Raw genomic sequence first — 461,373 nt, forward strand, 5'->3', positions numbered from 1 at the left:
TCAATCTGTTCGATAATCAGCTCGTTTTCCTGCAGACGGCTGCCGGCCACAACAGCTGCGATTACATCATCAATCACGACATCGCTTTCGAACAGCGCACTGAGCATGGTCTGCTGCCATAGCGGTGTGCTGTCCGGCTCCAGTTGGAAAACGGGTTCATCTTCTGCATCCAGAAACGACACAGACACGGCGCCCAGTGACTGGAACAGTTGTTCCATCTCTGGGGCTTCCGTGTCTGTGACTCTGGCCTTGATTTGTTGCCAGGGCATGTTCTTACCAGCTTACGATTTTTTGTGGCCGCTCAGCATGTGTTCCAGATAGTGAATGTTTACACCACCTTTGCGGAAGTTGTGATCACGCAGAATATCTTTGTGCAGCGCGATATTGGTACGGATGCCATCGATCAGAATTTCATCCAGTGCGTTTTGCATGCGCACCAGCGCCTCGTCACGATCAGAACCGAAGGTAATCAGTTTGCCGATCAATGAGTCGTAAAACGGAGGTACGGTATAACCACTGTAAATATGCGAGTCGACGCGCACACCATTACCGCCCGGTGCATGATACAGGTTGATCTTGCCGGGGCAGGGCATAAATGTGCTGGGGTCTTCAGCATTGATACGACATTCCAGCGCGTGGCCCTTTATCTGCACCTCTTCCTGTTTGATGGAAAGAGGCTGGCCACTGGCGATTTTTAATTGTTCTTTGACAATATCAATGCCGGTGACCATTTCAGTAACGGGATGTTCCACCTGAACACGCGTGTTCATTTCAATGAAGTAGAACTGCTCGTCCTGGTAGAGGAATTCCAGTGTGCCGGCGCCGCGATACTTCATCAGCTCGCAGGCCTTGATGCAGGTTTCTGCTACCTGCTGGCGTATTTCGTCAGGGATGCCCGGAGCAGGAGCCTCTTCAATAACTTTCTGGTGGCGACGCTGCATCGAGCAGTCGCGGTCACCCAGGTACAGCGCATTGCCCTGGCCGTCACCGAGCACCTGGATTTCCACGTGGCGCGGGTTTTCCAGAAACTTTTCCAGATAGACCGTATCGTTGCCGAAGGCTGCCTTGGCTTCCGATTGTGTAACGTGAATGGCCTTGAGCAGTGAGCCTTCGTTATGCACCACGCGCATGCCGCGACCACCACCTCCGGCAGCAGCCTTGATGATCACCGGGTAACCAATGCGACGGGCGATATCCAGCGTGCGTTCAGGATTACCGTCCAGTGGTCCGTCAGAGCCCGGGACTGTCGGTACGCCTGCTTTTTTCATGGCCTCAATGGCGGAAACCTTGTCACCCATCAATCGGATCGTCTCGGCGCGCGGACCGATAAAGGTGAAGCCACTGCGCTCAACCTGTTCAGCAAAATCTGCGTTTTCTGACAGGAATCCGTAGCCGGGGTGAATTGCCACGGCGTCGGTGACTTCCGTGGCAGCGATAATCGCTGGCACATTGAGGTAACTTTGCGAGGCGCTTGCCGGGCCGATACAGACTGATTCGTCAGCCAGTCGGACGTGCATCAGGTCGCGGTCGGCACTCGAATGGACGGCCACGGTTTTAATGCCAAGCTCTTTGCACGCTCGCAGAATTCGCAGAGCTATCTCTCCACGATTGGCGATCAGGACTTTTTCCAGCATAGCTATTGACCCTTAAACGATTGTGACCAGTGCCTGATCGAATTCAACGGGCTCGCCGTCCTGAGCCAGAATGGCTTCGACCACACCGGCGTGATCCGCCTCAATCTGGTTCATCATTTTCATCGCTTCAATAATACAGATGACATCGCCCACTTTTACGTGCTGGCCAACCTCAACAAAGGGCGGAGATGAAGGTGATGGCGCGCGATAGAAGGTACCAACCATAGGAGATTTGACAACATTGCCGCGAATTTTCTGGCTTTCTTTGCTGCCCGCGTCGGTATCAGCGGCAGCCGGAGCTGGCGCGGGTGCAGGAGCTGCTGGCTGGGGCGGCGGTGCTGCCTGGTACTGGATGGGGGCAGCGTTGACTGTGCTGCCGCGGCTGATGCGAACCGCCTCTTCACCTTCCTTGATCTCGATTTCCGCAACATCGGAAGATTCGAGCAGTTCGATGAGTTTTTTTACTTTTCTGATATCCATGATTTCTTCTCTTTTTGCCGGTAGTGGATCAACTTGATTAATGAGTGTCTGTCAGTCTTGTGAGCGCCGCCTGCAGCGCCAGGTCATAGCCCTGGGAGCCAAGCCCGACGATTGCGCCGCTGGCAATGTCCGTGAAATAGGAGTGATGCCGAAACGGTTCGCGTTTGTAGACGTTAGACAGGTGAACTTCGATAAAGGGAATGCCGGTGCCCAGCAGAGCATCGCGCAGGGCGACGCTGGTGTGCGTGAAGGCAGCCGGGTTAAAGATAATGAAATTAATGCCCTCGCGTCGCGCGTCGTGGATCCGCTCAATCAGCTCATATTCTGCATTGCTTTGCAGATGCAGCAGGTGGTGTCCAGCGGCCAGGCAGGTGCTGCTGAGGCGCGAGTTGATATCGTCCAGCGTCTCATTGCCGTATATCTCCGGCTCACGGGTGCCCAGCAGGTTCAGGTTGGGGCCGTGCAACACTAGGATTGTCGCCATATTCTTAATCCAGCTTGTGGTGCGCTATTGCGATCATTGAAGCGGGATTTTCGCAGATTTTTCTTAGATTTTCACCACTCAATTGTGGCTTTTCTCTGATCTTTTCTCGAAGGTGGTGTTAAGACCGCCGCCCCCGGTGTCGGGCGATGGGTTGAATCAGCGGTAAATCGGGATCTCGCGGGATTCTGGAGGGTAGCACAGGCCTGCCTCCGCACAGCCCTGGTAGTCCAGCTGCAGGACAATGTCTTCAGTGCTGGCAGTCAGTGTCTGCGGGAGCTGCAGCGATATACGCAGGCTGTCGTAAAAAACTGTAACGTCGCCAAAGTACTCGTCATGATGAGCGACCCCGGCGGGAAGCTCGAAGGCAAGCTCGCCCGAATCAGATTCCGGGCTGCTTACCGAAACGCTGAACTTGTCAGCATACAGGTAATATCCCGGAGCAATGGTCCAGTGAATGCTGATCTGCGAATCGCTGTCCAGGCTGGTGTAATAGCTGAAGGCCTGATCAACTGGCAGGAAGCGCGAGCCGCCGAACAGCGAACTGCCCGGCTTGGCATCAAGCCCGGCCGGCAGCATCAATGCTAGACAGCAGCCTGCAAGCAGGGCCTGGCGTCTAGTCCGAATAACGCTCGAAGATGAGGGTTGCATTGGTACCACCAAAGCCAAAGCTGTTGGACATGATGCAGTTCAGGGTGACATCGTCCATGCGCTGAGTTGCGATGTTCAGACCATCGGCCTCTGGAACAAGTTCCTGAATATTGGCCGATGCGCTGACAAATCGGTTTTCCATCATCAGCAGGCTGTAGATCGCTTCCTGCGCGCCAGTAGCGCCCAGCGAGTGGCCAGTCAGGGATTTTGTGGAGTTGATGATGGGCGATTTGCCGTCAAACACCTGTTTGATGGCTTTCAGTTCGGTCACATCACCAACTGGGGTGCTGGTGCCGTGCGTGTTCAGGTAGTCAATTGGCTGTTTGCTGGTGGCCATGGCCATGTTCATGCAGCGAATCGCGCCTTCGCCGGATGGCGCGACCATGTCATAACCGTCTGATGTCGCACCGTAACCGGTGATCTCGGCGTAAATCTTGGCGCCACGTGCCAGTGCGTGGTCAAGTGCCTCGATAACCAGCACTGCGCCACCGCCGGCGATAACAAAGCCGTCGCGACTGACGTCGAATGGGCGTGATGCCTTGGTGGGTTCATCATTGTGGCTGGTTGTCAGCGCGCCCATGGCGTCGAACAGGTTGGTCAGCGTCCAGTGTTCAGATTCGCCGCCGCCTGCGAATACCATGTCCTGCTTGCCCATCTGAATCAGTTCCATGGCATTGCCGATGCAGTGCGCGCTGGTTGCGCAGGCTGATGAGATGGAGTAGTTCACACCTTTGATCTTGAACGGTGTAGCAAGACACGCAGAGACGGTGCTACCCATAGTGCGCGGTACACGATACGGCCCGATCTTGCGCAGACCCTTGGTGCGCAGAATGTCGGCTGCCTCCACCTGGTCTGCAGACGAAGAGCCGCCCGCGCCCATGATGATGCCAGTGCGCTCATTGGATACTTCGTTTTCGGAAAGGCCGGCGTCTTTGATGGCCTGTTCCATGGCGATGTAGCCATAGGCTGCAGCATCGCCCATGAATCGCAGCACTTTGCGATCGATGTGCTCTTCAAAATTGATGTCTACCCGGCCAGAGATATGAGCGCGCAGGCCCATCTCTTCATATACCGGGTTGTAGCTGATTCCGCTGCGGCCTTGCTTCAATGACTCAAGCACGGTCTGCTTGTCATTGCCGATGCAGGAAACAATACCGATGCCAGTTACAACAACGCGTCTCATAGGTACCTCTGTGTAGCGATCGTTCAGAATTTGGCGTCAGGCGTAAACAGGCCCACTTTCAGGTTTTTGGTGGTATAGATTACCTTGCCATCAACGGCGACGGTACCATCCGCAATCCCCATGACCAGTTTACGTTCAATGATGCGGCTGAGAGAAATCTCGTATGTGACTTTTTTGGCCGTGGGCAGAATTTCACCGCTGAATTTTACCTCGCCGGCACCCAGCGCCCTGCCTTTGCCAAGGTTGCCGCGCCATCCCAGATAAAAGCCCACCAGCTGCCACATCGCATCCAGCCCCAGGCAACCTGGCATGACGGGATCTTCCGGGAAATGACAGTCAAAAAACCACAGGTCCGGGCGAATATCGAGCTCAGCAACGATAAGACCTTTGCCGAACTCGCCGCCGTGATCGTTGATCTCGACGATTCTGTCCATCATCAGCATGTTGCCGACGGGCAGTCGTGCGTTGCCGGGGCCAAACATTTGACCATAACCGCACTGCAGAAGTTCTTCGCGGTCATAGGCATTTTTGGGAGTAAATATTGGATTCCCTGTATTCTTCATAGGCGGTTTGCATCACCAGTTTGCTGCAAAGCGTGCAATATTATCGCGAGCGGGCGAAATAATCGATAATATTTTGCCCCTCCTGACGAATCACGCGGATTTGGGATAGACTTGCGGCCCAGGTTATTAAAAGGATTTGACATGATTATCCCCGTCATACTGGCCGGTGGCACCGGGTCCCGCCTGTGGCCACTGTCTCGACAACTTAATCCCAAGCAATTTGTTGATATTGCTACCCACGAAGGCGATCTGACCTTGTTTCAGGCGACACTGTCGCGATTGCAGGGTCTTGCGGACCTGGCTCCGCCGATAGTCATCTGCAACGAGGAGCACCGTTTCCTGGTCGCCGAGCAATTGAGACAGCTGGCTCAGCAGGGAGTCACTGGTGCAGACCAAGCAAGTCTGTTACTTGAGCCGGCAGGACGCAATACGGCTCCGGCATTGACGCTGGCAGCGTTGCTGGTTCAGCAGCAGAGCCATACAGATGCGGTAATGCTGGTCCTGCCCGCAGACCACCTGATTGCTGATACTGCTGCATTTCATGCCTGCGTGCTCACAGGGCAGCGACAGGCAACCAGTGGTGCCCTGGTGACCTTCGGGGTGACGCCGGGCTACCCGGAAACAGGTTACGGCTATATCCAGGCAGGTAGCCCGCTACCCGCGAGTGACGGCAATGCGTGCCAGGTGGCCCGTTTTGTGGAGAAGCCCGATGAGGCGACTGCACGCAGCTACCTGGAAGCAGGCGGCTATTACTGGAACAGCGGTATGTTCATGATGACGGCGGATACCTGGCTGGGTGAAGTGAATCGGCTGGCACCAGGGATCGCCACAGCCTGTAGCCAGGCATTTCAGGTGCTGAATCGCGATGGTGACTTTCTGCGCGTCGACGAGGCCCGTTTCAGCGAGAGCCCGTCTGACTCGATTGACTACGCCGTCATGGAGAAAACACCGCTGGCAGCCGTCGTGCCAATGCAGGCGGGCTGGAGTGATCTGGGCGCCTGGAATGCGCTGTGGGAAGCCAGCCCCGCTCGCGACGACAACGGTAATGTCAGCCATGGTGACGTGTGTCTGAAGCACGTCAGCAACAGTTATGTGTATGCCGGGTCGCGCCTGGTTGCTGCGGTCGGCATGGATCATGCAGTTATCGTGGAAACAGCAGACGCCGTGCTGGTGGCGAACAAGGATCGGGTGCAGGATGTAAAAGGCGTCGTGCAGTGGCTGACACAGCAAAAGCGCAGCGAGGCGGTGTCCCATACGCTGGTATATCGACCCTGGGGTTCTTACGAGAGTCTGAGCACTGGACCCGGATTTCAGGTGAAACGGATACGCGTCAAGCCTGGTGCGTCGCTTTCATTGCAGATGCACCATCATAGGGCAGAGCACTGGGTCGTGATCAGTGGCAGTGCAACCGTCACCTGCGATGACCAGGTTTATGTACTGGAGGCTAATGAATCAACATTCATTCCGCTGGGCAGCAAGCATCGCCTGCAGAATGAGGGAACAGATTGGGTTGAACTGATCGAAGTTCAAACCGGCAGTTATCTGGGAGAAGATGACATTGTCAGATTTGACGATGTCTACGGGCGCAGCTGATCAACAGAGGCCGCGCAATGACATGCATCATGGAGGCAACGATAGATGATTAAGAAATGTTTGTTCCCGGCCGCTGGTTATGGCACCCGCTTTTTGCCAGCCACCAAAGCGATGCCCAAGGAGATGTTGACACTGGTCAACAAGCCGCTGATCCAGTATGGCGTTGAAGAGGCTGTGGCGGCCGGTATCACGGGCATTGCGATCGTCACTGGCCGTGGCAAACGGGCGATCGAGGATCATTTTGATATCAGCTATGAACTCGAACACCAGATCAAGGGCACCTCCAAAGAAAAAGCTCTCGCGCCGATTCGACAGATCATCGACACCTGCACCTTTTCCTACACGCGTCAGATTGAAATGAAAGGTCTGGGGCATGCAATCCTGACTGGCGAGACACTGATTGGGTCTGAGCCTTTCGCCGTCATTCTAGCCGACGACTACTGTGTTGCCGAGCCGGATCCGGTGCTGCTGCAGATGGTGAAACTGTTCGAAAAATATCAGTGCAGTATCGTGGCCATCGAGGAAGTTCCGGCAGAAGAGACCTACAAGTACGGCGTGATAGATGGCGAAGAAGAGGAAGAAGGTGTATTCCGTATTCGCCAGATGGTGGAAAAGCCTGATCCCAGTGAGGCGCCTTCCAACCTTGCGATTATTGGTCGTTATATTCTGACACCCGACATTTTCGATATTTTGCGTGATACACCACCTGGTAGAAACGGTGAGTTGCAGATTACCGATGCGCTGATGACCCAGGCCAGCGAAGGTCGTGTACTGGGTTACCGGTTCAAAGGCCGTCGCTTCGATTGCGGCAGTGTTGAGGGGTTTGTTGAGGCAACCAATCACTGCTATACCAACTACTACAAAAAATAACGGCAAAGGATGCAATATCGTGCAGATTAATTGTTTCAAGGCCTATGACATAAGAGGGCGTGTGCCCGACCAGCTAAACGAAGATATCGCCTGGCGCATTGGTCGCGCCTGTGCGGAGTTTTTGTCAGTTGAAACCATGGTGGTAGGGCATGACATCCGCTTGAGCAGCCGCAGCCTGTGCGACGCCCTGACGCGCGGGCTGACAGAGGGTGGTGTTGATGTGATCGATATCGGGCAGTGCGGCACAGAGGAAGTGTACTTTGCGACCTCTCACCTGAAGGCAGGCGGCGGTATTGTGGTGACGGCCAGTCACAACCCAATGGATTACAACGGTATGAAGCTGGTGCGCGAGGAATCTCGCCCCATCAGCGGTGATACCGGACTTAACGATATCCGGCGACTCGCCGAGGCTGGCAACTTTGCCCCGGCAGCGCGCACAGGTTCGGTAACACAGCAGGATACCCGTCCTGCCTACATCGAGCATCTGCTGTCCTACATCAATGTCGGTGAGCTGCGGCCGCTTAAGCTGGTAGTCAATGCAGGCAATGGCGGTGCTGGACCCGTGGTCGATGCGCTGGCAGAAAAGCTGCCTTTTGAGCTGATTCGGGTTCATCACCAGCCTGACGGCCATTTTCCCAATGGCGTGCCCAATCCTCTGCTGGAGGAGAACCGCGCGCCGACCATCGAAGCGATTCGCGAAAATGGGGCCGATCTGGGTATTGCCTGGGACGGCGACTTTGATCGCTGCTTCTTCTTTGATGAGACGGGTTACTTTGTCGAGGGTTACTACATTGTGGGTCTGCTGGCGCAAAGCTTCCTGAGCAAACAGCCTGGGTCTGCCATCATCCACGACCCGCGTCTGACCTGGAATACCCAGGAAATCTGCGAGTCGATGGGCGGGCGCGCCATTCAGTGCAAGACCGGCCATGCCTTCATCAAGGAGCGCATGCGCAAGGAAGATGCTGTGTATGGCGGCGAAATGAGCGCGCATCATTATTTCAGGGACTTTGCCTACTGCGACAGTGGCATGATCCCGTGGCTGCTGGTCACAGAACTAATGTCCCAGACCGGCAAACCGCTGTCCGATCTGGTAGCCGAACGACAGGCCGCGTTCCCTGCCAGTGGCGAAATTAACCGGCAGGTGGAAGACGCAGCATTTCTGTTGAACCAGGTCGAGGACAGATACGGCAAAGACGCTGTGTCGATAGACCACACCGATGGTTTGAGTGTGGCCTTCGCTGACTGGCGCTTCAATTTGCGCATGTCCAACACGGAGCCGGTAGTGCGACTGAACGTGGAGTCGCGTGGTGATCCTGAGTTGATGCGACAAAAGACGCAGGAGTTGCTGGCGCTGTTTTAAGGCGTGTACAGCATCCTGTATCGATAACGGTCTTCAGACTCTATGGCCAGCCCCAGCTTGAGATAGAAATTGTAGGCAGGGTTGGCCTTGAGGACGTTCAGGCGCAACACTTTCTGTTGCTGCTGACTGGCAGAGAACAGTTTTTCCATCACGGCTGTGCCAACCCCGTTGCGTTGCCAGTCGGGGTGGATCAACAGCATTTCCAGGCGAAGATAATCAGCCTCAGATTTCAGGCTGTAGCCACCAATATCCTTGTCATTGTGGCTGATCATGGTAAAGCTGGATGCGGGAATATTCTCTTCGAAACTGTGGCGCTGAAACAGTTCGTCCCAGCCCCAGGTGTCCGCAATGTACTGCCGCATAACGGTGCGAAACAGCTGGTAGGCCCAGTCCATATCTTTGGGGTCTGCTTTTTTAAAGTGCAGGGTGATCATGGGTGCGGCCTGTTCACCCTTCAGACTTCACAGAGCTGGCTAGCTGGCGCTTCCATCCCAACTGTTTTTCAACTGCGCTGACCATGGCGCCGGCCAGATCCTTGCCACATACCTCTTCCAGGTCTGCCAGTGCTGGTGAGCTAGTGACCTCCAGTATCAATGGTCCTTTGCGGGAGCGCAGCATATCCACGCCAGCGACTTTCAGGCCTATGCTGCGTGCGGCCTTGATGGCGAGGCGGCGCTCTTCGGTGCTGATGCGGGCCACTGTCTGACGCGCCAGTTGTTTTTTGTGGCGAAACTGCCCCGGAATGCCCTGGCGCTCGACCGCACAGACAACTTTTCCGTCGACAACCAGCAGCCGCAGAGATTTGCCCTCGGATTCGCGAATGTATTCCTGAACCAGCAGATTCGCCTGAAGCGATTTAAAGGCGTTGATCAGGCTTTCGCCAGCCGTGCGTGATTCAGCCAGCACAACGCCGCGCCGCTCCGGCCCCTCGAGCAGTTTGACGATCAGCGGGGCGCCATTGACCATGTCAATGAGCTCATCGGTATCCAGCGGGCTGTCAGCGAAGCCGGTGGTCGGGATGGGCAGCCCGTTCTGTAACAGGTGCTGCAGGGAATAAAGCTTGTCGCGTGAGTGGGCAATCGCTTCTGCACTATTCAGAGAATAGATGCCGAGGCTTTCAAACTGTCGCACCAGCGCACAGCCGTAAAACGTCAGGTCCGGTCGGATGCGGGGAATGACGGCATCCAGTTTGTTCAGCAACTTGCCGCCACGATAGTGTATTTCGGGGTGCTCGGCATCCAGCTTCATGTAGCACTGTCGCACATCGTAAAGCCGGATGCGGTGGCCACGCTCTTCTCCGGCTTCCAGGATGCGCTGATTACTGGCCAGTTCAGGATTGCTGGCCAGCAGTCCAATACGCAAGCCTGATGGAGTGCGTGAATGCGCCTGGTACAGTTCCTCGATCTGCTGGCTGGCGATGCGCCCGCACAGAAAGCTGGCCGCCGGGTCTACCAGAATACGCCCGTGCATGGCCTGGCGTCCCAGCAGCATTCGGTAGCCCATGGAGTCGCGATTGGTCAGCGTAAGCTCAACTGGCCAGGATTGCCCATGCAGCTGCAGTTCAGTCTGAATGACATAGCGTTTTTCACCAATGCCACTTGAGCTTTTGACGATGCGTTTGTCCACCACTTCCGCCTCGCATCGGATAATGGTGCGCCGATTGTTCTGCAGAGGGTGTACCTCAAAGCTCACCCAGGGCTGGCCACCCTTGAAAAACGGACGAATATTAAAGGCGTGCAGCGAGGATGTCTTGGCGCCGGAGTCGACTCGCGCCTTGGTCGCCGGGATCCCAAGCGCAGGCATGGCGCACCATTCCTCGCTGCCGACTATGATCTTGTTGTGGAATACGTCTGACTTGCTCAATCCTTAACTCCGCCGCAGGCCTGCTGACGGCAGTATGCCACTAATGCGGCACTGGACGCATCCAGTTCAGACGAGCCGGCACCGGACTGCAGCGCATCGAACAAAGGCGTGCAAAGCTGTTTGCCAATCTCGACACCCCACTGATCAAATGCGTTGATATTCCAGATGACACTTTGCACAAACACTTTGTGCTCGTAGGCGGCCAGCAGGCAACCCAGGCTGAAGGCATTAAGTTTTTCCAGCACAATGGTCGTACTGGGTCGGTTGCCTGGTACCCGTTTATGGGGCGCCAGTCTGGCTGCCTCGGCGGCAGGCAGCCCCTGCTTGATTAGCTCCTGCTCGGCCTGTGCCAGCGTTCTGCCGCACATCAGCGCGCGGCTCTGACTGAAGCAGTTGGCCAGCAGGTATTGGTGCTGGGTCTGGGCCTGCTCCGACGCCTGTGTGTCTGCCTGCGCCACAGCAATAAAGTCTGCAGGGATCATCTGCGTACCCTGATGCAGCAACTGATGAAAGGAGTGCTGTCCATTGGTACCGGCACTGCCCCAGATCACCGGGCCGCTTTGCAGGGCCAATACATTGCCGGCGAGGTCAACCGACTTGCCCAGGCTTTCCATGTCCAGCTGCTGCAGATAACCGGGCAACATGGCCAGGTCCTGCGCGTAGGGCAGCACCACGTGAGATCCGGCATTCCAGTAGTTGCGGTACCAGACAGTCAGCAGGCCCATCAGTACAGGGATATTCTGCTCGAGCGGAGTGTCTGCAAAATGCTGGTCCATCAGTGCGGCTCCGCTAAGCAACTGTCGAAATGTGGCCATGCTGGTTGCCAGCGCAATCGGCAGCCCGATCGCGGACCACAGTGAAAAGCGGCCACCCACCCAGTCCCACATCGGGAAGATGTTTGACGCTGCTATGCCGAACTCAGTCGCAGCCTTGATGTTGCTGCTGACGGCGACAAAGTGACGGGATACATCGGCATCTGCATCGTCAGCCAATAGCCACTGTCTCGCGAACAGGGCGTTGTTGAGTGTCTCCAGAGTGCTGAATGATTTTGAAGCAACGATAAACAGGGTGCTGGCAGGATTCAGGGTGGCCAGACAGGCCTGCAAATGTGCCGGATCGATATTGGACACAAAGTGACAGCGTAACGATGGATGATGTTCCCGTCGGAGCGCAGCTGTGACCATGGCCGGACCGAGGTCGGACCCGCCGATACCAATGTTGACTACGTCGCTTATTTTTTTGCCCGATGAGCCGTGCCACTTTCCCGAATGGATTTGCTCGACAAAGGACTGCATCTGCCCCAGTACCTTCTCCACTTCACGGCCGGTCTCTGGCTGATTGGCTGCGCGATAACCACGCAGCGCTGTGTGCAGGGCGGCACGTCGCTCAGTGGTATTGACGGTTTCACCATCCAGCAGGGCCTGGCGTCTGGCTGGCAGTTCGTGCTGTTCTGCCAATGACAGGAGTAACTGCAGGGCCCGCGCATCGAGCAGGTTCTTGGACAGATCAACCCGCATGGGCCCGCAGGCAAATGTGAGTTTGTTCGTTCGTTCAGGGTCTTTGAGGAATAGCGAAGCCAGCTGGTCGGGGGAGCTTGCCAGAAATGCCTGGTGGCTCGACAACTGTTGGTGAATCCCGGCGGGGTTATCCTCTGGAGTATTCCGTGTCATGAATGACGAGTCTCAACGGCTGCGGATTGCCTTAACTTAGCGGATTCCCCATTGCTGATCAATTGCTTTACCACGTACAAAAAAATGTTGATCAAATTCTGATTCGTTGGTAGGATGCGCGCCCTGTAGAGATAACACTGTATCGCCGACATAGCTCAGCTGTGGTAGAGCAACTGACTTGTAATCAGTAGGTCCCGGGTTCGACTCCTGGTGTCGGCACCACTCTCCTTCCCAAGTTAACTCTTACATCCCCGCCTCTGAAACGACACCTGCCCTGCAGGGGTTATCCATCGTATGACGTTTTTGTGTCATTTTCCCCGCATTTTTCCGTGTCAAAACTGGGTCTGAAGCAGCATTTCGTGTTCTGATTTGCCTCCCATCAAAAAAAAGTTACTTCCTGTGACATATTTCTCACAAAACTGTAACTTTTCGGCTTTTAATCGTTGCTTTTGTGAATGTGTTCAGTTAAAACTGCGTCCGTTAAGCAACTTATTCCTGCTTTTAGCGGGACGAGTTGACGAGAAATAAAAACAATATGTTTAAAACGACAACCAAAAGATGATGCAAAAAAGTCACTGCTCTGAGGAGCTGGCGGGCATTTTTGTGTTTAATAAATCTATCTTTAAGGTGGGATAAGTATGAACAAGAACTACAAACTCAGCCGTGCGATCAAATTCGCGATGCTGTCGGGTGTGTATGCTGTAGGCGCTGGAGTATTCTCCACAGCTCAGGCACAACAGGCCGAAGAGCAGATCGAAGAGATCACCGTTACCGGTAGCCGTATTGTCCGTCGTGACTTTGAAGGCACCAGCCCGGTATTCACGCTGGATTCCAGCTCCATCCAGGACGCTGGTACACCACAGATCGAACAGGTTCTGAACGAGCTGCCACAGCTGGTTCCAACAATCACCACAACGTCCAACAACCCGTCTAACGGTGGTCAGGCACAAGTTGACCTGCGTGGTCTGGGCAGCAGCCGAACGCTGGTGCTGATGGATGGAATCCGACTGCAGCCTTCTAACGTCTCTGGCATCATCGACCTGAATACAGTGCCCTCTGGTCTGATTGAGAGCGTTGAGATCGTGACCGGTGGTGGTTCTGCGGTCTACGGTTCCGACGCTATTGCCGGCGTTGTGAACATCAAGCTGCGTCAGGATTTTGAAGGTGTGCAGGTTCAGTCCACTTACGCACAGACTGGCGAAAGTGATGGCACCACACAGACCATCAGCCTGACCATGGGCGGTAACTTCGACGGTGGTCGAGGTAACGCGGTCATGTACATGAGCTACGACGATCGTGAAGCCGTATTCGCGGGTGATCGTGAATTCTCAGCGGTTGCGCTGGGGCCATCCCTGAACCCACTGGGTTCTGTGGCAATCCCTGATGGCTTCTTCGTCCCAGCTGGTGCGAACGCGCCGTCCCAAGCCGCTTACAACTCGGTTTTCGGCGCCGGCCGTGTGCCGAACACTGACTACATTGGTTTCAATACTGATGGCACGTTGTTCTCACGTACTGGCACGGTTAACTACAAGGGTGATACCAGTGATCCTGGCTTTAACCCGGCCAGCTACAGCTATAACTACTCGCCAGTGAACTACCTGCAGCTGCCCCTTGAGCGTCGCCAGGTTGCGGCCTTCGGCCACTATGAGCTGGCTGACAATGTCGAAGCCTATGCCAAGATGAGCTATACGACCTACAATGCGGCGCAGGAGCTGGCAGCGACACCAATCACCTCTGGTGTTGGTTCAACCATGCCGGTCACCAACCCGTTCATCCCGCAGGATCTGCGTACCATTCTGGCATCACGCCCAAATCCGACTGCCCCCTTCACGTTGTTCAAACGTACTACGGAAGTTGGTGGACGTAATGGTGACAACAACTACGACGTATTGCAGATGATCTACGGTACCCGTGGTGACTTCCAGTTGAGCGATTACACCTGGAACTGGGATATCTGGGGCAGCTGGGGTCGTACACAGCGCACAGAGATCCAGACCGGCAACGTCTCGCGCTCTGCGCTGAACCGCGCCTATAACGCGACTGCAGCGAATCCGGATCCACTGGGCTGTGGCGGTTTGAATCCCTTCGGTCTGGGCCAGATCTCTGACGCCTGTGCCGCCGCTATCGCTGTTCAGGCACAGAACACCACTGTGCTGACCAACACCATGGCGGGTGCCACCATGACCGGTGGCGTGTTCGAGCTGCCAGCAGGTACCTTCCAGGTGGCACTGGGTGTGGAATACCGTGAAAACGTTGCGGATTTCAAACCGGACCAGTTCCTGGCCAGCGGTGACGTAGTAGGCTTCAACGCCCAGCAGCCGACAACAGGCGCCATCGATGTGAAGGAATTCTTCGTTGAATTTGATGCTCCGCTGTTGAGCGGTGCGCCCATGGCTAACTACCTGGGTCTGAACGGTGCGGCGCGTCATTCTGACTACAACCTGGCCGGTGGCGTAGACACCTACTCACTGGGTCTGGACTACGAGCCGATTGATCAGTTGAAACTGCGTGGTTCTTACAACAAGGCGATTGCAGCACCTAATGTCAGTCAGCTGTTCCGTCCGCAGAACGAAGGCTTCCCGTCCTACACCGATCCATGCTGGAACGGCAGTGCCGAGCGTACTGGTCCAAACGCTTCGCAGGTCAACGCGCTGTGTGCGGCTCAGGGCGCCCCCGCCAACTTCCCGCAGGGTAACAGCCAGGTTCGTGCTCTGACCGGCGGTAACCCGGACCTCGCGCCGGAAGAAGCCGATACCTACACATTGGGTTCCGTATGGACGCCTGATATTCAGGACGTGAATCTGCGTGTTGCAGTGGACTGGTTCCGCTACGAGATCACTGAGCGTATTGGCAGTGTTGGTGCGTCATCAATCGTGTCTCGCTGCTTTAATGCGCAGGACTCCAACCCAACGTTCAGCCCCAGCAATCAGTGGTGTTCGTTCTTCGAGCGCAGCACATCTGGTGTCGCTGAAAACGTTCGAGCAACTGACCAGAACCTGGGCAAGATGAACATCGACGGTATCGACCTGCAGGTGGATGGCGCGATGCAGTTTGGCCCTGGCGAAATCACCGCCAACCTGGCCTGGACTCACCTTCTGAAGTGGCAGCAGCAGGAAGACCCTTCAGCTCCGCTGACTGATCAGGAAGGAACGATTGGTATCATCGTTGCTGAAACGCTGCCAGAGAACAAGGCACGTCTGTCGACTGGCTACGCGCTGGGTGACTATAGTGTTCAGTGGACCATGAACTTCATTGAAGGCATGGATGTGGTTAACTCGGACGCCCCCCGTTCGCCTGTGGCCAACGGTATCGTACCAACCGTTGGTTCCTACACGTACCATCGTTTGACGGGTACCTGGAACCCCAGCAATGTGGAAGGTCTGAGTCTGACAGCAGGTATCAACAACCTGTTCGACAAGGCGCCACCGATCTATACATCTGACTCACGTGCTGGCATCCAGGCCAACACTGATCCGTCAGTGTACGACGTGCTGGGTCGTCGCTACTTTGTGACCGCTTCTTACCGCTTCTGATACTTCAGATAAGGTAGAGCTGTTGTAAAGCAGCCCCAAAAACCACCGCCCGCTTCGTGCAGGCGGTGGTTTTTTTATGCCTGATGACAGGCGTCGCGCACAAACGCTATTATCCAGCGAACAAGTGAGCGACCGATTGATGACATGATGGAGAGATTAATGAACGCCAGCCAACTGGAAACCAGACCACTGTTTGCTTCGCCGGTCGCCACGCGTTCCCTGCACCAAGCTGAGGGTCTCAACCAGGAACTTGCGCAGCTGATTTTGCAACGTGAAGCCGAACCGTACCGCAATCCGAATCCGACCCACATCCCGCAGCGTGAAGTGTTCGAAAGCAACTTCGATATGTTTCGCTGGCCAGAGCCTTGCGTGCAGACCTTGCGTGGTTTCATGATGGAGTCCATTGCTCAGGTCGTGGCACAGCTCAATGGTTATTCGGCGGAGCAGATGCGTCAGTTCAATATTCACAATCACACCTGGTTCCATGTCACCCGGTTTGGTGGCTCGTTCGTGGCGCACAACCATCCAATGGCATCCTGGTCAGCCGTTTATTGTGTGACGCCCGGGGAAGAAGTGGCGGATAGAAGAGACAGTGGTGTGTTGCGTTTTCTTGATCACAGGCCTGGATCAAACATGTTTCTGGATCCGGCCAATGCCAGGCTGCAGGTTCCCTACAACTTTGGGCACTACTCCATGCGTCTGGCAGCAGGCCAGCTGGTGATTTTTCCTTCCTACCTGGTACATGAAGTGGCGCCGTTCCTTGGCAAGGATGTACGCATTACGGTTGCCAGCAACTGCTGGTTTACACAGCGCGCCTGAAACGCAGTGCCCAGCCCAGAAGTTCGCCGGAACTTCTATGCAGCGGAGAATGCGACAGGTTTTCCAGACCTGATTGAGCAGCGGTCTGAATCAGCTTTGAAATCGCCTGCTCATCGTGAGCTGCGTCAATGTTGGCTTGAATTCGTGCTGAGTGCGCAGCCATCTCCTGTTCCAGTACTTGAAGTACATGCTCCGTGTTTGCTCGCCCGGCGCGAGGGATGGCGTTAAGAGTGGTCGCGAACTGAGTGCCAATATCGCGGGCAAAACCACAGTCAGGGTGCGTATGGCTAAAGTCGGTGATGCTGCTCAGCTGACGCTGAATGCGCTGCATAATTTCTTTTGCGCTTGGATCGCTGGCAATAAGCGAAGGGTTGCTGATCAGCCCAGATTTATCAAAGTGCTGAATCAACGCCCGAGAATCACCAAACAGATTCAACTGTTGATAGAAATAGTCGAAGAAGGCCAGTTCGTTGCGACTGACCGCAACGATATTGGCGTCCGTGTGGTGCACAATAAAAGCTGCGATGCCACCTGGCACTAATACCCGGGCCACCTGGGCGAGTGACAGATCGACACGGGTATATTCGATGGCATACTGGCTTGTGACGAGGTTCACGCTGTTATCAGCATGATCGAGGTGCTCGCTTGACTGATTGCCTCTAAGTATCAGTGCGCACTGGCCCGAGTTTATTGGCGTTTCGGCGGACTGTATGTCAGCAGCGTCGATACCTTCAATCTGCCAGTTGAAGCTGCGACTCGCCGCAAAGTCTAGCGCCAGGCGGGCAATAGCGCCGTTGCCTGTGCCAATGTCCAGAACTCTGCCGTGCTCGTCGATCTCCGTGAAGGTGCTGTGCCAGAACTCCCTGATGCTGTCTTCGTAGTTACCCTGAAACGCTCCCGGGCAGGAGTGCAGGTGGCCTCTGCGCCAGTACTGGCTCCAGGCGGATTGTGAGGATGTTGCGGGTCTGCCATTGCTTGTATTATTCACGGTCCGGTGCCAAGCTTTCTTCTTAATCAAACCGCCATCATAGCAGACCTTGCTGACAGTAGATGGCCGATAGCAACACGAATGGAAGGTATCATGCCCAGCTCTCCAGGATTTGAATGTCTCATGGCGGTGCGCGATTACGAATGTGATATGCAGGGTATCGTCAATAATGCCGTATACCAGCACTATCTCGAACATGCCCGGCATGAATTCCTCAAGACAGCCGATCTCGATTTTGCGCAGCTGACGGCGGAAGGGGTTATTGTGGTTGTTGCCAGAGCAGAAATTGACTACCTGCGCCCTTTACGCAGTGGAGACCAATTCATTGTGACTGTCAGTCCGTCACTCAGCGGGCGGGTGCGCATGGTATTTGATCAGCAGATTCGCCGCTCCGACTCTCAGGAACTGATGGTAAATGCTCGCATCATCACTACAGCAGTAAATGCGAGAGGGAGGCCGTGGATGCCGCCACAATTGCATCGATTACTCGAGGCTGTCCCGGCCAGCGTCAAGTAAGCGGGTCAAGTTGCCGGATTACGCGATCCACAAAAGCAGGCACGATCTCGCTGGCCTGGCCGTAAATATGCTCATCAAAGTGCGAGTGAGTCGGGTCAAGGTTCAATTCTACCGTGTGGGCACCTGATGACTTGGCACTTTCGTAGAAGCCTGCTGCTGGATAAACATTGCCCGAAGTGCCAATTGACAAAAACAGGTCACACTCGTCAAGCGCGCGGGTAATACGTGGCATTTCCAGCGGCATTTCACCGAACCACACGACGTGTGGTCGCAGGTTGCCGGGAACCCGGCAGCAACGGCATTCGTCGCCGACCTGCAGGTTGTCGCGATGTTCGAAAATCAGCCCACTCTCGGCGCAGCGGATCTTGAGCAGTTCACCATGCATGTGGACAAGCTCCCGGCTGCCAGCACGCTCATGCAGGTTGTCGATATTCTGCGTGACCAGCAGGAATTTGTGGTCCGGCCGCTGGCTCATCTCGTATTCCAGCCGTGCCAGTGCGGAGTGAGCAGGATTGGGTCTGATATGAGGCTGCTGCAGTTGGTGTCGCCGACCATTGTAAAACTGGTGGACGATCACGGGGTTGCTGGCAAAACCCTCAGGGGTTGCCACATCTTCGACGCGATGATTTTCCCAGAGGCCATCAGAGGCGCGGAACGTCTGGATACCGGATTCAGCAGATATACCAGCGCCTGTCAGCACCACGATGGATCGGTAAGGACTTGTCACAAATTACTCCTGCAGGTGTTGAGTCTTTATCAACAATCCGCCGCCCGCCATGACGACAGTCTATCGTAACGCTATAATGTATTGTTTTTAAAGGGAGCATGTCCATGAGTACATCTGACACCAAGACAGCAAACAGCCCAGAATTGCCGCAGACAGGCAAGCAGGCGCCAGCCTTCAGACTGCTTGATCAGCGCGGGGAGCCAGTGTCGCTGGCTGAATTTAAGGGCAAAAAGAATGTAGTGCTGTATTTCTATCCAAAGGCCATGACGCCGGGCTGCACGGTTCAGGCGTGTGGACTGCGTGACAGCCAGAGTGAGCTTGAGTCGCTGGATACCGTCGTGCTGGGCGTGTCGCCTGACCCGGTTGCCCGCTTGCAGAAGTTCATCGACAAGGAAGAACTGAACTTCACCCTGCTGTCAGATGAAGATCATGCCATCGCCGAGAAATACGGTGCCTGGGGTCTGAAGAAGTTCATGGGCCGTGAGTATATGGGAATACTGCGACAGACATACATCATCGACAAGCAGGGTAAACTGCAGCACGTTATGGACAAAGTGAAAACAAAAACTCACCATGACGATGTCATTAGCTGGATAAAAGAGAATCTGTGAGCAGCGTAGCACTTAACTTTAAAAAGTATGGTTCATGCGGCGAGCCGTTGATCATCATTCATGGCCTGTTTGGCAGCCACAGCAACTGGGCCTGGCATTGCCGCAAGTTCGCCGAACATTACACCGTCTTCGCGCTCGACATGCGCAATCACGGTGCGTCACCTCATGTGCCATCCATGGATTACGCGGCGATGGCGGACGATGTCGTACGCTTCATGTCAGAACAGGAGCTGGATCACGCACATGTGCTGGGTCATTCCATGGGTGGCAAAGTGGCGATGCAGCTGGCGCTCAGCAATCCGTCGCTGGTCGATCGACTGATTGTCGCCGATGTGGCGCCCGTGCAGTATGGCGGAGAGCGAGGCGAACACGACGAAATATTTGAGGGACTGTGTGCTCTGCAACCCGAGTCGCTGGAGAGCAGAAATCAGGCAGACCAGCAGCTGGCAGAGTGGGTAGAGGATGAAATAGTCCGGCAGTTCCTGCTGTCAAATCTGGTGCGACGTGAGGCAGGTGGTTTTCAGTGGCGAATCAACTTGTCTGTGCTTAAAGAAAGCTACCCGGCACTTAGAGACAGGCCGTCTGCAGAAGGACCTTTTGAGGGGCCTGTACTGTTTATTCGCGGTGATCTGTCTGACTACATCAAGCCCGAACACAAAGAGGCTATATTAAAGCTGTTTCCCAAGGCAACCGTAAAAACCATCATGCAGACCGGACACTGGCTGCATGCAGAGAAGCCGGAAACATTTCACCGATTGGCTGCGGATTTTCTGGGAGACTGAGTCATGACCCTGTTGAGCGTCAATGTAAACAAGATTGCGCTGCTGCGAAACTCGCGTGGTACCAACTACCCGGATCTGTTGGCTTTTGTTGAAAAAATTCTTGATGCAGGTGTTAAGGGCATTACCGTACATCCGCGACCCGATGAGAGACACATCACGCGGCAGGATGCCCACGACATCGCCGGGTTCTTAAAGGATCGCCCGGATGTGGAGTTCAACATAGAAGGCTATCCGTCCGATGGTTTCATGCGGCTGATTGAAACCATCAGACCGGCCCAGTGCACATTGGTGCCCGACGAGCCAGGGCAGCTGACCTCTGACCACGGCTGGGATGTACGAGCCAGCAAGGGGCTGCTGACTGATGTACTGCCCACACTGCGGGAATGGGGCGTGCGCAGCAGCCTGTTCCTGGACCCTGTCCCCGCGCTTGTCGAGGATGTCCGCGCTGTCGGGGCCGATCGCATTGAGCTTTACACCGAACATTATGCCCGCGTCTTTGCGAAAGGTGATAATCAACGTCTGCAGCAGACGCTGGAAATTTATCACCAGACAGCGCGTGCCGCTGTTGAGGCTGGAATAGGTGTCAATGCCGGCCACGATCTGAACCTGCAGAATCTGGCAGCTCTGCTTGCAGGTGGTCTTATTCACGAAGTGTCTATTGGTCATGCCTTGATTGTGGAGTCGCTGGAGCTGGGAATGGCCGAGGTCCTTGCGCGTTACCTGACCATCACCCGCAATGCTGTCTAAGCGGCCTGTCTACTATGGCTACTGGATAATTCTGGCGGCCTTTGTTACCCAGTTTGTTGCCATTGGCATGCAGAACTACATCATCGGCCCATTCACGGTGCCGATGATTGATGAATTTGGCTGGTCGCGTGCCGAATTTACCTCTGCGCGCTCGATAGGTCAGATGGTTGCCGCGTTTACCGGATTTTTTATAGGTGCCGGTGTCGACCGCTGGGGTGGCCGGCCTTTCATCCTGACGGGTCTGGTTGTGCTGTCGGTGTCACTGTTTGCGCTGGGCAGTGTGCAGTCGCTGGGTCAGTGGATTGTCATCAATGGTGTGGCGCTGACAGTCGGCTCGGCGATGATCGGTAACCTGGTCGTCAACGTCACGCTGGGCAAATGGTTTGTTACTCAGCGCGGGCGTGCAGTAGCACTGGCGGCGATGGGCATTTCACTCAGCGGCGTATTACTGCCGCCGATCACGACTACCCTGGTGGATACCCTGGGCTGGCGTGAGGCCTGGCATGTGCTTGGTATCGCTGCGGCGATCCTGATATTTCCTGCGGCGCTGGTCATCAGGCGCAGTCCCGAAGACTACGGCATGAATCCCGATGGCCACACTGCCGAGCAGATGGCCACCGAACTGGGCGACAAAGCCAGACTGGATTACGCCAGCTCCATGACAAGGCGTCAGGCCATGCGCACCGGGCGCTTTTACACCCTGGTCGTCGCCTTTGGCCTGTTCCAGATTTCCATTACAGTGATGCTGCTGCAGACCGTGCCTTTCATGACGGATGCCGGATATTCACGCATCGTAGCCGCCTCAATGATTTCTCTGACATCCATACCTGCATTCATCAGTAAACCCTTCTGGGGCATTCTGATTGATCGCTACAGCGCAAGACCACTGGCGGCAATTGGTGCGGGCATTACCGGCTTCTCGTTGATCATCATTGTGCTGGCGGTGCAGGTGAAAAACGACATGCTGGTTTACTGCGCGTTTTTGCTGATGGGGGTCGGCTGGGGAGGCCTGGTGCCGCTGCAGGAGGTCATCTGGGCAACCTTTTTCGGGCGGCGTTATCTGGGTTCGGTGCGCGCCACTGCCATGCCTTTCACGTTTGCGCTGACAGCACTGGGTCCAGTGATGGCGGCCGGCTACTACGATCGCGCGGGCAACTACGACAATGCTTTTCTGGCCATGGCGGTGTGCAACCTTATAGCCGCAGTGGTCCTGATGGTGATTTCCGACAAGCGCCCGCTGTATGTGCAGCCTACTGTCGATGACTCAGCTAACAGGCCTTAGTTTCGGTTGCGTCAGCTTTCAGGTTCCAGCATCGGCAATAACACGGGCCATACAATATCAACAATCATGCCTTGCGCCTCAGCGCGCGGGTGAATGCCGTCATCCTGCATTAAGTCCGCCTGGTCAGCGATGCCGTCCAGCAGGAAGGGAATAAATGTCGTCCCGTACTGGTCCGCAAGTTCCTGGTACTGGTCGTAGAAGGGCTGCGTATAGCGTGGCCCATAGTTGGGTGGAATCTGGATGCCAACCAGCATCACGCGCGCGCCTGCCTGCTGGCTCAATTCGATCATCTGCTGCAGATTGGCGCGTATGGTGGGGACTGGCAGGCCGCGCAGGCCGTCATTGCCGCCCAGTTCAAGGATCACGATATCGGGTTGCGTGCTGTCGAGAACTGCAGGCAGGCGCGCCAGGCCGCCGCTGGTGGTTTCGCCGCTGACACTGGCGTTTTGCACCTGCCAGTGCAGGCCGTCAGTGTCCACGCGCTGCTGCAGCAAAGCCACCCAGCCCTGTTCCTCATCCATGCGGTACGCAGCGCTCAGGCTGTCGCCAAATACCAGCACTACCCCAGGCTCAGACTCTGCCCACGCTGCTGACACAGTAGCCAAAACCGTGAAGAGAGCCAGAGCCGCGACCTGAGCCACGAATCGACACGAAAACGCGACCTGTCGCAACAACTTGCGGCAGGCAGAAAAAGATTTGTCAGGCATAAGTCAGTACAATACACCGTTTGTGAAAAGACATTTATAACGCTTAGAGTAAGACTTCTGCAGCATCGCTGCAATGCAGTGAGTCCGGATACTGCCGGCAGCAAAATGAACCTGGCAGCCACTCTCAACGTATTCATTACGCTTTCTAGATACGAGCGAACCGTAAAATCAGGTCAGGAGACGCCAGCGCATGACAGCCATTCTGGAAGCCAGACATCTGGCCAAACAAGTCAGTACCAGTGAGGGCCAGCTGGTTATCCTCAAGGATATCAATCTGAGCATCGAGCCGGCGGAGACAGTTGCCATTGTTGGTGCATCGGGTTCCGGCAAGTCCACTCTACTTGGGCTGATGGCAGGTCTGGACACAGCCAGCAGCGGTGACATGCTGCTGGATGGCGATAATCTCTCGGCAATGAACGAGGACGAGCGGGCCATCATTCGCGGCCAGTCAGTTGGTTTTGTGTTTCAGTCCTTTCAGCTGTTGCCCAGTCTGACAGCGCTGGAAAACGTCATGCTGCCAATTGAGCTGAAAAATGACAGCGATGCCCGAGGCAAAGCGGCAAGGCTGCTGCAGCGTGTGGGGCTGGAGTCGCGTCTGCATCACTACCCCAACCAGCTTTCCGGTGGCGAGCAGCAGCGTGTAGCCATCGCCAGGGCCTTTGCTTCCGAGGCGCGTATCCTGTTTGCTGATGAACCCACTGGCAACCTCGATACGGCGACCGGTGCCAAGGTCATTGACCTGCTGTTTTCGCTGAATGCTGAATTTTCCACCACCCTGGTTCTGGTGACTCACGATGACCGCCTCGCGGCGCGCTGCAAACGAGTGATCCGACTGGTGGCGGGCGACATCACTGAGGACAGTCGGCATGAGTGATCAGGGCAGCAAAAGCGTCAATGGCGCTGGTCTGCAGCGATTGACACTTATTCGCATCGCGCTGCGCCTGCTCTGGCGCGACTGGCGCGGCGGTGAATTAAAACTGCTGCTGTTCGCCATGATCATGGCAGTGACATCTGTCAGTGGTATCGCGCTGTTTACCGACCGGCTTGAACGGGCACTGTTGCAGGAGTCAGCCAATATGCTGGCCGCTGACCGCGTGCTGAGCGGGCGTACGCAGCCGCCCCGTGAATGGCTGCAGGAAGCGGAATCCCGAGGCCTGCAGACTGCCGAGTTTGTTGCCTTCGCATCCATGGTATTTTCCGATCAGGGCAATATGCTGGTGTCTGCCAAGGCAGTCAGCGATGCCTACCCTCTGCGTGGCGAGCTGCAGGTGGCGGATAGGCCATTCGGTCCTCCCTATGTCAGTGATCAGGGCGGCCCCGAACCGGGCGAAGTCTGGGTGGAGTCCCGCATCCTGCCGGCGCTGGGCGCTGAAGTGGGGGATAGCATATATCTGGGTGACGCAGAATTTGTGGTCAGCCGTGTTCTGGTCCAGGAGCCGGATCGACAGCAGGGCGGCATGATGGAAAACGCCGGTCCACGTCTGTTGATGCATCTGGAGGATGTGCCGGCCACCAATATTATTCAGCCTGGCAGTCGTTTGACCTATCGCTATCTGTTTGCCGGCGACCAGGCGGCACTGGAAACCTTCGCGGACTGGCTGCAGTCTCAGCCGGAGAACGGCTTCCGGCTAAGCGATGTGCGCGATGAAAGCCAGGAAGTGGCAGAGGCCCTGGGGCGCGCCGAGAGCTTCCTGATGCTGGGCAGTCTGTTTGCGGTGCTGCTAGCTGGTATCGCCATCGCATTGACGGCGCGTCGCTATAGTGAGCGGCATTTTGACTATGCCGCCATCCTGAAAACCATAGGCTGCACGGCGGGACAGATATCGGCAATTTACTTCGTTATTCTGGCTGCCTTGCTGGTGCTGGCCGTTGTCCTGGGTTCGGTGCTGGGCTGGCTGGTTCACGAAGCCATTCTGATGGCCCTGGCCTCTGTTATTCCTATCCAGCTGCCAGAGGCGTCTTTCCTGCCCTACACCATAGGCGCGGCGACGGCACTGATCTGCCTGTTCGCCTTTGCCCTGCCACCCTTGCTGGCGCTCAAGCACATCTCTCCGCTGCGAGTGTTGCGCAAAGATCTGGATGACTCCCACCTGAGTACACGCTTGCCCTATGCGCTCGGTCTGGCTGGTGCGCTCGTGTTAATTCTCTGGTACAGCCAGGACCTGCTTATCAGTGCCATTCTGGTCGCTGCCGTGGCCGGTGTGGCGGTTACTCTTGGTCTGCTCTCGCTGCTCCTGCTGCGCAGTGGCTCGGCGGTTGGCATGCGCGCTGGCAGTGCCAGTATGCTGGCCATGTCTGCGGTGCGGCGGCGACGTCGTCAGAGTGTGCTGCAGGTGCTGGTGTTCTCACTGACCATCATGAGCCTGTTAACGCTGGCGCTGCTGCGAACTGACCTAATCAGGGACTGGCAGGCACAACTGCCCGAGAATACCCCCAATCATTTCATGATGAATATCACCGAGTCCCAGGTAGATGGCATGGAGGCGTTTCTGGCACAGCGGGATATCGCGACAAATGCGTTTTACCCGATGATGACTGCCGGACTGGTCAGCGTGAACGGCGAACCGCCACGTAACCCCTGGGACGATGACGATGATGAGGGGCAGCAGAACCTGACCGAGCGCAGCGGGCAGCTCAATGAGATGTCGCCCCAGGATGGCCAGAGCGCCGACGCTCAGAGCGAAGGCGAAGAGGGGGAGCGTGAGCGGGTGATCAATCGCCAGGTGACCTATACGGATTCGCTGCCTCCGGACAACCAGATTGTCGCTGGTGAATGGTGGTCGGGTGCGGACATCGCAGGCCAGGTTTCGGTTGAAGATGATTATGCTTCACGGCTGGGTGTGTCTCTGGGCGACGAACTGGTATTCCGTGTCGGTGAAGACGAAGTGACGGTAACAGTGACCAGCATGCGCAGTGTTCGCTGGGACAATATGCAGCCGAATTTCTTCTTTATTTTTTCGCCAGGCACGCTGGACTACCTGGGCGCCACCTATCTGTCTACGCTGCTGCTGGAGGGCGAGGAAAAGTTGCAGCTAAACGAGCTGCTGCGGCAGTTTCCGACCATCGTGGTACTTGAGGTCGATGCTCTGATTGAGCAAATTCAGACAATCATTGCCCAGGTCAGCTCGGCCATTGAACTGATTGCGGTGCTGGTTTTGCTGTCCGGTGCGCTGGTGCTGCTGGCCTGTGTCAACGCCACGCTGGATGAGCGTTTTCGGGAGAATGCGATACTGCGAACCCTGGGTGCGGGCAGGCGGCTGATCTTGAATGCGCTGCTGCTGGAATTTGCCTTTATCGGGCTGTTGGCCGGTTTAATTGCTACCATAGGAGCAGAATTGAGTCTTTACTACCTGCAGACGCAGGTATTTGGCCAGGACTTCAGATTGCACTATTGGGTGTGGTTTGCCGGTCCATTGGCGGGAACCATCATTATCGCTGCACTGGGCGTCAATGCCACACGGCGAGTTGTCAATACCAGTCCCCTGGCGGTGCTGCGGCAATTGACGGTCTGACAGAACAGGAGTCGACACTATGAGACTGACAGGAACAATCAAACAGGTAACGCAGTGGCTGCTTGCCTGGGCCCTGATGAGTGCGGGCGCCATCAGCCTGGCGCAGGAAAGCGGCGTGGACGAGCTCAGCCGTGAGTGCGTGTATGGTGACTGCCAGGAAGGCTTCGGCACGCTGGAAATTCGCACGACACTGGGGACCGATCGATATGAAGGCAACTTTCAGGACGGCAAATTCCATGGTCATGGTCGCTACGAGCGGATGATCAGTCGTTTTGAGCGCGCCTACTACGAGGGAGACTGGGTGTTGGGAGTCAAGGAAGGGCGTGGCACCTATTGGGATGGTCGCGATCGTCTGTACATTGGCCAGTGGCGCAATGACCGCAGACACGGTTATGGCTCCTATTTTATTGGCATAGAAGACTGGCATCCCAACAAGCATTCCGAGCACTGGCTGCGTGAAAATGTTGAAAACTATACCGGTGATTTTGTGGATGATCTGTATCAGGGGCAGGGAACTTACCGATGGCCGGATGGTCAGAGATACGTCGGCGGTTTCTACGCCAATGAAAAACATGGACCTGGCACGTTTTACTATCCAACCGGCACTCGTCGTGATCAGGTTTGGGAATATGGCCGCTTCGTGCGATAACCTAGAATAACAGAGACGCTGTAATGGATTTGCAATCGATTCGCCGTGAGTATTTGCGCGGCAGCCTGACCCGCGAAGATCTGCTGGATGACCCAATCAAACAGTTCCAGCGATGGATGGAAGAAGCCATCAGGATGGAGCAGACGGAACCCACTGCGATGGTGGTGGCGACCACGCCACGCGACGGACAGCCCAGTCAGCGTGTGGTATTGCTGAAGGGAGTTGATGAGCGTGGTTTTACGTTCTTCACAAATTACGAGAGCCGCAAGGCCCGTGAGATCGCCGTCAATTCGCGTGTCAGTCTTCACTTCCCGTGGCTTAGTATTGAGCGTCAGGTCATCATCGGTGGCGTGGCCGAGAAGGTATCTGTGGAAGAGTCCCGCGCTTACTTCAGCAGTCGTCCTAGAGAAAGCCAGCTAGGCGCCTGGGCGTCACCACAAAGCCGTGTGCTGGAGTCTCGCGAGAGCATGCTTCAGCAATTTGATTCGATTTCCAAAAAGTTCAAGGACGGTGAAATTCCGCTGCCGGAATTCTGGGGCGGGTTTCGCGTGCGTCCCTGCCAGATCGAGTTCTGGCAGGGCGGGGCGAGACGCCTGCATGATCGTTTCGTTTATACCCTGCAGGCTGGCGGCGACTGGAATATCGAGCGGCTGGCGCCCTGATTATCAGCGCGCTTCCCAGTCGGCTAGCTGTTTCTTCTCCAGAACTGATTTCAGGCGTGCATACTGTGGCAGACCGTTTTTATACGGCGGGTAGTCCTCGCCCTTAATCAGTGGTGAGAAATACCTGCGTGCCGTTTCAGTAATACCGAAACCATCTTCTGTAATGTAGTCCCGGGGCATTGGCTTTTCGACGTTAGCGACGTCAGCAAGTGCTGCTTCGCCAATTTCCCAGTCATACTTGTCACCAGGTTTGCGCACAATGGTTGGCATGACTGCATTCTTGCCAGCCAGTGCAAATTCCACAGCAGCCTTGCCGACAGCGTAGGCCTGCGCTACATCAGTTCCCGATGCAATATGCCGTGCTGCGCGCTGCAGGTAATCTGCGACCGCCCAGTGGTATTTGTAGCCAAGTTCCTGCTTGACCATGCTGGCAATAAACGGTGCCACGCCGCCCAGCTGTGTGTGTCCGAATGCATCTTTGCCGCCAGCGTCAGCCAGGAACTGGCCGTTGTCGTAACGAGCGCCTTCTGACACAACAATTGCACAATAGCCGTACTGGTTGACGCAGTGTTTGACGCGTCGCAGAAAGCTTGCTTTGTCGAATGCGATTTCAGGGAACAGAATGATGTGAGGTGCGTCACCTTCCTGCTCTGAAGCCAGGCCTGCTGCGCCGGCAATCCATCCGGCATGGCGCCCCATTACCTCCATCACAAACACCTTTGTAGAGCTTTCGCACATGGACGCGACATCAAGGCCAGCTTCGCGAATTGATACCGCGACATACTTGGCGACAGATCCGAACCCGGGACAGTTGTCGGTGATTGGCAGGTCGTTATCGACAGTCTTCGGAATGCCGATGCAGGTGATCGGGAAGCCTTCTTTAAGGCTGAGCATGGACACCTTGTTGGCGGTGTCCTGCGAGTCGCCACCACCGTTGTACAGGAAGTAACGGATATTGTGCGCCCGGAAAACATCCATCAGGCGCTGATACTCCGCGCGGTTGTCTTCCAGGCTCTTGAGCTTGTAACGGCAGGAACCAAATGCGCCTGCGGGTGTGTGGCGCAGGGCGGCGATGGTGGCATCGGACTCTTTGCTGGTGTCGATCAACTCTTCACGCAGTGCGCCGATGATGCCATTCATACCGGCGTATACTTTGCCGATCCTGTCTGAGTGTTTGCGGGCGGTTTCGATAACGCCACAGGCGCTGGCATTGATGACGGCGGTCACGCCGCCGGACTGAGCGTAAAAAAGATTGGCTTTGGACATGCTGTACCTGTGGGATTTCCTGTGAGCGGTGGAGGCGAGATGCAAAGTGGAACGGGCCGGGGCATAATGGTACAAATTGTGCCGCGCCTTGGCAATCCGGCGCCGTACGTGTCTCGTATCGTAGATTCCTGCCTGATTCGGATTTTTACATGAAGCGATTGATCATAGGGATGTCAGGGGCCAGCGGGCTTATTTACGGCATCAGACTACTGGAAGTGTTAAAACACACCGACGACGTCGAAACCCACCTGGTAATGACACCCTCTGCACGACTGAATATCAGCCTCGAAACCGACTGGCAGGCTGATGAAGTAATCGCGATGGCTGACCAGTTTCATTCCGTCAAAGACCTGGCTGCCAGCATTGCCAGTGGCTCTTACCGGACGGATGGCATGGTGGTTGCGCCATGTTCGATTAAAACCCTGTCGGCCATTGCCAACTGCTATGCCGACAACCTGCTCACCCGTGCTGCCGATGTGGTCCTCAAGGAGCGGCGACGACTGGTGCTGATGCCGCGTGAAACGCCTCTGCACACCGGGCACTGTGAGTTGTTGTTGCGGGCGAGCCAGATGGGTGCCATTCTTGCGCCGCCCATGCCAGCCATGTATGCGCGGCCGCAATCGGTTGACGACATCATCAATCACAGCGTGGGACGAGTGCTGGATCTGTTTGATATCGAATCAGGTCTGGTCAAACGCTGGCTGGGAGCTGCGGCGCAAAGCTGAGCAGTGCCTGCCACCGGGCATCGGGGATAGCGGGTGCGAACAGACCTCCATAGTCGCACAGATTATTCCGGATGGACTGCTGGCTGCCGCTGGCAGTGGATTGTTCGATCCAGGGTACGGCCATTGCTTCGAGCTCTTTCAATAGCGCGAGCTCGGCCTTCAGCTCGGTGGCTTTGATTCGCTCTCTCAGTTCAGACTGCGCCTGCCAGCCTTCTTTCATCCAGCGACGGGCAGCTCGCAAGGGCCTAATGACCTGCTGCGACAAGGACTGACTGTGCGCCAGTGTCTTCGACCCCAGAGTCTCTGGCAGGTCGCCCACGCAGGCCCCGTACCAGCAAAGGAACAGTGCGTAGGGCACATCGATGCCGTATTCATCCTGCAGTAACAGGCAACAACCCTGGACTTCAGGTTGCTGGTACAATTCGAGCGCGTAGTCGGTCAGCGATATCATTCGGCAATGACTGTCTTGTTGAATTTATCCTGATCGTCGACAGGATGCTACATTAGGGATATTAGCGTACAGGATCACTTATGCGAATTCATATTCTGGGTATTTGCGGCACATTCATGGGCAGCCTGGCCATTCTGGCCAAGGAGCTCGGCATGCAGGTGAGCGGCTCGGACGCCAATGTGTACCCGCCCATGAGCACGCAGCTTGAGCAGCAGGGTATCGCCTTGCACGAGGGTTTTGATCCTGCTCATCTGCAGCCGCACCCTGACCTGGTGGTCATCGGCAATGCCATGTCACGCGGCAATCCCAGTGTCGAGTATGTGCTGAACCGCGGTCTGCCTTACTGCTCCGGTCCCGAATTTCTGTCCCGTTATGTATTGCCGGGCAAGTGGGTGCTGGCAGTCGCTGGTACCCATGGCAAGACCACCACCAGCGCCATGCTGGCATGGATTCTGGAATTTGCCGGTATGCAGCCAGGTTATCTGATTGGTGGTGTTCTCAAGAATCTGCCGTCCTCGGCCCGACTCGGAGGCAGTGATTTTTTTGTTGTCGAGGCGGATGAGTATGACAGCGCCTTCTTCGACAAGCGCTCGAAGTTTGTTCACTACCATCCCCGAACACTGATTCTGAATAATCTTGAGTTCGACCATGCCGACATCTTCCCGGATCTGGCGGCTATCCAGCGACAGTTTCACCATTTGCTGCGTACGGTGCCGTCTGATGGGCTTATCGTCTGTCCCAGTGACATTCCGGCCCTTGAGCAGGTGTTCAATCAGGGGTGCTGGACGCCCGTGCAGTACCTTGACTGGCAGGGGCAGGAACGCGCCGATCGATCTGGCATAGGCTGGCAGGTCGAGTTGCTCAGCCCCGACGGCAAGGTATGTGAAATCTACAGAACCGGCCCGCAAGGCAGCAACAGCAGGGCGGTGATAGAGTGGCAACTAACCGGGCGCCATAACGCCTTTAATGCGCTGGCTGCGGTGGCCGCCGCCTATCACGTCGGTATCGATATTGGCGTCGCCTGCGAGGCGCTGTCGGCGTTTCAGAGCGTAAAACGACGCATGGAGTTGCTGGGCGAGGTACAGGGTGTGTATGTATATGATGATTTTGCGCATCATCCGACTGCCATCGAAACAACGCTCGATGGCATGCGCAAGTCGCTGGGCAGCACGCCGGGCGCCAGATTGATCGCAGTCATCGAGCCACGCTCTGCAACCATGAAGCTTGGCGTTCATCAAAGCACGCTGGGTGCATCCACTCAACACGCAGATATGGTGTTGTGGATGGCGGCGGATAATTCAGGCCTGGATGTTGAGCAACTGGTCAATGAAAGCCCGGTGCCGGCACTGGCCTTCAGTCAGGTGGACGATATAGTCAATTATCTGGCCAACTACTCGCGCGCAGGTGATCATATCGTCATCATGAGCAACGGGGGATTTGGTGGCATCCACCGTTTGCTGCTCAATGCGCTGGCGTCGCGAAATTCAGCAGGCGCCGAGCTTGAAGAATCATAGGGCCAGAGTCTGTGCTCAGACCATGACCTCAGGCCCTGGTCGGCAACAGGAGAAATCGCTGTGGACAAGCATGAACTGATTCCACTGTTTCCTCTTCGCTCGGTATTGTTTCCGGGTGGAAGACTGCCGTTGCAGATATTCGAACAGCGCTACCTGGACCTCGTCAGCCAGTGCCTGCGCAGCGACAGTGGTTTTGGTATCTGCCTGCTGAAAAAAGGTGAGGAGACGGTCCGGGCCGGCACCAGTCAGCAGGTCCACCGCACTGGCACTTATGCCCGCATAGTAGACTGGGACAAGCTGCCAAACGGCCTGTTGGGTATCACGGTTGAAGGCACACGCAAGTTTCGCGTGCAGGAATGCTGGCCTCGGGCAGATAAAGTCCTGATGGCTACAGTAGAGTGGGCTGATACAGATTTTGTGGGCCAGCCTGCGATTGAGCCCAGTGACGATCAGGCGCATCTGGTGGATCTGCTGAAAGACCTGATGGCGCACCCGCTGGTGGAGAATCTGGGGCTGGAAATCGATATGCGCGATCAGCGACAGGTCGCCTGGCGACTGGCCGAGCTGTTGCCGGTGCCCGCCGACGACAAGCAGCGCCTGCTGGAGCTGGATGATACCGATGAGCGATTGCGGGAGCTTGAAAACCTGCTGGCAACAGTGCTGCGTTACACATCCAGCTGAGCGGCGTACAGGGCAGCGCAGCCAGTCCTGTTACCTTGGCAACAACTCAACAATCCGGTCAAAACCAACCAGAATCAGCAGCAGGTCTTCCTGGTTGTAGACACCCTGGATAAATCTGGCCGAGGCATCCTGTCCAGTGTTGGGGGCAATTTCCATGGCTGTTTCGTCGAGGTCGACGACGGCGGCGACTCGATCCACCAGCACCCCTACGATGAAGTCTTCAACCTCGACCACGATAATCCGCGACTGTGAGGTCACATCGCGCCCTGGCAGGGCAAACACCGTGCGTGCGTCGATGACAGTCACAACATTGCCGCGCAGGTTGATAATGCCCAGGATGAAACTGGGAGCGCCCGGCACTGGTGTGATTTCGGTGTAACGAAGCACCTCATTTACCCGTGCAGCATTGATCGCGTAGGTTTCTTCACCCAGTGCAAAACTGACGTGTTTGATGACGTTGCGCGGCAGCTCTTCATCGTGCTGATTGGCGTCAACGGCCAGCGCTTGGCTTGCGTTCATGACTTAATCCTGTCGTTATCGTAACGGCTACTTTTGTGTTAGCGGCCAGTTTCAAAAAAAATTGAGTATCAGAGTGTGCCCGGGTGCTGCACTGGCGAAGCCGGGTTATATCATTCATAATTCGCTGTCACTGGGGCTGTTAACTCAGCCTGCAACAGCGGTAAGTGACGCAGCAGGAAATCAGGAGATTGCATGGCGGAAGTTTGGCTTAGTCCAGGCAGCTGGACGCACGAGCAGTGGTTGATCGTCAGTATTCTGGCCTTCATTATCATCGCGGTAATTGTAATTGCTTACCGATTGGCAAAAATTATCGGCAGTGTCGGCAAAAAGCGGGAAATGCCGGTATTGCGCCCCGGCAAACGGCCCAGGCGCTAGTTTGACGCCCGGATGATGATGGCAGGCGAACAGTCCGGCTGTTGATTACAACAGCATGATGTCGAGCAGAGCAGCCACGCCGGCCAGTGCCGCAACGACTACCCCAAGCCAGCCCAGCAGTGCCCAGACTCGAAACGCCTTGCCGTTTTCCGGGTACAAACCAGATTGTTCATATTCACGTTCGGGTTTTTCTGATTCGCTCATGGCAACCTCCTGGCTGAAACGCATAAATCTACAGATGGCGACCCTGTTGTGTGTGGTCAGCTTGCCTGCCAATGCCATAATGATGCGTCATGATACCGGATACACGCGCTATCTCGCCAGTGAATCAGAGTATCCGGCAGTCTTCCCGCTACTTGAGGATGAGCGCAGCAAGACCTGTGTGGCAACCCTTATCGCGGCGCGTTGGGCCATCACGGCCGCACACTGCATAGAGCAGGTCGGCATGGACGTGAAGGACGACACACTTAGCCACCCCGTGCAGATCAATAAACAATCTCACACTGTTACCAGAGTCCATTTTCACCCCCAATGGCCGGGCCAGGCGCGTCCGCTGAACAGTGCTGGTGAGGTGGACCTGGCCTTGCTCTACCTCGATCGTTCTGTGGCAGAGGTTGCGCCCATACCCTTGTATCAGGGCGATGCTGAGCAGGGCCGGGAGATGAGTTTTGTCGGTTGGGGTTATGCCGGTTTCGGCAGCAGTGGTCAGCGTTTTAATGATGGCAGACTGCGCCGCGCCGCCAATCGCGTGGATGAGGCAGCTGACCGTCTGCATTTTTATTTTGATGACCCTGCAGGACCTGCAAGTGCCGCATTGCCTCTTGAGGGTATTCCCGGTCTGGGTGACAGCGGTGGACCGGCACTGGTGCTGGAGCAGGGTGAATGGCAACTCGCCGGCATAGCCGTGGGTGAAATTGACCGGGGGCAGCGCTGGGGGCGTTATGGCGCCCGGGTTGTCTATGAACGCATCGGGCAGCACATCGACTGGGTTCGCCAGATCATCCGCTAGCTGTTCAGCTCCGTATCGACTCTCAGGTGAATTTGCTACACTCGAAAGCCTGTGCTGAATAACTCAGCTTTCCTGATTCAGCTTTCTGATTCAAGTTTCCCATTCAACAATCCATGCGAGGTGCACATGAGCGTTAACAAAGGTGACAAGATTCCAGCAGCGACACTAAAAGTTATGGGCAAAGACGGTCCCGAGAGTATGAGCACTGATGCAGTATTCGCAGGCAAAAAAGTTGTGCTGTTCGCCGTTCCGGGCGCTTTTACACCTGGCTGTACCGTGACCCACCTGCCTGGCTACGTCGTCAATGCTGACAAGATCAAGGCTAAAGGCGTCGACACGATCGCCTGCGTTGCCGTAAATGACGCGTTTGTCATGGACGCCTGGGGCAAAAGCCAGAATGCTGACGAAATACTGATGCTCGCTGATGGCAATGCAGAGTTCAGCAAGGCGCTGGGCCTGACGATGGATGCCAGTGGTTTCGGAATGGGTACCCGCAGTCGCCGCTACGCGATGATCGTCAATGATGGCGTGATCGAGCATCTGGCGGTTGAGGACGGTGCCGGCGTCAATGTCAGCGCGGCAGAAAAAATTATGGAGCAACTGTAGCCGTTGCGGAGGCCCCGACCATGCTGAAGACAGAATATATCGAATATCAGGATGGAGATGTCGTCCTGGAAGCCTATGTGGCCTACGATGAGGACGCCAAAGAGCCGCGCCCATGTGTGCTGGTGGCGCATGACTGGACCGGGCGCCGTGCCTACGCCTGTGCTGGTGCCGAGCGCATGGCCGAGCTGGGTTATGTGGGATTTGCGGTGGACGTCTACGGCAAAGGCAAGTTTGGCAAAGAGGGTGATGTCGAAGGTAATTCGGCACTGATGAAGCCATTCGTGGAAGACCGTGCGCTTTTACGTGGCCGCATGTTGGCGGCCCTGGCGGCGGCACGCAAACTGTCGCAGGTAGACGACAGCAATATGGGGGCCATGGGTTACTGCTTTGGCGGTATGTCAGTGCTTGAGCTTGCGCGCTCGGGCGCGGATGTGAAAGGCGTTGCCAGCGTGCACGGCCTGCTGTTCGCAGGCGAAGCCCCTTCCAGCAAGGCAATCCAGTCCAAAGTGCTGGTGCTGCATGGGCATGATGATCCCATGGTGCCCCCCGAGCAGGTATTGGCATTCGAGCAGGAAATGTCGGATGCTGGTGTAGACTGGCAGGTACACGTCTATGGCGGCACCAAACATGCCTTCACCAATCCTGGGGCCAATAACCCTGACTTTGGTACCGTCTACAGCCAGACTGCCAACCGTCGGGCTGAGCAGGCTCTGGCCAACTTCTTCCATGAGTTGTTTGTGGATACTCCCCCGCTGGATGTCGCTCCCTGAGCACTTCCGATGGCCCGGTCTGGTCTTTCCGAGCAGCTCCGGGTCAACTCCCAGAGTCAATGTGAGGCGTGCAGCTGTTCTGCCAGATGATGCAGGATGGCTGCCGTGGCGCCCCATATCCGGTAATGCCGGAACTGCAGCTCCCGAAACTTGCGCTGTCGGTTCTGAAACTCCATGGAACTGATCCTGTACTGTGAAGGATCAAGAATCAGTGAGGCCGGCGCATAAAATATTTCCGCTACCTCATTGGGGCAGGGGGTGACCGGTGTGTCCGGAGGCACCAGACCAACAACCGGAGTCACGTGAAAAGCTGACGGCATCAGCAGGGCTGGCAGCGTTCCCATGATCCGCACCGAGTCAGGTGGCAATCGGGTTTCTTCCTCGGCTTCCCGCAAGGCAGTGGCAATCAGATCAACATCTTCCGGGTCTCTGGAGCCGCCGGGCAGACTGATCTGTCCGGCATGGCTGCGCAGATGCTCCGTGCGCCGGGTCAGCATGATCATGGGTTCCGGGCCTGAGGCAATGATGGGAATCAATACGGCAGCCTGACGCACCGGCTTGCCGTAGATGTGGCTTGCCGGTCTCAGGATCTGGTCTTCAGGATCGGGAGGTTTAATCAGCCCGCTGGGCGAAGGCGAGAGCTGAAAGAAATCCTCCAGCCTTTGAATCAGTTCCTCGCCCATGGTCTGTTTTTACTCTCCTGTATCAGCCCTCACTCTTCAATTAAAGAGCCAGGATTAATTGAAACGCCAGTTAAGGGCAACAAAGGCGCGCAGCGGTTCGCCGGGGAAGTAGCGGTCTCCGCCGAAAGATGACCAGTCAGCCCGTTCTGCATACTTGCGATCTGTCAGGTTGAGGATATTGACTGACAATGTCAGATCCTCAGTGGCATCCCAGCGCGTGCGCAGATTCAGTACGTCGTGGCCTTCGTAGCTGTTCAGGTTGTCGGGGCTTGTGTAGTACTCGCCCTGTGCTACCCACTGCAGCTCTGTCATCAGGCTGGTGCTGGGGCGCCACTGCAGCTGTACACTGCCAAAGTTGCGTGGTGCTGTAGCGACATCCTTGCCGTTCAGGTTGACACCATTGGATATCTCGTCATTCTCGTAGGTATGACGTGCGTGGTTGTATGCCGCGCTGAGGCGCCAGGCGTCACTGATCTCGTATGCGCCTGACAGTTCAATACCGCGATGACGGGTATGCATGTTGTTCAGGTTGATACGATTGCTGTCGGTGATAATCTCGTTGTCCTTGTCCATGTAGTAGGCAACGGCTTCGTACTGCAGTCGATCCACAGAGCCTTCAAAGCCGAGCTCCACGCTGTCTATTTTCACCGCGTCCAGGTCAGCCACGTTCTGATCATTCTGCAGGCGATACAGCTCAGTGGCCTGCGGCGCGCGATAACCGCGTGTAACGCGGAACTGCACATCATGCGAATCATTCAGTGCATAGCGCAGCGCAAATTTTGGCGCCCAGTTGCCAAAAGTATCCTGTCTGTCAGATGGGCGGTTGTAGCGACATCCGCCGAAGCCACAGGGCGTACCATCTTCACGGGTGCGACCAGAAATCATGTTGTTGGTGTAGTCGTAACCGATGCGTTCGAAGCGCAGACCGAGGGTTACGTCAAAACCACTGTCCCAGTACTGCTGATATTGAACGAACGGTGCCATTTGCGTAGCGTCTACGTCATAGTCGTAGTGACGTCCCTGAGGGATCGTCGCCTGCAGAAACGCAGAACCCTGAGTTGGCTGATCCTGACGCTGCACCAGCGAGCCGCTGGTAAATTCGACGTCTACACCGGCAGCCAGTTGGCGCTGTTCATCAATCTGTTTGTAGCTGGCGAACTGCATGCCGACGCTGCTGTGCTGATTGGTTTCGGTTGGTGTGCCGGGCAGGAAGTGCTGGATGAAGTCCAGATCGGCATCGCGGTAATACGGTGTCAGCACGACATCCCAGTCGCCATCCAGCTCATAGCTGATGCGCGTCCAGGCGCGCATGCTGCGATTGTTGCGATAGGCCTCGGGGTTTGGGTTGGTGCGGCGCAGATCGTCATCTTTATACGCTTCGGCGCCCACGACGTAGCCTGCGGTTTCCTGATTCAGGTTGGTGAGAGTGATGCCACCGTCCAGCGTCATGCCGTTGTCCAACGTGGTTTCATACAGCCATGACCCCTTTTGCTGGTCGTAACCGCTCTCTGGTCGGAATCCTTCCTCGCTGATGCCGTTAAGCAATACTGTCTGGCGCACGCCGCCATCTTCGCCAAAACCGATGCGGGCATTGCCGCGCAAGGTGCCACGTGGGCCATATTCCACAGTCAGGTCATTGCCAGTACCGGCGCGTGGCAGTACCACGTTGATCATACCGTGCACAGCGTTGGATCCGTAGAATGCAGTGCCCGGCCCGCGGATGACCTCAATGCGTTCTGCGTTTTCAGAGTGGGAGTCGAACAGCTCGTTTACATTACAAAAGCCTGCTGCGCGCAGCGGGATACCCTGTTCCGCCAGCAGGAAGGCGCCACATGCGCCACCACCGCTCAGCACGGGCGAGCGGATCGCAGTCAGGCTTTCCTGGCCGTTATTGCGGTTGATGTTAACCCCGGGCAGGCGGTTGGCCGCTTCCTGAATATGCGTGTGGGAAATTAGCCTGAGCTCTTCCTCACTGAGCACCGCAATGGATGCGTTCACGTCCGAGAGGCTTTCCGGGCGGCGTGAAGTGGAAATCACCTGAATTTCCTCAATCGCTGGCGTGCCGCTCTGCGCAAAAGCTGACGGTATGACAGCGGCTGAAGCAGCGGCGCAGGCGGCTGCAAGCAACGTCTTCTGAAATTTTCGATTAGCTGTACTCATAATAACTCCCCTTGATACATGCTTGTTCCTCGGCGCTTGACTCTATGCCCTTTTGGGTACCTGTGCCCTCTGGGTATTTATGCCCTTTTTTTTGGGTACCTGTGCCCAATTGACAGCGGCATCGGTGCTTTACCTGCTATGGGCAGCACTTCTTATAGGCATTCAGAGTGGAGATCGCCGAAAAAATCGCCATTAACATAACACAAATAGCGCCTGCCACGTTATCGCCTGCGTTGACTGGTGGTATCGTTCGGTTGTTCTGTATAAGGTATTTTTTGCAATTGTCATGCAGAGGTGGTGTTATCTTGACCGGCAGAACAACATAAGCAGTTCAGGCGTGCAGCCTGTGATACGGACGATTGACTGAAACTGGGGGAAAATACGTGCAGATCAAAGACAAGGTGGTAGTGGTAACGGGTGGTGCCAGTGGTATCGGGCGCGCATTATGCGAGCGTTTCGCTGAGGAAGGCGCATCGGCCGTAGTAGTGGCTGATATCAATCAGGCAGGCATCGACGAGGTGGTTGCCGCGATTAGCGGACGCACGCGCACCCTGGGTATTGTCACAGACGTCAGCAAAGAGGCGGATGTGCAGCGTCTGGTAGAAGAAAGCAGAAAGGCTTTTGGTGACATTGACCTGTTTTGCTCCAATGCCGGAATTTTCACCATTGGTGGTGAGGAAGTCAGCAATGAAAACTGGCAGCGGATCTGGGACATCAATGTCATGGCGCACATCTACGCGTCCCGCGCGGTTCTGCCAGCGATGCTGGAGCGCGGCGAAGGTTATCTGCTCAACACGGCTTCGGCTGCAGGTTTACTGAGTCAGATCGGCTCTGCACCCTATGCGGTAACCAAGCACGCAGCCATAGGGTTCGCTGAATGGCTGTCGATCACCTATGGCAATAGAGGCATCAAGGTCTCTGTCCTCTGTCCGCAGGCTGTTCGCACGCAGATGACAGCCAATACCCGCGGTGGTGGTGTGGCTGGTGTCGATGGCATGCTGGAGCCGGAGGCTCTGGCGCAGACCGTCATCGAAACGCTGGCCGAAGAGCGCTTCCTCTGCCTGCCCCATCCGCAGGTGTTGACCTACATGCAACGCAAGAGCGGCGACTATGATCGCTGGCTGGGCGGCATGCGCAAACTGCAGGACAGATTTGCCGAGCAATACAAGCGCTCAGGGGACTGACAAGACATCGACGCCCATAAATGTTAGGGTATCGCGGATTTTTAGAAAATACAGGAAATGATCACAATGAGTTTAATGATAGGCAAAAATGCAGTCGTAGGTATCAACTACACACTGACCAATGACGCTGGTGAAGTTATGGATACCTCAGAGGGTCGCGGCCCGCTGGTTTACCTGCATGGAGCCAACAACCTGATTCCGGGGCTGGAAAAGCAGCTGGAAGGCAAGGCCGAAGGCGCCACTTTCAAAGCAACCATAGAGCCGGCTGAGGCTTATGGCGAGAGCAATCCGGAGCTGGTGCAGACGCTGCCGCGCGAAATGTTTAAGGGCGTCGATAACATTGAGCCTGGCATGGGCTTTACGGCTCAGGGTCCGCAGGGACAGCAGCACATCGTGGTAACCGAAGTGAACGGTGACGAAGTCACTGTAGACGGCAACCACCCGATGGCTGGCAAAACGCTGCACTTTGATGTGGAAGTAGTCAGTGTTCGTGACGCGAGCGAAGAAGAAATCGCCCACGGTCACGTCCATGACGGAGATCACGCGCACTAAGCGCTCTCCAAAAGCTCTACCCAGTTACCGTCCGGGTCGGCGACCATGGCAATGGTCACACCCGGACGGATGACTTTTGGTGGCACCGGAATCTTGAATCCCGCCTTTTCGCAGTGTGCCACGCTGTCCGCCAGATTCTTCACGTAAATCGTAAAGTAACGCATGCCGGTTGCTGCCGGAATGCCGCCCGGCGCTGCGTCGTGTGGTGGTGCCTTGTCCAGTTGAACAATCTTCAGCACACTGTTGCCGACCTTCAGTCTATTCATGGTGCCCCCGGAAGGCATCGGAATGACACCCTCCAGTTGCAAACCAAGTACATCCTGATAAAACGCCAGCATGGCATCCGCATTCCGGGTGATTATTCCCAGGTCTATGGCCTGCTTGCCGATATCAAGGCTCATGCGTTGTAGCCCATCACGGCCTTGATCTCAAGATAGTCATGGAAACCTTCTTCGCCCCATTCGCGACCATTGCCTGATTGCTTGTAACCACCAAACGGCGCGGCAAAGTCCGGGCCGGCGCCATTCATGTGCACCATGCCGGTTCGCATGCGACGCGCGATCGCGCGGGCGTGCTCCGGCTCCCCGGATACATAGCCGGACAGGCCATATACTGTATCGTTGGCGATGCGAACGGCATCCTCGTCATCCTTGTAACCGATAATCGACAGCACCGGTCCAAAAATTTCCTCGCGAGCGATGGTCATGTCATTGGTGACATTGGCGAACACGGTAGGTTTAACAAAGTAGCCGGTTTCCAGGCCTTCGGGTTTGCCAGTACCGCCAGCAACCAGCGTGGCGCCCTCGTCGATACCGGCCTGGATCAGGGACTGGATTTTGTCGTACTGAACCTGGCTGACCACTGGGCCCAGTCGTGTTGCTTCATCGGCCGGGTTACCAGGCACTGCTTTGGCAGCGACCACTTTGGCAATCTCGATGGCTTCAGCCATTTTTGACTGTGGTACCAGCATACGGGTTGGGGCATTGCAGGACTGACCACAATTGCCAAAACAGCCCATGATGCCGCCTTTAACAGCCGCCGCAAAATCGGCCGAGTCCAGAATGATGTTGGCAGACTTGCCACCCAGTTCCTGGCACACGCGTTTGATGGTGTCGGCCGCTGCTTTGGCAACTTCACGTCCGGCGCGCGTGGAGCCGGTGAACGAGACCATATCCACTTCCGGGTGCGAGGAGATGGCAGCGCCAACGCCAGGGCCATCGCCATTCACCAGATTGAATACACCTGCCGGCACGCCAGCGTCGTGAATGATTTCCGCCAGTATCATTGCGCTGATGGGAGCCACTTCACTGGGTTTGAGCACCATGGTGCAGCCCGTTGCCAGTGCCGGCGCGACTTTACAGGTCAGCTGGTTCAGCGGCCAGTTCCAGGGCGTGATCATGCCGCATACGCCGATGGGTTCCTTGATGATCTGGGTCTTGCCGCGAGCTTCTTCGAATTCGTAGTTGGCCAGAATCTGGCGGGCGGTCGCAAAATGGCCGAGGCCGGTGCCAACCTGCGCACTGCGCGCAAAGCTGATCGGCGCACCCATTTCCTGCGAGATGGCCTGGGCCAGGTCCTCGGAGCGTGCCTTGATGCCCGCCAGGATCTTGTCGAGGATGGCCAGCCGCTCTTCCACGCTAGTCTGGGACCAGGCCGGGAAGGCGTCACGCGCTGCCTTTGCAGCCGTATCAACATCGGCCGCTGTCCCCAGCGACACGCGGGAAAACACCTGTTCTGTTGCCGGATTTATGACACCAACAGTGTCGCGACCTTCCGGTTTAACCCACTCGCCGTTGATATAAAACGACAGGTAATCATTGCTCATTTATGTTCCCCCAATGTTGTTACGTCAGTTCGGTAGTCAACTTCAGACGCCGATTATGGGATAAATCAAAGACAACTGCCAATCCGTGCGCGCTGGCGTATACTGAAGGCCGGTGAACGAAGCCTGTTGGCACTGCGGTCATCTACCAGACCCAGGCACATTCTTGTGAGGTTGCTGCGACACACCATGATTCAGGCCATTTCCAGCCAGCACCGTCTGCTTTCAGTCAGCAGAGCGACACCTCTCGCGGCCAGCGTCGGCCGCGCGTTGGCGGTATTGCTTGTATCTTTTCTGGTCTTGCAGACACTTCCGGCCATTGCGCAAAGCCAGTCCGGCGATTCTGAGCCAGGATCTGCAGGAAGTATGGACGTTTTTGAGGCCGAAGCGACACCAGAGGTAGATCCTGAGCGGCTGCAGTGGGAGCGTGACGCTGCCGGGCTGATGGCGCAGCTGGACAATCTGACCAACTCACTGGGGTTATATGACCCGGCCCTGCTGGAGGTTCAACGGGATCTGGGTTCTGCATTGCTCAGGCTGGATCGCCACCAGGAAGCTGCCGATGTATACGCGCGGGCGTTGCAGCTGGCCCGCGTCACGGATGGTCTGTACAGCGCGCAGCAGCTGGCTGTGCTGGATGGGCTGATAGCGGCTCACAGCGGCCTTCAGGACTGGGAAAAGGTGGACGACTACGAACACCTGCGCTTCTCCCTGGCAACCCATCAGCAGGACCCTCAGTCACCAGAATACATCGATGCGCTGCTTGCCCGCAGCGAATGGCACCTGCAGGCCTCACGCCACAATCTTTTGAGCCGGCCGGGAAATGATTTTCAGATCCGGCAATTGCATGATCTGAATCTTGCACACGAGCAGGCACTTGCCACCGCCAGTGAGCAGTCAGACCCCGCGCTGCACTGGGAGCTGCTGGACACCATGCTGCAGACTGATATCGAGATTGCACGCCATGTCGCCTACCAGGGCATGAGGGACATTTTTCCGTCCGAACCTCGTTATGTAATGCAGACCGTCTGCCGTATGGTCTCGGATGGCAATGGCGGTGCGCAGCGCGTGTGCTGGCAGCAGCGAGTCAGCAATCCGGATTTCTACAATTCAGCTGCCAATCAGCGTCGCCACGAACTGGAGCGCACGCGCGCCAATCTGCTGACAACCCGGCGGGAGATGGAGCAGTTCATGGTGACGCATCCAGATTTTGTCAGCCAGCGTAGCGATGAGGTCAACAATCGTCTCGCTCAGATTGACCAGGTGGTTTCAGAGTTGCAACGTGAAGCCAGTCGCGCCGCTTTCAGGTCCTGGTAGCCGAAGCAGGTCTGATCGCAAAACAACACTAACAACAGGAGTTTTGGCATGAAAAATACATCTACAGCATTAACCCGCCGGTTCGCCGGAGTGGCCATCGGTTTGCTGGCTGCGCTGGCGCTGCCATTCGCACAGGCACTGGAGGTTGGAGACAAAGCTCCGGATTTCACGCTGCAGGCTTCTGACGGCAATACCTACAGCCTGTCGCAGTTTGTAGGCAAGCAGCCGGTAGTGCTGGCATTCTTCCCGGCTGCCTTTACTGGCGGCTGCACGATTCAGTGCAAGGCAATCCGCGACAGCAGCGACGAAATCAAAAGCTTTGATGTCGCGTACTTCATGGCCAGCGTCGACACTGCTGAGAAAAATACCGAATTCGCCACCGAATATGGCCTCGATTTTCCGGTTCTGGCCGACCCGCAGAAAACCATGACGGCTGACTACGGTGTGCTCAGTGAACGGGGATTTGCCAATCGCTGGACCTACTACATTGACGTGAACGGCGTGGTAGTGAAAATAGACAAACAGACCAACCCCAATACAGCCGGCCAGGATCTGGCAGATAATATGGCAGATCTGGGTTTTCAGCGACGGACAGCAACGGCATCGCGCTGATGAGGTCCCGAGCCTGTGCTGGCTCATTGCCAGTTTGTGGTCTCAATCTGACGATTGCGGGCAAAGTAGTGATGTCCGCAATCGTTGTCTTGCCCCTGTCATTAGCGTTGTGCCAGAATAGTTGTCACTATGGCACATAAAACATTAGCTATCTTTGCTGCACTGTCGCTGATCGGCGTCGTATTCCTGATCTATCTGGCGATGACCTTTGAGCCGCCGTCGGAGACCCGCACGACGGAACTGGATACGCCCATTCCGCGGCCCGTGACAACCACGCCCGATCCGGCGCCTACCATCACCGAAACTGAGCCCGCCGAGGCCCTGGTCGAGGTTGATCCGGTGGAGATTACGCCTGCGGAGCCGGAAGCCGATCTGCCAGACGCTGAGCCCCTGCCATCTCTTAACGCCAGTGACGCCGAGCTGTTTGCCCGGCTGGCTGAAATTGAGCTGGGTGCCAGTCTGATGCGATTGATGGCACCTGATGATGTAATCCGTAAATTCGTCGTGTTTGTCCACAATGCCTCAACCGGTGAGTTGCCCCAGCTGGACTACCCACTGCGCGACATTCCGTCTGATTTTGTGGCCACAGAAGTAGACGAGAATCTGTTTGAAATGGACCCCGCCACGCACAGACGCTTTGATACGCTCATCGACACGCTGGTGAGTATCGAGCCGCAGGCAGCCATGTCGATTTATCGTGCATTCAAACCACTGTTCCAGGAAGCCTACGCCGAAATCGGCTTTCAGGAAGATTTTGATGCAGTTCTGGTGCGTGCTATCGATCAGGTTATGGAGGTCCAGCTGCCGGAAGGGCCCTTCCAGTTGATCAAGCCTTCTGTGATGTTCCTGTATGCCGATACCAGGATTGAAGATATGGACCCGGTCGACAAGCAGCTGATACGCATCGGGCCCGCGAACACCGCCAAGCTAAAAGAACGTCTGCCTGCCTACCGGGAGCGACTCCAGGCCGGACGCTGATCGCATGAGCGAGTCGTCCAGGGCATTGGCCGTACTGCGGGAAATATTCGGCTACGAACAGTTCCGTGGTGCCCAGGCTGAAATTGTTGATACGCTTGTCGCTGGTCACAGCGCATTGGTCTTGATGCCCACCGGTGGTGGCAAATCACTCTGTTACCAGGTTCCCTCCATCGTCCGGCCGGGCGTTGGCATCGTCATATCCCCGCTCATTGCCCTGATGCAGGATCAAGTAGATGCCCTGCGCGAACTGGGTGTGCGCGCTGGTTTCATCAACTCCTCATTAAGCCCGGAACAATACGGTGAGACCATGCGGGCATTGCGTGCGGGTCAGCTTGACCTGCTGTACCTGGCGCCGGAGCGGCTTAGCCAGCCATCCACTCTCGATCTGCTGGACTCACTGGAGATTGCCCTGTTTGCCATTGATGAGGCGCACTGCGTGTCACAGTGGGGACATGATTTTCGTTCAGACTACCTGACATTGTCGGTACTGCAGCAGCGCTTCCCATTGATACCCCGGGTGGCTCTGACAGCAACGGCTGATACTGCAACGAGACAGGAGATTATTGAAAGGCTGGCGCTGGAAGATGCCCGGCATTTTGTGTCGGGTTTTGATCGACCCAATATTCAGTATCGCATCACCCAGAAACGCAATCCGCGCCAGCAGTTGATCGATTTCCTGCGCCGAGAGCACAGCGGCGATGCCGGCATCATCTACTGTCTGTCACGGCGCAAGACCGAGGAGACCGCTGCATGGCTGCAGCAGCAGGGTTTTGATGCGCTGCCATATCACGCCGGTCTCAGCGCTGAAGAGCGATTGCGCAATCAGCAGCGCTTCCTGCGGGAAGATGGTGTGATTGTGGTGGCAACCATCGCCTTTGGCATGGGCATAGACAAGCCCGATGTTCGATTTATAGTGCACCTGGATCTCCCGCGCAGCGTCGAGTCCTACTATCAGGAGACCGGTCGCGCTGGTCGGGATGGGGAACCAGCCACGGCCTGGATGGTCTATGGTCTGCAGGATGTGATCAAGCTGCGGCAGATGATGGATGGATCGCAGGGGAATGAGCAATTCAAGCGTCTGGAACGGATCCGGCTGGATGCCATGCTTGGACTGTGCGAGATCACAAGCTGTCGCCGGCAGGCGCTGCGGCAGTATTTTGGCGAGCAGGCACCGGAGCAGTGCGGCAATTGCGACACCTGTCTGAATCCGCCCCCGACATGGGATGGCACCGAGGCGTCGCAAAAGGCACTGTCATGCGTCTACCGGACCGGGCAGCGCTTTGGCGTAGCGTATCTGATTGAGGTGCTGAGCGGGGTTGAAAGCGAGCGAGTGCTGAGCAATGGACACCATCGTGTGACGACCTTCGGCATTGGTCGCGAGCTTGATAAAGCGCACTGGCAGTCAGTATTCAGGCAGCTTGTGGCGCGCGGTTATCTGGGCGTGGATCACACCAGCTTTGGTGGCCTGTATCTGACAGAGAAGGCGCGCCCAGTGCTGCGCGGTGATGAACGCCTGCGTCTGCGTGAGGATATCAGCGACGTGGCAGGCGGACGGCGTCGATCCGGCGACCGCGGCGAGGTGCTGCTGCCTGAGGACAGGCGTCTATGGGAGGCATTGCGTCAGTGCCGCAAGCAGTTGGCGGACGAACATGATGTGCCGCCCTACGTGATCTTTCACGATAAAACCTTGCTGGACATGGTGCAGTTGCGGCCCCTCAATGCGCAGCAACTGCTGGCGGTTAATGGTGTCGGGCAGGGCAAGTTGAGCAAGTACGGTGAGGAATTCTTGCGAATAATCAATGAGCACGAGCTCGATATGGTATAGAATGCGCCCCGTTTTTCGTTAAGCACCGGATTTACGTTCCGGAGGGCAGACAGGAGATTGGCAGGAATGACAGGCTCGGTAGTAGTGGCGGCCATGTACCGCTTTGCACGATTGGAAGATTTCACAGATTTACGCGCACCACTGCATCGCGTGATGCTGGATAACCAGGTCAAAGGCACCTTGCTGCTGGCGCGTGAAGGCATTAACGGCACCATCGCAGGTTCGCGCGAGGGCATCGACGCCGTGCTGGCCTGGCTGCGCGATGACGATCGTCTGGCCGCACTGGAAGTCAAAGAATCTTACACGGAAGACAATCCTTTCTACCGCACCAAGGTCAAACTCAAGAATGAGATCGTGACCATGGGCGTGGAAGATATCGATCCCTGCCATATTGTCGGCACCTACGTGAAACCGTCGGACTGGAACGCCCTGATATCCGACCCGGATGTGACCGTAATCGACACGCGTAATGACTACGAGTACCAGATTGGCACCTTCAAAGGGGCGATCAACCCGGAAACCGACGCCTTCCGCGAATTCCCGCGCTATGTGAAGCAGAATCTCAATCCGCAGAAACACAAAAAAGTGGCGATGTTCTGCACCGGCGGCATTCGCTGTGAGAAGTCGACTGCATTCCTCAAACAACAGGGTTTTGAAGAGGTCTACCACCTGGAAGGTGGCATCCTCAAATATCTGGAGGAAGTGCCGCAGGAGCAGTCACTGTGGCAGGGTGAGTGTTTCGTGTTTGATAACCGGGTGACGGTTAACCATCAGCTGGAGCGCGGCTCTTACGATCAGTGTCATGCTTGCCGCATGCCTATCACGGATGAGGAAAAAGCCTCGGAGCATTTCCGTCCGGGCATCAGCTGCCCGCATTGCTACGACAGGCACAGCCAGGAACAGCTGCGTCGCTATGCCGAGCGCGAGCGCCAGATGCAGCTGGCCCGGGAGCGGGGTGAGCATCACATTGGTGAACCTATGTCAGCCGTCATCAGGCGACGACGACAGGAAAAGCTGGCAGCCAAGCTGGAGCAGCGTCAGGCTGGTTGATGCTGTCCTGGCAGTAGCTCAGGACTGCTCTTCGCAATACGCAAACCTGGGCACATGCTTTCCATCAATACTGACGGTTTCAGTAAACATGGTCAGCGGCCTGACCCACAGGCCGCGTTCGCCATACTGTGGCCGGTACACCACCAGCGCTTCCTCGGTTTCGCTGTGACGGGCTACGCCGATCACATCGTATAATGGTCCTTTGTAGTGGCGGTAAGTACCGGGCTTCAGGTCGGTCATGACAATTCCAGACAGTAAGTTGGCGAAACAGGGATTGTCGCGTAGTCTATTACAGCTCTGAATCCAACCCAACCGTATAAATGACGCTGGACAGCGGCGTCAGTATTTAATCAGGAGTATTGCATGATCGCGCCGGGACGCCTGTTGTTAACCTCATCCGTGTGTTTGTTGCTGGCGGCCTGTGCCTCTCAGCAGCCTTCCAAGCAGGTTCTGATTCAGGGCACCTGGACGGCGGAGTTTGAAGGGCAGGCGGTGACGCTGGAATACAGTGTCAGCGAGGTCACCGTGCGCGATTTTGGTATCAGCTTTCCCTATGAATGGGTCGATGATAATCATATCCGCCTGAATGCCATGGGGCAGCAGGTTGTCAGTGCAATCGAATTCGAGACGCCCGATGAAATGCATCAGATTACTGATGGTGATGTGCAGGTATTGTATCGCGTCAGGTAACGCCACAGGGCTTGCTGTCACAGCAATAAACTTGTCACAGTAATAAAAAAGCCGCCAGGGGCTTGACCCGTGGCGGCTTTTTGTTTGCCAGTGACTTAAACTGGATTATTCCTGTTCACCTGCACCCTCCGCGCAGATGGTCACGAAGGCGGCAACATCGCTGGCCCCCGACACAGCAATCGATGGAATGATGACCGTGTTAACGTCGCCAGTCCAGAACAGCCCTCCGCTGAAGGGTGCGGTTGTATCAATGCTGTAAGTTATCGGTTGATCAACTGTGTAAGAGCCCTGGGCGCCCACATACAAATCAACGCGGCGGATGTCGAAACCAGTAACTGGCGACAGGATCATGCCGAAGGCGCCGACACCGGCTGACGAAATCGTGCCATTGCCGTAAGCTGCACCTACATCAAGTGAGTCAGTCAGAACAAATGACTGCCCTGAGCCATTGAAGACCAGAGGCAGACCGACGCTGCGCGTATCGGTAATACCGCAGTTTTCGGGCAGCCCGCTGCCGTTGTCATCGTCATCATCATCGTCATCATCGTCGTTCGCGCATTCGGCGTTGACACCGAAGTAGGTCGCCCAGCTGCCTTTCTCTGTGAAGCGGGTTTCACCTGCCCAGGCTGATTCGGTCTGTCCGGATTTAGAGACGACACCATGAGCTGCAACCAGCAGTGCGGAGGGGTCGGCGCAATAGCTTTCCGGATCAATGCCCAGATCGCTGGCGGGAATCGTGAACGTGTGGGTACCAACGCCCATCACACTCGCCGTATAGGGAAATTGCCCCGGGCTTGGGCTGCCTTTTCTGGTGGTGGGCGCATCATCCAGGGATGTTCCAACCCACAGGTGCGGCTCGGACAGTTCCCAGCCATCTTCCAGAATGTAGTCTACCAGCAGGTTGTCGCCGTCCAGCGTCACACAGACACTGCCCACTACGATATGCTGTCCTGCGCGGTAAATGGCGCAATTGCCGTCTACAACAGCGACATCATCGCCGCTGCCAGCGCTGTCGTCGTCATCATTGCTACCATGGTTGTGCCCATGGCCTTTGCCCTTATGGTCCGGGTGACCCTTGCCGGGTCCGTCGTGATCATGACCACGATCTTTATCTTTTCCCTTGCCTTTATTGTCGCCGTCATCGTCGTGATCACTGCCTCCATGGTTGTGCCCATGGCCTTTGCCCTTGTGGTCCGGGTGACCCTTGCCGGGTCCGTCGTGATCGTGGCCGCGCGCTTTGTTGTTCGAATCGGAGGCGTTGGTCACTTCAGCCTGATTCTTGGACTTCGCTTCAGCAGCCTGTGCGCCCAAAACGGTGAACGCGGCCAGGCCGCAGACGGCAATGGCCAGCGTCAGTTTTTTAGGTGTTATCTGATGCATGATCGGTGTCCTTCTTTCTCGATTTTCGTTTCAGTTGCAACGCCTGATGCAGCATGGCTTGCAACGAGAGTTCATAAGGGACTATGCGGTGATGGTAATTCTACTCTCAATTGAGCGATATTCCAGTGGTTTGTGGCGCGGACTGTGGAAAAAAGCGGGTAACTTTGGGTAATTCCCCGGGCTATTTGCCGTTAATATGAATTCATTCAATTTTATGTCACAGACTATCGACGCGCGCAAACGCGCTGGGTTATGCTTGGGGCTTGCCTTGACCTGATTGAATTCGATATGAAGCAGTCCGAATCCCTGCCAACGACAGACCCATCATCTACAGTGCCGGCACCCGGTGACCGCATGACCCGCGCCGCAGCCAGGCAGCTGGCGATCTATGCGGCTGTTGTAGTACTCGCGCTGGTGGTGGCCATGTTTGGCTTGAATTATCTGGCCAGCCTGACCAGCAGCGCGGCCGGCATGTCGCGCGAAGCCGTTGATGTGGAAAACAACATCATCACCTCCTATCTGCGCGAAGAACCTCCTCAGATGAACAGCATGCGCTCCAGTGATGCCATCAGCAGCATGGTCATGGCGCATGTTATGGAAGGTCTGCTGCGCTACGACGAGAACAGCGAGCTGGCGCCGGGTGTTGCCGAGCGCTGGGAGCAGGACGGCAGAACCGTTACATTCTGGCTGCGTGACGATGCCCGCTGGAGTAACGGCGAGCCGGTCACCGCCCATGACTTCGAATTTGCATGGAAGAACGTGCTGGCACCTGCTACAGGGTCCCAGTATGCCTTTCTGCTGTATCCCATCCTGAATGCCGAAGCCGCCAATAATGGCGAAGTCTCCACTGATGAAGTCGGTGTCGAGGCGGTGGATGATCATACGCTGGTGGTCACGCTGGAAACCCCGATTGCCTACTTCGACCGCATGGTGGCCTATATGACCTTCATGCCGGTCAATCAGGAATTCTTCGAACAGACGAATGGCCGTTACGGCGCTGACGCAGACCAGATGATCTACAACGGGCCCTTCATTATGACCAGCTGGGTGCATGGCGCGAGCATGCAGTTGCGCAAGAACCCCTATTACTGGGACGCGGACCGGATCAAGCTGGATGGTATTGATTACGCCCACATGACCAGCGACTCCAATACCCTGCAGAATCTGTTCAAGGACGGCCAGATCGTGATTGCCGATCTGACCTCCGAAATGCTTGAGGAGGCCATGTTCCAGCGCTGGCCGCTGAGCCAGTTCATGGAAGGCACTACCTTCTATGCCGAATTCAATCATCGTCCTGACCGGCTGACGCGTAACCTTAATCTGCGCAAAGCCATGCTGCTGGTCCATGACCCCAGCGAACTGGTGAATCGTGTTATCAAATTGCCCGGATATGTGCCTGCCGAGACGCTGTTCCCACGCTGGGTTCAGGGTATGGATGGTTCATTGCGAGAGGAATACCCGCTGCCACCGCTGCAGCGTGATGTTGAAAAGGCCCGCGAACACCTGCAGATGGCCCTGGATGAGCTGGGTCTGGAAGAGCTGCCACCACTGGTTTTCCTTTCCAGTGATACACCGGTCGCCCGCATTCAGTCGGAGTACTATCAGGAAGTGTTCCGACGCTACCTTGGTATCGAGCTGCTGATCGACAGGCAGGTGTTTCGTCAGCGGCTGGAAAAAATGACAGCCGGTGATTTTGATCTGGTCGGCGCTGGCTGGGGTCCTGACTACAACGACCCGTTGACCTTTGCTGATCTGTTCGCGTCCTGGAATCTTAATAACCGGGGTCGCTACAGCAACCCCGAGCTGGATGCGCAGGTGCGAATTGCACAGAGTTCGCTTGATCCGCAGGAGCGCACAGATGCTTTTGGTGAAATCCATCGCATCATCCGCGATCAGGCAGTGATCATGCCAGACTACGAGCGTGGCTATGTGTACGTGACAGATCCCCGGGTCAAGGGCATCGTTCGTCACGTGTTTGGTGCAGAAACTGACTTCACCAATGCCTGGATTGATGCCGACGCAGGAGAAGAACAATAAATGTGGCTGTATACCCTTAAGCGCCTGTTACAGGGTGTAATCACTGTCTGGTTTATTGCCACCGCCACGTTTTTTGGCATGCACAGCGTTCCTGGCGACCCATTGTCTGGCGAGCGCGCCACCAATGAAGTCATTCGCGCCAACCTGGAGGCGCGCTACGGCCTGGATCGACCGGTCACTGAGCAGTACTTCATTTTTATGGGGAACATGCTGCGTGGCGACTTCGGCATTTCCTACACGCAGCAGAATCGTGAAGTAAATGACATCATCCGCGAGCATTTCCCTGTTTCAGCGACTCTTGGTCTGCTGGCTGTGCTGTTTGCCGCAGCCGGTGGCATCCTGTTTGGTGCCCTGACAGCGCTGTATCGCAATCGCCTGCCCGACTACATCATCATGTTTCTGGTCATCCTGGGTATATCGGTGCCCAGCTTCGTATTTGCCGCGCTGGGTCAGTTGTCGCTGGTTAACGTGAACAACGTTCTGGGATTTTCGATTCTGCCGGTGGCTGGCTGGGGTACGGTGGGCCATATGCTGTTGCCGGCGCTGGTACTTGGTCTCGGTACCATGGCCTATATGACACGCCTGATGCGCTCCTCAATGCTTGAGGTAATGAGTGCTGACTATATCCGTACGGCGAAGGCCAAGGGTCTTTCGCCCACCCGCATTTTTGCGCGCCATCAGCTCCGCAATGCAGTGATGCCCGTCATTACAGTGCTGGGACCCGCCATCGCGGCCATCACTACCGGTGGATTTGTGGTAGAGCTGGTATTTGCCATTCCGGGCCTGGGACGCTACTTCGTTCAGGCGGTGCAACAACTCGACTACACCGTCATCATGGGAACCACCGTGTTCTATGGTGCTTTCCTGGTGTTCATGGTCATCATGGTGGATCTGGTCTACAGCTGGATTGATCCGCGCGTCAGACTGCAGTAAGGGGATCAGGTCACGGTATGGATCAACATTCAAAACACCCATCGGCAGCCGTTGTGCCCACCCTGCGTCCCACCGATTTTGAGGTGCTCGGCACCCAGTCGTCTGCGCCTGTGCTGGTGCGACCTTCACGTTCCTACTGGCAGGATGCCTGGCAACGACTGAAATCCAACAAGCGTGCGCTGGTGTCACTGTATCTGGTTATAGGCCTTATTCTGTTCACTTTTGTGGGGCCGCTGGTGTGGCGGGTAGATCCAGCGCTGCAGGATATTGACCAGATTAGTCTGGCGCCTGGCGCAGATCGCCGTGCACTGGTCGTTGAGCCATTCTCCGCCTGGGATGGGGTAACTGAGTGGCAGCAGTCGCAGGGGCAGAGCGGTCTGCGCGTAGCTGACAGTCCTAACACCCAGAGTGTCCGTCTGAAATGGGATGCGTCGCTAACTGCGGGCGGTTACCTCGTTTATCGCAATATCTACGAACCGGAAGGCATGGATTCGCTAGGGTTGCCATTGATGGAAATCGAGAACCCGTCACAGGCTTATTACGAAGATCGTCTCGACCTGCAACCCGACGTCTATTATTACTCGCTGGTAGAGCTCAATGACAACGGGCAGCCCATGGGTGACTATCAGATGGTGACAGCCGAGGTCAGGCGCGTCATTACTGTCGATGAGGTAATCGCCCGCAATCTGGTTGACGATCCTTCAGCATTAATGCCGGGTGATGAGGTCATGCTGGCCTGGCACCCGCTGGGTACGGACTACCTCGGTCGCGACATGCTGGCCCGCCTTATGGCAGGCGCTCAGGTATCCCTGTTTATTGGTCTGCTGGCGCCTCTGCTGTTCGTCAGTTTCGGTGTGGTCTATGGCGCTACTGCCGGATTCATCGGCGGTCGTCTGGATCAGCTGTTCATGCGTTTCGCTGACTTTGTGGTGGCATTGCCCTTCCTGCTGTTCATGATTCTGTTCCAGGTCGTATTTGGGATTGGACCAGGCGAAAGCGGCATCATACCGATGCTCGTGGCGCTGGTCATATTGTCCTGGCCGGCCACTGCACGCCTGGTGCGCGGGCAGATTCTGCAGATTCGAGAGGAAGCCTATGTCAGTGCCGCGAAGCTACTGGGCGCATCCAACAAGTATCTGATTACCCGGCATATGATCCCCAATACGTTGGGTGTCATTCTGGTTACCCTGACGTTTGCGGTGCCAACTGCCATCTTTACAGAGGCATTCCTGTCCTTTATTGGCATGGGTGTCGCGCCACCCACGGCGTCCTGGGGCAGTATGTGCAACGAAGGTCTGAAGACCATGCTGACGCATCCTCATGAACTTATCTTCCCGGCTGCCATGATCAGTATTACCGTGCTCGCCTTCAATCTGCTGGGCGACGGCCTGCGCGATGCCCTGGATGCGAGAATGAGGAGTTCCGAATGAGCGCGTTGTTGAGCGTTGACAATCTGCATGTTCAGTTTGCCACTTACGGCGGCATTGTGCAGGCTGTGCGCGGGATCAGTTTCAGTGTGAATGCCGGCGAGACTCTGGCGATTGTTGGCGAGTCTGGCTGCGGCAAGTCCGTGACCATGCAGGCTGTGATGGGGCTGATTCCGATGCCACCGGGCAAAATCACCGCCGGCACCGCGCACTTGCGGGGTGAACCGTTTCTGGGTCGTTCGCATTTGAACGGCAAGGCGATTTGCGGCGATGAAATCGGCATGATTTTTCAGGACCCGATGTCCTCGCTGAATCCAACCATGCGCATCGGCGACCAGATTGCCGAGACACTGGAAGTGCATCGCGGATACAGCCGTAGTGAGGCATTTGCCCGCGCCATTGAGTTGCTGGAGCTGGTTCGCATACCCGAAGCCGCCAAGCGCGCCAGGCAGTATCCGTTTGAATTCTCGGGTGGCATGCTGCAGCGCGCCATGATTGCGATGGCCGTCGCCTGCAAGCCATCTGTGCTGATTGCCGATGAACCAACAACGGCGCTGGATGTGACCATTCAGGCGCAGATTCTCGATCTGCTGAAGGACATTCAGCGCGAGACCGGCATGGCCATTATTCTGATCACGCACGACCTTGCCGTTGTGGCACGCATGGCTGACAAAGTAGCCGTTATGTACGCCGGGCAGGTGGTGGAGTATGCCAACGTGGATGACCTGTTCGCCAAGTCCTCTCATCCCTACACATTGGGGCTGAAGCTTGCGATGCCGAGTAAGGAATCCGACGAGACGCATACCCTGCAACCGATACCCGGCAGCCCGCCCGATCTGTTTTCGCCGCCCAAGGGTTGCGCTTACTGTGCTCGCTGCCCGTTTGCCATGCAGGTTTGCCAACGTGAGGATCCGCCGGCATTCACCATCGCCAGCGATCATCGGTCGCGTTGCTGGCTGCAGCATCCGCAGCAGTCCAGGCCTGTCTCTGGCCTGTATCGCCGCACAGATGAGGTAACCGCATGAGCGCTTTAGTCAAACTTGACCAGCTCACCAAACACTTTGATCTGGGGCGCGGGCAGCGCGTGCATGCTGTTGATGGTATCTCGCTGGAAATTCAGCGCGGTGAGACGCTGGGGCTGGTAGGAGAGAGCGGTTCTGGCAAGTCCTCACTTGGCAAGACGCTGATGGGCCTGCACGACAAGACATCTGGAAGTGTAATCTACGATGGTGAGGAGCTGCCCAAACACTACAGGGCTGCTGACTTTCAGCGCATGGCCAGTCGCATGCAGATGATATTCCAGGATCCGTACTCGTCGCTGAATCCACGGATGACAGTAGGCGAAATCATCAGTGAAGGCCTGCGCGGCAAACCACTGAGCAAAGCGCAGAAGCAGAAGACAGTGGGCGAGTGGCTGGAAAAAGTCGGCCTTAACGCGGCTCACGCTTCGCGCTACCCACATGAGTTTTCCGGTGGCCAGCGGCAACGTATAGGCATAGCCCGCGCGCTGATCATGTCGCCAGAATTTGTTGTCTGTGACGAGCCGATATCTGCCCTGGATGTGTCTGTGCAGGCTCAGGTGGTCAATCTGCTGAACGATCTAAAGACTTCGATGGGGCTGACCATGCTGTTTATTGCCCATGACCTGTCCATGGTTCGCTACATCAGTGACCGTATGGCCGTCATGTACCTGGGTGCTCTGGTCGAGCTCGGCAATGCCAAGGATGTCTACTTCCAGCCGCGCCACCCCTATACTGAAGTGCTGATTGCCTCCAATCCCGAGCCTGATCCAGTGACAGAGCGCGAACGCGCCTCGACGACGATTCAGGGCGAGATACCAAGCCCTGTGAATGTGCCGGCAGGGTGCCGATTTGCCGGCCGTTGCCCCAAAGTGATGCAGGTCTGCCGGGAGCAGACACCTGCTTTGTTGCCCCTGGTGGACGAGGATCGTCTGGTTGCCTGCCATCTGTACAGTCAATAGCATTTAACGTAAAAATCGGCATGGTCGGCGGGTTGTTTTCGTCAGGCCATCTGATTTACTATGTGGGTCCCCAACGAGGAAGAATAATTATGAAGTCCCTGCATTACTTTTCCAGGTCCACCGTTTTGGGACCTGTCGCTGCAGCCGCGATCACTCTGGCTGCCCTGAGCACGCCAGTTAGCGCGCAAACCGTCCAGGAACAGTTCAACCAGGCGAATGCCCAGTTGGTAGCTCTGGTCGAGATGAATGAGCAGCTGCGTCAGCGTATTGCCCGTCAGGAGCAGCTGATCGGCGAAATGGCAGAGTCTATTGAACATGCAGCCCTGCTGGCGAACGAAGAAAGCTCACCGCTGAATGACCTGATCGAACGCATGATGAGCAGCATCGAGCAGTTTGTTGAGGCAGATCTGCCCTTCGAGCTGGATGAGCGTCGCGAGCAGGTGGCACGTATTCGCAGTCTGGTTGATAATCCCGAAGCACCTTTGGCGCAAAAGCTGAGCCTGCTTATTTCCCTGTATCAGGCAGAGGGCGGTTACGGCAGAACGCTGGACACCTACGAAACCACCATGGAAATCGACGGTGTTGAGACTGAGGTGACGATTACCCGTGTTGGCCGCATCATGCTGGCGTATCAGACAGCAGACCGCACGGTCACAGCAGTCTGGGACAACAATCAGGATCAGTGGGTCGAGCTGGCTCCGGGTGAATACCGCACCGCTGTGACGCGCGCCATGAATGTTGCTAATGGCACACTGGCACCTGAGCTGATCAACATCCCGATACACGCTCCGGTAGACGCCGAGTAAGTAAGTTTTGACCGGCGCCGCAATTCACCCGCGGCGCCCCAAAAAAAAGCCATCAGAACTTCGGTCCTGATGGCTTTTTTGTTTCTATCCCTTGCCTTTCATTTTGTTCGGGCCTTTCAGCGAATCTTTCTCGATATACTCAATAATCGCACCCGCGATATTCATGCCAGTCGCTCTCTCAATGCCTTCCAGACCTGGCGAGGAGTTCACCTCCAGCACCAGCGGGCCATGATTGGAGCGAATGATATCGACGCCGGCAACATCCAGACCCATCACCTGCGCCGCCTTGGTGGCCAGTTTGCGCTCGTCGGGCCGTAGCTTGACGACCTCGGCAGAACCACCCCGGTGCAGGTTGGAGCGATACTCGCCAGCTGCTGCGGTACGCTGCATCGCTGCTACAACCTTGTCGCCGACGACAAAACAGCGGATGTCCGAGCCGGCAGCTTCCCTGATGAACTCCTGCACCAGAAAATCAGCTTCCAGGCCACGGAAGGCATTGATCAGGCTCTCCGCGGCCTTTTTGGTTTCGGCCAGCACTACACCATTACCCTGGGTACTCTTTAAGACCTTGACCAACAGCGGCGCGCCGCCAACCGACTGAATAAGATCCGCCGTGGCGTCAGCAGAGTGTGCATAGCTGGTAATGGGCTGGCCAATGCCTCGGCGCGCGAGCAATTGATGGGCGCGCAGCTTGTCTCGAGAGCGGGTAATTGCAATGGATTCATTGACTGAATAGGTGCCACTCACCTCGAACTGTCGCAGTACGGCCGCGCCATACAGCGTGACACTGGCGCCAATGCGCGGTATCACGGCGTCAAACTCCAGTGCTTCTGGCGCACCACTGCCCTTGTAGAACACAGTCGGATTATTGGCAGTAATGTTCATGTAGCACTTCAAAACGTCAACGACGCGTGCATCATGGCCGCGTTCCCTGGCTGCTTCGACCAGACGTCGTGTTGAGTAGAGCTTGGAATTGCGCGACAGAACGCCAATTTTCATGACGGAGAACCTTTGTGACTGGTGCAAGAGTTAAGTGGGCGTTTGTATATCTAGAATATCAGAGCCGATGCCAATACCCAATGAGGCGTGCCATGACACAAAACCATGGCCTTTGGGCTGGGTGGGCCCGGAAAGGCGGCATAAGGTACCACAAATCCGGCATCTTACAACTGGCGTGTGCTTACTTTGGCTTGCTGCCAGTGCGGGCAGCATGCGAAGATTCGGCAATAACATAACAGGATAATGGTGCGGATGCCCAGAACAATGCAATACCTGCTGGCTGCCATCGGATTTGTGCTGCTGGCGCTGCTCATCAATTTCGGCGTGCTTGATGGCAGCTGGCGCTGGGATGACAGCCAGATTCTGCTGCATGCGCACCAGTTCAACTGGCTGCAGGATTTCACGAACCCCGAGGTATGGCAGCAGTTTTCTCCCGCCAACCTGACTCCGCTGCTCATTCTCAGCTTCGAAGTCGACCTCATTCTGTTTGGCCTGACCCCCTCGATGTTTTATCTGCATCAGCTGCTGGCACTGGCGGCCGCCGCCTGGATGATGTTCCTGTGTCTCAAGTTATGGTGTCGGGGCGGATTCGCGGTGCTGGGCGGTGTACTGTTTTTGATTGGCACGCCAACCTTGCTGGTTGCGCAGCAGTTGATGACGCGCCACTACGCAGAGGGCCTGGTGCTGGCGCTGGTGGCGCTTTATGGTTTCGTTCGCTTTGTTCGTGGTGGTGCAGTGCTGTGGCTGGTGCTTGCCCTGGTCAGCTACGCCCTGGCCTGCATGGCAAAAGAAGTCTACGTGCCATTACCGCTGATCCTGCTCTGCATTCCTGATGGGACGTTTGCAAAGCGTCTGCGCGCAGCCGCTCCGTTTTTTCTGCTCACCTTGCTCTATGCAATCTGGCGCAGCTGGATGCTGGAAAGCGTGACGGGTGGTTATGCCTCAACCGCAAGCTTTTTTTCAGGCGCGTTTATTCAGCAGGTTGTGATTACGTTTGCCGGATTCCCGCGCCTGCTGGGTGGTGGATGGTGGCCTGTGTTAACGCTGGCCGCTGTGCTGGTGCTTGTGACATACCTCTACACTAAGCGCCATGTGCCCTGGCGAATGCTGATCGTGGCAGCCATGGTGTTGCTGCCTCTGGCGCCATTGGTGCAGTCACCAGGTATTGTGCTGGCGGACCGCTATCTGCTGGTGGTGTGGGCGGCTACGAGCTTTGCCATAGCCTACATGCTCAGCCAGGTCTGGCAGGCGACTACAGAGTCGATGGGCTGGGCGGGCACAGGCACGGTGGCGCTGACTGGTCTGCTGGCGCTGGCGGCGGCCGTGCAGGGATTCAGCGTCCGCAGTGCCCTGGTAGCGGTTGGCAAAGAATTCGACGTGCAGGGACAATTTCTCTGGCAGCAGGATGATTCAGTGGCCATGATTCCATCAGGGAACGTGGTGCCTGCGTTCTGGTTCGTCACCGGGCTAAGAGACTTCAAACAGGGCCTGGGACTGGGCTCGTCACCAGTCACTGTCGTCGACGATATCTATCTGCAGCAGTCTGGAGTGGATCAGCTCTACGGCTGGCAGCAGGATTGTCAGTGCATGGTGGACATTTCCGAACAGGTCCCGGGTCGGCTGGCAGCCTACGAGGACAGTCTGCGGCCGCAGGCGCCGCTGAACCTGCGTTACGGCTACCAGGGGGGGTATTTCACCTGGCAGTTCGGGCCCTACAGTGATGGGCAGTACCATCTGGTATCTGACGTCATTGGCGTGATTCCGGCGCCGGCAGCTGGTCAATTGCGCGCGACGTTGACAGATGGAGCGCCATTTTATATCCGATACACATCGCCAGAAGGATGGATGACCTACTCCGCGCAGCAGCGGGTAGTTCGCGACGGGCCTGAAACAGCCTGGTCCAGGGAGTAAAAACATGAAGCAGGTCGTGATCATCATTCCGGCGCTGAATGAGGCTGCCAATATTGTTGCCAATCTGAAAACCATTCAGGGCCACCTGGCATCTGTGGCAGATGTCAGTTTCGACTTGATGGTGGTTGACGATGGCTCTACGGACGATACGGCGGCACTGGTCCGTAATCTGGCGGAGAGCGAGCCACAAGTTAAACTGCTGAGTCTCAGTCGACACTTTGGCAAGGAGTCGGCGATTACCGCTGGCCTGAGAGCGGCCCGGGATTATGACGCGGCGATTGTCATGGACAGCGATCTGCAGCATCCGCCAAAAATGATCCCGGACATGATTGCGCACTGGCAGCAGGGAGCATCGGTCGTCGAAGCTGTAAAGGAATCACGCGGTAATGAAACCCGCATGCGCGGAACTCTGGTCAAGCTGTACTATGCGCTTTTTAATTATCTGACACGACTGAGTATCTCTGGCGACACCGATTTTAAATTGCTGGACCAGTCGGTCGTACAGGCCTACTGCTCGTTGCCCGAGCATGGACGCTTCTTCCGCGGGCTCATCAAGTGGATGAATTTTCCATCGGTGCAATTGAGTTTTGATGTGCCGGAATCCACACGCAAACGCTCTGCCTGGGGCAATGGAGCCCTGTTCCGCTACGCCATTGCGTCCATCACGTCCTTCACGGCCTTCCCGCTGCAGATTGTCACGCTGCTGGGCGGCATGACCTTCCTGCTGAGCCTGGTAATTGGTGGCATGGCGCTGGCAGACAAGCTCGCTGGCCGGGCTGTTGATGGTTTTACCACCGTCATTCTGCTGATACTGTTGATCGGCAGCGTGTTGATGTTCAGCGTCGGCCTGATCGGAATTTACATTGGCAGAATTTATGATGAGGTCAAACGGCGACCAAACTATCTGGTGGATCAGCAAAAGAGTCTATTGCCCGAGCGCAGACAGTCGACTGGCAAAAGCCCCCAGCAGGAGAAAGAAACACCATGATGGCAGGCAAATATCTTTCTGTGCTGACTCATGCACTGCTGCTCGCAACCTTGCTAGCCACCTCGCACGCCGTGCTCAAATGGGTGTCCGTGCAGCAGCACGATAACTATATTCAGCTGTTGCAGACGCAGTGGAAAGGCGTTTTTCTGGCGCTGTCTCTGTATGGCTTTATATTTTTTTACTACATCGTCGTGCTGCGCAGCAGCCCGGTGTCTATACTCTATCCTGTATACACTGGTTTATCGGTACTGTTTGTGTTGCTGGCCGGCCGTTTTATTTTCAGCGAGCCCATCAGTGTGACACAGGTATTCGGTGCGATCTGCATTCTTGCCGGTATCGTGCTGATGGGCAGCGGACGTTAGTTCAGTAACATGCAATTGAAAAGAACATGGCGAAACGAGGGAAAGGTATGACTGACTCAATCAGCCAATGGCGACATCGACTGACAGCCGGCATTCTGGCGCTGTCCATGCTGACTGCGATCAGCGCCAGTGCTCAGGATATTGAAGCGCTGGCAGAAAGGGTAAGCGAGTTCACACTGAATAACGGCCTGCATTTTATTATTATTGAACGGCCGGTTGCACCGATTGCCACGTTTGTCACCTTTGTTAATGTCGGCGGTGCAGATGAGCCTGTCAACAACACTGGTGTTGCCCATATTTTTGAGCACATGGCCTTTAAGGGCACACGCACCATCGGCACCAGTGACTACGAAGCCGAGCAGCTGGCACTGGATAAAATGGATGCCGCCTATACGGCGTGGATGGAGGCAGGGTATCGGGACAATGCCAGCGAAGAGGAGCGACAGGCTCTGTGGCAGGAATTTGAGCACTGGCAGGAGCAGGCTGGTCAGTATATTCAAAGTGAAGAGTTCTCTCAGATTATCGAGCGAGAGGGCGGCGTGGGGCTGAACGCTTTCACCAGTGCTGATGCCACGGGCTACTTCTATTCGCTGCCTCAGAACAAGGCTGAACTGTGGTTCTACCTTGAGTCACAACGTTTTCGATTTCCCGTGTTCCGCGAATTCTACGTGGAAAAAGATGTGATCATGGAAGAGCGGCGCATGCGCACCGACTCCAGTCCACAGGGCAGGTTGCTGGAAGAATTCCTGAGCGTGGCGTACTCGGCCCACCCCTATCGCAATCCGGTGGTGGGTTGGGAGTCCGACATCATTGCCACAACCATCGCCGACACACAGCGCTTTTATGAGACCTATTATGTTCCTTCCAACATGACCATCGCGATTGCCGGTGATGTCGATCCGGCTCGCATGCGCGAGCTGGCGGAGCAGTACTTTGGTCCCATGCCGGCCGCACCACACCCGCCCAGCGTCAAGACTATTGAGCCCGAGCAGCGCGGCGAACGACGCTTTGTCATCGAAGATACCAGTCAGCCCCTGTTCATCGCGGGTTACAAAACGGTTGCCGCCGATCACCCGGATGCAGCAGCGCTTGAACTGTTAAGCCAGATTCTGTCGTCTGGGCGCACATCACGCCTTTATCGACGTATGGTGCAGGACGAACGTCTGGCGCTGGGTGTTCAGGCTCTCACCGGTTTCCCGGGCGTGCGTTTCCCTGCTTTGTTTGTAACCTTCGCTGTGCCCAATATGGGTGTGCCGCTGGAAGACATCGAGCGTGTGCTTAACGAAGAAATCGAAAAGGCCAAGCAGGGTGATATCCGCCAGGAAGAACTGGATCGGGCGGTCACCAATTCACGCGCTTCGGTCGTGCGGGGTCTTAACTCGAATATGGGGCTGGCGCTCAATCTTGCCCAGGCTCACGCTCAGCTCGGCAGCTGGCAGGATGCTTTCTCCTATCTCGAGGAGCTGGAGCAGGTCACACTTGAAGATCTGCAGCGAGTCGCCAATGAATATCTGGTCGAAACCAGCCGCACGGTTGGCATGGTTCGCAATGCGATGGCAGGAGGTGCTGAATGAAACAGCGTATTCAACAGCAGATCTGGATCGCGGTGCTGGCTGTCACTTTCAGCATCGGGGTTCATGCCCAGCAGGATGTCTGGGAGTCGTTCGACTACCCTGAGCTGAACAGTTTTGACATGCCGGAGCTGGAGATATTTGAAATCGACAATGGTGTGCGCTTCTACCTGGTTCAGGATGCCGAACTGCCACTGATCGATGTGACAGTTCTTATCCGCGCCGGTGGAGTCAACATTCCGGATGATAAAGTTGGCCTGAACAGCCTGGTTGGCACCGTCATGCGCAGCGGGGGAACCAACGAATATCCAGGTGACGCATTGAACGAATTGCTGGAAAATCGTGCAGCGATTATTGAAACGCAGTTCGGTTTTACGTCCGGCAGTGCCACCATGAATGTGCTAAGCGAGGACTTCGAACGACTGTTGCCCGTGTTCATGGACGTGTTGCGTCAGCCGGCATTTCCCGAGCCTCGTATTGAGCTGGCAAAAACCCAGCAGGCCAGTCTGATTGCCCGCCGCAATGACGAACAGGGCAGTGTTGCCAATCGTGAATTCCAGCGCATCATCTACGGCGAGGACAGTCGGTATTCCCGCCGAGTTGAGTATGCCACGCTTGACAATATCACTCGCGAAGACATGATCGACTTCCATGCACAGGCCGTTGTTGGCAGTAACCTGATGGTAGGTGTTACTGGTAACTTTGATATGGAGGAAATGAAGACGCTGCTGGAACAGGCGTTTGGTGATTTACCGGCCGGCGAGCAGAACGAGCTGAAGTTCCCCGAGGTTGATTACGAGTTTGAACCCGGGATTTATTTTGTCGACAAACCCGATGTCAATCAAAGTTATATCCTGATGGGACACATCGGCGGCATGCGAGACAACCCCGACTATGCCGCGCTGCAGGTGATGAATCGCGTGCTCAGCGGCGGCTTTTCCAGCCGTCTCATGCAGGTGGTGCGCAGCGAGATGGGTCTGGCCTATTCTGTATTTGGCAGCTACGGCAGTGGCGTATATTTCCCAGGCACATTCTCCGCCGGAGTGATGACACAGAGTGAAACCACCAGTGAGGCAATCAACGCCATCATTGCGCAGATTGAACGAATTCAACAGGAACCTATCAGCGAAGAAGAACTGGACCAGACCAAGGAACAGTTCCTTAACACGCTGGTCTTTCAATATCCCAGCATCAGTTCTGTGCTGCGCGAAAGAATGAGCAATGACTACGCCGGCTTGCCGCCCGATACCTTTGAGCGACTGGTTGAAGAGGTACGGCAGGTGACAGTGGCCGATGTACAGTCGGTGGCGCAGCGTTATCTGCGCCCCGACAGCCTGCGCATTCTGGTTGTGGGCAATCAGGCCGAGCTGGGTGATCAATTGCAGCAATACGGCGACGTGCAGCCGATTGATATCACTATTCCTGAATGAGCGCGGCCTGACCATGATCCTGCGGCTCGGGAAATTACACATCACGATCAACTGGCTGGTTTTGCTGTGTTTTATATCCAGTCTGGGCATGTTTATCAGTCTGGCGTTCTGGCAACTCGATCGCGCCGAAGAAAAACGGGCGATGGCACAGGCACTGGAGCAGCGCGCTTTGGCGGATCCATTGCCTCTGGAGCAGGCCGAACAGACTGCGCTGTTTGGCAATCAGAGCCGAGTTGTAGTGCAGGGTGAATATGAAACCAGCATTTCGTTTCTGGTGACTTTTCAGTTTTATCGTGGCCAGGCCGGGTTTGAGGTTGTTACGCCATTTCGACTGAGCGATGGATCGCTGGCACTGGTCAGTCGGGGCTGGCTGGCCCCCGCCGATGACGGTGGTGAGCCGCAGGTACCTGAGGTCAGTGGACTGCAGAGCGTGGTGGCCGAAGTCTATCTGCCAGATGAGGAAATTCCGCCTGCGACAGTGACAGACCAGAGCTGGCCAGTCAGTCTGTCACGCCTGAATGTAGCGCAGGCCGAGCGTCTGCTGGGTGAACCGGTCTACCCGTATCTATTGCGCCTGGAAGCAGATCAGCCAGGTGTGCTGGCCCGCCATTGGCAGGCTCCCAGCGTCTCAACCCGGACACATATTGGCTATGCTATTCAGTGGTTTGTCATTACCATAGTGGTATCGATACTGGCGCTGATGTATGCCAGCAATATTCTTGAACTGTGGCGTCAGCGACGTCACGGTCAACCCGGTTAATGACGAGGTTAGCATGTCACAGCTCTATCTGGTGGTTGATGATATCGAAGGCTGGGAACACCAGCTGCAGGGTCAGGCGGTCATCAGTTTTGAAACCTATCTGACGGAACATCCCGTCAAAGGCGAAAAGAAAACCCGCATCATCAATCTTTGCAATACCGATCAGTACCTCAGTAAAGGCTACTACTGCTCGCTGCTTGCAGAAGCGCGTGGGCATAAGGTCATGCCTCCCATCAACACACTGACGGATCTCAGCAGCCAGCAGTTGACGCTGGTCATGGCCAGTGAAGTGCTGGAGGAAATCGACACCGATGAACTGGTGCAGACAGATGATGGCTTTCGCCTGCGTGTCTACTTTGGCAGAACTGAGTATCCACAGTTAAAAATCCTGGCGCGCCGCCTGTTCGAGCGCTTTCCCTGTCCGATTCTTGAGGCAGTGTTGATGCACGCCGGTGACGGGTGGCAGGTTCGCTCGATTCGTGCTGTTGCCTACGCCGAACTCGAAACGGACGAGATGCCGGTGTTTGTAGATGCGCTGGAACGTTTCACCAAAAGTCTGTGGCGTAAACCTCGCAGCAGTAAATCGGCTCGCTGGGACATGGCGATACTGGTCAATCCGGAGGAGCAACTGCCGCCCAGCGACAAAAGCGCCATCAAACGCATGACACGTGCTGCCGAAAAAATCGGCTTTGCAGTAGAGATCATCGGCCCGCAGGACTACGCCCGTCTGAATGAGTTCGACGCATTGTTTCTGCGCGAAACAACCGCCATTGATCACCATACCTATCGCTTTGCGCGCAAGGCAGAGATAGAAGGCCTGGTGGTCATAGATGATCCCACATCCATCCTGCGCTGCTGCAATAAAGTGTTTCTGCAGGATGCCTTTACCTATAGTGGTGTGCCAACGCCCAAGACGCGAATTGTGTCTTCGAGCAATGACGTCGCTCTGGACGAGCTGGAGGCCGCTTTTGAATACCCGATCGTGCTGAAGATCCCTAACAGCGCATTTTCCGTTGGTGTCATGAAAGCAGAGGATCGTGAATCGCTGCGTCAAAAACTGTCAGAGCTACTGAAGAAATCGGCGCTGATTCTCGCCCAGGAATACCTCTACACAGAGTACGACTGGCGAATTGGTGTTTTGAACAATCGGCCACTTTTTGCCTGTCGCTATTTCATGGCAAAAGGGCACTGGCAGATATACAAGCATGGCGAGGGACGTGTTGGCAGTGGTGGCTGGGAGACTCTGCCAACCTATGAGGTCCCCAAGGCGGTACTGGATGCCGCCATGAAATCTGCTCGCATCATTGGTGATGGTCTCTACGGCATCGACATCAAGCAGCAGGGGAATAAGGTCTATGTGATCGAGGTTAATGACAACCCCAGTCTTGAACACGGTGTTGAGGATGAGTTCATTGGCGATGAGCTTTATATGCAGATCATGGCGGAGTTTGCCCGCCGTCTGGAGAACCGCGGCCGCTAACGCGCCGCTGTTTTCTTTCTGGATATACTCTTTCTGGAAATAATAAGGGCCGCCCGCAATCTGTCCTTGCCAAACTGGGACATGCGGGCAAAGTCTGACCTGGCAATTGGCAGGTCTTCGCAGTCCAGGCCTGTCTGTTCCTCAAATGACGGGTCAGGGTCGTGTATGTAAAAGCAGGCATCGTCGAAAGCAGTAATTGTCACCCAGTGAGGCGCTTTCTTGCGATCCAGCCTGTAGCTGCTGATCAATGCCAGCACAACTGATCCGTTTTTGATGGCGTGTTCTATATCATCCTGACTTACGTCACGTCGCTCTACATGAATTTCTTTCTTGGCGACGCGTTGCTCAAACTGCTCATGAACCAGCGCCATGATGGTTTTCTTTTCCGGGTCACGAACCCCCTCCAGAAATAGCGGGCCACTCTGATTAACAAAAACAGTTGGTTTGAACCCGCGTTTCGCAGCCGCCAGCGCCAGTCCAAGTGGATGACAGCCGCCATGCCCTGATGTCATGAAGATGGTGGTAGCCTCGCGCCATATATCGAGCTCTGTGGCCTGATTGGGTACGCGTTTTCTATCCAGTGCGGCCATCGCCATCATAAGGGCTGCCGGGCCGCAGGTGAATGCAGTGGACTGCTGATACCAGGGCACATCATTACCGCGGCGACGCTTGGGCGCATAACGAATGATCTTCTGCATGCGCAGGGCATCGCCATGATCCTCGTAATAATCGGTCAGGGTATCGAAGGCAACATAGCCAGAAGACTGGTAGAGGTGTATGGCGGATGGGTTATCTGTGGCAACCTCCAGCCTCATGAAAAAGCGATCGCGATTCGCGGCAGCGGTTTCCAGTGCCTGCAGAAGCGCGCGGCCTACACCCTGCCCGCGGGCATCGGGTGAAATGGCTATCGAATACAGGCGGGCGAGATGGGTGGCGCCGTGGAACAGCACCAGCCCATAGCCGAGAATTTGTTGCTGGTTTTCAGCAACCATAAATTCGCGGTTGCTCGCCAGGATCCAGTGACGCAACCGACGGCGGCTCAATCTGTCAGTGTCAAAGCAGACATTCTCGAGAGCGTGGAGTGCGTCAAGATCTTCCAGTCTGGCGTTGCGTATCGTTAAAGCAGCGCCCTTGGTCACCGACATTTTGTCACCGCCATCCCGTCTTCTGGATCATGGATATCTTCAGTTCTGAATGGCCACGATCTGTAATTCAACGCGGCGGTTCATGGCGCGACCTGATTCAGTGTCGTTGCTGGCAATTGGCTGATCCGGACCCACACCCTGAGTGATCAGTCGGCCCTGGTCGATGCCGTTTGCGGCGAGATAATTGGCCACGCTATTGGCGCGGCGATCCGACAGGTTGTAGTTGTAATCGCGCGAGCCGGTGGAGTCGGTATGGCCTGTTACGCGTAAACGTGTGTCTACATACTTGGCGAGAACCTGAGAAACGGAATCCAGCACCGAGTGGAAATTTGGGCGAATTGAGTATTCATTGGTATTAAAGGTGATGTTACCAGGCATGATCAATTCCAGTTGATCGCCATTGCGTTGTACCTGCACCCCGCTACCCTGTAGCTCCTGGCGCAACTCTGCTTCCTGGGCGTCCATATAAGCGCCCACGCCAGCGCCAATTGCGCCACAACCGAGAGCAGCATTGCGGGCTCGCGTGCCGCTTTCAGCGGCGCCGATCAGTCCACACACAACACCGCCGATCGCACCATAGGTCGCGGCGCGGCTGGTCTGCTGTTCGCCTGTGTAGGGATTGATCGTGGTGCATGCAGCAAGCGCTGCGGTCATGACTGCTGTACCAATAAGTTTGCCAGTGGTAGACATAATATACTCCTTTTGCGTCCTGGGTTAATCAGTAAACGACTGTCCGGGTTGAATTATTCCGCTTCAACCGGCGCATCTGACTTATGCTCGACAAAAATCAGCTCGTCGGTGGCAAAGCCGGCCTGTTCCGCAATCGACACAAGGCGAGCCTGTGTATCTGCAGCCAGATCTTTCTGCCTGGCCAGTATCCACAGGTAGTTGTAGTTGTTGCCAGTTATCAGCGCCCATTCATAAGCATCCTGATCCAGTGCAACGATATTGTAGGATGCGTAGAAAGGGCCGAAGAAGCTGACTTCCAGCGCCCCCTGAGATGACTCTCCGGCGAATCGTGCCCGGCCTGTCGCCTGTTCCCACTCACCGTTCTCGGCATTATAGCCGCGGTTGATCACGGCGATGCTGCCGTTTGGGTTTTCTGAATACTCCGCTGTCACATGGCTGAGCCCGCGCTCGAAGCGATGGTCCAGTCTGGCGATCTCATACCACTGTCCCAGATAGCGCTGCAGCTGAAAGTCGTCGACGACGCTCAACTCGCCTGGCGGCGCGCCCGTGCAGGCCACCAGCATGCCCATGGCAGCTGCAATCAAGGTGGTATGCAGAACCCGTTTGTACACGACCATAAGGCTGTCCACGGTCTCACAGCGCATCAATGTGCTCCAGAACAAAGTCACCGCGTTTTTTCAGTGCCCGCTTTTTGTCATCGGACATTTTATCGAGATTACGATAAATCATACTCATGCGCGGATTGTCTCTCAATAGCGTGTCATGTCGCATGATGAAATGCCAGTAAAGACTGTTGAAGGGACAGCTGTCATCATCCACCGCTGTTTTTACCGAGTAATGGCAGTGTTTGCAGTAGTCCGACATCCGGTTGATGTACGAACCGGACGCGGCATAGGGTTTGCTGGCCATCAGGCCGCCATCGGCGTGCATGACCATGCCCAGCGTGTTGGGCAGCTCCACCCAGTCGTAGGCGTCTGCGTAAACCGCCAGATACCAGTCGCAGATCTGCGTTGGCTCAACGCCGGTCAGCAATGCAAAATTGCCGGTAACCATAAGGCGTTGAATGTGGTGTGCGTAGGCATTGTCGAAGGTGTTCTTCAGACTCTGTGCCATACAGTTCATGCGCGTGTCACCAGTCCAGTAACACGCTGGAAGATTGCGCTGATTCCTGAAGTGGTTGTGTTCGGCATAGTCTGGCATCAGCCACCAGTAAAGCCCGCGCACGTATTCGCGCCAGCCGATGATCTGTCGTATGAATCCTTCGGCGGCGTTGATGGGCACATCACCTTTTTGCCAGGCACGTTCCGCTGCCTTGCACACTTCGACAGGGGACAGGAGGCCCATATTCAGACTGGTGGCCAGCAGGCTATGAAACAGGAAGGGCTGCCGGTGGCTCATGGCATCCTGGTACTGGCCAAAATCGGGCAGGCAGTGTTTGACGAAAAAGCGTAACGCAGACTGCGCCTGCTTGCGTGTTCTTGGCCACTGAAACTGATCAGCGTCCGCATCCAGATGACCTGGATGGTCAGAAAAGTTCTCAGCGACAAGCTTGATGACTTCACGATCAACACTGTCCACATCAAAGCCTTTGCGATCCGGTATGTCTACGTCATCACGCAGCGACTTGCGGTTTTCAGTATCGTAGTTCCACTCACCGCCAGCTGGCTGGTCGTCCTCCATCAGTAATCCGGTTTTGCGCCGCATCTGCCGATAGAAATATTCCATGCGTAACTGTTTTTTGCCTTGCGCCCACTCGGCAAATTCTTTTTTGTCGCAAATGAATCGGCAGTCACCCAGAACGGAGACCTCAATATCAAGCTCTGATGACCAGTTGTCGATCTGCTGTTGCAGGCGATGCTCGCCGCACTCGGTTACAATCCAGCTGTCGACCCTGTGTTTGCCAGCAACTTCTTTGATGACATCCGCAAACTTTTTCAGTCGGCTGTCAGGCTCATATTTGTAATACTGAACACGCCAGCCATCGGCTTCCAGCTCGCTGGCAAAATGTCGCATGCCACTGAACAGCAGGGCAATCTTTTGTTTGTGGTGTTTGACATAGGTGGCTTCTTCATAAAGCTCTGCCATGACAACGAGATCCTTCCCGCGGTCAAGCGCCTCCAGTGTAGGCAGGTCTCTGTCCAGTTGATCGCCCAGTATCAGTCCAGCTCGCACCAATCAGCCCTTTCGGCCTGAATCAAAGCGCGATAACTGATGCTGCAACGAATCGCTCAGCTGGTGCAGAGAGTCGCTGATGCCAGACAGTTCGCGCGCCTTTTTAAGATTCTGGGAGGCGATTTCATTGACTGACTGCAGATTGTTGACGACCTGATCTCCCGACACTGACTGCTGTTGCGCTGAGGCAGCAATCATGTCGTTCTGACTGGCCATTTGCGAAATCTCATGTGTCAGCTGCTGGAGGGTGCTGGTACCTTCATTTGCTGATACCAGACACTCACCCACAGCTTCCTGGCTGCGCGTCATGGCCTGGCGGGCTGAGTCAGAGGTCTGCTGAAGTCGTTTGACCAGTTGCTGAATCTCCTTGGTCGATTCAGAACTGCGTCGGGACAGCGACCGCACCTGATCGGCCACTACAGCAAAGCCGCGCCCGTGGTCTCCAGCGCGGGCTGCTTCGATGGCCGCATTCAGCGCCAGAAGGTTGGTCTGTTCGGCGATGTCCTTGATGATGTCTACCACTTTATCGATGTCGTTCGCCTGACTGGCAGTGTCGCCTACCGCTTTGCTGGTGATGTCGATATCGCTCTTCAGAGTGTTGATGCTGCTGCTGATACGCTGCACAGCGGAACCACTGTCGGCCGCGAGTTCATTGGCAGTATTGGCACCGTTAGCTGCATATTGAGCATACTGGGCTACCGTTGCAGTCGCAGTGCTCATCTCCTGCATGGCATCAATCATCTGTTGATTGACCGATGTCTGCCGCTCGGCGCCCTGTTCGACATCGGCAGCATTGCGCGTCAATGCCTCGCCCATCTGCTGAAGAGTCCTGAGTCGATCCTGTACATCAATGACCAGCGTTCGCAGTTGCCCCAGGAAGCGGTCGAAAGATTGTCCAGCTTCCGTGTCGTGATTGACCTTCAGGGTCAAGTCCATGCGATCGTCGTCGCGCGTCAGCTGTTCGCACGCTGAGGCCAGTGCCTGCCCTTCCGCGGCATCCGCCGCTGCCAGTTTGGCCAGGTAGAACAATGCTGCGGCCTCGACCAGTACATAGCCGGCATGAACAAATATCATGCTCCAGTGAGCATGTTCGGTCACCCAGACAGGGAAGCCGTTGATTTGCATGTAAAAGAACAGGAAGTGGTGTGCTGCGATCACAATTGTTGCGACGGCGATAGGCCGCCAGTCGCGATATGCAATCAGAAGCGCCAGTAACACGAAAATCGAGAAGTGCATCTCGATGGTTCCATGGCTCTGGTGAATGTGCAGTGCTGACATGACCATGAAGGCAGCAGCAATAAGGCTCGGTAAATGCCTCCCCAGCAGCTGCCCCTTCCAGGCGATGATGGTTGCAGTCAGAGTGCCACCACCCACCAACAGCGCTACCCCCCAGGTGCCATGCCACGGTGCCAGCGCCAGTGCGTACAACTGGCAGCCGATCAGTACACCAATCATGATGCGGTTGGTCTTTTCGAGATACCAGTGACTGTTGTGACTGACTGCGGCGCCTGATGTATGTCTCGACGCGGGAGTTGAGGAACGGTCTGACGGCGCGGCGGAAATGGGCGACGATAGTGATATAGCCATAATACTGATTCGCTTAATGATGAAGAATTAACTTGGACGAAAGACCTACTACTGCGATCGCACCGTGAATTGATACGCGATCCTTGTCGTTTCGGTTCATGGCGCAGTATTGTTATTTTCCTGTCACATGCTTGTGCTGAAATTGCCGGCCTGATCAAGTGATAAATAATGAATCTGGTGAATCACACAATGACCAACTCAAAATTCAATTCCAAGCGTGAGCGACCCAATACTGTTATCGGCTCGCGCCGCAATTTCCTTAGGGGTAGTGCCATGACAGCAGCCCTTGTGTCCTCTCCTTTAGTTCAGGCATTCCAGTCTTTGTCGACACGTCAGGTCTCTGCAGGCGGCCCCGCATCTCGACGCATGGACAGCCCTTATGGACCAATACGTCCGGTCAAGGATGAAGTGACGGGCCTGGAGCTGCTGCAGTTGCCAGAAGGTTTCTCCTACGCCAGTCTGTCCTGGGCGGGCGACGCCATGGCGGATGGCAACCCTGTACCGGCACGGCACGATGGCATGGGTGTAATTGCAGTTGATGATGACACCATCATTCTAGTGCGCAATCACGAGGTGGGCTCTGGTCGTCCGATATCAGCTGCCACCGTATATGATGAAGGTATGGTGTCGGAGAGCGCCCGCGCGGGTGGCGGCAATACCACGATTCATTTCTCGCGCAGCAACCGCCGGGAGATTCAGACGCTGCCAAGCCTGGGTGGCACCATGGTCAACTGTGCTGGCGGCGTCACGCCGTGGGGCACGTGGCTGAGCTGTGAAGAAACCATCCACGATGCCAGCGCGACTGGCGGCCGTCGTCATGGTTATGTGTTTGAGGTGCCGGCAGATCCGGCAGAAACGTCGGGCGTGCCTATCGTCGGCATGGGGCGTTTTGAGCATGAGGCGGTGGCTATTGATCCGGTAAGCAGCTACGCCTACCTGACCGAAGACAATCGCAATCAGTCCCCGATCTACCGCTATGTGCCAGACAATACCAGTCAACAGGCCGGGTCTCTGGAGCAGGGCGGGCGCCTGCAGGCTGCCCGCATCAAATCCATGCACGGCGCCGAATTGCTGGCCCCGGCCATGGGTGATGAATACGAACTGGAGTGGGTCGACATTGCAGACCCGGATATGGATCCTCAAGGAGACACCAGTGGACCCTGCGTGCAGGCTCGCGCTGCGGGTGCATTCACGATAAGCCGTGGTGAGGGTATCTGCTACCACGAAGGCCTGATGTACATCGTGGACACCAGTGCAGGCGTCAATGAAGAGGGGCGTGCTGGTTATGGTGAAGGCGCGGTATGGATGCTGGATCCTCACGAAAATCGACTGCGCTGTATCTTCGCCTCGACCGATGCCAATATGGCCAATAACCCGGATAACGTCTCCATCAGCCCCCGTGGTGGCATTGTCATGTGTGAAGACGGTGGTGGTGTCGAGGACGAGTTCGGGCTCGGCGAGCGGGTGATGGGCCTGACACCCACGGGTGAGTCCTACATTCTGCTTAAAAACAACGTGATGTTGTCTGATACTGATATCTCGGTCAGCGGCAAAATTGCCGAGCCAGGTGACTACCGCCAGACCGAAATTGCCGGTGCCTGCTTTGATCCGTCCGGCGAGTTTCTATTCATCAATGTGCAGAACCCCGGCATCACGTTTGCCATCTGGGGTCCATGGGAACGCGGCCCGATCTGACGCTTAGGCAGCGCTGGCCGGTAGCGCTGGCACCAACCATTCACTCCTGGTCGGCGTCAGCCTGCTCCTGGCGGCGGGTGCCAGCCAGTATGCCGGGCAATGCGTAGTTGCCCTCATGACACGCGTACTCGTAAATGCGTTCACCTTCAGGCCTGGCGTAAAGCACCATCTCTGCCGTCCAGGGCGCCGTGTAGGCCACCGGGTCGTTCATGGTAAAGCTGTACACGATCTCCGTTTCAGAGACCATGCGCAGTCGCTCGGTCACTTCAAGTCCCGGCCCTGAACCGTAGTGCGATTGCTGCGGATGCAGGTGGCGCGTGCTGATGACCAGGGTATCGTTGTCCCAGTAGCCCGTGGAATCGCCCATCCATTTGTAGATCTCGGGCGGCTGGTGTTCACTGTTCAGGCGGATGATGCGTGCGTCGTGCATCATCTCCGCCATAATCACCAGATAATCCTCTGTCTGTATGATCTGATAGTTGTTGTTATATATGATGGGCATCATGGGCGGACCAGCACTGGAATTGGATGTTCGGAAGTCGTAGAACAACAGACAGCGCTCACCGATTGTCGCCATCTCCGGACCCAGAAACGCCTCGTCCCCATGTTCGTCGCGCCAGCGCTCCATCATGTTCTGTTCCGGCGCACCCTCCCTGAAAGGTATCTGACCATCTGGCGGGTCGATGATCATTGAGGTGCGATATTCACCATCGATATGCAGCACCTGACTGCCACGATCCAGCCAGAACAGGTTATATGCCGCTGCAGTATTGCCGTCACTGGGTGGTGGTCGGTCGGGGTCACTGGGAGCATTGCCCCGTTCCTCAGCGGCCAGTGCGCGCTGCTGTAGTTCAATCGCCTCTTCTTCAGACATCGCCTGCCGGTCACCAAACCGTTCTGGTCGCTCCAGAGGCGTCTGTGTTGCATTGGTCCAGATACCCTGAAGGTCCGGTTTGCCGTCAGGCGTTCTGGGCAGCTCGGCGGCTACCGCGCCGAGAGTAAAGCTGGCCAGAATCGGGATCATGAAAAGTTTCATGGCTCGCTCCTGCATTGTCGTTATTGTGCTTTTTAGTTGCTTATTGTCGTTGCTGCTGCCGCCGACAGAGCGCTGCATCTGCCTAAGCTACCCCCCGGTGTGGTGGCATGCAAATAATTCTCATCTTTTTCACGAGCGCTATTGACAATCATTCTTATTTGCATTTAAGCTTGCATTCACTGGCCGAATCAACACCGCAACACCCGCCAGTAGTAGACCTGCTAACGAGACCTGCAAACGAGAAACGCGCCCATGTACGTATGCATTTGCCAACAAATTACTGATACTCAGATCCGCGAGTTCTGCAAAGGTCGCTCAGTTTCAATGAGCGAAGTCCGTGCCGAACTTGGTCTGGCCAGTGACTGCGGTCGTTGTGGCAAATTCGCTAAACAAATCATGGCAGAAGTCGCTCAACAGGTCGATACATCGTCCATTGCCTACGCCGCCTGACGCCATCGCGGCTGTAGGTGCCAATCGCAATCATTCTCTTTCTCTTTTTCCATTATTATCAATAACTTGAATGAAGTTCTGGCTTGACTTTTGCCAGCATTCAACGCACGCTTGCGCCTAAGAATTAATGCAGTCCGAAGGAGCAGGCTATGAAATCCGATAAAACCATGATCAAACACCTGAACAAGGCGTTGGGGAATGAGCTGGTTGCCATCAACCAGTATTTCCTGCACTCGCGTATGTTCAAGGACCGCGGCTTGACCAAACTGGCGGACAAGGAATACGAAGAGTCAATTGACGAGATGAAGCATGCCGATCAGCTGATCGAGCGTATCCTCTACCTGGAAGGGCTTCCCAACCTGCAAAGCCTGGGCAAGCTGCTGATCGGCGAACATACCCGTGAAATGCTGGAGTGTGACCTCAAGCTGGAAAACCAGGCCATTCCGGATCTGCGCGATGGTATCGAGTACGCCGAATCCATCCGTGACTACGGCAGCCGTGAACTGCTGGTGTCCATTCTGGAAAGCGAAGAAGAACACGTTGACTGGCTGGAGACCCAGCTGCAACTGATCGACAATGTTGGTATCGAGAATTACCAGCAGTCCATGATGTAAGCCTCACAGACCTTCCAAAAACTCCAGCAGGGCTGCGTTGGTTTGTTCTGGCAGCTCCTGCTGAATCCAGTGACCGGCCTCCGGCAGCACTATGACGCCGCGCAAGTCGTCCACCACCCGGCGCATGGCGCCTTGCAGACGACCCTGGCTGGCGCCGGCGATCACCACATCATTCTCGCCGGCAATAAACAGGGTTGGCACTGTGACACGGGCGTTGGCCAGTTGCGGTGTGATTTCCCAGTTGCGGTGAAAGTTGCGGTAGTAGTTAACGCCGCCACGAAAGCCAGCCGCGGTAAATTGCTTAACAAAGTAGTCGAGATCTTCTTCGGTCAACCAGTCAGGCAGTCCGACGGGTGCGCCGAGTCGCGGAATCCAGCCACCTGCCGAGCGATGGCGGTCTGTGACCTGGGGCGGATGGCGGGGTGAGTCCGGCGAAAGATACAGTCGGCTCAGGATGCCGCGCGGATCAGCGTCATATTCAGCCTCGGCCACGCCGGGCTCCTGGTGATAGAGGATGTAGTAAAAGTTATCGCCGTAAGCGTTGCGCCAGCTCGCCAGTGGCGATTCCGCAGCACGTCCGCTGTAGGGGACGCTCATGGCGACCAGCGCCGAAAAGCGCTCTGGGTGCAACAGGACTGTGTTCCAGGCCACGATGGAACCCCAGTCGTGGCCGATCAGGATCGCCTGATCCTCGCCATAGACATCGACGATGCCAACAATATCTGCGGCTATGGTGACAATGTCGTAATCCTCAACATCGGGTGGCGCGTCAGTGCCGCCGTATCCGCGCATGTCTGGCGCAACGACCCGATAACCAGCCTCAGCAACCGCCTTGATCTGGTGGCGCCAGGAATACCAGGACTCTGGCCAACCATGCGCCATGATGACCAGCGGGCCGGAGTCACCCATGGTGGCCAGCCGCATGCGAATGCCGTTTGTCTCGATGTACCTAAAGCTGATGCCGTCTATTGGCGATTGTTCATCCATCAAAGGGTTCTCCTGTGCCCGTGTATGGGTGCTGCCCAGCCCAAGTGATAACAACACCGCGCTAATGATAAGCCACGTTCTGAATTTCCTGTTCATCGCCAGCCAGCCTCCTGTTTTTGCTATGATGCTGAAGTTTCTCATAATCAGGATCGTGGTACATAGGTAGATGTTCACATTAATGGATATGGTCTGGCTGGCTTTGCTGGCGCTACTGGTCAACCACTGGTGGCGCTCGCGAGACGCCAAGGCTTTTGCCCTGCAATATGCTGCACAGCGCTGTGCCGAGCTCGACCTGCAACTGCTCGATCAAAGCATGGTGCTGCGCAAAAGCAGGCTACGCCGGGGGCATGACGGTCTGCTGGCCTGGTTTCGCCGCTATGACTTTGAGTTCTCGTCCACCGGAACCGAACGTTATTCGGGCTCCGTCGAGCTGCTGGGTAATCGTCTGCAGGCCATTGAGCTGGCACCGCATGTGACGGTTTACTGATCCCTGGGCCCGTCGTTAGCCGTCCAATATTTTACTGAATGGCTGCCGTGCCAGGCATGATTTCAAACACCGGGTCAAACTCGACCAGCACTGATGCCAGTTGCTGCAGCACACCGATATCACCTTCAACCTCGCCTGCGCCCGACGTGAGCTGAGCCGCGAGTGTGGTCTGCCCCATGATGACCTGGTCCAGAAGGCTGCGGTCAAGTCTGATTGTTGCATTGGCCGCATCAGATTGATAACCGGTGATGGCAGTGAGGGTTCCGCTGCGCATTTCTATGACGAATGTCTCGTCGGTGTCAGGTGTCACAAAATTGATGATAAAGGCCATGCCGTCGGCACGCTGGCTGTCGACACGGGTTGCCATGGCGTCCCACCACTGCAGTGTAGTCATGGCACGTGCCAGATCAGGGCTGGTACCACGCGCCGGGCCCGCTGGCGCGACGCCATAACGCAACTCCTGCGCTGCCACCAGAAATACATTGCGAACACTGGCGCTTTCATACTGATAACCCAGTTGTTCGAAAATGCCCGCCAGCAGGCTTTTGCCTTCCTGGTTGTCCGGCTCCGCGTAGACCAGCTTGTTGACGATTTCCATGGCCAGGTGATACTGCCCTTCATCAAACAGTGCCTGACCGCGCTCCAGCACGGCCGCCGCGCCCCCCATCATTTCGATATAAAGCGGGGCCGAGTCGGCCGGAGACAATGGCACCAGAGTTGCCGGGTTGCCATCCCAATAGCCCAGGTAACGATTGATGACCGCGCGTGAGTTGTGAAATTCGGAGCCATGGTATTGCCGCACTGCCCAGCTTTGTTGCAGCGAGTCCGGCACCTGATACTCATTGTGCATTTCATTGATGGTGACGCCACGGTTGGCCAGATTGAGCACCTGATTGTTCAGGTTCGCGTAGGCATCGCGCTGGTCGCGCATCACTTCCTGGATGCGCTCATTGCCCCAGCGCGGCCAGTTGTGCGAAGACACCATGACTTCCGCCTGCTGTCCAAAGCGGTACAGGGCTTCATTGATCTGACGTGACCATGCCAGTGCGTCGCGCACCAGAGCGCCGCGCAATGTGTAGATGTTGTGAATGGTGGCGGTGATATTCTCGGCGGCCCAGAAAACCCGGCTGTCCGGAAACCAGGCATTCATCTCTGCAGGCGCTTCAGTGCCAGGTGTATTCTGAAATACAACACGCACGCCATCGATCGTGTGTTCCTCAAAGTCGTCGCGAATCACAACAGTGGGGGCGATCAGACCACTGCTGCCCCGCGCCAGTGCCTTACCGATGGCTGAATCGACCTGCCCAAAAGGGCTGGCCGCCAGGGGATTTCCGTATTGATAGGAGGCGCGGCGACTCATGGCATTGCCAGCGTAGACATTTTCGGCAATGGCTTCATCCATGAACCCCACTGGTGCAAAGATATCGACCTGCCCGGACTGCACGTCTGCCTCGTCAACAACACCACGCACACCGCCAAAGTGATCAATGTGAGAGTGTGAGTAGACAACTGCCGTCACCGGCCGTTCACCCAATTGCTCATTGGCAAATGCCAGCGCCGCCGCTGCGGTTTCCCGCGTTAGCAGAACATCGAACAGTATCCATCCGCGCTCACCGCGCACCAGCGTCATATTGGCCAGGTCGTAGCCACGGATCTGGTAGATAAAATCCGGCACCACCTCGTAAAGGCCGTAATTCATGTTCAGCGTGGCCTGACGCTGCAGAGAGGGGTGAATACTGTCGTAATCCTGCCCATTGAGCAGGAAATCATATCGCCCCATATCCCAGACAACATTGCCGGCCGCACCGAGAATCTGCCGATAGCCGGGTGCGGCGATAAATCCCCGTTGCGACTCCTCGAAGTCGCGTTGGTCCGCAAAGGGCAGGGTATCCCTCAGCATCTGTTGTTGGCGGGCAGTGGCTTCGGTCGCGGGTCGATATATGGAGGACTGTGCCAGCGCTGTCTGCGCATTGCTGCCGATCATCATCACAGCGAGCAGAGGATAAAGAAGTGGCTTGTAGCGGCTCATCGCTGGCGATCTCCTTGCAATTATTGTTGTCGTAAATTATGAATGTGTTCATAACCGTAGCAAAAGCCTACTCGGTTTGACTGACAGGAGCAATAAATGCCCGCTTTGACAAGGGCCTGAGCTGCTTCTATGCTCAAACGTCGAGATCCAGCAAACACATCAGGCGTGAACCTATCGATCTATGGAGAACAATCATGTATCAGGCTCCATCCTCAGAGAATCACGATCCACGCGTTAAAGTCAGCCCTCTCGTTTCGAAGTCGACCCTGGCGCGGGCTCTGGGGCTGGCCTCGGCCATGATACTGCTGGCGGCCTGCTCCGAGCCGGCGCCGGACACCGTTCAGGAAGCAATGACGGAGGCTGCGCCTGATTATCGTTACGACACTGAAATTCGCTGGACCAGTTACGGTATCCCGCATGTCAAGGCAGAAGACTGGGGCAGCCTGGGTTACGGTTTTGCCTACGCCACAGCCAACGATGCGATCTGCACCATAGCCCGCGATGTGCTGATGGTGAATGGGGAGCTATCCGCCAACTTCGGTCGTGATGGCGGTAATTATGAGAGTGATGTGTTTCACCGTGCTGTCCTGGACGATGCCATGATCGAGCGTTTCCGGCAGGGACAGAGTGAGCAGACCATCGATTTCTCGGCGGGTTATGTAGCGGGGTATAACCGCTACCTCAGCGAGAATGCCAGTAATTTGCCACCGGCATGTGCGGGCGCCGACTGGGTGCGGCAGCTGACAGAAAGAGATGTCGACAAACTCACCGTGGGTGTGGGCATTCGATATGGACTGGGCCTGTTCCAGCGCGAGATGGCCAACGCCGCGCCACCGGGCGCCGAGGTGGCCGCCGTGGCGACCGACTTTGATCAACTGGCAGGCATTGGCAGCAATGCCGTCGCTTTGGGTGGTGAGGTCACAGAAAACGGCAGTGGCATTCTGCTGGGGAATCCGCATTACCCCTGGCAGGGTTCGTCGCGCTTTCACATGATTCACACCACGATTCCCGGTGAGCTGGACGTGATGGGTGTCAGCCTTTACACCACCAGTCGCGTGTCCATCGGCTTTAATCATGATGTTGCCTGGACTCATACAGTATCCACCGGCATGCGTTCCACACTGTACGCGCTGGAGCTTGATCCGGAGGATCCCACCCGCTACCGGTATGGTGATGAGTATCGGGACATGGAAGAGATAACCATTAATGTGCCCGTCGACAGCGGCACACAAACGCACACTGTTTACTCGACGCACTATGGGCCGGTAGTTGTTTCAGCGCAGTTGCCCTGGACAGAGTCGATGGCCTTCGCCATCCGCGACGTCAATCTGTACAACGATAGGTCGGCCGCAACCTATGATGCGCTGAACAAAGCTGAAAGCATTGATGATGTCGAAGCGGCACTGAGCATGCAGGGCGTCTCCTGGGTGAATACCATTGCCGCCGACCGGCACGGTACGGCTTTCTACGCAGACATCAGTGTTGTGCCGAATGTCGATGCGGAACTGTTCGAGCGCTGCCGGGTGCCGGCCGAAGGTGTGCCGTCACGTCTGGTTATTTTGAACGGCGCCGATCCGTCCTGTGAATGGTATGCGTCCGATCAATCAGAAGTACCTGGCGCTATGCCGGCAGACAATATGCCGCGTCTGCGCCGTGACGATTACGTGCATAACGCCAACGACAGCTACTGGCTATCGACACCCCGCGAACCGCTGGAGGGTTATTCACCCATCATTGGCAGTGAACGATCCATGGTCAGCCTGCGCACACGGGCAGGGCTGACATTCATTGAGGAGGCCTTGCAGCAAAAGCAGGCGGCGGGCGAAAAGATGGGTCCGCAGGACCTGCAGTCCATGCTGTTCAGTCATCGGCACTATGGCGCCGAACAGTATCTCGATAGTGTGCTGGCACTGTGTGAAAGCGCAGAGCAGCCAGTAACCCTGGATGATAACGAAGTTGATGTGACGCCTGCCTGCGAGGCGCTGGCTGCCTGGGACCGGCGCGAAGACATCGACAGCCGCGGCGCGCATGTCTGGCGCGAGTTCTGGCGAGATGTGTCTGGCACAGACAATCTGTATTCGGTGCCGTTTGATGTGGCCGATGCGGTCAATACGCCCCGGGATCTGGCGCTTGAGCGCACAGAAGTGCGTCAGGCAGTGCTGGAGTCGCTGGCGCATGCCCAGACCTTCTGGCAGGACCAGGGTGTGGCGCTGGATGCCGAGCTTGGCACATTGCAGTACGAACCCCGCAATGACGAGAACATACCGATTCCCGGCGGCGATGGCGGGGCCGGCATGTGGAGCGTCATCACCAGCCGCTTCAACCCGGAAGCTGGCGCCTATACGCCGATTCTGCATGGCAACAGCTACATGCAGGTGGTCAGCTGGGATGCGGACGGCAGGGTCAATCCCACCGGGATTCTGAGTTATTCGCAGTCGGAAGATCCACGATCGCCACACTTTGCCGACCAGACCCGGTTATACTCCCAGAGTATGTGGCTTGATCTGCCGTTTCATGAAGCTGATATTCTGGCTGACCCGGAATTGAGGACCCTGAGGCTGCAGGAATGATCAGCTTGATAAATTGCATTGAGATATGGGGTAGTTGTAAGTGTTGATCAAAGAAGTTCGGTCAGTAGCCCTGGTGGCACTGGCTGCATTGCTGGCGGCGTGTGCCAGTAGCCGGGTATTGGATGAGTGGCCGGAATCCGTTCCGGAACAGAACTGGTTTATCCAGGCCTACCAGGCAGACGAAGCGAATCAGCAACGCCAGACAGACGTTGAGTACCTCACCTGGGTAGTTCGCTTTTATGAAGGTTGGGAGCTTATGGCAACCGGCTGGAACGACATCACACCGGCACTGATGGTGGATATGGAAGGCGAACAGCGCCGCGAACTGGCGGCAAGAAGTGAGCAGCTGGGCAAGATGATCTCGGCAGAGTGGGCCAAGGACAACGATGTGCGCTCCATCGATACCTCCATGCTCAGTCTCTGGGGCAGTGTCATGCTGGCGGTTGAGGAACCGCATGCCAAACTGGCGGCAGTGACCCTTATTGATCAGGATGTTGATGCGTTGCTCAGAGGTGAACTGAGCGCAGATGAAGTCAACGATCAGCGCTATATGCAGCGCCTGGATCTGCCGGCTGACTTTTAGATCGGGCCGGCAGCTTCAGTGCTGTTAAAAGGTCCCTTACTCAGGGCGGTTGCAGCGCGGATCGCCCTGCTGAATGCCAACAATCATTTCGCGGCTCAGCGGAATCGGATCGCAGCCGTGACCGGTTTCGCAGATCATGTCCCACTGCGGTTCCGCCTTCACGTGGCAGTCCAGGCAGTTACCACCAAAACGATTGACCACATCGGTAAAGCCACGCGTCACAATCTCCGACTCACCTGAGCTGACATCCAGTTCAAAAAACTCCCAGTCATTGGTCTGCGGGCTGGTGCCAGCGGGCTGTTTTACCATGACTTCAGTCGGCACCAGCTGCACCACAGAGCCAGTAGGCCAGGTGCCGCCGGTTTCTGAATTGGCGACCGCCAGCGTGGCTGCGATATCACCAAGCAGGTTATCAACATAGAATCCCCGCACAGGTGTCATCTCAGTAATACACTCAAAGGTGTCTGCATCGATTTCAATCGGTGCGTCAGCAGCGTAAATCTGGGCAACGCCAGCCAGTGCAGCGGCGCTGGCCAGGGTAGTAGCTAGGGCAATCTTTTTCAGTCTTGTCATGGCAGGTGCTCCGTAGTTATGTTGTTTGCGATAATATCGCGCGCGATATAAATCATCAAGTACTGCAAATGCAGTCGATCGTGCAGATAATGCTATTGGCCGCGAAACGTCAGTCGGTGTCGAGACCTTTCAGGTGTGTCAAAAACTGGTCCAGCTGCCGCTTGAGAGCGATGGCGTCCTCTATCGGATAGCCAACCTGGGTGAAAAGTTGTTCGGGTATGCAGGCGCACCGTCGGCGCAGGGCTTTGCCGGCGCGCGTCAGAAGTATGGTGACCACGCGCTCGTCATCGGTGCTCCGGCGGCGCTCAATCAACTCCATGGCCTCCAGGCGTTTAAGCAGCGGCGTCAAAGTGTTGGTGGCGAGCTGCGCGCGGCGACCAATGTGAGAGACGGTGCAGGGCTGATCCTCCCACAGAATCAGCAGCACGATATATTGCGGATAGGTCAGGCCCAGTGGCTCCAGCAGCGGCTGGTATAGTCTGGTAACCAGACGCGAGGCCGCATAAAGCGGAAAACATATCTGGTTGTCCAGCGCCTGCGCGTCGATGTCGGCAGGTATGGTGTTATTGTTATTGGCAGACAACAGGGCCTCTCCTCATGCGGGTCACGGGGACCCGGGTGTTATTGCTGTGTCATTCTGTGCGCAATTCCTTGTGGCGCACGATAATACGGCTCATATCGTGACGGCAGGAGCCGGCTTTCTTGATCAGCTTGTCTTCACAGATATCACAGCGTACACATTCCTTGAAGTCAATCTTCTCACGCCGGATGGCACCGGTGGGACAGGCATGTTCGCAAACGGTACACACGGTGCACTGCGGCACCCGCTTGATGCGCAGCGGACTGACAAAAGATACCACACCCAGCGCAGCACCGAGCGGGCAGACATAACGGCAATAAAAACGCGGTACAACCACACAGGCCAGCAGGATCGCCGCCAGGATGGCAAACAGCACGGCCGAACCACTCAGGAAGAACAGCGTGCCAAATGGCTCAAAGTACTGGAACACGGCGACATTGTTGGCGATCAGTGCGGCACCAATGATAAAAGCCAGGAAGCCGTATTTTAGATATATGGCCTTGTCATGGACCTTCTGCGGCATCAGTCGGCTGAATTTATGGCGCAGTCGCTTGGGCGTAAATCGGGTAATAATGTCCTGCACAGCGCCAAAAGGACACAGCGAGGAGCAGAATACGCGGCCCCATATCAGGGTGGTGACGACGGTAAAGACAACCAGCATGGTCAGTGGCAGGTTGTTTAGAAACACATCCGGTCCCTGCAGCAACACGCCAGTGATATGCGCCACCGACAGGAATCCTGCCTCCATGATACCCAGATACACCAGCGTCGCGGTCAGGGCCACCCAGCGCCAGCGTGAACTCTTGCGTAAAAAGGCGACCATCACCAGGGTGAAGATAAGCAGCGACATCAGTACGCTGCCCCAGGGCGTCACGCCCCACGGCGGATTGTTGATGAACTGCCGAATAGCGCTGTTTTCGGCGCGGATGATGCGCTCAATTTCCTGTTCGCTCAGGATGGGGTCGCCACTGGCAATGCGCGCACCCATGCCTACCGGCTGGAATGTCAGCTCATAGGGTTCCAGGCTGCCCAGCGGCTGATAAAAAATATTAAGCGGTTGAGTAATGTCATAGTTGTCGTCAATGACCAGCGCACCGGCGAATTCGGCTTGACCCGCAATCATACCGACGTCGGCATTACCCGCGGTAACCAGTCGGTTTGCCATTACGCGTCGACGCGGTGAACCATCCTGCTGCAATTGCATGCGGTCCTGGCGGAACTGCCCGAAGCCACTGCCGCCGACGCCAAGCAGAATCAACTGATTGCCACCCAGTTGGGCTGCCGCATCCCGTTCCGCGCGTGCGTAGGCCTGACGGCCGATAAAAAACTCACCAAGTGCCGGGTGGCCCATGTAAGTGAGTGTCAGCTGCAGCTCCTGGCCGCCAGGGATGGGCATGGTCAGCTGCTGTACAATGCCTTCCTCCAGCAACTGCTCCCAGGTGAATTGCTGCATATGTTCAAGAATTCGCTGTGAGCGGGCCACGTCGACGGCGTTATCCGGCGTAAACCCATTGTAGGCGGCAGCCACCCGGCGGGCAGCTTCCCGGACACCGCGGCTGATGGCGAAACTGGTGACGGTGGCACCGGCAATGCCGTCAATGTCCCGACGAACCTGGAAGTCATCACCGATATGTTTGCCCTGGTACTGTGCCTGAAATACCGGGTCGGCGGCAAAGTCGCCGACGGTGTTCACGTAGGATTCGACGTAATTGAGTATCTTGATACCTGTCAGCTCATTGTCCAGATTCACGCCTGCCAGCATGTCGATGGGTGCGCTGAAGCCTCGTTCTTCGGGGGGGATGTCCGCTGTCAGGAAAACGTAACCGACCAGCGTCTGTGCGCCCGAGTCCGGGTCGGTCTGGTAACCGCGATACACCGGCGGTTCGCCGGACTTTTCGGAAAATGAATCTGCTTCTGGCATGACCTGGGTCAGCCACTCCGGCTGCACCTCGGTGGAAAAAGGGGTTCTGACCGGATTGCCTTCAACGGGCTGGCGTGGCGGCTGAGCTGTGACCAGTGAGCTAGCCATCAGGCTAATCGCCAAAACAAAACCCAGTATGATATCAATCGCGCTGATGCGCGATCTGCCCAATCTGCCCAAAGAGAATACTCTGCCCCGGAGTGAATGCTTTGTGAGTCGCTTGAACATGAGAAATGAATGTCCTGCTGCCTGGAAAATGGCGGTAACTATACCCTTGCATCACCGGCAGTGGTATAACGGGGCAGTTAAAAATAATGACATTGTGTAACGGGCAGCATGGCAGTCACTTCCAGTAAATCACTCCAGCAGACATGGCGGTTGCGACCGCGCGCCATCACTCTCGCATTTGGTTATGCGGTCGTGGCCGGTCTCTGGATCTTCACTTCAGACTGGGTATTGTTTGCCATTTTACAGGACAGTGCAGCGGTCGAGCGCTGGAGCGTTGCCAAAGGCATCGCTTTTGTCACTATCACCGCGCTGTTTTTACTGGTGCTGATGTGGCGGACACTGGGGGTACTGGAAAACGCGTTCAATGCACTGAAGGCCTCCGAGCGACGCCTGAGCAGCAGTCGCTCACAGCTGTCCGCTGTGATCAACTCGGCGCGTGATGCCATCATCACCGTTGATGGCAACAGCTCTGTGCTGTCATTCAATCCAGCCGCCGAGCGCGTGTTTGGCTGTTCGGCACGTCAGGTGCTGGGCAAGTCTGTCAACCAGTTAATACCTACCGGAGTTGACGATAACACCCACGAGTTTCTGATCACCCAGGCGTTGCGCGCAAGTGGCGAAGATTTTCCGGTCGAAATGTCTGTGTCACGTGTCCGTGGTCGCTACGGTGTCATGTACACAGTCATTCTCCGTGACATCGGTCGCCGCCTTCAACAAGAGAAAGCATTGCGCGATCTGAATGAGAATCTGGAACGCAAAGTTGCTGAACGCACACGCGAGCTTCGGGATGCGGTTGTTCGTGCCCAGGCTGCTGATCGTCTCAAGTCGGCTTTCCTCGCCACCATGTCCCATGAGCTGCGCACGCCGCTCAATTCCATCATTGGTTTTACCGGCATCGTGCTTCAGGAGCTGGCCGGCCCTCTCAATGAAGAGCAGTCCCGTCAGTTAGGGATGGTTCGCGGCAGCGCGCGTCATCTGCTGGATCTGATCAATGACGTTCTGGACCTGTCCAAAATTGAGGCAGGTGAGCTTCAGGTGCGCAGCGAGCCATTTGATGCGCGGGAATCGCTGGAACGGGTGGTAGCGTCGATAAAACCCCTGGCAGACAAAAAAAATCTGCAGTTACATGTCAGTATAGATCCGGCAGTCGGTCTGATGATCAGCGATCGGCGCCGTCTCGAACAGATTGTCATCAACCTGCTCAACAATGCCATTAAGTTCACCGAGCGTGGGTCTGTCACGCTTGAGTGCCAACTGTTGGGTCAGGAACACGGCGAAAAAGAATTACGGGTCGATGTCAGTGACACGGGTATTGGCATCGAACCGGTGCACCTGAGCGGCCTGTTTCAGCCATTCAACCAGATCGATACCGGCCTGACCCGGGAGCACGAGGGAACCGGTCTGGGACTGGCTATCTGCAGGCGCTTGTGTGAACTGCTCGGGGGGCGCATCAGCGTCAGCAGCGAGCAGGACAAGGGCAGTCGATTCACCGTCGAGTTGCCTGCCAACCAGCCGCAAGAGACTGAAATAAAGGAGTTGCAGTGAACCAGAGTGTCTCTGATAAGCGTAGTCTGAAAATACAGCTGATTGAAGATAACGAGCAGAATCGCTACCTGCTGACTTTCCTGCTGCAGAACAAGGGGCATCAGGTGCTTGCCGCCATCGATGGCCTTAGCGGCATCGAAATGGCCCGCAGCAATGAGCCCGATCTTATCCTGCTGGACATTCAACTCCCGGCCATGCACGGCTACGATGTAGCGGCTGCCCTGAGACAGATCGATAGCCTCCAGCAGACACCCATCGTGGCCGTGACATCCTATGCCATGCCGGGCGATCGCGAAAAGGCATTGGCAGCAGGCTGTGATGGTTACATTGAAAAACCGATAGACCCTGAGACCTTCGTTGACGAAGTAGAGCGTTTCTGCCCGGGAAGCTGATAATGCAATTTGTGTTGGTGGTGGACGATAAAGAAGAAAATCGCTATTACCTTCAGGCCTTGCTGACGGGTTATGGCTATCAGGTGGCCGTGGCCCGGCATGGTGCCGAGGCGCTGACTCTGGCACGTCAGACACTCCCGGATATGGTCGTTTCCGATCTGCTGATGCCGGTCATGGATGGCTATACGCTGCTCCGCCACTGGAAAGCTGATCCGCAATTGCAGCGAGTCCCCTTTATTGTCTACACCGCCACGTATACACAGGCAGAAGATGAAGAGCTTGCGCTGAAGCTGGGTGCTGATGCCTTTATTCTCAAGCCTGCCGAGCCTGAAGATTTTGTGGCCAGCATTCGAGAGGTTGCCGACCGGGTCCGGCCGAGACAGCCAGGGCCTTTAGAGGGCGGCACGATTGAAGGCGCCAGTGATGAAGAGCTGCTCAAGCACTATAGCGAGACCCTGATACGCAAGCTCGAAGAAAAGAGCATGCAGCTCGAGGAGGTCAATGCCACGCTGGCAGCCAGCGAGGAGCGGTTTCGGTTGCTGGCGCAGGCGACCAACGACGCTGTCTGGGACTGGGATGTGACCAAGGATCGCCGCTGGTGGGGGGGCGGGTTCTCCAATCTGTTTGGCTACCGGGAAGGCACGGTTGCAACGTCGCGCAGCAGCTGGGCGGAATTGATTCATCCGGACGATCGTGTCGAGGTGCTCGCTAAATTTCGCCAGACACTGGCATCGGAAGACGACTGGCATGCGGAGTATCGATTCCGGCGCGCCGACGGCAGCTGGGCCCATGTCGAAGACCGGGGGCACCTGGTTCGCAATCAGCACGGCACCCCTGTACGCATGATTGGCGGGATCTCGGATGTCAGCTCTCGCAAGCTGCTGGAAGAGCGCCTGCACAATGCTCAGCGGATGGAGGCCGTCGGGCAGTTGACCGGGGGCATCGCCCATGATTTCAATAACCTGCTGACCGTTGTGCTGGGCAATGCCGAGTGTCTGGTGGAAATGCTCGAGGATCAGCCGGATGCGCAGTCTTTTGCGCGAATGATCACCGATGCCGCAGAACGCGGTGCCGATCTGACGCGCCGCCTGCTCACTTTTGCCCGCAAGCAGTCGCTGACACCGGCGCCGACTGATATCAACAGATTGATCAATGGCTTGCAGCCCATGCTGCAGCGAGTCCTGAATCGGCATATACGCTTCGAGTACAAACCTCAGCCCGGCCTGCCACCGACAATGATAGATGTGGCGCAAATGGAGAACGCACTGCTGAACCTGTGTGTAAATGCGCGCGACGCCATGCCCGATGGGGGTGTTCTGAAAATCGCGACCTCTTCCAGGCATCTGGACAAGGCAGAAAATCTGGGCGATGTCTCGCTGGCCGCAGGTGACTATCTGCTCGTATCTGTCAGTGACACTGGCGCTGGCATTGCGGCGGAATATCGCGACAAGGTGTTTGAGCCGTTTTTTACCACCAAGCCGGAAGGCAAGGGGTCGGGGCTGGGCCTGGCCATGGTGTATGGTTTTGTACGCCAGTCTGGCGGTTATATTGCAGTTGAGTCATCGCCCGGCGAAGGCGCTCGCTTCGACCTGTATCTGCCGGTGGTGGAAGCTGCCGACCAAAGCTCACAGTCCTCCCGTGCCAGTCAGGGCATCGCGCTGGGGTCGGAACGGGTGCTGCTGGTCGAGGACGAACCGCAGGTGCGAGAACTGGCCAGGGTAAGCCTCGAGTCTCTGGGATATCAGGTGACGGTGGCAGAGTCGGGTGAGCAGGCCCTGGCCAGACTGGAAGCCGCGCAGAATAGCGACATCAGAATCGACCTGCTGTTCACCGATGTGCAGATGTCCGGAATGAATGGTACCGAGCTGGCGGCCCGGGCTCTGGTCCGGCAACCTGGACTGCCGGTGCTGTATACCTCAGGTTTTACCGGCTCTGGCGAGCGCGGCCCCTTGCCGCATACGGACTTCCCGGTTCTGGGTAAACCCTACCGGCGAGCCGAGCTGGCCGAGGCTGTTGCGCAGGTATTTGGGCGCTCCGCTCAGTAGTGCTATACTCCGCACCACTTTTTTCACGCGATTCCACCCAAATTCAAAGAAGTAGGAAACACTATGTCGAACGATGGTGCCAAGATTATCTACACCGAAACCGATGAAGCGCCACGCCTGGCAACATACTCTCTGTTGCCCATCATTCAGGCGTTTGCAAAGGCTGTGGGCGTTTCGGTGGAAACCCGGGACATCTCACTGGCTGGCCGCATTATCGCCAACTTCCCGGAGTATCTGAACGAGAATCAGCGAATTGGTGATGCCCTGCAGGAATTGGGTGAGCTGGCCAAGACGCCAGAAGCCAATATCATCAAGCTGCCTAATATCAGTGCTTCTATCCCGCAGATGACCGCGTGCATCAAAGAGCTGCAGTCACAGGGTTACGCACTGCCAAACTATCCGTTTGAGCCGCAGACTGATGAAGAGCGTGATATCAAGGCGCGCTACGACAAGATCAAGGGCTCTGCTGTGAACCCAGTTCTGCGTGAAGGTAACTCTGATCGCCGGGCACCGGCATCCGTCAAAAACTACGCCAAAAAGCATCCGCACCGCATGGGCAAATGGAGCAGCGACTCCAAAACTCACGTGGCGCACATGCACGAAGGCGACTTCTTCGGCAGCGAACAGTCCACGACCTTTGCCAAAGCAGACGAGCTGAAGATTGTCCTGAAAACAGCGAATGGCGAACAGGTGCTGAAACCCTCCGTTAAAGTGCTGGCAGGCGAAGTTGTCGATGCGGCCACCATGAGCGCTGCCAAGCTGCAGGATTTCTTTGCACGTGAAACGGCTGCCGCCAAAGACGAAGGTGTGCTGCTTTCATTGCACCTGAAAGCCACAATGATGAAAGTGTCCGACCCCATCATGTTTGGTCACGCCGTCAAAGTGTTTTTTGACAAAGTGTTCAGCAAGCACGGTGATATCTTCAAGACACTGGGCGTTGATGCGACCAATGGTTTTGGTGACGTAGTCGCCAAGATTGCCGAGCTGCCTGCCGACAAGCGTGCCGAAATCGAAGCCGATATTCAGGCGGCCTACAACGATCGCCCTGAGCTGGCAATGGTCAATTCCGACAAAGGCATTACCAACCTGCATGTGCCCAGCGATGTCATTATCGATGCCTCCATGCCTGCGATGATTCGTGACTCAGGCAAAATGTGGGATCGCAACGGCGAGCGTCAGGACACCAAGGCAATGATCCCTGATCGTTGTTATGCCGGTGTCTACCAGGAAACCATCAACTTCTGTCGTGAAAACGGCGCTTTTGATCCGGCCACCATGGGTACTTGCCCGAACGTTGGCCTGATGGCGCAGAAGGCCGAAGAGTACGGTTCACACGACAAGACCTTCGAAATTTCTGCCAATGGCACTGTTGTGGTGCTGAATCAGGCAGGCGAAACCGTTTTTTCACACGATGTCGAAAAAGGTGACATCTGGCGCATGTGCCAGGTGAAAGATGCACCGATCCGTGATTGGGTCAAACTGGCGGTAACGCGTTCACGCCTGGGCGGCATGCCTGCCGTATTCTGGTTGAATGAAAAACGTGCTCACGATGCCGAGCTGATCAAGAAGGTTAATGAATACCTGAAAGAGCACGACACCGATGGTCTGGATATCCAGATCATGTCGCCCGAAGATGCCACGCGTCACACACTGAAGCGCATGAAAAATGGTGAGGACACCATCTCAGTAACCGGCAACGTGCTGCGGGACTACCTGACCGACCTGTTCCCGATTCTGGAGCTGGGTACATCGGCCAAGATGCTGTCCATTGTGCCGCTGATGAATGGCGGTGGCCTGTTTGAAACCGGTGCCGGCGGTTCGGCGCCCAAGCACGTGCAGCAGTTTGTTGAAGAGAACTATCTGCGTTGGGATTCACTGGGTGAGTTCCTGGCGCTGGCAGCCTCACTGGAGCACCTGGCACAGCACGCCGGCAACAAAGGCGCACAGATTCTGGCCGATGCACTGGACAAGGCAAACGCCAAGTTCCTGGACAATGACAAGTCACCGGCTCGCAAGATTGGTCAGATCGATAACCGTGGCAGTCACTTCTACCTGGGCATGTACTGGGCTGAAGCCCTGGCCGCGCAGGACAAGAATGCCGAGCTGGCCCAGCGTTTTGGCAAGCTGGCCGAGTTCCTGACTGCGAACGAAGACAAGATCGTCCAGGAGCTTAATGGTGTGCAGGGTTCACCAGTAGAAATCGGCGGGTACTACCAGCCCAATGCAGACCTGGTATCCAAGGCCATGCGTCCTTCAGCCACGCTGAATCAGGCGCTGGCCTCACTGTAAGCAGGCGCTGAGCTGCAGCTGGCCGCATACTGATCGGCCGGTCAGAAAAAAAGGCGACCCCACATAGCGAGGTCGCCTTTTTCACATCCATGTGACACATCCGTGTCAATTCATCCGTGTTTCAGTCTTCCCCTTGAGAACTGCTTTTAAATGTTCCCGTCAGGTGCACAGCTTTGCCTGTCAGGCCGTGCCGTCATCTGACATGTCATCGTCAGAGTCGTCCGATGAATCATCGGTGTCATCATCATCAACGAAACCGTCGTCATCCGTATCCTGTTCATCATCGATAAAGCCATCGTTGTCATCGTCAATTTCCAGTGCCGTATCGGAAACTGTCAGTCCGCGAACGGCGACCAGACCCAGCATGCCGTTGTACCAGTCGCTGATATCAAGCGGATTGCCTTCCGGGACAGTAAGTACTACGCCCAGCTGATAGAGCCCCTCCGGCAGAAACTCAACATCAACAACGTCGATCTGGAACAGGTTGGCGGGCTCTGTATCGGCCACGTCACTGATGGAAACCGCCTGAAGAACAGCATCCGGACCAAATATCATCAGATAGGCGTCGACCTCGCCGCTGCTGATCAGCTCGGCGCCACGCGGGAAGCGAACATCGATGTCCAGCAGGTCGCCTGTGTAAAAAATCTGTCGGTTGGCCTGAATGATGGCCTTCACACCGTTAGAGGCGTTGCCATGACCCAGGTTTTTATTCTTCCCTGGTGCATTATCCGAATTACCCTGTGCAAACGCTGGTTGCAGTCCGGCAATACTAAGTGCAAACGCACAGACAAGCAGACTCAATGTTTTGTTCAGGTTTTTCATGAGACGTATCCTCGTGTATTGACATGTAACAACATTGACGACTCAATCAGGGGGTTTATTCCTGATTGCTAAAATTTCCTGATATCCAATCGCAAAGTCAGACGCCTGGATCACTCTCGATGGGTATCGCAATTACGCGAGCAAGTAAAATTGCTAACGATTTACATTTGGTAGCGAGCCAGTGCCATTAGCCGTCAGCCAACGCCTGTGTTACTGTTCAAGACCAACATCGGAGGAGCAAAGTCAATGGAAATCAAGACGTTTGGTAATCTGATAGAGTGGACTCGTATCAAGCACGCCGAGCTTGCGAAATGCCTGACACATGCCGCTGACAAACACCCCGACCAGCGCACGGCCATGTTATTGCACTATCTTGCATCCCAGGAGGCACGTCTGGACAGCATGGTGACGGTATTTCAGGACAAGGCAGATCCCAAGGCGCTGGATATGTACGCCTACGACATGAACATGCACAATCCGATTACGACGCACATGGACATCGACGATCATTATGTGCGGATGAACGCAGATGAAATCCGGGAAGAGGTGTTTGGATTTCATGACCAGATCGCCGAGCTGTTCCGCGCCATGATCGCCAAGGCAGAGATCCCGGAAGCTTCAGATCTGCTGCGCGAGTTCCTGGATATGGAGGTCAATGAGTCGAAACTGCTTGTCCGGCAGACCGAGCGGATGGATGATATGTAGGCCCTGTTTTGAATCCCCTTACCACCACGCCACACTAATGAAAGGAGTTCCAAAATGAAAAGAATCGCACCACTCCTGGCCGCCATCGCACTGACTGGCTTTTCTACAACTGCATTGCCGCAGGACAACAGTCTCAGCTTTTTTATTACCAGCGTCGGCAGTGGCGATGGGGCAAATCTGGGAGGACTGGAAGGCGCTGACGCACATTGTGCGGTGCTGGCCGAAGAGGCTGGCGTTACCGGCAAAACCTGGCGAGCCTATCTCAGTGCCCATGCCGCCAACGGTAATCCGGCTGTCAACGCACGTGACCGTATCGGTGATGGTCCCTGGTATAACGCCAATGGCGTTCAGGTAGCCTCCAGTGTTGATGACCTGCACAGCGAGAACAATCAGCTGAGCAAAGAAAACTCTGTCGACGAAAACGGCAATGTTGTAAACGGTCGCGGTGACACGCCCAACCGTCACGATATCCTCACGGGCAGCACCGAAGACGGCTACGCCACGGATGCAACCTGCAATAACTGGACGTCTAACGGTGAAGGCAGTGCCCAGGTTGGCCATCATGATCGCACCGGTGGCGGCGCCAATCCGACATCCTGGAACAGTGCCCACGGCTCCCGCGGCTGCAGCCAGGAGAACCTGGTCGGCACCGGCGGCGATGGGCTGTTTTACTGTTTTGCGCTGTAAGGCTGTCCATTAACCGTCGCGGCCCCGGCAGGCGGCCAACAGGAGCAGGCTCATGAAAACCTTGCATGGTACCGGCATGGCACTTTCCGCTGTGTTGATGTCCTTGTTGCTGCTGCCGCATGCTGTGGCCCAACAAAGCGAACAGTACGACTACTGGGCGCACCAGCGGGCCATGATCCAGCGTGGCCAGCAGGCCATCTTCATGTGCAATGGCCTGTTCACCAGCGAACGTACGCTGGAGCAGGTTTTTGCTGATGAGCTGGCATTTTTGCGCGAACCAATCGGGACCGCGTCCGGCGGCGATTACCAGATCGACTGGGAGCGTCGTGCTGTAGAAGTGGGCGCCGCTGATGGTGTGCCTGTCATGCGGGCGGCATTTCGGGACGGTATCGGCTGCATCATCCTTGCACCTGATCAGACGCTGGCCGATATCGACACCCTGCCGCAATTGACGCTGCCGGCTCCGCCCGGTGATGCGGCTCAGATACCCTGGCCGGACGGTGACCTGATCGAATCAGAGGAGCTGCCCGATAATATAAATGCCACTGCACTGCAGGCGGCTTCGGACTGGGCGTTCGACCGACCCACTGCCGAGCAGAACACCATCAGTCTGTTGGTCGTCTATGAGGGCCAGATAATACTCGAGCGTTATGCACCAGGTTTTGACATGAGCACTCGCACCAGAACCTGGTCCACTGCCAAGAGTATCGCCTCGACACTTATAGGCATGACGGTTGATGAGGGACTGCTGGCGCTGGATGAGCTACTGGACCTGGAATGGTTACCAACAGTTGGTTCCGCCGACTCTGATCCTCGACAAAAAATTACACTGCGCCATGTTCTGAATATGAGCAGCGGTCTGGAAAGCGTTGACAACAACGGCATGGAATACGCTACCGGATCGGGCCTTTCCTACTGGGCCGGCGCCAGTTCAGTCCATGGCGCCCTGCAACGCGCCATGATCCGGGCGCCAGGCACTCACTGGGATTACGAAAACTACGACACATTGCTGGCTGTTTATGCCATGAAGCGGGCACTTGGCGATGAGCAGGTCTACGCGGAATTCCCACGACGGGCGCTGCTCGACCGGATCGGCATGCGCAATACACTGATCAGCACCGACCGCTTTGGCGACTTTGTGCTGAGCAGTCAGGTTTACACCAATGCCAGAGACCTGGCGCGCTTTGGCTTGCTCTACCTCAATGGCGGAATGTGGAATGATCAGCGGCTGATTTCCGAGGAGTGGATTGCGTTTTCACGCACTCCTGCGCCGGCAACCCTGGGTCGTGGCAGTCAATACGGAGGTCAATGGTGGCTGGTGCCAGAAGGGCGCAATGATGTGCCAGCGGACGCTTACACCACCAATGGCAACCGTGGGCAGTATACGGTCGTGGTCCCATCACACGACCTGGTCATTGTGAGACGGGGCCTGGATTACGGCCGTCAGGGTTTCAATCCCTGGGATTTGACGCGCGAAGTCATAAAAGCCATCCAATAGCTGACAGTCTGAACGAAAAGCATGGTCCAGGACTGAGCTGTGCTGTCAGGCACTCAATCACAGGGCTAACTGCCCGGGAGGAGCTGAACCATGTCCAAACGTCTTGCCGCCATTACCGGCGCCACTAGTGGTATCGGCGCAGCTTATGCAGAGGCATTTGCACAAAAAGGATACGATCTGCTGCTTACCGGGCGACGTGAGCCGGAACTGCAGGGCCTGGCTGAGCGATTGCGTCACGACCATGGTGTGGAGGTGACCCTGCAGCTGGGTGATCTTTCAGACCCGCAGGACCGGCATGAGCTAGTGCAAACGATTGAGGCACTGCCTGACCTGGACGCTCTGGTCAATAACGCCGGTTACGCCGAAGACGGCAGGCTGGGAGAGGTGGCCTGGGATAAACACCAGGCACTGATTGATGTACACGTAGTGGCAACCACTCAGCTGTCCCACGCAGCGCTACCTAATTTGCTCAAATCCAAAGGCATGCTTATCAATGTCGCTTCGGTGGCCAGCTGGATACCAACCGGGCAGAGCGTGCTTTACGGTCCCACCAAGGCTTATGTGCGCAGCTTTACCGAAAGCGTCGGTCTGGCCTATCGCCGTGATGGTCTGAAAGCCCTGGCGATATGTCCGGGGTTCACCATCACCGACTTTCACTCGCGAATGGGCATTGATCCCGACCGTTTCTACAAGAAGAAAGGATTCACCCGAGCGTGGACGGCCGACCAGGTGGTGGCACGATCATTCCAGGATATTGAACAAGGTAAACTGATCTCAATACAGGGCTGGAACTACCGGCTGCTCGTGTTTCTGATGCGGCATCTGCCAATGAGCTGGATGCTGGCTGCCCTTGGGCGTTCCGAGTCGGCCCGGTTCAGTAAATAACGATATCACAGAGACGGGCAGAGAGCCTTCTGCCCTTCAGGTTGTGCACATTGTTGTAGCATCTTGTGACAAAACCTGAGCTCAGGCGATTCGACTTGGTGCGCCGGCTGCAAATTTTTCCCTTGAAATGCATATAAGTTCATCATTCCGTCATAATGCGTAGTTTGCACTTTTGGTGCATACGTAGCTCGATAACGGTGCCAATTCTTGTCCCTTCAGCGCCGGGTATCACAACACTTTGCCGGTTTATGCACTGAATTAGTGATTCGTAAAATTCATCGCGCCCCGTTTTGGATGCGCCAAATACCACCCTGCAAAACGTGCATGATTTTCGTGGTGGCACGAAAGATGCTCCTATCCCTCTGACTGTTTCAACTACCCCAGATTTCGCTGGACTTGACCTAGTGTATGAGGATTCCGCTATGCCCACCAAGAATGACAAAGCATCCGCAAGAGCCGCTACACCCTTTAAGGTAAAAATGCTGTCTGCAGCCATATCCGTATCCATGTTTCCCGTTGCGGCGCCCGTTGCGTTCGCCCAGGATGAGCCGCAGCTGGAAGAGGTTGTAGTAACGGGGTCGCGTATCACTCGATTTGAAGGCGATTATGTTGCACCAGTATTATCGCTGGGGGCCGAGCAAATGGAACGCTCAGGCAAAGTCAACGTAGAAGATTTTGTCAGCGAAGTGGCTGCACTGGTAGGTTCTGAAGGCTCCTATGAAGGAGCTGACGAGGGTGGCGCGATGACCGGTGTCAACGCCCTGAATATGCGAAACCTGGGTACCAACCGTACGCTTGTGCTGGTCAATGGCCGGCGCCATGTCAGTGCCATCGCCACAGGTGAGCCTCTGGTGGATACCAATACCATTCCGACAGCGCTGATTGAGCGCGTGGACGTGCTGACTGGCGGTGCCTCGGCGGTATACGGTGCTGATGCGGTCTCGGGTGCGGTCAACTTTGTCCTCAAGGATGACTTTGAAGGTTTTGACATGCGCACCCAGGGCAGCATGTCAGATCGTGGTGACTCAGAGGACTACTACGCATCATTTGTCTGGGGCAGTAACTTTCATGAGGGGCGTGGCAATATAACTGGCAGCTACGAGTTCCGCAGGCAGGAGAAGCTGGAAATATTCGAGCGCGACTTTGGTCTGGAGAACCGCCAGTACCTGGTAAATAACCCGGCAGAATTCCGCAAAACCGACGATCCCAATGTGCCGGACCGCATTGTAGCCGGACAGCGCCATTACATCTTTACATCACCCGCTGGTCGTTATGACATCATGGGAACCGACGCGACTACGGGAGAGGAGATTGGCTTTGGCGACCTGACCCTTAACTCGCAGGGCAACCCCTATCGACTGGGTACTCCTGTTTCCGGCGCACACTATATCGGTGAAGGCGGTGATGGTACGCCCACAGCATATTTCACCAACCAGTTTCTGCCGGAAACGGAAGTGCATTCGGTCAACGCGCTTGGTCGCTATGATCTGACGCAGGAGATGACAGCGTTTACCGAACTCAAGTACGTAAAAACAGATGCTGTCAGTCCCAGAAACTCTTCGTTTACCTCGGCGCTTGAGCTGACACTGGATAACCCATTCCTGTCAGACAGCTTCCGTGAGGTGCTGGCTGGCGTCAACGACCCAACCATCAGCCTTGCGCGTGACGACCTGGAGATGCGTTCCGTCGATGACAATACGCGCGAAACATTCCGTGCGGTCGTAGGCCTGCGCGGGGATCTGACTGACTGGCTGAACTATGAAGTATCTGCTAATTACGGACGAACAGACGTCCGGGCAAGCATTTCCAACATGCGCCGTGAGGACCGTTACTTCGCTGCTATTGATGCCGTTGTCGATCCGGCCACCGGCCAACCGACCTGCCGATCGAATCTGGATCCAGGCGCCGTGCCCCCGAATGACGATGTGGTGTCTTCGTGGAAGCCCACTGCCTGGGGTGTTCCCGCCAATATGACGTTCACCCCAGGGGCCAACAGCGGCTGTGTTCCATTCAATCCATTCATAGATGGTACACCTGGGTATTTTGCGTCGGGCAATCTACCTGACTCTGCGCCCAACGCCGCGGCAATTGATTTCATCACTGGTAATGGTGTTCCACTTGTGAACCGCGGCAAGATTACACAGACAGTAATGAATGGTTTTGTCGCGGGCAACACTGGTGGTCTTGGACTTGAGTTGCCAGCTGGGCCGGTCGATTTTGTGTTTGGTGGTGAATACCGCGAAGAGAAGATCGTCAATGACATTAACGACATCAGCAGTAACATCAACGCCCTGACACAGCTAAATTTTGAGCTGGACAGCAAGTCGTCTTACGACGTCAGTGAATTGTTTACGGAAGTATCGGTACCTGTGTTCGACGATCTTGGACCGTTACTGCAGGCGCTGCGACTGGATGGCGCCTATCGTTTCTCGGATTATTCAACCATCGGCCAGACCAGCGCGTTCAGTGTGGGTATGAACTGGACGTTAAATGACAATTTCATTGTTCGCGGCTCTCACGGTCAGTCGGTGCGCTCGCCCAACCTTGAGGAGCTGTTCTCACCGGACAACGAAGCCTCATTCCGTCCGGATGACGTGTGCGAACAGACCAACCTTGGCATTCAGACACCCACCACTGTTGCCAACTGCGCGGCGGTCCTGAGTGCGCTTGGTGTTGACCCGGCGACCTTCATCAACGCCTACCCGGTTGGCCGGCCAGGCGTAATCGGTGGTAACCCAGACCTGATGGAGGAGACCGCTGATACTGATACCATAGGTCTGGTATTTACGCCGACCTTCCTGCCTGACTTTGTTGCGACGCTGGATTACTGGAAGATATCCCTGGATCAGGGCATCCTTTATCCCAGCGATGACGAGATTGTTGAGCAGTGCTACAGCGCCGCAACACTGGATAACCCTTTCTGCTCTCTGTTCACCCGGGTCTCACAGGGTATCGAGGGTGTCGTCGGTGTGGTTGACGCACTGGAACAGCGCCCCGTCAACGTGAGTCAGATTCAAACCTCAGGTTATGACTTCAGTCTCTCGTATCGCACTGAACTCGGCTTTGACGCCGGATCGCTTTCGCTTTCCTTTGCGGGCACCAAGCTTGAAGAACTGTTGACGCAGCCGACTGTTGCGCCACGACTGGTCGACGAAGTTGGGCAGGTGTCGACACTGCTGGGTGGCCAGGCCCCGGAATGGGTATTCAACCTGGATGCCGTCTGGGAGCGTGGGCCAATCTCACTGGCCTACGGTGCTCACTACCAGAGTGGTCTGGATCGCTACACGGCTGAAGAAATCCAGCGCTCACCGGATATCTCTGAACTGCTGGGTACCAAGAACCTGTTTGTCCACGATATCCAGGCGGACTACCGCTTCAGCGAAGGGCTGCGCGCCTACGCTGGTGTCAATAACCTAAGCGATCGCATGCCCGATGTCACATACCTGAATGTGCCAGTTGGTGCCCGTGGTCGTGTTGTATATTTAGGCCTGAACGTCAGCTTTGAAAGTCTGTCGGGATTCGGCTTCCTGTAATGGAGTTGGCGCAGTTGCCTCAGCAAGGCGCCTCACAGGCATGGACGCCTGCCTGCTCCCGGGCTGCACGCTCGCGGAACTGGCCACTCATGCAACAGATTGCGAGTGCCTGGACACGCGCCGAACCTGATTCGGTGCAGGCCTGGCAGTCGCTTTCGCATGCCTGCTTTGAACAGAAATTTTTTACCGAGTCGCTGGATGCATTCGATGTGGTTTTATCGCTGGACCCGGACAACTTCCGGCATCACGTCAGCGCGGCGCGGATTGCTACAGCTGCAGAGCGTTATGAGCGGGCCCAGCGTCACCTGACCCTGGCTGGCCGCATGCAGCCTAGCGCCAGTGAAGTACTGCTGGCATCGTGCCGACTTAACTACCTGACCGGTAATCTGCAACAGGCAGAACAGGATTGCCGACAGGCGCTGGCTGCCAGTCCGACGCTGGTGCCTGCCTACATCACGCTTGGACAACTGTGTCAGGGGCGTCTGCGACGGGAAGAAGTCGCGGCCATTCAGCGGCTGCTTGCGCAGACCTGGCTGCATCCGGAGTATCGCGCCGCGCTGCTGTTTACGCTGGGCGAGGCATTGGATCATGTTGGTGAATACGGTGCCGCGTTCTCTGCCTGGCAACAGGCAAATCGCGTCAACATGCAGTTGAGCCAGCAGGAAGGGATTGCCTATCAGCGCGACGAACAGGAGCAGGAGCTGGACATACTAATATCCCTGTTCCCGCCTGGCACTGGCAGTTCAGTCAGTCATAAAAAGGCTGCAGGCACGGAGTCACCGCAACCGATATTTGTGCTGGGTATGCCGCGCTCAGGCACCACGCTGGTTGAATCCATACTGGCCTCGCATTCGACGGTGCATGGTGGCGGTGAACTGCCGATGCTGCCAGAGATTCACGATGAATTGATTGCCATGGCGCGCCGCATCGGCATCGAGGAGACCCGCAATGTGATGCAGCGCAAACTGGCGCGCTGGCGCGAGGCATATCTGGCTGCATTGCCAACACCAGCTGAAGGTGACGCGGGTGAGAAGCCCGGGTGGATCGTCGACAAGCAACCGTTGAACTTCCGCTCAATTGGTCTGATACGCCTGCTGTTTCCCGACTCCCCTGTCATCGCTACTGAGCGTGATGCGCTGGAGATCGGCTTGTCGATATACCGCCACGATTTCTCCAAGAACTGGCCCTGCGCCCATCGACTGGAGGATATCGGCCATTACCTGGGGCTTCACCGGCGACTGATGGCGCACTGGTATGCCCTGGCACCCAATCACATTCATCGACTTGAACATGCCGACATGATAAAAGATTCATCAGCGGAGATTCGAAACCTGCTGGCATTTGCTGGATTGTCCGAAGAGCCGGCCTGTTATGAGCCACATAAAACACAGCGTGCGGTGAGTACCTTCAGCGCCGTTCAAGTGAGACAGCCAGTCTCGGCCGCCTTCAGCGGACGTGCCAGGCATTATGTATCGTACCTGGAACCTTTGAAGAAGAATCTTCCTGCATGATCGTTTCGATGTAATTTGCTGGTCTGTTACACCCGCCAGGAGCACCATGGGTCAACTCATTCAAATGTTCAGCCACCCGGTCATCACCATTGATGACTTCCCGGAGCTGGACGCAATTGCTGACAAATTCTACGACAAGGCCATGCAGCTGAAGGCAGAGTACCCGGATGCCGGCCTGATCAGTGACGCCTGGCACAGTGGCCAGCGTGCAAAAAGCCCGCAGGATATCGAACAGCACGGTTTTACATCCTTCTACAACGTCAATCTGGTGAAACGGCCCGACTTTGAGTTCATGAACCGTGCCGCCATGGCCGTGTTTGGTGAATACATGCGAGTGGTCGGCAAGCCCGAAGTGGGCATGCACCTGGGCAGTGCCTGGGCATCAATATACGGCAGGGGACATTACATCCCGCAACATACTCATCCGATGGCGCATCTTAGTATGGTGTTTTATGCAGCAGCGACCGAGGGCACCGGACAGCTGATATTTGAAAATCCGGCTCGCGGACATTTTCAGCATTTTTACCCGCCGGAAATCTGCTGGATGCCCTACCGTTACAGTGTGCAGCCCAAAAAGGGACTGTTTGTGGTGTTCCCCAGTTATCTGACCCACAACACCGAGCCTCACCAGAGTGACGAGTATCGCGTTATTTACTCGGCCAACGTGCAGCTGGCTTTCAGTAAACCTACCGATGCTGACAAAAATCCCTATTAAGCCTGTCTGCTTCTTAGACTATGTGACGGTTCACGGCGCCAGACTGGAGCGCGCCTGAGTTCCCCACTTGCCCTGAGCGTCACGCGTCACAATGTAAAGCGACTCGTAAGTGCCAATCGGTTCATTGCTGCTGTTGTAGCGCTGAAACACCGTGTTGATGTGAACCTTGCCTGACGAGACCAACACCGGTTCACGGCTCAGCCAGGCGGAATGATCCCAGCCCGTCGCGGTCAGTCGCTCAAAGGTGGGCTGCTGCGCAAACTCCTCGGCGCTCTGCCAGACAGTCACGGTACCGCTGGCGAATCTCACATGCGGATAATTCAGTGTTGCCGCCCAGGCTTCCATATCCCGGTCATTAAAGGTCCGCATAAAATCATCCAGTGCTGCCATGGCGCCTGCAACGGCTTCGGCATTTTCGTCAGTGCTGGTGGTCTGGGCCGATACCAATCCCGCAGAAAACATCAGACAGCAAAGCAGGGCAAACGTTTTTATTGTCAGCTTATTCATGATTATGTATTGGCTCCCGTTGAGTGGTCCTTTGGCGATACAAACCGATGGCAATGTCCGCGCCGCAGAAATTTAGCTATTATCCTGCCCCATGCCAAATATAGCTGAGAACAGCCTGGAAACGCGAACCTCTGGTGCCGAGGCAGCATGATCACTATTAGCTTTGTCAGCCTTCTCGACCTGCTCATACGCACTATGGTGCTGGGGCAGTTGTTGCTGTTAGGTGGTTTGTTGTGGCGTTCGTCGCCCTCTACCGTGAGACATCTTGTGTTTGCCGCGGGTGTCAGTGTGGCCGGGCTGCTTATGCTGACAGCGCCCATACCGGATGAACAGTACGGATTATTCCGTAATGTCCTGCTGATACTGACCGACGCTTTCGCCTTCATTTTCTGGTTACTGATTCGTTATTTGTTCGATGACGATTTTGCCCCCCGGCAATGGCCGCGTCCCATCAAACTGCTTCTCGGTCTGTTTGTCCTGACGTACTTCTACGCCCTGGGAGTGCGCGCTGGCGTCAGCCCCCTGCACGACCTGATTCATGCTGTTGGCCTGATGCTGATTCTTCATTCGGCTTACGTTGCCTACCGGGGATTTGCCGACGACCTGCTGGATGAGCGCCGTCGCGCCAGAATCTCGGTGGTACTCGTCATCAGTCTTTACAGTACCGTGCTGGTGGGTTTTGAATTTGCTGATGAGCGTTATCGTAATGCTGCCTGGTTTGGACTTATGAACGCCAGCGTTTTGCTGCTGGCCATTTCGGTAGTAATTGGCCGGTTATTTCGTCTGCAATACGAGCCCGCCAGCAGAAAAACTCCTGCTGCGCCCGCGACCATAGCAGGCTCACCCATAGCGACACTGTCAGCCGCTGACCGACAACTGTCGGCGGCCCTGGATGACTTTATTGCCCGCAAGGGCTATCACCAGAATGCCCTGACAATTGGGGCACTGGCCCGTCAGCTTGACTGTCAGGAGCATCGGCTGCGACGACTGATCAATCAAACGCGCGGCTACCGGAATTTCAACAGCCTGTTAAACGATCTGCGGGTAGCGGATGCCACAGACCGTCTGTCTGACCCGGACTGCGACCATCTGCCCATCCTGAGCATTGCTTTGGATCTGGGTTATGACTCGGTCGGACCGTTCAATCGTGCATTCAAGGCAAAAACTGATCAGACACCGGGTGAATTCAGGCGCTCTGTTCAGAATCGGCGCTAGATTTTTGAAATCGGCGAGCCAGTATCCCGTGTGATACCTAAACTCCGGGGCATTAATTCTGATCTTCGGAGTCTGACTGTCATGTTTGTTCGGAAAGTGCTTGCCTGTATTACTGCCATCGTTTTTGCCATCGTGGTGCTGGTTTTCGCGCCGCTGGCTGGGTTCTTTGGCGAAACTACGCCCTGGATGCGGAATCCCCTGGCGTGGCAAGCGGTGCCGGCCAGCACCACCTGTCAGTCGACACCCGTTGCACCGCAGTGGCAGCAAGCGGCTGATCAGGCCTGCGCGATGCTGCTTGCCCACCAGGCACAACTTCACGCACCGTCTTTTTCGGCTGCCATCGCCATCGAGGGTGAGGTGGTCTGGCGAGCAGCCGTGGGCTGGGCAAACCTGGCCGACGGGCAAGCGGCCACTCCGGCCACACTGTATCGCATTGGATCAACGTCGAAACCTGTGACAGGTACTTTGCTGGCGCGCCTGGTCGACGCTGGCGTCGTAGACCTTGATGAACCCATCGCATCCTACGACTCCGCGCTGCCCAATTCTGAATGGGATGCCCTGACGCTGCGGCAACTGGCCTCACACATGGCTGGCCTGCCCGAGTACGGCACCAACAGGGACTTGCGCGGGCTCCACCACTCCATGGCCTTGCAACAGCATCATACCGATGTCCGGGAAGGGTTGGCGCTGTTCGATGGCAGCCCGCTGAGATTCGCGCCGGGCAGTGACTTTGAATACTCCTCATTTGGTACGCATTTGATGGCAGCTGTTTTACAAAGCGCTGGTGGGCAAACGTTTCATGAATTGATCCGGCAACAGGTACTGCAAGCTCTGGAGCTTTCATCTCCCGTGCCAGACCTGGCATCACCGCTACGCGCCCGTTTTTATCAACAGGATGGACAGCGTGTACAACTGTGGCGAGACGTTGACCTGAGCAGCAAACTGCCGGGTGGAGGGTTCATGTCAACGCCGTCGGATCTGGCGCTGCTTGGTTCAGCCTGGCTGGATCCGACCTTCATCAGTGAGGCGACACGCAATGTATTCTGGAGGCCGCAGGTATTGAACTCGGGTGAGGTCAACCCGCAGTCCTACGCGCTCACCTGGCGCTGGAACAGTCGCGACCGCTATGCGCACCATGGTGGCGTGTCCAAGGGTTCAATGGCCTGGCTTGCCGTCTATCCGGATCAGGCGCTGACGATCGCGTTGACGATGAATACAACGATCCCGGACTTTGCAGACTTCTCTTCGGTGCAGGGCGATTTGGTCGACCTGTTTGAGAAAGCTGCGATGAGTGGGGCGGCGTCGGGCCGCCAGTCTGAGTCTGCAGAGAGTTAAGTGAGGTCACATCCCTGCGCAAAACCCCTTGTGCTGAGGTAAAGTGTAGATCTCACCCTCAGAACCTCTGGCCAGCGGGATGTCCAGAACGTTCACAAGAGTGAGCTGACAATAACAACAGGCAGGGAAATTTCGGGGGAGCTCATGCAGAAATCCAGGTCCACGCAGCCATTAATCTCACGCCGCAAATTGCTCGGCTTGACGGCCTCCGCGGTGATGATCTCTGCCACGGGTTTTTCCATTTCAAAACGAGCGTTGGCGCAGGTCCCTGAGCTGGCCGACGTCCAGGCACTGGTCTTCGACGTGTTTGGCACGGTGGCAGACTGGCGGGGCACCATCATCCAGGAAGGCAATCAACTCAATGCGCGCAAAGGCTATGAGGTCGACTGGGGCGAGTTTGCCGATCGCTGGCGCAGTGGCTACGGCCCGGCGATGAATCAGGTGCGCAGCGGTGAACTGCCGTGGACCAAGCTGGATGATCTTCACCGCATGGTGCTGGATGAGCTGATCGTGGAGTTTGAATTAACCAACCTAAGCGAGGCCGAGATTCAGCACCTGAATGAAGTGTGGCACAGGCTCGCCCCCTGGCCTGATGCGATTGCAGGACTGGCTCGGCTGCGAGAGCATTACACCACCGCCACGCTGTCCAACGGCAATGTATCCCTGCTGCTGAACATGGCAAAAAATGCCGGATTGCCCTTTGATACCATTCTGTCGGCTGAGTTGTCCCGTCATTACAAACCCGACCCGGAAGCCTATCTCAAGGCGGCCGAGCTGTTCAGCCTGCGGCCGGATCAGGTCATGCTGGTGGCCGCCCATCCCAGTGACCTGCGCGGTGCAGCCAGGGCCGGACTGCGGACTGCTTACGTCCATCGCCCCATGGAGCGTGGGCCGGAACGACCCACAGTTGCGCCGGCGCGGGATGAGTTTGATCTGTTTGCAGACGACTTTATCGATCTGGCCGAACAGCTGGGTGCCTAGCGAGGACCGCCTTATTGTTGTCGCGCGCCCAGCCACCAGCGCAGCGTTTCGGTCACCATCTCTGCAGCGTCCTGCTGTACAAAATGCCCGGCATCGGGCACTGCCACAATCGTGGTGTCGGCATCGTTCCAGTCCCAGGTATTGTTCAGCCCGTCAGAATGCAGTGCGGTGTCATCCAGGCCGTGCATGACCAGTAGGGGGACGTTCAGCTGCGGTACCTCGGGTGAGGGTGGTGGTGCGGTTTCCGCTATTGGCGGAAGGGGCGGATAGTTGCGCTTGTAATAGGCCAGCATGGCGTCAAAGTCGGACTGGCCAAAGGCCTCGATATAGCGCTCGCGCGCGCTGGTATCCCGCACCCAGCCGGCCAGTGTCTGTGGCATCATCGGCATGCCAAAAAAGATGTCGGGATCCGACGGGCTGCCAGCCTGAAAGCGCTGCGCGTAGTTGCTATTGGCACGTTGTTCTTCGTTGATGGTCAACTCACGCTGCATGCCGTTGGGGTGTGGCAGATTTATCACTACCAACCGGTCCACCATCTGCGGATAGGCAAAGGCAAAATTCCAGGCCACCATGCCGCCCCAGTCATGCCCCACAATGACAGCGCTGTCTTCACCAAAGCTGCGAATCACGGCAGCGACGTCAGAGGTCAGCAGAGTCATGTCGTAGTTTTCGTCGCCGTCGGGTGAGTCACTGAGGTTGTATCCGCGCTGGTCAATTGCAACGACCTGATAATCATCCTGCAGACCTTCCATCTGATGTCGCCAGCTGTACCAGAAATCTGGGAAGCCATGGATCATCACCATCAGGGGGCCTTCACCGACAGTGGCGTAATGGATACGCACGCCATCGTTGTCAGCATAGCCGTGAGTGGCGGTGTCCCAGACGTCGGCGTGCAATGTAGATGTAATTGACAGAGCAGCGGCCATCAAGGTGGCGGAAAAAAGGCGGGTGAGCTGTTTCATGGCAGGTCTCCGTAGCGAAAAAAGGCGCAGCCCTTGAATCAGGCTGCGCCTCTCATTTTTGAAAATCAGTTGGCACTGATCTTTCAGTTAGAACTTACTTCCGGGTTGCTTTTCACTTCCTTCCAGTAAACCTGACCGAAGAACATCTCGTCCCAGCTCTGCTGGCCCCATGGCACCACGCGTGATGGGTCGGGGTTGGCCTTGTTCTGTTCCGAGTTGTCAAACGCGCCGGTGACTACGACACGGGTGCCGGCTGGTACAAACTTCGGCTCAACCAACTGGTATTCCATCTGCCAGTTGTAGTTGTACTGGGCGATGTTCAGCAGGCGCTCCACACTGCCATCCGGGTAATGAGCATCAAACACCATGCGCTTGCCACGGAAATGCATATGCGGCGTAAAGGCCATGATCTCGGCATCGGTGGTAATCAGCACCTCAGCAGTCTGCTCGAAGTCCGGATCGTAGGCCGGGATGTCAGTCCAGGTTGGGGTGAAGATACAGGCACAGTCGCCCAGACGGCGCTCAGTGGGGATCTGATCATCCGGGTAGAACCAGATGCCGATTTCACTGGCATCCACGGTTTCTTTACCGGTTGTTGTGTAGTGCAGGTTCAGCGCCAGTTGCGTGCCAGCACGCAGCAGACCGCCGGTGTTGGGCTCTTCCACGTGCGGATCCGCACCCGGGATGTAAGGCGTGATATAGGCCTGGTCGGGATTGCTGAAGCGGGTGATCAGGCCCTGTGACGGACGCTCACCCGGCACAATAAAGGCATTCAGCGTGTGGTGCAGCACAGTTCTGTCACCGGGCACATACTGGCTGGCACGGACCCAGCGATCGCGTGTGTGACCTTCCAGTGGCACAACCACATCGATGTAGTCCAGCACGCCGGTGGCGGGGATCTGTTGTGGCGGCACCTTGACGATCAGGTCTGGCTCACCAAAGGCCCACTTCTCCTGTGACCAGGTCAGTTCTGCCAGCGGATCTGAATTGCCATCCTTGACGGAACCAGCGGCGATCCACTGGATCACTTTCTGCTGCTCTTCCGGCGTCAGCGTGTAGTGGTTGCGGAAGTTGCCGATGTGCGGATCAATCTGGCCTGGTGGCATACGCTTGGTCATCAGCACTTCGCGGATCATCGGTGACCAGCCCTGTGCCATGGTGTGGCTGTTCAGCGCGAAGGGCGCGATACCGCCTTCACGGTGGCAGCTGGCGCAGTTTTCAGCCAGGATAGGTGCAACATCCTCACTGTAAGACACACCAGACTGTGCCAGCTGGTCAAGCGAACGGTAACTGACCGGTGTGCCCTGGGTCGCAACCATCGCATTGGGAACAGCTTCATCCGCTACCACGGCAGCCAGTGCATCGGCCAGTGGTGCATCGGCCGGGCCACGGTAAATTACCTGGAAAGTCTTGGGATCGTAAACAAAGGCCTCGCCGGTTTTATCAACGCCCATGGCTTTGGCGATGATCTGTGCGTCATCAATCAGCACGGGAATATCGATGCCAAGGCGCTCTGCATCTGCCTTGACGGTCGCGCGCGCCTCACCCAGCGGGTTGATCATCATGAAGACGATGCCCTGGTCGGCGTACTGCGTTTTGAGGGCATTAAATGAGGCAAGCGATGCTTCGGTAGCAGCGTCACCACTGGCCTGAACCAGAAACGCAATGGCTTTGTTGTTGTCGTACCAGGCCATGTGATGGAACAGACCATCCTGGTCCAGCAGGGCGAAGTCACCGACGCGTTCCTGAGCCATGGCGGAACCGGCGCTCAGTGAAAACGCCAATGCGGCAGCGCCGACAAACACGGCCTTTCTGCCCCCGGATATCATACCCTTCAGTAAATTATTCATATTGTTCTCCGGCATCAAAGCCAGTGTTGACCGTAAAGGTCAGCACAGATGTAATTGATAGGTTCGGGGCACGATCGATGATGGACTGCATCAGCGTTAATGAACTCATTCATGTTTGAGCCCGTCAACGCCGACTTTAGCATTAAATTCAGGAACAAAAAGTAGTTATCTGCAAAAAGTGACTTTTGGCTGGTGCCTGTTAACCTTTCTGGAAGCCTGTAGTCGACAGCCCGGGGAACACAACCTCACGCAACAGCTGAGCGTCATAACCCATATGTGCCTGCAGCACTTCAGCCAATAGCTGCCGCAGATCATTGGTCGGCTGAAGATCCCTGCCATCGCGCAGACTGCTATCGCCAAGTCCAGGCCAGGGCCCGGTAACAGCGCTGCCCGAGGTGAATTTACCGACACCGCCGCCGGCCATAAACGCAACACTGGCGGTGCCGTGATCGGTGCCCAGCGAACCGTTTACACGCACAGTGCGACCGAACTCTGTCATCACCACCACAACCGTGTCCTGCCAGGTCGTGCCCAGGCCCTGTTTCAGTTGCACCAGGCTGTCATTCAACTCCGTGAATTTGCGCGGCAGCGTGCCCTGTTCGGCGCCCTGGTTGGCGTGCGTATCCCAGCCGTCATTTTCCAGCACGACAATATTCGGGCCGTTGGCGGCTTTCAGAAAACTGGCGGCGGCATCGACCAGCGCTGCAAAGCCTGTCTCGCTGCTTCCGCCATCCATGTCAGCGCCAACAATCTCACGTGCGTTCAGCGCCTCCAACAGTCGTGGCCCGAGAAAACTGTCGGCGTTGTACAGGCTCTGCAGACGGCTCAGAGTGTCGTCGTTAATGGCGGGCAGGGTCGGCGGTGACCAGGAGCCAACACTGGCTTCGCCGCGCAGAATTAACGGCACTGCCTGGCCCAGGGCCATGGCCTGTTGCTGGGTCTGTAACTGCAGGGCCCGGTTCAGCCAGCCTGACGGGTTGGGCATGGCCACATCCAGTCCGCTTTCCAGCACGTTCTGGCCGTCAAAGTGCGAGCGATCCCGATAGGCACTGGAGACCGCATGCACGATGCCCAGCTCGCCTGATTTGTGCATAGTAAACAGGCCTTCAAAGGCCGGATGCAGGGCAAAATAATTATCCAGTTTCAGCAGGCTGCTGTCCTCCGGGATCAGCGCCCCCCGGTAACTGGCCAGCAGCGGATCGCCGTAGGGAATGACGGCAGAAAGCCCGTCCATGGCGCCGCGCAGAATGATCACGGCCAGCTTGTTGTTGCCGGAGATCGTGCTGTTGGCCCAGCTCAGGCCGGGAATGCTGCCAGCGCCGGTGAGCACGGCAGCAGATTTGAGAAACTGACGACGATTCATGGCGAATTTTTGTTGGCTGGACATATCAGGCTCTCCACTGGAATTGTGGGCTGGCAAGCAACAGCGTCAATGCCTGCGTTCTACTTTCGGAGCGTCGCACGGCGGTTTGCAGTGCCGAGTCGGCGGGCAGGATCAGGGGGGCAATTTCCCGGGCATCAAAGTCCGTGCCCACGGCGCCGCCGACCATGTTGATAAACTCGACGCGCTTCAGCAGGGCGTCTGGTCCTCCCCAGTGCTCAGCCTGTTCCGGCCAGCCGGCCGGGGAGGGCGCGGTAAACGCACGCTGGTTAAAACTGGCCAGAGTGTCACTGAGGATTTTCAGGACCTCGTCACTCAATGGAACGCCGGGCAGCGCGCGTGTTGTGGAGACAATAAAGTCCTCGGCCGTTTTTAGTTTTTTCATGCTCGGATCCCAGGCTTCGTCCAGTTCCACCAGTGCCTGGTGTACGCTAGGCAGAGCGCCCTGCGTGTCGGCAAACACTTTGGCCAGTTTGTCGATAGCCGAGGCCGGCGGCTGATCCGCAATAAAGTGCCGTGCCAGCTTGCTGGCAATAAACCTGGCCGTGGACGGGTGACGCGCAAGATCACGCAGCGCGCTGATACCCTGCTGCTGTCCGGTACCAAGATACGATTTGCCCAGCAGCTGCTGTGTGCCCGGTTCATGCAGCACCGGATAAAACACAAAGGCGCCGATCGTCGACTGCGGATTGGGCAGGTTGCCATTGCGCGTAGGCAGGTTCACCGTCCACCCGGTCAGAATCCGCGCCAGTGCGATGACATCGTCCTGCGTATAACCGCCATCCACACCCAGGGTATGCAGCTCCAGTGTTTCGCGTGCATAGTTTTCATTCAGTCCCAGATTGTCGCGCTGCCGGGCGGCCGGAGAGTTGGGGCCGATGGAGCTGATATTATCCAGGTAGGTCAGCATCACCGGATGGCTGGCGACGCTGATCAGCATGTCCTCAAAGCGGCCATTGATATTGGCGCGAATGGCTTCGTTCTCGTAAGCCAGCCCCGCGTACAGAGTCGTCGGTTTGTTGGTCGCCAGCGAGATACTGAAATGATTGGACCAGAAACGCACCAGACGTTCGGCAAACGGCGTGTCCGACTCGATGGCCACGGCCAGCCGCTGGTTGGACTGGTCCGCAAACATCCTTGCATTGCGCTCGCGAATCTCGCGCAGCGGTCGCACCTCATTGGCGCTGATCTGGCCATCCTGCTGAATCATCTGTCGGGTACGGTAGTCGTCGTTGGCCTGTTCGATCAGGCGGGCCGAACTTTCCATGCCTTGATAGCGCGGCGGCTGGCGGTCGGCCAGGGGCAACTGAGCCAGCAGCCAGGCCCGTGGATCGGGTTCTATCTCGGTCAGTTCACCGGGTTGCAGTCCCAGCCCGAATTTGTTCGCAGCGATAAAGGGTGAGTAGGTCGCCATGATGCTCTTCAGTTCTCATTATTGGGGAACACATCAGAGTATACGGCGGCCTTGTTGTTTTCCGTCGCGGGGTATTGAAAAAAATATTTTCGGCTGGGTCATGCAGGCTGCTGGATTGTGGGTCGAGGCTCAAGGGCTTGTGCCGGGCGCTCTAATTCTGGTGTAAGGATCTGGTTCTGTGTTCATGCTGCCCCGGCATATGCCAGGCGTAAACCAGCAGCCATAGACTGTTCACCAGGATCTCCGCTTTCTGCGCCAGAGAGGTGGTGCCAATGTCGTAATCTGTCTCGCCGTTCCAGACCAGGATCACAAAGGTGCTGGTAGTCAGCGTGGCGATGATGGCGGTAAATTTGAACAGCGGATCATCGCGGTGCAAAAACACTCGCAGCCAGAGAAACAGCGGGAACAGACCGAGCTGCATGGCGGCCCCCAGATTGTGCGGAAACCGAATGTGATAGGGAAAGTATGCAACCAGCATCACACCCAGGGCTGCCTGGGTCAGCAGGAAAACGGACAGCAGGTCACCGGCCGAGCGGCGCCACTGGTAAAGCCGGAATGCAATCAACAGCTGGGCCAGGCCAATGGCGTAGAAGCCGGTGACCAGCAGCCAGCCAGCGGGGCCGACCGCGTAGATGCTCAGGTTGCGTTCCCACAGGACCAGGTCATCGCGCACGATGTGAACAATCACGGCCGTGATGCCAAACCACAGCACCAGCGCAAAGCTGAGCTGGCGGTAAAGCGCGTCCGAAGATAATTTTAATTCCGACATACTGAGGGTGGTGCTTTTTAGTCAATATACCGGCTGATTAAACATGAATAAGGGCAGGCCCGCTATAGCGTGATGCCGGCAGTCTCTGGTGGGGGCTGAAAGTGATGTACCCGGACAAGACTGAATAGAGGCAAGGGCCGGTAGCCGGCCCTTGCTGGACACAGTGGAACGACTGGCGTTCTCTGTTCGGGCTACTTGCCTTTGCCGTTGCCTTTTTCCTTGGATTTGGCGATGGCACTTTGTATCTTGCCCTTTTCCCTGCCTGTGATCGTACCGTCACTGACAATAGCATTCAAAAAGTGCGCCACGCCGCTCACCAGGCTACCGTGGCGCTCCGCTACCAGTTGAATCTCGACAATCATATCGGTGATGGTGCAGCCGTTTTCCAGCAGAGTATTTTTAACGCCTGTGTTGCTATTGCCGATGACCACCGTAGCCGCCAGGTCCGAACCGACACAGGCATCTTCGCTGTCGGAAATACCGTCGCCGTCGGTATCGCCGCCGCCAAATGTGTCAAACGCGCCATACATGTAGTTGTAAATGCCACCCGAGTAGAACTCCATATACGCAGTGTTGTCAGTCCAGTCCAGGCTGTCGCTCAGGTCCGGGTAGGATAATGCATCTTCGGACAGATCCAGAGTGGTGTTGTCATCGAACTGTTGCCAGCTGCCCACATACGCGTACTCGTATTGATAGACGGGAGAGTAGGTCGTGCTGTTTCGGTAGAAATACTCAGTCATGTGGCTGTTGTACCCATAATAGGGGCCATAATTCAGCGCCTCAGACAGGGCATAGTTGGTGCCGTAATCAGGCGTTTGAATTCCGTGTTGGTACTCGTTGACCAGATTTCCGCTGGCGTCGAACACCTGAAATTCGATAGACACCACCGCGTTTTCCCAGATTTTATGGGAGTGGCTGTAGTAGGGCTGATTGCTGTAAGTGTAGAACTGAAAGGGAACCGATGGCGTGTGTGTCACAGTTGCTGTGAAGCTACCATCATAGAGATAATTATATTCTCCCGTCTGCGAATCGGAATAGTACGCGTAATACAGCGGGCCACTGACCGTGAAGGTTTCCTGGGCAATTGCAAAGCTGGAGCAGCCGAGCGCCACAGCAGTGGCCAGTGCTACTAAGGGGCTTGTTTTTATTGGAGTTTTCATTGAGCGTAGTCCTTTAATAATATTGGATTTTTTGTAGATGTTGAATATCCATTTCCTAACGACTACTCCCACAGATCGATACTGCGTTGTGCAATCACTGCCGCCGCCTGGCATGTTAATTCGACTGTGTTGATCGTGTGTGCTGGAATACGTCACACAGATTTCGAGTCCGAAACATGCGTAAAACGTTGAGGAGACTGGGTGAGACTGAATCATGGTACTGCCCGGCAGCCAGCACCTCAATACACCTTAAGGTTGAAATCCGGTGTGGTTGCGGGCTGCTTGACCGACCCTTAGGTGTCTGTGAATATTCCGGGTCGACCTGCTGCCGTCCAAATAATTAGGAGAGTCCTGATGCTCAAGATGTCTAATATCAGCCTTGTGTTTTTGCTATTGGTGCCTATGGCATTGCAGGCGCAGCCCCGACCTTTAGATCTGGCGCTGGCCGACCCGGCCGTGCAGCAGGGGCTGGTGCAGATAGAGCAGAGCGCCGACCTGTCTGCCCGGCAACTGGTGCAGATTGGTGGCATCATATCACCGTCTGGTCAGGAACACGAGCGCGCGGCGGCAGTGGCCGAGCTGATGCGCGAGATGGGCCTGAGCGATGTGTCTGTGTCAGACGCGCCAAATGTCACAGGCCGCATTCCGGGTCGCTCCGGCCAGGCGCTGGTTTTCGTTTCCACGCTGGATGATCTGGCCACCGTCGCCGAGCATCAGCGCGCTGCCGATGGTCCGCCGGTCATCGACGGCGATCGCGTTGTCGGTCCTGGCACCAACACCTCACTGACCACCATCGCCATGCTCTCCGCCGCCCGTGCCCTGCTGGACCAGCAACTGGTGCCGGAGCACGATCTGGTATTTGCCGCGGTGGCGCAGGAAGAAACCGGCCTGCTGGGTATGAAGTCGCTATACGCCGACTACCGTGACCAGGCGATTGCTTTTGTGGACATCCTGGGCGAGGGCAGCAGCATCAGCTATGGCGCACTGGGTATTCACTGGTGGCGCGTACATGCTGAAGGCCCGGCCGGGCACACGCTCAACGGCGGGCTGCCTAACGTCAATCAGGGCATTGGCCGCGCCGTGGATCGCATTCTGCAGATCCAGGATCCACAGCTTCACGATCATCGCCGCACGCGCCTGAATGTCGCCATGCTCAACAGCGGTGCGGTGTTTAACCACAAGCCCGAAACGGGCTGGTTCTCACTGGATGTGCGGTCGCTGGACCCGGAGCACATCGAGTCAATGGAGAGCCAGGTGCGCCAGATACTCAGCGATGTTACTGAGGAGCTGGGTATCACTTTTCGCATGGAACCGTTTTCCATGATGCCACCCGGCCAGATCGACGGGGCCCGCGACAGTGATCTGGTGCAGACCTCGCTGGACATCTCCGACTATCTGGGCTCCACACCCAGTCTGTCCAATGCGGGTTCTGCCAACCTTAACGTCGCCATTGCCGGCGGCACCCTGGCCATTGGCATTGCCAGCGAGCGCGGTGGTCAGCGCGGCTTTGCCGATGAATGGGCCAGCATTGAGGTCATGCAGCGCACGGCCAAAAACGTGTTTTTGACTGCAGTGATCATGGGCGGGGTGGATTAGCAGCGGGACGATGAAGGCGGCCGGTCAGGAGGACTTGTTCAGCTCTTCCAGCTGCGCGTAGATCGCTTCCGCCTCTTCCTGCAGGGCGGAATAAGCGCGGATGTCGCCGTTGCGCTGTGCCTTCATGGCCTCGGACAACTTGTCTTCGTAGGCTTTTTGCAATTTTTTCTGGGGGTCGGCTTTAAACAGATTAAACATAGTGGCGTCCTGAAAGTTATCACCATTGAGCGATGGTCTCGAGAATGGTACGGCTAAAGTGCCGATGCAGATTGTGGGAGACCCGCGAACTGACAGGTATAAAAACGTAAAACCACTTGAAAAATTTTCTCAGCGGCGAGAAACTCTAGCAGTTACAGTATGTTGATGGCGAAGCCTGCAAAGCGTCCAAGCTTGATGTCCCCGTCAGATAATTGCTCACATAAAATGCCAGCTATATCGTCTAATAAAAATAGGACAACAAAAATGCGTCACTATCTAAACAGCGTGTTTCGGCTCGGTGTCGGAATTTCCCTACTCTTTACAGGCAGCGCCCTGGCCCAGGACCTCAGTGGTGATGGTCTGGTGGATGCGGTGTTCGCTCAGGATGTCTATAACGATCAGGTCTGCGCCGGCGACGGGGCGGGTAATTTCGCCTGCGAAGCGATAGACAAGTTTTATGAGGGCACCAATGTCGAGCCCGAGACGATTCCTGGCGTGACCACGATGGCCGTGGCACTGGGTGACGTGGATGGTAACGGGGCTACTGACGCGGTATTCGCGGTGCTTGCCAAGTCGTATGCTCAGGAAAACTTTCAAAACTACATCTGTTATGACGTTGGTCAGGACGATCAGCTGTGTCTGCCTATGGCCTACAGCTTCCTGTCGGACACCTTTGACAGCAATGGGGCGCGCATCCTGTACCGCAGTGCCGATGTCGCGTTGGGTGATTTTAACGGTGACGGCCTGCTGGAGCCGATTTTCGCCAATAACAGCGCCACCCAGGCAAACAGCATTTGCCCTAACATCCCGGCCACAGGCGGGGTCAACTGCCTCCCAATTCAGGGTGAAAACTATGTCTCCACCGGTGTTGCGGTCGGCGACCTGAATGGTAATGGCAGACTGGATGCGGTATTCGCCAATAGCAACGGCCCGGTTCGCAAATGCATGAATAACGGCGCCATGAGCTCAAGCAATACCGGCCTGGTGTGCAGTGATGTGCTTAACTTCGGTAGCAGCGCCTACATTTACAAAGTTGAGGCTGGTGATCTGGACGGCGACGGTGATGTTGACCTGGTGATGGCCGGCTGGCCAGACAATCAGGTCTGTCTTAACGACGGTAGCGGCAACTTCAGTTGCAGTACAGTTGCGACCTCTGCCAATAACCTGGCCATTGGCGACGTGAACAATGATGGTATTCCAGACCTGGCGTTTGCTGCCTCTGGTGCTGACCCGATCTGTCTGGGTAATGGCGACGGTACCTTCAATTGTGCAGGTAGTCTGAACGATACCCGCAACTCCGAAGCAGTCGCGCTGGGTGACGTCAACGGCGACGGATATCTGGATGCGGTGCTGGCGAACTTTTTTGCGCGGGCCAGTGTCTGTCTGGGAGATGGCACAGGCAGCTTTAGCTGTTCAGCATCCGTAGCAAGCTCCGTAATCATTGCGAAGGACGTGGCGCTTAGCGGCCGCTCCGCTTCCCTGAACATCAGCACGGATTTCAGTGGCGCATTCCCTGCGGATCTGGAAGATAGTGCCAGCGCTTACGCCGTAGAAGGTGGTGTACTTATCAAAACGTCGCCGTCCGCCAATAAGGACGACCGGCAGTATGTCCGCAGCCAACGCTCGGACTACAACACAGTCGATTTCCTGGCCGAAGTGTCGTTCACAACGGCCGACCCTGCCAACCCGATGCATTTTATCGGCATGGGCCCGGGTCAGCGCGTTGGCTTCTTCAATGAACCCACAGGCATCCTGTTCCGCATTCATCCGCCCGGACTGGCCGGAGGTGGCGTGGATGTGGGTTACCGCACGAGTTCTGATGCCCAGTTCACATATGGCATTGGCAACATCACTGGAGCTGGCCCGCATCGTGCGCAGATTCTCAAGCGTGGTAATAACCTGAGCCTGTCCATAGACGTGGGTTACGACGAGAGCGCTGGTTTTGTAGCAGACATGACGCAGACCGTGTCACTGACTGCTCTGGGCAGCTACCTGGTTGCCAGCAACAGCCACATCTACTTTGGTACCTCGTCCACGTTTGATTACTATGATGACCTGAGTGTGACGGTACTGGAGTCTCTTGACCAGCCGCCAGTGATCACAGTGCCCGGCGATCTGACTTTTGAAGCAGAGTCGCTGTTGTTTAACAAGGTCGTTTCCGAGTCCGCGCTGATCGAGTACGAAGTCAGCGCTGTGGATCCAGAAGACGGCCCCCTGACCGCAGTCTGCACACCACGTTCCGGTGTGTCGGTAGCCCCTGGCGAAACCACGGTTCGCTGCACGGCAACCGACAGCGCAGGTAATGTGACCGAGACAAGTTTCAAGATCACGGTGCTGAGTGCCGCCGATCAGGTGACCGCGCTGAGCACATCAATCGCCGGACTGGATGCCAAACTGGTCAACCAGTTCTCTGGCAAGATCAACGACGCACTGGCGCAGTTGAACAGTGGCAATCTGCAGTCTGCCAAGGGCAACCTGGGCGCACTGAACAATCAGATCAATGCAGCAGTGAAGTCCAAGAAGCTGTCCAGCACCGAAGGTCAGGCGCTGACAGATGCCGTCAATAAATTGATCGGTAAGCTACAGATCGCCAAGTGATCTAAGCCTTAGCCAAAACGAAGCCCCTGCCGTATGATTGCAAAATACGGCGGGGGTTTTCTTTTGGGCCCTTCCCAGGGTTTCGTAACCTTTTCCGATTCTGCTCAATGGTAACTGCATGGCGGTCACAGCTTTTACTCAACTCGCCTGCCCACTGGATGGCGAGCCATTACAGCGCGAAGATAACACCTGGCGCTGTTCAAAAGGCCACAGCTTTGATGTTGCCAGGCAGGGCTACGTCAATCTGCTGCCGGTGCAAAACAAACGTTCACGCGATCCGGGTGACAGCAAGGCCATGGTGGTCGCACGTCAGGAATTTCTGGCAGCGGGTTTTTATCAACCAATTGCCCAAGCGGTTGCTGGCGCAATACTGAACGGTGTGACGTCATCGGCCACGCTGAATTGTCTGGATGCCGGATGTGGTGAGGGCTATTACCTGCGTCAGCTGGCTGCGCAGTGTCAGCCCGATCAATCCCTGACGGTGTTAGGTCTGGATATCTCCAAGTGGGCCGTGCAGGCAGCCGCCCGCCAGGACAGGCATGTGCAACATTCAGAGGCAGCGTCGGTGTCCGGGCAGGGGGCCGCACCAGTATCCGATGCCGGGACCAAAAACGTATCATGGGTGGTAGGCAACAACGCCAACCTTCCAGTCTTGCCTGCCACGCTGGATCGCATACTCTGCATGTTTGGTTTTCCTGGGTACCCGGAGTTTCTGCGGGTGTTAAAACCGGGTGGCAAACTGCTGATGGTCGACGCTGGTGCGGATCATCTGCGGGAGCTGCGTGAGATCATTTACCCGACGCTCAAACCGGCCCGGCCGCCACAGAACCAGGCACCCGCCGGTTTTGTGATGGGAGACATACAACAGCTGAGATTTTCGGTACGCTTGCCTGACGCAAAGCAGATCGGCAATCTGCTGGTCATGACACCCCACCTGTACCGGGCCAGCGCAGAAGGGCGAGCCCGCGCCGAGCAGCTGACCGAGCTGCAGCTGACCGTGGATGTCCGACTGACGACCCTGATAAAAGACCCGGTGGCAGCCGACCCTGATCAACAATGAGGACTGTATGAAAGAGCAATTGAGATCCATTTTTGCGCCGGTGCTGGCCTATTTCGAGAAAGGTGAACCGGCCGCCAGCTACCGACCCTCGCATCGCAAAGTGCTGCTGGCGCTGGGACTACTGTTTTTGCCATTGTGCGCGGTGTCCACGTATCTGGCGTTCACGTCTGGGCAGCTGGCATCGCTGATTCCTGCCGTGATCTTTGGCCTGGTGAGTCTGGTCAGTCTGGTGGTGGCCACGCTGGGCAATGATACCGCGGTGGCGCGGATCTGGGGCTTGAAGTAAGTCGCCCAGACTCGTTAAGCGCCGCTTGATTGCACGCTTGACCGCCTCCGCGAGCTCTGTGAATATCCAAGGCCAGCCCGACTAAAAAGAATTATCCATCGGAGAATCCACGCATGTCCCGATTGCCGCTTAGCCGCCATTTCTTTCCTGCCTGCCTTGCTGCCTCAGCCGCCCTGGTAGCGTCACTGTCACTGCACGCCCAACCACCCATTAATGTGCCTGCTTCGGCACCGGCGCATGTGCACCCCTTGCCGACCCTGCGCGAGCAGGCCGCCGAGCAGCAGGCCTGGCTGGAGGCGCGGATGGATCGTGTGCTGCCGGCACTGATGCAGGAATACGGCGTGGATATGTGGATTCTGTCGATGCGCGAATACGCCGAGGATCCCGTATTCTGGTCCATTACTTCTCCGACAACATTCGCCGCGCGTCGTCGCTCCATTTATGTGATGAGCCTGCAGCCTGATGGCAGTGTCGAGCGCCTGGCACTGGGTGGCTCCAGCCAGGGCGGTGTGTTCGAAGCCTTCCGCTCCACCCGTCCCGCGCCGACCCAGGATACCGGTGAGCTGGTAGGTGATGAACAGTGGCGCCTGCTGCGCGAACTGATCGAAGATCGCGATCCCGACAACATTGCGCTGAACATCGACTCTGAATGGGCTTTTTCGGACGGCCTGCATGCCGGTGAGCGCGAAGTACTGGAAGAGGCACTTGGCCCGTATCTGGAGCGTGTCGTGCGCGAGCCACGCCTGGCCATGAACTACATTGCGCTGCGCATCCCCGAGATGATGCCGCGCTACCGCAAGGTCATGGAGACGGTACACTCCGTCATTTCCGAGGCCTTCTCCAACGCCGTGATCACCCCCGGCGAAACCACCACCGAAGATGTTATCTGGTGGATGCGCCAGCGTGTGCAGGACCTCGGTTACCAGGTCTGGTTCCAGCCCTCGGTAGATGTGTCCCGCGAGGGCGACGGTCGCATCAGCGGCAACACCGTCATCCAGCCAGGTGACTTACTTTGGACCGACTTCGGCGTGGTCGCCATGAACCTGCACACCGACACCCAGCACCTGGGCTACGTGCTCAAACCCGGCGAAACCGACGCCCCCGACGGTCTGAAAGCCTGCCTGGCCGACTCCAACCGCATGCAGGAACTGCTGCTGGAAGAAATGGAACCCGGCCGCACCGGCAATGACATCCTCGCCCTAACGCTGGCGCGCATGGCAGCCGAAGGCATCACTGGCACCGTCTACACCCATCCCATCGGCGACCATGGCCACGGCGCCGGTCCGCTGATTGGACGATGGGATGCGCAGGAGGGTGTGCCTATCCGCGGCGATGCCGTGCTACTGCCGTCCACCTGGCACTCAATCGAACTGCAGGCAACCAAGGCGATACCGGAGTGGGGTGGCCAGGAAGCCAACTGCCGCCAGGAGGAAGAAGCGTATCTGGATGAGAATGGGGAGCGGCATTGGGTGTTTAGAAGGCAGGAGGCGTTTCATTTGGTTTGGTGAGACGCTGCCTGGGACCTAGGGCTACAGGTGCTCAATAGTCGAATCCAATAGATCTGGCATGAGGTGAGTTTCGCGTGGGTACGGCATCACTGGAGTCTAAGTGTCGATGGTCGCGAAGAGAGATTTGGCTTTTTTTACCAGATTGGCTTGGTGATCAACCATATTCTTGATAATCGTCGCCCTCGTGTTGTCGTCTATCATGGCGAGCACAGGTTCATCAAATTTCTGAAAGTTTGTGCTGGATCGGTGGTTAAAGGGATTCGGTAAGGACGTTTGGAATGTAGAGAAAACAGAACAATGAAGATTGCCGGCCGCAGGCAAGATAAATTCGTTTATGGGAACTTTGCGTGAAACTCATACTTAAGATTGGTTGTTAGGGTGGCCAGTTTGACCGACCATAAAATGCAGAACCTTCCCATTCTTCTAGCCGCATTCGAGCAAGTAAGGCTGCTTGAGCGTACTTTCGGCGATGACATTCCATGGTCAGCCATTATTCAAGGGTTCGAATTTAACGGTCGCAAAGTACTGATGGCGAACAGAGCACGAGGAATATTTAAGCCCAAAGAAATGCAAGACGGGCTGCTAAGTATCAAAACTACAGAGCCCAGGGCAGGCAGAACGAATATTTATGATGACCAAGAAATGTCGGAGGGGTTTTTCCGTTACTCCCTTCAGAGAGGTGATTCACGAAGTGGTGGAAATAAGTGCTTATGGGAAGCCAAGCAGCAGCGACAGCCATTCATCTATTTTCATGCTGTGGCGCCCGGAAGATACAAAGCGATATGGCCATGTTATATCTCTAATATTCACGAATCAGAACGCTATTGCGAAGTAGTAGTTGGGGAGCCTCTAGATATTTCGCGCGATCAATCGAGGGGCGTGGTATATCCTGACTTAAGCGCACCTGCCAGGTCATACGCAATAAGAGAAACGCGGGTCCGACTGCATCAAGCCACGTTTAGAGTAAATGTATTAACTGCCTACAATAATAAGTGTTCATTGTCAGGGCTCCCAATCCGAGAGTTACTCGAAGCGGCGCATATTACACCAGATTCTGAGACGCACAGCTCTACAGAAGTATCAAATGGTATTGCGATGTCGCGCCTTCATCACAAGGCGTATGATGCTAATTTGATTGGCATATCGCCCGATATGGAAATCACTGTAAGCGACATACTGTTGAGCCAGCAGGACGGAGCAATACTCACCGCACTTCAAGAATTGAACGGCAAACAGCTAGTGCCGCCTGGCAATAAACATCATTTGCCTGATAGAGATCGTCTTGCTCAAAGATACGAACAGTTCATAAAGACTAATTAGACTGCATGCTTCATTGAAGCCTGTTGCCTCATTCGTTTCTGGTGGACATCGTCTTGGCAGCGCGAGCGGCAGAACAAGTGCATTGAATTCAACGGTGGTGCCAAATCTAAAGGTGTTTTTTTAAGGGGTGTGCGACCGATTGACGAACATCCACGTACAAAGCAATATGAATTGATGAATAATAAACTAGACACTAATCTGTGCCCCTTTTGCGACCATAGTAGCCGCAAGCCTCTAGTCGCTAACAGCACAGGGGGCGCGATTCTAGACAATTACCCGATTTCACCGGGGCATACATTGATCATTCCCGTACGACATGTCGCCTCATACTTCGATCTGTCTCAAGACGAACGCGATGACCTGTGGGACCTTGTCGAACAGGCCAAGGCAATACTAGACAAGACGTTTTCGCCGGATAGCTACAATGTCGGCTTCAATGACGGGCCTGCCGCCGGCCAAACCATTGGGCACTGCCACATTCACCTGATCCCACGTTATGTTGGCGACGTGGCTGATCCGAGAGGTGGTTTGCGCTGGATTATGCCGCACAAAGCTGACTATTGGTCTGATAAATGAGCACTTTATCTGCACGCGCGCAGCTGGCGTTTCTTGAGAAGATCCAACGCCTATTTGACGAGGGCGAGTTTTCGGCCACATACAAATTCGCCCTGATGCTGACGCTGACAGAGCTGGCAATTGAGTATGGTGCGGATGATGACACCGAGTTGGCATTGCCACTCGATCTGGTGGCGGAGCGTTTTGCGCTTTGGTACTGGCGGCAGGCAAGCGCTTATGGCCCGGCGTCTGCTGACTCTGAAGACGGTATTCTTGTTCAGAATCTCGGCAAACAGGCGGCTGTGATAAATCGAATACGCGGTGTTTACAATGATGTACAAGGCAATCCTGCCCGCGCCCCCGGCCATCCACATTGGAAGCGTGTAATTTCAGACATCCGGGCTATCGTCCACAACATGCCGTTACGCCATCTACAGGTAATTGGTGGCGAGACAGATCGATTTCTCTATGATTATCCGTGTGTGAACAAAATATTGGTTCTCAAGCGGGGTATCAGTCATAACCTTCGACGTTTCAGTCCTCTTATTCAGCAACTGGCAAAGGCAGGTTGGCTTGAACACATTCGCAGTAATCGCCGCAATTCTGAGCTACTTGGGAAAAAGGACGATCTCGAGTCATTTATGTTCGGGACGCCAAGAGCTCAGCTGGCAAAGGTTTCGCCAATTCTGGCCGACATGCAGGACAGACGTTGCTTCTACTGTCAGGGAAAGTTGCACAGCCAGGTTGAGGTTGACCACTTCATCCCGTGGTCTCGCTACCCAAGGGATACTGCCCACAACTTCGTTGTGGCGCATCGAAGCTGTAATAACGACAAACGCGATATGTTGGCGGCCAAATCGCACCTGGAACGCTGGCTGGATAGGAACGAACGCATCGGCCGAGAGCTGGGGGAACAAATGCAAGACCAGGGCTTCGTCTCGAATTTGGCCAGCACGACTGAAGTGGCGAAATGGGCATATGGTGAAACACTCAGGATGCAGGGTTATGCCTGGATCGCAACACGTCGTCAGACTGAAATGATAAATGAGCAGTACACTGCGCTTTTTTCAATAAATCAGTCTGTTAGCAGCCGAACAAACACCCCAACCACCCGATAGCTCTCAACCTCATCCGCACCCAAAACAATCGGCTCATACCCAGTATTACTGGATCGCGGTTTCAACATGATCTGCTCATGCGCCCAGCCATCGTCGCTTTCACTTTTCACGCTGGCGTATTCTTTAATCGTATAGTGTGAACCGCTTTCTTCATCAATACTGTTCAGCATTTCGACCAGCACGATCTTGCCATTGCGGCTGCCGCCGGGGTCGGTGCGGAACAGGCACATGGCGCCGTTGGGGATGATGTTGTTCATCGACTCGCCCTGGACCTTGCAGGCAAAGTAACTTTCGTTGATGCGCTCGCCTTCGGGAACCAGAGTCCAGTCTTTGTGCTCTCCACGCTGCTGTTCGCTGAAGTCTCCGGCGGCTGCTATCAGGTCATATACTGGCACGGCATTGATAAACGGTTTGACAGGTATCGGAACGATATCTGCTGTGCCATCAAATGACTGCGATTCCGTCGCGATGTGCTGAGCGAGATAGTCCCGGAGGTCGGGATCGCATGCATAGATGAACGTACCGCGTATGCCACGCAGCAGAATGGTCTGGTAGATGTTTAATATATATATTTTAAGTTCTTCGGGATTCTTGATCGACTGTTTTCCGTTCCTGTCGAAGTAAAGCTCGGGCCGTATGATGATTTCATTGCTGACTTTGTCGTAGCCAATTTCGCGGCCGAAAATGACTCCAGCAATGTTGAGGTCGTAGCCCTGTGTTGTGTGGATGCAGCCAACTTCATTTACTGAGTTAGGTGCGTTGATCCAGTCTTTGCTGGTGCTGTTCCATCTCAGCTGAACGCCCTCAATCTGAATATCGAAAAGTTCACTGTTTTTATTGGAGACCCATGGCCATGCGTATCCTGCAATCATCCGCGACAGCCCATGCTGATCGTCGCGTTCTCTGACGGCGTTAACGAATTCGGCGAAGGAGTCGAACAATCTGAGTTCGTAGTTTTTTGACTGGTAGGGCGGTGCATTTCCCAGTCGACCATGCAGCAGTCTATTGATGAACTGAACGTAGGGGTTGCCGCCTCTGACACGGAACTGGGACACCAGTTGCTGAGTCTGGGTCGTTGGCGATAGTTTGAGTTTTTCAAAAACGCCGGTCGGTGTGTCAGAGGGCTTGATGGTCTGGTTCAGGTCGTAGAAAAACACGGCCTTGTTCGACTGCTTGGTTACCCAGTCCACCTCGCTGCAGTTCGCTGGATCCAGGCCAAGCGTGTTTGCGGTTTTGTCGAACGAGCCGTAATAGGCGCCCAGGTTTTGTCTGCGGCGCAGACGGTGTGCTTCATCGACAAGGACAATGTCGTATTGCTGTTCCGCAAGTTGTGAGGGGCTGATCACCATTTTCCGCGACAGGCCCGCAACATTGGCGAAGGCTTTTTCAACGGTGGCGCGAAACGAGGCCATCGGCACTACCAGGGCCATTTTGGGTCTGGGGCCAAACCTGTCTCGCAACTGCGACAGCAGATTCCTGAATTCATCCTCATCGGAGGAAAGACTGCTGAACCGGAAGTCGTCCAGATCGCTTTGCAGCAACTTGAACAGAAATATCGCCAGCACGGATTTGCCGGTGCCGGCGCCACCCTCGACGATCAGGGATTTCACCTGATCATCCAGAAGGGCGTACATGATGCCCAGCAATCCCTGGCGCTGGTCTGCTGACAGCGTTTTGTACGGTGAGTATTTGAACAGGTCGGAGTTGTCGAGATGCTCAATGGAATGTTGAGCCAGGCCTTCTGCTCTCAACTTGTCCCAGAGGTGTCTGAACATTCCCGAATAAAGCTGTTCTTTCTGGTAGTAATTGTGATCGACCAGCCCAAGGTTGCCATTGAGCAGTGCGAACTTGCCATCGGCTGCCATGTACTTGATGAGATTCGATTCGATATCCAGTGTGGCAGACTTGTTAAACTTGTCGCTCTGAATCAGGTGAACGATGGTCAGTCTGCTTTTTTCGTTGTGCTTGAGGTGGGCCTCCATCCGGGTGACAGTGTCGGCAGTCTCGCCGACGTAGGCACGTCCTTTAATGGCATTGCTCAGCACATAAACAAGTGGCCAGTGACCCTGAGTGAGCCCGTTCGCTCGAATCTGCTCCAGTGAACTCCTCTGGAAAGCAAAGCGCCTGATCTCAAGATCGTGAGCTCCGCTCATAGCTCATTGTATTTCCTGGCGGTGCCCCTGGCCTTGTCGGCGGGGTACTTTTCTTCATTCTGTTTGATTTTCGCCAGCACGATGTCTTTGACATCCAGGTCACAGGCATCGGCCAGCAGGAAGGCGAACGAGAACACATCGGCCAGCTCTTCCTTGATCTTTTCAGGATCGGCATCTTCCGGCTGTTTCCACAGGAAGGCTTCCAGCAGCTCGGCGGCTTCAATGCTCAGCGCCAGTGACAGGTCTTTGGGGTTGTGAAACTGCTGCCAGTCGCGCTCGTCGCGGAATTTCTTCAGGGCGTCGATGATTTCGTTCATGGTTATGGTCTGTCGATGGCCAGGGTTATTGAGTCGTATGATTCCATGTACCGATGCAACAGGCAATAGATACCCTTGGCAGGTGACTTTATCAACGACTCCGAAGATGCGCGATGGTAAAACATCGGTGTACTTAGCTTAGGGTAGCCTTAGTTCAGATCCACTTTCGAATAAATTGTGTATCCAGTGAAAATCGAATATGTTCTGAAAGCGTGTGGGGTCAGGAACTGTCTCACCCACAGTCTATTCTGGAGGAGTTATGGAAGCCAATCATGTCGAGATTCGCCATCTGACTATTGATGATATGAGGGCGCTGCGAGAAGCGTCCGAGCAAGTCTATGACGTTGGCCCGCTGCTGACCTGGACTGAAGAGGTTGTCAATGCCTTGTTGACGCGATTTCCCGAGGGGCAAATTTGTGTCTGTGTTGACGACAAAGTGGTAGGTTGTGCCTTTTCATTGATAATTGACTACGCGAAGTTTGGCGATGATCATACTTACGATGAGATCGTAACTGACTTTACTTTTCGCAATCATAACCCTGATGGCGATGTGCTGTATGGAATCGAGGTCTTCATCCATCCAGACTTTAGGGGTTTGAGGCTGGCAAGACGACTTTACGATGCCCGTAAGGAGTTGTGTGAAAATCTGAATTTGCGAGCCATTATGGCCGGTGGCAGGATGCCAAACTATGGCAAGTATGCTGATAAGCTGAGTGCGAAACAATATATTGAAAAAGTAACAAGCAAAGAACTGTACGACCCGGTACTGAGCTTTCAGCTGGCCAATGGATTTCATGTTCGCAAATTGCTTAAAGGGTATATTCCGGGCGATGTCGAGTCTCAGGATTATGCCACCTTGCTTGAATGGTCCAATATTTTTTATAGCAAATCGGTTAAGTTGATCAATGCCCCAAAATCCCAGGTTCGTCTGGGTCTTGTGCAGTGGCAAATGCGCAGTATGGCAGGCATTGATGAACTTTTTGACCAGATGGAGTTTTTTGTTGATGCGGTTTCGGACTACGGCAGTGATTTTGTCCTGTTCCCAGAGCTGTTTGCAGCTCCACTCATGGCACAATACAACCACTTGAGCGTCACCCAGAGCATTCGCGAGCTGGCCAAGTACACCGAAAGTATCCGCGATAAATTTATCGATTTCGCGATCAGCTACAACATCAATATTATCACCGGCAGTATGCCATACCTCATAAAAGGAAAACTGTATAACAGTGGTTTTCTGTGCCGACGTGATGGAAGCTGGGAGAAATATGACAAAGTGCATGTGACGCCGGCAGAGCGAAGGAACTGGGCAATGTCGGGCGGCAATCAGGTCAAAGTGTTTGATACCGATTGCGGTAAAATAGGCATTATGATCTGTTACGATGTTGAGTTTCCGGAATATGCCCGATTGCTCTCCGATCAGGGAATGAATATTTTGTTTGTGCCATTTTTGACCGACACTCAAAATGGTTATACACGCGTGCGGCACTGTGCCATGGCGCGCGCTATCGAAAATGAATGTTATGTCGCTATTGCGGGGGCCGTTGGCAATCTGGCGCGAGTTAATAATATGGATATTCAGTATGCCCAGTCTGCCTTGTTCACGCCGTCAGATTTCGCCTTTCCAACCACAGGTATCAAGGCAGAAGCGACCCCAAACTCTGAAATGTTGCTGGTCGTTGATGTTAACCTGGATGCGTTAAAAGAACTGCATACGCATGGCAGTGTTCACACCATGAAAGACCGGCGGCATGATGTTTACCGGCTGTCGCTGGTGATGTCGGACAAGGACGGGCAATGAGGCCATGGCAGGGATGTAGATGCCCCTGCTAAATCTAACAGACTGATACACCGAGGTTTTCATGCGTGGTGCGTTGATTGTTGTCCTGCCCTTGATGCTTGTCGCCTGCGAGCGGGCAGCAACACCGATTACTGACGGGTCCAGTGAACAACTGACGATCGAGCGACTCTACGGCTCGCCAGATCTGACCGGCCCGACTGCCCGCAATGTGCGGTTCTCACCCGACGGCAGTCGCATCAGCTTCCTGCGCGCCAAAGACGATGACCGCACCGTGCAGGATCTGTGGGCAATGGATGTTGCTACCGGCGAGGCTTATGTGCTGGTCGATGCGCGCCAGCTGGCACCAGAAGAGAGCGAGCTGACGGAGGCTGAAATCCAGTTCCGCGAGCGATCACGCATTACGTCCTCCGGGGTGGTGACCTATCAATGGGACGAAACCGGCGCAGCTGTCCTGGTGCCTCTTGACGGCGATGTGTTCTACGTTGATGTGGAAAGCGGACAAACCCGCCGCCTGACCGAAACACAGGCGTTTGAAACCGACGCCAAGGTCAGTCCAGACGGCGGCTTCGTCTCCTTTATCCGCGACCAGAATCTATGGATACATGATCTCGCTACTGGGGAGGAGTGTGCCCTGACGACCGAAGGCGGCGGTGTCATCAGCTGGGGCATGGCCGAGTTTGTTGCCCAGGAGGAAATGCAACGCTACACCGGTTACTGGTGGTCGCCCGATGACAGCCGCATCGCGGTTGCACGCGTTGATGAAAGCCCGGTGATGGTGGTGGATCGCTTCGGCATTTCTGCCGACGCCGTTTCGGTGTCAGAACAGCGGTATCCGCGGGCCGGCACGCCTAACGCCCTGGTGACACTGCACGTCATCGACCTTGCCTCTGGTGAGATTGCCGAGATGGATCTGGGCAGCGATACCGACATCTACCTCAGCCGCGTCAACTGGAGCGGGTCAGGTGAAACCTTATGGGTGCAGCGACAGAATCGGGCGCAGACGCAATGGGACCTGCTGGCGCTTGATCCGCGCACGGGTGCTGAAGACACAACACGGCGTATCACAGAACAGGCAGATACCTGGATCAATCTGTCGCATGATCTGCGAACACTGGCCGGGGGCAGTCTGCTTTATCTCAGCGAACAATCCGGCTTTCGCCATATTCGTTATGTGAGCACAGATGGCGTAGCCCGCGATATCACATCGGGAGACTGGGTGGTTGATAGCCTGGAAGCCGTCGACCAGGACGCGGGTATTGTCTGGTTCTCCGGCTGGACGGACACACCACTGGAGCGCCACCTGTACTCAGTGAACCTGGATGGCGGCGAACCGCAGCGTATTACCTCTGGCGAAGGACGCTGGAACGTAACGGTCGGTTCTGGCGGGTCAGGCTTTATCGGCACCTACTCCGATATCGACACTCCGCCCAACACCGGGCTGTATTCCATTGCAGGTGAACGCATTGCCTGGGTGGAGGAAAACCCGCTGAACCAGGATCATCCTTACGCGCCTTATCTAGCGGCTCATGTCCGGCCCGAGTATGGCACGCTGACGGCCGCAGACGGGCAGACCGAATTGCATTGGCAGATGTACCGGCCAGACCACTGCACCGCAGCGACGCCCTGTCCGGCCATTGTTCAGGTGTATGGCGGGCCAGGCGTACAGTCTGTCACCAGGGGATGGCAGTCACTGCGCGATCAGATTCTTGCCCAGTCCGGCTACGTGCTTTTTAAGGTCGATAACCGGGGCAGTTCAAACCGCGGCCATGCCTTTGAAGCGCCGCTGCATCTGCGCATGGGTATTCTAGAAGTTGAGGACCAGCTGGCCGGACTGGACTGGTTGCAGGAACGCGATTTTGTGGACGCCGACAGCGTGGGTCTGTGGGGCTGGTCCTATGGCGGCTACATGACATTGATGACCACGCTGCAGGCGCCGGGCAGGTTTGCCGCCGGCATTGCCGGAGCGCCGGTTACAGACTGGGCGCTATACGACACACACTACACCGAACGCTATATGTCGACCCCGCAGGACAATGCCGACGGGTATGACGCCGGTTCGGTCTTTGCCCATCTTGATGGTTACCAGACCCCGCTGCTGATTATTCACGGCATGGCGGATGACAATGTGACCTTTGATCACTCCACCCGATTGTTCGCAGAGCTGCAGGAGCGCGGCCAGGTGTTCGAGATGATGACCTACCCAGGCCAGCGCCACGGCATCCGTCCGCCGCCGCTGCAGACTCACTTGCTCAGAACGCAAATGACGTTTTTCAACCGGCACTTGCGCGGCGAATGAAACTATCGCGCTGACGGCTGGGTTCAACAAAGTTCTGCAGATTTGCGTGCAGCTTTTGCGGATTAAGCCAGGCGCCGCCGCTCAGGCGACATAAAAGTACACCGCCACAAAGTGGCAGCAACTGCCGAGCAATACAAACAGGTGAAAAATGGCGTGGTTAAGCGGCAGGCGCCGGATACTGTAAAGTATGGCGCCCAGGGTGTAGGAAACACCACCAGCGATCAGCCAGCTGAGGCCTGGACCGTCGAAAGCGGCCAGCAGGGGTTTGATCGCGAACAGGATAATCCAGCCCATGAAGACGTAGAGCAATGTTGACAGCAGACTGAACCTGCCGGTGTAAAACAGCTTCAGAACAATACCTGCCAGCGCCATAGACCAGGAGGCCGCAAAAATACTCCAGCCGATACTGCCTTGCAGCACAATAAGTGCAAAAGGCGAGTAGGTGCCGGCAATCAGCACATAGATGCTGGCGTGGTCGGCCACGCGCAGGCGAGTGCGCCGTCGCGGATTCTGCGTACTGTGGTAAAGGGTGGATATGCTGTAGAGGAGCACCAGGCTGACACCGAACAGGCCAAAACTCACCAGCACCAGAATAGAATCCAGGGCACTGGCGCGCAGCAGCAGCGCAACCAGTGCCACCACACTCAGCAGCAAACCGAGTGCGTGCAAACTGACGTTAAGTCGTTCTTCTGTCTGTGAGTATTGCGGATAGCCGGTCATGACAGATCCTTTGGGTTGTGGAACTGCTGCCAGTCGCGCTCGTCACGGAATTTCTTCAGGGCGTCGATGATTTTATCAATGCTTATTCCACCCCCTCTGCACCGGACACAATCATCGGTGCAGGCGTAAACGGGCGAATGCCAAACTCAGGATAGATATCGCTGGGGAAATAGACATTGCCATCTTTTACCACCATTGAAATTGTCTTGATGGCTTTGAGATCTGACGTCGGATCCCCTGGAATCAGGAAAAAGTCAGCCAGTTTGCCGGGTTCAATTGAACCCAGTCGGTCGCCTTCACCCAGGTACGTTGCCATGTCGAGCGTCGCCATTTTTAACACTTCGGCGGCTGTCATGCCAACCTCCTGGTAAAGCTCCAGCTCGCGGTGATAGCTGAACGAACCGCCCAGGTCAGTCCCCGGAATAATGATCACACCCTGATCCCGCATTTCGCGCACCGTCTCCAGAATTTTGGCAAAACCCAGCCGATAGGCGATGTCATCCTCGGGTGTGGCGATTTCGGAACGCGCGGTTCTTGCATTGCGCTGAATACCCACGGGCATATGATCGATGTAGTCCACCATGCCAGGTGCTACCTCGCCGTTGCGGGACAGCATCAGATTCTCGTGGATGGCCAGCGTCGGGTCGATACCCATACTGCGCTCGGCCATGCTCGAAATCGTCTGCTGCACAGCGGGGGAGTTGATATCAATGCCGGGGAATCGCTTCATGGCGGTCAGCCGCAACAGGGTGCGGGTATCTTCGTCTGGCGCCAGTACCCAGCCCAGCATGACCTGGTTGATGTGTGTCAGTTCATCGTAGCCGGCAGCAATCATGGCGTCCGCATTCGAGAAGGCGGGCACATGTCCTGCCACACGCATGCCGCGCGCGTGTGCCTCGGTCACCATGGCCGGTACCCATTCCGGGTTCATGCTGTTGTAGATTTTGATCTGATGAAAGTCGCCCTGATCGGCATACCATCGGACGGCGTCAAGCGCCTCTTCCTGAGTCGACACCAGGATGCCACTGTTGGAGTTGAACGGGCTTCTGCCTTCGATAAAGCCGCTGCGATGAATGCGCGGCCCGACCAGTCTGCCCGACTCGATTTTGCTAATCAGGTCGTCCAGTACCGCATTATTGTTGCCCATGTCGCGAAAGCTGGTGACCCCTGCCGCAATATTCAGCAGCGCACTGCCCTGGCCTGCGTGCGCGTGCATTTCATACATGCCGGCAACCAGGGTACCGCCCGCGCCGTCAATCAGAATCTCATTGGTGTCAGCCGTCTCTACCACCTCATCCACTGACGCGATCTGGTTGTCGGTAACCAGCACGGAGACTGGATCAGTTAGGCTCAGGCTGGATGGATCAAACACCCTGACGTTATTGATGCGCACCGGTTTATCAAAAACACGGGTGACCTGTTCCTGTATAGACTCAAAGCGGCGGGTTGCGTATTCGGCCGCCAGATCACGCAAGCGCTGCTCTTCCTGCTCGAAGCCCGTTCGCACCAGCGCAAAGCGCTCATTCATGGACGCAAACAGCATGCCGTCCTCATCCAGGGCAAAATAGCTCGGATTCAGGTCAATGCCCGACAGCGCATAGGTTGTGATGGCAGTGGACGCACCATCGCTGCCCGTGACATCCAGGGTGTCGATGGCCTCCAGTTTCAGCTCGCCGGCAGGCAGTACCGCCAGGGTATTTTCCTCAGCCGCCAGCAACAGCCGTGCATAAACCCATAAGGCATAGGGGCTGGATTCCTGGGCCACATACAGATTGGCTTCTGCCAGATCGGATGCGCTGCTGCCGGTGGTGTCGGTCCAGCTGGCTTGGCCGCCCTGCACCTCAAACTGCTCTTCGATGATATTGCCAAAAGTGGTGGCGCCGGTAATGCGCCAGCTGCGCGGTACACCCTCATCGGTAAACTCAATGACCTCTTCAACGGAAGGGCCACGACCGTTGTTACGGTACTCATAACCCACTTCGGTCACGTCACCGTGCTGCACTTCCATCTGCCCGACCCGTGTGCCCGAGATGAGTGCGGTAAACGCTTCTGTTCCGGCAGGCCGTGCAAACGCAGCTTCCTCCGGTACGGCCACGACAGGGGATGAGGGTTCAGGCTGGCCGCAGGCGGCCAGTGACAGGACGGCAAAAATCAGCACCAGGGCTGTGCTGCGGCGGGCTTGAGAATTCATTAGGGGCTCCGTGATCTGGCGGCCCAGGTTTCTGGGGCGCCGCTCTGTAAAAGGGCAGGATACCTTAAATATGCGTGCGCCTGCCACGAGGGCAATTACGCCGTACCTGGCATACTGGCGTGGCCAGGCAGACCGCGGCTGCTCGTCTATCTTTAAGATAGTGTCAGGTATGATTCCACATAGTTCGAACTGCATCCCAAATAAAAGACTCCGTACCCTATTGATACAATCTTGTATTAGACAACCTCGGCCTAATCTGATAATTATCAAAGCCTTAATCAAAAATAATCAGATACGCAGGGGTTTACTCTATGTCGGTCACGTTCCGCAGCCTGATTCTGCTCTCCACCGTTGGTACCATCACTGCACACGCCGGTGACCTTCCCCCAGTCACTACAGATGCCAGCACTTTTGGCACGCCGCAAGACCGATCAAATCTGAACGTGAATCTGAATGGCATTTCGGTGCCACCTTACCAGATCAAGTCTGAAACCCTTGATATCCAGACCATGACGGTGGGCAAGGATGGTGATCAGGGTGCCTCTGGCACCTGGTACCAGTTTCTGGGCGGTCAGCCCTTTGTACTGATTCAGGCGCAGGGCCACAGCACGGCCATTCCGGGTGACGTGGATGCGCTTGCCAACGGCACGGCGGGATCGGGACCTGCCACCAGCCTGACCAACTACAACAATCTGGCCAGTTGGCTAGACTCCGGTGTCCCAGTCAATGCCATGAACAATCCGGGTCTGGTGGCAGCCAGTATTGGTGGCAACCGGGGCGGTGCGCCGGGCGGACTGGCCGGTGATGTGACTATCACCAACAAGGGCCGGCTGTTCACCAGTACCAGCAACTCCATGGGTATCCTGGCACATTCAATCGGGGGTTCTGCCTCCGGCGGTCAGAATGGCGGTAACGCGGGCGCGGTGAGAGTCAACAATGACGGCAGCATCACCACCGGCGGCGAGTTTACCAGCCCCACTCAGTTCCAGATTTTCAAGACGCCGCATTCTCCTGGCATCGTGGCCCGCAGTATTGGCGCCTTTGGTGGCAGCGGCGGCAGTGAGTGTGGCTTCCTGTGTTTTTATGGCTATGGCACCAATGGCGGTAATGGCGGAAATGCAGGCCAGGTGAATGTCACCAACACCGGCACCATCATGACGGCATCAGAAGCCTCGCAGGGCATCCTGGCCATCAGTATTGGTGGCGGCGGTGGTAATGCGGGCCCCGGTGACGGCCTGATTGCCTCGGTCGGTGGTGGCGGCGGTGAAGGCGGGCAGGGCAGCCTGGCCTATGCGCGCAACCTGGGTCAGATTGTGGCGCAGGCCTCGCGCGGTATTCAGGTACAGAGCATCTCCGGTGGTGGCGGTGATGGTGGTCACGCCAGCGGTGTGGTGATGTCGCTGGGTGGCTCGGGCGGCGATGCTGAATCATCAGGGTCGGCCACCATTGATAACTGCATTGATTCGTTTGCGCAGACTCTGTGCAGCGGCTGGCAACAGGGACAGATCTCAAGTTTTGGTAGCGCACTGTTTGCGCAGAGTGTGGCGGGTGGTGGTGGCGCCGGAGGTTCAACCAAGGGCATTTCTGCCGTGGGGGGCAGTGGCGCCTCGGGTGCTAATGCCGGTAAGGTAAGTGTTTACAACGCTGGCACTCTGTTAAGCACGGGTGCGCATCACAGCACCATTCATGCCCAGAGCGTTGGCGGCGGCGGTGGCCACGGCGGCGCGGCCGTCACTGGCGGCCTCAATGCCTCTGTGGCAATCGGCGGCAGCGGTGGCTCAGGCGGCACCGGTGACGACGTCGGTGTTTACAACATTGGCAATATTTCTGCTGGCTCCAGCACCGATCTGGCCAATTTCTCGCATGGCATCTTTGCACAGAGCGTGGGAGGTGGCGGTGGCAGCGCCGGTAGTGCGACATCCGGGTCCATTGGCCTCGGAGCGGCTATCGCGTTATCCATCGGTGGGCAAGGTGGTGCGGGCGCCAGTGCAGGCGCCGTGACAGTTAACAATTGCGGGTTTACCGATAGCGGTGCCTGCACATCAGGCGCTGGCGGCGGCACCATCCAGACCTTCGGTTCGCACTCGTCAGGTATCCACGCGCAGAGCGTGGGTGGCGGTGGTGGTGCGGGCGGCCTGGCTGCGTCTGGCGCCATGTCCAATGGAGCGGCCATAGCTGCCTCGCTGGGTGGCTCTGGCGGGCAGGGCGGCGCTGGGGGGCAGGTCACGGTTAATTCGCAGTCGCAATTCTCGACACTCGACGAGGCAGTGAGTGGCGCTGCAGACATCACCACTGGCGGTGTTTTTTCTTCAGGCATTTTTGCGCAGAGCGTCGGCGGTGGTGGTGGGTCTGCGGGCACTGCAATTACTGCGACAGCGGGTTCGGTAACGCTGAGCGCGGCCGGCGGTTCCGGACCGTTTTTCAAGATCGGCGGACGCAGCAACGATGGTGGCCTGGGTAACGACGGTGGTACGGTCAATGTCAACAGCTCCAGCCTGATCAATACCACTGGTAACCATGCGACCGCTATCGTCGCGCAGAGCGTGGGCGGCGGTGGTGGCCATGGCGGTTCTGATTTCAGTGGTTCAGCGTCACTCAATGGCAGCCTTTCCCTTGGGCTGGGTGGTGCTGGTGGTCCTGGCGGCATTGGGGGGCAGGTAAACCTGACAACCAGTGCCCTGTCTGGCAACAGCACGGCGGGCACCTTTGCTTCTTCCGGGCGTTATGCCATTCAGACGACAGGTCATCACGCGGATGGCATTCTGGCTCAGAGCGTGGGCGGTGGCGGCGGTACCGGGGGGACTTCGATCGATGGCACATTGTCGGCCAGGATTGCGGCATCATTGTCGCTGGGTGGCTCCGGCGGGCAAGGCGGTGTTTCGGACAAGGTGTCGCTGACCAATAATCTGAGTGTGCTGACCAGTGGCGATCATTCCAAAGGGCTGGTGGCGCAAAGTATTGGCGGTGGCGGCGGTAACGCCGGTGCCAGTATGTCAGCGTCGGTCGGGGGCACGGGAGCGTTTTCGGCAGCCGGCCTGACCATGGGCAACGCCGGAGGCATCCCGGCAGGTGGCAATGGTTCATTTGGCAATGCTGTCAGCTTGACCAACAATGCTCAGGTGACCACGCAGGGCGATTCCTTTGCATCGGCGGTTGTGGCGCAAAGCATCGGGGGTGGTGGTGGCCACGGCGGTGTCAGCGGCGCATTATCACTGGCGACCAAAGCGGCCATATCGGCAGCGATAGGCGGCAATGGTGGCACGGGCAACACGGCGGGTGCTGTCACGCTGACACAAAATGGTGGCAGTGTACTGACCAGTGGCAGCCATTCGCACGGTCTGCTGGCGCAAAGTATTGGTGGTGGTGGCGGTGCCGGCGGCTTTACATTGGCCGGTAGCGGTGGCGCCCAGGGTGTGGGCATCAGTGCCACGATCGGCGGCAATGGCGGTACCGGTGGCAATGGTTCCAGTGTCACGGTCAACACCACCTCCAGCAGCAATGGCGGTGGCGGCCAGCCGACATCCATCAAGGTGACCGGTGAGCATTCCAACGCCATTCTGGCACAGAGTATTGGCGGTGGCGGTGGCAACGGCGCTGTCAGTGTCAGTGTCTCTCTGGCGAGCAAACTGGCATTTGCGCAGGCAGATGTCCCATCGCTGAATCTGGGTAACAAGGCTGGCAGCGGTGGTACCGGCGGTGATGTGGCCGTTCATACGCAGGCCAGTCTGTCCTCCAGTGATTCTGCGGCACTGGTGGCGCAGAGCATCGGTGGCGGCGGTGGTCTCGGTGGGACCAAGGTCACCGGCGATTTTACTTTTGATCCGACGAGGGGCGAAGCAGATCTGTCGCTGGGCGCCAGTGGTGTAAATGGTGCAACTGGCGCTGAGGCTGGTAATGTTCTGGTTGACGCGGGCACTGGCGCCTCAAAACAGGGTGATATCAGCTCTTCCGGCAATCATGCACCAGGCATACTGGCGCAGAGTGTGGGTGGCGGCGGTGGTGCCGGTGGCTGGAGTTTTGCGGCCCGCTTTAAAGGCGGCGGCGAGGAGCCGGGCGTCGCGCCAGCATCGGCCATCGCCATGGGCGGCAAAGGCGGTATCGGTGGTAATTCAGGACAGGTTGTTGTTAATGACGTGGGTAATGTCAGCACCAGTGGCATCAACGCCCAGGGTGTTGTGGCGCAATCAATAGGTGGTGGCGGCGGCCATGGCGGTCTGGCTATCAGCGCCAGTGGCGCCTTGGGTGGCTCCAAAGTTGGTGTTGGCGGCATAGGCTTCGCGATGGGTGGCAGCGGTGGCAGTGGTGCCAACTCCGGTGCTGTGCAGGTGACAACTGCGACGGGCAGCCAGATTTCTACCAGTGGCCATTCCGCTGGCGGCATTCTGGCGCAAAGCATTGGCGGTGGCGGCGGCCAGGGTGGCGGTGCCCTGTCCATCGCGGCAGCGATTAACGCCAACTCTTTCAGCATTGCGCACGGTGGCTCGGGTGGCAGCGGTGGTGCGCCACAAACGGCGCAAATCAATGACATCACGGTGGGCGTTTCCGTGACCAATAACGGTCAGATCACTACAGGCGGGACGGCCAAATCGGATGATGCGTCTGCCATCCAGGCCCAGAGTGTCGGTGGTGGCGGTGGTAGCGCTGGCTTTACTGTCTCACTGGAAGGCAGTGGCGGCGTCGAGCCGCTGGACAACATCGGAGCCAGTATTTCCCTGGGCGCCAGCGGCGGTAATGGTAATTCCGGCAATCTGGTTTATGTCAGCAGCACGGGTAGTCTGACCACCACAGGTGATCGATCCAGCGGCATTCTGGCGCAGAGTGTGGGGGCGGGTGGTGGTCATGCCGGTTTCACATTCTCAGCTGATGCCAAGCTGGATTTGCCGCAGCACTCGCTGGGTGGCACGAACGGCAGCAATGGCAATGGCGGCCTGGTGAGAGTTCAAAATACCGGTAATGTCACAACCACTGGTGCTCAGGCCCATGGCATCGTCGCACAGAGCGTGGGTGCGGGCGGTGGTCATAGTGGTCTCAGTGTCAGCGGAACATTGAGCACCTCGGCAGATCTGTTCATGAACCTGGGCGGAGCAGGTAATGCGACAGGCCAGGGTGGCGAGATCGATTTACAGTCAAGTGGCACCTTTAATCTGAACGGCGCCCATTCGGTGGGTCTGCTGGCGCAAAGCATTGGCGGAGGCGGTGGCGTGGCAGGCGTCAGCCTTGGCAAATTGAACCTGACTGCAACGCCCAGGCTGAACATGACAGCCGGTGGCATGCAGGGCATCGGCGGCAAGGTAACGGTGTCAAATGCCAGCAGTGGCATTCTGCGTATGACATCCACAGGCAGTGATTCGCCCGGCATTCTGGCGCAATCCATTGCTGGTGGTGGCGGGTATAACTTTTTCTCGGCAGGCAGCAACACCAGTAACGCGGCGCTGGATGGAACCGTGCAGCTGGGTGCCACATCGGCCGGTGCAGCGGTATCAGGCACAGTCAGTGTGACTGACGGCACTATTAACACGCAGGGCGCGCGCTCTGCCGCTATTATCGCACAGAGTATCACTGGTGGTGGTGGCGTCATTAACGTTGCCAGCAAGGGCGCATTTGGTGTCAGCAGTATCCTGGGTATGCTCGGCGGTTCGGCGCTGTCTACCGCTGGCGATGTGACGGTGACCAGTCTCAGCCAATTGACCACGCAGGGCGATGACTCCCAGGCCATTGTGGCGCAGAGCATCAGTGGTGGCGGTGGGGTGCTGAATGCGGATTCGGTCGCCAGTCTGCGGCTGGGTGCGGCTGGCGCTCAGGGTACGGGCAATGCCGGCGCGGTCACGGTGAAGACAACTGGCCCCTCACTGACGACCAATGGCCAGCGTGCCAGTGTGCTGGTGGCACAGAGTATCGGCGGTGGCGGTGGTCTGTTGTCTGCTGGTGGCTCAGTCTCCGGTGGGCTGGATTCCAGCAAAATCGGTCTGGGCGGCGGCACCAGCAGCGCATTGACCTCAAGCGGCGGAGCAGTTTCTGTTAACAACTCGGCCACTGTTACGGCTAGCGGCGCGCGTGCTCACGGGCTGGTGGCACAAAGTATCGGCGGTGGCGGCGGTATGGTCTCTGCCAATGAGATTGTCAGCGGCAATACACTGACACCCTTCGCGTCGGCCAACGCCCAGGGCAGCGGTAATGGCGGTGTAGTGAATCTGACCAACACGGGCGCTATTTCGCTGTCAGATTCGGCAGCCATCGGCATTGTCGCGCAGAGTATTGGTGGCGGTGGTGGTCTGTTTGACGATGGCAGAATCGGTACCTCAGGTCCACAAATGGATATCGCCTGGGGCGGTGGTTCTGCATCTAATGTCAGCGGCAATGGCGGGAATGTCACGGTAACCAACTCCGCGTCCATCAAGGCGGGCGTTGGCATCCTGGCACAAAGTGCTGGTGGCGGTGGCGGCGCGATTGTCAGCTCTGTCTATGGAGCGGTGGCGGGTGGCTACGGTAAGGGCTCGGCTGGCAGTGTGTCGGTGACCAACCAGGGCACGATCAATGCGACGTCGATTGGCATCAGCGCGGCTGCCATGAGTGGTGACCAGCCACAGACGCAATCGCTGACCGTGGCCACCAACGGCTCAATCACGGCTGGCAATTACGGCATCATGGCGCAGGTTGCCGGCACGGCACCGGCGACAGCCTCGCAAAATCTGACCGTTAATGTGGGGCAAGCTGGGCTGACCTCGCAGCCGGTCATCAAGGCGAACACCAGTGTGCTGATGCAGACACAAGGTGCGGGTGTGCTCAACAACTATGGCACCATTGGAGACGGTATTCATGACTATGGAGCCGTGTTCAACAACGGCAGTCACACGTTTAACAATTACGGCACGTATATCGGTGCGTTTGGTGGCAATGGTCGCTTGACTGTCAACAACCAGGCGGGTGGTATTCTGAATATCGGTCAGTACTTTATCAACAATCAGGGAACCGTGCCCGCGCCTGCCACTGTGCCAGGCGACCTGAACAATCTGGGAGGTACCGTTTATCCGACGCCCGGTCGCCCAGCCATGCTCCATGTGAACGGCGCGTTTACACAGTCGTCAACTGGTACTTTGAAGATCGACTTTGATCCGAAGGTCTGGTACGAAACAAAGAATTATCCCTTTGATCAAATTAATCTTTTTGGAGGGGGACAGCTGTCACTGAAAGGAAACCTGGACTTCAATGTCATGAACCCCAGGTATCTGGGAGGAACCGGGTCGCTTTTTGTTAGGCTGGATAACGGCGAAGTCCTAGGTTGGGAAGAAGGTACTCAGCCTGACATCGACCTGAACATCAATTTCAGATCGCTGGTGTTGACCTTTAAGGGCGAGCTGGACACGCGAAATCGTGTTTACAATGTCACGTACAACACGGACTTTAACGTTCCGGGTCTGGACGATGACACGGCGGCTGTCGGTAAGCACATTAACGAACTGCTGATCAAAAACCGCTTCAACAGCTCGGACGATGACGCGGTGTTGATGGATGTGATCACTCAGACGGATTCTTACGGCATTTATCAGCTGTATAGCGACATGATCCCCAGCGGGCAAAGTAATTCCCTGTCCGCTGCGCTGGGTTACACCGCCGATCAGATGAATTCGTCCATGTATCACATGCAGTATGTGCTTCAAAATGGCTACGATTATGACGATTCGGAAATGTCCGACAACGGCGCGTATTTTAATCCCGCCAACCCGCGCATCCTGATCGCATATCAGGGTGATGATATTACTAGCGTCGTGGGTAACATGCCGGTACGTGACTCGCGGAAGGCAAGTGTGTGGTTTGCGCCAGTACGGATGGATGTCAGCAAGCAGGACAAACACGGCGTCAGCAATACCAAGCATACCGGTGGCACAATTGGTTTTGATTACCGTTTCTCGGATGCCTGGCTGGGTGGTTTTAGCCTGGGTTATGCGCAGTCGCAAACTGGCTACAGCACGCAGATGGGCCACAGCGACATCGATAACCTGTCTGTGTCCGCGCACACTGTGCGACAGTTCGGTGACCACTATGTCGCGGGCGCGCTGACTGTTGTGGATCACGACATCTACCACCAGCGGCAACACGCACTGGGAGGTACACCGGCGACCAACTACAGTAATTCCAGTAATCTCTCACTGGGCGCCAGCATAGAAGCGGGCACCAGCATTCGCCTGTCAACGTTCCGTGTGCAGCCTTACCTGCGGCTCAATGCTTACAGCATGAAGCAGGATGAGGCAAGCGAAGTGAGCAATTCTAACTTTGCGCTGTCGCTGAAAGAGCACACACTCGAGTCCTATGTATCAGAGCTGGGTGTGCATGTCTCAGGCCGCTGGAACCTGGACAACGGTCAGTTGATGCCGAGCTTTTCACTTGGCTGGCGGCATGAGCTGAGCGATGGCGAAACTGCACTTCCCACGCGCTTTAACGTGGCGGGCGATGAAGAGTTCCATTACAAGTTCGCGCACACACCCAGCGATCATGGCACGGCCTCTGTGGGGCTAAGCTACAACTCTCAGCGTGGCAATACTTTCGGCCTGTCAGCTTTCTATGAGGAAGGTGGACGTCACCGCGCGTCTGGTATCGAAGGGAAGGTGGTGATTCGCTTCTGAGGTAAAAAGGCTGCGGGTCAGGCGTGCGATTAACGCGACGTTTGACCCGCAATCACTTACAGGCTATCAGTACGTCTGCACTTTTCAATAACAACAAATTTCAATAACAACAATTTCCGATAACAACAACGGCGTCATAAGTGGAAAACGGTGATCTTTTAGCAACCTTGCTCAGTTGCGCATTTTTCATGGCTCTGGTTGCCTGGATCTCCTATCGCCAGACGCGGGGAGAGGTCAGTACGCAGGATGGCTATTTCCTGGCTGGCCGCGGGCTCAGTGCGGTGTTTATCGCGGGCTCCCTGTTGCTGACCAACCTGTCGGCCGAACAGCTGATCGGGCTTAATGGGTCTGCCTACGGTTTTAATCTCAGTAGCATGGCCTGGGAAGTCACGGCGGCATTTGCCACCATCTGCATGGCGTTTATCTTTCTGCCGCGCTATCTCGCCGGCGCATTCAGTACCCTGCCAGAGTTTCTCAATAATCGCTTTGACGATGGTGTACGGCGCCTGTCCGTCATCCTGTTCATGCTCGGGTATGGCCTGGTCACCATTCCTTCTGTGTTATATGCGGGCTCTATCGCGGTTATGCAGCTGTTTGATGTGCCGGGCCTGCTCGGCATCAGTTACAGCCAGGCGCTGCTGCTGACCATTGTTTCCATTGGTTTCACGGGCAGCCTGTATGCCGTCTTCGGGGGGCTGAAAGCAGTGGCTGTGTCGGACACGCTCAATGGGGTGGGGCTGTTGATCATCGGTTTCGCAGTCCCGCTTCTGGGGTTGTCCATGCTGGGCGAGGGCAGCATCAGCGCAGGTCTGTCGATTATTGTCAGTACCGACACAGACAAGCTTAATGCCATTGGCGGGCCGACTGACCCGACGCCGTTTGGCACCCTGTTTACCGGCATGGTCCTGGCCAACCTGTTTTATTGGTGTACCAATCAGTATGTGATTCAGCGCACCCTGGGGGCCCGAAATCTGGCTGAGGGTCAGAAAGGCGTGCTGTTTACCGGCTTCTTCAAGGTGATGGTGCCTTTCCTGATGATGATCCCTGGCGTCATTGCCTTTCATCTTTATGGCCCGGGTCTGGCCACCATCGATCTGGCCTATCCGCAGCTGGTTCGCGATGTATTGCCGGTTTACGCCTCGGGCTTTTTTCTGGCGGTGTTACTGGGTGCAGTCTTCAGTTCCTTCAATTCTTTGCTGAACAGTGCCGCCACTTTGTTCTGTCTGGATGTGTATGCGCCGCTGAAAAAGCAGCCGGTTGATGATAAAACCATGCTGCGTGTGGCGCGTGTCGCCAGTATTGTCATCGCACTGCTTTCCTTTTCGATTGCGCCTTTGCTTCAGTACGCGCCGGAAGGACTATGGCAGCTGATCCGCATGTTTACCGGGTTTTACAATATCCCAGTGATTGCGGTGGTCATGGTGGGTCTGTTCACTACCCGCGTGCCTGCGCTTGGCGCCAAGGTAGCCATCATTTTTCACGTGATTGCCTACGGTTTGCTGCGCTTTGTGTTTGACGAGGATGTGACTATCCATTTCCTGCACGTCTACGCGATACTGTTTGTTATTGAGGTAGCCATCATGCTGCTGTTCGGCCGACTGCAGCCGCGCCAGGAAGACTGGTCGTACCAGCCGCGCCGCCTGCTGGATCTGACCCCCTGGCGCTTCGCCGTGCCCTGTGCCGTGACGCTGATGTCCTGTGTGGTGGCGCTGTATCTGTTGTTCTCGCCGATCGGCCTGGTGGGCGGTTTGAGCAGCGCTTTCTGGCCATTGATGTTGCTGCTGATTCTGGTCAACATAGGCGTCTGGTGGCGCAGCGCTCGGATGCTTCAGAGCTGAAGTTTTGCCTGTACCTTAGTCATAATGAAACGGTAGTTATAGTGAGACAGTAGTCATAATGAGCAAAGCCCGTTTACGTTTTTTTGAAAACTCTGTGAATCAGCGGCACATCACGGATGCTGATCGCTACCTATACCGGCAGGACCCGCCCCGGTACAAACTGGTTGTCATCGGCACCGGCACCATGGGGCAGGAGCATATGCGGGTGGCGGCGCTGCTGGGTCGGGCCAGTGTGCTGGGTATCTATGATGCGCATACGCACAGCATGGACGCGGCAGAACAGGCCTACCGGTTGATCAGCAGCGAGCCATTGCGGCGCTATGACAGTCTGGAATCTGCCTGCAATGATCCTGAGGCTGATGTGCTGATGATCTGCACGCCCAACCATACGCACCTCGACGTACTGAAAACCGTGCTGGCAAGTGGCAAACCCATCTTTTTGGAAAAGCCCATGGCAACCACCCTGGCCGATGCCGCTGCTCTGATGGAAGCAGCGCAGTCTCACAGCGCCTTTGTGCAGATTGGTCTGCAGTACCGATACAAGGCGCAGTATCGGGAAGCTTTTCATGAGGTGCAGGCGCGCCACAGCCTGGGGCGGGTTCACACCATCAGCATGAGTGAGTACCGCCCACCGTTTCTGGATAAAGTAGGGCAGTGGAACAAGTTCAACCGCAACACCGGCGGCACACTGGTGGAGAAATGCTGCCATTACTTTGATCTGATTAACCTGATGGCTGACTCGACGGCGGTTCGGGTGTATGCCAGTGGCGGCCAGGCCGTTAATTTTCTGGATTTCAAAAAAGCGGGTGAATCAGCCGACATCGACGATCATGCCTTTGTCTGTATCGACTACGCCAATGGTGTGCGGGCCAGTTTTACACTCAATATGTTCTGTCCGGATTTTACCGAAGAGATGATTGTGGTGGGTGAGCAGGGACGATTGATCACCAGTGAGCGTTTTGATTTTCATGCACAGGTCCCGACACAGACTTCGATCAATGTCGAGCTGGGGGAGAACGGGGCGTCGCGGCGCACCGAACTGTCTTACCCCAAACTGATTGAACAAAGTGGGCATCATGGCGCTACCTACTATGAGCATATCGCGCTGATGGATCAGCTGGATGGCAAGGCGGCCGATTGTGCCACCGTAGAGCAGGGTCTCTGGTCAATGATTGTTGCCAGCGCCGCGCAGGCTTCCATGGCCAGTGGGCTGGCCATCAATATCGAACATTTTCTGCAGGAGCAGCACCTGCAACATTTTATGACAGGCAATTCGAAATGAGTGAGTGTATTAAGGTAAAACAGGACCAGATGCCGGCAGTGGGATTCGGTCTTTGGAAAATAGCCAAACAGGATACAGCAGAGATGGTGCGTCAGGCCATTTTGGCCGGTTATCGACATCTGGATAGCGCAGCCGACTACGGTAACGAGGCCGAGGCCGGTGACGGCATCCGTCAAGCGATTGAGCAGGGCCTGTGTACGCGCGATGAGCTGTGGGTGACCTCCAAGTTGTGGAACACCTTCCATCGACCTGAGCATGTGCGCGAGGCCTGCGAGAAATCGCTGTCCGATCTGGGCCTTGATTATCTGGATCTGTACCTGGTGCATTTTCCGATTTCCCTGAAGTATGTGCCGATTGATCAACGCTATCCGCCGGAGTGGCTGTTTGACCCGGAAGCGGATAATCCCACCATGGAGATTGACCCGGTAGCACTGTCAGATACCTGGCAGGCCATGGAGGAGCTGGTGGATGCTGGCCTGGTGCGTCAGATTGGAGTGTGCAATTACAATAGTGCACTGCTGCATGACTTGATGGCCTACGCCAGGATAAAGCCGGCCATGCTGCAGATCGAGTCACACCCCTACCTGACGCAGGAAAGACTGATACGCCTGGCCAGCCACTACGAGTTGGCGGTGACAGCTTTCTCGCCCCTGGGCGCGGGCTCCTACATTGAACTGGATATGGCCAGCGAGCAGGAATCCGTGTTAAACCAGCCGGTGGTCCGCAGGATTGCAGACCGCCTGCAACGCTCGCCGGCGCAGGTTGTCTTGCGCTGGGGTGTGCAGCGAGGTACTGCGGTTATTCCCAAAACCTCGCGCGTGGAGCGTCTGTCAGAGAACATTAATGTATTTGATTTTGAGCTAGGCGACGATGATATGGCGGCCATCTCGGCGCTAAACCAGAACCGGCGTTTTAACGATCCCGGCGCATTTTGTGAACAGGCCTTTGGCTGTTTTTACCCCATTTATGACTGAGGTGGATGTGCGTACAGATGGCATGAGCCCGGCGATAAACGTCGAGACAATCAAGGTTCCAGAGCAGCAGCATCATCCTGAAGCGTTTCCACTGGTATATGCCATGGAAGCGGGAAGCCACGCTGATTCCGATTCAGTGTCGGCGTGGATACACACGAACCTGACCCGGATAAAACAGGCACTGTCGCAGCACGGTGCCATTTTGTTTCGTGGCTTTCCCGTGGCGACCGATCAGGACTTTGATGCTTTCATTCAGTCTTTTGGCATGAAGAACTTTACCTATACTGACTCGCTTTCCAATGCCGTCAGGCGCAACCGCACGGAACGGGTTTTTACTGCCAACGAGGCGCCTGCCGATGTGGCAATCTACCTGCATCATGAGATGGCGCAGACGCCCGTGTTCCCGTCGGCGCTGTTCTTCTTTTGTGAAAAGGCGGCGGCGGTAGGTGGTGCGACGCCGCTGTGTCGATCGGACGTTTTGCTGGAGCAGATGCAGTCGCGGATGCCAGACTTTGTTCAGGCCTGCGAGACGAAAGGCGTGAAGTACACCAATACCATGCCCTTCGAAGAAGACCTGAAGTCGGGTCAGGGGCGCAGCTGGCGCAGTACGCTGAACGCAGCTGACAAGGCAGGCGCTGAGGCCAAACTCAAAACGCTGGGGTATCAGTGGCAATGGTTGCCCGGTGATGACCTGCGCGTCACGACGCCGGTGCTGCCGGCCGTCAGAGAGCTGGACAGTGGACGGCGTGTGTTCTTTAATCAGTTAATTGCGGCCTTCCGGGGCTGGCAGGACGCACGGAATGTCGCGCAAAAATCCATCAGTTTTGGTGATGGAAGTGTTATCGATCCGGCGGCCATGGCGACGGTGATAGAGATGGCCGACGACCTAACCTATGACATGAGATGGCAGACGGGCGACGTCGCGCTGGTCGATAATTTTCTGGTGATGCATGGCCGCAGACCTTTTGAAGGAGAACGAAAGGTTCTGGCCTCACTACTGGCATAATCAATATGCGATCATTGGCACGCTTTAGAATCATCCTGATGCTTGGTGTGCTAATGGCGCTAAGTCCGATCGGTGCGCGGCTGCTGGCACAGCAAGAGCACTCCCCTCCGCTTAATGAGTTCGGTCAGCCTGATCTGCAGGGTTACTGGAGTTTTGGAACCTTGACGCCGTTGCAGCGCCCCGAGCATCTGGCCGACAAAGTATTCATGACCGAGCAGGAAGCCGAGGCGTTTGAGCAGGGCGTGCTGGATAACCGGCAGGCCGTTTTTGAACGCGAGCCTTCCGGCCTGGATATCAGCTACAACGACTTCTGGGATGAGTGGGGTGATGGCGTTGGCGACAATCTGCGCACCTCAATTATTGTCAGTCCCGCTAACGGTCGCATTCCCGAACTAATCCCCGGCGCCGTTTTGCAGCGCAGTTCCTCTCGCGATGATGTGATGAGCGAGCGCCCCGCGCGTTTTTTGCTGGGCGGCATCAGCAAAGATGGCCCGGAAGACCGGGGTTTGTCTGAGCGCTGCCTGACCGGCTTTAACACGGGACCGCCGATGCTGCCCAGCAAATACAATAACAATATGCAGCTGTTGCAGTTCAAGGATCATGTGGTGATTGTGACCGAGATGATTCACGACGCGCGTATTATCCCCTTGGACGGACGTCCTCACCTGCCACCGGAAATCACACAATGGGGCGGCAATTCGCGTGGGCATTGGGAGGGCAATACCCTGGTGGTCAATACGCGAAACTTCACCGACAAAATGGCCAGCCTGTCGCAGCCCTATGCCGCCTGGGGCTCTGCAAAGGACATGCATCTGGAGGAGCGCTTCAGACTGAATGACAACGGCTCTCTGGTTTACGAGTTCACCATCAACGACCCCGCCACATTCGTCGAACCCATCAAGGGTATCCTGCACATGCGCCGATCACCGGACCGCATCTACGAGTATGCATGCCATGAGGGAAATTATGCCTTGCCGGGCATACTGGCCGGAGCGAGACAGGCAGAGGCTGCTGGTCTTTCAGCAGAACAGTTTCGGGAATGATTTCGGGTAAATTGGCTGCTGGCAATTGCGTCTAAAACACAGATGCAAATAAGGCTGGCGTTTGGGCCTGAAAAGTCTTAAATGAGTGGTTTTGCGGTCTGATACGGATGTATCAAATGGTGCCCAGGAGAGGACTTGAACCTCGACGTTACTTCTTATCTATTTGATTTATAAGGTTTATATTTTTACGTTTGTGTCGTGGAGGGCCAATGTGAATACCCTTTGTGACATCTCCTTTACGTCTACATAATAGCTCTGAGGTGAGTTGGGAGCAAGCTGTTGGCTGAATTCTCATATAATTGAGGATAATAACGATCCGTAGTTAGCGTCCGGTTCGTTTCCATGTAATCAAGAAACTCAGACGTCGAGTCTTAGAAGCAATAAGGAGTCTTTCTATGGCTCTGGAGGAGGTGTGTTTCAAGCAATGCTTGGATTTGTGGGGGCGACGAGCATTGGTGTGGGCTAGGAGGAAACTTAGCCCCGTTCAACTGTTCAGTGCTGATGGGGGCTAAGCTGTCTTAGGCTGCGACAGAGGTTCGATTTCTAATATTAGAAGCAATAACCCTAGTGAGATGCTTGCTGCATCCGATAATCTTTACCTTTGATAGGAACGGTTCAAGCCCTATTTCGGCCGATAGAACGCCAAACAACTCATCCGCATAAGAGTCGGAAATTGATTTTACCGCCGACAAGTCGATTCTTATGCAAGGATCGCTAGTCAATTTTTGTCGAATGGTCCGGCGTAATTCGCGCGCGGAGGTTCTTGAAGCGAGGTCGCTTTCTTCGATTCTAATGTCTCTGTTATCCATGGTTGTCATCCTCTAGCCGCTTAATAATATAGGACAATTCCGGGCTATCTTGGGACTCTTCGGATCCTTTGCTTAAGGCTGAAGCTCTCAATCTACAGGAGATGGCTACACCCTTCCATTGGATCGGTAGACGCTTATATATGGTATCCTTGTTTTCATCAATAGTAAATAATGCGTCTCCAGATGCTATTTGCAGAGAACCGGAATAAGCATTGACAAGACGAACTAGTTTCGCCAGGCCAAGCCCTTGGTGATTATTTTCACTGTCTCGAACTGGCACAGACGAGCCAAAAGGGGATCTAAGACAGTCCTCTGGAATTCTCTGAGTCCAAGGGTCGTCATGCAATTTCGTTGAATTCCCTTCTTGGATACACCATTCGATAGCCTCTTGGTGGCTTGAGCATTCCTTTTTCGATCGATGCATTTCACCCATAAATCCGAGCCCGAGATCAGCTAAGGCAAATTCAACATAAGTATCGTCCTCACGTGGGACTTTGTACTTTTGAGCCATAGAGAAGCCAGTAGCTTTTCCGTGTGCCCACACATTATCGTGTAGCTCCCCTACCACCTCCATGAGTGCCCTCAGTCCTGGCGCATCAGGTGCGGCTGAGGCGCGCAAGCAACTGTTTATGGTTCGCGTTGCGTCGTTTGTCTGCCCCGCAGAATTTAGTGCTGTTATTGGAGAGTACCTGAAACCTTGATTACATCTTTGGTGGGGATAACTATCGGTGCCGTCCAAGCTGAGAATTTGTTCAAGCTTAATAGCTTGAGCGTATCTCTCTTGTGACTCACCATTAAACTCAAGTTCTGCAAAGGTCCGATTATAACTATTAGCCAAAGCAGCTATGGTAACCCAGCAGCCGGGGGTGCAGTATCCGTCGGGTACACGAAAAGGTTCGGTAGGGTCGAATGATGATCTCGAAAGATAAGTTAGTGTGTTTTCTAAATTATAAGTCATACAGGCTACGGTGCTCGACGAAAGCTCGTCTTTTCGCGGGTCCTAAGTTGTGTGAGGAATTAAGCCTGATCGAGATGGTCGGATTTGCGACTTTGGCAACCAAGAGAAAGCTTTAACCATTCGAAGATGCTTATCTGTTTGATTGATAATATTTTTTATACTCTCGCGTCCCTCGTGGGGTGGGTAGGCTGGATACCTATTTCCCCCCCCCAGTGGCGCAGATTGTAGCGCTTACCTTTCAAGTGCGGCAAGCTAAGTGATGGAGACTCGTGGGTTCTGCTTTTATCTCGATAGAACTCATCCACTGCCCTGATACAGCTCCCACTCAAGCTCGCCCAAATCATCTTCAGTGGAAAGCCGCGGTGTTCTGGGTGCCGAAAGGGCCCGCCGCGGATGTGGGGCAGCGCCGAACAAGACTCACAAGATTAGCGTGATTGCCCCGCTAAGCCGGGATCACTATATAACAACAAGCGAAGTGTCCGGTTCAAATTGAGACCAACTCACCAATAGGCTTAGAGTGTTAATATACCCGTCAATTTTTCAATGTTCTGGATCCGTCCATGAGTCAACGAGTAGGGTATGCTCGCGTATCGAGTGATGATCAGCATCTGGATTTGCAGCGTGATGCGCTTAGGCAAGCAGGATGCGGCTTGATTTACGAGGAAGCATTAAGTGGAAAGAGTGCCTCTCGTCCAGAAATTGAGCAGTGCCGCAAGTCGTTGCGAGTGGGTGACACTCTGGTGGTATGGAGGCTGGAACGTCTAGGGCGCAGTTTGCCCGATTTGGTGCAGATAATCGCTGACCTTGAACATAGAGGCATAGGCTTCGAAAGTTTAGCAGATAAGATCGAGACCGGCGGTGCAGAGGGCAAGTTGGTTTTTCATATATTTGCGGCGCTGGCTGAGTTCGAGAGGAGTTTGATTCGGGAGCGAACTCAAGCCGGGCTGGCCGCTGCGCGTGCTAGAGGCCGGGTGGGCGGACGCAAGCCGAAATTGGACGACAAACAGATACGCCAAATCAAGACCCTGCTGCGCGCTCCTAACACACGCGTTGCCGAAGAGGCCCGAGACTATGGTGTGTCGAGGACAACCATTTATAAGCATTGCGGCATAGTGCAGCCGCGTCATCAATAGCAAACTTACTAAGTGAGAAAGTGATTCCGTGTCCAGACTGACTGATTTGATTGCCAAGACAAAAACCAAAGATGCGACGCTAGGGGCCGATCTCGAGCGAGAAGTCAAATTACTCTCGTCACGACTTCCCTTCGGGCTGAATTTCGAACGACATAGCCCTGAAGCGGTTGAGTTGCCCCTACGGCCGATTCGAAAAGGGGATAAGGTGCGCATACTCTCCCAACGTGGACCGGTAGAGGAAGAAGATCATCGACTATGGCAGGTCAAGAGCGTTAATCAAGCCAAGAGGCTGGCTGACTTGGAGTTACTGGGTGCGGCGGAGGTAGAAACACAGACCTTTGAGATAGATAACCTCGTGGTGGTGGCCGAATTCCGTGACACGATCTATCCCGGCCTGGTCAGTACCGGCAAGATGCAGCGCGGTGGTGACAAGCCGTTCCATACAGTCATTAATGGCGAAAATTACCACGTTTTGAAGGCGCTGACTTACACCCATCGCGGCAAGGTTGATGTCATCTACATTGATCCACCTTATAACACTGGAGCAAAGGACTGGAAGTACAACAACGATTACGTTGGAGAGGAAGACCTTTATCGACACAGCAAGTGGTTGGCCATGATGGAGCGCCGATTAATTGTAGCGAAGGAGTTGTTGAATCCAGCAGATTCAGTGTTGATTGTCACGATTGATGAAAAAGAGTACTTGCGGCTGGGGTTGTTGTTGGAGCAGACGTTTCCAGAAGCCAAGGTCCAGATGATCTCGTCTGTTATTAATCCGAAAGGTACTGCGCGAACTACATATTTCTCGAGAACCGACGAGTTCATCTTTTTCGTTTTCTTTGGTGACTCAATGGTACCTGATCGCTCTGGCAGTGGTGAAGCAAAAGAGGTCAGATGGAGATACCTGAGAAGAACAGATGTGGAGTCCGCACGAGGTACGAAGAAGGGCGGGCCAGCACAGTTCTATCCGATCTACGTGAATGACAACACGGGTAAAATTGAGCTAATTGGCGAACCGTTACTCCATGGTGAATCGCGTGCAAACGCTCCAACGCTTCCAGGATGCACCACTGTTTTTCCAATTCGTGAGGAAGATGGAATGGAGATGAACTGGGGGTTGATTAGCTCAAGTTTAAAAAAGTCTCTAGATGCAGGTTTTGTGCGAGTTTCTAAAAACCAATCTTCTGAATTGCAGCCTTATGTTTTTTCTTACTTGACAGCACCGAACATCAAGAAGATTGACAGTGGAAGGCTCATTAAATCCGGGCAGCGGGCCGACGGATCTTGGATTGTCATAGATCCCTCTGGTAAATCCGCTCGGCCAACAACAACATGGAGGGATGCGACACATGAAGCTGGTGCTTATGGCACGTCTTTACTGCGTGCACTGTTGCCTGGACGAAAATTCCCCTTTCCTAAAAGTCTGTACGCGGTAGAGGATGCCCTTCGTTTGTTCGTTGAAGGTAAACCTGAGGCAATTGTGCTCGATTTCTTCTCTGGCTCAGGTACCACCGCTCATGCCCTGATGAGGCTGAACAGCCTGGACGGTGGGCAACGCCAATGTATAAGCGTGACTAACAATGAAGTATCCGCGGATGAACAAAAGGAGTTGCGTGAATCGGGTTTGCGGCCTGGAGATCCAGAGTGGGAAAAAAGAGGCATTTGCGATCACATTACCAAACCTCGCATTGCTGCTGCTATTTCAGGGATGACTCCTGAAAATAGCCCGATTGAAGAGACTTATATTACGGGTAAGACGATTCAGAAAGAGGTGTGTCGCTACTTCGCTCACGTTGGTTTTGTCGATCCAGCTCTGCTCAACTCTACGGTTAAGAAGCAGTTCTTAGCACTGGTTGGCGGGTTGCCACAAAATTTGGTTAAGGGGCCTTGTCCCTACATAGTTAGCGAAGACCACGTCTCTAGCGTATTATTCGAACCCGAGGCCGCAGACGAATGGCTTGAGGCCCTGGATGGGCAAGAGCACATCACACGATTCTATATAATCACCAAGGCTAAAAAAGATTTTGAGCATCTCAAAGGTCGGGTGACGGAATTGCTTGGCCCGTTGACGGTGCGCGAAGAAGAAAGGTCTTCTATTGGGGAAGGTTTAGAGGAAAACGCCGAGTTTTTTACCCTGACTTATGAAACACCCGTCGCAGTTAGTCACAATCTGGCTTATAAAAAAGTCGCCCCGTTGCTTTGGCTTCGCGCTGGGGCACGAGGGAACCGCATAGACAAGCTGCCTGACGATGGCTGGGCGGTGGTTGATACCTATGGGCTGTTAACTAATGTGGATGCAGCCACTCCCTTCATTCAGGCGATAAAGAAAGTTGATAGTATGCGCATCGCCTATATCGTGACTGACGATGACCGAAGATTCCAGGCCATTGCAAAGAGGTTGCCAGATGACGTTGAGCCTGTGCGACTGTACAAGTCTTACCTCACCAATTTCAGCTTCACCAACGGAGAGTAAAAGATGAAGTTCACGCTTAAAGACTATCAGCGCGACGCCGTCCGCGACTCTTTGAATAACTTGGGTAAAGCACGCCGCCTTTGGCGCAACGAGGCCGATAGAACAGCGTTCTCACTGACGGCGGTAACTGGTGCTGGTAAGACCGTTATGGCTGCAGCTGCTTTTGAAGCACTGTTCCACGGGGACGATGAGTTCAGCTTTGACGCTGATCCGGGCGCAGTGGTGATTTGGTTCAGCGATGACCCCTCATTGAATGAACAAACACGATTTAGATTCATCGAGGCCAGTGACCGTATCAATTATACTGACTTAGTAGTTGTTGAAAATACCTTTAACAGGCCCAAATTCCAGCCAGGAAAAATATATTTCCTCAACACCCAAAAGCTCAGTAAGAACAGCTTGTTGGTTCGAGGCTATGACCCCGAAGAAATGGTCGCCAAATTGGATGGGACTTTCCCCGACATGCGACCGGATCTGCGGGCTTATACTATCTGGGACACCATTCAAAACACAATTGAGGATCCAGATTTAACGCTGTATCTGGTGCTCGATGAAGCCCATCGCGGTATGGGTACCCCGACAGCAGCCTCAATAAACGCCAAGGGCACGATCGTTCAGAGACTCATCAACGGCGTGGGTAGCGTGCCTGGCATACCGGTGGTGTGGGGCATTTCTGCCACAGTGGAAAGGTTCAATACTGCGATAGAGTCAGCGGGCAAGCACATCAAATTGCCTAACGTGGTTGTTGATGCATCTAAGGTGCAGGAGTCTGGTCTTATCAAAGACACAATCCTGCTTGATATACCGGATGAAACAGGCGATTTTGATACAGTACTGGTAAGGCGTGCGACTGATAAATTGAAGGAATCAACCTCAGCGTGGAGCGCCTACTCCAAGCAGCAGCAAGAATCCCACGCGGTCGTCCCCTTAATGGTTTTACAGGTTCCCAATACGCCCGACCCCAATGAAATAGGTAGGGCTTTGGATACGATTTTTGAGCGTTATCCTGATCTGCCTGCAGCTTGTGTGGCGCATGTATTCGGCGATCACACGACGCATCGGTTCGGTAATCGCGATGTGCCTTACATTGAGCCACAGCGAGTTGAAGAGTCGACATGGGTGCGTGTGCTGATCGCCAAGGATGCCATCAGTACAGGTTGGGATTGCCCGCGCGCAGAGGTAATGATTTCTTTCCGGGCAGCTAGCGATAAAACGCATATCACACAGTTGCTGGGACGGCTAGTTCGCTCGCCTCTGGCTCGCCGTATTCCTGGTAATGATCGCCTGAATGCCGTTGACTGTTTGCTGCCAAAATTTAATCGGACGGCTGTTGAGCAGGTTGTCGAAGAGCTGACAACAGGCAATGATGCGGCTGCCCCTGGGCGTGTCTTGATGGATTACATAGAGGTGGTGCCGAACCCGTCTGCGTCTCCTTCGGTGTGGGAGACTTTTGAGGCGTTGCCTTCGCAAACTCGCCCCCAACGTGGCGCCAAGCCAGCGATCAGGTTAACTGCGTTGGCTCATGAATTGTCATCCGACAATATTCTGTCCGGTGCAGGCGCTCTCGCACATGCCCATATGCATTCAGCTTTGGATAAGTTTCAGGCTGAGCACAAGGCAAAGATAACCGACAAAAGAAAGTCTGTACTGGTTTTAGATGGGAAAACAGTAAAGGCAGATATGCTCGATCAAGGCCGTAGTCTGGAGCAGTTTTGGGAAGATGCCGACGTTGCAGTAATAGACGATGCCTACCGCCGAGCGGCACGTATTTTTAGCCCTGCGATTGCCCACTCCTACGTTGATCATTTAGCCAGCCAGGAAGCCGACAGAGAATCGGATCCGGAGGAATTTCTGGAGGCGGTAGTTGAAGCTCGCGTAACCGTTGCTGGTTTAGGGTTAGTAATGGAAGTACAAGATTATTTCGATGCGCAGGCTGATAACTTGGCTAAGCATTGGTTCGCCAAATACCGACCTCTCATCAAGGCGTTAAGCGATGATCGCAGAGAATCTTATCGGCAGATCATCGAAATGAGCACCGAGCCTCAAGATGTGGGGATGCTTAAGCCTGAGGCCCGGTATGAGGCCACCAAGTCGAACGAGAACGGTGTGGTGAGAGCGCTACCGTTCTGGGATGGCCATTTGTTGTGCGACCAAACCGGCAAGTATCCTGCTGATCTGAATGACTGGGAACGGACGGTCGTAGAGACTGAGTCAGCCAAGCCGGGATTCGCCTTCTGGTATCGCAACCCGCAGCAACCAGGGCAGGCGTCATTGGGTATTGCCTATGAGAAGTCCAGCGAGTATGGGATTGTTCGTCCAGACTTTTTGTTCTTTGCTGAACATGACGGAAGCTTAGTTGTCGATCTGATTGATCCGCACGGTCTGCATTTGGCTGATGCTCTCCCTAAACTGCAAGGCTTGGCGCTGTACGCTGCAAGCCATAGTGCTGTTTTTCGACGGATTGAGTCGCTAGCCAAAGTGAAGGAAAGCGGCGAACTTCGAGTGCTCGACTTGAAACGGCAGGACGTGCGTAGTGCGATCGCTATCGCCGAGGATGCGGAGGCATTGTTCCGAAGTGGGCTTGCAGATGACTATTCGTGATTTTACAAGCAATAGGGTAATCAGAGTAAAACTCGTCGTTTTCATCATCGCCACAGAGGCAGTGAAGTGTGATTGATAGCGGCTGCAAGCATTTGAATCAGGGGGAAGTATGGGGGATCAGTACACCTTCGCAAAATTCTGGCGCTGCGCGCTCCAGCTAAATCCTTTCGGTTACAACGGGACCTATCGGGGCGCCGATCACGGTCTGGATGAGGCGGGGTACAACCACGCAATACTCCAGAAATGCCTTGAGCTGAACATTTCCGTAGTCGGCCTAGCCGACCACGGAAGCGTAGCCAGCGTGGACGCATTGCGTGAAGTGCTTCAGTCGCACGGGATTGTGGTATTCCCAGGCTTTGAGATCGCTTCGAATGACAAGACCCATTATGTCTGCCTGTTTTCTGAGGAAACGACAGGTCAGCAGCTCGAACGCTACCTAGGCAGTCTCGACCTGCTCGATCCTACGAATGGTGTCCGCCCTTCTATTTTGAGTTCAGAGTCGTTGATCGAGAAAGTCGACCAGCTCGGCGGTTTTATCTATGCAGCGCATTGTACCCACGACAGTGGTCTCTTGAAGAATCGCCTCAATCATGTATGGAAGCTACCTAAGCTGCGTTCGGCGCAGATACCGGGCTCGGTAGACGACTTGGCGGGGGTGGAAAGCGACTTCTATCGCAAGGTGCTTTTGAACAAGGACGATGCCTACCGACGCGAACGGCCCATAGCTGTCATCAATGCCAAAGATGTAGCCAAACCGGAAGACTTGGTGCAACCAGGAGCCACTTGCTTTATCAAAATGACGCGGCCTAACTTTGCGGCGTTCAAGGTGGCTTTCCTTGACCCACGATCCCGCATCCGCTTGTATTCGCAGCAGGCTGGAAGTCCGATTGGCAAGGTGCTCAGCATGACCGTCACGGGGGGATACCTGGATGGCGTCAGCGTGAACTTCTCCGATCACCTCAACACTGTCATCGGTGGTCGAGGGACGGGTAAATCAACTTTGCTCGAATGTCTGCGTTACGCCTTGGACCTTCCACCCAAAAGCAAGCAAGCATTGAAGCACCATCAGGAGATCATCAAGGAAAATCTTGGACGTGCAGCTGGCCGATTGGAGCTAGTGGTGGTGTCGTCGGCTCAGAACGGAAAACAGTATACTGTCTCAAGGCGTTATGGTGAACCGCCGATCGTTCGCGACTTGGGCGGCAATGTTTCCACCCTTCTCCCGAGAGACTTGCTCCCTGGCATCGACATTTATGGACAGAACGAAATCTACGAGCTGGCTCAGGACACATGTAGCCGAGTGCAATTGCTGGATCGATTTCTTCCACAGGACAGAGACTATGAGACGAAGAGCGCCGACGTCCACCGGCGCTTGATCGAGAGCCGGCAGAAGCTCGCGAAGTCCTTGTCCGACTTCGATGACGTGAAGGCGCAGGTGGGTCGACTTCCGAAGTTGGAAGAGCAGCTACGTGTGTTTGAAGAAATTGGCATCAAGGAGAAGTTGGCTAAGACCTCGCTTATCGCCAGAGAACGTGAGATTGCCAATAGTGCCACGGAGAGCGTCCAGTTTCTGCGTAATGCCCTTGACGATTTTTGCGACAGCCTGCCCGACTTAGGATTCATCAACGATGAAGCTCTCGAAGGGCTGCCCGACGCTGCCCAGTTGGTTGTGATGCGTACGACTCTGGAGAGGGTAAGTCAAGGCTTCATCGGCCATCTAAAAGCCATGACGAATTTGTTGGATGAGGCGTCAGACCAGTTCAATGTTCAGCGAGAGGCTTGGCAGCAGGCCATCGAGAGGCATGAGGTCGAACTGGAGAAGGCGCTTCGGACGCTTCCTACTGCGGCTGGTAAAAGTGGGCAGGAAGTTGGTGTCGCCTATCAACGGCTTACTGGAGAAATCGAGCGCATCATGCTAATGAAGGCAAAGCTGTCAACTCACGAGGCCAAATGTAATTCCTTGAAGCAAGAGCGGCGCAACTTGTTAGCCGAGCTGTCTGATCTGCGAGCGCAGCGCATTCAGGCGTTAAAGAGGGCCGCTAAGCGCCTGAACAAGCAACTTGAGGGCAAGCTCAAGGTAGAGATCGTGCCGGAGGCCGACCGCTCTCCGCTGCTAAACTTCCTGCTGGGGTGCAAACTGGAAGGTATCGGGGAGAAGCGATTGGCGTGGATCGAAGAGGCTGAGATGGTACGCCCGTTGTCGTTGGTTCAGTCGATCCAGAATGGTTCGACCGATGTTCAACTGGATTGGGGTGTCACTCAGATGGTGGCCGAGGCGCTGGCCAGGCTCCAGCCATCTCAGCTCATGGAGCTAGAGGCACTGGAGCTGGATCATAGGGTGGACATTTTCCTCAACGTCACTCACGGTCAGGCTGATCCGCTGTTCCGCCCGTTGAGCAAGCTATCGACTGGACAGCAATGCACGGCGATATTGCATATGTTACTTCTGGAGAACGCCGATCCACTGCTCATGGATCAGCCGGAGGATAACTTGGACAATGCTTTCATCGCGGAACGAATCGTCACCGAGCTGAGGGATGCCAAGACTAGTCGGCAATTCTTGTTTGCGACGCATAACGCCAACATACCTGTGTTTGGAGACGCTGAGTGGATCGGTGTCTTTACTGCGGGCGAGAATCAGGGCTACCTTGGGCTAGAGGCGCAAGGGTCGATTGACGTGCCGGTGATTCGGAATCAAGTTGCAAGCATTCTGGAAGGAGGGCGCGATGCCTTCATCCAGCGCAAGGAAAAGTACGAATTCTGAAGCGCTGAGTCAGCGGATTGTAAAAGGAGCGGATAGGGTTTTGCTCTGGTTTCAAAAAAGTCAGGTCTGACCTCTCAAGATAAGAGGATCAGTGGATCCGGTCGCTGCATTAATGATTAGAGATGTCGCCGTTAGCAGGAAATATTGCTTGCTCTGCGCGCAAGCTAGATTATCCGTGGCTGAATCACATAAAAGCCCTTGCCGGTGCCATCGCCGACTTACTTATACGTGCCAAGGTCTATCGCTTTTCGGTGTAGAGACGTATTCAAACAAACCCTCCAAGTCACCGGACAGAGGATCATGGCGCTCCGCCCAGTCTTTCGCCCACTGTATCCACTCCGCTATCGCCTTGCCGTGGACATCTATTGTTGAATCTTGGGTAGCCGCCATTTCCTCTATTCTTTGAATTAGCTTTCGCACTCGGGCGGCCTCTTCACACCTACCGGACGCAACAATGAAGCGCTCCCAGCACTCCTCGTTAGCTTTGATCCGCTGCGCCTCTCGATGCCGTCGATTCCGCTCCTCGTCATCTCGACGGCGTTGTTCCTCTCTCTCCCGCTTTTGTTCTACTAGCAACGGTCCGGCAGTCTTGAATATCCTCACAATATCCGGGACATCTTCTTCTAGGGTATGCTCGTCGTTTTCCTCTGCCCAGCGCGTCGTAAGGCCTCTGGGGAGCCAGGTCTTTATATTGAGCATCAATCTGCCGCTGAACTGGCGCTCAATTTTGTGGGTTTTGCCTTTGTTCCAGGGTTCGACAACCTCTTGCTTCGTAAGCGGCATTTTTACTTGTTTGTACCGCTCAGTGATGTTGAACTCCACTGGTATCCCTTCATAGGTTAGCTCCCACGATTGATCATAGCTTCCAGGCCTGACCTTGTACCCGAACTTTTCAATAGCTTTGAATATAGTGTCCAGTATACGGTGGCGCCTCATTTCAATATTAGTGAAGGGTTTCCGGGAATGGTCGCGCATGGCGGCAGGAAGGTGAGATTGCCACAGTTTATTGCGCTGGTTCGACGCCTCTCGTTCGTCGCGCCAACGGCTAACTACCGGGTGCGGCTTTACTAACTTCTTAGGTACACTGATATCGGGTGCAGGGGTCGAGGCAAGGGCCTTTACTACCTCTGGCCTGGGTTTGGTCAGCGCTTTATCAACCTGTTCTATCACTATTGGGTCGCGCGCGGCATCATCTGCGAGTTCTGGCAACGGTATCTGGGTAACCTTTTGTCCTGCTGCTTGTTTGGCCCAGTATCCGCGAGGTGGAAGGGGTATATGTTTTCGCCTGCAGAGCTTTGCTAATCCTTGATTAGACAGCCCGACCTGTTTCGACAGTTTGGTCATTGGCGTTTGCCAGGCCAAATCATAAAGCTCCTTCCGGGTGAATATGTGGGTTTTCATGAGTCGCCTCCGACGCTGATATAAGGGCTGGTCTTATAGTTTATATCGGAATTTGGTTCACTGGGGTTGGCCGTTGATGGCACTTGTATAAGGAGAGTGAATCACAGATCGCGGCAAAATATGGCACAATCATCATAGAAAGTTCGTCATTGGTTCTAAGCATGACAATCTGGGCAATTTATCTGAATAAACCTATATTAAACATATACATAAGTATGCGGTCGGCAGGCGGGGTGGAGAGCCTGAGCCCCTAACGTTAAAACCGCCCCGAAGGGCGGGGTCCTGCTGCTTCCTGCTGGCTATACTGTGGTTATAGCAGGCGATTTACAGTCGTGCTTGGTGTATCATTTATTTGTGGCTTTGGATTACATCATCGTCGGTAGCTACGGCCCGATCAATTGCCCTGGCATTGCCCTAGAAGCTCCTGAATACCTCGCTCTTCATCCGCTTCCATATCCAGACCATAGACCCTCACGATTCGAACAAACCTTGCTACATAGCCGCACTGGCCTGATGGTGGCAGCCATTCGTCAGGGCCTCGGGCTCCCTTGGCTCGATTTAGGCTAGCCTCCACAGGCAATAGATTTACGGGGTCGTTGGCAAAACTCTCTCGCTTCTGCTGAGACCACTGATCGGCCCCTCGATCCCAAGCCCAGCGTAACGGTACGACATGATCTATATCGATCTCTGATGAGTTCTGAATGATATTTTCCGTATATGGGGTTATCCAGCGACCTGTTGTGACTCTGCAGCGGCGGCCGTCCGCAAATCGCACCTGAGTGCTAGAGGTCGCAATCAATGCCTCTGCTCGACTATCCTGACAATCCCCATCAGCGTCATCCCAGCCATGGCCGAACCGGGAGCGATCATATCCGCTAACTGGAGCGGAGCTTCTCGTGGATCGTGGTAGGCGCAATGAGGTGCCCTCTGAGACTGCTGAGCGAGTCAAGTTAGCTGGGAGGCGTCCTCCGCTGTCCAGGCACGCCTGAACGCTCTCAAAGGGCCGGAAGTTTCTAGTCCGCTCGTAATAACTGCTCTCCGGTGGGTGACAAATGTCGGAGTTCGATTTCTTGACGATTTGGCCCTGAGCGAGGGTTTGAGAAGAGATGGCTATCAGGGCTACAAAGAGTAGGGATACAGCCATAAGTGCTAGTGGTGATGCTCTGTTGCCCATAGGGTTGCCTGCTTTTCGTTGTTTTCGCGGGGAGTATAGTGCGTTTTTGTTTGGCAGGGCGGAAAAGCTTCAGCCGTGGACGATTAGCGGAGGCTCACGAGCTTCTGGTACGACAGCAGATTGGCGCCCGTACTCAGCTCCCGGGCAACCTGGGCAAAGTTGACACTTGGCTGGCGAATCTGCTCAATGGCATCTTGTTTGAACTCAGGGCTGGCTTCTTCTCTTCGACATAAAAACTGCTTTTGACTATTATAAGATTTTTCAAAAGTGTCCGTAAAATCGGGGTAAAACCCCCTGGAGGGGTGGTGCAATGACCGTCTACGATCGCGAGCGCGCACTGCAGGAACGCCTTAATTCATTTTTTCATAAAAATTTTGCTCTACCTGACCTGGACTACTATTCCCGCCTGGACAGAAAGGCACTTGCTGGGCTGAAGGCTCTTCTTGGCGATATCAATAACATCTTCACTATGAAAATTTGCTTGGAGTTTGGTACTTGGCTCGGCGAAATCCTGAACCTGGATGCTAAAACTCGAGGTGAACTCAGAGATTCGATTCTACAAAGCCAACCCAACACCAACGGTTTTGATCTGGAAATTCCAGAGCCTGTCGGCGTCGTCGCCGAAGTAAAGTGCAATGTACCGATAAACGGAGGGTCGGTTTACGGTTCTGCTCAACGCAACGGGATCGTGAAAGATATAGATGCTCTCATGGAGGGCAAGAGCAAATCACCGATCGATCCCACCAACTGTCTTAAGTTTCTCGTTCTTCTAGACACGCCTGAGGTAAGAGCTGCGACAAGGCACCTTGTCAAGAATTTGAAGCGACACAAAGAGGCTGTGGTGTTTATTGAGCCGGGAATCAAGCCCGACTGCAGGCACAATCTCTACGTCGTCCACGTCAGTGAATCATAGTCAACCGCAATTACTGAGAGGCAAATACGTCAGCAGTCTTAAGTGAATGCCGGGCTAATTCATATGGTGAGAAGGAGCTGGCAAGTCACTTATCATTTGTGAGGTCGGTTCTACGCCGATTTCACGGGCACTTCAGTAGGCCTCTATAGGTTAGTCGCTCGGTTCTAAGCTTGTATAAGGGAAGTCAATCCACAGGAGCCGGCAAAATATGGCACCATCATCATTAAGATATCCGGGTTGGCTCTAAGGATAATAACTCTCCCGCTCTCAATCCTCATATGATAATGAATCGCATTGGCATTTGATTCTAGTACCTCCCCGGGCTTTGTCATCGAATCAGCCCTCGCCCCGAGTCAACTGGCAGTCTAAGATTCGTACATCCCGAGCCAACATGAACTCCCTCACTGATAAACCAAATCTTAACCATATCGACCCGTATCTAGTCAGGCATTGGTTTTACATACCAATTCGTGAAAGCCTATCGTTTCGGTAGTTACTCCTTTGGAATCAGTAGGTTCCGAGCCTCAATTGCTTGGTTGAAGAAGGTTAATAAATCGTAAGGCACAATCTGGTCACACTAAACCATGTTTATGCCCGGAAAACACCCGACACCGTAGCGGCGTTGTCCTAAGATCTCGATCATTGAGAACTATAAGGGCATCTTCCATGGCAACGATCAGAAAGCTCAGAAACAAGTGGCAAGCTCAAGTCCGCTTGAAGGGAATGAAACCTATCGCTCGGTCATTCGACAAGAAGGCTGACGCCGTAGACTGGGCGTGTGTCACAGAATCAAAGGTCACAACGGGAACCTACGTTGACCCTCGTGTTGCAGACAACATCTCTCTCTCAAAGTTGATTGATCTATACACTGATCGAGTAAAGCAGCAGGGCAGAGTGAGCGGGCCAGAAATGTCGCGTTTAAAGCGGCTGAGGTGTGCTTTGGGAGAGTTTAGCTTGAGTGGGCTATCTGTCTATAACCTGAGTCAATATCGCGACCAGAGACTCCTGGAAGCGAATCCCGCGACAGTCATTCATGAGCTTAGCTTGCTGCTGAGATTGCTGCGATGCGCAGGAACTGATTTTGGCATACCTCTGCCTCAAGGAGTGCCATCTGTAAGACTACCGAAAATGCCACGTGGCAGAGTCCGACGCCTTTCTGGCGACGAGGAGCAGCGACTAGTTGATGCAGCCAATGACGACCCGGAGCTGTCTGACATTATCATTGTGGCAATAAATTGTGCTACACGGCGCTCTGAGCTTTTGGCAGTTCAAAGGCAGGATATCGATCTTGAACGTCGCACGCTTACACTTACCAAGACAAAGAATGGATTGTCGCGTGTCGTGCCGCTTCCTATGGCTGCTTTGGAGGCGTTTAAGCGTCGTCTGAGTGGCAGTGATAAGCCTTTTTCAATAAGCGCTTCAAGGCTCTCACAGCGCTTTGCAGATATAAGTAAAAAGGCCGGGATTTACGGGCTTAGATTTCATGACCTTCGTCATGAAGCAGTAAGTAGACTTTTTGAAATGGGATTGACCACTGTGGAGGTTGCAGCCATCAGTGGTCATCAGAGTCTGTCAATGTTGCAGAGATATACTCACATCAAACCGGAGCATCTGGTGAGGAGGCTCATCAAACTTTCCTGATAATTTTCTGTCCAGCCCGCATTTCTTCATAGAAGTGCTTACCTTTTGTTTTTAACTCTCTACTTGTCGCATAGGTAAAGTTGGAGTCTGCATCTTTAATGCAATATAGCGGCCAGCCATAAGTCATCTCGAGAGGAGGTAGCCCCAGCTCTTTATCGCCCTTCGTAAGATGAGACCTCAATTTAACTGCTATATTCGATCCGATGCTTTTATATTTTCGACAAAGTGGGCATTTGGCAATTGATCTTTGCATGTCTAGGCGAAGTTGATCGGAATAGACATGTCTCGGTATGCCTATTATTCCGTGGTAGTGTATACGGCCAGTTCCTGGGACTGCCTCTTGTGCGATCTGAATATAAATCTGATTTCCTTTCAAAAACTTGTTGATCTCTTTTCTGAGCTGATCCCTGACATAATCAATAGTTGAACCTTCCCTGAGGGAGTGGTCGAGTGAGGGCGCAACGTTCATTGTTATTGCCACGGCTATTAGACTCGGGTCTCTCCGGATCGACTCGGCAGCTGCCACAAATCGAAGTTCGTGAGACGCTTGGTAGTAGGGCGGTAGTTTAGTATCTGGAATGCGTATCGGTTTTCTCGGCTTTTTCCCGAGTAATAAATCTCTTTTAATCCTATTAACTGCGTTCGGACTGTTAGTGGCCGCTACAAGCCATAGCTTGCTGGGCTCGCAGTGATTTTCTTTAGGTTTGATTTTTCGGGTTTTTGACGAAACCTCTTCTGCTGCGAGTGTTGCTGGTAAGTCGGTGTTCGGGCTATCCAAGGTTAGAGCAGACATAGATTACTCATTGCTGAATTACGATCCAGTACATGATCGTAGCAGGCAAGGTGCTGATAGAAAAGCGCCGTTTTCATGTAGGAGGGGCCGGGAGACTCAGATTGGTCTCCCTATGAGATAAACAAGATGAGTTTGCGCGCCGGAGATTGCCGCAGTGCTTGCATCTCGGGTACAGGTTGTGCAAAGGCCTTATGTTGCTTCTGCTGCCATCAGCCGTTTATTTTGCTGTATCTATAAGTGCCAGCTCTTTTACGAAAGGATTCGTAATCGATAATGGTATCCAAAAAAGCAGGTCTAATTGTCTTAATGGCTTTGATCTTTTGTTCTATAGAGTACTTATCCGAGCCGCCATATTTATCGGTTACGTCTTCCGGGGCGCTCCCGTCATAGTGGCCAACAATTGACTTGATTATTTCTTTGGGTATGTCCGCTCTTGAAAGAGTTCTAATTACAAGGTGCCGAAAGCTGTGGTTGGTTCCGTCTGCGCCGACTTCCTTGTAGAGTGAGTTCAGAAACTCGCCAATGGATCTGCTATACCCATCACCATTATCACTGAACTTAAGTTCTGGGAATAGTCTCTCATGCCCCTCTGTTCTCAGGATTTTAAGGTAGTCTCGGAAACCAAGTTTGATCAGCGATGGGTGCACCGGCACTCGGCGCTCAGTGTCAGTTTTCGTCCTTTGATCTGGTTGGGCTCCGCGTATGTTGAGTATTAAAGTCCCGTCGGTGTGGGTATTAATGTCTTCCAAGTACAATTGGGATATCTCATTGATTCTACAGCCTGTAAGTGCAAGCAGGATTGGCATCCAATACTTTGAGGGCTCATTGGCTCTTTTTCTGGCAGGCCAAGGCTCCTGATCCGAGAATAAATAACAGGAAAAAATCTTGGCTATGGAGTCATCACTGAAAGGATAACCCTTGCTCGTTGCCTTTTTGTCTTTGGGGTCTACAGCCTCAAATGGATTTGAAAGTGGTTGCTCGGACACCTTCGCTATCCAACTATAAACAGCATTGATTCTGATTAGGTGGTCGTTAAATGTCTTGGCCCCGATGCTCTCGCCCTGGTGTGTCTTGGCGATGGTCTGCAGGTCCTGGTCCTTATACTTCGACTTCACATGGAAGATGTTTGGAGGGAGCTTCTCAAGAAGTGCAAAGAATTCAACCGCCTCCATTTTGCTGATCTGGTCAAGCCTGCGGTCGTCGAAATACTTGTTCAGGAGCCTGAGGGTGCCGTTGTACTGAGCCTTGGTTTTTGGGGTTTTCCATGATTCAGACTTATAACGAAAGTACCTTTCAAAAGCCTCCGTCAGCGTGGGGTGCATGCTGGAGATATTACTCTTGGGCTGATGAGCAGTGTAATTGTCTGTCACTCCTTGTGGCAGCTCGGTGTGCAGTTGTCCGCGCCGCAATGCGTTGACCATGCTGGCTACAGCTTCTGGTCCGCCAAGTTCCAAGGCCTCCTCTGGAGTCATGCTTAGCCGGCTTGCTGGTAACTTCCGACCATCCTCCAATTCCATGCCATCTATAATAATGTCGAAGTTAAGCTTCAGTGGCTGTCCATTCCCACTCTTTGCTTTTGTCATTAGATCAAGCTCATTCAAGTAGTTGTCAAAAACGACCATGCGAGCACGAGCCAAGCGTTTGGCTATACTCCTGTCGCTTGTATGTAATGGACTACGCAGTTCTGAGCTGTTGCCGAAGTGGGCACGGTAGAGCGCGGGAATCCGTACTCTGAAATAATAGCGCCCGTGACGATTTTTCCAAATGAAATTTGCCATTGTGGAACCCTATGTGGATCCATGGCCAAACACGAGAAAATTCGCTAAAATAAATGCTTAGAAATCAAGGGGATATAACTGTGGTGCCCAGGAGAGGACTTGAACCTCCACGCCCTTTCGAGCACTAGCACCTGAAGCTAGCGTGTCTACCAATTCCACCACCTGGGCATTTAGGGATGGAGCAAATCAGAGCGCGCATTTTGCCGATACCAAATGCCGCTGTCAACGGTCTTTTATAAATTCTTTAAGAATATTGGGTGCTGCGGGTGTATACTGGCGCGGAATATAGACGACAAGCGAATTAAAGAGACTCAAAAGAGAATACAGAGCATCTATGCCAAGACAGAAAAAAAGCAGTAAACCGAATTCCCCCTCCTTTATACAAGACCCCCATGCTGCCCGTGAGGCAGAAAAATACGAAAACCCCATCCCCAGTCGTGAGTTTATTCTGGCCCGGATGGAGGAAATCGCCGAGCCCGTCAGCTATGAGGCTCTTTGCGAGGATTTTAAACTGGCAGACGATCCAGAGCAGGCCGAGGCGCTGCGTCGCCGGCTGATCGCGATGAGCCGCGATGGTCAGCTGATCAGTAACCGCCGTGGTGTGTATGGCCTGGTGGACAAGATGGAGCTGATCAAGGGCCGGGTGCAGGGCACCAAAGACGGCATGGGCTTCTTTATACCCAACGATGGCTCCGGCGACCTGGTACTGCCGCCCAACGAGATGGTCAAACTGTTTGATGGTGACATCGTGCTGGCGCGGGTGGCGGGTGTTGACCGCCGTGGCCGCAAAGAAGGCATGGTCGTCGAGATTCTGGAGCGCCGCGTCACGCAGGTGGTTGGCCGCTTCTATAAAGATCAGGGTTTTGGCCTGGTGGTGCCTGACAATCGACGTATCAGCCACGAAGTGATCATTCCGGAGAAAGACACGCGCGGCGCCCAGGACGGGCAGTTTGTGGTGGCGGTGATTCGCAGCTACCCGGATAAACGACGCAAGGCCATTGGTGAGGTCACCGAGATTCTCGGTGATCACATGGCGCCGGGCATGGAGATTGATGTTGCGCTGCGCAGTCACGGCATTCCGCATGAGTGGCCGCGTGAAGTGACGCAGGCCGTCAAAGACCTTAAAGAAGAAGTCGCCAAAGACGACATCAAGGGCCGCGAGGATCTGCGCCAGCTGCCGTTTGTCACCATCGATGGTGAAGACGCCAAAGACTTTGACGACGCCGTCTATTGCGAGCCGGGCCCGCGCGGTACAGCCAAATTGTATGTGGCCATCGCCGACGTTTCGCATTATGTAAAACCCAATTCCGCATTGGATGAAGAAGCGCAGAATCGCGGCAACTCGGTGTATTTCCCCGGGCACGTGGTGCCCATGCTGCCCGAGGTGCTGTCCAACGGTCTGTGCTCGCTGAAACCCAAAGTGGACCGTCTGGTGATGGTCTGCGAGATGGAAATCGGCCGCACCGGCAAGGTCAACAATTACACCTTCTTTGAGGGTGTCATCCACTCCCACGCGCGGCTGACCTACACCGAAGTTGCCGACATGCTGGAAGAGCCGGACAGTGATCTGCGTGAGCGCTCACAAACCCGACTGCGTAGTAAATATGCGGATTTGGTGCCGCATCTGGAAGCGCTCTACGGTATTTATCACAAGTTGTCCGAGGCCCGTCAGAAGGCCGGTGCGCTGGACTTCTCCAGCACCGAAACCCGCATTGTGTTTGGCGAAACCCGCAAGATTCGCGAGATCGTGCCCGTGGTGCGCAACAGTGCTCATCGTCTGATCGAAGAGTGCATGCTGGCCGCCAACGTGTGCACCGCCAAATTCCTGGCCGAGTCGGGGCTGCCGGTACTGTATCGCGTCCACGAAGGCCCGAATAACGACAAGCTGGAAAACCTGAAGCTGTTCCTGCGCGAACTGGGTCTGGTGCTGACGCGCTCCGACAAGCCGACGCCGCAGGATTATCAGCGTGTGCTGCAGGCCATCGAAGGCCGGTCTGATGCCAACCTGATCCAGACCATGCTGATTCGCTCGATGATGCAGGCGGTGTATCAACCTGACAACATCGGTCACTTTGGCCTGGGATTTGAGTCCTATACACACTTTACCTCGCCGATTCGCCGTTACCCGGACCTGCTGGTGCACCGCGCGCTGCGTTATCTGATCCGTTCCGGCAAGCAGTGGGCCTTTATCCGACGCATCAAGGATGCCGTCAAGCTGAACAAGCGCGACATCTATCCGTATCAGGAAAAGGACATGGTGCACTTTGGTGAGCTGTGTTCGATGACCGAGCGCCGCGCCGATGCCGCCAGCTATGACGTGCTGGACTGGCTAAAATGTGAATATGTGCAGGATCGTGTGGGTGATGAGTTTGACGGTACCGTCAGCTCGGTGACTGGCTTCGGTCTGTTTGTGCAGCTTAGCGATATTTATGTGGAAGGCCTGGTGCACATCACTGCGCTACAGAATGACTATTATCAATTTGATCCGGTGCGGCAGTTGCTGCGCGGCGAGCGCAGTGGTGTGACCTATCACCTGGGTGACACGGTGCGGGTACGCGTGGTTCGGGTGGACCTGGATGAGCGCAAGATCGACCTGCAGGTGGTCGATGGCAGTCACGTTGGCAAGCCGGGTGGTCCGGGCAAAGGTGCCAAGGCCGGTAGCGGTAAAGGTGGCAAAAGTGCCAAAGGCGGTCGTGGCGGTAAAAACCAGGCCGGTGCCGGGGCTGGCGCGGCCAAGCGCGGCGGCCGCTCAGGTGGCAAGTCGGCCAGCAAAACTGCCGGCAAGAGCAAAAGCACAGGCAGTCGGTCTGCTAAAAGTGGTGCCGCCAAGGGCGCCGGTGCTGCCAAAACGGCCGCCAAGCCGGCCGGTAAATCGCGGAGACGTTGATGGCCGGGCAACAGGACTGGATTGTCGGCATTCATGCCGTCACGGAGCTGCTCAAGCGCAATCCGCAGGATGTGCTGGAGCTTTGGCTGCAGCAGGATCGCAACGATAAACGGCTGGACGAGGTGCGGGCACTGGCCGCTGAGCTGGGCCTGAAGACCCGGCAGGTTGGGCGCGAGGAGCTGGAAAAGCAGTTAGGTGGCGCACCGCGTAAAGGCGGTAAACCTCGTAACGACCGCTTGCCGGTTCATCAGGGCGTGATTGCTCTGTGTCAGTGGCGCGATACCACCAAAGACGAAGCCTTTCTGAATAAACTGTTGGAATCGCTGGATCATCCCCCTTTATTGCTGGTGCTGGATGAAGTCACCGATCCGCATAACCTGGGTGCCTGTCTGCGCACGGCCGATGCCGCCGGTGTGGATGCGGTCATTGTGCCCAAGGATAATTCTGCGCCCATGAACCTGACGGTGCGCAAGGTCGCCAGCGGTGCGGCTGAAAAAGTCCACCTGGTAGCTGTCACGAATTTGAGCCGCACACTGTCGGCGCTGCAGCAGCGCGGTATCTGGATCTATGGCGCAGCTGGTGAAGCCACGCAGAGCCTGTACGAATCCGACCTCAAGGGCCCGCTGGCGCTGGTAATGGGCTCGGAAGGCAAGGGCATGCGCCGCCTGACCCGCGAGCATTGCGACTACCTGCTGTCGATCCCGATGGCCGGGGCGGTAAGTAGTCTGAATGTTTCCGTCGCGACTGGTGTCTGTCTTTTCGAAGTAGTCCGCCAAAGGACTGGCTGACTCGCTCAAAGCCCCTGCAAATAGGCGTTGCAACGCCTGTTAATCTTCTCTACAATGCACGACCCCTGAATTCCGTGCCGGAAGGCCGCTTCACGGGCATTTAACTTTAACTCCTTGTCTTACCGCGGCGTCGTAAACCCAGGAAGACTTATTGCCAAAAGGAGTCTCTATGAGACATTACGAAGTAGTATTTGTTGTACACCCTGATCAAAGCGATCAGGTCCCTGCGATGGTTGAGCGTTACACGCAGATGATCACCGAAACTGGTGGCAAGATCCATCGTCAGGAAGACTGGGGCCGCCGTCAACTGGCATACCCGATCAACAAGATTCACAAAGCCCACTACATCCTGCTGAACGTTGAGTGCGGCCAGGAAGTGCTGGACGAGATCGTGACTCTGTTCCGCTACAACGACGCCATTCTGCGTCACCTGGTCATCAAGACCGATGAAGCAATTACCGAAGAATCACTGATCCTGAAAGGCGAACGTGAGAGCCGCGAACGTCGTGCCCGTGCTGAGCAGAAGCGTCGAGTTGAAGAAGAAGCTGCTGCCCGTGAAGCCGCGTCCAAAGATGACTCCGATGATGACGAAGATTATGATTCTGATTCAGACGATGACAGCGACGAAGACGACGACAATTAATCACTACGTTATTAAAGGATACTGATCATGGCACGTTTTTTCCGCCGTCGTAAGTTCTGCAAATTCACTGCAGAAGGCGTAAAGCAAATTGATTACAAAGATCTGGAAACACTGAAGGCCTATATCTCTGAGACAGGCAAAATTGTTCCCAGCCGTATTACTGGCACCAAGGCACGCTATCAGCGTCAACTGGCTGTCGCCGTCAAGCGCGCGCGTCACCTGGCCCTGATTCCGTACACTGACAGCCACAACGTATAAGCCGTTCCGCTGCGGCGGACGACTGGAGTAGGAACTGGCAATGCGGGCTCTGGCTGCGTTTGCAATGGCTGGCCGCCGACAGGCGATTATCGCGGCCGTGCTGTGTGGCATGATCCCGCTGATCAATATGATCAGCCCGGCGCTTGTGGCCCTGGTGCTTCTGCGCCACGGACCCAGAGAAGCGTTGATGGTGGCGGCTTTTGCCGTGCTGCCCTCGATAGGATGGGCCAGCGTCGGAGACATGACGCCGCTTATTCTGTTGATCGGCGTGGGTGTGATGGCCGCAGTATTGCGACGCACAGCATCCTGGCAGTATGCCTTATTGGCCGCGATCCTGGTGGCAGTGGGTTCCGAAGCCGCACTAATGATGCGGCCAGCAGTGATGGATTTGCTGCTGCAGCAGGTTGAAGCCTTTATGGCAGCAGGCGGCGGATCGGTCGAGCTGCCGGAAGTGACGCCTGAGACATTGCGCGAAGGTGTGCTCACGCTGTTTGGCCTGATGCACATGCTGATGGCAGTGTTTCTGCTGATACTGGCCAGATGGTGGCAGGCGCTGATGTATAACCCGGGCGGGTTTCAGAAGGAATTTCATGAATTCCGACTGCAGCCGTCAGTCGCCATGTTGCTGGTGGGATTGTTCCTGCTGGCGAGCCTGGGTGGCACAGTGCTGACCGGATGGATTTTGTATTTTGTCATCCCTTTGGCGATAGCCGGGGTGGCACTGGTACACGGACTGGTGGGCATCAAGCGTTTGTCGCGGCTGTTCCTGGTAGCTTTCTACCTGTTGCTGCCGAGCCCGCTGGCTGTGCAGCTGTTATCGGTCGCTGCGTTGCTGGACAGTTTTTACGATTTTCGCCGTCGCATACAGCCGCCGGCTGATGATGGCAGCATCTGACTTTAATTGAGGAAATAGACATGAACGTAATTCTGTTGGAAAAAATCGGTCGCCTGGGTAACGTTGGTGATCAGGCTTCCGTGAAAGCGGGCTACGCACGCAACTTCCTGTTCCCACAGGGCAAAGCACTGCCTGCGACCAAAGCAAATCTGGCGGACTTCGAAGAGCGTCGTGCAGAACTGCTGGCCGCTCACAACGAGAAAGTGGCTGAAGCTCAGGCTCGCGCTGCCAAGATCAAGGATCTGCGTGTTTCCATCGCCGTTAACGCGGGTGACGAAGGTAAGCTGTTCGGTTCCGTTGGCACGCGTGACATCGCTGATGCGATCAACGCAGCTGCTGAAGGCGCGGACGTCGTTAAAGCTGAAGTTCGTCTGCCTATCGGTGTAATTCGCGAAGTTGGCGAGTGGGAAATCTCCATCGACCTGGGCTACGAAGTCGAAGAAACCGTTACTCTGGCGGTTGTTCCAGCCTAAGGCTGTAACTACCAGCAGGCGCTTGTCTCCAGGCGCCCGGTGATAGACAATAAAGCACCGCGTTCCGGTATCGGGCGCGGTGCTTTTTTTATGGGCCCGAACAGCCAGCGTGGACGTCATCAGGCCGGGTCATAAACAGCGCAGGCATCAACTGGACATAACAACACATGGCGGACACCTTGGATCAGAGCAGCAATCAGGAACGCAGCACGCCATCTGGTATGGGCGGCGGCCGCAGTGGGGCTCAGGGCCCGGTCTCGGCACTGAACAAACTCAAGGTGCCGCCGCATTCCGTTGAAGCCGAGCAAGCCGTGCTTGGTGGTCTGATGCAGGACAACAGTGCCTGGGATAACGCTGCCGAAGTGCTGCAGCCGGAAGATTTCTACCGCCACGAGCACCAGCTGATCTATTCGGTGATGCAACGCCAGATCGAGTCCAGCAAGCCCATCGATGTGGTAACGCTGGTGGAAGCGCTGGACAGTCTGAACGATCTGGAAAGCGCCGGTGGCATTGAGTACCTGACCGACCTTGCCAGCCATGCGCGTGGCACTGCGAATATTTCTGCCTACGCCAACATCATCCGTGAGCGTGCCACGCTGCGCACGCTGATTCGTGTGTCCAACGAAATTTCTGACAACGCCTTTAATCCGGCCGGCCGCGCTGCCACCGACGTGCTCGATATGGCCGAGCAGATGGTGTTCAAGATTGCTGACAACCGCGCCCGTGACGGTGGACCGCAGCAGGTGAATCCGCTGCTGACCAAGGCGGTGGAAAAAATTGACCAGCTGATCAAGTCCAAGGGTGGCATTACCGGTCTGGCCACCGGTTATATCGACCTGGACAAAAAGACCTCGGGTCTACAGAAATCGGACCTGATCATTGTTGCCGGTCGTCCGTCGATGGGTAAAACCACCTTTGCCATGAATCTGGCCGAAAATGCACTTCTGAATCAGGACAAACCGGTGCTGGTGTTCAGCCTGGAGATGCCGGCGGAAAGTCTTATTTTCCGTATGCTGAGTTCTGTGGGCCGTATTGACCAGAGCCGTCTGCGCAGTGGCCAGCTGGAAGACGAAGACTGGCCCAAGCTGACCAGCGCCATCGCCAAACTCAAGGACAGACCGCTGCTGATCGACGATTCGGTGGGTTTGAGCCCAACCGAAATGCGCGCCCGCGCACGGCGAGTAGCCCGCGAATACGACGGCCTGGCACTGGTGGTGGTCGACTACCTGCAACTGATGCAGATCAAGGGATTTGGCGACAACCGCGTGGGTGAGATCTCGGAAATTTCCCGTTCATTAAAAACCATGGCGCGTGAATTCGAATGCCCGGTGATTGCGCTGTCGCAGCTCAACCGCTCATTGGAGCAGCGCCCCAACAAACGTCCGGTGATGTCGGACCTGCGTGAATCGGGCGCCATCGAGCAGGACGCCGATATCATCGCGTTTGTGTATCGCGATGAGGTCTACAACGAAGACACCCCTGACAAGGGCGTGGCCGAAATCATCATCGGCAAGCAGCGTAACGGCCCCATCGGCACCGTCCGACTCGGCTTCCTGGGTCAGTTCACCCGCTTTGAGAATCTTGCCCGTCCGGCCGACTACGAAGGCGGCTATGGTTGATTCGCTGGCGCCCCACAGCTGGGCTGATATCGATCTGGCTGCGCTGCAACACAACTTTCGCGTGGCCCGTCAGCATGCTCCCGGCAACCGCATCTGTGCAGTGGTCAAGGCCAATGCCTATGGTCATGGCGTGTTCCAGGTGGCGCCCGCACTAAAGCAGGTGATGCAGCCAGGCGATCTGTTTGCCGTGGTGACGCTGCGCGAAGGACAGGCTCTGCGCAGCCGCATTGAACATACCGATATTCTGCTGATGCGCGGCCCGTTGAACGCCGAGGAAATGCGGCAGATTCTGGAGGGCGGATTCTTTTTTGTAGTTCACTCTGCCTGGCAGGCAGCGCTGTTGTTTGAGGCGCTGCAGGCCGGCATCAAACCCGCCACTGGCTGTTTGAATGTGTGGTTTAAGGTCAACACCGGTATGAACCGGCTGGGCATGCCGCCGATGGATGCCGTCGAACTCTGGCAACAACTGGGGCAGCAGGCTCAGCAGCACGGCTTGTCTGTGAAACCGGTACTGATGTCGCACCTGGCCATGTCGGATGATCTGGAATCACCGATGACGCCACAGCAACAGGCGGCGTTTTTTGCGCTGGCCGATGCCCTGCCCACCGAACCAGGCGGTTGTACACTGGCGGCCTCCGCCGGCATTCTCAACTGGCCCCAGACGCATGTGGGTATCGTGCGTCCGGGCATCATGCTCTACGGTGCCTCGCCGATGATCGGTCGTGAGGGACCGCAGGAAAATCTGCAGCCAGCGATGAATCTGAAGTCGCGACTGATTGCCATCAATGAAGTGAAAGCCGGTGATACGGTTGGTTATGGTGCCACGTATACCGCGAAGCAGGACATGCGTATCGGCATTGTGGGTATCGGTTACGGTGACGGCTATCCGCGCCACGCGCCCAGCGGAACGCCGCTGATCATTTTCAGCAATGGCCAGGCCTATGAGTCGCAGCTGGCCGGACGTGTGTCGATGGACATGCTGACAGTGGACCTGACTGACATTCCTGCGCGGATTGGTGATGAATGTCTGCTGTGGGGCGCGGCGCACGGTGCCTCTTTGCCGGCCAATCGCATTGCCGATCTGTGCCAGACCATACCCTACGAGCTGTTCTGTCAGATCACCGGGCGTGTGCAGTTTAATTACCAGTTGCCGGAACAATCCTCCTCATCCAGCTAGTGAGAGCTCATGGCAAAAACCAAAACAGCCTACGTCTGCAACGATTGCGGCTCTGAATTCAGCAAATGGCAGGGCCAGTGTTCGGCCTGCAAAGCCTGGAACACATTAACCCGCATCAGTGTTGGGCCAGCGAATCAGTCGCCCTCGGTGCAGGCTGACTTTCGTCGCCAGGGTTATGCCGGTCAAACCGCTGCCACGGTGCAGGATCTGTCGGAGATTGATGTCGCATCAGTGCCACGTTTCTCCTCAACACTCAGTGAACTGGACAGGGTGCTGGGCGGGGGTCTGGTACCAGGCTCAGTCATTCTGATCGGTGGTAACCCCGGTGCCGGTAAAAGTACGCTGTTGCTGCAGATCATGTGTCACCTGGCACAGCAGATGTCTGCCATGTACGTGACCGGTGAGGAGTCGCTGCAGCAGGTTGGCATGCGTGCCAAACGGCTGGGTCTTCCCGAGAAGAATCTGAAGATGCTGGCCGAGACTCAGGTCGAGACCATCTGCCAGCTGGCCACTGATATTCAGCCGCGCCTGCTGGTGGTTGACTCCATCCAGGTCATGCACAGTGCTGAGGTTGCGTCGGCTCCCGGCAGTGTGTCACAGGTGCGCGAATGTGCAGCCTATCTCATTCAGTATGCCAAGCAGACCAATACGGTATTGTTCCTGGTTGGCCACGTCACCAAGGATGGCACATTGGCCGGCCCCAAAGTGCTGGAACACATGATTGACTGCTTTGTGATGCTGGAAGGCGGCAGTGACACGCGCTACCGCATTCTGCGCGGACAGAAAAACCGCTTTGGTGCCGTCAACGAGCTGGGTGTGTTCGCGATGACTGAAAAGGGCCTGAAGGAAGTGAAAAATCCCTCAGCGATATTCCTGGCGCGTACCGAGGAGGACAGCCCTGGCTCGCTGGTGATGGTGTTGTGGGAAGGCACCCGGCCACTGCTGGTGGAGATTCAGGCGCTGGTTGATGGCAGTCAGTCTGGCAATCCACGCCGGCTGGCTGTTGGACTGGATCAGAACCGCCTGGGCATGCTGCTGGCGGTTCTGCATCGGCATGGAGGCCTGTTCATGGCCGATCAGGATGTCTTTGTGAACGTGGTTGGTGGTGTCAAAGTGACGGAGACCAGCGCCGATCTGGCCCTGTTGCTGGCGATTGTGTCGAGTTTCCGCGACAATGCTCTGCCTCGTGACCTGGTTGTGTTTGGCGAGGTCGGGCTGGCTGGTGAGATCAGGCCGGTGCCCAGCGGGCAGGAACGCCTGCAGGAGGCAGCCAAACATGGCTTCCGGCGCGCCATTGTGCCCAAGGCAAATCGTCCCAAGTCGCCCATCCCTGGCATGGAGGTGGTCGGTGTGACCAAACTGTCGGAGGCGCTCGCGGCGCTCTGACAATATGCGTTATCTCGCGCCCCCGGCGCGGTTGTCGACCAGGTAATTGACGCCAGACTCTGGCTGTCATGGACCCAGAAAAGTGAAGGATGTTATGGAACCTGTCGTTTCGATCAAGAACCTCAACAAAACCTACCGCGGCGGCTATCAGGCGCTGAAGAACATCAATCTGGATATCTATCCGGGTGAGATCATTGCCCTGCTGGGACCCAATGGCGCCGGCAAGACCACGCTGATTTCCACCATCTGTGGTATCGCCCAGCCGACCTCCGGCTCGGTGACGGTGGGTGGCAAGGACATCATCAAGGATTACCGTGATACCAGAAGCCTGATCGGGCTGGTGCCGCAGGAGCTGACCACTGACTCTTTTGAAACGCCCTGGGTGACGGTCAACTTCAGCCGTGGCCTGTTTGGCAAGGCGCCCGATCATGCCTATATCGAAAAAGTGCTGCGTGATGTCTCGCTGTGGGAAAAACGCAACAACAAGATCATGACGCTGTCTGGTGGCATGAAACGGCGCCTGCTGATTGCCAAGGCGCTGTCGCACGAACCCCGGGTTCTTTTCCTGGATGAGCCGACGGCCGGGGTCGACGTCGAGCTGCGCCGTGAGATGTGGCAGTTGGTGCATCGCCTGCGTGAAAACGGCGTGACCATCATTTTGACCACGCACTACATTGAAGAAGCCGAAGAGATGGCGGACCGTATTGGCGTGATTGCCAATGGCGAAATCATCCTGGTGGAAGACAAGGCGGCACTGATGCAGAAGCTGGGAAAGAAACAGCTGGTGCTGGACCTTAAACAGCCGCTGACGGCAATTCCTGAAAGCCTCGCTTCGCAGGCTCTGGAGCTGCGGCGCGACGGCTACCAGCTGGTCTACACCTTTGATACCCAGGCGGACCGCACCGGCATTACCAGTCTGCTGGATGCGCTGCGACGAGAAAACATAGAGTTCAGTGACCTGAGTACGACGCAGAGTTCGCTGGAGCAGATATTTGTACAGTTGCTGGAGGAAGCCTGATGAACATTCATGCCATCAAGGCCATCTATAAGTTTGAAATGGCCCGTACCGGGCGAACGCTGCTGCAGAGCGTGGTGGCACCGGTCATCTCCACCTCGCTGTACTTTGTTGTGTTCGGATCGGCGATCGGCTCGCGGATTACAGAGGTCGAAGGCATCAGCTATGGTGCCTTCCTGGTGCCGGGTCTGATCATGCTGTCACTGCTGACGCAGAGTGTGTCTAACGCGGCCTTTGGCATTTATTTCCCGAAATTCACTGGCACGATTTACGAGCTGTTGTCTGCGCCAGTTTCGATGATCGAGGCATTGATCGGATATGTCGGGGCCGCCGCCACAAAGTCCATCATGCTGGGGCTGATCATCCTGGCGACGGCGACGTTTTTTGTGGATGTACGAATTGCCCATCCGATGTTGATGCTGGTATTTCTGATACTCACCGGTGTTACCTTCAGCCTGTTCGGTTTCATTATTGGAATCTGGGCCGATAACTTCGAGAAACTACAGTTGATTCCGTTGCTTATCGTGACGCCGCTGGTGTTTCTGGGCGGCAGTTTTTACTCAGTCAGCATGCTGCCGCCGGTCTGGCAAACCATCACACTGATGAACCCGGTGACCTATCTGGTCAGTGGGTTCCGTTGGAGTTTCTACGAAATTGCTGATGTCAGTCTGTGGGTCAGTCTGGGCATGATCGGTGTGTTTCTTTTGGCCTGCCTGCTGGTGGTAGGCTGGATATTCCGCACCGGCTATCACCTGCGTAGCTGAGACTGGCAGCTGCAGGCCATCGCTGCAGGTCTGCCCTGTTCAGTTCGCCAGCACCACGCGATCGCGGCCGGATTCCTTGGCTTCGTAAAGTGCTGCGTCAGCGCGGGCGATCATTCGGTCCAGCGGTTCACCCGGATGGTACTGTGTGACCCCCATGCTCAGCGTGACCTGGATGGCCTGGCGACCAAGGGCAACGTTGTGATTCTTGACAGCGTTGCCAATTTTGCCGGCCAGTATCAGGGCTTCATCAGACGTGCAGCGGTCCAGCAGCAGCACAAATTCCTCGCCGCCCCAGCGGCACAGTGAATCGCTGTCGCGGATATTTTCCTTGATGACGGTTGCCACGGCCTGCAACACCATGTCGCCAGCATTGTGACCATGGGTATCGTTAACCAGCTTGAAATGGTCAATATCAATCGTGATCAATGACACCGGACGTGCATAGCGCGGCAGGCTCTTGCTCATATGTTCGAAAATGGACTCAAACAGGTGTCGGTTGGCGACCCCGGTCAGCTGGTCAGTAGTCGCCATCTGTTCCAGCCTGCGCTGATAGGAGCGCAGGGTGAAATGCGCGGCCAGCAGCACCAGAATCATGATAGCGCCGGACAGCGCCAGGTTATTGATCAATGTGTTGTCCAGGCGTTGCTCGCTGGCGGCATTGCTTTGTTCAACAATCAGGTACCAGTTAAATTCAGGCACCAGCCGGCTGTTCAGATAGCTGTGGTTGCCTACATTGTCAGTTATCTCCAGTGAGGTACTGGGTGAACTCAGGATCTGGGTTGCATGCAGCGAGAAGTTTGCCCGCTCCTGCAGGCGGTTGGGGCCTTGATAGCCTCTGCCGGTCAGCGTGACATTGCCCTGGCGGTCCACAAAATAAATCGTGCGGTCGTAGCGCTCCTGATAGGTGTCGATTAAATGGGTCACAGCCTGGACCGAGAGACCCACACCGGTGGCACCAATGTACCTGCCATCGTAATCCTGTACTTTGTAGTTGATGAAGATGCTGACCCGGCTGGAGTCAGCCGTATCCGTATCGATGTTTATCTCATAGTCATCGCGCGTGTCACGCACCCGGAAATACCATGCATCCTGAGGGTCGTCGCTGCTGACCTGTCTCAGGATTCCACTTGGGTGGTAATACTGGCGAGTCTCGTCCGACACATAAAACGCCGTGATGGTGTCATACTGGCGCTGGATCTCGTTAAGGTAGGCAATGATACGCTCGGCGTCTTCCTCGCCACTGATAGCCCAGTCGCGCACAAAGGTATCAGAGGCCATCACCGACGAAATAAGGATGGGGCGCAGCAGATCGCGCTGTATCTCGGAGTAGATGTTGTCACTGGTCAGCGGCAGCATCTGGTTGGAAATGCTGCTGGACAGTGAATCCCGCGCCACGAAATAGCTCGTCAGGCTGGTGGCTGTAAAGCCCGCCACCATAAGGATGATGAGAGCCGTGACGAACAGATACTTCCGTTTCAACATTGTCAATATTTCTCTTTCGCTGGCGCGTTCGGGCCAAAAGGTGTCATTTTGTGACTAAAGTCACAGAATTCGAGGCCGATACTCTTCATGTGGTGCCTGTAAGTTGTCAATGGTATCACTTTTTCATCCGATGGCAGTTGATCGCCGTTACATGCTGGAGTTTGCCTCATGTCTTCACCACACAATTCACATTCATCCCGCACAATGGGTTTTGGCAGTCGTTTGACGCTGTTGATGACGGGCCTGGTACTGACATCCGTGCTGGTGGTCGCCAGCGTGTTGTATGTGTCATACCGTAATTCTTTTACTCAGGTCACACTGGACGAGTTGAGCACCACTGGTGAGCTGAATATGCAGTCCTTCCTGGACTGGGCGCTGGCCCGGCAGGATGAGATGCGCTATCTGGCGTCACTGGACGCAGCGAGGTTTCAGGACCTCGAGCAGCTGGAACAACTGCTGCAGCGTATCGCAGACATGCAGGGATTTTACGACACCATCTTTTTTGTGGATACCCGCGGAGTGGGGGTTGTCGGCGTTGAATTTGACGGACAGTCACGTGTCATGCCACGTGAAGAGGCCAATGCCTTTGTGGTCAGCGACCGCGCCTGGTTCCAGCAGGCGATATCTGGTGAAGATGCCTTCTCGCAGCCAGTAGTCTCGCGGGCAACCGGCAATACGGTCAGTACCATCGCCATTCCTGTCCGGGTCGGCAATCAGATCGTCGGTGTCATGCGCGGTGCAGTGAAGGTCGACACGCTGCTGTCGCGCGTCAGTGAATTGAGTCGTGGCGCCGGGTCTGAGGCCTACCTGCTGGACAGTCAGGGCGTTCCAATCACTACAGCGGCCTCATTGCGCCAGGTGAGTGGCGCCGTCAGCACCGAGGCCGGCCGTGCCATTACTAACGGCCAGAGTGGTGTGGGTCTGTACGACAACGCCGCCGGCACGCCAGTGGTGGGCAGCTATACCTTCATGCCACTGCTGGGCTGGGGGCTGGTCAAAGAAATTACACAGGACGTTGCCCTGGCGGAGCTGAGCGCAGTGCTGTTGCGTGTCATCGGCGTCACATTTGTGGTGTTGCTGGCTGCCATCTCTGCCAGTTTGTTGCTGGTTCGCAATGTGCTCAAAACCCTGGGCGGCGATCCTGAGTACGCGGCTGACGTTGTCCGACAGGTGGCTGATGGCGACCTCACCGGGGATATCAAACTGCGTTCCGGAGACAGGAGCAGCCTGCTGGCGTCTATCGCCACCATGCAGGACAGCCTGCGGGAAATGCTGGATGAAGTGACCCGCTATGCCGAAAACGTGGCCTCTGCAGCGACCGAGCTTACTCAGGTTAACGACGTCACGACCCAGGGTATTGTCGATCAGAATGCGCGCATTGATAGTACTGCGGCGGCCATGAATGAAATGACTTCGACGGTGGAAGAGGTGGCTTCCAATACCCACCGCGCAGCGGACAGTGCGCGTGATGCAAGCAGCCAGGCAGGGCATGGTCGTGAAGTGGTAGCGACCACAGTGGAAGCGATCAAGTCGCTGGCAAGTGAAATTGAGCGCGCCGTAGAGGTCGTGACAGAGCTGCGTGCTGACAGTGATCGCATTGGCAGCGTCTTGCAGGTGATCGAGAATATAGCCGAACAGACCAACCTGCTGGCACTGAATGCGGCCATCGAGTCAGCCCGGGCCGGGGAAAGTGGCCGCGGTTTTGCGGTCGTTGCCGATGAAGTGCGATCCCTGGCCAGCCGCACCAAGGATTCGACCACCGAGATTCAGTCGACCATAGAAAAGCTGCAGGGTGGCGCGGTACGTGCCGAGCAGGTCATGCAGCACAGCCGCACTGGCGCGACCAAGATGGTGGACCGCATCGCCGAAACGGACCAGGCTCTTGAAAAAATATCACAAGGTATTGAGTTAATTGAACAAATGACGCAGCAGATCGCCAGCTCGGCTGAGCAGCAGACGGCAGCCGCGCATGAAATCAACCAGAACATTCACGGCATCAGCGATGTGGCGGCTAACACCGGTCGCAGTGTCGAACAGTCCGGCGAAGCCAGCGAATCACTCGCCACTCTGGCAGAGCAGCTGCGCGGTCTGGTACTCAAATTCCGAGTGTAGCCCCCTGTCAGGGGCTTGTGTGACCCAGTGACGTGGTTTACTGTCTAGGGATGGATGTTAAATCAGGAGTGGCAACGGTGCCATGTCGACGGTGATTACGGAGTTTTTCAGCACCAATGTGATGGACGTCATCGCATTGGTGTTTTTTGTATCCTGCTTTAAAGGCTACCTGTACTACACGGGTCTGCGCAGCGCTGACACGCCCTGTCTGGCTTTTGCCATGCATCGCTTTCGCAAGCAGTGGATTCGCATGGCACTCACACGTGATAACCGCATCGCGGATACCAATATCGTCGCCAATCTGGAACGCAACGTATCGTTCTTTGCCTCGTCGTCTCTGCTGGTACTGGCCGGTCTGGTAACGCTCCTCAGTGCCTCAGACGCCGTGCTTGGCATACTGGCCGAGGTGCCTTTCTCTGACCCCACCAGTCGTGGCGAGTGGGAGGTCAAGGTGCTCGTTCTGATCACTCTGTTTGTCTACAGTTTCTTTAAGTTTACCTGGGCGCTGCGGCAGTACGGGCTGGTGTCCGTGATGATTGGCGGTGCTCCGGAACTGTCCCTGAAACCGTCGGCTGAGGAAATGTCGCGCCACGTCGACTCCATCTCCAAGATGTCATCCAAGGCTTCCGGCAACTTTAACAACGGGCTGAGAAGTTATTATTTTGCGATGGCGGCATTGGGCTGGTTTGTTAACGCCTGGCTATTCATCGCTTTATCGGCTCTTGTCGTATTTGTTTTGTATCGCCGGGAATTCAAGTCCGATACGCTGGGAATAATGATGGAGGATCTGCCGGAGAGCTGATATTCTCGCCCGGCCTTTCAGAGCGGAGTCATGCGATGAGCAGTTCCATTTCGGTCAAAATGCGCCTGCTGGAAAACTACGTCTTCGAAATAGATTTTGGCGAATTCGGAAACATTATCTCTGATGAACCGCCACCGATTGGTGACGGCGAAGGTCCGAGCCCATCTGCCATGCTGGCCGCGTCTGTTGCCAACTGTATGTCGGCCAGTCTGCTGTTTGCCTTGCGCAAGCAGAAAGAAGACCCTGGTGAGTTGCATGCCACCGTTACAGGAACCACCGAAAGGGTCGATAACTATCTCAGAATCACTTCGCTTGCTGTTACGCTGAAACTTGGCAAGGCGGCAAGCGAGTACCGGTCGCTGGACAAGGTGTTGCCAGTGTTTGAAAACTATTGTGTGGTCACGCAGAGCGTCAAGCGTGGTATCCCCGTAACGGTCGACATACAGGACGCCGATGGTGAAAAAGTGGTGGTCTGAGTTCCGTTCGATGCTCAATGATCGAACCTTGCTGCTGTCGTGGCTGGCCCTGGCGCTACTGGTGCTGGGGCTGCATGTGTATGCGGAACTGCGATTAATCCAACAGCGTGAGCTGGCCCAGCGCGAAACCCTGACTGACCGTTTAAGCGTCGTGCGCTATCAACTTGAAAGCACGCTGACCAATAACCTGTCCCTGGTAAATGGTCTTGCCGCATTCATCTCAGCCTATCCAGAGTACACATCCCTTCAATTTGAAACCTATGCCAGAACGATCATGGCGCGTGAGTCGAGTCTGGTCAATCTGGCGGTGGCTCCCGACCTGGTGGTCACACACGTTTATCCCCTGGCTGGCAATGAGGCAGTCATCGGGCTGGACTATCGCCAGCAGATGGATCAGCGCGATGCCGTGCTGCGGGTTGTGCGTGGCGGCGCCATGGTGATCGCCGGGCCAGTCAATCTGGTGCAGGGTGGTGTTGCATTCATCGGTCGTGCGCCGGTTTATGTCCAGGATGGCGGTGGCCAGCGGCTGTGGGGCATCGTTTCGGCGCCGATACTGGCTGATGCCATTTACGAACAGGCGGGCCTGAACAACCCCACGCCGGGCATGCAGCTGGCGATTCGCGGCAACGACGGATTTACCTCCAGTGAGCCCTTCTGGGGTGAATCGATGGTGTTTAACCGTAATGATGCGGTGATCGTTCCTATCGTCGCCGGAGGCAGCCGCTGGGAACTGGCGTCCATACCCACACGTCCTGCTGTCAGCGGCACCGAGATTTCAGCCTTGCGCGCGGCCAGCGTACTGATATTCCTGCTGCTTTCCGTGTTCCTGATTCTGCGTCACCGTCATGCCGTACAAAATCAGGAGCTGCGTAATATCATTTTCAGTAACGAGCGCTTTCTGCGCGCAGTAGAAAATGTGTCCCGAGTCGGTGGGTGGTGCTGGACCGGCAGCGTCTTCACTGAGTTGTCTACTCGTACCTGTGAATTGATGGAACTGCCCGATGACAGAAATGAAGTCGACATGGATACTTTCTGTCATACGCTGGATCGCACCAGTCAGCAAAGCCTGCTGCACTATCTGAATTCGGCACTGCAGCTGGGGCACCGGCTGGATCAGGAGCTGGAAGTGCACCGCAAGGATGGAGAAGTGCTGTGGTATCAGATAAAGGCTGAGGTTGCCCAGCTGGATGGTAACGAGCGCGTACTGCTGGGCGCGGTACAGGATGTCACGCAGCAGAAAAAGGTAGACCAGCTGGTTGAGTATCAGGCCAACTATGACATGCTCACTGAGCTGCCCAACCGATCGCTGTTTATTGACCGACTGGAAAACGCCCTGCTTCAGGCGCAGCGCCGAAGCACGCGGATCGCTGTCCTGTTTATTGATCTCGACAACTTCAAATCTGTAAACGACAACCTGGGACATGATGCGGGAGACGAACTTCTGGTCGAAGCGGCACGTCGCATTAAGTCCTGTGTGCGGGCCGAGGATACGGTCGCCAGGCACAGCGGCGATGAATTTGTGGCGCTGCTGGTGGACGTATTCTCAACCTCGGTGGTGTCCCGCGTGGCGGACAAGATGGTCGCCAGCATGCGCAAGCCGTTCAACATTGACGAACGACAGATCTATTGCAGTGTCAGTATTGGTGTCTCGTTTTACCCGGATGATGGTGAAGATGCTGACACGCTGGTGATCAAAGCCGATCAGGCAATGTACGAAGTCAAAAAATCGGGTCGCAATTCCTGGCAGTTTTATACTGTTGCCATGCAGCTGGAGTCTGAACAGAAGCACCGTATGTTTAACGAGCTGGTGGCTGCGATCGATAATGACGAGCTGGAAGTGTTCTATCAGCCCGTTGTTGATGCGGACAGCGGAGTTGTAAGCGGCTGCGAGGCACTGGTGCGCTGGCAACGGGATGATGGTAATTGGGTGACCCCTGGCGCTTTTATTACAATTGCCGAAGAGCGGGGCCTGATAAACCGTATAGACCTGCTAGTACTTCGCAAATCACTGAAATTCATTCGCGAACTCAACAGCCAGCTGGGCAGGGCTGTGAGCCTGTCTGTCAATGTATCTCCGAGACTGTTGCACATGCGCGATGACGACGCGCAGGACTGGCTGCGAGAGTTGCAGATGAGCCACAATGTCGCGGTGACAATCGAGATTACCGAGCGCGTGCTGGTAGACGAAACCTCTGGCGTCAGCAAAGTACTGGCTGAGATCGACAGAGCCGGTGTGCGCATTGCCATTGATGATTTTGGTACTGGTTATTCCGGTTTGAGTTACTTTAGCCGCTTCCCGGTTTCATCTGTCAAAATCGATCGATCCTTTGTCAAGAATCTGGAAAGCAGTGCCACAGAAACCACTCTGGTGGAAACTATTCTGCTGATGGCCTCCAAGCTGGGTATCAAGGTGGTTGCTGAAGGGGTTGAGACGGAGTCGCAGGCGGCGTTTTTAAGAAACCACCGCTGCGACTACCTGCAGGGATATCACATTTCGCCGCCGTTGCCAGGCGACGACTTCAGTGAATTTGTCAGACGAAATACGAGCGCAGTGGCGGAAATCCATTAAACTCCACCGAGCTGTAGCTCGTCGTGTAGGCGCCGGTCGAGAACCAGTACATACGATCGCCGGTTGCCAGGTTCAGAGGCAGCTCGTACTTGTACTGCTCGTACATGATGTCAGCGCTGTCGCAGGTCGGGCCGGCGATAATCACTTCTTCGGCCTCACCACCTTTCTCGGTATAAATCGGGAACTTGATGGCTTCATCCAGCGTCTCGATCAGCCCCGAGAACTTGCCGACATCGGTAAAAATCCAGCGGTGCAGGGCGGTGTGAGACTTGCGTGAAATCAGCACCACCTCAGACACCAGAATACCCGAGTTGGAGATCAGTGAACGACCTGGCTCCAGAATGATTTCCGGGAACTCATCACCAAAGTCTTCGGTAATAAAACGGGTAATTTCTTCGGCGTAGGTGGGCAGCGTGTTCGCCCGCATGATGTAGTTGGCCGGGAACCCACCGCCGAGGTTGATCATCTTCAGCACGATGCCATCTTCTTCGCGCAGACGCTCGAAGATCACTTTGACCTTGGCAATTGCCGCATCCCAGACACCGATGTCGCGCTGCTGCGAACCGACGTGGAAGGATATGCCATAGGGCTCGAGACCCAGCTCGCGGGCCAGGATCAACAGATCGATCGCCATATCGGTATGGCAGCCAAACTTGCGTGACAAGGGCCAATCGGCGGTATGGCTGCCTTCAGTCAGGATGCGGACGTATACCCGCGAGCCTGGAGCGGCGCGCGCGATGTTGCGCAGGTCAGCTTCCGAGTCGGTGGCGTACATACGCACACCTTTCTCGTAGAAGTATCGGATGTCTTTGCTTTTCTTGATGGTGTTGCCATAGCTGCAACGGTCTGCAGACACGCCCAGATTCAGCAGCTTGTCCAGCTCGTAAATGGACGCCACGTCAAAGTTGGAACCCTTGTCACGCAGCAAAGTCAGGATCTCGGGGGCCGGATTGGCCTTGACCGCATAATAAACCGAAGCGTAAGGGAAAAACTCACATAAAGTGTCGTAATGCTCACTGATCGTTTGCAGGTCAATCACCACAAAGGGTGTTTCCTTGGTGTCAGCCAGTGCTTTCATGCGCTGGAATGTTTCGGGCGGGTAAAAATCGACAACTTTGGTGAGTTCAGTGCTCATGCTGGGTTCATTCTCCTTCAGCCGTGGCAGGGGTGATGTCGCGCATTGTAGCAAAGGCCACTCAGCGGTAAAACGCCGATTTTAGATATCCCCCAAATTGGGCTGTTTTTCATGGATCAAACCCGTATCATGCACCATCGTGTTGTATTGTGCACAGAGTGGCGCAGAGCAAGAACAATGAGTACAGGGAGAAAGTTTGTATGGCGCTGTTCGATAGTTTGGGGCGCTGGCTGTGGAAGCGCCAGGGCAGCCATCGGCAGTGGTATAGACCACTGTTCAAGCGGCTGTCACGTCGCGCTGATGCTGATTATCCGTTTCAGGCGGATTTTTTCGGGCTGCGTTACGATGGCAATCTGAACAACAACATCGATTATGCGGTGTACTACTTTGGTGCATTCGAGAAGCCTGTCCTGTTTTTCCTGCGCGATACATTGACCAGCCTTGTACCCGAAGGTGACCGCTGTTTTATAGATATCGGCGCCAATGTTGGGCAACACACGCTTTTTATGTCCAACCACGCCTGCCGCGTGCATGCTTTCGAGCCCTACCCGCCGGTGCGCGATGTGCTGGTATCACGGGTTCTGAACAATAGCATTGAAAACGTGTCTATCCATCCGGTCGGGCTCAGCGATGCAAACGCCTCGCTGCCATTTTATGCACCGACCGGGCGCAACAAGGGTATCGGCTCTTTTGACCAGAGCTCGGTCGCCAAGGGCAACCAGCCGATTGGCGAGCTGCAGTTGGTGAAAGGGGATGACTTTCTGGAAACGCTGGAACTGGAAAAGGTCCACCTGATCAAGATGGATGTGGAGGGTTTCGAGAAGCCAGCACTGCGGGGGCTGTCACAAACGCTGGCAAAGCACCGCCCCGTGGTCGTATTTGAACTGACCTATGATGGTGAGCTGTCCTTCAAATCCATGGAGGATGTTCTGGAGACACTGCCGGCTGACTACGAGCTGTATTCCTTTGTGAGCCGAGATGCCAATGGGCGGCGGGCGAGATCGCGTAATGCGCGCGCTCGGGTGACTGGTGAGTATCAGCTTGCGCCCGTGACTGAGTGGCGCTCGACAGGGCAGGACGATCTGGTCGCAGTGCCCGCCGAAAGCCGTGAGGCGCTGGCAGGGGTTCTCAACCGGAAAAGCATCTGAACCATCTTTCAGCCACCCGCTTTCACCCACCCGGGATTCAGATGTAAAAAGGGCCGACCTGCTTTGGCGGGTCGGCCCTTTTTGAATGGCTCTTTGGGCGATTTACGCGGAGCGCAGAGCTGCTTGCGCCGCAGCCAGACGGGCGATCGGTACACGGGGTGGCGAACAGCTGACGTAGTTCAATCCCAGGTTGTGGCAGAAATCGATCGAGTCAGGATCGCCGGCGTGCTCACCGCAGATACCCAGCTTAAGGTCTTTGCGTGTCTTGAGTCCATTGGCGACAGCAAACTGCATCAATTTGCCCACACCGGTCTTGTCGAGGCTGGCAAACGGGTTCTTGGAGTAGATTTCCTTTTGCTGGTACTCGTCGTAGAACATGCCCATGTCGTCGCGGCTCAGGCCCAGTGTGGTCTGAGTCAGGTCGTTGGTGCCAAAGCTGAAGAATTCGGCGTGTTCGGCAATTTCGTCTGCTGTGATCGCAGCGCGTGGTACTTCGACCATGGTGCCAACCATATACTTGATCTTGATGCCTTTTTTCTTCATCACTTCGTCAGCGACACGACGCACGATGGATAGCTGGTCGGCCAGTTCCGCCTTGAAGCCTACCAGCGGGATCATGATCTCCGGGTGAACTTCGATGGCGTTTTTGCCGGTGCTGATTTCGGCGACGGCTTCGAAAATCGCCTGAACCTGCATTTCGGTAATTTCCGGATACAGGATACCCAGACGACAGCCGCGGCAGCCCAGCATGGGGTTTTCTTCATGCAGCGCCTTGATGCGGTCAATTACAAATTCCAGTGGCAGACCCAGTTTGTCAGCCAGCTGACGGCGCACCGCGTCATCCTGTGGCAGGAACTCGTGCAGCGGTGGATCCAGGAGACGGATGGTCACAGGACGGCCAGCCATGGCCTTGAACAGGCCCACGAAGTCTTTCTTCTGCATTGGCAGCAGTTTTTTCAGCGCTTCACGGCGCTGCACACCATCGACAGCCAGAATCATCTGACGCATATCATCGATGCGGCTGCCTTCAAAGAACATGTGCTCCGTGCGGCACAGACCAATACCTTCGGCGCCAAACGCTACGGCCTGCTGTGCCATGGCGGGCGTATCGGCATTGGTGCGGATACGCAGGCGACGATATTTGTCTGACCAGTCCATGACCGTCTGGAACAGCTCATAGGTGTAGCTTTGAGAGGGCTTCAGGGTGCCTTCCAGTACACGCTTGACCTCGGAGTCCGCGCTTTCGATCAGACCCTTGTACACTGAGCCAGTGGTGCCGTTGATGGAGATGTAGTCACCTTCCTTCAGCACGATACCGTTGGCAGTCAGCGTTTTCTTTTCGTAGTTGATGGTGATGTCACCAGCACCACAGACGCAGACCTTGCCCAGCTGGCGGGCAACCAGCGCCGCGTGCGAGGATACGCCGCCGCGGGTGGTCAGAATGCCCTGGGAGTGCAGCATGCCCTTGAGGTCATCCGGGGAGGTTTCGGATCGGCACAGGATCACTTTATTGCCTTTGCGGGCTTCGACCTCAGCCTGCGCGGCGGTGAAGGCGATGCGACCGGTGGCGGCACCAGGTCCCGCTGGCAGGCCCTTGCAGATTAACTGCGCGGCTTTTTGTGCTTTTTCGTCGAACACCGGCACCAGCAGGGTATCAACCGACTCGGCCGGGATTTTCAGCAGTGCGGTTTTCTGGTCGATCAGCTTTTCTTTGTTCATTTCCACGGCGATACGAATCGCAGCCAGGCCCGTGCGCTTGCCGTTGCGGGTCTGCAGAATGAACAGGCGGCCATTTTCGATGGTAAATTCGAAGTCCTGCATGTCCTTGAAGTGTTTTTCCAGGCGTGCGCGGACTTTCTCCAGGTCGGCAAAATTCTTGGGCAGCTCCTGGGCCATGGCGGCGATGGCCTTGGGTGTGCGGACGCCGGCAACTACGTCTTCGCCCTGGGCATTGGTCAGGTATTCGCCGTAAAACACTTTCTCGCCAGTCGCCGGGTCGCGCGTGAAGGCCACGCCAGTGCCGCTGTCGTCGCCGGCATTACCAAACACCATGGCCTGTACGTTAACAGCCGTGCCCCATTCTGCCGGAATGCCGTATTGCTGACGGTAGAGAATGGCGCGATCATTTTTCCATGAGCCAAACACGGCGCCCACCGCGCCCCACAGTTGCTCGTAGACATCCTGCGGGAAGCTCTTGCCAGTCTGTTTGCTGATCAGGAGCTTGTAGCGCTCAACCAGCTGCTTCAGTTCGTCGGCAGTCAGCTCATTGTCCAGCTCTTTGCCGAGCGACTTTTTAAGGTCGTCCAGCAGGGCGTGGAAAGGATCTTCGGATTCTTCATTGGCTGCCTGGACACCCATGACAACATCGCCATACATCTGAATGAAACGGCGGTAGCAGTCCCATGCGAAGCGCGGGTTGCCGGAAATGTTGGACAGACCTTCGACGGTTTCGTCGTTCAGACCCAGGTTCAGGATGGTGTCCATCATGCCGGGCATGGAGTCGCGGGCGCCTGAGCGAACAGATACCAGCAGCGGGTTGTCGCGACTGCCGAATTCACGCTTCATCTGCTTTTCAACCAGATTGATGGCGTTTTTGACGTCTTTGCTCAGCGTCTTGGGGTAGCTTCGCTCGTGAGCATAAAAATAGGTGCAGACCTCTGTGCTGATGGTAAAGCCGGGTGGAACGGGCAGGCCAATAGCGGCCATTTCCGCCAGATTGGCGCCTTTGCCGCCGAGCAGCTCGCGCATTTTGGCATTGCCGTCTGTCTGGCTACCGAAGTTGAAGACGTATTGAGTGTTTTTCTTGGTTTTGCTGGTATCAGATGTCTGTTTCATGTTTCCCGGATTCTTAGTCAGCAGTTGGAGTCTCAGCAGTTGCTAATCAGAGGTGTGCCATCCATGTCGGCAAGGTGCGGAAGAATATAGTAATTAGCCGCTAAAATCCAGCGTGCAGTCCACACAGTTGCGTTGAAATTGCAGACAACTGTCGTTAACTGGCAGGGATTTCTCAGTATCTGCGGGATTGTGTAGTAATACTACATAATGAGCCGGTTTCAATTGAACATCTATTCTGCCGCAGAGCCCTGACTGTCAGGGCCTGCAGAGGGCGTGTTTCCTGATTTACTCTTTGCCAGGTTTGTTGCCGGTCATGCGATTAAGGGATTCCAGCAGGTTCATCGGTAGCGGGAATACAATAGTCGAATTCTGTTCGCCGGCAATTTCTGTCAATGTCTGCAAATACCTCAGTTGAATTGATTCTGGCTGCGAGGCCAGCTGGCGGGCGGCTTCGACCAGTTTCTGGGAGGCTTCGAATTCGCCGGCGGCATGAATGACCTTGGCACGCCGGGAGCGTTCTGCCTCTGCCTGCTGGGCAATGGCGCGGATCATGCTCTCATCTATATCTACATGCTTGATTTCGACATTGGACACTTTGATGCCCCAGTCGTCTGTCTGCTGATCCAGAATGTCCTGAATGTCGGCATTCATGCGTTCGCGCTCGGACAGCAGTTCGTCAAGCTCATGCTGGCCCAGCACGGAGCGCAGTGTGGTCTGGGCCAGCTGGCCGGTGGCTTCCATAAAGTCTTCAACGTTGATGATGGCTTTCTGGGGGTCGGTCACCCTGAAGTACAGTACCGCATTGACCTTGACGGAGACGTTGTCGCGCGTGATCAGATCCTGTGAGGGAATGTCCCAGACTGCTGTGCGCAGGCTCACTTTTTCCATTTGCTGAATGATGGGGATGACCATGATCAGGCCCGGGCCTTTGACCTTGTGAAAACGGCCTAGCATGAAGATCACGCCGCGCTCATACTCCTTGAGAATGCGGAAGGTGCTGAAAAGCAGGCCGAGAAAAATGGCAATGAGTGCCATGCTGAATACTTCCATGATGATGCCTCCTTAATGCTGGTTCGAATGTGAGTCGTTGGGCGCTGACTGCGCCGCACTGACGTGTAGTGTTAGCCCATCAACGTGATCAATATGCAATTGATCTCCTTTGCGCACTGGCGTTCTGCTGACCGCCTGCCATATCTCACCGTGGAGCTGGACGTGCCCGCGCGTCTCGAAATCTTCGCGGGCAACGGCCAGCTCGCCGGTCATCGCTTCCACGCCAGTGGTTACTTTTGCGTGGCGCGCCTTGAGGGCGGCGCCGAGTACAAAAACGACCAGCGCGCCGGTGCTGACAGTGACGGCGGCTACCAGTGACAGCGATATCTGCCAGGCCGGGTCATTGGTGTCCATCAGCATGACGGAACCGATTGCAAAGGCAATCACACCCCCAACCCCGGCCACACCAAAGGTGGGTGTGATCACCTCGAAGGCCATCATGGCGATCCCGATCACGATCAGTGCCAGCCCCGCGTAACTGATCGGCAGCAGTTGCAGGGCGTAGGCGCCAACCAGCAGGCTGATGATGCCAATGGTGCCAGCGATGCCGCCGCCGGGGTTGTAAAACTCCAGTATCAGGCCGTAGACACCGACCATCAGCAGGATATAGGCAATATTGGGATTGGTGATAATGCTGAGGAAGTCGTATCGCCAGTTGGTATCGATTGTCTCGACTGCTGCGCCCTGCGTATTCAGGGTAACCTGGCCGGCTTCTGTTTCGATATTCAGACCGTCCAGTTGTGCCAGCAGCTGCTGCTGGTCATCGGCAATCAGATCGATCACGCCCAGTTGCAGCGCTTCGGTGGCATTGATGTTGGCCGCGTCAGTCACTGTCTGGCGAGCCCAATCCACATTTCGTCCACGCAATTCGGCAAGGCCTGCCAGGTAAGCAGCTGCATCGTTGATTATCTTATCGTCCAGGTCTTCTCCCGGGCCGCTGGCGGAGACTGGCGTGGACGAACCAACATTGGTCGCATTACTCATCGCAGCGACGTGGCTGGCCATCAGGATATAGGTGCCTGCACTGGCAGCCCGCGCGCCGGATGGCGAAACCCAGGTGACCACTGGGACCCGTGATGCGAGAATCTCGCTGACCATGTTGCGCATGGCCGCATCCAGTCCTCCGGGAGTGTTTAGCTGTATGATCAGTAGTTGCGAGTTGCTTTCTGTCGCCTGGTCGATGGCGCTGATAATATGGTCTGCGCTGGCTGGGCCGACCGGCCCGTCCAGAGAAACCTGCATGATGCTTGCCCGGGCGCTGGTATCCTGTGCGTTGACAGGCTCGGTTTCAGCAAAAACGGCAACAAGGGCCATAATTGCTACTGAAGTGGCCAGCCAATGAAATATTCGGGCAGGATTGCGTGTTATAGTTCGCAGCATCAGCTCCTCCGCCGACCTTGCCTGAAAACACAGATTAATGATTGGCCTTCAGCGGCCGATAAATATTGTGTAGAGCCATCATACGCGTGGCTGAAGGGCAAGTCGACACGGGGCTGGTGACATGTCTACCATACCCGGAAACGCTTGATTGACAAGGGATGTAGCGAAATTACAGAGCGTATACTCGACACACTTTGTTGCAAAAATACAGTGGCAATCGTTGTACTACCGGAAAAAGTTGGTTTAGCATCGTCGTCAATGCTTAACACTGTAACCGATGCAGTTTGCAGAATTAAGACAGTCTTCAAGACTGATCATAAAAGCAAGAAAGAACGTATTGTGTAAGACAGTATGGCGGAAGATGTTGGCGGGAATGGTCCCGACAGACGTGCAACCGCTTAAACCTGCGGGAGGAATTCCTTATGAAAAAATTCACGATGACAGCATTGGCTGCGGCAGCAGCTGCAGTCAGCTTCCAGGCTTATGCCCAGGACGGCGTTGATCCGCTGACCCAGGTTGAGCCAGTAACTGCCGAGTGGTTCCACGACGGTTCCGAGCCGGACTACGTTGTTGACGTACCCAGCTTCACTGTTCCTGCCACTGGCGTGATCGACTACATCGACTCTGTAATTCCGCTGGAATTCGGCGAAGACAAGTGGGTGAAAGCTGTTCAGTTCATCCCAGGTGACAAGCGCGTTCTTCACCACCTGCTGTCCTACGTAGTTGCTGATACGCCTGACGCTGGCGACGGCATGCTGGACGAGACTGTAAACGACCCACGTCGTGAGTTCCTGGAAGGCTATGCGCCTGGTAAGGAGTACGCTACCGAGTTCCCCGAGAACACCGGTATCTACGTTCCTGAAGGTTCAGCGCTGCGCATGAGCATTCACTACACCTCTTTCGGCCAGGAAACTACTGACAGCACCCGTGTTGGTCTGTGGTTCGCCGACGAGAACAACGAGCCAGAGTATCAGTACCACACATACTCAGTGGCCACTCCGATGAATCAGATTCAGATTCCTGCGGGCGCCATGGAGCATGAGTCATCTGCAACTCACGTGTTCGAAGACGAGATCACTCTGTACGGTTTCCGTGCTCACATGCACTACCGTGGCAAGTCCATGGCAGCTCGCGTGATCTACCCGGACAACACTGAAGAAGAGATCATCAACGTAGCTAACTACAACTTCGCATGGCAGCCTACTTACCGTATGGAAGAGCCTATGGTTCTGCCTGCTGGTTCACGCGTAGTGGTTGAAGGCCTGTTCGACAACTCTGAATACAACCTGGGTGTACCGGATCCGACCGTTGACGCCATGGGTGGTCTGCAGAGCTGGGAAGAAATGTTCATCGGTTACTTCTCTTACACAACCAACGACTAATACGTTGATTGTAAGCAGTAACTGATAGAGCAGCACAACAACACCAGGGGCTGCTTCCCTGAGAAGCGGCCCCTTTTGTTTGTCAGTCCTATCTGGGTTTGCGCGGGCGACGTGATCCTTAAAAGCGCCTCAAGTTTGCGCCAGATTAAGATTCGGACAGGCAAACTGTAGTATCCTTGCCTATCTGCAATCCTGTAGTATTGTGATCAATAAGTTAACAAAACAATAATATGTTGCAGGGCGTTTCGTTAGTGACGTTTTTGACGCAAGTGTTCCGCAGAAATATCCAGAGAGAGAATGAGGGTTAGTTCACCATGAAAACATCAAAGTTGCTGGCGCTGTTCACAGTAGCGGCTGCCATCAGTTTCAACGCTCAAGCAGCGGATCGGGTTGGCGATTTCAATCTGATCGACGATACGGGCAAAGCCCACCAGCTGAGCAAGTATGCGTTCAATAAAGCAGTCGTGATCGTTTCCCAGCAGGCTGGCTGTACTGCCAACCAGGAAAACATCGCACGCTACAAGCAGCTGCGTACCAATTTCGACCACCGTGGCGTGAGCTTCCTGATGATGAATTCATCAGTGGCAGACGAGCGTGATGACATCCGTGCCGAGGAAGCAGTCTGGAATTATGACTTCCCGATCATGGATGACGACGCTCAGCTGGTAGCTGATGCCCTGGGTATCGATAAAGCCGGTCAGGTAGTTGTTGTGGATCCGGTTCGTATGAATGTCCTGTACCGTGGCCCGATGCCTGCTCAGTGGGCGCGTCACGAGCTGGGTACTGTGCTGGAAGCCATCCTGGCCGACGGCGCTGACAGCCGTCAGATGGAAACCGTAAACGTGGACTTCGAAACAGCTGAAGGCTGTGCACTTGAATTCCCGATGCGTGATCGTTACCAGGCAGAAGCGCCTGATTACGAAACTGAAGTTGCGCCAATCCTGATCGAGCGCTGCGTAGGTTGTCACGTTGAAGGCGGTATCGGTCCGTTCGCCATGAACAGCCACATGATGATTCAGGGCTGGAGCCCGATGATCAAAGAGGTTCTTATGACCAAGCGTATGCCTCCGATGCAGGTCGACCCCTCGGTTCGCACCTGGATCAACGCAGGCAACATGCCGGTTGAAGAACGTCAGATCCTCGTACACTGGATCAATGCTGGCTCACCGCGTAACTGATAACGCGCTGACAAGCATCAAAAAAAGCCGCCTTAGGGCGGCTTTTTTTTTGTGTTAAAGGACCCAAGAGGGCCGAAAGGGCCGGAGGGAATTAGCTTTCTAAACCCCTCCGTCCCTTTTCTGCTGGCCTATTGCTTTACTGGAATCTGTGGTTTAGAGTCGGCTTTAATGCAAGGTAGTTTGTGTGCAGAACACAAAATTCCCGCACGAGGACAAGGACAATGAGAATAAAAAGCCTGACCACTGCATTTGCGCTGGCTGCTGCCTGGGGAGTTCAGGCGCACGCAGGTGTAGACCCCCTGACACAGATTCAGCCACCGTCAAACGAATGGACCTACGACGGTTCCAATCCTGACCAGATTATCGAAGTGCCCAGCTTTACCGTGCCTGCCACTGGTGTTATCGACTACATCAACTCAGTGATTCCTCTCGAATTCGAAGAGGAAAAGTGGGTTAAGGCCGTGCAGTTCATTCCCGGCGACAAGCGCGTGCTGCACCATCTGTTGTCTTATGTTGTGGCCCATGATGGCCAAAACGAAGGCATGATTGATGAGGCATCCAACGACCCGCGCCGCGAGTTCCTCGAAGGCTATGCGCCTGGTAAGGAATATGCCACTGAATTCCCGGAAAATACTGGTATCAAAGTGCCTGTGGGCTCTGCGCTGCGCATGAGCATCCACTACACATCATTCGGCCAGGAAACTGTCGACAACACCCGTGTTGGTCTATGGTTCGCTGATGAGAATGACCAGCCGGAACTGGAATACCACACCTATTCAGTGTCCGCCAATGGCGCCGAGCGGCTGCACATTCCGCCGGGAGCCATGGAGCATGAAATGGCGGCCAGTCATGTGTTTGAGGACGCCATTGTCCTGCATGGTTTCCGTGCGCACATGCACTATCGCGGCAAATCCATGTCAGCCCGTGTGATTTATCCTGACAATACCCAGGAGCAGATCATCAACGTGGCCAACTATAACTTTGCCTGGCAGCCCACCTACCGCATGGACGAGCCGATGGTTCTGCCGGCAGGCTCCCGAGTGGTTGTGGAAGGTCTGTTTGACAACTCCGAGTACAACCCCGGTAACCCTGACCCGACCGTACCGGCCGTCGGTGGTCCCCAGAGCTGGGAAGAAATGTTTATTGGATACTTCTCGTATACAGACGTACCCAACTAAATCAATCGCTTAGCAAAGGAGTGGGGCGTGCTGTCAACCAGCGCGCCCCATTTTTTTGTGGTAACACTTTGTTGCAAAGCATTGATTTCAATGCTTGAGCTGCACTGTTTTGTGGCATAGGATCGAAGTTGAGTGATATTCCATTTCCAACGACAGGAGCAGTGACAATGAAAAAAACGAGTTTGACTGCTGCAATGCTGCTGGCCTCGAGCTGGGCAGTCGTAGCTGATGCGGGAGTTGACCCATTAACTCAGATACAGCCACCACAAAGTGAGTGGCAGTATAACGGGGCCGAGCCGGACGTTGTAATCGATGTCCCCAGCTTCACGGTGCCTGCCACAGGTGTTATCGACTATATCGACTCGGTAATTCCTCTGGAATTTGGCGAGGAGAAGTGGGTAAAAGCGGTTCAGTTTATCCCGGGTGACAAACGAGTTCTGCACCACTTGTTGTCCTATGTCGTCGCTGATGAACCCCAGGAAGAAGGCATGATCGACGAGGCGGTCAACGATCCGCGTCGTGAGTTCCTGGAAGGTTATGCGCCTGGTAAGGAATATGCCACCGAGTTTCCAGAAGGTACCGGTATTCGAGTGCCGGAGGATTCCGCGCTGCGCATGAGCATCCACTACACTTCATTCGGTCAGGAAACTGTCGACAACACCCGTGTTGGTCTGTGGTTCTATGAGGATGAAGAAGAGCCGAATCTGGAGTTCCACACGTACTCAGTCTCTCCCGGTAACCGTACTGAGAACATCGTGATTCCGCCTGGTGCCATGGAGCACGAAATGGCAGCAACTCACGTGTTTGAGGAAGACATCCTGCTGTACGGCTTCCGTGCGCACATGCACTACCGCGGCAAGTCCATGGCAGCCCGCGTGATCTATCCTGACAACACGCAGGAAGACATCATCAATGTTGCCAACTACAACTTTGCCTGGCAGCCCACTTACCGCATGGACGAGCCCATGGTCATTCCGGCTGGCTCGCGCGTAGTGGTAGAGGGTCTGTTTGACAACTCCGAGTACAACCCGGGTGTGCCTGATCCTACCGTAACTGCATACGGTGGCCTGCAGAGCTGGGAGGAGATGTTTATTGGTTACTTCTCCTACACGGATCTACCATCCGAGTAAGTTGTTGAAATCAGCCTGACCACCCGCTATGGTAGGCTGACTAAACAAGCAGTACGTATACAAAGGGGCTGCTTCCTGACAGGAGCGGCCCTTTTTGTTTTTAATTCACAGGAAAAGAAATATGTCGTCGAACGCTCCACTGGATGTTTTGCTGAAACCCTTCGAAAGCCCCAAACTGCAGTTGAAAAACCGCGTTGTCATGGCGCCGATGACGCGTCAGTTTTCGCCAGATGGTGTGCCACACCAGCTGGTGGTTGACTATTACCGGCGCCGCGCCGAAGGCGATGTTGGCCTTATCATCACTGAAGGGACTACGGTCGGTCACAAGGCCGCGTCATTTGACAGTAAGATCCCCAATTTTCACACAGACGAAGCATTGGCTGGCTGGAAACAGGTTGTGGATGCCGTCCACAAGGCTGGCGGTAAGATAGCTCCTCAGCTCTGGCATGTGGGTTGTGCGCGCAAGCCTGGCACCGGTCCGCATCCTGATTTCCCCAGCGCCACGCCGTCCGGATATGCGCTGCCCGGCAAAAAAGTGGGTGAGCCACTGACAACGGCCGAAATCGACAATATCGTCAAAGCCTTCGGCGAAGCCGGTGGCAACGCCAAAAAGCTGGGATTTGATGCGCTGGAAATTCACGGCGCACACGGCTACATGATTGATGATTTTCTGTGGGAAGGGCTGAATCAGCGCAGCGACCAGTACGGCGGTTCGCGCGCCAAACGCAGTCAGTTTGCGGTTGAGATCGTCCAGGCGATCCGTGCCGAGGTGGGCGAGGATTTCCCCATCATTTTCCGTTTCTCGCAGTGGAAACAGCAGGATTACAGCGCGCGACTGGCCGAAACACCTGAGCAGCTGGCAGAAGTGCTGCAACCAATCTCCGACGCCGGTGTCGATATCTTCCATTGCAGCCAGCGTCGTTTCTGGGAACCGGAGTTCGAAGGTTCCAGCATGAATCTGGCCGGCTGGACACGCCGCCTGCTTAACAAACCCACCATTACCGTCGGCAGTGTCAGCCTTAATGAAGAGTTTATTACAACCTTCCAGGGCGGTCAGGCCGATACAGCCGACATTCAGGAGCTGTTGCAGCGCCTGGATGCCGACGAGTTCGATCTGGTGGCCGTCGGTCGTGCCCTGATTGCCAACCCGAACTGGGTTCAATTGATCACCCAGGGCCAGGTCGAAAAACTGCAAACCTACGAAAAATCTTTGCTGGCGGAGCTGGTATAACTATCAACAGAGGAGGGCGGAATGTTTGAGCGTCTGGGCAACAAGCTGGGACTGAATGCGATACCGCAAATATTCGTCACGGCTGCCGCGATCGCGATTGTGTTTGTGGCGTTCGCCATTCCGTTCCATGAGCCGTTTGCATATGCCTTTGGTCTGGTGGGTGACTTCACCTTCCAGTATTTTGGCTGGTTTTACGTAGCAAGTGTGTCAGGGCTGTTGATTTTTCTGATCTGGATTGCCTTCAGCAAGTATGGCGGCATTCGCCTGGGTGCGGATGACGAAACCCCGCAGTACAGCACCGAGACCTGGTTTGCGATGCTGTTCGCCGCGGGTATCGGTACCATCCTGATGTTCTGGGGAGTGGCCGAACCGCTTTCGCACTTTGCCAACCCGCCCATGGCCGGTATTGAGCCACAAACGGTGGATGCCGCCAAACATGCCATGAATGTGGCGCTCTACCATTTCGGCCTGCACACCTGGACCATATTCACGCTGCCGGCCTTGGCGATTGCTTACTTCAGTTATCGCAAGAATCTTCCGATGCGTATCAGCAGCGTGTTTTATCCGGTGCTGGGGGATCGCATTTTCGGGCCGATTGGCTGGACCATCGATATCATTGCGCTGCTGGGCACGTTGTTTGGCGTGGCGGTGTCTGTTGGTCTGGGCACGCTGCAACTGAACAGCGGGCTTAATGTGGTGTTTGGTGTGCCGATCGGTGTGGTGTCGCAAATCGTCATCGTGGCCGTTATCACCATCATCGCCACTATCTCGGTAGCACTCGGGCTGGATCGGGGTATCAAGCGGCTTTCCGAAATCAACATTGTACTGGCACTGATCGTGATGCTGTTTGTGTGGCTGGCAGGCCCCACGCTATTCATCACCTCGGGCATTGTGCAGAATTTTGGCAATTACATGCAGAACCTGCCCTGGATGGCCTTCTGGACGGAGGCGTACCAGGGCACCAGCTGGCAGCAGAGCTGGACGGTGTTTTACTGGGCGTGGACAATTTCCTGGGCGCCGTATGTCGGTATTTTTATTGCGCGTATCTCACGCGGACGCACCATCAAGCAGTTTGTACTTGGCGCGCTGCTGGCGCCCATGGCATTCACGCTGGTGTGGTTCTCGGTGTTTGGCCTGGCGGCCATCGATCAGGAACTCAATCAGGGCATCGATCTGGTAACCCAGGTGGAGAATAACGTTGCCATTGCGCTGTTCGATTTCCTGGCAACTTTCCCGCTGCCGACGCTGATGTCGGGCATCAGTCTGATAGTGATCGTGGTTTTCCTGACAACCTCGGCCGACTCGGCCGCGCTGGTAGTGGATCAGCTGTCACGCAATGACATACAGCCCAGCCTGGTGCGACAGCGCATTTTCTGGACCTTCCTGCTGGGGGCAATTGCTGGCACGTTGATGCTGGGTGGTGGTCTGGATGCGCTGCAGAACGTGATCACCACGCTGGGTTTCCCATTCTGCGTCTTGCTGGTATTTATGGCTTACTCGCTGCGGCGATCGCTACACCAGGATCTGCAGGAGCTATCAGGCCCGCAGTAGCCAGGTCTGGTGTATGCGCGCGTTGCGGGCAAAGTCTTTGTCCAGGCTGCGCGCGGTGTAATCCTCGACCTTGTACTTTTCCGTGACCGACGGGTCCAGTTTGAAGCGGCGCATATTATTGGAAAAAATCAGCACGCCGCAAGGCCGCAGCCGCTGCATGCACTGTTCGATCAACGTGACATGGTCGCGCTGGATATCCAGCACGTTGCTGGTGCTTTTCGAGTTTGAGAAGGTTGGCGGATCCAGAAAGATCATGTCGAAACTCTGTCGACACTTTTGCAGATAGACCATGCAGTCCATCTCAACCAGTTCGTTCTGCCAGAGGTTCAATTCGTTCAGGGCCAGGTTACGACGTGCCCAGTTCAGATAGGTCTTGGACAGGTCCACGCTGACAGTTCGTTTGGCGCCGCCCAGCGCTGCCTGCACACTCACCGAGCCGGTATAGCAGAACAGATTAAGCACTTCCTTGTCTTTGGCGTGCTCATGTACGTAGCGACGAATGGGGCGATGATCCAGGAACAGGCCGGTGTCCAGATAACGGTGCAGGTTGACCAGCAATCTGGCCTCGCCCTCTCTGACAACGATATCTTCCGCATCCTGCTGCAGTGGCTGATACTGCTGCTTGCCTTTCTGCCGTTCGCGTACTTTGATGCTGACACGTGATGCGGGCAGCGACAGCACATGCTGCACGGCCAGCAATGCCTGACGCCGCCTCAGTGCGGCATCGGCCTCATTGACGGTGGCAGGCGGTTTGTATTCCTGCACGTGCGCATGGACCTGTTGCTGCTCGTCCACGTAGATATCAATGGCGAATGCAAACTCAGGAATGTCAGCGTCGTACAGCCGGTAATTTTCTATCTGCTGCTGACGCGCCCATCGGCCCAGGTTTTTCAGATTCTTGCGCAGTCGATTGGCCAGCATCTGGCCGCCGTCATCCAGTGCTGCTTCGGTGACCTGATTGGCACTGTCGACGGCCGGCGCTGAGCGTTGATAGATGGCATCATCATTGACCTTGAACAGCAGCAGTTTGGCAGGCAGCTGGCCGTTAAATAAAGCGTACTGGCGATGGCTGTGCATGCCCAGCAACTTGCCCCACTCGGGGCGTGCTGTGAAAACCGCCGCCTGCGCACCCATGGCATTGCGCTTGATCAGGCCACCAAGATCCTGGTAAAGCGCCATGACTTCGGCATCTTCCCCAAGGCGCTCTGCATAGGGTGGGTTGGTGATCAGCAGGGTCACCGGCATCTCCACAACCGCTTCCGAGACAGTATGCGAGCTGAACTCAATGTGATCCCATACTTCCGCACGCTCTGCATTGCGGCGCGCCATGCCCAGTGCACGCAAATCCTGGTCGCTGCCCAGCGCCTGACCTGCCCAGGTCCTGCCGGCATCGCGGCGCTGCTCAGCTTCATGGCGCACAGCGTCGATTGCATTTTTATCGTGATGTAGCCAGCGAGAGTAACCGTCTGCGCGCAGCAGGCCGGGAGCCACGTCCATGGCCATCAGTACTGCTTCAATGATCAGGGTGCCAGCGCCGCACATGGGGTCGTATATGACAGGCTGCGGTGTCTTAGCAAGCGCTGGCCAGCCGGCGCGAATCAGCAGCGCAGCGGCCAGAGTTTCTTTCATGGGTGCTTCACCCTGTTCAACCCGGTAGCCGCGACGGTGCAGACTGCCACTGGCCAGTTCGATGCCCAGCAAAACGCGGTCCTTTTTCAGAACTGCATGAATTCTAATGTCAGGCGACTGTTTGGCGACGTCCGGGCGTTGCTGACCCGATGCACGGAACTGGTCAACCACCGCATCCTTGACGCGCTGGGCAATGAACTGGGTGTGCCTGAGTTCGTGATTGGTACCGGAGGCGCTGATGGCAAAGCTGTGGTTTGCCTGCATGTGCTGCAGCCAGTCAATGCTGTCAGCAGCCTGGTAGAGTTGATCTGCATCGGACGCTGGCATATTCGCCAATAGCACAATGACCCGGTTGGCGATGCGTGAGTACATGGTGGCCCGATAGGCCGTCATCAGGTCGCCGGAAAAATACACGCCGGCCACCGTCTGGCGGATATCCTGGGCGCCCAGCGACTGCAGTTCATCCTGCAGCAGGGGTTCAAGGCTTTTGGCGCAGGTGGCAAACCAGGCGTAGGAGGCAGCGGAGGCGGTTTCGGGTGATCTCATAGCGGCGCATGATACTACGAATCCGGCGCCATTTACTCTATGATGCCGGTTTTTAACGCCAATCAATCCCGACTTGATGTTGAACCACTGATGCTCAGTTACCGTCACGCATTTCACGCTGGCAACCACGCCGATGTACTCAAGCACCTGGTGCTGCTGGCGCTGCTGCAGCAAATGCGCAAAAAGGACAAACCATTCTGTTGTATTGATACGCACAGCGGCGCAGGCTGGTATCGCCTTGACGACGACCAGGCGCGCAAAACCGGTGAGGCAAACACTGGCATTTTGCCACTGTGGGAGGCCTGGCGGCAGCATGGCTGTGATAACGCGTTGCTGCGTGATTATCTGGAGCTGGTGGCTGTCAGCAACCCAGTTGACGCCGGGGACGCGCCAGTTTATTACCCGGGTTCACCAGCGATTATCCAGTCTCAGCTGCGCGAAAATGATCGTGCACATTTGATGGAACTGCACACCACCGAGATTGACATTCTGCGCGAGAACATGGGGCGTGACGGGCGAGTGAGTATTCACCACCGCGATGGGTTTGAGGGCGCGGTAGGGCTGGTGCCGCCGGAGCCGAAACGTGGTCTGCTGCTGATGGATCCGGCCTATGAAGACAAGCGGGATTATCAGCAGGTCGTCAAAAGCCTGCTGAGTGTCAACCGGCGCTGGCATACGGGTGTGCTGGTGCTATGGTATCCAATGCTGGGCAAAACCCGCGACCGCAGTGAGTGGCTCAAGTCACAGCTGTGTCAGCAACTGGAAACGCACGTTGTTGAATGGGTAGTTGGCGAGCAGGCCGAGGAATTTGGCATGCATGGCTCGGGCATGCTGGTGGTGAATCCGCCGTGGCAATTCGACACAGTTATGGCAGATGCTCTGCAGGCGCTGCGTGATATGCTGAATAAAGTTTGATCAGTTCAGGAGTAGGTTATCCATGTTTGTAATCGCATCAAAGCGTCGCCTGGCGCCTGTCTGTATTGCCGCGGCATTGATGGCGGGCTACGCTTCAGCGCAGGAAACTGATGCCAGTGAGTCAGCAGTTGCTGCAGCTGATCCGATTGTTGCCGGTATCGACTATAGCGGCACCGGACTGTTGCTCGACGAAGTACACAGTGGTGCGCTGAACAGCGATCATCCCATGATGAGTGACGGGACTCACGCTGACTGTTTCCAGTTCGAGGCTACAGAGGGGCAGTCGTACAGCTTTACGCTGCGCTCATCGGACTTCGACAGTTATCTGCTGATTGGCGTGGGTTACTGCCAGGACGTGCTGCTGCAGCATGAGAATGACGACTTCGAGGACGGCACCACGGACTCGCAGATCGTGCTGACGGCGACCTATCCGTTTTACTCGGTCTACGTTAACACCTTTGAGCCCGCAGCGACGGGCGACTACACACTGCATGTAGAGCAGGTGGATAGCGCCGCCGCCGTGGCTGCTGAGTAAGCTCAGGCGCCTTACACTTTTTCGACGTCGGGGCCTTCGCCCAGCCAGCGTATTTCGTAAAGATCATTGCGCTGGTCTTTGGCGTTGGTCACTGAGCCCTCGTGGCGGACCTGTACCAGCTTGTCCAGATCCAGATCGGCAACCAGTGCCATTTCGGTGTTGGGCGTACTTTCTGCCATCACGGCGTCATGCGGGAACGCAAAATCCGACGGAGAATAAACCGCCGACTCAGCGTACTGAATATCCACATTATGAACCTGCGGCAGGTTGCCGACGCTGCCGCCGATCGCCACATAACATTCGTTCTCGATGGCGCGAGCCTGGGCGCAGCGCTGCACGCGCAGAAAACCGTTTTTGGTATCTGTCCAGAACGGCACAAACAGAATGTCCATGCCCTGTTTGGCCAGCAGTCGGGACAGCTCCGGGAACTCCACGTCGTAGCAGATCAGGATGCCAATGCGGCCTGCATCGGTATCAAAAACCTTCAGTTTGTCACCGCCATCGATGACCCAGTCGCGACGTTCGTGCGGTGTGATATGCAGCTTGGCCTGCGCGTCGACGGTGCCGTCGCGGCGACACAGGTAGGCCTTGTTCAACAGCTTTTCATCTTCCATTACCGGGATACTGCCGGCAATAATGTTGATGTTGTAAGTGATGGCGAATTCCGATAGCGCTTCGATGGTTTTTTCAGCATAGGTCGACAGAAAGCGGATGGCCTCGAACTGGTTGCTCTGGTCACCCAGTCCCATCAGCGGCGCGTTGAAGAATTCCGGGAACAGCACAAAATCCGCCTGGTAGTCGGCAAAGGTATCTACGAAATACTCCACCTGTGACAGCCAGTCCTCGAAGGATTTGGTCAGACGCATCTGCCACTGCAAAATGCCAACACGCACCACTGATTTGCGGCGCTGGCTCAGATCACGGTTTTCCGGCTCATACAGGATGTTGTTCCACTCCAGCAGTGTGGCATAACCCTGCGACTTTTCATCCTGCGGGTTGTAGTCCTTGAGCAGGCGTTTGACCTCAAAATCATTGGCCAGCTGAAAGCTCAGAATCGGGTCATGGATGTCCTTGTGGTCAACCGCCTCGATATACTCCATCGGCGACATATCGTCTGCATATTTGTGATAGTTGGTGATGCGGCCGCCTGCCAGGATGGCGCGCAGGTTGAGGTCGCGGCAGATGTCCTTGCGGGCATCGTAGAGGCGCCTGCCCAGCCGCAGATCCCGGTACTCAGGGTCGACAAACAGGTCCATGCCGTACATGGCATCGCCGTTCGGGTCGTGCTTCATGTGCTCTCGACGGCCAATCAGGTCCTCGTAGGTGTGCTGACGGCTGAAGCGGTCATAGTTGCAGCAGATGGTCAGGGCGGCGGCGACCAGCTGGCCAGAGTCCTCAATCACAATCTGACCGGCCGGGAATTCATTGATCAGGCGCTTGATGGACGACTCCGGCCAGGCTCCGCCAATATCCGGGTAAACAGCCTCCATCAACTTGGCGAGCTGCGGGTAGTCCCCCAGTGTGAGGTTGCGCAGCTTGAGAAAAACATCTGAGGGAGTTTCGGGGGTCATATCGGATTCCTGCACCATTGAATGGGATTAGCGGATAAATTAGCAAATCGATCTGTCGAAATCCATGTAAGGCAGGCAGACACTGCGTTTGTGGACTTGGGGCATACTCTGCGGTATTCTCTGAAGTCCTTTCCTGTCATTGAACACTGCAATGATCGGCCAGAGTCAGTAAGCCTTAAGAAGGGGGGCTTTACGGCTGGGTTTCTGGTCGGGCGCGGAAAGGCTCCGATGAACAACGGGGATAAAAGAAAACCACAAAAGCCAGAATCCTGTTTTCGGCTTGATGAGGAGAGTGCAAGTGAAGATGAAAAATAAGCAATTGGCAGGTGGGTTTGTTCGCAAGCCTGTGCTGTCCGGCCTGCTGTCCGCAGCCGTCTGTGCGGCCATGGCGTCGCCTGCGCTGGTGTCGGCACAGGAATCGATTGAATGGTTGACGCTGGGAAGTGACTACGCGCACACCCGCTATCTGCCAGCGGATCAGATCAACGCAGAGAATTTTGAATCCCTTCAGACAGCATGGGTCTGGGATGGCGCAAGCTTCCAGGCCAGCAGCGGTCGTTCTACACCCAGTTACATTGACGGTATTCTTTACACCGTCGCCGGTGACCGCCGCCACGTGGTAGCCATCGATCCGGAAACCGGTGAGACTATCTGGTCATACCGCGAGCCGCACACTTTCCGTCACGAATACTCCATGCGTAAAGACTACGGCAAGGGTGTAGGTTACGCAGAAGTGGACGGCCGTGGCGTCATCTACATCATCAGCCCGGCTTTCTTCCTGACAGCGCTGGACGCCAAGACTGGCGCACCGCTGGAAGGTTTTGGTCACGAGATTGGCGTTGAAGGCTTCCCTGAGACCGGCGTTGTGGATCTGCAGAAGATCCTGGCCGAAGCCAATGGTTACGAGTTTGATCCTTACTACGGCATCCCGCTGGAAGAAGGTTACATCACGGCCTCTTCTCCGCCCATCGTCGTTAATGGCACAGTGGTCGTCGGTAACTCTGCTGAGCAGGGCTACAACCAGACCCGTTACGAAAACATCCCGGGCGACATTCTGGGCTTCGATGCCAAGACTGGCGAGCACACCTGGACCTTCAACATCATTCCCGACAAAGGCGAATTTGGCTGGGATACATGGAAAGATGGCGACGGTAACCAGATCGAAGATCCACGCGCCTACACCGGTGAAGTTTCTTCCTGGGCTCCGATTGCAGCCGACCCGGAACTGGACATGGTCTACATCCCGACCAATGGTCCGTCCATCGATTTCTATCGTGGTCACGTTCAGGGTGATGGCCTGTACGGCACCAGCCTGATCGCTCTGAATGCATCAACGGGTGAGCGCGTCTGGCACTACCAGCTGGTGCACAAGGATGTCTGGAACTACGACACCCCGACGGCTCCGGTACTGCTGGATGTGCAGCAGAACGGTCGTACAGTGCCAGTCGTAGCCCAGGTCACCAAGCAGGCGTTCACCTATGTGTTCAACCGCGAAACCGGTGAGCCAATCTGGCCAATCGAAGAGCGTCCAGTACCACAGTCCAAGATGCCAGGTGAAGTTCTGGCGGCCACTCAGCCGTTCCCGACCAAGCCGGCACCTTACGACATGCAGGGTCTGACCCACGACGACCTGATCGACTTCACACCGGAGCTGCGTCAGCAGGCCATCGAAGCGATCTCCGAGTTTGAGATTGGTCCATTGTTCCAGCCACCACTGCACCGCGACAACGACATGGGTCTGCAAGGCTCACTGTGGTGTCCAGGTGACATCGGTGGTGTGAACATCGATGGTCCAGCCGCTGGCGACCCAACCACTGGCACACTGTTCGTAACTTCCCGTAAGGGCTGTACGAACCGCATCATGGCGCCTGCGCAAGAGCGTGATGCCATGCTGGAACTGCCTACAGGTACAACCTTCGCTCAGTACGCTGCGCTGCGTCCGGCACTGGTGCGTGGACCGCAGGGTCTGCCACTGTTCAAGCCGCCCTTCAGCCGCATCACTGCGATCGACCTGAACTCAGGTGATCACAAGTGGTGGATCCCTGTTGGTGAAACGCCTGATCGCATCAAGAATCATCCAGCTCTGGAAGGCATCGACATTGGCAACACTGGCTCCGGCACAGTGGCTCCAATGACAGTGACCGACACCATGCTGATGTATTCAAGCACCATGAGCGACGGCACTCCTGCACTGTTCGCAGTTGATAAAGAAACTGGCGAGCAGCTGGGCAAGGTGGAAACACCGGATATCAGCCGCTATGGCATGATGAACTTCCAGCACGAAGGCAAGCAGTACGTCGTACTGCAGACAGGCGGCACACTGACTGCCCTAGCTCTGCCGGAGTGACAGCCTGACCCGTGACTGAACGCTAAAGTTCGGCCACACCACCAAAAAGCCCACTGCAGCGCGAGCTACAGTGGGCTTTTTGTTTATCTGCACAATAAAAACAACATAAGAGGTGAACGGCCATGAAACACGCGATCGATCAGGACGGAACACGCCTGCCCATCAAGGTGGACACAACCTCAAACGGCGAATATGCCCCCATGCCCCTGTCGCGAACCAACTGTCTGGGCAATGAGCTGGCGCTCAGTCAGGCGACGAGCCATGCCAAACGGCAAGGCGTCGACCGGCGAAGCTTTCTGATCTCTGGTTGCGGTGCGGCCAGCACGCTGCTGGCGTTTAATGTCGCCAATGCGGCTGCCGGCAAGACGGGCGGGTTCTATCAGATCAGTGATGATGCAGCCGTTGACCTGCAACTGGCTCAGGCCGAGATCGGTGGCAATGAGTTCATCTTTGATGTTCAGGGCCATTACGTCAATCCGAACGGAGCCTGGCTGCAGTTTGTGCCAGAAGGCGCGCGTCCCTATTCAGGGATGGAAAAAGCCAGCTGCGAGCTGAGTGAACAGCCTGGCGAGCGCAGTTACCTGAATTGCCTGAGTTCGGATGAATTTATCAAGGACGTGTTTCTGGACAGTGACACCAGCATCATGGTGCTGAGTTTTGTGCCGTCCACCCGCGAAACGGAACCTGTCACCATCGAGGACGCACACGAGACCCGCAATATTGTTGCCCAGCTCGATGGCAGTAAACGCCTGATGATTCATGGGCGGGTCAATCCAAATCAGGAAGGGGACCTGGAGGCCATGGATGAACTGGCGGAAAACTGGGACATTTGCGCCTTCAAAACCTACACGCAGTTTGGACCGGATGGCCTTGGCTTCTTTCTGCACGAAGACCCGGGTCTTGCCATGATCGAACGCGCCCGCAGTCTGGGCGTCAGAAATATCTGCATTCACAAGGGACTGCCATTCGGGCCGCGCTCCATCGAGCACAGTCGCTGTGACGATGTCGGTATCGTTGCCAAAATGTACCCCGACATGAATTTTCTGATTTACCACTCCGGCTACGACAATTCTGTCACGGAGCAGGCTTTTGCCGATGGCGCTGGTCGTATGGGTATCGACAGTCTGATTCAGTCGGTGCTGGATAACGAAGTGGCGCCCAACAGCAATGTATACGCTGAGCTGGGAAGTACCTGGCGACTGCTGATGCGTGACCCGGACAACGCCGCGCACTCACTGGGCAAGCTGTTTCGTTATATTGGCGAGGACAACGTACTGTGGGGGACAGATTCCATCTGGTACGGGTCACCGCAGGATCAGATCCAGGCGTTCCGGACATTCCAGATTTCCGAGGAGTTTCAGGAGCGTTTTGGCTATCCGGCGATAACACCTGAACTGCGCCGTAAAGTGTTCGGTCTGAATGCAGCCCGTCCCTATCAGATTTCAACGGACGAGATCAGCCGCTTTGTTGCTGGCGATTCGCTGAGTCAGCGCAAGCTTGCCTACCAGGAAAATCCGCAGCCGCATTTCCAGACTTACGGTCCGCGGACACGGCGGGAATTTTTGAATTTCCTTCGTCTGGGAGGTTAATGGCCGGGGAGGTCGATGTTATTGATAATTGTTATCAACTGAATAGAAATTAACAAATTTTGTTTATCGATCGCATTGCTTATCCTGACAGGGTCGAAATATCCCCGAGGGATAAGCAATGAAAGCATTTCAGAAAACAGCCAGCTTTGCCGTGTTGCACTTCTGCACAGCATTCGGCGTGGCCTGGGCCATGACCGGCAGCTGGATTATCGGCGGCGCGGTAGCTCTGGTTGAGCCGGCGATCAATACCATAGTCTATTTTGTTCATGAGAAATTCTGGCAACGTAGGGAGGCTGGCGTGCCTGGGGTAACGCTGACTGTCTGACTTTGCGGAGCAGATGTGGCTCAGTGAGCGTCTGCCCGTCTCCTGCCTTGAAACGGTGCATACTCACCGTCGTAAATTCTTTAAGAATTTCCTCATTGTCGCGCTTGGCATCGGTGTAGTAGCATGACAGCTCATCGTTTTCACAGGAGAACAACAGACCCTCGATGGGCCTACTTCTGCTTTTTGCATTACTGTCGATTTGTGTTTCATTCATATGTTCACTGCTGGAAGCTGCGCTACTGTCGCTGACACCCAGCCATATCGTCCGATACCGGGATACCAACCCGGCCCTCTACGAGAAGCTACGCAAGCTTAAAGACCGTATTGACCAGCCATTAGCTGCAATTCTGACGCTGAATACCGTAGCCCACACCTTTGGTGCGGCAGGTGTTGGTGCCCAGGTTGGGGTGGTTTTTGGTGACGGTTATCTGGGTGCGGCTTCAGCTGTCATGACTTTTCTGGTGCTGGTGTTATCTGAAATCATCCCCAAAACGCTGGGTGCCCGACACTGGCAGACGCTGGTGCCGATTCTGCCAACCACGCTGGGCGTCATGATCATGTTGCTCAAACCGTTTATCAAGATGTCTGACAAGATCACCGAGTGGATGGGTGAGGGCAATCCTGAGATCGATCTGCGCTCGGAGATCAAGGCTCTTACCAGTCTGGGACGTGATACTGATCAGCTGGATGAAGACGAACGCCGTGTCATCGGCAATATTCTGGACCTGCACGAAGTGCAGATCAAAGACATCATGACACCGCGTACCGTCTGCGAATACATGAGCCTGAATGCCACGGTAAGTGAAATCCTCGATGAGATGCGCAACACGGCTTTCTCTCGCTACCCGGTGCTGGATGACAATGATCACCCGCAGGGCATCGTGTTCCGTGCCGAGATCCTGGATGCGTCGCCGGAGACGCCACTAAGCGAGCTTATCAAGCCCGTCAAAGTGGTGACCGATGAAGTCAGCGCCGAGGCAGTGCTTGGCAATTTTCTGCATGAGCACCAGCACATGGGCCTGGTCTACGACCAGTATGGCACCTGGCTGGGTCTGGTCACTATGGAAGACCTGCTGGAGACAATTCTGGGTCAGTCCATCATGGACGAAACCGATGATATTCCCAATATGCGACGCTTTGCCCGCAAGCGCTGGGAAAACCGCCTTAAACATCACACCGTCAAAGAACGGCAGGCCTGATACTGAGTTGATATCAGAGAGGATCATGGATGATCCTTCTCGACCAACGCGCGGGTGTTGAGAGCCTGCGTGATCCGCTATAATTGCTGCCCTCTGAAATTTTCCAACCGGACCTCCAGGCATGCAATCTCTGACGCTCCAACCCGTAAGCGCATTCGAGGGCAATGTAACGCTGCCCGGCTCCAAGAGTCTCTCCAACCGCATTCTGCTGTTGTCGGCGCTGGCCAGCGGCCGCACCCGCATCAGCAATCTGCTGGACAGTGATGATGTGCGTTATATGTTGCAGGCGCTGGCACAACTGGGCGTCCGACTGGAGCTGTCGGCTGATCGCAGCAGCTGTGAAGTTGAGGGGCTTGGTCATGCCTTCCATCGGGATAGACATTTGCTGGCGCTGTACCTGGGCAACGCCGGCACCGCGATGCGACCGCTGTGCGCAGCACTGTGCGCCGGCACAGGCGAGTTTGAACTGACTGGCGACCCACGCATGTATGAACGGCCGATCGGCGACCTGGTAGATGCGCTGCGTGGTTGCGGTGCGCAGATTGATTACCTGAAAGACGAGAATTTCCCACCGCTGCGTATCAAGGCCGGCGGCCTGCGTGGTGGGCAGATCAGTATCCGTGGCAACATCTCCAGTCAGTTTCTAACCGCGATGCTGATGATCGCGCCACTGTGCAAAGATGATCTGACTATTGATGTGGATGGGGAGCTGGTCTCCAAGCCCTACATCCGGATCACGCTCGATGTCATGCAGCGCTTCGGGGTTGAAGTTGAAAACCACGCTTACCGACGCTTTGTGGTGCGTGCCGGACAGCGCTATCAGTCACCAGGTGAGATCATGGTGGAAGGTGATGCCTCATCAGCTTCCTATTTTCTGGCCGCGGCCGCTATTGCCGGCGGGCCGGTACGTGTGATTGGCAGCGGTCGCAACAGCGTACAGGGTGATGTCCGCTTTGCCGAAGTGCTGGAACAAATGGGGGCAGCTGTCACCTGGGGAGACGACTGGATAGAGGTGTCGCGAGGTGAGCTGAAGGGTGTGGATGTCGATCTGAACCACATCCCGGACGCAGCAATGACCATTGCAACGACGGCGCTGTTTGCAAAGGGGCCAACTGTCATTCGTAACATCTACAACTGGCGGGTGAAGGAAACCGACAGGCTCGCTGCTATGGCGACCGAGCTGCGCAAAGTAGGGGCTGTTGTAGAAGAGGGTAATGACTATATAGCCATCGAACCGCCGGCACGTATCCAGTCTGCCAGCATCGATACCTATGATGACCACCGCATGGCTATGTGTTTCTCACTGGCCGCGTTTGGTGACAGTCCGATCACCATCAATGATCCGGGCTGTACCGCAAAAACCTTTCCAACCTATTTTGAGTTGTTCGAAAAGCTGGCAGTACGCTGATCTTTATACTTTGATTTGTTTGCTGCTACCAAAAATGCTGATTGCTTCCCGCCCTGCCTGTTCACGAGACAGGACGGGTGCTGCATATCAATATCAATCCAGTGACTCAGTAACCACCGGCAGCACAATTGCCGAGGGTCGCTGGCTGTCGAAATAAATCGTGTTTTCAGCGGTTTTGGCTGGCGCCGCCATGTCGTCCAGCGCTGCCCCATTGTTGGGGTTTACTGCAAAGCGTGGGTAGTTGCTGGATGTCACATGCACACCGATGCGGTGTCCCTTCTCGAATGTCTGTGCCGTACTCCACATATTGATGGTCAGTTTCTCAACCTCACCGGGCGTCATCATCTTTACGTCTTCGGCATTCTGGCCGTCGCGAAAGCGGGTACGCAGCGGATAGTCAAGAATCAGCGCTTCGTAGCCGTCCGGGTAGATATCAACCAGCTTGACGACGAAGTCGGTATCCAGCGCATCAGTGGCTACATACAGCTCCATGTCGATATGGCCGGCCACTACCACGTCCTCTTCCAGCACCTCGGTTTCGAAACGCAGGTAGTCCCGGCGCTCTCCAATTTCACGCTGGTCACGTGGGCCGACATCCTGTCCCAGGTTTTGGCCGCCGAAAGTGGGTACCGGGTTAGCAGGATCAAATTGATAGGTCTTCGATGCGTTGCTGGCATCCGGCATCTCTGTGCTCAGGCTCATGTCCGGTTGCAGATAGAAACGCGTCAGTTCGTGCTGGGGCGGCCAGCTTTCCGCGTGTACCACCCGATTTTTGTCGGAGACAGCACCCTTACGCGCAGAGGCCATCATGTAGTAGCTGACCGGCGGTTCGTCCATAATGCCGTTGTCGATGTCCTTCAGCCAGTAATCCCACCAGCGCAGCTGCTGTTCCATATCGCCGTTGATCAGGCCACCACCGGGATACTCCAGGTCCCCCTGCAGCACGCCATGGCCAAAGGCACCCATAAACAGTTTCTGCTTGCCACGTGCCGCGGGATGGCCTTCGTTCTGCAGGTACACGAAGTTGTGCAATGAACCCTCGGCGTAAATGTCGTGCCAGCCACCGACGTTATAAATCGGAATCTGCACATTTTCGCGATGGAACAGGAAGTCCGTGGCGCGCCACTGATCATCCAGCACTGCGCGGGCGCGATAGGCATTGATGACCTCTTCACTGACACCCTGGCCGCGCAGCCAGCCACCGGAATGACTCTCTTTAAATACACCGCCTACAAAGCGGGAGCGATAGAACAGGCTGTCTGGTGCAACAGTGACATAGGCTGCGGTCAGGCTGGGTGGCGCTGAAGCGGCTGCCAGGTTGGAGGTGATGCCGGGGGCGGAAGTACCAAAGATACCAATCTTGCCGTTGCTGAATGACTGGTCGGCAATCCATTCAACCGTGTCGTAGCCATCTTCAATGTCCGTTTCGAAGGGTCGGTTTTCACCTTCTGAGTCATAGCGGCCGCGCACATCCTGCGAGACCAGTGCGTAACCACGCTCATTGTAGGTGGCAGCGCTGCGGTCGGCGCCATCTTTGTCATAGGGGGTTCTTGTCAGCACCACCGGCCAGGGGCCATCGCCTTCTGGCAGGTAGATGTTGGTTGCCAGATTAACGCCGTCGCGCATCGGGACCATGACAACGTCTTTGGTCTGGGCGAGGGCTGTCGTAGCAAATAAACCAATGGTATTGGCGATCAGGAGCAGTACAAGAGTAAGTGCATGATTTTTAATGGCCTGCACATGTCTTTGGGCGTGGTGCTTGTTCTCAGGCATGGGTGAGTCCTCAGTTATTTTTTCACCCATATTCCACTATTTTCATGGCAAAAAAAAGCCTGAGTGTGATCAGGTCACAGTAAAAGCGGAGCGGAAAAGTCGTGTGCCCTCTATGCGTGGGAAGCTTTCTGGCTGCCAACTGATGACCTTGCCCAGAGAAGAGCGCGGGAGACTGGCCCCGACAACTACCGATGCCGGTGGTGGCACATTGCCAAGACGTGCATTCATCCAGTCGTTGAACTGTTGGCACCACAGGGTGGATGGCTGCATCCTATGCTTGAGTGCCAGAAACATATGCAGTTGACGTTGACTGTCGGAGCCGCTGGTTTTGATCACTGCGGCGGCAACATCTGAATGTTGCTCCATGATCTCAGCAAGTGCCGATAGCTGCACATTATGGCCATTGATCTTGATGGCAGCATCCCGTCTTCCGAGCAGCTGGATTGTCTCGGGTCCGGTTTTGAGCAGATTGTCGTGCAGTTCGACCTCAAGATCAGACTGACAATGTTGTAATTTCCAGGTTTGAAGATCCTGCTGCAATTGCCAATATGGCAGAAGTTGGTAGTCGCTTCCATCCTGCGCGCGATAAGCAACACCAGCCGATTCGGTGCTGCCATAAATTTCAAGCAGACAGGACTGTGGAAATCTCTGACGAATCGCGCGGGCGATATCGGTCGGTAACGCCCCGGCAGAGCTGATACCGATAAAGCGGTCGGGGAGTTTCATGTCCAACTGCAGCAACAACTGCCAAAGGTCGGGTGTGCAAATCAACACATCACCGTCTTTGAGGGTTTTAACCCATGTGGTCGGCAGGGAGGCCGCAGGATGTACCCGATAAACAGGTAGCGACATGATGGCGGGCAGCAGCTGGCTCCAGATGAAGCCGTAGATATGATGAGAGGGCACCGTCGAGACCAATCGTCCAGGTGCCACATCTAATCCATTAAGAACCTGCTCAAATGCCTGGCACTCTGTCAGAAGGTGGTCGACAGTGTGCAGAGTCATTGCCGGCGATCCGGTTGAACCAGATGAGTAGAAACCAATCTGCGAGTCATCGGCCTGCAGGCTGCGTTGCATGACTTCCAGCCAGCCCTGAAAGGATCGCCGGGCCAGCAGCAGGTCGGACAGGCCGGTGCGGTCAAGTCCGAGGCTGCCAGCGGCACGGCTCGCCATGCTGATCATATCCAGAGAGTTCATGGCGAACGAGCGCGGATCGTCCAGCAGGCTGGCGGGATCAAACTCTGGATCTGCCAGCAACTCAGACAGCCCGCGGCGCTGCAACACATCGCGCAGGAAATCCCGCAGCCAGCGTTGCAGCCCATCGCTGTCAGCGTTGGCGCCGCAGCCTGTGGAAGTGCGCCACCATACCGTCACGGTCAGAGACGTTTAACGAAGATCCAGAAGCTGCCACCAACCAGAGCGGGTTTCATATGAACTTTTACTTTGGTGGGGGTCATCTGATAGTCGAAAGTGTACTCCAGCATCACGCTGCTGTGGTCTTTAACGACCTTGTCGAATGCACCCTTGAATTTTGGTGTGTTGGTGCAGGGCGCAACATCGGTAAAGAAATTTTTACCGATTACCTGTGATGGCGTGCGTCCAGTGATAGCGCCTTCGGTCTGATTGTACTGAATGATTTTCCCGGTACTGTCCAGCTGGATGGCACCAAACGCAAGACCATCAATTTCGCTGCTGCTCATTGTGGCGAGTTTGTTTTCCAGGTCATTGGCGCCAAAATCGATTATTTCCAGAGACATACGACTTACCTTCTATGTATTGTTGATGGGCCTTGTACGCACTGGGGTGGGTGGGCAGATCACCGGTGTACATTGTTTTACATTGGAGAGTGGGTTTTCACAGTCGAGTGCCCAGTGGCGCGATGCCTGTACCGGCTGGTTGGTGAATTAGGGAGACCAGGGACCTTCAGGGTGAGGGTTCGGCTGTTGGCTGCTCTGCAGACCCGATAGGCTCTTCGCGCCTTAGACGGACCGAACCAGGGTTGCGGCGTGCGTAGGCAATCATCCAGCGCAGGGCCATCAGTTCAGCCTGCTCAATAGACTCCGGGTCCATTTGCTCGCGCAGCTGAGTCAGGTAGCGGGGGGCCTGCTCGTTGCCAAACCGGTAGGAAATTTCATACCACATATGCCCGATGGTCAGATTCTGTTCCAATCCCAGGCCATCGGCATAAATGCGTCCCAGGAAAAGTTGTGCCAGCGAGTCGCCACGGTGGGCGGCTTCATTGAACCAGGTGTGTGCCTGTTCATAGTCGCGCGGCAATTGCTCATTATTGCCGGAGGAGTACAGCATGCCCAGTTGTGTCTGTGCATCGCGCATTCCCTGTTCGGCAGCCATGGCAAACAGGTCGCGGGCTTTGAGAACGTCGCGTTCCACCCCCTGACCGGCGGAATACATCATGGCGGCATTGTACTGTGCATCGGCACTGCCGTTTTCGGCTGCCATCTCAAACCATGTCAGTGCCACCACCGGGCTTGCCTCGGTTCCCATGCCAGACAGGTGCATGACGCCCAGATTGTATTGTGCGTCGCGATGGCCCTGACGGGCCGCTTCCTGGTACCAGCGGATGGCTGCCTCGTAGTCGCGCGGTCTGCCCTGGCCGTAGAAGTTCATGGTGCCGACTGCGTACTGGCCGTCCGCGCTACCCTGTTCCGCAGCCTGGCGGTACCAGTAGTAGGCCTCGCGATAGTCCTGGGGTATGCCTTCGCCGCGATCGTACATCAGCCCGAGGTTAAACTGCGCCTGCACAATGCCCTGCTGGGCGGCCAGTGCGTATAACTGCATGGCGCGTTCGTGATCAACCTGGGTGCCGATTCCCTGGTGATACATCAGGCCCAGATTGAACTGCGCCAGAGCGTGCCCAATCATCGCGCCTTCTGTGAAGTTCTCAATGGCTGTGTCGTAGTCTTCATCCTGAAAGGCCTGAAGTCCGACATTAACATCGTAGGATTGAGCCTGAGCGCCGAGGCTGGCGCTAGCAAGTAGTATTGATATGACTAGAAGGATGATTCGCATATCAGCGATTGTAGCTTGAAGCCCCTCCCAGTGAAACAACTGTCCGATAAAGCGGGGCCAAAATCAGCCGGCCTGCCAGCCCTGGTCGATTCTTATGAATTCCTGCCGTTTGCGCCCCTTGCCCCAGTCGATCTGTTGTTGGTCACGGATGTGCAGGGGAATGTCTGCCAGGCCATTACGTGTGAAAATCTGCTGCAGTCTATGGAGCTCTTCCTGCGTCAGCGACCGGTCGGAGCTTACCAGTAGTTCCAGGTCGAGTCCCTGGTATTGCCGGATCTGGAACTGGCGGACGGCCTTTATGCGTCCAATCTCGTCACCCAGGAACGGCATGGGGATGCGCGTGCCGTTACTCAGCTCAATCATGTGTCGCTCGCGTCCCCACAGCTTGTCGATAACCGGCCATGCCAGCCCGCATCCGCAGGGTTCTCCCCATTGCGCGAGATCTCCCAGATCGTAGCGAATCAGCGGCATGACGGCATTTTGCAGAGAGGTGGCCAGCACGCGACCGGGCGTACCCGGTGGGCAGGGGTTAAGCTCGTCGTCGACAATTTCCAGCAGCACAGTCGGGCTGACCGCATGCAGCTTGCCGTGAGTTGGACATTCCAGGGCCAGCCAGCCAAGCTCCTCGCAGGAATAACGGTCGATTATCGGGGCGGCAAAGGCCTGCTGACAAAGCGCACGATCACGTGGGCTGATGCGCTCCCAGTGGGATAAAACCTGTTTAAGCGGGAGTGTGATGCCGCGTTGCAGCGCTCTGCCGGCAAGCTCTCCGGCCAGATTGGGGCTGCACTTAACGTAGTCGGGCTGAAAAGTCTGCAGCCAGTCCAGATGGCCGTCCAGGGAATCCTGCTCTGCGGCGCGTACTTCGCTTTCTCCATGATATCCCAGTGCTGCGTGCATATTGCCCCAGGACTTTTGTCTGGCCGGTTTCATGCCTGTGCCGAGAACTGCAAAACGACGATTCGGGTCGCGTTGATGCCACTGGGTCTCCAGCCAGGAGATGGCTGAGTAAAGTGGCTGATAACGGCTGATATCTTTTTCAACGCGCACCGGCGTTCCCGTTGAGCCGGAGCTTTGGGCAATTTTGATCTGCCGGGTCGGCATGTCTGGCCAGTGCGCGCGAAACTGCGCCGCGTCTACCTGCAGGTCATCCCGGCTTAGCGCCGGTAGCCGACTGAGGGTATCCATCGCGTTTCCTGAGGGGCTGAATGCCGCCTGTTCCAGGCGCTGGCGCCAGGCTGGCGAATAGCGATGTGCGTGCACAAGTACGGCCATAAGCTGTTGCTGCTGGGCAGTACTGATAGCTGAGGTGCTGGCTGATTGCCATTGCTGCAGTTGCTCAACCAGATTCAGGATCTGAGTAACCGCAGGATGATAAAAGCGAATGGGCTGCAGCATGACAGGTGATTAAATCATTCTCCCTGTAGCTGAAGAAAATTGGTCGGAGTGAGAGGATTTGAACCTCCGACCCCCGCCTCCCGAAGACGGTGCTCTACCAGGCTGAGCTACACTCCGATGGGTCATGCAATTTGGTACAGGTTTTTGCGCCTGACCGGGGCGCATAATATGTCAGAATCGTTGTCGTTTTCCAAGAGGGTTAATGGAAAATCCCGCCGTCTGACGGCTTGTTCCCGGTCAGCGGGCTGCGGATCTGTTATCAAAACTGTAGGCGCCCGCACCAGCGTTGATAAGTACCAGCAGTCCGGCGGTGATGCCCATATTCTTAAAAAAGTTCTGGGTTTCGTGACTGCGCTGCAGACCTTCTTCCATTGTCCAGAAATCATGCATGACCAGGCTGATGATAACTGTCATGCCAGCCAGCAGAAAGGCATAGAGTCTGACCTGGTAGCCCACAAAGAATGCAATGGCGCCGCTGACCTGAATGATGCCGGACAGAATCAGGAAGAACGGTATAAACACCATGCCGTGAGAAGCCATGTACTCGACATGCATATCATACTGGGTGAACTTCATCAGGCCAGGCAGCAGGAAATACACGCCCAGTATGATGCGTCCGGCAGGTGTAGCCAGCTTCTGAATGGTTTGTTGTGCGATATCCAGCATGGGCTGGCTCCTGTGCTCGAGTAATATTAAGCACATCATACGCGAATAAGCTGACGTCCGATCACCGAAATACGCAATTCTATCGATTACTGAGCCAGACGCTTTGATAGGGCGCCAGAGTAAGCTGCGACTGATTGAGGGTGATGGGTGTGTCGCTGATCAGATCGCGCCAGTCATCCGTGTCAATCAGGTTAATGTCTGACAAAGAAATGGTCTGCTCAGTGTCTGACACATTGTTGAGTGCAAAAATACTCTGCTCGCGCTGCAGGCTTTGACGCCAGAACGCAAACACCGCGTCACCAAGGTGCAGCGTGAACTGTGTGGCATTAGGGTGGAAGGCCGGCTGTCCCTGGCGGATCTGTAACAGGTGTTTGAGCTGCTGGAGCACCTGGCTATGGTGGCTGTCCGGGTCGGCAAGGGCCGTATTCAGGGCGTGTTGGGGCCAGCGGCGGCGATTGATATGGCGGTTGTGCTGTGTTCTCGCCACCCGCTCCAGATCATTGCCACTGCCTACCAGACTGTGAAAGTACAGGGCAGGAATACCTTCCAGAGCCAGCAGAATGGCATGTGCACAGATAAATCGCTGCAGGTGCCATTGATCGGGTCCCAGGTGACTGTTGGCAATGGTGAAGGAGAGGGCATCCCACAGGCTGATATTCAGTTCATAGGGGCGGCGCGTCAGGCTGGAAGTGGCTCGCCAGGACACCAGTCCACCAGCTCTCTCTGTGGCGGTAATAAGATCGTGTATTTCCTCATCACTCAGCAGGCCTTCTGCCGGACGCAATCCGATACCGTCATGCGAGGCAATGAAGTTAAAGTAAAAGGTTCCCATCTGTGCCGGCGGCATGCTCATCAGCCAGTTTTTAAGGTGGCGGCAGTTGCCGTTCAGCAATGTGAACAGCAGCAGAGGTGGCAGGGAAAAATTGTAAATGCTGTGCGCTTCGTTGGCATTGCCGAAGTAGCTCAGATTCTCCCGTTTTGGAATATTGGTTTCGGTAATGATGATGGCGTCGGGATTGGCGTTTTCGATAAGCGCACGTAGCAAGCGGACAATCTCATGTGTCTGTTCCAGGTTCAGACAGACGGTGCCAATTTCCTTCCAGATGAACGCAACAGCATCGAGCCTGAAAACACTGACCTTGCGATCCAGATACAGTCGAACAATGCGGACAAACTCCACAAGGACTTTAGGGTTGCTGAAATCAAAATCGACCTGATCATGACCGAAGGTGCACCAGACATGTTTGAGGCCGTCTGCTGTTTCGGTCGGACGCAGCAGGTCGCTGGTTCGCGGGCGAATGACCTCGCTCAGATCCAGCTCCGGGCTGGCGCAGAAAAAGTAGTCCGCACCAGGATCAGTGCCAGCAACAAAATTCCTGAACCAGGGGTGTTCGGAAGAACAATGATTAATGACCAGGTCGGCCATCAATCGGAAATGCGCAGCGATATCTTCTATGTCCTGCCAGGAGCCTACTGCAGCATCTACCTCTGTGTATTCCTTGACGGCGAAACCGTCATCGGAGCTCCATGGAAAAAACGGCAGAATGTGTACGCCGGTAATCGCTCCGCGCAGGTGCGTATCCAGGAAGCTGCGGAGTGCCTGCAATGGCGTATGGGGTGCCGGCGTATCCGCGTCCGGCAGCACATTGTCGGCGTAACAGATCAAATACGAGTCACGCTCGCTCCAGTGACCTGGTTGTCGCGCAGACTGGCTTGCTTCGGGGGGCAGCCGCATCTCTTCCAGCAGCTGGCGTGCCACAGCTTCGATCGCCTCTGACGATAGTTCGGCGTAAATATGCGTCAGGTGATTGACGACACGCTGAAACAGATCTGTCATTTATTGATGAACTCCTCTGTATCTGCATCCACTGCTGCCCGGATTTGCTCAAGAATATCAGGGACGGCGCTGCATACCCGATTCCAACTGGGGATGAAGGGGGTTTCCATGGGATTATCGAGAAAGTAGTCACCAGCCTGTTTGATATTCTGGGCGAACAGTTCCACTGCCTGTTCTTCCTTGTGAATGTCGAGTGTCAGGCCGTTGATCAGGGCGTCGTTGCGGTAGGTTTCAACAAAATCCAGCGCGATGCGAAAGTAGGTTGCCTTGAGTGTGCGAAAGGTCTCGCTGGACAGCACCACACCATTGGTCGCCAGTTTTCTGAAAATGGCTTTGGCAATATCAACAGACATTTTTGACAGACCGGCGGCGGCATTGTCGGCAGACAGATCCTGATGTTTGTGATCGTAGATATCGGCAATATCGACCTGGCAGATGCGGTTGGTGGAATAGTTGCGATACATCTCGGACAGTATACCAATCTCCAGTCCCCAGTCGCTGGGGATGCGCAGGTCATGCACCACGTCCGTCCGGAATGAGAACTCACCCGCGAGTGGGTAGCGGAAGCTGTCCAGGTAGTCCAGATAGTCCAGAGAGCCAAGTACCTTTTTTAAGGCGCGCAGCAGTGGGGTCACCATCAGGCGGCATACCCGGCCATTGATCTTGCCGTCGGCGACGCGGGCGTAGTAGCCCTTGCAGAATTGATAGTTAAAACCCGGATTGGCTACCGGATAAATCAGTCGGGCGAGTAATTCTCTGGAGTAGGTAAGGATGTCACAGTCATGCAGGGCGATGGCCTGGCTTTTGCGAGACGCCAGTGTGTAACCCAGGCAGTACCAGACATTGCGGCCTTTGCCCGCTTCTGTTGGCGCCAGGCCCATCTCCTGCAGGCGCGCATCAATGGCGCGCAGCCTTGGGCCGTCATTCCAGAGTATTCGGTGATGCTGGGGCAGCCGCCCAAAGAATTCACCGGCATGCAGGTATTGCTCCTTGTCGGCGCGGTCGAGGCCTATCACAATCTGGCTGAGGTAAGGAACTTTCTGCAGCTCGTCGATGATATTGGGCAGCGCTGGGCCCTCCAGCTCGGAGAACAGTGATGGCAGAATCAGCGTCATCGGACGCATTTTTGAAAATACCTGCAGCTCGTATTCCAGCTCTGGCAACGGCCGGCGACTGAGATTGTGGAGCGTGGTCACAACGCCGTTTTGATGAAAATCTCCCATGCTTTTATCCTCGCTGTATATTACCTGGCTGAATCAGTTCGCTGATGCACTCCGCCCACCCGGCGGGTCCGGTCGACTGACTGATGCGTAAGTTTTTGATGTTGTTATGAGTTGGCAATGCGTGTGCTGGAGAGCGAATCAGCACGGGGTGATCGGCGGCCTGCAGCATGGCCAGATCATTGCCGCTATCGCCCAGTGCCACGGTTTCGAATGGTTTCTGGCAGATATCCCGGTAGCAGGCCGAAAGCGCCTGCAGTGCGCGCCCCTTATCGCTGGGTCCCAGCACATGAATAAAGCGTCCGCCCTGAAGCAGCGTCAGGCCCAGCGCGGCTACCTGCATTTTGAACCCGGCAAGCGCCGGCTCACTGTCGCGCCAGATTAGCGGTTCGCTGTAGCGTCTTTGTTGTGCCTTTCGCGCCTGCTCTGTATTCAGTCCGGTCAGCTCGCAGACGGTGTCCACATCCGTCATGCTCAGTACCAGAAAGTCGAATGAGGATTGCAGCGGCATCAGTTGTTCGTGGATCGAGGCCAGATCGGCGCCCAACACACAAACAGACAATGACTGGTCGCCGTCCAGCGCTTCAATGCTTTGCCAGGTGGCGGAGCCCATTACCTGTCTGGCCTGTTCCGCAAAGGCCTGGTCAGGGAAGCAGATGGCGGAGCCGTTCTCGACAATGAAGGGGCAGTCCAGGTGCAGCTCGCTGGCCAGTGACTGACACTCTTCGATGGTTTTGCTGGTGTTGAAAATTACCGGAATCTGTTGCGCCTGCAGCTCTGCCAGCGTGCTGAGCGCGGCGTCCGCACTATAACTGTAATGGTCGATCAGTGTGCCATCCAGATCGGTGAATATCAGTAGCCCGGGGCGCTGCTCAATGTTCACGATACAACCCCGCTGTGATGCGATGATTCGTGTCCAGACTAAACACAACATCCGCTTTTGAAGGTAATGTAGACAGCGAGTGAGCCGTCAGCCGTTGATAGTGCGCGATAAAGCGGCTGATCTGTTCGGCATTCATCAGTCTCAGCTTTGGCGCCACGCTTGCCGATGTTGAATCAGCCAGGCGTCTGGCCAGCTCTTGTTCCTGATGCAGGCGCCAGGCAAACACACAGTCGAAATCAGGGGCTTTCACCATCACCAGCATGTCCAGCTGCCGAAACAGGATCTGGTAGTCAGCTGCCAGTGCCGCGTTGACGTAATGGCGCCACAGGCCACCCTGGTCTTCTGCGACCTCCAGTGAATTGACCGGTTCGGCAAGCTGCTCATCTGACTGCGGGCCAAGGCCAATACACCAGCCCTCAAAGAGCACCACGGCGACTGGTTCTGTCAGCCGCTGCCAGTTCTCAGCGGCCACTACGTCGTCGACTGCTTTATCGAATGCCGGCAACTGGACAGGCTGGCCGTGCTTGAGCCGGGTAATGGTATCCAATGCGAGCTTTGTGTCATGAGTGCCTGGCACGCCCCGTGTTACCAGCAGGGGATGCACAGACATGGCAAGGTCCTGCCGTGCGCGCCGTGACAGATAGAAATCATCCAGCGACAGTGCAGCAGTGGTTAAGCCATGACATTGTTCCAGTAGCATCTTGAGTGTCCGTGCCAGCGTGGTCTTACCTGTGCCTTGTGCACCATTTATGCCAATGCAGACTGAAGTTGCTGTTTTATGGTGCAGATTGGCGATGTGCTGAGCCAGTGGTACGAACCACGTCACGGCATCCTGGAGCCAGGTGTCGGGAAGATTTTCCTCAATCATGATCAACGTCAGCAGATCTTCGGCCGATTGCTGGCTGCTGGTCTTTTCCGGTTCTGTGGCCATGATTGTCTCCCTGACGCCCTTGCGTGGATCGCCTGAAGGTGGGTTGCACCATATTGGTGCGCCAAATCAGGTGCCTTCCTCTGATGCGCTGCGAGCCGTCCCCCGCTGCTGGCAGGCCCAGTTTAGGATGCGGTGCAATGAAGCCGTCGGCTCTATGTCTTAGCCAGCCAGCGCTGTGTTAAGCTTGCCGTTCTCTCAGGCGGTCAGCCTGCCGGTCTGCTATCGAGGTTCCGGGGGCTGATAAAAACGTCACTTGATCACTTACGCATTCAATAACATTAAATAGATAAAGCAAACTCCGGTCCAGTTATGCAGTCTTCGCTGATTCCCGAACGTCCACTGATCGTGTCACCGACGCTGGCCGCCACTATTGGTCTGGAAGAGGCCGTGCTGCTGCACGTGCTGAGCGAACAGCTGAGTTTTCATGGTGCGCAGCGGCGCGATGGCTTGAGCTGGGTGGAGCTTGGGCAACAGGACCTGCTCGACCTGATGCCGTTCTGGGCCTGGATTGATATCAAGCGGATACAGCAAAGCCTGCAGGAACTGGGCCTGCTGTTGATAGATGCCGGCACCTCGCGCGGGGACAGCTGGTTTTTCGCGATCAACCAGAAAGAGTCTGCCAGCCAGTCGGTGCGAGGCAGTTCAGCGCCTGCACCCGTCACTACTCCTGCGCCCCGGTCGACGCCTGATCAGCCCGGCAGGGCCAGCTATATTGCTGCAGACTGGCAGCCGGATCACGAATGGCTGGTGCTGTGTGGTCAACATGGCGTACCTGAAGATTTCGCTCGATCGCTGGTGCCCGGGTTTGTGATGTACTGGCGAGACCGAGGTCAATCGCGCTTTTCCTGGGGTAATGTGTTCTACAAGCATGTGCTGCAAAAGTGGCGCGAAGATCAGAGCCGACGCAGCGCGGGTTCTCTGGAAACACCGATGTCCTCACGCTGGCGCCCGGGTGAAGAAGCAATAGCCATACTGGTCAATGCCGGTATCAGTGAGGCCTTCATTGAGGACGCCATTCCCGAATTTGTTCTATACTGGCGTGAACGCGGCGAGCAGGACGGTGCCTGGAATACGCGATTTATTGGCCATATCCGCCGGCAATGGGCGCGGTACCAGGCCTCGGTGGAGCACGATGGTGTGCCGCGGCCGATTCCGGAAGGCTGGCAGCCCAGCGAGGAAGTGTTTGATGTGCTGCGCCTGGCCGAGATTGATGAGCAGTTTGCGCGCGACAAGATACCGGAGTTTGTTCTCTACTGGCGTGATGCGGGCCAGGTTCAGGCTTCCTGGAACACTAAATTCCTGCAATTCATCAAATTCGCCTGGGCGCGGCGACCTGAAGCGATCGGGACAGGAGTGATTCAATCCCATGCAAGAGATCAACAAACTGTTGAGCGAGATCGACACGGACTCGAAGCCGCATTCCGGCGCTTCACAGACCGAAGCTGGGCAGAATGAGCGGCGTCAGCAGCGCGAGCCCAATTCTCCTGATCTGATCGATGCGATCAATCAGATATTTGCAGAGTTTGAACTGGCATATCACAACCAGTATCACAAGGCTTACGGTGATTCCGATCGCCTGGTACTGACCAAAAAATACTGGTTGGAGTGTCTGGCAGATTTGCATCCCAGGCAATTGGTCGCGGCCGCCCGACAACTGGTCAAAACTCAGGATTTTCTGCCAACGATTTCCGCTGTCCGTCGTGCCTGCGAGCGTGGTTATGAACTGTTCGGCCTGCCATCAACACGTGATGCCTATATCGAAGCATGTCGCGCGCCAGCGCCCAAGTCAGCTTACCAGTGGAGTCACCCGGCCGTGTATCGCGCTGGCAAAGCTACAGACTGGTTTTTGCTGGCTTCTGAACCAGAAGAAAAGGTTTTTCCGGTTTTCTCCCGTTACTATCAACAGCTGTGTGATCGGGTGTTGCGAGGCGAAAAACTGGATGATCCAGTTCCCCCAGCGCTTGGCAGCAGCCCGGATAAGCCTTTGAGTTTTGCCGAGAGGGAGCGTCGACTGGCGGCACTCCGCGACAAACTGGACGTGTAGACGTCTCAGCTCAGCAGGTGCAGTTCTCGCTCGAGCAGGCTGGTATCACCAGTATTCAGCTCCACCAGGCGGCGCAGGTGGGTCATGCTGTCGACATCGATGTAATCGCAGGCCAGCCCCACGTGGTCACCCCGGTGATTGGCGACATGAGTGACCATGCAGATCTGCACGTCACCACCCAGATGAATCACTACATCAACAGGCTCATCGTCATTCAGGGTTTGATCGGGAAGCAGTTGCACAAGCGCGCCGCGCAGTGACAGATCCACCAGCTGAACGATAAAGTCCCGTCCTGGCTGACTCACAATGGTTTCAGCGTCAAAAAAGACGCGGGTAAACGCGCGTTGCTGCTCTTCTGTCATTTTGCTGGGCTGTCCTGTCAACTGCTGTCAGGCCCTGACCCTGCACCGCTGGCGATGCATTGTCAGGGAGGTGTTGACTGATTATCGGCATCCCTGCCATAAAGTTGAGCTGATCTTTGCCCTTTGGGTATTTATGCCCTTTGGGTATTTATGCCCTTTGGGTATTTATGCCCCCCGGGTATTTATGCCCTGCGGGTATTTATGCCTCCCGGGTATTTATGCCCCCGGGGCAGTTATGCCAGTTTACGGTACTTGATACGGGTTGGTTGCGCTTCGGTACCCAGTCGCTTCTTGCGGTCGGCTTCATAGTCGGTGTAGTTACCGTCGTGGAAAACCACCTGACTGTCACCTTCAAACGCCAGTATGTGGGTGCAGATACGGTCCAGGAACCAGCGGTCGTGCGACACGACTATCACAGTGCCCGGGAAGTTTAGCAGGCCTTCCTCCAGTGCACGCAGTGTTTCCACATCCAGGTCGTTGGTCGGTTCGTCGAGCAGCAGCACGTTGGCGCCGCGTTTGAGCAGTTTGGCCAGGTGGACACGGTTGCGCTCACCGCCAGACAGTTCCTTGATGTATTTCTGCTGATCACTGCCCTTGAAGTTGAAGCGTCCCACATAGGCGCGTGACGGCACTTCGTAGCGGCCGATCTGCAGAATGTCCTGGCCCTCGGACAACTCTTCCCAGACAGTTTTGCTGTCGTCCAGCGAGTCACGGCTCTGATCAACATAAGCCATGTCCACTGTGTCGCCCAGCTCAATGCTGCCGCTGTCTGGCTGCTCGACGCCGGTGAGCATGCGCAGGAAGGTGGTTTTACCTGCGCCGTTGCCGCCGATAATGCCAACGATGCCGCCTTTTGGCACAGCAAATGACAGATTGTCTATCAGCAGTCGGTCACCAAAGCCCTTGGTCAGATTGTTGACCTCAATGACCTTGTCGCCCAGGCGCGGGCCTGGCGGAATGTAGAGTTCAGTGGTTTCATTACGCTTCTGGAACTCCTGCGAGTTCAGCTCTTCAAAGCGTGCCAGGCGGGCCTTGCTCTTGGCCTGACGTCCTTTCGGGTTGTTGCGCACCCATTCCAGTTCTGAGCGAATGGTTTTCTCGCGGGCGGCTTCCTGTTTGGCCTCGATTTCCAGGCGTTTTTCCTTGGCCTCCAGCCAGTTGGTGTAATTGCCCTCGTAGGGAATGCCGTGCCCGCGGTCCAGTTCCAGAATCCAGCCGGCCGCATTATCCAGGAAGTAGCGGTCGTGCGTGATCGCAACCACGGTACCGGGGAATTCAACGAGGAAGCGTTCCAGCCAGGCCACACTCTCGGCGTCCAGGTGGTTGGTCGGTTCGTCCAGCAGCAGCATGTCCGGGTTGGACAGCAACAGACGGCAGAGAGCGACACGGCGTTTCTCACCACCAGACAGTTTGGTGACATCGGCATCCCAGGGTGGCAGACGCAATGCGTCGGCGGCGCGATCCAGCGTGCGCTCAATGTCCCAGCCATTCGAGGCATCAATGGCATTCTGCAGCTCGCCCTGGCGCTCGAGCAGTTCGTTCATCTCTTCATCGCTCATTGGCTCTGCAAAACGGTCGCTGATGGCGTTGAACTCTTCCAGCAGCTTGATGACCTCGCCCATGCCTTCTTCGACATTGCCGCGCACATCTTTTTCAGGATTCAGTTGCGGCTCCTGAGGCAGGTAACCGACATTGATGCCCGATTGCGCTCGCGCCTCGCCGTTATACTCCTTGTCTACGCCCGCCATGATGCGCAGCAGCGTGGATTTACCGGAGCCATTAAGGCCCAGGACGCCAATTTTTGCGCCTGGAAAAAACGACAGGGAAATGTCTTTGAGAATCTCTTTTTTGGGCGGTACAACCTTGCCTACGCGGTGCATGGTGTAAACGAACTGTGCCATAACGGGGTTTATCTCCGGGGCTTTAACAAGTTGAAGAATTTTACGGAGCGCGCCTGAGTTGAGGGCGCCTGATCAATGCGCGAATTCTAGCACGGAGCGGCGCGGTATTGGGGATAAGGCGCAGATGAAGTGTTGTGATCGGGTGCAGACTCAGGTCGCTGGTGTAGTGCGGAGAGTCTGCATAAATCCGAGCAGTGTTTCCTTGGCTTCGGCGGCAGTGCGCTCGCTGTCCTCGGACATCACCACTGCGTGAACTGCCTCCATGACGGCGCCCAGCAGCATCTGTGCGGTCAGATCCGTGGAATTGCAGCACAATTGCCCTTCGTCTTTCAGTTTGCCGAGTATGCCGCGCACCAGGCCGAAACCGTAGCGAAGTTCGATGCTGCGCCATTCGCGCATGCCGATCACATTGGGGGCATCACTGAACAGGATGCGATGCACACCTGCATCCGCGCACAGTGCGAACGTCATGTGCATGGCCGTCTCCAGTTGCTCCCAGCCACTCATATCGTCGCTCAAAGCTGCGCTTATGCGATCCAGAATTTCCTGCTCGATGCTTTCTGCAACCGCCTGAAACAGGCCCTTTTTGTTGCCGAAATGATGGTACAGAGCGCCGGTAGTCACTTGCGCTTCCTGCACGATGACATCCAGAGGGGCTTCGGCAAAACCATACTGGCTGAAGGCAGCCCGGCCTGCACGGATCATGGCGTCTCTGGTCGCCCGTGCATTGGCTTCGCGACGACTGCTGGAGGAGAGCTCAGCAGCGGCAAATGGGGCAGTCGACTGAGGTTCTGTCGGCATGGTTACTTGGATTCTCCCGGTAATTACCTGCGCATTATACGCACACCCACAGTCTGTCATAAAAGCAGTTGACATAAAATAATTATGTTGCGTAATCTAAATATGTAGCATAACGTAATTATGTTATTTGGCTTTGGCGCGATTCTTGGGCGCCACGACAACATCATTCAGGGGGGGGAGTTATGAAATTGATCACGCGTTTGTCAGGCATCTGCCTGCTTCTGGCGCTGTCGCTGTCTTCGTGTACAGGCATGGCAGGGAACGACGCCAGGCGTTTTGACTGGTGGGAGTCATCACGCCAGTATGTTGAGACTGAATTTGGGCGTATCGCTGTTGTTGAGCGAGGCAGGGGGCCGGTAGCCGTTTATTTGCACGGTTTCCCGTTGAATGCCTGGCACTGGCGGAACCAGCTGGAGGATTTGTCAGATATTCGCCGCGGTATTGCGATTGACTTGATGGGACTGGGTTATACCGAGATCGCAGCCGATCAGGATCTGCGCTTCTCCACGCAGGCCGACATGGTGCTGGCAACGCTGGATGCCATGGGTGTGCGTGAGTTCGACCTGATTGGAAACGACAGTGGCGGCGGCATCGCGCAGCTGATTGTCGCAAAAGCACCGAATCGGGTGCGCTCGCTGGTGATCAGCAACGCTGACGTGCATGACAACTGGCCACCGCAGGCCCTTAGCACCGTGCATGACCTGGCTACCCAGGGGCAGATGGACGATGTACTGCAGGCTTACATGCATGATGTCGACAGCGCCCGCAACGGACTAGCTGCGCTGGTCTATGAAGATCCGCAATACGTTACGGCGGCGCTTTTGACGACTTACACTGAGCCGTTGCTGCGAACGGCCACGTCCCGTGAGGCGGTCAATCGCTACATTGCATCGCAGGACAATTCAGAGACAGTCGCTATTAAACCTCAACTGGAAGCTTATGACAGGCCCACGCTTATTATGTGGGGCACAGATGACGTCTTCTTTGATGTGGAATGGGCGTACTGGCTGCAGTCGACAATACCGGGCACCTACGCAGTTGTGGAAATGCCGGGCGCCCGGCTGTTCCTGTCGGAGGAGCGCGCTGAGGACGTCAATATCCTGCTGCGCGCGCACTTCAAACACCTTGACGTTGATCGGTCAGGGCTGGGGCCTGAAATCATTTCGGGACAGTCCATGCCCGATCTGCGGGCCAGGCAGCGGCCCAATGACTGGATGTCTCGCTGGTGAGTATGGCGGCGGAGGCTCAGCTCAGAACCGACTATACGAGTCTTCGCCGCTTCGCGCAGTATACCGGAGCGGAATTTCCGGATGCTGATACGCTCCAGATCATGTAAAATGCGCCTCCAGTCATATTCCAGTCACGGGGAAACGCATGTTTGACACCAGCATGACCATCAAAGATTTCGATCCTGAGCTGCACGCAGCGATTGAGGGTGAGCGTCAGCGCCAGGAAGAGCATATCGAGCTGATTGCCTCTGAGAACTATACCAGCCCTCGCGTCATGGAGGCTCAGGGCAGCGTACTGACCAACAAGTATGCCGAAGGGTATCCAGGCAAGCGCTATTACGGTGGCTGTGAGTTTGTTGATGATGTGGAAACGCTGGCTATTGATCGCGCCAAGGAACTGTTCGGTGCCGATTATGCCAACGTGCAGCCGCATTCCGGTTCACAGGCCAATGCCGCTGTGTACATGGCGCTGCTGAAGCCGGGCGATACCGTACTGGGCATGAGCCTGGCGCATGGTGGTCACCTGACTCATGGTGCCAGCGTCAGCTTCTCCGGTCGCATCTACAATGCCGTGCAGTACGGTATCAACGAAGAAACCGGCGAAATCGACTACGAACAGGTAGAAGCGCTGGCCGTTGAACACCGTCCCAAAATGATCGTAGCCGGTTTTTCTGCCTACTCCCGAGTCATTGACTGGCTCAAGTTCCGCGCAATCGCCGACAAGGTGGGCGCATACCTGCTGGTAGACATGGCTCATATCGCCGGTCTGGTAGCTGCAGGCGTATACCCAAGTCCGGTCAAGATTGCTGACGTGACCACCACCACTACCCACAAAACACTGGGTGGGCCGCGCGGTGGCATCATTCTCGCCAAGGCGAACCCGGAGCTGGAAAAGAAGCTGAATTTTGCCGTTTTCCCGGAAAGCCAGGGTGGCCCTTTGATGCATGTGATCGCCGGTAAGGCGGTGTGCTTCAAGGAAGCGATGAGCAAGGAATTCAAGGAGTACCAGAAGCAGGTGGTCGCCAATGCACAGACCATGGCTGAAGGATTCATCAAGCGAGGCTTCGAGGTGGTTTCTGGTGGTACTGATGATCACCTGTTCCTGCTCAGCCTGGTCAAACAGGACATCACTGGAAAAGACGCGGATGCCGCTCTTGGTCGCGCTTACATTACCGTCAACAAGAATGCGGTTCCCAACGATCCACGTCCGCCATTCGTGACCAGTGGTCTGCGCATAGGTTCGCCGGCAGTCACTCGTCGTGGCATGAAGGAAAAAGAAGTCGCAGAACTGACTGAATGGATGTGCGACATTCTGGACGACATCGAGAACGAGTCGGTGATAGACACGGTACGCGAGAAGGTCAAGGCGCTGTGTGCGCGCTTCCCGGTGTACAAAAGCGCTTAAGCGCACACTAGAGACTGACAAGCATGCACTGTCCATTTTGTGGTGCGCTGGATACCAAGGTAATCGACTCACGCCTGGTCGCCGAGGGCGATCAGGTGCGGCGTCGTCGCGAATGCATCACCTGTGCCGAGCGTTTCACAACCTATGAGACAGCCGAGCTGGTCATGCCTCGCATCATCAAACAGAATGGCAATCGTGAGCCTTTTGATGAAGCGAAACTGTATTCCGGCCTGATGCGGGCGCTGGAAAAAAGACCGGTCAGTATAGAAAGTGTTGAGTCGGCCGTGAATCGCATCAAGCATCACATCCGCGCTACCGGCGAACGGGAAGTTCCCTCGCGTATGGTAGGCGAAGAAGTCATGAAAGAGCTGCGACAGCTGGATGAAGTTGCCTTTGTGCGATTTGCATCGGTGTATCGCAGTTTCAAGGATCTCAACGAATTCCGTGCCGAAATCGACCGGCTGTCCAACGAATAATACCAACCAGTTTTTTAAGCCCTGCGGCCCGGACGAATAGGTGGAGCTAACACTGTGACGCCCGAATATTACATGCAGCGCGCCATTGAACTGGCGCAGTCCGTTCTGACGGCGACTCCCAACCCGCGGGTTGGCTGCGTGATTGTGCGCGACGGAAAAATAGTGGGTGAGGGCTGTCACGAACGTGTGGGTACGCCGCATGCTGAAGCCCATGCACTGAACGCAGCCGGCGAGCTGGCGCACGGCGCCACCGTGTATGTGACGCTGGAACCCTGTGCTCATATGGGCCGTACACCGCCTTGTTCTGATGCGCTGATAGACGCCGGCGTCAGTGAGGTCTACTACGGTGTACAGGATCCCAATCCGCAAGTGTCGGGTCTGGGTCTGCAGAAGCTGCGCGATGCCGGTGTCACGGTCCACGGGCCGCTATTGGAAGAGGCATGCAGTGCACTCAACCTAGGATTCATGAAACGCATGCGCAGCGGCTTGCCTTGGGTGCGCTGTAAAATGGCCATGAGCCTGGATGGACGCACCGCCATGGCTTCGGGCGAGAGCAAATGGATTACCGGTGCCGGTGCCCGCGCCGATGTACAGTTGATGCGGGCGGCCAGCTGCGCCATTGTGACGGGCGTCAACACTGTGCTCAGTGACGACCCCAGCCTGAACCTGCGGCTTGAGCAGATCCCGGAAGGGGAAGCGGGCGAGGTGCAGGCAGACAGGCAGCCGCTGCGTGTGGTGATCGATTCGTCGTTACGGACCCCGCCGGATTCGCGCATCATTTCGCTGCCGGGTAATATGCTGTTTCTGACGGGTAAACCGCATGCCCAGCAGCTGGCGCGCTTCAACAACAGCAGTGCGCAGATACGCCAGCTGTCGCAGTTGCCAGGCGGTCGTGTCAATCTGCTCGATGCAATGCAGACGCTTGCGCAGGAATACGCCTGCAATGAGGTCATGCTGGAGGCCGGTCCCACTCTGAGTGGCGCCATGGTGCAGGCAGGACTGGTAGACGAGGTTGTCATCTATGTGGGCGCGCGATTCCTGGGCAGTGATGCCCTGCCGCTGTTCCACTTGCCAGGCATCAGCCGCATGCAGGATCACATAGCCCTGAAAATCACCGATGTTAAACAGATTGCCGATGACTGTCGTATAACCGCACGCCTGACCACGGGCAGCAGTGACGCTCAGCGCTGATACAGGACAAACCATGTTTACCGGAATCATAGAAGCAGTCGGCCACATTGCAGAATTGAAATTGCGCGGCAAAGAGTGGCGCCTGAAGGTGAGCTGTTCTTCGCTGGATATGTCGGATGTGCAACTGGGTGACAGTATTGCTGTCAATGGCTGCTGCCTGACTGTGACGGAGTTTGATGGCAGCAGTTTTTGCGCTGACGTGTCTAATGAAACACTCAGCCTGACCAGCTTTCAGAATTTGAAAGTGGGTTCCAAAGTGAACCTGGAAAAAGCCCTGATGCCGAAGAGCCGCCTCGGTGGTCATCTGGTCAGTGGTCATGTTGACGGCCTGGGTGAACTGCTAGAGCAGCATGAGGATGGGGGTAGCTGGCGCCTGGTGTTCCGGGTGCCGGACGAGCTGGCAAAATACATCGCCCAGAAGGGATCAATCTGCATCGACGGGGCCAGTTTGACCGTCAATACTGTGGATGGGGCCTGCTTCGGTGTTAATATCATCCCCCACACGCAGCAGGCCACGATCATTCATACATACCGGCCGGGTCAGCGCGTCAATATCGAGGTCGACCAGATCGCCCGGTATCTGGAGCGATTAATGCTCGGTGAGCGGGCAGCTCAGGGACGGCACGACAAGCAGGCCGGCGGCATCACGGCAGAGTTTCTGAGCAGTCACGGTTTTGACCGCTGACAGAAACTGCAGAAAATTGAATTGAATCGACTGTAAATCCAGCGAGTGTAAGCAGCGGAGATTATGAAACTCAATACTGTTCAAGAACTGATCGACGATATCCGACAGGGCAAAATGGTCATTCTGATGGATGACGAGGATCGCGAAAATGAAGGCGATCTGATTATTGCAGCTGAAAGAGTGCGGGCTGAAGATATCAACTTCATGGCCAAAAATGCACGTGGACTGGTGTGTCTGACTCTCACGCGTGAGCGCTGTGAGCAGTTGGATCTGTCTTTGATGGTGTCGAAAAACAACACGCCATACAACACCAATTTTACAGCGTCGATTGAGGCAGCCACTGGTGTCACCACGGGTATTTCCGCGGCCGATCGAGCCCGCACCATTCAGGTTGCAGTGGCGCGCGACGCCAGGCCAGAAGATATCGTTCAGCCTGGCCACGTATTCCCCATCATGGCGCAGCCAGGTGGTGTCCTGCGTCGCGCCGGCCATACCGAGGCGGGTTGTGATCTGGCGCGCCTGGCCGGCTTTACACCGGCAGCCGCCATCGTGGAAATAATGAACGAAGACGGCACCATGGCACGGCGTCCGGACCTTGAGATATTTGCAGAACAGCATGGACTCAAGATCGGCACCATCGTTGATCTGATTCACTATCGTATCGCCAACGAGCACACTGTCAGCCGCCGACAGAGTCACCAGGTTGTGACCGAGCACGGTGAGTTCACGCTGCATACTTTTGATGACACCATTTCTGGTGGAACGCATCTGGCTTTCACCATGGGTGATATAGTCAAGGATGACCCGACACTGGTGCGAGTGCATATTGCCAGCACACTGCGTGATGTATGTGATGTGATCGTGCCGGGTGCCACCAGTTGGTCATTCAGCCGTGCGCTGGCAAGAATCGCTGAAGAAGGCAAGGGCGTCGCGGTACTGCTGTCCGGTGACGACTACGATGAAGATATCAATGAAAGTATTGCCGGTGTGCTGGGCGAAAAGAAAGTGATCCCCCGTCGCCATCGCCATGGTGGCAGTGATGTGACGATTGGTACCGGTTCACAGATTCTTCGTGAACTGGGAGTGGGCAAGATGCGACTGCTGAGTTACCCGGCGAAGTTTAATGCCGTCACCGGATTCGATTTGGAAGTGGTTGAGTTTGTCCAGTTTGATGAACCAGCCTGACTGACTTTACAGAGGAAAAAACATGAGTGAGATTCGTCGTATTGAGGGTGACTTTGTAAGCGGTTCTGGCCGTTACATCATTATTGCATCGCGATTTAACAGCTTTATCGTTGAGAAGCTGATCGATGGCGCAGTCGATACACTGGTGCGTCACGGTGTTGATAAGGAAAACATCAGTATCGTCATGGCGCCAGGCGCCTACGAGCTGCCAGTACTGGCCAAGCACGTAGTTGCCAACCGTCCCTGCGATGCAGTGATCGCGCTGGGTGCAGTGATCCGCGGAGGCACGCCGCATTTTGACTATGTGGCAGGTGAGTGCGTCAAGGGCCTGAGCCAGGTCAGTCTGGATTCTGGTGTTCCGGTAGCATTTGGTGTTCTGACTGTTGATACAATCGAGCAGGCTATTGAACGTGCTGGTACCAAAGCTGGAAACAAAGGCGCCGAGGCTGCCATGGGTGCCATCGAAATGGTCAGCGTGCTCGGCAAGTTGGGAGCCTGATACGTGATCGATATTCCGGGAACCAGTGGCTCTTTGCCAGATGATGCCGTACCGGCCGAAAACGGCGGGGCTGGCAAAAAGGCGAAAGAGAAAAAATTGACCGATCGCCAGAAGGCGCGCCGCATGTTGCTGCAGGCGCTGTATCAATGGCAGATAGCCCGAGCACCAGTCAATGAGATCGTTGCAGAGTTCCTGGTGTACTATCAGGGCAAGATTGATCGCGAGTTCTTCAAGGAAGTGTTCCCTGCTGTCATATCGCATGTCGACGAGCTTGATGCCATGATGCAGCCGCTGCTGGACCGTGAGTTAAAGTCACTGGACCCGGTGGAGATTTCATTGTTGCGTCTGGGGCTGTACGAACTGGCACACCGCATTGATGTGCCCTATAAGGTGGTGATCAACGAGTCGGTTGAGCTCGCCAAGGTATTCGGTGCGACCGACGGCCACAAGTACATCAATGGGGTTCTCGACCGCGCATCAAAAGAACTGAGAGCGTTGGAGCGCCGTGGCGCTGACTGAATTCGACATTATCCGGCAGTTTTTCATGTCGGAGTCTTTTGCGGCGGATCATCCGCATCTGGTCAAGGGGCCGGGCGATGATGCCGCCATCCTGTCATTGCCTGACGATCATGATCTGCTTGTGTCGGTTGATACACTGAACGAGTCTGTTCATTTTCTGCCAGACGCCGAACCCTCACTTCTGGCCGCGCGTTGCCTGGCCGTCAATGTGAGTGACCTGGCAGCCATGGGGGCCTCGCCACTTGGTTTCACGCTCGCATTGAGCCTGCCGCAGGTCAGCGTAAGCTGGTTGCAGGCGTTCAGCGAAGGCCTGGCGCAGGCAGCGCGGGACGCAGACTGTCCGTTGATAGGAGGTGATACCACACGTGGGCCTCTGTCGATCACGATTCAGGTGCACGGTATAGTGCCCAGAGGGCAGGCTCTGTTACGCTCCGGGGCGAGCGCCGGCGATGCTGTCTATGTTACCGGAACTCTTGGTGATGCGGCGGCTGCACTGTGGTGGATGCAGGGTGATTCGCGCTTCGCGGCACAGGGAATGAATAGTTCAGAGGAACAGCACCTGCTGGAAGCGTTCTATCAGCCAGCCAGTCGTATTGCGGTAGGTAAAGCGCTGCGGGGCATTGCCTCAGCCGCTCTGGATCTTTCAGACGGTCTGGCTTCGGATCTGCGTCACATTCTGAAAGCCAGCAGTGTATCTGGCGCTCTAATAGAGTCCGGACATCTGCCAGTTTCCGAGGTATTGAAGCAGCGCGTCAGCCGTTCGCATCAAATCGAGCTGGCCATGGGTGGAGGTGATGACTACGAATTGTGTGTCTGCATCCCGCCCGCCCGAATCAGGGAGGCAGAGGCGGCTGTAGCTGCTCTGCAGGTGCCGTTTACCCGAATCGGCCAGCTTAGTAATGACCCGGAGATGATGGTGATCGCCAGCGATGGCAGTATCATGGATCTGAAGGCGACCGGGTATCATCATTTTCAGTCACACTCGAGCTGAGGCACAGGAAGTCTCTTATGGCAGCAACACCTGCATCCGTCTGGCGCAACCCCGTACACTTTCTGGCCTTTGGGCTGGGCAGCGGGGCCGCGCCAGTGGCGCCCGGAACGTTTGGCACCCTGGCTGCAGTGCTTATCTATCTGGCGCTGCCGTCGATGGGCTGGATGTGGTATTTGTTGATGCTGCTGCTGACCTTTGTGGCAGGCATCTGGTTATGTGGTAAAACAGCGGACGACATTGGCGTCCATGACCATGGCGGTATCGTCTGGGATGAGTTTGTCGGCCTGTGGCTGACGATGTTTCTGGCGCCACCTGGCTGGGTCTGGCTGGTACTGGGATTTGTGCTCTTCAGGATTTTTGATGTGCTGAAGCCCTGGCCGATTCGCTGGTTGGACAGACGCGTGGCGGGCGGCTTTGGCATAATGATTGACGATATACTGGCAGGCATTTTTGCACTGCTGTGTCTGCAGATTGCCGCTGCATTTTTTGCGTAAGGGGAATTCGAGTGAGAGTCAAGTTTGTTGCTTCTGCCAGGTTGCCGACTGAACACGGGGAGTTCAGTATCCATGGTTTTCAGGATATGGTGACAAGCAAAGAGCACGTGGTGCTGACGATGGGTGATCTGAGCACTGATGAGCCGGTGATCAGCCGGGTGCACTCAGAGTGCCTGACCGGTGATGCCCTGTTCAGCATGCGTTGCGACTGTGGGCCGCAGCTTGAGTTTGCAATGAAAAAAATTGCCGAGCATGGGCGCGGCATGATTCTCTACCTGCGTCAGGAGGGCCGTGGCATCGGTCTGCTGAATAAGCTGAAGGCCTACTCACTGCAGGATAAGGGCGCGGATACCGTTGAAGCCAATGTGCAGCTCGGTTTCGAACCTGATGCGCGCGAGTATGATGTCTGCAAACCGATGCTGGACCACTTCGGCGTCTCACAGGTCAGACTGTTGACCAATAATCCGCGCAAAGTCGACGCATTGACCGAGCAGGGTATAGTAGTGGTTGACCGCATACCAATAGAGACAGGACTTAATCGCCACAACGAAAGCTATCTGGCAGTCAAAGTCAATAAGATGGGACACCTGATACGCAAGTAGCGCGATGCGTCAGCGTGCAGCTGTCATCTGGCCTTGTCGATATGCTGACACATCAAGTCCAGTCCCTGCAGTGCTCTGAGGCTGTGCCGTTGAACCAGATCCGGGGGGATAGCATACAGGTGGTCATTTGCTACTGCCGGCAACTGTGACCAGCGTCGCCAGTCCTCAAGCCAGGCTGGAGAGTTTTCATCCGATCCACTGGCGATGATCACTTCCGGTTCTTTTAATAACACGTCTTCCAGATTGACCTTTGGGCCCGTGCCCAGCTCGCGGAATACGTTCCGACCGCCGCAGACTTCGATCATGTCACTGATCAGTTCGCTGCCGCCGACAGTCACCAGCGGCCGATCCCAGACCTGATAAAACACATCAACAAGCCTGTCATCGGCATAACGCCGGCTAGTGGCATCGAGCTGCTCGATAAAGTCCTCGGCCAGCGCATTGGCCCTGGTCTCGGTACCAGTGAGAACTCCAAGGCGTTGCAGATGTGAGGCAATACTGCGCAATGACTCAGGTTCTGCCGTGTAAACGGTAAACCCGAGCTCCTGCAGTCTTTGCAGTGCGCTGCGTGGATTGCCAGAGCGCCACGCGACGATAAGGTCCGGTTGCAATGCAACGATCTGTTCCATGTCCAGCATGTCAAAGCGACCCACGACAGGCAGATCATTGGCAGCTGGCGGGTAATTGCTGAAATCCATGACGCCCACGATGCGGTCTCCCGCGCCCAGGCTGAACACCAGCTCGGTCATTGATGGTGCCAGGGTAATAATACGCTGTGCAGGAGCCTGCAGCGTCACTGACTGATTATTGTCGTCAGTAACAACCAGCGTCTGGGCGGGCGCAGAGATGCTCAGCAGAAACAACAGCAGCGCGCCCTGTAGTCTGACCAACATAAGCGGCAACTTAATAATCGATACCTTTCTGGACTTTGACACCGGCGTTAAAGGCATGTTTTACATCCGTGACTTCGCTGACAGTATCAGCCATGTCGATCAGCGCTTTGCTGGCATTGCGCCCAGTGATGATTACGTGCTGGTCGGCCGGGCGGTCACGCAAGGCCTGAATAACCTCGTCGGCTGGCAGGTAACCATAAGTAAGCATGTAGGTCAGTTCATCCAGCACAACGACCTGAACTTCAGGGTCGCGCAACAGACGTGCTGCGTGCTCCCAGGTCGCTGTCGCTGCTGCGATATCTGACTCGCGATCCTGGGTTTCCCAGGTAAATCCGGTATTCATTACGTGAAATTCAACCAGCGGATGATCAGCAAACAGGCGGTGCTCGCCGCAATCCCACTGACCTTTGATGAACTGCACCACGCCACAGCGCAGGCCATGCCCAACGCTGCGAGCCAGCATGCCAAACGCCGAAGAGCTTTTGCCTTTACCATTGCCTGTCAGGACCAGTAGCAGTCCCTTGTCGACTGTCGCAGCAGCAATGCGTTGATCAACATGTTCTTTTTTGCGCTGCATGGCTTTTTTGTGTCGGGCATTGCGATCGTCAGTGGCAGTCATGGTCAGATTGATTCCATTAGGTTGCGGACAGGTCAGACTGCCTGAGAGTGAATTTTGCAGCGGGTCAGCTTGTCTCTGACTGCGGCGACAATACCGTCACGATCAAGGCCCACCGATGCCAGCATATCTGGCACGCGGCCGTGCGGCAGGAATGTGTCGGGCAGACCCATGTTCAGAATCGGTGTTCTGAAATTCTGGTTCAGCAGGTGCTCATTGACCGCGGAGCCGGCGCCGCCAGCCACAGCGTTCTCTTCGATGGTCACCAGCAATGAATGCTGCTGTGCCATACGGTCGATCAGCTCTGTGTCCAGGGGTTTGATGAAACGCATATCAACTACGGTGGCATCCAGTGCCTCGGCTGCATCCAGAGCCGGCTTCAACATGGTGCCAAAGGCAAGCAATGCTACGGTATTGCCTTTGCGTCGCACCACGGCCTTGCCGATTGGCAGTTCAGTCATGTCCGACGCAATGCTTGCGCCAGGACCTTTGCCGCGCGCGTACCGCACTGCCGCAGGACCCTTGTGCTGATGACCGGTATACAGCATCTGGCGGCACTCGTTCTCATCACTGGGCGCCATGATCACCATGTTGGGTATACAGCGCAGATAAGACAGATCAAAGCTGCCAGCATGCGTCGGGCCGTCTTCGCCAACCAGACCAGCCCGGTCGATTGCAAAAAGCACGTCCAGATTCTGGATGGCGACATCGTGAATCAACTGGTCGTAGGCGCGTTGCAGAAAAGTGGAGTAGATGGCCACAACCGGCTTGAGACCGTCGCAGGCCATGCCGGCGGCAAACGTGACAGCATGCTGTTCGGCGATTGCCACATCAAAAAAGCGTTCAGGGTACTGGTCAGCAAACTCGTCCATGCCTGAGCCGGCACTCATGGCGGGTGTAATCGCAATCAGTTTTTCATCCTGCTGTGCCATGTCGCACAACCACTGGCCAAAAACCTGTGAGTAGGTCGGCGTTTTGGGTTCGCTGGTTGGGCGCTTGGGCTTGGCTTCGATTTTGCTGAGGGCGTGCATGCCGAACGGATCGTTTTCAGATGCGGTATAACCCTTGCCTTTCTGTGTGACGATGTGCAGCAGCTGCGGTCCGCGCAGCTGTTTTATATTGCCCAGCACTTCGATGAGGCGTTCTGTATCGTGGCCATCTACAAGTCCAATGTAGTTGAACCCGATTTCTTCAAACAGTGTGCCGGGTGACACCATGCCTTTCATGTATTCCTCTGCCCGATGCGCTGCCTTGAGTGCCGGAGGAATCTTCGACAGCATTTTTTTGCTGCCGGTACGAATAAAGTTGTATGGCTTGCTGGCCCACATGCGCGCGAAGTAGCTGGACAGGCCGCCGACATTACGTGAGATAGACATGTTGTTGTCGTTAAGAATGACAAGCACATTGTCGTCCAGCTCGCCGGCATGGTTCAGCGCTTCAAAGGCCATACCTGCGGTCATTGCGCCATCACCGATGACCGCGATTACGTGCCGCTCGGCTTCCTGGCGCCGGGCGGCAATCATCATGCCCAGTGCGGCGCTGATGGATGTGCTGGAATGCCCGACACCAAAGCAGTCGTAGTCACTTTCGGTACGGCAGGGGAAGGCTGCCAGGCCACCAGGCTGGCGCATGGTCAGCATCCGTTCGCGGCGCCCGGTGAGTATCTTGTGCGGGTAGGACTGATGACCCACATCCCAGATCAGCCGGTCCTCTGGAGTGTCAAACACGTAGTGCAGGGCGATGGTCAGTTCGACCACACCCAGCCCTGCGCCGAAATGCCCACCAGTCTGTCCTACCGAATACAGCAGGAAGTTGCGTAGTTCGCGTGCCAGATCCGGAAAATCGGCGGGATCCATGGTCTTGAGGTCAGCGGGTGAGCTGATCTGGTCCAGCAGTGGCGTGTCCGGACGGCTGAGAGGGATTTCGGTTAACATTTGGTCATGAGCCTGCATTTAATTGGATCAGATGTCAATTCAGTACGCTCGCTGAGTGACATAGTCAGCAATCGAGCTGAGCATGGTGGTGTCGCCCGGAATCGGGCTTAAGGCGTCCTTGGCCGCCTGAATCAGGGCGGTTGCCTTTTCCCTGGCACCATCCAGCCCCAGCAGGCTGACATAAGTGGGTTTGTTCAGAGCGATATCAGCACCCTGTTTCTTGCCCAGTGTGCCGGTTTCGGCGACGACATCAAGCACGTCATCGTGCACCTGAAACGCCAGTCCGATGTTGCGGGCATAGACCTGCAGAGCTTCCATTATCTGAGGTGCCCGGCAGCCAGCGCTAAGCGCGCCCAGCTCTACGCTGGCGCAGATCAGTGCCCCGGTTTTCAGGCGGTGCATTGTCTCCAGTTCGGTCTGGGTCAGCTGTCGTCCCACCGCGCCCGTATCCAGCGCCTGGCCCGCAATCATTCCATAGCAGCCACTGGCTGCCGTCAGGATATTGATCATGTTCACCACGGTGACCGGATCACTGCCTTTGTGTTCACTGAGAATCTGTATGGCCAGGCTTTGCAGGGCATCGCCCGCGAGGATGGCTGTGGCCTCGTCATAAGCCTTGTGCAGTGTGGGTTTGCCGCGGCGCAGGTCATCGTTGTCCATGGCGGGCAGGTCGTCGTGAATCAGCGAGTAGCAATGCATCATCTCTACGGCGCAGGCTGCGTCATCAGCGGCTGACATGGGTGCGCCGAGCGCGTTGGCAGCGGCGTAGGCAAGGCACGGGCGTATGCGCTTGCCACCCAGCAATGTGCTGTAGCGCATTGCTTCCACCAGGCGGGGCGGCATGGCGGTAAGCGCGGCCAGGCGGTTTTCCATCTGCTGGTCACAGCGTTCACGGCACTGCTTCAAAAAGGAGTTCAGTTGATTGGCTGCTGGAGTGCTCATTCTCAGTCCCGGGTCTCCACTGCATCGTTGTTGGCAGTGGCCAGCGGCTCCAGCTTGACTGGATCGGCATCGGGGTTGGTTAATACCTGCACTCGCAGCTCGGCCTGCTGCAAAGCCTGCTGGCACTCACGTGTCAGTCGGATGCCTTTTTCGAAAGCGGCCAGTGAGTCTTCGAGCCCCATGTTCCCTTCTTCCATCTGGTTGACCAGTGTTTCCAGTTCGGCCAGGGTCTGCTCAAAAGCCAGGGGTTTTTGGTCCGACATCACGGGCTCCTTTGCGCTTAAAGCTGCCAATTATCGGCGCTACGCAAGGCGAAGGCAATCGCCAGCCGCTGCGCCAATCATACGCCTGTCACAAACTCTCCATACACTTGTCACATCTCGGGACAGATGAATTGGAAATTTGACTATGAGCCGCATATTGTACGGTGTTTCGGGTGAAGGATCAGGACATTCGTCGCGGGCCATGGAAATCGGCCGTCACCTGCTCGCCGAAGGGCATCAACTCAAGATGGTGACCTATGATCGTGGGCTGAAAGCGCTTGCCGGTGAATTTGACTGTTTTGCTATCGAAGGGCTACACATTGTCAGTGATGATAATCGTGTGCGGCCATTAAAGACAGTCTGGAATAACCTGCGCCGCGCGCCGCGTGCAGTGCGCCGCCTGGTAACATTGCGCCGAATGATCCGCGAGTTTCAGCCGGATGTGGTGCTGACTGATTTTGAACCGACCAGCGCCTGGCTGGCATGGTTCTTCGATCTGCCTCTGATCAGTCTGGATAATCAGCACCGTATGCGGTACATGAGCTATGAGTCACCGCCGGGGCTGTCCTGGTCACGCCGCATCACAGAGACCATCATCAAGCTGATGATTCCTGCGCCTGATGCCGCGCTGGCCACCACCTATTTCTTCGGCGAGCCGCGCAATGACCGGACCTTTCTGTTTCCGCCAATCCTGCGCCGTGAAGTTCTTGAATGTCGGCCCTACCAGGGCGGTCACCATCTGGTATACGTAACCAGTGAATTCACTTCTCTGTTGGGTCTGCTGCGCCAGTTCCCGGAACACCAGTTTATTGTCTACGGCAGCAGTCAGCAGGGCGAGGATGCCAACCTGACATTCAGGCCGTTCAGTGTTGATGGTTTTCTGCGCGACCTGGAGTCGTGCCAGTCAGTGATCGCGACAGCCGGCTTCACGCTGATCAGTGAGGCGCTTTATCTTGGCAAACCTTATCTCGCGCTGCCAATGCAGGGGCAGTTTGAGCAACAACTGAATGCCTTCTGCCTTGAGCAGCTAGGTTATGGCATGAGTGCTGCGCCGGCTGGCGTGCGTCAGCTGGCACGCTTCTTTGACAATCTGCCGGCACTGAGCGAGTCCGCGCAGCGTTATGCGGACAGCCAACAGATAACTGATGTGGCACAGGCCAACCTGGGTATTCGCACGAAACTGGACGAACTGCTCGGTCAGAGGCTTCAACAGCTCCATCGTTGACCACTTCGGCAGTGCGCAGTATGCTGGCGCTCCTGTCAATCGGGGTCAATTTGCCGGCATATTCATGGACAATAAAAACGATAATCGTCTCAAAGACAGTCTGCGCGGTTTTGATCGTCAGGACTGGCGTATTCAGTTCGGACTGGTCGTCACACTCATCTGGTTGTTGCTCGGCACCCTGTACATGACCGTCAATGTTGGCTGGTCACGTTTCGCCACCTTACCGATCGAAGATATGGGCAGTTTTCTGGAAGGGGCGTTCGCACCGCTGGCCTTCCTCTGGCTGGTCATTGGTCTGTTTATTCAACAATCCATTCAGGCGCAGAACAACCGCGAGCTTTATCACAGCAATATCGTTTCTGCCCGGCAGGCGGAAGCTCTGGCAGCCAATGAGAAAAATGCCCGCCAGGAAACTTTTTTCAAGATCGCTGATAATACCCGGAGACAATTGGGCGGCATTTCCGGTCTCTTGCTCCAGTCCTGCAAGGGCCCCGCGGGTGACGGCTCGTTAAGCGAAGCTGAAATGATGGAAATGTGGCATCATTTCGCGACAGGCGACTTCGAGGTGTTCTCGCGCCGATTCCTGATCCTTGCCGGACGTGGCGAAAACATGGGGCCACTGTTTTATGGCACCCAGATTCGCACCACCCATACCGAGAATTTCATCGTGAACTTTGACCGATTGCTGAAGCTGGCGCGTGATTGTGATGTCAACAATATCATCACCGATGCCCAGCTGCATTCTGCCCACGGCCTGCTAAGCTCGCGAATGAGAGAGTTGCATCCCCGCATAAAGTTCCGTCGCTATGAATTGACGCGGACCAGCGACTACCTCGGCCAGATCATGAAGAACAGCCAGGAAGCGTAAATGTCCGCATTGATTAATGAAGTGGTCGGCAACGAAGCGTTGCTGGCCGAACAGCTCGTGTTTGAACAGATTGCTGCTGACCTGGTCAGTCAATCCTGGTCTGTGGTGCTGGATGGCTTGCCTCCGGCGGTCGCGCAGCCTCTGTTTCAGCAGGTGCGCGATCTGAATGACAGCGACTTTGACCCGGCAGGTATTGGCCGCAGCCAGGACCATGTGCACAACAGCTTTGTGCGGCGTGACCAGGTGCGCTGGATTGATGGCGCAACCATGGCGGAGCAAGTCTGGCTGGATTGGGCGCAACGCCTTCAGACCTATCTGAATCGACGACTGTTTCTGGGTCTGTTTTCTTTCGAATCGCATTTTGCCCATTATGGCCCCGGTGACTTCTACAAAAAGCATCTGGACGCATTCCGTCCGAATGGTCTGGAGCGTGGTGCGCGTAGAGAATTGTCTCTCGTCACCTATCTTAACCCGGGCTGGGAGTCCAGCGATGGCGGGGAGCTGGCCATTTACGATGCCGCTGGTGAGCAGGTCGTGCGACGTGTGTCGCCGGTTTACGGCACGGTTGTTGTCTTCTTGAGCACTGAGGTCCCGCACGAGGTATTGCCTGCGATGCGCGATCGTTACAGCCTGGCTGGATGGTTCCGCGTTAACGGCAGCGTTGCCGACCGTCCTGATCCGCCGCAGTAAGCAATTTTCCTGGCCTCATACAGGACGTTTGTGTCGGTCATGTCGTAGCACGCTGCGAGATGTCAGGACTCTTGCGACCAGTGGTGGTATTGCTGCGATCAGTCCTCACTGTAACCCACTCATTCCTGCAGGGCTCCATGTTAGCTTATGGATGGTCATTTCTGAGCGCAAAGTTCAGCGATGGTACCAATCCACAACGTGTGAAAAATCTCACCGCTTTAAGGAGTTGTATATGTTACAGATGAAGCGTCGCGCTATCGTCACGTCAGTCAGTGCTATTGCTCTGCTCACCAGCTTTCTGGTCCCTGTTGCTTACGCTGATGTAAGTGGCGACTGGAATTTTGCAGTTGAAATTGCCGATGTGGGCAGTGGCAATGCCAGCGTCACCATGCAGGAGGCTGCAGATGGGTCCATTACTGGCACCTACTCAGGGCAGCTTGGAAACACCGATTTTACCGGCAGCTCAGAGGGCGACAACTTTGAGTTTGTGTTGACCAGCCAGATGGGCTCAGTCACTTACTCAGGGGAACAATTGCCCGATGGCACGCTGGCCGGCAAATTGAACCTCGGCGGCATGGGTGAGGGGACATTTACGGCGACCCGTAAAGAGTAGCAACCGACGGGATTGACCGGGTCCCTGACCGAGCTTTGCACCCATCCCCCTGCGGTAAGCTGCCGACATGCTTGACAGCAAAAAATCGAAGTGTTTATATCGGCTGATTACACGGGGGAGGTGAAAAACCATGCTTAACGGGTTCAAAAAATTACAATTATTATCCGCAGCAGTGGCCGTCAGCGTTATGGCTTGTGCTCCACAGGAGTCGCAATCGCCTGGCGCGACACAGTCAGGGACCAATACCGCAGCTGCTCAGGGCAGCGCTGCCGAGAGCGGCATCCCGCGCACGCCGGATGGCAAGCCGGATCTCAACGGCATCTGGCAGGTGCTTTCCAATGCCAACGTCAACCTGGAGCCAGCACCACCACAATCCGCTTTTGCGATGGTGCCAGGTGATTTTGTGCCGGTTCCAGCACCTGAAGTAGTTGCAATGGGCGCAGTTGGCGCGGTTCCGGCCAGTCAGGGCGTCATTACCACTAATGATGGTTACATTCCCTACAAGCCGGAAGCACTGGCGCAACGTGATGAAAACCGCGAGAACTGGCTGCAGCGCGATCCCGAGATCAAATGCTTCATGCCAGGTGTGCCGCGGGCTACTTACCTGCCTCACCCTTTTCAGATTTTTCAGAGTGACAGTGCGTTCTTCATCGCTTATTCGTTTGCGGGCGCTGTTCGAAATGTCTATCTGGAAGATCCCGGTGAGCCGCCGATTGACTCCTGGATGGGGCAGTCCTATGGCTATTGGGAAGGCGATACCTTTGTCGTGGAAGTCTCCGGACTGATCGATCAGACCTGGTACGACCGCGCCGGCAACTATCGTTCCTGGGAATCCAAGGTAACAGAGCGTTACACGATGGTTGATGAAAATGTGATTCAATACGAAGCAACCATCGAAGATCCGCAACTGTACACAGAGCCATGGACCATCGCCATGCCGCTGTACCGTCGACTTGAACAGGACTTTGAGCTGCCGCAATTCAAGTGTGTGGAGTTCGTGGAAGAATTGATGTTCGGGCGCTTCCGTAAAGGCCGTCCGATTGAAGAAATGGTGATGCCGTTCTGATTACTGGGCCCGCGGGTTCTGAATGAATCGGAAGCTGTGGGCACAGTCGTTAAGCAAAGGTTCAGTCATCGTAGGACATACTGACGGAAAGCTGATGGGTCGGAAGCCTGCATGGAAGAGGCAAGTGGCCATTAAAGGCAAATGAGACGGACAGCCATCAATAATCGTCAGGCAGATCAGATTAAACTGGTACTGGTCTGTTATAAACGTTAATATTTTAGCCATGAAGCTAAATAAATAGGGGTGATTATCATGAAAATGAAACTGCTTGTAGCTGCTGTGGCGGTCGTCGGTGGCGTTGCTGCTATGAGTGTGAAGACACCAGCAACTGCTCACCACGCGTTCTCAGCTGAATTTGACGCCAACCTTCCTGTTGCGTTGCGTGGTCCGATCACACGTGTTGAGTGGATCAACCCTCACTCCTGGATTCACCTGCGCCACACCAACGATGATGGTTCTGAGCAGGCATGGATGGCAGAGGGCGGCACGCCCAACACATTGCTGCGTCGCGGTATTACCCGCAACTCCCTGGAAATCGGCACCGAGATTGTTGTGACTGGCTACCAGAGTAAAGACCAGCTGTGTACACCGGCATGCCGCGCCAATGGCCGCGACATTACCTTCCCTGATGGCCGCAAGCTGTTCATGGGATCCTCAGGTATTGGTGCACCGGACGACGGGTCTGACCCGACCGAACAGTAACACCGACCTTATGGCCAGCCAGGTTCTTTGATCCTGGCTGAGTTGTTAGAGGGCAGCCAGTGGCTGCCAAAAGAAGCGTCTGACATTCCGGTTGATCCGGATCAATCAGGCGCTTTTTTTTGTCTGTTAATCTGGCCTGGAGATGAGACAGTGAGTTTTGGCAGGAGTGCTTATGATGGGCGTAAAAGGGAAACAGGAGCGTATCGAATGAGCAAAAGCAAAAGCAGTAAAACGCTTTCATTGTTGCTGGGAGCAGGCGCCATGGCTGCGGCTGTTGCTGGCCTGGTGCAGGCGCAGGCGCCGTCGATGGAGCAGGCACAGGCGACAGCCAGCATGGCGGATTTCATGACGCGTATTGTGCAGCCAACTTCTGACGCGGTGTTTTATATTTCCCGAACGCCACCGGCAGATGATGCAGCCTGGCGTGAGCTGGAGAACAAGACTCTGATGCTGGCCGAGTCTGCCAACCTGCTGCTGATCGCCGGCTATCGGCAGGACACTGAGCAGTGGCTGCAGGATTCGCTATTGATGCGGGACGCGTCAGTGCGTGCCTGGCAGGCGGCGCAGGCACGTGACCTTGATGCGCTGGTCGAACTCAATAACGACCTGTATACGTCCTGTGAAAACTGCCATATGGCGACGCGCTAGCGGTCTTACAGCACCGGTTGCAGTTCGCGATCCATGCTGCTGCCACCACGATACTCGGTGGCGTGAATGTAAAAGCCTGAGGTTTTGAGAGTCAGCGTGACGGTCTCGAAACCCCGGTTTTCCCAGAACCAGCCGTGCATGCCATTAAACGCGGCCTCGTACATGCCCTGGTCAGAGCTGGCATTGCCCTGCAGATAACTCTCATCATAGTTTTCCACGGTGATGTTGTCGGCATGCATGTCAAAGTAGAGCTCGCCCTCGGCTTCCCAGCTGAATACCAGAGCCTGACCAAGATCCATCAGGTACTTGTATTCCAGAGACTGAAATGGCTCCAGAATAAATTCCACTTCGTCACTCTTGTGAATTTCGAGCTGACTGTGCAGAGCGTCTGCTGTGGTGTTGGACATGGTGTCCAGGCCCAGCAGCGCCCCTGTGCGCAGCGGGTCGCGGCCAAACTCGGCTGGCAGTATGACGGCCAGAAACAGCAATAGAGCGCCAAAAAAGGCGCTGCTGATTGCCACGGCCAGTCGTTTGCGGTCATCGCTCATGGAATGTACTCCTGTCAGGCGGCGAGCTGCCAGGCTGCCAATTGATAAAACATCAAAAGGAAGCCTGCAGTCATCAATAAGGTGTTGCTCAGGAAGGCCTGGCGCTGGAAAGACGGGTGCTGGCGCCACAGCATGAACACGATGAAAATCATGAACAGCGCGATCATCTGGCCAATTTCCACACCAAGGTTAAAACTTATCAGGTTGACTAGCAGACCCTCGGGCGCCAGTTGCAGTTCCTGCAGACTGGATGCCAGCCCAAAGCCGTGAAAGAGGCCGAAAACAAACACGGCTGCACGTGTGTCTGGCTTCCAGCGACCCAGGGCCTGAAACGCACCCATATTCTCCAGCGCCTTGTAAACCACAGACAACGCAATAATGGCATCTATGAAATAGGCATTGATGGCGATGTCACCGAGTACGCCTATTATCAATGTGATGCTGTGGCCCGCAGCAAAAAGCGTTACATACTTGATGACATCAAGTGCGCGACTGAGGAAAAAGATGACACCGGCCAGAAACAGCAAATGGTCGTAACCGGTAACCATGTGCTTGGCGCCAAGGTAGATGAATGGCCCTGGCGCGGCTCCGGCATTACTGGCAACAAAGCTGGCGTCGCCGCCGGCAATATTATGGGCGATAGCCAGGGCTGGAAGCAGACAGATTATGGACAGTACAGTTCGTGTCAGCATTACTGCGAAAGACTGGACGGTGCGAATCGGCCTGCGATATCCGGACTGTAGGACTGGTGGCAGGCGGTACAGACGCTGTACAGCTGTGCACCGGTCTGAAAAAACTCTTCTTCATTTTGCTGTTCGGCTGCCTGCATCATGTTCAGGCCCACGGTGCTCATCGCTTTGGAATAAGTCGCCCAACTGTCATTGTCAACGGCGCGACCCGGTAACATCAGGGTATTGCCGATCTCTACAATCAAGGCGGCTCGCTCTTCAGCCTGATGCCAGCCCTCGTCAGTGGTCGGGTAGAGTTCGTAATAACCTTCAATTTCGTCATCAATCCAGCCTGCCGAGCGCCACAGCGAGTCTGCGACCGGTTCCAGGACGTGCGCCATCAGCTCCGGCATGCTCAGGGTCAGTGTGTATTCCGGGCCTGCTGCTGATTCGCTTGCGGAATCGCTGTCGCTGCCACAGGCAGCCAGTCCGGCGGCAAATATCAACACCGCAAAAAATCTCAGGATTCCTGTCATCATTGACTCCCCGGTTGGTCGGAAAAGCTGGTAACACTCAGCTATGCTTGGATGTCCCGATTATGACACATCCCGCCAGTCACGTTACACAGTTTGTCCTGGCAAGCCGTGACTATGACTTGATTCAAATCAACGGCTGGTCTACCTTCACTCCCATAATAACGAAAACAGTACGCCACAGGACGCATGCCCATGACTCGTTTTAACACCCTCAACGCCACTATCATTAATTCAGTGACGCCCTGTCGAAGCCTGCTGGCAGCACTTTTGCTTGCCGGTCCCTTGCTCGGGAACGCAGCAGAAAACACCGCGCCGGGCTATGAACCGCCGCGAACGCCTTCAGGTAAACCTGACTTTCAGGGGGTCTGGACCAATGCCTCGATTACCACCCTGCAGCGTGCAGGCCGTTACGATGAGCTGGTTATCCCTGAGGATCAGCTGGCTGCGGTCACGGCAGCGCATCCGCAGAATGTGCGCCAGGCAACAGACGACAATCTGCAGGCAGGCGAGCTGCTGGACGGGTCTGACCTTGCCATGGGGCGCGGCTACAACGCGTTCTGGATTGATCCGGGTAGCAGTTTTGGCCGGGTGCGCGGAGAATACCGAAGCTCCTGGATCATCGATCCGCCGGATGGTCGAATTCCCTATTCCGAGCAGGGCCAGCAGCTGAGGAGCGAATTCCGGGAAAAATTCAGCAGCAATGATGGTCCCGAGGGCCGTGCGCTGGGCGAACGTTGTCTGATTGGTTTTGGAGGCACCGGCGGCCCACCGATGCTGAACGTTCTTTACAATAACCATTACCGTTTTGTGCAGACCGATGACTATCTGATGATCATGGTCGAGATGAACCAGGATGCCAGAATTATCCCCATCGGTGGCGAGCATCGCCCGCCCGAGCTGCAGCAATGGCTGGGAGACTCGATTGGCTGGTGGGAAGGCGATACGCTGGTCGTTGAGACAGTGAGCCTGCACCCCCAACAGGCCGGCAGCGGCCAGGTCAATCTGTCAGACGAGGGTAAAGTCATTGAGCGATTCACCCGTTACTCCGAAGATCAGATTCTGTACGAATTTGAGGTTGATGACCCGGTCTATTACACGCAGGTCTGGCGCGGCGAGATGAGTTTTAATGCCAGTGATGACCGCATTTATGAATATGCCTGTCATGAGGGCAACTACGGCCTGCCTGGTATCCTGATGGGTGCGCGGCGCGAGGAGGCGGACGCGGCAGCCCAGTAAAAGCTGTCAGCGCAAGAATAATTGCATCGGGATAGCACAAAAGCGCATTCGGTGATTGCAAATGTAAATGAGAGAAATTATCATTTGCTAAAGATATTACCAATTACCGGAGGTTATGATGCGTTCACTGAAGAAGGTGCTGTTATCGTCAACTGTCGCTATGACTGCGCTGGCAGGCTTGCTGACAGCATCGGCGCAGGCGGCCGAGGTTAATGTCTATTCGGCGCGTGAAGAAAACCTGATCAAACCGATTCTGGATCGATTCTCCGAACAGACCGGCATCCAGGTGAACCTCATCACGGCAGGTGCTGATGAACTGACAACACGTATGGAGCTTGAGGGCGTCAACTCGCCAGCAGACCTGCTGTTGACTGTTGATGTGGGTCGTCTGCACCGCGCCAAGGAAATGGGCCTGTTGCAGCCAGTTGAGTCTGACGTGCTGGAACAACGTGTACCTTCGCAGTATCGTGATTCTGAAGGTTACTGGTACGCAGCATCACTGCGCTCACGTGTCATTGTGTACGATAAAGATCGCGTCGATCCTGCTGAACTGTCGACCTACGAAGCGCTGGCTGACCCCAAGTGGCGCAACAGCATCTGCATTCGTTCCTCATCCAATATTTACAACCAGTCCCTGGCTGCATCCATGGTCGCGCATGATGGCGTAGCGGCGACCGAAGAATGGGCGCGCGGTATTGTTGCCAACATGGCACGTCCGCCCCAGGGTGGCGACCGTGACCAGATTGCTGCTGTAGCCATTGGTCAGTGCCAGCTGGCGGTAGTCAACACTTACTACCTGGCCGGCATGATCAATGCGACCAGCGAAGATCAGCGTGAACAGGCTGCCCAGGTATCCGTGTTCTGGCCAAATCAGGATGGCCGCGGCGCTCACATCAACATCAGTGGCGTTGCTCTCAGTCAGCATGCGCCGAACCGTGAAGAAGCGGTTCAGTTGATGGAGTTCCTGGTCAGTGACGAAGCACAGACCTGGTATGCCGAAGCCAACAATGAATACCCTGTTCGTGAAGATGTCCCCGTCAGCGATACGCTGGCAGCCTGGGGTGAATTCAAGGCAGACGATCTTGCCCTGGACCAGCTGGGTGTTCATAATGCCGAAGCCGTGCGACTGATGGACAGAGCCGGCTGGAGGTAACTGACCGCTAAGGCCCCATTTTGACTGGCAAGACATTGCATACTCAACAAGGTCGTGGACGAAGCGCACTGATTAGTATCATTGCGCTTTGTTTGCTTTTAAGCCTGCCGATTTTTACCGTTCTCTGGTCCATAGGCGCAGACAGCGATGGCGTCTGGCAACATCTGGCTGACACGCTGTTGTGGTCCTATATAGGTCAGTCTCTCACCTTGATGACCGGGGTTGGGCTGCTGGTACTGGTGCTGGGCGTGGTGCCGGCCTGGCTGGTCACCATGACGCGTTTTCCTGGCAGTCGGGTGCTGGAGTGGGCGCTGATCCTGCCGCTTGCCATGCCAGCCTATATCATCGCCTACACCTATACGGGCATGCTGGATGTCACCGGTCCGGTTCAGGGGTTTATCCGCGAAACCTTTGATCTGCGCTTCGGTGATTACTGGTTTCCGCAGGTTCGCTCATTGAGCGGTGCCATTGTGATGCTGGCGCTGGTTCTGTATCCCTACGTTTACCTGTTGTCACGCATGGCGTTTCTGGAGCAGTCTGTCTGCGTGCTGGAAGTCTCGCGCACGCTGGGCGCAAGCCCCTGGCGGTCCTTCTCCAGGGTGGCTGTGCCGCTGGCGCGACCGGCCATTGTTGCGGGACTGGCGCTGGTGCTCATGGAGACACTGGCCGACTATGGCACGGTGCAGTATTTTGGTCTGTCGACTTTTACCACCGGCATATTCCGGACCTGGTTTGGTATGGGCAGCTCCACGGCGGCCGCGCAGCTGTCAGCCGTTCTGATGCTGTTCATTCTGGTATTGATCGTCACTGAACAATGGTCGCGCAACAAGGCACGTTTCCATCACACAAGTAGCAAGTACTCACAATTGCACCCTAAGCGTCTGGCTGGCTGGCAGAGCATGGCAGCCATGCTGTTCTGTGCATTGCCGGTGCTGTGCGGCTTTCTGATCCCTTTCCTGCAGTTGTCCTGGTGGGCCTGGGATACCCGCGATCTGGTCAATTTCGGGGATTTCAGCAATCTGCTTTTCAACAGTCTGCGCCTTGCTCTGGTGGCGGCACTGATCACGCTGGGGCTGGGACTGGGTATCAGCTATGCGAAGCGCCTGCAGCCTGGCATGCCAATGCGGACCGCTGTTCGTGTGCTGAGTCTGGGGTATGCAATCCCCGGCACAGTGATTGCGGTTGGTGTGCTGATCCCCTTCACTTTTTTTGATAATACTCTCGACGGCTGGATGCGCGGGCAGTTCGACTTTTCCACAGGGCTGCTGTTAAGTGGCACGCTGGGGGCCGTGATGTTTGCCTACACGGTGCGATTCCTGCCGGTATCAATGAATACGCTGGATGCCGGCCTTGGCAAAATAAAACCAACCATGGACGATGTGGGCCGTTCCATGGGGCTGGGCAACTGGCAGATGCTGCGACGCGTGCATATTCCCATGCTGCGCGGCAGCCTGTTGACTGCGGCGCTGCTGGTGTTTGTGGATGTCCTCAAAGAGCTGCCCGCGACCTTGATTCTGCGGCCGTTCAACTTTAATACACTGGCCATTCGCACCTACGAGCTGGCCAACCAGGAACGTCTGACTGAGGCCGCCGCGTCGGCCCTGATGATCGTTCTGGCTGGCATCATTCCTGTTATCATCATCAGTCTATCCATTTCAGCATCAAGACCGGGCCATGACTCACGCATTGCAGATTGACACTATTTCGGTGGCGTTGCAGAACACGCCAATTGTCCATGACATCAGCCTGCAACTGGCGCAGGGTGATATCGGCTGTCTGCTGGGGCCCAGTGGCTGTGGCAAGACGACCTTGCTGCGCGCCATCGCTGGCTTTGAGCCGGTCACGCAGGGCAGCATTCAGATTGCCGGACAGCTGGTGAGCAAACCCGGCAGCCAGATGCCCGTCGAGAAGCGTCAGGTTGGTATGGTGTTTCAGGACTACGCGCTTTTTCCCCATCTGAGTGTGGAGGACAACATCGCCTTCGGTCTGACTGGCTGGAAAGCCGCTGACAAACTGGCCAGGGTGCAGGAGCTGGCCCGCATGCTGCACATTGAGGAGCTGCTGGGTGCCTATCCCCATCGCCTGTCAGGTGGCCAGCAGCAGCGCGTCGCCATCGCTCGCGCCATGGCGCCGCGGCCGCGCATTCTGTTGCTGGATGAGCCGTTTGCGAGTCTGGACGTCGAGTTGCGCGAAGACATTGCGCGTGAGATTCGTGAGGTGCTCAAACAGGACGGCATCACCAGTATTCTGGTGAGTCACAATCAACTTGAAGCCTTTGCCATGGCTGATGAAATTGGCGTCATGCGAGCCGGGCGGCTGTTGCAGTGGAGCACCGCATTCGAACTTTATCATGAGCCGCGAAATGCCTACGTGGCTGATTTCGTCGGTGAGGGTGTATTCCTGCCCGGGACGGTCATTGATACCCTCAGTGTGAGTACTGAACTTGGGGTGCTAACAACACATGAGCCGATTGCACACAAAGCGGGTGACCTGGTATCAGTGCTGATCCGCCCTGACGACGTAGTACATGACGACAACAGTAAAGAAACTGCCCGGGTACTGAAAAAGGTATTCCGTGGGGCCGACTTTATGTACTCGCTGGCACTGCCCAGTGGCGCTAAGGTGCTAAGCCTGGTGCCCAGTCATCATGCCCATCCGGTGGGCAGTGATATTGGCATTAAGGTGGAGATGGATCACCTGGTGGTGTTTCCAATCGATTAATTGTTGTCTACCAGAAAGGTTTCCAGTTTCTGATCGGTAAGCCTGTGGATCTGTGAAAACACAAACCAGATCGCGATCATCAGGACGATCATGCTGGGAATCGCAATGACCGGGTAGCTGAGTGCTGTCATGCGACCCAGCTCTGCGCTGAACTCGCTGGTGCCAGGTGGGCTCACCAGAATAACTCGCGCCAGAATGTAGTTCAGCGCCGAAGACAGGAAAAAAGACCCCGCCACAATCATTGAGGCCTGCGCCAGACGGCGTTCGAACACTTCCGTATTGCCCTTTGCTGCCAGCGCATCATACAGCGCTTGAACACGGATCAACTGTGCGTTCAGTATCAAGGTCTTGACCAGCGGGAAGCGTGTCCGCTGGCTGATCAGTACTGCGAGCCCGATGATTCCGGGAATGGCTGCTTCCTTGATCGCAATGTACTGTGGATCAAGTTGCAGCAGACTGATGCCGCCGGTCAGAAAAACACTGACGACACCAAGTACCGAAAATGGATTGATCTTGCCGGACTCCCGCAGATCCCACAGGCCATAAAGGATGGGGAAGGCCAGTGCCACAACAATGCTCAGACTCGGCCCAAGGCTGTCTTCACCATTAAAACGGCTGAGAATGACGACCGGGATGATGATGTTGAATGCAAGATTGCCGAGAAATCCGCCACGTGGTTTCTTTGGCTGCTGCTCGGGACTTGGCTGATCTGTGGTCGTGCCCTGGGTCATAGTCGGAGTCCGTTTTTTGGGCCGCAGGGGGAGAAAAAGAGTGGTAGCTACGGGTGGACTTGAACCACCGACCCCAGCATTATGAATGCTGTGCTCTAACCAGCTGAGCTACGTAGCCACATCGAGGACGCGCATTTTGTCTATTTCAAGGGCCTTTGTCAAGAACCTGATATACGCGACTTAAACATTGAAGCGGAAGTGAATCACATCACCATCGTGGACAATGTATTCCTTGCCTTCCAGTCGCCATTTGCCGGCATCCTTGGCGCCCTGTTCACCTTTAAAGGCAACATAGTCGTCGTAGGCGATGACCTCGGCGCGGATAAACCCACGTTCGAAATCGGTATGAATGGCGGCAGCTGCGCGGGGAGCCGTGGCACCCTGTTTGATGGTCCAGGCACGCACTTCCTTGGGTCCGGCGGTGAAATAGGTCTGCAGGCCCAGCAGGCTGTAACCGGCACGGATAACGCGATCAAGTCCTGGCTCTTCCATGCCCAGATCCTGCAGGAATTCGAGCTTTTCGTCGTCTTCCAGCTCCGCAATTTCCGCTTCCAGTTTGTTGCAGATCGGCACGAGTACGGCACCTTCGGCTTCTGCCACAGCGCGGACTTTATCCAGATGGGGATTGTTCTCGAATCCATCTTCGTCAACGTTGGCGATGTACATGGTTGGTTTGACAGTCAGCAGATGCAGCGAATACAGATCTGCCAGTTCTTCCTTGCTCAGGCCCATGCTGCGAACCGGTTGAGCGCCATCCAGGTGTTGTTTAACCTTTTCGAACAGGGCAATCTGTCGCACCGCGTCCTTGTCACCGCCCTTGGCGATGCGGCCCAGTCGCAGAATACCTTTTTCCACTGACTCCAGGTCGGCCAGTGCCAGCTCGGTATTGATGGTCTCAATGTCCGCTACCGGGTTGATGGTGTCAGCGACATGGACGATATTGCTGTCTTCAAAGCAGCGCACGACATGTGCAATCGCGTCAGTCTCACGAATGTTGGCAAGAAACTGGTTACCCAGGCCTTCGCCTTTGGAGGCGCCGGCAACCAGTCCGGCGATGTCCACAAACTCCATGCTGGTGGGAATGGTCTTTTGCGGTTGAACGATGTCTGCCAGCACGTCAAGTCGCGGATCTGGCATGGGTACAATGCCTGAATTGGGTTCAATGGTGCAGAACGGAAAATTCTCTGCAGCAATACCCGCTTTGGTAAGCGCGTTGAACAGTGTTGATTTTCCGACGTTTGGCAGGCCAACGATGCCGCATTTAAAACCCATGGGTGTATATCCTGTAAAGTGTGATGTCTATTGGCTGTCTGCAACAGGGCTCTGACTGTGCAGGGTCTGCATTGCCTGATTCCACTGTCCGTTAACCAGTTGGGGCAGAACCTTGAGAGCCTGATCAATATCGTGTTCTATCTGTATGGTGTCGTCTTTGCCGGGATCGCTAAGCACATAATTGGCAACTTTGTTTTTGTCGCCAGGGTGGCCCACGCCGATACGTAGACGTTTGAAATCATTTGCTCCACCAAGCGCGCTGATGATATCGCGCATGCCATTGTGCCCGCCATGACCACCGCCCGATTTCAGACGGGTTGTGCCGACAGGGAAATCTATCTCATCGTAAGCGACCAGCATCTGCTGTGGCTGGATATCGAAGTAATGACAGAGACTGGCCACGGACAGGCCGCTGCGATTCATGAAGGTGGTAGGGAATAACAGTCGGACATCGTTTCCTTCAATGGTGACACGTGCCACATTCCCATGAAAACGTGCTTCGGGACGGAGTTCGCCGTGGTAGCGTCGACAGATCTCATCCAGAAACCAGACGCCCACATTGTGGCGGTTAAAGCGATATTGCGGGCCCGGATTTCCCAGGCCCACAATCAATTTGAGCGTGTCAGTGCTCATGGCAGGAGAGATTACTCCTCGCCGGACTCTTCGTCGTCAGACTCTTCGTCCTGCGCACCGCCACGAGGCGGCTGAACAGTAACAACGGCGTGGTCAGCATCGGCGCCGTGCGTCAGGTCTACGCTGCTGACGCCTTTCGGGAAGTCAATCTGGGAGATGTGGATGGCTTCGCCCACACCCAGGTTGGCCACGTCGATTTCCAGGTACTCTGGCAGGTCTTTGGGCAGACACACGATTTCAAGTTCAGTGATGGTACGCAGCAGGCTGCCACCACCCAGTTTCACGCCTTTACACTTCTCTTCGTTCAGAACGTGTACAGGTACTTTCACGTGAATGGTCTGCTTGGCGCTGACGCGCTGGAAGTCTGCGTGCATCAGGCGCGGCTTGGCCGGGTGACGCTGCAGGTCCTTGATAACGACCTGTTCTTTTTTGCCATCCACGTGAAGTGTGATGATGTGCGCAAAGAACGCTTCGTTGGTGGTGGCCTTCAGCAGATCCTTGTGAGGAATCGAAATCGACTGCGGCTTTTTGTTGCCGCCGTAGATGATGGCCGGTACTTCGTCAGCCAGGCGACGCAGGCGGCGGCTCGCACCTTTCCCCAGGTCGTCTCTGGCAGTTGCATTCAGATCAAACTCATTGGACATGATGTCCCTCCAGTTTCAAATAACGCCTGCTTTGCTTGCGACCAGCGCCGCAGACGTGTCAGTAAAAGAGTGTCGGGAAAACTGCTCCTGACACTCCGGTTAAAATCAGATTTCAGCGCTGTCAAACATGGCACTGATGGATTCTTCATTGCTGACGCGTCGGATAGACTCGGCCAGCAGGCGCGCCATGCTCAATTGGCGAACTTTCTTGCACTTCTTGATCTCGTCGCTCAGCGGGATGGTGTCAGTAACCACCAGCGTATCCAGCGTCGAGTTGGCAATATTTTCGGCCGCTTTGCCGGACAGGACCGGGTGTGTACAGTACGCCACAACTTTGGTTGCTCCGTGCTCTTTCAGAGCGGCAGCAGCTTTGCACAGGGTGCCAGCCGTATCAACCATGTCGTCCACGATCAGGCAGGTACGGTTTTTCACTTCACCGATAATGTGCATGACCTGGGCTTCGTTGGCCTGTGGGCGACGTTTGTCGATAATCGCCAGATCCACGTTCAACTGCTTGGCCACCGCGCGTGCACGCACAACACCACCGATGTCTGGTGATACCACAGTCAGGTTTTCATAATTCTGACGAACGATGTCTTCGGTCAGTACCGGCGATCCATACACGTTGTCCACTGGAATGCTGAAGAAGCCCTGGATCTGTTCGGCATGCAGATCAACTGTCAGCACGCGATTGATGCCAACCGCAGAAATCATGTCAGCAACCACTTTGGCACTGATAGCCACGCGCGCTGAGCGAACGCGACGATCCTGACGGGCATAGCCGAAATACGGAATCACGGCAGTGATGCGGTTGGCTGAGGCGCGGTGCATGGCATCAGCGGTCAGCAGAAGTTCCATCAGGCTGTCATTGGTAGGTGCACAGGTGGACTGAATGATAAAAACGTCCTTGCCTCGTACGTTTTCCTTGATTTCGACCGCCACTTCGCCGTCGCTGAACTTGCCAATATCGGCATCACCCAGCGGAATACCGATATAGCGGGCAATTTTCTCTGCCAGCACCGGGTTCGCATTGCCGGTGAAAACCATCAAGTTGTTTGCCATGAGTTGAGTACCTTCAGACTTGCTGCGGGCGGGGCTCCGGTTCATGAGCTGCTTGGTCTTGAACAGTGACTGTTTGATAACGCTGCCCGTCCGGATAGTTTCTGTTCGTCATTGCTGGCGGCCGATGACTGCCTGGACGCTCTGCTCGTTCAATCAGAAAATCCGCACCGCATCGACCCAGGGGGTGATGCATGTGCGGATTTCCGGGGATTTGGCTGGGGTGGCTGGACTCGAACCAACGCATGCAAGGATCAAAACCTTGTGCCTTACCAACTTGGCGACACCCCAGTGATAGTTGGCTATTTTAAGCCACTTTCCTATTGCACGTCCAGTTGCGAGGCCAGAGCCTGGTCGACTGGAGACTGGTTCAGTCCTTGAGCCACAAAGCCGCTGGCGCGTTTTAAAGCCGGCAAATCAATGTGTTCCAGTTCGTGCAATACTTTTTTGGCGTCAGCTTCTGTCCTGAATGATGCAAAAACACTGGCGCCTGTTCCTGTCATCCTGGCGGGGGCGAATTGAGCGAGCCAATTCAGCGCCTCATCCACCTCGGGATACAGGTTTCTGACCAGTGTTTCGCAGTCGTTTCGGGACTGCCCTGCCAGAAAGGCGCACATTTTGATGGGTGACGTGTCTCGTGTCAATTGCTCATGTGAAAAAATTCTGCCGGTAGTGACGTGGCAGTCGGGAGTGATCACCAGGTAAGTCGCTGCAGGCAATGAAATGGGCGTGAGGTGCTCGCCGACACCTTCTGCCCAGGCACTGTTGCCGTGGACAAAAACCGGGACGTCAGCTCCCAGCGCCAGGCCAATGCTGGCCAATTGCTGTTTATCCATGCCGAGTTTCCACAGGGCATTCAGTGCCAGCAGTGTGCTCGCGGCATCGCTGCTGCCACCACCCAGCCCCCCGCCGGCAGGCAGGCGCTTGTCCAGATAGATGTCGGCGCCAAGCGGACAGCCGCTGTCGGACTGAAGGGCGCGCGCGGCGCGAAGCACCAGATTGTCGTCGCTGATCAGCCCGGATCTGTTGCAGTCCAGTCTCAGCTTGCCGTCGCGGCGCGGCCTCAAGTGCAGCGTGTCGCCGTGATCGAGTATCTGGAACACCGTCTGCAGATTGTGATAACCGTCAGCGCGGCGACCTGTGATGTGAAGAAACAGATTAAGTTTGGCCGGCGCAGGGACCACCAGTGTTGCAGTGGCTGAGCTCATGAGTCTTGTTGCGTCACTATCAGTGGCTCGTCACCTGGCAGCGACCAGTCCAGGCGGTAGAGGTCGAGGCGCAGCGGCGACTTCTGTATGCGAATGCGGGTTGGCAAGGTTTCGGTGCCAAAGTTTGTGTAGCCCATGTAGTTGATCTGCCAGCCGCTTTGCTGAAACTGCAGCAGCTGGCTGGTCTCACCAAAGCTGAGATCGTGAGCTTCGCCGGGTGCCGGGATTCCCCGGATCCAGTAGTTGAGCTCGGTGACGGGTAACTCATAACCGATCTGCTGATACAGCAGCTCTTCCGGCGAATCGGTAATGACCGGGTCTTCGCCCTGTTGTTCAATCCGCACGTAGCCGGGTTGTCCGTTGATCTCGGTAGCACCAATATTAAACGTGCCCCACAGGTTGATACGGTACCGCTCTTCGTCCTGTTGCCAGCGAATCCGGGAAGAGTGTGCCTCCTCAGCGTCGCGCACATTAATGCTGCCGGTAAACTCCCAGCGCTCGATTTGCTGCAGAACCTGCTGGCGCTGCGCCCACTCCGGATTGACGGGTGCATCGATACGCGGTGTGCTCTGGCAGGATGCAAGCACAAGCAGGCATGTAAGCGACAGGCAGGCGCGTTGCATCATCAGGATGTTTCTCCGGGCGAATCCCCAGTGAGGCGCTCCATGGCGTCCAGCACATGCTCGCTGTCAGGGTCGGCATCCAGCGCCTGTTCCCAGATCAACAGGGCTTCTGCTTCTTTACCGGTTACCCACAAAACCTCGCCCAGATGGGCGGCCACTTCAGGGTCAGGAAACGCAGCATAGGCGCGCTGCAGGTTGTACAGTGCGTCGTCCAGATACCCGAGCTTGAACTGCACCCAGCCCAGGCTGTCGATGATGGCCGGGTCATCGGGTGAAATATCAATGGCGCGCTCGATCAGCTCCAGCGCCTCCTGATAGCGATCGGTCCTGACCGTCAGTGAGTACCCGAGGTGGTTCAGGGCTCGTGCATCGTTGGGGTTGATGGCAATGATGCGCTGCAGATCACGTTCGGCAGCTTCCTGGCGTCCGGCGCGCTCGTGCAGCAGGGTGCGTGCGAACAGCAGATCGACATTCTGTGGATGATCCAGCAGTGCCTGGTCAAGCACCGTCAATGCCCGCTCGTGATGTCCGGCATTAATAAGGGCTTCGGCGAGCAGAGCCGGATACGCGGGCGCCAGTGCGGCGTCCCGCGCGCTCATTTGTGCCACCCAGGCCTCAGCTTCGTCGAACTGCTCGAGATCTACCTGCAATCGCAGGGCTTCACGCTGGGCGTTCAGAAAGGCGTTGGAACGCCGCTGGACCTGCTGGTAGTGGAACAGCGCCTGTTCAAGCTCGTCTCGAGCCTCCAGAACATAGCCAAGATAGTAGTGTGCTTCATTCTGCCGGTACCCGGAGCGTAACAGGTCACGCAGCTGGGCTTCGGCCAGCGTCAACTGATCAATTTCCAGGTTGATCAGGATCAGCGAATACAGTGTTTCCATATCGCCGGGTTCGCGCCGCAGCAGTTCGGTAAACTGAATCGAAGCTGGTTCAAGTTTTTCGTTCTGCACCAGCAGCTGTGCGTAGCTGTAACGCAGCAGCCGGTGCTCCGGATAGCGCTCGACGTACTCCGCCAGCAGCGCTTCGGCCGCCTCAACCTGGCCGCTGTTCTGAAGCAGCTGTGCTTCTATAAGCACGGTTCTTGGGTTGTCGCCGTAGCGCTGGCGGGCCACATCAAGGATGGCGCGGGCGCTGTCGGTATCGCCGCTCTGGTCGTGCAGCTGTGCCAGGGCGTAATAAACGGAGGGTTCGTCCGGGTGCCGTGTATTGATGGCCTGCAGTCGTTCAATGATGACCTGGCGTTGACGGTCTTCCAGATTGGCAGTGCGCGCTGACAGCGCCGTGAAATCGACCTGGCCACCTAGCGCCATAACCTGTTCGAAATGTGGCAGGGCTCTTACGAACAGACCCTGCTCCATGAACTGGTAGCCAATGATCAAATGCGGGTCCATGGCGTCAGGTTCAATCGCCAGCCACTGGTCAGCCAGATTGGACAGTGCCTGCGCATTGCCCAGTGCTGATGCATACTCTACGGCACGCCGGATGATGCCCGGGTCCTGTGTTTCCAGTGCCAGTCGATAATATCCCTCGGCCGCGCCAGCCATGTCACCGCGCAGACCACGGAATTCGCTGAGCAGTGCCAGCTCCAGCTGCTCCTGGGTAAAATTACCGTACTCGATGGGTGGCTCAGGTGCAGCCTGCACAGGGGCCTTAACCGCCTGTTCGGAAGGCTCTGGTGCTTGTGGCTCAGCATCTGGTGGCGCAGGATTGCTGGCGCATGCGGCCAAAAGCGGCAGGCTGAGATAGAACAGTCTTGGTAAAATTTTTATCATAATATCCGGTCATGGGTGTGCCAGGGCACGCCCGGATTGTAGCAACAGTTATAATTCAACACTACACTGAAGACCGGGCGGGCCCCATAATACGTGCGTTGCCTGCTCTTTGTGGCCAAATTCCCACTCCAGAACGGGCAAACGCCCCCGTTTTTTAGTAAGATAGCGCACTTTTTCGACTCAAGGCTCAGTATGGCGCTGGTTCTGCTCGGCATCAATCACAACACGGCCAATGTGACACTTCGTGAGAAGGTGGCATTCCCACCTGAAAAAATGGCGGACGCCATGCAGGGCGTGCGGTCCTTGCAGCATGTGTCTGAAGCTGTGATTGTGTCCACCTGTAACCGGACCGAGCTGTATATAGATGTTGATATAGAGGGCGACCAGGAGCAGGAGTTCAGCCCCGAACGCATGCAACAGGAACAGCAGAAGCTGTTGCAGTGGCTGAGCGACTACCACGGAATTGATGCCACGGAGCTGGGCACCTGCAGTTATTTTCACTGGCGTGAGGACGTGATCCGCCATTTGATGCGGGTCGCCTGCGGACTCGATTCCATGGTGCTCGGCGAGCCCCAGATTCTGGGTCAGATCAAATCCGCGTTTGCAGTTGCCAAAGATCTTGGCGCGGCCGGCTCCGATCTCGGCAAGGCCTTTCAGGAAGCGTTCTCCATTGCCAAGGAAGTGCGAACCGATACCGCCATTGGCGAGAACCCGGTTTCAGTTGCCTACGCGGCTGTCACTCTGGCGGAGCAGATATTCTCTGAATTGCGCAGCCTGAATGCACTGCTGATTGGTGCGGGCCATACCATTGAGCTGGTGGCGCGCCATCTGATTGAGCGTGGCGTCAAACGAATCGTGATTGCCAACCGGACTCTGGAAAATGCGGTCAAACTGGGAGACAAGTTTGGTGCGCGCGGCGTCCTGCTGTCGGATATTCCGGCGGAGTTGGAGCATGCGGATATCATCGTTTCCTCGACCAACAGCCAGTTGCCATTGCTCGGTAAAGGCGCTGTCGAACGGGCGCTGAAGAGCCGCCGACACAAGCCCATGCTGCTGGTCGACCTGGCCGTTCCGCGCGATATCGAACCTGAAGTGGGGCAGATCAGTGATGCCTATCTATATAGCGTTGACGATATCCGCGACGTGATTGAGGACGGGGTGAAGAGTCGCGCACAGGCGGCCGAGCAGGCCAGCGCCATCATTGAGCGTGGTGTAGAAGAGTATCTGCGGCAATTAAGAGCCCTGAACGCTGTAGCCACCTTGCGGGCATTTCGCGGCCAGGCTGATGCAATTCGTCAGGCAGAGCTTGAGAAGGCCAGGCGTTCGCTGGAGAAGGGTGTTGATGCCGAGCAGGTGCTGGAGTCTCTGGCGCGGGGTTTGACCAACAAACTTATCCATACACCCAGTGTGCAAATGAAAAAAGCCAGCGCCGAAGGACGCGACGAGGTCGTGCGTCTGGTGCAGGAGCTGTATCAATTGGGAGATGAGTCATGAAAGAGTCCATCTTTCAGAAACTGGAACATTTAGCGGAGCGCTACCAGGAGCTGCAGGCGCTGCTCAGTGATGCCGAGACGATCGCCGATCAGGAGCGTTTTCGCAAACTGTCGCGCGAGTTCGCAGACCTTGAACCGATCGCCCAGGAGTTTGAGCGCTACCGCACGGCGCAGCAGGATATGTCGCAGGCGCAGGATATGATGCGCGACAGTGACCCGGACATGCGTGCCATGGCTGAAGAAGAGTATTTCAAGCTGAAAGAGTCTCTGCAAGAGCTTGAGCTTTCACTTCAGAAGCTGCTTTTGCCCAAGGATGAGCGTGACACGATGGATGTGTTTCTGGAGGTGCGCGCTGGCACAGGTGGCGACGAAGCAGCCATCTTTGCTGGTGATCTGTTCAGAATGTATTCCCTGTATGCGGAATCCAAAGGCTGGCGCATCGAGATTCTGAGCGAGCGCCCTGGTGAACATGGCGGTTACAAGGAAATCATTACCCGTGTGGCCGGCAAGAATGTCTATGGACACCTGAAATTCGAATCCGGTGCGCACCGTGTGCAGCGAGTACCCGAGACCGAGACACAGGGACGTATTCATACCTCTGCCTGCACGGTTGCGATTCTGCCCGCTGGCGATGAGATGGAAGAGATCGAGCTGAACAAGGCGGATCTGCGCATTGATACCTTCCGTGCCAGTGGTGCCGGTGGTCAGCACGTCAACAAGACCGACTCAGCCATTCGCATTACCCATATCCCGACTGGTATCGTGGTCGAGTGTCAGGATGAACGCTCGCAGCACAAGAATCGTGCGCGCGCCATGTCCCTGCTCAGCGCACGGCTCAATGACATGCAGCAGGCAGCTGCCGACAAGGAGCAGTCCGATACCCGTCGCCTGCTGGTGGGATCTGGCGATCGTTCCGAGCGGATCCGTACCTATAACTATCCCCAGGGGCGAGTCACCGATCACCGTATCAACCTGACCTTGTACAAGCTGTCAGAAGTGCTGTCTGGTGATCTCGATGCGGTGATTCAGCCGCTGATCAATGAATACCAGGCCGATCAACTGGCGGAGCTGGCGGCCTGACCGTGGCCACACTCTCCGTCGGCCAGTTGCTCAGGCAGACGGCCGCCCGGCTGACGCAATCAGGCTCGCCGCAACTGGATGCCGAGCTGTTGCTGGCGCAGGTCATGGGTGTCAGTCGCTCCGGCGTACTGGCGCGCCTGCGCGATCCAGTTCAGCCCGGGATTCAGGATGCCTATGAGGAACTGATTGCCCGCCGCGAGCGGGGCGAACCGGTGGCCTATCTGCTTGGTCGCCAGGGGTTCTGGAGTCTGGAGCTGGATGTCACGCCGGATGTGCTGATACCCAGACCCGAGACCGAGCTATTGGTGGAAAGCTGTCTGGAGATTGCAGGGCCTGACGTCGCAGACTTTGCTATCGCCGATCTGGGTACCGGGTCGGGTGCGATTGCCCTGGCTCTGGCGGCAGAGCGTCCCGCCTGGCGGGTCTATGCCACTGATCGCAGTGAGGCGGCGCTGGCAGTCGCAACCGCCAATGCCCGTCGATTGTCATTGTCCGATCGAATCGAGTTTCGTCAGGGGGACTGGTGCGCGGCGCTGCCCGATGGGCTTGAACTCGACATTCTTGTCAGTAATCCGCCTTATATTGACCCGGAGGATCCGCATCTGAGCCAGGGCGCGCTGCCTTTTGAGCCCCTGTCAGCACTGCGTTCAGATGAGCAGGGCTTGCGTGATATTCGTTTTATAGTGCAGCAGTCGCTGGCCGTGCTGAAGCCGGCCGGCTGGCTTCTGCTTGAACATGGGTATAATCAGGGCGCCGCCGTGCGACAGTTGCTGGAGCACCATAAATTTAATCAAGTGCGGACCGTTCAGGACCTTGCGGGTCTGGATCGGGTGACGCTGGGGTGTCGATCATGAATGACGAACAGCTGCTACGCTATAGTCGGCAGATCATGCTGCCAAATATGGATATCGCCGGTCAGCAGCGGCTGCTGGATGCAAGCGTGCTTATTGTGGGAATGGGCGGGCTGGGCAGTCCGGTTGCCATGTATCTGGCCGCTGCTGGCGTCGGCAAACTCGTGCTGGTCGATGATGACGAGGTAGAGCTCAGTAATCTGCAGCGCCAGATCGCACACACCACTGATCGCATTGGGCAAACAAAAGTGGCCTCCGCGCAGCAGACGCTGCAGGCGCTTAACCCGGAAGTCCAGATTGAGACACTGACGACACGGCTGGATGCGCATACCCTGCAGGCGCAGATCGACCGAGGCATCGACCTGATTGTGGATGCCTGTGATAATTTCGCCACACGTTTCATGATCAACCGGGCCTGTGTGCAAAATAAACTGCCTCTGGTGTCTGGCGCCGCCATTCGGCTGGAAGGGCAGGTTGCCGTGTTTGATACACGGCGCGAGCACAGTCCCTGCTATCAATGCCTGTACCGTGAGGGCGGTGATGACGAGCAGATGAGCTGCGCCCGTAATGGTGTTCTGTCGCCAGTCGTGGGCATTATCGGCACGATGCAGGCACTGGAGGCAATAAAAGTGATTGCCGGCATAGGTCAGGACTTGTGCGGTAAGTTGCTGATTTTTGATGCCATTGACAGTCAATGGCGGACGTTGAAGTTACCACGCGATCCCGCCTGCGCGGTGTGCGCAGTGCGTGCTTGATGCTGCAAATGCTCAGGCGCTATGATGCGGGCCATATTTCGAATTTAGAAGACAGGCTGCTAATACATGCAAACAAAAGATTCAGACCAGAGTAATCCCGATGCTCCGAACCAGGAAGCACAAGATCAGGTAAACCAGGAGCAGCAAGACCAGACGCAAAACAAGCAGGAACAACAGGACCCAGTGCAGGCAGGCCAGGAGCCGCATAGCAGCGAGCAGCAAGACCCTTCGCAGGAAAGCCAGCAAGCAGCGCCGCAGCAGCAGAATGCCTCCGAACCGGAACAGCCGGCGGACGAGCAGCCTGTTGAGGACAGCCAGAGTGCAGAAGCTGCCAGAGTCGAGTCTGACAATAGCCCGGTGGCTGAACAGCAGCCAGCACCAGAGCCTGAGACTGCACAGGAGCCAGCCACAGAGTTGGATCAGCAGCAGAAATCTGTAGCGGAGTCTGAAGGTATGCTGGCGACAACTGAGCAGTCAGCAACAGAAGAAGAATCAGGCGAGGGGCAGCCCGGCTCTGAATCAACAGCATCTGATGCGCCAACAACGCCGGAGACGCCCGCAAAACAGCCTGCCCCCAAAGTACAATTCAGCAGTTTTGATCTGGCAGAACCACTTGCCAAAGCCATTAGCGATCTTGGTTTTGAGTATTGCACGCCTATCCAGGCCCAGAGTCTGCGCTATACACTGGTTGGTTATGACGTGACGGGCAAGGCCCAGACAGGCACCGGCAAAACAGCGGCATTCCTGATCACGCTGATCAATGACATGCTTAAGAATCCGATTACCGAACAGCGCTATGCCGGAGAACCAAGGGCACTGGTGCTGGCGCCGACGCGGGAGCTGGTCATTCAGATCGCCAATGATGCGACTGATCTATGCAAACACAGTGACCTGCGCGTCGTCACCCTTGTAGGTGGTGAGGATTATCAGAAACAGTTGCGGGCGGTCGACAAACGCCCCGTCGATATTGTGGTAGCGACGCCCGGCCGTCTGATCGATTTTCTGCAGAATGAACATCTGTATCTCGGGCTGGTTGAGCTGCTGGTTATTGATGAGGCCGATCGCATGCTGGATATGGGTTTTATCCCGCAGGTTCGCAACATCGTGGCGCGCACCCCGCACAAAGACTGCCGTCAGACCCTGCTGTTCAGTGCGACCTTTACGCCAGAAATTCTGGAACTGACGTCGCGCTGGGCCATGGATCCGGTGATGATCGAAATCGAGCCCGAGCGTGTTGCCACTGACACGGTCGAGCAGATCGTCTATCTGGTCACCAGCGACGACAAATACAAACTGCTTTACAACCTGATCGGCCTGCAGGGATCCGAGAAAGTGATTGTGTTTAGTAATCGTCGCGACCAGGTGCGCAAGCTGGCTGACAATCTGCACCGCAACGGTGTCAGTTGTGGGTTATTGTCCGGTGAAATTGCGCAGAAAAAACGTGTAAAAACCCTGGAAGATTTTCGTGAAGGCAAGTTAAAGGTGCTGGTAGCGACGGACGTGGCAGGCCGTGGTCTGCACATTGATGATGTGACGCATGTCATCAATTACACACTGCCGGAGGAAGCGGAGGACTACGTTCACCGCATCGGCAGAACCGGTCGGGCTGGTGCTACCGGTACGTCTATCAGTTTTGCCTGCGAGGAAGATTCCTTCCTGCTGCCAAATATCGAATCTAAGCTGGGTCAGAAACTGCCTTGCGTTCACCCCGACAGTCGCTTGCTCACCGATCCACCGGCTTTCACGCGGGAGTCCAAGTTCAAGGATGAGTCCAAACCAGCTGGACGCGGCGGGCGCGGTGGCAAGCCGTCCGGTGGCGGACGCCCGCGGCCGCGCCGCTAGATCTGAGGGTTATGCGCCGCGACGGGCGCCATGTGACTCGAGAATTTCCATGTAGGGCGCAGCACGACGATGCTGCGCCAGATGGTCCAGAAACGTGGCGCCACTTTCCAGCGTGACATTGATGTCGTGGCCTGCTTCGACAAAGAAAGGAACGAAGCGGGTGAATTGCTCGGGCAGCATACCGCGGTAGGCTTTGAGCAGGATGTGGTAATCAGCCGGCACGCCCTCGGGTGGCTCCAGGCTCAAGAAAGCCTTGATGCGCTCATCTGACCATTCTTCATTGCGAGTGGCAGGCTGAGTGCGTTCTTTCCCGGTTTTTTTCTCTTCAATCATGGTGTCATCCGTTTGGCTCACCCCAGGCAGTCCGGCTAGGTGCCGTGACTGTCAGGAGAGATGGGCTTATTCGCTGAGCTTCTTGCGCAGCAGTTCGTTCAATTGAGCAGGATTGGCCTTGCCTTTGGAAATCTTCATGGCCTGGCCAACAAAGTATCCAAACACTGCTTCCTTACCGCCTTTGTATTGTGCGACCTGATCCGGGTTGGCGGCGATCACATCATCCACCAGCTTTTCGATGGCACCTGTGTCCGTGACCTGCTTCAACCCGCGAGACTCAATAATCTGGTCGACATCAGTTTCGCCTTCGGTCAGCGCTTCAAACACGGTCTTGGCGATCTTGCCGGAGATGGTGTTGTCCTTGATTCGGCTGATCAACGTGCCCAGCTGGGTCGGCGTGACCGGACTCTGCTGGATATCAAGATCCTGCTTGTTCAACAGCCCCAGCAGGTCGACGGTCACCCAGTTGGCTGACAGCTTGGCGTCTCCGCACAGCTGCGCTACCTGTTCAAAGTAATCGGCCATGGCACGGCTGCTGGTCAATACATCGGCATCATACTCGCTAAGGCCGTACTGCTTAACAAAGCGGCTGCAGCGCGCGTCTGGCAGCTCTGGCATGGTCGCACGCACGGCATCAATATACGCATCATCGATCACGACAGGCAGCAGATCCGGCTCGGGGAAGTAACGGTAGTCGTTGGCGACTTCCTTGCTGCGCATCGAGCGGGTCTCGTCACGATCGGAGTCGTACAGGCGGGTCTCCTGAATGACACGGCCGCCATCTTCGATCAGGTCAATCTGGCGCTGAACTTCGTGATTGATGGCTTTTTCGACAAAGCGGAACGAGTTGATGTTTTTGATCTCGGTACGTGTGCCAAATTCTGTCGCACCCTTGCGGCGTACCGATACGTTGGCGTCACAGCGCATGGAGCCCTGAGACATATTGCCGTCGGAGATGCCGAGATAGAGAATGATGGAGTGCAGTTTCTTCAGATAGGCAACCGCCTCTTTGGCGTTGCGCAGATCAGGCTCCGATACTATTTCCAGCAGCGGTGTTCCCGCCCGGTTAAGGTCGATACCGGACATGCCCTGAAAATCTTCATGCAAGGATTTACCTGCATCTTCTTCGATGTGGGCGCGGGTAATGCCAATGACCTTTTCTGAGCCATCATCCATCACAATACGCAGGCTGCCTTTGCCAACGGTTGGGTGATCCAGCTGACTGATCTGATAGCCTTTGGGCAGATCGGGGTAGAAGTAATTCTTGCGGTCGAATACCGAGCGCTTGCCGATTTCTGCGTCTACTGCCAGGCCGAATGACACAGCCATCCGCAGAACTTCCTCGTTCATGACCGGTAGCGTGCCCGGCAGCGCCAGGTCGTATATATTGGCCTGGGTATTCGGTTCTGCACCAAATGCAGTGCTGCTGCCGGAAAACAGTTTGCTGGCAGTTGCCAGCTGCACGTGCACTTCAAGACCGATGACGGTTTCCCAACTCATTATTTAACCTCCGGTCGGCGCTGATGCCAGTCTGTGTTCAACTGGAACTGATGGGCGACATTCAGCAGGCGTGCCTCTGAAAACGCCGGTCCGACCAACTGCATGCCAATAGGCAATCCCTGCAGCATACCTGCTGGCAGGGACATGCCAGGGATGCCGGCCAGGTTGACGGCGATCGTGTAGATGTCTTCCAGATACATGGTGACCGGATCGGCATTTTTCTCACCAAGTTTGAAGGCCGTGTGGGGTGAGGTCGGTCCCAGGATGACGTCTACAGACTTGAAGGCTTCATCAAAATCCTGCTTGATCAAGCGGCGGATTTTCTGCGCCTTCTTGTAATAGGCATCATAGTAACCTGCAGACAGTGCGTAAGTGCCCACCATGATGCGACGTTTGACTTCGTCACCAAAGCCTTCGCTGCGGCTGCGCTTGTACAGGTCTTCAAGGTTCGCCGGGTTTTCGGCGCGATGGCCAAAGCGCACGCCGTCATAACGCGACAGGTTTGCTGAAGCCTCTGCAGGTGCCACGACGTAATACGCAGGCACCGACAGGTGATTGTGCGGCAGATCAACCTCGGTCACGCTGGCGCCGAGGCTTTCCAGTACTTTGATCGCATCCTGCAGAATGGTCTGCACAGCTGGGTTCAGGTCAGCGGTGAAGTGGTCACGAGGCAGGCCGATGCGCAGACCTTTCAGCGACTGCTGCAGATGCGCCGTGAAATCTTCGGCCGGATGGTCCAGGCTGGTGGAGTCACGTGAGTCCAGTCCGGCAATGGCGTTCATCATCAGCGCTGCGTCTTCTGCGCTTTTGCTTAGCGGACCAGCCTGGTCAAGACTGGAGGCAAACGCGATCATGCCAAAGCGGGATACTCGTCCGTAGGTTGGTTTCAAACCTGTAATGCCGCAGAAAGATGCAGGCTGGCGAATTGATCCGCCGGTGTCGGTGCCGGTGGCGATGGCACACAGATCAGCGGCAACCGCGGCGGCGGAGCCGCCCGATGATCCGCCGGGTACACGGCTGCTGTCCCAGGGGTTGCGAACCGGTCCGTAGTAACTGGTCTCGTTGGATGAACCCATCGCAAATTCATCCATGTTGGTTTTACCCAGCGTGACAGCGCCGGCCTGCTGGAGACGTTCAACAACGCTGGCATCGTAGGGCGACACAAAATTGTGCAGCATGCGCGAGCCGCAGGTTGTCAGCACGTCGCGCGTACAGAAGATGTCCTTGTGCGCAATGGGTATGCCGGTGAAAGGAGTACCATTGCCAGCGGCGCGCTGTTTGTCAGCGTCGGCCGCCTGTTTCAGTGCCTGCTCTTTGCACACGGTGATGTAGGCATTGAGATCCGGATTCAATTTTTCGATGCGATCCAGATAGGCCTGAGTCAGTTCAACGCTGGAAACGTCTTTGCGATCCAGGGCTGCGCTCAGCTCTGCTACAGTTTTGCTTAACATGAAAGGGTGATCCTTGCTCGTTGGCTTTACTCAATGACTTTGGGAACCAGGTACAGACCATTCTCTGTGGCAGGTGCGATCTGCTGCAGTCGATCCCGCTGATTGGTCTCGGTCACCTGGTCCGGCCGCAGCCGCTGGGTGGCATCGAACGGGTGCGCCATCGGAGTGACGGCGCTGGTGTCGATGCTTTGCATCTGGTCGATCATGGTGAGAATGTTGGAGATGCGACTGGTCACTTCATCGATGTCGGGCTGTTTGATTTGCAGTCTTGCCAGATGTGCAATTTTTTCCACATCAGTGTTGTCCAAAGCCATTCATGAACTCCCTTAGTGTGCGATAATGCGCGCTTTCCCGACGGCCGGGGATGACTGCAACGCGGGCATGTTTTGATACTTGCCCTATCATCAGAGCGTTGCTAGAGTGCATACCTTATTGCTGGAGAAACCGTGATTATACGGGATTTAGGCCGGTCTAGGGCAACAGTTTCCTTCCCCTGGAAGACGATCGTTCGCTGAACAAGCACTTTTGTATTGGCGCAGGAACTGTATTGGGATTTGTCTGTCTGCTCATTGAAGCTGGACAAGGGGTCCGGATTTCGGGCGGGTACGATTAGTATTGAGGTTAACAAAAGTTCAATGTTCAAAAAAATAAGGGGAATGTTTTCCAATGATCTGTCCATCGATCTTGGAACGGCCAACACACTGATTTACGTGCGCGGCGAAGGAATCGTTCTGAATGAACCGTCGGTGGTAGCAATCAGAAATCACAATGGCCAGAAAACAGTTACCGCTGTCGGCGCTGACGCCAAGCGTATGCTGGGTCGGACACCTGGCAACATCACAGCGATCAGACCCATGAAAGATGGTGTTATTGCCGACTTTCAGGTCACCGAAAAAATGCTCCAGCACTTCATCAGCAAAGTTCACGAAAACAGTTTCTTCCCGCCCAGCCCGCGTGTGCTGGTTTGCGTACCCTGTAAATCTACCCAGGTAGAACGACGAGCCATCCGGGAATCAGTTCTCAGCGCCGGCGCGCGTGAAGTCCGTTTGATCGAGGAGCCCATGGCAGCTGCCATCGGTGCAGGCCTGCCAGTTGAAAAGCCCAGTGGCTCCATGGTGGTGGATATCGGCGGTGGCACCACCGAGATTGCCATCATTTCTTTGAATGGTGTGGTCTACGCGGAATCGGTGCGGATCGGTGGCGATCGATTTGACGAGGCGATTATCACTCACGTTCGCCGCAATTACGGCAGTCTGATTGGTGATGCCACAGCAGAGCGCATCAAAAAGGAAATCGGCTGTGCCTATCCATCAGAGGGCATTCTGCGCGAAATCGACGTGCGTGGTCGCAACCTGGCCGAAGGCGTGCCGCGCAGTTTTACTCTGAACAGCGATGAAATCCTTGAAGCACTGCAGGAGCCGCTGTCAGCCATCGTGCAGGCAGTAAAAAGCGCGCTGGAACAGTCTCCTCCGGAACTGGCGTCCGATATCGCTGAGAGTGGTATGGTTCTGACTGGTGGTGGCGCGCTGCTTAAGGATCTGGACAAGCTGCTGGCCGAAGAAACCGGTCTGCCTGTCATTGTCGCTGATGACCCCTTGACCTGTGTGGCACGTGGGGGCGGCAAGGCAATGGAGTTGATGGACCTCAACGAGATGGATGCGCTGACCCTGGACTGATTGACAGACAGAGGTTCTGGCTATTAAACCCTTATTCACAAAAGGTGTATCGCTTGAATACCGCCTGGTAGCGTTTGTTCTGCTGGCGGTATTGGTCATGTTTGCGGATCGGCGCTACGACTATCTGGATAGATTCCGTTTTACCGTCGCCTATCTGAGTACACCCATCTACTGGGTTGCTGATATCCCCACCCGTGTTTCGCTGTGGATCGATGATGTTTTCGTTTCGCAGCGGGATCTGATCGAAGAAAATGCCCAACTGCGCCAGGAACTGCTGTTTGCCCAGCGTGAACTGCAATTGCTGGCGGGCCTGGCTAGCGAAAACAGCCGTCTGCGTGATCTGCAGGCAGCATCGCAGACCGTGCAGGGGCGAGCAGTCACCGCTGAAATCATCAATGTATCCAACGACCCTGGCGCGCGGCGTGTACTGATCAACCGTGGCGCCCATAATGGCGTGTTCGAGGGTCAGGCTGTGCTGGATGCTCATGGTCTGATGGGCCAGGTGGTAGAAGTGCTGCCTTTTACCAGCTGGGTCCTCCTGATCACCGACTCCCGCCATGGCACACCAGTTCAGGTAAATCGCAATGGTGAACGCGCCATAGCCCGCGGCAGCCGCAGTGATGTGGCCGGCCTGGAACTGGAATTTGTTCCTGATACAGCTGATATTGTGGTGGGTGACCTGTTGGTCAGCTCCGGACTGGGGCAGCGTTTCCCTAAAGACTATCCGGTGGCCGAAGTCACCAGTGTTGTTCATGACCCGGGTCAGGCGTTTGCCGTCATCAGGGCCCGCCCGCTGGCGCAGATGGACAGAACACGGCATGTGATGCTGGTGATTCCCGACGACGAGGTGATCAGTAGCGTGCCAGTTCCGGATGATTTTCTGGGCGCGGGCCCCGGTGAACTGCCGGTCACCGAAGAGGTGTCAGAGCCCACAGTCAGCACGAATTCAGGCAACGATATCGAGGCTGAGCGTGACACTGTGCCAGACGATAATGCCCTGCTGGTGCGGGATGCGGATGAGCAGGAAACAGATATGCCAACTGCCGGCCAGCAAAGTGCCGATACAGAAGCTGCTGTGACCGACAGTGTGAATACAGAAGGTACAGAAACAGCAGTTGAAAGCGCAGAGGCCGATGAAACAGTGATGCCTGAGGAAGACGGGCCCGGACCAGGGGAGGATCTGCCATGACGCCAAGAGCTAATGGAATCTGGGTGATCATCCTGAGTTTTCTGGTCGCCTATCTGCTGGAGATCGTCCCGTTCCCCGAATGGGCCATGCATTACCGGCCTGCCTGGGTGGCCATGGTACTGATTTACTGGGTGATGGCCATCCCGTACCGGGTTGGCATCGCGACCGCCTGGTTTGCCGGGGCGTTTCTGGACATTCTGGAAGGGTCCCTGCTTGGCATGAACGCACTGACCTTTGCGCTGCTTGCATACATCACACTGAGCCTGCATCAACGGCTGCGCATGTTCTCCGCCCTGCAGCAAAGCGGCATGATTCTGGCACTTGTCGGCCTGAGCATGATGCTGAGCTACTGGATCAAAATAGGACTTGAGGAATCCAGCGAAGGCAGCCTGCTGTTCCTGCTCGGAGCCCTGTCCAGTGCTTTCATCTGGCCGTGGCTGTTTGTAATGCTGCGGCACCTGCGACGTGGTTTTGATGTCCACTAGCCCCAACAACGCATTGTCAGAGGACGGGCTGGTCGACCTTGTTCTGGCATCGGCCTCGCCGCGTCGCCGCCAGCTGCTGGAGCAACTCGGCGTGAAGTTTCGGGTGCTGGCTGCCGACATCGACGAAACTGCACTTGCCGGTGAATCTCCGACAGACTATGTATCCCGGCTGGCTCGCCAGAAAGCGTCGGCTGTTGCCGCATTACTGGCAGATGGCGCCGAAGCGGAGACGCATCTGCCTGTCATGGGGGCTGATACTATTGTTGTGCTGGGCCAGCGATTGCTGGGCAAGCCGGTTGACGGGGCGGATGCGGCACAAATGCTGGGCAGCCTGGCCGGGCGCGAGCATCAGGTTATTACCGCAGTCTGCCTGATGGACAGAGAGCGTCACAATATTGCGGTGGTCAGCACGGATGTAGCCTTCAGGGCAATGAGCGGAGACGACATCGAGGCCTATGTGGCGACGGGCGAACCCTTTGGCAAGGCCGGTGCCTACGCGATACAGGGCCTGGCAGCGGCGTTTGTGGAGCGTCTGTGCGGTAGTTACACGGGCGTGGTCGGCCTGCCGCTGTATGAGACTTCCCAGTTGCTCGCTGACTACGCAGTGCCTACTGAATTGAATCGCCACACCCTGCGCAGTCAAGCTCGCAGCTGAGTTGCGGAGACGGATCTTGAGTGAAGAAATATTAATCAACGTAACGCCCCGGGAGACCCGGCTGGCGCTCATCGAAAACGGTCTGTTGCAGGAAATATTTCTGGAGCGCCGCAGTCGCAGTGGTTTTGTCGGAGATATCTACCTCGGCAAGGTTGTGCGTGTCATGCCAGGCATGGAGGCGGCGTTTGTTGATATCGGACTGGAGCGGGCCGCATTTCTTCACAATGCTGATATCGCCCCGATTGGTGCCGATGGGCTTGAGGTACGCGAAGAACACCCGGTTGCCATTCAGGCACACTTGCATGAAGGACAGATGATTGTTGTCCAGGTAGCCAAAGACCCCATAGGCACCAAAGGTGCCAGGCTGACAACGCATCTGACCCTGCCATCACGCCACCTTGTTTACTTGCCGCGTAACCGGCATATCGGCATTTCGCAGCGTCTTGAAAGCGAAGAAGAGCGCGAAAGACTGCAACAGGTTCTCCACGCCTGCATAGCCGAGGAACACGGCGATGAGTCCGAACCCAGGGGAGGGTTCATTATTCGCACCGCTGCCGAGGGCGCGACTGAAAGCGAGCTGCGTGAAGATATCCGTTTCCTGTACAAGCTTTGGGCAGCGGTTGAACGCCGCATCGGACGCAGCAAGGAAGTCCGTGTACTGTACCGTGACCTGCCATTGTATCTGCGGGCTGTGCGCGATCTGATTGCGCCGAATATTGAAAAAATCCGCGTCGATACGCAGGAGGCCTTTGATGAAATCCGCGAGTTCATCAACGACTTCATGCCTGAATACCGGGACCGGGTAGAGCTTTATCGTGGTGAGCGACCGATATTCGATCTCTACGGTATTGATGATGAAATCGAAAAGGCGCTGGGTCGTCAGGTCAGGCTCAAGTCAGGCGGTGATCTGATTATCGATCAGACCGAGGCGATGACAACCATCGACGTCAACACGGGGGGGTACCTGGGCAGCCGCAACCATGCCGAGACTGTGTTGAAGACGAATCTGGAAGCGGCAACAGCCATCGCCCGGCAGCTGCGTATCCGCAACCTCGGCGGTATCATCATTCTTGATTTCATTGATATGGAAGATCCAGAACACCAGCGGCAGGTACTGCGTACCTTGACCAAAGCGCTGGAAAAGGATCATGCCAGAACCATGGTAACGGCAATATCGGAGCTGGGTCTGGTAGAGATGACGCGCAAGCGCACGCGGGAAAGTCTTGGTCAGGTGCTGTGCAGCCCCTGTCCGGTTTGTGAGGGCAGAGGACGAATCAAGACAGCAGAAACGATCTGCTACGAGATATTCCGTGAGATTGTGCGAGTTGCGCGGGTCTATGAAAATGATGAGTTGCTGGTCATGGCATCGCAAACGGTTGTTGACCGGTTGTTGGATGAGGAGTCAAGTACGCTTGCCGATCTGGAAGTAATCACCGGGAAAACCATCAGATTCGAGGTGGAACCGATGTATACTCAGGAACAATATGATGTCGTACTGTATTGATGGATATTCATGATCTGGCAGATCACACGATCGATTGGTCGCATCGGCCTGCGCCTGGCGTTCTGGTCTTTGCTGACCCTGCTGGTCCTCATGGCGCTCTATGTCAGTCTGGGACGGCAGCTGGTACCGATGGTCAGCGACTATCAGGAGCAGATAGAAGAGCGCCTGTCGCAGATGCTGGATGCCAGCGTCAAAATGGACGCCATCCATGGTGAATGGCACCGGCTGAGCCCACGCTTTGTTATTGAAGGCCTGCAGATTAATGGCCGCCAGGCTGATCTCGATGCCCTGCCGCCCGCACTGCGTCTGGAACGTGTGGACGTATTCGCCGATGTACCAGCCAGTCTGTTGGCGCGCCGCCTGATTATTGCGTCGGCGGCCATAGAGCAGCTCCACCTTAATTTCGCGCAGTCGGAAAGCGGCCGCTGGCAGCTTGCCGGACTCGGTGAGGCCGCCGTACCCCCACAGATCAATCCCGAGCAGCTGTTTCAGTGGATGACTGCGCTGGCACGTTTCCGCCTCGATGACACACAAATCAGTTTTCGTCCGTTCCGCGGTGACGAACTGGTCATGGCCGATGCGCGCATCGAATTTCAGAGCCAGGGTGGTCAGCACCAACTGATACTGTCGGCTTTTCCTGAGATGGCCAGCGATGAGCTGAGGCTCTCTGCGGACTTGACGGGCGATTCAGTAGCCAGTCTGCAGGGACACGTTTACCTCAATGCTCCACCCGCGGAGTATGCAGAACTGCTGGCCTCACTGGATCTCTCACGGGCCGGAGGCGGGCGGCTTGAATTGTCGGGCCTGCAACTGTTTGGCGAATTCTGGCTGGATATTCAGCAGGGGAATCTGCAGGGGCTGACCTGGCGAGGCGGCGGCAATGCTTCGCTGAGTGTCTGGGATGACAGCCAGACCATGGTCGAGCAGGTAACGATTGACGAACTGGACGTTGACTGGCTGAAGTATTACCAGGCGCCTGATGATAGCTGGTACCTGCAGTTCGAGGGACTCGAGTTTGCCTATGACGGAGGCCGCTGGCCGGATGGTGGTCTGACACTGGACTATCTGCCTGGTCAGCAGATTCGCCTGCACATGGACGCGCTTGATACTGGCCTGGCCAGTCGCCTGATGCTGGCGCTGTTGCCCGCCGGTACCATTCGGCAGGAGCTGGATACCTTCAATCCACGTGGCCAGTTACGCAATATTGTGATGAGTGCTCAGCCCGCAAGCGACGGGCAATGGGTCGGTGCATTCAGCAGCAATATCCGGGAGGGAGCCATCAGCGCGCATCGTGGTGTGCCAGCTTTCTGGGGTGTGGACGGTTACGCCGAGGTAGACTTTGATACGTCCGCACGCGTGATTGATGGTTTTGTCGAAGTGGCGGGTAAGGATATGTCGATGCAGATCCCGCGCCTGTTTGATGATGTCTGGCAGTACTCTCAAGTAAATGGTCGCGTCAACGTTCATGTCGATTACCAGGACGCCATGCAGATGCGCCTTGCCAGCAGCGTAGTGGTTGTCGAATCTCCCCATTTGAATGCACGGGCGCAATTTGCCCTGGATGTGAATGAGACAGCCGATAGATTTATCAATCTGGAGTTGATGGTAGGTGCTCTGGAAGCGGATGTAAGCCGCAAGTCGCTGTATTTGCCCATGGCTGCCGGCGCACCACGCTCTGCCCAGGGCGTACTTTCCTGGGTCGACGACGCTGTGATTGCTGGCAGTGGCGCCGGCAGTGGTTTCATATTTCGTGGTCATGTGGACGGCGGGGCACTGCCAGCCGAGCGCACCATGCAGATGTTCTACCGGGTGGCGGACGGTGAATTGAAGTTCGACCCTGAATGGCCGGCTCTGGAGCAGGTCAGTGGCACTGTGACGGTTAGCGACGGTGAGGTTTATGTGCTTGCCGAAGCTGGTCAGAGCATGGGCATCGACTTCCAGCAGACGGAAGCGTCTGTCCAGCAGAACCCCGGCGGCGGCAGCTGGCTGACGGTCAGTGGCACTGGCCGTGGCACAGCCGATCAGGGCTTGCAGTACCTTGCCCGGACACCTGTTACCCGCGATGTCGCCCAGTATCTGAGTGGATGGCAGGCGCAGGGCAGTGCTGACTTCACACTCTCCCTGGTAATCCCGTTGTTCATAGAAGGTGTAGAGCCGGAAGTGCAGCTGGATATGCAGTTTGCCGACAACGCGCTTTACATTCCCCAGTATGAACTGACCGCCTCAGATCTGTCGGGGCAATTGCATTACTCTGCGCACAGCGGTTTGAGCTCGACAGATATGTCTGGCGTGGTAATGGGGCGCGAAACGGATTTCGAGATCCTGTCGGCGGACAGTGAGCAGGGTATTGGCAACACACAGATCAATGTCACCGGCCGCTCCAGTGTTGAGGCCTTGCTTGACTGGCCCGGTCTGCCAGGGTTTTTGCGGCCCATACTCATCAAAACCACCGGTGAGTTTGAACACCAGACCCAGCTGCGGCTGGGACAGGCGCCGGAGCTCTCGGTCCGTACGGCGCTTGATGATGTCGCCTTCGCGTATCCAGCGCCATTCAGTAAGGCGGCTGGCGAGGCTTTGCCGCTTGATCTAAGACTGACATTCGCAGCCAGTAACCCGGATATCGTCTTGACTCTGGGTGACAGGTTGCAGATGCGGCTTACAGGTGGTGAACCTGACAGCGCCTATAGCGGATTGATTTACCTGGGCAGTACGGGCAATGGCATGCAGGTACGACGCCTCAACCCGGGTGCACCTGGTCTGGAGGTATTGGGCGAGATTGCAGTCTTTGATCTTGAAGCCTGGCAACTGGCGATCAGTGAAATGATGACAGACTCGCGTAACCTGGCTGGTGTCGGCAGCATGGGTGGACTGTCCGCAATCACAGGCACCGCCGGGGTGCGAGTCGGGGAACTGCTGGCGTTTGACGAGCGATTTACCAACGTCAATCTGTCACTCAATAAAACGAATCAGGACTGGCGCTTTGGTTTTGACAGTGAGGCGCTGGCCGGAAACCTGGTCATTCCCGGTGGTAGCGATCAGCTCTGGAATATTGACCTTGATCGCCTGCAGCTGGACTACGAAGTATTCGACGAACCGGAAAGTGCGGAGCCAGAGTTGGTGGCAGCTGTCGATAGCGAGGTCGCGAGCAGTCAGGCAAATGTGGAGCTGGATCTCGAAGAGCTGCCAGCTGTAGAGTTTGAACTGCCCCGTGAAGACCCGCTGGCTGCCTTTGACCCGCGGACTCTGCCACCGATGCGATTGTCGATAGACGAGCTGATTCTTGGCGAGGCTGATTTCGGCAGCTGGTCGTTCGAGTTGATTCCGGATGCTGCGGGCGCGCTGTTTCGAAATCTGCAGTTGAATGTTCGCGGGCTGTCTATCGGAACCGAAGAGGAGCCGGCTGAGTTTCGCTGGATCTATGATGGACAGCAGCATCGCAGTGCGCTGAATGGCATCGTCACTGCTCAGAATCTGGCGCCGGTGCTCAGCTCTTTTGGATATGCGCCCAGTCTGGAAAGTCAGACGGCTCGTTTCAACACGCGGTTACACTGGGATGGCAGTCCTGCGTATTTCTCGGCACTGGGTCTCAATGGTGATATCGACCTGCAGGTGCAAAACGGTCGTTTCCGGCAGCGTGCCGGCGTCGCCAACAGCGCGCTGCGCCTGATCAGTATTATTAATTTTGATGCCATCATGCGTCGCCTCCGCTTTAGCGGCGACCTGGCACGTACAGGCTTGTCTTATGACGAAATTACCGGCCAGATCAGTCTGCGAGATGGTATCGTCACCATCGAGGATCGTTTGCAGATTATCGGTCCAGCCAGTCTGTTTCAGCTGGAAGGGACGGTAGATCTGGCCGCCGAGACCATTGATGCTGATTTGTATATTACCCTGCCGGTTAGCGATAATATTCCCTGGCTGGGCGGGCTGGCCGTACTTAACAACCTGATCAACTGGCAAATGGCGGTAGGTGTCTTCATTTTCGACCGTATCTTTGGTGACCAGGTCGACAATCTCACCAGTGCGCACTATACACTTGAGGGCCCCTGGGAGGGACTGGAGCCGCGTCTCTACCAGGTGTTTACCGATGCAGATTCGGACGATTGATCTTCAATTGAGCAAAGAGAACGACTCATGCAGCAGAATGATGTTGAAACCAGCAAGCCGGTTGTTGCCGCTATCCAGATGGTCAGTGGTGGCGACATCCAGAAAAATGTCAGGGACGCTGAGCGGCTGATTGATCAGGCCGCCGGGCGAGGTGCAGCGCTGATCGTGCTGCCAGAAAATTTTGCAGTGCTCGACGGTGGGCCGCTGGCCCGTTTTGCCGAGCGTGAAGGGGACTACGATGCTTTGCTGCAGGGCATGCTGTCGCGCAAAGCGCGTGAGCATGGTGTTTATCTGGTTGGTGGCACGGTACCACTGATCACACGGCCTGCGCCCGAAGGCGTCGAGCCGGAAGTGCTGAGCGATGGTCGGGTGCGCCCAGCCAGTCTGCTGTTTGACCCGGACGGTCGACTGATGGCGCGTTACGACAAAATACATCTGTTTGATGTTGAGGTCAGTGATCGCCAGGCGCGATATGCCGAATCTGACAGCTTTGAGCCGGGTGATCAGGTCGTGGTCGCGGAAACGCCGGTAGCCCGTCTGGGGCTGACGATCTGTTACGATCTGCGCTTTCCTGAACTTTACCGCGAACTGTTTAATGAGCAGGTTGAGCTAATCACAGTACCAGCCGCCTTCACCAAGGTTACTGGCCAGGCGCATTGGGAAGTGCTGTTGCGGGCACGAGCTATCGAAAACCAGTGTTATGTCATAGGCGCAGGGCAGGGTGGTGTGCATAACGAGACGCGTGAAACCTTCGGGCACAGCATGATCATCGATCCATGGGGACGTGTGCTCGATACTTTGCCAGGTGGTGAGGGGGTAGTCAGTGCCGCGCTGGATCTTGATCAGTTGCACGAATTGCGTCGCAAAATGCCCATTCGCGATCATCGCAAGTTTTAATAACGGAAGAACTATGAGTAAAGGAAGCATAACCAATCTTGCTGCATTAACGCTTGTGCTGCTGGGACTCGTGGCACCCCAGGCCATTGCTCCATACCTGATGAGCAGTGGCCTGTTCGCTTTGTCGGGTGCGGTAACCAACTCACTGGCAATCCATATGCTTTTCGAGAAAGTGCCCGGCCTGTATGGGTCAGGTGTCATCAGCCTGCATTTTGAGACAATCAAAACCAAGCTGCGCGAAATGATCATGGATCAGTTTTTCAGTCCAGACAGTCTTGATCGCTTCTTCGATGCCTCAGCGCTGATGCAGGAAGGTATTCACAACATGATGCCTTCCATGATTGATGAGGTGGATTTTGATCGGGCATTTGATTCGCTGGTAGAGGCCATCATGGCATCCTCCATGGGCAGTATGCTTGGCTTTGTGGGCGGTCCAAAGGCATTGGAGACATTGCGGCAGCCATTCGCCGACCGGATGCGTGACGCGCTGTATGACTTTGTGGAGTCGCCCCAGTTCCATGACGCTGTTGCTAAACGCCTGGACGATCTGGCACACAGTGATGATGTGATGGCGCGAATTGAACTGTTGATCGATAACAGGCTTCAGGAGCTGACACCCGCTCAGGTCAAAGAACTGGTGCAGCGAATGATCAAAGAGCATCTGGGCTGGCTGGTTGTCTGGGGCGGAGTCATTGGTGGTGCCCTGGGGCTGGTCGTCGCACTGGTGACCAATCTGTAGTGATGACAGCACGTCTTTTCAGCAGGCTGTCTGCTGGCTTGCGCCGCCAGTCTGCTTTGTGAGATTGGCACCAGTCAGTTTAGAGAACGCTTGTTCCCAAGCACCTGTGAAAGTGCCCTCAGGATACTGACACAATTGTGTTAAGCCAGTGTCAAAATTGAATTTTTTCGGAACAATTGTGGCATTTTGTATCAATAGATGTAAAAAGAAAAACCTATCGTCTAGAATCCGCCCAGCAATTCAATCTGACGAGAGTGTGTGATTTATTATGGCAAGACCGGTAGAGTTCGTTTACGAAGATGTATTGACCAATGCCATGGAGCAATTCTGGAGAGAGGGCTTTGAAGCAAGCTCGGTTCAGAAGCTGCTGGATGTCACTGGAATCAATCGTGGTACTTTGTACAACTCCTTTGGTGATAAGGACACATTCTTCAAGTCCTGTCTGGAGCACTACAATAAGCTGGTAGACAAAGAACTGGCAGCGACGCTCAACAATGAAGAGCTTGCACCCTGGGCAGCGATCGAGAAGTATTTTGATGTAACAGTGCTGGCAACCACCAACAAGCGTCGGTCCATGGGCTGCCTGCTGGTGAATTCCTTCTGTGAAAGCATCAATTACAACAAAGACATCCAGAAGCTGGTCAAGGCTTACTACAGCAACATCCGCAAGGCGCTGCTGAAGCGCCTGAAAGACGCTGAGAAAGCGGGCGAGCTGAACAAGTCTGCCAATGCTGAACTGGCCACCGATGTGCTGATGAATGCACTCAGTGGGCTTCGCGTGCATTCCCGTGAGGGTAAGCCTGCCAAGCAGCTGGGCGAAATCATCAAGTTCACGATCAGCTCACTGCGCTGATTCTGTATCAGGCCTGCCGTTGTGTAGTGCGGCGGCAGGCTCGCAATAATTCTTAAATCCGTCCGCCTTATCTGTTGTCGTCACCGTCATATCAGGTATACTTAGGGCAATGATGGATATGCAGCAAACTGCTTGTTGTCCTGCAAATCGTAATAAAAACAACTGGTTAAGCAATTAATCAAACGATACTGGTAGCATATAATGAAAAAACTGGCTGGAGAACGTAAAAAAGACGAAAGCAATGTCGACCTCACCCCGATGCTCGACGTGGTATTCATCCTGTTGATCTTCTTCGTGGTAACGGCAACATTCCTGTCAGAGCAGGCAATTGATGCGGCCAGTAACGAGAACAACGAGACTCCGCCCGAACAGAATGACGATCTGAAAAACATTCTGGTCGAGCTTAGCCAGAACAATGAGATTCGTTTCAATGGTGAGCCACGTGCCGTTCTGCCCAGTCAGATCCGTGCGAACATTGACCGTCTGAAAGCCGAGAACCCCTCAGCATCAGTGATCATCCAGCCAGATAACCGTTCCAACGTCGAGACCATGGTTATGGTAATGGATGCGGCGAGACAGGCCGGCATCTACAATATTTCGGTTGTTGAGCCCTGATGGCCGGCTGACAATCCAGAATAGTCGACAAAACGCACCTCCGGGTGCGTTTTTGGTTTATAGGAGTCCAACATGTCCGCGCTCAGTGCTGTTCCGGCCGAGAATATGCGTACTTTGTGGTTTGACGAGTCAGATCAGAAAGTTTGTTTCATCGATCAGACGCATCTGCCTCATCAGCTGATCATCCGCACCCTGGACTCCCTCTCAGACGCTGTAAGCGCAATTGTCGACATGCAGGTGAGAGGCGCCCCACTGATCGGCATTACCGCCGCCTTCGGTCTCTGGCGAGCTCTGCAGCAGGACCCCGAAGACCTGGAGTCCAGCAGCAAGACACTGCTGGCGACCCGGCCGACGGCCATCAATCTGCACTGGGCCCTGTCTCGCATGGTAAACGGACTGCGTGATGTGCCCGCCGCGCAGCGCGCCCCAAGGGCATTGGTGCTGGCCAGGGCTCTGCTGGCGGAAGACGCAGCAGCCTGCGGCGCAATAGGGGATCATGGCTATCGGATTCTGCAGGACCTGCTGGCGGCGAAACGTCAGCGTGACGGCGACCAGGCGGTGCTCAATATTCTGACACACTGCAACGCCGGCTGGCTGGCCACGGGCGGATGGGGAACGGCCCTGGCACCCATTTACAAAGCCCATCTCGCTGGCTTGCCAGTTCATGTCTGGGTCGATGAAACACGGCCCCGCAATCAGGGAGCATCCCTGACAACCTGGGAGCTGGCCCGTAGTGGCGTGCCACACACTCTCATCGTCGATAATGCCGGTGGCCATCTGATGCAGCATGCACAGGTTGATGTCTGTCTGGTGGGCAGCGACCGCACCACCGCGCAAGGCGATGTATGCAACAAGATTGGCACGTACCTGAAAGCCCTGGCCGCTTTCGACAATCAGGTGCCCTTCTATGTGGCTCTGCCATCTTCGACCATTGATTTTGAATGTGTGGATGGCGTTCGGGAAATACCTATTGAAGAGCGCAGTGCCGACGAAGTCAGGCAGGTGCAGGGTGCGCTGGCAGGCGAATCCCAGTCAGGGCAGGTGAGCGTTCAGAAGGTTGCCATTACACCCGCCTCCACAGCAGTCAGCAACTACGGCTTTGACGTTACTCCCGCACGCCTGGTTTCCGGCCTGATCACGGAGCTCGGCGTCTTTGATGCAAGCCGTGCCGGTTTGATGTCGATCAGGGAGCAACTGGACATCGAGTCTGGCGTTGCTGAGAGCGCCTGAGCCGGGCGGCACATCAGGCGGTGCTGTTCACCTGATCAGCCTGGCGGCCATTGCATCTGTCTCCCGCCCAGAATGTGCAGGTGCAAATGATGGACAGTCTGACCGCCATCGTCTCCAGTATTGATGACCAGCCGATAGCCGCCCTCACTCAGACCTTCTTCTTTTGCGATACGGCGTGCCGCCAGCAGCAGACTTCCCATCAGCTCGCAATCACCGTCCTCTGCGTCGGCCACACTGGCGATATGTTTGCGAGGAATGACGAGAATATGTGTTGGAGCGACCGGGCTTATGTCGCGAAAAGCATAGACATGTTCATCCTGGTAAACCCGGGTGCTGGGAATTTCACCGGCGATGATTCGACAGAACAGGCACTGACTTGTCATTGTGCTGCTTCCTCCCTAAACTGACGCAGAATTATCAGGCAAGCTAGCTGTGCAGGAGCCAGAACATAGCATGTTGTTCCCCCGATTACATCTGTCACACAGTCTTGCTGAGCGTCGCCAGCGACCTTGCATATCTTTTGGTATTACGGGTTCATTGCCATACGGCGCTGCTGGTAAAAACCTGCTGTGTCTGTTGCTTATTGGTCTGGCACTTTCAATCGCGGTGCCTGCCAGAGCGCAGGTTCCGGTGTATGACTTCGAAGTCGTGGCACAATATCCGCACAATAGCCGCTTTTTTACTCAGGGGCTGCTGATTCATGACGGACGGCTGTATGAGGGAACGGGACGTTACGGTGAATCTGCGCTGATGGAGATCAATCTTGCCGATGGTTCGATCGTTCGTCGTGTTGACCTGGCCCAGCGTTACTTTGGCGAGGGGATTGCCGTCGCAGGGGATCGCCTGTTCCAACTGACCTGGCGCGAAAATGTTGCCTTTGAGTACGACCTGGATACTTTTGAGCGGGTAAATGCTCACTTTATCCCGATGGAGGGCTGGGGCCTGACTTGGGATGGAGAATCACTGATATTGAGTGACGGCAGCCATCAGCTGTATTTCCTGGATCCGGATACCTTCGCAACCCGTCGTCGCGTGGCCGTGCAGGCGGGCGGGCAGTATATAGGAAACCTCAATGAGCTGGAGTTCATCGATGGAGAGGTCTGGGCAAATGTCTGGATGTCTCAGCAGATTGTTCGAATCAACCCGGAAACTGGTGATATTACCGGCGTGATTGACCTGACCGGGCTGGCTGACAGAACCGAGCGTGGACCTGGGGATTCGGTACTGAATGGTATTGCCTGGGATGCTGAGCAGCGCAGGCTGCTCGTTACCGGTAAGTTGTGGTCCCATGTCTTTGAAATCAGCCTGCATCCTCGCAGTGACATTGCTCCGCAAGATTAGGCTCGTGAAACCCGGCGTCAAGGCACTGCTGATAACCCTGCTTGCCCTGTCGCTCAGCGCCTGCTCCGCGGTGTCTTTCTATACCCAGGCTGCAACCGGGCAGCTTTCCCTGCTGATGAATCGACAGTCGATTGCGGAGTTGATCGCCAGCGCTGATACCCCGCCAGAACTGCTTGAAAAGCTGCAGCTTGTATCAGATGCCCGCCAGTTTGCGATTAATGAACTGGGGCTGCCAGACAATGGCAGCTATACCAGCTACGTGGACGTGGAGCGGTCCTATCTGGTGTGGAATGTTTTCGCCGCACCTGCCTTCGCGATGCAGCCCCTGCAATGGTGTTTTCCTATAGCCGGCTGTGTCAGTTATCGCGGGTATTTCACTGAATCAGCGGCCAGAGACTTTGCCAGTGATCTGGAGAAGCGCGGTTTTGATGTGTACATCGGAGGTGTAGACGCCTATTCCACGCTGGGCTGGTTTGCCGACCCGATACCGTCAACCGTCATGCGTCGACCAGATCATCGCCTGGCGGGTCTGATTTTCCATGAAATGGCTCATCAACAAATTTACGTGCCAGGTGACACTCAATTCAATGAGAGTTTCGCCAGCTTTGTAGAGCAGCTGGGCGTTGAGCGTTGGCTGGCCCGCAATGATGATGAAAACCACTTCCAGACATACCTGGCTGAGCAGGAGGAGCAGCGCCGTTTCACAGAATTTGTGCAGGACTGGCGTCAGCGCTTTGAACAGCTTTACCAGGCGCCCGATGCCGATCAGGAATCCAAACAGACATTACAGCAGCAGATGCGGGAGAGCTGGCGCGCGCAAAGCAGCAGTGGCCGCTATGATGGCTGGTTCGCAGGTCCGCTGAACAATGCGCAATTGCTTACCGTGTCGACTTATTTTGACTGGGTGCCGGCATTTGCGGCCCTGTATCAGCAGAGCGGTGAGGATTTGATGAACTTCTATCAGGCTGTGGAGTCGCTGGCTGAGCTTCCGCCCGAGGAGCGGACCCAGCGCTTGATGGTTCTGGGCTCGCGCGCCGCCGGCCGGTAAGGCTGCGACGCGCAGATCAATTAGCCGTTGGCCTGCAGCGGCGCGCCATTCAGGCGTGCTTCCAGTGTTTGTACCAGTTCTTTATAGAATTGTGAGCCAAGGTCTTTTTCCGCTGCCATTCGATACTGAGCCAGCGCATCCTCCAGTCGGCCTTCGCGCTCGTACAGTCTGCCCAGTGTACGATTCATGAATGCATTGTCTGGCATGACGCGGACGGCCGTTTCGTAGACCTGAATGGCTTTCTCTGTGTGCCCGGCGTTGTCGTAAATATTGCCCATGATATGGACGATGGAGTCATCACGCGGATCAGCTTCGATGGCTCGCAAGTCATACTCGATAGACTCTTCGAAACGCTCAGCGCGGCGCAACAGATCACCGATGGTTTTTAACGACGCGGTCAGAGGCGTGCTGGGTTGATTCTGGAGGGCGATGAAACGCGCCATCATGGGGATGGCATCGTCGGGGCGCTCCTGTGAGAGAAAAATATTGGCCAGGTTGCGATAGGCGTCAGCCAGATTCGGATCCGCTGCTACAGCCAGACGATATTCTTCAATCGCCTCATCGTAACGCTCCAGATTGTTGTAAGTGTTGCCGCGGCGATAATGACGCTGGGCAAGCTCTGATGACGTGGCAGACAGGGCACGCTCGTGTTGAGTGGCACCCTGCGCCTGCGCTGCTGCCGGCAGCATCAGTGCCGTGACTACCAGGACGGCAGCAATCAGAGGGATGCTGTAGTCTGTTAACTTAGTGGTCATCATTGTTCACCTGTTGAGCTTTTCTACAATACTATCGATGCTTGGCGTTCCGAGCTATGTTGTGCGTGAATTAAGCTGTGATAATTTGTGACACGTATCCATAGCCTTATCATCACTATTAATTATAATTTGCTGCATTGATTACGAACAGATTTTACTATGTCCGATTTAAGATTGATGGCTGGTGCAGCCGCAAAAAATTCGCTGGCGCAGAACGGTTTGCGCGGACGGGATTTTAATTGGCTTGCTGGAGCGTCTGGCGGCCCAAAGTGGTTTGTGCTGTATGGCCTTGATCGTTATCTGGCAGGTGAATTTTTTGGGCCCCGCAACGGCGTCCCGCTAAGAATGGTGGGATCATCTGCGGGTGCCTGGCGGCTTGCCTGCTATGCTGCACCTGATCCGGTTGCCAGTCTTCAGGCGCTGGCCACGCATTATTCCAGCCAGACCTACTCGTCACGCCCTGACCGTTATGAGATCAGTCTTGAGGCCAGGAAGATGCTCAATCAGGTACTTGCAGCAAACGACATGAGTATTGAGAAGGCGGCTGCGGCGATCGCCAGCAATCAGCATCGGCGCCTGTATGTCATAACGGACAGAGCCCGGCGGCTGACCCGCCCTGAGAATAAATTGATGCTGAATATTGGGCTGACGCTGGTCGCGCTCGGAAACCTCGGCAGTCGCCGCAGCCTGCGCTGGTTTTTTGAGCGCTACGTGTTTCACAACGCCTGTGATCGAGGCGCAGACGAGCTTGTGCTAAGTGACATGCCAACACAATATGTCCCGCTGTCTGCGCAGAACGTTCACAGTGCTTTGATGGCAAGCGGATCAATTCCACTGGTCATGGAGGCTGTCACGCAGGTAGAGGGAGCTCCAGGGGCTGTTTTTCGCGATGGTGGCATGACCGACTATCACCTTGATCTGCCATACGAAAAATCAGATGGCCTGGTGTTGTATCCGCACTTTTACGCCTCCGTTGTACCGGGCTGGTTCGATAAGCTTGCGCGCTGGCGCCGCGCCAACCCTGCGCACTTTGACAACGTTGTGCTTGTTACACCCACAAAGCAGTTTGTTGATCGACTGCCTTATGGGAAAATACCTGACCGTGATGACTTTCGGCGCCTGTCGGATGCACAGCGGCTCAAATACTGGCAGACTGTGCTCAGCGAGAGCGAGCGGCTGGCTGACAGCTTTCGGGAACTGGTGGCCATGGGGCCCGCGGTTGTCGAACACATTCACGAATTCTCCAACAGCAGGACCAAACATGTTTGATTCGTCTCGTAATTCGGTGATATCCACTACACTGCGCATAAGCAGTGTGGCTCTGCTGATGGCAGCAATGAGCGGCTGTCTGGGCACAGCAGTAGGCGCAGCCGTGGACGTCACACTGGAAGTCGCCAAAGTGCCATTCAAGGTAGCTGGCGCGGTGGCAGACGTTGCCACAGACGATGATGACGACAAGGACTGATTAGGACGCCCGAACCATGAGCAGTTACAAGCGGAAGGGCCACCGTCCCGAGGACTATGGTATTCCCGGACATTTTCAGCACTGGGATGGTGACCAGGCGGAAGACAGCATAGGTCCTTTCTTTTTCGCGCTGCAGGATGGTGAAATCCACACAGCGTTCCGCGTAAAACCCGAGAACTGCAATGCGCATCGCACGCTGCATGGTGGTATTTCCATGATGTTCGCCGATTACACCCTTTGCCTGGCCGCCATTGGTGGTACTCACGAAGGCGTGGTCACGGTTTCATGCAATAGTGAATTTGTCGGTCCGGCCCAAGAGGGTGATCTGGTAACAGGTCGTGGAGAGGTGATTCGCAAAGGCCGCTCGCTGGTGTTTGCGCGAGCGGTGCTGGAGGTTGAGGGAGAGCCGATACTGACCGCCAGCGGTGTACTGAAACTGGTTAACCGCCGCAGCTGATTCAGGGTAGCTGCTATCGGGGCAGGCGGCATCAGGGCAGACGATAGACGCGCCGAGCGGTCTCATAGAACATGGCGTGCTTCTCGGATTCGGAAAAGTCGGCAACCATCTTTTTGAAGGCATTCCACACAACCGGATAGCTGACCGATAAGCGGTCTACCGGGAAATTGCTCTCGAACATGCATCGCTCAGGCCCAAAACACTCAATAGTGTGCAGGTAGTATTTCCTCTGCCGGCGTACAAACTCGTCGGAATCTGGTGGACAATCCCGCTTATCCCAGCCAAAACCATTGTCTGGCATCGCCAGGCCGCCAAGCTTGGCAACAACGTTCGGATACCGGGACAGTCGCCGGATATCCTCCTTCCATTGCTGAAATATCGCGTCGCTGGCGTTTCGATAGATACCCACGCCGAGCGGCGTGCCAAAGTGATCGAGCACCAGAGTTGTGTCAGTGACGGCCTCTGCCAGGTCGCAGAAATCAACATTCTGATGGTGGTAGTGCCAGGTGTCGTAACTCAAGCCAAGTTCGCCCAGTATTCGCAATCCCTGCCGAAAATTCTCGCGACCATACAGATAGGGCAGTGCCTGCAGGGAAATGGTCAGGTCTTCAGGTCTTGCATCGCGTGCGCCAGCGAAGCGGACGCCCTTGAAAAGATCACCGGCGACCTGCTGATGAGTCTGAATGATTTCTTTGAGCAGAGCCGGCTTGTCGCCCAATGTCAGGTCAATCTTGGCGACAATTCCATTGATGGCTGGTTGCTCTGTCTGCTGCTGACTCTTTCTGGCGATTTCCGTAATGACGCGGGTTTCGCCAAGTGACTGCCAGTGTGGCTCGGCCTCCTTGTCATAAAAGGCCCGGCATTCGATAAAAACGGTCTGTTTGATGTTGTGGCCGCTGGCCGTGTCCTGCCATAAATCGTCGAGCAGGTAATCGCGGCCAAAACGTTTGCGCCACAGGTGATGGTGAGGGTCGATAATTGGCCGCTCAGGTTCGATGATGGGTTCGGTTACCTGAGCGAGCCAGGCATCGCTGCCGGGAGTTTCATTCATACCAATAGTCTTTTCTAGGTTTCAGTGGCGCCAACAGGAAATAGAATATCCAGGCGAACCAGGACAGAAAGATGATAGCCAGAACCCAGGCAAATTTTTCGCCTCCGGTTGTTTTATCCGAACTCAGGATGATCAGAATCGGCAGTAACCAGATAAAGAAAAAGCCCAGCACGAACATCAGACCGATGCCAGCACCAATCAATGGCAGGGCCATGACTGCTAACACAGTGAATACGATGATGGTGCAAAGTGTCTTGATTACGTCCATAGTCCGGGCTCCACTCAGGTTATTTCAATGATGGCATTCATACATTGCCTGAGATTTACTAAGCGAGATCCGTGCCAAAAATAAAAGTTATTAAAAACAATGATTTAATTGATACCAGGGGTTTGTGTTCAGCTGTCGTCAGCGCCAAAATTTAGCGAATTCGACGATATGTTAGTCAGCGTAACACAAGCCCCTGTCACCGCTTTGTTCCAGATCAATACACCGCCTGAATCAGGAATGGACCCGGTGTCGCATTGGCCTTTTGCAGCAACTTGACGAATTCGTCAGCTGTGGTTGCTTTGGCGGCCGGGACACCAAAGCTCTCAGAGAGTTTGGTCCAGTCAATTTCCGGGTTCCCGATGTCAAACAGGCTTTCTGCGATTGGTCCGACCTCGGTCACGCCAAGTCGGCCATATTCGATATTCAGGATATTGTATTTGCGGTTGGCAAATATCACTGTCGTGACGTTCAACTGCTCGCGTGCCTGCGTCCAGAGGCTCTGGATGGTGTAGGCAGCGCCGCCATCGCCCAGCAGTGCCACAACACGTCGGTCCGGGCATGCCAGTGCTGCGCCGGTGGCGACCGGGCTGCCCTGGCCGATAGAGCCACCGGTCAGGCTCAACCAGCTGTGCGGTGCAGCGCCCTGACACACCGGGTGTGCCGCATTGCCTGGGCCAGAATCGGTTGCCACGATTGCGTCTTCCGGCAAGGTTGCGGCAACGGCCTGCAACATATTGCGCATGCTCATCTCACCGCTCGGCAGTCCCATATCTACACGCTGCAGGCGGCGCGCCTCGGACTTCTCTGCGCCTGTCAGCTCGGCCAGCTGATTGAGCGCATCCAGGGCGTCCTCCTCAATACGGGCCAGTGTGTGTACCTGACACCCTTCAGGCACCAGCCGGCTGGGAGTGGTGCGATAGGCAAAGAAGCTGGCGGGGGTTTGACCACCGACCAGAATCAGGTGCTTGACCTCGGCGAATGAAGCCAGAATGTGCTCCGGGAAATACGGCATGCGCTCGACATCAATCCGGCCAGCACCGCCATCGACGCGCGCCGGAAAAGTGCCGGTCATGATGCGGCAACCTGTCTTGGCTGCGATTTTACCTGCCTGCTCCAGCGACTCGGGACGCGCCGCGTCGTGCTCAAGAATCATCACACAGGACTCGCCACTGCGCAGAACCTCGGCAATCCGTGCGGCCTGGCTGTTGTCAATTCGCGACCGTGATGGCAGACCATTGGGGATGGACGGACCGGGCGAATCGCCCCAGGCCGCATCGGCGCCAAGGATCAGTGTTGAAATCTGGCCTTGGGAACCAGGCGTGGCGCGCAGGCTTGCCGTGTACGCTTCTGCACCGTCTTTGGCCAGTGTGTCGGCAGTACTGCATGACTTGATCCAGCAGGAGAAGTTGCGTGCCAGGGTATCGATGTCGGAGGTCAGTGGCGCGTCGTAACCAATATGAAATTGCGGGTGATTGCCGACCAGGTTGATGATGGGGGTGCCAGCCTTGCGTGCGTTATGCAGATTGGCGATACCATTGGCAAGACCTGGGCCCAGATGCAGCAGCGTGGCGGCTGGTTTTCCGGTCATGCGTCCGTAGCCATCAGCGGCTCCGGTGCAGACACCCTCGAACAGTGCCAGCACGCTGCGCATGCGCGGTACCTGATCCAGTGCCTGAACCAGATGCATTTCGGATGTGCCCGGGTTGGCAAGACAAAGTTCGACGCCGCACTCGGCAAGGGTTTCAATCAGGGCTCTGGCACCATTCATGGCCGGGTCTCCACAGTTCTATTTGTCAATAATTGTAATGATTAGCCGGCTATCATAGGCATACACAGGCTCAACGGCAAGGCGAACACCCGCTCGTTCTGACATTTGCTGGTTGATTGCCGCAGTTTCTTTGATATGATCGCGACAACGAATACAACAACGCTGGCTGATCATTGATTTTCTTACATTCCGACCACCAAGCCCTGCCGGGCAACTCTCAAATCGCCTCGGCGAGCGGCCCTGTGGTGCACTCATTCCCATTGCCAGTTTTACTCCTGCTACTGACCATGATGCTGATGCTTGCGCAGGGTGCCGCACATGCACAGCCCACGATTGAAAATCGGCAGGACATCCAGGTACCGAACAATCTGAACCAGCTTGAGTTCTATCTGATTACTGTCGATGTTGGCGCCAATGTCTGGGATAACTTCGGCCATACTGCCCTGCGTGTTGTCGACAACACGACCAACACCGACCTGATCTTCAACTGGGGGCTGTTCGATACCAGCATTGGCAATCTGCGGTTTGCCGCCAATTTTGCGCGCGGCATCATGAATTATCAGTTGGGCGTGGCACCACCAGCCTGGGAACTGGGCCGCTATCAGGCCGAGGGGCGCAGCGTATGGCAGGACAGACTGCGCCTGACAGCAGAGCAAAAACGCACGCTGTATCAGCGCCTGGCCTGGAATCTGCGGCCCGAAAACATCAGCTACGACTACGAGTATTTTTTCGATAACTGCACGACCCGGGTGCGGGACTATCTGGACGAAGCACTGGGCGGGGCGCTGTCAAATCAGACCCAGGTTCTCGGTCAGCGAACGTTTCGCGACGAAGTGGTCGATCACTACGCCAGCGTGCCGGTAATAGCTTTCTCGCTGAATATTCTGATGAACGGCAATATTGATGAGCGCATGACGCAGTGGCAGCGAATGTTCCTGCCCTTGCAATTACGTGAGCAGCTGCTGCGTCTGGGCATGATTGAGGAATCAGAGACGGTCATGTCGTTTGCGCCGCCCGAAGCCGGGCCAAGCGCCAACCTGATCAGCCTGCTGCTGGCGTTGCCGATGCTGCTGTTGCTGTTCAGTGTGAGACGCGCCTCGATTGCATCATTCTCAAGTCAGCCCGGTTTTGCGCTGCGTGCGCCCGCCATCAGTTATCGTCTGCTTGGATTGCTGGGGCTGATAATCGCACTGTTCAGTGGTGTCTATGGTCTGATCATGAGCCTGGGCTGGTGGTTATCCAGCCATCAGGACGTGCACGGCAATTTGAACCTGCTGCTGTTCTGGCCCACGGATCTGCTGGGGCTGGGAGTGGCGTTCAGTTGGCTGCTGAAAGGTCAGGCCTATACGCTTAGCAGCACTCGCCAACAGTTTGTAACTGCCTACCTGGTGCTGCACCTGCTGGCGGCATTGGTCTACCTGGTGATGGCACTGTTCGGGCTGGGCGGTCAGCACCTGGGTTCAATTGCCTTATACGTGCTGCCACCACTGATTCTTTACGCGCTGGTTGTCATGATCGCCGGCATGCGGCCAATTCGTTCATTCCGCTGGAGCTGAGGGAGGCGCTGTTGCGTCCCGCCTAGATGAAGAAATAAATCAGCAGCAGACCCAGCACGATCCGGTAGATGACAAACGGCTGCATGCCAATGCGGTTGATGAATGCAAGAAAGAAGTGAATGCACAGATAGGCGCTTATGCCCGAGAGTATCGTGCCCGTTGCCAGTGCGCCGTAGGCGATGGTCTGCTCAGACTTCAGCAGTTCATAAGTCTGCAGTGCCGTCGCAATCACAATCACTGGGATCGACAACAAAAACGAGAAGCGCGACGCCGCATCACGGCTCATGCCCAGCATCAACCCGGCTGTCATGGTGATGCCGGATCGAGAGGTGCCGGGAAATAAGGCGACCGCCTGAGCAAACCCGATAAATGCCACATCCCGCCAGCGCAGCTGGTACTCAGTCCGGATGCCGCGGTGACGCCAGTCCACCCATCCCAGAATCACCCCAAAAACAATCAGGCCTGCAGCCAGGTAAAGAGGTGAGCGAAGCACTGTCTCGATGGTGTCGTTTAGCAGCAGCCCAGCCAGGCCAACCGGGATTGTACCCAGTAATACTGCCCAGGCCAGCCGACTATTCGCATCCAGCTGGCGCGTGCGCAGAGATCCGAGCCACGCCAGCGCCATGACCCACAGTTCCTGGCGGAAGTAGATGACGACTGCAGCCAGGCTGCCGAAATGAAGGGCAACATCAAAGACCAGGCCCTGATCCTGCCAGCCAGTGACAATGGGTACCAGGATCAGGTGCGCTGAGCTCGATACCGGCAGGAATTCAGTAACGCCCTGGACGACAGCCAGTATCAGGATTTGCAGCCAATCCATTGTAGTACCCGATGTGGTGATGCCAAGGCCCGCATTATGCGCGATCGACATGACAGGTCAAGCCGCCAGACGGGTAATAAATTTACAGAGCAACTGTTCGTCTTTTCGTTTTCAAGCCTCGGCAAAAGTGGTAAAGTCGGTTTCCCTGTTGCGTCAGATGATCACCCCATCCTGGGGGTGAGCGGGCAACTAGTTGAATTATATAGTTTTCAGGAGAATCCCTGTGAATGCTGATTTCACTGCAGAAGAACTAGAGTTTCAAAAAGAGGTTCGTCAGTTTTTGGAAGCTGAGTTCCCGAAGGACATCAAGCACAAGGTCGATAACGGCATTCGCCTGGAAAAAGATGACTACGTGCGATGGCAGAAAATCCTTTATAAAAAGGGCTGGGTAGCACCCAACTGGCCAGTTGAGTACGGCGGTACCGGCTGGAACCCCACCCAGAAGTACATTTTCGCCATGGAGATGGGCCTGTACGGTGCCATGGAGCCGGTTGCCTTCGGCATGAAGATGGTGGCACCGGTAATCTACAGCTTCGGCAATGAAGAGCAGAAAAAGCGTTTCCTCCCTGATATTCTGGCAAGCAACGTCTGGTGGTGTCAGGGTTACTCCGAACCCAATGCCGGTTCCGACCTGGCGTCACTGAAAACCACCGCGGTGCGTGACGGTGACCACTACATAGTCAACGGCACCAAAACCTGGACGACGCTCGGTCAGCATGCAGACTGGATATTCTGCCTGGTGCGTACCGACTCAACGGTGAAAAAGCAGGAAGGCATCAGCTTCCTGTTGATTGACATGAAAACGCCTGGCATCAAGGTATCTCCTATCGTGTTGCTGGACGGCGAACCCGAAGTCAACGAAGTACACTTCGACAATGTTCGAGTGCCAGCTGAGAATCTGATCGGTGAAGAGAACAAGGGCTGGACTTACGCCAAGGTCCTGCTGACGCACGAGCGTACCAATATTGCCCAGGTTCCCAACTCCAAACTGAAACTGCGCAAACTGCACAATCTGGCTGCCAACACCCCTGATGGCAACGGTGGCACTCTGCTGGACGATCCCGTGTTTGCCCGCAAGCTGGCTGAGGTGGATATTCAGGTGCTGGCGCTGGAGTTCGCAGAGCTGCGCACGCTGGCTGCCGTGAGTGTCGGCAAGGCACCGGGCCCAGAGTCGTCCATCCTCAAGATTGTTGGAACCGAGGCGACGCAGTTCATCGATGAACTTTATATGGAAGTGGCAGCCTACCATTGCATGCCACATGTCCCCGAGCAGTTCACCGAAGGCTTTGAAGGTGAGCGGGTTGCCAAGGGGACGCTGGCGTCATCTGCCAATGTCTACTTCAATAATCGCAAGAAGTCGATCTACGGTGGATCCAACGAGGTCCAGAAAAACATTATCAGCAAAGCGGTACTGGGTCTGTAACAGCACGCGGACCTGTCAACTGACATCAAGAGGAACAGCTAGTGGATTTTTCTTACAGTGATGAGCAGCAGATGCTGCAGGACAGCGTGCAGAAATTCGTAATGAGCCAGTACGACTTCGATACGCGTCGCAAGTATTTGGAAAGTGAAAAAGGGTTCAGTGATGAAGCCTGGAACCTGTTTGCCGAGCTCGGCTGGCTGACCGTGCCATTCAAGGAAGAGGATGGCGGTTTCGGTGGCTCGGCAGTTGATCTGATGGTGGTGATGGAAGAGTTCGGCAAAGGCATGGTCGTCGAGCCGTTCATCCCGACTGGTGTCATCAGCGGTGGCCTGATTACTGACCTTGGCAGCGCCGAGCAGAAAGAGGCGCTGATTGGGGCCATCATGGAAGGCAGCCTGCAACTCGCAACAGCCTATGCAGAGGCAGACAGCCGTTACAATCTGGCAGCAGTCGGAACCACAGCCACAAAAAGTGGTGATGACTATGTGCTCAATGGCACCAAGATCCAGGTGTTGAATGGACCCGCGGCCGACAAACTGCTGGTCGTTGCCCGCACCGCCGGCGGCCAATTCGACCGTGACGGTATCTCTGTATTCATTGTTGATGCGACTGCAGCTGGCATCAGCAAGCGCGAGTACACCAATGTGGATGGCCATCGCGCAGCAGAAATTCATCTGAAAGATGTCAAGGTGGCTGCATCTGCGCTGCTGGGCGCAGAGGGTGCGGCGCTGCCGGCGCTGGAAGCAGCCATTGACCGTGCAACTCTTGCCGTGGGTGCGGAAGCGGTCGGTGCCATGGACAGTCTGCTGAAGAAAACCGTTGAATATGCCAAGACGCGTAAACAGTTTGGCGTAGCCATCGGCACCTTCCAGGCATTGCAGCACCGCATGTCGGAAATGTTTATCGAGTGTCAGCTGGCGCGTTCCATCGTGATCATGGCTGCGATGAAGCTCGATAGTTCAGCATCAGTGCAGGAAAAGGCAAAAGCCGTTTCCGCTGCCAAGAGCCGTGTCGGCCGCGCTATTCGTAAAGTCGGTCAGGAGGCTGTACAGATTCATGGTGGTATCGCCGTGACCGATGAACTGGACGTAGGCCATTACTTCAAGCGTGTCACCACGATTGAACACCTGTTTGGCAATACCGACTTCCACACATTGCGTTACGCCAGGCTGTAATACGACCAGGGCAGATTGACACATAACGGGGCTGCGCATTGATGCTATGCCCCGTTTTTATTTGTATGCTATTTTTCATGCCGTAATTTGCAGGCAGCGACTCGATGGCGTGCATTCGGGCGACAGCAACAGGGCAGGACAGGGATTGAGCGAACTCATTCTGGTGCGACACGGGCAGGCGTCATTTGGTGCCGCGTCTTACGACAATTTGAGTGATCTTGGAAGGCAGCAGGTGCAGGTGCTCTGCAGTCACTGGCAGGCGCTCGGCGAGCAATTCGATCATGTTTACGCGGGCGATCTGCAGCGCCAGCAACAGACCGCCGAATTGCTGCTGCCGGTAGTCAGTGACACGCAGATCAAAGTGCAAAGCGGCCTCAATGAATATAATGGGGAGCCCTTGCTGCGACTCTACCTGCGCGACCATGCCCGTAATGAAGGTTACGATGTGCAGCAGGGAGCGTTGACGAAGGATCGCAAATTGTTCCAGCTGGTGCTGGAGGCGGCCAGTCGTCACTGGATTGCCGGAACGCTTCGGGCCGCTGGACCAGACGATGCCGATTTCGAACCCTGGCTTGATTTCAAGCAACGCGTTCATGACACACTGACCGAGCTGATGGCGCGACATTCCAGAGGCAGTCGCGTGCTGCTGGCCACCTCGGGAGGTGTCATTGCGAGCGCTGTGCAACGAGCGCTGGATTTGCCAGACAGTCGCACCGTGGAAACCAACTGGATGGTGCTAAACAGTGCCGTCACACGGCTGGTGTATGGCCGCGGCAAGGTATCGCTGGGAAGCTTTAATTCCGTGGCCCACCTTGAAACGCCGGCCCACCAGAAGCTGGTGACTTTCCGTTAAATACAACAGAACAAAAAAGGGATCTGCAATGACACAACAATCTCATCAGCAATCCAATCTGGTTGACCAGGCACAATCGGTCAGGGAAGGCGAAGAGCTGGATCTGAATGTACTGCGCGAGCATCTGCGCCCAGTGCTCGGTGGGCTGGTTGATGATCTGCAAGTGAAACAGTTTCCGGGTGGCTACTCCAATCTGACTTACCTGCTTAGCAGTGGAGACCAGAAGTGGGTGCTCAGGCGTCCGCCCTTTGGCAGCAAGGTCAAGTCAGCGCATGACATGGGGCGTGAATTCACAGTTCTTACAGCGCTGGAAAAGGTCTTTCCCTATGCCCCGAAGCCCATCCATTTTTGCGACGATCACAACGTTCTGGGCTGTGATTTTTACCTGATGTCATATATTGAAGGGCTGGTCATCCGTCGTGAATATCCGGAGGGGCTGGCCTTGTCACCGGAGCAGGTGCGTCAGCAGTTTTTTACCCTGTTCGATGTGCTTGGCGAATTGCACTCGGTGGACCTGGTCAAGGCAGGGCTGGACAATTTTGGCAAACCGGAAGGCTACGTTACCAGGCAGCTCGAGGGTTGGAGCAAACGATACGTCAATGCCATGACCGCGGATGCTCCGGATTTTGCACCCGTCATCGACTGGTTACGCGATAAAAAGCCAGGCGAGAGCGGTGTTGTCGGTGTGATTCACAATGATTACAAACTCGACAACGTCATCTGGTCACCGAACGACCCCATGAGGCTGATTGGTGTGCTGGACTGGGAAATGGCCACAGTGGGCGATCCGCTGATGGATCTGGGGTGCACGCTCGGCTACTGGGCCGAGGCAGGCGATCCGGACTTTTTCCGCCAGTATCGTGCCATGCCCAGTGATGCGCCGGGTGCACCAACTCGCGCAGAGATTGTGGCGCGTTTCAGTGAACGGACTGGCATCAATGTCGACAATATGGACTTCTATTTCTGCTTCGGGCTGTTCCGCCTGGCCGGTATCGGCCAGCAGATTTACTACCGTTATGCGCAGGGGCTGACCAAGGATGCCCGCTTCGCGCGACTGATTGAAAAGGTGCACAGTCTGCGACAGATGTGTGAGCTGGTTATTGATCGCTCCAGGCTCTGACCTGGGGCTAAGGCACTATCAGCAGTACCAGTGTCATTGGTATCAGGCTGAGCAGGGTAGAGATGACTGAGGCAGCGGCAATGGTCGCCTGCCCGGTCTGATATCTGACCGAAAACACATATGCGCTCAGACCCGCCGGCATACTCGCTGCCAGAATCGCCGTCTTCGCCCACAAAGGTGTCACGTCAAACACGAACAGCATGGATGTTGCCATGATCAGCGGCAGGGCAATCAGCTTTAATGCGGTGATGAGCATTGCAGGTTTTAATTGGTGCCCGACCCGATACTGATGCAGGCTGGTGCCAAGCACAAACAGGGCACAGGGAATGGCGGCCTCTGACATCAGTTGCAGGGCACTGTCCAGCGGACGATAGATAGGCAGACCGAGCAGATTAAAGGCCAGGCCGGCGATCAGGCTGGCAGTTAAGGGGCTGGCAACCAGCTGCTTGAGCAGACGCGCAATACTTGCCAGCAGGGTGGACAGGTCAAATTGATCCCGTTCGGCAAACAGAGTGGCTACGGTGAATAGCACCAGATTTTGTGTAGCAATGATCAGGAACAGTGGTAGCAGCGCCTGTTCGCCAAGCGTCTGCAGCACCAGCGGGATGCCTACGATGGTGGTGTTGGAGTAGGTGGCGCCGAGCGCCAGTACCGACTGAAGAGTGCCGGTCGCCTTCAGAAAAAACCTCGTAATCACCAGGGTCAGGCAGTACACCAGCAGCACCGGCACATAAAAAGCCAGCAGAAAGTCGGCACCAAAGTTCTCAGGAATCTCGGCATGTGCCATGTTGATGACCAACAGGCAGGGGATAACCAGGTTAAAGGTGAATCTGGCCAGAGCCTGGTATTCATTAATGCTAAGAAAGCCGCTGCGCGCCGTTATGTATCCAGCCAGAGCCAGCGCGAGGACGGGGAATATGCCTTCAAACAGCAACATGGTCTAGTTCCCGCCAAAGGCGGTTTTCCAGTTGCCTCGCTTGAAGATGACCAGATACATGCAGCACTTTATGATGTAGTCCGCAATCAGCGCAGCATAGACCCAGTACACGCTTAAGCCCAGCCAGAAGAACAAGGCTGTCAGCACCACGCGTCCAAACAGGAAGCCGGTAAACATGATCCTGGCGGGCGATCTTGTGTCGCCAGCGCCTCGCAGCGCGCCGCCCAGAGTGAATTCTATGGACATCATTGGCTGCACGATCGCGACCATGATTGTCAGTGCGACCAGGTAGTCCAGCACCAAGGGTTCGTTGATGAAAAAGCTGCCTATGAGCCGTGCATTGAGACCAATCACCAGGCCCACGACTGCCATGATGGCGAAGGAAATCTTCAGATTGCGTCGAGCAGCCTGTTCCGCAAGATCGGGCCGCCCCGCGCCCAGGTTCTGACCTGTCATGGTGGCGGTCGCTATCGAAAAGCCGATACCAATCACAATAGAAACAGACAGAATGTTTACGCCAATGCCATATGCTGTAAACGCTTCTGTGCCATACAGAGAAACTACCCACATGAAAGCAATGATTGAAAAATTGAAAACAGATTGCTCGATGCCCGCTGGCACTGCGATGCGAATCAACTTACGCAGCCTGGTCATTTCCCAGTAGGGCTGCTTGACGGGTTTTAGCAACAGACGCTGCCGGGTCCACAGCAAAAAGAATATGCCACCGACCAGCGCGTAGGAGATGCCTGCCGCATAGGCAGCCCCGATTATGCCCATGGCGGGCAAAGGACCGATGCCATAGACAAAGGCATAGGCCAGCAGGACGTTGACGATATTCCCGATGCCGGCTACCCAGACTGGGGTCAGAGCATCACCCGCCGCACGCAGCGCCGCGCTGATCACCGCCAGGAAGGAGAAGAAAACATTAAAGTAGATGAGTACTTTCAGATACTGCGCCGCTTCTGCAAGCATGGGTCCCTGCAGTCCGAATATCGCCACCAGCGGTGTGGCCAGCCACTGAATGATTACCCACAGTGACAGCGATGCTGCCAGGCAAGCCGCAGCTGACAGTTTTACAACACGGTCGGCTTCATCCAGGTTTCGGGCTCCCCAGGCGTAGGCGACCATGGTCGTGGTGCCGGCGGTGATCGAAAAAATGATCAGCTGGATCGCCATGTAGATACGGTCAGCTGCAATCACCGCAGCTACTGCCTCTGCACCTAGTTCCGCAACAATCTTGATGGCCGCAAGGTGCACCATCGACAGTAACAGGTTACCAACAATGGTCGGGCCTGCCAGCCTGAAAAGGCTCAGGCGGGGTGCTTCAGCGTTGGACACAGACATAGAATAATCCCGGAGAGAAGCCATCGGCACACAGCGACAATCAAGCCGCGCCGCGCGGATTGCGCTGCGAAGGATACGCCGATGTGGGTGCTTTGGCAAATTTGCGCAAGGCTGTGGTACGCTTGGCAACCTTGTCCGGACGGCCCGACTGGCCCATAGCCCCAGTGGAGAGATTTGTGCAACAACAACAGGCGCTTGTATCCGTGTCCCACTCAGTCGCCAGTCGTTTGGCAATACTGGCTGTCGCGTTCATCAACGGCTTTGTCATCATGTCCATAGAGCTGCTTGGCGGGCGGGTGCTGGCACCTTATTTCGGCAGCAGCGTCCATGTCTGGGGCAGCATTATCGCTGTATTCATGCTGTCTCTGTCGCTGGGTTATCTGTGGGGCGGCAAGTTGTCGCTGCGCAATCCCGGCCACCGGACGTTTATCAGTTTCTTCATTTTTGCGGCCTTGCTGTGCCTGCCCATCATCTATCTGGCTGACCCGGTGATGCGGACCATCTTCCTGTCGATTGAAGATCCGCGCTACGGTTCACTGTGGTCTGCCGTGCTGCTGTATTTTGCACCGATTTGTGTGATGGGCATGGTCTCACCGTACTCTGTGCGACTGCTCGTGCTGACGCAGGAGCACAGTGGCGGTGTCGCGGGAATGCTGTACTTCGTCTCGACATTGGGCAGTGCTCTGGGTACGCTGGCCACATCCTTTTACTTTGTCATGTGGTTTGAGATCAATCAGGTCATGTGGGGCTGTATCGTCGCCTTGCTGCTGTGCGCCGCCCTGATTGCCTTCTCCAGTCGCCACGCGATCAAGGAGCAGAAATCATGAATCTTCGTATCTGGTCGCCATTGCTTTGTGTGCTTGTGCTGATAAGTGCGGCGCCTGCAAGCGCTCAACGCCAGGTCATCCATGAAGAGCGCTCTCAGTACCGCAATGTGCTGGTCACTGAATTCAACGGTCAGCGCTGCATGCTGTTCAATATCCATCGCGGCGATATGAACCAGACCTGCATAGACCTGCGAAATCCCAAGCGTCTGGTATTTAACTATACCAAAATGAGTTTTGCCGGCCTGCTGCTCAATCCTGAGCCCGAGCGTATTCTGGTGGCTGGTCTCGGCGGTGGCACTATTCCGATGGTGATGCGTGAACTCTATCCTGAGGCAGAAATCGATGTGCTGGAAGTCGACCAGGCTGTGGTCAATGTGGCCAGGGAGTTTTTCGGTTATCAGGAAGACGAAAAGCATGAAGTGCACGTGGTTGATGCGCGAGTGTATATCAAGCGTGCCGGGCTGCGCGGTGACAAGTATGATTACATCGTACTTGATGCATTCTCGGGCGAATACATTCCCGAGCACCTGCTGACCCGTGAGTTTCTGGAGGAGGTCAAGGCGCTGCTGACTGATGATGGTGTCGTTGTTGCCAACACCTTTGCCTCCAGCGATCTCTACGACTATGAGTCGGTGACCTATCAGTCTGTGTTTGGTAAGTTCTATAACTTCAAGCGCGCCGGTAGTGGCAATCGGATCATACTTGCGACGAACGGTGAGTTGCCTGAGCTCGGCGATTTGCGCCGTCGCTCACGCGAACTATACGATGCGCTGGCACCGTATGACATGAATGTTCTGGAGTATCCGCCGCTGTTGACCACAGAGGCAGACTGGGATGAATCAACACGCATACTGACCGATCAATACTCACCGGCCAATCTGCTGAACTAAATCAGTATTAATGGCTCTTGGCAGGCTGGCCCGTTGTGGGTTTGCGATGCTCGAGCAGTTCAAATAGCCCCATACCTGCCAGCATCGCGCCGACAAACACCGCTGCTTTGAGTTCGCCCGCGCCAAGTGCAACCAGTGCTGGGCCGGGGCAGAAACCGGCCAGCCCCCAACCAACACCAAAACCCAGGCTGCCCAGCACCAGGCGCCGGTCAATGGCTTTCTTGGTGGGCAGCCGCAGTGGCTCTCCCAGCAGTGATTGGCTGCGACCTCTGACCAGCGTGAATGCTATCAGTCCAACGGCAATCGCACCGGCCATCACCAGCGCCAGCGATGGATCCCAGGCACCGGCGAGGTCCAGGAACGAAAGCACCTTGTCTGGATTGGCCATTCCGGACACCAGCAGACCGATACCAAAAATCAGGCCGGTGACGAAGGCTGAGATAAATGTTTTGTTCATGACAGGACGTGCCTCATAATGAAGACAGTCAAAAAGCCGGTTGCCATGAAGGCCAGTGTGGCTATGACCGAGCGGGGAGAAAGCCTCGATATTCCGCAAACGCCATGTCCACTGGTGCAGCCTGCACCGTAACGGGTGCTTATTCCAACCAGTAATCCTGCGATGATCAAAAGAGGGTAGTCCGCATCAATCTGAATGCCTGGCATGTCGGCAGCCAACAGCCAGACGGCAGGCGCCAGAAGCATGCCGAGGACAAACATGATGCGCCATGTGACATCACCAGTCTGAGGATTGAGCAGCCCGCCTACGATGCCGGAGATTCCTGCGATGCGGCCGTTCAGTAAAATAAACATCGCGGCTGCCAGCCCGATCAGCGCGCCGCCTGCCAGTGCCGCCCATGGCGTAAACGCAGCCCAGTCTATCGTCATTGGCAAGCTCCTACGGAATCGCCAACGATGGCTCGCAGTGCAGGCATCTGGGTAATGGTAATCTCGCGATTATTGACCCGAATGATTTCTTTTTTCTGCAGGGCCGAGAACACCCGGCTTACGGTCTCCAGTGTCAGCCCAAGGTATTCACCAATATCGCCACGCGTCATATGCAGCAGAAAGCGATCGGGAGACAGCTGGCAGCGCGCATGTCGGGCAGACAGGCTGAGCAGAAATGAGCTTAAGCGCTGCTCTGCTGTGTAGCTGCTGAGCAGGGTGTGTATCTGTTGATCCTTTACGATTTCATTGCCCATGATGGAAATGAACCGACTCTGCAGGCTGGGCAGTTGATGACCCAGTTTCTCCAGCTGTGAGAATGGAATCTCGCAAATGGAGGCATGCTCGAGCGCCATTGCCGACATGCCATGCCTGCGCGAACCAATGCCGTCCATGCCCAGGATTTCTCCAGGCATAAAAAAACCAGTGACTCTGCTTTTGCCATCACTACCGAGGAAGTAGGATTTGAAGCTGCCGCTGCGTACCGCATAGATGGATCGGAACTCATCGTTCTGGCGATAGAGATGTTCACCCTTTTTGAGCGGGCGGTTGCGTTCGATAATCCCGTCAAGCTGAACAATTTCTGACTCGTTCAGCGAAATAGGTAGACACAGATCGCTCAGCCGACAATTGCTGCAGCTTGCAGCCGGATTGTGCGGGCATGGGCGTGCTTTATTGACTATTTTTTGCGGGGCGATCCGAAAGTCGCCTGCCAGAGCGCCAGCGTTGCTAGAAGATTGAGACATGAATGCTCCGGAGGACTTGATCAGTTGCCGACGCGCACGGTCATGATGTCACAGGGAGCGCCGTGTAATACCTTGTTTGCTGTCGAGCCCAGCAACAGCTTCCAACCGGAGGTGCCGTGACTGCCGATCACTATCAGATCAGCTTCCAGTTCTTCAGCTTTGCTGCGAATCTCAGTCGCTGCAGCGCCGGCCATGACCAGTTGCCGGTCTTCGGGCACACCGTATTTTCCGCCGATATCCTTCAGGCGCTGCGCTGCGATGGCCATCGCCTCTTCCTGAAGCTTGGTCATGTTGATCGCATAGGCATCAATCGGATAAGCCGCCGCGACGGGCTCGACCACGTGGGCCAGGTAAAGCCGCGAAACATCGCCATCTGCCAGTTCAACAGCACGTTCGATGATCCTGCTGGATTCGTTGGATAAATCGACAGCGGTAATAATTGTCTTGTAAGCCATGGCCGTTCGCTCCTGTGTTAAGAACACATGCACGCTTTATCCGAGTGTAACCGAGGCGGCAAAAAATGAGAAGCGATGGCAAGCCATGCCTGCGGATTGATTCAGTTGCGCTATTGCCTTACTCTTTTCTGATAACCAGAGGCAAGCTTGCGACCGGTATCTGCGTTTAATCCACCGGTAACTGCCGTGATTGTCAACCAGCTGTGTACTTAACTCGAGGACAATTCAATGCGGGATCTGCAAAAGATTTTAGTTGTTATTGAGCCGGAACATGACACGCAACTGGCGCTGGGCAAAGCCTTGCGATTGGCAAGAGAGTCTGGCGCAGCTCTCGAATTGCTGATTTGCGATCATAACCCCTATCTGGAGGACGGTTACTATTTTGAACCACTCCAGGCCAGGCAGTTGCGGGAGGAACACGTTGCAGCTAATCGCAAGTTGCTGGAGGAAATGGCCTCTGTTATTCGGCCTCAGGGCATTACTGTCACGGTGGATGCCATGTGGGGTAATCCACCCTATCGCTATATCATTAACAAAGTGCTGGACAGCAATCCTGACCTGTTGGTACAGAGCAGTCGCCATCACGAAAAGATTTCACGACTGCTGCTATCTCACCAGGACTGGCAGTTATTGCGCTACTGTCCCTGCCCGCTGTTGCTGGTCAAAGATCTGCCATGGCCTGAGAAGCCGGTGGCAGTAGTTGCTGTGGACCCCAATCATGTAAACGACAAGCCTGCTGATTTTGATGTTCAACTAACAGCTGCCGGCAGTGAATTGCAGAAATTGACTGGGGGTAGTATGCATGTGTTCCACTCCTGCTATCAGCCGCCAGTGTCGGGTATGTACCCGGTTGCGGTCGATGTCGCGGAAGTTCGAGAGAAAACACGCGAATTGCTGGCCGATTTTTCGCTGAATGATTCACACTTGCACATTGAGCAGGATGAGGTAAAAAAATCGCTGCCTGCACTGCTGGATCGAATAGCGGCCAATATTCTGATCATGGGCGCCGTTTCCCGGTCGGCCCTGGATCATTTTCTGGTTGGCAGCACAGCCGAGAGGTTGCTTGACAGAGTAGCTCAGGATGTATTGATTCTGAAGCCCCAGGGTTTCAAAGGTAAGGTGAAAAAAGCCATGCCAGAGAGTCTCTGAGCCGGATCAGTAATGAGCGCTCACGTAACCAGTTGAGTGTGATCGGTTCAGACACCTCTGCGCGCAGTTCGAAGTATTGCCGCAGAGACTCGTTGAAGGGACGTGAAAATACTTCGACACCAAGTTCATAGTTTAGGCGCAGGCTGCGTGGATCGATGTTGGGTGAACCGATCAGCGCATACTCATCATCGACCAGCAGCAGTTTGCTGTGCACAAACGGCGGCGGTTGATAGCGTATATCCAGTCCTGATTCCAGCAGCTGCCGCACTGAGTTCCGAGAGGCCCAGTCAGCTATTTTGATATTGTTGGTGCCCGGCAGCAAAATAGTAATCTTGACCCCTCTAAGGCGTGCCGAAATAAGCGTGCCAATAAGATCAAAGGTTGGCAGAAAATAGGGTGTCATCAGGTACACCCGCTCTTTGGATGCGGCAATCACACCGTTGATCAGTTGACTAAGCTTGTCAAGATCCCGGTTGGGGCCATCAAGAATTAGCCGCGTCCAGGTCTCGGCTGATTCGTCATTGACATTACAGCCCCTGAATTTTTCAGCATCCGGGTCTCCGGTACAGTAATACCAGTCCTGCCAGAATGCCCATTCCAGCTCGTCGACAATCTTGCCGCGCAGACCAAAGTGTATGTCCTGCACGCGGTGCGGGTTGCTGGCGGAATTGGATAAATGGCGGTCACCAATGTTGGTTCCGCCGGTAAACGCCAGCAGGCCATCGACGATCATCAACTTGCGGTGATTGCGCATATTCAGGTTGAGTGATGGTGGGAACAGCTTCAGGGGGTTGAAGCGCGTGTACTGGATGCCCAGCTCCGAAAGATGACCACCAATGCGAGGCAGGCTCATCATCTCCCCCATACCATCGAGCAGCACTTTTACCTGCACGCCACGTCGCTGGGCGCTGGCCAGTGCCCGCGCAAAGTCCCGGCCAGTCTTGTTGTTGTCGAATATATAGGACGCCAGCAGTACTCGATCAGTGGCATTGTTGATGGCATCCAGCATAGCCGGATACAGCTTGTCGCCGTTCTCATATATTTGAATGTCGGAACAGGAGCTCAGGCCTTTTCTGGCCAGTGTCTCACCAATCAATGACAGCGGCCGAAATGAGGTGCCGTCTGGCTCGGCGATAGTCTGCAGGGAGTCACGATTGATCTTGGTGATATAGTCGCGCTGCGCCCTGGTTCGGACGCGATTGATGCCAAACAGCAGATACATTATCGGACCAGCCGCAGGCAGGATGATACACAGAGCAATCCATCCAAAAGCGGCTTTTGAGTCGCGCTTGTTTAGCAGTGCATGGCCGGCGGTAAGCAAACCCATGACGAGCAACAGCGGAGGTAGCAACCATACCAGCACGTCCTGTGTCGTCATGAGAGCTCAGCCTCTGGTCAGTTCGATGTCCGTTATCAAAGCGCAGTGATCGGAAAATTCACGCCAATTGGTGCCTGAAAGCTTAACACAGTCGTGGATATCGAATCCGCGCAGATAAATGCGATCCATTGGCAGCATCGGGAAAAACGCTGGAAAGGTCTCCGCGCATTTGCCAAACACACTTTCATGCGCTTCCACTACACCCAGCTTCTCTTTCAGCGTGCGGTGTGTGGTGCGGCGCCAGTCGTTAAGATCACCTGCGATGACAAGCGGTGCCGTGTCAGGAACCTTGCGTTGGATATAGTCAATCAGGTGGCGTGTCTGTAGCTGACGTTCCCGTTCAAACAGACCAAGGTGAATACACAGCAGGTGTACGTCGTCGGAGATGGTGCCGTGCAGGAAGCCGCGTTGTGAGAAGTTCACAAACGAAGCGTCGATGTTATCCCAGCTGACAAAAGGCAGTTCGCTCAGAATGGCATTGCCGTGGTGTCCGTGCTGGTAGATTGCGTTCTTGCCGTAGGCGTGATGAGACCAGACCGTATCTGCCAGGAACTCCATCTGGGACTCGTCGGGCCAGTGTCGCAAACGTTTACGATGCAGGGAATGGTCGCCGACGACCTCCTGCAGAAACACCAGGTTGGCTTTGCTGGCGCGCAGATGGTCGCGGATATGAGACAGCACCAGGCGTTTGGGCCCCATGCTGAATCCTTTGTGAATATTCAGCGTCAATACACGGAAGTGGGTCTCTGACATGGTTATGCCGGTTGCGACTTGTGCTTCATGACGAGGACGTCGCAGGGGGTGTCGTAAAGAATTTTTTCAGCGGTGCTGCCAACAATCGCCTGTTCCACCACATTGCGCGACAGTGCACCGAGTACCAGGATGTTGGCTTTTTCGCGCTTGATCGCGTGTGTCAGCGTTTTTGCAATATCACCGCGGGTCATGACCAGATTCTGCTCATCAATGTGATGCTCGTGAATCAATTCCAGCAGCCTGTCCCGGTGTTGTTGACGGACTTTGCGAATATACACCTCGGCATCGGTCACTTTGGGGAACATGGCGCTGAGATCAGGGAAGTAACAGTGAAATACGCGGGTATTGAGCTGCATGGCGCGGGCCAGGCTCGCTGTGGTCTCCAGCAACAGGTGATCCAGCGCATTCTGCTGCGCTTTGGCATGCATGGGGTCTACGGATGCCATCACGCAGCCGTCCTCAACCCAGGGCTGCGCTTTAACCAGAAGCAGGGGGGTTGGACAGTTTTTGACCAGGCGCCAGTCAGTGTTGGTGATCAGTATGCGTGCCAGCCGACCCGGTTTCTGAACACTTTTTAAAACCAAGTCCGGTTGTTCGCTGTCGATCAGCTTTAGCAATGCTTCAGAAGCGTTCTTGTCTGATGTAAAAACGCTGCGGGCTTCGATACCCTGGGCTTCGAAGCGCTGCTGCAGCGCATCCAGTCGGTCCTGGTAATGCTCCTGAAATTTTTGTTTCTGAGAGGAGAAAAATCGTGCTGTCAGACCGCTCTGGGTACTTTCTTCCTGTGCCAGGACGTTCGCTTTGTTCATGACCAGCACGACGCTGGCGCGGTAGTAGAAACCCAGCAGAATGGCACGGTCAATTACGTGGTCTTTGTCATTGTCAGGGTCAACAATGACCAGTATTTTTTTTAGTTTTTCCACTGCCGGTGCCCTTGCCTTGCGGTTGCGTCAACAGCAGACATATTGGGTAATCAGCAAAGTGATTGTCAAGGTGGAATGTTCTGGCCCTGAGACCGGGATCAGGGCGCGTGCTACTGTTTGATAGCCTGTTGCAGGTAAGCGGGCAGCGCAAAGGCGCCGGCATGCAGCTCAGGCGTGTAGTAGCGGCTCTGGATGCCAGTCGCCTGCCATCGCTCGCGCAACTCGGTCAGACTGGTCTGTCGTGCGGCTGGTGAGTCACTGGCCCAGGCAAAAGCCATGATTCCGCCAACATAGGTTGGCACGGCGGCGCAGTAGAAGTGCCAGTCCTCAAACAGCTTGCTGAATCGGGCAGCTGTGTTGGCTACTTCGTCAGTCTGCATGAAAGCCACTCCATTCTGGGTGACCAGAATGCCGCCCGGGTTGAGGCAGCGCTGACATCCAGCATAGAAGTCTTTGGTGAAAAGAACTTCACCAGGACCCATTGGGTCAGTGGAGTCAGAAATGATCACATCGAAGCTTTGGTCAGTGGTCTGCACAAAGTCAAAACCATCACCAATCACGATATTTGCGCGCGGATCATCGTAAGCCCCGTCGCTATGGGACGGAAGGTACTGACGTGCCATGTCAATTACAGCCTGGTCTATCTCGACCTGGGTGATATGCTCAACGCTTTTGTGACGGCACACTTCCCGAAGAATTCCGCCATCACCGCCGCCGATGATCAGCACCCGCTTCGCATTGCCGTGAGCAACAAGGGGTACATGTGTCAGCATCTCGTGATAGATAAACTCATCACGCTCAGTTGTCTGAACAACACCATCCAGTGCCATGACACGTCCGAACTGCGCATTCTCGAATATCACCAGGTGCTGGTGCTCGGTCTTGTGTTCGAACAGGATTTCGTCGACACGAAACGACTGTCCGTAACTCGCATAAAGCGTTTCGGTCCAACGTTGATCAGACATCTGAGGCTCGGCTTATTCTTCGCTGGCAGGCTGCGTCAGGCCGCGCAGCTGCTCGCCGACGGTTACACGCGTCGGACGGAAGGCACCTTTAAGTACGGGTACGGCCTTCTCGGGCGCAGCATCGCCGCACATGAAGATATCAAAGGCGGCGTATCCGCGCTCAGGCCAGGTGTGTACGCTGATATGCGACTCGGCCAGTACCGCAACGCCGGAGATACCGCCGTTGGGGGTGAAATGATGCAGATGGATGTGCAGCAGGGTGGCACCACAGACTTCGACGCATTCGCGGAACTTGGCTTCCATCAGCTCCAGGTCGGTCAGGTTCTCTGCACCCCAGAAGTCAATCAGCAGGTGTGTGCCAGCGAATTCGAGGCCATTGCGCTGAATGAAGTGATCCTTGGCGTCCGCGTCCGGTTCTCCGGCAAATGTGGGCCATTCACTCTCATTCGCACTGGTGGCGGCTGGTTTGAGAGACTCTTTTTTAAAGGAGGAGATTGCACTCATTATCCTTTCCCCAAAAAAAGATGGCGGTGAACTCATAGACCGTCTGTATTGCTGTGATTAAGCAGTTGCCGTCTGGACTATAAGCCTCCACACCATGCGTGGTTGATTTCGGTGATTTTCTGATGCTGTTCTGCGGAAAACTGCATGAAGCGACAGAGGGGGAGCAGTTTATTGATTTTTTAGGGAATTACAAGAGGTTTTCTGACTTTTTTTGGTGTTCCGGCGGCGTTTTCTGGGACAACGCGTCCGACTCCGGAACCTGGGTGGCAGTCCTCGGGTACACCCTCGCTCCTTGCCACCCAGTCCCCGACACCTCGATTGGGCCGTTTGCCGCGCCGCCAGCGGTCACAGAAACGCAGAGAACCTCATGTGATTCCAGTTCTTGGCGTTGCGGCGTGTTCTGGGTTCGGAGCGTCCGGCGCCGGAACCTGGGTGGCAGTCCTCGGGTACACCCTCGCTCCTTGCCACCCAGTCCCCGACGCCTCGATTGAACCGTGTCGCCACGCCGCCGGCAGTCAGAGAAACGCAGTGAACCTGTTGTGACCCCTGTTCTGGGCGATGACGGCGCGTTCTGGAATTGGTGCGTCCGTTGTTGGGATCAGGGCTTCAATCTTGAGGTTGGCACAAGGGGAGGGAGGTGGGTGTGTATAGAACCGCGGGAACTGGCACTGTAGTGAAATCGAGGTCTCGGGGATAGGGTGGCAAGGAGCGAGGAAAACCTGACGAGGACTGCCACCCTAGTTCCGAGGCCGGAAGCGATGAACTGAGTCCCGAGCCGCGAAGCGTGCGAGGTCGAGTTCCGCCCCGCCGGGTGAGTGGCGAAAGGATGCGATCCGGGCGGGATGTGACACCCACCTCCCGGACCGCTACCGAAACAGAAGTGCTTATAAGCCAACTCAGTGTCGGAGTGAGCGCTTAGCTGGCGTCGCGGATCATATTGCGGGCGATGATGATCTGCTGGATCTGCGAGGTGCCCTCGTAAAGACGGAACAGACGCACATCCCGATAGAAGCGCTCCACCGCGTATTCCGAGATATAGCCGGCGCCACCATGGATCTGCACTGCACGGTCTGCCACGCGTCCCACCATCTCAGTAGCGAACAGCTTGCAGGCTGCCGATTCCGTGCTGATGTTCTGTCCCTCGTCACGCTTGCGGGCAGCGTCCAGCACCATGCAGCGAGCCGCATAGGCCTCTGTCTTCGAGTCGGCCAGCATGGCCTGGATCAGCTGGTGCTCGGCGATGGGTTTGCCGAACTGTTTGCGCTCAATGGCATAGTGCAGAGCGTCGTCAATCAGGCGTTCAGCGATCCCTACGCTGAAACCAGCGATATGCAGACGGCCGCGGTCCAGCACTTTCATGGCGGTGATGAAGCCGTCGCCTTCCTTGCCGATCAGGTTTTCTGCCGGTACACGACAGTCTTCAAAGATGACATCGCAGGTGAGTGAGCCGGCCTGGCCCATTTTCTTGTCGATTGCACCCAGGGTGATGCCAGGTGTGCCTTTCTCAACGATAAAGGCGGAGATGCCGCGTGCACCCTTTATATCCGGGTTGGTGCGTGCCATGACATTGAATGTATCGGCGACCGGGCCGTTGGTGATATAGCGCTTGGTACCATTAATGATGTAGTGGTCACCGTCTCGAACCGCGGTGGTTTTTACTGAGCCGGCGTCGGAGCCGACATCTGGTTCGGTCAGACAGAAACAGCCTACCCACTCGCCACTGGCATATTTGGGGAGGAACTTCTGCTTCTGCTCTTCAGTGCCGTCGAAGACCACAGCCGCCGATCCGATACCATTGTTGGTACCCAGGATGGAGCGGAAGGCCGGCGACGTGCGACCCAGTGCTAATGCGACATAGATCTCTTCTTCCATGGTCAGGCCGAGGCCGCCATATTCTTCAGGAATGGTCATGCCGAACAGTCCGAGGTCTTTCATTTCCTGAATGATCTCGTCGGGAACCTTATGGGTTTCTGCTACTTCCTGCTCAACGGGAATCAGCCGTTCCCGCACAAAACGTTCAACCATATCAACGAGTTGGTTGAGAATTTCCTGGTCTCGGATCATGCGTAACCTCAAATAGTAAAAGCGCTGTTTTTTATCGAACGAAAGTTCGACATAATACCCCGAACGAGCGTCCGAGTCGAACTGCACGGCTCCAAAAGCTTGTGCTACCATTGCGGCCCTGCCGATTCTGTATGTTATGGGGAACAAGAGAAGAATTCTATGAGTCAGTTACAAGAAGCCTATATATATGATGGTGCCCGCACGGCTTTTGGTCGTCATGGCGGCGCGCTCTCACCGATCCGCCCTGATGATCTGCTGTCGCACGTCATTCGCAGCGTTGTGGGGCGCAATGTGTTTGACCCGGCGGCCTATGAAGACGTCATCATGGGCAATACCAACCAGGCCGGGGAAGATTGCCGCAATGTTGGCCGCTTTGCCGCGCTGCTGGCGGGTCTGCCAACAACGGTGGCCGGTCTGACTGTCAATCGCCTGTGTGGATCAGGGCTGGCTGCAATACTGGACGCCAGCCGGGGTGTCAAAGCCGGCGAGGGCTCCCTGTTCCTGGCGGGTGGTGTTGAGTCGATGAGCCGGGCACCACTGATTCTTTCCAAGGCCCAGACGGCATTCGATCGTGGTCAGCAGATCGCTGACAGTACGCTGGGAGCGCGATTCACCAATCCGCTGATCTCCAAGAACTTCGGCGATGACACCATGCCACAGACGGCAGACAACATCGCCAAAGACCTGGGTATCAGCCGTGAAGACAGCGATGCGTTTGCTGCTGCGTCCCAGTCGAAATATGAAACTGCACGTGCAGCGGGCTTTTTCCAGGAAGAGATTGTTCCGGTTGAAGTGCCTCAGGGGCGCAAAAAGCCGCCACTGGTGGTTGACGCTGACGAGCATCCACGCCCTCAATCGACTCTTGACGTGCTGAGCGGGTTGCGAACACTGTTTGATGGTGGTGTGGTTACTGCAGGTAATGCATCAGGCATTAACGACGGCGCCGCCGCATTGATCATCGGTGACGAGGCGATTGGACAGAAATACGGCGTAAAGCCACGCGCACGTATCATCGCTGGCGCTGTGGCAGGCGTCGAGCCGCGTGTCATGGGCCTGGGGCCGGTCTTTGCCATTCGCAAGGCTCTGCAACGCGCCGGCCTGACGTTGAAAGACATGGACATCATTGAAATCAACGAGGCGTTTGCTACCCAGGTGCTGGGTTGTCTGAAGATGCTCGAGATCGATTTCAGCGATAAACGCGTAAACCCCAATGGTGGTGCGATTGCCGTGGGTCACCCGCTGGGTGCCTCGGGTGCCAGGATCGCCATCACGACACTGCGTCAACTCGAACGCACCGGTGGTCGATACGCAGTGATCAGCCTTTGTATTGGTATCGGTCAGGGCGTCGCAGCCGTCATTGAGCGACTCGACTAATCAATCATTCACTTACAAGGAATTTGCTATGTCTAGTGTAGTCAGCTACGAAATCGTCAATAATATCGGTGTCATCAAGGTCGACAGCCCACCCGTCAATGCGTTGTCGCAGGCAGTGCGCGAAGGTATTCTGGATGCTGTCAACGCCGCACAGAAAGATGACACTGATGCCATCGTTCTTATGTGTGAGGGTCGTACCTTTATCGCTGGTGCGGACATTACCGAATTCGGCAAACCACCGCGTGATCCATCACTGCCAGCCGTGCTGGGCGCACTGGAAAATTCTTCAAAGCTGGTTGTCGCAGCCATTCATGGCACAGCTCTGGGTGGTGGCTTTGAGACGGCCCTGGCCTGTCATTATCGTTGTGCGGTCCCGTCTGCCAAAGTCGGGCTGCCTGAGGTAAAACTTGGCATTCTTCCGGGGGCAGGTGGCACACAACGCGTTCCTCGTATAGCTGGGGTCAAGGCCGCCCTGGAAATGATTACATCCGGCAATCCTGTTGCTGCAGCAAAAGCAAGCGACATGGGATTGATTGATGAAGTGTTGGCTGGAAAAGACCTGAAATCAGAAGCAGTTGCCTATGCACGCGATCTGGCTGATTCAGGCGCACTGCTGAAACGTATTCGTGATATCAAGATTGACCCGGCAAGCATTGAACCTGGCTTCTTTGACGCCTACCGCAAGCAGGTTGCCAAGCGTGCGCGAGGTCAAATTGCTCAGGACCGCATCGTCTCTTGCGTTGAGGCGGCTGTGAATCTGCCGATGGACGAGGGTCTGGAAGTCGAGCGCAAACTGTTCTCAGAGCTTGTCAGCTCACCGCAGTCAAAGGCCATGCGCCATGCTTTCTTTGCCGAGCGTGAAGCTGCCAAGATTAAAGACCTTCCCAAAGACACACCAATCCGTGACGTCAAGCACGTTGCTATCATTGGCAGCGGCACCATGGGTGGTGGTATCGCCATGTGCTTTGCCAACGTCGGCATCCCTGTGACGCTGGTTGAGCTGAACCAGGAAGCACTGGATCGTGGTCTCGGCATCATCCGCAAGAACTACAGCATCACCGTTCAGAAAGGCAAGATGTCAGAAGCCGACATGGAAAAACGCCTGAAGCTGATCGACGGAACCACCAGCTATGACGATATCAAGAACGTCGACCTGGTCATCGAAGCGGTATTTGAAAATCCGGACATCAAAAAAGAAGTGTTTGGCAAACTCGATGCGGTCTGCAAGCAGGGCGCCATTCTTGCCACCAATACCTCCTACCAGGACGTCAACATGATCGCCGAGGCGACCAGCCGTCCGCAGGATGTGGTAGGCATGCACTTCTTCAGCCCTGCCAATGTCATGAAACTGCTGGAGGTGGTGCGTGGTGACAAGACAGCGGATGATGTGCTGGCAACAGTCATGAAACTGGGCAAGACCATTGGTAAAGTGTGTGCACTGTCACGTGTCTGCTACGGCTTTATTGGCAACCGTATGCTGCAGGGCTACGGTCGTCAGGCGCACATGCTGTTGCTCGACGGCGCTACGCCTACTCAGGTGGATGCCGCCGCCGAGAAATTCGGTATGGCGATGGGTCCGCTGGCAGTGGGCGATCTGGCAGGACTGGACATCGGTTACAAGGCGCGTCAGGCATTGGGCACCAAGCCAGATCCGCGGACCTGCATCATCGCTGATGCGCTGGTAGAAATGGATCGTCTGGGTCAGAAATCAGGTGCCGGGTATTACAAATATGACGCGGCGACCCGAGCCCGTCAGGCAGACCCTGAAGTAGAAGCGCTGATCAAGGAAAAAGCAAAAGAGCTGGGTATCGAACAGCGTGACATCAGCGAAGAAGAAATTGTCGACAGGCTGTTCTTCCCGCTGATTAACGAAGGTGCGCTGATTCTCGAAGAGGGTATCGCCCAGCGCCCCGGAGATATCGATGTTGTCTACCTGTATGGCTATGGTTTCCCGGTGGCCAAGGGTGGTCCGATGTTCTACGGCGATCAGGTGGGCCTGAAGCAGGTCTACGATCGTATTTGTGAGTTCCGCGACAAGCTGGGAGCCGACTACTGGCAGCCGGCTCCGCTGCTGGAGAAGCTTGCCAAAGAAGGTAAGACATTCGCAGACTGGGCAAAGGACAACGGCTGATCAATCCATAGCTCAACGACAGGAGCACACATGATTTCTTACCAGACTGCGGCGCCAGGCGCGCCGCTGCAACGCGTTGAGTCCGATACGCCACAGCCGCAGGGCAGTGAAGTATTGGTGAAGATGGTGGCCTGCGGTGTCTGTCACTCAGACATTCACCTGCATGACGGTGAGTTCAATCTGGGCAATGACAAGAAGCTCGACGTGGGCAGATCCGGCCTGGTGCTGGGTCATGAAATCTTTGGTGAAGTAGTTGCCGTGGGGCCAGATGCGAAGGGTGTCGCTGTCGGTGATCGACGCGTGGTTTATCCCTGGATCGGTTGTGGTGAATGCGCCAGCTGCCGGCGCGGCGAAGAGCATTTATGTACACCGGGCCGCGGTCTGGGCACTGTCAATCAGGGTGGTTTTGCTGAGTATGTTGTGGTGCCTCACCCGCGGTACCTGTTCGACAAAGGTGAGGTTTCTGACTCGCTTGCATCGACATACGCGTGCTCCGGTCTGACTGCCTACAGCGCGCTGAGAAAGGTCGGTGCGCTGACCGATGGCGACGAGGTTGTGCTGATCGGTGCTGGTGGTGTCGGCATGATGGCGCTGCAGATCGCTCTTGCCATTGGCATCAAGCCAATAGTGGTCGACATAGACGACCAGAAACTGGCTGCTGCGGCAGAGCTCGGGGCGAAAGCGGTGTTTAACTCCAGTGATCGTGCAGCAAGCAAGGAAATCAAAAAGCTGACTGCCGGCGGTGCCTACGCGGCCATCGATTTTGTTGGCGCGGAGGCATCAGTCAACTTTGGTCTGGGCTGCCTTCGTAAGGGTGGCAAGATCATTATCGTGGGTCTTTATGGTGGAGCGTTGAACATGCCACTGCCGTTTATACCCATGAGCGCCCGTATTATTCAGGGTACCTACGTTGGCAGTCTGCAGGAAATGGGTGAGCTGATGGAGCTGGTTCGAGCTGGCAAAATTGCACCTATCCGCATTGAGGAACGCCCACTGGACCAGGCCACACAGGCGCTGGCTGACCTCAAAGCGGGTAAAGTGCAGGGTCGTGTAGTGCTTCGCGGCTGAAAAAAAAGAACGCAATGCAAAAGCCCCGGTCAGGATTTGAACATCCGGTCCGGGGCTTTTGCATTTCTGTGATTTGATTGGCATTTGTCCGTCAAGATCGCTATTCTCGAATTCTGCCCTGAAAACCAAAATACCAAAACGGGTCACAGAAGAGGAGAAGCTCCATGAAGCCAGCTGCCAGACAATTGCGCCGTCTTGCCCTGACGGCCGCGCTACTGACACCCCTGTCAGCAATCGCGCAAACCCCCGAATCCGGACTGCCCATGGCCGAGCCAGAAACTGTCGGCATGTCCTCCGAACGCCTGCAACGTATTGATGACTTTACCCAGCGTTATATCGACGATGAGATGGTTGCCGGCACAGTAACGCTGGTCGCGCGCAAGGGGCGTGTTGTGCATTTCAGTGCGCAGGGTATGAAGGATGTTGAACGCAATCAGCCGATGACGAGGGACACCATTTTTCGCATGGCATCGATGACCAAACCGATCGCCTCCGTCGCCTTGATGATGCTTTATGAAGAAGGCTGGTTCCAGCTGGATGATCCTATCTCGGACTGGCTGCCAGAATTCTCTGACATGATGGTGCAGGTTGAGGACGAGGCGGGCAACACGCGGCTTGAACCGGCCAGAACACCAATCACGTTTACCCACATACTGACTCACACTGCCGGACTGATGAACAGTTACCGGGGTGACGTAGCCCGATATTCCCGTGTGTCCCAGGTCATGGGTGACGAGGACCTGGCCAGCTGGACTGAGCGGCTGGCAACTCTGCCACTGCGTTACGAACCAGGCACGCGCTGGGAGTATTCAGCTGCGACCAGCGTTGTCGGTCGTCTTGTGGAAGTCATTTCGGGGCAGGACCTGGATACGTTTTTCCGCGAACGCATTTTTGAACCGCTTCAGATGCGTGATACCTACTTCTACCTGCCGCCAGATAAGGTCAATCGCTTTGCCACACTTTACGGGCCCAATCCTGACGATGAAAACCGTATGATGCTGACCGAAGTTGGCGACAGCAACAGTCGCTATGTCGCAGAGCCGCGTAATTTCTTTTCAGGTGCAGGTGGTCTGGTATCTACAGCGCATGACTATGTGCGTTTCCAGCAGATGATGCTCAATGGCGGTGAGCTGGATGGGGTCAGATTGCTTGGCAAGAAAACAGTAGAACTGATATTTGCCAATCACACTGGCGACCTGCCATTGTGGTTGAGTGGTCCTGGTATGGGCTTTGGGCTGGGTTATTCCGTTGTGCTTGACAGGGCAGAAGCCCACACGTCTGACAGCGAAGGTTCGGTGTCCTGGGGCGGCGCATTCGGCACTCTGTTCTGGATTGATCCGGAGGAGGAGCTGGTGGCAATCATTTTGACCCAGATCCGTCCTTACAGCCACATTCGCATCCGCGAAGGATTCCACAATGTCGTAAATCAGGCGATTGTGGATTAGGTTAAAAGATTCGTTTTTCACGTCGCCTGCAGTGTGTCCTATCGACACTGCCGGCGACGTTTGTCTGCAGAGATCACCACCGCCAGTCGTTTGTGTGCGCGGGATATTTCCTGAAACTGTACCTGTTCGCTCGCCGATAAAACGCGCATAATGCGCGCAAATTTTCTTAAGAGTAATCTCCATGACCCTGCGGGAATGGTTCTGGATCGTATTTCTGGGTGCGGTCTGGGGCGGCTCATTTATTTTTAATGCACTGCTGATTCGGGAGTTGAGCCCGCTGTGGGTGACAGCGTTTCGTGTTGGTATTGGTGCGCTGGGCTGCTGGCTGTTCCTGATGGCGATGCGTAAGGCTGTGCCGCGCGATCCGGTTTTATGGTTGAAGCTTGGATTGCTGGGCGTGCTTAACTACGCCATTCCGTTTGCCCTGTTTCCGTTAGCGCAGGCGCAGTTGGCCAGTGGTGTGGCGGCAATCATCAACGCACTGACGCCTATCATGACGGTGATCGTGTCGCATTTCTGGCTTAATGGCGAACGCATGACCTGGAGTAAAACGGTTGGTGTGGTTGCTGGTTTTTCCGGGGTTGCGATTCTGGCGTCTCCAGCACTGCTGGCCGACGGCAATTCGCGGGTATGGGCAATCGGCGCCTGCCTGTTGGCGACCCTGTGTTATGCGCTGGCTTTGAACATTGTGCGTAGCTTCCGGCATGTCGAACCCACGGCACTGACGTCCATAGCTTTAACCGGGTCAGCCGTCGCAGCCATTCCTGTGGCTTTGGCTGCGGATGGTTTGCCTGTGATGGTGATGCCATCTTCCTGGGCCGCGGCGCTGGCGATTGGTCTGATCTCCACTGCGTTTACATTTCAGATCATGTACCGCTTGTTGCCGCTGGTTGGCGCAACCAATTTCTCCACGACCACGCTGATTGCGCCAATCTCTGCCATTATCCTGGGTACCCTTTTTCTGGGAGAGACCATACTCCCATCACACCTGCTGGGTATGGCCGTGATCTTTCTGGGGCTGACTTTTATAGACGGTCGATTGCCACGCTTGTTGCGAGGCATGTTCGCCAGCGCAACACAGTCTGAATAGTCCAGTACCAGCTGCCCTGGTTGTAGAACGAGTGGCACGTAACTTTACGGAAATCACTTCTGCTGCAGATATACGTCCATCGCGCGTATGTCATTTAGCGTAGCAATTCCTCGATGCATCTCTATCGGTTCATGCTAGACTCAAGTTGAAATCCTGTTCGGTTAACAGCTGGCCGGGATAGCGTTTTCGCGATGAGGCTACGAGAGAGGAACTTCTCATGAACGGCCCAATGTCCCGCCGCGCGTTGCTGGCCCTGACTGCGCGACTTGCAAAACAATCCTGCATAGTACTGACCCTGCCCATGGTGCTAAGCGGCTGCGAACGTGCTCGTCAGTCGGCTGCAGAGGGAGCACTTTTTTCAACGCTCAACTCCGATGAAGCCAGTGAGCTGGCTGCCATTGCATCACGCATCCTGCCCAGCGACGAGACGCCAGGTGCCAATGAGGCCGGGGTGATCCATTTTATGGATCATGTGCTGGGCGATGGGCGCGATGATGAGCTTGCATTGCTTCGGGTAGGGCTGCTGGAACTACAGGCTATGGTCCAACAGAGTTTTAATACACCCACGTTTGCCAGCCTCGATAGCAGCCAACAGGATGAGTTGCTGACACGCATTGAATCAACCCAGTTTTTTGGCACCATGCGCTTCCTCACCGTTGCCGGTATGTTCGCGCTGCCAGAGTATGGTGGCAGTGCGGACCTGCCCGGCTACCGTATGATCGGCTTTGAAAGCCGACATTTCTGGCAGCCGCCTTTCGGTTATTACGACGCGGATTACGCCGCGAGGGGGGAGTAGGTCATGGCTGAAGCGAACAACTCCCTGCCGCATTTCGACACCCGTACGGACGTTGATTTTGTCATTATTGGCTCTGGCGCGGCCGGCGGTATCATGGCCAGAGAACTCAGTACGGCAGGCTTTTCTGTCGTGGTGCTGGAGCAGGGCCCGCATTTGCAGGCTGGCGATTTTCGTCACGATGAATGGGCTTATGATATCAATAGTGAACTTACCTGGAGCGTAAGGCAGGGCCACCCTCAGACGTTCAGGAAAACCGAAAACGAAGAAGCGCAGCCCGTCGAACGTGCCCTGAGTTACGCACACAACGTGGGTGGTAGCAGTGTGCATTATTCGGGCAACTTCTGGCGCCTGCGACCCATTGATTTTATGGAGGCAAGTGTCAAAGGCACTATCGCCGGAACCAATTTCACCGACTGGCCGATCAGTTACGAGGAACTCGAGCCGTATTACTCCCGGGTAGACTGGGAAATTGGCGTGTCAGGGCTCCAGGGGCCATGGGATCCGCCCCGGTCGCGCGATTATCCCTGCCCTCCCATGCCTGTGAAGGGGTCTGATGTTCTGTTGGAGCGCGCTGCACGTCAGCTGGGGCTGACTGCCTATCCTGCCCCCGTGGCCATTCTTTCCCAACCACACAATGGGCGTCCAGCCTGCACGCACTGTGGCTTCTGTAATGGGTATGGGTGTGAGATGAACGCCAAATCTTCCACCATGATTGCCATGATTCCGCAGGCGCTGGCTTCCGGAAATTGCGAGTTGCGCACCGGCTGCACGGCAGCGCGAATAGATACCGATGACAGCGGCCGCGTGCGGGAGGTGGTCTACTGGGATGCTGATGGTACAGAACAGGCACAACGTGCCAAAGCGGTCGTGCTTTGTGCCAATGGGGCGGAAACGCCGCGTCTGCTGCTGCTCTCTGCCAACAGTCAATTTCCGGATGGCCTGGCCAACAGTAGCGGTATGGTCGGCAAAAACCTGATGTTCAATGCCCATTGCTCCGTGGTCGGTCTGTTTGAGCACCCGGTGAATGCCTACAAGAGCGTGCCTACAACCCGTGTTGTTCATGATTATTATGAGATAGACCAGACCATGGGTTTTTATGGTGGTGGTGGTATTGATGGTCGGCATCCCTCCCGTGGCATGCCAATGGGGCTCGCGCTGCGGGGCAGCCTTTTCGACGGTCCCAGCTGGGGAAGTGAATTCAAGCGCCATCTGAGTCAGGAATTTACACACACTGCTGCGTTTAACGGGCACACGACCTCGCTTCCCCTGTCCAGTAATAACGTCAGCCTGGATCCGACCCTGAAAGACAAGTGGGGAAGACCGGCGCTGCGCTGCACCTACATGGATCATCCGGATGACATCGCGACCATGAAGTTTTTCCATGACAGATGCTCAGAGTTGATGTCAGCGGCCGGAGCCATAAAACAAACCGGTTATTACGCCCAGAACGGTCAGAACGGCAGCGTACATTTGCTGGGTACCTGTCGCATGGGCGATGACCCAACCAACTCTGTTATCGATCGATACCATCGCGCCCACGATGTGCCTAACCTCTATATGGTAGATGGCAGTAGTCTGGTAACTTCCGGACGCGGTCAACCCACCATGACCATCATGGCACTGGCCTTCAGGGCCGCGGACAATATTATTCAGGCAGCCAGACGCGGCGAGATTTAATTATCGCCGCGAGACCGCTCTGCGCTGGCTGCATAACTTGTCTGCAGCATAACAGGCAGTGCACTGGAGATTGGTTCATACCTTGGGCAGGGTGATGATAACCTCGTTGTCCGTTGCCTCTTTGCTCATGCCCAGACTGTCAACGGGCCGATTCAGCGTAAATTGCCTGGAGAACTGACTGCTGCTGAAAAAGCGCTGAGTTGATCCGTTAGCGGTTTCGTTGACTTTAGAGCTGATAGCGCCACTGACGGTCAGGCGCTGGTCATCAACTTCTGTGTTCAACTCCAGCTCGCTTCCTTCAGGTACCGTGATACGGACCCGGTATGCCTCTGTGTCTTCCTCGATACGGATATCCGGCTGCGCAGTTGTGGCAGAGAACAGGCTGCCACGTTGTGCCTGGCCAAAACCGAGGGTGGCGCCTTGCATCCAGCGATCAATCTGCTGCTGCATGCGGTTCATTTCAGCAAACGGGTCCCAGCCGGTCATAGGCGCCGACTGAGTCAGAGGAGGATTTTGGGGGATGTCCTGCGTTTCCAGACGACGCAGCCAGCCCGGCTCAGAGGATGACGACGTATCGCGCTGGACACTGCTCATGTTGTCAAGTTGTTGTTGCAGCTGCCAATTGGACCAGGCCAGCCAGGCGGTAAGCGTCAGGCAAAGACCCAGTCCGGCAGCCATCAGTGTGATGATGCGACTGTTCATGGGTATCAACCTCGTTGTTTATCCAATTGGACAGATAAGGTCTGTCCTCAGGATTTCAAGAGGCTGACACTGAATGTGGTAGCCGCAGTAATAGTCTGATCAGACTTCGGGTTTCAGTCTGGAATACAGTTCCTGGGCATCATAGGTGTTTTGGCCGCTCGGACGCTCACCGTTGCCCATGCGGATTTCCATGATGACCTCGACGGTACTGCGTGAGTCTCCCATGGTTGTCACACCAGCTCCATACTGTGGCACAGGGCGCTGATAGGTTGTACAGGTTAACAGACCACAATCCTGAACGGTTGCGTACCGGGCGCTTGAGGCAGATACGGAAACGGATGGCTCGGACTGCTGGTTGTTGACCAGCGTGTCGCGACTGGCGACGTCAAACCAGTCATAGCCCTTTTCCAGGGTCAATTCGCTGGCGCGCAGCATGGCATAATCCATCGCGCGGCCGGCATCGTCGCCGCGGCCTCGGAACTGAACGCGATACTGGTCCTGTGACAGTTCGCGGTGCGAATATCCATAGCCGCCATTCTCGGCAGCGCGGTAGGCAGGCTGCGACGCGCAGGCAACCAGCAGGAAAGTAACGCCAGTTAAAAGCATCAGTTGGCTGATTTTTCGTGTACTCATTGTTATGCCTCCAGTGTGCATAGCGTCTGTTAGTCTCGATACGTTAACGGACGGGGACGCGGATCTATTCCATAGCCCGAGACGTCAGGAGCCGGTTGCAGGCAGGCCAGAGTGCCTCAGGATTCGGCCGCTTCTTGACCTGATGGTCCTCATCTAGGACTATGACCCTTGTATTCATCAGACTCGCCCTACCGCCTGGTACTACTGATGTGCCCAATTCGCTATTAATAAGGAAGGAATCATGAAAAAAATAAGCCTGACAGCATTGGCGTTCTGTTGCTCGGTCATGCTCTTGAATGGCACCCATGCACAAACACAAACAAGAATCATTAATGGCAAGCCTGCCTCGACATCATCCTATCCATGGATGGCCAGCCTGTTTATTCAGGGTGGCAAGGACAGTGAGAATGGTGGTGGTTGCGGCGGAAGCCTGATAGCGCCCGGCTGGATACTCTCTGCAGCACACTGTTTTTTGAACACAGCGGGTGATGCCCTGGCAGACGATCCGGCATCGCTGGTGACAGTCACTCTTAACTCGGACAACATCAATAACGTGAGCAGTGGCGCCGTCGTGCGCTCCGCCAGTCGCGTCATCATTCATCCGAGCTATAACCCCGACGCAGAGACCAGCCCGAACGCCAATGACTTCGATATTGCGCTGGTGGAGCTGGCCTCCCCGGTCAATCTGACACCGGTAAAACTTTTCACCGGTGCGTTGCCGGCCCACATCCCCACCATCGTTGCCGGTTGGGGCGCGACAGTGGGTGACGGAACGAGTCCTTCCGACGATCTGCTGCAGACGCAGGTAATTACTGTTACGACACCGGTGTGTGAAGCAGCCCACGAGGGTTTGATCACATCTAACATGTTCTGTGCCGGCAGCTTTGCCGATATCGACACATCAGACACCTGCCAGGGAGACAGCGGAGGACCATTGTTCGTTAAGCTGAATGGTAATCAGGGTGCGCTGCAGATTGGCTTGAGCAGTTTTGGCGGCAGTGAGACAGCGAATTGTGGAACACCGGGATCACCTGGTGTCTATGCAAAGATACCGGCGCTGTTCAGCTTCATCAGTGACAATGTAACGGGCATCACAGTAGTTGATTCGCTGGCGGAGGTGCGGGCAGATATCAACGTCTACGACCCGGTTGCAGATCTGGTGACCATTCCCAAGGTGTATGTGGATAAAGTGAACTACTCAGTCACTCTGAAGCATACCGGTAATCTGAATTTCTTCCTGGCCAGCGCCGCAGAGAACACCAGCGACAACCCCGACGCCGTGCCGTCATTTTTTGATGGCGGCAACAACAAGCTGATTCTTCCGCTGGTGCGTGTGGGCGCCGAGACCTTTAATGTGACCCTCCGACACCTGGGTGAATTCAAGTTCGCAGTTGAGAAGGCCGATCTGGTTCAGTAGAGAGGCGCGTCAAACTTGTTCGCGCCCCCTATAATTCCCAGAGCCCTATGGGCTCTGGGGTGCTTACGACAGTTCCTTGACCGCCACGATCAGTTCATTAGCCACTTTCTGTCCGTCACCAAACAGCATACGGGTGTTCTCCGCAACAAACAGCGGGTTTTCGACACCCGAAAAGCCAGTGCCACGACCGCGTTTAACAACAATGACATTCTCAGACAACTCAGCATGCAGAGTTGGCATGCCAAACAGGGGGCTGTTGGGATCTTTTTTGGCGGCTGGATTGACCACGTCATTGGCGCCAATTACCAGCGTTACTGTGGTATTGGCGAAATCGGCGTTGATGTCCTCCATGTCGTAGATCAGATCGTAGGGAACACCCGCTTCAGCCAATAACACGTTCATATGGCCTGGCATGCGTCCTGCGACCGGGTGAATGGCAAACTTCACTTTTACGCCCTTGTCAGTTAACAGCTGAGTCAGTTCCCAGATCTTGTGCTGCGCCTGCGCAACTGCCATGCCGTAACCCGGCACAATGATCACCTGACTGGCATAAGCCATCATGATGCCGGCATCCTGTGCCTGCACTTCTTTTTGAGTGCCACCGTCTTCGTCCCCAGACGCCTGAGCGGAATGGCCTGTTCCAAAGCCACTGAAAAACACATTCGAGACCGAACGGTTCATGGCTTTGGCCATCAGGTGAGTCAGCAGGGTGCCGGCTGAGCCGACCACCGTGCCGGCGATGATCATTGCCGCATTGCCCAGCACATAACCCTCGAAGCCGACCGCAAGCCCCGTCAGGGCGTTGAACAGGGAAATGATCACTGGCATGTCTGCGCCGCCAACCGGCACCGTGATAAAGATTCCCAGCACCAGTGCTATCGCAAAGAAGGCAATGATCAGATTGAGGCTGCCGTTTGTGTAAACACTGACCGCCACAGCCACCAGCACGATGGCCAGTATCAGATTGATCAACTGCTGCTGTGGCAGCAGACGATTGCTGTTCAAACGACCATCCAGTTTGGCCCAGGCGATGATGCTGCCAGAAAAAGCAATGGTGCCAATGATGGCGCCAAGAATCGCCAGGATCGTCACATCGGCGCCCAGGTAATCCGGCACGCTGCTGGCGTAACCTCCGCTTACTGCAGCCTGGGCCTTTAGCAGTTCCACTGCTGCAATTGCGGCAGCGGCACCGCCACCCATGCCGTTGTACATGGCGATCATCTGTGGCATGTCAGTCATCGCCACGCGCTTTCCCGTGTACCAGGCATAACCTCCGCCCAGTGCAATCGCGATTATGATCAGAATGACATTGGTGGATGCCTGTTCATTGCCGGTGATCTCTTCTGCGGCAAAGGTGACAAGTGTAGCGACCACCATACCCGCGCCGGCCCAGTGAATGCCGCGCCGGGCGGTGACTGGCGAACTCATCTGCTTGAGCCCGAGAATGAACATGATGGCTGCCAGCAGGTAGCTGATCTGAATAATAAGTTCCATTTATTTTTTGTCTCCCTGCTTGTTTGTGCTCTTGAACATTTCCAGCATGCGCTCAGTCACCACATAGCCGCCAACCGCGTTGCCGGCAGCAAGTAACACTGCTATAAAGCCTATGACCTGTTGCGATGTGGTTTCTGCAATGCCAAGCGCGATCATCGCGCCTACAAGGACAATGCCGTGAACGAAATTGGAGCCCGACATCAACGGGGTGTGAAGAATCACCGGCACACGGCTGATGATTTCGAATCCGGTAAAGCCGGCCAGTAGAAAGATGTAAATCGCTGCGAGTCCTTCGATCATGTTGTTCTCCCCCTAGTTAGTGCTTGCCTGCAGTCGCTCTTGCACTGCATCGTTGATGATGTCGCCAGCGTGAGTGATCAGGCTGTCTTTGAGGATCTGATCGTCCAGATCTATCTGGAGCGAGTCCTCTTTGATGATCAGGCCGAGCAGATTGAACAGGTTTTTTGCGTACAATTCACTGGCATGGTTGGGTACAGTTGATGGCACGTTAATCGGTCCATAAATGGTCACGCGGTTATGCATCACGGTCTCACCCGGTCGGGTGAGTTCGCAATTACCACCACCCTCTGCGGCCAGATCCACAATCACCGCGCCGCCTTTCATGTTGTTGACCATGTCTGTGGGAATAATGCGGGGCGAGGCGCGGCCGGGAAGGGCGGCAGTACAGATAACGACATCCGATGCCGCAACGTGGCGGGCGAGGATCTCCTGCTGTTTTTGCTTTTCTTCCTCGGTCAGTTCCCGGGCATAGCCGCCGCTGCCTTCAGCCTTGATGTCGATATCAACAAATCTTGCACCCAGTGATTCAACCTGTTCCTTGACGGCAGCGCGTACGTCATAGGCTTCGACCATGGCGCCCAGTCGGCGTGCCGTGGCAATTGCCTGCAGGCCGGCCACGCCGGCACCAATGACCAGTACTTTGGATGGACGCACAGTACCCGCTGCGGTGGTCAGCATGGGGAAAAACTTGCCAGACAATGAGGCTGCCATCAGGACGCTCTTGTAACCGGCGATTGAGGCCTGAGATGACAACGAGTCCATTGCCTGGGCACGGGAGATGCGGGGGATCAGTTCCATTGAAATGGCGCTGATCTTCTTGTCCCGAAGCAGCTTGAACCGCTGCGTATCTGACCATGGGTTCTGATATCCAATCATTATGCTGCCATCGCGCAGTTTTTGAAGCTGGGTCTCGGTCAGAGGGTTTACAGTTAAAACGACATCAGCTGTACCGAGTAGCGAATCGTCCGGACATATACTTGCACCTGCAGCGGTATAGTCCTCATCGCTGAAGCCGGCATGCTCACCAGCCAGTGTCTGAACTTGAATGGTAGTTCCGGCAGCGATCAATTTTTTGGCTATTTCCGGGACCAGTGCTACCCGATTTTCGCCAGTCCTTATCTCTGCAGGGACGCTGATAACGTTCGACATCCTGAGTCTCTCCTTGTTGTTATTGTCATTCAATGGACAGATTATCATCAGCATAGTTCATCGGCACCTCTCCTGTTATAGAGCGACAGATTGATCAGACGGACAGCCCGATCGATGCGCCTATTAAATCCATGAATTAGTAGCTCGGCAGACATAGATTCTGCTGATTTAACACCTTCTCCTTGGTACACTCTGGGCATGTAAAAAGACACTTACCAAGGAGGTGCCCCTTGCAGGATCTGGAATCATTCCGCGCGGAAACCCGTGCCTGGCTGGAAGAAAACTGTCCGGCGTCTATGCGCACGCCCATGCCCGAAGATGAGGTGGTCTGGGGTGGGCGCAATGCCGAATTCAAGAATCCGGACAGCAAAGTCTGGCTGGACCGAATGGCGGACAAAGGCTGGACCACGCCGACCTGGCCGGCCGAGTACGGTGGTGGTGGCCTGAGCAAGGCTGAATCGATGGTGCTGGCGGAAGAGATGCAGCGCATCAAGGCGCGACCACCGTTGGTGAGCTTTGGCATCAGCATGTTGGGACCGGTGCTGCTGGAAATGGCCACCCACGAGCAGAAGCTGGAGCATATTCCCAAAATCGTCCGCGGTGAGATCCGCTGGTGTCAGGGATACAGCGAGCCGGGTGCCGGTTCGGACCTGGCCGGACTGGGCACCAAGGCTATCCTGGACGGCGACGAATACGTGATTAATGGCTCCAAGATCTGGACCTCCTATGCTGATAAGGCTGACTGGATATTCTGTCTGGTGCGCACTGATTTCGAAGCGCCCAAGCACAGTGGTATCAGTTTTATTCTGTTTGATATGGCCTCACCGGGCGTGACCACCAAACCCATCAAGCTGATCAGTGGCAACTCGGTATTCTGCGAGACCTTCTTTGACAATGTGCGCGTGCCGGCTGGCAATGTCGTCGGTCGCCTCAATGACGGCTGGACCATAGCCAAGCGTCTGCTCCAGCATGAGCGCACCATGATTTCCGGCTTCGGGCTTAGCAGTGGTCGCAACAACCGTGGCGGTCTGGCTGACTCACTGGCGCAGACAGCCATGTCGTATCGGGGTGATACCGGCAAACTGTCCGATCCCGCCCTGCGCGACCAGATCGCCCAGTTCATGATAGACAGTGAGGCATTCTCACTGACCTCGCAGCGCTCGGCGCAGGAAGCCAAACAGAGCAAGGGGCCGAATGCGACGTCGTCAATGCTGAAGAATTACGGCTGTGAACTGAACAAGCGGCGTTATGAGCTGGCGCTGAAAGCAGCAGGCACCCAGGCGCTGGGCTGGGAGTCACTAACCGAAGACGGCAGTGACTTCAGTGCACGAGAGCTGGATACCACCAGACAATGGCTGCGCTCGAAAGGCAATTCAATTGAAGGAGGCACCTATGAGGTACAGCTGAATGTGATTGCCAAGCGGGTATTGGGCCTGCCAGACATGACCTCCATGGTCGCCAGTAACAAAAAGTAAGGGAGGACTTTTACATGTCATTGGTACTCAACGAAGATCAGCTAATGCTTCAGGAATCAGCGCGTGATTTTTGTCGCGAGAAAGCAACTGTCGCGGTATTACGAAAATTGCGCGACGAGAAAGACCCGCGCGGTTTTTCAGACGAGCTGTGGCAGGCCATGGTGGGTCTGGGCTGGGCCGGTATGGCCATTCCGGAGGCCTACGGTGGTTTTGAGTTCGGTTATTCAGGGCTGGGCATTGTGCTTGAGGAAACAGGGCGCACCCTGGTGCCGACGCCACTGGTGTCAACTGTGCTTCTATGCGCGACGGCCATCAACCTGGCAGGCTCAGATGCACAGAAGGGTGAATTGCTGCCGAAGGTCGCCGCGGGTGAAGCTGTCCTTGCCTTCGCACTTGAGGAGGGGGCTCTTCACAGACCGTCGAATATCGCTCTTGGCGCTGAAAAAACCGCTGACGGATATACTCTCAACGGTCACAAGGTGTTTGTCCTGGATGCACATGTGGCCGAACACTTTGTCGTGGTGGCCAGAAGCAGTGATCCGACAGACTCAGAGGACGGCATCAGCCTGTTTGTAGTCGATGCGGCGACGCCGGGTATTTCGGTGCAACAGCTGAACATGGTCGACAATCGCAATGCTGGCAATGTCAGGTTTGACAATGTGAAAGTGCCGGCTGACGCCTTGATGGGCGCAGAGGGTCAGGGCAGAGCTGCGCTGGAGCGCACACTGGACATCGGCCGAATTGGCCTGGCTGCAGAGATGCTGGGTGGTGTGCAGGAGGTGTTTGAGCGCATCGTTGACTACCTGCAGCAGCGTACACAGTTTGGTGTGCAGATTGGTGCCTTTCAGGCTTTGCAACACCGGGCAGCGATCATGTACTCCGAGATAGAGCTGTGCAGATCGCTCGTGCGCAAGGCCCTGCTAGAGCTTGACCGTGGAGATGATGCGGAGGATATCCCTGCACTGGCGAGTATGTGTAAAGCCAAACTATCCGAGGTCTACGAGCTCGTCAGCAATGAGGGTATCCAGATGCACGGCGGCATCGGTATGACCGACGAGTTTGATATTGGTTTCTTTATCAAACGCGCACGGGTGGCTCAGCAGACCCTGGGGGATGCGAGCTATCACCGCGACCGCTACGCTTCCCTGCGCGGCTTTTGACGGCGTCACCAACTGCCGGGCCCGTGGTGTACAGCCATCAATGCTGTGCCCTGCGGGTCTTGGCCTGCTTTACCCGTGCCTTGAGCTTTTGCCGGCAGGTTACCAGTAACAATCGGCGAAACAGCTCCTGCAGATCCTGATCAGAAATCTCGGAAGTATCCGGGCTATTGCTTACTTCGTGACCGGCCCAGTCCAGGCAGGTTTCCTGAGAATCGGCGTCAACCACCTGCAGACTGGGTTTGCCGTCATTGATGCTGGCGTAAATGTAATATCCTGTCATGCTAACCTCTCTTGTCTGATATGGACCGATAAATGTCCTGGTTAACCGTTGGCTGGCTTCGTGTCGATGCGGCTGGCTATGTTAATGAGAATCATTATCATTAGATTAATTGCACAATTCAAGCCCTTGTGAGGAATTTACTGCATGGTTCTGGCAATACTGGGTCTGTTCCTGGCTGCGCTGGTGTTTGCACCCCAGCTATGGGTCAAGCAGGTTATGCGTAAACATCATCGGGAAGTTCCCGATATGCCAGGCACTGGAGGAGAGCTTGCACAGCATCTGATTCAACGCTTTGCGCTGACCGGTATCGGGGTGGAAGAGACCGATGAGGGGCGGGATCATTTTGACCCGCAGGCGCAAATCGTTCGCCTTGGCCCGAGCAACTTCCACGGTCGATCCGTTACGGCTGTGGCTGTAGCCGCTCACGAAGTCGGACACGCAATTCAGTTTCATCGCCGCGAGTCCATCTTTGAACTGAGAAGCAAATACATGCCCATGGCGGCGCGGCTCAACAAGATGGGCATCGCCTTGATGTGGTCGGTACCGGTCGCCGCTTTGGTGCTGCGTTCGCCAATCGCCATCGGGACTGTCATCGGGCTGAGTGTGTTGCTGCAACTGGCAGGCGCAATGGCCTACCTGATCGTGCTACCCGAGGAGTGGGATGCCAGTTTTAACAAGGCTTTACCCATACTGGTAGAGGGAGAATATCTGGATGACTCCCAGATTCGCAGTGCGCGGCAGGTACTGAAAGCAGCCGCCCTTACATACTTTGCTGGAGCTCTGGCCAGTGTCGTCAATATTGGCAGATGGTTGATGGTGCTGCGCCGATAACTTCCAGAAATTCTGCAAGAACTTTATTTAATTAAAGTGGTCTATCCGTGGTGTCGATAATAAAAGGGACACCTGCGATTTTTATACGTCATCACGTCGGTACGTCGAATGACGTAGTCGCTGGAATCATCTACGTCATAGGCCTAATAAACTGTAATTTCTAAGTTAAACGCACACCTTTTTAGTTGACGTATAAGTAAAAAAGCTAGTTAACCAATGAACGTAGAAATGAAATAATATAACTGCTCGTATCTCGCCTAAGTTATTGTTTAATAACATAAAAACATAATTCAATGCACAATAAAGTGGCTTCGCATATCCGCGTTGCCTCTTTTTGAAGCACGCTGTTTTTCTCGCGCACTCTTTCTGAACCATAAGCCTTTGATATTTATCATGACTCATTAGCTGGTACGCAACTTGCTAAACCTCGTTCGATGATTTGAATTGACTCTGATCACGTCCTGGCAGGGAGCGTATCAATTACTGATTGTAATGAGGCTAATGAAAGATATGAAGAAAACAACTACTACTGTAAGACGTCAGCGACTTCACACTGCGATCGCGTTGCTGATGAGTGCGACTACCGTGCCATCACTCTACGCACAAGAGGCGCCGCAGATTGAAGAGCTGGTCGTTACAGGCAGCCGTATTCAGAGAATGGATAACGCAACCTCTCCGCAGCCCCTGTCTGTGATCAGCGCCGATGATCTCACCAGTTCGGCTAGTATCGACATTGGCGAAGTGTTGAATGAGAACCCGGCTCTGCTGTCTTCAGTTACCAGTACAGCATCAATCGGCAACTCTGCGCAGAACGTGGGCCGTGCCAGTAACGTTGGTGGTAGCGCGCTCAACCTGCGCGGCCTGGGCTCCCAGCGTACTCTCACGCTGGTTAACGGACGGCGTCACGTGTCTGGTATCGAAGGTACCTCTTCTGTTGATGTATCAACAATTCCATCGGCGTTGATTGAGCGTGTAGAAGTACTGACCGGCGGCGCGTCTGCCGTATACGGTGCGGATGCGGTGACTGGTGTTGTCAACTTTGTACTTAAGGACGATTTTGAAGGTGTAGACATCGACTTCAGAACAGGCATGTCTGGCGAAGGCGATGCGGAGACTAACAGCATACGCGCGCTGCTGGGGCGCAACTTCGATGCCAATCGCGGTAACGTGAATCTGTCATTGCAGCACGATTATTCCGCAGGTCTGCGAGCTGGCGATCGTGATTTCCTTGCCAACGGAGGCCGCGCAACGGGCGATGTCAATCCGCTGCTGCGATTCCAGAAGGGTGACATTGACCCCAGCACAATGCCTAACCTGGCGCGCTACTACAATTTTGACAACACTGGCCGATATCCATTCGGCGCACGTATTCCGACAGCAACAGCTTTTGGCAATAGCTACAACTCAGCCTTTGGTGCGCAACCTACTTTGACCTCAGCTGAACAGGCTCTCCTGGACCGCATTAACTCGGCGTCACCACGTGCACTGCTGCCTGGTCGTACCTTTAACATCACTTCCCCTTACGGTGTGGTAGCACTGGGTGACTTTGGTACCACAATAGGTCTGGGTCAGGAACCTGACCTGGACGGAAACGGCACTGGTGACTGTCTGGACAGCTTCACCGGTTACAACTCGAGCCTGGACGGCACAGCTTCATTTGGCGCAGCCGGTGGTTGCTGGATTATTGGTGAGGATGGCAGCCTGAATACGTATCAGGACGGTCTGGTGGCAGGTAACTTCAACCAGTTTGGTGCGGCCGGATCTTACATCGCGCCGAACCGCCCGTTTGTTATACCTGAGGATACCAAGTGGGCTGTTAACCTGAACGCCAACTATGATCTTACGCCAACCACAACAGCGTTTGTCGAGACCAAGTACGTTCGTCATGATGTGACTTTCGGTGGCGGCGGAAACCAGGCAACCGACTTGTTGTATGGTGCGCCGGATAACCCCTTCCTGCCTGCACAGCTGGCGCCATTTGCCACTAATCCAGGCGTGGGCTTCGTTGGCCCGGGCGGACTTTACATTTCACGTGACTCCGACGACTGGGGGCACAATGAGTCCTACAACGAGCGTACTACCTACCGTCTGGTAACCGGTCTGCGCGGCAGCTTCGACGATCTGGGTCTGGATTACGAAGTCTCTGCCAACTACGGTAAGTTTGAGCGCACTATGGAGTCTCCGTTTACGCCGATTACTGACCGCTTCTTTGCGGCCATCGACGTGACAACTGACCCGGCAACAGGTCAGCCGGTTTGTCGTTCGGATCTCGACCCGACTGCCTACCCGCGTACCACACCATTTAACTTCCCCGCCTACCTGGGTGGACGTGCAGTGTCGCCGTTCTTCACCTTCGCACCTGGTGACGGCCAGTGCCAGCCAGCCAATATTTGGGGCGGCAAAGGCTCAATCAGCCAGGAAGCCATCGACTTTTTCTCTTACACACGTACCGTTGAAGAGAGTATTGAGCAGTCGGTCGTAATGGGTTTTGTAAGCGGTTCCAGTGCCAACTGGTTCTCTCTGCAGGGTGGTCCTGTTTCATTTGCAGCCGGTGGTGAATGGCGCGAAGAGAAAAGCTCACAGTCCTTCGACAGCTACGATCAGGGCATTATCCAGGTCAGCGGTGTAACGCCGCAGGGCACCAGCTTCAGTCCGGGAGACTGGGTAGGTGACGTCAGTGCCGCAAAGAGCCTGGGCAGCTCACCCGGTAACCGGCTGCTGAATACCAGTGCCAAGTATGATGTATGGGATATGTTTGTGGAAGCAGAACTGCCCATTCTGGCCGGTCTGCCCCTGGCAGAGACACTGACAGTTGATGCGGCTTTCCGTCGTGCTGACTATTCGACCTTTGGTAGCAACGATACTTACAGTGTTGGCGGTGTCTGGGCGCCCGTCATGGACTTCCGTATCCGCGCCAATTACAGCGAAGCGGTACGGGTACCTAACCTGTTCGAACTGTATTCGCCAGAGCAGGGACAAAGCTTCCGTCCCAATGATCCCTGTGATGCATCGCAGATTGCCAGTGGCCCGAATCCGGCCCTGCGACAGGCTAACTGTGTGGCCGATCTGACCGCCAATGGTGTACAGCAGTCAAAAATCTTCGATGCCAACGGGAACTACATTTTCGTAGACCCGCTGTCAGCCGGATTCCCGGGTGTCGTCGGGGGTAACCCAAACCTGAAGCCGGAAATTGCTACCACGGAGACGGTTGGTTTTGTATTCCAGCCGCGATTCCTGGAAGGCTTCACGATGAGCATGGATTACTGGAACATCGAAATTGAGGAGGCGATTGCCGAGATTTCTTCTCAGAACATTGTGAACAGCTGCTACGACGCGGCATCAATCAACAACCCGTTCTGTGAATTGATTCAGCGTAACAGCACTTCAACATCAGCACAGTCCGGCGGTTTTGTCTTCCTTCGTCAAACCCAGCTGAACTTTGGTGAAGCGTTGGCAGAAGGTGTTGACTTGAACCTGTCATACCGCTTTCAGCTGGCTGACTACAACATCTCCTTGAGCACTAACGTGACCAAGCAGCTGAAGCTTGACTTCGTCGAGCCCACCAACCCGGGCGAAGAAGCTGTCGTTGACGAAGACCTGTTGGAGATGCGTTCGCCAGAATATGCTGGACAGTTGTCTGCCACCGTTGGTCGCGACAACTGGAGTATCAGTCTGCGATCACAGTATCTGAGCGAGATGGCGCTGACAGGCCCAATTGAGACTGCAGTCCAGAACTACGGTGAAGGCATTTTCACTGACGAGTTCTACTCACACAACCTGTCGGGTAACTACCAGTTCAATGATACCGTGCGTTTCTATGGTGGTATCAGCAACATTACCGATGAAAAACCGTTCATAACTGAACGTGCCTATCCAGTGAGCCCGGTTGGCCGCTCCTACTTCCTGGGTATTAACGTCGCACTCTGATAGAGCCTCTCCTGGTGCTACTGCCCGCCGCTGTCAACTCTCCTGTTTATTGGTGAGTTGGCTGAGGCGGGCAAGTAGTTTCCGGCTTACCAGCCTCAGCGCAGTCGGCTGCGGATATAAAGCAAGGAAAAAAGATGACAACAAAAAACAATCAAACAAATATTGGCAGGCACATGCGCCTGTTACTCCAGGTAACTCTCAGCAGCGCACTTCTGTTGGGCCAGTTTGCCACGGCACAGACAGAAGAAGAGTCTGATCATCCCGAGCTGGTAGAGTTCCCCGCCTCGCTGGACAGTCGCCTGGGTCTGCTTAGCGACGAGGAACTCGAGTTTCTCCGCACCCCCCGAAATACTCGCTCCTACGCCGAAGATCTTGATCAGCTAGTAGAGCAGATCGAAAAACGTTCTGCAGACGAGGTCAAGGCTTATGTTGAGGCCATGATGTGGGTGCGGGATCAGCGTGGTTTTCAGGAAGGTCAGGATCTGGACCATATTCCCTTGAATACGGATACACCAGAATTCAATGCCTGGAAAGTCAGGCGTCCCCGCAGTTTTGACCCAGAACGTGAACCAGGCCCCATCAGCCTCGGGCGCTACATGCGTGGTAACGGAGGTATTCCGACATTCGCTGGTGCGCCTGTTGCACTAACGCCAGAAGATCTTATCGCCGGTGAAGTAGACGTGGCCTTTGTGGGTGCGCCGCTAAATATGGGATCCGGTTGGCGCGGCGCGCAGCACGGACCACTGGCGCTGCGAACGATGGGTCGTATGAGTGGCAATGACCAGTACACACAGGTTAACGCGGGATCGGTGTTGAACATCGTCGATTACGGAGACATTGCCATCGATAACGACAGCACCGAGCGCAGCATGGAACATGTACGTGAAGTGGTGCGGGAAATTGTTGAGACCGGTGCCATTCCATTCATTATTGGTGGTGACCATTCTCTGGAGTATCCCAACGTGGCAGCACTTGTGGATGTCTTTGGTGTCGGCAATCTGGGCGTTATTCACTTTGATGCGCATTACGATGTCGGCCGGGATCGTGCCCACCTGATTGACCACGGGGCACCCATTTATCGATTGCTGAATGAAGGACTCATTACTGGCGCTGACTATATACAGGTTGGACTGCGTGCGAATAGTCCAAATGAAAGCATTTTCCGCTGGATGCGCGAAGAAGGTTTCAAGTACCACACTATGGCCGAAGTGGAAAAGTATGGATGGGACTATGTACTGGAGCGCGTACTGGCAGAAGCCAAGGGTGACGGACGCAAACTCTATATCTCATTCGATGTTGACGTACTGGATCCTTCCTATACCTCGGCAACCGGAACACCGGTGTCTGGCGGAATTAAACCACGAGAGGCGATACCTATCGTGCGTCGCCTTTGTGCGGAATCCAATGTGGTGGGGTTCGACCTGGTTGAAGTCGCACCCGAGCTGGATCCGACCTACGTTACAACCCTTCACAGTGCTGCTATTGCCAAAGCCTGCCTGACCGGCGTGGCGATGCGACGACTTGAATTGACAGAACCACATTATCTTAACCCTGTATCGCTGGATCACGCCCAGGACGATTACCACGAGGAGAATCAACAATGAAGTGCTCAAAAATGAAGTACGTGGCGATGGTCTCTACAAGTATGTGTCTGTTCCTTGGAGCCTGTGCCAGCACAACTTCCAGCTCCAGTTCGGTGATGTTGTCATCGTCGGAGCCGACGCCCGACGCGGTGGCGATGCCGGAAAGTGTGACCGATAAACTGGCGCTTTTGACACCCGAACAGCGCAGCTTTTTACGCGGGACCGAACCGCTGCGGATTGTCGCGTCTCGCGAGAAACTGATGCAGGAGCTGGACAGCCGCACGCCAGAGCAAATTGCACTTTATGTGTCCGATATGATGCAGGCGCTTGATGAATTTGCCTACGACCCCGAGCGCGACATGGGGCAGATTCCACTTAACCCTGAAGCAAGCGGATTCAACAGCTGGAAGATTGTTCGTCCTGAAGCCTTGTGGGAGCGACGCCGTACTCCGGGTCCCTTCAGTGTCTCGCGTTATATTCACCAGTGGGGTGGTATTCCCACTTTTGCTGGTGCGCCAGTCGCTATTACGCCTGCAGACCTGGTTGCTGGCAAAGTTGATATTGCCATCTCCGGTATTCCGCAAAGTATGAGCAGTGGCTCACGCGATGCGCGCAACGGTCCCGAAACACTGCGCGCGATGAGTGGCATAGCCGACTCCAACGTGCATGCCCTGATTGATCCTATGGCAGTGCTCAATATTGTCGATTATGGTGACTTTAACGTCGACCGCATGAGTGTGGAGCGCAGCATTGGTCATATCACCGAGCAGGTCACACTTCTGGCTGAGACAGGTGCTGTCCCGTTCCTGGTTGGCGGTGACCATTCCGTGATGTATCCGACGGTGAAGGCTGTCAAGACTGCCATGGGCGATGAGGAACTGACTGTTGTTCATCTCGGTGCGCACTACAACGCCGAGCCGACTCGCGCACACCGCCTGTCAGATCGTGATGCTGTCTATCGTCTGATGGACGAACAGATTATCAGTGGTGAAAACCTGATTCAGGTGGGGCTGCGCGGACCGCAACCCACGCGCGAAGCCTTTATGTGGATGCGAGAGCAAGGTGTCAAATATCACACCATGGCGGAAATCGAGCTTCGCGGCTGGGACTCGGTCATGAATCGTGTCATAGACGAGGCAAAAGACTCTGGCAATCCAGTTTACATTTCATTTGATGTCAGCATATTTGATCCCTCAGCAGTTTCTGGCATTGGTCGCGCAGTTCCTGGTGGTCTGACGGTGCGCGAACTTCAGCCTTTGCTGCGCCGTTTGTGCGCGGAAACTCAGATCGCCGGATTTGAACTCATGGACCTGGCCCCGATGCTGGACTTCAGCTATGTCAGCGCCATGAATGCCAATGCCATGTTGAACGCCTGTCTGACGGGTGTGGCGATGCGAAAAAGTGGGCTGACCGAGGAAAACTACCTGGATCCAATAGCGGTGGATCATGGTCAGGACTGATTGCAATTACAGGAAGAATCGCCAAACGTGTTTCAACATTGACAGGTATTCAGTATGAACTTTGAATTAACAAAAACGCGTTTTTCCTGTCGGACCATGCTGCTGTCGGCACTATGTCTGTCCGCTTTGCTTTCATGGCAGTCAGGCCATGCACAGTCTTCAGAGGAAGCCGAGGAAGAGCCGGAGTCGATTGAGTTTCCCAGTAATCTCGCCGACCGACTGGCGCCGCTGACTGAGGAAGAGATGGCTTTTCTGTCGGATCCGTCGATGACCCGTTCTTATGCGGAGACTCCGGAGGAGCTGTTTGAAGCGCTGGAAAAACGCAGCCCGGATGAAGTGAAGGCCTACGTTCAGGCAATGATGTGGGTTCGGGAACAGCGCCCCTTTCAGGAAGGTGTGGATGAGGCGTTTATTCCTTTGAATACTGACTCACCCGATTTCAATGCCTGGACAGTCAGACGTCCCCGCAGTTTCGACCCTGAGCGTGAGGATGGTCCCATCAGTCTGGGCCGTTACATGGGGGGTAATGGTGGCATTCCAACCTTTGCCGGCGCCCCGGTAGCCCTGACGCCAGAGGATCTGGTCGCGGGTGATGTGGACATCGCCATCGTGGGTGCACCACTGAACATGGGATCTGGTTGGCGTGACGCCGACCATGGACCATTGGCCCTGCGCCTGCGCGGCGGCATGGCCGGTAACGATCAATATACCCAGGTCAATGCCAGTTCCGTGCTGAATATCGTCGACTATGGCGATATTGCCATCGACAACGACAGTACCGAGCGCAGCATGCAGCATGTGCGCGAAGTGGTCAGAGAAATTGCCAGTACCGGCGCCATTCCGTTCATCATTGGTGGTGACCACTCCCTGGAATACCCCAACGTTGCGGCCATGGTGGATGTTTATGGCAAGGGAAACGTCGGAGTGATCCATTTTGATGCACACTACGACGTTGGCCGCGACAGTCCTCACTATATCTCACACGGTCAGCCTATCTATCGACTGCTGCGTGAGGATCTGATCACCGGTGCGGACTACATTCAGGTGGGCCTTAGATCGGGCAGCCCAAATGAGCGCATCTACCGCTGGATGCGTGAAGAGGGCTTTAAATACCACTCTATGGCTGAGGTTGAGCGTTATGGCTGGGACTACGTCCTGGAGCGTGTGCTGGCTGAAGCCAAAGGTGATGGCCGCTATCTATATATTTCCTTCGATGTGGATGTGCTCGATCCCTCCTATATCGCCGGTACTGGCACGCCAGTTGCAGGAGGTATGACACCGCGTGAGTCGATACCGATCATCCGTCGCCTGTGTGCGGAAGACCAGGTAATCGGTTTCGATCTGGTTGAAGTGGCCCCCGCACTTGACCCGGCCTACACAACGGCACTGCACAGCGCAGCCATTGTAAAGGCCTGTCTGACGGGAATTGCGATGCGGGCAGAGGGTATTGACGAGCCTCATTACCTGAACCCGGTATCCCTTGACCACGCCCAGGATGACTATCACGCCAGGAACGCGCCCGATGAATCTGCCGAGCCTTAACAGGGCTCGGTGTGCAGGAGAAACTTGATGTTTGACAGACTGTTGAAAGAACCACTGGCCATATTCTGTGTGGCGGCGGCGGGCATATTTGTCGTTGATGCGATCAGAAACGGTGGGGAAACCACGGAGAGTCTGGCGGAGGCTGACCAGAATGCGGTCAGCACGATTATTGTGAACGAAGCCGTGGTGGACATTCTGCAGGAAGATTTTGAGTGGCTGGAAGGCCGCGAGCCCAACGAAGAGGAAACCGAACAGATCGTTCAGGAATGGCTGAATGAGGAAATCGTTTTTCGTGAAGCACTGCGTCAGAACATGCATCTGTCCGACGGCAAAATGCGCGCCCACCTGATTGAGAAAGTCCGCCTGTTGTGGGCTGGGGTACCGAGCACACCCAGCGAAGAAGACCTGCTTGCCTTCTACATGGACAATATTCAGGAGTACTACAGTGAAACCCGCGTCAGTTTTGATCAGGTCTTTTATTCAGAGCAACCTGAGAATGCTGACGAGTTGTTGGAGCGACTGCGTTCTGGTGAAGACATCGAAGGCGAGCGTTACTGGCTGGGAGACAATATGTCGGACTATGCTGCCAGTATTCTGCGTTCCAGTTTTGGTGGAGAATTCTTTACTGCACTTCTGGAGGCGCCCCTGGAAACCTGGATGGGCCCCTATCAGTCACCACGTGGTTACCATTACGTCAAGGTCAGCGGTGTGCAGCAACCTCAGCCAATAGCCTATGAAGCGGTTCGTGACAGACTGCTGCAGGACTGGTCAGATGCAATGCTTTTCAATCGGGTGGCTGAGCGCACCGAGCAGATTCGTGATGAGTTTGATGTCGTCTATGACTCCAGCGGGGAAGTCAGTTCCAGCGTAGAGGCATTGCTGGCAAGCGCCAGAAATCTGCGCGAAGAAGAGGGGCACTGATGAAAGTGACAGGCGCTACTCTCTTGCGACTGCGGCTTGCCCGATTTGCTGCACTGCTGTGTGCGCTGCTGTTGATGGCAGCACCGGCACGCGCTCATTATCTGGATATCGTGCAATTTACCCTGGTCGAACAGGCCAATCCGAATGTGCACCAACTGGTAGTGACCATGCCTGCCAACCTCGATGCCAATGCGCCTCTGCTCGTTCCTCGCCACTGTGTTCTGATGCAGCGCGATTCAGTAACAGAAGGGCAGTCGCATGTCGTCACCATGATGATTGACTGCGATCCAGAGCTGGCTGCGGAAGCGGGCACTGAGTTGACCGGGCAGATCGAAACGCGATGGGGTCGTGATGGCGGCATGCTGCAATTGCAGATGTTGGATGGCACCAGTTCGTCTGTCATGCTGTCGGGCAATCGAACCGGCATCAGTCTCGACATGCCAGTCTGGGACGAACTTGCCGCGCAACCACCGCAGGGCTTTTTTGAAAAGGCCTGGCGCTACCTTGAGCTTGGAACGGTACACGTTCTTATTGGCTGGGACCACCTCGCTTTTGTGTTCTGTCTGGCGATGCTTGCCACGGGGCTGCCGCTGATTGGCCTGATTACATCATTCACGGTAGGGCACTCACTGTCGCTTGCGCTGGCGCATCTTGGTCTGGTCAACATTCCAATTGCGCCAGTTGAAGCGGTGATCGCTCTGTCGGTTGTATTCATGGCGCGTGAGGTTTTCTTCACACCGGGCTCACGACTGAGCCTGCGGCGCGGGCAAGGCTCTGAAACCCTCTCGGGACCTCAGGCGCAAGTGCATTCGCATCGCTGGCGTATGGGTGTGACGGCTGCATTTGGACTCATTCATGGTCTCGGGTTCGCCAGCGTGTTGGGCGAGCTGGGTGTCTCTGCCGCTGATACGGTGATTGCACTGGCATTCTTTAATATCGGCGTTGAGGTAGGTCAGGTCTTGTTCGTGGGTGTCATTCTGCTGGCTCTTGCGATACTAAGACGCCTGGGTCGAGTGGAATACGCACTGATACACGCAACCACGTGTCTCGTGGGCGGTATGGGGGTCTTCTGGACACTGCAACGGGTGGTCGGCTGACAGGCTGGTTCCCTTGTTAAATCAGCTGATTCGGCAGGTTCAGTCAGAGGCCGGATCGCTGCTACGTAGCAAAAGGGGTCATGAGGCGCATTCTGCGTCAAACTACGTAATACGCATTATGACGTAGTTTGTGCCGTCAATCGCCGACTGGTCGCAGAGCCCTTTAAATTGCAACAATCTACTTAGCATCATGAACCTTGTCGCAGACTGTCAGGTTCGCCATCAATCACCAGCAGGAGTAGACAATGAGCACCCGCAAACCCAAGTCATCCATGATCCTGAAAGCCGGCGCCTGTTTGATGGGGCTGATGGCATTGAGCCCGGTAGCTGTGGCCCAGGACACGATCAAAGTGGGCGTGCTGCACTCACTCTCGGGCACCATGGCCATCAGTGAAACCACACTGAAGGATACCGTGCTGATGCTCGTTGAGCAGCAGAACGAGCGTGGTGGAGTGCTTGGCCGACAGCTTGAACCAGTCGTGGTCGACCCCGCATCGGACTGGCCACTGTTTGCAGAGAAGACCCGCGAGCTGCTGACCCAGGAAGAAGTCGATGTCATTTTTGGTGCATGGACCTCGGTGTCCCGCAAATCGATGTTGCCAGTCCTGGAGGAGCTAAATGGCCTGCTGTTCTACCCTGTTCAGTACGAAGGTGAAGAGTCATCCAAAAATATTTTTTATACGGGGGCCGCTCCAAACCAGCAGGCCATTCCTGCTGTTGACTATCTGATGAACGAGCTGGGTATTGAGCGCTGGGTGCTGGCCGGTACTGACTACGTGTATCCCCGCACCACCAATCGCATTCTTGAAGCCTATCTGAAAGCCAATGGTGTTGCTGATGAAGATATCATGATCAATTACACGCCATTCAGCCATTCTGACTGGCAGAGCATCGTTGCAGATATCCGTCGCTTCGGGAGCACCGGTAAACCCACGGCAGTTGTTTCCACCATCAATGGCGATGCCAATGTGCCGTTCTATCGTGAATTGAGTAATCAGGGAGTCTCATCGTTCGACATTCCTGTGATGGCATTCTCCGTCGGTGAAGAAGAGTTGTCCGGTATTGATACACGCCCACTTGTGGGGCACATGGCTGCCTGGAACTACTTCCAGAGTGTCGATACTGCTCAAAACGAAGAATTCATCGACAACTGGCACGACTTCATTGGTAGCGAGTCACGTGTCACCAATGACCCGATGGAAGCGACCTACATCGGTTTCAATATGTGGGTGAAAGCCGTTGAGAAAGCCGGCACTACCGATGTAGATGCGGTAGAACAGGCCATGATCGGCATGGAAACACCCAACCTGACTGGCGGAACTGCGGTGATGGGCAAGAATCACCATTTGTCCAAGCCTGTTCTGATCGGTGAAATCCAGGAAAACGGCCAGTTCCAGGTTGTCTGGGAAACCGAAGGCCTGGTGCCCGGTGATGCCTGGTCCGACTACCTGGAAGGTTCCCGCGTGCTGGAAGCCGACTGGACTGATCCTATTCGTTGCGGCAACTACAACACAGTAACTGAAGTCTGTTCTGGTCAAAGCTACTAAGACAATTGCTACTGAGTTGCACGGCGACGGAGTCACCTCTTGAAACACCTAAGTATTACTGCTGTCCTGGTCTGGATTGCAATGGCATTCGCTTCTGTGTCGCAGGCACAGGCGCAGTCCCAGGCCGGGTCAGATACCTCTGACCTGGAACCCCTGTTGGCCCGTCTGGTTGATGCCAGCCTGAGTGAGGCCGTCGAGTTGATTCCGCAACTCGAGACTCAGGGTGGCCGGGGCATCCTGCCGCTATTCACCGCGATGTTCGACAACTCGCTGGCCGTCGACCCAGAATCCATGACCTTCTACCGGCTGGCCGAAGATAATTCGGCCACACCGGTCTATCCTCCCGCAGATGCTTCTAACGACGAGGCTGTTCAGCTGTTGCCGACGGCAGCTGATGAGCTTGAGCGAATCCGGGTCAGCAACCGGCTACGTGTTCTGTTACGTGATGCGATCGCACGCATACGTCTGTTTGAAGGTGATGCGGAAGAGCGCAGCATAGCGGCGGCGGAGTTACTTTCCCAGATGGGAGAAGATACCGTGCTCTTGCTGCGAGAAGCGCTGGCGTCTGAAGAGGATGCTGAGGTTCGCGAAGTTCTGGAAGTCGGTATCGCCATGAACGTGCTGGTCTCCGATGCCCCTGATGAGGAACGACTGCAGGTGGTACCGACGCTTCACGGACGCCTGGAGGCACCCGTACGGAATCTGCTGAACAGCCTGCTGGACCCCAATGGCCGTAATGAACAGAACCCTGAAGTGCGTGCGGCGATCGAAGAAGCCAATGCGGCGATTGACACGCGTATCCGCTTTTACGGATTCATCGAAGAGCTGTTTTATGGACTGAGTCTTGGGTCTGTGCTGTTGCTGGCCGCGATCGGGTTGGCCGTTACCTTTGGGGTGATGGGTGTAATCAACATGGCACATGGCGAGATGCTGATGCTGGGTGCCTACACCACCTACGTCGTGCAGCTGGTGATGCCCGGATTCATCACTTACTCGCTCTGGGTTGCCATTCCCGCCGCTTTCCTGGTGTCTGCCTCAGTAGGTATTCTGATTCAGCGCTACGTTATTCGTTATCTGCATGGTCGTCCTCTGGAAACTCTGCTGGCGACCTTTGGTATCAGTCTGATTCTGCAACAGACAGTCCGCACCATATTTTCACCGCTAAACCGTATGGTGGTCTCACCCGAGTGGATGAGTGGGACAATACAGATAAACCCGGTGCTGGCAATTACCAATAACAGACTATTCATTCTGATATTTTCACTGATTGTGTTTTTTGCCCTGATGATGATTCTGAGAAAAACCTCTCTGGGACTCCAGGTTCGTGCAGTATCCCAGAACAGGAACATGGCCAAGGCGATGGGGATTAGAACTGACAGAGTAGATGCGCTGACTTTCGGACTCGGTTCGGGTATTGCTGGGATCGCCGGTGTCGCGCTGAGCCAGCTGACCAACGTGGGCCCTAATCTCGGCCAGTCGTATATCATCGACTCATTCATGGTTGTTGTGTTCGGCGGTGTCGGTAATCTGTTTGGTACGCTGGTAGGCGCATTCAGCCTGGGTGTATCGAATAAATTCCTCGAGCCCGCAGTAGGTGCGGTACTGGCAAAAATTATCACACTGGTCTTTATTATCGTGTTCATCCAGTTCCGTCCCAAGGGCCTGTTCCCGCAGAAAGGGAGGGCCGCGGAATGACATCGTTGCTGGTTAAGTTAGGCGATATGCGCAGCGCGACTTCGGGCACGATTACGCTGTTTGTGATTGTGCTTTTTGTCAGCACCACACTGGCGTCATTAAGTAATCTGCTGCTGCCTGAAGACTCGGCATTTCATGTCAGTACCTACACAATAACGCTGCTGGGCAAGTATCTGTGTTATGCCATGCTGGCGCTGGCGGTGGATGTGATCTGGGGCTACTGCGGCATCCTGAGCCTGGGCCATGGGGCGTTTTTTGCGCTGGGTGGTTATGCCATGGGCATGTATCTGATGCGCCAGATCGGTGACCGGGGTGTCTATGGCAACCCCGAATTACCTGATTTCATGGTGTTCCTGAACTGGGATTCGCTGCCCTGGTTCTGGCTGGGTATGGATCAATTCTGGTTTGCCATGTTGATGGTGCTGCTGGTGCCCGGGCTGCTGGCCTTTGTATTTGGCTGGCTGGCATTCAGGTCCCGCGTGACAGGCGTGTATCTGTCCATCATGACGCAGGCGCTGACTTACGCTCTGATGCTGGCTTTCTTTCGCAACGAAACAGGGTTCGGCGGCAATAACGGACTGACTGACTTCAAAGATATCCTCGGTGTCAGCCTGACGGAAGACAGCACCCGGGTGACGCTGTTTATGATGACTGCAGTGATGCTTGCACTGGTATTCGCGACCAGTCGCTATATTCTTGACTCCCGTATGGGGCGGGTCATTATCGCAGTGCGCGACAGCGAGGCACGTGCCCGGTTTCTTGGCTACCGCACTCAGGACTACAAGGTCTGGCTGTTTGTTTATTCAGCGCTGATTGCTGCCATGGCCGGTGCTCTCTATGTACCACAGGTTGGCATCATCAATCCCGGTGAGTTCAGTCCCATCAATTCCATTGAGATTGTGGTCTGGGTTGCTATTGGGGGACGTGGCACGCTTTATGGTGCTGTGGTCGGCGCGATTCTGGTCAGCTACGCCAAGACAAGGTTTACTGCATTGATTCCCGAGAGCTGGATCTTCATGCTGGGCGCCCTGTTTGTGATTGTTACCATCTTCCTGCCCAAGGGTCTGGTTGGCATTCTGCAAAGCCGCTTGCCGGGGTCTTCCGGTGGGGGCAAAGGTAATGCAAATCTGGGGAGGGCGAGCTCATGAGCTACAAAGCAGTCAGCGCCCGACCGGATGTCTCGCACAATGTCATACTTTATATCGAAAATCTATCGGTCAGTTTCGATGGTTTCAAAGCTTTGAACAATCTCAGCCTGTACGTCAACGATGGCGAACTGCGCTGCCTGATTGGTGCCAATGGTGCGGGCAAAACCACGCTGATGGATGTCATAACCGGCAAGACGCGCTGTGATTCTGGTCAGGTGTGGTTTGGTCAGACGATAGATCTGCTAAAGCATGATGAAGCGGCCATAGCGCGACTGGGCATTGGTCGAAAATTTCAGAAACCCACAGTCTTCGAGGCTTTGACGGTTTACGAGAACCTGGAGTTGTCACTGGCCAGCCACAAGGGCGTCTGGTCGACGCTGATGGCAAAAGTGAGTGCAGCGCAAAAAGATCAGATGGATCAGGTGCTTGAGACAATTGGCCTGGTCTCCGAGCGGCATCGCAAGGCAGGTGTGCTGTCTCATGGTCAGAAACAGTGGCTGGAGATTGGCATGCTGTTGACCGCCAACCCCCGCGTTATGTTGATCGATGAACCTGTTGCCGGCATGACGGCGCAAGAGACTGAGCGCACAGCTGAGTTGCTCAAATCCCTGGCTGGCGAACGCACGGTGATTGTCGTGGAACATGATATGGAATTTGTGCGCAGTATTGCGCGTACAGTGACTGTCTTGCATCAGGGGGCCGTACTGGCTGAAGGGACAATGGATCAGGTGCAAAATAACCGCGACGTCATTGAGGTGTATCTGGGGGAGTCATCATGACAACGCCAACCATAGCCATCAGTGGTCTGAACCAGCGCTACGGTGGATCCCAGATTCTCTGGGACGTTGATATTTCGGTGGAGCAGGGCTCCTGTACCTGCATCATGGGCCGAAACGGTGTTGGCAAGACGACACTGCTAAAGTGCCTGATGGGTTTGCTGCCCATTGACAGCGGCACTATAGAATTGAGCGGAACAGCCATCCAGGACATGCCCGCACATCAAAGGGCACGCGCCGGTATTGGCTTTGTGCCACAAGGCCGCGAGATATTTCCATTGCTGACCGTGGAGGAAAACCTGCAGACCGGACTGGCGTGCCGTACAGACGGAATAAAAACCATTCCGGATCGCATTTTCGAATTGTTCCCGGTATTGGCCGATATGTTGCATCGACGTGGTGGAGACCTGTCAGGTGGACAGCAGCAGCAACTGGCTATCGGCCGTGCGCTGGTGACTGACCCGCAGGTTCTGGTGCTGGACGAACCGAATGAGGGCATCCAGCCGAATATCGTCAAACAGATTGGTGACGTCATTATGAAACTGAATTCGGAAGGTCTGACCGTTATTCTTGTTGAACAAAAACTGGCATTCGCGCGACGTGTCGGTACTGAGTTTCGTTTGATGGAAAAGGGCCGTGTGGTTGCCAGCGATGCCATGAGTGGACTTAGTGACGAGCTGATTCGACGGCATCTGGCAGTATGACCGCCGCGTTAGCCAGGCCTGCAGCGTCACGCTGGCAGGCATCGCTTGATTTAAGATTTGCGCAGACAGCCCGCGGCTGTCGCCTGGTGGCCAGTGCCCACAACGGGCCTCTTTACGTGCAAAAACCATTTTATCCGGAAGGCCCTGATCTGGCGCATGTTTACCTTTTGCACCCACCCGGTGGACTGGTTTCGGGCGACTCTCTGGAGATATCAGTAGCTCTGGGCAATGACGCCAGCGTTCTGGTGACCACTCCTGGTGCAGGGCGAGTTTACCGTGCACGAGAAGATCGCACGCTGCAATGGCAGCGCACCAGAATGGTGCTTTCGGAGGGTGCGAATATCGAATACTTCCCCCAGGAAACCATTATCTATCCCGGCGCGTCTGCCGGTCTTGAAACCCGAGTTGAGTTGAGCGATCAATGCCATTACGTAGGCTGGGAAATCACCTGCCTGGGTCTGCCGGCCAGTGCGCTGAAATTTGATAGCGGAGAATTCAGGCAGCATTTAGGTATTTTTCGCGATGGCCGGCCACTAATCGTTGAGAATTTCGTGCTTAACGAGGGCAGTCGCTTTCTGTATGACGCCTCTGTAGGGCTGCGTGGCCAGCCGGTCATGGGCCTGATGGTCGCCGGCCCGTTTGCAGAAAGCCGTAGCGGCGAAACTGCAGAAATAGTCACCAGTCTGCGATCAGTGACCGATTCCTGTAAGCCTGGAATGCTTTGCAATGTCAGCGTTTTTAACGGCTTTGTAACGGTTCGCTATCTCGGCAGTTCGTCGGCAGAGGCCAGAGAAATATTCATCCAGTGCTGGCAATTGTTGAGGCCGCTACTGCTCGGACGCGAACACTGCCCGCCGCGTATATGGGCAACCTGATGCAGGCTGATGGGCGTCAGGTACCTGACATGCCGGCGGGGCTGGCAAACTTTGTGCATAGGCACATGCATGTTTATGAATGATGTGACCCCGTCACCTGAACTTCTACCCCGGTGAAACGATCATGGAACTGTTACCCAGAGAAAAAGACAAGTTAATGCTATTCACAGCCGCTTTGCTGGCTGAACGCCGTCTGGCCAGGGGCCTCAAACTGAATTATCCAGAGGCTGTTGCCCTGGTTTCAATGGCCATCATCGAGGGTGCCCGGGACGGCAAAACCGTGGCGGAACTGATGAGCGAGGGCAAGCAGGTACTGAGCAGTGATCAGGTGATGGAAGGGGTCGCTGAGTTGATGCCTGAAGTTCAGGTTGAGGCAACATTTCCTGACGGCACCAAATTGGTCACCGTGCACAATCCCATCAACTGAGCACCGCAAGTGAGAATTTTCATGACACCAGATAACGGCAGCGGAAACATGATTCCTGGTCAGGTTGTGACGGCTGACGACGACATTACCATTAACGATGGTCGAACACGTCTTCTTCTGTCTGTGGAAAACACTGGCGACAGACCGGTTCAGATTGGCTCTCACTATCACTTCGCCGAGGTTAATCCTGCTTTGCGACTGGACAGAGCCGCGGCACGGGGGCATCACCTGAATATCGCCGCGGGCACCGCCGTACGTTTTGAACCGGGTCAGACCCGCGAGGTCGAGCTGGTGCCATTTGCCGGTGCCCGGCGCGTTGTCGGATTCCGTGGTGAAGTCATGGGTGACCTGGATACTTTAAAATAAGGGGAGAACTGACTTTGGCCACAATCGATCGCACAAGTTATGCACAAATGTTCGGCCCCACTGTCGGTGACCGGGTTCGCCTGGCAGATACTGATCTGTGGGTTGAAGTGGAATACGATCACACCCAGTATGGAGACGAGGTCAAATTTGGTGGCGGCAAGGTTGTACGCGACGGCATGGGACAAAGCCAGTGTGGCGACAGCGAAAGCATGGACCTGGTTATCACCAATGCCCTGATCATCGACTATTGGGGTATTGTAAAAGCAGATGTTGGCATTAAACACGGACGGGTGCATCACATCGGCAAGGCCGGTAACCCGGATGTCCAGCAGGGCGTCAATATCATCATCGGTCCTGGTACAGAAATCGTGGCAGGCGAGGGCTGCATCCTGACAGCAGGAGGTGTCGACTCACACATTCACTTTATTTGTCCGCAGCAGGTAGAGGAGGCCTTGATGTCCGGGGTGACCACCATGATTGGTGGCGGTACCGGCCCAGCCACCGGCACCAAGGCAACCACTTGTACTCCCGGTATCTGGAATATGGCGCGCATGCTGCAGGCAACCGATCAGATGCCCATGAACCTGGGCTTTCTCGGCAAAGGCAATGGCAGCACACCGGAGCCGCTGGTGGAGCAGTTACGTGCAGGTGCCTGTGGCCTGAAACTGCATGAGGACTGGGGTACGACGCCGGCATCGATAAATAATTGCCTGAACGTTGCTGACGACTACGATGTGCAGGTTGCCATTCATACCGATACCCTGAATGAATCCGGCTTTGTGGATGACACCATTGATGCCTTCAAGGGTCGTGCCATTCATACCTACCATACTGAAGGCGCAGGAGGTGGTCATGCGCCCGATATTATCAAGGCGTGCTCTCTGCCAAACGTATTACCCTCATCAACCAACCCGACACGACCGTACACAGTAAATACCGTTGATGAACATCTGGATATGCTGATGGTCTGCCATCATCTGGACTCGGCCATACCGGAAGATGTCGCTTTTGCCGATTCGCGTATCCGCAAGGAAACTATCGCCGCAGAGGATATTCTTCATGACCTCGGCGCTTTCAGCATGATTGCCTCAGACTCACAGGCCATGGGCCGGGTGGGTGAAGTAATAACACGAACCTGGCAGACCGCGCACAAAATGAAAGTGCAGCGTGGTCAGCTGGATGATCCTGACGGCATCACAAGGGCTGACAACTTCCGAGTGAAACGCTACATCGCTAAATACACCATCAACCCGGCAATCACGCACGGTGTCGGGCATGAGGTCGGCTCAATTGAGGTCGGCAAAATGGCTGACCTTGTACTCTGGAAGCCGGCGTTTTTTGGTGTCAAACCCTCGCTGATCATAAAGTCTGGTTTTATAGCAGCAGCGCCTATGGGGGACCCCAATGCATCCATTCCGACGCCCCAGCCGGTGCACTATCGGTCTATGTTTGGCGCTTACGGCGCGGCGGCAGCGGCGCTGTCAGTAACCTTCACCAGTCAACTGGCGCTGGATGCCGGGGACATAAATTCGCTGGGCTTGCAACGACGACTGGTAGCCTGTCGAAATGTGAGAGCGATGCGCAAAAGTGACATGAAACTCAACAGCTGGCTGCCCACTATTGAGGTGGACGCGCAAACCTACGAAGTCAGGGCAGACGGTGTGTTGCTGACCTGTGAGCCCGCCTCTGTGCTGCCGATGGCACAGCGGTACTTTCTGTTTTAAGGAAACACGACATGTTGGAAGTTTGCGAACGACTCGGCACTGAAGCCTCCTGTGCGATTGATGCGCGGATTATCCTGACGCATGAGCAACGGGACCGCGGACGGCTAAGAGCATTCTCGCCGGAAGGTGAGGAAGTGCGAATCTTTCTGTCGCGTGGGACGCCCCTGCAAGTGGGAGAGTTCCTGCGTTGCAGGTGCGGGCGCCACGTACTCGTTGAAGGTGCTATCGAGCCAGTCGCCATCGCGCGTTGTGACGATTGGCTGCTGTTTGCAAAAGCCTGTTATCACCTGGGCAATCGCCACGTAAAACTGCAGGTTTCTGAATTGAGCCTGAGTATTCAGAGAGATCATGTACTTGAAGACATGTTGACCCAGCTGGGCCTGAAGGTTGAGCACGGGCACGATGTCTTCATCCCTGAGTCTGGTGCCTATTTTCAAAATCAGCCTCACTCGCATGCACATCACCATTCACATGGGCATGCTCACGAACATTCGCACGAGCACCATCACGACAAAGAGGACTCGCACGCCGAACAGGCTGCAATCACGATTGGAGAAGCCGGTGACAGGACCCGCCACAATCACCACTGACCTGATGCTGCTGCGCCTGATGCAGCTGTGCAGCCCGGGGTTGCCAGTAGGTGCTTATGCATTCTCGCAGGGACTTGAGTACGCGATTGAGGCCTCCTGGGTGAAAAATCGAGATGAGGTGGCGGACTGGCTCGGCACACAGATTCGTTTCTCGCTGGCACGTCTGGACCTGCCAGTCCTGCTGCGCCTTAGTGATGCGCATCGACTAAATGATGATGCTGCTGTTCAGTGGTGGAATGACTTTCTACTGGCGAGCCGTGAGACTCACGAACTGCAGTTGACTGATACAGCGACGGGAGAGGCACTGATCAGACTGCTGCCGACGCTGACTATTGATCCGCCGCGCTGGCAAGGCCGCAGCAGCTTTGCCACGGTATTCAGTTATGTTGCAGCGCAGTGGCAGATTCCAGCACAGATGGTTGCGCTTGGTTATGGCTGGGCCTGGTTGGAAAACCAGGTAAACGCGGCAACCAAGCTCGTGCCGCTCGGTCAGTCCCAGGCACAGAGTCTGATTCAACAATTGCAGCAGGATCTGCCGACTGCGATTGAGCAGGCAAGAGAGCTTACTGACGATGAACTGGGCATGACGCTGCCGGCCCTCAGTCTGGCCAGCATGTACCATGAGACTCAATACACAAGGCTTTTCCGCTCATGAGCGCCAAGCCGATGCTTACCCAAAACAAATCAGGAGACTGCTAATGAGTAATGAATCTGCACGTCAGACACTGCGCGTGGGTGTCGGAGGGCCAGTAGGCTCCGGCAAGACTGCTCTGCTCAGGGCGCTTTGCACTCTGATGCGCGAGCACTGGCAGATAGGCGTTGTGACCAATGATATTTACACCCGCGAGGACGCTGATTTTCTGACGCGCCATGAAGCACTGGATGCCGACCGGATCCTCGGTGTAGAAACTGGTGGTTGCCCGCATACCGCAATTCGCGAAGATGCATCGATGAACCTCGCTGCCATTGATGAGCTCTTGCGCCGGCACCCGCAGTTAGAAGTCATATTCGTGGAGAGCGGTGGCGACAATCTAAGTGCAACATTCAGCCCGGAGTTGTCCGATCTGACACTCTATGTCATTGATGTTTCCGCTGGTGACAAGATTCCCCGCAAAGGTGGTCCCGGTATCACCCGGTCTGACCTGCTGATCATCAACAAGACAGACCTGGCCCCGTTGGTAGGTGCATCTCTGGATGTGATGAATCGGGACTCACTAAAAATGCGAGGTGAAAGACCTTTTGTGTTCAGCAATCTGAAAGCCTGGGAAGGCCTGGATCGTATCATCGATTTTATCGTTGAGCAGGGCATGCTGGCGCCACGCTTGTCGGGGGCTGAGCTTGTCAGTCGTGCGGGTGCCAGAGCGGCAGATGTCGCCGAAGAAACCCGGGCCAGCCAGTGACAACATTGCTTTCAAGAGCGCAGATTTACTATTCAGGAGTCCAGTTTTATGAATGTGTTTAAAAAGATTGTTACTTGTCCAGGCCGCTGGCTGCGTGACAGCCTTGTTGCCGCTATGCTGTTCGCGGGCGTGACGGTGTCGCCCATGGCTGTTGCTCACGAAGGGCATGGAACGCCTGGCACTGTATTACATGATATTCAGCACGCTGCATGGCTGGTGCTGGCGATCAGTGCTGTCGTAATTATCGGCATGATTCTGAAGCAGAAGTGGAATCAGAGCCGCAGAGGTGACTGACATCGTTCGGGGCGACTATTGATAGTCGCCCCTGCTACGAAAATCAGTTAATTCGCTATTTCAATCGCGCTCCAGAATACCGATGGCGATACGTGCAGCGGCAGTTCTATTCTGAACATTCAGCTTCTTGAATATCTGCTCCAGATGTTTGTTAACAGTTCTCGGGCTCATCTGAAGAATCTGTGCGGCCTCCCAGTTGGTTTTGCCTTGACTGATCCATGCCAGTACTTCCGACTCCCGCTTGGTCAGGTTCAACTTTTCGCGCAGTAACTCCTCGCCTGTGGTTTCGGCGGCTTCCGATAATCGCAACAGTTTTTCTTCTGCATTGACATGTCGGATGAAGGTCACGCTCAGTCGTTTTTCCTGGTAAGACGGACCACTGCCAGACTCTACGGTCAGAGTGAGCATCTGATTTTCTTCGCGCTGGGCTGGTGGCGACAGCCAGTTGCTCAGCGCCACAGACAGGGTTGAGGTTTGCCACTGCTCGCTGGCGCCAGCGCGTGCAAACAGCGCCAGGGTCTGCGGCGTTGCCCAGAGAATGCGCCCGTCGCGGCTCACAGAAAACAAATGCTGGCCTGCCGAATCCAGGGCATTGTAGGCGCTGCTGGTCAGGCGGGCATTGTTCAGGTGCACGTTCATTCTGGCCAGTAATTCCTCGGGCTTAATGGGTTTGGTCAGGTAGTCTACGCCTCCCGCCTCAAGTCCCCTGACAATGCTGGCAGAGTCGCTGAGACCAGTCATAAACACCACGGGAATGCTGGCAAGTTCTGGTATGGCACGCAGATCCCGGCAGGTCTCAAAGCCGTCCTTGTTGGGCATGATGGCATCGAGCAGGATCATGTCAGGCCTGATTCGCCGGGCAATGGTCAATGCCTGACGTCCCTCAAGCGCAACCAGGACGTTGTAGCCGGCCTCCTCCAGTGTGTCATTGACGAAGCTCAGTGATTCGGGGGAGTCATCGACTACCAGTATCACATTGGAATTGGTTTTTTTGTTCATTTTTCAGTAGCACTCATCTGTTCGTCCGGTGTGGGTTTTGGCTTTTTTGTGGCGGTAAAGCTGCGTGCAATCTGCGCAAACTGCATTCCATCCAACAACTTTTTGAGAGATTTTCTGCTGGTTTCGTTTATCAGTTCATGCCGCGCCAGCTCGTCCAGTTTGTTCTGAACGCCGCGCTTGTAGCCCAGCTCTGCGCAGGTGATCAACTCCCTGACCAGTTCGTGATCAGCGATGGTTGTCAGATCGGTAGGAGGCTCAGTTTTCTCCAGCAGTGAGTTGTCAGCGCCGGGCCTGTCGACTATCCAGTCGATAGATAACAGATCCCCGATGGTTTCCAGCAAGCGCTGGTGATTGATTGGTTTGACCAGGTAGGCATTATGGTGGGCCGTATCCTGAACGCTACGGTGATGCTCCTGGGCGTCGGCAGAAATCATGATCGCCGGTTGGCGGTGGCCCATTTCGCGCAACGTTCGGATCAACTCCAGACCACTCAGTCCGGGCATGCTGACATCCAGCAGCAGAATATCAGGGCGGGCCTCTTCGATGGTTTCAAGACAGTCATGGGCGTCAGGTGACTCCAGTACCGTGAATCCCAGCGGAGGCAGTAACTCTGACATCAGTCCGCGATGGATCGGATCGTCGTCCACAACCATGACAGTGAGTCGTGGTCCGCGATAGCCTTTAATCTGATGTGGTACTGGGGTCTGTACTGAATGCTCGGTGACCCGGGACATCATGAGGCTGACGGTAAAGCGGCTTCCTTTTCCGGGTGTGCTGACGATGTCCAGCTCCCCACCCATGATTTCCGATAACAGGCGGACAATGGTCAGACCCAGACCGGTACCCGGCACATTAGGTACGTCAGGCCCGCGGACCCGCTCGAAGGGGTCAAGGATGCGTTTGAGGTCTTTTTCGCTGATGCCAATACCAGTGTCGACTACCGAGAACTCGGCGACCTGATTGCGATAGCGGACATGGAACTCAACGCTGCCACGAGGTGTGTACTTAATAGCGTTGGACAGCAGATTCACCAGGATCTGATAAAGCCTTTTTGAGTCGGTGGTAACGACTTCCGGGAGCTTGTTGTGGATATGGCAGCTGAAGTCAATCTGTTTGTTTGCCGCCATGTCGCGGAACATCTGCACCATCTGGTCAATGAACTCAGGCAGCTTGACGTGATTTCGATAGATCTCCAGGCGGCCGGCCTCGATTTTTGAAATATCGAGCAGACCTTCGATAAGTCCCGCCAGGTGATCGCCGCTGCGTTTGATGATCTGCACCGCATCCCGGTTACGCTCGCTCATGTCTTCGCGCTGAATCAAAAGCTGTGCGTATCCGAGAATGGCCTGCAATGGGGTGCGCAATTCATGACTGATGCCGGACAGATATCGGCTTTTGGCATTGTTCGCGCGTTCGGCCAGGTCCTTGGCGCGCTGCAGTTGTTCATCGGTTCGACTGTGGGCTTCAATCTCTGCCAGCAGTCTATTGGTCTGAATGGTCGACTCCGCCTGGGCGACGACCCGGCTTTCACTCGCCAGCAGATAAAGCCAGCAGATAACGCCAAGAATGATCATCATTACAAAGAACAGCATGGTCAGCGCCTGATTCAGAATCAGGGCGCTGACCGGATCGGTGCTCAACTGGAAATAAACCAGTGATAACAGTGCAGCACTGATCAGATTAGCAATACTGAAAAGTGTCATGAATCGCACCAGGCGTCTGCCCACAGGACGGAACAGGGCCGCAGGCAGCCAATGCTGCAACCATTCTTCAAGTTGACTGCTGAGCGTTGCTTCGGGTTTGCAGGCGTCCATGCAACGTGAGTCGAGTGAGCAACACAGCGAGCAGATTGCGCCTTCATAGGCAGGGCAATAGGCAAGGTCGGGTCGCTCGAAATGATTCTCACATATGCAGCACTGCGCTTTTTCTTCCGGGCCGGTGGAGACCATGATGTGGTCAATTTCGGGGGATGTTCTGGCCAGGTAAAAGCGACCTTTAGTAAGCAGTGCGATAAGTGGAACGCAGACAAAGCACAATCCCAGACTGATAAAGTGAGCCAGGTGCCTGGGTGTATCACCGAACATGCCGAGATAGCAGAGTACGCCGACAATCGATGCAATCAGGACGGAGACGACACCGACCGGATTGATGTCATACAAATGAGCTCGTTTGAATTCAATGTAGGAAGGGCTGAGTTTCAGCGGTTTATTGATCATCAGATCGGCCGACAGGCAGCCCAGCCAGCTCAGGGTAACTATCGAGAACAAACCCAGAATTGATTCCAGTGCCCGGTAGAGTCCAAGCTCCATCAACAACAGTGCGATTGCCACATTAAAAACCAGCCAGACCACGCGGCCGGGGTGGCTATGTGTCAATCTCGAAAAGAAGTTGGACCAGGCGATGGAGCCAGCATAGGCATTAGTTACGTTAATCTTCATCTGCGAGACAATGACCATCAACCCTGCCAGCACCAGCGAAAACGTTGGCGAACTGCTGACGTAGTTGAAGACCATCTGATACATCCAGGTCGGGTCAATAGCCCTTTCGACCGACGCGCCCTCAGAGACTGCAATCCAGGCAAGAAAGGATCCCAGCAGCATTTTAATAAGACCGATAAGAATCCAGCAGGGACCAGCCAGCGACAACCAGAACCACCAGCGAAAACGATTGGCATGGGTTTTTTGCGGCATGAATCTCAGGTAGTCCACCTGCTCGCCAATCTGGGCGACCATGGCGAACAGTATGGCCGTTGATGCACCGAACAGCGCAAGGTCAAAACCGGGCAGGCCGCCGGTGGTGCCGTCTGGCATGTAGGCTGCCCAATCTTCGACCCTGGAGAACTCAAACCACAAAACAAGCACCAAAGCAGTGCACTGTAGCGTCAGCCAGAACGTTTGTGTGCCGATCTGGAAGCGTGAGATGAGTGTAATACCATGTGTCACGATGGGTATGACTGCAACCGCGCAGATGATGTAGCCCAGCCATAATGGAATGCCCAGCATAGCGTTTAACGCTGCCGCAAGAATGGCTCCTTCAATCGCGAAGAATATGAAAGTGAATGAAGCATAGATCAAGGATGTGATGGTTGAACCCAGATAGCCGAAACCTGCGCCGCGTGTCAGCAGGTCAATGTCCAGGCCATAGCGCGCCGCGTAGTAACAGATTGGAAACCCAGTTGTGATAATGACCAGCGCGACCGCCAGCATGGCGGCTACTGCATTCACCACCCCGTAATTCAAAGTGATGGTTGCAGAAATCGCTTCCAGTGCCAGGAAGGCGGTGGCGCCTATCGCCGTCATCGCTACCGTGCTGATGCTGAATCGGCGCGCTCCTATCGCCGTGAATCGCAGCGCAAAGTCTTCCAGTGTTTCGTTGCCGACCCACAGGTTGTACTTTCGTCGCACACGAAAAATCTTTTGAGTTGGCATTGGTGTTTTCGGCTGCTAAGCTTCCTTCGAGTCTGTTTTTTGGATTCCCGATCCACAAAGGCTATGCAAAATGTGAGCCATGCAGCTGACAGACGTCATTAGTGCCCACGCCATTGCATTAAACAGGTCATATGCAATCACGGGTGACATTGCCATGCGCACTCATACCCGCTCTCTACGTCGTTTAACCCACTGCGCCTGCAGGACTGCAGTGGTATTAATAGATTCCGTCGTCAATAACTATCCTGAAATAAATTGGAGCATCAGATGTTGCAACGCACACTCTGGTCCCTTGCGCTCTTGCTGAGTTGCGGGGCAGTACACGCGCAGTGGGACACAATCGTAGGTGACGTGCTAACCGTGGAGGAGCCTGACGTTCGCTGGGTAGCCGTTCGCGGAGGCAGTTCTGCCTACCTGGTCGATACCGATGAGGGTGTCGTTAAAGGTACTCTGCCACTCTCAAGATTTTCGCCAACGCTGGTTTCGCATGCCAGTCAGGGCCGAATCTACTCATACGGAAGCTTTTACACCCGTGATACCTATGGCGAGCGTACTGACGTCGTTTTGATCTTTGACATCGAGACAGCCTCACCTGTCGGCGAAGTGGAAATTCCCGCGCGGGCCGCTGGTATCGGCCATCGAGGCATGATCAGCGTCATAAATGATGCGTTCGTGGGCGTATTTAACCTGACGCCGGCGCAATCAGTCAGTCTGGTTGACACCCGCACCAATGCATTTGTCAACGAGATATCTCTGGCCGGCTGCTCGTCAATGTATCCGATCGAAGCAGGGTTCATGTCTATCTGCGGCGACGGTACGGTTCAGTATATTGAGGTCTCCAATGCCGGTCAGGAAGTGTCCCGGGTAAGAAGCGAGCCATTTTTTGATCTGACGGTTGACCCTGTCTACGACTATGCCTCTCCGGCGTCTGACGGCTGGATGATCATGTCGTTTGATGGCTACCTGCGCAAGGCGTATCTGGATGGCGGCGAAGTAGTCGTTACTGAATCGTTCAACATCAATCCGGAAAACGACGGTGAAGCCGACATCAACGGTGTAGTCAGAGAGCCGGACGACAACTGGCGCATTGGTGGACGTCAACCTTTTGCCTATCACGATGAAGCTGCCCTGCTGGCGACCGTCATGCATCAGGGTGGTGGCCAGGAGACGTTTGAGAAGGCCGGTACCGAAATCTGGGCTTTTAACATGAAGACCGGAAATCGCGGCTATCGACTTAAACTGGATGAAGGTGAGACTGCCAGTGCCGTCATGTTTACCCCTGACGCCGAGCCACTTATGCTGATCCAGACCAATGAAGGCTTGCGTGTGCATGATCCGGTAACGGGTCGTCATCTGCGCACTGTCAGCAGTGTCAGCGGCTCAATCTTCAACCTGTTCTGAGGAGGTTCACGAAATGGATCCTTTGCTGACACTGGTTGTTGCGACATCGATAGGTTTGCTGTTCTTCACTGCTGCTCGACACAAAATGAACAGTGGTCGTCGCTTCGAAGCGCAACTGGCAGCTTATCGCCTTTTGCCGGAGTCCATGCTGCGACCGGTTGCCAAAGCATTGCCCTGGCTCGAGCTGACAGTGGCGGTCGCACTCCTGGTTCCGGTCACCCGCATACCTGCTGCGCTGGTAGCGATCGCACTGCTGGTGATGTATGCCACAGCCATGGCTGTCAATATCAAGCGTGGCCGCAGCGAAATCGACTGTGGATGTGGCGATCAGCCGCAGAGTCTGTCCCGCTGGCTGTTGCTGCGTAATGCGGTACTGGCTGTCGCCACTGCTGCGCTGATTGCGCCTGTGGCAGAGCGGGCGCTGGGCGTCGCTGACATACTGTTCATGGTGATACTGACGGCGACCTTATCGTTGGCCTATGTCATGTGCGAACAGCTGACACGAAATTTTTCCGGATTGAGTAAGTCATAATTGGCAGGTTCTGGCCTGCACGAGGAGTCATGTAATGGGTAGTGCTTCTATGGTGGTGTTAAGCGTACTTTGTTTTGTTGTACTGGTGCTGATACTGGCGGTCATTGCGCTGGCCAGGCAGATCGGCATTCTGCATACACGTTTGGCACCTGCCGGTGCGTTGATGACAACAGCCGGCCCTAAGGTGGGAGACAAGGCACCTGCTTTGTCAATCCCGGATATTAATGGCAAGCCGGTCGCCATTGGTGCAGGTCCATCAGAAGTGGGCATGGTGAAAAAGCCGCAGCTGATTCTGTTTGTCTCGCCAAGCTGTCCAATCTGTAAGGACCTGGTGCCAGTAGCTAAAAGTATGGCACGTGCTGAAAAGCTGTCGCTGGTTTTTGGTAGCGATGGCGGTCAACTGAACAAGCATCAGAACTATGTAGCAAAGATGGGGCTGGAAGACTATCCCTATGTTGTCTCACTCGAGTTGGGCATGAAGTTTGAAGTCGGCAAATTGCCGTACGCAGTCCTCATCGATCAGCACGGCGTGCTGCGTTCGAAAGGTCTGGTCAACAGTCGGGAGCATCTGGAGTCCCTGGTGACATCAATGCAGAGTGGATATGAATCAATACAGGACTACCTGGTCAAATCAGGCAGTCTGCAGGAGCAGGCATCATGAGTGATAGACAGGCGCTGATCGCACAGTTGTACAAAGATCTGGATGCAAAAACTACAGGGGCTATCCGTTTCCTGGCCGGTAGAACCTCGCGACGTTCCTTCCTGGGTCGCATTGGGGTGTTCATGGCAGGTATGGGTGCCTTGCCGGTGTTGCCGGTGGCCCGTGCTTCGGCACAGACACAGTTCCCACCAGCCGGTAATTCCGGCCCGGTGAATGGCGTTGCAGACATTGAAGAGATGGGTGATCCACAAGAGTGTGAGTACTGGCGCTACTGCGCGTTCAGTGGTTCGCTGTGTAGCTGCTGTGGTGGTTCACTGACACAATGTCCTCCAGGGTCACAGACCGCAACAATCGCCTGGGTTGGCTCCTGCCATAACCCGACCGATGGTCGCGACTACCTGATTTCCTACAACGACTGCTGCGGCAAGGGTAGTTGTGGTAGCGGCTGTGGCTGTTCGCGCTCGGAAGGCGACCGTCCGGTTTACTTCCCATCGAAGTCCAATAATGTGTTGTGGTGCTTTGGTTCTACGAGCCATGCCTATCACTGCACACTCGCGCTGGTCATCGGTCATGCTGATGCGAATTCACTGCCTTGATCGTTCGCCGCAGCCTGGCTATCAATCCAGGCTGCGGTTCAGCCACAAAAGCAGGATTCGGGCGGCAGCCGTCACCCTTTTGCTAAGCCTGTTGCCAATGGGTAAGGCTTTGGCGCAGCATGGACAGGGCCCGCAATATATGTATCTGCTGCATTGTGGTGGATGTCATATTGAAAATGGCTCGGGCATGCCGCCAGCCATTCCGGATCTGCGGATAACCATGCCAAAGCTGGCCAGTCATGACGAGGGTCGTGCCTATATGGTTCAGGTGCCGGGTGCTTCACAGGCACCAGTCACAGATGCCCAGCTTACCGAAATTATGAACTGGATGTTGAGGACATTTGCCGAAGGGACATTCAGGCCCTACACAGAGTCTGAAGTCACCCAGCATCGCGCCAATAAAGTGCTGGATATCCTGGCATTGCGCAGACAATTGATTGCGGAGAATCTGGAGGCGCCATGATCTTCAGGTGTCAAGTGATGTTGGGTCTTCTGTTGGCGAACTTCAGTTCGGTCGCAATCGCAAACGATGATTCCACCTCTTTGGCCTGGCTAGGACAGGCCTTTTTTTTTGACACCAATTTATCAAGAGAGCGCACTTTGGCATGTGCCACATGCCACGATCCCAATCGCGCGTTCACTGATGCCCGTGACAACGGCGTATTTTCAGCAGCGTCGCTAGGTAGCGATGGCATTTCCCTGGGGGATCGTCAGGCCCCGTCACTCGGCTACGTTTCGCTGACACCTTCGTTCTCGCAGGATGAAGAGGGCCTTTATCACGGCGGACTGTTCTGGGACGGCCGGGCTGCTGATCTTGCTGAACAGGCACTGATACCGATTTTTGATCCCACTGAGATGCAGTTGTCCGGTCCGGAACAACTGGCGGATCGCGTTTTGGAGAACCCGGAGTATCAGCGACGTCTAGTATCACTGTTCGGTGAGCAGGTTGTGGCCGATACGCAACTCCTTAGCGAAGCTGTCGGCCAGGCACTGGCGGCCTTTCAGCAAGGCGAACAGTTTCAGCCTTTTGATTCGAAATACGATGAATATCTCCAGGGAAACTATCAGCCCACGCTGCAGGAGTCGCTTGGCATGGCTCTGTTCTTCACAGAGGGATTCACCAATTGCAATGAGTGTCATCAGCTTCAGGACGTGCCTGGACGCAGGCTGGAAACCTTCAGCAACTACGCGTTTGAAAATATCGGTGTGCCAGTGAATCAACGCTTGCGGGCTGCCAACGGCCGTCAGTTCGATGTGGAGGGAAAACCCTATGTGGACAAAGGGCTGGCGTTCCGGCCTGAGACACCACAGGGCGATACGGATGGTCGATTCAAGGTTCCGAGCCTGCGCAACGTCGCAGTAACGGGGCCTTATATGCACAACGGTGTGTTCAGCGAACTACGCACGGTTCTGGATTTTTACAACAAGTACAATCGCAGTGGCGGTGACAGCCAGATCAACCCGGAGACTGACGAGCCCTGGGGTAACGCCGAAGTGCCCGAGACAATTGCTCTGGATAAACTGACAGGGACCATGCCTCTGGAGCCGCGTCACCTGGATGCGCTGGAGGCCTTCCTGCGGATGCTGACAGACAAGCGCTATCAGCATCTGCTGGAGGATTGATCAATCGTTTGTCAGCGGTTTGATTCCGTGATGGCGCTGTAAACAAGTTCCTTGCTGATAGCCTGCAGCTGGCGGGCATACATCAGGTTGCGGTTTTGAATCATGCCGATGAAGGTCAGGTTCTCGACCGGGTCTATCCAGAACCAGGTGCCGCCGATGCCCCACCACCAGTAACTGCCCTCGCTCATGCCATTATTGCGGGAAGGGTCAACCACGACAGCAAAATCCAGTCCGAACTGGTTACCGGGATAACCCGGAATCTCTTCCATGCCTTCTGGCAGTTGATTGCTGCGCATCAGCTCTACAGATTCGGGCGACAGAACGCGTACGCCATCCAATTCACCACCATTGGCCAGCATCTGGGTGAACTTCATATAGTCGCCAATCGTTGAGACCAGCCCGCCACCGCCGCCGTAAAATGTAACTGGCTCCCGGTAGTCGCCACCAAGCGCGTCCTGGGGTTGTGCCAGGCCACCCTGGCCAGACTGGTACATAGTGGCAAAGCGCTCGCGGTCACTGTCCGGTACGGCAAAGCCGGTGTCGTCCATGTTAAGCGGATCAAACAGACGTTGCTGCAGGAATTCCGCAAAGGTCTGGCCGGACAGCACCTCGACCAGGTAGCCCTGCACATCGACCGAGACACTGTAGTGCCATAGCGAACCGGGTTGTTGACGTAGCGGGATTTCTGCCAGCTTGTCGATCATTTCCTTGAGAGTCCCGTTGGCATCCAGGATATTGGCAGCCTGATACATAGAATCGACCTGCGAGCGAGAGAAAAGCCCGTAGGTCAGGCCGCCGGTGTGAGACATTAGCTCACGAATGGTCATTTCATGGTCGGCAGGTTCTGTTTCGGGAACGCCATCAGGGCCGTCAGCTGCGGCGACGCGCAGGCCCGCCAGTTCCGGAATGTACAGCGAGACCGGGTCTTCGAGAGAGAATTTGCCTTCTTCGTGCAGCATCATCAAGGCCACACCAGTGACGGGTTTGGTCATTGAGAAGATGCGGAAGATGGTCTCTTCTGTCATTGGCACCTGATCCTGAATGTCCTGATATCCATAGGCGTCCAGATGCACAATCTTGCCATCACGAATCAAAGTGCTCACGATGCCTGCCAGGTTGCCCTCATCTACAGCCTTGCGCATTCCGGCTGCCAGATCCTCGATGCCCTGCTCACTCAAGCCAGCACTTTGTGGCGACGCATGTTCGAGGTCCTGCGCGAACGTGTGAGTGGAAAAACTCGTGGCTATGGCCATCGCCAGCGTCAGTTGCTTGAGGTAACTCGGGTAATGTCTTGTTTTCATGGTGATCCTCGGGAGTCGGACAGAAATCGATCAGTCGTTCTATCCCTTATATCAAACTTTTTGACACTGGCACAGTGGCCACCTGCGGGCCGAGACGGGCATACGTCTTGATGCGACAACCTGACAGCAGCATGCCGCCCGTGTTAAAACATTTCTCCAGTATTTGCGGCGGCCCCAGCTTTGGTGCCGCACACCAAATTCATTGTTGGACAATTGTTGCAGGGCCTGTCTTCTGGCTCTTTATTGGGAGTTCTATCATGGCTGATTATTTGATCACTGGCACAAACAGGGGTATCGGACTGGAGCTGGTAAAACAGACGCTGGCGCAGGGGCATCATGTGATAGCCACCGCCAGAGATCCGGAGGCGGTGCCCGCGCTAAAAGAGCTGGCAGCCATAAACCCTGCTTTGACACTGGCGCCTCTGGACCTGGCTGATGCAGACAGTTATGACGCGCTGCTTGGACGTCTGGGTGACCGGCCGATTGACGTGCTGATCAACAATGCCGGGATTTACGGGCCGCGCGACGCTGTGTTCGGCAAGCTGCAGGCTGATGAGTGGCTGCAGGTCTTTCACGTCGATACCATCGCGCCACTGCTTCTCACTCAGAAACTGATGCCCAATCTCCGGCAGGGCAATGAGCGACGCATTGCATTCATGAGTTCAAAAATGGGGTCGGTTGCCGACAATGGCAGTGGCGGGTCCTACATCTATCGGACTGCCAAATCCGCCCTGAATCAGGCCGTCAAGTCACTCTCAATTGATCTGCAGCCAGAGCAGTTTATTGTACTGAGCCTGCATCCGGGCTGGGTGCGGACCGACATGGGAGGGCCGAACGGTCTTATCGACACAGAGACCAGCGCTAATGGTCTGCTGTCGGTAATTCAGCAGGCCGGCCCGGTTGATAGCGGCGCATTCATTGCCTATGACGGGCAGCGTATTCCATGGTAATGCTGGCTTGACACAGGGCGCGGATCGGGCGCATCATTGCGAACTATGAACATTCAGACCGTATATTTCTGGTGGTTTAGCAACAAGGGCCGCCAGGAAAACAGCATAAACGCCTTCAGATAGGCATTGTTTTCAGGCTGCCCCCGACAGGAAGGCGGCCTGAGTCATACCTGCAAGAACCGATCTGAAATCCCGGATCAACTCTTCACAAAGTAACGATCAAGCCAGCTCTCCCAGGGTGGCAGCCTCTTGAAACTTAAGAGGAGAATGATCGTGCACATACAACAGACCCGATATACCACCGACGGTGGTGTTGTCGTCAACCGACAGCAAAGCCAGTGTGATGGCAGCGCTGAGCTGACGCGGATCGTGCAGGCGCTGGACACTCGTCCGGGGGCTGTTTTCAGCTGCGAAGTAGATTATCCGGGCCGATACCGGCGCAAGTCACTGGCCTTCATCAACCCGCCCTTGCGGATTACCTCTCGTGATTACTGCGTGCGTGTCGAGGCACTGAATTCACGCGGCACTGTCCTGCTGCCAGAAATTCATCGCTCACTTGCTGCTCAGGCATCAATAAGCTGCTGCGACATCATGGAAACGCGTGAGTTGCGTGTGGAGGTGTTGCCTGCGGCAGAGGCGGCCGCAGATGAAACCGAAGAGATGCGAACGCGGCGGCCGAGTGTCATGTCGGTTATTCGTCACATACTGGCGCACTTCGCCAGTGATGAGGACAGTTTTCTGGGTCTTTATGGACCTTTCGGTTACGACCTTGCTTTTCAATTTGAACCTGTTGAGCTGCAACACCCCAGAGCGAAGAAGCAACGAGACCTGGTGTTGTACCTGCCGGATGAACTTATTGTGGTCGATCCGGCAACAGGCGCAGGGGACCTGCTTCGCTACGAATTCTTCTGTCGCGACTTGCATGGCGAAACGCAGACCACTGGCGGACTTAAACGCCTGGCGCCGCAGACCGTCACCGAAAACGCTGCTGCAAAAGTCAGCGCCAAAATTGGTCAGCGTTGCGATCATGCCCCTGGTGAGTATGCGGCGCTGGTGGAGAAGGCGAAAGCCTGCTTCAGTCGCGGTGACCTGTTTGAAGTGGTTCCAGGACAAATGTTCAGCCAGGCCACAGCCGAGTTGCCCAGTGCAATTTTCCGGCGTCTGCAAAAGGCAAATCCGGCACCTTATCTGGCACTGATGAATCTGGGCCAAGACGAGTTTCTGATTTCCGCCTCACCTGAAATGTACGTTCGGGTCGCTGGCAGGCGGGTCGAAAGCTGTCCCATCTCGGGGACAATCGCCAGAGGCAGAAATGCACTGGAGGATGCCGAACTGATTCGCGAGCTGCTGAATTCAGCCAAGGATGAGGCAGAGCTGTCGATGTGTACGGATGTCGACCGCAATGACAAAAGCCGGATCTGTGAGCCCGGATCTGTGCGTGTTATCGGCAGGCGACAACCGGAACTCTATTCACGTTTGATACATACCGTTGATCATGTGGAGGGGCGGCTGCTGCCGCAATTTGACGCTCTGGATGCCTTTCTTGCGCATACCTGGGCGGTAACTGTGACAGGTGCTCCCAAGCGTGCTGCGATGGCATTCATAGAGCAGCACGAGAAGTCACCTAGGCAATGGTATGGTGGCGCCTTCGGGCGGCTGGGTTTTGACGGCAGCATGGACACCGGGCTCACACTGCGGACCATCCATCTGCAGCGGGGCATTGCACACGTCCGTGCCGGTGCAACCTTATTGCATGATTCCGACCCGCATGCGGAAGAAGCGGAAACCCGCCTGAAAGCATCCGCTTTGCTGGCAGCGCTGCAGCCCGCAAAGAAAGAGAATACAGTCGGTGCAGCCCCTCAATCGCAGGCAGGGATCAAACCGCCGAATTTACGTGCACTGATGGTTGATCATCAGGATTCATTTGTACAGACACTTGCCGCCTGTTTCCGCATGCAGGGGGTGGATGTGATCACGCTGCGACCTGAGGCTGCCCGTCGTGCCTTGTCTGGGCAGGCTTTCGACCTGGTGATCCTTTCACCAGGCCCTGGTCGCCCAGCCGACTTTGACTGTCAGACAACGCTCAGTCTCTGCGAGCAGCAGGGGCTTCCAGTATTTGGAGTGTGTCTGGGCCTGCAGGCGATGGTTGAATACTGTGGCGGTGAGCTGGGTGTCATGCCCACACCCAGACACGGCAAGGCATCAATGGTGAAACACGATGGCAGTCTGATGTTCAGCGGGCTGCCGCCCCGGTTCATGGCCGGCCGCTATCATTCCCTGGTGGCAAGCCGATTGCCAGAGGCGCTTGCGCCGGTTGCGGTCACAGATGACGAGAGTTGTCACACCATGGCGGTCATGCATCGCACGTTGCCGTGGATGGCGGTGCAGTTCCATCCCGAATCGATCCTGACACAGCAGACGGGAGTCGCTGACGGGTCGAGTCTTACGGCTGGCGATGCACTGGTGCGAAATGTGGTCAGAGCTGTCAGCGCCCGCTGCGAAGGAAGGCTCAAACCGCAGGCTTGTGCGGTGGGTTGAAACGCCGTACAAGCAGCGCCGAAAGCAGCAGCAGGGCGGCGATGATGAAATAGAAAGGAATGTGGAAGGCCTCATGCTCATGGGCAGGGGCCGGATCCCCCAGCGCCACACTGGTGCTTCCGCTATCCCCCTGGGCAGTGCTCGCCTGGAGTTGATAGCTGTTGTCAATTGTGCCAGCGAACGAGAACCAGCCATCAGCATCGGTGCTCACTTCATTGCTGGTCCCCGAGGCGACGTCGGTGATCTGCACGCTTGCATTGCCAAGGCCCTGCCCACTGCCGTCAGTGACCTGGCCCATCATCTGGTCCTGGTCAGTGAACACCGTGAAACGCACCGGAGCGTTGATTTCGGCCTGCTCGCGAGCGTAACCGGTCAGTTGCACCACCAGCAGCACGGCGCCGGCCAGAATCAGGCTGATGTTGGCGACATAACTGATTTTCGGCCATGCGCTGACCTGTTGCCAGGCTCTGATGGCCACCGCCATGATCACCAGCGCAATGATCTGACCAAATTCGACGCCAACGTTAAACAGCAGGATTTTACTCAGCAGTGCCGGGTCCTCGGCCAGTGTTACAGCCTGGAGTCGCGCGGACAGACCAAAACCATGAATCAGGCCGAAGATGAAAACCATCAGCAGCAGACTGGGAGCTCTGGTGCCCAGCCAGCGCTGGAAACCGTTGATGTTCTCAAAACCCTTGTAGGCCACCGTCAGGGCGATCACGGCATCAATCAGATAGTGGTTGGCGGTGATGCCGGCATAGGTAGCGAAAATCAGCGTGATGGTATGGCCGATGGTGAAAGCCGTAACAAATTTAAGAATGTCGACGAAGCGCGTCAGAAAGAACATGACACCAAGCAGGAAGAGAAGGTGGTCGTAACCACTCAGCATATGCTCGGCGCCAGTCCACATGACCTCAAGATAGCCACCGGAGGCCATCCGTTCGCGGGCGATGTCGGTCATGTCGTGCCCAAGCGCCAGGCTGGGCAGAAACAACAGGCATGCAATAAAAAGGCAGAGAGGTCGACTACTGGACATTCGCCTAAATTAGCATCAATTCACGTCTGTGCAAAGACGGTGCAGGACGCGTAAAATAGTATCACGCCAATGTACGGGGAGCCCCATGTCCAAACCAGCCCAAATTGACACTTGTCAGCGATTCCTTTTCAGTCAGTCGGATGTGCGCGGCGAAATCGTGCGGTTGAACAAGAGTTACCTGGATACAGTCAGTAACCACGCCTATCCAGAAGGAGTTCGCCACTTGCTGGGTGAGTTTCTGGCAGCCAGTGTGTTGCTGGGATCGGCCATCAAGTACGAGGGGCGGCTGGTGCTGCAGGTGCGTGGCGATGGTGAGCTGAGCCTGATCATGTCCGAGTGCACCAGCGAAGGCGCTATTCGGGGTATTGCCAGGTTTGACTCACCGCCCAAGAGCAGCGAGTTTACGACCCTGACGGGTGACGGCGTGCTGGTCATTACTGTCGACTCGCGCAAACGCGAACCCTACCAGGGTATTGTGTCACTGGAAGGCGGATCCCTGTCGGCCGCCCTGCAGACCTACTTTGGTCAGTCCGAGCAGCTGCCAAGCTGGTTCATTTTTGCAGTTGATGGGGAACAGGCCTGCGGCTTCATGCTGCAGCAGTTGCCGGGTTCCTCGCAGCAAGACGATGATGATCGCGATGATGCCTGGCAGCACCTGGTGATGCTGGCACAGACACTGACCACCAGCGAGCTGTTGCAGCTGGACAATGAGGCCCTGTTGCACAGGCTTTATCATCAGGAGCAGGTCGAACTGTTTGAGCCGCGCACATTCCATTATCAGTGCAGCTGTTCGCGCGAGCGTACTGCCAGAGCACTGATCTCCATTGGCAAAGAAGAAGTGGACAGCATTGTTGCTGAACACGGTGCCGTCAATATCGCCTGCGAATTCTGCGGCACCGAATACCAGTTCGATGCCGCAGAAGTGTCCATGCTAATGCAGGAGCGTGGTAACGTCCTGCACTGAGTGATCAGGGCTGGCCCAGATCCTTCATCACGGCTGCCAGGAAGCGGGCAGCCTCGCCGCCACTGACACAGCGGTGGTCAAAACTCAGCGATAGCGGCAGTACCCGGTGGGCTTCAATGCCATCGTCAGTGGCGACGGCTTGCCTGCGTATTTTTCCGGCACCCAGAATAGCGACCATGGGCGGCACAATCACCGGATTGGCATAACGACCGGCCATGGTGCCGAAGTTGGACAGCGTGATGGTCGCACCCCGCATCTCCTCAGGTGGAATTTTGCGTGTGTTGACCGCTTCACGCAGCGCATTCAGCCCCTTGCGAAGATCAGCACGGTCACGTCCCGCAATGTCGCGCAGCACCGGTACAAACAGTCCGTCGGGTGTATCAACGGCGATTCCCAGATCAATGTGCTCGTGCTGCTTTACAGCCATGCGTTCACCATCGTACCAGGTGTTCAGTCCGGGCTCTGCCAGGCAGGCCGCCGCTATAGCACGGACCAGCCGCATGGTCGGGTCCTCACCGCTCTGCCAGGCGTGAATGTCCACGTCATCATGGATTGAAACACTGACCACTTCGGCGTGAGCCCTGGACATGTTTTTTGCCATCACACGCTGAACGCCTTTCAACGGCGTACCACCGCTGAATACCGATCGTTCCCGCACAGGTGCCGGTACGTCAGCGTCATCATGGGCACTGCCAATGATAAAGTCGTCCTCCTGAACAGCGTTGTCATCGGAGGGGCCAGACATTTCACCCACGACGGTCCCTGAGTCATCACTTTCGGCGTCATACTCAAGCAGCGGGTCGCCCACATGCACGATATCACCCGGCTGACCAAACAGTTTTACAATCTTGCCGGCCTGGGGTGCTGGCAGATCAACGATGGCCTTGGCTGTTTCGACGGACAGAATTGTCTGGTCTTCGCTGACTTCATCGCCCTGGGCGATATGCCATTCAACAATTTCCGCTTCCTGCAGACCTTCCCCCAAATCAGGCAGTTTGAAGTATTTCATAAGCCCTCCAGAGTGGTTCTAGCCGCCGCGATGATATCGTCGGTTGCTGGCATATACAGATGTTCCTGCCGTGGATATGGCATGGTGGCGTCATAACCGGTCACCCGCTGTACCGGAGCGCGCAAATGCATCAGGCAGGTTTCTGCAAGTCTGGCGCTGATTTCTGAAGCAACGCCGCCATTGCGGGGCGCCTCCTGAACAATTATGCAGCGACCTGTGTGCTGCACAGAGCGCTTGATGGTATTGAAATCGAGAGGGCTGATGGTGGCGACATCAATCACTTCACACTCGATTCCGTCCCGGGCGAGCCTCTCGGCCGCCTGCAGGGTTTCGTGCATCGCCGCACCCCATGACACCAGCGTGACATCCTTGCCCTGACGCAGCGTAAAACAGGTGTCCAGCGGAAGGCCTTTGCCCGAGTCGACCAGGCGCTGGCGGACCATACGGTAAATCCGCTTGGGCTCCAGGAACAGCACCGGGTCCGGACACTGGATGGCCGAAAGCAGCAGTCCGTAGGCACGAGTGGGCGATGACGGTATGACGACCCGCAGACCAGGTATATGGGCAAACAGCGCCTCAGTGCTTTCAGAATGATGCTCGGGCGCCTGTATGCCACCCCCAAAAGGAGCGCGGATCACCAGCGGGCAATGCAGTCTGCCGCGCGTGCGATTTCGCATACGTGCCGCATGGCACACTATCTGTTCAAAGGCAGCAAATATGAATCCCATAAACTGGATTTCCGCCACTGGTTTCATGCCCTGTGTGGCCATGCCAACGCTGAGGCCGGCGATCATGGATTCCGCCAGTGGTGTGTCAATGACACGCTTATAGCCAAAATCCTGCTTCAGGCCCTCGGTTGCGCGAAATACGCCACCGTTGGTGCCGATGTCCTCGCCCAGCAGCACCACGTCCGGGTCGTCGCTCAATGCCCGGCGCAGCGCCAGATTGACCGCTTCGACCAGTGTAACTTCGTGAGTGTTGCTGTTGTTGTCCTTGCCCATAGCTACCCCCCGTGCCGCTGCAGCAGCCAGGTGCGTTGTTGTTCGAGCGCTGGTGTCATGTCGGCGTACTGATATCGCAGAATGTCATCCACCGGTGCTGGTTCAATGGCCAGATAGTCAGCGACGGCACGCTCGATCTGCTGTTTGATTTCGCCATGCAGTGATTGCTCACGGGTGGCATCCCAGGCATCGTGATCATGTAGCCAGGTCTGAAGGCGTTTGATGGGTTCGCGTTGCCAGGCATCACTGACTTCAGAGGCGCTGCGGTAGCGGGTTGCATCGTCTGCTGTGGTATGGTCTCCGAGTCGGTAGGTAATCGCCTCAATCAGTGTGGGGCCTTTGCCACTGCGGGCTTTTTGCAGGGCATGATTGACGGCATCGAACACGGCCACGACATCATTGCCGTCTACCTGAATACCCTCAATTCCGGCCGCCACCGCTTTCTGTGCCAGGGTTGGTGTTCCTGACTGCATCTGCCGGGGAACCGAGATAGCCCACTGGTTATTGTTGATGACAGTTACCAGTGGTAGCTGCCAGAGGCCGGCAACGTTTAGTGCTTCATAAAAGTCGCCGCGTGAAGTGGCACCATCACCACAACTGGTGACGACGGCGCCCTTTACCCCTTTGCTTTTGAGAGCGACCGCAGCGCCTGCGGCCTGGGTCAGCTGTGTTGCAATGGGCACGCAGATGGGCAGGTCTTTTTTGGCTGCCCCGTCAAACAGGTGGCCGCGTTCATCGCCGCCCCAAAGCTGCAATATCTGTTTCAGTTGCACGCCACGCAGATACAGTGTCGCCTGATCGCGGTAGTAGGGCACATATACATCGGCGTCCATCATTGCCATGCCGGTCCCGATGCCCACGGCTTCCTGTCCCAGGCAGGAAGGGTAGGTACGCATCTGGCCGGTACGCTGCAGTGCAACGGCTTTTTTGTCGAGCGCCCGAATCAGCGACATATGCTGATAGGCCTGACGCAGCCAGTCGAAATCGATCTGCGCTGGCAGATCCCGATTACTTTTGCCACTGGGTTCGATATACACCAGCGGAGGTGGTGCAACATAACGTGGTTTTTCAATGGAGCTCGGCACTGGAGTGGACATGGTTTGCCCTCCTGTCAGTCAGGCCATCAGATTGTCAGATCACCAGTTTTGCGGACGCGCGCTGTCCGAAATGACGCTGATACAGAATGTCCTCGGCCATCTGATCAGCAATGTCGCTGCTTGGACTTCCCTCGGCTTGGCTGCGTTCGAACAGCGTCAGCAGGGTAGTCTCGAGCGCCAGTACACGTTGCTGAATCCCAGGCATGGAGGCATTCATATAACCCAGAGATACCGTGATCAGGCCACCGGCATTGATGACATAGTCAGGCGCGTAAAGGATGTCGGACTGGTGCAGCAGAGCGCCATGCTCAGGTTTTTGCAGCTGATTGTTTGCGGCGCCGGCCACGATTGGGCAGCGCAGCTGCGGGATGCTGATGTCATTGAGGATGCCACCCAGGCCACAGGGTGCCAGCACATCACATTCCTGCGTCAGAATGTCATCGCCCGTTACTACGGTGGCTCCAAACTCTGAGACACAGCGCGCTGTCTTGGCCGGATCAGTGTCGCTGACAGTAAGCCTGGCGCCAGCGTCTGCAAGCAATGCCGCCAACGCGTACCCTACGTTGCCGACGCCCTGAATCGCGACATGTATGTCTTTAAGTGAATTGCGCCTGAGTTTGTGTCGCACGGCTGCCTTGATACCAGCAAAAACACCCAGTGCAGTCAGCGGTGACGGGTTGAAGCCATCTCGGCTGGTGCCTGACACGTAGGGTGTGACACCTGATACTTCATCCAGGTCGGCCAGCGTTGTGCCGCTGTCAGCAGCGGTGATATAGCGCCCCCCCAGGTCGTGAACGAAGCGCCCGAAGGCCTGGTAGAGACTTTTGCGATCTTCAACGCCGTCGGCGGGTAGCATGATGACAGCTTTGCCACCGCCCTGCGGTACACCGGCCAGAGCAGCCTTGTAGCTCATACCTCGAGCCAGTCTGATGGCGTCGTCTACAGCCTGATCGTCACTTGTGTAATGAATGCATCGACAGCCGCCGAGGGCCGGGCCCAGACGGGTGTTATGAATGGCAATAATGGCGTTCAGCCGGGAATCGGGGTCATGCCGGAAGTGAATTTCTTCCAGTCGGGCGCGCTCGAGTTTATCGAACATAAGATGTCTCCACCGCTGTCAGACCGTTTGGGTCAATTGCAAGAGATTTGGCGTCGGGGTGTTGAGGCCAGGTCTCTGCGGTTCAAACATGCATCTGGGATATCAGACGCTGTTGATTGAGCTTAACGCAAATTTTTCGGGTGAGCAAAATATTTGATAAGTTATTGTAATTAAAGGCGATGCTCGCGCAGGAACTCGGTAAAGACCTCGGCTGCGCGATCTATGTCGGCATCCGATACATCCAGGTGCGTCACCAGCCGAATATTGTCGCGGCCCAGGCAGTCGGCCTTGATACCGTGTCTATCCAGCCACTGTGCAAGTGCTGTACGTGGCAGCTCACTTGAGTCAACAAACAGTATGTTGGTCTGCGGCGTTGCTACTGAGTATCCGGCTGCCTGCAGGCGCTCCGCCAACAGTCTGGCACGGCGATGATCGTCAGCCAGACGTTCGACATGATGATCCAGCGCATGCAATCCAGCGGCTGCCAGAATGCCCGCCTGACGCATTCCGCCACCGGTGACTTTGCGCCAGCGCCGGGCCTGCTCAATGAAATCGACAGGGCCGAGCAGTACTGAGCCGACCGGTGCCCCAAGTCCTTTCGACAGGCATATCGACACCGTATCAAAGTGCTGGCTAATATCGGTGAGTTTACAGCCCAGCGCCATAACAGCGTTGAAAATCCTGGCCCCGTCCAGGTGTCGCTGCAGACCATATTCCTGAGCGACCTCGCTGGCTTGAGCAAGATAGTCCAGAGGCAGTACCTTTCCGTGCACGGTATTTTCCAGACATAGCAGGCGGGTGCGCGCGAAATGGCAATCGTCGGGTTTGATGGCCTTTTCGACATCATGCAGGTCCAGGCCACCGAATTCGGTCATTGGCAAAGGTTGCGGCTGTATGCCGCCCAGTGCTGCTGCTCCGCCGCCTTCGTAGCGATAGGTGTGTGCCTGCTGTCCGACAATGTACTCATCGCCGCGCCCGCAATGTGTGAGCAAAGCCACCAGATTTGACTGTGTGCCTGACGGCAGAAACAGACCTGCCTCAAGACCGGCGCGCTCTGCCAGCACCTGCTGCAGCCTGATGACGGTTGGGTCTTCGCCCCAGACGTCATCGCCGACATCTGCAGTGAACATGGCCTGCCGCATCGCCTCAGTTGGCTGGGTTACGGTATCACTGCGCAGGTCGATCCAGCGGGAATTAGATTGAGTCGTCATGGCTAGCTGAGAATCCTGTTATGATCAGTGGATTCAGTGTAATGCGATGATACTACTGTGGCCAACCCCCTGGCAGTAAATGTGACACAGGCACAACACAATATGGATGCTCCGCTGGTAATGGCTGGTGCTGGACATACGCATCTGGTCGCCATGCGATGCTGGGCCGAACAGGGTCTCAAAGTGCCTGAGAACAGTGTGCTGATATCGCCAGGAACGCATGCCTGGTATTCGGGCATGATGCCGGGTCTGCTGGCGGGACGGTTCCATGTTGAACAGTGTGCCGTTGACCTGAGACCGCTCGCTGACGCGGTGGGTCTGCACCTGGTATATGGTGAAGTCAGTGCCATGAACGCTGACAATCAAAAACTGGTGCTGAGTAATAATCAGTCCATTACCTACCAGGTTCTGTCTATCAACACCGGTTCAGAGCCGCCGGTCCCCAAAAACGACAGTAGTGTTCCCATCGAGCCGGCAAAACCTTTTGCCAATTTTTTTCAACGCTGGCAGCTTTGGCGTCAGCAACCACCCGGCGAAATTGTTGTGCTGGGAGGTGGCCCCGCCGCTTTTGAGCTGGTGCTGGCACTGCAATGGAAATTGCCCACCACCGGATTCAGATTGATTTGCGCTGAAGAGCTATTGCCGGGGCAGCCAGTAGAGCTGCAACGGGCAGCTGCTGCTCTGTTGCGGGAACGCGAGATTGAGTGCCTGCCTGACACGTTTATTTCCAACATCCGCGACGGGCAGTTATGGTCCGGAGGCAAGATCGTTGCGCACCCGGATGCTGTCGTGCTGGCGACGGGAGCCGCGCCACTGCCCTGGTATGCCTGTTCGGGACTGGCGACTGATAAAAGGGGCTTTCTGCGAGTTGATGCCTGTCTGCAAAGTGTGAATCACCCGCAGGTGTTCATCAGCGGCGACGCCTGTTCGCACAAAGGCAGCCAGCGCTCTGGGGTATATGCTGTCCGGCAGGGCCCTACGCTGGCGCATAATGTCATGGCATTTCTGAATGACCGCCCATTGCGAAAATATCAGCCTCAGCCCAGAACACTGGCGCTGCTGGCAACAGCAGATGGTGGTGCGCTGTTGAGCTACGGAAAATACAGTATCAGCAATACTGCGCTGCGGCCCTTACTTGGCTTCTGGAAGGATCGCCTGGACCTGGGGTTTATCCTCCGTCACGAGCGAAAATGAACCTAGCGGGTAGGCAGTGCCATTGATCAGCAACTCCAGTCGATGTTCGCCTGCGTAGTGCTTGCGAGTGGTCATGGGTTTTAGTGATATGCGCTTGCCAACGGTCACACTCTGTTTGCCATCAAGTTCCATACGGGTCAGTTTAAACACTTTGCCGCGACTGCTGCCATTGGCTTTAAGGTAATGCACCACGAAATCGATCAGCAAGGACTGCGAAGCCGGGACCTTGCTGTTGATGGTGACACTAAACGCAAGGCTATCGCCTTCTGTGACGACGTCCGGCGTAATGTTTATATCACTGAGCGACACCTGAGGCTTACTCCCAAACCCGATCAGCCGCAACGCCCGCGGTTCACCGTTTTTGATGGCAACGCGCAGCGCATGACTGATAATCCATTCGCGATCCGGGCTGGCGTTCTTGAGCCAGCGTTCAGCAGTTTCAAACAAGTGGTCAGGGTTGTCTTTGCCAATGTCATTGAGATTATTTGCCACCGATCTGCGCACGTACAGGGACGGGTCATCTTTGAGAAGCTCAAGCACTGACAGCACTGGTTCTGGGTTTTTCTGAAATGCAGGCAGCCGTGAAGCCCAGGGCAGGCGTGGACGTGTTCCTTCCGAGACCAGCCGCCTGACATGTTCGCTGCTGTCTTCAGTCCAGCCTCGCAATACTTTCAAAGTCCGTTCAGGGAACTGTTGCAGAAATGGCCGGATACTGAATTCGGCGGTAAAGCGCTGTGTCAGTTCATACTGTGCGCGCATCGAAGCGTCGAAATGATTTAATCCATAACGTGCGACAAAAAATGTATGCGGCATGAAGATGAAGGGTGCCAGAGTGTTGCCTTCACGATCTGCTGTCGCGGATGTTTCTGCTACTGGTGGTCGCGCCGGCGGCAGTGAGGCCAGCAGTATGTCAATAGCGGTCTCGTAGTCTTCCGGCAAGGCATGTTTAAGTCCATCAGCCATATGCCAGCCGCGTGGCATTAATTCCAGCCCGTCATACTCAGGCAGTACGTAATCAAGAAAACGCTGCCGATCAAAGATCGGGGACGCATTGCTGATCATGTTCGCGATACGATGCGGAATCTCCTGCCCATAAAGGTTTTTGAGTGGCTCGGCCATCAGGGTCTCACTACCATACGTTCACTTTCCAGGAAGCTCCAGATAAACCCAATGGCGACACCCATGGTGAAATCGTCTTCAAACAGGGGGCTTTGACGGTTGGCTGCGCCATGGTGGAAGCTGGTCTGTATGCCGCCAAAAACCCTTGCCTTGTCAGACAGATGCCAGGTGCCAGAGAAGTTCAGTCCGGTACCAAAGTAGCCGGACTCAGCCAGGTAGGCGGGTCTGAAAGCGGTGGCGTCAACAGCAGCCACATCGTAGAAATATTGGTGCAGTTCGCGCGTCGCCCAGATAGGCCGCAGAGAAACTGTGGCTTCCAGTTGCGGGCTGAACAATCCGTAGTGGCGATAGCGCAGCATTGGTTCGAACACATAGCCACGATGATCGATACGACCAAAATCGGTGGAAAAAGCTGCACGTGCCTGCAGTGCCAGCTGTAACTCACTGCGACTGGTGTCGCTGTAAGTGTAATTGCCAAGTTTAAAGACCAGTTGCGGGCCCACTTCAAAAATGAAGTCCAGGTCGTCCATGCCCCGACGCAGTTCATTGCCCTCGCTGTCGGCGTCAAACGCCGCAGCGAAAGACATGGACAGTTCGTAGCGGCTGTTCTCTGCGGCTACTGCACGAGCCGACTGGCCATCTCCGATGCGCAGCACTTCGCCGCGGTAAACAAGGTAGGGCAGTGCCAGGCTGCGAGTCTGATGTTCTGACGATGACGGGTAGTGGGGCTGCATCAGGGCGCCGGCGCCGACGCCGAGCTCCCATAATGGTTTCTCGAGCTCGGCAACGATTTCCTCGTCAGCATCCTGGGCACTGGCCAACGAGCAATGTGTCAGGCTTGTATAAAATGCCAGAGCCCGGAGCGACCAGGGCGACCGTATAATTGCGGAATATTTCATGAAGTCAGGGCTGTCCGTGTAGTTCATTTAGAGTGCGGAGCAGGCGCTGGCCAGCTTCGGCAATCCGTTGCAAAGCCATGGTGCGCATACCGTCACGATAGCTGTCACTGGTTTCAATGCTGTCCAGCTGATTGCCAGTGCGTTCGCTGCGCTGTATGGCACTGATGACGGCATCAGGATAAACGGCGGCATGCAGCAGTTCGCGACTCTCCAGCAACCAGGTGCCCGGCGTGAAGGCAAACTCATGCTCTCTCAGGCTGCGCTGAATGTCACGCAGTTCACTCAGATTGCGCTGCAGGCTGACACCACGTAAGGCGCCGTCCCACATTGCGTGCAGATTTGTAGTGTCGACGGCGATGCCATTGCCGCCGCGGTCGCCGTCCGGAAAGACTCCCGGGGAATAGAGCGCGCCTGCGTGTAATGGTTGATGGATGTCGCCGCCCAGATGCAGCAACCAGCAAAGCGCGATGGCGCGCTCTTCCGGGTCGCTGTTGGTCACCAGTACGCGCCTCGCGTAAACCAGTCCCGTCAGCACATTATCTGCCTGGTATTCCCGAGTGATCTGTTGGTCTTGTGGTCCCTGGATATCAGGCAATGGCTCCATATCAATGTAGATATTGCCCTGCATCTCCACATCATCCCTGACCCAGGCGCCATCTATCCAGTGACGGTCAGGGAAATGGAAACGCTCATCCAGGCCTCGGAAGCCGCGCGCTATATCGGGCCAGACAGCAGCCTGTCCGAACTGCCAGCGCGCCTGGGCGATTGCACCCTGAGCTGCTATTTCTGCCGGCATGGCGGTCACAAAGTCCTGCTGATACCTGGGATGGCCCTGTAGCGTGCTAACCCAGAATCTGCGTTGTGCCTCGTTCATTTGATCGTAGGCGAGGTAGGCCGACAGGCGATGCCCCAGAGCGTCCCAGGCCAGCACGGGAGATGCTGACAGTATCGATAAAGCTGCGATCAGCAACATGCGCAAGATCAGAGGGCGGGTTATGGTCATAGGGTTGGGCCTGTTTCGAATTCAAGACCCTAGTATAGCAGGCAAAAAAAAGCCCACGTGGTACGGGGATACACACGTGGGCGAGATCACCCATCAATGGAAAAGGGGAGAGTCAGTTCCATTTACCGCATCAGCAGGGGAGTGCCGATGCTTGATCTGTTAAATGCATGTGGCGTGCCAGTTTTTTATACGGTGCGCTATAGTGTTGATATATCTGAAAATAAAAGTTTATATGGCTATGGCGGTCAGGCATGATGCTTTTAACTGCACGATGACGAGCGCATTAGCCGTGCATGCCCTGAGTCGTTTTGGTTCTGAATTCGTGTATTTGCACCAAAAACGGGCGATTCTCTGCTGAGTTTTAATGTCGCCCCGCGATCCGCTACTATCACAGGACACAACGCTATTTCGGTTTCTAAATAAAGGTTCTGGATGATCAGAGTTAACGAGCAGGAGGTCGAGCTGACCGCGGTGCGGGCTCAAGGGGCGGGCGGGCAAAACGTCAACAAGGTGTCGTCGGCCATTCATTTACGCTTTGACATCCCTGCGTCAAGTCTGCCGGCACATATCAAGTCGGCGCTGCTTGACTTGAAGGACCGGCGAATCAGCCGCGAGGGCGTATTGATCATCAAAGCCCAGCGTTTTCGCACGCAGGAAAAAAACCGCGAGGATGCGTTGGTGCGCCTGCAGTCCCTGATAGACAAGGCAGCCCAGCCGGCAGCGCCCAGGGTTCCTACTCGAATACCCAAAGGCCAGAAGCGCAAACGTCTGGATACTAAACGACGTGTGGCTGCAGTAAAATCCCTTCGCAACAAACCACCCGTTGACTGACAGCACCCTACCGGTGCAGGAGAGCCCATGCTGACACCCTTTCATCTGGCAATACAGGTGCGAGACCTTGACGAGGCACGTGAATTTTATGGCAATCGTCTCGGTCTGCCGCAGGGCCGCAGCTCTGACCAATGGATTGATTACAACCTGTTTGGTCATCAGCTTGTTGTGCACCTGAATCCCCGAATTGGCCGCGATGGTCAGGTAAACCAGATGAACAATCATGTGGACGGGCATGGTGTGCCAGTGCCGCATTTCGGCGTGGTCCTGACCCTGCCTGACTGGGAGGCGCTGGCAGCCAAACTGCGCGCGCTGGACACGCAGTTCATTATTGAACCCTATGTCCGATTCAAAGGGCAGCCGGGTGAGCAGGCTACGCTGTTTTTCATGGATCCATCCGGCAATGCGCTTGAATTCAAGGCATTTGCAGATATCGAAACACAGCTGTTTGCCGTGTAAATGTGCAGGAATTCAGGAATATTTGTGACATCGTTATTGGTGGTATTGATTATGCCCTGAGCATCGGCCTTAATGTGCGGTCGAATATTGACGGAGCAGGGCATTGATCAGACCGGGTGTAACGGCAAAACTGTTTTTGGGACTGTTTGCCACCAGTGTAGTGGTGGCGCTGGCCATGGCTATTGCCATGCAGGCAAGTTTTGCGCGTGGCTTTATCGGCTATCTGAGTCAGCAGGAGCAGCAACGCGTAGAACGATTGATCCCCGTTCTGGCCCAGGCCTATGAAGAAAACGGCGGCTGGGATTTTCTGCGCGGAAGACAGCGCGGCGCCTGGTACAGTTTGATGCGTGCAATGGATCTGGGCCCCAGCGGTGTGGATGAGTCCGATGGCCCGGCTGACGAAACGCTGCTGGGTCTCAATATTCGTATCAGCCTGCTCGACGCTGAGCTTGATTACCTGGCAGGCGCCCGCCTGGATACGGTTGACATAGAAAACCTTCGCGCAGTCACTGTTAATGGAGAATTAGTGGGGCATGTGGCGCTGTTGCCGTTTACACAGGTCAGCTCTGCCGCTGCCAAGGCCTTTGAGGCGCAGCAGCGTCAGGCTACCTGGGTGATCAGTGGGCTTTCGCTGCTGCTGGCTGCCGTAGTTGCCACCGTGCTGGCGCGGCTGTTGATGCAGCCAGTAAGGCTGATCGCCAGTGGCACGCGACGTCTGGCAGTGGGAGATTACGAACACCGCATCCAATTGAATTCCCGCGATGAGCTCGGACGGCTGGCTGACGATTTCAACCTGCTGGCTCTGTCACTGAAAAAGAATGAAAAGCTGCGCAAGAACTTTATGGCGGATGTTTCTCACGAGCTACGCACTCCCCTGTCGATTCTGAAAGGCGAGCTGGAAGCGCTTGAGGATGGTGTTCGCAAGTTGGACGGTCAGAGCATTCGATCGCTGCAGACAGAAGTGCTGGCGCTGAGTCAGCTGGTGGACGATCTCTACGACCTCTCCCTGGCTGACCTGGGCGCACTGAGTTATCGCAAGGAGCCACAGGACCTGCGCGACGTGCTTTCTGATGCCCTGCTGCAGTATCGGCCCCGTCTTGCAGCGCAGAAGATTGATGTCCAATACGACATGGCAGAAGAGCCGCTGATGATTCTGGCTGATGGTGGCCGTTTGAGACAGCTGTTCAATAACCTGTTGGAGAATGTGCTCAAATACACGGATGCGGGCGGGGTACTCAGGCTAGAGGCAACTCAACAGGACGACGAGCTTGTTATTGTCATCCAGGACTCCCCCCCAGGTGTACCGGCGCCACTTTTAAATTCACTGTTTGACCGTCTGTTCCGCGTGGAGACGTCGCGCAACCGTGCCCGCGGCGGGGCAGGTCTGGGGCTGGCGATCTGCAAAAAAATCGTCGAGGGACATGACGGGACAATACAGGCAAGTCACTCCGAGCTGGGTGGTTTGTGTCTGACCATTCGCTTCCCGGTCAATCGAAGCTGAACCACAACTGTCTATGACTGAGCCAGGTTATGACTGAGCAAACTAACGCATCTGATAATGCCTCTTCTATGGCGTCGACCGCAGAGTCTCCATTGATACTGATCGTTGAAGACGAGCCCAGGCTCAGCAGTCTGATGAAGGACTATCTGGAAGCCTCGGGCTACATGACCCGCATCGTCGATCATGGCAATGAGGTGTTGACGGTCGTACGACAACAGCCACCTGCGCTGATCGTACTCGATTTGATGCTGCCCGGACGTGATGGCCTGGATGTCTGTCGGGAGTTGCGAACTTTCAGCGATGTTCCGGTCATCATGGTGACGGCGCGCGTTGAGGAAATCGACAGGCTGCTGGGGCTGGAACTGGGTGCAGATGACTATTTGTGCAAACCCTTCAGTCCGCGTGAACTGGTGTCACGCGTCAAGGCCATCCTGCGTCGAGTAGGTCGCCAGGAACCGGCGAACAGTAGCCAGGAAGGCCTGATTATCGATGAGGAGGCCTATACGGTGTCGCTGAACGGCAAGTCGCTGGCAGTGACGCCCGTTGAGATGAGGCTGCTCAAAACCATGGTCGCTGCGCCCGGTCGGGTGTTTTCCCGCGACCAGTTACTTGATCATGCCTATGTGGATCATCGCGTAGTGACCGACCGTGCCGTTGACAGTCATATCCGCAATCTGCGCCGGAAGCTGGAGCAGGCCTACCCCGACAAGGATCTGATTCATTCGGTATATGGCGTCGGCTACAAATACGAACCCTGAAATAAAATCAGGCCCACGGAAAGCATTCCCGTGGGCCTGATTTTGTAACTTTGCCTTGTATCAGGCTTAGTCTCAGAATACTTCGAACAGGCCTGCCGCGCCCATGCCGCCACCAATACACATGGTGCAGACAACATACTTGGCGCCGCGGCGCTTGCCTTCGATCAGTGCGTGACCAACCATACGGGCACCGCTCATGCCGTAAGGGTGACCAATTGAAATCGCACCACCGTTAACGTTGAGCAGTTCGTTGGGGATGCCCAGTTTGTCACGGCAGTACAGCACCTGCACGGCAAACGCTTCGTTCAGCTCCCAAAGGCCGATATCGTCCATTTTCAGGTTGAAACGCTGCAGCAGTTTCGGAATCGCGAACACCGGACCGATGCCCATCTCATCCGGATCACAGCCAGCCACGGCCATGCCACGATAGGCGCCCAGAGGCGTCAGGCCGCGCTTCTCGGCTTCTCTGGCTTCCATGACAACGCTGGCAGACGAGCCATCTGACAACTGGCTGGCATTACCTGCGGTGATGAAGCCGCCTTCGATAACAGGTTTGAGCCCAGCAAGGCCCTCTATATTTGTTTCCGGCCGGTTGCCTTCGTCTTTCTCCAGCTTTACGTTTTTGTAGCTGATTTCACCGGTTTCCTTGTTCATTACACCCATGACTGATTCCATGGGAACAATTTCATCGTCAAACTTGCCGGCTGCCTGGGCAGCTGCTGTGCGCTGCTGGCTCTGCAGGCTGTACTCATCCTGTGCCTCACGGCTGATGCCATAGCGCTTGGCCACGACTTCGGCAGTTTGCAGCATTGGCATGTAGGCGTGCTGGGAAATCGCCAGTACGTTCTCATCAACGGTGCGGAATTTGTTGCGATGGTCGTTCTGCACCAGGCTGATGGACTCCATGCCTGCGCCCACAACGATGTCCATGTTGTCGCTGATAACCTGCTTGGCGGCGGTACAGATGGCCATCATGCCTGAGGCACACTGGCGGTCCATACTCATACCTGCAACGGTGTTGGGAAGGCCGGCGGCAACCGAGGCCAGTCGGCCGATGTTATAGCCAGTCGTGCCCTGCTGAACAGCACAACCCATTACCACGTCATCGACTTCATCCGGCGCAATGCCGGCGCGCTGCACGGCGTGCTTGATGGCATGGCCACCCAGGGTGGGGCCTTCAGTGTTGTTGAATGCTCCCCGATAGGCCTTGCCAATTGGGGTTCTGGCGGTTGCTACGATTACGGCTTCTCTCATGACTGGTCCTTCTCTCGTCCATTTTTTTGGATGGGTACTCATACTGAGCGTTTGTTCGGGAAAACAAGTGTAACGGAAACCTTGAGTGAATTCATTATTCCGTGAATGACAAATACCCGGTCCGCTGGAGGTGGACTTCAACAGGTCGTACTGCCTGTCGTTCAGCGGTTCTTGGGGAGCGCCGAACGGCGTTGTCCAGTGATTGTGCGGTGACTGGGGCTGTGATAGCGTCTAAAGCGTTGATCTTATGTATTGCCGGTGCCGAGGCTGCCGTCCGGATTGCGTTTGTCCTTATTGTTTAATGAGTGTCAGGTGTTCACCGGAGGTGCACATGAGTTCCTTTCGTCGTCGTGTCTGTTTCACGTCTCTTTTCTCAGCTTCTTTGCTGGTTGGTGGATTGTCTTTAGCTGCCACACCTGCACTGTATGCCCAATCGGCCACTCTCGAGACTGCCGGGCAGGTTGGCCATCGGGTAGGCGATTTTGCCCTGCTCGATCACGATGGTTATTTCCATCACATGAGCTGGTATGACAACCGGACTGCCATTGTTTTCCTCGTTCAAACCAATGAAGCGGCACAACTCGACGCGCTGCAGTCTGAATATGCGGCCCTGGCTGCACAGCGGGAGAACTTCCAGTTTTTCATGATCAACCCGCTGGGACAAAACCGACAGTCTGTTTCACAGGCTGTTGCTGGTTCTGATATCCCGGTGTTGATCGACGATGCCCAGATCGTATCGGAATCCATGGGGCTGAATATCGTCGGTGAGGCCCTGGTCTACGACCCGCGCAGCTTCCGTATCGTGTTCCGCGGACCGGTCAGTGCGCTGGGTGAGGCACTGGATGATCTGGCTGCGCAGCGTCCGGTCAGCCGCGCTCAGGTAGCCATGTCAGGAGAGGCCATTGAATACGCAGCGCGCGCCCAAAACATGGCGGAGCCCGTATCATATACACGTGATGTGGCGCCGATTCTCGCCGAGAATTGCGCTGCCTGCCACCGCGAGAGTGGCATCGCACCGTTTGCGCTGAACAATCACAGCATGGCACAGGGCTGGTCACCGATGATCAGGGAAGTGCTGATGACCAAGCGCATGCCACCAGGCCAGATCGATCCGCACGTTGGTGACTTCGTCAACAGCTACACGCTCAGCCCGGAAGACCAGCAGACGCTGGTGCACTGGATAGAGCAGGGTTCCACCTTTGATGGCCCCAGCGACCCACTCGCTGAGTTGACCTGGCCAGAGACCGAATGGGCCTTCGGTGAACCTGACCTGATTGTGAACGTGCCGCCTCAGACCATACCCGCCACAGGTGTGCTGGATTACATCAACGTTGTTGTCCCATTTGACGGACTGACGGAAGATCGCTGGGTACGCGCAAGCCAGTACATTGCCGGCGACCGCACCGTGCTGCACCACACACTGAACAGTATTCTGCCACCTGAGGCCGGTGATCGAGCACGTTTCCTGGGAGGCGGCAGCCCGGATGATCCCAGCATTACCGCTTACATCCCTGGCGCCGCACCCTATCACGAACCAGAAAATACCGGAGGTCTGCTACGCGCTGGCTCCCGTCTGGCACTGCAACTACACTACACAACCAATGGCCGCGAGACTGTTGACGAGAGCCGGATAGGTATCTGGTTCTATCCGGAAGGGTATGTGCCGGAGAAGCGCATGTCGGGCCAGTGCGCCTGTATCTTCCCCAATGACTGGACGTCGATTCCGCCCTTCGATCCTGACTTCGAGCAGACCAAATCGGTAACGGTGCCACGTGATGCCTATCTGCATGCATTCCTGCCGCACATGCATTTCCGCGGCAAGCGCATGCGCTTTGAGGCGCATTATCCGGATGGCACCATCGAAGAGCTGATCAATATCGCCAACTACAACTACAACTGGCAGTTGCGATATCAATTGCGTGAACCAAAGCTGGTGCCGGCGGGCACGGTTATCACGGCGATCGGTGCATTCGATAACTCGGAGCAGAACAAGGCAAACCCGGATCCGTCACGTCTGGTGCCGTGGGGGCAGCAGAGCTGGGATGAGATGTTCTTCGGCTCGGTCAGCTGGCAGTTCGTCGAGCCCGCTTCAGCCTCTGGGGCAGACTGATCCCCGGCTCAAGCGCGTCCGGCGCCGGAACCTGGGTGGCAGTCCTCGTCAGGTTTTCCTCGCTCCTTGCCACCCAGTCCCCGGCACCTCGATTGAGCTTTGGTGTGGCGGGTAACAGATTACGCCCGGATCGGGAATCGGTCCGAGAGGTGGGTATTAAATCTCGCCCGGATCGGGAATCGGTTCGGGTAGTGGGTGACAGGTCATGCCCGGATCGCATCCTTCCCCCGCGCACCCGGCGGGGCGGAACTCGACTTCGCGGCTTTGCCGCTCAGGACTCAGACAGTCCTCCCGCTGATCGGGTGCGCGGGGAAAGGATAAAGCGCGCCCTGATTGGGCAGGACTCTGTCACCCACAACACGCCCCTAGTGCCATCGTCTACAGCGGTTTCCCGGTTGGCAAGGCGCATCAAGCAACAGTGCGCAAATCAGCATCATGGGCGTGATTTGCTGTATCGCTGTGGTAGCCTCCTCAGTTGCGATGACGTCTGAAGTGCAGGGGAACAGTTAACGTCGAAAGGCGGCGCCACGCCTACCCTGGGCACCTGGGATAAGCTGACGTAACACGGTTGTTCAAGAATGTTCTCTACCATGCGCGATTGTGACTGCTCGGCAGAAGTAGGCACAAGGGTAGGGCGGCGGGTAGCAGAATTACGCCCAATCAGGGCGCGTTTATCCTTTTGCGTGGCGCCCGATCAGCGGGTAGGACTGTTCGAGTCCCGAGCCCGCGCAGCGCGCGAGGTCGAGACCCGCACCGCCGGGCGCCAGGTGAAAGGATGCGATCCGGGCGTAATCTGTTACCCGTCGTCCGGACCGCTCCCGATCTCTGCAGACGTTTAAACGCTCTTCCAGGGGAAAGGTTTCAGGGGACGTAGATCTCGCGGTGGTACCAGGGGGTGGAGGTCACGCCCTGTAGCACTTCGGTGCCATCGAAGATCCGGGAGAACAGCGGGCCTCTCGCAGTAAATTCAAAGCCTTGCAGTCGGCTATCGGTTTCTCCTGGCACGCCTAGCGCGTCGGATGCCTGCTCTATCCTGTAGGTGCGCGTGTAGCCGGTGTTTTTCGCAGATCGAATGACGAGCGTTGGCTCGCGAAGCACTGGCACCGCTGGCTGATACTGCAGATGCAGCCGGATGCTGTCGCCGCTCTCTGCCGTCATTTGCCAGGTTTCTTCGACCTCACCCATCTGCTCACCATTTCCCGACACCAATCGTTGAGCGCTCGCCTCCTGTGCCGTTTGATAGACCTCGTAGGCGCCGGCACCTTCTGGCGAAATGCCGTTGATGATCAGAATGCTGGTTTGACCGTCAGAGTGGTTGCGTCCCTGCACCGACATCACCATGTAACGGCTGGTGCCCGAGCCGATTGCGTCACCATCTGCATCCAGCACGATGTGGCGATCCATGAAGGTAACCGTCAGGTTGACCCGGTCTGGGTTTTCTGCGACAACCGGCACCACCCAGCCGTCTGCCAGTAAGGGTTTAACTGCCTCGGCATTGACCTGAAAGCTCAGTGAGGTACGTGTCTCTGCGCTCCACTCCTGGAAAGTATCAGCCGTATCGGGCTGCGCTGCGTTGCTGCTGAGTGACAGCAACGCCAGCGCGACGAACAGAGTCATGTAGCCGATTCGTGTTTTCTGGGTAGAGTATTTACAGAGCATACTCAGTGCCTGCACCTGGTCCCAGTGGCAGCCCCAGCCAGATCCAGATCACGGCCAAGATCAGACCGGTGATCATCATCCAGATACTGTAGGGGATCATGGTCGCTGCCAGCGAACCGAGGCCAAACTCCTTGTTCCAGCGTTGACAGAAAGCCAGAATCAGTGGGAAGTAGGGCATCAGCGGTGTGATGATATTGGTGGCGCCATCACCCACGCGGTAAGCAGCTGTGGCCATCTCTGGGCTGATGCCCAGCAGCATTAGCATGGGTACCAGAACCGGTGCCAGCAAAGCCCATTTGGAGCTTGCGGAGCCAATGAACAGGTTGATCATGCCGGTCAACAGGACAATGAAGCTGACCAGCAACGGCATTGGCATGTTTACTGACTGGATGAGACCAGCGCCATTGATGGCAAAAATCAAACCCAGATTCGACCAGTTGAACATGGCAACGAAGTGCGCTGCTGCGAATGCCAGTACCAGATAGTAGGACAGGTCAGCCATGGCCTCGGACATCATGGTGACAACATCACGATGGCTTTTGACCGTACCGGTGGCACTGCCGTAGGCCCAGCCGCAGGCGAGGAAAAGTATGAAAAAGCCGGCAACCAGTGACTGATAAAATGGCTGCAGGCGCGCGGGGCCGCCGTCTTCGTTGATCAATGGGGTGCCCGGGGCGAAGCACAGCAGCAGCCAGACTCCGATCACGGCGAGTGCAGACAGGCCGGCGCGACGCATGCCACGGCTCTCGGCTTCTGTAGCAGGCTCCTCGGCATTCTTGATGGTGCCGGCGGTGCTGCTGACCGCGTTGCCCTTGAGTGTTCCCAGCCGGGGCTCGATGATTTTGTCGGTGATATACCAGATGACAGGCAGATAAATCAGCGTCATCGCAGCGATGAAATACCAGTTGCCGGCGATGTTCATTACCCAGCTCTGATCCAGCGTCTGCACAGCAGCTTCGGTAATACCAAACAGTAGTGCGTCCAGCTGCCCGGGCATCAGGTTGGCTGAGAAACCACCCGACACGCCAGCAAAACCGGCGGCAATGCCTGCGATCGGGTGTCTGCCCGCAGCGGCGAACACCACGCCCGCCAAAGGAATCAAGACCACGTAAGCAGCGTCGGCTGCGAGGTTGCCGATCATTGCCAGCAGAGCCACGACAGGCGTCAACAGAGCCGCTGGAGCCATCTTGACCGCACTGCTCATGACCGTGCCAAACAGTCCGCTGCGCTCAGCAACACCTGCACCCAACATCACAACCAGGACGTATCCGAGCGGGTGAAAGTGCGTAAACGTTGTTGGCATTTCAACCAGCAACCGCTGGATGTTCTCGGGTGACAGCAGACTGGCAGCACTGATGATCAATGGGCTGCCGTCGGCCTGCACCTGCGTCGGGTGCACTGCAGAGACGCCCATCATGGCAGCAATCACGCTGATTACCATGATCGCCAGTATCAGCCACAGGAAGATGAATGCAGGGTCGGGCAGTCGGTTGCCGGTGTGTTCTATCCAACCCAGGATGCCGGGTTGCCGTGTCTGCTCGGGAGGTGTCTGATCGGACGGAGTTTGGGCCATGCTGAATTCCTGTGCCAGTAGGTCAGAGCCTGTGAGTTTATTGTTCTAGCAGTGTGTGCTTGTCATACGCCTGTATTGAGCTTGTTTCGCTGTCGCACGTATCTGGCAAGAATAGTGCAGCTTGGCACGTAAAAAAAGAGGACGACGGGAATTGGCTGCCCGTCGCCCTCTCGTTCTCCACCGGTTGCTTCCTGCTGGTAGAAAATTGCTGGCTCTGAACCGCATGTGGTTCGTTACTAGCAGTATAAACCACATATGGTTCATTTGCGTTACAGACTGGCGAATTACGTGCGCAGTCGCCGGGGCGAGGCGACCCAGCGGGCATTTGCCCGCAAACTGGGTGTGGCGCAGTCAACCATCATGCGCATCGAGAATGAAGACCAGAACGTCACACTTCAGACACTGGAACAGCTGTGTCGTGCGTTTCGGGTAGATGTTGCGGATCTGTTCCCAACTGACATGCCTGTCAGGCATTACAGTGCTGCCAAAAATGAGCCTGCCGGCCAGCCTGGGCAGCCAGCGATGATACACGAGCAACCGGCACGAACTCTGCGTTCAGATAAAGCTCAGAGTCGCCAGGGCGTTGGTGAGATTAAGAAGAAGAAATAATACGGAAATGCGACTGATGGCCTTGCCCGGGTCCGAGCCCTGATAGGCGCGGCGGATGCCAAACAGCAGCACAAACGACCACGCGACTACCCCTCCCAGCAACATCAAATAGACTTGCCAGTTACGATCTGCGACAGCAAAACTGCCGGTGACAAAAAAAATCACTGCCATAATCCAGTACAATGTCCAGTACTTTAAGGCCAGAGATACATGGCCACTTCGCAGGCGCTGCCAAAAAGAAGTTTGCGGTGCGTTGTGCTCGGTCATAGGATAGCCCGTCGGTCAGATGACGCATTCTAGCATGGTCGGCGAAGTACGCAGCCCCACATGGGTGAATGATCAGGAAAACAGGTTAAATCATGGTACAAGCACTCAGAAGTCACTTTTACGCCTACATCAGCAAATTGCGCTGGTTACAACGCTGGGGCATGAAGCGCAATGTCATCGCCGAGAACGTCATGGAGCACAGCTGGGAGGTTGCGACCATTGCGCATGTGCTGGCACTGGCCAAGAACCGGTTCTTTGGTGGCACGGTCGACGTCAACGCGGTGGTCGTTGCTGCGCTGTACCACGATTGCAGTGAAGTCATCACTGGTGACATGCCGTCGCCGATCAAATATCACTCGCCAGAAATCACCCGGGCCTATAAGGCTATCGAGCATCAGGCCGACCATGAGCTGCTGAACCTGTTGCCTGCCGATCTGCAGGCAGACTTCCGCAAGGTGCTGGTTGAGGCAGAAATACCGCCTGACTATCACGCCATCATCAAGTCAGCTGACACGATCTGTGCCTATCTCAAATGCAAAGCCGAGGTGCAGGCGGGTAACCCGGAGTTTCGACAGGCAGAAAAGGATGTCCGGGCGCGTCTTGACCGGATTGACGCGCCAGAAGTGAAGTATTTTCTGGATACCTTTGCTCCCAGCTACGGTTTGACCCTGGATGAATTGTTGAAATGAGTCATCGACTATCGAGCACGACATGATGTCTTACCTTGGGTTCATCCGGCGCAACTGGCCGCTGCTGGCTTTCGGATTTACAGCTGTATTCTGGGGTAACTTTGGCCAGTCGTTTTTCGTCGCCTGGTTTGGCGCGGAAATACAGCGCGACCTGGGACTTAGTGCGGGCGCGTATGGCAGTGCTTACTCACTGGCAACGCTGGGTGCGGCTATTGTTGTAGTGTGGGCTGGCGGTCTGATTGATCGTATGCCACTGCGCCGCTTCTGTCTGTTTATCAGCCTGGGGCTGTGCATTGCGATGCTGGGTCTGTCGCTGTCACAGAACCTGTTGATGCTGCTGCTCAGCTTTTTTCTGCTGCGCCTGTTTGGCCAGTCTTTGCTGCCGCATACCGGCATGACAACCATGTCGCGCTATTTCAGCGATGGGCGCGGCAAGGCCATCAGCCTGGCCATGTCGGCGGTTCCGCTTGGTGAAATCGTGCTTCCCATTTTGGCGGTGGCACTGATTGCCGCGCTTGGCTGGCAGGGCACTTTTCAACTGCTCGCACTCGGTGTTGCATTCGTTTTGATTCCGACAATGCTGCTACTGCTTAAGATTACCGGTCTGAGTGCAGGAGATACGCGACGCGTCTCAGGAGCAGCGGCACCGGTCAGCAGTGAGCTTGGCTCCCCTGAAGATGCAGGACGCCGTGAGCTACTGACCGACTATCGCTATTGGCTGGCGTTGCCTGGCATCATGGTCAATCCCTTCATAATCACAGGTGTTTTTATTCACCAGAACTTTCTGGTCGACAGCAAGGGATGGAGTGTCAGCTGGCTGGCCAGCTGCTTTATCGTCTATGGCGTTGTACACTGGCTGAGCTCGATGGTGATGGGTGTGCTGGTGGATCGGCTGAAAAGTGCGTGGTTGCTGCCGACCATTGTCGCGCCTACGCTTTGCAGCATACTGGTCGCGGCCTATATGCCGGGTGACATTGCAGCGCTGGTGATGCTGTCACTGCTGGGTATTTCAGCTGGCAGTGGATCGCCGATCACCGGGTGGTTGTGGCCAAAGGTATACGGCACAGCGCGACTTGGTGCGATCCGGTCCATGAATATGGCGCTGATGGTGTTCAGCACGTCGGTATCACCTATCCTTTACGGATATTTTATCGACAATGGTGCAACGGCGGAGTCACTGTTCGGGACCAGCGCCCTGGTGATCACTGTTGCACTGATACTGTTACTATTCTCGTATCCCATGAATACGTCACCGCGCCAGAGAATCAATCGGAACAAGACTTCAGACAAGGAAATTGACCTGTGATGAGTAATGATCCCGCCCGGTTGTTCGAAGAATTGGTAGGCCTTAACTACCAGCTCTACAGCAGCCTGTTTCTGAAATTACCACTCGACGCCATTGAACAGACGGGAACATTGTTGCCGTTGCTGTCAGAAGCCTGTGCAGACGGGCTGTCAGAAGGCCGGACCCCGGTTGAAATTATCGAGAAGTTCTTTGAACAGCATCGCGATCATTTCTCCGAGCGGGAACAGGTACAGTTTCTGTTCAAGATCATTCAGTACGTCGAGCGCCAGGTCGTATTGATTGATGCTCTGGAGGATGCGTCCTATACAAAGATTCACCAGATCGACAACAAAAACGCACTGACTCGTCTCGCTGAGCGGGCGGAAGATGAGGGTCGCGCGGACAGGCTTGCGGCGCTGCTGCGCAATTTTGGTGTGCGCGTGGTGCTGACGGCACACCCGACACAGTTCTATCCGGGACAGGTGCTGGCTATCATCTCCGATCTCAATCAGGCCATTTCGCAGGCACGCACCGGAGAGGTGCGAGATCTGCTGCAACAACTGGGTAATACACCTTTCTTCCAGAAAGAAAAACCCTCGCCGTACGACGAGGCTGTGCTGCTGACCTGGTATCTGGGCAATATTTTCTATTCAAGCATCGGTGAGCTCGTCGATCCGCTGGCACAGCGCTTTCCCGATGCCATCAATACCAACGCCGAGCTGATCAGTATTGGTTTCTGGCCGGGTGGCGACCGCGACGGCAACCCTTTTGTTACTACGGATACAACGTTGCGTGTGGCCGCGCGGCTGCGTCAGACCATCATGCAGTGCTATCACCAGGACCTGCGGGCAATGAAGCGTCGCCTGAGTTTCCGTGATGTATACGAGCCGCTGGATAAACTGGAAAAACAAATTCGTGAGGAGCTGGCGGGCAGTCTCGAACACGAAAACATTCTGTTGCGCGATATCTACAGAACACTGGATGAGGTTGAAGCCCGTGTCGTTGAAAAACACCAGGGCATGTACGTTGAGATGATCCAGTCTTTCCGTCGCAAGCTGACGCTGTTCGGCTTCCATTTTGCCAGCCTTGATATCCGCCAGGACAGCCGCGTTATTGCCCGCACGCTGACAGAGATTGCAGAGAAACAACCAGGGCTGTTGCCGGAAGATTTCGATGATCTGAGTGAAGACGCACAAGTGGCCGCGTTGTTTAATTGTCATGGTGATGTTGATCCCAGCCAGTTTGACGACCCGGTGATACGGGACACTATTGAGTCATTTGAGGTGATTCGTCATATCCAGCTCAGTAACGGTGAGCGCGGTGCTCATCGATATATCATCAGTAATTGCCGGGGGCCCGTCGATGTGGCGCGCGTACTGGCGCTGTTCCGTCTGTGTGGATGGGGCGATCAACCCATCACGGTAGATATCGTGCCCCTGTTTGAAACGGTCAATGATCTTCAGCATGGTGGCGCCTCCATGCAAAGTCTCTATCGGACTGAAGCCTATAAGGCACACCTGGGACAGCGGCGTCAGCGTCAGACGGTAATGCTTGGCTTCTCCGACGGTACCAAGGACGGTGGTTACCTGATGGCCAACTGGGCGATCTATTCGGCGAAAGAAGACATCACCGCGGTGTCGCGGGAGCAGGGCGTGGAAGTCATATTCTTCGACGGGCGCGGTGGTCCGCCCGCCAGAGGTGGTGGTGACGCCTATCTTTTCTACGCCGCGCATGGCCGGACCATAGAAAGCAATCAGATTCAGATGACTGTGCAGGGGCAGACCATCAGCTCCTATTATGGTATCAAGGCTGCAGCCAAACACAATCTGAGTCAGCTGCTGACTGCGGGTCTGGAGAATAACCTGATAGAGCGTCCGGACCGTGAACTGGATGATCTGCAACGCAATCTGATTCGCGATCTGGCCGAGCGCAGTTATGCCAAGTACGAAGCATTCAAGCAGCATGAGCTGTTCATGCCTTATCTCGAAGAGATGAGTACGCTGAAGTACTACGCCATGGCCAATATCGGCAGTCGACCCTCCAAACGGGGTGGTGGCGGTGCCATGAAATTCGAGGACCTGCGTGCCATTCCATTTGTTGGCTCGTGGAGCCAGCTCAAGCAGAACGTGCCTGGCTTCTATGGTCTTGGTTCGGCACTGAAGGCCCAGGAGGAATTGGGGCGTCTGGATGCCTGCCTGGACCTCTATCAGAAATCACGTTTTTTCCGCGCGCTGATATCCAACAGCATGCAAAGCATGAGCAAGACCAACTTCGCACTGACCCGTTATATGGAGAGCGACAAACGTTTTGGTGCGTTCTGGCAGGATATTTACCAGGAGTTTCTGCTGAGCCGCGAGATGGTGCTGAAAGTGGCAGGCCAGCAGGAGTTGCTGCAGGACAATGCGCGCAGCCGTTTAAGTATCAAGTTGCGAGAAGAAGTGGTCCTGCCGTTGCTGACCATTCAGCAGTACGCACTTATAAGGATTCGCGAAGCGCGTGAGCAGGACGACCAGCAGCGCCTGGCAATGTACGAAAAAATGGTTGTCAGAACCCTGTTCGGTAATATCAATGCGGCTCGTAATTCGGCCTGATTGATAGATAAATTGTGCTGGCTGGCCGTATTGAATCAGGCGCTCGCTTAAAACAGAATGAGCGCGCCCGGTTGGTGTATCCATGCCAACTGAGCGCGCGGATCTGACTGAAAGGGGGGGCTTATGGCTTACGTGGTATTGATTGCTGGTTTGGTGTTGCTGGTGCTGGGTGCGGAGGCGTTGGTGCGAGGTGCATCCCGATTGGCGGCAGGACTGGGTATCACTCCTCTGGTTATCGGTCTAACCGTGGTGGCTTTTGGGACCAGCGCTCCGGAAATGGCGGTCAGCATCGGCGCTGCGCTGAGCGGTCAGGCGGATATCGCGCTGGGCAATGTGGTTGGCAGCAATACTTTCAATATTCTCGCCATCCTCGGCCTTTCTGCTCTGGTGGCACCGCTTGTCGTGGCATCTAATCTGGTAAAACTGGATGTACCCTTGATGATACTGGCTGCGATTGTGCTGCTGCTGATGGCACTAGATGGTCGGGTGTCCGGGTTTGATGGCTTGATACTGTTCTCTGGTGTTGTTGTCTATACAGCCGGATTGATCTGGCTGAGCAAAAAAGCGCCGACTGATGTGGCCATGACAGAAATCACCGGTGGTGACGTCGTTACAGCCGGTAAGTCGGCGAACACGCTTGCCAATCTGGCGTGGATTGCGGGTGGTCTGATACTGCTGGTACTCGGTTCACGCTGGCTGGTCGACAGTGCCGTCCAGATTGCCCAGACATTCGGTGTCAGCGAGCTGGTTATTGGGCTGACGATTGTGGCAGCTGGCACCTCAATGCCGGAGCTCGCCACTTCGGTGGTCGCCAGTATTCGTGGTGAACGGGATATTGCGGTTGGTAACGTCGTCGGTAGTAACCTCTTTAATATTCTTGCCGTACTGGGCCTTTCCAGCATGATTTCGCCTGACGGCGTTGATGTCGCCTCGTCGGCCTTGCGGCTGGACATACCCGTCATGATTGCGGCATCGCTGCTCTGTCTGCCAATTTTCTTCTTTGCCAAGCGCATCTCGCGCGGCGTTGGTGCTATGTTCCTGTTGTCCTATGTGGCCTACACCGTGTACCTGATCACCAGCATGGCACCAACACCGTGAGTCAGGCAGATAAAGAAAAGTGGGACGCCAGATACCGAGACGGGGCTTACGCAACGCGCAACTATCCATCCCCATTCCTGGTGCAGGCTCTGAATCTGATCGGCACGCTCCCTGTCAACGGCAGGGCGCTGGATCTGGCCTGCGGGGCCGGCCGCAACGCCATGTATCTGGCATCCTGCGGCTATCAGGTGGATGCCGTGGATATCTCGGAAACAGCGCTGGCACTGGGTGCAGACATGGCGAGACAGGCAGGACTGTCCAGCATCCGGTGGCATGCGCATGATCTAGATGGGCCTCTGCCGGGCACGTTGAATGGATTCCACCTGATAAGTGTCCTGCGCTACCTGAATCTGTCGATCATTCCCTCTCTTGTTGAACGGTTGATACCTGGTGCATTCCTTATTGTGGAGGTCCACCTGCAGTCCGACGAAGCAGTATCGGGGCCAGGTGGCACGCGATTCCGGGCTGCGCCAGGTGAGCTGCGGGAAAGCGCCAGCAATCTGGAAGTGATCGAGTATTTTGAAGGGCTGGTAGATGAGCCTGATGGCAGTCGTGCCGCTGTTGCACGCCTGATCGGTCAAAGCAAAGCCGACTAAGGTTCGGATTGCCACAAAACTGTTTTAAAACTGACATCGAACTGTCGCTCGATTGTTACAGTCAGACCCTAAAGTGCCAGTTCCTACGACACTATCCAGGGTTTGACAACAATGAGAAATAACACATTAACACGCGCAATCTGCGCCGCGATCGGATCCATGATTGCCACGCCGCTGGCCTTTGCACAGCAAGCCCCGGCGGTTGAAGAAATGGTCGTGACAACACAGCTGCGTACATTTGCCAGCAGCAGCGTCACTGAAGAAATGCAGAATCAGGTATCAGCTGCTTCCAGCGTGCTGGGTGCCATAGATTATATCCCCGGCGTGCTGGTAAATGAGGGCGACGCCTTTGGCGGTGATGACTGGTCCACAACAGTCAGTATCCGCGGATTCCAGGTGAGTCTTGATGAGCAGCAGCTGGGTATGACCATCGACGGCATACCCAACGGTAACTCAAATTATGGTGGTGGCTCCAAAGCCAACCGATTCCTCGATACCGAAAACCTGTTCGCCGTCGACGTGGTTCAGGGCACTTCTGATATAGCCTCCTGGTCGCATGAAGCACTGGGTGGCAGCATGAATTTTCGCAGTGTGGATCCCACAGACCAGGCCGGGCTGACCGTTTCCACAACATTCTGTGATAACAATGCACGCAAGGTTTTTGCACGCTACAACACCGGTGAAATTGCTGACAATACATACGCCTGGATCAGCGTATCTACCTCTGATATCGATGCCTGGATAGATGCCTCAGGTGAGTCTAATCGCGATCATATCGCCGCAAAGCTGAAAGGTCACTACGAGTCCTTTGAGCTGACTGGCTATATCTCTTTTGACGATGCGCATGAGGACAACTACCAGCGTGTCACACCACAGGAGTTTGCCGAGGATCCGACCTGGGATCGATTGACCGGGGACTGGACTGGCATTCCACACATCGACCAACTGTACCGTCGCGGCTGGTCCACACTGCGTGAAAACCTGCTCGCCTACGCAAAAGTTGATTTCACTGTTTCAGAGATCGATTTCAGTACTTCCGTTTATCATCATGACAACAGTGGTCGTGGAGACTGGCTGCCACCATATATTGTTGATGTGAGAAATGACGGTGCGGGCAATCCGCATTCGGAGCTGACCACGGGTGCACCGGTGCTGGGTGGCAGCCCGCTGGGTACCATCACCTTTGTCGACGCGAACGGCCGGGCGCTTCAGCCCAGAGCCAACTGTCAGAGCTCACTGGTATTCCCTTACGGCGGTGCCGGGCCTGCGTATGATCCGGCCTGTTTCCCTGCTGGTGCCATTCCGGTTGGGTCCTATCGCCACACTGTGTATGACAAACAGCGAACCGGTTTTATCGCTGACTTCGCGTGGGAGCAGGATCTGAGTGGTTTCAGCAACGAGCTGCGCGGCGGCTTCTGGTATGAAGACAATACGCGCAACGAGTCACGCGACTGGCTGAAGATTCTGGATTCGCGTACCGGCTACAATTTTAATCACATGCCTTACTGGACACAGTACGATCGAAGCTTCCCGCAGGAAACCATGACATGGTATCTCGAAGATACTGTCATCATGGGTGATCTGACGGCCCGCCTGGGCGTTAAGCAGTATCTGGTGGACATCGAACGCGAAGATGAGCATCAGGGTGGTCTGAGAACGGCAACCGTGAACTCAGACTCGGATGTTCTGTTTAGTGGCGGACTGGTGTACGCCTTGCCCGTTGATGGCCTGGAGGTGTTTGGCGGTTACGCAGAAAGCTTCTCGTCCATCAAAGATGGTGTTCTGGAGGCCAATCAGACAGCGCTGGATTCGGTGGAGCCGGAAACGGCAGACAGTATGGACATCGGTCTGCGCTACAGCACCGGTATGCTGAATGCCAGTCTGACCTACTACGATATCGAGTTCGCTAACCGTATCACCTATATTCCGGAAGGATCGACCGATGGCATCGACTATCTGGGAGAGAGTGATGGCGCCTACGTGAACGTGGGTGGTATCGATTCATCAGGTATTGAAGCGGCTGTCCAGGCAATGGTTACCGACAGTCTGAGTCTTTACTTCTCCTATACGATGAACGATTCAACCTATATCGGTACACCTGACCCTGCGGCAAACACATTGCTGGGTGTGTTTCCTGGCAATACCGTGTTTGGATCGGCAGAAGACATGTTTGTGCTGTCTGCAGACTGGCGCCGCGACAGATACTTTGCAGGTGTGACATACAAAGATGTTGGGGAGCGCTGGTTGAATGCCGCAAATACCACGCGAATCGATGGTTATGGAGTGACTGATATGTATTTTGGTGTGGATCTGACAGAGGACCTGCTGGGTCTTAAATCCGCCAATCTGCGTGTCAATGTCAGCAACCTCACCGACGAGTCCTATATTGGTGGCGTGGCTGGCGGCTGGGGCGGCTGGATTGCTCCGCCACGAACAGCTACAGCGACTCTTACCGTCGATTTCTGATTGTCGCAGATAAAAAAAGCCTGACCCCTTTCAGGGTCAGGCATAACTCTGCCAAAAAGGTGTGGCAGCACTTACTACCTCCTTGCTGGACATCGGGCCGACAGTCGCCGGCCCGACACCTGCAGTTAGAAGCTCGCGTTCAATCGAGCATAGTAATAACCACCCTGCCAGCTCACTGCCGTGCCTGATGAGTACAGGCGACCACAGCAGTAGTCACCAATGCTGTCCTTCTCAGGGTAGTAATCAAACAGGTTACGCCCACCCAGCGTCAGGCGAAGGGTTTCGTTGATCTGGTACTGCCCTTCCAGGTCGAAAATCACTGCCGGGTCAAACTCCTGCACCTGCCCACCATTGAAGTTCTCATACGAGCCGTAGAGGTTGGCACGAGCTACCAGGGTCAATGGTCCCACCGTATGGCGGGCTGACATCATGCCGCGCCAGGACGGGTCGAAGTTTTCGAAGTCGAACTGGTTCTCCTCGTTCAGAAATGTACTGGGATCTGAAGCAAACTCGGAGGTATTAAAGTTTAGGGATGCACTAAACGTGGTATTAGCACCCGAGTCCCAGCTTACTGGCAGCGTCGCTACCAGATCCAGTCCCTGTGTCTTGGTATCAAAGGCGTTAGTAAAGTAGAAAACACCTCCAATGGTTTCAGCGCCGACTACACTGGCATTTGCCAGCGCTAGATAGTTGTCGTAAGCCGCACCTGCCGTCGGATTGGTGGATACGGGGCGTGTAGAGACTGAGTACACACGGTCGTCGACGTCGATGCGATAGAAGTCGGCAGTGAAGCTCAGTGCATCGAATTCTGCCGTCAGGCCGATGGCAAAGTTCGTCGATGTCTCGGGTCTAAGGGGGGTCGCACCGAGAGCCTGGGCAACAACTCCGCCTGCAGGGAAGAGGCCAGTTGCGACAGGGAAACCGTCCGGCAATCGGGTTGATACGTTGGTTGTGCCCTGTTGTCCAGGCGTCGGTGCCCGGAAGCCGGTGCCTACAGATGCCCGCACGCCAATGGCTTCAGTCAGGCTATAGCGTCCAGCCAGCTTGCCAACGACTTCACTACCGAAATCTGAGTAGTCTTCGTAGCGAACGGCTGCCTGCATAAACAGTGCATCCGTCAGGTCTGCACTGATGTCCGTGTAGAAGGCATAGGAATCACGCTCGTAGTTATCAGAGAATTCGGGAGAGTAACCCGGGAAACCATTCGAGCCCACGCCAACTACCCGATATACCGGGTCGCTGCTGCTGGCGCAATTGAGAGATGAGCCATTGGCAATAACGGCCAGGCCTGCGCTGGTTGCTGTGCCGTTATCGTTACAGAATCCCCAGGGATCCGGGACGGCGTATGGACCAGCCTCATAGGAGACTGGCTCACCCTCGACGATTTTGTAGGTTTCATCCAGATAACTTGCTCCAAACGCCAGCAGTGCCGGAGCATCCAGTCCGACGTCCACATCCAGGCTGAAATCCGCCTGAAACTGCGTCTCCTGATTGACCAGGTCGCCAGGCTTGAACGACGTTGGAGAGTCTGGGCCCAGAGAAGGGTTGATAGTGTTGTTGAGGGTATACTCAACTTTGCTTTCCGCAGTACGACCACTGAGGTCATACATCAGACCGTTGCTCAGCTCACCCCGCAAACCGCCAACGATTGAAAAATCAAACACGTCGCCGAAGAATCGTGGTGTGAAGCCGCCCGGAAATTTTTCCAGAGGCGTGTATATGGACCCATCCTGGCGCCGGAGCTCTTCGATCGTGCCATTGCCTGGATATCTGTAGAAGAAGGGGCCGTCCGTTTCACTGCTGGAATAGTTACCAAACCCGTACAGTGTCGCTGTCGTGCTGAGAGGCATTTCAGCATTAACAAAAAAGCGTTGAGCATCGCTATTGGGTTGCCCCCAGGGCTGCACAACCTCGCCCATATCTGCCACTGCGGCCATGTAGCCGGGATCTTCGGTGTATCGGGTATAGGATGCGGTTGGGTCATAGACGGGGTTCGACGGATCCAGACAGAACCAGGTCTCACAATATTGTTCGGCACGTATGGTTGCATCTGACTGAGATACTTCAGCAGAAAGGTTGATGAAGCCGCTATTCGCCAGCGGTAAACCAATGTTGCCCTGTACTGTAAACTGCGAACCGTCGCCCTCGTAATACTCGCCCGTGTCTACGCTAAAGCTGGCGCCTTCGGCGCTGTCCTTGAGGATGAAGTTAATAACGCCGGCAATCGCATCAGAGCCGTACTGTGCAGCCGCACCGTCCCGAAGCACCTCTACATTCTTCAGCGCAATAGTGGGTATGGTGGCGATATCGGGGCCCTGCGTGCCCGAGCCACCGATGGAAACGAGTGCAGCGCGGTGTCTGCGCTTGGAGTTGACCAGAACCAGTGTCTTGTCAGTTGGCATGCCGCGCAGCGAGGCGGGTCGTATAAAGGTGCCGCCATCACTAATTGGGTTTCGCGATACGTTATATGACGGAACCAGTGTTTTTAATACGTCGTTAGTGTCAGTAAACGAAACAGATTCGATGGTGTCGGCATCAAAGACGTCAATTGGAACGGGTGAGTCAGAAACAGTTCTGGGTCGGCCTCGAGAGCCGGTAACGACAACTTCTTCCAGTGTGGGCTCAGCCTCGGCAGGCTGTGCAGAGAGTTCTGCAGGGATAACTGCAAGGCCAGCGATAATGACAGCAATGGTTCGTGAAAGTGGGTTCTTTGACAGATTTGCCATGGTCACTCCTGATAGTTTTATTGGTATACAGGAGTGTTAACTGCAATCGATGTGCCACATCAAAAAAGATATGATATAGAATAACAATTAAAAAAAGGTCACCAGTTTGGTTCGTAATAAAAGGATGTGTGTTCCATAACGGTGCCGTGAAATAATTGTGTTGAAGGGGTGGGTGCTGTTATTGCACTGCTTTTAAGCGCGATTTTAGTGATGCCTCATAATGCGACACTATTGTCATGTTCGCTCGTGGTGCAAGGGCCCAAAAACGGGGCGCTCAATCTTCAGACCACATACGCAGAAGGTTGCTGCGTGATTTTAGCAGTAAGGCGAGCGTCGCCTGTTGATCTGCCTGTTGGCGCAACTGGGTGATGCTGCGTTCCAGATCAAAAAGTATCTCTCGCTGTGCAGGATCACGCACCAGACTGCGAATCCAGCCAACGATGACCAATCGCTGGCCGCGAGTCACGGGTGACACGCGGTGTAGAGTCGTTGACGGATACAGCAGCAGACTGCCTGCGTCCAGTTTAAAACTGCGCTCAGCAGATGCTTCATCGATCACCAGCTCTCCGCCCTCATAGCTGTCAGCTGCAGAGAGAAACAGTGTGAATGACAGATCGGTTCGTTGGCCGTCGATCATTGCATCGTCAACATGAAGGCCGTATTCCATGCCGGGTTCGTAGCGACTTAACAACAGCCGGACAATTGCCTTGGGACGAGCTGCCGCCTGAACCAGTTCATTAGCCAGCAATGCGTCACCTGTCTGCCGCAGCAGCCGGCTGACCAGCGGTGAGGGCTTTGCCTGCAGATTGCGCTTCAGCGTGCGTGCATGCCATCCGGCTGTGCTGGCGCCGTCTACGAATTGAGTCTCGTCCGCAGAAAGTTCGTAGAGCGATTGCAACAGGTGATCAGGCAAAGTCTGGCCGATGGGTAATATCATGTTAATACAATTGAGAATGATTATTGATTGTAGTAAGCTTCTTGCAGTTTACACGCTACAGTCGCTTAAACTGAAGTGTTTTTTGAAAAGACGTGTTGAAAAGAGGAGTGGGTATGGAGTCCAAGCATAAGCTCTGGCTGGGTCTTGGCGCAGTCTGTATGGCCGGAACCATGGTTTCTTGTGCGGGTTCGTCCGGCATGGACGGCATGGATCACAGTGCGATGGCCATGAGTGTGTCCGAGGGCGGTGAAGGTGGAGAAGGCGGCGAAGGCGGAGAAGGTGGTGAGGGTGGCGAAGGCGCCAGCAGCGTCGCTTCGGTCAGCAACGATGCCGTCTACCTGGGACAGCTCGGTTTTATCCGCGGGCACCTGATGGTTGGCGTTGACCTTTACCGTGCAGGCGATCGCGCTGCTGCCGAAACACATATGAAGCATCCCGAAGCAGAAATTTATGCGGCGTTGGTGCCCGCTCTGAACGCGCGCGGTGCACCCGGCTTCGCCAGCGAGCTGGAGGCTCTGGCAGTTGCCGTGGAACGTCGCCAGCCGCTGTCTGATGTGGAAGCTGCTTATGCCAACCTGCTGCAGGGAATCGCTGCAGCTGAAGATGTGGTCGAAGACCCTGACGCTGGATTGCTGGGTGAGGTTATTGTTGATCTCGTGAGCACTGCCGCTGCTGAGTACGACATCGCGGCAGGTGACGACCTGAGCCTGGAGAATGCCCATGAGTACCAGGATTCTTTCGGTTTCATGCGAGTGGCGTATGACGTGCTGGACCGAATAGAGGCGATGGGCGCCGATGCAGGAGTCACTGGCCGCATGCGTGAGCAAATGGACAGCATCATGCCCACCTGGTCTGGTGTGCAACCGCCGCAGCAGTTGCCGACTCAGCCAGCTGTGCTTTATGGCGCGGCCAGCCGCATCGAGCTGGCGGCTTCTGGTCTGTAATTCAGCCTGACTGGGAATCCTCTGGCCGCTCGACCGAGCGGCCAGACTCAGTCGGTCAACTCCAGTGCTACGGCAACCGCTTCGCCGCCACCGATACAAAGGCTGGCGATGCCCCGCTGTTTGCCAAGTCTCTGTAGCGCGTAAATCAAAGTAACGATAATTCGCGCTCCCGAGGCTCCTACCGGGTGGCCCAGTGCACAGGCACCACCATGAATATTGACCTTGTCGTGGTTAAGCCCCAGTTCCTGCATGGCCAGCATGGGTACCATCGCAAACGCCTCATTAATTTCGAACAGATCCACATCGTCGACAGACCAGCCTGTCTGGTGCAGCACTTTTTCGATGGCGCCAATCGGGGCAATTGTGAATTCGCCGGGATGACGCGCATGACTGGCCTGCGCACGCAGACGGGCAATAGGTTTGAGTCCCGACGCTTTCGCCACCGCCTCGCGGGCCAGCACCAGTGCGGCCGCACCGTCGGAGATTGAGGAAGAGTTGGCCGCGGTAATAGTTCCTTCCGCAGAGAACGCCGGGCGCAGCTGAGGGATCTTGTCGATATTGGCTTTTCCTGGCTGTTCATCGTGACGGACAGTGACTTCCTGTTTACCGGCCTTCACCGTCACTGGAACTGTTTCGGCGTCAAACCAGCCCTTGTCTATCGCGGCCTTGGCACGCGTCAGCGAGGAGATCGCGTAGTCATCCATCTGTTGGCGCGTGAGACCAAATTTGTCCGCCGTTTCCTGGGCAAAGCTGCCCATCAGTCTGCCCGTGTAGGCATCCTCCAGTCCGTCCAGAAACATATGGTCTTTCAGTTCGCCGTGACCAAGTCGCAGGCCGCCCCGCGCCTTGGGTATCAGGTAAGGCGCCTGCGTCATATTTTCTATACCGCCCGCAAGCACGACGTCAGCATGGCCAGCGAGGATCTGATCCATGCCCATCATGACGGTTTTCATGCCAGAACCACACATTTTGTTGACGGTCGTGCAGGGCGTTGTAACAGCCAGGCCTGCTCCCAGCGCAACCTGTCTCGCTGGTGCCTGGGCAAGCCCGGCGGGGAGCACACAACCCATCAACACGTCGTCGATCGCCTCAGGGTGCTGGGCCGGATCCAGTCCGGCGCGTTCCAGTGCCGCGCGTGCGGCGGCTGTCCCGAGGGCTGGCGCAGCCGTATTGCTGAAGACGCCCTGAAAGCCGCCAATGGCAGTGCGGGCGCCACCGAGTATCACCACAGATTGGTCAGTCATGTGCGATTGTCCTGTGTCCTGAAATTGCTGAATGTGATTAGTGATTGCTGCGCATCTGGCGAAGCCGCTGACGGCATTGCCGCTCAAATTCCTTGAGCTCGTGCAGGCTGAGCTGGATGTCTTCAAGTTGCTGTTTGAGTATCTGCTTGCGCTCTTCAATTTTTTCGAGCACGCGGCTGAGCTGGGCCAGTTCGCCGGTCGAGGACGAATCATAAAGCTCGAACAGCTCGCCAATTTCATCCAGCGAGAAACCCAGACGCTTGCCGCGCAGAATCAGTTTCAGACGCGTATGGTCACGTTGGCTGTATAGCCTGTTGCGACCTTCGCGCTCGGGGCTGAGTAATCCTTCGCTTTCATAAAAACGGATGGCACGTGTAGTGATGTCAAACTCTTTGGCCAGCTGCGAAATGCTGTAGGTTTTATTGCCACTTTCGCGTGGATCGAGCGCGTTGGTGCGCAGAAACGTATCGCTGAGTACCTGGGAAATGTCGGGCATGGAAGTAATTCTTTTTTGTTGGATTCAATGACAAGTGTCTTGATTGACGTTGACGTTAACGTCAATATAATAAACCACCACCAGCCACACATCAATTAGAGCACTGCCAAATGCCTCAGCCTTCGCGTTCCAGCTTTCCCCGCTTCGTCACTGCGGCCAGTCTGTTTGATGGTCATGATGCTGCCATCAATATCATGCGCCGTATGCTGCAGGCGGCAGGTGCAGAGGTCATTCACCTGGCGCATAACCGCTCTGTGCAGGAGGTCGTGGAGGCGGCATTGCAGGAAGATGTGCAGGGCATTGCAATCAGCTCATATCAGGGCGGACATGTTGAGTACTTCAGCTACATGATCGACATGCTGCGCGAACGCGGAGCCGGACACATTAAGGTTTTCGGAGGTGGCGGTGGCGTCATCATTCCATCCGAGATCAAGCAGTTGCACGATTACGGCGTGACACGGATTTACTCGCCTGAGGACGGTCAGAAGATGGGTTTGCAGGGCATGATCGATGACATGCTGCAACGCCTGGCCAACGATCAACAGGCTGCGCCAGTTGTGGATCTGGATGCCATGCTGACAGGCGACCGGCTGCAGCTGGCGCGCTTTATCAGTCACCTGGAGAACGGCAATGTCAGTACTGAACAGCGCGAGTATTTGCGCGAACGTACCAATCCGGTCAATCGCGCGCCAGTGCTGGGGATAACCGGCACGGGCGGTGCAGGAAAATCCTCACTGACCGACGAAGTCATTCTGCGAATTCGACAGGACAGTGGTGATGATCTGCGGGTGGCCGTGCTTGCCATCGACCCCACCCGGCGTCGCACGGGTGGCGCCTTGCTGGGTGACCGGGTCCGTATGAACGCCATCTACCATCCTTCAGTGTATATGCGCTCGATCGCCACGCGCGGCGCAGAGACAGAAGTGCCAGCCTGCATGCGCGACATCATCAACGCTGTGCGCGTTTCCGGGTTTGATCTGGTGATTGTCGAAACACCTGGCATTGGTCAGGGTGACGCTGGCATCGTGCCATTTGTCGATGCCTCGCTGTATGTGATGACGCCTGAGTTTGGCGCGGCCAGTCAGCTGGAAAAAATCGACATGCTGGACTACGCCGATGTAGTCGCGATCAACAAGTTCGACCGCAAGGGCGCAGACGACGCGCTACGCGATGTCAGCAAACAGGTGCAACGCAACCGCATGGCCTTTGATCGTGACACTGATCAGATGCCGGTGTACGGTACCATCGCCTCCCATTTTAACGATGACGGTGTTACTGCGCTTTATCAGGCCTTGCTGGCTGTGCTGCGCAAGAAAGGTTTGAAGGAGTTTGACAGCCAGCTGCCGGCCGTCAAGCGGCGTACCTCTACTCTTCAGAGTGCCGTTGTGCCCGCCCAGCGACAGCGCTATCTGGCGGAAATTGCTGACACTATTCGCAGTTACCGTCGCCATGTTGAGCAGCAGTCTATGCTGGCACGGGAGATTCAACAGCTTGAAGCATCTGCGGCGATGCTGGGCCAGGCTGACATTGACGCTGCTGTGGCGCCATTAAAGGCGCTGGCTGATCAGCGTGCTCAACAGCTGGACGGCGAGAGTCATGACCTTCTGGCTAAGTGGCCACAACTAATGCAGGACTATGCCGCCGATGAGCTGGTTGTGCACGTCCGAGATAAGGAAGTACGCACTTCGCTGGTAACGACCAGTCTGTCTGGTACACGTATCCCTAAAATTGTACTGCCGCGTTTCACTGATCATGGTGATCTGCTGCGCTGGCTGATGCTGGAGAACGTACCGGGTCGCTTTCCTTACACGGCAGGTGTATTCGCATTTAAGCGAGAGGGCGAAGATCCCACACGGATGTTCGCTGGCGAGGGCGATGCATTTCGCACCAATCGTCGGTTCAAGGCGCTGTCGGAATACTCCGACGCCAAGCGCCTGTCCACAGCATTTGACTCGGTCACGCTGTACGGCTTTGATCCGGACGAGCGTCCGGACATCTATGGCAAGGTGGGTAACTCGGGTGTCTCGATTGCGACGCTTGATGATATGAAAGCGCTGTATGACGGATTCGATCTTTGCCACCCCAACACCTCGGTATCGATGACCATCAATGGGCCGGCGCCGACCATCCTGGCCATGTTTCTGAATGCAGCCATTGACCAGCAACTGACGGCCTTTGAACGCGAGCAGGGCCGTGCGCCGTCGACAGAAGAGTCTTCACAGATTCGCACACGTGCGCTGCAGTCCGTGCGTGGCACAGTGCAGGCTGACATCCTGAAAGAAGATCAGGGTCAGAATACTTGTATTTTTTCCACCGAGTTCAGCCTCAAAGTGATGGGCGACATCCAGGAATACTTCATCGAAAACAGGGTGCGTAATTTCTATTCGGTGTCCATCTCCGGCTATCACATTGCCGAAGCCGGCGCCAACCCCATCTCGCAACTGGCATTTACGCTGTCCAATGGCTTTACCTTCGTGGAGGCCTGGCTGGCTCGGGGCATGAAGATCGACGACTTTGCGCCGAATCTGTCCTTCTTTTTCTCTAATGGCATGGACCCGGAATATACCGTGCTGGGTCGTGTGGCGCGCCGCATCTGGGCCGTAGCAATGCGCGAAAAATACGGCGCCAATGATCGTAGTCAGAAACTTAAATATCACATCCAGACCTCGGGCCGCTCATTGCACGCACAGGAGATGTCATTCAACGATATCCGCACCACCCTGCAGGCACTGATCGCCATCTATGACAACTGCAACAGCCTGCACACCAACGCCTACGATGAGGCCGTCACGACGCCCACCGGCGAGTCTGTGCGTCGCGCCATGGCGATTCAATTGATCATTAACAAAGAGTGGGGACTGGCGAAGAACGAGAATCCCAATCAGGGCGCGTTCATTATTGATGAGCTGACTGATTTGGTGGAAGAGGCCGTGCTGCAGGAGTTCGAGCGCATCGCTGAACGTGGCGGTGTGCTGGGTGCCATGGAGACCGGGTACCAGCGCGGCAAGATTCAGGACGAGTCGATGCTCTACGAACATCGCAAGCACGATGGCTCGCTGCCCATCGTGGGCGTGAACACCTTCCTCAACCCGGATGGTGAGGACGACAACAGTGAGTTCAATATGGAGCTGGCACGCTCCACTGAAGAGGAAAAAATAAGCCAGATCAAACGGCTGCGTGCATTCCATCTTCGACACGCGAAAGACTCCGATACCGCGCTAGCTCGTCTCAAAGATGCTGCCCGTAATAACGAGAATGTGTTTGCTGAACTGATGAATGCTGTGCAGGTCTGTTCGCTTGGACAGATCACTCAGGCGTTCTTTGAGGTTGGCGGGCAGTATCGTCGGAATATGTAGACTATCGGGACTATCAGTCTTCCACAAACAGTCGCAGCCGATCTATTGCCCGATCCCACTGCAGTGAGGCCATCTCCAGATAGGATCTGGCTTCATTCAGTCCGGTCGCATCAAACACGTAACGCGTCTCGCGACCTTCGCGCTGACTGATGACCAGTCTGGCGCGCTCGAGTACTCGCAGGTGTTTCGTGACTGCCTGTCGTGTCAGGCCGCTGCCCTGAGTCAATTCTACAATTGCATGGGGCTGACCATCCTGCAATCGGCTAAGCAGGCTCAGCCTGGTCGAGTCTCCGAGGGCAGCAAACAGTGGCACGGCATCTTTTGGCAAAAGCGGTGCCGTCGGGTCAACTGACATAAGCTTTGATGTGCTCCGCCTGTATGTCCCAGCCCTGCGTGTTGTTGCGAATGATTAAGTCCCGGCTGTCATCCGGTAATGCCGCGAACCCGGATTCTGTAATCGTCAGACGTGTCCCGCCATCTATCGGTTCCAGTCGAAACTCGACGCGTGTGGTGGGTCGCTGCGCCAGGGGCAGGTGTGCATCAACATTATCGTGGTGCCAGTGAAAGGAGAACAGTGACTCTGGTTCCATGGTTTCTATGGTCGCCAACCATTCGTATCCCTCGTAACCTGGGTAGGTGGTCAGGCCCGTGGAGCGACTGCCAGGTGCAAAGGGTTCATTAAGATCAACGCGAAACCATTCGCCGAACTGTCGATAGTCTGTCAGTGCCTGCCAGACACGGGACTGGCTTGCCTTCAGGTCAACAACTTTGACCAGAGTGTCCTGTTTGTTCATGGGGTGCTCCCGGTGTCAATAGTTTATATGCAACCATAAGGTTGCATATTGTGCATTTTATTGCAAGCGGTCTCTATGCGCAAATGTCGGGTGTTACAGATGACAGCCTGCGGTTACAATCGCGAAACAATAAATTTGAGTGGGTGCAGTAATGCTGAGCTGGTTGTTGGCCTATCTGGGGCTGGGCGCAGTGACCGGGCTGCTTGCGGGACTTTTCGGGATTGGTGGTGGTGCAGTCATGGTGCCGGTGCTGACCGTACTGTTCGCGCAACAGGGTTTCGTGTCTGATTATGTTGTGCACCTTGCGCTCGGCACCTCCATGGCCACTATTATCCCGACATCGATTGCCAGTCTGCGCGCCCATCATAGCCGTGGGGCCGTGCTCTGGCCTGCTGTTCGCGGACTGGCCCCAGGCATTATTGTCGGTACCTTTGCAGCAACATTTTTGGCAGCCTATCTCTCTCCGCGCCCTCTGGCGATTTTCTTCTTCTGCTTCATGTGCTTCGTGGCGGTGCAGATGACTCTGAATCGCAAGCCGCCACCTTCCCGTCAACTGCCTGGCGCGGCATCGTTGGCCGGTGTTGGCAGTATCATTGGGGGCATCTCTGCGCTGGTGGCGATAGGTGGTGGCACCATGACGGTACCGTTTCTGACCTGGTGTAATACCCGTATACAGACGGCGATTGGCACCTCGGCAGCGGTCGGTTTGCCGATTGCGCTGGCCGGTACCCTGGGTTATCTGATCAATGGCTGGTCTATCGCAGATCTGCCGGCATTAAGCTGGGGATTTATCTACTGGCCAGCGGTGCTGGTCATGGCGCTGGCCAGTCAGCTCAGTGCGCCTGTCGGCGTCAGACTGGCACACAGCCTGCCGGTTGCGACGCTCAAGAAGCTATTCGCAGCTCTGGTGATTGTGCTGGCCTTGCAGATGTTGAGAACAGTGTTGGGGTAATTGACGAGGTAATTGGATGACAAGTTACTGGTTGGTGAAAACCGAGCCTGATGAGTGCAGTATTGATGACTTTGCCTCACAAGCCGACAAACCGATCGTCTGGGAGGGCGTGCGCAATTATCAGGCGCGAAATTTTCTGCGGCAGATGTCCGTAGGTGATGAGGTGTTCATATATCACTCCAGCTGCAAGCATATCGGTGTCGCAGGCATAGCACGTATTGTTAAAGCGGCTTACCCTGATCCGGCGCAGTTTGATCCGCGATCAAGCTACCACGACCCAAAAAGCAGTGCTGACAAGCCGCGCTGGGACGCGGTGGATCTTGTGTTTGTTCGCAGGTTTGAGCGCTTAATTCCACTGGATGAGATAAAGGCCAATCCGGAGCTGCTTGAGTTGCCGCTGGTCAAAAAAGGCAACCGGCTTTCTGTGATGCCGGTTAGCCAGTCTGAGTGGCGGACCATGCTGAGGTCGGCCAGCTGAGGGTGGTCAGTCCGTGATCAGCCTCAGCTGGCCTTGCCTGATGTTTGCCAGCAGGCTCAGCCTTGCGCGGTGGCCGGCCTGCCACTACGGCTCCGATCGACCGGGCGCTGGTAACGGCTTATATCCAGGCCATCGCTGCGGATTGCAGGTCGATGACCGCTGATGATGTCACTCAACACTTGCGCCGAGCCGCATGACATGGTCCAGCCCAGCGTGCCGTGACCGGTATTGAGGTACAGGTTGTGCAGCTGGGTCGCGCCGACAACTGGTGTGCCGTCCGGCGTCATGGGTCGCAGTCCAGTCCAGTATTCAGCCTTGCTTACATCGCCGCCTTCCGGGAACAGATCCCCGATCACCATTTGCAGTGTCTGCAGCGGGCGCTTGCGCAAACTCAGGTCGTGCCCTGCGAGCTCTGCCATGCCACCAACGCGAATACGCTGGTCGAATCGAGTGATGGCAACTTTGTAGGTTTCGTCCATCAAGGTTGATACCGGAGCGCGAGCATCGTCTGTCACCGGAATGGTCAGAGAGTAGCCCTTGACCGGATACACAGGCAGCCTGATGCCAAGTGGAGCCAGCAACCCTGGAGAGTAGCTGCCCAGCGCGAGGATATAATTGTCAGCAACCAGCTCTTGCGGCTCGGCACCGTTATTCCGCTTACAGATCGTCACCGATTTGATGCGGGTGTCATCGCTGTTCAGCTTTGTGATGTCTGTGCCATAGCGGAATTCCACACCAAGCGCACGGCAGCGTTTCTCCAGTTCAACCGTAAACATGTGACAGTCGCCGGTTTCATCCAGTGGCAGGCGCAAACCACCGGCCAGTTTGTCGCGGCTCTGTGCCAGGCCTGGCTCTGCACTCACGCAGGCTTCAGCATCCAGCAATTCGTAGGGGACACCCAGTTCCTTGAGCACGGCGATATCTCGTGTCGCTGCGTCCATCTGGGCATTGGTGCGGAACAGCTGCAGTGTGCCACGGCGGCGCTGCTCGTAGTCGATGCCGGTTTCATTCCGCAGCGCAATCAGGCAGTGGCGGCTGTGGTCAGCCAACCGCATCATTCGTTCCTTGTTGACCTGATAGCGCGCAGAAGTGCAGTTGCTCAGCATTTGCCACATCCAGCGATACTGTTCCATGTCCGCGGTGGGACGGATTGCCAGTGGTGCGTGGCGTGACATGAGCCATTTAATCGCTTTCAGGGGCACGCCGGGCGCTGCCCATGGCGCTGAGTAGCCGGGAGAGACCATACCGGCATTGGCAAAACTGGTTTCCTTCGCCGGTCCATACTGGCGATCAATCACAGTCACCTGATGTCCGGCTTTGGCCAGATACCAGGCGCTGGTCATACCGATAACGCCGCTTCCCATCACAATGCAGTGCATAGTATTTCCTGTCGACTGTTTCATGCTGACTCACCTCAATTAACTTCGGTGTCAGTTTCTGGAACATATTGTAAGTGTTCAGCACTGCGTGTATTTTTTGTATTAACTGGTTAAGGCAGTAATTATTACTGCAAAGTTTTAAAAATTCAGAGGTAATTAATGAAAACGCGCAGAGCTTCGAGTCGTGAACTGGACAAAATAGATCGCCAGATCTTACGCATATTGCAAAAAGAGGCGCGGATTTCCTTCGTCGAGCTCGGCGAGCGGGTGGGTCTGTCGACCTCACCCTGTATGGAGCGTGTGAAACGTCTGGAGCGGGAAAAATTTATCCTGTCCTACGGCGCGCGGCTCAATCCACACAAGCTGCACGCCAGTCTGCTGGTGTTTGTGGAAATCAGCCTGACTTCCAAATCCGCCAGTATTTTTGATGATTTTCGCAAGGCTGCGACCAAGCTGCCGCATGTGATGGAATGCCATCTGGTATCGGGTGATTTCGACTACCTGGTCAAGGCCCGCATATCCGAGATGGCCTCCTACCGCCAGTTGTTGGGCGATATCCTGCTGAAACTGCCCGGTGTGCGGGAATCGAAGAGTTACATCGTCATGGAGGAAATCAAGGAGACGCTGGATATCCCCGTGCCAGAAGAGGTGATTGTATAGGACTCGGTCACCTGCATGGAGCCACCCGGAAAATTCACTACCTGCTCACGGCCCAGCAGGGTTTGCGGGTCGCTGAACAGCAGGGTTGCTTCCCCACTGGGCTGACCTGCAACGATGATGCTGAAACTCAGGCTGTCGCCTCCGCCAGTCAGACTGTCTGCCTGAACCCAGTTCTGAACTCCGCCATCAGCGTGATCCGGCGGCTGCACGGAGGTGAGCCTTGCCAGATTGTGCAGGATCCCCATGCGCGTCAGACCGATGACCAGCGCTTCGCGAAGTGCAGCAGGCTGGGCGACGGCAAACTGATTGTCACCATTGCCACCGACCAGGCCGGTATCCGTGCTGCCAAGATGCAGCGATACTGGTTCGCCACCAAAGCTGCCGTCAGCACGCAGTGAGGTCTGATTGTCGCCCATGATGGTTAAGGTGCCACGCAATTCGGCCGCAAAGGCACCCGTGGCGATGACTTCAAATGAGACTGTTAACGTGGGACTGTTGAGAAGCTCGGCTTCCAGCGTCGCCAGTTGCTGCTCAGGTGTGGGCCTGCTTGAGCAGGCAGAGCCAATTACAATCAACAGTAATCCGCAGCAGAATCGATGGAGTCCTGTCAGAGATGTTTTGCTCATCAGTGCTGTTCCCGCATGAGTTGATCCAGGTCCAGGCTGCGCGAGGTTCAAAAAGGCTGGAAACCAGCGCCTGCTCGGTTCACAATTCCTGACATGATTATAGGCAATTCTGGAGCAAAGTCATGAGCGCGAATCCACAAACACTGTTTGATAAACGTCCGTCCCATATCCCGGCTGAGGAATGGCAGGTGCGCGTGGATCTGGCAGCAGCCTACCGTCTGGTCGCCCACTTTGGTTGGGATGATCTGATATTTACGCATCTTTCGGCGCGTGTGCCAGGCAATCACCATCACTTTCTGATTAACCCCTACGGCATGATGTTCCATGAGATCACCGCCTCATCCCTGGTTAAAGTTGATCACGAGGGTGCCGTGGTGGCGGATAATGGCTATGGCGTCAATCCCGCCGGTTTCACGATTCACAGCGCCGTGCATATGGCCCGACCTGACGCGGGCAGCGTCATGCACCTCCACAACCACGCGGGTACTGCCGTCTCGGCTCAGAAGGAAGGCCTGCTGCCCATCACACAGACGGCCATGCTGGTGCATCCGCGCGTGACTTACCATGACTATGAGGGTGTGGCTCTGAATCTAGACGAGCGTGAACGCATTGTCCGTGACCTCGGCGACAAGGACATTATGATACTGCGCAATCATGGCACCCTGACACTAGGCAAAGGTGTGCCCGAGGCCTTCACCTTGATGTACTTTCTTGAAAACGCCTGTGAGAAACAGATTCGCGCGCAGGCCGGCGGCGAGCTGCACTTCCCATCTGCCGAAGCGATAGAGACGACCCGCAAGCAGTCCGAAACCCTTCCCAAAGTGGCCAAACTGCTCTGGCCAGGCCTGCTGCGTACGTTGGACGCCAAGGATCCCGGTTACCGACAGTGAGGCCGACATGCACTACTCCAGGCTGGATATTACTGAGACCGAAGGCTACCAGGCATTGCTGGACGCGTATCGTGTTGACGAGGCCAGCCATGTAAAACGACTTTGCAGTCAGCTGCAGTGGTCGCAGGCGACGCTGGATGAAGTGCAGCAACGGGCTCGCGATCTGGTTGCCACGGTTCGTGCCAATCGGCGTAATGGTTCGGGCGTTGATGCATTGATGCAGGAATACCAGCTGTCCAGTGATGAAGGTGTGGTGCTGATGTGTCTGGCCGAGGCCTTGCTGCGCATTCCCGACAGCGATACGGCTGATCGGCTGATTGAGGACAAACTGGCCAGCGGCAACTGGGGCAGTCACCTGGGTAAAAGTGACTCTTTGTTTGTAAATGCCTCGACCTGGGGGCTGATGCTGTCCGGACGAATCATGGCCCCGTTGGATACCGAGCAGGGTCAGCATGTATTCAGGCAGTTTGCGCAGCGCTGCGGCGAACCCATGGTCCGGCAGGCAGTTCGCCAGGCTATGCGCATTATGGCAAGACATTTTGTCATGGGTCGCACGATTGATGAGGCTCTCAAGCGCCGCGATACCGACTACCGTTACTCCTTCGATATGCTGGGTGAGGCCGCCAGGACGCAGCCAGACAGCCAACGCTATTTCAAAGCCTATGCAGCGTCCATTCACGCTATCGGAAAAACTGTGGCTGAGCACACATCTCCTATCAAGGCGCCAGGTATCTCGATAAAGCTGTCGGCTCTGCATCCGCGATTCGAATTGTCACAGGCCGATCGTGTGATGACTGAGCTGATCCCAAAGGCACGAGAGCTGGCACTGCTTGCCAGGCGCTACGATATCGGACTGACGGTCGATGCCGAAGAAGCTGATCGACTTGATCTGACGCTCGCTGTTTTTGCTGCACTGGCTCATGATCCGGCACTGAGCGGATGGGATGGCCTGGGCCTGGCCGTCCAGGCGTATCAGAAGCGCTGTTTTGATCTGCTGGACTTGCTTGCTGAACTGGCGCGGAGTTCACAACGCAGACTGATGGTGCGGCTGGTCAAGGGGGCTTACTGGGATAGTGAAATCAAACGCGCACAGGAGCGGGGGCTGGCAAGCTATCCGGTATTCACACGCAAGGTGTGCACAGACGTTTCCTACCTGGCCTGCGCACAGAAACTGCTGAACTACCATGAGCTCCTCTACCCGCAGTTCGCCACGCACAATGCCTACACGGTGGCAGCAATTCTTACGCTGGCGGGTGACTATCGTGATTTTGAATTTCAGCGCCTGCATGGCATGGGTGGCCCGTTATATGACCAGTTGCTGGCGAATTCTCGCGATCTGGTATGTCGCGTTTACGCGCCGGTTGGCAGTCATGAGGACCTGTTGCCGTATCTGGTCAGACGGTTGCTGGAGAATGGGGCCAATACCTCGTTCGTCAATCGTATTCTGGATGACCAGGCGCCTATTGAATCACTGATCCAGCATCCGCATTTGCAGATTGCGGGCCTGGAAAAAATATCGCACCCGAGAATTCCTTTACCTGTTGAGCTTTATCCTGATCGCGTCAATTCCGCAGGCATCGACCTTCACGACACCGAAACATTGGCTGCACTGCAGGGGGACTGGAAGCGAGAGCTGCAAAGGATCAATTCCGCCCAGCACTCGCCCAGCAGCGACGCTGATATCGAGAGGGCACTGGCGACCGCCCATGCCAGTTTCGAAGACTGGGATGCCACGGAGGTAGAACAACGAGCACTGTGTCTGGAAAATCTTGCTCAGTTGCTGGAAGTAGAAACGCCAAGATTGATGGCGCTGTGCACAACTGAAGGCGGAAAAACAATCACGGATGGCGTCGCTGAGGTCCGCGAGGCAGTTGATTTTTGCCGATACTATGCGCTGCAGGCGCGCCGAGAGTTTGCCGTGCGTACGCTGCCAGGGCCAACCGGCGAGCTTAATCAGTGGCGGCTGCGTGGCAAAGGTGTTTTTGTCTGTATCAGTCCGTGGAATTTTCCATTGGCGATTTTCCTGGGGCAGGTCACAGCCGCACTCGTGGCTGGTAACAGCGTCGTTGCCAAGCCAGCCGAACAGACGCCAGCAGTGGCCATCGCAGCGGCTGAGCTGATTCATCAGGCCGGGATTCCCAAAGAGGTTTTCCAGTTGGTGCTGGGTGGGGAGAAGACGGGTCGGAGACTGGTCAGGGACAGCCGGGTGGCCGGTGTTGCCTTTACCGGTTCCACAGCGGCGGCGCGCTCCATCAATCAGTCACTTGCCGCACGTGATGCACCTATCGCGACATTGATAGCGGAAACGGGTGGTCTTAACGCCATGATCGTGGACTCGTCGGCGCTGCTGGAGCAGGTGGTTACTGACGTGCTTCAATCGGGCTTTCAAAGTGCCGGTCAGCGTTGCTCTGCATTGCGCATTTTGCTGGTTCAGGAAGACATCGCAGATGAGCTGATCCGCTTGCTGGCAGGGGCCATGGACGAGCTGTGTATCGGCGATCCCGCCAGGCTGGCAACTGATGTAGGCCCTGTAATTGATGCGGAAGCTTATGAGCGCCTTGCACAGCATGCTGACTTCCTGGATAGCAATGCCCGCTGCCGTAAACGCTGTGCCTTGCCAGAGGAGCTTCCGTCAACGCTCTATTTCCCGCCGCAACTGTATGAAATTACCAGTATTGACCAGATACAGGAGGAGGTTTTTGGGCCAATCGTTCATCTGTTGCGGTATCACTCTGCCGACCTGGACAAGCGCATAGATGAGATAAATGCGACCGGTTATGGTCTGACCTTCGGTATTCACAGCCGCATAGACAGCCGTGCACGACAGATTGCATCGCGCATCAGGGCCGGCAATGTGTACGTCAATCGCAATATGATCGGTGCCATTGTTGGAGTCCAGCCCTTCGGCGGCACGGGTCTGTCGGGCACGGGCCCCAAGGCCGGTGGGCCGCATTACCTCAGTCGATTCGCCACGGAACAGTCAATCAGTACCAACACCACCGCAGCTGGCGGCAATGCCTCACTAATGGCCATGTCGGACGACGATTCGTGAGTCCAGACTGACGTGTTCGCCTATCTGAGCCTGTTTGTGGTGGCGTTTGTTGCGGCTACTCTGTTGCCTGCCTCATCCGAAGCACTGTTGCTCACATTGCGTCAGCAGGGGTACCTGCTGTGGGCTTTGTGGCTGGCTGCAACGGCCGGTAACACCCTGGGTTCCTGTGTCAACTGGTGGCTGGGGCGGGAGATTCTCAGGTTTCAGCATCGTCGCTGGTTTCCGGCCGACGAGAAAACGCTGGAGCGCGCCAGCGGCCAGTTCGCGCGATTTGGCAGCTGGAGTCTGTTGTTCGCCTGGCTTCCCATAGTCGGTGATCCACTTACCTTTGTCGCCGGTATATTACGGATACGCTTCGATCTGTTTCTGTTGCTGGTAGCAACTGGCAAGGCTGCACGTTACGCCTTAGTGTTGATGATCGGACATTCTTTACTCGGTATTTCCGCCTGATTTTCGTTAACTGTTTAAAAGTCCTGACAAAATGTAACAAACAGGCCGGTCAGCTATTAGGTAGGATGGGAATCTCTTCGGCGAAGTGGGAGAACCAATGCTCAATGTAAAAACCGTTCCAATACTCATGCTTGCCAGCACCAGCCTGTTGTGGGGCATGAGCTCTGCACAAGCGCAGGAAAATACCGCTGAACTTTCCACTGAATCCCCCGCACTAGAGGCTGCGACCGATGGCACTGTCATCTATCCGGCTTCTTTTTTCACACCCTACAATCCGGTATCTGTGAGTGACATGCTGGATCGGATACCTGGTGTGTCGGTTGGTGGCGGTGGCGGTGGCGGCGGTGGTCGGGGCCTTGGTACTGGGGGCGACGTGCTGATTAACGGTCAGCGTATGGCAGGTAAGGAGAATTCACCCCGCGACCAGCTTGACCGGATTGCTGCCCAGGAGGTGGAACGTATCGAAATCATCAGGGGTACGTCTGCCGAGCTGGATGTTCGCGGATCCGGTCAGGTCGTCAACGTGGTTCTGGCAGATGCCAACAGCCGATCCAGCACGACCGTTGAGCTTGTTGGGCGCTGGAATCATGATCAGACAGCAGAGGCAGGTGCTTCAGTATCGCACAGCAGGCAAATCGGCAATTTGCAGGGGCTGATCAACATTGAAGCGCGCCCCAATTACGAAAACCGCGAGAGCACAGAGCTTCAATATGACCCGGCCGGACAGCCTATTGGATCCCTTTTTGAAAGCAATGTCCGCGATCAGGACATACTCGAGATTGCAGGTAATATAGGGTATCAATGGGCCAACCAGCGAGCGCAACTGAATGTGCTCTATGGCGATTCAGGGTATCCGCGCCGGGTCAGCCGCGATTTCAGAGATTATCTGGAATATGAGCAGACTGACAATGATCACAGCAACTGGGAAGTTGGCGGTGACTACGATATCAGCTTCGCCAACGGGCACCGCGCGCAATTGCTGTTCGTCGCCACAGACCAGACGCGGGATGAGCAGCGCGAGCGGTATCGTGCCGATCCTGACACTGCACAGGTGGCTGACGTCAACAACAAGACACTGTTTATCGACTCTGATCAGCGCACACGTGAGCGCATTGTGCAAGGCAACTACAGCTTTCCGTTAACGTCTGATCAGAATCTGCGTGTCGGACTTGAAAGAGCCGTTACCCGTCTGGATTCAAGTCTGCTGGTCGGTTCGCGACATTCGGGCAGTGGATCTCTGCCGCCATCCGAGCGCTACGGAGGCCTGAACCCCCAGCCATCTCTGTCAAATGCGGGCACGACCGTCGAGGAAGTCCGTTACGAGGGTTTTGCGTTTCACAACTGGGTTCTGAGCCCAAGAAGTACCCTGGAAACCAGTCTGGTGTACGAGTCATCCGAGATTTCCCAGTCCGGTGTTGTCGACAACAGTCGCCGGTTCAACTATTTGCGGCCCTCCATTGACTATCGTTTCAATTTCACCGAGTCATTGCAGTTACGTGCAACGGCGGCCAAAGAGGTCTCACAGCTCAGCTTTTCTTCATTTGCAGCCACCGTCAACGACGATGACCGTGAACAGAACACGGATGCCGGGAACCCCGAACTGACGCCGCAGGAGGAGCTGCGATACGAACTGGGGCTGGAATACCGGCTGCCAAATGACAGCGGGGTGGTCAATTCGCGCATCTTCTATCGTGATATTGAAAACTACATTGGCAACATCAACGCAACAGTCGACCCCAATGAGCCACTGTCAGCTGAGGGTAACGTAGGGCCCGCGACGCGGTGGGGAATTTTCAACGATGCCAGCCTTCGCCTGGGCTTCCTGGGCGTACCCGACGCAATCGTGTCGGCAGAGCTCAACATCTTCGATTCCCAGATCACCAACCCCTTCCTTGGCTCCAAAGAACGTATCAACCGGCGGGGCGAAGCGGAACTGGGCTTTAGGCACGATGTGACAGCCTGGGCATTAAGTTATGGCTTTGACTACCGTTACCCTTTCCATGGGGGTGAGTACGATATTGACGTCACCACGATTACGCGCAATGATAATCAACCCTCTCTGGATATGTTTGTGTCCAGAGTGTTTTTTGATGACGTCACTGTTCGACTGGAATCGGACAATACCCTGGGGCAGTCCAGATGTCGCTCCCGCTACCGATACGAGCCGTCAACAATTGATGGTGAGTTGAGCAGAATCGAAGACTCATGCAGCAGCAGGTATCGCCGCTTGATCTTGAGTGTCAGTTCTACATTCTAGGAGCCAGATTTGAGATGATGTCCGCAGCTAACGGATTGCGGCTGTTTGTTCTGGACGATGATGAAAGCGTCAACTTCACTATATGTGCAATAGCCAGAACGGCCGGTTTTGAAACCTTATCTGCGACTGATGCCCGATCATTTTTCGCGAGGCTGGACGATTTTCAGCCAACGCATCTTGTAATTGACTTGCAGATACCTGAAGTCGACGGTATTGAAACACTCAAGCAGCTTGCCGGGCTGTCCTGCGAATGTAACCTCATTATCAGCAGCGGTCTCGAAGGTCGTGTTCTGGATGCGGCCGCGCGAATAGCCCGGGAAAAAGGCTTGCGACTGTCCGGCATATTGCCAAAGCCGTTTTCTGCCAATGAACTCAAAAAAATGCTGCTGCAGTCGCGCGCGGAAACAAGTCCGGGGGCGTTACAGTCTGAACAGCAACAGCGCTCAACGGCATACACCGAATTAAGTCGCGCCATCAATCAGAATGAAATTACCCCGCATTTTCAGCCCAAAATTGCCTGCGGCAGTGGCGAACTGGTTGGTTTTGAATGTCTGGCCCGTTGGCAGCATCCCAGTCAGGGAATGATTTATCCGGACGCCTTCATACCGCTTGCCGAACGGTCTGGTTTGATTGGCCCATTGAGCCGAGTTGTATTCAGCCAGGCCATGTGCTGGCTGAGTGAAAATTTTGCCAGCCCGGATGTCAAACTTGCTCTGAATATGTCTGCCCGACTGCTGGCAGAAGCTGACACACCGTTATGGTTGGTCAGCCAATGTCACCATTACAGCATTGATCCGCGCCAGATTATCCTCGAAGTGACGGAGACCAGCAGTCTTGAGAATCCGGAGCTGGTCCTGGAATATCTGACACAGTTGCGGATAAAGGGCTTCAGCCTGTCGATTGACGACTTTGGAGTGGGTTACTCCTCTCTGACGCAATTGGCGCGACTGCCGTTTTCTGAAATGAAGGTGGATAAGTCTTTTGTAATGACTGCACCGCAGTCGCAGGAGTCACGCAAGATTGTTGAGGCTATAGTTGGTCTCGCTCACACACTGGGTCTGACCGTGACTGCGGAAGGCGTAGAAGATGCCTGGACACTGGGCATGCTGGGCGACATCGGTTGCGATGCAGCCCAGGGCTTTTACATTACCCGCCCAATGTCAGGAAGCGCGGCTCTGCAGTGGGCGCGTACACGCCCACAGCGAGGTAAGCAGTCCGGTCATTCTGCAGGGAGCGCGTAGACCACAAGCGCAGCCCCCTGACTCTGCAATTGTCCCATTGGGCCCTCAGGTCCACCAGTCATTGCCATCACGGCGCCCATGAATGTGCCCGCGTGAATGGTAGGCTGGCCAATAACCACTGCAATATGCTGGCGTCCATCAGCCATGTAAGTGACCGGGAATGAAGCAGGTATGTCGCCAGTATTGACCTCCCACAGCAAGGAACCGTCCTGCTGACTCAGAGCCTTGAAGCGGTGATCAAGTGTGCCGCTAAATATAACGCCGCCGGCAGTTGCCACTATAGCAGTGGTGGGTGGTGCCAGCTCCCTGAAGTCCCACAGCAGTTCACGTGTTTTCACATTCATGGCCTGCAGGCGGCCAAACTGACCCTCCTGGCCAGGAACTGGCGTCGGGTTCAGCGCGGCACCCGTCGACAGAATACTCTGGCCGCCAACCGGGCCGCCGTTCATACACATTTGTGTGATTGGCAAAAACAGAATGTCGGTGTCCGGGTTGATCGAGCTGACCTGCCAGTTGCGTCCGCCGGCAGCGAACGGGCATACCAGTTGTGTTGTTTCTGCATTGGGTCTGGCATTGATAGCCATGGTTTTGGCACCCGTTTCCGGGTCGATTGCCGTGATCAGATTCTGGAGACCCAGATCTACGGAATACAGATATTCTCCGGTCGCTGCGTCCAGCGCATCGTACAGAGCCATTTTGCCGGCGGTAATCACGGCCTTGCGCATCTGACCATTGACTGGCACGTTAACAACCTGACGTTCATAAACCCAGTCGAGATCCCACTGATCATTAGCGTTGTGCTGGTAATGCCAGGCCAACTCCCCAGAGCTTACATTGATGGCCAGCGTCGAGTTCGTATAAAGCGCATCTGCTGTCACTTCGCCGTCGTTTTTTGGATGCAGAAGCGGCGCTGTGTCATATGTTGGTGCGGTACCGAAGTAGACCAGATCCAGTTCCGGATCATAGGTTGGCGGCATCCACACCGAGCCGCCGCTGCGGGCGCTCAGCTCCAGTCCGTTCCAGGTGTTGTCGCCGTGTTCACCGGGTCGCGGTATGGTATAGAAACGCCATGACTCTTCGCCGGTTTCCAGGTCAAGAGCAACGATGAACCCACCCTCCGGAACCATGGTGGCATTGACGCCCTGGATAATTTTGCCATTGGCTATGATCGGCGTCGCTCTTAGCGTATGGCCACGTCGGCCTACCAGAGAGTCAGCGATGCTGTGTTGCCAGATTATCTCGCCGCTGCGCATATCCAGCGCGACCAGCTGCATGTCGTTGGTCGGCATGATGACCTTGTTGCCGTGAAGTGCTACGCCGAACTTGGAGCTGGGGACTGCGCCCTCACGAGTAGGGTGCTGATATTGCCAGAGTGTATCGCCGGTAGCTGCATCGAGCGCGTACAGACGATCATCGCCGTTGGCCAGGAACATCACTCCATCGTGAACGATGGGCGTCGGCGTATTTGAACTGGCTGGCAGTGGCACCCTATAGGCTTCCTGCAACTGGCCAACATTGCTGGTGTTGATCTGATCGAGTGGGCTGAATCCGTATGCATCCCAGGTGCGGCGCCACATCAGCCAGTCTCCGGCTGGCGGATCTGCGAGCATGGCGTCACTCACCGGGCTGAGCTGATCAAGTAGTGGCTTCGACTCTGCGGCCGTAACGGCAGGCAGGTACCAGCATAATGTGGTAAGAGTCACGCAGGCGAGTGGTTTGACAAATCTGTGGATCATTCCGGGCACCTTATTATCAAGAGCATTATTGTTATTTTGGAACCGTTGACTGCCTGACTGGTCCAGACTCCGGTTATAACGAATAATTGCGTCCTAGAATAGTGCCATTGAGGTAAATATTAGTACCCGGTCTGATTCTCCAGAGGTTTGGTGCGGAACCAGCCAGTCACCGCGAAACGAGGTGTTTTGGCGAAGGGCGCGACAAATGTGACTGAGTGCACATGGGCAACATCGAACAGGACCAGCGAGTTAAACTGCGGCGCCCAGGCGTCACGAGGCGTGCCGTCATCCTGAAAAAACTGCAGCATGCCACCCCAGTCGGGGTGCCACTGAGGTGAAAAATTCATGACATAGGCGACCCGTCTGCCTTCGCTGGGGTGAAAGTCATTGTGTCGCGTCAGGAAATTGCCTGGCAGATAACGTGTTGCCTGAGCTGAGGCTGCCAGTATGTCAGCATGACCACTGATCTGTCTGATCTGTTCCAGAAAAGGCTCGGCATTGATGAGTTGTGCAAATTGCGTGAGCGCAGCAGGGGTGTCCACTGCGCTCCGGCCAGTAATATCGTGGCGGCCGTACAGAAAACCTGAACCCCGGCTGGCATTTTCGTGGATTTTCTGCTGCAGACTTTGTATCTGGTCATTGGAAAGCTGACGCATCTCGGCATCGCTCAATACACCGTTGTCGCCATCAATATTGAAGGCGCTGCTGAACGGTGTTTCCCGAGCCAGTGTCTGCAACAGCTGGCTTGCATCATCCGCTTTCAGGAAATTCGCGACACGGACACGTCTGTCCAAAACGTATTGCTGATGGACGAGCTCGGGGCTGAACTCAGTATTGATGTCGATGCTCACTTAACGAACGACCTCTGTTGTACAGTAGGTGCTTTCGTCAAGGCGCCGCGTGTAATTATTAAGGATGCGTGAGCCTTCGGCTGCTTTGATGATGCCAGCGTTGATCTGTTTGCGGATAAGCTCGGTCATGCGACGGTCAAGGTCATTTGGGAAATACTGCACCTGGCTGAGCATGTCCTTGATACTGATACCCTTCAGTGTTTCCTCTATCCAGAAATTGCCTGATTCGTCATCGCGGGCGTAAACATGCACTTCATCGACCCGACCCAGCAGGTTGTGGGCATCTCCCAGAATTTCCTGGTAGGCGCCGACCAGGAAGATGCCAAGGTGGTATGCTTCGCCATGCCTGTGCGTGTGCAAAGGCAGCCAGCTGGTGTTGGTGTTGCCACAGACGTACTGGTCGATTTTACCGTCCGAGTCGCAGGTCAGGTCGACAACCTGGGCGCGCCGCTCCGGCCGCTCGTTGAGTCGGTGCAGCGGCATCACCGGAAACACCTGCTGTATCGCCCAGTGGTCGATAATGGAATGAAAGACTGAAAAGTCACACAGGTACAGGTCGGTCAGCTGTTCTTCCAGTTCAAGTTGCTCAGTCGGCGGTGTGGCAAGCTCAGCTTCTGCCAGCTTGTGCAACACCTCGCGGCAGGTGCTCCAGTAAAGGCTGTCAGTGTGTGCCAGCTGGTCCAGTGTCAGGTAGCCAAGGCGCATCAACTGATCGGCCTCCTCGCGAATCTCGCGAGCATCGTGATAGCACTCCAGCAGAATGCCGGTGACATCTGTCTCGCTGGCCTCCTGAAACGCAGTCTCCATGCGGGTGACAACGGCCGGGGAATCTGCAGGCGGCTCATCGTTCATTGGCGGACTGTCCGGGCGGTGGACGCCCAGCACCGGAATGATCAGCATTGAATGATGTGCTGTCAGCGCCCGGCCGCTCTCTGAAAGCAGGGTCGGAACCGGGACCCCACGCTCGTCACAGATCTCTTTGACGGCGTAGACAATGACATTGGCATATTCCCTGAGCCCATAGTTGATCGAAGACTCTGGATTATCATAGTCGCCACCGTAGTTGACGCCCAGGCCACCACCAACATCCAGGAACTGGACTTTGACGCCGCGCAGTACCAGATCAGCATAGATCTGGGTAATTTCCTTGACGGCGCTGCGCAGTACCTGGATATCTGATATCTGGCTGCCGAGGTGAAAATGCAGAAGTTCCAGACACTGGCCCTGGTTGCGCTTTTCAAGCGTTTTGACCAGGCGCAGCAGCTCAGGCACCGTCAGGCCGAATTTCGATCGTGCGCCACCGGACTCATACCAGCGTCCCGCACCCCGGGTGTTCAGTTTGACCCGCACACCCAGCCTTGGCGACATCTGTCGCTGGTCGGCCAGAATCATCAACTGTTCAAATTCAGAATACTTCTCAATGATGGGAACCACCTGCTGCCCGAGCTGTTGAGCGTTAAGCATCAGGGTCAGCATCACATGGTCCTTCACGCCGTTGCACAGCAGCAGCGTATCCGAGCCGATCAGCGGCAGCGCGGCCATCAATTCGGCCTTGGAGCCGCATTCGATACCATTATTGAACTCGCGCCCGGCCTCCATGACCTCGGCGACAACCTCCTGCAGCTGGTTTACCTTGATCGGAAAGATGCTGCGATAGCTGCCGTCGTACCCGGCTGCCTCGATTGCTTCGCGAAATTTGCGGTTCAGGCGCCTGACGCGGGAGCTGATGATGTCCTGAAAACGCACCAGCAGAGGCAACGTCGAGCCGCTCTCCAGTGCCTCGGCCACCACATCATTGATATCAATGCGCAGCTCAGGGTTATCCTCGATTGGGCGCACACTGACATTGCCCTGATCATTGATACTGAAAAAGCCGTCGCCCCAGACATCGACTGAGTACAGCTCGCGGGCATCGTCCAGAGTCCACGGCGATGAAGAGGTTTCTGTCATGAATTGAGTCCTTGTCGTTATTTGTTATCTGCGGCTTTGCAGTCAGCGTAAAGTGCCAGCAGTTCGATGGCGATCTGCGCACCTGCCAGCGCAGTCATCTCCGCATGATCGTAGGCTGGGGCAACTTCAACAACATCCATCCCCACAAGGTTGATGCCCTGCAGCTGACGAATGATGCTAAGTGCCTGCAGCGACGACAGTCCACCGGGGACGGGGGTGCCGGTGCCGGGAGCAAAAGCCGGGTCAAGGCAGTCGATATCGAAGGTAATGTACGCTGGGTGATTGCCCACGCGCTCCTTGATGCGCTGCGCGATTGCAGCGGCTGTCATGTCCTGAACCTGAGGCGCGTAAACGATGTCGTAGCCCAGCGTGTCGTCGTTGGTAGTCCGGATGCCAATCTGAATGGAATGTTCCGGAAGCACGATGCCTTCTTTGGCAGCCTTGTAAAACATAGTGCCATGATTGACACCCTCGCCAGATGAGGGCCAGGTATCGGTGTGTGCGTCGAAGTGGATCAGCGCGATCGGACCGTGTTTTTTGTGGTGCGCAACAAGACTTGGATAGGAGATGAAATGATCACCACCGAGCAGCAGCGTGGCCGTCCCCTGATCCAGGATCTCACTGATGCACGACTGCATATGCTTGATGCTGGCCAGACCGCCGCCCTGACGATTTTCGCAATCACCATAATCGACAACGCGCAGTGCTGCCAGGGGATCGGTTTTCCATGGCCAGGGGCGTTCCCATGCCAGCGACAGAGAGGCGTTGCGGATGGCTCGCGGGCCAAGCCTGGCGCCGGAACGATTCGTGGTTGCCACATCAAAGGGCACGCCCATGACGGCCACATCAATGCCGGTCAGATCCCGGCCAAATGGCGTACGGAAGAAACTGACGGCGCCACCAAAGCTGTGCGAATTGACGGCTCCGGTGCCCGGCTGACCCGTGATTGCGTTGTCCCAACTATTACCCATACTGATGTTTGTCCTCAGGAATCGCTTGATGTCTGTCATCAAACGTCTTTCGAATGCGTGTTAAAGGTAAACTACCTACCTGCCAAATCCAAGTGGGCGATAGGCGCAGTGAGTGATCTGCTCACCTGAAAGATGGGTATTTTGCGCGTTTTAGTTCAAAAAGAGATATGTAATCGATCTAGGCGGAAAATAGGACAAAAAACGGACTTAATGTCCTTGAGTGTCAAGAGTTGTAACACTTTTTCCACGAATTCTCCCTTTATCGCGACAGACGGCATGGGATACTCCTGTTAATTCTTTAAGATTGATCCATAACCGATCATCGTCGCGTATTCAGGACTATCATGACGCATCTAAGCACGATCCACAGACTGACCCGAACATGCCTGCTGGTATCCGGTTTGAGTCTGCTTGTAGCCTGTGGCTCAGAGCAGGAACAGGCGGCAGATAACCGGCCAGGACGTCCAGGCGGATTCGGTCCGGGTGGCGCGCAGGTCATCCCGGCGGTTGAAGTTGTTGTAGCGCGTCGCGGTGCACTGCCGCTGGAAGAGCGGTTGACGGGCAGGGTCAGTGCCCGCAGTCAGACCGAGATCTATCCCGAAGTTGCGGGCCCGATCACCGAAATCTACATCGACAATGGCGACTTCGTGAACGAAGGCGACCCACTGGTGCAGCTGCGTGACGACGAGTATGTCGAACGTTATCAGCAGGCGCAGGCAGGCCTGGATATCGCGCGGGCGCAAACCCGTCAGGCAGAAGCCAATCTGCAGGTGCTGGAAAGCCAGATGCGTCGCGTGCAGGAATTAACCACACGGCAGCTGGAGACTGCTTCAGCGTTGGAGAGCATCCAGGTTGAAGTAGAAGTGGCCAGGGCCAACGTCGACCTGAGAGAAGCCCAGGAAAGCCAGGCACAATCCATTCTTGAAGAGCGCCGGCTGCAGCTTCTGAATACCACGGTCAGAGCGCCGATCAGCGGCACTGTAGGCCAGCGTAATGCCGAGCGAGGCCAGATCGTGAATACCGGTTCACGCCTGTTTCTGATCGGTGATATGGATGAGGTCCGAATTGAGGTTCTGATCACTGAGCGGCAGCTTAATTTCATTCGTGAAGGGATGACAGTCAATCTTTATTCCGAAAACTGGCCTGATGTCGTCCTTGAATCAGAAATCTCCAGAATCTCTCCTTTCCTTGATACCAGCACGCTGCGCACTCAGGCCTATATCGACATGGCCAACCCGGATGGTCTGATGAGACCGGGCATGTTCCTTAACGTGGATGTACTCTACGGCGAATCTGCCGAAGCTGTGCTGATCCCGAACAGTGCGCTGTATCGAAATCCGCGAACCGGCGAGGAGGGCGTCTATGTCATGTCGCCGCCTGGTGAAGAGTTTCGGCCTGTGGTTGAAGTCGACGGCGCCCCTGCGGTTTCTCCTCCGGCTGCGGTGCGATTCGTGCCTGTCACCGTGATCGCCAGTGGTCGCATGGCGTCCGGCGTACGTGGCGTGCAGGAAGGTGACTGGGTTGTAACGGTTGGTCAGAACATGCTGACGGGTAATGTGCCCGAGGCGCGCGCCCGGGTCATGGAATGGAACCATATGATGTCGTTACAGCGCATGCAGAGCCGGGATATTTTCGACATCATCGATGCGGCTCGGGACGATCGTAACAACGCTGCCGAAAGCTGAGCAAGGGTAAACATCCATGGCACTTACGGCTAATTCCATTAAACGTCCCATCGCCACCACGATGGTATTCCTGATCATTATCACCCTGGGTACCCTGGGGTTTCGATACCTTCCCGTTGACCTGTTACCACCCATCGAACTGCCAGAATTATCAGTTCAGGTTGGTTATCCGAATGTCGGGCCCGAAGACATCGAGTTGCTGGTCACCGAACCACTGGAAAATGCGCTGGCGGTTGTGCCAGACATCGAACAGATGACCTCAACGTCCCGTGAGGGCCAGGGCTCTGTGACTCTGCGCTTCGCGCAGGGGACCGACATCAATGTGATCACCAATGACGTCCGCGAAGCACTGGACCGGGCGCGGCGCAGTCTGCCTGAAGACGCCGATCCACCCCGCATCAATCGCTTCAACCCTGACGATTCGCCCATCATGATTCTGGGTGTGCAATCAGACATGGATCTGATGGACCTGACCACCATCATGGAGCGTGATCTCAGTCGCCGCTTTGAGCAGATTGGTGGCGTGGGTGCCGTAGATGTCTGGGGTGGTATCGATCGTGAGATCCGGGTGGAAGTACGGCGTGACAGGCTGCTTGCCAGTGGTCTGACCATGAACGACATTTCCTCTGCGATTGCCGCCGAAGGCAACAATGCCCCGGGCGGTAACGTGCAGCGCGGTTTGTCCGATCTGTACGTCCGATCCATTGGCGAGTTCACCGACGTCGAGCAGATCCGTGATGTGGTAATCCGTAATGTGGAAGGCGTCCCGGTGCGTGTCGAGGACGTAGCCGATGTTCAGTACGCACGTGCCGACATTGGCCGCTACATCGAGATCGACGACATTCCGATGATCCGTATGGGCATACGCAAACAAAGCGGTGCCAACACGGTAGCTATTGCTGAGGATATTCGCCGGGAGGTAGAACGCGTCAATCTGGAACGCAATGATCTGAGCATGATTGTGGTGACCGATCAGAGTGAATTTATCCAGGAGTCAATCGACAGTGTTCGCAACTCCGCAGTCTGGGGTGGCATTCTGGCGGTTATTGTACTGATGGCGTTTTTCCGCAACGGTTCAATTACCGGCATCATTTCTGTCTCCATTCCTATCGCCATCATCGCCACATTCGCGCTGCTGTACTTTGGCGGATTGACACTGAATCAGATGAGTTTCGGGGGACTGGCGCTGGGTGTCGGTCTCATCGTCGATAACGCGATTGTCGTGATAGAGAATATTGTTCGACACCGACAGGGCGGCGCCCGGCTCAAACGCGCGGCACAGCGCGGTACGCGCCAGGTTACCGGTGCAGTGATTGCCTCTACTGTCACGACATCTGTGATCTTCCTGCCCGTGGTATTCATGCAGACACTGACCGGCACCATGTTCCAGGAAATGGCGCTGGTGGTTGTCTTTGCTCTGGTCTGTTCGTTGCTGGTCGCGCTGACGCTGGTCCCGATGCTGGCCAGCCGCTTTTTAACCATCAAACCCGACAGTGAACGAACCCAGCTCAGCAGCAATGAGCGCGTCCTGCAGTCATTGGAGAACCGTTACGAAAGTGTCATTTCCTGGGCGCTGCGTCACAAACTGATTGTTGTGGGTCTGGCAGCGGTACTTGTGGTCGGTTCAGTTTTCAGCCTGCGCTTCATATCCTATGAACTGACCCCGCAGACGGAGGCAGATACCATCAGTATCGGTATGCGCATGGACGAGGGCACCAACATCGCGATATTGCACTCCTATATGATGGAAATGGACACCATCATCCGCAATATCGTGCCCTGGGAAAATGTCGTTAACTACACGCGAGACGTGCGCAACAGTAATGCCGAGCTGGAATTGACGCTCGTTGACCTGGGTCAGCGAACGATGGACTCAGGAGAACTGGCCGACTATATCCGTGCGCGAATCGAATCGGCCATCCCGGGCATGCGCGTGTGGGTGCGCGCCCAGTCTGGCATGTGGATCATGCGTAGAATTTTTGGTTCGGGTGGCGATGACGCCATACAGATACAATTGCGCGGGTATGATCTGGATCAGGCAGAGCAGATAGCACAGGGGATTCAACGTCGTGTTGAAGTACTGCCGGGTATTGCTGACGTCAATCTCAGCCGGCTTGAAGGTCGGCCCGAGCAAAGTGTGATTTTTGACAGGGAGCGAATGGCGTCTCTCGGTATTGGCGCTGCTGATATCAGTCGTGCCATCCAGGCCAGCATAGGTGGCTCTCGTGCCGGCGTATTCCGCGATCGGGGCGATGAGATAGATATCAATGTCCGCTTGCGGCCTGAAGACCGTCTGAACGTGCAGGACATCGATAATATCTCGGTCCGGGCGGCGGATGGCACAGTCGTGCCAGTGTCATCGCTGGTGACTACCAGCTATGGTCGGGGCCCAACGGATGTCAGGCGCATCGATGGCCAGCGCGTTACCTACATTAATGCCAACCTGGAAAATGGTGTTGCACTGGGAGACGCCGTCGCGCTGATTCGTGCTGACCTGGCCCAGATGGCGCTTCCCGAGGGTTTCTCGATTGTATACGGTGGCGAATACGAGGAGCAGATGAAGGCTCAGGCAGACTTCATCATGGCCATCGCCATGGCGCTGATCCTCATCTACATGGTAATGGCGGCCCAGTTCGAGAGGTTTATCGACCCTCTGATTGTGATGGCCTCTGTGCCGCTTGCGATCGTCGGCGTGGTACCCACCCTGATTCTCACCGGCACGACCCTGAACATGCAAAGTTTCATGGGCATGGTTATGCTCATTGGTATTGTTGTGAACAATGCCATTCTGCTGGTGGACTACATTAATATCATGCGCCGTGAAGAGAAGATGGATCTGGTGCCCGCTGTCGTCAAGGCTGGCCATCTGCGTCTGCGTCCCATCCTGATGACAACCGCGACAACGGTGCTGGGGCTGATGCCGCTGGCGCTTGGTGTCGGGGCGGGAGCAGAAATGCAGGCCTCACTGGCGCGGGTTGTGGTCGGCGGCCTGCTGGCTTCGACCTTGATTACGCTGGTCTTGATTCCGGTTGTTTACGTGGCAGTGCACTCGGCCAAAGAGCGTTTGGCCAGGCGTCTGCCACGTGGTGACGCATCTTCCAGCCAGGGCTACAGCAGCGCTGGCTGAATATCCTCGGAAGCCTCAATGATGGTGCTGATAGTGTCCTGGTCATGCACTTTTTTCAGTGCACCGGAGTAAATGTCATAGTGCCAGCCAGTCAGACGCAGCTTGCCGTCCTTGACGCGGCTGGCGATCCACGGAAATGTCATCAGGTTGCACAGTGAATACCCCACCGCCGCCTGCTCACATCTTGCGTAAGTTGCGGGGTCTTCCAGTTTCTGACGATCAGCCAGTTTCGAGACCGGTCCGATGATCGACATCCAGCGCCCGATGAATGATGATTGATCCAGCTTGTCGCCCTGCTGGACCAGCGTGCGAATACCGCCGCAACGGGAGTGGCCCAGGACAATGATTTCCGGTACTTCCAGCACAGTGATGGCGAACTGCAGTGCCGCACTGGTTCCGTGGTAGGAGCCCTGTTCTTCATAGGGCGGAACCAGATTGGCGACGTTGCGGATCACAAACAGATCACCTGGTTCGGTGTCAAAAATACGTGACGGCTCCAGTCGGGCATCACAGCAGGTGATCAGAACGTAAGAGGGCGTCTGCGTTTGCGCTGCCTCCCTGATTTTGTCTTTATTTTCAGCGTAGTAACCGGCCTTGAAGCGCTTGTACCCGTCCAGTAGTTTGTCTGTCATAATCGTGCTCGCTTGTTATATTCCCTGTGTGCAGATCGCAGTATTGTATCCGACTGGGACGTTTGATTCAGTACTCGACTGCGACAAAATGCCACAGCGCCAGCGCTGTAATCCACAGGACGTTCAGGTAGAATTCAGAAACCGGCCCGTAAGATCAGAGGCCAGACCTAATGATTGATGAGGATGTATCATGAAACTGATGATGATTCGTAGCATGGCTGTCGCGTTGTTACTGTCTGGCCTGATCGGACAGGCATTCGCGCACGGGACTCTGATTGCCTCGATGCCGGGGAATGGCAGTGAGGTGAGCAGCCCGGAAGCACTGACGCTGACATTCAATGAGCCTGTCCGACTGTTGCGATTGACTCTGGTTCATGGTGCCGCTCACGAGATGGATATAGGCTTTGAAGCGGTCACGACTGCCTCAGCTGAATTCAGCTTCGAACTACCTGCTTTGATGTCAGGCGCACACACGGTCAATTGGACAATTATCGGACCGGATGGCCATACCGTCAGCGACAGCTTTGGATTTACTGTGAACCCAAATGCCAGCGGAGCACAAATGCAACAACATTCGCATGGCGCAGAGCACCACCACCACTGATTTGACCTAGTATGACAGCGTGGCTGCTGGCCAGCCTGGTGACCAAGTCTCTGGTTTATATGGCCATGCTGGCCGCCGGTGGTGGCCTGTTCATTTCCCTCCTTTATCCGCTTAAGGCGATCACCGTCCGCTACCTGCTGCCTGCTACTGTTATGGGTCTGCTGGCGGTGTGTCTGTTTTTTCTTGTTCAGATCGGGCAGGTCAATCAGCAAAGCTTTTCCGGCATGTTCGACATGCAACTGGGCGTCATCCTGGCGGAGACTACGCTAGGTGAAGGGCTGCGCTGGCGCCTGACAGGGTTTGCGCTGGTTCTGATAGCGGCGGCCACCATCTGGCTTGCTGACACCCATTCACGATTTCATGGCTGGATAGCAGCGGCTTTCATCACTGGTCTCCTTGGCTGCACCGCTCTGGCGGTGTCAGTCGCCGTGCTTGGCCATGTCAACATACTGGACATGGCAACGCGTGTTGCAGCGGTGCTGCACCTGCTGGCAGTGTCTGTCTGGATCGGCTCATTGCTGCCGCTTTTGTGGGTGTGTCAGCAGGCATTTCAAGGTGATCGTTATCCTGGCAGGTTGATATTGTTGCTGCGCCAGTTTGGTCAGTTTGGCTGGCTGTTTCTGGGCCTGATGGTCGTCAGTGGAGTCTGGATGGCCTGGCAACTGCTGGGGAGTTTCAGCGCCTTGTTGACTACAACTCATGGACGTTTCCTGTTGCTTAAGCTGACGCTGGTGGCACTCCTGATGGCGCTGGGAGCCACTAATAAGTTCTTCTGGGTTGCTCGTCTGGTTGAGCCACAGAGCAGGCATGGAGCCGTCAAGGGACTGCGTTTGACTATTATGATGGAGATTGTGCTGGCTGTTGCTGTTGTTGTGGTAACGGCACTGATGACAACGGTGGAGGGTCCGGTCCGCTAATCTGTTGTTTTTAGCGCTATTGTAAAAAAATTGTCACAAAACAAATTGTAATATCCGGCGGCTTTTACTAGACTGCGCCCCAAATGAACTACTTCGATATTACATATACCGCGCTGGGTGGACTGGCAATCTTCTTCCTCGGGTTGAAGTACCTGTCGGAGTCACTGCAATCGAGCGGGCAGGAAGCCATCAAGCGCATCCTGGCGTCGCTAACCCGTAATCGGGTGATGGCGGTGCTTGCCGGCCTGGGTATCACTGTCTTCGTTCAGTCCAGCTCGATCTCGACGGTGATGACTGTCAGTCTGGTTAACGCCGGCTTGATGGAGCTTAAGCAGGCCATTGGTGTCATCCTCGGCGCCAACATTGGTACGACCGTCACGGGCTGGATCATCTCAATCAAAGTAGGCAAGTACGGCCTGTTTCTGATAGCGCTGGGCATGTATCCCATGTTTGCGGCACAGCGGCAGTGGCTGGCGACGCTGGGCAAGACGTCTGTTGCACTCGGCCTGGTGTTTACTGGCCTGGAGTTCATGAGTGGCGCATTCGTGCCGCTGCGCACAGACGAAGCTTTCATCTCCTATCTCTACCTGTTCGATGCGGATTCACTGTTCAGTCTGCTGGCCTGCGTGGTCCTGGCGTGCCTGCTGACAGTTATCGTACAGAGCAGCTCAGCCATGCTGGGTATTACCATTACTCTGGCCACGACGGGAGTTATCGATTTCAATACGGCGGTCGCTCTGATTATTGGCGAAAATATTGGTACCACCATTACGGCCCAACTGGCCGCCATTGGTGCCAACACGTCAGCGATCCGGGCGGCGCGCGCCCACGCCATCTTTAATATCCTGGGCGCGATAGTACTGGTGGCCGTGTTCCCCTGGTACGTGCAGTTTGTTGATCTGATTGTTGGTGGCGCGGCTGATGAGCTGGATGCAGAAGGCATGCGTCCCTACATCGGTTTCCACATTGCTGTAGCTCATACCATGTTCAATGTGATCAACGTGCTGATCTGGGTACCTTTCATCGGTTTCCTGACCAAAACTGTTATCTGGCTGGTACCGCAGAAAACCGAGAAGGAAAAGCACAAACTCAAGTATCTGGGCAACCGCACTACCATGGCGCCCGAGGTTGCATTGCAGCAGGCCGACCTGGAAATGGACAACATGGTCGAGATTACGCGCGAGATGTTCACCACAACGCGTGAGTACGTGCTCGGCAATGGTCACGACAAGAAGATGTTTGAACGCATCAATCATCTGGAAGACATCACCGACAACATCGAAGAAGAGATGATCAAGTTCATCACTATTGTGATGACCGGTAATCTCAGCCAGGAGCAGTCGGCACGCTCCTATGGTCTGATGCGGATGGCGGATGAAATCGAAAGTATTGCTGATGCTCTGCAGGCCTTCAGTATCTATCGGAGCCGATTGTTCAAGCGCAATGAAGATATCGGCGAAGAGGCCTGGCAGGACATCATGGTTTTCTTCAACGATGTTGAGGCTTACTTCAAGGCAATTCTCAAGGCCCGCCACGAGGACGCTGATGTTGACTCAGTCCGAGCGCTGATCAAGGACTCACGTCCGATCAAGAAACTGGGCAAGCAGATGCGTGACCGACACCTGGATCGACTGCGCGCAGGTCAGTATCCGGCTGTTACGGCGCAGACGTTCAGTGACATGTTCATGTCTCTGCAGCACATCAAGAATCACTCGGTAAATTACATCGAAGCCTACGCCGGCCTCTGACACGTCGACTCCGGAGCATCTGGTGCCTTATCGCTTCCGGCGCCGGAACCAGGGTGGCAGTCCTCGTCAGGTTTTCCTCGCTCCTTGCCACCCTGTCCCCGCCGCCTCGATTGAACCAAGGTGCCGCATCTTGCGGCAACTTTGGCCTCAGTTTGTTTAAAGGCAGCGGTCCGGAAGAAGGGTGTCACATCTCGCCCGGATCGCATCCTTTCACCTGGCGCCCGGCGGTGCGGGCCTCGACCTCGCACGCTACGCGGGCTCGGGACTCGAACAGTCCTACCCGCTGATCGGTCGCCAGGCAAAAGGATAAAGCGCGCCCTGATTGGGCGAGCTGCTGACACCCTCCTTCCTCCCCTTGTGCCATCGTCAATCGCAACAAAGCTGCAACAGGCGCCGACTCTGTCTGGACACGGCGCAGAAGCCCGAACGAAGAGGTCTGTGGCCGAATTGCCATCCCAACTACAGAGTACATTGTGTATCCCTTTTGGCTCGCGCTTACCAATCGTGAATTCTGATTGAGCCTTTGATGATAGACAGTGTCGAAACTGGCACAAGGGCAGGGTAGTGGGTGGCAGAATCATGCCCAATCAGGCAGGTTTTTGCTCCTGCAAAACCTGCATTCCCGCCATCCATGGCGGTTGGCGCGTCTATCATTGTGCCGGACACCCGATCAGCGGGCGGGACTGTCTGAGTCCTGAGCGACGCAGTCGCGAAGTCGAGTTCCCCCCCGCCGGGTGTCCGGTGCAAGGATGCGATCCGGGCATGATCTGCCACCCGCTACCCGGACCGCTCTCAAATTGTGCGCAAATTACGGACTGCAAGCGATCAGCGAGAGGTGTGCCGTTGAGCGATGTAGAAGCTGACCAGCGACAGGGTTGCCGCGGTGAGCATCAGCAGCAGCATCGGATAGACCGTGCCGTTGAACATCAGCGCAACCAGCTGCGCCGCCACCGCGGAGAAACCCATCTGCAGAAAACCCGTCAGCCCCGACGCACTGCCAGCCATATCCGGGAACTCATTGATCGCCGCCGCCTGCGCATTGGGTAGCGATATCCCATTCCCGAACGTGGTCAGCGCAATCGGCATGAACAGTGCGAGCGGGTGCAGCAGACCGCTTAGATGCAGGATCAGTGCGACTGAAATGCCTGTGATACTGAGCCACGATCCGCTAGTGATCATGCGTTTGACACCAAATCTGGTTGAGAGCCAGCGGGCCACGTAGTTTCCGGCCATAAAGGCAGAAGGGATCAGCACGAAGTAGTAGCCGTATTCGTTGGGTGGCCGGTTCAGCACCGATACCATGACTTCTGGTGCGGCGGCGATGAAACTGAAGAACATCACAGAGACGAAGGCGACATTCATGGCGTAGGCGCTGAAGATGCGCGAGCGCAGCAAAGTCACGAAACCCTTCAGCATGCTGCCGACACCCGTAAATGGTGTCTGTTTTTTGAGTGTTTCCGGCAAGGCCCGCTGCATGGCAAACAGCATCGTTAGGCTGATGGCAGCAACCAGGTAAAAAATGCTGTGCCAGTCAAACCGGATCATCAGTTCACCACCCACCAGGGGGGACAGCATCGGCATGACCACCATCACCATGACGAGGGTCGCAATGACACTTGCCGCGCGATCGGCGGGGTAGGTGTCGCGCACAATGGCGCGAGCCAGAACCAGCCCCACGGCGCCGCCGGCTGCCTGCACAATGCGCCCAAAAATCAGCCAGCCAATGCTGTCAGCAGCCATACAGAGAATGGAGCCGATGACGGTGATTGATATGCCAGCCAGCATCACTGGCCGGCGCCCGTAGCGATCCGACAATGGTCCATAGATCAGTGTTGCTATGGCGATGGATAGCATCGACAGGCTAAGGGTGAGCTGCGCGGTGCCCGTTGATACTTCAAATGTCTCGCGCACGATCGGAATGGCAGGCAGCATGATCTGCATGGCAACAGGGCCAAGGGCTGATGCTGCCGCCAAAAGCACGATCATGCCGCGTGAGAATTCTCGCGGGGAGTCAGACATGTAAGATTATTTCCGTAAGGTCAGGGCCCCAGCACTGCTTCGCGTTGTTGTTGCAGGTTGGAGTTATCCCGGGAACTGATGATGACGCTGGTCCCAAGCAGGGCCAGACGCTGAGAGCGGCTGATATTATAACCCAGCGCGAAGGTCTGGTGTTGGAACTGGCGCATCAGCACTGCGATCTCATCCAGCTCCTCATCGTCTTCCTGAAGGGCTGGTCTGTCTTCAGGCCAGTCTCCGGCCTGCACACAGGATAATGAATCACCCTGACGGTCGCGCAGACAGAGCGTGGGCTCAGCGTCACCGTCCTGCTGAATGGACACAGCTAAGCCCTGATTGTGCAGCATGAAACGGGGTGAGCGCTGCAGATAGTCACTGAGGTCTGAGCTGAAAAGCGTGTTTCCTGTTGTCAGTGTGACGGGGAGGGCAATATCCAGGCGCCGGAACAGACTGGGATCATGACGCAACGCGTAGGTAAAGTGACCGATGGCCTCTTCATGGCGGTCGTCGCGCCATAGCGCATTGGCCAGGCGGGCACTGACGCGGGCGCGCAACATGACTTCCTGCCCTGGCAGTAAGCGCAGCGCCTGCTCGGCGGATGTCAGCAGACTCTGACGTCGACCCTGACGGGCATGAATTTCACTCTGGTAGGCGAAGTAGTAACCTTCATTCAATGTAAAGGCACCCTCAGCGGCTGCGGCATCCAGCAGCTCTGCCATGACGCCGGCACCGATAAGGTCAATTAACTCATGTTCCATCCACTCCGGGATATGCACATCCAGTGGGGCGTAAGGCCGCAGTCGACTGACAAGCGTCTGCTCATCGGCGAACAGTGAGGCGGCGAGCCGCCCTGTGCGCCAGGCCTGGAAACGGGCTGCCTGAGCTTCAATCCACAGACGTCCGTTACTGAACCAGGGTCGGGTTGCCATGCGCTCCCTTATCTGTTGATAGCGCATCTGGTGAGCCATGCTGTTAACCAGAGCAGAATAGGAATCTTTCTGGGCCTCATCCGCTGTGTAAGACCCGGTGCGATCCGGCTGGTTCAATGCCGCCTGTGTCAACCGGGCAGCATCGTCGGCATAGCCTGACAGCAGCAGAAATGCGGCACTGACCATAAAATGATCAGCGCGATTCATCACACCAACCAGCGGCGTCTGGTTTTCGCGCCAGACCAGCATGCGATCCAGCGCCTGACGCGCCTCGTCAAACCGGGACTGGTTCATGTACAGGTAAAGCTTGTAGACCCAGGGGTTGCCAACGCTGTCCGGGTCCATACGACGTGAGGCACGATCAAGAAAGTCCTCGGCCTCAGCAAACTGCAGCAGATTTAGAGAGACTTCCGCAGAGTTGAGCAGATGCACAGTATCCAGGTCTTCAAAGCCCTGCGCTGCGGCAATCCCGGTGTCTTCGTTCATGGCGTTCTGACAGGCGGCCAGCGATTCATTGGGTCGCAGGTCTGCCAGTTCCACAGCGCACAGGGTATTCCAGGCGCGACTTCGCTCGCCGGGGCTGTTGCTGGTGCTGAGAACTTTCTCGGCACTTTCACGAGCCTCGTCGTAGCGTTTCATCTTGATCAGTGGCCAGCCACGAAACGACTCGGTGTCCTGCCCGTAAATCTGGCTGATCTTGTCCAGATAAACCAGCGACTCCTCCTGATTGCCGATCAGCTGATGAGCATAGGAGAGCTGGCTGAGCGTCAGGTAGTGCCAGACCAGGTTGCCAGACTCCAGCGCACGTCCCAGTGATGTGTAATTTGTCAGCGATTCGGCAATATTAAGGTGATAAAGCGCTCTGGGCAGGTTGCCTTCAACCCGGAACAGAACTTCGGCAAGTGCGTACTGTGCGCCTGGAGAGTCGGGCGCCTCGGCTACCCATTGCTGTGCCAGTTCCCGGGCGCGAACATTCTGGTCGAGTGCCAGCGCATCACATACGGCCAGAGCCTGAGGCTCGGTGATATCGGTCATGCCAAAACACAGACGCGAGGCGCTGCGGATTGGGACGTTGCTCAGATCCTGACCCTGTTCACTGTCCTGTGCCGAAACAAAGGATGGCATGACAAATACTGCGCTTGCCGCAACAGCGCAAAAAAGCTGTCTGCCTGCTTTGCCAAAGCCTGTTGGGGTCAAGTGTCTCATGCAGTGGTCACGCTTGCCTTCTTTAATGTGCTGCGGGCCAGTTGTTCCATCGGCTCGCGCATACAGTCTCGGAGCACTTTGTTGAAATCGGCAATGCCGGGCGCCAGTTCGACACGATGGGCCAGTACATGCGGCAGCAGTGTTTCAAGATCCTCGGCACTGACGTAAGCGCGCCCGCGCAGTGTGGCCAGTACCTGTAGAGCGGGCAGGATCAGCACCAGGCTGCGCGTAGAGTTGCCCTGCAGCACGCGTTCGTCGTCCCGAAGTCTGCGCGATATATCGACCAGGGCAGTTTTTATGGCCTGGGCAATATGTACCTGTTCATCGATGGTGCGCCGCGCGGCAAGAATATCACTGCGGCTGACTTTGACAGCTTCCTGGCTTTGATCGCGCCTTTGCTGCCAGGTGTCCAGAACCTGCAGTTCGGCATCGCGATCGATATGTGCCATGGTGATCTTGAACAGAAAACGGTCAAGCTGTGGCGTCGGCAGAGGGTAAGTGCCCACCAGATCCAGCGGGTTCTGGGTGGCGATGACAAAGAACAGCGAATCGAGTTTATAGGTGACGTTGTCAACGGTTACCTGCTTTTCACCCATGGCCTCAAGCATCGCCGACTGTACTTTGGGCGAGGTGCGATTGATTTCATCAGCCAGGACAACATGCGCAAACAGCGGGCCATAACGAAAGTGGAAGGTGTTGGCGTCAGCATCAAACACGGAGCTGCCTGTGACATCAGAAGGCAGCAGGTCTGGAGTAAACTGGATTCGTCTGAAGGGCACTATTGGTGGTTGTTCCGCAAGTGCTGAAGGCCCTTTGCCATCATCAATGATGGCTTCACCAAGTGCCTTGGCCAGCGTTGTTTTGCCAGATCCGGGGAAATCTTCCAGCAGCACGTGACCATCTGCCATAAGGGCAATCAGCGTCAGGTCTATGACCTCGTCACGTCCAATCACCTGAGCTTTGACAGCCTGCTTCAATTGCTGAAGAACAGTCTGTGCGGCTGACAGCGGCGCAGAAGTTTCCAGTTCAGATCCCTGTGTGTCCATGCCCATCCTCGCTATATGCAAATTGCCATTATCTGTATTTGTAGTTTGCCCGACGGGGTCAGGCTTTAGTGTGTGTAGTACCAGGGTGCCGGGTGCACAGTTCCCAGCAGTCGACGCCAGCGGGGTACTGACTGCGATATTTCAGCAGCGAGTTGTTTACGCAGCCCGTTCCATTCAGCATTTGCCATGGCATGTCCCGAAACAGATTTCCCTGCCAACGCCAGCGAACCCTGCGGTGACCAGGCGTAGCCTGGTGCCTGCTGAAGATGCCATTGTGTCAGCTGATGCAGCGTCGGGAACTGGGCAGCATAGCGCCGCGCAAATGCTTCCCGGCTTTCACCACGACGCCGTCTGACGCCGACACTCGCCAGTGTGTCCAAAGCAGCGCGGTACTGGACTCGATATTGGTCGGAGACCGGGGACCAGGCAGGACATTGGGCACGCCATAGACGCACCAGCCATGCCAGGATGATCAGTGTTGCGGCGACAATTAGAAGTGCTGTCAGCAGTTGTCTGAATGATGGCAGTTCGCTGGTCTGGGACTGTTGCTCCAGGAATCCCTGGAAGCTGGCGTCATCACGCAGCATGTCAGCCAGCATCTGCTGCAGCGAATCCTGCGGCTCTGAGGACATATCTACCAATGTTCGCGACGGGGTTGGGTCGACGATTACCCAGCCCAGGCCATCCAGGTAAATCTCCGGCCAGGCGTGACCGTGAATAGCCTGGATAAGCAATGCAGAGCCGCCGGCACGGTTGTCTGCCGGGACTGAGTAGCCTATGCCCACCCGAGCAGGAATACCCAGGCTGCGATACATGTAGGTGGCTGCGTAGGCAAAGTGGACGCAGTAACCTGTTACATCGCCAAACAGGAAGGATGCCGCCGGGTCGGTCGCGTAGGCGTGCTGGTTTTCCAGGCTGTAGATACCGTTGTCATCCAGCCAGGCCTTGACGGCGAGCGCCTTGGCATAGGGGTCATCCTCAAAACCCTCGCGCATATTGCTGACCAGATGCTCAGCAAACTCACCGTAGCGAGGGTCGTCCGGCATTGCCAGATACTGTTCCCACTGGGCGACTGTCCAGTCGGGCGACCCGGCACGTCTGCCAATAAGGTCCGGAAACTCAAACTGTGGCACCAGTGATTCAACGGTATAGGTCTGGGTAAAGCGCAGACTGTTGGGGTTGGGCGCTGGTTCAAAGCGCACGGGTGCCTCCAGCCCAAACGGGCTGCGGTGTGGTGTCAGCAGGCCGATAGTTGTTGTGACACTGCGGCGCATGTCCTGCGCGGGAATGTGTTCGGACACTGATACTTCACTGGCGGGAAACTGTTCAACCAGGTCCACGTCCAGGTCGTCCCGCTCTGCTGTCCACAGCAGCGTGCCATTGAACTCGGAGTAGGCAGACTCACGGAAATAGTAGGCGCCGTTTTCCGGCTCATAATCATCGCGGAACAGCACGATGGCGACGGGCGCTTCCCGGTCATTGGCGTCGTTGTCGCCATCCCGGAACGGGTTTTCTGACTGTGAGCCACCGCCTGCGCCCTGACCCGTCAACCCGAGGTCATCCGTCATCTGTGGAGTGGGCATACCAAATGTCTGTACATACAGCAGCAGGGATAGGCAGACCAGGGCGAGTACCGAGAAATGGTAGGGCAGCCTGCGCTGGTTGCCTTCCAGCATCAACAGGACTGTCAGCGTCAGCACCGCCGCGACACCAACGCCCATCAGAATGTTGGATGGATCCATGCCTCGAATCAGTGCAAAGTCACCGATGAAGTAAGGGCGGTCGATCATGCCTCGCTGATGCGCAGCAAGTGTGATGACAAATGCACAGGTCACAAACAGCAACTCTGGCACACTGCCCCAGCTATGGCGTCGTGCGTATAGCCGCAGCAGCAGCCCGACACTTGCGGCAAGCACCAGCCAGAAAAGTAGCTGGCCCAGCTGAAAGGCGGGCATGGCACCCAGCCACTGCGCAAGAAATGACTGTCGGGTCAGCAGGTTGGCAAGGCTGGTAACCAGCGCCGTGAGAACCACGAGTCCGGCCAGTAGCGCCAGTGACCTGAGTTTGAGTACGGCTGTGCCTGATCGGCTGTCGATCCACAGGCAGGCCAGCAGGCAACCCAAAAAGGCCGCTGCAGAGCCGGCCACTGTCGTCAGAGGTGTGCTTAATACCCAGCAGGCGCCTGCCAGCACAATAGCACGCAGCAACCGGTGGGCGTTGGATACGCGCCTGGCTGAATTATTGCCTGTCGGGGATGCAGCGGAGTGAGACATCATAAGTCCTCGACATTAAACCCTTTTCAGACCCTGGTCAAAAGTCTGACCAGATTGACGATCCACTATCAGCACCCGGGCACCAGCGCCCGTCAACTTCGCCGCCAGAGACTGCAGTTCAGTGAGGCCACTGCCATATTGCTGATAATCGGGCTCATACAGCAGGCGCTGCCACCAGGGCGCTGAGGTCTGTTGACTGAGGTCGTCTGTCGCCAGTACAACTGTGAAAGGGCCGGTGAATTTTCGCATCGTTGTGGATAAGGCCTGCACCCAGGCTCCGGTCAATGCGGGCGCGAAGACGATACAGGCCGCCTGATTGCCCGCCTGGCTGTGTAGAAAGTGGTCGAGTGATCCATTGTTTCCTGACTTGTCGCTGCGCCCTGCGGCCTGCCATGAGCCGCATATGAGCGGCAGCGCTGCCTTGGCGGTCCTGGCCACTTCGGGGCTTCCGTCAGCTCCGAAAATCCAGGTATCACCCAGTGCGCCATTGGTCACAGCAAAACGCGCCACGCCAGCAGCGGCTTCATCGCTTTCACCAGACAACAGGTAGGCCAGCGTTCGGTCGGCCTGAAACATGCTTTTTTCCGGAAGGCGAACATTCAGGTGCCTGTTGCGTGCGTAGACGCGCCACATGATGTCGCGGACAGAGTCACCAGGCGCGTAACGTCGAATGTCCATACGGTCACCCTCAGGCTTGCCACGCATGTCCGGTATGCCGTCTTCAGAATCCATCGAGCGCAGCAATGGCAAATGGCGCAGATTGCCGGTGCGGGGCAGCACCATCAACGACATCGGCTGCGTCATTCGCCACGAAAAGCGGCACAGACCAAGGACATCTCGTATCGTAAACAGGCGTGTGACCTGCGTGCCCAGACAGCGATGCCCTGGCACGATGATCTCTTCCAGTTGTCCTGTATCGGGTTCGAGCTCGACGCGTGTTGTCATGCGACTGGGAGCAACGACCTGCCATTCAAGCGACATCATGGGCAACCAGCTGTGACCGGATAGCTGCAAAGCGGTTTCGTTGGCATAACCGGCCTCCGCCTGCAGCGACGGCAATGGCGTATTCATGGTGGCTGCCAGTCGCCTGCGCAGCAACAGGCCAGTAACGGTCACCATTATCGCGCTGACAAGCACAATGCTGAGGGCGCATACGGTCAGTGCAAACACCACCAGGTCCATGCGCTGGTATCCAAAGCCGCGCAACGCGGCCAGTGATGCGATCAGAATCAGAACACCTGTGGTAGTTATCGGTATGTGCGGCTGCAAGCGTCGGGTTCGCTGCTGCAACTGGCGCCAGTTGCTGAAAACACCAGGATAGCGCGATGCGAGATCGATGCGGCTCATGGCGCAGGCTCCTGTTGAGGAGCCTGGTGTGCACGCTGCACCTGCTCGAGACATTGCGCCATGATGCGATTGTTGCAGCTGTGCACGAGATGTCTGGCATTAAGTAACTGCGGTATTTCAATGACGACCACTACCATCAGCACCATCAGGCCAAAGGCTGATGTCTGCGAGGCATAGACCAGATATAGTCCCCCCAGCGTCAGGCTCAGTGTGATAAGCCCCCTCAGCCAGCGGCGCAGGTAGAAATGATGGATGCCAGTGGGAAATACCCAGTTCAGTGCCCGGTAGGTAGACGGACGCTTGAGGTGTCGCTGTTCCAACAACTGGTATTGGTGTTTTAGAGGCGGTGGCAGGGCGCGCGCGGTCTCACGCAGCTCATGCTCTTCCAGGTTCAATGCTTTTTCCGAAAACATGCATCGCCTCTTGCCTTGGCATGGCCACTACGTCTGCAGCAAGATCACTGCTGCGCGACAGAACTGAGTTTATCCTGATTTCGCTGCCAGATTACCACGGCTGCCAGAAGTGCCGCTCCAACAATATGATGATAAACGGTAAGTGGAGCCCACAACAGCAGCACAGCCGCCACAGCCAGCATCAGAGCCGTTACCGCATTCAGAGGTCGGTCCAGGCGCCACTGAAGTAAACCGGCGGCAGCATACAGCCCTAAACACGACCAGAAGAAGGTATAAAAACGTTCAGGCCAGGTGCCGGAAATCAACGGCGAGTAAGCAAACAGCAGCGGCACCAGGTAAAGTCCCTTGGCGACCTTCCAGGAGGTAATGCCGGTGGCCATGGGTTTGGTACCGGCAATACCCGCTGCGGCAAACGCTGCCAGACAGACAGGCGGTGTGACGTTACTGTCCTGGGACAGCCAGAAGATGATCAGGTGGGCGCTGAGCAGCATACCGGTCAGCAGCTCTGGGCTAAGCAGTTCCGCGCGCAGCAACTGACGCATCTCCAGTGGCATTTCACGCAGAGCGACCATGGCGTCACCACCAAACAGGTTGAGTGTCGCAACCACATTGGAGGGCAGGTCGGGGGCACTGAGTGCTTCCATCATCGCATCACGGGCAATCAGGTCAAACAGGATGGGGGCTGACAGCGTTGCCAGAACGATATACGACGCGGTCACCGGCAGGCCCATGCCCAGTACCAGTGAGGCTATGGCGACCAGCACCAGGCTGATCAGCAGGCTGCCATCTGCCCATTCCACGATCATCAAAGAAAATGCATTGCCGACACCGGTGGTGGTAACCACATTGATGATCAGCCCAACGGCCACCAGCAGCAGGGCGGTGGAGACCATGGTACGGACACCATCGACGGTCGCATCGAAAATGCCCTGCCATTTCATTGGGGTTGGTGACAGCCAGGATGCCGCGATCACGGCCAGGATGGCCACGGCAGCTGCCCTGATCGGTGTATATCCTGCAATCAGCAGCCCCACCAGGACGCCAAGCGGAATGATGAAGTGCCAGCCGGTTCGCAGGACCGTCCATACGCTGTCGTGGTCACCGATCTTGTCGGCAAACAGACCCAGGCGCTTGGCCTCAATACGCACAAAAAACATGACAGTCAGGTAGTACAGCATGGCTGGCAGCACTGACATGGCGATGATGTGCAGGTAGGGAATCTGTGTGTAACTGGCCATCACAAATGCGCCTGCGCCCATGATGGGGGGCATCAGGGCGCCACCTGTGGAAGAGGCTGCCACCACGCCTGCCGAGAACTGTGGATCGAAACCCGATCGCTTCATCATCGGAATGGTAATGACCCCTGTGGACACAGTGTTGGCGACCGCGGATCCGGAAACTGAACCCATCAGACCCGAGCCGATGACGGCGACAAAACCGGCGCCACCGGTAAACCGGCCGGCCAGACAGCGCGCGAAGCTGACAATGAAGTCTCCGGCGCCGGATTTGAGCAGGAAAGAGCCAAACAGGATAAACATGAAGACATAGGTCGCAGAGATGTTGGCCGTTGTGCCAAACATGCCTTCTTCGCTGAAATAACTGCGGTACAGAACGGTTTCCAGGCTGAGTCCTGGAAAGGCGAATACGCCAGTGATATAGCGGCCCATGAACAGGATGTAGCTCAAAGAGATCATGATCAGCACCGGCATGAACCAGCCGGTGGTGCGCCGCGTGAACTCGATGGCAAGCAGCACGGCAGTGGCGGTCACCACGTAGTCGCTCAGTATGAACTCGGCTTCGCGGGCATACAGCGCATCTTCAAAGAAAATCATGTAGCAGGTGACCAGCACTGCCAGAGCAGCCAACACGACATTGACGGCTCTCAGCCAGAGTGGAGGGGCAGCGTGATCGACCGTTGCTTCATTGCCAGACAGGGCGCAAAGAGCGACGAATCCACCAAAGTGAATGGCCGAGAACCACAGTTCCGGGATGGTGGCAAAAACGTTAACGTAGACATGGAACAGGGCAAACAGGAAAGCCGCCCATTGCAGCAAGGGTGATTTCATAGGTCATCGATGCCCGCGGGGCGATCTTCTCCTGGCATGATCAGGCGCTCTGGAATTTCCAGCCCCCGCTCACGATAGTAGCGAATGGCACCGGGATGCAGCGGAGCACCGAGTCCGCGAACGGCGCGCTGCAACTGCATATCCTTGGTGGCGGCGTGTATCTCCTGCAGGGCGCTGAGGTTCTCCCAGATGGTCTTGGTGATCTGGTAAACCACCTCTTCAGGCACATCGGAGCGCGCGGCAAGCACATTGGGGCTGGCGATGGAACGAACCGGCTCGCTCTGATTAGGATAGGTATCTGCGGGAAACTCGTACCAGTCCCACAGGTCATAACGCCGATTGATATCGATAAGGTCCTGCTCAGTGAAATTGAGAAGTGTCAGCTCATCGCCCATCTGCGCGAACGCCTGGGTGATAGCGCTGACAGGCGCACCCGCCGGGACATTCATACCGACCACATTGCCATCCTGGATGGCATTGGCTGCACCACCGTAACCCATCCAGGCCAGTGACATTTTCTCTTCGTAATTGATGCCCAGCGACTCAAGAATGTAACGACCTGTCTGCTCGGCACCGGAATTGCGCGCACCCAGCACAAAGCGTTGACCTGACAGGTTGTCCAGGTCGCGGATAGTGCCGGTTTCGACCAGATCGTTGGTGATGACAAAATGTTCGACGTTTAGCCAGACGGCAGCCACTGATCGCAGGCCTGTCTGTGGACGGCTGATGGGGCCTTCGCCATTCCAGCCCCAGGCTGCGAAAGGACCCTGCAACAGGGCAAACTGGGCCTGGTTGTCACGCAGGAGTTTGATATTTTCCAGAGACCCTGCTGAGCTGATCGCGGACAGTGCGATACCTTCCGGTCCCAGCTGGGATTTGGTGATGGTGGCGATAGCAACTCCAATGGGGTAGTAGGCCCCGCCGGTGGTTGCCGTCGTCAGGATGTATGGACGATTGCCCGCCAGTTCGTCAGAACACGAAGCCAGCGTGAGCAGCCCTGTCAGTATGATTATCAGCCGCATCTTCATGGGCGCTGATATAAGCATATTTCCTGAAAAAGCTCAATCAGCGCCGCAATACAAGGAGCAGATCAGCGTCTGGGTCGCAGCAGATTCCGCATGTCACGGGTATAGGGGACGGCGTAATCGTAGGAGGCGACGATGACATTGTCAGTGGTACGAATCAGCTTGGCGGTGACGAATACGTTTTCATCGGCCGGTGCATAAGTGCCAACCAGCACAATTGGTGCGTTGTGCTGATCGCTGATGTCGTTGACTGTCCGTGATAACAGAAACTCACCTTCATTGCTGTCGATGTAGATATTGTCACGCATCAGGATTTCAACGAAGGAAAAGCCCTCAATAACAAACTGGGAAACCAGTTGCTGCGAGGCCATCCTGCCGAACGTCGATGAGGTGCTCAACTCATTCACATCGGCAAAGCTGGCGGCAATCATGCGACCATTGGCAGGAAGCTGATCACCCGCCATCATGATCAGATAGCGCGCTGCATCATGGTGAGACGAAATAACACGGTTGTTTGAAGTCTTGATGCCACCGCAGGCAGTGAGTGCCAGCAGCGCGCCAACCAGAATCAGGCTTGAAAAGCGACGAGTCATTGCTTATTCACCTCCCTGATTGCTGACGACCTGGAACTGACGACCCTGACCCTGGTAGTTGTGCTGGTCCTGCGCGCTGAAGTAGTAGATGCGTGAATCAGCGGCCACAATCCGACTGCCGTCATGCAGGCGTGAGTTGACGATGACCTCGGTGATGGCGTCGTCAGTGTCGCGCCACAGGGCATTGAGGATGTCCAGCCCCAGACCAACGGGAATCAGTGCAAGCTCCTGTTCAGTCCAATTGCGGATGTTGGCTGCGAACACTCCAATAGCGAACGTGGCGGATGCTGTGCCGGGTCGGGGTCGCAGTGAGCGTCGATCTTCATGCGTCACGACCTGAATATCATAGTCCACATGGTGTGAAGCTGCTTCGCTGGTCAGTGCAACCTGGACATCATTGGAGACCAGCTGGGAAATCAGCAGATTGCGATAGGCTTGCTCGAAAGGACTGCTGGCCGGGCCGGTGTCACGAATGGCGACCAGATGGTTGCTGTCCAGCGCCTGACCAATCATTGTGGCCTCATTGGCCGCCAGCATGTCCCAGTGTGCCGCTGAACGCATGTAGTTCTGGTCAGTGGCAGGGAAAAGTGTTGCACGTGGCTGCGGCGTGTAGCCACTTTGGCAGGCAGTCAGCGCTACCAGCAGTGTAGCCAGTGCTATCAGTCGAGATGATCCCATGACAGTATCCTTGATGTTAGAAATGGCGTCTATGCAGTCAACTACTGCAGATTATAGCGATATCGCCGTCATCCGCGAGCATTCTGTGACTATTTGTACCCTGTATGTACCCTTGTCCATTATCGGCCAAAGCGAGAAATCCCTGAGGGTCGGCATATATGGATATGCTGCGGCGCCTACATTCTGCGATTCTGCTATGATGCTTGCTTGAATGTCAGGCCTGTAAGTTGAACCATTGAGGGTCCAGTTTTGACGTTAGACATTGCTCTCGTCCTGGGAATACTGCTGGTTGCGGTGCTGTTGTTCGCGACGGAAAAGCTGCGCATGGATGTCGTGGCTCTGGCAGTTTTATGCGCGCTAGCAGTACTTGGGCTGGTGTCACCCGAACAGGCAATAGCCGGTTTCAGCCATCCAGCCGTAGTAACCATCTGGGCGATGTTCATCCTGAGTGATGGTCTGACGCGCACCGGTATCGCCGAAGCTCTTGGTCAACGTGTTATTCGCGTTGCGGGAGACAGCGAAATGAAGCTGGTCGCCACCTTCATGTTGCTGGCCGGATTGCTGTCCGGCTTCATGAATAACATAGGTGTGACCGCGCTATTGCTCCCGGTTGTGGTAAGTGTTGCCAGACAGGTTGGAGCTACCCCCTCACGTCTGTTGATGCCGATGGCTTTCGGCTGTCTGCTGGGCGGTGCATTGACACTGATAGGCACGCCCCCGAATCTTCTGGTAAGTACCGCGCTGGAAGATGCCGGTTTTGAAGGTTTCCACTTTTTCGATTTCACCCCCATTGCCGTCCCCATGCTGCTGATCGCAACTGCCTTCGTCGCCCTCGTTGGGCGTCACTGGTTGCCATCAAGAGACCCGGTTGCAGAGACTGGAAGCAGCCGAGACCTGCGCGAGCTGTACAGCCTTCAGGAACGGATTTTTGCTGTTCAGGTTGCCGAGGACTCATTACTGGTGGGCAAACGTCTAGGTGAAACCGGGATGACAGCAGCGGCTGGTTTGATGGTGATTGCACTCAGCCGTGGTGGTCAGACCCAGGCCTTACCGTCGTCAGTCACGCGGCTACAGGCCGGCGATATCCTGCTTGCGCAGGGCCGTCTGGACCGCTTCAAGCTGCTGCGCCAATGGAGTGAGTTGTCTATCGAACGAGAAGCCCCGGTGCTGCATGACCGGCTTCTCGAAGATGCTGCGCTGTATGAGACGACAATTTCTGAGGAACATGGGCTGGTGGGCAGGTCGATCAGGCCCGCTGAGTTTCACGAGCAGACTGGCGGCTGGTTACTTGCTGTGCTGCGTGGCGAAACAGTCCGGCGCACGCATCTGGGTGATTATCAGTTAAAAGCCGGCGACAAAGTGCTGTTTCAGGCACCGGAAAAAGCCCGCAAGTCGATTGAGTCGCGTTATGAGTTTGCTGAGTTGAAGTCTGTCGACAAGGAACAGGTGCAGCATCACTACCAGTTGGATGAGCGCCTTTTGGTGTTGCGCGTACCTCGTGACGGTGCCCTGACGGGTAAGAGCATTGAGGAGATGCGTCTGGGCAAGGCCTTCGACCTGCGCTTGATGGCATTGTTTCGCGCCGGTGACTTCATCCGTCCTATCCCCGCTGAAGCTGAACTGATGGGCGGTGATTTGCTGCTGGTGCAGGGTCGTATTGAAGATTTTGATTTGCTGCGAGGCTTGCAGCAGCTAAAGGTTCTGGATGACGCCACACCCTATCTGAAAGTTTTTGAGCAGGGCAAGCTCGCCATGGTGGAGGCCATCATTCACCCTCACAAGTGGCTCAACAACAAAAAAGTTGCCGACCTGAAGCTGCGAGAGGCCTGGCAGGTCGAAGTCGCAGCGCTATGGCGGGGCGGGCGACCGTATCGTTCCGGCCTCAAGGATATGGAACTGCAACGCGGTGATGCCCTGTTGCTGGTCGCACCACTAAAGCAACTGGCGGCCTTGAATAAAAACAAGGACCTGATCATCCTGGACCCGGTATCCGCGCCAGAGGTCGACAAGTCCCGCGCACCCATAGCGCTAGGCAGTATGCTCGCTGTAGTCGCGATCGCATTGAGCGGGTGGCTGCCGATCTATATTGCTGCTTTGTTGGGTGCTACTGCAATGGTTCTGGGGCGCTGCCTGAGCATGGAACAGGCCTACAAGGCTATCCACTGGCGTTCCATTGTTGTGCTGGTGGGCATGATGCCGTTGGGAGCCGCCATGCAGGGCAGCGGTGCCGCCAACTTCCTGTCCGATCAGCTATTGATGTGGACGGGCAGTCATAATCCTTGGTGGACTATAGCGGGACTGTATTTCCTTTCGGTGATTGGGACATTGATCATCCCGGTGGTGGTCCTGGTCGTGCTGATGGCACCGATAGCGCTGTCCGTCAGTGTTGGACTGGATATCCAGCCGCATGCTGCGATGATGGCCGTCGCACTGGCAGCATCGGCAAGCGTGGCCAGCCCGGTGTCCCATCCAACCAATGTGCTGGTGATGGGCCCGGGCGGCTATCGATTCGTTGATTTCCTGAAGCTCGGCCTGCCACTGACTCTGCTTGTATTCCTGGTAGGCGCGGTGCTTATGCCGATCGTCTGGCCGTTGTAGGCTTCACTTCATCTGTGAGAAATCCGTCGCGGTCATGTATTCACGCTGTACGCTGTCGAGGATGGCACCATCGCGATTGGAGGCCTCATTGACTGCTGCCCACTCCGGGTCTGAGGCGAAGGCACGCCAGGAGGCAGATGCAGCTTCCATACTGTCGTGTTTGAGCAGATAAATAAGCGTGTTGCCCGACTTGGCTTCGTCAACGGGAATCCAGTAGCCGATATTGGTCATGCCGTGCTTTTCAAACAGGCCCATGGTGTGGTCGCGAAACCGGGCCAGCAGTTTGTCCAGATTGCCAGGCGTCGACGTGTAGGTTCGCAATTCGAACACCGGCCCTTCCTGGGCGGCAGCGCCGACAGCTGACAGCAGGCTGCCAACGAGCAGAGTTGCGGCGACAAGCGTTTTTATTGATATTTTCACAATCACTTCCTCGCAGTTGAATGGTCCGCGAGAGCGTATCAGATCGAATGCGCTTTCTCTATGGCAATCCGATACCCTGCATGAGTATTGAGGCCATGTGTTGCCGCGACCCTAAGCTTCGTGTCACATTAGCTGTAACTAAAATTCCGGAGCCGCCTGCGACATGACACAGGATCAAATCGCCATCCTTGCCATACTGGTCCTGAGCATGGCCATGTTCATCTGGGGCCGCTGGCGCCATGACATGGTTGCCGGTGCTGCTTTGCTGGCCTGTATTTTGGTGGGCCTGGTTTCTGCAGAGGATGCCTTTGTTGGATTTGGCCATCCGGCAGTAATAACCGTTGCCTGTGTGCTGGTTCTCAGCCATGGGCTACAGGTGACGGGTGTGGTGGACGCCCTGACGCAACGAGTTCTGCCGTCAAGTGCAGGTCCAACAATCAGCATTTTTGCATTGACGGCACTGGCTGCGGCACTGTCAGGATTTATGAACAATGTGGGCGCGCTGGCGCTGTTGATGCCTGTGGCGATTCAGGTCGCATCCCGGCAGCAGATCCCCACCGGTCGTGTTTTGATGCCACTTGCATTTGGCTCCATTCTCGGCGGCACCATGACGCTGATAGGTACGCCGCCTAACCTGATCGTGTCCGGTTATCGAGCGGAGGCAGGCCTCGGGTCCTACAGCATGTTCGATTTTTCACCGGTTGGTGTTTCAATCACGCTCGTGGGCATTTTATTTGTGGGCCTGCTGGGGTGGCGTATTGTGCCTGCCCGCAAACGCGCTGACACTGCAAGTTTCGAGACTGGCACGTATCTGACAGAAGTGCGGATTGTTGCCGACAGCAAAGCGATAGGCAAAACCATCCGGGAGGTGGAAGTCGCCCTCGAAAAAGAAGACGCACAGATTGTCGGTATGGTGCGCGGAGATTTCCGGGTCATTGCGCCTTATTCGCGTCGGATTCTTCGTGAACACGATATCCTGGTGATTGAGGCTGAGCCTGAGTCACTTGGTGCGGCACTGGCCAGCCTCGGCCTTAAACTTGAAGAAGAAGTGATCAGCAGCAAGGACAGCGAGGAGGAAGGCGCCGCCGAATCCGAAAAACCTGCCGGCAAAGGCGAGAACGTCAAAAAGGCTGACACTGGCAAGCCTGAAAAGCGCGATGCCAGGCGCAGTACGTCAGAATCTGATGAAAAGACTGAAGTAAAAGCCCCCAAGAAGTCTGATGAGCTGATCATTCAGGAGCTGGTAGTCATGCCTGGCTCACCGATTTCTGGTCGTTCAGCCTCGGATATCGAACTTCGCACGCGTTACGGAATCAATTTGCTGGCCGTATCGCGCCAGGGGCGTCGATCGATAAAACGGCTGCGATCCACCAGTATTCGTGCCGGCGACGTGCTGTTGATGCAGGGTGTGCCAGAGTCTGTATCTGGCTTCGCCGCCGACTTTAGCTGTGTGCCGCTGGCTGAAAGGGATATTCGCGTGCCAGTCAAAGGGCAGGGGTTGCTGGCTGGTGGTATTTTTGTTGCCGCCATTATTGTGACGGCCCTGGGCATATTACCGGTGGCGATCGCATTCGCTGCTGCCGTGCTCGCATATATGGCATTGCGTATCGTGCCACCCCGGGCGGTCTACAGTTCAATCGACTGGCCAGTGATAGTGCTGCTGGGCGCCTTGTTGCCAGTGGCAACAGCGATGGCCTCAACGGGAACTGCCGACTTGCTGGCGCAGGTGTTGCTGGATTCTCTTGCGCAGGGACATCCAGTTATTGCTCTGGCACTGGTGCTGATAGTGACAATGACACTGTCTGACTTTATGAACAATGCAGCGACGGCTGCCGTGATGTGTCCGTTGGCCATCAGTATTGCTGATCAGTTAGGCGTTAATCCGGACTCGTTTTTGATGGCAGTTGCTGTCGGTGCATCCTGCGCATTTTTGACGCCAATCGGACATCAGAACAACACGTTGATTTTGGGCCCGGGTGGTTTCAAGTTTGGTGACTACTGGCGCCTTGGTCTGCCAGTGGAGATTGTCGTCGTGGCTGTCAGTCTGCCAGTGTTATTGTGGGCGTGGCCGCTGTAAACCGGATTGTGGCCTAGAATCCACTCTCCCGGATAAGAATCGATGCGACGTTGCGCCATATCTGGGCGGCAAGACTTTGTCGATCAGCTTCTATATGTAAACTTCCTCGCAGCACCTGCTCTGGTGACAGGTTCTCAATGTTCACCGGGGCAGAGACCCGGTAAACAGGCTGCTCCGGGATATAGTTATCTTCACTGTCGACACGAACGGCAATCGGCCCACCATGCACTGAGGCGAGGGAGGGCTCGGTCAGTGCGCGGGTGCTGGCGGTATCGACAGTTGCAATGACAACATCAAACGGTGGCCGGACTGCATTGTCTGTGTAAAAGCGCGCCGATGTATTTGGATTGATCCGATCCAGGTCTCGCTCATTGACCCAGGCTTCAATGACAACGGACTCTGGTGAAACAACCAGTGCCAGCCATTCATCTTCAGGCAACCATGCGCCCTCGGTAATCGATTGCTGAATCTCTCGCACAACGCCGTCTATAGGACTTTTTATTATGAGGCTGTGTTGTTCCTGATATCTGCCTTGCTGGCTTGTATTTTCCGCTTGCAATTCCTGCCATGCAACAGGCGCCCGCTCCAGTAACTCGTTGTTGAAGCCTTGATTGTCAGTAAGCCAACGAAGCATTTCCAGCCTGATATTTCCGACGCGAATTTCGTGATCAAGGGCCGGAGAGCTCAATTCAAACAGAACATCGCCTGCCTTCACTGAGTCGCCTGGTGAGACTTTGATACTGACCACCTGCGATGCAACAGGTGCGTAAAGGTTCGTATGCTGTTCAGCTCGCAGCAGGGCCGGTGCCTTTACGTCCCTTTGCCACGGAAACAGCAGCAGGGCGAGTATGGCTGTCACAAGTAAACCGGTGCGGATCGTCTGTCTGTTGATGGTCATAAGCGCCTTGTTTTCATTCCAGGCTTTGAATTCATTAAGAATTGGCCGGCCGATGAACCAGGCCAGTTCAACGATCATTAACGCAATACCCAGAATCTTGAAGAAAAAGAAATAAACCAGCAGGGCAATGCCCAAGAACAGGAAGAAGCGATAAATCCACGTACCGTAGGAGTAAACCAGCAACAGTCGGTAAGTCTTGGTGGGGAAGTTCTCGGGAATGGGCGCATTTAATCCGAACAGTGCTTCGCGTAAACGCCAGCGGGCGATCGCAAATGCTCTGTCCTGCAAGTTGGGAATCCCAAGCAGGTCGGAGAGCAGATAGTAGCCGTCAAAGCGCATAAACGGGTTCAGATTGATAAAAAGTGTTACCAGCCATGTGGCGGTAGCGAGCAGAAAGACAGAGCTGCGCAGTGCCCCGTCGGGGAGAAAACTCCAGAGCAGCGTTGCATAAATTGCGAGTACCAGTTCAACAACAATACCAGCACCACCGATAGCCATGCGTTGGTATCTAGACGTTAGTCTCCATGCATCACTGGCGTCAGTGTACAAAACTGGCCACATAACAAGAAACGCGACTCCAATGCTGGGAACACGGCACCCAAAACGTTTGCATGCATAAGCGTGGCCAAGCTCATGAAGTATCTTCGCGGCAGTTAAGACCAGAAACATGGTTATCAAGCCCTGCAGGCTGAAGAAGTATGGGAATTGTGAGAGAAAACCATCCCAGTTACGCTGTGCCAACCAGATGCCGGCGAGGAGTGCTCCGATTGTGACAAAAACAAAGGTCTTACTGGTCAACCATCTGAGATAGGGCAGTGTCTTTTCAAGAAATCGATCAGGTCTTACAAGAGGGATACGAATAAAAAGGTAGTTCTTGACCAGCCAGACTACGTCTTTTCGTTTCAGCTTGTCGGCCTGCTCGCGTAGCCGGCTGATCGCCATTGCGCCTCGGCTTTGAATCAGGTTGTGCGTGGCAAGAAACTTCAGTAAACGATCTATATCGTTAGTGGTGATACTCAGGGTTGTTTGCTCTGCGATATCACGTTTAATTTCATCGACACTATTTAGCGTCCAGCGAGAGAGAATTTCATATTCTTTCCAGCCAATCCTGAAGAATCGGTGTGCGACAGGATCCTGCAATACCCAGGTTGGG

Annotated in this window: 393 protein-coding genes, 5 tRNA genes and 2 pseudogenes (2 of these 400 cut by a window edge); 236 read left to right on the top strand and 164 right to left on the bottom strand. The window is 55.6% G+C overall.

Features of this window, described 5'->3' with window-relative positions; translation table 11 throughout:
- The 7 genes from prmA to fabA form a co-directional block, all read right to left on the bottom strand.
- Positions 1 to 269 carry the beginning of a 50S ribosomal protein L11 methyltransferase gene (gene prmA, locus LVD14_RS05340; RefSeq protein WP_237133002.1) on the bottom strand. It extends 607 nt beyond the left edge of the window, so 269 of the gene's 876 nt are visible here — the first part of the coding sequence; the start codon lies at positions 267 to 269; its stop codon lies off the left edge, out of view.
- A 12-nt stretch (positions 270 to 281) separates the two neighbouring features.
- Positions 282 to 1,634, bottom strand: a complete 1,353-nt coding sequence (gene accC, locus LVD14_RS05345; protein WP_237133003.1) for an acetyl-CoA carboxylase biotin carboxylase subunit — start codon at positions 1,632 to 1,634, stop codon at positions 282 to 284.
- Between the two features lie 12 nt (positions 1,635 to 1,646).
- Positions 1,647 to 2,114, bottom strand: coding sequence for an acetyl-CoA carboxylase biotin carboxyl carrier protein (gene accB / locus LVD14_RS05350; RefSeq protein WP_237133005.1), 468 nt, complete (start codon positions 2,112 to 2,114; stop codon positions 1,647 to 1,649).
- 37 nt (positions 2,115 to 2,151) lie between these two features.
- Positions 2,152 to 2,598, bottom strand: a complete 447-nt coding sequence (gene aroQ, locus LVD14_RS05355) for a type II 3-dehydroquinate dehydratase (protein WP_237133006.1) — start codon at positions 2,596 to 2,598, stop codon at positions 2,152 to 2,154.
- Between the two features lie 156 nt (positions 2,599 to 2,754).
- Positions 2,755 to 3,174 (bottom strand): protein-disulfide reductase DsbD domain-containing protein, encoded by a 420-nt coding sequence (locus LVD14_RS05360; protein ID WP_237133418.1) that lies wholly within the window; start codon positions 3,172 to 3,174, stop codon positions 2,755 to 2,757.
- A 37-nt stretch (positions 3,175 to 3,211) separates the two neighbouring features.
- Positions 3,212 to 4,429, bottom strand: coding sequence for a beta-ketoacyl-ACP synthase I (gene fabB / locus LVD14_RS05365; RefSeq protein ID WP_237133007.1), 1,218 nt, complete (start codon positions 4,427 to 4,429; stop codon positions 3,212 to 3,214).
- A gap of 23 nt (positions 4,430 to 4,452) precedes the next feature.
- Positions 4,453 to 4,992, bottom strand: coding sequence for a 3-hydroxyacyl-[acyl-carrier-protein] dehydratase FabA (fabA, locus tag LVD14_RS05370; RefSeq protein WP_237133008.1), 540 nt, complete (start codon positions 4,990 to 4,992; stop codon positions 4,453 to 4,455).
- Between the two features lie 141 nt (positions 4,993 to 5,133).
- Here fabA and LVD14_RS05375 point away from each other — a divergent pair, with 141 nt between their 5' ends.
- The 3 genes from LVD14_RS05375 to LVD14_RS05385 are packed head-to-tail and all read left to right on the top strand — an operon-like array spanning position 5,134 to position 8,815.
- Positions 5,134 to 6,585: a mannose-1-phosphate guanylyltransferase/mannose-6-phosphate isomerase gene (locus LVD14_RS05375; RefSeq protein WP_237133009.1), complete on the top strand. Its 1,452-nt coding sequence runs from the start codon at positions 5,134 to 5,136 to the stop codon at positions 6,583 to 6,585.
- A 45-nt stretch (positions 6,586 to 6,630) separates the two neighbouring features.
- Entirely contained in the window at positions 6,631 to 7,455 is an 825-nt protein-coding gene (gene galU, locus LVD14_RS05380) for a UTP--glucose-1-phosphate uridylyltransferase GalU (RefSeq protein ID WP_237133011.1), read from the top strand.
- Positions 7,456 to 7,474: 19 nt separating this feature from the next.
- Positions 7,475 to 8,815, top strand: coding sequence for a phosphomannomutase (locus LVD14_RS05385; RefSeq protein WP_317622676.1), 1,341 nt, complete (start codon positions 7,475 to 7,477; stop codon positions 8,813 to 8,815).
- Here the strand turns inward: LVD14_RS05385 and LVD14_RS05390 are convergent.
- From LVD14_RS05390 to pgi, 4 genes and pseudogenes are all read right to left on the bottom strand, one after another.
- Positions 8,812 to 9,249 carry a GNAT family N-acetyltransferase gene (locus LVD14_RS05390; RefSeq protein WP_237133012.1) on the bottom strand — a complete coding sequence of 146 codons (438 nt, stop codon included), beginning with the start codon at positions 9,247 to 9,249 and terminating at the stop codon, positions 8,812 to 8,814. The genes LVD14_RS05385 and LVD14_RS05390 overlap by 4 nt on opposite strands.
- Before the next feature lie 13 nt (positions 9,250 to 9,262).
- Positions 9,263 to 10,177, bottom strand: coding sequence for a RimK family alpha-L-glutamate ligase (locus LVD14_RS15540; RefSeq protein WP_317622698.1), 915 nt, complete (start codon positions 10,175 to 10,177; stop codon positions 9,263 to 9,265).
- 78 nt (positions 10,178 to 10,255) lie between these two features.
- Positions 10,256 to 10,678: pseudogene (locus LVD14_RS15545) on the bottom strand (ATP-dependent zinc protease); the annotation flags it as partial.
- Positions 10,675 to 12,348 carry a glucose-6-phosphate isomerase gene (gene pgi, locus LVD14_RS05400; protein ID WP_237133013.1) on the bottom strand — a complete coding sequence of 558 codons (1,674 nt, stop codon included), beginning with the start codon at positions 12,346 to 12,348 and terminating at the stop codon, positions 10,675 to 10,677. The pseudogene LVD14_RS15545 and the gene pgi, both read right to left, overlap by 4 nt.
- 144 nt (positions 12,349 to 12,492) lie before the next feature.
- Here pgi and LVD14_RS05405 point away from each other — a divergent pair.
- The 3 genes from LVD14_RS05405 to LVD14_RS05415 all read left to right on the top strand — a co-directional run bounded on the left by LVD14_RS05405 (position 12,493) and on the right by LVD14_RS05415 (position 16,700).
- Positions 12,493 to 12,570, top strand: a tRNA-Thr gene (locus tag LVD14_RS05405).
- A gap of 416 nt (positions 12,571 to 12,986) precedes the next feature.
- Positions 12,987 to 15,881, top strand: coding sequence for a TonB-dependent receptor domain-containing protein (locus tag LVD14_RS05410; RefSeq protein WP_237133014.1), 2,895 nt, complete (start codon positions 12,987 to 12,989; stop codon positions 15,879 to 15,881).
- Positions 15,882 to 16,040: 159 nt separating this feature from the next.
- The gene (locus LVD14_RS05415; protein ID WP_237133015.1) at positions 16,041 to 16,700 is read left to right on the top strand and encodes a putative 2OG-Fe(II) oxygenase; all 660 of its coding nucleotides are present in this window, start codon (positions 16,041 to 16,043) and stop codon (positions 16,698 to 16,700) included.
- On the opposite strand, the gene LVD14_RS05420 is transcribed toward LVD14_RS05415, so the two are convergent.
- Positions 16,684 to 17,688, bottom strand: a complete 1,005-nt coding sequence (locus tag LVD14_RS05420; protein WP_237133016.1) for a class I SAM-dependent methyltransferase — start codon at positions 17,686 to 17,688, stop codon at positions 16,684 to 16,686. The two genes, LVD14_RS05415 and LVD14_RS05420, sit on opposite strands and share 17 nt — an antisense overlap.
- Before the next feature lie 93 nt (positions 17,689 to 17,781).
- Between LVD14_RS05420 and LVD14_RS05425 the strand changes: the two genes are divergently transcribed.
- A complete protein-coding gene (locus LVD14_RS05425) occupies positions 17,782 to 18,204 on the top strand; it encodes an acyl-CoA thioesterase (protein ID WP_237133017.1) in 423 nt (140 codons plus the stop codon).
- Here the strand turns inward: LVD14_RS05425 and cobB are convergent.
- Complete coding sequence (gene cobB / locus LVD14_RS05430) at positions 18,197 to 18,931, bottom strand: Sir2 family NAD+-dependent deacetylase (protein ID WP_317622677.1); 735 nt, start codon at positions 18,929 to 18,931, stop codon at positions 18,197 to 18,199. The two genes, LVD14_RS05425 and cobB, sit on opposite strands and share 8 nt — an antisense overlap.
- A gap of 104 nt (positions 18,932 to 19,035) precedes the next feature.
- On the opposite strand from cobB, the gene bcp reads away from it, so the two are divergent.
- From bcp to LVD14_RS05450, 4 genes are read left to right on the top strand one after another with little or no spacing between them, the layout of a single operon-like run.
- Positions 19,036 to 19,542: a thioredoxin-dependent thiol peroxidase gene (bcp, locus tag LVD14_RS05435; RefSeq protein ID WP_237133018.1), complete on the top strand. Its 507-nt coding sequence runs from the start codon at positions 19,036 to 19,038 to the stop codon at positions 19,540 to 19,542.
- A complete protein-coding gene (locus LVD14_RS05440) occupies positions 19,539 to 20,324 on the top strand; it encodes an alpha/beta fold hydrolase (RefSeq protein WP_237133019.1) in 786 nt (261 codons plus the stop codon). Before bcp ends, LVD14_RS05440 begins: the two co-directional genes overlap by 4 nt.
- 3 nt (positions 20,325 to 20,327) lie before the next feature.
- Positions 20,328 to 21,071 carry a pyridoxine 5'-phosphate synthase gene (locus LVD14_RS05445; RefSeq protein ID WP_237133020.1) on the top strand — a complete coding sequence of 248 codons (744 nt, stop codon included), beginning with the start codon at positions 20,328 to 20,330 and terminating at the stop codon, positions 21,069 to 21,071.
- Positions 21,061 to 22,353, top strand: coding sequence for an MFS transporter (locus tag LVD14_RS05450; RefSeq protein WP_237133021.1), 1,293 nt, complete (start codon positions 21,061 to 21,063; stop codon positions 22,351 to 22,353). Before LVD14_RS05445 ends, LVD14_RS05450 begins: the two co-directional genes overlap by 11 nt.
- Positions 22,354 to 22,364: 11 nt before the next feature.
- Here LVD14_RS05450 and LVD14_RS05455 read toward each other — a convergent pair whose 3' ends face one another.
- Complete coding sequence (locus LVD14_RS05455) at positions 22,365 to 23,060, bottom strand: arylesterase (RefSeq protein WP_237133022.1); 696 nt, start codon at positions 23,058 to 23,060, stop codon at positions 22,365 to 22,367.
- 190 nt (positions 23,061 to 23,250) lie between these two features.
- On the opposite strand from LVD14_RS05455, the gene LVD14_RS05460 reads away from it, so the two are divergent.
- From LVD14_RS05460 to pdxH, 4 genes are read left to right on the top strand one after another with little or no spacing between them, the layout of a single operon-like run.
- Positions 23,251 to 23,934: an ABC transporter ATP-binding protein gene (locus LVD14_RS05460; protein ID WP_237133023.1), complete on the top strand. Its 684-nt coding sequence runs from the start codon at positions 23,251 to 23,253 to the stop codon at positions 23,932 to 23,934.
- Positions 23,927 to 26,572 carry an ABC transporter permease gene (locus LVD14_RS05465; protein ID WP_237133024.1) on the top strand — a complete coding sequence of 882 codons (2,646 nt, stop codon included), beginning with the start codon at positions 23,927 to 23,929 and terminating at the stop codon, positions 26,570 to 26,572. Before LVD14_RS05460 ends, LVD14_RS05465 begins: the two co-directional genes overlap by 8 nt.
- Before the next feature lie 19 nt (positions 26,573 to 26,591).
- A complete protein-coding gene (locus LVD14_RS05470) occupies positions 26,592 to 27,221 on the top strand; it encodes an MORN repeat-containing protein (protein WP_237133025.1) in 630 nt (209 codons plus the stop codon).
- A gap of 23 nt (positions 27,222 to 27,244) precedes the next feature.
- The gene (gene pdxH, locus LVD14_RS05475; protein WP_237133026.1) at positions 27,245 to 27,883 is read left to right on the top strand and encodes a pyridoxamine 5'-phosphate oxidase; all 639 of its coding nucleotides are present in this window, start codon (positions 27,245 to 27,247) and stop codon (positions 27,881 to 27,883) included.
- A 3-nt stretch (positions 27,884 to 27,886) separates the two neighbouring features.
- Here the strand turns inward: pdxH and LVD14_RS05480 are convergent, their stop codons facing one another.
- Positions 27,887 to 29,149, bottom strand: a complete 1,263-nt coding sequence (locus LVD14_RS05480; protein ID WP_237133027.1) for a 6-phosphofructokinase — start codon at positions 29,147 to 29,149, stop codon at positions 27,887 to 27,889.
- Positions 29,150 to 29,298: 149 nt separating this feature from the next.
- Between LVD14_RS05480 and LVD14_RS05485 the strand changes: the two genes are divergently transcribed.
- Complete coding sequence (locus LVD14_RS05485; RefSeq protein ID WP_237133028.1) at positions 29,299 to 29,874, top strand: UbiX family flavin prenyltransferase; 576 nt, start codon at positions 29,299 to 29,301, stop codon at positions 29,872 to 29,874.
- On the opposite strand, the gene LVD14_RS05490 is transcribed toward LVD14_RS05485, so the two are convergent.
- A complete protein-coding gene (locus LVD14_RS05490) occupies positions 29,840 to 30,325 on the bottom strand; it encodes a TIGR02444 family protein (RefSeq protein ID WP_237133029.1) in 486 nt (161 codons plus the stop codon). The two genes, LVD14_RS05485 and LVD14_RS05490, sit on opposite strands and share 35 nt — an antisense overlap.
- An 80-nt stretch (positions 30,326 to 30,405) precedes the next feature.
- Between LVD14_RS05490 and mpl the strand changes: the two genes are divergently transcribed.
- The gene (gene mpl, locus LVD14_RS05495) at positions 30,406 to 31,839 is read left to right on the top strand and encodes a UDP-N-acetylmuramate:L-alanyl-gamma-D-glutamyl-meso-diaminopimelate ligase (protein ID WP_237133030.1); all 1,434 of its coding nucleotides are present in this window, start codon (positions 30,406 to 30,408) and stop codon (positions 31,837 to 31,839) included.
- A gap of 60 nt (positions 31,840 to 31,899) precedes the next feature.
- Positions 31,900 to 32,520 (top strand): LON peptidase substrate-binding domain-containing protein, encoded by a 621-nt coding sequence (locus LVD14_RS05500; RefSeq protein WP_237133031.1) that lies wholly within the window; start codon positions 31,900 to 31,902, stop codon positions 32,518 to 32,520.
- Positions 32,521 to 32,550: 30 nt separating this feature from the next.
- Here the strand turns inward: LVD14_RS05500 and LVD14_RS05505 are convergent, their stop codons facing one another.
- Positions 32,551 to 33,039 carry a chemotaxis protein CheW gene (locus LVD14_RS05505; RefSeq protein WP_237133032.1) on the bottom strand — a complete coding sequence of 163 codons (489 nt, stop codon included), beginning with the start codon at positions 33,037 to 33,039 and terminating at the stop codon, positions 32,551 to 32,553.
- A gap of 192 nt (positions 33,040 to 33,231) precedes the next feature.
- Between LVD14_RS05505 and LVD14_RS05510 the strand changes: the two genes are divergently transcribed.
- On the top strand, positions 33,232 to 33,414 hold the full coding sequence (locus tag LVD14_RS05510) for a hypothetical protein (RefSeq protein WP_237133033.1): 183 nt from the start codon (positions 33,232 to 33,234) through the stop codon (positions 33,412 to 33,414).
- 45 nt (positions 33,415 to 33,459) lie between these two features.
- Here the strand turns inward: LVD14_RS05510 and LVD14_RS05515 are convergent, their stop codons facing one another.
- The gene (locus tag LVD14_RS05515) at positions 33,460 to 33,618 is read right to left on the bottom strand and encodes a hypothetical protein (protein ID WP_237133034.1); all 159 of its coding nucleotides are present in this window, start codon (positions 33,616 to 33,618) and stop codon (positions 33,460 to 33,462) included.
- On the opposite strand from LVD14_RS05515, the gene LVD14_RS05520 reads away from it, so the two are divergent.
- From LVD14_RS05520 to LVD14_RS05530, 3 genes are all read left to right on the top strand, one after another.
- Positions 33,617 to 34,423 carry a S1 family peptidase gene (locus tag LVD14_RS05520; protein ID WP_237133035.1) on the top strand — a complete coding sequence of 269 codons (807 nt, stop codon included), beginning with the start codon at positions 33,617 to 33,619 and terminating at the stop codon, positions 34,421 to 34,423. The genes LVD14_RS05515 and LVD14_RS05520 overlap by 2 nt on opposite strands.
- Before the next feature lie 126 nt (positions 34,424 to 34,549).
- Complete coding sequence (locus tag LVD14_RS05525) at positions 34,550 to 35,029, top strand: peroxiredoxin (protein ID WP_237133036.1); 480 nt, start codon at positions 34,550 to 34,552, stop codon at positions 35,027 to 35,029.
- Positions 35,030 to 35,049: 20 nt separating this feature from the next.
- On the top strand, positions 35,050 to 35,799 hold the full coding sequence (locus LVD14_RS05530) for a dienelactone hydrolase family protein (protein ID WP_317622122.1): 750 nt from the start codon (positions 35,050 to 35,052) through the stop codon (positions 35,797 to 35,799).
- A gap of 56 nt (positions 35,800 to 35,855) precedes the next feature.
- Here the strand turns inward: LVD14_RS05530 and LVD14_RS05535 are convergent, their stop codons facing one another.
- Positions 35,856 to 36,482, bottom strand: a complete 627-nt coding sequence (locus LVD14_RS05535; protein WP_237133037.1) for a CoA pyrophosphatase — start codon at positions 36,480 to 36,482, stop codon at positions 35,856 to 35,858.
- Between the two features lie 54 nt (positions 36,483 to 36,536).
- Positions 36,537 to 38,642: a TonB-dependent receptor gene (locus tag LVD14_RS05540; protein ID WP_237133038.1), complete on the bottom strand. Its 2,106-nt coding sequence runs from the start codon at positions 38,640 to 38,642 to the stop codon at positions 36,537 to 36,539.
- A gap of 383 nt (positions 38,643 to 39,025) precedes the next feature.
- Here LVD14_RS05540 and LVD14_RS05545 point away from each other — a divergent pair, with 383 nt between their 5' ends.
- Positions 39,026 to 39,826 (top strand): SDR family oxidoreductase, encoded by an 801-nt coding sequence (locus tag LVD14_RS05545; RefSeq protein ID WP_237133039.1) that lies wholly within the window; start codon positions 39,026 to 39,028, stop codon positions 39,824 to 39,826.
- Between the two features lie 66 nt (positions 39,827 to 39,892).
- Positions 39,893 to 40,378 carry a peptidylprolyl isomerase gene (locus LVD14_RS05550; protein WP_237133040.1) on the top strand — a complete coding sequence of 162 codons (486 nt, stop codon included), beginning with the start codon at positions 39,893 to 39,895 and terminating at the stop codon, positions 40,376 to 40,378.
- On the opposite strand, the gene LVD14_RS05555 is transcribed toward LVD14_RS05550, so the two are convergent.
- On the bottom strand, positions 40,375 to 40,779 hold the full coding sequence (locus LVD14_RS05555; RefSeq protein WP_237133041.1) for a VOC family protein: 405 nt from the start codon (positions 40,777 to 40,779) through the stop codon (positions 40,375 to 40,377). The two genes, LVD14_RS05550 and LVD14_RS05555, sit on opposite strands and share 4 nt — an antisense overlap.
- A complete protein-coding gene (locus tag LVD14_RS05560; protein WP_237133042.1) occupies positions 40,776 to 42,203 on the bottom strand; it encodes an aldehyde dehydrogenase family protein in 1,428 nt (475 codons plus the stop codon). Before LVD14_RS05560 ends, LVD14_RS05555 begins: the two co-directional genes overlap by 4 nt.
- A 165-nt stretch (positions 42,204 to 42,368) precedes the next feature.
- On the opposite strand from LVD14_RS05560, the gene LVD14_RS05565 reads away from it, so the two are divergent.
- From LVD14_RS05565 to LVD14_RS05585, 5 genes are all read left to right on the top strand, one after another.
- A complete protein-coding gene (locus LVD14_RS05565) occupies positions 42,369 to 43,517 on the top strand; it encodes a hypothetical protein (protein ID WP_237133043.1) in 1,149 nt (382 codons plus the stop codon).
- Positions 43,518 to 43,565: 48 nt separating this feature from the next.
- On the top strand, positions 43,566 to 44,129 hold the full coding sequence (locus LVD14_RS05570; protein ID WP_237133044.1) for a peroxiredoxin: 564 nt from the start codon (positions 43,566 to 43,568) through the stop codon (positions 44,127 to 44,129).
- Positions 44,130 to 44,258: 129 nt separating this feature from the next.
- Positions 44,259 to 45,107: a DUF3014 domain-containing protein gene (locus LVD14_RS05575; protein ID WP_237133045.1), complete on the top strand. Its 849-nt coding sequence runs from the start codon at positions 44,259 to 44,261 to the stop codon at positions 45,105 to 45,107.
- Positions 45,108 to 45,111: 4 nt separating this feature from the next.
- Positions 45,112 to 46,932: a DNA helicase RecQ gene (recQ, locus tag LVD14_RS05580; protein WP_237133046.1), complete on the top strand. Its 1,821-nt coding sequence runs from the start codon at positions 45,112 to 45,114 to the stop codon at positions 46,930 to 46,932.
- Between the two features lie 66 nt (positions 46,933 to 46,998).
- Positions 46,999 to 47,982, top strand: a complete 984-nt coding sequence (locus LVD14_RS05585; RefSeq protein WP_237133047.1) for a rhodanese-related sulfurtransferase — start codon at positions 46,999 to 47,001, stop codon at positions 47,980 to 47,982.
- Positions 47,983 to 48,000: 18 nt separating this feature from the next.
- Here the strand turns inward: LVD14_RS05585 and LVD14_RS05590 are convergent, their stop codons facing one another.
- Positions 48,001 to 48,222, bottom strand: coding sequence for a DUF1653 domain-containing protein (locus LVD14_RS05590; RefSeq protein WP_237133048.1), 222 nt, complete (start codon positions 48,220 to 48,222; stop codon positions 48,001 to 48,003).
- Between the two features lie 123 nt (positions 48,223 to 48,345).
- Here LVD14_RS05590 and LVD14_RS05595 point away from each other — a divergent pair, with 123 nt between their 5' ends.
- Positions 48,346 to 48,672, top strand: coding sequence for a hypothetical protein (locus LVD14_RS05595; RefSeq protein WP_237133049.1), 327 nt, complete (start codon positions 48,346 to 48,348; stop codon positions 48,670 to 48,672).
- 105 nt (positions 48,673 to 48,777) lie between these two features.
- On the opposite strand, the gene LVD14_RS05600 is transcribed toward LVD14_RS05595, so the two are convergent.
- Entirely contained in the window at positions 48,778 to 50,052 is a 1,275-nt protein-coding gene (locus LVD14_RS05600) for a hypothetical protein (protein ID WP_237133050.1), read from the bottom strand.
- A gap of 288 nt (positions 50,053 to 50,340) precedes the next feature.
- Between LVD14_RS05600 and LVD14_RS05605 the strand changes: the two genes are divergently transcribed.
- From LVD14_RS05605 to LVD14_RS05630, 6 genes are all read left to right on the top strand, one after another.
- Complete coding sequence (locus LVD14_RS05605) at positions 50,341 to 52,089, top strand: peptide ABC transporter substrate-binding protein (protein ID WP_237133051.1); 1,749 nt, start codon at positions 50,341 to 50,343, stop codon at positions 52,087 to 52,089.
- Positions 52,090 to 53,022, top strand: a complete 933-nt coding sequence (locus LVD14_RS05610) for an ABC transporter permease (RefSeq protein WP_237133052.1) — start codon at positions 52,090 to 52,092, stop codon at positions 53,020 to 53,022.
- Between the two features lie 17 nt (positions 53,023 to 53,039).
- Complete coding sequence (locus tag LVD14_RS05615) at positions 53,040 to 54,452, top strand: ABC transporter permease (RefSeq protein ID WP_237133053.1); 1,413 nt, start codon at positions 53,040 to 53,042, stop codon at positions 54,450 to 54,452.
- Complete coding sequence (locus LVD14_RS05620) at positions 54,449 to 55,474, top strand: ABC transporter ATP-binding protein (protein WP_237133054.1); 1,026 nt, start codon at positions 54,449 to 54,451, stop codon at positions 55,472 to 55,474. Before LVD14_RS05615 ends, LVD14_RS05620 begins: the two co-directional genes overlap by 4 nt.
- Positions 55,471 to 56,430, top strand: a complete 960-nt coding sequence (locus tag LVD14_RS05625; protein WP_237133055.1) for an ABC transporter ATP-binding protein — start codon at positions 55,471 to 55,473, stop codon at positions 56,428 to 56,430. Before LVD14_RS05620 ends, LVD14_RS05625 begins: the two co-directional genes overlap by 4 nt.
- Before the next feature lie 89 nt (positions 56,431 to 56,519).
- Positions 56,520 to 57,236, top strand: a complete 717-nt coding sequence (locus LVD14_RS05630) for a DUF3450 domain-containing protein (RefSeq protein ID WP_237133056.1) — start codon at positions 56,520 to 56,522, stop codon at positions 57,234 to 57,236.
- An 84-nt stretch (positions 57,237 to 57,320) separates the two neighbouring features.
- Here LVD14_RS05630 and rimK read toward each other — a convergent pair whose 3' ends face one another.
- A complete protein-coding gene (rimK, locus tag LVD14_RS05635) occupies positions 57,321 to 58,235 on the bottom strand; it encodes a 30S ribosomal protein S6--L-glutamate ligase (RefSeq protein ID WP_237133057.1) in 915 nt (304 codons plus the stop codon).
- Between the two features lie 252 nt (positions 58,236 to 58,487).
- On the opposite strand from rimK, the gene LVD14_RS05640 reads away from it, so the two are divergent.
- Genes LVD14_RS05640 through LVD14_RS05670 form a run of 7 tightly spaced genes read left to right on the top strand, consistent with a single transcriptional unit; the run spans position 58,488 to position 66,737 of the window.
- Positions 58,488 to 60,146, top strand: coding sequence for a hypothetical protein (locus tag LVD14_RS05640; RefSeq protein WP_237133058.1), 1,659 nt, complete (start codon positions 58,488 to 58,490; stop codon positions 60,144 to 60,146).
- Between the two features lie 4 nt (positions 60,147 to 60,150).
- Positions 60,151 to 61,134 carry a glycosyltransferase family 2 protein gene (locus LVD14_RS05645; protein WP_237133059.1) on the top strand — a complete coding sequence of 328 codons (984 nt, stop codon included), beginning with the start codon at positions 60,151 to 60,153 and terminating at the stop codon, positions 61,132 to 61,134.
- On the top strand, positions 61,131 to 61,496 hold the full coding sequence (locus tag LVD14_RS05650) for a DMT family transporter (RefSeq protein ID WP_237133060.1): 366 nt from the start codon (positions 61,131 to 61,133) through the stop codon (positions 61,494 to 61,496). Before LVD14_RS05645 ends, LVD14_RS05650 begins: the two co-directional genes overlap by 4 nt.
- A 47-nt stretch (positions 61,497 to 61,543) precedes the next feature.
- Entirely contained in the window at positions 61,544 to 63,070 is a 1,527-nt protein-coding gene (locus LVD14_RS05655; RefSeq protein ID WP_237133061.1) for a M16 family metallopeptidase, read from the top strand.
- A complete protein-coding gene (locus LVD14_RS05660) occupies positions 63,067 to 64,497 on the top strand; it encodes a M16 family metallopeptidase (RefSeq protein WP_237133062.1) in 1,431 nt (476 codons plus the stop codon). Before LVD14_RS05655 ends, LVD14_RS05660 begins: the two co-directional genes overlap by 4 nt.
- Positions 64,475 to 65,257, top strand: a complete 783-nt coding sequence (locus LVD14_RS05665) for an SURF1 family protein (RefSeq protein WP_237133063.1) — start codon at positions 64,475 to 64,477, stop codon at positions 65,255 to 65,257. Before LVD14_RS05660 ends, LVD14_RS05665 begins: the two co-directional genes overlap by 23 nt.
- On the top strand, positions 65,202 to 66,737 hold the full coding sequence (locus LVD14_RS05670) for a RimK family protein (protein WP_317622678.1): 1,536 nt from the start codon (positions 65,202 to 65,204) through the stop codon (positions 66,735 to 66,737). Before LVD14_RS05665 ends, LVD14_RS05670 begins: the two co-directional genes overlap by 56 nt.
- Here the strand turns inward: LVD14_RS05670 and LVD14_RS05675 are convergent.
- From LVD14_RS05675 to LVD14_RS05695, 5 genes are read right to left on the bottom strand one after another with little or no spacing between them, the layout of a single operon-like run.
- Positions 66,734 to 67,882 carry a GNAT family N-acetyltransferase/peptidase C39 family protein gene (locus LVD14_RS05675; protein ID WP_237133064.1) on the bottom strand — a complete coding sequence of 383 codons (1,149 nt, stop codon included), beginning with the start codon at positions 67,880 to 67,882 and terminating at the stop codon, positions 66,734 to 66,736. The two genes, LVD14_RS05670 and LVD14_RS05675, sit on opposite strands and share 4 nt — an antisense overlap.
- Positions 67,883 to 67,921: 39 nt before the next feature.
- Positions 67,922 to 68,572 carry an OmpA family protein gene (locus LVD14_RS05680; protein ID WP_237133065.1) on the bottom strand — a complete coding sequence of 217 codons (651 nt, stop codon included), beginning with the start codon at positions 68,570 to 68,572 and terminating at the stop codon, positions 67,922 to 67,924.
- A gap of 53 nt (positions 68,573 to 68,625) precedes the next feature.
- Positions 68,626 to 69,216 carry a lipocalin family protein gene (locus tag LVD14_RS05685; protein WP_237133066.1) on the bottom strand — a complete coding sequence of 197 codons (591 nt, stop codon included), beginning with the start codon at positions 69,214 to 69,216 and terminating at the stop codon, positions 68,626 to 68,628.
- Complete coding sequence (locus LVD14_RS05690) at positions 69,206 to 70,744, bottom strand: cryptochrome/photolyase family protein (protein WP_237133067.1); 1,539 nt, start codon at positions 70,742 to 70,744, stop codon at positions 69,206 to 69,208. The genes LVD14_RS05685 and LVD14_RS05690 overlap by 11 nt, the downstream gene beginning before the upstream one ends.
- A 3-nt stretch (positions 70,745 to 70,747) precedes the next feature.
- Positions 70,748 to 72,331 (bottom strand): methyl-accepting chemotaxis protein, encoded by a 1,584-nt coding sequence (locus LVD14_RS05695; RefSeq protein ID WP_237133068.1) that lies wholly within the window; start codon positions 72,329 to 72,331, stop codon positions 70,748 to 70,750.
- 189 nt (positions 72,332 to 72,520) lie between these two features.
- Between LVD14_RS05695 and LVD14_RS05700 the strand changes: the two genes are divergently transcribed.
- Positions 72,521 to 74,026, top strand: coding sequence for a PhoX family protein (locus LVD14_RS05700; protein WP_237133069.1), 1,506 nt, complete (start codon positions 72,521 to 72,523; stop codon positions 74,024 to 74,026).
- A gap of 40 nt (positions 74,027 to 74,066) precedes the next feature.
- Here the strand turns inward: LVD14_RS05700 and LVD14_RS05705 are convergent, their stop codons facing one another.
- Positions 74,067 to 75,062 (bottom strand): hypothetical protein, encoded by a 996-nt coding sequence (locus LVD14_RS05705; RefSeq protein ID WP_237133070.1) that lies wholly within the window; start codon positions 75,060 to 75,062, stop codon positions 74,067 to 74,069.
- 252 nt (positions 75,063 to 75,314) lie between these two features.
- Here LVD14_RS05705 and LVD14_RS05710 point away from each other — a divergent pair, with 252 nt between their 5' ends.
- Entirely contained in the window at positions 75,315 to 75,512 is a 198-nt protein-coding gene (locus LVD14_RS05710; RefSeq protein ID WP_237133071.1) for a (2Fe-2S)-binding protein, read from the top strand.
- 149 nt (positions 75,513 to 75,661) lie between these two features.
- Positions 75,662 to 76,126 carry a bacterioferritin gene (gene bfr / locus LVD14_RS05715; protein ID WP_237133072.1) on the top strand — a complete coding sequence of 155 codons (465 nt, stop codon included), beginning with the start codon at positions 75,662 to 75,664 and terminating at the stop codon, positions 76,124 to 76,126.
- Positions 76,127 to 76,129: 3 nt separating this feature from the next.
- Here bfr and LVD14_RS05720 read toward each other — a convergent pair whose 3' ends face one another.
- Positions 76,130 to 77,113, bottom strand: coding sequence for an alpha/beta fold hydrolase (locus LVD14_RS05720; RefSeq protein ID WP_237133073.1), 984 nt, complete (start codon positions 77,111 to 77,113; stop codon positions 76,130 to 76,132).
- Between the two features lie 166 nt (positions 77,114 to 77,279).
- On the opposite strand from LVD14_RS05720, the gene LVD14_RS05725 reads away from it, so the two are divergent.
- Positions 77,280 to 77,600 carry a DUF3301 domain-containing protein gene (locus LVD14_RS05725; protein ID WP_237133074.1) on the top strand — a complete coding sequence of 107 codons (321 nt, stop codon included), beginning with the start codon at positions 77,280 to 77,282 and terminating at the stop codon, positions 77,598 to 77,600.
- Positions 77,601 to 77,631: 31 nt separating this feature from the next.
- On the opposite strand, the gene LVD14_RS05730 is transcribed toward LVD14_RS05725, so the two are convergent.
- Entirely contained in the window at positions 77,632 to 79,629 is a 1,998-nt protein-coding gene (locus LVD14_RS05730) for an alkyl/aryl-sulfatase (protein ID WP_317622679.1), read from the bottom strand.
- A 194-nt stretch (positions 79,630 to 79,823) separates the two neighbouring features.
- On the opposite strand from LVD14_RS05730, the gene LVD14_RS05735 reads away from it, so the two are divergent.
- Together LVD14_RS05735 and LVD14_RS05740 are read left to right on the top strand one after the other, a co-directional pair.
- Complete coding sequence (locus LVD14_RS05735) at positions 79,824 to 82,199, top strand: penicillin acylase family protein (RefSeq protein ID WP_237133075.1); 2,376 nt, start codon at positions 79,824 to 79,826, stop codon at positions 82,197 to 82,199.
- Between the two features lie 40 nt (positions 82,200 to 82,239).
- Complete coding sequence (locus tag LVD14_RS05740; RefSeq protein WP_237133076.1) at positions 82,240 to 82,782, top strand: hypothetical protein; 543 nt, start codon at positions 82,240 to 82,242, stop codon at positions 82,780 to 82,782.
- 36 nt (positions 82,783 to 82,818) lie between these two features.
- Here LVD14_RS05740 and LVD14_RS05745 read toward each other — a convergent pair whose 3' ends face one another.
- The 3 genes from LVD14_RS05745 to LVD14_RS05755 form a co-directional block, all read right to left on the bottom strand.
- Positions 82,819 to 83,355, bottom strand: coding sequence for a hypothetical protein (locus LVD14_RS05745; protein WP_237133077.1), 537 nt, complete (start codon positions 83,353 to 83,355; stop codon positions 82,819 to 82,821).
- 109 nt (positions 83,356 to 83,464) lie between these two features.
- Positions 83,465 to 83,938 (bottom strand): MarR family winged helix-turn-helix transcriptional regulator, encoded by a 474-nt coding sequence (locus tag LVD14_RS05750; RefSeq protein WP_237133078.1) that lies wholly within the window; start codon positions 83,936 to 83,938, stop codon positions 83,465 to 83,467.
- A 49-nt stretch (positions 83,939 to 83,987) separates the two neighbouring features.
- Positions 83,988 to 85,964 (bottom strand): NosR/NirI family protein, encoded by a 1,977-nt coding sequence (locus tag LVD14_RS05755; RefSeq protein WP_237133079.1) that lies wholly within the window; start codon positions 85,962 to 85,964, stop codon positions 83,988 to 83,990.
- A gap of 228 nt (positions 85,965 to 86,192) precedes the next feature.
- Here LVD14_RS05755 and LVD14_RS05760 point away from each other — a divergent pair, with 228 nt between their 5' ends.
- From LVD14_RS05760 to LVD14_RS05775, 4 genes are all read left to right on the top strand, one after another.
- A complete protein-coding gene (locus tag LVD14_RS05760) occupies positions 86,193 to 87,629 on the top strand; it encodes an ATP-binding protein (RefSeq protein ID WP_237133080.1) in 1,437 nt (478 codons plus the stop codon).
- Positions 87,626 to 88,021 carry a response regulator gene (locus tag LVD14_RS05765; protein ID WP_237133081.1) on the top strand — a complete coding sequence of 132 codons (396 nt, stop codon included), beginning with the start codon at positions 87,626 to 87,628 and terminating at the stop codon, positions 88,019 to 88,021. Before LVD14_RS05760 ends, LVD14_RS05765 begins: the two co-directional genes overlap by 4 nt.
- 2 nt (positions 88,022 to 88,023) lie before the next feature.
- Positions 88,024 to 90,066 (top strand): response regulator, encoded by a 2,043-nt coding sequence (locus LVD14_RS05770; RefSeq protein ID WP_237133082.1) that lies wholly within the window; start codon positions 88,024 to 88,026, stop codon positions 90,064 to 90,066.
- 63 nt (positions 90,067 to 90,129) lie between these two features.
- A complete protein-coding gene (locus LVD14_RS05775; protein ID WP_237133083.1) occupies positions 90,130 to 92,355 on the top strand; it encodes an NADP-dependent isocitrate dehydrogenase in 2,226 nt (741 codons plus the stop codon).
- Between the two features lie 180 nt (positions 92,356 to 92,535).
- Here LVD14_RS05775 and LVD14_RS05780 read toward each other — a convergent pair whose 3' ends face one another.
- Positions 92,536 to 93,177, bottom strand: coding sequence for a hypothetical protein (locus tag LVD14_RS05780; RefSeq protein ID WP_237133084.1), 642 nt, complete (start codon positions 93,175 to 93,177; stop codon positions 92,536 to 92,538).
- Positions 93,178 to 93,423: 246 nt separating this feature from the next.
- On the opposite strand from LVD14_RS05780, the gene LVD14_RS05785 reads away from it, so the two are divergent.
- The 7 genes from LVD14_RS05785 (at position 93,424) to LVD14_RS05815 (ending at position 102,711) form a co-directional block, all read left to right on the top strand.
- Positions 93,424 to 93,882, top strand: a complete 459-nt coding sequence (locus LVD14_RS05785; RefSeq protein ID WP_237133085.1) for an ATPase — start codon at positions 93,424 to 93,426, stop codon at positions 93,880 to 93,882.
- Between the two features lie 54 nt (positions 93,883 to 93,936).
- Positions 93,937 to 94,569, top strand: a complete 633-nt coding sequence (locus LVD14_RS05790; protein ID WP_237133086.1) for a hypothetical protein — start codon at positions 93,937 to 93,939, stop codon at positions 94,567 to 94,569.
- A 52-nt stretch (positions 94,570 to 94,621) separates the two neighbouring features.
- Positions 94,622 to 96,067: a serine hydrolase domain-containing protein gene (locus LVD14_RS05795; protein WP_237133087.1), complete on the top strand. Its 1,446-nt coding sequence runs from the start codon at positions 94,622 to 94,624 to the stop codon at positions 96,065 to 96,067.
- A gap of 90 nt (positions 96,068 to 96,157) precedes the next feature.
- Complete coding sequence (locus LVD14_RS05800; protein WP_237133088.1) at positions 96,158 to 96,952, top strand: SDR family NAD(P)-dependent oxidoreductase; 795 nt, start codon at positions 96,158 to 96,160, stop codon at positions 96,950 to 96,952.
- A gap of 422 nt (positions 96,953 to 97,374) precedes the next feature.
- Positions 97,375 to 100,485 (top strand): TonB-dependent receptor domain-containing protein, encoded by a 3,111-nt coding sequence (locus tag LVD14_RS05805; RefSeq protein WP_237133089.1) that lies wholly within the window; start codon positions 97,375 to 97,377, stop codon positions 100,483 to 100,485.
- 89 nt (positions 100,486 to 100,574) lie between these two features.
- Positions 100,575 to 101,996 carry a tetratricopeptide repeat-containing sulfotransferase family protein gene (locus LVD14_RS05810; protein ID WP_237133090.1) on the top strand — a complete coding sequence of 474 codons (1,422 nt, stop codon included), beginning with the start codon at positions 100,575 to 100,577 and terminating at the stop codon, positions 101,994 to 101,996.
- Positions 101,997 to 102,042: 46 nt separating this feature from the next.
- Positions 102,043 to 102,711, top strand: a complete 669-nt coding sequence (locus LVD14_RS05815) for a putative 2OG-Fe(II) oxygenase (RefSeq protein WP_237133091.1) — start codon at positions 102,043 to 102,045, stop codon at positions 102,709 to 102,711.
- Between the two features lie 30 nt (positions 102,712 to 102,741).
- Here the strand turns inward: LVD14_RS05815 and LVD14_RS05820 are convergent, their stop codons facing one another.
- Positions 102,742 to 103,218: a hypothetical protein gene (locus tag LVD14_RS05820; RefSeq protein ID WP_237133092.1), complete on the bottom strand. Its 477-nt coding sequence runs from the start codon at positions 103,216 to 103,218 to the stop codon at positions 102,742 to 102,744.
- A 147-nt stretch (positions 103,219 to 103,365) separates the two neighbouring features.
- Here LVD14_RS05820 and LVD14_RS05825 point away from each other — a divergent pair, with 147 nt between their 5' ends.
- The 3 genes from LVD14_RS05825 to LVD14_RS05835 all read left to right on the top strand — a co-directional run bounded on the left by LVD14_RS05825 (position 103,366) and on the right by LVD14_RS05835 (position 106,749).
- On the top strand, positions 103,366 to 104,433 hold the full coding sequence (locus LVD14_RS05825) for a helix-turn-helix domain-containing protein (RefSeq protein ID WP_237133093.1): 1,068 nt from the start codon (positions 103,366 to 103,368) through the stop codon (positions 104,431 to 104,433).
- An 81-nt stretch (positions 104,434 to 104,514) separates the two neighbouring features.
- Positions 104,515 to 105,768 carry a serine hydrolase domain-containing protein gene (locus tag LVD14_RS05830; RefSeq protein WP_237133094.1) on the top strand — a complete coding sequence of 418 codons (1,254 nt, stop codon included), beginning with the start codon at positions 104,515 to 104,517 and terminating at the stop codon, positions 105,766 to 105,768.
- 144 nt (positions 105,769 to 105,912) lie between these two features.
- Positions 105,913 to 106,749 carry a haloacid dehalogenase type II gene (locus LVD14_RS05835; protein WP_237133095.1) on the top strand — a complete coding sequence of 279 codons (837 nt, stop codon included), beginning with the start codon at positions 105,913 to 105,915 and terminating at the stop codon, positions 106,747 to 106,749.
- Positions 106,750 to 106,760: 11 nt separating this feature from the next.
- On the opposite strand, the gene LVD14_RS05840 is transcribed toward LVD14_RS05835, so the two are convergent.
- The 6 genes from LVD14_RS05840 to LVD14_RS05865 form a co-directional block, all read right to left on the bottom strand.
- Positions 106,761 to 107,711 carry an alpha/beta fold hydrolase gene (locus LVD14_RS05840; protein ID WP_237133096.1) on the bottom strand — a complete coding sequence of 317 codons (951 nt, stop codon included), beginning with the start codon at positions 107,709 to 107,711 and terminating at the stop codon, positions 106,761 to 106,763.
- Between the two features lie 83 nt (positions 107,712 to 107,794).
- Positions 107,795 to 109,561 (bottom strand): redoxin domain-containing protein, encoded by a 1,767-nt coding sequence (locus LVD14_RS05845; protein ID WP_237133097.1) that lies wholly within the window; start codon positions 109,559 to 109,561, stop codon positions 107,795 to 107,797.
- 199 nt (positions 109,562 to 109,760) lie between these two features.
- On the bottom strand, positions 109,761 to 110,948 hold the full coding sequence (locus LVD14_RS05850; RefSeq protein ID WP_237133098.1) for a DUF1501 domain-containing protein: 1,188 nt from the start codon (positions 110,946 to 110,948) through the stop codon (positions 109,761 to 109,763).
- Position 110,949: 1 nt separating this feature from the next.
- Positions 110,950 to 112,356, bottom strand: a complete 1,407-nt coding sequence (locus tag LVD14_RS05855) for a DUF1800 family protein (protein ID WP_237133099.1) — start codon at positions 112,354 to 112,356, stop codon at positions 110,950 to 110,952.
- A gap of 151 nt (positions 112,357 to 112,507) precedes the next feature.
- On the bottom strand, positions 112,508 to 113,125 hold the full coding sequence (locus tag LVD14_RS05860; protein ID WP_237133100.1) for a DUF998 domain-containing protein: 618 nt from the start codon (positions 113,123 to 113,125) through the stop codon (positions 112,508 to 112,510).
- 191 nt (positions 113,126 to 113,316) lie between these two features.
- Entirely contained in the window at positions 113,317 to 114,285 is a 969-nt protein-coding gene (locus tag LVD14_RS05865) for a hypothetical protein (protein WP_237133101.1), read from the bottom strand.
- Between the two features lie 354 nt (positions 114,286 to 114,639).
- Between LVD14_RS05865 and LVD14_RS05870 the strand changes: the two genes are divergently transcribed.
- A complete protein-coding gene (locus LVD14_RS05870) occupies positions 114,640 to 115,881 on the top strand; it encodes a M20/M25/M40 family metallo-hydrolase (RefSeq protein ID WP_237133102.1) in 1,242 nt (413 codons plus the stop codon).
- A gap of 24 nt (positions 115,882 to 115,905) precedes the next feature.
- On the opposite strand, the gene LVD14_RS05875 is transcribed toward LVD14_RS05870, so the two are convergent.
- Complete coding sequence (locus LVD14_RS05875) at positions 115,906 to 116,079, bottom strand: DUF6435 family protein (RefSeq protein WP_237133103.1); 174 nt, start codon at positions 116,077 to 116,079, stop codon at positions 115,906 to 115,908.
- A 264-nt stretch (positions 116,080 to 116,343) separates the two neighbouring features.
- Here LVD14_RS05875 and LVD14_RS05880 point away from each other — a divergent pair, with 264 nt between their 5' ends.
- The 7 genes from LVD14_RS05880 (at position 116,344) to LVD14_RS05910 (ending at position 124,524) form a co-directional block, all read left to right on the top strand.
- Positions 116,344 to 118,677 carry an FG-GAP-like repeat-containing protein gene (locus LVD14_RS05880; RefSeq protein WP_237133104.1) on the top strand — a complete coding sequence of 778 codons (2,334 nt, stop codon included), beginning with the start codon at positions 116,344 to 116,346 and terminating at the stop codon, positions 118,675 to 118,677.
- A gap of 118 nt (positions 118,678 to 118,795) precedes the next feature.
- Positions 118,796 to 119,737 carry a putative RNA methyltransferase gene (locus LVD14_RS05885; protein ID WP_237133105.1) on the top strand — a complete coding sequence of 314 codons (942 nt, stop codon included), beginning with the start codon at positions 118,796 to 118,798 and terminating at the stop codon, positions 119,735 to 119,737.
- Positions 119,738 to 119,744: 7 nt separating this feature from the next.
- Positions 119,745 to 120,023, top strand: coding sequence for a hypothetical protein (locus tag LVD14_RS05890; protein WP_237133106.1), 279 nt, complete (start codon positions 119,745 to 119,747; stop codon positions 120,021 to 120,023).
- Positions 120,024 to 120,136: 113 nt separating this feature from the next.
- Complete coding sequence (locus tag LVD14_RS05895; RefSeq protein ID WP_237133107.1) at positions 120,137 to 121,531, top strand: M24 family metallopeptidase; 1,395 nt, start codon at positions 120,137 to 120,139, stop codon at positions 121,529 to 121,531.
- Positions 121,532 to 121,918: 387 nt separating this feature from the next.
- Positions 121,919 to 122,851 (top strand): HNH endonuclease, encoded by a 933-nt coding sequence (locus LVD14_RS05900; protein ID WP_237133108.1) that lies wholly within the window; start codon positions 121,919 to 121,921, stop codon positions 122,849 to 122,851.
- A 174-nt stretch (positions 122,852 to 123,025) separates the two neighbouring features.
- On the top strand, positions 123,026 to 123,427 hold the full coding sequence (locus LVD14_RS05905; RefSeq protein WP_237133109.1) for an HIT family protein: 402 nt from the start codon (positions 123,026 to 123,028) through the stop codon (positions 123,425 to 123,427).
- Positions 123,424 to 124,524 (top strand): HNH endonuclease, encoded by a 1,101-nt coding sequence (locus tag LVD14_RS05910; RefSeq protein WP_237133110.1) that lies wholly within the window; start codon positions 123,424 to 123,426, stop codon positions 124,522 to 124,524. Before LVD14_RS05905 ends, LVD14_RS05910 begins: the two co-directional genes overlap by 4 nt.
- On the opposite strand, the gene LVD14_RS05915 is transcribed toward LVD14_RS05910, so the two are convergent.
- Positions 124,482 to 126,677, bottom strand: coding sequence for a DNA/RNA helicase domain-containing protein (locus LVD14_RS05915; RefSeq protein WP_237133111.1), 2,196 nt, complete (start codon positions 126,675 to 126,677; stop codon positions 124,482 to 124,484). The genes LVD14_RS05910 and LVD14_RS05915 overlap by 43 nt on opposite strands.
- On the bottom strand, positions 126,674 to 126,994 hold the full coding sequence (locus LVD14_RS05920; protein WP_237133112.1) for a nucleotide pyrophosphohydrolase: 321 nt from the start codon (positions 126,992 to 126,994) through the stop codon (positions 126,674 to 126,676). The genes LVD14_RS05915 and LVD14_RS05920 overlap by 4 nt, the downstream gene beginning before the upstream one ends.
- 259 nt (positions 126,995 to 127,253) lie before the next feature.
- On the opposite strand from LVD14_RS05920, the gene LVD14_RS05925 reads away from it, so the two are divergent.
- Positions 127,254 to 128,792, top strand: coding sequence for a bifunctional GNAT family N-acetyltransferase/carbon-nitrogen hydrolase family protein (locus LVD14_RS05925; RefSeq protein ID WP_237133113.1), 1,539 nt, complete (start codon positions 127,254 to 127,256; stop codon positions 128,790 to 128,792).
- Between the two features lie 61 nt (positions 128,793 to 128,853).
- Positions 128,854 to 131,088 (top strand): S9 family peptidase, encoded by a 2,235-nt coding sequence (locus tag LVD14_RS05930; RefSeq protein ID WP_237133114.1) that lies wholly within the window; start codon positions 128,854 to 128,856, stop codon positions 131,086 to 131,088.
- A gap of 81 nt (positions 131,089 to 131,169) precedes the next feature.
- Here LVD14_RS05930 and trhA read toward each other — a convergent pair whose 3' ends face one another.
- Both trhA and LVD14_RS05940 read right to left on the bottom strand, forming a co-directional pair.
- Positions 131,170 to 131,808, bottom strand: coding sequence for a PAQR family membrane homeostasis protein TrhA (trhA, locus tag LVD14_RS05935; RefSeq protein ID WP_237133115.1), 639 nt, complete (start codon positions 131,806 to 131,808; stop codon positions 131,170 to 131,172).
- 82 nt (positions 131,809 to 131,890) lie between these two features.
- The gene (locus LVD14_RS05940) at positions 131,891 to 133,999 is read right to left on the bottom strand and encodes an amidohydrolase family protein (RefSeq protein WP_237133116.1); all 2,109 of its coding nucleotides are present in this window, start codon (positions 133,997 to 133,999) and stop codon (positions 131,891 to 131,893) included.
- A gap of 311 nt (positions 134,000 to 134,310) precedes the next feature.
- Between LVD14_RS05940 and LVD14_RS05945 the strand changes: the two genes are divergently transcribed.
- The 6 genes from LVD14_RS05945 to LVD14_RS05970 all read left to right on the top strand — a co-directional run bounded on the left by LVD14_RS05945 (position 134,311) and on the right by LVD14_RS05970 (position 148,763).
- Positions 134,311 to 142,620 (top strand): autotransporter outer membrane beta-barrel domain-containing protein, encoded by an 8,310-nt coding sequence (locus tag LVD14_RS05945; protein WP_237133443.1) that lies wholly within the window; start codon positions 134,311 to 134,313, stop codon positions 142,618 to 142,620.
- A 140-nt stretch (positions 142,621 to 142,760) separates the two neighbouring features.
- Positions 142,761 to 144,458, top strand: coding sequence for a solute:sodium symporter family transporter (locus LVD14_RS05950; protein WP_237133117.1), 1,698 nt, complete (start codon positions 142,761 to 142,763; stop codon positions 144,456 to 144,458).
- A gap of 58 nt (positions 144,459 to 144,516) precedes the next feature.
- Positions 144,517 to 145,740 (top strand): Gfo/Idh/MocA family protein, encoded by a 1,224-nt coding sequence (locus LVD14_RS05955; RefSeq protein WP_237133118.1) that lies wholly within the window; start codon positions 144,517 to 144,519, stop codon positions 145,738 to 145,740.
- A complete protein-coding gene (locus LVD14_RS05960) occupies positions 145,737 to 146,714 on the top strand; it encodes an aldo/keto reductase (protein ID WP_237133119.1) in 978 nt (325 codons plus the stop codon). Before LVD14_RS05955 ends, LVD14_RS05960 begins: the two co-directional genes overlap by 4 nt.
- The gene (locus tag LVD14_RS05965) at positions 146,674 to 147,720 is read left to right on the top strand and encodes a TauD/TfdA family dioxygenase (protein ID WP_237133120.1); all 1,047 of its coding nucleotides are present in this window, start codon (positions 146,674 to 146,676) and stop codon (positions 147,718 to 147,720) included. The genes LVD14_RS05960 and LVD14_RS05965 overlap by 41 nt, the downstream gene beginning before the upstream one ends.
- 5 nt (positions 147,721 to 147,725) lie before the next feature.
- Complete coding sequence (locus tag LVD14_RS05970; RefSeq protein ID WP_237133121.1) at positions 147,726 to 148,763, top strand: hypothetical protein; 1,038 nt, start codon at positions 147,726 to 147,728, stop codon at positions 148,761 to 148,763.
- Between the two features lie 518 nt (positions 148,764 to 149,281).
- Here LVD14_RS05970 and LVD14_RS15640 read toward each other — a convergent pair.
- Positions 149,282 to 149,581, bottom strand: coding sequence for an STAS-like domain-containing protein (locus LVD14_RS15640; protein WP_411268254.1), 300 nt, complete (start codon positions 149,579 to 149,581; stop codon positions 149,282 to 149,284).
- Positions 149,565 to 150,530: a hypothetical protein gene (locus LVD14_RS05975; protein WP_237133122.1), complete on the bottom strand. Its 966-nt coding sequence runs from the start codon at positions 150,528 to 150,530 to the stop codon at positions 149,565 to 149,567. The genes LVD14_RS15640 and LVD14_RS05975 overlap by 17 nt, the downstream gene beginning before the upstream one ends.
- Before the next feature lie 560 nt (positions 150,531 to 151,090).
- Between LVD14_RS05975 and LVD14_RS05980 the strand changes: the two genes are divergently transcribed.
- The 4 genes from LVD14_RS05980 (at position 151,091) to LVD14_RS05995 (ending at position 159,501) form a co-directional block, all read left to right on the top strand.
- On the top strand, positions 151,091 to 151,663 hold the full coding sequence (locus LVD14_RS05980; protein ID WP_237133123.1) for a recombinase family protein: 573 nt from the start codon (positions 151,091 to 151,093) through the stop codon (positions 151,661 to 151,663).
- Positions 151,664 to 151,691: 28 nt separating this feature from the next.
- On the top strand, positions 151,692 to 154,136 hold the full coding sequence (locus LVD14_RS05985; RefSeq protein WP_237133124.1) for a site-specific DNA-methyltransferase: 2,445 nt from the start codon (positions 151,692 to 151,694) through the stop codon (positions 154,134 to 154,136).
- Between the two features lie 3 nt (positions 154,137 to 154,139).
- Positions 154,140 to 156,737, top strand: a complete 2,598-nt coding sequence (locus tag LVD14_RS05990) for a DEAD/DEAH box helicase (RefSeq protein WP_237133125.1) — start codon at positions 154,140 to 154,142, stop codon at positions 156,735 to 156,737.
- Positions 156,738 to 156,846: 109 nt separating this feature from the next.
- Complete coding sequence (locus LVD14_RS05995) at positions 156,847 to 159,501, top strand: TrlF family AAA-like ATPase (protein WP_237133126.1); 2,655 nt, start codon at positions 156,847 to 156,849, stop codon at positions 159,499 to 159,501.
- Positions 159,502 to 159,723: 222 nt separating this feature from the next.
- Here LVD14_RS05995 and LVD14_RS06000 read toward each other — a convergent pair whose 3' ends face one another.
- On the bottom strand, positions 159,724 to 160,902 hold the full coding sequence (locus LVD14_RS06000) for a hypothetical protein (RefSeq protein WP_237133127.1): 1,179 nt from the start codon (positions 160,900 to 160,902) through the stop codon (positions 159,724 to 159,726).
- Positions 160,903 to 161,296: 394 nt separating this feature from the next.
- The gene (locus LVD14_RS06005; RefSeq protein ID WP_317622680.1) at positions 161,297 to 162,076 is read right to left on the bottom strand and encodes an HNH endonuclease family protein; all 780 of its coding nucleotides are present in this window, start codon (positions 162,074 to 162,076) and stop codon (positions 161,297 to 161,299) included.
- Positions 162,077 to 162,386: 310 nt separating this feature from the next.
- Here LVD14_RS06005 and LVD14_RS06010 point away from each other — a divergent pair, with 310 nt between their 5' ends.
- Together LVD14_RS06010 and LVD14_RS06015 are read left to right on the top strand one after the other, a co-directional pair.
- Complete coding sequence (locus tag LVD14_RS06010) at positions 162,387 to 162,989, top strand: hypothetical protein (RefSeq protein ID WP_237133128.1); 603 nt, start codon at positions 162,387 to 162,389, stop codon at positions 162,987 to 162,989.
- Positions 162,990 to 163,655: 666 nt separating this feature from the next.
- Positions 163,656 to 164,630, top strand: a complete 975-nt coding sequence (locus LVD14_RS06015) for a site-specific integrase (protein WP_237133129.1) — start codon at positions 163,656 to 163,658, stop codon at positions 164,628 to 164,630.
- On the opposite strand, the gene LVD14_RS06020 is transcribed toward LVD14_RS06015, so the two are convergent.
- The 4 genes and pseudogenes from LVD14_RS06020 to LVD14_RS06030 all read right to left on the bottom strand — a co-directional run bounded on the left by LVD14_RS06020 (position 164,617) and on the right by LVD14_RS06030 (position 167,369).
- Positions 164,617 to 165,423 (bottom strand): hypothetical protein, encoded by an 807-nt coding sequence (locus tag LVD14_RS06020; RefSeq protein WP_237133130.1) that lies wholly within the window; start codon positions 165,421 to 165,423, stop codon positions 164,617 to 164,619. The two genes, LVD14_RS06015 and LVD14_RS06020, sit on opposite strands and share 14 nt — an antisense overlap.
- A 209-nt stretch (positions 165,424 to 165,632) precedes the next feature.
- Positions 165,633 to 167,006 (bottom strand): site-specific integrase, encoded by a 1,374-nt coding sequence (locus LVD14_RS06025; RefSeq protein ID WP_237133131.1) that lies wholly within the window; start codon positions 167,004 to 167,006, stop codon positions 165,633 to 165,635.
- Positions 167,007 to 167,024: 18 nt separating this feature from the next.
- Positions 167,025 to 167,201: pseudogene (locus tag LVD14_RS15645) on the bottom strand (DUF6538 domain-containing protein); the annotation flags it as partial.
- A gap of 81 nt (positions 167,202 to 167,282) precedes the next feature.
- A tRNA-Leu gene (locus tag LVD14_RS06030) sits at positions 167,283 to 167,369 on the bottom strand.
- 166 nt (positions 167,370 to 167,535) lie between these two features.
- On the opposite strand from LVD14_RS06030, the gene rnr reads away from it, so the two are divergent.
- The 11 genes from rnr to LVD14_RS06085 all read left to right on the top strand — a co-directional run bounded on the left by rnr (position 167,536) and on the right by LVD14_RS06085 (position 179,106).
- Positions 167,536 to 170,088, top strand: a complete 2,553-nt coding sequence (gene rnr / locus LVD14_RS06035; protein WP_237133132.1) for a ribonuclease R — start codon at positions 167,536 to 167,538, stop codon at positions 170,086 to 170,088.
- Positions 170,088 to 170,876: a 23S rRNA (guanosine(2251)-2'-O)-methyltransferase RlmB gene (gene rlmB / locus LVD14_RS06040; protein WP_237133133.1), complete on the top strand. Its 789-nt coding sequence runs from the start codon at positions 170,088 to 170,090 to the stop codon at positions 170,874 to 170,876. The genes rnr and rlmB overlap by 1 nt, the downstream gene beginning before the upstream one ends.
- A gap of 169 nt (positions 170,877 to 171,045) precedes the next feature.
- On the top strand, positions 171,046 to 171,519 hold the full coding sequence (gene rpsF, locus LVD14_RS06045) for a 30S ribosomal protein S6 (protein ID WP_237133134.1): 474 nt from the start codon (positions 171,046 to 171,048) through the stop codon (positions 171,517 to 171,519).
- Between the two features lie 27 nt (positions 171,520 to 171,546).
- Positions 171,547 to 171,777, top strand: a complete 231-nt coding sequence (gene rpsR, locus LVD14_RS06050) for a 30S ribosomal protein S18 (protein ID WP_237133135.1) — start codon at positions 171,547 to 171,549, stop codon at positions 171,775 to 171,777.
- Positions 171,778 to 171,817: 40 nt separating this feature from the next.
- Entirely contained in the window at positions 171,818 to 172,672 is an 855-nt protein-coding gene (locus tag LVD14_RS06055) for a hypothetical protein (protein WP_237133136.1), read from the top strand.
- Positions 172,673 to 172,692: 20 nt separating this feature from the next.
- Complete coding sequence (gene rplI / locus LVD14_RS06060) at positions 172,693 to 173,145, top strand: 50S ribosomal protein L9 (protein WP_237133137.1); 453 nt, start codon at positions 172,693 to 172,695, stop codon at positions 173,143 to 173,145.
- A 221-nt stretch (positions 173,146 to 173,366) separates the two neighbouring features.
- Positions 173,367 to 174,764 (top strand): replicative DNA helicase, encoded by a 1,398-nt coding sequence (gene dnaB, locus LVD14_RS06065; RefSeq protein WP_237133425.1) that lies wholly within the window; start codon positions 173,367 to 173,369, stop codon positions 174,762 to 174,764.
- Complete coding sequence (gene alr, locus LVD14_RS06070) at positions 174,757 to 175,941, top strand: alanine racemase (RefSeq protein ID WP_237133138.1); 1,185 nt, start codon at positions 174,757 to 174,759, stop codon at positions 175,939 to 175,941. Before dnaB ends, alr begins: the two co-directional genes overlap by 8 nt.
- Positions 175,942 to 175,950: 9 nt before the next feature.
- Positions 175,951 to 177,327 carry a DNA repair protein RadA gene (gene radA, locus LVD14_RS06075; RefSeq protein WP_237133139.1) on the top strand — a complete coding sequence of 459 codons (1,377 nt, stop codon included), beginning with the start codon at positions 175,951 to 175,953 and terminating at the stop codon, positions 177,325 to 177,327.
- Between the two features lie 94 nt (positions 177,328 to 177,421).
- Positions 177,422 to 178,345: an ABC transporter ATP-binding protein gene (locus LVD14_RS06080; protein WP_237133140.1), complete on the top strand. Its 924-nt coding sequence runs from the start codon at positions 177,422 to 177,424 to the stop codon at positions 178,343 to 178,345.
- Positions 178,345 to 179,106 (top strand): ABC transporter permease, encoded by a 762-nt coding sequence (locus LVD14_RS06085; RefSeq protein WP_237133141.1) that lies wholly within the window; start codon positions 178,345 to 178,347, stop codon positions 179,104 to 179,106. The genes LVD14_RS06080 and LVD14_RS06085 overlap by 1 nt, the downstream gene beginning before the upstream one ends.
- Positions 179,107 to 179,145: 39 nt before the next feature.
- Here LVD14_RS06085 and LVD14_RS06090 read toward each other — a convergent pair whose 3' ends face one another.
- Positions 179,146 to 180,588: a sensor domain-containing diguanylate cyclase gene (locus tag LVD14_RS06090; RefSeq protein WP_237133142.1), complete on the bottom strand. Its 1,443-nt coding sequence runs from the start codon at positions 180,586 to 180,588 to the stop codon at positions 179,146 to 179,148.
- 168 nt (positions 180,589 to 180,756) lie between these two features.
- Between LVD14_RS06090 and LVD14_RS06095 the strand changes: the two genes are divergently transcribed.
- The 4 genes from LVD14_RS06095 to LVD14_RS06110 all read left to right on the top strand — a co-directional run bounded on the left by LVD14_RS06095 (position 180,757) and on the right by LVD14_RS06110 (position 186,547).
- Complete coding sequence (locus LVD14_RS06095) at positions 180,757 to 182,700, top strand: methyl-accepting chemotaxis protein (protein WP_237133143.1); 1,944 nt, start codon at positions 180,757 to 180,759, stop codon at positions 182,698 to 182,700.
- 82 nt (positions 182,701 to 182,782) lie between these two features.
- Positions 182,783 to 183,502 (top strand): DUF599 domain-containing protein, encoded by a 720-nt coding sequence (locus LVD14_RS06100; RefSeq protein ID WP_237133144.1) that lies wholly within the window; start codon positions 182,783 to 182,785, stop codon positions 183,500 to 183,502.
- Positions 183,503 to 183,537: 35 nt separating this feature from the next.
- On the top strand, positions 183,538 to 183,978 hold the full coding sequence (locus LVD14_RS06105) for an OsmC family protein (RefSeq protein WP_237133145.1): 441 nt from the start codon (positions 183,538 to 183,540) through the stop codon (positions 183,976 to 183,978).
- Positions 183,956 to 186,547, top strand: coding sequence for an EAL domain-containing protein (locus LVD14_RS06110; protein ID WP_237133146.1), 2,592 nt, complete (start codon positions 183,956 to 183,958; stop codon positions 186,545 to 186,547). Before LVD14_RS06105 ends, LVD14_RS06110 begins: the two co-directional genes overlap by 23 nt.
- Here LVD14_RS06110 and LVD14_RS06115 read toward each other — a convergent pair.
- Positions 186,510 to 187,682 carry a type III PLP-dependent enzyme gene (locus LVD14_RS06115; protein WP_237133147.1) on the bottom strand — a complete coding sequence of 391 codons (1,173 nt, stop codon included), beginning with the start codon at positions 187,680 to 187,682 and terminating at the stop codon, positions 186,510 to 186,512. The genes LVD14_RS06110 and LVD14_RS06115 overlap by 38 nt on opposite strands.
- Before the next feature lie 200 nt (positions 187,683 to 187,882).
- Here LVD14_RS06115 and LVD14_RS06120 point away from each other — a divergent pair, with 200 nt between their 5' ends.
- Positions 187,883 to 188,830 carry an FkbM family methyltransferase gene (locus LVD14_RS06120; RefSeq protein ID WP_237133148.1) on the top strand — a complete coding sequence of 316 codons (948 nt, stop codon included), beginning with the start codon at positions 187,883 to 187,885 and terminating at the stop codon, positions 188,828 to 188,830.
- A 102-nt stretch (positions 188,831 to 188,932) separates the two neighbouring features.
- On the opposite strand, the gene ppdK is transcribed toward LVD14_RS06120, so the two are convergent.
- The 3 genes from ppdK to LVD14_RS06135 all read right to left on the bottom strand — a co-directional run bounded on the left by ppdK (position 188,933) and on the right by LVD14_RS06135 (position 194,029).
- Positions 188,933 to 191,665, bottom strand: a complete 2,733-nt coding sequence (ppdK, locus tag LVD14_RS06125; protein ID WP_237133149.1) for a pyruvate, phosphate dikinase — start codon at positions 191,663 to 191,665, stop codon at positions 188,933 to 188,935.
- Positions 191,666 to 191,950: 285 nt separating this feature from the next.
- Complete coding sequence (locus LVD14_RS06130; protein WP_237133150.1) at positions 191,951 to 192,715, bottom strand: slipin family protein; 765 nt, start codon at positions 192,713 to 192,715, stop codon at positions 191,951 to 191,953.
- 12 nt (positions 192,716 to 192,727) lie between these two features.
- On the bottom strand, positions 192,728 to 194,029 hold the full coding sequence (locus LVD14_RS06135) for an NfeD family protein (protein WP_237133151.1): 1,302 nt from the start codon (positions 194,027 to 194,029) through the stop codon (positions 192,728 to 192,730).
- A 488-nt stretch (positions 194,030 to 194,517) separates the two neighbouring features.
- Between LVD14_RS06135 and LVD14_RS06140 the strand changes: the two genes are divergently transcribed.
- The 6 genes from LVD14_RS06140 (at position 194,518) to LVD14_RS06165 (ending at position 201,745) form a co-directional block, all read left to right on the top strand.
- On the top strand, positions 194,518 to 195,477 hold the full coding sequence (locus LVD14_RS06140) for a hypothetical protein (RefSeq protein WP_237133152.1): 960 nt from the start codon (positions 194,518 to 194,520) through the stop codon (positions 195,475 to 195,477).
- A 314-nt stretch (positions 195,478 to 195,791) separates the two neighbouring features.
- Positions 195,792 to 196,655 (top strand): redoxin domain-containing protein, encoded by an 864-nt coding sequence (locus LVD14_RS06145; RefSeq protein WP_237133153.1) that lies wholly within the window; start codon positions 195,792 to 195,794, stop codon positions 196,653 to 196,655.
- A 221-nt stretch (positions 196,656 to 196,876) separates the two neighbouring features.
- On the top strand, positions 196,877 to 197,833 hold the full coding sequence (locus LVD14_RS06150; RefSeq protein ID WP_237133154.1) for a hypothetical protein: 957 nt from the start codon (positions 196,877 to 196,879) through the stop codon (positions 197,831 to 197,833).
- Positions 197,834 to 198,000: 167 nt separating this feature from the next.
- A complete protein-coding gene (locus LVD14_RS06155) occupies positions 198,001 to 198,963 on the top strand; it encodes a hypothetical protein (RefSeq protein ID WP_237133155.1) in 963 nt (320 codons plus the stop codon).
- Positions 198,964 to 199,084: 121 nt separating this feature from the next.
- Positions 199,085 to 200,194 carry an NADH:flavin oxidoreductase gene (locus LVD14_RS06160; protein WP_237133156.1) on the top strand — a complete coding sequence of 370 codons (1,110 nt, stop codon included), beginning with the start codon at positions 199,085 to 199,087 and terminating at the stop codon, positions 200,192 to 200,194.
- A gap of 21 nt (positions 200,195 to 200,215) precedes the next feature.
- Positions 200,216 to 201,745, top strand: a complete 1,530-nt coding sequence (locus LVD14_RS06165) for a BCCT family transporter (protein ID WP_237133157.1) — start codon at positions 200,216 to 200,218, stop codon at positions 201,743 to 201,745.
- Here the strand turns inward: LVD14_RS06165 and rlmKL are convergent.
- On the bottom strand, positions 201,731 to 203,920 hold the full coding sequence (gene rlmKL, locus LVD14_RS06170) for a bifunctional 23S rRNA (guanine(2069)-N(7))-methyltransferase RlmK/23S rRNA (guanine(2445)-N(2))-methyltransferase RlmL (RefSeq protein WP_237133158.1): 2,190 nt from the start codon (positions 203,918 to 203,920) through the stop codon (positions 201,731 to 201,733). The two genes, LVD14_RS06165 and rlmKL, sit on opposite strands and share 15 nt — an antisense overlap.
- 39 nt (positions 203,921 to 203,959) lie before the next feature.
- Here rlmKL and LVD14_RS06175 point away from each other — a divergent pair, with 39 nt between their 5' ends.
- Complete coding sequence (locus LVD14_RS06175) at positions 203,960 to 204,835, top strand: 23S rRNA (adenine(2030)-N(6))-methyltransferase RlmJ (RefSeq protein ID WP_237133159.1); 876 nt, start codon at positions 203,960 to 203,962, stop codon at positions 204,833 to 204,835.
- Between the two features lie 22 nt (positions 204,836 to 204,857).
- Complete coding sequence (locus LVD14_RS06180; protein WP_237133160.1) at positions 204,858 to 205,370, top strand: hypothetical protein; 513 nt, start codon at positions 204,858 to 204,860, stop codon at positions 205,368 to 205,370.
- Between the two features lie 11 nt (positions 205,371 to 205,381).
- Here LVD14_RS06180 and LVD14_RS06185 read toward each other — a convergent pair whose 3' ends face one another.
- Positions 205,382 to 206,941, bottom strand: coding sequence for a bifunctional GNAT family N-acetyltransferase/carbon-nitrogen hydrolase family protein (locus LVD14_RS06185; RefSeq protein WP_237133161.1), 1,560 nt, complete (start codon positions 206,939 to 206,941; stop codon positions 205,382 to 205,384).
- Between the two features lie 304 nt (positions 206,942 to 207,245).
- Between LVD14_RS06185 and LVD14_RS06190 the strand changes: the two genes are divergently transcribed.
- The 5 genes from LVD14_RS06190 (at position 207,246) to aroA (ending at position 213,809) form a co-directional block, all read left to right on the top strand.
- Positions 207,246 to 209,288, top strand: coding sequence for a PQQ-binding-like beta-propeller repeat protein (locus LVD14_RS06190; protein WP_237133162.1), 2,043 nt, complete (start codon positions 207,246 to 207,248; stop codon positions 209,286 to 209,288).
- A 122-nt stretch (positions 209,289 to 209,410) separates the two neighbouring features.
- Positions 209,411 to 210,877, top strand: a complete 1,467-nt coding sequence (locus LVD14_RS06195) for an amidohydrolase family protein (RefSeq protein WP_237133163.1) — start codon at positions 209,411 to 209,413, stop codon at positions 210,875 to 210,877.
- 118 nt (positions 210,878 to 210,995) lie between these two features.
- The gene (locus LVD14_RS06200) at positions 210,996 to 211,202 is read left to right on the top strand and encodes a DUF2061 domain-containing protein (protein WP_237133164.1); all 207 of its coding nucleotides are present in this window, start codon (positions 210,996 to 210,998) and stop codon (positions 211,200 to 211,202) included.
- Positions 211,203 to 211,366: 164 nt separating this feature from the next.
- Positions 211,367 to 212,401 carry a CNNM domain-containing protein gene (locus LVD14_RS06205; protein WP_237133165.1) on the top strand — a complete coding sequence of 345 codons (1,035 nt, stop codon included), beginning with the start codon at positions 211,367 to 211,369 and terminating at the stop codon, positions 212,399 to 212,401.
- Between the two features lie 121 nt (positions 212,402 to 212,522).
- The gene (aroA, locus tag LVD14_RS06210; protein WP_237133166.1) at positions 212,523 to 213,809 is read left to right on the top strand and encodes a 3-phosphoshikimate 1-carboxyvinyltransferase; all 1,287 of its coding nucleotides are present in this window, start codon (positions 212,523 to 212,525) and stop codon (positions 213,807 to 213,809) included.
- A gap of 93 nt (positions 213,810 to 213,902) precedes the next feature.
- Here aroA and LVD14_RS06215 read toward each other — a convergent pair whose 3' ends face one another.
- The 11 genes from LVD14_RS06215 to LVD14_RS06265 form a co-directional block, all read right to left on the bottom strand.
- Positions 213,903 to 215,582 carry a CocE/NonD family hydrolase gene (locus LVD14_RS06215; protein WP_237133167.1) on the bottom strand — a complete coding sequence of 560 codons (1,680 nt, stop codon included), beginning with the start codon at positions 215,580 to 215,582 and terminating at the stop codon, positions 213,903 to 213,905.
- A gap of 69 nt (positions 215,583 to 215,651) precedes the next feature.
- Entirely contained in the window at positions 215,652 to 216,956 is a 1,305-nt protein-coding gene (locus LVD14_RS06220) for an AMP-binding protein (protein WP_237133168.1), read from the bottom strand.
- Positions 216,957 to 216,958: 2 nt separating this feature from the next.
- A complete protein-coding gene (gene pyp / locus LVD14_RS06225) occupies positions 216,959 to 217,339 on the bottom strand; it encodes a photoactive yellow protein (protein WP_237133169.1) in 381 nt (126 codons plus the stop codon).
- Positions 217,340 to 217,505: 166 nt separating this feature from the next.
- Positions 217,506 to 218,612, bottom strand: coding sequence for a tetratricopeptide repeat protein (locus tag LVD14_RS06230; RefSeq protein ID WP_237133170.1), 1,107 nt, complete (start codon positions 218,610 to 218,612; stop codon positions 217,506 to 217,508).
- Between the two features lie 63 nt (positions 218,613 to 218,675).
- Positions 218,676 to 220,010: a phenylacetate--CoA ligase family protein gene (locus tag LVD14_RS06235; protein WP_237133171.1), complete on the bottom strand. Its 1,335-nt coding sequence runs from the start codon at positions 220,008 to 220,010 to the stop codon at positions 218,676 to 218,678.
- A 40-nt stretch (positions 220,011 to 220,050) separates the two neighbouring features.
- Positions 220,051 to 220,127 (bottom strand) — tRNA-Pro (locus LVD14_RS06240).
- 120 nt (positions 220,128 to 220,247) lie between these two features.
- Positions 220,248 to 220,676, bottom strand: a complete 429-nt coding sequence (locus LVD14_RS06245; protein ID WP_237133172.1) for a DoxX family protein — start codon at positions 220,674 to 220,676, stop codon at positions 220,248 to 220,250.
- A 79-nt stretch (positions 220,677 to 220,755) separates the two neighbouring features.
- Positions 220,756 to 222,513: an alpha-amylase family glycosyl hydrolase gene (locus LVD14_RS06250; RefSeq protein ID WP_237133173.1), complete on the bottom strand. Its 1,758-nt coding sequence runs from the start codon at positions 222,511 to 222,513 to the stop codon at positions 220,756 to 220,758.
- A complete protein-coding gene (locus tag LVD14_RS06255) occupies positions 222,510 to 223,736 on the bottom strand; it encodes a glycosyl transferase (RefSeq protein WP_237133174.1) in 1,227 nt (408 codons plus the stop codon). The genes LVD14_RS06250 and LVD14_RS06255 overlap by 4 nt, the downstream gene beginning before the upstream one ends.
- A 4-nt stretch (positions 223,737 to 223,740) precedes the next feature.
- A complete protein-coding gene (locus LVD14_RS06260; protein ID WP_237133175.1) occupies positions 223,741 to 224,616 on the bottom strand; it encodes an HAD-IIB family hydrolase in 876 nt (291 codons plus the stop codon).
- A complete protein-coding gene (locus LVD14_RS06265) occupies positions 224,606 to 225,547 on the bottom strand; it encodes a phosphoribulokinase (protein WP_237133176.1) in 942 nt (313 codons plus the stop codon). The genes LVD14_RS06260 and LVD14_RS06265 overlap by 11 nt, the downstream gene beginning before the upstream one ends.
- 309 nt (positions 225,548 to 225,856) lie before the next feature.
- Here LVD14_RS06265 and LVD14_RS06270 point away from each other — a divergent pair, with 309 nt between their 5' ends.
- Positions 225,857 to 227,002 carry a DnaT-like ssDNA-binding domain-containing protein gene (locus LVD14_RS06270; RefSeq protein ID WP_237133177.1) on the top strand — a complete coding sequence of 382 codons (1,146 nt, stop codon included), beginning with the start codon at positions 225,857 to 225,859 and terminating at the stop codon, positions 227,000 to 227,002.
- Positions 226,914 to 227,591, top strand: a complete 678-nt coding sequence (locus LVD14_RS06275; RefSeq protein ID WP_237133178.1) for a replication protein P — start codon at positions 226,914 to 226,916, stop codon at positions 227,589 to 227,591. Before LVD14_RS06270 ends, LVD14_RS06275 begins: the two co-directional genes overlap by 89 nt.
- A gap of 5 nt (positions 227,592 to 227,596) precedes the next feature.
- Here LVD14_RS06275 and LVD14_RS06280 read toward each other — a convergent pair whose 3' ends face one another.
- From LVD14_RS06280 to LVD14_RS06290, 3 genes are all read right to left on the bottom strand, one after another.
- A complete protein-coding gene (locus LVD14_RS06280) occupies positions 227,597 to 227,953 on the bottom strand; it encodes a PilZ domain-containing protein (RefSeq protein ID WP_237133179.1) in 357 nt (118 codons plus the stop codon).
- A 233-nt stretch (positions 227,954 to 228,186) separates the two neighbouring features.
- Positions 228,187 to 229,854, bottom strand: coding sequence for an energy-dependent translational throttle protein EttA (gene ettA / locus LVD14_RS06285; protein ID WP_237133180.1), 1,668 nt, complete (start codon positions 229,852 to 229,854; stop codon positions 228,187 to 228,189).
- A gap of 150 nt (positions 229,855 to 230,004) precedes the next feature.
- On the bottom strand, positions 230,005 to 230,655 hold the full coding sequence (locus tag LVD14_RS06290; protein WP_237133181.1) for a TetR/AcrR family transcriptional regulator: 651 nt from the start codon (positions 230,653 to 230,655) through the stop codon (positions 230,005 to 230,007).
- A 182-nt stretch (positions 230,656 to 230,837) separates the two neighbouring features.
- Between LVD14_RS06290 and LVD14_RS06295 the strand changes: the two genes are divergently transcribed.
- The 11 genes from LVD14_RS06295 (at position 230,838) to ribA (ending at position 239,931) form a co-directional block, all read left to right on the top strand.
- The gene (locus tag LVD14_RS06295; protein ID WP_237133182.1) at positions 230,838 to 231,884 is read left to right on the top strand and encodes an alpha/beta fold hydrolase; all 1,047 of its coding nucleotides are present in this window, start codon (positions 230,838 to 230,840) and stop codon (positions 231,882 to 231,884) included.
- 145 nt (positions 231,885 to 232,029) lie between these two features.
- Positions 232,030 to 233,289, top strand: a complete 1,260-nt coding sequence (gene glyA, locus LVD14_RS06300) for a serine hydroxymethyltransferase (protein WP_237133183.1) — start codon at positions 232,030 to 232,032, stop codon at positions 233,287 to 233,289.
- Between the two features lie 23 nt (positions 233,290 to 233,312).
- Positions 233,313 to 233,765, top strand: coding sequence for a transcriptional regulator NrdR (gene nrdR, locus LVD14_RS06305; protein ID WP_237133184.1), 453 nt, complete (start codon positions 233,313 to 233,315; stop codon positions 233,763 to 233,765).
- Positions 233,766 to 233,837: 72 nt separating this feature from the next.
- Positions 233,838 to 234,956 (top strand): bifunctional diaminohydroxyphosphoribosylaminopyrimidine deaminase/5-amino-6-(5-phosphoribosylamino)uracil reductase RibD, encoded by a 1,119-nt coding sequence (ribD, locus tag LVD14_RS06310; protein ID WP_237133426.1) that lies wholly within the window; start codon positions 233,838 to 233,840, stop codon positions 234,954 to 234,956.
- Positions 234,957 to 234,969: 13 nt separating this feature from the next.
- On the top strand, positions 234,970 to 235,641 hold the full coding sequence (locus tag LVD14_RS06315; RefSeq protein ID WP_237133185.1) for a riboflavin synthase: 672 nt from the start codon (positions 234,970 to 234,972) through the stop codon (positions 235,639 to 235,641).
- Between the two features lie 63 nt (positions 235,642 to 235,704).
- On the top strand, positions 235,705 to 236,826 hold the full coding sequence (gene ribBA / locus LVD14_RS06320; protein ID WP_237133186.1) for a bifunctional 3,4-dihydroxy-2-butanone-4-phosphate synthase/GTP cyclohydrolase II: 1,122 nt from the start codon (positions 235,705 to 235,707) through the stop codon (positions 236,824 to 236,826).
- A gap of 22 nt (positions 236,827 to 236,848) precedes the next feature.
- Complete coding sequence (ribE, locus tag LVD14_RS06325) at positions 236,849 to 237,325, top strand: 6,7-dimethyl-8-ribityllumazine synthase (protein WP_237133187.1); 477 nt, start codon at positions 236,849 to 236,851, stop codon at positions 237,323 to 237,325.
- Positions 237,326 to 237,328: 3 nt separating this feature from the next.
- Entirely contained in the window at positions 237,329 to 237,844 is a 516-nt protein-coding gene (gene nusB, locus LVD14_RS06330; RefSeq protein ID WP_411268255.1) for a transcription antitermination factor NusB, read from the top strand.
- A complete protein-coding gene (gene thiL, locus LVD14_RS06335) occupies positions 237,831 to 238,835 on the top strand; it encodes a thiamine-phosphate kinase (RefSeq protein ID WP_237133188.1) in 1,005 nt (334 codons plus the stop codon). Before nusB ends, thiL begins: the two co-directional genes overlap by 14 nt.
- A gap of 17 nt (positions 238,836 to 238,852) precedes the next feature.
- On the top strand, positions 238,853 to 239,329 hold the full coding sequence (locus LVD14_RS06340) for a phosphatidylglycerophosphatase A (protein ID WP_237133189.1): 477 nt from the start codon (positions 238,853 to 238,855) through the stop codon (positions 239,327 to 239,329).
- An 11-nt stretch (positions 239,330 to 239,340) separates the two neighbouring features.
- The gene (gene ribA, locus LVD14_RS06345; protein WP_237133190.1) at positions 239,341 to 239,931 is read left to right on the top strand and encodes a GTP cyclohydrolase II; all 591 of its coding nucleotides are present in this window, start codon (positions 239,341 to 239,343) and stop codon (positions 239,929 to 239,931) included.
- Positions 239,932 to 239,954: 23 nt separating this feature from the next.
- Here ribA and LVD14_RS06350 read toward each other — a convergent pair whose 3' ends face one another.
- The 5 genes from LVD14_RS06350 to LVD14_RS06370 are packed head-to-tail and all read right to left on the bottom strand — an operon-like array spanning position 239,955 to position 244,579.
- Positions 239,955 to 240,824: a cobalamin-binding protein gene (locus LVD14_RS06350; protein WP_237133191.1), complete on the bottom strand. Its 870-nt coding sequence runs from the start codon at positions 240,822 to 240,824 to the stop codon at positions 239,955 to 239,957.
- A 10-nt stretch (positions 240,825 to 240,834) separates the two neighbouring features.
- Entirely contained in the window at positions 240,835 to 241,443 is a 609-nt protein-coding gene (gene cobO, locus LVD14_RS06355) for a cob(I)yrinic acid a,c-diamide adenosyltransferase (protein ID WP_237133192.1), read from the bottom strand.
- A gap of 32 nt (positions 241,444 to 241,475) precedes the next feature.
- Positions 241,476 to 243,374, bottom strand: coding sequence for a 1-deoxy-D-xylulose-5-phosphate synthase (dxs, locus tag LVD14_RS06360; protein WP_237133193.1), 1,899 nt, complete (start codon positions 243,372 to 243,374; stop codon positions 241,476 to 241,478).
- Between the two features lie 39 nt (positions 243,375 to 243,413).
- Complete coding sequence (locus LVD14_RS06365) at positions 243,414 to 244,316, bottom strand: polyprenyl synthetase family protein (RefSeq protein WP_411268256.1); 903 nt, start codon at positions 244,314 to 244,316, stop codon at positions 243,414 to 243,416.
- A gap of 2 nt (positions 244,317 to 244,318) precedes the next feature.
- Positions 244,319 to 244,579, bottom strand: coding sequence for an exodeoxyribonuclease VII small subunit (locus tag LVD14_RS06370; protein ID WP_237133194.1), 261 nt, complete (start codon positions 244,577 to 244,579; stop codon positions 244,319 to 244,321).
- Between the two features lie 145 nt (positions 244,580 to 244,724).
- Here LVD14_RS06370 and LVD14_RS06375 point away from each other — a divergent pair, with 145 nt between their 5' ends.
- From LVD14_RS06375 to LVD14_RS06405, 7 genes are all read left to right on the top strand, one after another.
- Positions 244,725 to 245,804: an MJ1255/VC2487 family glycosyltransferase gene (locus LVD14_RS06375; RefSeq protein ID WP_237133195.1), complete on the top strand. Its 1,080-nt coding sequence runs from the start codon at positions 244,725 to 244,727 to the stop codon at positions 245,802 to 245,804.
- Between the two features lie 64 nt (positions 245,805 to 245,868).
- On the top strand, positions 245,869 to 246,672 hold the full coding sequence (locus LVD14_RS06380; protein WP_237133196.1) for a hypothetical protein: 804 nt from the start codon (positions 245,869 to 245,871) through the stop codon (positions 246,670 to 246,672).
- On the top strand, positions 246,673 to 247,362 hold the full coding sequence (locus LVD14_RS06385; protein WP_237133197.1) for a 2OG-Fe(II) oxygenase: 690 nt from the start codon (positions 246,673 to 246,675) through the stop codon (positions 247,360 to 247,362).
- 232 nt (positions 247,363 to 247,594) lie between these two features.
- The gene (locus tag LVD14_RS06390) at positions 247,595 to 247,975 is read left to right on the top strand and encodes a hypothetical protein (protein WP_237133198.1); all 381 of its coding nucleotides are present in this window, start codon (positions 247,595 to 247,597) and stop codon (positions 247,973 to 247,975) included.
- A gap of 187 nt (positions 247,976 to 248,162) precedes the next feature.
- Complete coding sequence (locus LVD14_RS06395; RefSeq protein ID WP_237133199.1) at positions 248,163 to 249,041, top strand: hypothetical protein; 879 nt, start codon at positions 248,163 to 248,165, stop codon at positions 249,039 to 249,041.
- Between the two features lie 252 nt (positions 249,042 to 249,293).
- Positions 249,294 to 249,743 (top strand): DUF6152 family protein, encoded by a 450-nt coding sequence (locus tag LVD14_RS06400; protein WP_237133200.1) that lies wholly within the window; start codon positions 249,294 to 249,296, stop codon positions 249,741 to 249,743.
- 207 nt (positions 249,744 to 249,950) lie between these two features.
- Complete coding sequence (locus tag LVD14_RS06405; RefSeq protein ID WP_237133201.1) at positions 249,951 to 250,391, top strand: hypothetical protein; 441 nt, start codon at positions 249,951 to 249,953, stop codon at positions 250,389 to 250,391.
- A 5-nt stretch (positions 250,392 to 250,396) separates the two neighbouring features.
- Here the strand turns inward: LVD14_RS06405 and LVD14_RS06410 are convergent, their stop codons facing one another.
- From LVD14_RS06410 to LVD14_RS06420, 3 genes are read right to left on the bottom strand one after another with little or no spacing between them, the layout of a single operon-like run.
- Positions 250,397 to 250,939 carry a hypothetical protein gene (locus tag LVD14_RS06410; RefSeq protein WP_237133202.1) on the bottom strand — a complete coding sequence of 181 codons (543 nt, stop codon included), beginning with the start codon at positions 250,937 to 250,939 and terminating at the stop codon, positions 250,397 to 250,399.
- A 14-nt stretch (positions 250,940 to 250,953) separates the two neighbouring features.
- A complete protein-coding gene (locus LVD14_RS06415; RefSeq protein ID WP_237133203.1) occupies positions 250,954 to 251,631 on the bottom strand; it encodes a HupE/UreJ family protein in 678 nt (225 codons plus the stop codon).
- Entirely contained in the window at positions 251,631 to 252,146 is a 516-nt protein-coding gene (locus LVD14_RS06420; RefSeq protein ID WP_237133204.1) for a hypothetical protein, read from the bottom strand. Before LVD14_RS06420 ends, LVD14_RS06415 begins: the two co-directional genes overlap by 1 nt.
- 189 nt (positions 252,147 to 252,335) lie before the next feature.
- On the opposite strand from LVD14_RS06420, the gene LVD14_RS06425 reads away from it, so the two are divergent.
- The 4 genes from LVD14_RS06425 to LVD14_RS06440 all read left to right on the top strand — a co-directional run bounded on the left by LVD14_RS06425 (position 252,336) and on the right by LVD14_RS06440 (position 257,253).
- Entirely contained in the window at positions 252,336 to 253,379 is a 1,044-nt protein-coding gene (locus LVD14_RS06425; protein ID WP_237133205.1) for a hypothetical protein, read from the top strand.
- A 115-nt stretch (positions 253,380 to 253,494) separates the two neighbouring features.
- Positions 253,495 to 254,532 (top strand): Fe(3+) ABC transporter substrate-binding protein, encoded by a 1,038-nt coding sequence (locus LVD14_RS06430; protein WP_317622681.1) that lies wholly within the window; start codon positions 253,495 to 253,497, stop codon positions 254,530 to 254,532.
- 92 nt (positions 254,533 to 254,624) lie between these two features.
- Positions 254,625 to 256,229, top strand: a complete 1,605-nt coding sequence (locus tag LVD14_RS06435) for an iron ABC transporter permease (RefSeq protein ID WP_317622682.1) — start codon at positions 254,625 to 254,627, stop codon at positions 256,227 to 256,229.
- On the top strand, positions 256,207 to 257,253 hold the full coding sequence (locus LVD14_RS06440; protein WP_237133207.1) for an ABC transporter ATP-binding protein: 1,047 nt from the start codon (positions 256,207 to 256,209) through the stop codon (positions 257,251 to 257,253). The genes LVD14_RS06435 and LVD14_RS06440 overlap by 23 nt, the downstream gene beginning before the upstream one ends.
- Here LVD14_RS06440 and LVD14_RS06445 read toward each other — a convergent pair.
- The 10 genes from LVD14_RS06445 to LVD14_RS06490 all read right to left on the bottom strand — a co-directional run bounded on the left by LVD14_RS06445 (position 257,250) and on the right by LVD14_RS06490 (position 265,195).
- Positions 257,250 to 257,984: a VC0807 family protein gene (locus tag LVD14_RS06445; protein WP_237133208.1), complete on the bottom strand. Its 735-nt coding sequence runs from the start codon at positions 257,982 to 257,984 to the stop codon at positions 257,250 to 257,252. The two genes, LVD14_RS06440 and LVD14_RS06445, sit on opposite strands and share 4 nt — an antisense overlap.
- 41 nt (positions 257,985 to 258,025) lie before the next feature.
- Positions 258,026 to 258,102: transfer RNA gene (locus tag LVD14_RS06450), tRNA-Met, on the bottom strand.
- A 62-nt stretch (positions 258,103 to 258,164) separates the two neighbouring features.
- Complete coding sequence (gene ychF, locus LVD14_RS06455) at positions 258,165 to 259,256, bottom strand: redox-regulated ATPase YchF (protein WP_237133209.1); 1,092 nt, start codon at positions 259,254 to 259,256, stop codon at positions 258,165 to 258,167.
- 27 nt (positions 259,257 to 259,283) lie between these two features.
- Positions 259,284 to 259,889: an aminoacyl-tRNA hydrolase gene (gene pth / locus LVD14_RS06460; RefSeq protein WP_237133210.1), complete on the bottom strand. Its 606-nt coding sequence runs from the start codon at positions 259,887 to 259,889 to the stop codon at positions 259,284 to 259,286.
- An 11-nt stretch (positions 259,890 to 259,900) separates the two neighbouring features.
- Positions 259,901 to 260,533, bottom strand: a complete 633-nt coding sequence (locus LVD14_RS06465) for a 50S ribosomal protein L25/general stress protein Ctc (RefSeq protein ID WP_237133211.1) — start codon at positions 260,531 to 260,533, stop codon at positions 259,901 to 259,903.
- A 105-nt stretch (positions 260,534 to 260,638) separates the two neighbouring features.
- Positions 260,639 to 261,595 (bottom strand): ribose-phosphate pyrophosphokinase, encoded by a 957-nt coding sequence (locus LVD14_RS06470; RefSeq protein ID WP_237133212.1) that lies wholly within the window; start codon positions 261,593 to 261,595, stop codon positions 260,639 to 260,641.
- 212 nt (positions 261,596 to 261,807) lie between these two features.
- Positions 261,808 to 261,883: transfer RNA gene (locus tag LVD14_RS06475), tRNA-Gln, on the bottom strand.
- 29 nt (positions 261,884 to 261,912) lie between these two features.
- Complete coding sequence (ispE, locus tag LVD14_RS06480) at positions 261,913 to 262,800, bottom strand: 4-(cytidine 5'-diphospho)-2-C-methyl-D-erythritol kinase (protein ID WP_237133213.1); 888 nt, start codon at positions 262,798 to 262,800, stop codon at positions 261,913 to 261,915.
- Positions 262,797 to 263,426 (bottom strand): lipoprotein insertase outer membrane protein LolB, encoded by a 630-nt coding sequence (lolB, locus tag LVD14_RS06485; protein ID WP_237133214.1) that lies wholly within the window; start codon positions 263,424 to 263,426, stop codon positions 262,797 to 262,799. Before lolB ends, ispE begins: the two co-directional genes overlap by 4 nt.
- The gene (locus tag LVD14_RS06490) at positions 263,426 to 265,195 is read right to left on the bottom strand and encodes a tetratricopeptide repeat protein (protein WP_237133215.1); all 1,770 of its coding nucleotides are present in this window, start codon (positions 265,193 to 265,195) and stop codon (positions 263,426 to 263,428) included. Before LVD14_RS06490 ends, lolB begins: the two co-directional genes overlap by 1 nt.
- Positions 265,196 to 265,387: 192 nt before the next feature.
- Between LVD14_RS06490 and hemA the strand changes: the two genes are divergently transcribed.
- From hemA to rhlB, 5 genes are all read left to right on the top strand, one after another.
- Complete coding sequence (gene hemA / locus LVD14_RS06495) at positions 265,388 to 266,689, top strand: glutamyl-tRNA reductase (protein WP_237133216.1); 1,302 nt, start codon at positions 265,388 to 265,390, stop codon at positions 266,687 to 266,689.
- Entirely contained in the window at positions 266,686 to 267,768 is a 1,083-nt protein-coding gene (gene prfA, locus LVD14_RS06500; RefSeq protein WP_237133217.1) for a peptide chain release factor 1, read from the top strand. The genes hemA and prfA overlap by 4 nt, the downstream gene beginning before the upstream one ends.
- Positions 267,769 to 267,770: 2 nt before the next feature.
- Positions 267,771 to 268,622, top strand: a complete 852-nt coding sequence (gene prmC / locus LVD14_RS06505; RefSeq protein WP_237133218.1) for a peptide chain release factor N(5)-glutamine methyltransferase — start codon at positions 267,771 to 267,773, stop codon at positions 268,620 to 268,622.
- Positions 268,616 to 269,374 carry a molybdopterin-synthase adenylyltransferase MoeB gene (locus LVD14_RS06510; RefSeq protein WP_317622129.1) on the top strand — a complete coding sequence of 253 codons (759 nt, stop codon included), beginning with the start codon at positions 268,616 to 268,618 and terminating at the stop codon, positions 269,372 to 269,374. The genes prmC and LVD14_RS06510 overlap by 7 nt, the downstream gene beginning before the upstream one ends.
- A gap of 66 nt (positions 269,375 to 269,440) precedes the next feature.
- Positions 269,441 to 271,216: an ATP-dependent RNA helicase RhlB gene (gene rhlB / locus LVD14_RS06515; RefSeq protein ID WP_237133220.1), complete on the top strand. Its 1,776-nt coding sequence runs from the start codon at positions 269,441 to 269,443 to the stop codon at positions 271,214 to 271,216.
- A 9-nt stretch (positions 271,217 to 271,225) separates the two neighbouring features.
- Here rhlB and LVD14_RS06520 read toward each other — a convergent pair whose 3' ends face one another.
- From LVD14_RS06520 to gatC, 4 genes are read right to left on the bottom strand one after another with little or no spacing between them, the layout of a single operon-like run.
- Positions 271,226 to 271,570 (bottom strand): PA4642 family protein, encoded by a 345-nt coding sequence (locus tag LVD14_RS06520; protein ID WP_237133221.1) that lies wholly within the window; start codon positions 271,568 to 271,570, stop codon positions 271,226 to 271,228.
- Positions 271,571 to 271,615: 45 nt separating this feature from the next.
- Entirely contained in the window at positions 271,616 to 273,049 is a 1,434-nt protein-coding gene (gene gatB / locus LVD14_RS06525) for an Asp-tRNA(Asn)/Glu-tRNA(Gln) amidotransferase subunit GatB (RefSeq protein ID WP_237133222.1), read from the bottom strand.
- Positions 273,049 to 274,500: an Asp-tRNA(Asn)/Glu-tRNA(Gln) amidotransferase subunit GatA gene (gene gatA / locus LVD14_RS06530; RefSeq protein WP_237133223.1), complete on the bottom strand. Its 1,452-nt coding sequence runs from the start codon at positions 274,498 to 274,500 to the stop codon at positions 273,049 to 273,051. Before gatA ends, gatB begins: the two co-directional genes overlap by 1 nt.
- 26 nt (positions 274,501 to 274,526) lie before the next feature.
- Positions 274,527 to 274,814, bottom strand: coding sequence for an Asp-tRNA(Asn)/Glu-tRNA(Gln) amidotransferase subunit GatC (gatC, locus tag LVD14_RS06535; protein ID WP_237133224.1), 288 nt, complete (start codon positions 274,812 to 274,814; stop codon positions 274,527 to 274,529).
- A 321-nt stretch (positions 274,815 to 275,135) separates the two neighbouring features.
- On the opposite strand from gatC, the gene LVD14_RS06540 reads away from it, so the two are divergent.
- The 11 genes from LVD14_RS06540 (at position 275,136) to mtnA (ending at position 288,450) form a co-directional block, all read left to right on the top strand.
- On the top strand, positions 275,136 to 276,176 hold the full coding sequence (locus LVD14_RS06540; protein WP_237133225.1) for a rod shape-determining protein: 1,041 nt from the start codon (positions 275,136 to 275,138) through the stop codon (positions 276,174 to 276,176).
- A 22-nt stretch (positions 276,177 to 276,198) separates the two neighbouring features.
- The gene (gene mreC / locus LVD14_RS06545; RefSeq protein ID WP_317622700.1) at positions 276,199 to 277,365 is read left to right on the top strand and encodes a rod shape-determining protein MreC; all 1,167 of its coding nucleotides are present in this window, start codon (positions 276,199 to 276,201) and stop codon (positions 277,363 to 277,365) included.
- On the top strand, positions 277,362 to 277,850 hold the full coding sequence (gene mreD, locus LVD14_RS06550; RefSeq protein WP_237133227.1) for a rod shape-determining protein MreD: 489 nt from the start codon (positions 277,362 to 277,364) through the stop codon (positions 277,848 to 277,850). Before mreC ends, mreD begins: the two co-directional genes overlap by 4 nt.
- Positions 277,840 to 278,505, top strand: a complete 666-nt coding sequence (locus LVD14_RS06555) for a Maf family protein (protein ID WP_411268257.1) — start codon at positions 277,840 to 277,842, stop codon at positions 278,503 to 278,505. Before mreD ends, LVD14_RS06555 begins: the two co-directional genes overlap by 11 nt.
- A gap of 16 nt (positions 278,506 to 278,521) precedes the next feature.
- Positions 278,522 to 280,009 (top strand): ribonuclease G, encoded by a 1,488-nt coding sequence (gene rng, locus LVD14_RS06560; protein ID WP_237133228.1) that lies wholly within the window; start codon positions 278,522 to 278,524, stop codon positions 280,007 to 280,009.
- Positions 280,010 to 280,018: 9 nt separating this feature from the next.
- Positions 280,019 to 284,116: a YhdP family protein gene (locus LVD14_RS06565; RefSeq protein ID WP_237133229.1), complete on the top strand. Its 4,098-nt coding sequence runs from the start codon at positions 280,019 to 280,021 to the stop codon at positions 284,114 to 284,116.
- A 27-nt stretch (positions 284,117 to 284,143) separates the two neighbouring features.
- On the top strand, positions 284,144 to 285,013 hold the full coding sequence (locus LVD14_RS06570) for a carbon-nitrogen hydrolase family protein (protein ID WP_237133230.1): 870 nt from the start codon (positions 284,144 to 284,146) through the stop codon (positions 285,011 to 285,013).
- A gap of 13 nt (positions 285,014 to 285,026) precedes the next feature.
- Complete coding sequence (locus LVD14_RS06575) at positions 285,027 to 285,752, top strand: DUF445 family protein (protein WP_237133231.1); 726 nt, start codon at positions 285,027 to 285,029, stop codon at positions 285,750 to 285,752.
- A gap of 268 nt (positions 285,753 to 286,020) precedes the next feature.
- A complete protein-coding gene (locus LVD14_RS06580) occupies positions 286,021 to 286,605 on the top strand; it encodes a TetR/AcrR family transcriptional regulator (protein ID WP_237133232.1) in 585 nt (194 codons plus the stop codon).
- Between the two features lie 201 nt (positions 286,606 to 286,806).
- On the top strand, positions 286,807 to 287,220 hold the full coding sequence (locus LVD14_RS06585; protein ID WP_237133233.1) for an ExbD/TolR family protein: 414 nt from the start codon (positions 286,807 to 286,809) through the stop codon (positions 287,218 to 287,220).
- Positions 287,221 to 287,292: 72 nt separating this feature from the next.
- The gene (mtnA, locus tag LVD14_RS06590; RefSeq protein WP_237133234.1) at positions 287,293 to 288,450 is read left to right on the top strand and encodes an S-methyl-5-thioribose-1-phosphate isomerase; all 1,158 of its coding nucleotides are present in this window, start codon (positions 287,293 to 287,295) and stop codon (positions 288,448 to 288,450) included.
- 35 nt (positions 288,451 to 288,485) lie between these two features.
- Here mtnA and LVD14_RS06595 read toward each other — a convergent pair whose 3' ends face one another.
- Entirely contained in the window at positions 288,486 to 288,833 is a 348-nt protein-coding gene (locus LVD14_RS06595; protein ID WP_237133235.1) for a histidine triad nucleotide-binding protein, read from the bottom strand.
- Between the two features lie 70 nt (positions 288,834 to 288,903).
- Between LVD14_RS06595 and LVD14_RS06600 the strand changes: the two genes are divergently transcribed.
- Both LVD14_RS06600 and LVD14_RS06605 read left to right on the top strand, forming a co-directional pair.
- Positions 288,904 to 289,791, top strand: a complete 888-nt coding sequence (locus tag LVD14_RS06600) for a glutaminyl-peptide cyclotransferase (protein WP_237133236.1) — start codon at positions 288,904 to 288,906, stop codon at positions 289,789 to 289,791.
- A 4-nt stretch (positions 289,792 to 289,795) separates the two neighbouring features.
- Complete coding sequence (locus LVD14_RS06605; RefSeq protein WP_237133237.1) at positions 289,796 to 290,839, top strand: aminopeptidase; 1,044 nt, start codon at positions 289,796 to 289,798, stop codon at positions 290,837 to 290,839.
- Positions 290,840 to 290,859: 20 nt separating this feature from the next.
- Here the strand turns inward: LVD14_RS06605 and LVD14_RS06610 are convergent, their stop codons facing one another.
- Positions 290,860 to 291,597, bottom strand: coding sequence for a tetratricopeptide repeat protein (locus tag LVD14_RS06610; RefSeq protein WP_237133238.1), 738 nt, complete (start codon positions 291,595 to 291,597; stop codon positions 290,860 to 290,862).
- Positions 291,598 to 291,753: 156 nt separating this feature from the next.
- Between LVD14_RS06610 and LVD14_RS06615 the strand changes: the two genes are divergently transcribed.
- The 3 genes from LVD14_RS06615 to LVD14_RS06625 are packed head-to-tail and all read left to right on the top strand — an operon-like array spanning position 291,754 to position 293,516.
- Positions 291,754 to 292,863: a patatin-like phospholipase family protein gene (locus tag LVD14_RS06615; RefSeq protein WP_237133239.1), complete on the top strand. Its 1,110-nt coding sequence runs from the start codon at positions 291,754 to 291,756 to the stop codon at positions 292,861 to 292,863.
- Complete coding sequence (locus LVD14_RS06620; protein ID WP_237133240.1) at positions 292,856 to 293,059, top strand: NF038104 family lipoprotein; 204 nt, start codon at positions 292,856 to 292,858, stop codon at positions 293,057 to 293,059. The genes LVD14_RS06615 and LVD14_RS06620 overlap by 8 nt, the downstream gene beginning before the upstream one ends.
- A 16-nt stretch (positions 293,060 to 293,075) precedes the next feature.
- Positions 293,076 to 293,516 carry a PaaI family thioesterase gene (locus LVD14_RS06625; RefSeq protein WP_237133241.1) on the top strand — a complete coding sequence of 147 codons (441 nt, stop codon included), beginning with the start codon at positions 293,076 to 293,078 and terminating at the stop codon, positions 293,514 to 293,516.
- Between the two features lie 31 nt (positions 293,517 to 293,547).
- On the opposite strand, the gene LVD14_RS06630 is transcribed toward LVD14_RS06625, so the two are convergent.
- The 3 genes from LVD14_RS06630 to LVD14_RS06640 all read right to left on the bottom strand — a co-directional run bounded on the left by LVD14_RS06630 (position 293,548) and on the right by LVD14_RS06640 (position 296,603).
- A complete protein-coding gene (locus LVD14_RS06630) occupies positions 293,548 to 294,567 on the bottom strand; it encodes an amidohydrolase family protein (RefSeq protein ID WP_237133242.1) in 1,020 nt (339 codons plus the stop codon).
- Positions 294,560 to 294,835 (bottom strand): hypothetical protein, encoded by a 276-nt coding sequence (locus tag LVD14_RS06635; protein ID WP_317622116.1) that lies wholly within the window; start codon positions 294,833 to 294,835, stop codon positions 294,560 to 294,562. The genes LVD14_RS06630 and LVD14_RS06635 overlap by 8 nt, the downstream gene beginning before the upstream one ends.
- Positions 294,836 to 295,049: 214 nt before the next feature.
- Complete coding sequence (locus tag LVD14_RS06640; RefSeq protein ID WP_237133243.1) at positions 295,050 to 296,603, bottom strand: acetolactate synthase large subunit; 1,554 nt, start codon at positions 296,601 to 296,603, stop codon at positions 295,050 to 295,052.
- Positions 296,604 to 296,863: 260 nt separating this feature from the next.
- On the opposite strand from LVD14_RS06640, the gene LVD14_RS06645 reads away from it, so the two are divergent.
- A complete protein-coding gene (locus LVD14_RS06645; protein ID WP_237133244.1) occupies positions 296,864 to 298,159 on the top strand; it encodes a DUF4105 domain-containing protein in 1,296 nt (431 codons plus the stop codon).
- Positions 298,160 to 298,181: 22 nt separating this feature from the next.
- Here the strand turns inward: LVD14_RS06645 and LVD14_RS06650 are convergent, their stop codons facing one another.
- Complete coding sequence (locus LVD14_RS06650) at positions 298,182 to 298,979, bottom strand: undecaprenyl-diphosphate phosphatase (RefSeq protein ID WP_237133245.1); 798 nt, start codon at positions 298,977 to 298,979, stop codon at positions 298,182 to 298,184.
- A gap of 223 nt (positions 298,980 to 299,202) precedes the next feature.
- Here LVD14_RS06650 and LVD14_RS06655 point away from each other — a divergent pair, with 223 nt between their 5' ends.
- From LVD14_RS06655 to LVD14_RS06670, 4 genes are all read left to right on the top strand, one after another.
- On the top strand, positions 299,203 to 300,402 hold the full coding sequence (locus LVD14_RS06655) for an acyl-CoA dehydrogenase family protein (RefSeq protein ID WP_237133246.1): 1,200 nt from the start codon (positions 299,203 to 299,205) through the stop codon (positions 300,400 to 300,402).
- Between the two features lie 41 nt (positions 300,403 to 300,443).
- The gene (locus LVD14_RS06660; protein WP_237133247.1) at positions 300,444 to 301,577 is read left to right on the top strand and encodes an acyl-CoA dehydrogenase family protein; all 1,134 of its coding nucleotides are present in this window, start codon (positions 300,444 to 300,446) and stop codon (positions 301,575 to 301,577) included.
- Between the two features lie 145 nt (positions 301,578 to 301,722).
- Positions 301,723 to 302,430, top strand: a complete 708-nt coding sequence (locus tag LVD14_RS06665) for a histidine phosphatase family protein (RefSeq protein ID WP_237133248.1) — start codon at positions 301,723 to 301,725, stop codon at positions 302,428 to 302,430.
- A 28-nt stretch (positions 302,431 to 302,458) separates the two neighbouring features.
- On the top strand, positions 302,459 to 303,550 hold the full coding sequence (locus LVD14_RS06670; RefSeq protein WP_237133249.1) for a phosphotransferase family protein: 1,092 nt from the start codon (positions 302,459 to 302,461) through the stop codon (positions 303,548 to 303,550).
- A gap of 7 nt (positions 303,551 to 303,557) precedes the next feature.
- Here the strand turns inward: LVD14_RS06670 and LVD14_RS06675 are convergent, their stop codons facing one another.
- A complete protein-coding gene (locus tag LVD14_RS06675; RefSeq protein ID WP_237133250.1) occupies positions 303,558 to 304,487 on the bottom strand; it encodes an AEC family transporter in 930 nt (309 codons plus the stop codon).
- 3 nt (positions 304,488 to 304,490) lie between these two features.
- Positions 304,491 to 305,831 (bottom strand): MATE family efflux transporter, encoded by a 1,341-nt coding sequence (locus tag LVD14_RS06680; protein WP_237133251.1) that lies wholly within the window; start codon positions 305,829 to 305,831, stop codon positions 304,491 to 304,493.
- Positions 305,832 to 306,007: 176 nt separating this feature from the next.
- Between LVD14_RS06680 and LVD14_RS06685 the strand changes: the two genes are divergently transcribed.
- Together LVD14_RS06685 and LVD14_RS06690 are read left to right on the top strand one after the other, a co-directional pair.
- Complete coding sequence (locus tag LVD14_RS06685) at positions 306,008 to 306,658, top strand: fused MFS/spermidine synthase (protein ID WP_317622115.1); 651 nt, start codon at positions 306,008 to 306,010, stop codon at positions 306,656 to 306,658.
- Positions 306,655 to 307,548, top strand: coding sequence for a spermidine synthase (locus tag LVD14_RS06690; RefSeq protein ID WP_237133252.1), 894 nt, complete (start codon positions 306,655 to 306,657; stop codon positions 307,546 to 307,548). Before LVD14_RS06685 ends, LVD14_RS06690 begins: the two co-directional genes overlap by 4 nt.
- A 7-nt stretch (positions 307,549 to 307,555) precedes the next feature.
- Here LVD14_RS06690 and LVD14_RS06695 read toward each other — a convergent pair whose 3' ends face one another.
- Genes LVD14_RS06695 through LVD14_RS06710 form a run of 4 tightly spaced genes read right to left on the bottom strand, consistent with a single transcriptional unit; the run spans position 307,556 to position 309,691 of the window.
- Positions 307,556 to 308,005: a YeeE/YedE family protein gene (locus tag LVD14_RS06695; RefSeq protein WP_237133253.1), complete on the bottom strand. Its 450-nt coding sequence runs from the start codon at positions 308,003 to 308,005 to the stop codon at positions 307,556 to 307,558.
- Positions 308,002 to 308,433, bottom strand: coding sequence for a YeeE/YedE family protein (locus tag LVD14_RS06700; protein ID WP_237133254.1), 432 nt, complete (start codon positions 308,431 to 308,433; stop codon positions 308,002 to 308,004). Before LVD14_RS06700 ends, LVD14_RS06695 begins: the two co-directional genes overlap by 4 nt.
- Positions 308,430 to 309,236 carry a fumarate/nitrate reduction transcriptional regulator Fnr gene (gene fnr, locus LVD14_RS06705; RefSeq protein WP_237133255.1) on the bottom strand — a complete coding sequence of 269 codons (807 nt, stop codon included), beginning with the start codon at positions 309,234 to 309,236 and terminating at the stop codon, positions 308,430 to 308,432. The genes LVD14_RS06700 and fnr overlap by 4 nt, the downstream gene beginning before the upstream one ends.
- A 20-nt stretch (positions 309,237 to 309,256) precedes the next feature.
- Positions 309,257 to 309,691 carry a universal stress protein gene (locus LVD14_RS06710; RefSeq protein ID WP_237133256.1) on the bottom strand — a complete coding sequence of 145 codons (435 nt, stop codon included), beginning with the start codon at positions 309,689 to 309,691 and terminating at the stop codon, positions 309,257 to 309,259.
- A 228-nt stretch (positions 309,692 to 309,919) separates the two neighbouring features.
- On the opposite strand from LVD14_RS06710, the gene LVD14_RS06715 reads away from it, so the two are divergent.
- A complete protein-coding gene (locus LVD14_RS06715; RefSeq protein WP_237133257.1) occupies positions 309,920 to 310,840 on the top strand; it encodes a universal stress protein in 921 nt (306 codons plus the stop codon).
- Here the strand turns inward: LVD14_RS06715 and LVD14_RS06720 are convergent.
- The 6 genes from LVD14_RS06720 to LVD14_RS06745 form a co-directional block, all read right to left on the bottom strand.
- The gene (locus tag LVD14_RS06720) at positions 310,800 to 312,218 is read right to left on the bottom strand and encodes a phospholipase D-like domain-containing protein (protein WP_237133258.1); all 1,419 of its coding nucleotides are present in this window, start codon (positions 312,216 to 312,218) and stop codon (positions 310,800 to 310,802) included. The genes LVD14_RS06715 and LVD14_RS06720 overlap by 41 nt on opposite strands.
- 6 nt (positions 312,219 to 312,224) lie before the next feature.
- Positions 312,225 to 312,971: an endonuclease/exonuclease/phosphatase family protein gene (locus tag LVD14_RS06725; RefSeq protein WP_237133259.1), complete on the bottom strand. Its 747-nt coding sequence runs from the start codon at positions 312,969 to 312,971 to the stop codon at positions 312,225 to 312,227.
- A 2-nt stretch (positions 312,972 to 312,973) separates the two neighbouring features.
- Positions 312,974 to 313,894 carry a universal stress protein gene (locus LVD14_RS06730; protein ID WP_237133260.1) on the bottom strand — a complete coding sequence of 307 codons (921 nt, stop codon included), beginning with the start codon at positions 313,892 to 313,894 and terminating at the stop codon, positions 312,974 to 312,976.
- 110 nt (positions 313,895 to 314,004) lie between these two features.
- Entirely contained in the window at positions 314,005 to 314,859 is an 855-nt protein-coding gene (gene speE / locus LVD14_RS06735) for a polyamine aminopropyltransferase (RefSeq protein WP_237133261.1), read from the bottom strand.
- A 12-nt stretch (positions 314,860 to 314,871) separates the two neighbouring features.
- Positions 314,872 to 315,363, bottom strand: coding sequence for an adenosylmethionine decarboxylase (gene speD / locus LVD14_RS06740; RefSeq protein ID WP_237133262.1), 492 nt, complete (start codon positions 315,361 to 315,363; stop codon positions 314,872 to 314,874).
- A 915-nt stretch (positions 315,364 to 316,278) separates the two neighbouring features.
- Positions 316,279 to 317,427 carry an acyl-CoA dehydrogenase family protein gene (locus tag LVD14_RS06745; RefSeq protein ID WP_237133263.1) on the bottom strand — a complete coding sequence of 383 codons (1,149 nt, stop codon included), beginning with the start codon at positions 317,425 to 317,427 and terminating at the stop codon, positions 316,279 to 316,281.
- Positions 317,428 to 317,586: 159 nt separating this feature from the next.
- Between LVD14_RS06745 and LVD14_RS06750 the strand changes: the two genes are divergently transcribed.
- The 7 genes from LVD14_RS06750 (at position 317,587) to LVD14_RS06780 (ending at position 327,008) form a co-directional block, all read left to right on the top strand.
- Positions 317,587 to 318,801, top strand: coding sequence for a 3-oxoadipyl-CoA thiolase (locus LVD14_RS06750; RefSeq protein WP_237133264.1), 1,215 nt, complete (start codon positions 317,587 to 317,589; stop codon positions 318,799 to 318,801).
- Between the two features lie 28 nt (positions 318,802 to 318,829).
- Entirely contained in the window at positions 318,830 to 320,932 is a 2,103-nt protein-coding gene (locus LVD14_RS06755; RefSeq protein ID WP_237133265.1) for a 3-hydroxyacyl-CoA dehydrogenase NAD-binding domain-containing protein, read from the top strand.
- A 30-nt stretch (positions 320,933 to 320,962) separates the two neighbouring features.
- Positions 320,963 to 322,000, top strand: a complete 1,038-nt coding sequence (locus tag LVD14_RS06760; protein ID WP_237133266.1) for an alcohol dehydrogenase — start codon at positions 320,963 to 320,965, stop codon at positions 321,998 to 322,000.
- A gap of 164 nt (positions 322,001 to 322,164) precedes the next feature.
- Positions 322,165 to 323,445 (top strand): serine hydrolase domain-containing protein, encoded by a 1,281-nt coding sequence (locus LVD14_RS06765; protein WP_237133267.1) that lies wholly within the window; start codon positions 322,165 to 322,167, stop codon positions 323,443 to 323,445.
- Between the two features lie 181 nt (positions 323,446 to 323,626).
- Positions 323,627 to 324,535, top strand: a complete 909-nt coding sequence (locus tag LVD14_RS06770) for a DMT family transporter (protein ID WP_237133268.1) — start codon at positions 323,627 to 323,629, stop codon at positions 324,533 to 324,535.
- Positions 324,536 to 324,752: 217 nt separating this feature from the next.
- Positions 324,753 to 325,331, top strand: a complete 579-nt coding sequence (locus LVD14_RS06775) for a gluconate 2-dehydrogenase subunit 3 family protein (protein WP_237133269.1) — start codon at positions 324,753 to 324,755, stop codon at positions 325,329 to 325,331.
- A 3-nt stretch (positions 325,332 to 325,334) separates the two neighbouring features.
- Positions 325,335 to 327,008: a GMC family oxidoreductase gene (locus LVD14_RS06780; protein WP_237133270.1), complete on the top strand. Its 1,674-nt coding sequence runs from the start codon at positions 325,335 to 325,337 to the stop codon at positions 327,006 to 327,008.
- 75 nt (positions 327,009 to 327,083) lie between these two features.
- Here LVD14_RS06780 and LVD14_RS06785 read toward each other — a convergent pair whose 3' ends face one another.
- On the bottom strand, positions 327,084 to 327,710 hold the full coding sequence (locus tag LVD14_RS06785; RefSeq protein WP_237133271.1) for an Hsp20/alpha crystallin family protein: 627 nt from the start codon (positions 327,708 to 327,710) through the stop codon (positions 327,084 to 327,086).
- A 99-nt stretch (positions 327,711 to 327,809) separates the two neighbouring features.
- Positions 327,810 to 328,343 carry a CC0125/CC1285 family lipoprotein gene (locus tag LVD14_RS06790; protein ID WP_237133272.1) on the bottom strand — a complete coding sequence of 178 codons (534 nt, stop codon included), beginning with the start codon at positions 328,341 to 328,343 and terminating at the stop codon, positions 327,810 to 327,812.
- 241 nt (positions 328,344 to 328,584) lie between these two features.
- On the opposite strand from LVD14_RS06790, the gene LVD14_RS06795 reads away from it, so the two are divergent.
- Positions 328,585 to 329,760, top strand: a complete 1,176-nt coding sequence (locus LVD14_RS06795; RefSeq protein WP_237133273.1) for a S1 family peptidase — start codon at positions 328,585 to 328,587, stop codon at positions 329,758 to 329,760.
- Between the two features lie 63 nt (positions 329,761 to 329,823).
- Here the strand turns inward: LVD14_RS06795 and LVD14_RS06800 are convergent, their stop codons facing one another.
- Genes LVD14_RS06800 through LVD14_RS06810 form a run of 3 tightly spaced genes read right to left on the bottom strand, consistent with a single transcriptional unit; the run spans position 329,824 to position 332,703 of the window.
- The gene (locus LVD14_RS06800; protein ID WP_237133274.1) at positions 329,824 to 331,254 is read right to left on the bottom strand and encodes an NAD(P)(+) transhydrogenase (Re/Si-specific) subunit beta; all 1,431 of its coding nucleotides are present in this window, start codon (positions 331,252 to 331,254) and stop codon (positions 329,824 to 329,826) included.
- A complete protein-coding gene (locus LVD14_RS06805; RefSeq protein ID WP_237133275.1) occupies positions 331,255 to 331,554 on the bottom strand; it encodes an NAD(P) transhydrogenase subunit alpha in 300 nt (99 codons plus the stop codon).
- Positions 331,555 to 331,566: 12 nt separating this feature from the next.
- The gene (locus LVD14_RS06810) at positions 331,567 to 332,703 is read right to left on the bottom strand and encodes a Re/Si-specific NAD(P)(+) transhydrogenase subunit alpha (protein WP_237133276.1); all 1,137 of its coding nucleotides are present in this window, start codon (positions 332,701 to 332,703) and stop codon (positions 331,567 to 331,569) included.
- A 230-nt stretch (positions 332,704 to 332,933) separates the two neighbouring features.
- On the opposite strand from LVD14_RS06810, the gene LVD14_RS06815 reads away from it, so the two are divergent.
- Positions 332,934 to 334,178 (top strand): acyl-CoA dehydrogenase family protein, encoded by a 1,245-nt coding sequence (locus tag LVD14_RS06815; protein ID WP_237133277.1) that lies wholly within the window; start codon positions 332,934 to 332,936, stop codon positions 334,176 to 334,178.
- A 14-nt stretch (positions 334,179 to 334,192) separates the two neighbouring features.
- A complete protein-coding gene (locus LVD14_RS06820; protein ID WP_237133278.1) occupies positions 334,193 to 335,338 on the top strand; it encodes an acyl-CoA dehydrogenase family protein in 1,146 nt (381 codons plus the stop codon).
- A 37-nt stretch (positions 335,339 to 335,375) separates the two neighbouring features.
- Here the strand turns inward: LVD14_RS06820 and LVD14_RS06825 are convergent, their stop codons facing one another.
- A complete protein-coding gene (locus tag LVD14_RS06825; protein WP_237133279.1) occupies positions 335,376 to 335,618 on the bottom strand; it encodes a hypothetical protein in 243 nt (80 codons plus the stop codon).
- Between the two features lie 144 nt (positions 335,619 to 335,762).
- On the opposite strand from LVD14_RS06825, the gene LVD14_RS06830 reads away from it, so the two are divergent.
- The 20 genes from LVD14_RS06830 (at position 335,763) to LVD14_RS06925 (ending at position 358,525) form a co-directional block, all read left to right on the top strand.
- On the top strand, positions 335,763 to 336,449 hold the full coding sequence (locus LVD14_RS06830) for a zinc metallopeptidase (RefSeq protein WP_237133280.1): 687 nt from the start codon (positions 335,763 to 335,765) through the stop codon (positions 336,447 to 336,449).
- A gap of 510 nt (positions 336,450 to 336,959) precedes the next feature.
- Entirely contained in the window at positions 336,960 to 340,376 is a 3,417-nt protein-coding gene (locus LVD14_RS06835; RefSeq protein ID WP_237133281.1) for a TonB-dependent receptor domain-containing protein, read from the top strand.
- 134 nt (positions 340,377 to 340,510) lie between these two features.
- Positions 340,511 to 341,980, top strand: a complete 1,470-nt coding sequence (locus LVD14_RS06840; RefSeq protein ID WP_237133282.1) for an agmatinase family protein — start codon at positions 340,511 to 340,513, stop codon at positions 341,978 to 341,980.
- Complete coding sequence (locus LVD14_RS06845) at positions 341,977 to 343,419, top strand: agmatinase family protein (protein ID WP_237133283.1); 1,443 nt, start codon at positions 341,977 to 341,979, stop codon at positions 343,417 to 343,419. Before LVD14_RS06840 ends, LVD14_RS06845 begins: the two co-directional genes overlap by 4 nt.
- A gap of 54 nt (positions 343,420 to 343,473) precedes the next feature.
- Positions 343,474 to 344,961, top strand: coding sequence for an agmatinase family protein (locus LVD14_RS06850; protein WP_237133284.1), 1,488 nt, complete (start codon positions 343,474 to 343,476; stop codon positions 344,959 to 344,961).
- Positions 344,962 to 344,988: 27 nt separating this feature from the next.
- Positions 344,989 to 345,882 carry a peptidyl-prolyl cis-trans isomerase gene (locus tag LVD14_RS06855; RefSeq protein ID WP_237133285.1) on the top strand — a complete coding sequence of 298 codons (894 nt, stop codon included), beginning with the start codon at positions 344,989 to 344,991 and terminating at the stop codon, positions 345,880 to 345,882.
- Entirely contained in the window at positions 345,882 to 346,979 is a 1,098-nt protein-coding gene (locus LVD14_RS06860) for a HupE/UreJ family protein (protein WP_237133286.1), read from the top strand. The genes LVD14_RS06855 and LVD14_RS06860 overlap by 1 nt, the downstream gene beginning before the upstream one ends.
- 245 nt (positions 346,980 to 347,224) lie before the next feature.
- On the top strand, positions 347,225 to 348,526 hold the full coding sequence (urtA, locus tag LVD14_RS06865) for an urea ABC transporter substrate-binding protein (RefSeq protein ID WP_411268258.1): 1,302 nt from the start codon (positions 347,225 to 347,227) through the stop codon (positions 348,524 to 348,526).
- An 81-nt stretch (positions 348,527 to 348,607) separates the two neighbouring features.
- A complete protein-coding gene (gene urtB / locus LVD14_RS06870) occupies positions 348,608 to 350,221 on the top strand; it encodes an urea ABC transporter permease subunit UrtB (RefSeq protein WP_237133436.1) in 1,614 nt (537 codons plus the stop codon).
- On the top strand, positions 350,218 to 351,369 hold the full coding sequence (gene urtC / locus LVD14_RS06875; protein WP_317622685.1) for an urea ABC transporter permease subunit UrtC: 1,152 nt from the start codon (positions 350,218 to 350,220) through the stop codon (positions 351,367 to 351,369). Before urtB ends, urtC begins: the two co-directional genes overlap by 4 nt.
- A complete protein-coding gene (urtD, locus tag LVD14_RS06880; RefSeq protein ID WP_237133287.1) occupies positions 351,366 to 352,148 on the top strand; it encodes an urea ABC transporter ATP-binding protein UrtD in 783 nt (260 codons plus the stop codon). Before urtC ends, urtD begins: the two co-directional genes overlap by 4 nt.
- Positions 352,145 to 352,849: an urea ABC transporter ATP-binding subunit UrtE gene (gene urtE / locus LVD14_RS06885; RefSeq protein ID WP_237133288.1), complete on the top strand. Its 705-nt coding sequence runs from the start codon at positions 352,145 to 352,147 to the stop codon at positions 352,847 to 352,849. Before urtD ends, urtE begins: the two co-directional genes overlap by 4 nt.
- Positions 352,846 to 353,724, top strand: coding sequence for an urease accessory protein UreD (locus LVD14_RS06890; RefSeq protein WP_237133289.1), 879 nt, complete (start codon positions 352,846 to 352,848; stop codon positions 353,722 to 353,724). Before urtE ends, LVD14_RS06890 begins: the two co-directional genes overlap by 4 nt.
- Positions 353,725 to 353,848: 124 nt before the next feature.
- The gene (locus LVD14_RS06895) at positions 353,849 to 354,151 is read left to right on the top strand and encodes an urease subunit gamma (RefSeq protein ID WP_237133290.1); all 303 of its coding nucleotides are present in this window, start codon (positions 353,849 to 353,851) and stop codon (positions 354,149 to 354,151) included.
- Between the two features lie 48 nt (positions 354,152 to 354,199).
- Complete coding sequence (locus tag LVD14_RS06900; protein WP_237133439.1) at positions 354,200 to 354,517, top strand: urease subunit beta; 318 nt, start codon at positions 354,200 to 354,202, stop codon at positions 354,515 to 354,517.
- A gap of 23 nt (positions 354,518 to 354,540) precedes the next feature.
- Positions 354,541 to 356,241 (top strand): urease subunit alpha, encoded by a 1,701-nt coding sequence (ureC, locus tag LVD14_RS06905; RefSeq protein ID WP_411268268.1) that lies wholly within the window; start codon positions 354,541 to 354,543, stop codon positions 356,239 to 356,241.
- A gap of 11 nt (positions 356,242 to 356,252) precedes the next feature.
- Positions 356,253 to 356,831: an urease accessory protein UreE gene (gene ureE, locus LVD14_RS06910; protein ID WP_317622686.1), complete on the top strand. Its 579-nt coding sequence runs from the start codon at positions 356,253 to 356,255 to the stop codon at positions 356,829 to 356,831.
- Entirely contained in the window at positions 356,803 to 357,486 is a 684-nt protein-coding gene (locus tag LVD14_RS06915) for an urease accessory protein UreF (protein WP_237133291.1), read from the top strand. Before ureE ends, LVD14_RS06915 begins: the two co-directional genes overlap by 29 nt.
- 43 nt (positions 357,487 to 357,529) lie before the next feature.
- On the top strand, positions 357,530 to 358,231 hold the full coding sequence (gene ureG / locus LVD14_RS06920; RefSeq protein ID WP_237133292.1) for an urease accessory protein UreG: 702 nt from the start codon (positions 357,530 to 357,532) through the stop codon (positions 358,229 to 358,231).
- Between the two features lie 48 nt (positions 358,232 to 358,279).
- Positions 358,280 to 358,525 carry a hypothetical protein gene (locus tag LVD14_RS06925; RefSeq protein WP_237133293.1) on the top strand — a complete coding sequence of 82 codons (246 nt, stop codon included), beginning with the start codon at positions 358,280 to 358,282 and terminating at the stop codon, positions 358,523 to 358,525.
- A gap of 60 nt (positions 358,526 to 358,585) precedes the next feature.
- Here the strand turns inward: LVD14_RS06925 and LVD14_RS06930 are convergent, their stop codons facing one another.
- Together LVD14_RS06930 and LVD14_RS06935 are read right to left on the bottom strand one after the other, a co-directional pair.
- Positions 358,586 to 359,524, bottom strand: coding sequence for a response regulator transcription factor (locus tag LVD14_RS06930; protein ID WP_237133294.1), 939 nt, complete (start codon positions 359,522 to 359,524; stop codon positions 358,586 to 358,588).
- Positions 359,521 to 362,928: an ATP-binding protein gene (locus LVD14_RS06935; RefSeq protein ID WP_237133295.1), complete on the bottom strand. Its 3,408-nt coding sequence runs from the start codon at positions 362,926 to 362,928 to the stop codon at positions 359,521 to 359,523. The genes LVD14_RS06930 and LVD14_RS06935 overlap by 4 nt, the downstream gene beginning before the upstream one ends.
- 291 nt (positions 362,929 to 363,219) lie before the next feature.
- Here LVD14_RS06935 and LVD14_RS06940 point away from each other — a divergent pair, with 291 nt between their 5' ends.
- Genes LVD14_RS06940 through LVD14_RS06965 form a run of 6 tightly spaced genes read left to right on the top strand, consistent with a single transcriptional unit; the run spans position 363,220 to position 367,765 of the window.
- Positions 363,220 to 364,353: an amine dehydrogenase large subunit gene (locus LVD14_RS06940; RefSeq protein WP_237133296.1), complete on the top strand. Its 1,134-nt coding sequence runs from the start codon at positions 363,220 to 363,222 to the stop codon at positions 364,351 to 364,353.
- 13 nt (positions 364,354 to 364,366) lie between these two features.
- A complete protein-coding gene (locus LVD14_RS06945) occupies positions 364,367 to 364,885 on the top strand; it encodes a MauE/DoxX family redox-associated membrane protein (RefSeq protein WP_237133297.1) in 519 nt (172 codons plus the stop codon).
- Positions 364,886 to 364,919: 34 nt separating this feature from the next.
- Positions 364,920 to 365,546, top strand: a complete 627-nt coding sequence (gene mauD, locus LVD14_RS06950) for a methylamine dehydrogenase accessory protein MauD (RefSeq protein WP_237133298.1) — start codon at positions 364,920 to 364,922, stop codon at positions 365,544 to 365,546.
- Positions 365,543 to 366,142, top strand: a complete 600-nt coding sequence (locus tag LVD14_RS06955; protein WP_237133299.1) for a methylamine dehydrogenase light chain — start codon at positions 365,543 to 365,545, stop codon at positions 366,140 to 366,142. The genes mauD and LVD14_RS06955 overlap by 4 nt, the downstream gene beginning before the upstream one ends.
- Positions 366,117 to 366,605 (top strand): cytochrome C, encoded by a 489-nt coding sequence (locus tag LVD14_RS06960; protein ID WP_237133300.1) that lies wholly within the window; start codon positions 366,117 to 366,119, stop codon positions 366,603 to 366,605. The genes LVD14_RS06955 and LVD14_RS06960 overlap by 26 nt, the downstream gene beginning before the upstream one ends.
- A gap of 17 nt (positions 366,606 to 366,622) precedes the next feature.
- Complete coding sequence (locus LVD14_RS06965; protein WP_272907173.1) at positions 366,623 to 367,765, top strand: cytochrome-c peroxidase; 1,143 nt, start codon at positions 366,623 to 366,625, stop codon at positions 367,763 to 367,765.
- A gap of 11 nt (positions 367,766 to 367,776) precedes the next feature.
- Here the strand turns inward: LVD14_RS06965 and LVD14_RS06970 are convergent, their stop codons facing one another.
- Positions 367,777 to 369,066, bottom strand: a complete 1,290-nt coding sequence (locus LVD14_RS06970) for a serine hydrolase domain-containing protein (protein ID WP_237133302.1) — start codon at positions 369,064 to 369,066, stop codon at positions 367,777 to 367,779.
- A 257-nt stretch (positions 369,067 to 369,323) separates the two neighbouring features.
- On the opposite strand from LVD14_RS06970, the gene LVD14_RS06975 reads away from it, so the two are divergent.
- Positions 369,324 to 370,016 carry an SDR family oxidoreductase gene (locus LVD14_RS06975; RefSeq protein WP_237133303.1) on the top strand — a complete coding sequence of 231 codons (693 nt, stop codon included), beginning with the start codon at positions 369,324 to 369,326 and terminating at the stop codon, positions 370,014 to 370,016.
- A 273-nt stretch (positions 370,017 to 370,289) separates the two neighbouring features.
- Positions 370,290 to 372,554 (top strand): anthranilate synthase component I, encoded by a 2,265-nt coding sequence (locus LVD14_RS06980; protein WP_237133304.1) that lies wholly within the window; start codon positions 370,290 to 370,292, stop codon positions 372,552 to 372,554.
- Here the strand turns inward: LVD14_RS06980 and LVD14_RS06985 are convergent.
- Positions 372,526 to 373,515 (bottom strand): HupE/UreJ family protein, encoded by a 990-nt coding sequence (locus LVD14_RS06985; protein WP_237133305.1) that lies wholly within the window; start codon positions 373,513 to 373,515, stop codon positions 372,526 to 372,528. The genes LVD14_RS06980 and LVD14_RS06985 overlap by 29 nt on opposite strands.
- Positions 373,516 to 373,675: 160 nt before the next feature.
- Here LVD14_RS06985 and hslO point away from each other — a divergent pair, with 160 nt between their 5' ends.
- The gene (gene hslO, locus LVD14_RS06990; RefSeq protein ID WP_237133306.1) at positions 373,676 to 374,554 is read left to right on the top strand and encodes an Hsp33 family molecular chaperone HslO; all 879 of its coding nucleotides are present in this window, start codon (positions 373,676 to 373,678) and stop codon (positions 374,552 to 374,554) included.
- A 4-nt stretch (positions 374,555 to 374,558) separates the two neighbouring features.
- Here the strand turns inward: hslO and LVD14_RS06995 are convergent, their stop codons facing one another.
- The 5 genes from LVD14_RS06995 to ltaE form a co-directional block, all read right to left on the bottom strand.
- Positions 374,559 to 375,563, bottom strand: a complete 1,005-nt coding sequence (locus LVD14_RS06995; protein WP_237133307.1) for a dihydrolipoamide acetyltransferase family protein — start codon at positions 375,561 to 375,563, stop codon at positions 374,559 to 374,561.
- Positions 375,560 to 376,564: an alpha-ketoacid dehydrogenase subunit beta gene (locus LVD14_RS07000; protein ID WP_237133308.1), complete on the bottom strand. Its 1,005-nt coding sequence runs from the start codon at positions 376,562 to 376,564 to the stop codon at positions 375,560 to 375,562. Before LVD14_RS07000 ends, LVD14_RS06995 begins: the two co-directional genes overlap by 4 nt.
- Before the next feature lie 2 nt (positions 376,565 to 376,566).
- Entirely contained in the window at positions 376,567 to 377,661 is a 1,095-nt protein-coding gene (gene pdhA / locus LVD14_RS07005; protein ID WP_237133309.1) for a pyruvate dehydrogenase (acetyl-transferring) E1 component subunit alpha, read from the bottom strand.
- 34 nt (positions 377,662 to 377,695) lie between these two features.
- On the bottom strand, positions 377,696 to 378,760 hold the full coding sequence (locus LVD14_RS07010; protein WP_237133310.1) for a Glu/Leu/Phe/Val dehydrogenase family protein: 1,065 nt from the start codon (positions 378,758 to 378,760) through the stop codon (positions 377,696 to 377,698).
- Positions 378,761 to 378,930: 170 nt separating this feature from the next.
- A complete protein-coding gene (gene ltaE, locus LVD14_RS07015) occupies positions 378,931 to 379,971 on the bottom strand; it encodes a low-specificity L-threonine aldolase (RefSeq protein WP_237133311.1) in 1,041 nt (346 codons plus the stop codon).
- 81 nt (positions 379,972 to 380,052) lie between these two features.
- Between ltaE and LVD14_RS07020 the strand changes: the two genes are divergently transcribed.
- Positions 380,053 to 381,165, top strand: a complete 1,113-nt coding sequence (locus LVD14_RS07020) for an FAD-dependent oxidoreductase (RefSeq protein WP_237133312.1) — start codon at positions 380,053 to 380,055, stop codon at positions 381,163 to 381,165.
- Here LVD14_RS07020 and LVD14_RS07025 read toward each other — a convergent pair.
- Genes LVD14_RS07025 through LVD14_RS07035 form a run of 3 tightly spaced genes read right to left on the bottom strand, consistent with a single transcriptional unit; the run spans position 381,103 to position 384,186 of the window.
- Positions 381,103 to 382,284, bottom strand: coding sequence for a DNA alkylation repair protein (locus LVD14_RS07025; protein ID WP_237133313.1), 1,182 nt, complete (start codon positions 382,282 to 382,284; stop codon positions 381,103 to 381,105). The two genes, LVD14_RS07020 and LVD14_RS07025, sit on opposite strands and share 63 nt — an antisense overlap.
- Positions 382,284 to 383,183, bottom strand: coding sequence for a MipA/OmpV family protein (locus tag LVD14_RS07030; protein ID WP_237133314.1), 900 nt, complete (start codon positions 383,181 to 383,183; stop codon positions 382,284 to 382,286). The genes LVD14_RS07025 and LVD14_RS07030 overlap by 1 nt, the downstream gene beginning before the upstream one ends.
- Positions 383,184 to 383,187: 4 nt before the next feature.
- On the bottom strand, positions 383,188 to 384,186 hold the full coding sequence (locus LVD14_RS07035; RefSeq protein WP_237133315.1) for a S1/P1 nuclease: 999 nt from the start codon (positions 384,184 to 384,186) through the stop codon (positions 383,188 to 383,190).
- Positions 384,187 to 384,618: 432 nt separating this feature from the next.
- Here LVD14_RS07035 and arfB point away from each other — a divergent pair, with 432 nt between their 5' ends.
- From arfB to LVD14_RS07055, 4 genes are all read left to right on the top strand, one after another.
- Positions 384,619 to 385,017 (top strand): alternative ribosome rescue aminoacyl-tRNA hydrolase ArfB, encoded by a 399-nt coding sequence (gene arfB / locus LVD14_RS07040; RefSeq protein ID WP_237133316.1) that lies wholly within the window; start codon positions 384,619 to 384,621, stop codon positions 385,015 to 385,017.
- Between the two features lie 27 nt (positions 385,018 to 385,044).
- Positions 385,045 to 385,476 (top strand): VOC family protein, encoded by a 432-nt coding sequence (locus LVD14_RS07045; protein WP_237133317.1) that lies wholly within the window; start codon positions 385,045 to 385,047, stop codon positions 385,474 to 385,476.
- Between the two features lie 103 nt (positions 385,477 to 385,579).
- Positions 385,580 to 386,977, top strand: a complete 1,398-nt coding sequence (locus LVD14_RS07050; RefSeq protein WP_237133318.1) for an ATP-binding protein — start codon at positions 385,580 to 385,582, stop codon at positions 386,975 to 386,977.
- Between the two features lie 68 nt (positions 386,978 to 387,045).
- Positions 387,046 to 387,735 carry a response regulator gene (locus LVD14_RS07055; protein ID WP_237133441.1) on the top strand — a complete coding sequence of 230 codons (690 nt, stop codon included), beginning with the start codon at positions 387,046 to 387,048 and terminating at the stop codon, positions 387,733 to 387,735.
- Positions 387,736 to 387,807: 72 nt separating this feature from the next.
- Here LVD14_RS07055 and LVD14_RS07060 read toward each other — a convergent pair whose 3' ends face one another.
- A complete protein-coding gene (locus LVD14_RS07060) occupies positions 387,808 to 388,989 on the bottom strand; it encodes an acetyl-CoA C-acyltransferase (protein WP_237133319.1) in 1,182 nt (393 codons plus the stop codon).
- Between the two features lie 331 nt (positions 388,990 to 389,320).
- Between LVD14_RS07060 and LVD14_RS07065 the strand changes: the two genes are divergently transcribed.
- Positions 389,321 to 391,099: a hypothetical protein gene (locus tag LVD14_RS07065; protein WP_237133320.1), complete on the top strand. Its 1,779-nt coding sequence runs from the start codon at positions 389,321 to 389,323 to the stop codon at positions 391,097 to 391,099.
- 861 nt (positions 391,100 to 391,960) lie between these two features.
- On the opposite strand, the gene LVD14_RS07070 is transcribed toward LVD14_RS07065, so the two are convergent.
- Entirely contained in the window at positions 391,961 to 392,758 is a 798-nt protein-coding gene (locus LVD14_RS07070; protein ID WP_237133321.1) for a hypothetical protein, read from the bottom strand.
- On the bottom strand, positions 392,748 to 394,331 hold the full coding sequence (locus tag LVD14_RS07075) for an AbgT family transporter (protein WP_237133322.1): 1,584 nt from the start codon (positions 394,329 to 394,331) through the stop codon (positions 392,748 to 392,750). Before LVD14_RS07075 ends, LVD14_RS07070 begins: the two co-directional genes overlap by 11 nt.
- Before the next feature lie 255 nt (positions 394,332 to 394,586).
- On the opposite strand from LVD14_RS07075, the gene LVD14_RS07080 reads away from it, so the two are divergent.
- From LVD14_RS07080 to LVD14_RS07110, 7 genes are all read left to right on the top strand, one after another.
- Positions 394,587 to 394,940, top strand: coding sequence for a helix-turn-helix domain-containing protein (locus tag LVD14_RS07080; RefSeq protein ID WP_237133323.1), 354 nt, complete (start codon positions 394,587 to 394,589; stop codon positions 394,938 to 394,940).
- Positions 394,941 to 395,299: 359 nt separating this feature from the next.
- Complete coding sequence (yfbR, locus tag LVD14_RS07085) at positions 395,300 to 395,896, top strand: 5'-deoxynucleotidase (RefSeq protein ID WP_237133324.1); 597 nt, start codon at positions 395,300 to 395,302, stop codon at positions 395,894 to 395,896.
- Positions 395,897 to 395,918: 22 nt separating this feature from the next.
- Positions 395,919 to 397,202 carry an MFS transporter gene (locus tag LVD14_RS07090; protein WP_237133325.1) on the top strand — a complete coding sequence of 428 codons (1,284 nt, stop codon included), beginning with the start codon at positions 395,919 to 395,921 and terminating at the stop codon, positions 397,200 to 397,202.
- Positions 397,202 to 399,772: a phosphoenolpyruvate carboxylase gene (locus LVD14_RS07095; protein ID WP_237133326.1), complete on the top strand. Its 2,571-nt coding sequence runs from the start codon at positions 397,202 to 397,204 to the stop codon at positions 399,770 to 399,772. The genes LVD14_RS07090 and LVD14_RS07095 overlap by 1 nt, the downstream gene beginning before the upstream one ends.
- 123 nt (positions 399,773 to 399,895) lie before the next feature.
- Positions 399,896 to 400,870 (top strand): calcium/sodium antiporter, encoded by a 975-nt coding sequence (locus LVD14_RS07100; protein ID WP_237133327.1) that lies wholly within the window; start codon positions 399,896 to 399,898, stop codon positions 400,868 to 400,870.
- Positions 400,867 to 401,466 (top strand): class I SAM-dependent methyltransferase, encoded by a 600-nt coding sequence (locus LVD14_RS07105; RefSeq protein ID WP_237133328.1) that lies wholly within the window; start codon positions 400,867 to 400,869, stop codon positions 401,464 to 401,466. The genes LVD14_RS07100 and LVD14_RS07105 overlap by 4 nt, the downstream gene beginning before the upstream one ends.
- Positions 401,467 to 401,577: 111 nt before the next feature.
- On the top strand, positions 401,578 to 403,932 hold the full coding sequence (locus LVD14_RS07110) for a TonB-dependent receptor (RefSeq protein ID WP_237133329.1): 2,355 nt from the start codon (positions 401,578 to 401,580) through the stop codon (positions 403,930 to 403,932).
- 125 nt (positions 403,933 to 404,057) lie between these two features.
- Here the strand turns inward: LVD14_RS07110 and LVD14_RS07115 are convergent, their stop codons facing one another.
- Together LVD14_RS07115 and LVD14_RS07120 are read right to left on the bottom strand one after the other, a co-directional pair.
- Positions 404,058 to 406,658, bottom strand: a complete 2,601-nt coding sequence (locus LVD14_RS07115; RefSeq protein WP_237133330.1) for a TonB-dependent receptor plug domain-containing protein — start codon at positions 406,656 to 406,658, stop codon at positions 404,058 to 404,060.
- Between the two features lie 274 nt (positions 406,659 to 406,932).
- Complete coding sequence (locus LVD14_RS07120; RefSeq protein ID WP_237133331.1) at positions 406,933 to 407,595, bottom strand: Fe2+-dependent dioxygenase; 663 nt, start codon at positions 407,593 to 407,595, stop codon at positions 406,933 to 406,935.
- Between the two features lie 113 nt (positions 407,596 to 407,708).
- Here LVD14_RS07120 and LVD14_RS07125 point away from each other — a divergent pair, with 113 nt between their 5' ends.
- Positions 407,709 to 408,539 (top strand): hypothetical protein, encoded by an 831-nt coding sequence (locus LVD14_RS07125; protein ID WP_237133332.1) that lies wholly within the window; start codon positions 407,709 to 407,711, stop codon positions 408,537 to 408,539.
- A 47-nt stretch (positions 408,540 to 408,586) separates the two neighbouring features.
- On the opposite strand, the gene LVD14_RS07130 is transcribed toward LVD14_RS07125, so the two are convergent.
- Both LVD14_RS07130 and LVD14_RS07135 read right to left on the bottom strand, forming a co-directional pair.
- Positions 408,587 to 409,783 (bottom strand): thiolase family protein, encoded by a 1,197-nt coding sequence (locus tag LVD14_RS07130; protein WP_237133333.1) that lies wholly within the window; start codon positions 409,781 to 409,783, stop codon positions 408,587 to 408,589.
- Between the two features lie 37 nt (positions 409,784 to 409,820).
- Positions 409,821 to 410,279 carry a MerR family transcriptional regulator gene (locus LVD14_RS07135; protein WP_237133334.1) on the bottom strand — a complete coding sequence of 153 codons (459 nt, stop codon included), beginning with the start codon at positions 410,277 to 410,279 and terminating at the stop codon, positions 409,821 to 409,823.
- A gap of 110 nt (positions 410,280 to 410,389) precedes the next feature.
- On the opposite strand from LVD14_RS07135, the gene icmF reads away from it, so the two are divergent.
- Positions 410,390 to 413,635, top strand: coding sequence for a fused isobutyryl-CoA mutase/GTPase IcmF (gene icmF, locus LVD14_RS07140; RefSeq protein ID WP_237133335.1), 3,246 nt, complete (start codon positions 410,390 to 410,392; stop codon positions 413,633 to 413,635).
- Between the two features lie 13 nt (positions 413,636 to 413,648).
- Here icmF and LVD14_RS07145 read toward each other — a convergent pair whose 3' ends face one another.
- A complete protein-coding gene (locus tag LVD14_RS07145; protein ID WP_237133336.1) occupies positions 413,649 to 413,990 on the bottom strand; it encodes an ArsR/SmtB family transcription factor in 342 nt (113 codons plus the stop codon).
- Positions 413,980 to 414,429 carry an SRPBCC family protein gene (locus LVD14_RS07150; RefSeq protein WP_237133337.1) on the bottom strand — a complete coding sequence of 150 codons (450 nt, stop codon included), beginning with the start codon at positions 414,427 to 414,429 and terminating at the stop codon, positions 413,980 to 413,982. Before LVD14_RS07150 ends, LVD14_RS07145 begins: the two co-directional genes overlap by 11 nt.
- 151 nt (positions 414,430 to 414,580) lie before the next feature.
- Between LVD14_RS07150 and LVD14_RS07155 the strand changes: the two genes are divergently transcribed.
- Both LVD14_RS07155 and LVD14_RS07160 read left to right on the top strand, forming a co-directional pair.
- Positions 414,581 to 415,381 (top strand): sulfite exporter TauE/SafE family protein, encoded by an 801-nt coding sequence (locus tag LVD14_RS07155; RefSeq protein ID WP_237133338.1) that lies wholly within the window; start codon positions 414,581 to 414,583, stop codon positions 415,379 to 415,381.
- A 16-nt stretch (positions 415,382 to 415,397) separates the two neighbouring features.
- Positions 415,398 to 415,859 (top strand): EVE domain-containing protein, encoded by a 462-nt coding sequence (locus LVD14_RS07160; RefSeq protein WP_237133339.1) that lies wholly within the window; start codon positions 415,398 to 415,400, stop codon positions 415,857 to 415,859.
- 56 nt (positions 415,860 to 415,915) lie between these two features.
- Here the strand turns inward: LVD14_RS07160 and LVD14_RS07165 are convergent, their stop codons facing one another.
- Positions 415,916 to 417,238 (bottom strand): D-amino acid dehydrogenase, encoded by a 1,323-nt coding sequence (locus LVD14_RS07165; RefSeq protein WP_237133442.1) that lies wholly within the window; start codon positions 417,236 to 417,238, stop codon positions 415,916 to 415,918.
- A 159-nt stretch (positions 417,239 to 417,397) separates the two neighbouring features.
- On the opposite strand from LVD14_RS07165, the gene LVD14_RS07170 reads away from it, so the two are divergent.
- The gene (locus tag LVD14_RS07170) at positions 417,398 to 417,898 is read left to right on the top strand and encodes an Lrp/AsnC ligand binding domain-containing protein (RefSeq protein WP_237133340.1); all 501 of its coding nucleotides are present in this window, start codon (positions 417,398 to 417,400) and stop codon (positions 417,896 to 417,898) included.
- Here the strand turns inward: LVD14_RS07170 and LVD14_RS07175 are convergent.
- A complete protein-coding gene (locus LVD14_RS07175) occupies positions 417,832 to 418,524 on the bottom strand; it encodes a hypothetical protein (RefSeq protein WP_237133341.1) in 693 nt (230 codons plus the stop codon). The genes LVD14_RS07170 and LVD14_RS07175 overlap by 67 nt on opposite strands.
- 122 nt (positions 418,525 to 418,646) lie before the next feature.
- Between LVD14_RS07175 and LVD14_RS07180 the strand changes: the two genes are divergently transcribed.
- From LVD14_RS07180 to LVD14_RS07200, 5 genes are all read left to right on the top strand, one after another.
- Complete coding sequence (locus LVD14_RS07180) at positions 418,647 to 419,414, top strand: class II aldolase/adducin family protein (RefSeq protein ID WP_237133342.1); 768 nt, start codon at positions 418,647 to 418,649, stop codon at positions 419,412 to 419,414.
- Between the two features lie 7 nt (positions 419,415 to 419,421).
- Positions 419,422 to 422,466 carry a bifunctional proline dehydrogenase/L-glutamate gamma-semialdehyde dehydrogenase PutA gene (gene putA, locus LVD14_RS07185; protein ID WP_237133343.1) on the top strand — a complete coding sequence of 1,015 codons (3,045 nt, stop codon included), beginning with the start codon at positions 419,422 to 419,424 and terminating at the stop codon, positions 422,464 to 422,466.
- Between the two features lie 12 nt (positions 422,467 to 422,478).
- Positions 422,479 to 422,916 (top strand): YqaA family protein, encoded by a 438-nt coding sequence (locus LVD14_RS07190; RefSeq protein ID WP_237133344.1) that lies wholly within the window; start codon positions 422,479 to 422,481, stop codon positions 422,914 to 422,916.
- A 97-nt stretch (positions 422,917 to 423,013) separates the two neighbouring features.
- Positions 423,014 to 425,173, top strand: a complete 2,160-nt coding sequence (locus LVD14_RS07195; protein ID WP_237133345.1) for a TonB-dependent receptor plug domain-containing protein — start codon at positions 423,014 to 423,016, stop codon at positions 425,171 to 425,173.
- Positions 425,122 to 426,414: an EAL domain-containing protein gene (locus LVD14_RS07200; RefSeq protein WP_237133346.1), complete on the top strand. Its 1,293-nt coding sequence runs from the start codon at positions 425,122 to 425,124 to the stop codon at positions 426,412 to 426,414. Before LVD14_RS07195 ends, LVD14_RS07200 begins: the two co-directional genes overlap by 52 nt.
- Here the strand turns inward: LVD14_RS07200 and LVD14_RS07205 are convergent.
- The 4 genes from LVD14_RS07205 to speB form a co-directional block, all read right to left on the bottom strand.
- A complete protein-coding gene (locus LVD14_RS07205; RefSeq protein WP_237133347.1) occupies positions 426,393 to 428,150 on the bottom strand; it encodes a pyrroloquinoline quinone-dependent dehydrogenase in 1,758 nt (585 codons plus the stop codon). The genes LVD14_RS07200 and LVD14_RS07205 overlap by 22 nt on opposite strands.
- Before the next feature lie 119 nt (positions 428,151 to 428,269).
- Positions 428,270 to 429,001: a 2OG-Fe(II) oxygenase gene (locus LVD14_RS07210; protein ID WP_237133348.1), complete on the bottom strand. Its 732-nt coding sequence runs from the start codon at positions 428,999 to 429,001 to the stop codon at positions 428,270 to 428,272.
- Complete coding sequence (speA, locus tag LVD14_RS07215; protein ID WP_237133349.1) at positions 429,002 to 430,951, bottom strand: biosynthetic arginine decarboxylase; 1,950 nt, start codon at positions 430,949 to 430,951, stop codon at positions 429,002 to 429,004. It abuts the gene before it with no gap.
- A gap of 17 nt (positions 430,952 to 430,968) precedes the next feature.
- Positions 430,969 to 431,928 carry an agmatinase gene (gene speB / locus LVD14_RS07220; RefSeq protein ID WP_411268269.1) on the bottom strand — a complete coding sequence of 320 codons (960 nt, stop codon included), beginning with the start codon at positions 431,926 to 431,928 and terminating at the stop codon, positions 430,969 to 430,971.
- A gap of 338 nt (positions 431,929 to 432,266) precedes the next feature.
- Between speB and LVD14_RS07225 the strand changes: the two genes are divergently transcribed.
- Both LVD14_RS07225 and LVD14_RS07230 read left to right on the top strand, forming a co-directional pair.
- Positions 432,267 to 433,607, top strand: a complete 1,341-nt coding sequence (locus tag LVD14_RS07225) for an efflux RND transporter periplasmic adaptor subunit (RefSeq protein ID WP_237133351.1) — start codon at positions 432,267 to 432,269, stop codon at positions 433,605 to 433,607.
- Positions 433,608 to 433,623: 16 nt separating this feature from the next.
- Complete coding sequence (locus LVD14_RS07230; protein WP_237133352.1) at positions 433,624 to 436,734, top strand: efflux RND transporter permease subunit; 3,111 nt, start codon at positions 433,624 to 433,626, stop codon at positions 436,732 to 436,734.
- Here the strand turns inward: LVD14_RS07230 and LVD14_RS07235 are convergent.
- The gene (locus LVD14_RS07235; RefSeq protein ID WP_237133353.1) at positions 436,716 to 437,366 is read right to left on the bottom strand and encodes a carbonic anhydrase; all 651 of its coding nucleotides are present in this window, start codon (positions 437,364 to 437,366) and stop codon (positions 436,716 to 436,718) included. The two genes, LVD14_RS07230 and LVD14_RS07235, sit on opposite strands and share 19 nt — an antisense overlap.
- Before the next feature lie 190 nt (positions 437,367 to 437,556).
- Between LVD14_RS07235 and LVD14_RS07240 the strand changes: the two genes are divergently transcribed.
- The 3 genes from LVD14_RS07240 to LVD14_RS07250 all read left to right on the top strand — a co-directional run bounded on the left by LVD14_RS07240 (position 437,557) and on the right by LVD14_RS07250 (position 440,635).
- Complete coding sequence (locus LVD14_RS07240) at positions 437,557 to 437,970, top strand: copper resistance protein CopC (RefSeq protein ID WP_237133354.1); 414 nt, start codon at positions 437,557 to 437,559, stop codon at positions 437,968 to 437,970.
- A gap of 11 nt (positions 437,971 to 437,981) precedes the next feature.
- Positions 437,982 to 438,887, top strand: coding sequence for a CopD family protein (locus LVD14_RS07245; protein ID WP_237133355.1), 906 nt, complete (start codon positions 437,982 to 437,984; stop codon positions 438,885 to 438,887).
- Between the two features lie 83 nt (positions 438,888 to 438,970).
- A complete protein-coding gene (locus LVD14_RS07250; protein ID WP_237133356.1) occupies positions 438,971 to 440,635 on the top strand; it encodes a Na/Pi cotransporter family protein in 1,665 nt (554 codons plus the stop codon).
- 825 nt (positions 440,636 to 441,460) lie between these two features.
- Here the strand turns inward: LVD14_RS07250 and LVD14_RS07255 are convergent.
- From LVD14_RS07255 to LVD14_RS07300, 10 genes are all read right to left on the bottom strand, one after another.
- The gene (locus LVD14_RS07255) at positions 441,461 to 442,654 is read right to left on the bottom strand and encodes a multidrug effflux MFS transporter (RefSeq protein ID WP_237133357.1); all 1,194 of its coding nucleotides are present in this window, start codon (positions 442,652 to 442,654) and stop codon (positions 441,461 to 441,463) included.
- Between the two features lie 20 nt (positions 442,655 to 442,674).
- Positions 442,675 to 444,705 carry a tetratricopeptide repeat protein gene (locus tag LVD14_RS07260; RefSeq protein WP_237133358.1) on the bottom strand — a complete coding sequence of 677 codons (2,031 nt, stop codon included), beginning with the start codon at positions 444,703 to 444,705 and terminating at the stop codon, positions 442,675 to 442,677.
- 77 nt (positions 444,706 to 444,782) lie between these two features.
- Positions 444,783 to 445,832 (bottom strand): AAA family ATPase, encoded by a 1,050-nt coding sequence (locus tag LVD14_RS07265; RefSeq protein ID WP_237133359.1) that lies wholly within the window; start codon positions 445,830 to 445,832, stop codon positions 444,783 to 444,785.
- Positions 445,833 to 445,897: 65 nt separating this feature from the next.
- Positions 445,898 to 448,108 carry a transglutaminase-like domain-containing protein gene (locus LVD14_RS07270; RefSeq protein ID WP_237133360.1) on the bottom strand — a complete coding sequence of 737 codons (2,211 nt, stop codon included), beginning with the start codon at positions 448,106 to 448,108 and terminating at the stop codon, positions 445,898 to 445,900.
- Between the two features lie 12 nt (positions 448,109 to 448,120).
- Positions 448,121 to 449,452, bottom strand: coding sequence for a DUF58 domain-containing protein (locus LVD14_RS07275; RefSeq protein WP_237133361.1), 1,332 nt, complete (start codon positions 449,450 to 449,452; stop codon positions 448,121 to 448,123).
- Positions 449,449 to 449,865 carry a TM2 domain-containing protein gene (locus LVD14_RS07280; protein WP_237133362.1) on the bottom strand — a complete coding sequence of 139 codons (417 nt, stop codon included), beginning with the start codon at positions 449,863 to 449,865 and terminating at the stop codon, positions 449,449 to 449,451. The genes LVD14_RS07275 and LVD14_RS07280 overlap by 4 nt, the downstream gene beginning before the upstream one ends.
- 44 nt (positions 449,866 to 449,909) lie before the next feature.
- Positions 449,910 to 451,931, bottom strand: coding sequence for a TRAP transporter permease (locus tag LVD14_RS07285; protein ID WP_237133363.1), 2,022 nt, complete (start codon positions 451,929 to 451,931; stop codon positions 449,910 to 449,912).
- On the bottom strand, positions 451,928 to 452,977 hold the full coding sequence (locus tag LVD14_RS07290; protein WP_237133364.1) for a TAXI family TRAP transporter solute-binding subunit: 1,050 nt from the start codon (positions 452,975 to 452,977) through the stop codon (positions 451,928 to 451,930). The genes LVD14_RS07285 and LVD14_RS07290 overlap by 4 nt, the downstream gene beginning before the upstream one ends.
- 44 nt (positions 452,978 to 453,021) lie before the next feature.
- Positions 453,022 to 453,549: a FlgO family outer membrane protein gene (locus LVD14_RS07295; protein ID WP_237133365.1), complete on the bottom strand. Its 528-nt coding sequence runs from the start codon at positions 453,547 to 453,549 to the stop codon at positions 453,022 to 453,024.
- Positions 453,550 to 453,552: 3 nt separating this feature from the next.
- Positions 453,553 to 454,227, bottom strand: a complete 675-nt coding sequence (locus tag LVD14_RS07300) for a hypothetical protein (RefSeq protein WP_237133366.1) — start codon at positions 454,225 to 454,227, stop codon at positions 453,553 to 453,555.
- Between the two features lie 249 nt (positions 454,228 to 454,476).
- On the opposite strand from LVD14_RS07300, the gene LVD14_RS07305 reads away from it, so the two are divergent.
- Positions 454,477 to 456,825, top strand: a complete 2,349-nt coding sequence (locus LVD14_RS07305; RefSeq protein ID WP_237133367.1) for an SLC13 family permease — start codon at positions 454,477 to 454,479, stop codon at positions 456,823 to 456,825.
- A gap of 3 nt (positions 456,826 to 456,828) precedes the next feature.
- Here the strand turns inward: LVD14_RS07305 and LVD14_RS07310 are convergent, their stop codons facing one another.
- Positions 456,829 to 457,245, bottom strand: a complete 417-nt coding sequence (locus LVD14_RS07310; protein WP_237133368.1) for an NIPSNAP family protein — start codon at positions 457,243 to 457,245, stop codon at positions 456,829 to 456,831.
- A 163-nt stretch (positions 457,246 to 457,408) separates the two neighbouring features.
- Here LVD14_RS07310 and LVD14_RS07315 point away from each other — a divergent pair, with 163 nt between their 5' ends.
- Positions 457,409 to 459,322: an SLC13 family permease gene (locus LVD14_RS07315; RefSeq protein WP_237133369.1), complete on the top strand. Its 1,914-nt coding sequence runs from the start codon at positions 457,409 to 457,411 to the stop codon at positions 459,320 to 459,322.
- 13 nt (positions 459,323 to 459,335) lie between these two features.
- On the opposite strand, the gene LVD14_RS07320 is transcribed toward LVD14_RS07315, so the two are convergent.
- On the bottom strand, positions 459,336 to 461,373 hold the 3' portion of the coding sequence (locus LVD14_RS07320) for an HlyD family efflux transporter periplasmic adaptor subunit (RefSeq protein WP_237133370.1). The gene runs 113 nt beyond the window's last position; only the last 2,038 of its 2,151 coding nucleotides appear in the window; the start codon falls outside the window, past its right edge; the stop codon is at positions 459,336 to 459,338.

This window comes from Pseudohongiella sp. O18 (genome assembly GCF_021729085.1).
Lineage (GTDB): Bacteria > Pseudomonadota > Gammaproteobacteria > Pseudomonadales > Pseudohongiellaceae > Pseudohongiella.

Excerpts from the sequence above, each read along its gene's own strand:
- accC (WP_237133003.1), bottom strand. The coding sequence starts at position 1,634 with ATGCTGGAAAAAGTCCTGATCGCCAATCGTGGAGAGATAGCTCTGCGA.
- accB (WP_237133005.1), bottom strand. The coding sequence starts at position 2,114 with ATGGATATCAGAAAAGTAAAAAAACTCATCGAACTGCTCGAATCTTCC.
- aroQ (WP_237133006.1), bottom strand. The coding sequence starts at position 2,598 with ATGGCGACAATCCTAGTGTTGCACGGCCCCAACCTGAACCTGCTGGGC.
- LVD14_RS05360 (WP_237133418.1), bottom strand. The coding sequence starts at position 3,174 with ATGCTGCCGGCCGGGCTTGATGCCAAGCCGGGCAGTTCGCTGTTCGGC.
- fabB (WP_237133007.1), bottom strand. The coding sequence starts at position 4,429 with ATGAGACGCGTTGTTGTAACTGGCATCGGTATTGTTTCCTGCATCGGC.
- fabA (WP_237133008.1), bottom strand. The coding sequence starts at position 4,992 with ATGAAGAATACAGGGAATCCAATATTTACTCCCAAAAATGCCTATGAC.
- LVD14_RS05375 (WP_237133009.1), top strand. The coding sequence starts at position 5,134 with ATGATTATCCCCGTCATACTGGCCGGTGGCACCGGGTCCCGCCTGTGG.
- galU (WP_237133011.1), top strand. The coding sequence starts at position 6,631 with ATGATTAAGAAATGTTTGTTCCCGGCCGCTGGTTATGGCACCCGCTTT.
- LVD14_RS05390 (WP_237133012.1), bottom strand. The coding sequence starts at position 9,249 with ATGATCACCCTGCACTTTAAAAAAGCAGACCCCAAAGATATGGACTGG.
- pgi (WP_237133013.1), bottom strand. The coding sequence starts at position 12,348 with ATGACACGGAATACTCCAGAGGATAACCCCGCCGGGATTCACCAACAG.
- LVD14_RS05410 (WP_237133014.1), top strand. The coding sequence starts at position 12,987 with ATGAACAAGAACTACAAACTCAGCCGTGCGATCAAATTCGCGATGCTG.
- LVD14_RS05415 (WP_237133015.1), top strand. The coding sequence starts at position 16,041 with ATGAACGCCAGCCAACTGGAAACCAGACCACTGTTTGCTTCGCCGGTC.
- LVD14_RS05425 (WP_237133017.1), top strand. The coding sequence starts at position 17,782 with ATGCCCAGCTCTCCAGGATTTGAATGTCTCATGGCGGTGCGCGATTAC.
- bcp (WP_237133018.1), top strand. The coding sequence starts at position 19,036 with ATGAGTACATCTGACACCAAGACAGCAAACAGCCCAGAATTGCCGCAG.
- LVD14_RS05445 (WP_237133020.1), top strand. The coding sequence starts at position 20,328 with ATGACCCTGTTGAGCGTCAATGTAAACAAGATTGCGCTGCTGCGAAAC.
- LVD14_RS05450 (WP_237133021.1), top strand. The coding sequence starts at position 21,061 with ATGCTGTCTAAGCGGCCTGTCTACTATGGCTACTGGATAATTCTGGCG.
- LVD14_RS05455 (WP_237133022.1), bottom strand. The coding sequence starts at position 23,060 with ATGCCTGACAAATCTTTTTCTGCCTGCCGCAAGTTGTTGCGACAGGTC.
- LVD14_RS05460 (WP_237133023.1), top strand. The coding sequence starts at position 23,251 with ATGACAGCCATTCTGGAAGCCAGACATCTGGCCAAACAAGTCAGTACC.
- LVD14_RS05465 (WP_237133024.1), top strand. The coding sequence starts at position 23,927 with ATGAGTGATCAGGGCAGCAAAAGCGTCAATGGCGCTGGTCTGCAGCGA.
- LVD14_RS05470 (WP_237133025.1), top strand. The coding sequence starts at position 26,592 with ATGAGACTGACAGGAACAATCAAACAGGTAACGCAGTGGCTGCTTGCC.
- pdxH (WP_237133026.1), top strand. The coding sequence starts at position 27,245 with ATGGATTTGCAATCGATTCGCCGTGAGTATTTGCGCGGCAGCCTGACC.
- LVD14_RS05480 (WP_237133027.1), bottom strand. The coding sequence starts at position 29,149 with ATGTCCAAAGCCAATCTTTTTTACGCTCAGTCCGGCGGCGTGACCGCC.
- LVD14_RS05485 (WP_237133028.1), top strand. The coding sequence starts at position 29,299 with ATGAAGCGATTGATCATAGGGATGTCAGGGGCCAGCGGGCTTATTTAC.
- LVD14_RS05490 (WP_237133029.1), bottom strand. The coding sequence starts at position 30,325 with ATGATATCGCTGACCGACTACGCGCTCGAATTGTACCAGCAACCTGAA.
- mpl (WP_237133030.1), top strand. The coding sequence starts at position 30,406 with ATGCGAATTCATATTCTGGGTATTTGCGGCACATTCATGGGCAGCCTG.
- LVD14_RS05505 (WP_237133032.1), bottom strand. The coding sequence starts at position 33,039 with ATGAACGCAAGCCAAGCGCTGGCCGTTGACGCCAATCAGCACGATGAA.
- LVD14_RS05510 (WP_237133033.1), top strand. The coding sequence starts at position 33,232 with ATGGCGGAAGTTTGGCTTAGTCCAGGCAGCTGGACGCACGAGCAGTGG.
- LVD14_RS05520 (WP_237133035.1), top strand. The coding sequence starts at position 33,617 with ATGGCAACCTCCTGGCTGAAACGCATAAATCTACAGATGGCGACCCTG.
- LVD14_RS05515 (WP_237133034.1), bottom strand. The coding sequence starts at position 33,618 with ATGAGCGAATCAGAAAAACCCGAACGTGAATATGAACAATCTGGTTTG.
- LVD14_RS05525 (WP_237133036.1), top strand. The coding sequence starts at position 34,550 with ATGAGCGTTAACAAAGGTGACAAGATTCCAGCAGCGACACTAAAAGTT.
- LVD14_RS05530 (WP_317622122.1), top strand. The coding sequence starts at position 35,050 with ATGCTGAAGACAGAATATATCGAATATCAGGATGGAGATGTCGTCCTG.
- LVD14_RS05535 (WP_237133037.1), bottom strand. The coding sequence starts at position 36,482 with ATGGGCGAGGAACTGATTCAAAGGCTGGAGGATTTCTTTCAGCTCTCG.
- LVD14_RS05540 (WP_237133038.1), bottom strand. The coding sequence starts at position 38,642 with ATGAGTACAGCTAATCGAAAATTTCAGAAGACGTTGCTTGCAGCCGCC.
- LVD14_RS05550 (WP_237133040.1), top strand. The coding sequence starts at position 39,893 with ATGAGTTTAATGATAGGCAAAAATGCAGTCGTAGGTATCAACTACACA.
- LVD14_RS05555 (WP_237133041.1), bottom strand. The coding sequence starts at position 40,779 with ATGAGCCTTGATATCGGCAAGCAGGCCATAGACCTGGGAATAATCACC.
- LVD14_RS05560 (WP_237133042.1), bottom strand. The coding sequence starts at position 42,203 with ATGAGCAATGATTACCTGTCGTTTTATATCAACGGCGAGTGGGTTAAA.
- LVD14_RS05570 (WP_237133044.1), top strand. The coding sequence starts at position 43,566 with ATGAAAAATACATCTACAGCATTAACCCGCCGGTTCGCCGGAGTGGCC.
- LVD14_RS05575 (WP_237133045.1), top strand. The coding sequence starts at position 44,259 with ATGGCACATAAAACATTAGCTATCTTTGCTGCACTGTCGCTGATCGGC.
- recQ (WP_237133046.1), top strand. The coding sequence starts at position 45,112 with ATGAGCGAGTCGTCCAGGGCATTGGCCGTACTGCGGGAAATATTCGGC.
- LVD14_RS05585 (WP_237133047.1), top strand. The coding sequence starts at position 46,999 with ATGACAGGCTCGGTAGTAGTGGCGGCCATGTACCGCTTTGCACGATTG.
- LVD14_RS05590 (WP_237133048.1), bottom strand. The coding sequence starts at position 48,222 with ATGACCGACCTGAAGCCCGGTACTTACCGCCACTACAAAGGACCATTA.
- LVD14_RS05595 (WP_237133049.1), top strand. The coding sequence starts at position 48,346 with ATGATCGCGCCGGGACGCCTGTTGTTAACCTCATCCGTGTGTTTGTTG.
- LVD14_RS05600 (WP_237133050.1), bottom strand. The coding sequence starts at position 50,052 with ATGCATCAGATAACACCTAAAAAACTGACGCTGGCCATTGCCGTCTGC.
- LVD14_RS05605 (WP_237133051.1), top strand. The coding sequence starts at position 50,341 with ATGAAGCAGTCCGAATCCCTGCCAACGACAGACCCATCATCTACAGTG.
- LVD14_RS05610 (WP_237133052.1), top strand. The coding sequence starts at position 52,090 with ATGTGGCTGTATACCCTTAAGCGCCTGTTACAGGGTGTAATCACTGTC.
- LVD14_RS05615 (WP_237133053.1), top strand. The coding sequence starts at position 53,040 with ATGGATCAACATTCAAAACACCCATCGGCAGCCGTTGTGCCCACCCTG.
- LVD14_RS05620 (WP_237133054.1), top strand. The coding sequence starts at position 54,449 with ATGAGCGCGTTGTTGAGCGTTGACAATCTGCATGTTCAGTTTGCCACT.
- LVD14_RS05625 (WP_237133055.1), top strand. The coding sequence starts at position 55,471 with ATGAGCGCTTTAGTCAAACTTGACCAGCTCACCAAACACTTTGATCTG.
- LVD14_RS05630 (WP_237133056.1), top strand. The coding sequence starts at position 56,520 with ATGAAGTCCCTGCATTACTTTTCCAGGTCCACCGTTTTGGGACCTGTC.
- rimK (WP_237133057.1), bottom strand. The coding sequence starts at position 58,235 with ATGAAAATTGGCGTTCTGTCGCGCAATTCCAAGCTCTACTCAACACGA.
- LVD14_RS05640 (WP_237133058.1), top strand. The coding sequence starts at position 58,488 with ATGCCCAGAACAATGCAATACCTGCTGGCTGCCATCGGATTTGTGCTG.
- LVD14_RS05645 (WP_237133059.1), top strand. The coding sequence starts at position 60,151 with ATGAAGCAGGTCGTGATCATCATTCCGGCGCTGAATGAGGCTGCCAAT.
- LVD14_RS05650 (WP_237133060.1), top strand. The coding sequence starts at position 61,131 with ATGATGGCAGGCAAATATCTTTCTGTGCTGACTCATGCACTGCTGCTC.
- LVD14_RS05655 (WP_237133061.1), top strand. The coding sequence starts at position 61,544 with ATGACTGACTCAATCAGCCAATGGCGACATCGACTGACAGCCGGCATT.
- LVD14_RS05660 (WP_237133062.1), top strand. The coding sequence starts at position 63,067 with ATGAAACAGCGTATTCAACAGCAGATCTGGATCGCGGTGCTGGCTGTC.
- LVD14_RS05670 (WP_317622678.1), top strand. The coding sequence starts at position 65,202 with ATGCCAGCAATATTCTTGAACTGTGGCGTCAGCGACGTCACGGTCAAC.
- LVD14_RS05675 (WP_237133064.1), bottom strand. The coding sequence starts at position 67,882 with ATGTCGGTGACCAAGGGCGCTGCTTTAACGATACGCAACGCCAGACTG.
- LVD14_RS05680 (WP_237133065.1), bottom strand. The coding sequence starts at position 68,572 with ATGTCTACCACTGGCAAACTTATTGGTACAGCAGTCATGACCGCAGCG.
- LVD14_RS05685 (WP_237133066.1), bottom strand. The coding sequence starts at position 69,216 with ATGCGCTGTGAGACCGTGGACAGCCTTATGGTCGTGTACAAACGGGTT.
- LVD14_RS05695 (WP_237133068.1), bottom strand. The coding sequence starts at position 72,331 with ATGGCTATATCACTATCGTCGCCCATTTCCGCCGCGCCGTCAGACCGT.
- LVD14_RS05700 (WP_237133069.1), top strand. The coding sequence starts at position 72,521 with ATGACCAACTCAAAATTCAATTCCAAGCGTGAGCGACCCAATACTGTT.
- LVD14_RS05705 (WP_237133070.1), bottom strand. The coding sequence starts at position 75,062 with ATGAAACTTTTCATGATCCCGATTCTGGCCAGCTTTACTCTCGGCGCG.
- LVD14_RS05710 (WP_237133071.1), top strand. The coding sequence starts at position 75,315 with ATGTACGTATGCATTTGCCAACAAATTACTGATACTCAGATCCGCGAG.
- bfr (WP_237133072.1), top strand. The coding sequence starts at position 75,662 with ATGAAATCCGATAAAACCATGATCAAACACCTGAACAAGGCGTTGGGG.
- LVD14_RS05720 (WP_237133073.1), bottom strand. The coding sequence starts at position 77,113 with ATGGATGAACAATCGCCAATAGACGGCATCAGCTTTAGGTACATCGAG.
- LVD14_RS05725 (WP_237133074.1), top strand. The coding sequence starts at position 77,280 with ATGTTCACATTAATGGATATGGTCTGGCTGGCTTTGCTGGCGCTACTG.
- LVD14_RS05730 (WP_317622679.1), bottom strand. The coding sequence starts at position 79,629 with ATGAGCCGCTACAAGCCACTTCTTTATCCTCTGCTCGCTGTGATGATG.
- LVD14_RS05735 (WP_237133075.1), top strand. The coding sequence starts at position 79,824 with ATGTATCAGGCTCCATCCTCAGAGAATCACGATCCACGCGTTAAAGTC.
- LVD14_RS05745 (WP_237133077.1), bottom strand. The coding sequence starts at position 83,355 with ATGACAAGACTGAAAAAGATTGCCCTAGCTACTACCCTGGCCAGCGCC.
- LVD14_RS05755 (WP_237133079.1), bottom strand. The coding sequence starts at position 85,964 with ATGGCTAGCTCACTGGTCACAGCTCAGCCGCCACGCCAGCCCGTTGAA.
- LVD14_RS05760 (WP_237133080.1), top strand. The coding sequence starts at position 86,193 with ATGGCAGTCACTTCCAGTAAATCACTCCAGCAGACATGGCGGTTGCGA.
- LVD14_RS05770 (WP_237133082.1), top strand. The coding sequence starts at position 88,024 with ATGCAATTTGTGTTGGTGGTGGACGATAAAGAAGAAAATCGCTATTAC.
- LVD14_RS05775 (WP_237133083.1), top strand. The coding sequence starts at position 90,130 with ATGTCGAACGATGGTGCCAAGATTATCTACACCGAAACCGATGAAGCG.
- LVD14_RS05780 (WP_237133084.1), bottom strand. The coding sequence starts at position 93,177 with ATGAAAAACCTGAACAAAACATTGAGTCTGCTTGTCTGTGCGTTTGCA.
- LVD14_RS05785 (WP_237133085.1), top strand. The coding sequence starts at position 93,424 with ATGGAAATCAAGACGTTTGGTAATCTGATAGAGTGGACTCGTATCAAG.
- LVD14_RS05790 (WP_237133086.1), top strand. The coding sequence starts at position 93,937 with ATGAAAAGAATCGCACCACTCCTGGCCGCCATCGCACTGACTGGCTTT.
- LVD14_RS05795 (WP_237133087.1), top strand. The coding sequence starts at position 94,622 with ATGAAAACCTTGCATGGTACCGGCATGGCACTTTCCGCTGTGTTGATG.
- LVD14_RS05800 (WP_237133088.1), top strand. The coding sequence starts at position 96,158 with ATGTCCAAACGTCTTGCCGCCATTACCGGCGCCACTAGTGGTATCGGC.
- LVD14_RS05805 (WP_237133089.1), top strand. The coding sequence starts at position 97,375 with ATGCCCACCAAGAATGACAAAGCATCCGCAAGAGCCGCTACACCCTTT.
- LVD14_RS05810 (WP_237133090.1), top strand. The coding sequence starts at position 100,575 with ATGCAACAGATTGCGAGTGCCTGGACACGCGCCGAACCTGATTCGGTG.
- LVD14_RS05815 (WP_237133091.1), top strand. The coding sequence starts at position 102,043 with ATGGGTCAACTCATTCAAATGTTCAGCCACCCGGTCATCACCATTGAT.
- LVD14_RS05820 (WP_237133092.1), bottom strand. The coding sequence starts at position 103,218 with ATGAATAAGCTGACAATAAAAACGTTTGCCCTGCTTTGCTGTCTGATG.
- LVD14_RS05825 (WP_237133093.1), top strand. The coding sequence starts at position 103,366 with ATGATCACTATTAGCTTTGTCAGCCTTCTCGACCTGCTCATACGCACT.
- LVD14_RS05830 (WP_237133094.1), top strand. The coding sequence starts at position 104,515 with ATGTTTGTTCGGAAAGTGCTTGCCTGTATTACTGCCATCGTTTTTGCC.
- LVD14_RS05835 (WP_237133095.1), top strand. The coding sequence starts at position 105,913 with ATGCAGAAATCCAGGTCCACGCAGCCATTAATCTCACGCCGCAAATTG.
- LVD14_RS05840 (WP_237133096.1), bottom strand. The coding sequence starts at position 107,711 with ATGAAACAGCTCACCCGCCTTTTTTCCGCCACCTTGATGGCCGCTGCT.
- LVD14_RS05845 (WP_237133097.1), bottom strand. The coding sequence starts at position 109,561 with ATGAATAATTTACTGAAGGGTATGATATCCGGGGGCAGAAAGGCCGTG.
- LVD14_RS05850 (WP_237133098.1), bottom strand. The coding sequence starts at position 110,948 with ATGTCCAGCCAACAAAAATTCGCCATGAATCGTCGTCAGTTTCTCAAA.
- LVD14_RS05855 (WP_237133099.1), bottom strand. The coding sequence starts at position 112,356 with ATGGCGACCTACTCACCCTTTATCGCTGCGAACAAATTCGGGCTGGGA.
- LVD14_RS05860 (WP_237133100.1), bottom strand. The coding sequence starts at position 113,125 with ATGTCGGAATTAAAATTATCTTCGGACGCGCTTTACCGCCAGCTCAGC.
- LVD14_RS05865 (WP_237133101.1), bottom strand. The coding sequence starts at position 114,285 with ATGAAAACTCCAATAAAAACAAGCCCCTTAGTAGCACTGGCCACTGCT.
- LVD14_RS05870 (WP_237133102.1), top strand. The coding sequence starts at position 114,640 with ATGCTCAAGATGTCTAATATCAGCCTTGTGTTTTTGCTATTGGTGCCT.
- LVD14_RS05875 (WP_237133103.1), bottom strand. The coding sequence starts at position 116,079 with ATGTTTAATCTGTTTAAAGCCGACCCCCAGAAAAAATTGCAAAAAGCC.
- LVD14_RS05880 (WP_237133104.1), top strand. The coding sequence starts at position 116,344 with ATGCGTCACTATCTAAACAGCGTGTTTCGGCTCGGTGTCGGAATTTCC.
- LVD14_RS05885 (WP_237133105.1), top strand. The coding sequence starts at position 118,796 with ATGGCGGTCACAGCTTTTACTCAACTCGCCTGCCCACTGGATGGCGAG.
- LVD14_RS05890 (WP_237133106.1), top strand. The coding sequence starts at position 119,745 with ATGAAAGAGCAATTGAGATCCATTTTTGCGCCGGTGCTGGCCTATTTC.
- LVD14_RS05895 (WP_237133107.1), top strand. The coding sequence starts at position 120,137 with ATGTCCCGATTGCCGCTTAGCCGCCATTTCTTTCCTGCCTGCCTTGCT.
- LVD14_RS05905 (WP_237133109.1), top strand. The coding sequence starts at position 123,026 with ATGAATAATAAACTAGACACTAATCTGTGCCCCTTTTGCGACCATAGT.
- LVD14_RS05910 (WP_237133110.1), top strand. The coding sequence starts at position 123,424 with ATGAGCACTTTATCTGCACGCGCGCAGCTGGCGTTTCTTGAGAAGATC.
- LVD14_RS05915 (WP_237133111.1), bottom strand. The coding sequence starts at position 126,677 with ATGAGCGGAGCTCACGATCTTGAGATCAGGCGCTTTGCTTTCCAGAGG.
- LVD14_RS05920 (WP_237133112.1), bottom strand. The coding sequence starts at position 126,994 with ATGAACGAAATCATCGACGCCCTGAAGAAATTCCGCGACGAGCGCGAC.
- LVD14_RS05925 (WP_237133113.1), top strand. The coding sequence starts at position 127,254 with ATGGAAGCCAATCATGTCGAGATTCGCCATCTGACTATTGATGATATG.
- LVD14_RS05930 (WP_237133114.1), top strand. The coding sequence starts at position 128,854 with ATGCGTGGTGCGTTGATTGTTGTCCTGCCCTTGATGCTTGTCGCCTGC.
- trhA (WP_237133115.1), bottom strand. The coding sequence starts at position 131,808 with ATGACCGGCTATCCGCAATACTCACAGACAGAAGAACGACTTAACGTC.
- LVD14_RS05940 (WP_237133116.1), bottom strand. The coding sequence starts at position 133,999 with ATGAATTCTCAAGCCCGCCGCAGCACAGCCCTGGTGCTGATTTTTGCC.
- LVD14_RS05945 (WP_237133443.1), top strand. The coding sequence starts at position 134,311 with ATGTCGGTCACGTTCCGCAGCCTGATTCTGCTCTCCACCGTTGGTACC.
- LVD14_RS05955 (WP_237133118.1), top strand. The coding sequence starts at position 144,517 with ATGAGCAAAGCCCGTTTACGTTTTTTTGAAAACTCTGTGAATCAGCGG.
- LVD14_RS05960 (WP_237133119.1), top strand. The coding sequence starts at position 145,737 with ATGAGTGAGTGTATTAAGGTAAAACAGGACCAGATGCCGGCAGTGGGA.
- LVD14_RS05970 (WP_237133121.1), top strand. The coding sequence starts at position 147,726 with ATGCGATCATTGGCACGCTTTAGAATCATCCTGATGCTTGGTGTGCTA.
- LVD14_RS15640 (WP_411268254.1), bottom strand. The coding sequence starts at position 149,581 with ATGACAACCATGGATAACAGAGACATTAGAATCGAAGAAAGCGACCTC.
- LVD14_RS05975 (WP_237133122.1), bottom strand. The coding sequence starts at position 150,530 with ATGACTTATAATTTAGAAAACACACTAACTTATCTTTCGAGATCATCA.
- LVD14_RS05980 (WP_237133123.1), top strand. The coding sequence starts at position 151,091 with ATGAGTCAACGAGTAGGGTATGCTCGCGTATCGAGTGATGATCAGCAT.
- LVD14_RS05990 (WP_237133125.1), top strand. The coding sequence starts at position 154,140 with ATGAAGTTCACGCTTAAAGACTATCAGCGCGACGCCGTCCGCGACTCT.
- LVD14_RS05995 (WP_237133126.1), top strand. The coding sequence starts at position 156,847 with ATGGGGGATCAGTACACCTTCGCAAAATTCTGGCGCTGCGCGCTCCAG.
- LVD14_RS06000 (WP_237133127.1), bottom strand. The coding sequence starts at position 160,902 with ATGAAAACCCACATATTCACCCGGAAGGAGCTTTATGATTTGGCCTGG.
- LVD14_RS06005 (WP_317622680.1), bottom strand. The coding sequence starts at position 162,076 with ATGGGCAACAGAGCATCACCACTAGCACTTATGGCTGTATCCCTACTC.
- LVD14_RS06010 (WP_237133128.1), top strand. The coding sequence starts at position 162,387 with ATGACCGTCTACGATCGCGAGCGCGCACTGCAGGAACGCCTTAATTCA.
- LVD14_RS06015 (WP_237133129.1), top strand. The coding sequence starts at position 163,656 with ATGGCAACGATCAGAAAGCTCAGAAACAAGTGGCAAGCTCAAGTCCGC.
- LVD14_RS06020 (WP_237133130.1), bottom strand. The coding sequence starts at position 165,423 with ATGTCTGCTCTAACCTTGGATAGCCCGAACACCGACTTACCAGCAACA.
- LVD14_RS06025 (WP_237133131.1), bottom strand. The coding sequence starts at position 167,006 with ATGACAAAAGCAAAGAGTGGGAATGGACAGCCACTGAAGCTTAACTTC.
- rnr (WP_237133132.1), top strand. The coding sequence starts at position 167,536 with ATGCCAAGACAGAAAAAAAGCAGTAAACCGAATTCCCCCTCCTTTATA.
- rlmB (WP_237133133.1), top strand. The coding sequence starts at position 170,088 with ATGGCCGGGCAACAGGACTGGATTGTCGGCATTCATGCCGTCACGGAG.
- rpsF (WP_237133134.1), top strand. The coding sequence starts at position 171,046 with ATGAGACATTACGAAGTAGTATTTGTTGTACACCCTGATCAAAGCGAT.
- rpsR (WP_237133135.1), top strand. The coding sequence starts at position 171,547 with ATGGCACGTTTTTTCCGCCGTCGTAAGTTCTGCAAATTCACTGCAGAA.
- LVD14_RS06055 (WP_237133136.1), top strand. The coding sequence starts at position 171,818 with ATGCGGGCTCTGGCTGCGTTTGCAATGGCTGGCCGCCGACAGGCGATT.
- rplI (WP_237133137.1), top strand. The coding sequence starts at position 172,693 with ATGAACGTAATTCTGTTGGAAAAAATCGGTCGCCTGGGTAACGTTGGT.
- dnaB (WP_237133425.1), top strand. The coding sequence starts at position 173,367 with ATGGGCGGCGGCCGCAGTGGGGCTCAGGGCCCGGTCTCGGCACTGAAC.
- alr (WP_237133138.1), top strand. The coding sequence starts at position 174,757 with ATGGTTGATTCGCTGGCGCCCCACAGCTGGGCTGATATCGATCTGGCT.
- radA (WP_237133139.1), top strand. The coding sequence starts at position 175,951 with ATGGCAAAAACCAAAACAGCCTACGTCTGCAACGATTGCGGCTCTGAA.
- LVD14_RS06080 (WP_237133140.1), top strand. The coding sequence starts at position 177,422 with ATGGAACCTGTCGTTTCGATCAAGAACCTCAACAAAACCTACCGCGGC.
- LVD14_RS06085 (WP_237133141.1), top strand. The coding sequence starts at position 178,345 with ATGAACATTCATGCCATCAAGGCCATCTATAAGTTTGAAATGGCCCGT.
- LVD14_RS06090 (WP_237133142.1), bottom strand. The coding sequence starts at position 180,588 with ATGTTGAAACGGAAGTATCTGTTCGTCACGGCTCTCATCATCCTTATG.
- LVD14_RS06095 (WP_237133143.1), top strand. The coding sequence starts at position 180,757 with ATGTCTTCACCACACAATTCACATTCATCCCGCACAATGGGTTTTGGC.
- LVD14_RS06100 (WP_237133144.1), top strand. The coding sequence starts at position 182,783 with ATGTCGACGGTGATTACGGAGTTTTTCAGCACCAATGTGATGGACGTC.
- LVD14_RS06105 (WP_237133145.1), top strand. The coding sequence starts at position 183,538 with ATGAGCAGTTCCATTTCGGTCAAAATGCGCCTGCTGGAAAACTACGTC.
- LVD14_RS06110 (WP_237133146.1), top strand. The coding sequence starts at position 183,956 with ATGGTGAAAAAGTGGTGGTCTGAGTTCCGTTCGATGCTCAATGATCGA.
- LVD14_RS06115 (WP_237133147.1), bottom strand. The coding sequence starts at position 187,682 with ATGAGCACTGAACTCACCAAAGTTGTCGATTTTTACCCGCCCGAAACA.
- LVD14_RS06120 (WP_237133148.1), top strand. The coding sequence starts at position 187,883 with ATGGCGCTGTTCGATAGTTTGGGGCGCTGGCTGTGGAAGCGCCAGGGC.
- ppdK (WP_237133149.1), bottom strand. The coding sequence starts at position 191,665 with ATGAAACAGACATCTGATACCAGCAAAACCAAGAAAAACACTCAATAC.
- LVD14_RS06130 (WP_237133150.1), bottom strand. The coding sequence starts at position 192,715 with ATGGAAGTATTCAGCATGGCACTCATTGCCATTTTTCTCGGCCTGCTT.
- LVD14_RS06135 (WP_237133151.1), bottom strand. The coding sequence starts at position 194,029 with ATGGCCCTTGTTGCCGTTTTTGCTGAAACCGAGCCTGTCAACGCACAG.
- LVD14_RS06140 (WP_237133152.1), top strand. The coding sequence starts at position 194,518 with ATGAAAAAATTCACGATGACAGCATTGGCTGCGGCAGCAGCTGCAGTC.
- LVD14_RS06145 (WP_237133153.1), top strand. The coding sequence starts at position 195,792 with ATGAAAACATCAAAGTTGCTGGCGCTGTTCACAGTAGCGGCTGCCATC.
- LVD14_RS06150 (WP_237133154.1), top strand. The coding sequence starts at position 196,877 with ATGAGAATAAAAAGCCTGACCACTGCATTTGCGCTGGCTGCTGCCTGG.
- LVD14_RS06155 (WP_237133155.1), top strand. The coding sequence starts at position 198,001 with ATGAAAAAAACGAGTTTGACTGCTGCAATGCTGCTGGCCTCGAGCTGG.
- LVD14_RS06160 (WP_237133156.1), top strand. The coding sequence starts at position 199,085 with ATGTCGTCGAACGCTCCACTGGATGTTTTGCTGAAACCCTTCGAAAGC.
- LVD14_RS06165 (WP_237133157.1), top strand. The coding sequence starts at position 200,216 with ATGTTTGAGCGTCTGGGCAACAAGCTGGGACTGAATGCGATACCGCAA.
- rlmKL (WP_237133158.1), bottom strand. The coding sequence starts at position 203,920 with ATGAGATCACCCGAAACCGCCTCCGCTGCCTCCTACGCCTGGTTTGCC.
- LVD14_RS06175 (WP_237133159.1), top strand. The coding sequence starts at position 203,960 with ATGATGCCGGTTTTTAACGCCAATCAATCCCGACTTGATGTTGAACCA.
- LVD14_RS06180 (WP_237133160.1), top strand. The coding sequence starts at position 204,858 with ATGTTTGTAATCGCATCAAAGCGTCGCCTGGCGCCTGTCTGTATTGCC.
- LVD14_RS06185 (WP_237133161.1), bottom strand. The coding sequence starts at position 206,941 with ATGACCCCCGAAACTCCCTCAGATGTTTTTCTCAAGCTGCGCAACCTC.
- LVD14_RS06190 (WP_237133162.1), top strand. The coding sequence starts at position 207,246 with ATGAAAAATAAGCAATTGGCAGGTGGGTTTGTTCGCAAGCCTGTGCTG.
- LVD14_RS06195 (WP_237133163.1), top strand. The coding sequence starts at position 209,411 with ATGAAACACGCGATCGATCAGGACGGAACACGCCTGCCCATCAAGGTG.
- LVD14_RS06200 (WP_237133164.1), top strand. The coding sequence starts at position 210,996 with ATGAAAGCATTTCAGAAAACAGCCAGCTTTGCCGTGTTGCACTTCTGC.
- LVD14_RS06205 (WP_237133165.1), top strand. The coding sequence starts at position 211,367 with ATGGGCCTACTTCTGCTTTTTGCATTACTGTCGATTTGTGTTTCATTC.
- aroA (WP_237133166.1), top strand. The coding sequence starts at position 212,523 with ATGCAATCTCTGACGCTCCAACCCGTAAGCGCATTCGAGGGCAATGTA.
- LVD14_RS06215 (WP_237133167.1), bottom strand. The coding sequence starts at position 215,582 with ATGCCTGAGAACAAGCACCACGCCCAAAGACATGTGCAGGCCATTAAA.
- pyp (WP_237133169.1), bottom strand. The coding sequence starts at position 217,339 with ATGTCTCTGGAAATAATCGATTTTGGCGCCAATGACCTGGAAAACAAA.
- LVD14_RS06230 (WP_237133170.1), bottom strand. The coding sequence starts at position 218,612 with ATGCGAATCATCCTTCTAGTCATATCAATACTACTTGCTAGCGCCAGC.
- LVD14_RS06235 (WP_237133171.1), bottom strand. The coding sequence starts at position 220,010 with ATGCTGCAGCCCATTCGCTTTTATCATCCTGCGGTTACTCAGATCCTG.
- LVD14_RS06245 (WP_237133172.1), bottom strand. The coding sequence starts at position 220,676 with ATGCTGGATATCGCACAACAAACCATTCAGAAGCTGGCTACACCTGCC.
- LVD14_RS06250 (WP_237133173.1), bottom strand. The coding sequence starts at position 222,513 with ATGACAGATCTGTTTCAGCGTGTCGTCAATCACCTGACGCATATTTAC.
- LVD14_RS06255 (WP_237133174.1), bottom strand. The coding sequence starts at position 223,736 with ATGGGAGATTTTCATCAAAACGGCGTTGTGACCACGCTCCACAATCTC.
- LVD14_RS06265 (WP_237133176.1), bottom strand. The coding sequence starts at position 225,547 with ATGGCCACAGAACCGGAAAAGACCAGCAGCCAGCAATCGGCCGAAGAT.
- LVD14_RS06270 (WP_237133177.1), top strand. The coding sequence starts at position 225,857 with ATGCAGTCTTCGCTGATTCCCGAACGTCCACTGATCGTGTCACCGACG.
- LVD14_RS06275 (WP_237133178.1), top strand. The coding sequence starts at position 226,914 with ATGCAAGAGATCAACAAACTGTTGAGCGAGATCGACACGGACTCGAAG.
- LVD14_RS06280 (WP_237133179.1), bottom strand. The coding sequence starts at position 227,953 with ATGACAGAAGAGCAGCAACGCGCGTTTACCCGCGTCTTTTTTGACGCT.
- ettA (WP_237133180.1), bottom strand. The coding sequence starts at position 229,854 with ATGGCACAGTTCGTTTACACCATGCACCGCGTAGGCAAGGTTGTACCG.
- LVD14_RS06290 (WP_237133181.1), bottom strand. The coding sequence starts at position 230,655 with ATGCCGACAGAACCTCAGTCGACTGCCCCATTTGCCGCTGCTGAGCTC.
- LVD14_RS06295 (WP_237133182.1), top strand. The coding sequence starts at position 230,838 with ATGAAATTGATCACGCGTTTGTCAGGCATCTGCCTGCTTCTGGCGCTG.
- glyA (WP_237133183.1), top strand. The coding sequence starts at position 232,030 with ATGTTTGACACCAGCATGACCATCAAAGATTTCGATCCTGAGCTGCAC.
- nrdR (WP_237133184.1), top strand. The coding sequence starts at position 233,313 with ATGCACTGTCCATTTTGTGGTGCGCTGGATACCAAGGTAATCGACTCA.
- ribD (WP_237133426.1), top strand. The coding sequence starts at position 233,838 with ATGCAGCGCGCCATTGAACTGGCGCAGTCCGTTCTGACGGCGACTCCC.
- LVD14_RS06315 (WP_237133185.1), top strand. The coding sequence starts at position 234,970 with ATGTTTACCGGAATCATAGAAGCAGTCGGCCACATTGCAGAATTGAAA.
- ribBA (WP_237133186.1), top strand. The coding sequence starts at position 235,705 with ATGAAACTCAATACTGTTCAAGAACTGATCGACGATATCCGACAGGGC.
- ribE (WP_237133187.1), top strand. The coding sequence starts at position 236,849 with ATGAGTGAGATTCGTCGTATTGAGGGTGACTTTGTAAGCGGTTCTGGC.
- LVD14_RS06340 (WP_237133189.1), top strand. The coding sequence starts at position 238,853 with ATGGCAGCAACACCTGCATCCGTCTGGCGCAACCCCGTACACTTTCTG.
- LVD14_RS06350 (WP_237133191.1), bottom strand. The coding sequence starts at position 240,824 with ATGTTGGTCAGACTACAGGGCGCGCTGCTGTTGTTTCTGCTGAGCATC.
- cobO (WP_237133192.1), bottom strand. The coding sequence starts at position 241,443 with ATGACTGCCACTGACGATCGCAATGCCCGACACAAAAAAGCCATGCAG.
- dxs (WP_237133193.1), bottom strand. The coding sequence starts at position 243,374 with ATGTTAACCGAAATCCCTCTCAGCCGTCCGGACACGCCACTGCTGGAC.
- LVD14_RS06365 (WP_411268256.1), bottom strand. The coding sequence starts at position 244,316 with ATGAGCACTCCAGCAGCCAATCAACTGAACTCCTTTTTGAAGCAGTGC.
- LVD14_RS06370 (WP_237133194.1), bottom strand. The coding sequence starts at position 244,579 with ATGTCGGACCAAAAACCCCTGGCTTTTGAGCAGACCCTGGCCGAACTG.
- LVD14_RS06375 (WP_237133195.1), top strand. The coding sequence starts at position 244,725 with ATGAGCCGCATATTGTACGGTGTTTCGGGTGAAGGATCAGGACATTCG.
- LVD14_RS06380 (WP_237133196.1), top strand. The coding sequence starts at position 245,869 with ATGGACAATAAAAACGATAATCGTCTCAAAGACAGTCTGCGCGGTTTT.
- LVD14_RS06385 (WP_237133197.1), top strand. The coding sequence starts at position 246,673 with ATGTCCGCATTGATTAATGAAGTGGTCGGCAACGAAGCGTTGCTGGCC.
- LVD14_RS06390 (WP_237133198.1), top strand. The coding sequence starts at position 247,595 with ATGTTACAGATGAAGCGTCGCGCTATCGTCACGTCAGTCAGTGCTATT.
- LVD14_RS06395 (WP_237133199.1), top strand. The coding sequence starts at position 248,163 with ATGGCTTGTGCTCCACAGGAGTCGCAATCGCCTGGCGCGACACAGTCA.
- LVD14_RS06400 (WP_237133200.1), top strand. The coding sequence starts at position 249,294 with ATGAAAATGAAACTGCTTGTAGCTGCTGTGGCGGTCGTCGGTGGCGTT.
- LVD14_RS06405 (WP_237133201.1), top strand. The coding sequence starts at position 249,951 with ATGAGCAAAAGCAAAAGCAGTAAAACGCTTTCATTGTTGCTGGGAGCA.
- LVD14_RS06410 (WP_237133202.1), bottom strand. The coding sequence starts at position 250,939 with ATGAGCGATGACCGCAAACGACTGGCCGTGGCAATCAGCAGCGCCTTT.
- LVD14_RS06415 (WP_237133203.1), bottom strand. The coding sequence starts at position 251,631 with ATGCTGACACGAACTGTACTGTCCATAATCTGTCTGCTTCCAGCCCTG.
- LVD14_RS06420 (WP_237133204.1), bottom strand. The coding sequence starts at position 252,146 with ATGATGACAGGAATCCTGAGATTTTTTGCGGTGTTGATATTTGCCGCC.
- LVD14_RS06425 (WP_237133205.1), top strand. The coding sequence starts at position 252,336 with ATGACTCGTTTTAACACCCTCAACGCCACTATCATTAATTCAGTGACG.
- LVD14_RS06430 (WP_317622681.1), top strand. The coding sequence starts at position 253,495 with ATGATGCGTTCACTGAAGAAGGTGCTGTTATCGTCAACTGTCGCTATG.
- LVD14_RS06440 (WP_237133207.1), top strand. The coding sequence starts at position 256,207 with ATGACTCACGCATTGCAGATTGACACTATTTCGGTGGCGTTGCAGAAC.
- LVD14_RS06445 (WP_237133208.1), bottom strand. The coding sequence starts at position 257,984 with ATGACCCAGGGCACGACCACAGATCAGCCAAGTCCCGAGCAGCAGCCA.
- ychF (WP_237133209.1), bottom strand. The coding sequence starts at position 259,256 with ATGGGTTTTAAATGCGGCATCGTTGGCCTGCCAAACGTCGGAAAATCA.
- pth (WP_237133210.1), bottom strand. The coding sequence starts at position 259,889 with ATGAGCACTGACACGCTCAAATTGATTGTGGGCCTGGGAAATCCGGGC.
- LVD14_RS06465 (WP_237133211.1), bottom strand. The coding sequence starts at position 260,533 with ATGTCCAATGAGTTTGATCTGAATGCAACTGCCAGAGACGACCTGGGG.
- LVD14_RS06470 (WP_237133212.1), bottom strand. The coding sequence starts at position 261,595 with ATGGCAAACAACTTGATGGTTTTCACCGGCAATGCGAACCCGGTGCTG.
- ispE (WP_237133213.1), bottom strand. The coding sequence starts at position 262,800 with ATGAGCTCAGCCACTGCAACACTGGTGGTCCCTGCGCCGGCCAAACTT.
- lolB (WP_237133214.1), bottom strand. The coding sequence starts at position 263,426 with ATGATGCAACGCGCCTGCCTGTCGCTTACATGCCTGCTTGTGCTTGCA.
- LVD14_RS06490 (WP_237133215.1), bottom strand. The coding sequence starts at position 265,195 with ATGATAAAAATTTTACCAAGACTGTTCTATCTCAGCCTGCCGCTTTTG.
- hemA (WP_237133216.1), top strand. The coding sequence starts at position 265,388 with ATGGCGCTGGTTCTGCTCGGCATCAATCACAACACGGCCAATGTGACA.
- prfA (WP_237133217.1), top strand. The coding sequence starts at position 266,686 with ATGAAAGAGTCCATCTTTCAGAAACTGGAACATTTAGCGGAGCGCTAC.
- rhlB (WP_237133220.1), top strand. The coding sequence starts at position 269,441 with ATGCAAACAAAAGATTCAGACCAGAGTAATCCCGATGCTCCGAACCAG.
- gatB (WP_237133222.1), bottom strand. The coding sequence starts at position 273,049 with ATGAGTTGGGAAACCGTCATCGGTCTTGAAGTGCACGTGCAGCTGGCA.
- gatA (WP_237133223.1), bottom strand. The coding sequence starts at position 274,500 with ATGTTAAGCAAAACTGTAGCAGAGCTGAGCGCAGCCCTGGATCGCAAA.
- gatC (WP_237133224.1), bottom strand. The coding sequence starts at position 274,814 with ATGGCTTTGGACAACACTGATGTGGAAAAAATTGCACATCTGGCAAGA.
- LVD14_RS06540 (WP_237133225.1), top strand. The coding sequence starts at position 275,136 with ATGTTCAAAAAAATAAGGGGAATGTTTTCCAATGATCTGTCCATCGAT.
- mreD (WP_237133227.1), top strand. The coding sequence starts at position 277,362 with ATGACGCCAAGAGCTAATGGAATCTGGGTGATCATCCTGAGTTTTCTG.
- LVD14_RS06555 (WP_411268257.1), top strand. The coding sequence starts at position 277,840 with ATGTCCACTAGCCCCAACAACGCATTGTCAGAGGACGGGCTGGTCGAC.
- LVD14_RS06565 (WP_237133229.1), top strand. The coding sequence starts at position 280,019 with ATGATCTGGCAGATCACACGATCGATTGGTCGCATCGGCCTGCGCCTG.
- LVD14_RS06570 (WP_237133230.1), top strand. The coding sequence starts at position 284,144 with ATGCAGCAGAATGATGTTGAAACCAGCAAGCCGGTTGTTGCCGCTATC.
- LVD14_RS06575 (WP_237133231.1), top strand. The coding sequence starts at position 285,027 with ATGAGTAAAGGAAGCATAACCAATCTTGCTGCATTAACGCTTGTGCTG.
- LVD14_RS06580 (WP_237133232.1), top strand. The coding sequence starts at position 286,021 with ATGGCAAGACCGGTAGAGTTCGTTTACGAAGATGTATTGACCAATGCC.
- LVD14_RS06585 (WP_237133233.1), top strand. The coding sequence starts at position 286,807 with ATGAAAAAACTGGCTGGAGAACGTAAAAAAGACGAAAGCAATGTCGAC.
- mtnA (WP_237133234.1), top strand. The coding sequence starts at position 287,293 with ATGTCCGCGCTCAGTGCTGTTCCGGCCGAGAATATGCGTACTTTGTGG.
- LVD14_RS06595 (WP_237133235.1), bottom strand. The coding sequence starts at position 288,833 with ATGACAAGTCAGTGCCTGTTCTGTCGAATCATCGCCGGTGAAATTCCC.
- LVD14_RS06600 (WP_237133236.1), top strand. The coding sequence starts at position 288,904 with ATGTTGTTCCCCCGATTACATCTGTCACACAGTCTTGCTGAGCGTCGC.
- LVD14_RS06610 (WP_237133238.1), bottom strand. The coding sequence starts at position 291,597 with ATGATGACCACTAAGTTAACAGACTACAGCATCCCTCTGATTGCTGCC.
- LVD14_RS06615 (WP_237133239.1), top strand. The coding sequence starts at position 291,754 with ATGTCCGATTTAAGATTGATGGCTGGTGCAGCCGCAAAAAATTCGCTG.
- LVD14_RS06620 (WP_237133240.1), top strand. The coding sequence starts at position 292,856 with ATGTTTGATTCGTCTCGTAATTCGGTGATATCCACTACACTGCGCATA.
- LVD14_RS06625 (WP_237133241.1), top strand. The coding sequence starts at position 293,076 with ATGAGCAGTTACAAGCGGAAGGGCCACCGTCCCGAGGACTATGGTATT.
- LVD14_RS06630 (WP_237133242.1), bottom strand. The coding sequence starts at position 294,567 with ATGAATGAAACTCCCGGCAGCGATGCCTGGCTCGCTCAGGTAACCGAA.
- LVD14_RS06635 (WP_317622116.1), bottom strand. The coding sequence starts at position 294,835 with ATGGACGTAATCAAGACACTTTGCACCATCATCGTATTCACTGTGTTA.
- LVD14_RS06640 (WP_237133243.1), bottom strand. The coding sequence starts at position 296,603 with ATGAATGGTGCCAGAGCCCTGATTGAAACCCTTGCCGAGTGCGGCGTC.
- LVD14_RS06650 (WP_237133245.1), bottom strand. The coding sequence starts at position 298,979 with ATGGATTGGCTGCAAATCCTGATACTGGCTGTCGTCCAGGGCGTTACT.
- LVD14_RS06670 (WP_237133249.1), top strand. The coding sequence starts at position 302,459 with ATGACACAACAATCTCATCAGCAATCCAATCTGGTTGACCAGGCACAA.
- LVD14_RS06675 (WP_237133250.1), bottom strand. The coding sequence starts at position 304,487 with ATGTTGCTGTTTGAAGGCATATTCCCCGTCCTCGCGCTGGCTCTGGCT.
- LVD14_RS06680 (WP_237133251.1), bottom strand. The coding sequence starts at position 305,831 with ATGTCTGTGTCCAACGCTGAAGCACCCCGCCTGAGCCTTTTCAGGCTG.
- LVD14_RS06690 (WP_237133252.1), top strand. The coding sequence starts at position 306,655 with ATGAATCTTCGTATCTGGTCGCCATTGCTTTGTGTGCTTGTGCTGATA.
- LVD14_RS06695 (WP_237133253.1), bottom strand. The coding sequence starts at position 308,005 with ATGAACAAAACATTTATCTCAGCCTTCGTCACCGGCCTGATTTTTGGT.
- LVD14_RS06700 (WP_237133254.1), bottom strand. The coding sequence starts at position 308,433 with ATGACGATAGACTGGGCTGCGTTTACGCCATGGGCGGCACTGGCAGGC.
- fnr (WP_237133255.1), bottom strand. The coding sequence starts at position 309,236 with ATGTCTCAATCTTCTAGCAACGCTGGCGCTCTGGCAGGCGACTTTCGG.
- LVD14_RS06710 (WP_237133256.1), bottom strand. The coding sequence starts at position 309,691 with ATGGCTTACAAGACAATTATTACCGCTGTCGATTTATCCAACGAATCC.
- LVD14_RS06715 (WP_237133257.1), top strand. The coding sequence starts at position 309,920 with ATGCGGGATCTGCAAAAGATTTTAGTTGTTATTGAGCCGGAACATGAC.
- LVD14_RS06720 (WP_237133258.1), bottom strand. The coding sequence starts at position 312,218 with ATGACGACACAGGACGTGCTGGTATGGTTGCTACCTCCGCTGTTGCTC.
- LVD14_RS06725 (WP_237133259.1), bottom strand. The coding sequence starts at position 312,971 with ATGTCAGAGACCCACTTCCGTGTATTGACGCTGAATATTCACAAAGGA.
- speE (WP_237133261.1), bottom strand. The coding sequence starts at position 314,859 with ATGTCTGATCAACGTTGGACCGAAACGCTTTATGCGAGTTACGGACAG.
- speD (WP_237133262.1), bottom strand. The coding sequence starts at position 315,363 with ATGAGTGCAATCTCCTCCTTTAAAAAAGAGTCTCTCAAACCAGCCGCC.
- LVD14_RS06745 (WP_237133263.1), bottom strand. The coding sequence starts at position 317,427 with ATGATCCGAGACCAGGAAATTCTCAACCAACTCGTTGATATGGTTGAA.
- LVD14_RS06750 (WP_237133264.1), top strand. The coding sequence starts at position 317,587 with ATGAGTCAGTTACAAGAAGCCTATATATATGATGGTGCCCGCACGGCT.
- LVD14_RS06755 (WP_237133265.1), top strand. The coding sequence starts at position 318,830 with ATGTCTAGTGTAGTCAGCTACGAAATCGTCAATAATATCGGTGTCATC.
- LVD14_RS06760 (WP_237133266.1), top strand. The coding sequence starts at position 320,963 with ATGATTTCTTACCAGACTGCGGCGCCAGGCGCGCCGCTGCAACGCGTT.
- LVD14_RS06765 (WP_237133267.1), top strand. The coding sequence starts at position 322,165 with ATGAAGCCAGCTGCCAGACAATTGCGCCGTCTTGCCCTGACGGCCGCG.
- LVD14_RS06770 (WP_237133268.1), top strand. The coding sequence starts at position 323,627 with ATGACCCTGCGGGAATGGTTCTGGATCGTATTTCTGGGTGCGGTCTGG.
- LVD14_RS06775 (WP_237133269.1), top strand. The coding sequence starts at position 324,753 with ATGAACGGCCCAATGTCCCGCCGCGCGTTGCTGGCCCTGACTGCGCGA.
- LVD14_RS06780 (WP_237133270.1), top strand. The coding sequence starts at position 325,335 with ATGGCTGAAGCGAACAACTCCCTGCCGCATTTCGACACCCGTACGGAC.
- LVD14_RS06785 (WP_237133271.1), bottom strand. The coding sequence starts at position 327,710 with ATGAACAGTCGCATCATCACACTGATGGCTGCCGGACTGGGTCTTTGC.
- LVD14_RS06790 (WP_237133272.1), bottom strand. The coding sequence starts at position 328,343 with ATGAGTACACGAAAAATCAGCCAACTGATGCTTTTAACTGGCGTTACT.
- LVD14_RS06795 (WP_237133273.1), top strand. The coding sequence starts at position 328,585 with ATGAAAAAAATAAGCCTGACAGCATTGGCGTTCTGTTGCTCGGTCATG.
- LVD14_RS06800 (WP_237133274.1), bottom strand. The coding sequence starts at position 331,254 with ATGGAACTTATTATTCAGATCAGCTACCTGCTGGCAGCCATCATGTTC.
- LVD14_RS06805 (WP_237133275.1), bottom strand. The coding sequence starts at position 331,554 with ATGATCGAAGGACTCGCAGCGATTTACATCTTTCTACTGGCCGGCTTT.
- LVD14_RS06810 (WP_237133276.1), bottom strand. The coding sequence starts at position 332,703 with ATGTCGAACGTTATCAGCGTCCCTGCAGAGATAAGGACTGGCGAAAAT.
- LVD14_RS06820 (WP_237133278.1), top strand. The coding sequence starts at position 334,193 with ATGTCATTGGTACTCAACGAAGATCAGCTAATGCTTCAGGAATCAGCG.
- LVD14_RS06825 (WP_237133279.1), bottom strand. The coding sequence starts at position 335,618 with ATGACAGGATATTACATTTACGCCAGCATCAATGACGGCAAACCCAGT.
- LVD14_RS06830 (WP_237133280.1), top strand. The coding sequence starts at position 335,763 with ATGGTTCTGGCAATACTGGGTCTGTTCCTGGCTGCGCTGGTGTTTGCA.
- LVD14_RS06835 (WP_237133281.1), top strand. The coding sequence starts at position 336,960 with ATGAAGAAAACAACTACTACTGTAAGACGTCAGCGACTTCACACTGCG.
- LVD14_RS06840 (WP_237133282.1), top strand. The coding sequence starts at position 340,511 with ATGACAACAAAAAACAATCAAACAAATATTGGCAGGCACATGCGCCTG.
- LVD14_RS06845 (WP_237133283.1), top strand. The coding sequence starts at position 341,977 with ATGAAGTGCTCAAAAATGAAGTACGTGGCGATGGTCTCTACAAGTATG.
- LVD14_RS06850 (WP_237133284.1), top strand. The coding sequence starts at position 343,474 with ATGAACTTTGAATTAACAAAAACGCGTTTTTCCTGTCGGACCATGCTG.
- LVD14_RS06855 (WP_237133285.1), top strand. The coding sequence starts at position 344,989 with ATGTTTGACAGACTGTTGAAAGAACCACTGGCCATATTCTGTGTGGCG.
- LVD14_RS06860 (WP_237133286.1), top strand. The coding sequence starts at position 345,882 with ATGAAAGTGACAGGCGCTACTCTCTTGCGACTGCGGCTTGCCCGATTT.
- urtA (WP_411268258.1), top strand. The coding sequence starts at position 347,225 with ATGAGCACCCGCAAACCCAAGTCATCCATGATCCTGAAAGCCGGCGCC.
- urtB (WP_237133436.1), top strand. The coding sequence starts at position 348,608 with ATGGCATTCGCTTCTGTGTCGCAGGCACAGGCGCAGTCCCAGGCCGGG.
- urtC (WP_317622685.1), top strand. The coding sequence starts at position 350,218 with ATGACATCGTTGCTGGTTAAGTTAGGCGATATGCGCAGCGCGACTTCG.
- urtD (WP_237133287.1), top strand. The coding sequence starts at position 351,366 with ATGAGCTACAAAGCAGTCAGCGCCCGACCGGATGTCTCGCACAATGTC.
- urtE (WP_237133288.1), top strand. The coding sequence starts at position 352,145 with ATGACAACGCCAACCATAGCCATCAGTGGTCTGAACCAGCGCTACGGT.
- LVD14_RS06890 (WP_237133289.1), top strand. The coding sequence starts at position 352,846 with ATGACCGCCGCGTTAGCCAGGCCTGCAGCGTCACGCTGGCAGGCATCG.
- LVD14_RS06895 (WP_237133290.1), top strand. The coding sequence starts at position 353,849 with ATGGAACTGTTACCCAGAGAAAAAGACAAGTTAATGCTATTCACAGCC.
- LVD14_RS06900 (WP_237133439.1), top strand. The coding sequence starts at position 354,200 with ATGATTCCTGGTCAGGTTGTGACGGCTGACGACGACATTACCATTAAC.
- ureE (WP_317622686.1), top strand. The coding sequence starts at position 356,253 with ATGTTGGAAGTTTGCGAACGACTCGGCACTGAAGCCTCCTGTGCGATT.
- ureG (WP_237133292.1), top strand. The coding sequence starts at position 357,530 with ATGAGTAATGAATCTGCACGTCAGACACTGCGCGTGGGTGTCGGAGGG.
- LVD14_RS06925 (WP_237133293.1), top strand. The coding sequence starts at position 358,280 with ATGAATGTGTTTAAAAAGATTGTTACTTGTCCAGGCCGCTGGCTGCGT.
- LVD14_RS06930 (WP_237133294.1), bottom strand. The coding sequence starts at position 359,524 with ATGAACAAAAAAACCAATTCCAATGTGATACTGGTAGTCGATGACTCC.
- LVD14_RS06940 (WP_237133296.1), top strand. The coding sequence starts at position 363,220 with ATGTTGCAACGCACACTCTGGTCCCTTGCGCTCTTGCTGAGTTGCGGG.
- LVD14_RS06945 (WP_237133297.1), top strand. The coding sequence starts at position 364,367 with ATGGATCCTTTGCTGACACTGGTTGTTGCGACATCGATAGGTTTGCTG.
- mauD (WP_237133298.1), top strand. The coding sequence starts at position 364,920 with ATGGGTAGTGCTTCTATGGTGGTGTTAAGCGTACTTTGTTTTGTTGTA.
- LVD14_RS06955 (WP_237133299.1), top strand. The coding sequence starts at position 365,543 with ATGAGTGATAGACAGGCGCTGATCGCACAGTTGTACAAAGATCTGGAT.
- LVD14_RS06960 (WP_237133300.1), top strand. The coding sequence starts at position 366,117 with ATGCTGATGCGAATTCACTGCCTTGATCGTTCGCCGCAGCCTGGCTAT.
- LVD14_RS06965 (WP_272907173.1), top strand. The coding sequence starts at position 366,623 with ATGTTGGGTCTTCTGTTGGCGAACTTCAGTTCGGTCGCAATCGCAAAC.
- LVD14_RS06970 (WP_237133302.1), bottom strand. The coding sequence starts at position 369,066 with ATGAAAACAAGACATTACCCGAGTTACCTCAAGCAACTGACGCTGGCG.
- LVD14_RS06975 (WP_237133303.1), top strand. The coding sequence starts at position 369,324 with ATGGCTGATTATTTGATCACTGGCACAAACAGGGGTATCGGACTGGAG.
- LVD14_RS06985 (WP_237133305.1), bottom strand. The coding sequence starts at position 373,515 with ATGACCGACATCGCCCGCGAACGGATGGCCTCCGGTGGCTATCTTGAG.
- hslO (WP_237133306.1), top strand. The coding sequence starts at position 373,676 with ATGTCCAAACCAGCCCAAATTGACACTTGTCAGCGATTCCTTTTCAGT.
- LVD14_RS06995 (WP_237133307.1), bottom strand. The coding sequence starts at position 375,563 with ATGAAATACTTCAAACTGCCTGATTTGGGGGAAGGTCTGCAGGAAGCG.
- LVD14_RS07000 (WP_237133308.1), bottom strand. The coding sequence starts at position 376,564 with ATGGGCAAGGACAACAACAGCAACACTCACGAAGTTACACTGGTCGAA.
- pdhA (WP_237133309.1), bottom strand. The coding sequence starts at position 377,661 with ATGTCCACTCCAGTGCCGAGCTCCATTGAAAAACCACGTTATGTTGCA.
- LVD14_RS07010 (WP_237133310.1), bottom strand. The coding sequence starts at position 378,760 with ATGTTCGATAAACTCGAGCGCGCCCGACTGGAAGAAATTCACTTCCGG.
- ltaE (WP_237133311.1), bottom strand. The coding sequence starts at position 379,971 with ATGACGACTCAATCTAATTCCCGCTGGATCGACCTGCGCAGTGATACC.
- LVD14_RS07025 (WP_237133313.1), bottom strand. The coding sequence starts at position 382,284 with ATGGCCGAGCCACTCAAAAACCTTTATGGGCAGGAGATTCCGCATCGT.
- LVD14_RS07030 (WP_237133314.1), bottom strand. The coding sequence starts at position 383,183 with ATGAAATATTCCGCAATTATACGGTCGCCCTGGTCGCTCCGGGCTCTG.
- LVD14_RS07035 (WP_237133315.1), bottom strand. The coding sequence starts at position 384,186 with ATGACCATAACCCGCCCTCTGATCTTGCGCATGTTGCTGATCGCAGCT.
- arfB (WP_237133316.1), top strand. The coding sequence starts at position 384,619 with ATGATCAGAGTTAACGAGCAGGAGGTCGAGCTGACCGCGGTGCGGGCT.
- LVD14_RS07045 (WP_237133317.1), top strand. The coding sequence starts at position 385,045 with ATGCTGACACCCTTTCATCTGGCAATACAGGTGCGAGACCTTGACGAG.
- LVD14_RS07055 (WP_237133441.1), top strand. The coding sequence starts at position 387,046 with ATGGCGTCGACCGCAGAGTCTCCATTGATACTGATCGTTGAAGACGAG.
- LVD14_RS07060 (WP_237133319.1), bottom strand. The coding sequence starts at position 388,989 with ATGAGAGAAGCCGTAATCGTAGCAACCGCCAGAACCCCAATTGGCAAG.
- LVD14_RS07065 (WP_237133320.1), top strand. The coding sequence starts at position 389,321 with ATGAGTTCCTTTCGTCGTCGTGTCTGTTTCACGTCTCTTTTCTCAGCT.
- LVD14_RS07070 (WP_237133321.1), bottom strand. The coding sequence starts at position 392,758 with ATGCTCTGTAAATACTCTACCCAGAAAACACGAATCGGCTACATGACT.
- LVD14_RS07075 (WP_237133322.1), bottom strand. The coding sequence starts at position 394,331 with ATGGCCCAAACTCCGTCCGATCAGACACCTCCCGAGCAGACACGGCAA.
- LVD14_RS07080 (WP_237133323.1), top strand. The coding sequence starts at position 394,587 with ATGGTTCATTTGCGTTACAGACTGGCGAATTACGTGCGCAGTCGCCGG.
- yfbR (WP_237133324.1), top strand. The coding sequence starts at position 395,300 with ATGGTACAAGCACTCAGAAGTCACTTTTACGCCTACATCAGCAAATTG.
- LVD14_RS07090 (WP_237133325.1), top strand. The coding sequence starts at position 395,919 with ATGATGTCTTACCTTGGGTTCATCCGGCGCAACTGGCCGCTGCTGGCT.
- LVD14_RS07095 (WP_237133326.1), top strand. The coding sequence starts at position 397,202 with ATGAGTAATGATCCCGCCCGGTTGTTCGAAGAATTGGTAGGCCTTAAC.
- LVD14_RS07100 (WP_237133327.1), top strand. The coding sequence starts at position 399,896 with ATGGCTTACGTGGTATTGATTGCTGGTTTGGTGTTGCTGGTGCTGGGT.
- LVD14_RS07110 (WP_237133329.1), top strand. The coding sequence starts at position 401,578 with ATGAGAAATAACACATTAACACGCGCAATCTGCGCCGCGATCGGATCC.
- LVD14_RS07115 (WP_237133330.1), bottom strand. The coding sequence starts at position 406,658 with ATGGCAAATCTGTCAAAGAACCCACTTTCACGAACCATTGCTGTCATT.
- LVD14_RS07120 (WP_237133331.1), bottom strand. The coding sequence starts at position 407,595 with ATGATATTACCCATCGGCCAGACTTTGCCTGATCACCTGTTGCAATCG.
- LVD14_RS07125 (WP_237133332.1), top strand. The coding sequence starts at position 407,709 with ATGGAGTCCAAGCATAAGCTCTGGCTGGGTCTTGGCGCAGTCTGTATG.
- LVD14_RS07130 (WP_237133333.1), bottom strand. The coding sequence starts at position 409,783 with ATGACTGACCAATCTGTGGTGATACTCGGTGGCGCCCGCACTGCCATT.
- LVD14_RS07135 (WP_237133334.1), bottom strand. The coding sequence starts at position 410,279 with ATGCCCGACATTTCCCAGGTACTCAGCGATACGTTTCTGCGCACCAAC.
- icmF (WP_237133335.1), top strand. The coding sequence starts at position 410,390 with ATGCCTCAGCCTTCGCGTTCCAGCTTTCCCCGCTTCGTCACTGCGGCC.
- LVD14_RS07145 (WP_237133336.1), bottom strand. The coding sequence starts at position 413,990 with ATGTCAGTTGACCCGACGGCACCGCTTTTGCCAAAAGATGCCGTGCCA.
- LVD14_RS07150 (WP_237133337.1), bottom strand. The coding sequence starts at position 414,429 with ATGAACAAACAGGACACTCTGGTCAAAGTTGTTGACCTGAAGGCAAGC.
- LVD14_RS07155 (WP_237133338.1), top strand. The coding sequence starts at position 414,581 with ATGCTGAGCTGGTTGTTGGCCTATCTGGGGCTGGGCGCAGTGACCGGG.
- LVD14_RS07160 (WP_237133339.1), top strand. The coding sequence starts at position 415,398 with ATGACAAGTTACTGGTTGGTGAAAACCGAGCCTGATGAGTGCAGTATT.
- LVD14_RS07165 (WP_237133442.1), bottom strand. The coding sequence starts at position 417,238 with ATGCACTGCATTGTGATGGGAAGCGGCGTTATCGGTATGACCAGCGCC.
- LVD14_RS07170 (WP_237133340.1), top strand. The coding sequence starts at position 417,398 with ATGAAAACGCGCAGAGCTTCGAGTCGTGAACTGGACAAAATAGATCGC.
- LVD14_RS07175 (WP_237133341.1), bottom strand. The coding sequence starts at position 418,524 with ATGAGCAAAACATCTCTGACAGGACTCCATCGATTCTGCTGCGGATTA.
- LVD14_RS07180 (WP_237133342.1), top strand. The coding sequence starts at position 418,647 with ATGAGCGCGAATCCACAAACACTGTTTGATAAACGTCCGTCCCATATC.
- putA (WP_237133343.1), top strand. The coding sequence starts at position 419,422 with ATGCACTACTCCAGGCTGGATATTACTGAGACCGAAGGCTACCAGGCA.
- LVD14_RS07195 (WP_237133345.1), top strand. The coding sequence starts at position 423,014 with ATGCTCAATGTAAAAACCGTTCCAATACTCATGCTTGCCAGCACCAGC.
- LVD14_RS07200 (WP_237133346.1), top strand. The coding sequence starts at position 425,122 with ATGCAGCAGCAGGTATCGCCGCTTGATCTTGAGTGTCAGTTCTACATT.
- LVD14_RS07205 (WP_237133347.1), bottom strand. The coding sequence starts at position 428,150 with ATGATCCACAGATTTGTCAAACCACTCGCCTGCGTGACTCTTACCACA.
- speA (WP_237133349.1), bottom strand. The coding sequence starts at position 430,951 with ATGACAGAAACCTCTTCATCGCCGTGGACTCTGGACGATGCCCGCGAG.
- LVD14_RS07225 (WP_237133351.1), top strand. The coding sequence starts at position 432,267 with ATGACGCATCTAAGCACGATCCACAGACTGACCCGAACATGCCTGCTG.
- LVD14_RS07230 (WP_237133352.1), top strand. The coding sequence starts at position 433,624 with ATGGCACTTACGGCTAATTCCATTAAACGTCCCATCGCCACCACGATG.
- LVD14_RS07235 (WP_237133353.1), bottom strand. The coding sequence starts at position 437,366 with ATGACAGACAAACTACTGGACGGGTACAAGCGCTTCAAGGCCGGTTAC.
- LVD14_RS07240 (WP_237133354.1), top strand. The coding sequence starts at position 437,557 with ATGAAACTGATGATGATTCGTAGCATGGCTGTCGCGTTGTTACTGTCT.
- LVD14_RS07245 (WP_237133355.1), top strand. The coding sequence starts at position 437,982 with ATGACAGCGTGGCTGCTGGCCAGCCTGGTGACCAAGTCTCTGGTTTAT.
- LVD14_RS07250 (WP_237133356.1), top strand. The coding sequence starts at position 438,971 with ATGAACTACTTCGATATTACATATACCGCGCTGGGTGGACTGGCAATC.
- LVD14_RS07255 (WP_237133357.1), bottom strand. The coding sequence starts at position 442,654 with ATGTCTGACTCCCCGCGAGAATTCTCACGCGGCATGATCGTGCTTTTG.
- LVD14_RS07260 (WP_237133358.1), bottom strand. The coding sequence starts at position 444,705 with ATGCCATCCTTTGTTTCGGCACAGGACAGTGAACAGGGTCAGGATCTG.
- LVD14_RS07265 (WP_237133359.1), bottom strand. The coding sequence starts at position 445,832 with ATGGACACACAGGGATCTGAACTGGAAACTTCTGCGCCGCTGTCAGCC.
- LVD14_RS07270 (WP_237133360.1), bottom strand. The coding sequence starts at position 448,108 with ATGATGTCTCACTCCGCTGCATCCCCGACAGGCAATAATTCAGCCAGG.
- LVD14_RS07275 (WP_237133361.1), bottom strand. The coding sequence starts at position 449,452 with ATGAGCCGCATCGATCTCGCATCGCGCTATCCTGGTGTTTTCAGCAAC.
- LVD14_RS07280 (WP_237133362.1), bottom strand. The coding sequence starts at position 449,865 with ATGTTTTCGGAAAAAGCATTGAACCTGGAAGAGCATGAGCTGCGTGAG.
- LVD14_RS07285 (WP_237133363.1), bottom strand. The coding sequence starts at position 451,931 with ATGAAATCACCCTTGCTGCAATGGGCGGCTTTCCTGTTTGCCCTGTTC.
- LVD14_RS07290 (WP_237133364.1), bottom strand. The coding sequence starts at position 452,977 with ATGCTTATATCAGCGCCCATGAAGATGCGGCTGATAATCATACTGACA.
- LVD14_RS07295 (WP_237133365.1), bottom strand. The coding sequence starts at position 453,549 with ATGACTCGTCGCTTTTCAAGCCTGATTCTGGTTGGCGCGCTGCTGGCA.
- LVD14_RS07300 (WP_237133366.1), bottom strand. The coding sequence starts at position 454,227 with ATGGGATCATCTCGACTGATAGCACTGGCTACACTGCTGGTAGCGCTG.
- LVD14_RS07315 (WP_237133369.1), top strand. The coding sequence starts at position 457,409 with ATGACACAGGATCAAATCGCCATCCTTGCCATACTGGTCCTGAGCATG.